Source organism: Paenibacillus sonchi (assembly GCF_016772475.1).
Classification (GTDB): Bacteria; Bacillota; Bacilli; order Paenibacillales; family Paenibacillaceae; genus Paenibacillus_AQ; species Paenibacillus_AQ sonchi.
In genome coordinates this window covers 3,285,252-3,746,624 of sequence record NZ_CP068595.1, presented here as the reverse complement: position 1 = coordinate 3,746,624, position 461,373 = coordinate 3,285,252, and the positions used below count along the sequence as shown (strand labels likewise).

The following is a 461,373-nucleotide window of genomic DNA, read 5'->3' as shown; positions in this document are numbered from 1 at the left end:
GATTCGCCGGTCCTTCTCTGTCAGAATTGAAAGCTCCTGCACAGAGCTGTGCAAGTCTGCAAGCGACTGCTCCAGCAGCACATGGAAATGCTCCAGCAACCGGTTGACCGTATCGGCACTGTAGACCGAAGCATTGAAGCGGATTTCACCCTGGAGCACGCTCTCCTCTCTTTGGACGATCATTGTGAAATTTGACAGGGTTCCGGATAAATACTGCTCGTCCTGAATGTTGCTCACAATCACGGAAACATCCAAAAAGCCGGAATCTAAGCCTGCCTGCTTCAACATTAACTCAAACGGATAGTTTTGGTGCCGGGCGGCTTCAGAAACCGTCTGCTTCATCAAGGAAATCAGGTCAATCAGCCGCATCTCATTCTGAACCTGTACGCGAACCGGGAGGACGGTATTAATGAAATCCTCCTCGCTGTGCTGCCGGTAAATGCTTGTGCCAAGCACGATATCCGTTTGTCCCGAATACTTGAGCAGCCATACGGAAGTGAACGCCAGCAGCAGCACATGCAACCGGGCATCGGAGTCATTGCTGATCTGCACCAGCTTCCGGGCATGGACGGAGTCCAGTGAAAAGGGGATTGTTTCTATATGGCGTTCCTGATGACGGTCTTTATGAGGGTCATAAGGGAAGTGACTCTTGTCAGGCAGGCCGGCCAGCTTGTGCAGCCAGTATTGCTGTTCCTTCTTGTACACGTCATTCAAGTACGGTACATTGGCGAAGAAATTACCTTTCACGATACCCCACTCCTTTGCTGTTGATTGACTGTTCAAAAAACAAAATCATTCCCGTCATCCAGCAAATCCAGCGCTTCTGTCCTGACGAGACCTGAATCCAGCATAATTTCTTTGACAAGGATGTCCGGGTTGCCGGCCACCTGGCTGGCAATATCCAGCAAGTGCCTGCACATCGTTGTGATCGTCTTGCGGGCAAACAAATCCGTCGAATATTCCATCCGCATTTCAATGCTGTCGTCATAATCGTACACCCATAGCGTCAAGTCGAATTTGGACGACGGGTTGCGGAACGGATACGCCTGCAGCCTCACCTGATCCATAGCCGCTTCGGCGGGCGCAACATCCGGCAGCACCAGCATTACATTAAATAAGGGATTCTCGCTCAGCTGATGGCTCCGGCCCAAGGCTTCGACCAGTACCTCAAACTGCACATCCTGATTTTCAAAAATCTGCAAACTCTGCGTTTTGATTTCTGTCAGCAGCTGTTCAAACGATCCATCGCGGTTGATGCGGGATCGGAAGGGCAGCACATTGGCGAACATGCCGACCATATCCGCCAGATCTGCATGGTTTCTTCCGGCAAGACTGGCCCCGATCATCACTTCATCCTGCCCCGTGTATTTTTGCAGCAGGACACTGAAAAGGGCCATCATATTCATGAATAATGTGGTGGTATTGCGCTTCATCCCCTGCTTCAACCGGCCTGTTACAGTCTCATCCAAAGTAAATGTATAAATATCGCCTTGGTGGCTCAGCACGGCAGGACGCGGATAATCGGCGGGAAGATGGTTCTCCGGCAGCTCTCCCGATAATTGCTGAAGCCAATACTCCGTTTGCTTGCCGAATTTTCCGCGTCTGATCTGTTCGTTCTGCCAGCCCACAAAGTCCACATACTCCAGGAGAATGGGCTTTAGCTGTCTGGCTTGACCGTTATATATGCGGATAAGCTCACCTTTGAGAATTTCAACGGAGAGGTTATCGGCAATGATATGGTGAATATCAAACAGCCACACATACTTCTGCATCCCGCAGCGGACAATCTTTACACGCAGTAAAGGAGCCGACCGCAGATCAAACGGCTGCATAAACTGTTCAACCACCTGGTCGACTTCATCCTCCTTCACGGTCACATGCTCCACTTGAAACGCTGCACGGTCATGGATGATCTGGACAATCTCCCCGTTGATGACGTCAAAGCTGGTCCGCAGCACCGCATGCCTCTGGATTAATAGATCAAATGCGTTTTGTAATTTACCCGGATCGAGATTCCCTTCCACCGATGTGATCTCCAGGATGTTGTATGCAACGCTGTCCGGCTGAAGCTGCTGGTGAAAATACAACCGTTTTTGCGCCGATGATAAGGGATAATAAGCCCCGGGCGCAGCTTTTTGAATGGCAGCATAATCATTGGTTGTATGGCAGGCAGCTTGAATATGCCGGGCAAGCTCGTTCAGCACGGTTGTATGAAAGAAGACCGAAACCGGAATCTTGATGTTGACCGCCTGATAAATCCTCTCTGCGACTGTCAGCACCTTCAGCGAATCCCCGCCCAAGTCAAAAAAGTCATCGTCGCTGGAGATCTGCTCATGCCCCAGGACACTCTGCCAGATGCTGCGGATCACATGTTCTAATTCCTCGGCAGACATATTCACTCCTGAAGCCCGCACCTCCGCCGCAGAGCTGCCGCCATTGTCCTGATACAGGTTTACCTTCTCATTTCTGTATGCTTCCACGCGTGCAGGCAAATCAACAGTAGATACAATCACCTGTGGATAGGCTGCCGATAATGCGGCATCCAGAATCATAAGGCCTTCCTCAGGAGTCAAAGCACCCGAATTGCCGTCGGCAGTTAACAGAGCCGCCTGGACCGCAGTTGTTTTTTCAGCAGCCTCGCCTCCCCCGCTGACCTGTTCATTAGTAACGGCTGTAACCTGATATCCCTCGATTTCAACGATCCCTTGGCCGTGTTCATCCATAATCGTCAGATCGAACTCCATGATTTTGCTTCCAAAAGTGTGTTCTGTCCGGTGACGGATATAACTGTATACTCTTCCCGGCACCTTCCCATGGACCGTAATGTTCCTGTAGCCGAACGGAACGTACTGGCCGGCCCCGGTTTGTGCAAGGCCCATGTGCACCAGCGCCACATCTAGGATCGCCGGATGGAACCCGTAAACCGCAAGATCTCCTGCGAACGCTTGCGGAAGTTCAATCCAGGACAGGCCCCCCTGCTCAGAGAATCCTCCCCAATGGTAGCTGTCCCACCGGGGACCATACCGGAATTGGCTGTCCCGCCGGTTGTTGTAATGCTCCCTGCCATAGCGGCTGTGATCGCAGGCATTGCGGATCGCATCCAATTCATAGTCTTGGGACTTGATGTCAGCAGTATCAATGCGGCCGCGTGCGTGGAGTATCCACCTGCCCTCCGGGGCCTCCGGGCAGCTTTCTATCGTAAACTGACAGTCTTCTGCGTCCCGGGTAAGGATCGTTCGGACGGGAACCTCCGTATTGTCCGCGACCGCCAGCGGGGTCAGGAAAAAGACATCACGGATCATTACGGCTGCTTCAGGATTCGAGGACGCTGATTGATAGGCTGCACGCGCCATTTCCAGATAACATGTTCCCGGCAGCACGGCCCGGCCCGCTATGCGGTGTTCATCCAGGACCCAATCTCTGCCTGCATGGAAGTAGGAAATAAACACAGTACGTCCTGTATTCTCTTTCACGGAATACTCAAACAACGGATGCTCTTCGGACTGATAAGAAATGCCTGGAGCAGAGCTGACTGGACGGGATTGCGCCGGAAGTCCTGTCATCCCGGTGTTCTCCCACCTATCCCAGTTGATGGTTTGGGTGAAATACCCCCTCTTGGTGTTTGCCTGGGCAGAGGCATCCAAAAAGAATTGGCTGCACTGTACGCCACTTGTGCCGGTGGAGCAAGCAGCGAGCTTAAGGAAGAGAAGAGCAGCAGGAAGTCGACCGGGCGGGACAGCTCTCCGATAACCTTTTGCAAAACCTGGGTTCCATAAATTTTGGTGCCAAAAACCGCTTCGCACATCTCCCTGCTTCTTCGCTGAATAACCGCTCCGTCCGGAACACCCGCAGCATGGATAATCCCGTTGATGGCCCCATAGCGCTCAAGAATCTGCCCAAAAACAGCTCTGACCTGAGCGGCATCCGTAATGTCCGCCTGAACCAGATAGAAGCCGCTTGCCGCTGCTTTGATTTTCCGCAGGATGGCAATTTTTTGGCTTACCGGGTCATCCCCGCCATGGATGGCATACCACTTGTCCCACTCGGCCTCGGGAAGGAACTGCGACCGGTTGAGCAAAACCACTTGAGCATGATACTGCTCTGCCAGATACTTGGCGACATGCAATCCGATGCCTCCAAGACCTCCGGTGATGACGTATACCCCTCCGGATGTTAAGCGCTTGTTGACTGCATTCAGCGGAGTTGTTAGGCGCACCTGCTTGAAGGCGGGCTCCCATATATAGATATTCCGCAGCGCGATCCAATCGGCACGGCGGTTATTCTCCGGCCCGGACAGGATGCGGCAAAGGATATGATGGTCGTATTGATCGGTGTCGATCAGCCTGCAGGCAATGTTCTCGTACTCCTTGGGAATGACACGAAGCGGTCCGAACAACGTGGCCTTTGCCGGGACGACGGTCTCGTTGCCGGTCACTTCAGCCACCTGGTTAGCCACGATGTCGATGGTTACCGGCTGCTGAAGCTGAAGCTGGCCCACCGCTCTGGCAATGTTCAATAAAGTATAGTACCCGAGGCGGTTGCACTCTTCCGCTTCCGGCAGTTGTTCGTGGGCCGCAGACTGCGGATGCATGCACCAAAAATGCACAATCCTGACCGGCCCGTCACCCCGCCGGGCAAGGATATCCAGTAACCGGGTTAGATCGTCCGTGATTTCAGGATTGATCTCAAACGACAAGTTATTTTGCTGGAAGGATTCACCAGCCTCAATCCGGGCAATGGTATGGCCCATTTGTTCAAGCCGCTCAATACACCGGGCTACAAAGGGCTCCTGCGTGGCAAAAACTGCGATTAAACCTTGCTGCTGCTCCCTTTCTTCCGGCATGTGTTCAGAACGTATCCATGAGGGGACATACATCCATTCTTCCTTGTTTTTCTTGCCGGTCCGGGGTTCTTGACGCTTCCAGATATTCTGGAACTGCTTAATCTGCTGCGTATCCACCCAGTACCTTTTCCGGGTAAAGGGATAGGTCGGCAGGATCACCCGGGCCCTGTTTTGATGCTTTGCCAGCTCGTCCCATTGGAGCGGATAGCCGTTGGCCCATATGCAGCCGGCAGCCTCCAGGAGCTCCGGCCCGCTTTTGACAAGGCAAATATGCCCGGACGGACCGGATGGTTCACCTGCTGCACCGAAGTCAAGAACCAGGTGCTTATCCGCTTCTTCCGCCTTTGCGGGCAAGCTTTTACCGTCATCATCTGCACCTAATGCATTGACCCAATAGTCCGGGAGCGTCACATCAAGCACAGTATTGCTTCCGGCATCCGCAGAGAGCAGCGGAATCGCGGGCGCAGACAAGGCAACAGAATCAAACGCCTCGTAAAATTCGGACTGAAGGGCCTCCAGCAAAAACAGATCCCCTTCGCTGCCCCGCCATTCCTCCAGCAGCCGGTCCCTTTTCTCCATGAGCATCAGCGCTTCTTCCAGGGTAAAAACGCCGGCTAAGCAGCCTGCCACATACGCCCCGGTCCCGGTCCCCATAAGAGCCGCCGGCTTCACACCTACCCGCAGCAGCCACTTGGCCAAGGCCAGTTGAAAGAGAAAGACCGGCGTCTGTCCAATAGAGACATCGCTCCCACCCGGTAAAAGCTCATCACGCTTAACTCCTCGTATCCCGCTCGCCTGAAGCAGGAGCTCTTCCATTTCTTCGCGGCAATACGGATGATGCAAGCAGGTGTGGTAATGCTGCACCGCCTCTTCGGGTTCCATCCCGGCAAACCAAAAGTAAACAGGCTTCAATTCTTTTTTCGGATCAACCCATAGGGCTTGATCTGCCTTCACTCTTAATGCTGCACAACCGGCAAGCAGTGTCTGGCAGGACACATATTGACGATAGGAAAAATGCTCACGCCCCTGCTGCAGCGTATACGCAATATCCGCAGCATCTTTCCCCGGATTCTTCAGCACATCCTGTACAAACGCTTCAATTGACTGCTCCAGCGCTTCCTTGGTTTTGGCTGAAAAAACCAGCAGCTGCTCCTGTGCCTCCGCTTGCTTGACGCTCTGTCCTGACGGAGCTTCCTCCAAAACGATATGCGCATTGGTTCCGCCGACACCAAATGAACTTACCCCTGCCCGGCGCGGCCCTGAACCGCTCTCCCATTCCCTCATCCGGTCCACCAGGTAAAAGGGGCTGTCTTCAAGCATGAGGTGCGGATTGGGATTCGCAAAATGCAGGGTTGGCAGCAGGCATTTATTGTGCAGAGCCAGCACCGCTTTGATAAGCCCGGCTATTCCGGCCGCACTGTCAAGATGGCCAATGTTGGTTTTGACTGAGCCTAACCCGCAGAAATGTTTACGTTTTGTCTGGAAAGCTGTGGTTAACGCCTTCACTTCAATCGGATCACCCAGGGCCGTCCCCGTTCCGTGTGCTTCTATATAACCAATCTCCTTCGGATCTACCCCGGCCACGCGGTGGGCCGTCCGGATGACCTCTGCCTGTCCATCCACACTCGGCGCACTGTAGCCTACTTTGCGGCTGCCGTCATTATTAATTGCCGTCCCTTTAATCACCGCATAAATGTGGTCATTGTCGTCCAAGGCGTCTTCCAGCCGTTTCAATATCACCAGGCCGATGCCATTGCCCACCACAGTCCCGTCCGATGCGGCGTCGAATGCCCGGCAGCGGCCGTCCGACGACAGAATCATCCCGTCCTGATGGAAGTATCCGTTTTGCAATGGACTTGTAACCGACACCCCGCCGGCTACTGCCATATCGCATTCACCGCTGATGACCCCCTGGCAAGCCGCATGGACCGCAACGAGCGAGGTGGAGCAGGCCGTGAACAGCGTATAACTGGGCCCTTTTAAATTCAGCTTGTAGGAGACCCTCGTGCTCATTAAATCCTTGTCATTCAGATGGGCAATCTCAAAATCCTCAGCCCCGTTGCGGGAGCCCATGGACAGGGATAATGCCTCCCAGTGAAAATGGGGCCGTCCGCCTGCATAAACTCCGATGGCATCCTGTGTCCTGCCCGGCGGATACCCGGCATCCTCCAGGGCCATCCAGGCATGCTCGTGCAGCAGCCTGGTCTGCGGGTCCATAAACTGCGCTTCATTCGGTGTATATCCAAAAAAGGAATTATCGAAGTACTCACACTCATTGAGATAACCTTTTGCTTTGACGAAGTTCTCTTTGGTGTATACCTCTGCGGGAACTCCGGCCTCCTCCAATTGTTCATCTGTAAAGAAGGAAATACTGTCCACACCATTCTTTACATTTTGGAAAAACTGCTCAAGGTTTTTGGCACCCGGAAAAGAACCCGACATTCCAATAATGGCAACTTCTAAACCTGTTCTCGTGTTTTCCTTCATAATTACCCTCGTTTTTTCGTCATTTTCTTTGCTCTGCTGCACCTGCGTTTTAGTCTCAGGCATATAAGGCTAATCCGGCTCTGCATGGCGGACAATATATAAATGCATCCTTCAAGTTCCCTTCAAGCTTAGTTGTATGCACCAGAATCGGTCCCTGCGGATTTTCTGAACTGCAATTGTCTCGTTAATCCGGACCTGCCGCTTTCCAGCCCGCTCAGCCTTGCATCTTCCTGCCCGTCATGCCCGCCGTTCTCAATCTGCCCAATCCGCTTGGCCAGCGCTGCGATGGTCGGGTTGGCAAATAAATCAACGATAGGAATTTGAAGGCTGAGCGTCTCTTCCACAATCGATTTGATCCGTATCAGCGTCAAGGACGTAGCTCCCAGCTCAAAAAAGTTATCATGGATGCTGATGTCCCTGATTCCCAAAAACTCCTCCCAAATCCCGGCGATTTGCTTCTCCAGATGATTGGAAGGTTTTTCGTATTCAACCATGGCTGCAGGACGCTGCCGTTTCTTTTGGCCATCCCGTGGCTGCACAGGCTTGCCTTCTGAAATCCCTTGGAGCTGCACCCACTCAGCCAGCCGCTTGTCCAAAGTGCCCGGGGAGTGAACAATATGGTGGTACCTTTCTGCCGACAGCACCCGTTTCAGGGCCTCGATTCCTTCCTCCGGACTCATCGCCAAGTCCCCAATCGAGGATGTATATCCTGCCTCTGCCTTCGCCTCCCGTCTCCATGCCTCCCAATCGACGGTTTTCCATTTGGCCTGCCGGTGCTTATTCCTTGTCTTCGTGTACGTATCCATAAATACACTCGCTGCCGAATAGGCGGCAAACCCATAGCCCCCCAGAACCGCCGCTGTTGAGGACATAAGCAGACAAAAATCAAGGTCTTTATCGTCCAGCAGCTTATCCAGAACCAGCAAACCGTCAATCTTCGGCTGGAAGATGGTCCGGCAAAGCGCTTCATCCAACCGGGTAACCGGGTTAAAAAACTCTGCCCCCATGTTTGCGGCACAATGAATTACACCGTTAATGGCTCCGAGTTCGCATTCGATAGCCCCAATGGCGTCCGCCATCTGCCCGTAGTCACTCACATCGGCTGGATAGACGGCGATGTTCGCACCGAGCTTCTCGGCCTGGATCATTTCCCGGATGGTCCGGCTTCCGGGATCATCCTCAGGGTGATCCGCCAGCCAATTGTCCCATTCCTGTCTCACCGGGAACGAGCGCTGAATAATAGCGATGGAGGCGCGATAGTTTATGGCCAGATGCTCAGCGATAATCCACCCGATCATGCCTGCTCCGCCAGTCAGGACATACACACCGTTAGTCCGGAACAGATCCGGCTTGACGATCTGCGGTTCCAGCTTGATAGGCTGATAGATTGGAACCCATCTTTGGAGCCCCGGTAAGAAACCTGCCGGTCACGATGTTCGCCGCCCAGCTCCTCTAACAGCATCCCGGCCAATTGCTTGGCCTCTTCCCCTGTTTCTACAGAAGCAGACTGGATGTCTACGGTCAGATGCCGGATATGCTGCATTTCCTGCGGAACCACCAGGCCCAGCCCAATCAAAGGGGCATTCTCCGGGTGCAGCGTTTCCTGCCCCGTCACAGAGAATACTTCATCCGTCACAACTGCAATCCGGACCGCCTTGTGTCTGCTGAATTGATGGAGGCATTGGACAATATAGGTGACACTGTAAAACCCGTTTTTTTGGCTTTCATGAAAGCCGGCGGCATCCAAAGGCGCGGAAACCCGGTTCTCCAGGCTCCACAGATGAATCAGGTTATCCGCCTCTACCTGTTTCTCTTGCAGGACCGCAAACAGTTGTTGGTAATCCGCAGGCGATTCCGGTTGAACCGTATATTCGCTGTCATCGTGCATACTAAATTCATGACCGCGATACACGGTAATTACGCGCTGCCCGCTGCTCCGTAACGCCTGCAGCAGTTCCCTGCTGATCAAATCATGGTTCGCAAAAAGAAGGCAGAGCTGCCCGCCCAGCAGCCCGGCTGCCAGCGGCAGCGCCTTCTGCTGCCAGAGCGGGAGATAAAACCAGTCTTCCATATGCGGCTGTTTTGGCAAAAGCGAATGCTTTCCCTTCTGTTGACCCTCCAGCATGTCAAACGGGTTGCCCTCCATTCCATACGATTCCCGTTCAAAAGGATAAGCCGGCAGGGAAAGCCTGTTTCTTCGCTCATATGCGTACAGCTTCATCCATTCAATGCTGTGTCCCGCCCCCATAACTGGCCTAACCGGGTGTACAGATAGGTCTGATCCTCCACGTTTTCCTGCGGATTTCGGATGAGGTTAAGGATCGTATGCGACGAATCACGGTGTACAAAGTATCTCAAGAGCGCACTCAAATTCCGGTCCGGGCCTACTTCGAGAAAGGTCAGCGCTTCTTCCTTCAAGATTTCCTGCAAGCCATCTGCAAAACGGATCGAATCGGTTAACTGCTGGCCCCAATACCCCGGATCGGTTGCTTCCTCATCGGTAATCCAGTTCCCGCTGAGGTTCGAAATAAACGGAATTTGCGGCGGATACAAACGGATTTGCTTCATTTCTTCCGCAAATGCCTCCCTGACCGGTTCCATCACCGCAGAATGAAGGGCATAAGACGTGTCCAGGCGGATGCAGATTTGCCGCAAGGATTTCAGTTGCTCCTCAAACTGTTCAACCGCCGGCCGGGTTCCGCCAACCACGCAAGAAGGGCCGTTCACAATGCTTAAGGAGACGTCCGGCGGGAGCAGGGGCCGCAGCTCTTCCTCCGTCATCGGAACGCTGAGCATAGCGCCTTCCTCCGTCCCCTTAATCATCTGTCCCCGCCGGATAATCACGCGGATGGCGTCTTCCAGCACAAAAACGCCTGCCAGACAAGCGGCGGCGAATTCTCCAAAGCTGTAGCCAATCATATATTTCGGCATGATCCCTAGCTCTATAAGATATTTGCCAAGGGCGTACTCAAAGATAAAGACCACCATTTGATTGATATCAATCCGGTTGATCTTGTGAACAGCTTCATCCCGTGCTTCCTGCGGGAAAAGGATTGCTTTCATAGAGAAATCCAAGTGGCTGTCCAGCAGGTCAAAACATCTATCGAGTTCTTGCTTAAAAAGAGGCTCCGTACGATACAGCCCCAGTCCCATATCCACGTACTGATTGCCCAGCCCCGGAAACATGAATACGATCGGCTTGTTTTCCTGTTCGACGGTACTCGTGAATACTTTCCGTGAAGGCTTTCCTTTCTCATTGCCAAGCGGCTGTAGCATTTCCGGAAGTTCGCCCGTATGGTTCGCCACGACAAACCGTCTGTGCCCGAAATCCGTTCTCCCGACCTGCAGGGTGTAGGCCAAATCCGCCAAGGGCACCTCGGGGTGGTTCCTGATATAGGCCGCCAGATTGCTGCTGTGCTGCTCCAATGCGCTTCTGCTTTTTGCCGAAATCAGAATAAGCTGTGAATCTCTTCCCTTCGACGACCTTGGCGGCGGGGGGCTTCTTCCAAAACGATATGCGCATTCGTGCCGCCGATTCCAAACGAGCTGACCCCGGCTCTGAGCGGGTCGCCTTCACCCGATAAATCGGACAGCTTACCATTCACCACGAAGGGGGAATCCGCCAGATTGATTTTCGGATTTAGCTTGGTAAAGTGCAGGGTAGGCGGCAGCAATCTGTGCTGTAAACTGAGCGTTGCCTTGATAAAGCCGGCGACACCTGCCGCCGCATCGAGATGGCCGATGTTCGACTTCACCGAACCGATCCGGCAGACCTCTTCACTGTTTCCAAAAGCAGCTTTTAACGCCTCCAGCTCAATCGGATCTCCCAAAACCGTACCTGTTCCATGCGTCTCAACAAATTGGATCGACGCGGCAGTCACCTCGGCCAGCTGCTGGGCCGTTTGTATGACTTCAGCCTGTCCTTCCACGCTTGGGGCCGTGTAGGCGCTTTTGCGGTTTCCATCGTTATTGATCGCTGAGCCTTTGATCACTGCATAAATATGATCTCCGTCTTGGACAGCCTCTTCAAATCGCTTCAGGACGACCACCCCGGCCCCATTTCCCGGGACAGAGCCTTGCCCCTCCTCATCAAACGCCTTGCAGTGCCCATCCGGCGACAATATCATCCCCTCTTGGTACTGATAGCCTGATTTAAGCGGCAGGGTAATGCTCGCACCGCCCGCCAAGGCGATATCGCATTCACCATTGAGCAGCGCCTGAGCCGCAAGGTGAATGGTAACGAGCGAGGTTGAACAGGCTGTATTGACCGTCAGACTCGGCCCTTTTAGGTTGAGGCGGTGGGAAATCAGCGTCGACATATAATCCTTGTTCGCGAACTGGTTCGCAGTAAATGGACCGAGCAGCCGGGCAGATTCCGATAAATAGGAAAGCGCCTGCCAGTAGAGGCTGCCCGCCGCACCCGCATATAATCCGATCAAACCCGGGTACGTGCCGGGACAATAACCGGCATCCTCCAGCGCTTCCCAGACACATTCATGAAAGATGCGCACCTGCGGGTCCATCACTTCGGCTTCCAGCGGCGAGTAGTTGAAAAAGGAAGCGTCAAACTGATCACTGCTCTCCAGATAGCCTTTGGCGCGGACATAATCCGGATGGGACACCGCTGCCGGTTCAATCCCGCTCTCCAGCAATTCATCCGCAGTGAAAAATGTAATGGATTCTTTGCCGTTTACCAAATTGTCCCAGAAGGTATGAACGTCCGCCGCACCCGGAAATCTGGCCGACATGCCAATGACTGCAATCTCAAGTCCGTTTGTTTGTTTACTCATCTCGGTTTATCCCTTTTCTTTTTGATAATCTTTGCGCTCTTTTCTCATTGCCCTGCAGCAGCAGCTCTCTCCGTCCGGCATTGCTTGCAGTGTGCCGGGCAGGGCTATTCTGCTTGTGGCTCAGGTAATCCAGAAGCGCTTCAATGGTGCGGTAACGGTACAGATTGGCGATTGAGATTTCAGCGTCTACATGCTGCTTCACCTGCTGATGCAGGATAATCACACTGAGGGAATCCCCTCCGATCTGGAAGAAGTCGTCACGAAGACCAACCTTGTCGATGTGCAAAACCTCTTTCCAGAGCTGTGACATCTGCTTTTCCAGCATCGTTTTCGGGTGAACATACCGCTCTTTCTCGACACGTATTTCCATTTGGGAAAGTGTCTTCCGGTCAGCCTTCCCGCTGGAGGTATGGGGCAGCGCATCCAGTTGCGTATAAAAGACCGGAACCATATAAGCCGGCAATTCCCGGCGTAAATATTCCTTCAGCGCCTCAGTTTCGATCCGCTCCCTGGCCGTAAAATAGGCGCAGAGCACCTTGGTCTCTGCCTGTGCCCCCTGGCTCACCACGACAGCCGTTTCAATCCGGCTGTCATATTTCTGGATGGCGGACTCGATCTCCCCCAGCTCGATCCGGTAGCCCCGCAGCTTGATCTGGGTATCCTTTCTCCCCAGATACTCGATATTCCCGTCTTCCCGCCACCGGGCCAGGTCCCCCGTGAAATACAGCCGCTCTTCCGGCAGCCCCGGCAGCGTCCTGAATTTCTCCGCCGTGAGCTCCGGCCGGTTGAGGTACCCCTTCGCCAGTTGCACACCGCCGATGCACAGTTCTCCCGGAATGCCCACCGGCACCAGCCCGCCTTCTTCGGATACGATATACAGGCGGGTGTTCGCCACTGGCTTGCCGATCGGAATCAGCGGGTCTGCCGGATGCACCTCATAGGAGCTGACATCAATGGTCGCTTCGGTAGGTCCGTACAGGTTATGCAGTTCAACCCCCTCGACCCTGCGGAAAAACCGCTCCTTCACTTCAAGCGTCAGCTCTTCACCGCTGCATATGCAGCGCTTCAGCTGCCCCAATGACGCATTCTCCGGCAGCGCATGCACAAAACCCGACAGCATCGAAGGCACAAAATGCAGCGTCGTTATTCCCTGCTCGTTGATCAGCTGACACAGATAATCCGGGTCTTTTTCCCCGCCCGGCTTCGCCAGACAGAGCACTCCCCCGGTCATCAGCGGGAGGAACAGCTCCCAGACCGATACGTCAAAGGTATAAGTGGTCTTTTGCAGAACGACCTCCCGCTCGTCCATTCCGTACGCCTCCGCCATCCAGCGCAGACGGTTCACCAGCCCCCCGTGCGTCAGCATGACCCCTTTGGGTTTGCCTGTTGAGCCGGAGGTGTAGAGCACATAAGCCAAATGATGCGGGAGGATGTCCAGTGCGACATTGTCCCGTTCGTACCCTGCATAGACGGCTTCCTCTTCCACATCCACAGCGGCTACGCCCAGGGCGGCCGCCTGGTCCATGAAAGCAGTCTGGGTCAATACGAGCTTTAGCCCGCTGTCTTGAATCAAATAGCCGATCCGTTCCGCCGGATAGTCCGGGTCGAGCGGGAGATAGGCGCAGCCCGCTTTCTCGATCCCCAGCAAGCCGATAATCATCGCCGGGGAGCGCTCCGCCAGGATGCCGATGATCTCATCCCGCTGGCAGCCCCGATCCCGCAGCAGGCGGGCCACCTGGTTAGCCCGCTCATTCAGCTCGCGGTAGGTCAGGCGTTGCCCTTCCCAGACGACTGCCGTTTCGTCTCCCCTCTTCTCCGCTTGCTGTTCGATCAGCGTGATGATGCTCTGGCTGAGGTCATACCCGGCCTCGGTCCGATTGAATCCGTACTGCACCTGCTCCGCTTCCTCTGCCCCGAGCAGGCTAAGCTCCCGGATCGTCCGGCCGGGAGACTGCAGAACCTGCCGGACAATCTGCTGGTAATGTCCGCCCATCCGCTGAATCGTGGAGTCCTTGAACAGCGCGGTGGCGTACTCGATACTAAAGCCCATTTCCCCTTGCTCTTCCCAGGCCTGCAGCATCAGGTCAAACTTGGCAATGCCGCTGTGGAAATCGTAGCGCTGCACCTGAAGACCGGAGATATGCAGCTGGCTCCGGTCCCGCTGCTCCCAGGCAAACATGGTGTCGAAGAGCGGATTGCGGCTGACGTCCCGTTCCTTCTCAATGTCCTGCACCAGTTCTTCAAAGGGATACCCTTGGTGGTCAAAGGCATGCAGGCAATACTCCCGGACTTCCTGCAGATAGTCCAGCACCACCTTCGTTCCATCCGGGCGGCTGCGGAGGGCCAGCGTGTTGACAAAAGCCCCCACCGTGTCTTCCGTATCCACGCCCAAACGTCCGCCGACCGGCGTGCCGACCAGAACCTCTTGCTGGCCGCTGTATTTTGCTAACAAAATGGTAAAACAGCTAAGCAGCAGCATGTACGGCGTAATCTGATGGGTCTGGCAGAACGCTTGCAATGAGCCGCTGATTTCTTCGGTCCAGGCAAACGGGCGGAGCGCGCCCGCGAACTGCTTGATGGGCGGACGCCGGAAGTCGGTCGGCAGATTCAGCAGCTCGTACCCGTCTTTGTATTGCTCCAGCCAAAACGCCCGTTCCTCTTGCCAGAACGCCGACTCCCTGTTCTGCTGCCACACGGCGTAGTCCTTGTACTGAATCCGGGGCTCTTCAAGGGCCCGTCCCTCGTAATAGGCCAGGAAATCTCTGATCAATAACTCAATGGACAACCCGTCCGAGATAATATGATGCATATCGATCTGCAGGACATGGCATTCGTTCTCCACACGCACCAGCCCGATCCGGATCAGCGGAGCCTGCTCCAGCCGGAACGGTTGCACAAAGCCTTGCAATGTCTCTTCGACTCCGGCCCCCGGCAGATCGGAATATGCGATAGCTAACGCTGCGTGAGGGTCTATCTTTTGCACCAATGCTTGTCCGCTCAGTTCAAAGCTGGTCCGCAGCGCTTCATGCCGCCGGATCAGACCGTCGCATGCGGCTTGCACCCTCTCCCGGTCCAGCTTGCCGTGCAAGACAAACGCCCCCGGGATATTGTAGGCGGTGCTGTCCTCATCGAATTGCTGCAATGCATACAGCCTTTTCTGCTGGGAGGATACCGGATAGCACGCTGCTTCCGGCGCTTTCGGGATGGCTACGGCCTGACCCGGTGCCTGCCTCCGGATCACTGGCAGCAGTTCCCTGATCGTCGGGTTCGCAAAAATATCAAGGATGGTCACATGAATGTGAAAGGCTTCGGCTATTCTGGCTTTCAACACAATTGCTGTAAGAGAATTGCCGCCCAATTCAAAGAAGCTGTCGGACGGAGAAATACTCCCGCAGCCCAGCGTCTCTTTGAAAATGTTCTCCAGCATTTGCCCTTCCTTACTGGAGATAACCTCTGTCACCGGCTCCTTGCTGCTATGCCCTACAGCCGCTTCCGCCAAGGCTTTCCGGTCAGCCTTCCCGCTGGAGGTATGGGGCAGCGCATCCAGTTGCGCATAAAAAACCGGAACCATATACGATGGCAATTCCCGGCGTAAATATTCCCTTAACGCCTCAGTTTCGATTCGCTCCCTGGCTGTAAAGTAGGCGCAGAGCACTTTGGTCTCTGCCTGTGCCCCCTGGCTCACCACGACAGCCGTTTCAATCCGGCTGTCATATTTCTGGATGGCGGACTCGATCTCCCCCAGCTCGATCCGGTAGCCCCGCAGCTTGATCTGGGTATCCTTTCTCCCCAGATACTCGATATTCCCGTCTTCCCGCCACCGGGCCAGGTCCCCCGTGAAATACAGCCGCTCTTCCGGCAGCCCCGGCAGCGTCCTGAATTTCTCCGCCGTGAGCTCCGGCCGGTTGAGGTACCCCTTCGCCAGTTGCACACCGCCGATGCACAGTTCTCCCGGAATGCCCACCGGCACCAGCCCGCCTTCTTCCGATACGATATACAGGCAGGTGTTCGCCACTGGCTTGCCGATCGGAATCAGCGGGTCTGCCGGATGCACCTCATAAGAGCTGACATCAATGGTCGCTTCGGTAGGTCCGTACAGGTTATGCAGTTCAACCCCCTCGCCCCTGCGGAAAAACCGCTCCTTCACTTCAAGCGTCAGCTCTTCACCGCTGCATATGCAGCGCTTCAGCTGCCCCAATGACGCATTCTCCGGCAGCGCATGCACAAAACCCGACAGCATCGAAGGCACGAAATGCAGCGTCGTTATTCCCTGACTGCGGATCAGCTGAACCAGATAATCCGGGTCTTTTTCCCCGCCCGGCTTCGCCAGACAGAGCACTCCCCCGGTCATCAGCGGGAGGAACAGCTCCCAGACCGATACGTCAAAGGTATAAGTGGTCTTTTGCAGAACGACCTCCCGCTCGTCCATTCCGTACGCCTCCGCCATCCAGCGCAGACGGTTCACCAGCCCCCCGTGCGTCAGCAGGACCCCTTTGGGTTTGCCTGTTGAGCCGGAGGTGTAGAGTACATAAGCCAAATGATGCGGGAGGATGTCCAGTGCGACATTGTCGCGTTCATACCCTGCATAGATGGCTTCCTCTTCCACATCCACAGCGGTTACGCCCAGGGCGGTAGCCTGAGATGCGAAGGCGGTCTGGGTCAATACGGTCTTTAGCCCGCTGTCTGCGATCAAATAGCCGATCCGTTCCGCCGGATAGTCCGGGTCCAGCGGGAGATAGGCGCAGCCCGCTTTCTCAATCCCCAGCAAGCCGATGATCATCGCCGGGGAGCGCTCCGCCAGGATGCCGATGATCTCATCCCGCTGGCAGCCCTGATCCCGCAGCAGGCGGGCCACCTGGTTGGCCCGCTCATTCAGCTCGCGGTAGGTCAGGCGTTGCCCTTCCCAGACGACTGCCGTTTCGCCTCCCCTCTTCTCCGCTTGCTGTTCGATCAGCGTGATGATGCTCTGACTGAGGTCATACCCGGCCTCCGTCTGATTGAATCCGTACTGTACCTGCTCTGCTTCCTCTGCCCCGAGCAGGCTAAGCTCCCGGATCGTCCGGCCGGGAGATTGCAGAACCTGCCGGACAATCTGCTGGTAATGTCCGCCCATCCGCTGAATCGTCGAGTCCTTGAACAGCGCGGTGGCGTACTCGATGCTAAAGCCCATTTCCCCTTGCTCTTCCCAGGCCTGCAGCATCAGGTCAAACTTGGCAATACCGCTGTGGAAATCGTAGCGCTGCACCTGGAGACCGGAGATATGCAGCTGGCTCCGGTCCCGCTGCTCCCAGGCAAACATGGTGTCGAAGAGCGGATTGCGGCTGACGTCCCGTTCCTTCTCAATGTCCTGCACCAGTTCTTCAAAGGGATACCCTTGGTGGTCAAAGGCATGCAGGCAATACTCCCGGACTTCCTGCAGATAGTCCAGCACCACCTTCGTTCCATCCGGGCGGCTGCGGAGGGCCAGCGTGTTGACAAAAGCCCCCACCGTGTCTTCCGTATCCACGCCCAAACGTCCGCCGACCGGCGTGCCGACCAGAACCTCTTGCTGGCCGCTGTATTTTGCTAACAAAATGGTAAAGCAGCTAAGCAGCAGCATGTACGGCGTAATCTGATGGGTCTGGCAGAACGCTTGCAATGAGCCGCTGATTTCTTCGGTCCAGGCAAACGGGCGGAGCGCGCCCGCGAACTGCTTGATGGGCGGACGCCGGAAGTCGGTCGGCAGATTCAGCAGCTCGTACCCGTCTTTGTATTGCTCCAGCCAAAACGCCCGTTCCTCTTGCCAGAACGCCGACTCCCTGTTCTGCTGCCACACGGCGTAGTCCTTGTACTGAATCCGGGGCTCTTCAAGGGCCCGTCCCTCGTAATAGGCCAGGAAATCTCTGATCAATAGCTCAATGGACAGCCCGTCCGAGATAATATGATGCATATCGATCTGCAGGACATGGCATTCGTTCTCCACACGCACCAGCCGGATCCGGATCAGCGGGGCCTGCTCCAGCCGGAACGGTTGCACAAAGCCTTGCAATGTCTCTTCTACTCCGGCCCCCGGCAGATCGGAATATGCGATAGCTAACGCTGCGTGAGGGTCTATCTTTTGCACCAGCGCTTGTCCGCTCAGTTCAAAGCTGGTCCGCAGCGCTTCATGCCGCCGGATCAGACCGTCGCATGCGGCTTGCACCCGCTCCCGGTCCAGCTTGCCGTGCAAGACAAACGCCCCCGGGATATTGTAGGCGGTGCTGTCCTCATCGAATTGCTGCAATGCATACAGCCTTTTTTGCTGGGAGGATACCGGATAGCACGCTGCTTCCGGCGCTTTCGGGATGGCAACGGCCTGACCCGGTGCCTGCCTCTGAATCACTGGCAGCAGTTCCCTGATTGTCGGGTTTTGGAACACCTCGTGCATGGTTAATTGAACGCGGAACGCGTCTGTAACCTTCGAGATAAATGAAATCACCTTCAGCGAATCGAATCCCCGCTCGAACAGATCATCATCCTCGCCAATAGTTGTGCCGCCGATGATATCCGTTACCATCTGTGCAAGAATGGCGGCTTCACTGCTCATTGGCTTTGGTTCAGCTTGAACCGGACTTGCTTCCGACTCCGCCGGTGCTTCCGGCAAGTCATAAGGGGCCTGACCTGCTACGGCCTCAACGGCCGGACTGCCCATGCCATAACGAAAATCCCGGAGCCAATAGCGTTTTTTCTCAAACGGGTAGCCCGGCAGGGGCACTCTTCTTCGTTGTTCATTGCTGTAGAAGCGGCTCCAATCCACACTAACCCCGTTTACCCATAATTGTGCGACCGTCCTTAACAAATACTCGTCGTCCGCTGTTTTTTTACGTTCGACCCGTATGGTATCGAGCAGCTTCTGCTTGCGGTCAGGCTGCATAAACCGCTGAACCAGCGTGCATAGATTCCGCCCTGGGCCGATCTCGATAAACAGGGTATTCTCTTGCGGCGCAAGCTTTTTGAATCCTTCGGCAAAACGCACAGGCTCCCGCAAATGACGTACCCAATGCTCCGGGCTCGCCGCCTCCTCCGGCGTGATTACATCCCCGGTCAGACTGGACACAAAAGGAACAGCCGGCGGATTACAAGTCACCCTCTGAACGCATTCCCTGAATTCGCTGATCATCGAATCAAGCATTTTGGAATGGCCCGCGTGAGAAATCTGCAGTCTCATGCTGATCAATTTCTTGCTCTTGAGCAAGGCTTCAAAGGCGGCAATGCTGTCCTTGCTTCCAGATACAATACAAGACTCGTCGTTAACAGCAGCAACCGACAGAGCCGGTGGTAGAATCTGCAGCAAATCCGCCTCCTGGAGCGGAACCGTGATCATGAGCCCTTCAGGAAGTTTCTCCATAAGGACTCCCCGGTGATAGGTCAGAAACAAGGCATCATGCAAGGAAAACACACCCGCCAGACACGCGGCGACATACTCTCCGATGCTGTACCCGATCATGCTCAGCGGCTCTACCTGCCAATTCATCAGCAGCCATGCCAAAGAATATTCCAGAGCAAAATGAAGGGGCTGGGAAACGCTCTGTCTGTGAATGTGGCGCTCCGCTTGCTGCTCCCGGCCATCCGGGAATAAAAAATCCTGATAGCGCAAACCGGAGATCTCCTGCAAAATCGTCAGGCATTCATTCAGTTTGTCCCGGAAAACCGGCTCATGCCGATAGAGATCCAGAGCCATATTCACATATTCTGCACCTTGGCCCGAAAACATGAATACAACGGATGGGGCCTGCTCCGTAACAATGGCATCCCATCTTTTGGCTGTTTCCTTTGCCGTGAGAATATCTATGGCCTCTTTGGTTTCCGTGCAGAGAAAAGCGGAACGGTGGGCAAAACTTTTCCGTCCCACTTTCAAGGTATAGGCGGCATCAGCCAAATGCACGCCGGGGCTGCGTCTGAACGACTCTCTTACTTTTCCCTTCAAATTGTTCAACGCAGGCTCCGTTTTTGCGGATAGAGTCATGATTACGTATCGTCTATGGGCAGGACCCGAGTCCACCTGCGGCGCTTCTTCCAGAATCACGTGCGCATTGCTTCCCCCTTGCCCAAACGAGCTTACCCCCGCCCGCAGCGGATAATTGTCCTCATTCCGCAAATCTAGAAGCCGGGTATTCACATAAAATGGCGAATCCTCCAATACGATATGTGCATTGATCTCATCACAGTTGAGTGAAGCAGGAATCATTCTTTTTTGCAGGGACATGGATGTTTTCATCAGCCCTGCGATTCCAGCGGCAGCTTCCAGATGTCCGATATTCGTTTTGACCGAGCCCAGTCCGCAATAATTTTTCTTACTCGTGTTGAAGGCCCGTTTTAGCCCTTCGATTTCTACCGGATCACCCAGTACGGTTCCCGTCCCGTGCGCTTCAATATAATGAATTTGCTCGGAGCCAATACCGGAACGCTGAATGGCCTTTTGGATGACCGCCGCCTGTCCTTCAGCGCTTGGAGCGGAATATCCCGCTTTACGGTTTCCATCATTATTGACGGCAGTGGATTTGATAATAGAATAAATGTGATCCCCGTCAGCAAGCGCATTCTTTAAGCGTTTCAGGACGACCAGTCCTACTCCGTTGCCGGTCACGGTGCCTGTTGCCTTTTTCTCAAAGGCTCTGCAATGACCGTCCTTGGACAGGACCATTCCCTCCTGGTGGATATAGCCCATTTCGTCAAGCAGCGTAACCGCAGCCCCTCCGGCAACCGCAATGTCACAATCGCCAAAAAGCAGGTCCTTATAAGCACGGTCGATGGCCACAAGCGAGGTGGAGCAGGCGGTTTGGACGGTGATCGCCGGGCCCCGCAGATTCATGCGATAGGCAATCAGCGTAGCGAACGAATTGCTGTTCATGTTGTAGATTTGATATTGATCAGAGGCATACAGGGAAGGACTGAACTTCTCGGGTACCCAATAAATATTATAAGAAGAGCCGATATACAGTCCGATTGCTCCGGGGTAGGACTCCGGTTCATATCCGGCATCCTCCAGCGCATGCCAGGCACACTCGTGGAGCAAGCGGATTTGCGGGTCCATCCACTTGGCTTCGGCAACGGTATACCCAAAGAAATCGGCATCAAAGCAATCGCTGTCATCGAGCTTTCCTTTTGCCCTTACATACTTGGGATTGTTCAAAAGCTCACTGTCCATCCCAAGTGCCTTCAATTCTTCATCGGTATAAAACTTGATCGCTTCTTTCCCGCTCACCAGGTTGCTCCAGAACTGCTCCTTGTCAGCAGCCCCCGGAAACCGGCCGGCCATCCCGATAATAGCCACATCCGTATCCTGGAAATCCAGGATTGGAGGCTGAAAAGCTTTGGATTCTGCAGGTTGCTGCCGGGCTTCGCCCGCTGTTCTTGTCATAGTATCATTGCAGTAACTGACAAATTCATGGATCGTCGGATAGTCAAAAATGGTTTGGACCGGGATCTCCATGTTCAAGCGGGCCTTTAATTCATTACATAGATGAATGACCTTCACCGAGTCGCCGCCTATGTCAAAGAAGCGGTTGAATATGCCCACGCTCTCAAGCTTCAGCACCTTTTTCCAAATCGCTGCAACCTCATTTTCCAGCTTGCTGCGCGGCTCCACCAGCTTTCCGGACGGAACCATGCGGCCGGTTTTCATCTGGGCAAGTGCTTTCCGGTCCACCTTCAGATTACTCGTATAGGGAATCTCGCCGATGGGATACAAGTTGGCCGGCACTGCATAATATGGGAGTTTGCTCTTGAGAAAAGCCTGGAAATCCTCCCGGTCAAATCCGCTGCCCGTCACCAGATAAGCGGCCAGTGCCGCGCCGCCAGCCTCTTTCACTTCGATGACCACTGCATCTTTTACAGCAGGATAGCTTTTGATTGTGCTTTCAATTCCTTCAATTTCGATGCGGTGTCCCCTGATTTTGACCTGGCCATCGTTTCTTCCTACGAACTGAAGTCTTCCATCCGGCAGCCAATACGCATAATCACCGGTACAATACAGCCTCTCCCCGGATGATACGGATTATTAATGAACTTATCGCTGGTTAAACCGGGCTGGTTAAGATATCCTTGGGCCACACCTTTCCCGGAGATGCATAGTTCCCCCGGATAACCCAAGGGCCGCAGATGTTTGTCTTTGGATAAAATATAGATTCCTGTATTAGCAATGGGTTTCCCGATAGACAGCGTATCCTCAAGCTCCTGTACGGTAGACCATACTGTCGTTTCCGTCGGCCCGTACACATTGTAGATCTGTTGGTCTGTGATCTTGCGCAAGGATTGGTAGAGGTCTTCGGGAAACCCCTCTCCGCCGATCAGAATTTTTCCCGGCTGCTGAAGGCAACCGGCTAATGAAGAGTCTACAAGCATCCTCATACGTGATGGTGTCGCTTGGAGAATATCGATGGACTCCTGTTCGATCAACCGCAATATGGCATCGGGTTCCTTCTGTACCCAATCGGGGGCGAGCACAAGGTTCATGCCCAAACAAAGCGGCAGCAAGGATTCCAGGACGAATATATCAAAGGAATAGGTCGTGAGCGCCAATACCTTATCATCAGGCCGGAATCCGATCCGCTTGTCCATGCCAAAGATAAAATTCACTACGTTGCCATGGCTGACCATAACGCCCTTGGGCGCTCCCGTCGATCCCGACGTATAGATCACATAAGCAAGATTCTCCGGGGTTGACGGATGTATGCCGGCTTCACAGGGGAATCGGAGGATATCCTGTAAACCGTAATGTCCCTGCAGCGCGTCTTGATCCATACATAAGAGCGTCTGGCGGACCGGCTGCTTCCCCTTCATGCCCATTAAGGCATCCGTGTACTTCTGGACGGTGATGATTACTTCGATCTGCCCGTCCTGTACCATGGCGGCCATCCGTTCCTCCGGCAGAATGGGATCAATCGGTACGTAAGCTCCTCCGGATTTCAAAATTCCAAGCATCGCAATCAGCAGCTCAGGCCGTCTATCCATACAGATGCCAACCAGCTGGTTAGGCTGAATCCCCTTACCGGTTAAAAAATTCGCCAACTGATTAGCTTGTTCATTGAGCTGCCGGTAGGTATAGATCTGCCCTGCGTAATGAAGCGCAATCCGGTCTGGCTCCTTGTCCGCCTGCTCTTCAAATAGCTGATGAATGGTTTTATCGGCCGGAACCATAACTTCCGTATTCGCAAATTCCAGCAGCAGCTTCCTTTGTTCCTCCGGAAACAAAAAATCGGCAGAAGCAACCAGTGCCGCCGGATGTTGAACGAGAGAAGACAGGATCAGCTGATATCGGGCTGCTGCCTCATGAATAAATGCCTCGCTATACATGCCGCTGTTATAATCCATAACGATTTCAATGGAGTTCCATAAGGTAATAAAGATGGACAGAGGATAATTGGTTTCCTCTCTATATGAGAAGGAATCGATAAGCATATTCCGACTATTCAAGTTATTTTGCAAAGGATAATTCTCGATCACCAGAATCGTATCAAATAATTCTTTTTCAAAATGCATTCCGCTGTATCGTTTGATATCCCTGAGCGGTGTGGAGCCATACTCTTTTCTTGCATTCAAAGAGACAAACACTTTCTCCAGAAGACCCTTGAAGGTTTCTTCCGGGTCAATCCTAAGCCTTAGCGGCAGCGTGTTAATAAACAAGCCGACCGTTTCTTCCCATCCGTGCAGCGCCTCTTCCCGGCCTGAGATGGTTGTGCCAAACACAATGTCCCTGCTGTCAGTATAAAATGCTTGAAGGATCGCCCAGGCTGCGTAAAGATAACAGCTTACCGAGTATTTCCCCTCCTGTTTGATCTCTTCATAGAGAAAAAGGGGCAGCTCCAGACGAAGCTGCTTTTTCCCCTCCGCTTGCTGCCCGGATGGACTGGCCGGAAGAATATCCTGCAGCCACACGGGATGAACCTCCTGCAGATACCCGGTCCAGAACCTTTCCTGCTCCGCTTTGTCCTTGTTTCTGGTCAGCCCGATAAATTCCTTATATCTTTTCTTGAGTGCTGCGGATGGCTGCTGCTGATTCAAGAAGAGCTGATAGGTCTCCATGAATTCATTCAGGATAATCCCCGTGCTCCACCCGTCAAACAAAATATGATGATGGCTCAGAATCATTTGATAGTCGGCTTCAGCGAATTGATACAGGCAGACGCGAAAAGCCCCCTCTGTTAAATCAAACGGACTGTTCCTGTCATCCTCCATAAGTTTTGTAATAAACACACTGCGTTCACCGATGCCCTGAGACGAAACATCGATGATCTGCAGAAATTGGGCCCGCTCTTTGAGAATAATCTGCACGGGCTCTTTGACGCCTTCCCAGCGAAAAACCGCCCGGAGCATCTCATTGCTGGAGACAACGTGCTGCCATGCCGCCTCAAAAGCGGAGAGATCAACCCGGGATGCAATGTGCAAACTCACCTGTTCGAAATAAAGGGAGCTGCCGGGCTCCTTCAAATAATGAAAGAGCATCCCTTCCTGCATCGAACTAAGAGAGATGATGTCACTCACTTGATTTGCATCCAGTTTTTTCATATTTCTTTAATCCTTTTTGGCTGATAATATTTATTTGCGCCATACAAGGCGATTATCTGCTGCTGAAGCTGTGAGGTCCCTTCAATGATTTCAAGGACTTTGGCCTCTCTGAACAGACGTTCCACCGGAAACCGTCTGCTGCATCCGTTGGCTCCGAGAACCTGAATGGCATCGGCGGCAGCCTTGTTGGCAACGGTAGACGAGAAATATTTGGCCGCTGTCGTGTGAATTGCAGTGTCCGGGTGATTTTCGATTCTCATCCGTGCAGCCTCCTTGCACAACGAACGCGCGGCCATAATCTTCGTGACATTATCTCCGATAATTCCCTTGATGAGCTGATGATGAAAGATTTTTTGCCCGGACTGGCTTCTTTTTCTGGCGTAAGTAACCATCACTTCCAAGGCCTCCTGCGCCAACCCTACACCCATCCATGCTACGTTGAAGCGCCCGTAGTCCAAGGCAAAATTGGCGATTCCGGCAAAACCCATCCCTTCCTTGCCAACCATCATTTCCGGCCCGACCTCAACACCGGTAAGCTCGATGTCAGCAAGCTGTGAGGCGGCGCAAGACAGCAGCCCCTGCATTTTTTTTATCTTCACGCCTTCCAGATTGCGGTCAACGAGAAAAGCACTGACGGCCTTGCTTGATTGTTCGGCAGCAATGACGATAAAAAAATCAGCGATTTCGCCGAAGGAGATCCATTTTTTCCGGCCGGTGATCCGGTAGTTGTCTCCAACTTTTTCGTAAGCGCTCTCAACATCCTTTGCACCGCTTCCCACGCCCGGCTCGGTCAACGCAAACGCACCAATCTTTTCACCCCTGGCAATGGGCAGGACATACTTCTCTTGTTGGTATTTCGTGCCCCAACGGATGAGCGTCTCGCCAACCAGACCCGTGCTTACCGTAAGCAGCATCGCGGCGGACAAGGCTCCTTTGCCGATCTCTTCAACCAGACTGCCATATTCAAGCGGATCCAGCTCCAGCCCTCCGAACTCTTCAGGGAAGCTTGCTCCCAGATACCCTTTCCGCCCCATCTTCCGGATTAACTCGCGGGGGAGAGCCTGCTGTTCTTCGAAATCAGCCGCGAAGGGCCGGATGTCTTCCTCGACAAACTGCTTTACTTCTTCCAGAATGCTTTGTGAGTTATTCCTTGTCATCGCCATTTTTCATTCATCCCATCATTAGATTGTATGTTCTGAAAAAGACCTAACATCTGTCACTTACACAAAACCGTCAAAAAATCATAGACATAACCCTGGCTGACTTCAGCCCGGACCGGCTGCAGCCCGCTTGTCTGAATCTGTTCCAATGCAGTCTTCTTGGTTAACAGCTCTCTATACCCCAGGTTGATTTCGGGATGAACCTCGTAATAGGCCCGTGTCAAAAAGCTGTCCATCGGCACGATTAGAATCATATGACCGCCCGGGCGGCAATGCTCCTTGTGGATGGACAGAATCTCCTGCTTCTCTTGAAAATGTTCGATTAGCCCAAAGCTGCAAACCATATCAAACGGCTCTGTCACCTTTAAGGCAAAAAGGTCTTCCAACTGATACGTAATGCGGTCCTCATTCTTTTCTTTTATCCGGTTATAGGCATCAAATGAGGTCCGGCAATTATCCACCAAAACTCCGCTTCCCCCGTACATGGTCAGTAAAAGACGGGTGAGAAATCCCGTACCCGCCCCCAGCTCCAGTATTCTTGGCTGCGGTTGTACCTGAATGCCCTTTAACAGCTTGCGCAATACGTCCCCCAAGACCAGTGCCAGCAGATGAGCGTTCTCACTCAGCAAATCCCTGACATTGTGAAAATACGCATCCACGTCAAACGCCGGAGCTTCCCCGTTCTTCAGCTTCATGAAATATTCGTCCCAATTAAAAACGGCCCCAGTGTTTTTTGTCGTATAAATCATACAGTGCCCTTATTGATAGACCGTTTTCGAATTGATAAAGCTTACGATGTTATCTATCGTATTGAAATTGTTGATATCCATTTCATCACTCTCAATGGTCGTATTGAATTCACTCTCAATATACGTTACCAATTTCATGGCAAACAATGAATTCACGAAGCCAAGCTCGAAAATATTGTCTTCGTTGCTGAATTCAACCTCATCATCAAACACTACCAGATTATCCTGAATAAAATTGCGGATTTGCTCGTGCATGCTCATTGTAAAAACTCCTTTAGTTTTATTTTTTCCCGGATAACCTTACTGGACAAGCAGCTCGATATACGGAGGAAATTTCTGAATCGTTGTTAAATCATTTTCCAGAATCACAAAACCGTCCTCCGCTTTGGCTATCTCTTTGAAATTGGAGAACCTGTAGGAGACGTACATCATTTTATTGCGTTCCGTATTCTTAAAATCAGCCAGCAGCCTTTTATTGGCTTGTTTGGCTTGCTGCATGATATGTGTCAGCAGAACCGTACCAACCCCGTGCGAAATCACCCGGCATGACATAATCAGCAGCTTGATATGCCAATGGGTATCCGTCAGCTCGGCCAAAGCAATGCCAATTTTGCCGTAAGACCCGTATTTATCGGTTAGCTCACAGACAAACAGCTTATGGCCGGGGGATACCCGGAAGTGATTCAGCTCGTCGTAGCTGTAGATCCGGCCCGTCGAATTCAGCTGATTGGTGCGGACGGTTAATTCTTCCGCACGCTTCAAATCCTCCTCCTCAGCCTCACTGATGATGAATTTCATGCCCAGCGATTTCAGGAACTCCTCGCTGGTTCCCGAGAACGCTTCTTCTTCCTGTTTACGTTTCATATCCTCCAGATACATTAGCCTTCTTTTGACCGAATCCTCTGTAATAAAGGCGGGGATCAGCGAAGGATGGTCAAGCAGCTCCTGGTAGTGATCGGCATGAACGCAATTGATGGTTGCATGAACACTTTTTACCTCATCCAGCTCAAACGGCCGGTCATCGATAAACAATAGCGTGTCCATCCCGATGTTGATCGACTGGCGGATCGCATCCAGTGACTTTGATTTTGGCTCCCAATGGATTTGGGGATACAGAAAATAGTGGTCGATTTCAAACTCCTTCAGTTTGTTCATCGCATCATCGATATTGTTTTTGCTCGCAACGGACAGCAGAATTCCCCGGTGATCCAGTTCCTCCAGAATCTCCTTGATCTGCGGTTTTAACGTGACCTCATCCCCCTCGGACAGAACGCCATCCCAGAGGGTATTGTCCAAATCCCACACGACGCATTTAATTCCGTTTTTTATCTCCATCGCTTAGGTTCCTTCACATTAAATTTTGTATATCAGCTTACGCATGGCTATGGGCCAGAACAGACGTGTAATCAAAAAATCCTTTGCCGCTCTTTTTCCCCAGCAGCCCTGCGTCTACCATTTTGACCAGCAGCGGACACGGGCGGTATTTCGGATCGTTATAGCTCTCATACAAAACCAGGATGGAATTCAAAATCGTATCCAGCCCGATCAAATCGGCAGTTGCGAGCGGGCCCATTTTATGGCTGAAGCCTAAGCGGAAAATTTTATCCACATCCTGCGCTGCGGCGACCCCGTCATGAACGGCCCAAATACATTCGTTAATCATCGGCATCAGGACGCGGTTGGTCACAAAACCCGGTGAGTCGTTAACCAGAACAGGCTTTTTGTCAATCGCTTTCAAAAAGTCTTTGATCTTCCGGATCGTATCCTCAGATGTATAGTAGCCTTTAATGATCTCCACCATCTGCTTGAGCGGAACCGGATTCATAAAATGCATGCCGATTGCATTCTCCGGTCTGGGGAGGATTGCGCCTACCTTCGTGATGGAAATGCAGCTCGTGTTGACACCATAAATGGTATCTTCCTGACAATGCTCTTGGAGTTCCAGATACACCTTTTGCTTGGCTTCCCAGTTTTCCGTGATATTTTCAATCACAAAGGGAACGGCATGGAAGCTTTGATATGTAGTGGTGAACATGATGTTGGAAAGCACTTGTTCAATTTCTTTTACCGGCAGCTCTTTTTTCATCAGCTTTACCAGCTTGAAGTCTTCCCTGATTTTCGCCTTAGCCTTTTCCAGTGCCTCTTCATGGATATCTTTCAGAATGACCCGGTACCCCTGGCTTGCCAGATCCAAGGCCAAATCGGAACCCATTACCCCTGCACCAATAATCCCAATCGTTTCAAATGTATGCATATGCGACTGCCACCTTTTCATAATAGTAGAGAGCTAGTGTACATAACGGATGCGCTCCGCCAAACTCCTTCTGCCTCCCTTCATTTGCGGATGGTAGGACTCCAGGTATGACCTGTCACGCATGTTGTTCCTCCAGTTGATTGACGAGCAGCCCCACTTCCATTTTCAGCAATTGGTCAGCCATATGAAAATATCTATCGTCATGCGTAATCGCAATGATGCATTTCCCTTTTTGCTTCAGCTCCGGTATGAGTACATGATAGAAATAATCCCGGAATTCCGGGTCCTGATCAGCAGCCCATTCATCAAAAAGATAGATCGGGCGATCTTCCAGGCAGCTGATCAGGAGCGCTAACCGCTTCCGCTGTCCGGTTGAGAGATTTACGGTGCTAAAAGCCCCCTGCTGAATTTGGACCTTGTGCTCAATATCCAGCTTTTGTAAATACTCCTGAATCTCCTGACTTTTGTCTCCGGTTTCCATTCCGTACAGCCGCTCAAACAGGTGGAAATCACTGAATATAGCGGAAAAGCTCTGGCTCAATTCTTCCGGCGCTGCCCGCCGGCCATTCAATAGAATTTCTCCCTGATCGGGCTTATATAAGCCTGTTATTAATTTGCCCAGGGTTGACTTCCCGCTCCCGTTCCCGCCTGTAACAAAAGTAACCTGTCCGGAACGGACGCTCAGATTCAGCGGCCCCACCGCAAACTGTTCGCCTTCCTGGGATTGGTAATGGTAAGTTATATCCTTTGCCTCCAAATGGATCGGGGCATCTTCAGACCATTCATTGTCAGACGGGCCTTCTTGCATTTCCTCAGCTATATCCAGCTGCCTGGACAGCTCGTTCAGCCTGTTCCAGCTGATGCGGACCCGGATGAAATTCGGGATGGCATCCAGTACGCCGTGGACCGGCCCTGTCATATACAGAAAGACAAAGATATAGGCTCTGAGCGAGCTGTTGGAAATGTCCTTAAAGAGCAGCGGAAAAATAAAGGCTACAACCCCGATGACCAAGGTAAACAGCAGCTCTCCCATCACAAATACATTGGCGAAGCTTAAGTCCCCCTGAATCCGTTTGATCCGGTAGGTATCACAGCTTTGCTTAAGCTCTTGCTGGAACTCTTCTTTTTTGCCTTTATGAAGGCTAAGCTCCTTGAAGCCGCTGACCATGTGATTGATGAACTTGAAAAAGGTATTTTGAATATCCCTGGTTTCTCCCCAGACCTGATTGGCATGTCTTCCCGCCAAAAAATACAGGCCGGCCGCGAACAAAATAACCGCAATCGAGATCAGCAAGCCGAGCAGATTAATCGTGCCTAAATAGACGAAGCAGCAAAGCAAAGTGACAAGGCTGGTTACGCCAAAAATGAGAATATTGGTAACACCGCTGATCGTTTCCGTATCATTATTTAATACCGAATAGATCCGTTCGTTTTCGATGGTTTCAATATTTTGATACGAAGAACGCAGAATCTTGTCGATCAGATCCGTTCTTTTTTGAAAGACCATTTCATTGGTCAGGGTAATCAGCTTCGTTCTGACCAGCCTTTGGCCAAAAACGTAGACAGCGATCCCCATTACAAAAAAAGAAAATAACCCCATCTGAAAACGGTTGGTATGATTCAGCGCTTCATTAATGATAAAGATAATAATTGCATTTCCGAAGCCGCTTATCGTGCTAAGCAAGATGATAGGAAACAATGTGCGGTCCCGCGCTTTGGGGAACAGTGATGTGGTGAAGTAGTAGACGGAAAAGAAAAAGACCCCGATGAATAAACCCGGGACCGCGATCATAAAGCTTGACGGGGCCCATACTTCAACAAGCTCCCATGAAAGCCCGCTAAATAAAACAGAGGGAATGTTATAAAAGCAATAACTGACCAGCCCCAAAAATCCCAGCATTACGGCCAGCCCATAAATGTTTTTGGCGGTTTTCCGGCGGAGCCTTCTTTCCTTGGTGATGATTTCTTTGATGGTCATAATGAAAAACCAGCCCGTTAACAGGATCAATGGGACCGCAATGCAGAGAATGACAGTAGAGATTTTATCCACACTGCGGTATTGATCGGATACGTTTTCAGGCAGCTTTTGGTTGTGCAGAATTTCCATAATTCCCTGGCCCATCGCCTGGGTATAGGAGGAATTGATGTTCGCTAGTACGGCGACCCCGATCTTCTCCTCCGGGCGGAACACTACGGAAGAGGAATAATTCGGATTGCTGCCTCCATGGGAAAGCTCTCCGCTCCCTTTCTGATAGACAAACCAGCCTGCCGCGTAGGAAGAACCGTCCAGACCGGGGAAGACGGACCGGTCCGGCTGATGGGAGCGGCCGATCAAATCGGCATCCATCGCAGCTTCCGCCTGCCCTCCCATCTGGATTTTCAGCCACGCTGCCATATCGTTGCCATTCGAAATGACATAACCGGCGGGTGTATTTCCACGATACACAGGAGCCTGATATTCCCTGGCCTTTAAGAATCCGAGCTTATACCCCCTCGCCATTTCGTGCTGCTCTGCTTCTGTACGGAAAAGGTAGGTATTTTTCAAACCCAGGGGGTTCAATACGTTATTTTTCAGGTAAACCTCAAATGACTCTCCTGTTACTTTTTCGATCACAAGCCCCAGGATGTCATAATTGATGGAAGCATACTGAAACCTTTCCCCGGGGTAAAAATCCAACCTCTCCCCAACCACCGCCTTGACCGTACGCTCCAGCGCTTGTTCATCCCCGCCAACGGGAATATCGCTAATCGTATCAAATGAAAGGCCGCTGGTATGATGAAGAAGCTGTTCCAGGGTAATCCCGGCCACACGGCTTGTACCCGAGCCATCTTCTCCGGCATAGGAAACCTGGAACCAGGGCAGGTACTTCTGTACAGGGTCTTTCATATGAATTAAGCCCTGTTTTTCCAGCGATAATACAGCTAATGCAGTAAAGGCCTTACTGGTCGAACCAAGCTCAAACAAGGTCTCCGGAGTCACCGGACGCTTAGCTGCTACATCGGAATCCCCAAAGCCTTTGCTGTAGACCGTTTGCTCCCCCTTAACAATCACAACGGATGCACCCGGTATTTTGCCTTCCCGCATATTCTTGTTGATCCAGGCTTCAATGCTGGCAGTTTCCTCATTAGACAAACTGTTTGGTGCAGCCGGTTCTGTCCATGCATGCAGCGGCAGTACCATGGTGAGCAACAATAAGACGAGCCATCCCGCAATCCCTTTTTTCATCCCATAACCTCGCATCCTGAATTTTCACCATCAGCTAAACAGGCTGTCTAACTCCTCCTGGGAAATATCGACCGTATCAAAGTCGGAGGGAGTATATTCTTTTCTTTCAGTATTGCTGCAATGTTCAATCACCAGCTTCAGATTCCGGATCCAATGCGTCTGGAACCGTTCCATGGTCATGTCCAGAAATTTATTCCGGCTGTAGGTCAGACGCAGCTGTAAATGGCCGCCGATCACAAAGCAGTTGATATCCAGCACACTTGTCAGATGGTTGTCTCCGCTTACATTGTGCTGAATTTGATCCCCTGATAATGTCAGATATCCGCCGCTGTGATCCTCAGTAAATTCCCCAAGGTAATTAAAGCGGATGTATTTACGCAGACGGTGATCTCCAATACGGCCAAGCTGGCGCAACAACCCAAACCCTATTCCGTTCCCGGGAACTCTTCTCCGTTCCTCTTTGACCTGTTTAATCTGTCCGGGAAGGGATTCTCCGTTCAAGGTGATGCCGAATGGATATAAGCTTGTAAACCAGCCTACTGTCCTTGTGACATCTACAAGTTCATCGATATCCTCCCGTCCGTGCCCCTCCAGCTCAATGACTATATCTCTGCTGCCCGTCCATTCTTTGACTGTCACCAGTAAAGACGTCAGCAGCAAATCATGTGGTTCTGTATTGTAGGGAATATTGGCTTCGGACAGAAGCGCCGCGGTTTCAGATTGCCCAAGCCCGGATATTAATGTATGGCAGCTTGCGAGAATATCCGCTCCCTGGTCATGGTCAGCCGAAAACGCAAAATGCTTCTGCAATACCGAATTCCAGTACTCTTCTTCCTTCATTCCCAGCGTCTCCCGGCTGGCCTCCAATGCCTTAGCCCATTTCTGATAGGAGCTTGTCTTCAAAGGGAGTGCCACTTCCTGGCCGTGATGGATCTGCTGCAGCAAGGTATTCATATCTTCCAGGATGATTCTCCAGGATACACCGTCTACCACCAGATGATGGGCAATCAGCAGCATTTTCCGGACATGGCCGAGCTCAAATACAGCCGCTTTCACCAAAAGACTGTGCTGTAGATCGAAGCTCGCAGCCAGCCGCTGAGCCGCTTCCCCCAGCTTGGCCTCTTGTTCAGGCAGGGATAGGTCTGAGAAATCATATTCTTCAATGGACGGGCGGGTATGATAATGCTCTGGATTATAGAACAACCCGCCGCTGTCACTCCTGCAATTGATTCGCAGGGAATCATGATGCCGGATTAGGGCACTTAACGCTTTTTCCAGCGTATCCAGTCCAATCTCCCTCTTCATCACTGCCATCACATTTTGATGATAGTGACCGGCCTTGGCAAAATGCTGCGAAAAAAAATAGGACAGGATGGGAGTAAGAGAGATGCCGCCCTCAGCTGCTTCTTGCTCAACCACCTCTGATTGTGCTGCTTCAATAAACGCGGCCATCTCTTCCAGGACGGGAAATGACAAAATGTCCTTCACTTTAAGCTTGAAGCCTTTTTGGCTCATTTTTGAAGCAATCCGGATCGCTTGGATGGAGTCTCCGCCCAGATGATAAAAGTTGTGTTTCACCCCTGCATCGTCAACCCGCAAAACCTCCCTGACGACTTCAATAAGCTGCGCTTCATATTCGTTTCTCGGCTGGATATACGTTTTGTCTTCACTTTCCGGAAGTGCGATTTCCTCTAATAGAGCTGTATCCACCTTACCGTTTACGGTTAAGGGAATTTCCGGCACTTCGACAAAATATAATGGAATGAGGTAGTCAGGCAGCTGCTTCTTGAGGTACTCTTTTAACTCATAGGCTGTAAACCTGCGTTCTGAAACGATATAGGCGCAAAGGTAAGAATGCTGCTGCTTGTCTTGACGGTTCAGGACGACCGCCTCTGTTATCCCGGGGTGCTGGAGCAGATGCTTCTCGATCTCTTCCAGTTCAACACGGTATCCTCTGATCTTGATTTGCTTATCGGCTCTGCCAATATACTCCAGCGTACCGTCCCGCAGGAACCTCCCTTGATCCCCTGTCTTATACATTCTCTTCCCCGGAGCAAACGGGTTGTCTATAAATTTCTCCGCAGTCAGCTCAGGGTTGTTCAGATATCCTCTTGCCACGCCGTCGCCGGCAATATAGATTTCTCCTACAGCGTGAACAGGGACCGGAGCCAGGCTTTTATCCAAAAGATAGATTTGCACATTATCAGCAGGTCTTCCAATGGGCACGGCTGCTCTCGTGTCTGTATCCGGTGCATAAGAATGGATCATGCATCCGACCACAGTTTCGGTCGGCCCGTACTCATTGAAAATCTCTATATTTCCCCCAAAACGGTCATAGATTTTTTTCGCAAGACTGGCTTTTAGATTTTCTCCTCCAACGATAAAACTTTTGACTGAGGAATTCAGAGGGTCCCGGTCCAGCAGCAAGGATAGATGGGAAGGCGTAAGCTTCACGATGGTGGCCTGATTCTCCTTCAGAATCCGGAACAGGACATATTCGTCTTCATCGTCGCGGTACACAATGATGGCTCCACCGCTGATTAATGGCGTAAAGAGCGAGGTGACCGTCAGATCGAACGCAAGTGAGGAATAGAGCGGAAATACTTCCTCCGTCTGCTTCACATAGACCTTTTTCGCCCAGCAAATATAATTCACTAATCCCCGGTGCTCAATCATGGTGCCTTTGGGCCGCCCCGTGGAGCCGGAGGTGTAGATGACGTAAACCAAATCATCCGGTTTGCTCACCGGCTTTACATTGGAAGTTCCGTATGCATCGTATTTAATTTCCTCCAAATTGATGATTACACCGTCGAAACTGCATTCATCCACAAGGGAGAGATTAGTGAGCAGGAATTCCGCGCCGGCGTCTTGCAGGATATAATCCAGCCGCTCAGCCGGATTACCGGGGTCGATGGGCAGGAAGGCTCCACCTGCCTTGCCGATACCAAGGACACCAATTACCGTTTCCAGCGAGTGTGCGGTCAACAACCCGACAATGGTTTCTCTGCCGACACCCTTTTCAATAAGAAATCTTGCGAGCTGGTTGGCCTTCTCATTGAGCTGCTTGTAAGTCAGGTGTTCATTCTTGCAGGTAACAGCAATTGCATCGGGTGTCTTGTCCGCCTGTTCTTCAAACAACTGGCAAATGGTTTTGCCATACGGGTAAGGGGCTTGGGTCGCATTATAAGAATGCACCCGTTCGGTCCACTCTTCTTTGGACAGGATGCTGATTTGGCTGATCTGCGCTTCCGGGTCAGACACCATTTTCGTAATTAACGTCGTGAGATGACCGTACATATCATCAATTTGTTCATCCGTGAAGTCGTTTAGCTTATAGTCAAAGCTTGCGGTAATACTTCCGGAGCCTGTCCATTCCTTAAGCACGAGCTGCATGGAATACATCTGCTGCCCGCTGTAGAACTCGACACTATCAACAGGGAATCCGTTGATTTCTGTACCCAGCTTGGTATTGTAGTAATTGACACAGACATTAAATAATTGATCCAAGCCTTTCTTCTTAAGCTCAAGCTCTTGTATTAACCGGTCATAAGGATATCTCTGATGGAAATAGCAGGCCATTAACTCGCTGTTGATCCGGGTCATCGTGTCCAGTACCGAACTGGAGCCGTCAATCACATAGCGGAACGGCATTGTACTGGTATACATCCCAAAGGTGCTTTTTTGCCGCCGGCCCGACCGGTTCAATACTGGCGTGCCGACGACCAAATCGTCTTGGCCCGTAATCTTGTGGGTATACAGCAAATACGCAGTAACAAAGAAGGTATTCAAGGAACAGTTATGCGCTGCGGCCAAATCCTTGATCCGGGCAGACAGCTCAGGGCTCCATTCATACGTTTTTCTGTTTCCGGCTAATCTGTCCGAGCTGGCATTCAAAAAAGAATCCGGCAGTGCCCGATATTTCCCGGTCCAAAATGTCCGGTTTTTGTCAAACCGCTCTGAAGCAAGATAGGCTTGCTCCTCGTCCCTGTACTCCAGATAAGAGGGTCCAGGCTGAACCTCTGCCCTGTCTCCCCGCAACAGCCGGGTATATATCCCGCTGATCTGATCGGTCATGATATTCATGGACCAGCCATCTGCCACGATATGATGGAACTTGGCCAAATAGCCATTTTCGTGATCAGAGACTCTAAACATGGCAAAATAAAAAAGCCGTTCGTTTTCGAGGACGAATGGCTTTTGCGCTATGGATTCCACCCAGTCTGCAAACTCCCGTTCCGGTTCGCTGCATGTGGAGAAATCTATGAAATCTAGTGGAAAATCATTATTGTGACCGATGTATTGCCTTGGCTCCCCGTTCCGGGCAGCTATTCTCAGCCTTAATGCCTCATGACTCTGGATGAAGAGATCAATGGCCTTTTCCAGTACCGGAAACTGAACAGGCCCTTTGATTCTGATGGTACCCCCTATGTTATGCAGCGGGGTTTGCGGGTAAATCTGTTCGATGGACCATATTCTTTGTTGTGGATGAGTTAAAGGATAGAAGATACTTGGTTTCATATGCAGTAATTCCTCCATAACCGTTCAAGTCGTTATGATTCCACTATATTAGATTGAACTTGTGATTTTTTTAGTTTGGGATTGGTCGTGACTCCAGAGAATGTTTGGACTTCCGGCCGCTGTTGTCTCCTTTAACATCAATAAAACCTCACAAAAAAAATGGCAAGGCTTCGCCATTTCGTGTAACTTGTGAAGTATACACTACCCTGGTTTTTGCCGCCATTTGTCCCCCTCATTTCTCTAAAGTGCCTAAGCTTCAATAGATTCATTCGGGTTGCTGTGATGTTGCCGTCTAAATCAACGTTATATCCCAGTTATCAGATAACCATTTCCAGTCAGTCCGAAGATAAATCTTACAGAATCGTTAGTGTTTAGTTTTTTAAGGTTATTTTATTCTAAAGAAGATTCGATTTCAAGCTTTTCCCATTTTTTATTGGCTTAAGTCACCACTTCATAAGCTCTTTAATATAAGACGTCAGTTGTTTGGCCGCTTTGCTGTGTGTGGCCCGGGACGGGTGAAAGTCGGCCGCGTAGCCGTCTGCGGTCAGCTGCTCGTCCAACTTCATTGCGGTAATTTTGCTGTCGCCTGTCTCCCGGATAAATTGCTTCACTGCTTGTTCGACATATGGATACAGCCTGTCCCCCATAATACCCAGCGTACACAAAATTGGCGCATGGGGATTATTTCGTCTGACCCTTTTAAGAAATTCAACATATTCTTCAGCATATTCCGTCTGCTTGGCGGTATCCTCTTTCGTGTAAGAATCATCGTTCGTTCCGAGGTTAATGACAATGAGATCGGGCACAAACTTCCGGAAATCCCAGCGTACGTCTTGGGGCAGCAAGCGATTGTCAAACTTCCCCTCAGACTTGCCCACTTTTTCATAGTAATCCGGAAGAAGATGTGTGGTAAGCTTGTGGTCATTTTCCGTATAGCCTGTAATAATGCCATATCCGCTGTACGAAACCATGCTGTAGTCAGCCTCAAGCTGCTCTGCGGTCAGGTAAGCATAGGTTTTCGTAACATCTTCTGTAGCAGTGGAAAAAGAATGCAGCTCATGCTCATCATCGACCCCATAGCCGCAAGTAATGGAATCGCCGATAAATTCGATAGTATATATTTTATCCGGAGTTGGCTTAATTCCATCGGCGGCATGGACGGAAATGCCCTGAATCCCTACCGTTGACATCGCCGCCTCGGACAGTTTTATGACCCTTATTACGACGTTCTGCGCAGTATCGCTTTCAAATACAGTGTACGATTTGAGCGGTTGATCCACCTGATCATCAATAACTCTTTTGCCGTTTACACTGATGCCGATTCTGGCCAGATTATTGCCGGTTGTTGCAATTGCATCGCCCTTGATGGTAATCTCCGCTTTCGTGCCGCAGAATGAAAATTCTATACCGCCGCCTGAGAGAGCCAGCCACAGCACATCGTTGTAATAGTGGGTCCGGCCAAGGATTTTTACATGTGTATCCGTTGCTGTGAAAGTTTGAGTTGTGGGAGACATAATAACCTTCCTTCTTATATAGATTGAACTTGAAAAACTAACAAAAGGGATGGAGGGGAAGTTTGGAACTGTAGGAGCGAATGCGTCCGCCTTTGTCTGCGGATTTCCACCGCGAACAGCGGGATTAATCAAGAAATCTGCAGATGGGCAGCGGCCGGAAGTCCAAACATTCACCGTAGTTCCGACGAAGTCCCTAATGTAAATATCTTAAGTTCACTCTATATAGATTGTATATTAGTAACAGTAACAAAGGTATATTCTGTTTTCAATAAGCTGCTGTAAGATCAATGCTGAAACCGCAATATAGTGCTATTATACCTGCAAGATTACTATAGATATCGCTATTCTCCTTTATTATGATGAACTTAGAAAGAGCAATAATACATCAGTAAAGGAGCTTTACAATGAACCATAAGCTTGCAGCACCTACTCCGCCGCTTGGCTGGAACAGCTGGGACTGCTACGGCGCGGCCGTAACAGAAGATGAAATCCGCGGCAATGCGGAATACATGGCAGAGCATCTCAAAGATTTCGGCTGGAGCTACATTACTGTCGATATTCAATGGTACGAGCCCCATGCCAATTCCTCTCAATACCGGCCGTTCGTTCCGCTCGTAATGGACGAATATTCCCGGCTGATGCCTGCCGCGAACCGCTTCCCTTCCGCAGCGGACGGTCAAGGCTTCAAGCCGTTAGCCGACTATGTTCACAGTCTAGGACTGCAATTCGGCATTCATATTATGCGCGGCATTCCGCGGCAGGCTGCCCATGCCGCAACGCCTATTCTGGGCACAACGGCAACCGCACGCGATGTTGCACATACGAACTCCATCTGTCCGTGGAATACAGATATGTACGGAGTGGACGCCTCAAAAGAAGGGGCACAAGCGTACTATGATTCTCTCTTTGAACTCTACGCCCAGTGGGGTGTCGATCTGGTGAAGGTGGACGACATCGCCGCTTCCAGGCTCTACGACACTCATCAGCCGGAGATCGCCCTGATCTCCAAAGCCATCGAGCGCTGCGGCCGGCCTATGGTGCTGAGCCTCTCCCCCGGCCCCGCTCCGGTTGAATATGCTGGGTTCTTCACCGGACATGCCAATATGTGGCGGGTTACGGACGACTTCTGGGACCAGTGGCCGCTGCTGCTGGATATGTTCGGCCGCTGCCGGAAATGGCAGGGCGTACCCCAGGCCGGCTCCTGGCCGGACTGCGATATGCTGCCGCTCGGCCACATCGGCATCCGCTCTGTGGATGGCGGGGGAGCGGACCGCTGGACCCGGTTCACGCGTGACGAGCAGCTGACGATGATGTCGCTCTGGAGCATTTTCCGCTCTCCGCTGATCTTCGGCGGCGAGCTGCGGGACAACGACGACTGGACGCTGTCGCTGCTTACCAACCGCGAGGTTCTGCGCGTGCACCGCGAGAGCTATGGAGCCAAGGAGGCACTCTGCAAAGATGAGCTTATCGTCTGGACTGCCGGACACACCGATGGCACCCGATATGCTGCCGTGTTCAACGTTGGCGAAAGCCCGCTGCAGCTGGACCTGGCCCTTGAAGAAGTCGGCCTCAGCGGCACAGCCGCCGGCACCGAGCTGTGGAGCGGAACGCCAGCTGAGCTTAACGCAGGCTCGCTGCAGACAACCATCCCGCCGCACGGCGTTCGCCTTTATAGCTTCTTGTAAAAAAAGCCGGTTATCCAGATTCGTCTGGACGACCGGCTTTTTACTGCCTGCAGTTTATTTCCCCAATTACATTGTTACCTGGAGAACGACTCCCCATAAATCCTATGGCCGACTCTTTAAGTGGAAAAAGGTTAAGTAATTTGCCGGAGTACCCTATCCTCGGGCAGATGAAGTGGAAAAAGGGACACTAATTCAACCCATTTCGCCATTGGACAAGAGATGTACCCCAATTAAGTTTACTTTTTCCACTTAACTCTCAGGATTTCTTAATTTTCGGAAAAATAAGTTCCCTTTTTCCAACTAGCACCTGCGAAGATGCCGGTAAGCAAGTGCTAAATTCCTCCGAACTCGGCCTTCGCCGCCCCAATAACGGTATTTCTGCCGTTGTTCGTTACAAATTCATCCAAAGTATTTATTCCACAACTTTAAGCATCATTTTATCCACATGCGGAAGTAGCCATAGTTTCCTATACAAGAACAAAATCACCCAGGCTGGTGAAAAACAGCCCGTGGCTTATCCACTGCGATTTCCCCGCCGTTTCAAAATCGACGGGTGCACGTTGGGGGCAGGGATGGTTGTACCCTAGGCAAAATTAGCGTCATTCGGCCTCTTCAAGATCGATCCGCAGCTGATGCATGCGGACAGGAGGGCCTTTATTTTGCTGATTCAGACGGTTCAGCAGGTTATGCGGACTGAGATGCCTTTATTTGTCCCTTTCCCCTTTATTCCAGGCTCAAATGAACGATATAACGGCTTCTGAGTCTGGATACGCCTGGAAAGCAAACTTTTTTGCAAAATAAGGCCTTCTCTGTCCGCTAATTCCGCCGATGCAGCCTATTCCGCCTGCACCTCCCTATTCATCTGCAGCTTCATAGATATCCACTTTGTTTAGCATGGTATAATTTCTTATTCAGCGGGCCAAAAGGGGCTGTGCTTTTCCGATAGGCTTGAGCCAAATCGTTCTTTGCTTCTCGACACGGGGATTGTTCTCATTTAAAAGCCCTTATTGGCGAAAAGGAATGCGCCTCTGGTTCCCTGCGCCATAGATTGCCGAATGCGATTCCACCTAAGATGATGAGAACGCCAGCCCACTGGACCCAGCCCACATGTTCTCCGAGCACAAGCGAGGACATAACGACGGCCATGGGTAATTCAGAGGCACTCATAATGGTACCCATTCCTGAGCCAATATGCGGCAATAATCCTCCTCTTCTGAAAACAAAAAAACACACAAATGCCTGTAAAAGACATTCGTGTGGTGAAAATAGAGCCAGCACTCTAGAAAAGTCCTTTTATTTATCTTTCCTTAAACCTGTACCAGCAGACGGTTCAGAAAGTCTAGACTCAGTCCTTGCGTATCGCGCAGCACCACGTCGGCACCGGCGGCCTCCAGAGCAGACTGCTCCCCAATGCCGACCGCCTTGATCGCCTGGATTCCGGCGGTGGCATCCTCGATGCCGACGCAGTATTCCGGCCGGGCCCCAACCTCTGCGGCTCCGCGCAGGAACAAATCCGGCGCAGGCTTGCCATGCTGCACGGAATCGGGATCAACAACATAGCGGAACAGGCCGTCCAACTGGAGCGAGCGCAAGATTTGCGGCGCATTTTTGCTGGCGGAAGCAATCACCGCCGGAATGTTCTGCGCCTGCAGTTCCTCCAGCAGCCCGGCAATCCCCGGATATGTATCGCCGGGTGTAAGCCCGTCCAGCAGCGACACATAATGCTCGTTCTTGCGCCGGGCCAGCTCTGCTTTTTCCACAGGCGTGAACTCCGTTTCCTTGCCGCCAAGCCGCAATATCCGCTCCAGCGACTCGCCCCGGCTGATGCCTTTCAGCGTCTCGTTAAAGGCGCGGTCGAACGGAATCCCAATGGATTCCCCCAGTTGTTTCCAGGCAATATAGTGGTATTCTGCCGTATCGGTAATTACTCCATCAAGATCAAAAATAACTGCTTCCAGTTTCATACTCTCATCTCCCCTAATTTAACGTTTCTTTTCTGCCTCAAGCTCTATCCCCGGACAGCTTCAGCTCAATACGCTGCTCACAGCTCTCCACAATCTGGCCATTCCATTCCACGGTTACCTTCCACCCGGCTTCATTCTGAATGAGCGCCTGCAAAACCCCGTCTTTCTCGGTCAAGGACAGCTCGAATTCCGCTTCACCGATTACAAGCCGTTCCAGCGTGCAGGCTTTGCCGCTCCATGCTGACGGAAGCTGCGCAGCAGCCGGTTGAGCAGCGCCAGCGCCGCGTCCGGGTTGCCGCTGGCAGCCTCTGCGACAGCAAACGCTTCAGGGACTGTCGATGGATGACCTTCTGACAGAGCAGCAGGCGTATTTGCAGGATTTCTGGAAAAGATCCGATGTAGTGATTGAAAATGACCAGTTGTTCCAGGAGGGAATCCGTTTCAACCTGTACCAGCTGCTGCAATCCGCAGGACGGGACGGGCACAGCAATATTTCAGCCAAAGGATTATCGGGTGAAGGCTATGAGGGGCATTATTTCTGGGATACGGAAATTTATATGCTGCCTGTGTTTCTGATGACCTCCCCGGAAAGGGCGCGGCAGCTTCTGCTGTACCGGTATTCCAAATTGGAGCAGGCCCGAAACCGGGCCAAGGAGATGGGCCATACCCGGGGGCACTGTTCCCGTGGCGGACGATCGCCGGGACGGAATGCTCCTCCTTCTTCCCGTCGGGTACGGCGCAATACCATATTAGCGCAGACGTGGCTTACAGCTACATCCAGTACTATCTGGCGGAAGAGGACCAGGAATTTCTGCTGAACTACGGGGCTGAAGTACTGTTCGAGACGGCCCGGCTTGATCTCGACAATACGCACGGCAACACCAAAGACGGGCTGCACATGGCCAACATGGGCGGAACCTGGATGGCCATCGTCTTCGGCTTTGCCGGGATGAGGCTGAAAGAAAGCGGGCTGTCGCTGTCCCCGGCCATCCCGGACGGATGGACAAAATATGCGTTTCGCCTGACCTTCCGCAGGCGGCTGATCGCAGTAACCATCGATCGCAAGGATGTTGTCCTGGAATTGCTGGAGGGCAGCGCCCTGACGCTGACCTTGTATGGACAGCCGGTTGAGCTAAGTCCGGGAGCCACTGTCAGACAGACGTTAATCCCATAGTCCGGGTTTCCAAATTTGCCGCAACCCGGCCCCGCTCTTGCCTGGCCGGTCCGGATAGTGGAAAAAAACCGAACGAACGAAGCGCCGCAACCCGGTAGCCCGGTTTGCGGCGCTTCGTTTTTGTTTTCCAGATTTTCCATAGCTTTTGTCCGGGATATATTTAAACGTTATGTGTACAAGATTGCCTTAGAAATATTTAATATTTCCTGATGAAGTTCCTTACCAGCTAATTCTTTATGCGATGCTTTCGAGCCTGCATCAATAGGTCCGTCTAAGTACCGCAAGCTGTTTTTTCCTGTCTCAATGACACATTCTTTGAGTACGTCAAGGTATTGTTTAGACATTTATAAGCCCCCAGGTAAGTTCTGATGTTCTACAATATCGCGGACTCGCCGCCGTGATTACAAACTTCTCCGCTATCGTACCCGTTACCTTTAGTGTAGAGCGCCCTTAAAATCCTGTACCCAGGAGGGCACTCTACTATGAAGTGTAGATTACAAGCATGGCAAAATCAACTCATTGCCGGGCAGCCTCCAAGATTTGTTTATCACTTTGCCGCATTTGACTCAGCCACAGCCTGCCGCCTGTCTTTGCGGCTTCGAATCCATGCTGTTAATAACAGCAGAAGACCGAGAGCAATGTTGAAGAAATCAAAAATAACATGGCTCGTTCCCAAATAGATTTGGAATTCTTCAACGCCGGAAGTCCGCCACATACTCAGCACCAGCGCAAGCAAGCCTACCGGAAACACAAGCTGGCGGTAGTTTTTGAGTCCAAACCACTGGCTGGCCCCCAATGCGGCCGTATACAGATAGGTGGTTAACTGAATGAACGTTCCGGGGAGCCACACGATTAGCAGCAAGGCGTCTACATGCTGAATAAATTTATCTATTCCTATATACCGAACGACTTCGATAAACGGATAATTCAATGTGCTGACATGCTTGCCGAAGAGAAAAACGGATACAAGCCCGGAGACAGACAAGGTAACCATGAGAGCAAACCAAGTTAATACTATGTACACTGTCGTTTTCCTCTGATTCGATACGAACGGAAAATATAGACCAAGCATCAAATAACCGGAGAACCAGCTGAACGGGACAAGGGCGCCCTTAATGGAAGGAGCGATCCCTTCACCCATAACGGGGAGGATATTATTTACGTCCCATTCCAGAATTGACAAGATGATCAGCAGTCCGAACACCAGGAAGGTTATCGGCAGGAACAGTTCTGCTAGCCGGCCTAAAACCTCCAGACCTCCTCTGACGGCGTAGGCTACAAGTAAGACAATCCCGCCAATGGCGATTAGGGGTGGCGTTTCGCGTAAAAAGACGGCCGAAATAAAGTCGCCAAATTCCCTCAATATAACAGATGTCAGATTAATACCGTATAGTATGACTACAAGCCCTACAGCTTTGCCGGCCCAAGGTCCAAGCAGCCGTACGCTGTACTGAATGATGGTTTCCTTCGGAAACCTGCTGCTGAGCCGGAGCATTCCTAGTACAAATAGCAAACCAAGCAGATGAGCCCAGATCGGGGATAACCACAAATCGTGACCGGCTTCCTTGCCCGTTATCTTCGGAATATACAGGATTCCGTCGTAGGCCGTTACCGAATAAAAAAGAAGACCTAGCTGCGCTGCGGAAATCTTACCTTTCTCTATCATCAGAAACGCTCCTCACTTCAACCCGACGTCAACCGCTTAAATATACTGTTGAACATATCGATCGGTCCTGGCATATTAGGAAACAGAAGCACGAGCACAGCCATGAACCATGCGACACCTGTGACGGCGATCAACGACACCCGCTCTCTTTTTTGCTTGTTTCCGAGACAACGCCATTCGGACCATACCATCAAGGCGGTTGCAAAGGTTGTTCCCGCCACCTCCACCCAAGTCACTTGCCTCCACACCTCTTTTCAGGATTTGCCGACAGGCACACTGTTCATCCCGGTTTGCCGGATTCTCACCTTAACCTGCACGTTGGCTTGTACCAAAGGATACATTCGCTCCCATTGGTCATGGATATGTTTCCATTTCCGTGGATTGTGGCGTTCGATCTCTTCGCCGAAGCCGAAAATGTCAGCCTTCATCCTTTGGGCTTGCTTGATGGTTATCTCCGCCTTGTTGCGGATTTTGTCGACCGCCGCCTCTTCGACATTGCGGATAAATTTCGAATCCGTTGTTTTAAAGTGAGTCGTATTTTGCACGAGGCTCATTTCGGCTTCAATCACAATGTCCATACGCGGTATTTCACCCGCAAATTTAGGATCGATCCGGGTGCTGGAAGAAAGGACTCCAAGTGAAATGAGCGGAGAAGAGGGCCGCTCCAGCTTCACCGTCTCAACGTCGCCTTTTACTTGTTTCAATATCCATTTAGCCCCGGAGTAGGACTCGCCTTGAATCAATCCGGCCATACGGTAACTAGAGAAGGCAGCATAACCTTTCACATACGGGACGCTTTCCCCGCCGTCTTGCGTGGTATCCACATAAGGTAAAAATGCCTCCTTTGAAATATTTCCGAGATTCTGTACAAGGCTGTTAAGCGTTATGGCCCGGCGAAAGAGGCGCTTGGATTCACCGCCCAGAAAATCCGCTTTAGTCTTCTCGAGCGGGGGGTCAGAAGCGAGAAAATCGCGTGCTGTCCCCTTGCAGACAAATGGCCGGACCCGCAGACGGACATTGCTGTCGCGGACAAGATAATCCAGCTGTTCCCTAAGCTGGCTGCGGGACAACGCCTCTCCGGCGACCAATATTTCAAGCTGTCCCCAATAAACAGTGCGGGACAGCTTAACCTGTAGCTCAGAAGCGGCATCCGCAGCAGTTGCGCCTGAAGCGGACCAAATCAGAGTCGAACCGCTGCTTTTAGAGCTGCTCTTACTCTTGCTCTGTTGTGTATCCCCTCCTCCCTCCTTTGGATGGACAATCTCCAGTGTTAATTCAATCTCCCCATTGTTTTTCAGATCTAAACCGGCTGTCGTTACAATCGCCAGATCATTCACTTCCATCCGGTCCCAGCAGCCCGTTGAAAACAGTAAAACGGTTGCCGCCATTACAAGCAATATGCTCTTACAAGCAGGCATCCAGATGAATGATAATCCGCTCTTCATCATCCGTCAGTTCCCGCCTCCTTTGCTTGAGCCCGGCTTCTGCCCTGGCGCCAGCCGGTGGCGGTTCTGCAAGCTGCTAAAACCGGGACGCCTTGACATTTTCCACAAAGGAGCCCGAATCATGGTATCCTTCATTTCATTTGGCACAAAAGGCGCGAAAGGAGACATGAAGGGGACGCCGTAAGAGCGGAGCATGCACAGATGTATCGCAATGGCGATAAGGCCAAACGATACCCCTAGCAGGCCCAGCGTCCCCCCAAGGATAATAAGCGGCAGCCTCAATAGACGAATGGCGAACTCCAGAGAATAATGGGGAGCCGTAAATCCCGCAATGCCCGTGAAGGCAATAATAATAACGATCGGTGCCGACACGAGCCCGGCCGACACGGCGGCTTCTCCTACGACCAGCGCACCGACGATCGTAACCGCTGAACCGATTTGCCTTGGAAGGCGGAGTCCGGCTTCACGCAGCACCTCGAACGCGAGCTGCATCATCATCACTTCTACGAAAGTCGGAAACGGGATTTCCTCACGCGCTGAGGCAATGCTAGCCAACAACTTGCCCGGCACCATTTCATGATGAAAGTTTAAAATCGCAACGTACACTGCCGGAAGTATCATGGATAACATTAGCGTCCAGTACCGCAAAAACCGTAAAAAGCTGGAGTACACTGTCCGGTTGTAATAATCGTCTGCAGCCTGTAAAAGCGTCGCCAGCGTCGCCGGAACAATGAGCACATCAGGGGTGCCGTCCACCAGGAGAACGATACGGCCTTCGAGCAAGCTTCCTGCTGCCACATCCACCCGTTCCGTAAATTGCTGCTGCGGAAACGGCGAGTATGGATTGTCTTCTGTCAGTTCTTCTATGTACCCGGTCTCTAGTACGCTGTCAATATCAATACGTTCGAGCCTGCTTTGCACCTCATGTAACAGGGAAGGTTTAGCCAATCCGTCAATATAAGCAATGCAGACTTCAGTCCCCGTATAGCCGCCAATGCTGTGAGATTGTACTTGCAGCTTAACGCTCTGGATTCTCCGCCGGATCTGCGAGAGATTGGTCGTGATGGATTCGGTGAAGCCTTCCCGCGGCCCCCGCAGCGATGTTTCAGTCTGGGGCTCTTCTATACTGCGCTTGTCCCATTGAACGAGTCCTAAAAGTAAAGCCCCGGCACAACCGTCCACAAGGAGTACAGGATACCCTTTGATTAATTGCCCGGCACATTCCTCAATAGTCCCGGCCTCATCGGCAGACATGACGGGTAGGAGGCGCATTTTGACCGATTGCAGATCGTTGCTTGATTCATCCCCGGATTGCATGAGAGGCTTCAAGACATTATTGTCGATCTCCTGCCTGTTCGACATGCTAGGAATATTGACGAGCTCAGCCCTGATCGTTCCGCCGATCAAAAACGGGCGGAACGAAACATCATCGGCTTCACCTAATACTCTTTTGAGAGCCTCTATATTGAGGTCTAACTCAGGAACCAGAGCAGTGCGGTCGTTCAATTCAAAGCTGCCATTCGAAGCAGAACGTGTCTGCATCCTCACCCCCTCCTGTCGCCAATACTGGTTATAACAGTTCAACATTGTGAAAGTACCGTTATTTTAACCATATAAGCGATTTATATCCTTTTCACCAGCTACTCGTATTGATGATCACAGCATCTCCGCCTTGATTTGGCGGCAGGAGGTTTTTTGGGTGATACATCAATTGATAGCTTCCCTTGTCTACGGTTTTCGTGACATGGAACTCATTTTGATCATACAGGGCTGGAGCCTTTTACTCGCTATCGTGCGTAGAGGTATACAAGCATAGGCGCTGCTTTCCGCGTTTCCTTGAGGTCTCAACGGCATAGTTCAGCAGTTGGATGCCAATCCTCCGGCCGGCATGCCGCTAATATGAAACGAAGCATGGCTTTAGCCATGCTTCATAACAATATCATCGCTTAACGCGGACGGCGCGTCTTGAGGTTAGCACTGCTCCCTTTCTTAATAGAGCCGCGGCAGTGTGTCTAAGGTAACTGCATAAGGGTGGTCATATGCACGCCGAAGCTCCTCCTTCGCCGTCCATTCCCCGGACGCACCGTAATCATTGGACCATATCATATACCAAACCCAAGGAATACGCGTCACGGACAATGCGGGGATGCCCGGAAGCACACCGATTTCACCCAGTGCAGCCAGTTTTTTGGCCGGCGTAATTTTCATCAGCCCGTTGTATTCTTTCTCTAAGTCAGTATGGGTATGTTTAGGAGGATACAAATCCAGCGAGATCACGTCGCAGACGTCGTCGCCCACATACCCTTCCGGAAGCGGAGAATTCCAGACCCAAATGAGGTTATTCAAACTATGATGATTCGTATACCGCTCATACATCATACGGTACAGCTGTTTGGCCACTTCGGGCCCTTTGGCTCCCCACCAGAACCACTCGCCTTCGGATTCGTGGAAAGGGCGCCATAACACCGGAATCCGCTTCTCGCAAAAAGGCTTAAGCAATGCTGCCATGTGATCCATGTCGGATAAGAGCATCTTATACTCTTCCGTTCCTTCCACTACAGCCCGGGACGCGTCAAAGGTGGTGTACTCGGTATAGAACCCTTTGTCACGGCTGCCGAACGGTGAGAACCAGTGCCAGGTAAATGTTATCAGCCCCCGCTTGTTTAACGCCCAGTCCCATGCATTATCCAGCGTATTTTTATTTTCCTCCACCTCAATCAGGCAAGCTTCGCCGGCATCGCCGTAGTTAATGCCCGGGGAATAAGCAAGCAGCTCAAACCCGCATAGAGCCGGCAATTTCCCCGTCACCTCTTCAATATACCGCAGTTCTTTCTGTACGGTGGTTTGCGTATGTTGGCCGGTTATAATCCCATTGCCGGACAGTTCGTTTAAATAACGGAGGACGTTCTTTACCTCCTCAATTGCATTTGGATTGCAGGGTGCAACATTAGTAAATTTGTTCATTTCCAAGACTCCGATCATTAGAAATGGGCTCATTTCCGTTCTGAATAACGTTGGAAACGAGCCCGATGGATCAAACATCCTACTTCGTGGACCACAGCTCGATACGGTTTAAGATATGCTTGGTATAAGCTTCTTCCATTTCTTTAACTCCGGCCTTATCCAGGTCTGCCATATAGGCGGCCCAGATTTTATCAAATTCCTCCGGTTTGGACATCACTGCTTCAGGTATCCGCTTCCAGGTAATGTCCTTCATTTTGGCCCCCAGGATCACAGCAGGATCGTCACTGGCGAGTGACATCGTGTAGGCTGCACCGTAAGCTCTTGGCCCAAATTCTTCTTCTGCAGGAAAGAGATCTTTCCAATGCTCCGCACCGTAAGCTTTCAGAGTTTCTTTCTCCGGTTCACTGTAGCTCGCCGTCAACTGCTCAGGATAGCTGCGTGTGAAATAGTTCCCGGTTGAATCTTTAATCCCGTCCCCATAGTGGACCATCATATTCCAGTAAAGTCCAACACCCGCTTCTTTTTGAAAAGCTGCGTTGTCATTATCCATACGTTCCTGTACAGCTGGTATAATCACACGTTTGCCGCCTTCAACCGTATAGTGTTTTCCTTCAATTCCCCAGTTGTTCAGAATTTGGCCCTCTTCCGATGCAAGGAAGTCGAGGAATTGAATGGCACGTACCGGGTCCTTACACTTGCTGGAGATCGAGATTCCGTACCCTCCGTCAAAGCCGGCCGGCCAGAAGCTGGTATCCTTGTATTCTTTACTCATAGTAACCGGATAATGACCGTAAGTCTGATCGAGCTTTCCTGCAGCCTTTAGCGCATTCTGCGCATCGCCATAATCCCATTCCGGATCGGCCAAGCCGAGGACCCGGCCTGAAGCCACTTTAGCCTTGAACTGGTCGGTCTTTTGCACAAAGCTTTCCGGATCAAGCAGCCCGATGTTGTTCATGTGATTCAACCAGCGGAAATATTCTTTTTCCTCCGGACGGCGGAAATGATAAGTCGCCTGATGCGTTTCTTGATCAATGTAATATTCGCCGTCGTCCGGTCCTCCGGTGGTCTGGAATCCTGCGTTGGTGACCTGGTACATATGCCAATCGTCCCCATTCAGCGAAAGCCCGATATTCTTATTGCCGTTTTCGTCCGTAGGGTGCTTGGTGATATAATCCTGAATGACTTTTTCAAAATCCTTGACCGTCTGTATTTCCGGATAACCGGCCTCTTTGACGACACGGTGCTGAAGCTCAAATCCTCCGTCGGCTTTGAATTTTTTCTCATCAACGGCGGACCAGGTTGGAATGGAGTAAATCGCTTGATCCTCCAGGCTATACTTGGTCCGGACAATCTTGTCCCCCAGCATTTTTTTGATGTTAGGCGCGTGCTTCTCAATCAAATCTGTCAGGTCGAGAATAGCACCGGCGTCGACAAGCTTGCCGACATCCGCCTTTGCGGCGATCAAATCCGGATAGTTGCCTGTCGCTGCAATCAAGGAGATTTTTTGCACCGGATCACCGACGGCAAACTCAGCATCCAGAGTCACTCCGGTTTTTTCCGTAATAATCTTTCCGACTTCATCTTTCATGTTGTTCCAGTTTGTGCTGGAATCTTCCGAAAAATAAGTAAGCGTAACCGGTTTTAACTCTGTCCCGGCCGAAGAACCTCCCGAGTTGTTTCCTTCACCGGCAGTAGCGCCGTCATTACCGCTGCACCCCGCGAGTGTCGACACTAAAGTCAGTGCCACTATGGAAGAAGCAATCAACCCTTTTTTTTCTGGCTTCATGAACTAAACCCCCTAGATTAATGAAATAGATAATAGCTTGTATGAGACAGGCAGTTCACCTGGGCACACCATAGGCCGGGACACTCTAGCTCTTCACAGCGCCGAGCGTCATCCCTTTGACAAAGTATTTTTGCAAAAAAGGATAAACGATAAGAATCGGAACGGTGACCACGATCGTAATTGCCATTTTTACCGACTCCGGCGAAATTTGTGACATGCGTTCCGCCATATTCGCGGCGTCTTGGGAATTGCTTGCGCTTGTTGTCGTGCTTTGCAGGATTTTCATTAATTCATATTGCAGCGTTGTCAAAGATTCGTTCGACCCGTTAAAAAGGTAAGTATCGAACCAGGAGTTCCATTGGCCTACCGCCAGGAAGAGCGCCACGGTGGCTAATGCGGGTTTGCAAAGAGGAAGAATAACGCGCCAGTATATCGTAAAATCGTTGGCGCCATCCAGCTTGGCTGATTCTTGCAAGGCATAAGGCAGACCGTCTATAAAGGAACGTATTACGAAGACATTAAATGCACTTACAAGGCCCGGTAAAATGTAGACAGCAAACGTATCAATTAAATGCAGATCCTTCATCAGGATAAAACCCGGAATCAAGCCTCCGGTGACATACATCGTGACAGCAAGAAAAATTGAAATAAACCTTCTCGCCTGAAAATCACTTCGCGCAAGCGTGTAAGCCAGCATAGAACCGCTGATCAAGCCTGCTATGGTACCAATGACGGTCCGCAGAAGGGAAATTTTGAACCCGGTAATCAAGCTTCCATAGGTGAAAATCAGACTATAGTTATCCAGCGTAAATTGCCTTGGCCAGACGGTGATTCCTCCCCGGACGGTATCTACTGAATCGTTAAGGGAGATAGCCAGCACGTTTAGGAACGGATAGATCGTCAGAACGGTTACGACAGTCATTGAAAAATAAACGATGATTTCAAGGATTCGATCTTGCGGCGCTTTCGCCTGAAGGCTCTGTTTTACCCGGCCAACCGGCACATTGCTTTTAACAACCCCCATGTCACCCTTCCTCCTTACATGATGCTTTCATTGGTAAAGCGCTTAAAAATCCCGTTAGCCGCAAACAACAACACCAGGCTTATCACCGAGTTGAAGATGTTGATTGCCGTTCCGAAGGAGTATCGTCCCATAGCCAGACCATAATTAAGCGCATACAAGTCAAGCACTTCAGAGTAATCGATGACCAGGTGATTCCCCAGCAGAAATTGTTTCTCAAAGCCCGTACCCAGCAGATGACCAATGGACATAATCAACAGGACAATCATGGTCGGACGGATACCCGGCAACGTAATATGCCATATTTGTCTCCATCTGCTCGCACCGTCCACCCGTGCAGCTTCATACAATTCAGGACCAATCCCGGATATAGCAGCAAGGTAAATGATGGCGTTCCATCCGGTTTCCTTCCAAATATCCGCACTGGTTACAATGCCCCAAAACAAGTGGCCTTGAGCCATAAACTGAATCGGCTGATCGATGAGATTCAAGCCCAGGAGTATATCATTCACGACTCCGCCATCCGTCGAGAGCATTTTGGTGACAATCCCTGCGGCCACCACCCAGGATACAAAGTGCGGAAGATAAGATACGGTCTGGACGAACCGTTTCAAGGCCTGTACGCGAACCTCATTCAGGAGCAGCGCAAAGACGACCGGTACGATAAAACCGGCGATCAGGCCCATAAAACTCATAGCCAGCGTATTTCGCAGCACCTGGTAGAAGTGTTCATCCCCGAACAGGGTGCGAAAGTGCTCAAAGCCTACCCATTTCTGTTCAAAAAAACCGACGCCGGGCTTATATTTCTGGAAGGCCATTGTCCAGCCCCACAAAGGCAGGTACTGGAAGACAAAGACCCAAAGAACGAACGGTATAGACATGTAGTAAAGATATTTCTGATTTTTTAACTCCTTCCAGGCACTCTTTTTTCTTTTTTTGTATGCGTTTTCCGCACTTGCTGTTATCGTTTTCATATTTCCTCCCCTCTCCTGCTTACCATCATAAATCAGAGGAGAGGCGGAACCCATACCAAGGATTTCGGGAAAAATCATCTAATAATTATGGATTTTTATAATCGGACGGCGAACGGCCTTCATACTTTTTAAATTTGCTGAAGAAGTAATTTACGCTCGTGTAACCGACTAGCTCGGCCGCTTCGTACACTTTCATTCCTTGAGCCAGCAGCTCTTTGGCTTTTTGGATACGTACCTTGTCCAGATAAGTGTTAAAGTACTCTCCGGTCTTGTTCCTGAACAATTGTCCTAGATAGGGGGTGCTGTAGTTCAGGAGACCGGCCAGCGTCGAAAGCTTTAAGTCTTCTGCATAATGTCTATGAATAAAACCGATCATTTTCTTGATTTCCTGCTCCTTGCCCTTTGGCCCGGCGTCCTCCGCAAATTCCAACAGAAAACGGTGTGTCTCTTCCAAAAGATCCGATAGATAATCCTGCTGATAAATCCCGTTTAAAAAACGTGAAATGTTCTGCGTTTCTTTCAGTTCGATACGGGAGGCGGCGGTGAGCTTATGAATGAGCCTGTTGGACAGAAAAAAGAAAGATTGTTTGACAGAGTCCTCCTCCTGCCCCTGTTGGATAAATAAGGCGGCAGCCTCATTCAGCAACGGAAGCACCATGGTCTTATTACCTGCATCCAAGCTGTAATACAAGCGGAATATTAAATCCTCCATCATCTTTTCATCCTTGTCACCGGCCTCGCAAGGAAACTCCGGTGCAGCAAAAAGAGTGCGTTCCGGCTCCAAAAGACGATCCTTAGCGCTGAAAAAGACTTGTTTTACCGCTTCCTGTGCTTTCAAATAAGCGCTGTAAATAAGCTCCGGCTCACTAACAGTTCCCCCGGTTGCAGCAATGAACCGGGTATCCCCTGCGATGCTCCGGATCTCGCCGTACAGATGATCGCGCCGCTGCCTTCCGTGCAGAGGCGAGTTGAGCAGGAGAATGACATAAGGGGAGATTACGGTTACGAGCCCCATATTCCGCCCCTCGATCCCGTTCTTCAGTCCTGCGTACAGCTGATGTAAGTGTTCCAAACGGTCCGCTTCGGGAACACGCAGTGAAATAACGACGATTTCGTAATGGCTCCACAACAAATCCATTTCCCTGATCCTGCTTCTCAGCTTGGCCGGATCTTCCGTCTTCTCCTGAGGAGCAAGCAGGCGGCGCAGATACAGCTCCCGGTTGGTAACCTCCGTTCTGTACCATTCCCTCCGCAGACGCTCCTCCTCGATCTGCTCGCGCACCAGCTTTAGAGTAGCCGACATTTCTGCGATGTTTACCGGTTTAACAAGATAGCCCGCTACTCCATATGTAATCGCTTGTTTGGCATACTCGAAGTCGGCATATCCGCTGAGAATAATACAATGCATCTGATGACCGGCCGATCGTAAGCGCTGAATGAATTGTAAGCCGTCCATTACAGGCATGCGGATATCAGCGATTACAAGATCGGGGACTTCTTCCTCGACGATCTTCAAAGCATCTCTGCCGTTGCCTGCCGCAGCAGTAACTGTGAAACCGAGGTTTTCCCACGGTATCAGAGTTTGAAGTCCCTGTCTAAGCTTCGGTTCGTCGTCGACAATAACAACCTTAATCATTCGGTGCACCTCCAGGAATAAAAAACGTGATCGCCGTGCCTGTCCCGATCCCGCTTTCGATACTTAAGGCACTGGATTCCCCGTACAGCAGGACGAGGCGGTCGTTTACATTTCGCATACCGATCCGCTTGCTCTCCTGTTCATGTACGGATTCGGCAAGCTCTGCCTGAATTTCGGCAAGACGTTCTGCGGTGAAGCCTGCACCATTATCGCATACTTTCACCCGGGCTCCCTTCGGCATCTTCTTCACCTCAACTGTAATGACAGCTCCTTCTTCACGGTTATCCAGGCCATGAAGAACTGAGTTTTCCACTAATGGTTGAATGATCAACGGAGGGACCGGCATTGCCTCCAAATCCGGATCAACCGTCAAATGATATTCCAAACGGTCTTCATACCGGAACTTTTGCATTTCAAGGTAACAGCGTACACGCCCAAGTTCTTCGCGAAGGGGAATATTGCCGTTTCCAGCCTCCAGACTGCTCCGCAATAACGTACTCAGAAGCCATACGGCCTCCGCGATTTCGTCCTGCCTGCGAATATGAGCCTCCATGCGGATGGATTCCAGTGAGTTGAAGAGAAAATGCGGATGAATCTGGCTTGCCAGCATTTTGAACTTCATTTCGCTTTGCCTTTGCTCCACAAGATTTTTCTGGTGATTGGTTTCTTGAACTTCTTGGACAAGGTCATGCACGCTTCGGATGAGAGCATTAAATTGCTTAGAGAGCAGACCAATCTCATCTTTACTGTCGATATGGATATACGTTTCCCAAGAGCCCGCTCCCGCTTTGGACATATGCTTGCTCAACCGGAGCAGCCTGCCGGACAACAGCGAGGCGGAAGCATAGATAAGCAAAACTGCAAACATCAGGCTGACCGTTATGACGACAGCGCCGAGCCGGATGACTTGATTGGCGTCCCGGGTAATCTCGGAAACGGAAAAAATAGAAATGATCCGAAGCCCGTTCCAGCTGTTTTCCGGATTCAGATTGACCATAACCACTTTGGACGCTTTTCCGCCCACGACCGTGTCATAGCTTCCTTCCTGGCGGGAAAGTATCTTTTCATCTCCATCAATTTCGGATAGATTCTTTCCGAAAAACTCCGCTTCATTGGACCCGACCACCCGGTTCCGGTCATCCACGATCAGCGTAGTGAACGGCTCCTGGTCCAATATCGATCTTAGTTGCTGTTTATCCACATTGATGGCCAGAACTCCTTTCTCCCCAGTGAGTCCACTGGAAATGAACGTACCAGACTCAGCTGCTCGGAACCGTTACGTTCATCCTTGATCAGATTCCATCCGGCAAGCCCTTTCTGCTCTATGGCCTCCTTATACCAATCCTCGGCCATAATGGTATTGTCCGGCTGGATAAATTCCCAGTTGTTAAGTGCCCCTGGATTAACGACATATACGCGAATGCTGGATATCTCCTTGTACAGTTGGATGTAGTCGCGGATATCCGTATACTCCCGGTATGCCTGGATGACTTCGGTATAACTTTCGTATTTTTGGGCGGCCACCTTCTTCATCCGGTTATCAATGGTTAGCCGGTAGGAAATATTCAGCGGTACCTTAATCAGTTCTTCCGTGCGCTTCTGTACGCGCTCGACATTGTTAGATAACTGTATAAAAGCGTCATTAACGACAATCTCCCGAAGCTTCCCGGTCAGAAACAAGCCGGATAACAACAAAGGCAATACAGCTGCTGAAATGAAGGTAACCGCCAGTTTCTTTTTCATTTTCATGTCATTCATAATTCGGACCAAAAACATGGATCATCCTCCCGGGCCTGGTTGGCCGCTGCGCGCAAAATGCCCCTTTTCCTCAGAAAGGGGCATTGATTTGTTGAAGATATTTTCCTCTTTCAGGCGTTGACAGATCCTTACCTCAAGCACTGGCGGGCTTGATGGCCCGAACCCTGAACCATCCGCTTTCATAATCTTTTTGTTCATAGACAAGAGGCAGCCCCAACTGCATCAGCCTGTCTCCTCCACAGATAAACTGCTCTCCGCTGTATCCCGAATGGATCTCGTATTCGAGTTCCGGATGAAGTCCGGCCAGACGCAAAAATCTCTGGGGCGCATTGGGCACGGCCATCACTTGGAAATGGTAGACAAGCGCTTCCTCCTTGTCTTCGGAAACGAACATCCAAGCCGACTCGTTGCCTTCGAATGGGCTCTTCAAACGGTACAAATCCCCTCTCTGTACTAATCCGCGGATCTCCTTGTAGGTTATGATCTGGCGTTTGACCGTCTCTTTGTCCTCTTCAGTGAATTTCGTCAGATCAAGCTCATAACCGAAGTTTCCGGACATCGCGACATCGCCCCGAAAATCAAGCGGGGTTATTCTTCCAACTTGATGGTTCGGCACAGCCGATACATGCGCTCCGATTGCGCTTACGGGATAAACAAGACTGGTTCCGTATTGAATCTTCAGCCGTTCCACGGCATCGGTATTATCACTGGTCCAGGTTTGCGGCATGTAGTATAACATACCGGGATCAAACCGGCCCCCTCCGCTGGAGCAGCTTTCGAACAGAATATGCGGAAATGCGGAGGTGATACGCTCTAACAGCTCGTATAATCCAAGAACATACCGATGGGCGGTCTCCGATTGGCGTTCCGGCGGCAGGTCAGCCGAGCCTATTTCCGTCAGGCAGCGGTTCATATCCCATTTCACATAAGCGACAGGCACACTGGAAAAAATAGCTGAAAGCGAATTATAGATAAAATCGCGCACTTCTTGGCGGGTATAGTCCAGCACCAGCTGCCATCTGGCTTCGGTGCGTCTCCGCTCCGGAACATGAAGGCACCAGTCCGGGTGCTTCCGGTACAGCTCGCTGTCCGGCGAGATCATCTCGGGCTCAACCCAGAGCCCGAATTTAAGGCCCAGACGGTTGATCCGTTCCGCAACATCCGCAAGCCCGCCGGGAAGCTTCCGGCGATCCTCAACCCAATCGCCGAGGGACGAATTGTCAGCATCCCGTTTCCCGAACCAGCCGTCATCCAACACAAAAAGCTCGATACCCAGTTTGGCTCCCTCTTCTGCTATCGCTGCCAGCTTATCTGCATTGAAGTCAAAATAGGTAGCTTCCCAGTTATTGACCAGGATCGGACGTTCTTCGTCCCTATATTTCCCCGGCAAAGCCTGGTCCGGTACAAACGGTGATACGTCCGTGACATGTCTCCCAGTCCTTGTCCAGAGTAAACCATCACGGTTTCCGGTGTCTGGAAACTCTCCCCCGGATTCAACAACCACGCAAAGTCAAAGGAATTAATACCGATGCTGAGCCGCGTTGAGCCGAACGAATCCACTTCCGCTGCCGCTTCGAAGCCGCCGCTGTAGACAAGGCTGAAGCCAAAAGCTTCCCCTTGACTTTCGGTCGTCTGCGGAGTGACCAATGCCGCAAAAGGATTGAACTGGTGGCTGCTCATGCCCCTTTTACTATCGATTCGGACCTCCCCTTGATGAAGCGGTTTGCGGGTAATATTACCTTCCCGGGCCCAGGCACCTGAGAGGTATGTGATCTCAAAACCGCGTGTGCCCGGAAAATCAACACTGGCGCTCAAGGCACGGCGAAGCCGTAACTTCTTCTCTCCCTGATTGCCCAGCCGGGCCGAGCGAACCATGACGTTTTGATCCGCAAAGATGCTGTAACTCAGCACAACGGTAAGACCTGAATAGGCGTCCGTTAATGCCAATTCCAACGTATCTGCTTCGGCTGCATCCTCGGTATACACGGCCGGAAGCCCGGGTAAGGATGGTTTCCCCTTCATAAGCCGGTAACCTTCGTATTGTAGCTCAGTGATCCGTGTTCCGTCCTCCAGTTCAACCTGGTACGCCGGATTCCGGAAGTCTCCGCTTCCGTATTGCGGGTATTCCTGCGGCAGCCGGTCTAATCCGGCTTGTTTCGGGGTGTGAATCAGCAGGCCGGACATGGGTTCCCGGTGTTTCAGCCTGCTCCCCCAATAGACATGTACAGGGTACCCGTCTACGATCTGAATAATATAGCTCATGCCGGATGACTGCAGATGAAACAGTCCAGCCTGCTCTTGTACGATTATGCCCAATGTAAATTCCCCTTCCTTCTGGTCCATCCTGTTCGGAAATCGCTGTGTTCCATCCAAAAAAAGACATGGTTTAATACTTGATAAGTCCATGTAATATAGCAGTCAGTTCTATAGAAATAATATATAAATTAAGTTGTAGAGTACATGGCACTGTACTCACTAAATATGTTATAATGCTGGATAATTTACATGAAGGAGACTTGTTGTGATTGAATATTTACCGCGCAGTAAACAGCACGCCGAATTGCATCTCACTCAATTCGGCATCGAGGAATGTATACCGGGTCATTTTTTTGGGCCGGCTGTGAGAAATCATTATTTGCTCCATTATGTTTTGAGCGGAGAGGGAGTTTTTGAAGTCGGTGGAAGCCGGTACCGGTTGCGGAAGGGGCAAGGGTTCTTAATTTTCCCCGGTGTGGTTACTTATTATCAGGCGGATACAGCGAATCCCTGGTCTTACTGCTGGGTTGGTTTTAACGGGACATCGGCGGAGCTGCTTCTCAAGCAAGCGGGTCTAACCAAATCTTCCCCAATCTTCCTTTATGACAGGGACGATATGATTTACCAGTACTTGCAGTTGATGAACGAATCGAGAGGATTCCATAAAGCCCGGGAAACCAGACTTACGGGGTTGCTGTATTTATTATTATCGCTGCTCGTGGAGTTCGGTCCGGTGGCATCTCCTGAACTCAAAGGAACCCGGACGGAGATTTATGTTGAAGAGGTAAAGGATTTTATCGAAATGAACTATCCTCAGAAAATTACCATTGAGGACATTGCCCAGTTTATCGGACTTAATCGAAGCTATTTATGCTCCTTATTCAAACAGCGGATGCAGATCAGCATTCAGGATTATCTGATTCGTTATAGAATCAATAAAGCATGTGAAATGATGGGGAATGCGGAGCTTTCGATCGCTGATATTTCCCGGTCTGTAGGCTATAACGATGCTTTACTTTTCTCCAAAATGTTCAAAAAAGTAAAGGGCTCCGCCCCTAAACATTACCGGGCGGAGATCCAGGCCCAAATCCAGAACGACTCTAAAAATTCCATTCAGCAAATTGAAGAGGAGCATCTATTTTATAACGGATTTGTGCCATGACCCTCTTTTGCCAGAAGCTTCTTCGTAAAATTCACATCAAAAAAATGAATGATGGGTCCCAGACCGAATACGGACACCAGTGTTCCCAAACCGATGATGCCTCCTGCCAGGAAGCAAATCAAAGCACAAAGCGCATCCGTAAACATCCGGTGCCAAAAATAAGAGATTGCCGGAAGGTTATCCCTCATAATCAGGGACAGGCTGTCGTAGGGAGCTACTCCCACATCTGATGTCTGATACATGGATACCCCAAAACTGCATACCACCACGCCAATCGCCACGATGATCACCCGCTGCCATAACAGCTGAGGTTCGCCCAACAGATTTAGCCAGGTATTATAAAAGAAAGTAGCTATGTATCCCAGCAAAATTGCATTTACAAAAGTCCCGGCTCCAATAAACCTTCGTCCTGTGATAAATTCGATTACAAACAGGACAAGGTTCAGTAAGATTAGAAAATTTGCATATGTCATACCGATACACTCTGCAAGTGCCATCACCATGCCGCTGAAGGGATCATTCCCCATGCCGGACAGCTTAAAAATACTGATGCCCATGCCCAGAAATACATTTCCGAAAATCATAATGATCAAGCGTTTGGTATCTACCTTATTAATGTACCCCTTCATATGGTCCATCCTAATTTCATATTATAGTTCTGCTTTTCACAAACAACGTCGTCATTATATCATAATTTCAAGCAGACAAGCCGTAATAATGAACTGGCCCGTACTCCATTTCATATTAGTTTCTCTAACAGTTCATCTATTATTTGATCAGTAAGAAAAGAACAACCATCCTATTCAAATGGCTGTTCTTGAAATGAACCTGAAATATATGAGGCTAACCGGATGCACTCATTTCCTGCTCCTATCGTGGAGCCTGACCGGCTCCTAAAGTTTCAATCTTTACCCTATGGAATTCTGCTGCACCCTGGCTGACGAACAAGGCAAGCTTTCCTTGCTGAATATCGTACATTCTGGCACTCATCGCCACATCTCCGCCGACATAAACTTCGCAAATCGTCCCGTCAATGAACACCTTCAGCTCGTATTCCTGTTCCGGCAGCAGCTTGAGCGGACGTTCCAGTTCCACATCATAAGGGAAGGTTTTACCTCCCTCTTCAGATTGCATAATCGGCCCGCGGAAGGCAATTCGGCTTCGCTCAGGCTCCAGCGTGATATAGTAGGCAAAATCTAGGCCTTCACCCGCCCGAAGCATGAACCCTAAGCCCTGGGCCGATCCTGAGAAACGTACAGTTGTAGAAATCTTGCACTGATCAGGCAGTTCCTCCTGTGTGATGCAGCCGGCAAAAGAATACGGGGAATCGCACCGGATCACCTCATCCGAAATCGACCACTCTCCAGCAACTCCATAAAAATGAGCAGGTACCTGCCGGGCAAAAGCCGAGTCTACGGTTTCCGGAGCTTTCACGCCTAGTGACCCGTCCGGGCGCTGTACAATTTCATGCACAACCAGATTGCCGCCCCAATCCCAGGTGTCATAATCCTTGCCTGGAGCTTTGGGAGGGTTCCAGCCGAACAGATCGTCTTCCTTCGTAGGATTCCAGCCGAACAAATAACGCTTCTGTCCATCGGATACTGACTTGGCGGCATAATATGCACGTCCATCAAAGGCTTCTTCCGGCGGCGTAATCCACGGTCCGTTCAAGGAACGGCTCATCCGGTAAAAGGTACCGAAACGTCCCGTATATGAGGAATAAATCAGGTACCACCATTCCCCCATCCGGAACAAGTCCGGGCATTCATGCGCTCCCACGTGCAGGTTCGGCGCGTACAGCGGCTCCCGGTATTCCCAATGCTTGAGATCCTTAGATGACAGCAAGCCCGTGCAGCCTTTCCGGTTCGTCGGTCCTTTGGCCAGCGCTGCGATCAGCATCCAGTATTGGCCCTCTTCTTCATTCCAGAATACAAAGGGATCACGCCAGTCCGCCAGCTCATAAATTTCGCCATCCGGACCAAAAGTGTCTTCAGGAATCGGCTCCCATGTCCGCAGATCCTTGCTGACGGCATGGCAGGCGAACTGTTTCCCTTCAGGAAAGATACAATAGAACATATGATAGACATCGTCCACTTTGAGAATATGGCCGGTTCCGCCTTCGATTTTGCAAGCTCCATCTTCCCTGTAATTCACGAAATCCTTCGTTCCAAGCAAATGCCAGCCATGATCAAGACCTTCCCGGTAGTTGTCTCTCCAGCCATGGAGATAAAAGAGTTTAAATTCCCCGTCTTCATAGTAGGGGATTACGTCCCCTACCCAAGCGTTTTCCGGACGATAGAAAAATTCCTTCATTAAATATTCCCCGTTCCTTTAACAGTTATTATTTATTGAATTTATCCAGCAACAGCGCGATAACTTGTGCACTCTCTGCACGGTTAACCTGTTCCTGCGGCATGAACAATTGGTTCCCGCGCCCGCTGATTAATCCTAGCTCCTGTACGGCAGCGACCGCATTTGCAGCCCAGGCGCTGATCGTACCGGCATCCTTAAAATCACTTTGGCGATTAACGGCAGCGTTCTGTCCTGTATGGAGCAGATACGCTTTGTAAATCATGGACGCCATTTCTTCACGGCTGATGGTGTCGTCGGGTGCAAAGGTATCCGTGCTTCTTCCGGTTACAATTCCCGCTTCGTATGCTGCGGCAATGGAAGCAGCGTACCACTTCGTTGATTCCACATCCTTGAATACGGCTGACTTCGTCGCTGATATTCCGAGTGCACGGGTGATCAAGGAGGCGAATTCGGCCCTGCTCACCTCCTGCTTCGGGGCGAATGCCGTTTCACTCACACCTGAGACCATTTGCTGTGCGGCCATTCTTTTAATTACGTCATAGGCCCAATAAGAGGCATTAACATCTTCAAACGATTTGTCATAAGTAAGGACGGCAAACGTACTGAAATGGCTCACATTCGCTGTCCATTTACTGCCCGCAAACGTTCCTCCCACATACTCCAGTCTTCCGTCATCAGCGATGTAATAAATGCCCGTCAGACCTTGTTGGGCATTCTCCTGTGTAGTCAGTCTGATTGTGACGGGTTTGGAGAACTTCTCAAGCGTAAGTTTCGTTCCATCGGGCTTCACAATAGACAACTTGAAGTCGTAGACCTCTCCAGCCGCAGAGATGGCTGCCTGATTCTTTTGTCCGGCTTGCGCAATCCGTTCTTTGCTTTGCTCTGAAGATAAAGCTTCCATTTCAAAAGAAATCTTTGCATGTTCTTGCTCGCCGCCCGTAACCTGTGCCTGCAATTCCTTCAATACTTCTGCAGGGACTTCGATTTCCACACCTGAATTTTTAATCTTCAGGGCATTCTTGCCGTCATTTGCAGCCGTGGCCACAGGGAACAGCACCTGCCGCTCTCCCTTTGCCATTTCAAATGACAAGCTGTTCTGGCTCTCCGGTTTGCTTGCCGGAATCACAGGGCTGCCCGGAGTACTAGTTGGGACAGCTCTACTGGTTGGATCTGTCGAAGAACTTGGACCGTTTGGGTCACTTGGACCGTTTGGGTCACTTGGACCGCTTGGGTCAGTCGGACCGGCCGGATCGGTTGGATCGGTTGGATCAGCCGGGCCGGCCGGGTTATTCGGATTCACCGGATTCGTCGGATTCTGCACTTTAACCGGTACATTGAAATCATCGACGTTAATATGTCCGAAGCCGCCTGTGGATTGGTCAACCACCTTGATGTAAAGCTCCTGGCCGATATACTGCGATGCATCCCAAATCTTCCGTTGATACTCCTCATAATTCGTGGCGGTCTCTTTAAATAGCTCTTTGCCGTCCGATGCCCGGACCAGCGCAACATAGAGCTTATCGATATCACGCCCGCCGCTGACCAGGAAGTTGATCTTGCCGTTCCCGCCCAGGACGAAATTCTGCGATTTCAGCGTTCCCGTTAAGCTGTCACCGCCAGCTTCCTCGTTGAAGCCCCACAAATGATAGCCGCCCGGAATTTTATGCGACGGATTGAAGTAGATCGTCTCCCAGAAAAACTGGGCATCCGTCACATGGACATCCTGGAAGGCGTCCCCTTCGGTAATCCAGCCTGTTAAGTCGCCTGTGGCAAAATCATGGTTAGGCAGATCCGTAATATCGCTGTACACCGAATTGTCCCAGTTGTCAGGCACATCAACCGGAGCAGCCGGTTCACCTGTCAAGGCATTCATATTCCATACTTCCATCGACTTGACCGTAATATCGTTGTCGGCCCATACCTGCAAGCCCAAGGAATCGTATCTTCCTACGTAGACACGTGTGGTCAGTTTTTTCTTATCATTGGCAAAGGCTTCGACAACCGAGCGGTCCAGGAAAATATGGAGCTTCAGATTCTCTCCCTTCAGATCCACATATCCGCCTTGGATGCCATCCACACGCACATCCGGGTCAATGCTGCTCTTGGTCCGGTCCACATTGAAGGTCCCGGCCGTCTTGTCATAGTAAATCAGCGTTTCCTCCTGGCCGTTATCGGAGCGCCGCACCTTAAGACCGAATTTCTGGGCTTCGCCCGGATCAATCTCCATCACAATCTCCAGCATGTCGCCTTTGACATTTTGGATCAATTGATTGGCAGCCTGCAGATTTTTGTCTGCAAAATCCACCAGTTTGGCACCCCGCAGACTCTGCAATTCTTGAATCGGCTCAATGCGCAATTCATCATGCTCATCCAGGCTCAAGGAAACCGGCAGTGCCAGATTATGGGCCCATCCGGCTTGATATTCTGCCTGAGGTGTTCTTACATTCTGCACCATGGAGAACACGACCGTTCTTCCGTCAGGGGTGACCATACCGCTCTCTGCGGTTAAATAGCCGTCGCCCACATCCATTTTGGATGGCGCAGCCTGGTCGGGTATAAACTTGAAATTATCCCGGTCCCAGGTTCCGATCCAGTAAAAAACCTCAACATCCCTTTGCACATCGTTAGCCGGCGGAACCTGCTCCGGTTTCTCATGCGGGTTGATCATGAAAATATACTTCTTCTTGCCGGTGCTGTCCTTGCCTAACGGCAGCAGCACCGGCAGTTCCCATACCGTGCCAAGCTCCGGATACAGGCTTCTGTCACTGACGTATAATGGCCCCTTATACTCCCAGTTGTACATATCGTCGGATACGTATACCAACGCTGTACCGCTGCTAAAGTCTTTAAGACCAGAGGTTACCAGCTGATACCACTTGTCTGTCTCTTTGTCATACCATACAAACGGGTCTCTGAATTCGTTATGAATACCGTTTCCGTTCTGCTCTGTAACCGGTTCAGGATATTTCTCCCACTTCTCCAGATTAGGGTCCGACAAATCAGCCGGCGTTGCAAGCCCTGTTCTTTGGTTCGGCGACAGCGAGTCATTACCGGCGGTGTAGAAGAGAACGGGATTGCCATCGCGGTCATATGCTGCACTGCCTGACCATACTCCATCCGGATCAAGGGTGCCCGCTTCAGGCGCAAGTGCAGGCCTTACATTCTCCCAATGCACCATATCGTCACTTACCCAATGTCCCCAGTGGATTTGATGCCAGTATGGACCCTGCGGGTTATGCTGATAAAATAAATGATATTTGCCGTTATAATAAATGGGCGCATGCGCTTCATTCATCCAGTTTTGCGGAGGCATCGCATGGTACTGCGGACGGTGCTGGTCACCGTCGAACACACTGGGGTCCTCATCGATATCCCCATTTGGAATTTCCGGAACCGTGCCGCCGTGAAGCGTTTGTACACTCTCGTATTCAGCAAGGATCTCCTGGCCCGTAAGCGCTTTGTTCTGCAGCTTCACTTCATCGATCAGTCCGCTGAACATATTGTAGGAGAACAATCCCGCAAACTCTACAGGTCTATTGTTTTTACCGATCACCAGATTTTCCGTAGAAGGCGAGATCGGAACGTTGACAGGGGTCGCTTGGGAAGCCACTTCCTGACCATTCAGGTACAGCTTAATCATTCCATCCTTTTTGTCGAAGGTAGCCGCCACGTAATTCCACTTGTATTTTTCGAGCGGATGATCTTTGACCCATACCTGAATCCATTGGCCGCCAATCCCGGCCTGCATCGACCATGTGCCATGCCGGTACATGCCAAGCGCGAAGCCTTCCGCCTTATCCTGATCAGACTGGTTCACAATTGCAGACAGCTTGTTTCCGTCTCCCCATTCGTAGCTGCGCGGCGCGACCCAGGCTTCAAGCATCAACGCATCGCTTACAGGAACGGTATCCTTTGCCTTGACCTCGATATCATTTGAATATCCATCGAACAACAGGGCGCCGCCTTTTACTCCGTGCGGTGTCCATCTTGGTTCCTTGGAGTCCATGTATCTGGCGTTGTTAAATACATAATTCACATCGTGTTCAAGATTGCTTACTTCCTCAAGCGCCTTTTTTCCTGCGCCTTCATCCAGATTCATGTAGAAAATGGTACCCGTACCATGAGCCTGAAAAGCGTCAACGGAAATACCCGCTTGATTGGATTGATCGATAACCTTGATATAAAGCCTCTTATTGTAGTGCATCTGCATTTTCCAGGAAATCTTCTCATTCGCACTGACATCCCCGGTCTTCTCAAGCAACGTATTAGTGCTGGCATCATATAATGCGACGTAGGCGTCCTGCGGATTATTGATGCCTAAAACAGTGAAGTTAATAGTCCCGGTCCCCTGAAGCGTAAAGGTATTGGAGGTAATCGAGCCCTGTCCTTCCAAGGAGGATTTGGCATAATAATTCCCTTCTTTACCAGCTTGAGCATCATTGTTCACTTGAAAAGCGTTGCCCTGGGCGGTCCAGCTCTCTAAATTTCCGGTTTCAAAGCTGGGATTCTGGATTTCCGTCGGCATAATGTTATCTGCCATGACTCCTTCTTCCGGCACGAGTTCATTGAAGGTGTGGAAGGCGTCCGCAAAGATTACTCCCCAATCCGCGTGTCCATTATCGACGATCTCCACATAAAGCTTCTTCCCGATATCCTTGGAGAGATCAGCTTTATATTGCTCCATATTCGCGAGTCTCAGGCCCTGTGCCGGATACGGGAACCCGGACTCGTTAAATTCGGTGTTGCCGTACCTGGCAATAAGTTCACCTGTGTCCGCATTGATGACGTTCACATACACTTGATCCGTATGCTTGCCTCCGCCCAGTCTGAAGGTAATCCAGCCCGTTCCGCCCAGCTCGAAGGTGCTGGAACGAAGCTTGCCGGTCGCAGCCTCGTTATACTTTAAGCCGTTTAAATGATAGGTGCCTTCCTGGTTATACGGGATTTGCTCGACCCAATAGGTGGTTTCGTCCGATACGCTGTTCGGACCAAACGCCTCGCCTTCTACAACCGTCCAGCCTGTTAAGTTTCCGGTTTCAAAACCGGGATTTTCGATTTGATAGCGTTTGAAATCCGGCTTGATATCCGTAGCGGTAATTCCATCCGCCGGCTCGGATTCATGGTACATGAAGAACGCATCCGCAAATACCACTCCCCAGTCCGTCGTTGCATTATCGACGATCTCCACGTACAGCTTCTTGCCTAGATATTCAGAAAGATCCGCCTTATACTGCTCCATATTGGCAAGCCGCAGGCCCTGTGCGGGATTCGGGAAACCAACGTCAGCGAAGGCGCTATTGCCATACCGGGCAATCACTTGACCCGTCTGGGCTTCCACGATATTTACATATGCCTTGTTTGGATTTTTCGCACCGCCAAGCTTGAAGCTGATCCAGCCGCTGCCGCCCAGCTCGAAGGTGCTGGAACGAAGCACGCCGGTCGCAGCCTCGTCATGCTTCCAGCCGTTTAGATGATAAGTACCTTCCTGGTTGTACGGGATTTGTTCCGCCCACCAAGTGGTTTCATCCGATACACTGTCCGGTCCGAACGCTTGACCTCTGACAACCGTCCAGCCTGTCATATCTCCAGTTTCGAAGCCTGGATTTTGGATTTGATAGACGGTATCCGTAACTGACAACTCCTCGTCAGCCTCAGGAATGTGATAGACCGCATCCGTAACCGGCAATCCCATGTTCACCTGTGGACTAAGTGCTTCCTCAACATCAGCCTTCGTTCCGGCTGCAGCAGATATTCCGGGAGCTGCAAGCTGAAGAACCATTACCCCAATCACCATTTTGGAGATCCATGCTCTGCTTCTTTTGATTTCTTTCATCAACGAGCCTCCTTCATCATTTAGTATTCATGCAAACATTCGTACCCAATTTAGAAATTGGTCTCTATATACAAGGATGCATTGTCATGAAGTAAGAGAGGCGTGTAAATGAAGCGTTTCCATTTCGAGGAGTACTTACTACTTGGCTTAGATAGTTACATCACCCATATGGTATAGTAAGGAGCGCCTAGGCGCTCCTGCTACCAAATGGACTGCATTTCCCAAATCTCCATGGATTTAACCAACAGTTCCCCGGTTCCCCAGATTTCAAGGCCCAAAGCATCCTTACGGCCCGGATACACCCGCGTCGTCAGGCTTTTTAGTCCGTTGGCATAGGCTTCGACCATGGAGCGGTCCAAATAGATGTGCAGCTTCAGATTTTCTCCCGGCAGCTCCAGTTTGCCGCCCTGAACCCCGCTGCATTTTTCTCCCGGATGTTGCGTTGTTTTCGTCCGGTCCACCAAGAACATAGCTTCATTTACATCATAATACAGCAGGGTTTCTTCTTCCCCATCCGGTGATCTTCGAACTTTAATTCCAAATTGAGTAGCACTTTCCGGCTCAATCTCCAGTTGAATCTCCAGCATGTCGCCTTGTACATCCTTCAGCAGCACATTAGCTTCAGCCAATGACTTGTCGCGGAGCGATAACCGTTTGGCACCGCGCAGCGATTGAAGTTCCTGAATCGGCTCGATTCCCAGCCGTCCATCCTCCCGCAAATACACGCTTAGCGGCAAACCGCCGTTATGAGCCCAACCCGATTGGTATTCCAGCTCCGATGTCCGGTCCCCTTGGGCAATCGTAAAAACGATATTTCTGCCCGTCTTCGGATCCACCATTCCGCTTGGACCGGTAAAATGGAAATCGCCGACATCTATCAATTGGGGTTCCTCTTGATCCGGTATGAATGATAGCCCGTGCTTGTCAAACTGACCGATCCAATAGAAAACCTCAACATCGGCGCCTGCTCCCACAGGGCTGACCAGCAGGACATGCTTGCGCACACCTTGCTTGTCGCTGCCAAGAGGAAGAAATACAGGGAGCTCCCAAATGGGTCCAAGATAGGGGAACTTCTGAATATCCGCTTCAAAAAATGGTCCTTTATACGTCCAATTCAGCATATCCTCTGACGCAAACGCCAGCGCTGCTCCGCCTCCGCCTTCAATCCCTGACCCGACCAGAGCATACCAGCCGTCCTCATCCTTCCACACGAACGGGTCCCGGAAATCTCCGAACGCCCCCATCCCCTTTTGCTGTACAATGAGCGGCTCCGGATGTTTGGTCCACCTGACCAGATCAGGATCTCCGTCTTCGGAATAGGTGCTTCTGGCGAGCGCCACACTCTGATTCGGTGAGGCACTGTCATTCCCCGCCGTAAAGAACAGGACGGGCAGGCCGTCTGCATCATAGGACGCGCTTCCTGACCAGATTCCGTCCGGTGCTAGCTGATCCTTCTCAGGTGCCAAGGCTATAGGAAGATCACGCCAATGCACCAGGTCCTCGCTTACCCAATGTCCCCAATGGATATGATGAAAGTACGGCCCTTGCGGGTTATGCTGATAGAACAAATGATATTGCCCGTCAAAATAGATCGGCGCATGAGGCTCATTCATCCAATGGGCCGGCGGGCTGACATGATATTGCGGTCTGTGCCGGTCCGCCAGCAAGGGAGTGCGGTCCAGCTTGATCTCATCATAGCTGACTTGCGGCCGGGCGCCTTCATGTGTGGAATCCAGCACCTCCTGATAAGAAGCAGCCACTTCCTCATTACTCAGAGCGCGGTTATAAATCTTCAGCTCATCCATGATTCCGCTGAACATGTGAAGACTGAACACTTCCGCCAGCAGAGTGCTGTGGTTATTCCTGCCGATGAGCAGCTCTGTGTCTACCGCCTCAGCCAGGCGGGAACCGCGGGGCACAGCAGCCGAAGCCATTACGCTGCCGTTCAGAAACAGCTTGATTTCTCCTTGATTCCCGTCGAACACGGCATTTACGTATGACCATTCATTTTTGGGTAATTCATAGCCTTCAGGAGACCAAAGCTCCTTCCATTCCCCTCCCTCCAGTCCGACTTGGAAGGACCAGGAGCCGTGGCGGAACATACCGAGCAGATAACCCTGCTTGAGATCCTTATTGTGTCGGTTCACGATGGCGGCCAGCTTGCCTTCATGTCCCCATTCGTAGGTGCGCGGAGCAACCCATACCCCGATACTGAGAGCTGATAGCGACTCTGGCTCAGCATTCGGATCTTCCTGATTCGCCGGATGGGCAATATAAGTCGAGTAACCGTCGAACAGAAGCCCGCTTCCCGTTACTCCCTTTCTCCACTGCGGAGAACATGGTTCGGTGAACTCCGCCTGGTTAAACACATACTGAATATCATCCTTGACTTGGGATATGCTCTCCATAGCGTTTGCTCCGGTTCCTTCATCAAAAGCCCAATACATGATTAGCCCGTTATTATCGATTATTCCGCTCATACATGAACCCTCCTTGATATCTGCCCTATGCTGCCATGGAGCATATGAATGGAATGAAGCGTATGGATATGAAGGGAATGAAGCTCAGCTTTTCCTGTCTCTGCGCTTATCCAGACAGTGTCGATTGGCTCATCCGGGAAAATTTGATCAGTCAGCGCAACCAGTCCTTCATTCGCGAACACTTCAACCACACTGCGGTCCAGCCAGATACGGAGCTTAATGCTCCCGTTCTCTGGAGCTAATCTGGCACCATGCTTACATGCAAATGACGGATTGAAATCAGTCAGACCAGATTGTGACCGGTCGATAAACAACCACTCGCGCTCAGGGTCATAACCGATAATCGTCTCACTCTGCCCGGAAGACCTCAACTTGATTTGAACTTCGTCTCCGGAGCGGATATCAAGGTCTACCTCAATCTCCAGCAGATCATCATTAGTCCCGTGAATAAACGGGGCCTCCCGTGTAACCGATACATCACTCCAGGAGAGCGACTCTTTCCGCAGCTGCTCTATCTCCTGAACAGGCATTTGAGATAGAACTACACTCCCGTTCCGGCTGGTCAGGGACAGTACGCGGGGGAGGGTCATAGCGCCCCGCCAGGAACCGGTTGGTATCTGCTTGGCGTAGCTCCAGTTACTCATCCAGCCGATAATTACGCACCGTCCGTCTTCCTCCGGAATATCCGACCAGGATACTGCCGCATAATTATCCCTTCCCTCATCCATCCACAGCACCGTATCAGGAGTATTCTCATTTACAAATTCCCAGCCGTCAAAGCTTCCAATGAAATATTGGGTTTTGGAGCCTTCCGGATAATCCGGATTGTCTCCGATACTTACGAGCAGTACCCATTTTTTCAGATTGGACCCATCGACGGATAACTCAAATAGATCCGGACATTCCCACACACCGTAATGTGAACCCTCCGACTTCCCGAATTCGCTGGCAAAATCCCAATCCTTCAAGTTAGCAGACCGATAAAAACGGATATGATCGCCGCACGCCAGCACCATTACCCAGACGCCGGCTTCCTCCATCCAGAAGACTTTGGGATCACGAAAGTCGGTGATTTCAACGTCAGACAGGACCGGATTTCCTGCGTAAAACGACCAGCTTCTGCCTTTGTCCTTACTGTACGCCAAGCTTTGGCGCTGCCTCGGTCTGTCTGAACCCGGGTAGATATCCGCATGGGTGAATATAGCCACCAAGCCTGCCCCGCCATCAAAAAATCCGCTGGTATCCTTCCAATCCACCACTGCGCTTCCAGAGAAAATGGCACCGTTATGATCCGGTGACATGGCTACAGGAAGTGTTTCCCAGTTCACCAAATCCTTGCTCACCGCATGGCCCCAGTGCATAGGACCCCATACGGTGCTTTCGGGATGGTGCTGGTACATCAAATGGTACTCTCCTTCAAAGTAGACCATTCCGTTCGGGTCATTCAGCCACATAGCCGGTGGTGAGTAATGGAATTGAGGCCTGTAAGATTCTTTGGAGTAATCCGCGCCGGCCGACTGAACTAATGTAGCAGCCTGCTGATAGGTTGGAATGGCCGGTATGGCTCCTTTTCTTGTCGTCACCAGAGCACCTACTGCATTAGCGAAGCTTACAATGGGAATCCAGTCCTGAGCTCTGATCTGTTCGATACTGCCTCCTCTCTCGAGCAACTGATAGAGGAAACCGCCCAAGAATGCATCTCCCGCTCCGGTGGTGTCCACGGTATCTACTTTGTAACCGGGAACATCCGCCCATTTGGAGCCGGGACCGAACCGGATGAAGCACCCTTTTTCAGCCTTGGTCACCAGGACCACTTTCACCTTGAACTGGGTCTGAATTTGACGGGTACCCTCTTCCAAATCCGTGAGACCCGTAATAAACGGAAGTTCCTCTTCGGAAATTTTGACAATATCCGCAAGAGCAAGCCCTTCTTTGATCTTGGTCTTCGCCTGCTCCAAATCCTGCCAAAGTGCAGGTCTCAGGTTGGGGTCAAATGAAATCAGAGCTCCATTCTCTTTCGCCTGGACGCACGCTTTCAGGGTTGCACTAGCAGAAGGCTCATGGGTCATCGATACGGAGCCGAAATGAAAGATTTTCGTACCTTTGATCTGTTCCAGGTCTATATCATCAATTCCCAGAAGCATATCGGCACCAGGGTTACGGTAGAAGCTGAATGAACGGTCGCCGTCTTCTCTGAGATGGACAAAAGCCAGCGTTGTTTTAGCACGGCTTTCCTTCACCAAACCCTTGGTACTCACACCATTTTCCCGCAAAACCTGGGTAAGATACTCCCCAAACTGGTCTTCACCGACCTTGCCGATAAATGCCGTGGATTTCCCAAGTTTGGCCAACACAACAACCACATTCGCAGGGGCTCCGCCGGGATTGCATTCAAACAGCTGCTCCCCCTTTTCAGACAAGCCTGCAGGAGTAAAATCAATCAGTACTTCTCCTATTGCTGTAATATCAACCATATGGTTTTCCACTCCTAGTCCATCATTTATATATAAAAACATGTGTAGCAAGCCTGACTAAAGGTCTCTCATCCAGGCTTGCTACACGCCTTACCATTGCAATTTATTTTAGAGCTGCGAGATAACGGTCGTATCCATCTTGGTATACTTTCATCAAATCGTCCAAGCCCATATTTTTAAGCGAGGCCAGGTAATCGCTCCACTCGGAGTCAGAAACCCCCTTCAACATGAATTTGGCGCGCATGGAGTTAGTATAGGTTTGGATCTCCGGTTTCAGCTTATCGATAGTCTTCAACTCTTCTTCTGTGAAGAAGATATTCGGGTATTTCTCCTTCTGCATTTGCGGTACAAAAATATTTTTGATATCATCCAGTCTTTGCTGTGCCCGTGCTTCCGGAGGTGCAATGTTTTCGAAGTCTTCACCCGTGAATACTCCTCCTCCACCCAGTGATACTTTTTGACGGAACTCACCCGGATTGCTGATATCCGACTTCTGTACCAGCTTGCCATCGGCTGATTTCTCAAACCATTCGCCAACTGGGCCCCAACGGACTTCCGCGGTGGTTTCCGGTTTGTATATCAAATCCAGCCATGCGGCAACCAAGGCCGGATTTTTTGCTTCTTTCGTAATAACCGAACCGCCTCTGGAAAGTGCGGAACCATTGTTCCATTTGACAACCATATCTTTAAACGGAGGGACGATCGGATAATGTTTGTCACGTTCAGGGCCTACTACGTCCGTATGATCCCACCAGAGAAAAGAGCCAAGAGTTTCCTGCTCTGTCTTCCCTTTCGCATAATATTGCGTATATTCTTGAGTGAAGGATTCCTGATCAACAAGCCCCTCCCCGACCCATTTCGCAATCTCCCTTACAGCATCTTTATATCCATCTTGAATAGCTGCATAGGAAACCTTGCCGTTGTCCACATTTAAATGTTCAGCGTATGCATTATTGGCAGGTTGATAGGTTTTGTCCGGTACACCGAAGGCTCCGAACAGATAACCGATATCACCCGTCCAGAATGCATTGACGAAGGATAGCGGAATTTCATCTGCTTTTCCGTTGCCATTCGGATCTTTAGTTTTAAAGGCAACCAGTACATCATGATATTCTTGAAGGGTGGTTGGCATTGATAACCCTAGCTTTTTCAGCCAATCTTCATTTATATAGAGGAAATCAGGGTTGGCACCAATCTCTTCTTGACCTGTTCCCAGCTCCTCACCCGCAGGAAGGGAATAGATATTGCCGTCCGGGGCAGTAACCTCAGCTTTGATATCCGGTCTTTTGTCAAATAACGCTTTCAAGTTGGGCATGTGTTTGTCAATCAAATCATTTAGAGGTATAATAGTGCCGTCCTTACCATATTTCATCAACTCTGTATCTGTGAACCCGGCTCCGAAGAACATTTCAGGCAAGTCGCCACTTGCTATCAGCAGATTCTTCTTCTCGTTGTAATCTGTCTCGACAATGGTATTCCAATCGATATGAACATTTGACATTTCCTCAAGTTTTTTAGCCATGGTCATTTCGTTATAATCGCTTGGCGCCAGCGGAGCTCTCCGGGCAACCACCTTTAAGGTGGTTTTTTCTTTTAGTGGAAACTGAATGGATGCATTGTCAACTGCTTGATTCCCACTATTCTCTGTATTTGTACCAGTGTTTCCGTTGCTGCTTTCATTGTTACCGTTGCATGCCGTAGCAAACACGGAAACGGCCATCATCACTGCCAAAAGACCTGCAGCTTTTTTGTTCATCCTTCTTAACCTCCCTGTTGAATCTGCTCATTTATACTTTCTTGATTCGGGATGATCCAGTCCCATTCCAATCCGGCTCCACAACACCTCCTTAACGGCGGTCTGACAGGTCAGGTCTTATCCTTTCACCGAACCCACCATGACCCCCTTAACAAAATATCTTTGCAAGAACGGGTATAAGGCTAGCAGCGGAACTGCGGAAACGATAATGACTCCGAACTTGATCAATTCTGTTACCCGCTGCTTGGCCAGCATGTTGTCAATGTCCATAAGCATATTCCCGGACGGTTGGCTTTGGATCAGAATGTTGCGCAGGACCAGTTGTAACGGAAACTTATCGCCATCACTCAAATAAATTAGAGCATCAAAGAATCCGTTCCATTGGCGCACAACTGCGAAGAGGACAAGAACTGCAATAATCGGTTTAGATAATGGAAGGACAATACTCCATAAATATCTGAGATTCTTTGCCCCATCAATGGCAGCGGCCTCTCTCAATTCATCAGGCAGCTCCTCGAAAAAGGTTTTTGCAATAATAATCAGGAAAGCATCCATTGCACCAGGGAGAATGACCGCCCACATCGAGTTCATCAAATGCAGATCTTTTACAACCAGATAAGTAGGAATAATGCCGCCGTTAAAGAACATCGTGATGATAAAAAAGGTCATAATTACATTTCTGCCATAAAAATCTTTCCTCGAAAGCGGATAAGCCGCCATAATGACGAGAGTTGTGCTGACAAATCCATTCAGCACCGCGTATAGAATGGAATTCTTATAGCCGTTCCATATTGAACCGTCGCTGAAAATCCTTTTATATCCGTCAAAGGTTATATTTTGCGGCAGTAACCATACATCACCGGAATAAATCTTGTTAGGGTCACTTATAGAAGCAATCACTATGAAATACAAGGGATACAGTATCATTAAGGTGAAGCAGCCCAGAAACAAATAATTGATAATATCAAAGGCCAGATCAGATTTCGTTTTTCTCTTTAACATGGTTTCTCCCCTTCTTCTAACAGACGTTCTTAGCCCTAAAACAAGCCCTTGCCGCTTATTTTCTTGGTAGTTTTATTCACAATGACCAGTAGGATCAGGTTTATCACTGAGTTAAACAATCCGATTGCTGCCGAAAAGCTGTATTCCGCCCGCTGAATCCCCACTTTGTATACGTAAGTCGGAATAATCTCGGATGTAGCGACATTCAAATCAGTCTGCATAAGGAACGCCTTTTCAAACCCAACGTTCATTAAATTGCCAACAGCCATAATGAACAAAACAATAATGGTAGGAGCAATACCCGGTAAATCAATATGCCGGATCCGATGCCATTTGGATGCACCATCCATAACCGCTGCTTCATGCAAATGGGGTCGATCCCTGCCAGGGCGGCCAGATAGATAACTGATGCAAATCCGGTTTCCTGCCATACGGATGAGAATATGTACAGAGGCCTGAACCATTTCTCCTCTCCCATGAACATAATCGGTTCGCCGCCGAAGGCGGTTACAATATGATTCACCAAGCCGCTGGTGGGGGACAGGAAGATGAACAGCATACCGACCAATACGACGGTTGAAATGAAATACGGCGCGTAAATCGTAGTTTGAATGAACTTTTTCATCTTTTGCTGTCTCAATTGATTCAGCATAATCGCTACAATAATGGGAAAGGGAAAAGCTATAGCTAAATTGAGCAAGCTTAGTAAAAGAGTATTTCCTACGATTTGCTTGAAATTGTATGATTCAAAAAAACGTTGAAAATGCTCCAGCCCTACCCACTCGCTGCCCCAGACCCCTTTGGAAGCTACAAAGTCTTTAAATGCGATTTGCACCCCATACATAGGCCAATATTTAAAAATCGTAAAATAGGCTACTGGGATCAAAATCAATAGGTACAATTCATAGTTCTTCTTCATTTTCCCAAGCATGCATTTTTTCCTCCATCTCCAAGGTAAACGATTACGTATTGATCAAGAGCTTTTATATCTAATTTTTATAGGCTCTCCCTGCTACTCATTGTTAAGGCCGGCATATGCTCCGATTATATTATTTTTTAATAAAACACATTTGCCAAAATCCTTGTTACAAAGGCAGGTAATCGTTTGCGTAATCGTTTTTATACACCTGATTTTATTCGTTTTTGATAGCGTTGTCAATAAATTTTCTTGCCCATGGAGCTCATCTTCCTTTGCTTTGGGTTGTGAAATAAAAAAACGAACAGGGGAAGATTCCCTGCCCGTTCAGCAAAGAAAACAACTTAATGTTGGTAGTGAAAAGAATTAATCGTTTACGTAATCGATTACTTTAACTTCAAAAAAAAGTCAGAGCGATTGTCTGACTAAAAAATTGGCTTTTAAGCGATGTTCCTCTTTTCCAGAAGTACCGTCCTCAATTCTCTGCAATATCACTTCCGCAGTTTTTACACCAAGCTGAAATGACGGCTGTTGAATAACGGTTAACGGCGGATGAGTGACCCGTGTCCACTGAACATCATCGAATCCAACAACGGCCAGCTGGTCCGGTATACGAATCGAATGGTCTTGCAAATACGTCATGGCTCCCATTGCCATTACATTATCCGTCACAAAAATAGCTGTCGGATTCTTCTCCAGCAAATCTCCCATCTTATTGTATCCGTTCTCAAAGCTCACCTCTTCAAAACAAATCAACGAATCATCCAGTTCAAGGCCTGCGTTCTTCAATGTTTCAGAATAACCCTCATACCGTTCAATCGTTGTTGTTACCGAAAGGGGACCGGATAAAAAAGCAATTCTTCGGTGGCCTTTGTCCAGAATCCTTTGTGTTGCTTCCTTAGTCACAGTTTTGTTGTCAATGAGAACGGAATCCCGCTCACAATGATTAGGCACCCTATCAATATAAACCACAGGATACTCTCCAAATAGCTGTTCGTAATCAGAATCCCGGCTGGCCGGAGCCACAATCAGTCCGTCAATCATTTGTGAATCAAACATACTGATTTCTTTGTTTTCCGCTTCAACATTATCACTGGAATCACTCAAAATAAGATGATAGCCCCTTTGTTTCAATACGCTTTGAACTCCGGCTGCTACCGACATAAAATAAAAGTTCGAAGTTTCAGAAGCAAGGATCGGTGCAAGAAACGCAATAATATATGACCTGCGGCTGCGTAGTGAGCGGGCTACCGAATTGATTCGGAAGTTCAACTCATTCATTGCAAAGTGCACCTTCTGTTTCGTCTCATTGGACACAAACCGTGTCCCGTTAATGACGTGTGAAACCGTAGCCGTAGAAACATTAGCCCTCAGAGCGACATCTTTAATACTGACATTCTTTTTTTCAGTCATCTTAATTACACCTGTCTCGTTTCGCATTAAGCATCTCTGATACCCCAACTGATATTTCCCCGTATTCATTGAAGTAAACGATTACTTACTATATAATATATTTTCGCTAGAAGCTTTTGTCAAATATTATTGGGATATCCCGCCTTCTGATCACTCTATTGTTATATGTTGGATTAAAGCTTGAATCATCGCTAATTCGATGTTTTTTAAGTTCATTATATTTTCAATGATAGCTTCGTATTTTTTATATATTCCTTTCTCAGCGATACAATGGTTACAGTAAAGAACCACGTTTCTAAGCTTAAAGGCTTCATTGATTAACAGCTCTGATTCCTTTTTTACGGTGGAATTGTTTGTACAGGCAGCAGCTAATGATAGCAGCTTTTTATGTTCATACAGCAAATGGAACGGATGAATGGCAAATGGTTGCCCAACCATATTATTTTTCTGTTTCTCCAGCATTTCTGTCATAATGTCATATATTTCTAAGCCAAGATATCTATTATCTTTTCTTAGGATCGTCCGAACGTTGTTACTCATCCCAATATATTCTTTTAGAATATCCAATAAATCTTCTTGGGAAAAGTTTAGTACGGTTTCATAGTAAAATTCATTTGGTTCTTTATATTGGTTTGTTTTTTCAATTGCCCATACGCCATTTAAATAATCTGTGGACCACTCATTTTGAAAAGCTGTATCTTTTTTGAGTGTTATTTCACTAAAGGGAATCCATTTTTCGCCATATACCCCATTCCAAAAATCATGACATAGGAATTCTTTCCTGGACAAGTCAAAACCCGAGATAAACACCTCATGTGATCTTCCATCAGCATACTCTCTAATAAAATATATATAGTTTTCGTTATTAATTAATTCCACTAAAAAATCATGAAAATCCCATTTGCCAAGAATAATTTCTTTTTGATAGACTCTGGTAATTAACATAGGACACGTTGCTAATTTGAATTTATGCCAAGGATAATATTGGGAACAAAGGTCTAATCCATACCCTCCTTTTTCATCATGATGAAGAATTACCAATAAATAGTTATGAAAAATCCAGCTAAGCGACCGCTGATCCAAATCAAGTATTGAAAACAAATTTGCATGATGTGGGTAGGTCGTAATTAAAGGCTTATTTAAATTTAATATCTTTTTATTCATAACGGATGCTCCTCGTATCATTGTCATTTGAAGAGTCTTTCTAGAATCGCTAACTCTTTTGCGCGGATTTGGTTATTGCCGCAGATGATCCGATCAACGATTTTATGGTCTTTAGTGACTAAGTATTTTAATGCGAAGTTTAATTGAATAAGGCTTTGATTAACGATTTCAATGTAGTCATCGTACTTTCTCTCTTTATCAAGATGACCATTTTCCCTCATATAATCCAACCGGTCCAGCATGCACTTTTTATGATTCCACAACAAATGGAAGTCCCGTATATCCAACGTATTACGCTCGCTATATCTAATAATTTTATTATTCCAAAAAGAGTAGACATCAGAGGCGTCATGGATGGAATTCAAACGGTAATTCATGTAGCTGCTCATGGACTTCATTACAAACTCCAGGTCAAAATTATAATCAATCTCAGTTACGCTTATTTTGTTAATTCCAAGATAAGAATCAGGCTTAAAATGGGCATAGGCCCTTGAGATTTCCAGAAAAGTACACTCTGTTGTCTGGTAGACTCCCCGTCCGAAATTATCGGCAATATAGATGAGCTCTTGAGAACGATTATAGCCAAAGATCAGTGTTTCATGAAAAAAAGGGCTCTTTGTCCTTTTAGCGTTTGGTATTTGCGATTGATCCAGTGTAAGATCCAAATAGCAGCCAGCATCGATACAATCGATTACAAAATGAACAAAGCTGTCCCACTTCAGTTGAATTTGCTCTCTTGTTAATTTCTCAATGCTGAGCCACGGGCATGAACCAAATAATGTTGGATGTTCGGCAAAGAAAATGGTGTCATCTTCAATTTTCAAATCAACAAAGTTGTTATAAAACCAGTTCATCGAGTCCTTGCAGCTTCCAATCATTGAGAAAATATTAGCGTAAGGCGGATAAGTCGTAATATAAGGTGCCGATACTGTCAATTTTCGGTTCATATCCCACTCTCCCTTACAGTAATCACATATTTTTTTCAAAATAAAAAGCAATCTCCCGGAATATTACATTATCTCTCCTATTAAAAAATATAGTATACAAAGTTTCACTTGGAAGCATTTTTTATCACTCGCTATGGTCACTAATCCCTGATTGAAGCTCAGCCCATTTTGAATCATCAATGATTTCACCTAATAAAAGAGAAAAAAGGCAACTTATCCGCAGACAAGTCGCCTTCTGATTACCTTAGCTCACCTCATTTCAAGATAACCATAGCTTTGAAATCATCAAAGTCGATGGAAGCATTGGCGTAGCCGTCGACGCCAAACAGCTGTCCGGTGAGCTTATCGCCGCCTGTGTGGCGAAATTTGTAATCAATAGCCACTGGAACATCGTCTATGTAGACGGTGTACGTCTTGGCATCCCAGTTGGCCACGATTTTAACTTTGTACCATATATTGTTTGCGACGTTTAGAACTGCCTTCTTGGTACCGCCATCCTGCACGATTATTTTTCCCGTATCAAAAGCCGTCACCATCGAATAATTGCCCGTACCGCTGTCATTTCGAATCATGGCGCCATTGGCGTACTGGAAGCTGCTGTTTAATCTGGCGCGATATTCGATGACGATACGCTGATCCGCCTCAGCCTTGACCTCGCCCGTATAGGGTAAGAACAGGTTTGCTTTGCCCGAAACAGCAGTTGTGGTCAGCCGCAGGAATTTATTCCCGTTCTCTTCTTGTACGGTGGCGGAAGCGCCATTGGTCAGAGCTTCGGTGATAATGCCGTAAGGATATTTGCCCGCCGTATCGCCGGAGAAATCCCGGTAAGCGTTATAGAGCACGCCATCCTGTATGTTGTTAAGCGAACCTAACAGGGCTGCTTCCGCCCCGGCAAGTTTATCCAGCTCCCTGTCAAACTGTTCTTTACTCAGTTCTGCATTTCCGGCCATTTTCTCCGCTTTATCCACCTCGGCTACGAAGGCATCATACTTGGATTGATTATAGTTGCCTAGTCCATCGCCCAAAGGATATGAGAAATTAGCCAGCTGGTTGCGGAGCTGATTCACAATGTCGTCAAGACCCCAGCCCGGAATCACTTCTACGGTAATAGCGGAAGAAATATTACGGCCACCCAGTTTCAGGGTGACAGGTACCTGAACCGTGCCAAGAGAGCTGAAGTCAAGTCCCGCCAGCTCCCAGCTGACGATTTTTGCCTTCTTCGACTTACTATTGTAGACAACATCCACAACGCCGGGGGGCTTAGGGGCCACTCCGGAAGGAGTCTTCACCGTTGAAACAACCTGAACCGCATCCGAAGCAGCAATGACCGTCAAGTGGAATGCCGCTTTCTTGCCGTTGTATTCGCCTGTAATCAGCGTTGTGCCCGGTTTGACCGCATATACCGATCGGGTGGCCGAATTAGAATCAATCCGGGCGACTCCGGGATTGCTGCTGGTATACTGAGCATCAGCTGTCACATTCTGCACTTCATAGTTGTTATAGCGTGCTGTCACCTGCAGGGGCTGGCTAGTCTGCCCGCTGGTCAGGATGCCGGTCAATCCGCTCATGACAACAGACTGCACAGATTCAGGCTCAGCAATAACGGTAACGTTGGCCGTGGTCATTTTACCGTTATAGGTTGCGGTGATTGTGGTACTGCCCGCCCCGACAGCCTTAACCTGAGTCCCTCCGTCAATAACGGCAACCTTAAGGTTGGAAGAACTGAAGGATGCTCCTGTGTCAACAGCGGTATAAGTAGTGCCTGTTACCGTATACAGGGGCAAATTGCGGGTTTCACCCAACCCCAGCGTGTATCCCGGTGATTCGAATAAAATTTCCGATGCATCCAGCTTGAATATATCCATGCTGTCGATCTCGGCAAGGTTGTTCCCCTTCCAGAAGCGGAGGATATTGCCGCCTTCCTTCAGATAGACTTTCGCCGTGGAGGCCCCCCAACGATTCGGACCGGAATAGACGATGTTCAAATTGGCGCCGGAGCTGCCGTTGACCGACAGGATATGGGAGGCTTCCGCCGCATTAGGTGAGCCGTTGGCATTGCGCACGGACATCACATAGAATCCCGCCTCCGGCACGTTTACTGTAAACTGGGCATAATCATTGGCATTATTAATGTTGGCGATCTTCATCCCGCCTGAAGCGCTGCTTTCCCGCCGGACAGCCGGAGAGGTATCACCGTTCGGATCTTTCACCAGCAGCGCATCTTCCGCTTCATAACGCTGTCGCACCGGCTCGCCGGATGGCTTGGCAACCGGTTTGTTCGGATCGGCGGGCTCTCCCAGGTTCGGCGTATTGTCTTCGTTCCAGGTGAATTTCTGCGCGTGGACTTTGCGGGTCCAGCCTGATCCCGGCCAGCGGGCAGCGTGGTAGATAATCCAGTCCTCCGCACCGTCAGGAGACGCAACAATGCTGTGGTGACCCGGCCCGTAAACGCCATTAGCGCTGGAGAAGATCGGCTGGTCCTGTTTTACCCAGGAGCCGGGATTCATCAAATCATCGCCAATCTTGGCTGTAATCAGCCCGAGGCAGTAGCTGTCTGTCCAGCTTCCGTTAGCGGAATAGACCAGATTGATGGTATCGCCCTTTATCGTGACTTGGGGGCCTTCATTGATCTTGCCCGGAGATGTTTCCCAATCATGGTCAGGCGTCGAGATCAATACCCGTTCCGAGCTGATGGTCCGCGGATCGCTCATCTTTGCAATATATAGATTCTGGAAGCTTCCGTCCGTTTCTTCCCAGCCGGACCATATGAAATAATGCTGCTTGTTTACAGTCAGCACAGTACCATCGATTGCCCAACGGTCGGTGGAATCGGTAATCTTCCCTTTGAACGTCCAGGTTCCTGTCATCGGATTTTCATTGGCGTTCTCCAGCACGTACATGCGGTGGTTGGCGTTGGCTCCGTTATCAGCCGCGAAGTAAATATACCATTTGAATTTGCCATCGGTATCTTGGACATAGTGCATTTCAGCGCCCAGACATTGGAGCTGTACATCGTACCGTTAACCGGTGTCCAGGCTAGGCTTCTCTCGCCCGCATCAATGCCGGAGATGGTCTTCGCTCTGCGGATCATGATGCCGCTGGCATTGACAAAGACGTTGTAGTAATAGCCGTCCGTGTGCTTGTAAACCCAAGGATCGGCTCCTACCTGCATGATCACATTGTAGAAATCCGCCACATTCTTTCCCTCCCATAGTGGTGCCGAATCGGGCGTACTCGGCATCGGCTCTGCCGCTACAGCCGGTCCGCTCCATTGCGGCAGCATCAGCAGCACCGCGAGACAAACCAGCAGATACCTGAATCTTTTCTTGACCATTTTCAGTCCTCCCTGGAATCATGTCATTATGTTTTCCTGCGACGCCTATGGCCTCTCCTAGATGACTTCTACGGGTCGCATAAAACCGCTTTCATTTTTTTCATCTCCTGTTCAATTGATTTTTCCAGCCATTGTCCCCATTCTACCTCCGGAAGAAAATCCAAAAAATGTACTATCTTAAATTGTTTTTGTAACCGTTTTAGAAAAAAGGACACAATCCCCAATGAAAGGATGTGTCCTGAACTTTCCGGTAGTGCAATCTATATAGAGCGAACTTACGATCTTTACATATGGGACTTCGGTGAATGTTTGGACTTCCGGCCGCTGCCCATCTGCAGATTTCTTGATTGTTACCGCTCTTCGCGGTGGAAATCCGCAGACAAAGGCGGACGCATTCGCTCCTCCAGTTCCAAAATTCCCCTCCATCCCTTTTCCCTTTTGTTCGTTTTTCAAGTTCGCTTTATATATTCCCCTATCTCGACTGCCCGGCAACAATTTGTTTAATATGTTCTAACGGAACCTTGGGGACCCGGTCATAGGTCAGCAGGCCGTTGATCTCCTGCTCCACATCGGTCAGCTGAGTATAACAGATACCTTGGACATGAGGCGATTGCAGCAGCGGTTCGATCACGTCCGCCAGCTTAGCCAGGAAATCCTCATCGTTGTCTGCACCGGAGTAGCCCCAACCCTCCCAATCGCTTTTTTTATAGGCTATACCTCCGAACTCCGTCACCAGAACCGGCTGGCCCGCATATGCGGTTCCCCCAACAAACAGCTCCCTGCGGTGCGGCTTTCCAACTAGCGTCCGCTCCAAGGTGCTGTAGCGCTCCGTTAAGTCCTCCCGCCTCCACTCATAGTCATGGATGGTAACCAGATCCGTGGTCATCTGCTCCCAACCGTCATTGGAGATAACCAGCCTGCTGTCATCCAGGGATTTGGTCAGAAAATACATCGCCATGGCGTGCCGCTGCTGCCGCTTATCGATTAAGATGTTCGGCACCCCCCAGCTTTCGTTAAGGGGAACCCACACCACCAGAGACGGATGGTTGTAATCCCGCTCCACGGCCTCCTGCCATTCCGCCGTTACCTTGCGCACATATTCCTCCGAATACGCATAAGCATTAGCCATCTCGCCCCATACCAGATAACCCAGCCGGTCCGCCCAGTAGAGGTAACGCGGATCCTCTATCTTCTGGTGCTTGCGCGCGCCGTTGAAGCCCATTTGTTTGGCCAGCTCAATGTCCCGTTTCAAATCCCCGTCGCTGGGCGCCGTCAGAATCCCCTCTGGAAAATACCCCTGATCCAGCACCAGCCGCATACAATAAATCCGGTTGTTCAGCATCAGCTTGCCGGCTTCCACCGCGATTTTGCGCATGCCGAAGTAGCTTTCCGCCTTATCCGCTTGGGTACCGTCCACGAAGAGTGTAACGGTGACTTCATACAGATTAGGATGCTCCGGAGACCACCAGCGGCCCAGGCTATGATCATTAAAATCATGGAGACCGATGGTACGGGTTTCCTCCGCATGGTCAATAGACAAGGTTGTAACCGCCCGGTATTCATCCTTGAAGCGGATTTCGATGCGGGCTTCCGCCTTGCAGCCTGCAGGAGCCTGATTCAAAAACGTGCGGATCTGGATTTCATTGCGGTCAATATCCGGCTTGAATTTCAGCTTCCTGATATAGTACTCCGACACAGGCTCCAGCCAGACTGTCTGCCAGATTCCGGTTGTCCTGGTGTAGAAGATGGAAGCCGAATCCTCCTTCCAATACTGCTTCCCCCGTGGCAGGGTTACATCTCGGCTGAAGTCTTCCGCCCGCACTACCAAAGAATTCTCTCCGGCTTGCAGAGCCAGCGTAATATCCGTCTGAAACGGCGTATGGCCGCCTTCGTGATAGGCCACCTGCCTGTTGTTAACCCAGACCGTAGCCTGGTAATCTACTGCGCCGAAGTGCAGGATGACCCGCTGGCCTGCCCATTCCTCCGGAACCGTAAAGCTGCGCTTGTACCACACCAGATCGTGGAATCCTGTATCTTCGATACCGCTCAATTTACTCTGATACGTGAACGGGACCTGAATCTGGCGGCTAAAGGCGTGATTCCCGCTGCTCCACTCCGCGGCGTCGCCGATCCGCTCATCGTCAAATTCAAATTCCCAGGTTCCATTCAGATGCTGCCATTCTGCTCTTACAAATTGAGGCCGTGGATACTCCGTCCGCAGGGCGGTTTGTGTCATGGTTGACATCCCTTTCAATTAGATAATGTACAGATTAACTTCATCACATTTCAGTTAATATAATAAGCACAGTTTTCCATTATGTCAACATTCAAGTTGATTTGTTAACTTTTAAGTTATATAATCAAAACAGTCAGGAGAGTGAAATGATGAAGGTGGATGTAACAACAGCCAATATGCGGATTTTGGAGTGTTTTTCATCGGATACCCGGGTGCGCATGATCGAGCTAATGAATGAGAAACCCTATAATATCGGGGAATTGGCGGAAGCCCTTGGGCTCTCCTCAGCCATTATCACCAAGCATATTCTGAAGCTGGAGGAAGCCGGCATTGTGGCCACAGAGAATTTGGCGGGCAAACGGGGCACCCAGAAGCGCTGCACACTGAAGCTTGACCAGCTAACCTTGGTGCTGCGGTCAAGCGCTGCGGAGGAGCAGCCGGACCAGAACCAATTAACCGTGGATTTGCCCGTCGGGCAGTATTCTGCATACGAAGTCCGCCCAACGTGCGGATTAGCTTCGCCGGAGAAGCTGATCGGCATGTTGGACGATCCTCGTTACTTCGATGACCCCGGGCATACGAAGGCCGAGCTTCTGTGGTTCGCCAGCGGCTTTGTGGAATACCGGATTCCCAACTATCTGGTGGGGAACCAGAGCGCTTCCGCCCTGTCAATATCCCTGGAATTATGCTCAGAAGCCCCTAAGTATAACGACAATTGGCCGTCGGACATTACGTTCTCCGTCAACGGCATGGACCTGGCCACCTGGACCTGCCCGGGAGACTTTGGGAGCAGGCGGGGTCAGTATACCCCGTCCTGGTGGGTAGATACCCAATACGGATTGCACAAAACCTTGTCCATCACCGGCAACGGCACCTTTATCGACGGCGTCCAGTTCTCCGGCACCCGCATTGGCCAATTGAATATCCGGGCGGGGCAGGAGCTGCGCTTCCGCATTTCCTGCCTAGAAACCGCGGTCCACTGTGGAGGGGTCAGCCTTTTCGGCAAAGGGTTCGGCAACTATCCTCAGGATATCCGGGTAACCATTACGTTGTAGTGGTCTGCCCGCTGCTCCGTTTATATTAACTATTAACTTTTTCTGAATTTGGTGGGCGTAATGCCGCAATGCTTCTTGAACACTTTATTGAAGTAATAATAATCCACATAGCCGGCCTTAATCGCAATTTGCTCAATAGACAGATCAGTATGCTTCAGAAGCTCACGGGCTTTCTTGATTCTGAGCTCCGACACATATTCAGAGAAGGTTTTGCCCAGATTTTTTTTGAATAATTGACAGCAATACACCTGGTTGATGAAGAATTGGGCGGATAAATCCTTCAAATACAATTTCTGCTCAAAGTGCTGGTTGATATAGGCGACCATCCTGTTGAAGCAGGACAGGATGTCCCCTTCCTGCAAAGAGCGGCTGTTCTCCTGCCTGATAGAGGCCAGGACCTCATGCAGAAAGCTGCACAGAGACTCAAAGTGTTCAAAACGCTCCTTGATCTCGGAATAATTCAGGAATTCCAGTTCCATATCCTTCAATTCCTCGGAATAAGCGTTTATAAGGATTCCGGCTGCCTGATTCCACAAGTAGACAACTTCAGCCATCCCCAGATGATGATCTCTGAAGTATTCCTGCAGCCCTATAATGAACACGTCCATGTCATCAAATTGATTTCCCTGGATGATACGGTAGATCTCATCGATACATGGCTTCACCAGATGAAGCTTCGGCTCGTAGTGAACGACGCCCCCGGCTTCCTCCAGAAATACCTGGGAAGCGGACATGTCCGCTTCTTTAATCAGCTTGCTCATATGCTTAAGCTGGCTGGAGATGCTGCTGATGCCCACAGCATTGATGCCGGTATTTTCCAGAACCCATTCATCCCAATATCCCTCTAAGCAAGCCCTATGCTCCGACATCAGAACAACCAGCATTTTTCTGGTTCCGGCTTCAACCTCCACAGCATGAATGGGCTTTCCCTTGAAAGACAGCAGGGTATTGAAATCCTTGTTCTCGCCCTCGAAATCGACCGCAAGCACCCGGTAATAACATACAGCCGCGCAATCGGAATACGGCAATAAGCGTTTTATCTCGTCCTGATCTGCCGAGGTCAGCGCATCCAGAAGGATTTGATTGCGTGCTTCGCTTCTCCGGGAGAAATGCATGGCCAACTTCATAATGAACTGATCAGCCATATCAATATCCAATGGCTTCAGGAAATAATCCAGCGCTCCGTAGCGCAGCGCTTCCTGAGCATATTCAAATTCCGCATATCCGCTTACGATGACAAACTCAGTGTCCAGCCCGTGTGTCTTGGCCCTCTTCATCAGATCCAGCCCGGAAATATCCGGCATACGGATATCGGTAAATACCAGATCTGGTTTATCCGCTCTTATGGCATCCCAGGCATTGTAAGCGCTTTTAAATTGACCGACGATTTCAAACCCATACTTATCCCAATCAAAGGCGTTGCAGATTCCTTTAATTGCCCACGCTTCATCATCTACAATCATGACCTTATACACGGGTATCCTCCTGAATATATGGAATCTCCGAATAATAGCAAAACTATCATGGAATAGCAATGAAATACGGATAAACCACGGTGAAGAACAATCAATGGCTTATCCGTATATTACGATGGGTTACTTATTCTTGGCTTGGACTGCTCTGTAGTTCTTCACATTCTCATCTTGAACAGCCTGGCCGCCGGCGTCCATATATTCTTTCACCAGCTTGTCGTATAAGGCGTCGAACTCTGCCGGCTTGGCAACGATCAATCTGTCAATCATTTGCTTGTTCATGTCGCCCAGGGTTTTGCCGTACTTGATATTGGCTTCGTTCGGTACGCCATAGTTGAAGCTGGAATAGCCGTCCGTTGTATTGATTTTGTAGGAATCGGTAGCCAGCTTCTCGTAACTCTTGTCCCCGGCTGCCAGCGCTGCGGCATATGTTCTGACATTCTTTTCGGTATCGCCCAGCTCAGCGCCATTTACAATCGGCGTATAATCCATATTCAAATTGCTCGTTTGCATTTTTTCGCCGGTTTGTGCAATCCCGTGCGGGATGTCGTCTACCAGCTTGTGGTTAACGCCTTCTTCACCGAACTGCAGGAAGAACATAACTTCCGGGTCAGCCATCCAGTTCAGATATTTGATCGCCAGCTCCGCGTTCTTGCTGCTTTTGGGAATGAAGGAGAATATTCCATTCTCATTATATACCTCTTTGAGGTATTTGCCTTCGTCATTTTTGAAGGTATCAACCGGAACATAGTTGGCCTCCGGCACATTTTGCTTCAGCGGCTCACGGATTTTTTGCGACAGCGGATAATCCCAGTTGGCAGCGTAGAAGCCTACCTTGCCGTTGGTCACATCGGCATCCGCTTGCTTGGTTGTTTTGTCCAGCGCAAAGTCGGGGCTGATCAGCTTTTCATGATACAGTTTGTTCAGCCATTTGAATGCATCCTTGTGGCCGGGCTTCAGCCAGTTGGTGGTGGTAACGAATTCCTCCTCCGTCATCGGACCCCAGAAGGATTGAATAAGATTACCAAAGGTGTAGTTCATGCCGGCAGCAGCTGTTGCCCACGGAATGACATGATCCACATTGCCGGGGTTCTTGTCACGGAAGGCAACAAGCGTATTGTACAATTCATCCTTATTAGTCGGAACAGGCATTCCCAGCTTATCCAGCCAATCCTTGCGGATAAACATACCATTCCAGGCAAGCAGAGTCCGTTTGCCCGGGATGGAGACTTGTTTGCCCTCGTATTTCCCGTAGGAAAGCACTTTTTCGCCCAGATAAGACTTCAATTGCTGCCCGTGCTCCTCCAGCAGTTCATCAAGTGTATAAATGCCCTTGCTTTTGGCATAGCGGGTTACTGTAGTACCGTCATAGGTGAAGGAAATATCCGGTGCTTCGCCGGCAGCCATCAACACATTCAGCTTGTCGATTTCTTGCGAGCGGGGTACAGAAACATATTTTACAATAGCGTTATTGGGCTTTCCGAATTTTTCATTGACATATTTGGTCCACATGTTGTTGTTCAAATCCGGCTGTCCCTGGACACCTCTGTCAAACACTTCCACAGTCAAGGTAGCAGGCGGACCGGAAGCAGCTGTTGATTCAGTTGCCGCAGTCTGAGATGCCCCCTCGCCGCTATTCTTGCCAGAATTTCCACAACCTGCTGCTGCAATGGCCAGAAGCGCTGTACTGCACAGAATTGCTATTCTCTTCTTTATACCTGTATTCATTGTATGCCTCCCTTTCAAGTCGAATATCTTGCAAATCATCCGTGCTGCAAATCCCTTGTAGCTATACATCCATCATCCACCGGAACGGGAATGCCCCACCCCCTTTAGCTTGATCTGTTTGCCCATCAGCCCTTGATCGCTCCGGTCATCACACCATCTACGAAATACTTCTGCAGCTTAGGATAGATCAACAAAATCGGGAGGGTCGTAAACATAACGCTGGCCGCTTTCAGAGACTCAGGCACAATGTAGGAGCCGATACTTCCTTCTCCCCCTTGCTGGCTATCCAGCTGCTGATTGGCCGATATGATCTGGTACAGCTTCATCTGCATAGGATACAGCTCTTTTTTCGTAATGTAGAACAGCGCATCCTGGAATCCGTTCCATCTGTCCACCGCATAGAAGAGGCTTAATGTGGCGATCGAAGGCAACGAGAGGGGCAGCACAATCTTGATGAGAATGCCCAGATCCGAACATCCGTCAATGGCGGCCGATTCCTCCAGGCTCTCCGGAAGGTTGGTGAAAAAGGTCTTCAGGATGATCATATTAAACACGCTCATGGCACCCGGCAAAACCAGGCTCCACACCGTATTCATCATTCCCAGGTTTTTAACCAGAATATAGGAGGGAATCAAACCGCCGCTGAAATACATGGTGAAGACCAACGCCGTCAAAATAAAGCTTCTTCCCATCAGCCGCTTCTTCGTTAACGGATACGCTGCACAAATGGTCAGGAACATACATACCCCAGTGTAAAAAATCGTAAGTACAATACTGTACCCAAGCGTATACAGCATATCCACATCGCTCAGGATGGTTTTGTACGTTTCTGCTGTGAATTCTACTGGCCATAGCCCTACTTTTTGGGCAATAATCGCTTCGTTGGAGCTAAAAGAAAGCGCAATCATATATAGGAACGGAACAATACATGTAAAGGACAATGCTACAATAAATACGATAATCACAATATCCGCCACATTCATTTTTTTCTTTTTGCTCTTCTTGTTCACCATCCTCACCATATCCCATCCTCACCTAATTTTTTGGCGATAAAGTTGGCAGAGAGCAGCAGAACCAGGCCAACCACGGATTGGAATAATCCGACTGCTGTTGCCTGGGAGAAATCTCCCGAACTAATACCAACTCTGTACACAAAGGTACTGATAACATCGGAGTATTCGTTAACCAGTGAATTCCCCATCACGAACGGGCGGTCGAACCCGATGGAAACCATTCGGCCAATTTGGAGAATCAGCAAAATATTAATCGTCGACTTGATACCGGGCAGTGTAATATGCCACATTTGGCGAAGCCTGCTGCAGCCGTCAATATCGGAGGCCTCATACAATTCCTTATTGATTCCGGTAATGGCCGCCAGATAGATGATAGTGCCCCATCCGATATTTTGCCATACCCCAACGGAGATATAGGTAATCAGCCAAGGTGTTTTCTGTGACAGAAACTCAATCTTATCCAGTCCGAAACCCGCCAGGAAATTGTTGATCATGCCGCTGTTAGAAAACATCAAATAGACCATACCGCCGATGATCACCCAGGACAAAAAGTGGGGCAGATACAACACGGTCTGGGTCACTTTCTTGAATGTTGCCTGCCTCACTTCGTTGAGCAGAATTGCCAGCAGAATGGGCGCCGGAAATCCCGCGATCAAGTCCAGAACATTCAGGACCAGCGTATTCTTCAATGCACGGTAGAAGCTGTCCTGCTCGAAAATAAACCGGAACACATCCAGTCCTACCCATTCGCTTCCCTTAATGCCTTCAAAAATGTTGTAATCCTGGAATGCCATAATCAGACCATAGATGGGAGCATACTTGAATATCAGGATATACCCGATAGGCAGCAGCAAAAGAAAATATAACAGACTGTCTCTTTTGAGGTTGTGCAGAAAATGATTTTTCTTTTTTGTTGCAACGTACTCCCGGGAGCTGTCTAAAACCGCTTTCATATTTCTCATCCCTCCGACTGTATTAAGGAGCTCTCATATTTTTCATTTTACCTTCAGGAGAAAATAAAAAAATGTACTCCCTTAAATCAATTTTGTAATAACTTAAAAAAGTAGAAACTAAGGCACAAAAAAAGCCATAGCCTGCAAAAATTTCTTTTGCAAGTTGTGGCTTCTGCGGTTAGATCAGGAGACCCTGAATTTTGCCCGGTTGGACAGGTTAGCCTACGCGAGTTTGACGGCAAACGCTTCGTAAGGCTGTAATTGTAATTGCTTAAAGTCCACGTCATCTCTGGTATAGTTGCCAATGATGAATTCCCCGGCCTGACCCGTCTCCGGTAATTCAAGCGTAATGGGTTCCCTGCTAAAATTGGCCGTTACCAGCCAGGTTTCCCCTTCATACCGGCGGAAATACATGAACACTTGATCCGGTACGCGGGTCACCAGTTCAAAATCGCCCCATACAACGATTGGGTTGTTCTTCCGCAGCTCAATCAGCTTACGGTAGCAGTGAAAAACCGAATCTGGATCTTTCAGATTTGCTTCCACATTTATTTCCTTATAATTTGAATTTACATGCAGCCATGGCTCTCCGGTTGTAAATCCTCCGTTAGGGGAATGATCCCATTGTACCGGGGTTCGGGCATTATCTCTTCCCTTGACATTAATGGAATGAATAATATCTTCCTTGGCATATCCCTCTGCAATCCGTTCCTGATACATATTGATGGTCTCAATATCCTGCGCTTCGCTGATCTCTTGAATCGGATAATTGGTCATTCCGATTTCTTCGCCTTGATAAATGTAAGGTGTGCCCTTCATCAAATGCAGAAGAATGGCGAACATTTTGGCGCTTTGTACACGGTATTGCTTGTCATCGCCCCAACGGGATACGATTCTCGGCAAATCATGATTGTTCCAGAACAGACTGTTCCAGCCCGCGTTCCCCAGTTCGGTTTGCCATTTTGCCAATACCTGTTTTAATTCCCTTACGTCTAGGGGCTTCAAATCCCACTTTTCTCCCCCGTCCTGTTGATCCAGACCAATATGTTCAAACTGGAATACCATCGAAAGCTCGTTCCGGTCCGGATCGGAATAGAGCTTGGCCACTTCCGGAGTCGCGCCCCATGTCTCTCCCACTGTCAGAACATCATGCTTTCCGAACGTCTCACGGTTCATATCCTGCAGATATTCATGAAGCTTCGGACCATTTCCTGTAATCTCCTTATCCGGTATTTTGCCGACCAGATCAATCACATCCATGCGGAATCCGCCGACGCCTTTGTCCAGCCAGAAATTCATCATATCCCATACCTCTTGCCGGACTTTACTATTCTCCCAGTTCAGGTCAGGCTGTCTGCGGCTGAACAAGTGCAGATAATACTGGCCGCTTGCTTCATCGAACTCCCAAGCCGACCCGCTGAATGTTGAACGCAAGGAATTGGGAACTCCGCCGTTTACCGGACCACGCCAGATATAATAATTCCGATACGGATTGTCTTTTCCCTTGCGGGCTTCAATGAACCATGGATGCTCATCCGAGGTGTGATTGACGACCAGATCCATAATAATCCGAATGTTGCAAAGCTTGGCTCTTTCAATTAATTCTTCCATGTCCTCCATCGTTCCGAATTCGCTCATAATATCCTGGTAGTCGCTGATATCATATCCGTTGTCGTCATTGGGAGACTTGTATACAGGACTAAGCCATATTGCGGTGATGCCAAGGTGCTCGAGATAGTCTAGCCGATTGATAATCCCCCGGAGATCCCCGATCCCATCCCCGTCGCTGTCTTGAAAACTCCTGGGATAAATCTGGTAAATAACAGCTGTCTGCCACCATTTGGTATTGTTCATTATCATCCACTCCTATAGGTTATACTTCACTATATTTCACTACAACCATGGTCCAAACTCTCAGTGACGGCAAAGTGAATCTGGCTGCCAGTCCTTGTCCGTGAGGAACAACCTCGTAATCCAGGAAACATACTTCCTGGTTACGATCATCCGGGCTGGCTGTGTAGATGTACTCAATCGGCTGTTCAATCAGCAAAGTGCAAACCACTCCAGTTTGAGGCTCAGGCCGCTGTTTCTTGCCGTGCTCCCAATAATCATCCTCAAGTCCAACTAGGTTAATGAGCTGCAATATCTGGTAACCTGGCATCCGCTTGATGATGGTCCATACGGAATCAATATCTCCATTCGGCGCAAAAGGCACACTGCCTTCGAAGGTGATTTCGGTATTAACCCCTGCTGTATACGTATAAGACACATCTTCCAACTGTGCATTGTGTATCAGCGTACCAAACCGGACTATGAAATCATAGTACCGTCTGACCTCAACGGCAAATTCAGTCCGCATCACTGCATAATCCGGGTAGTAGGGCATTGTCAGCAGCCCATTGTTCTCACCCAATAAGAGGTGATATCCACCGCTTGCAAAAATAGATGCTATGGTTAACAGCGCACCATTCTCGGCCCATTCCTTGTCATGGCCGGCCTTCGGATAGAAGGAGTGCAGATAAGCGGAAAGGATAATCGGCTTGGCCGGGTCCAATGATCTTGCATTATCGATCAGTCCTTTAAGCTCACGCAACCGGACTACAGGCGGCCACACTTCAATATAAAGTGCCTCCTGATCCGACGAAGCAGTCTTGCTTATAGGGTAATTGCCCACATTATTGAATATGACCCCGGCCCCGGCTTTGATTTCCTTCACTGCTGAGCTGGCTCGGTCAATAAGCGCCGGGTAACATTCCGCCAGATCCAACATTTCTTCTCTTCCTTCGACCCGGCGTATTGCTTTCTTGGGAAAACCGTATTGATCCATATGAATCCCGTCGAATCCGGCCATTACTGCCTGACGGAACTGTTCAACAATATGATCGCTCCAAGGCGAATCCGGTGTAATGTCCATAATATAGAATAAATCTATTAGCTGAAACGGCTCTCCCTGGCGATTATACAGTCCCCATTCCGGTCGTGTTTGCAAAAAATCTTTTAGGCTCGCGTATACAGCCCCATAGGCCATGGCTGCCATCCCTTTATCGTGCACGGCTGACACTTTTTCACGCACAACTTTATAGGACATCGCCCGGCCCATCGGATCGATAAATTCGTCTTGTTGCGGAACAAGTTCATCATGGCGATACATCCAATCGTAGAACTGTATGACATTCAAGTGGAATTTGTTCATACTTTCGACGTCACGGAAATCTCCGGATTCTTCTGTCCGAAAATCGCTTAAAAAGCCATACCGCGGTGCCCGACTCCAGTGATCGGCAATGTCATACGAAGTATAGGCTGTTGACACTGCAATTTTATCACAAAACATTGTAGCCTTGACCCCATAACCGGCCCACTTTGTATCTTCAGCAAACAAGGGAATGTGCACAATTTGTCTCAATCCTTTTTCCGTGCTGATTCTAATTGTTTCTTCGGCAACTAGCCGTTCTAACTTGTAAAACCCGACAACCAGGTCCAGAATTTTATCCTCCCGGGTCTCCAGTTCGATTACAATGTTGCCTGGTTGGCCAGGTTTGTACTGGGCTTGATCGGGATACATATCTGTATAGGTCAGCATTGAATTTTCCATGTGAATACTTCACTCCATTTCGACGTACAAATGAAATATTAGTGAGGGAGCTCCCCTATTTCTTGCCGTTTTCTTTAAGCCAAGCATCAAGTTGTTTTTGCGCTTCAGCGATTACCTTGTCAGCTCCTGCTGCTTTTTGTTTCTCCAACATCTTAGGAACAACCTCTTCCGGGTCCAATTGACCGGACTTTAGTCCGTCCACAAATGTTTTGTTGGCATTGTCGATCGAGATCAGCTCATTCTTTACAGGCTCCGGATCAAAGACAAATCCAAAAATACGGGAACGGTTGGAAGAAATTTTTTCGTTGAATTTCTCATAGTTCTGGTATTTATTCGGATCTTCCCCTACACGGGTGTAGTTAAGCATTTGATTGCCCAATTGCCACATAATATCATGATAATAGCCGACGCTATCCGTAGTTTGACCTTCCGGCAGTGCAATTTGGCCATCCTTAAGCACATAATGTTTCCCTTCGATTCCGAAATTAAAGAGGGTCAGTAATTCCTTGTCTTTATAGAAGAGATTAAGCAGCATCATGGCACGTTCAGGATCTTCAGAGCTTTTCGAAATCGCATACATAGTAGCTGTCATCTTTCCGGTTTGCAAACGGTCAATATTTAGAGGAATCTGCAGCATCTCACGGCCCGCTTTAATCGAACCATTCGGCGAGATGTCAGCTTTTCCGATCTCCATATCAGCCAGAATATCCATATCGCTGACAAATGCAAATCCTTTGCCGGCCTGCATTTTTTTCCAGGCATCCAAACCAGGTGTCAGTGCATCCTTGTTTATATATCCTGCCTTGTACCACTTGTTAGTCAACTTGGCAAGCTCCATATACCGGGGAGTTGTGAAGGAATTGATTACAGTATAGTTATCTGGAGCCGTTCCTGCAGTGTTAATAGCAGCGATGCTTGTGATGGAGTCCAGATTTGTGGATGAATAGTAAGCTTCGAGTGGAAAACTAGGTGCGACTAAAGGCGTAATACCCGATTCGTTTTCCTTGATCGTTTTCAGCATGGGCTCCAGGTCCTCGACCTTTCCAGATTTCAGTGCAGTCAGGTCAAAGTTATATTTGTCCACTAGCTCCTTATTCAAATAAACCCCTTGTGCACCGCCCAGCTCTTGATGGGTATGGATACCGTAAAGCTTGCCGCCGCGTTTAGCCGGTTCGTGGTAATCCTTTTCCACAGCTTCGATATCAGGCCCATATCTGGCGAGCAAATTATCAAGCGGCAGCAGCCCCCCTTTTGTAACCTGTTGCTGGAATCCGAGCCAATCCGCCGTGAACAGCAAATCCATTTTGTCGCCGGACGCCAGCATTAGGTTCGTTTTATCGCTCCATGCGCCCCAGTCAATGGGATTCAGCTTGACAGTCATGTTTAATTCCGGATAGGTTTTCTTCAGATAATCATTCATCGCATCCTGAACCAGTTGATTGTCTTTTTGAGGCGCATCGGGGAAGACCATCATGACTTCGTAAGGCTTCAACGCCGAACTGGCCGCTCCATCTGGCTGAGCTGAACCCGCCGGCGTATTCGACGCTTTATTTCCGCCGCAACCGGCCGCTACGACTGAAGTCAACATCAACGATGCCAGCACAGCGGAACTCTTTTTTAACCACTTCATAAACAATAGCCCTCCCTGGAATCCTTCTATTTTTGCCTTTGGAACATTTGCTTGCGTATACTAATCCGGCATTATACCGGGATCAGCCTTTCACAGCGCCTACGGTAAGACCCCTTACAAAATACTTCTGCAGGAAAGGGAACACCAGCACCAGTGGACCGATTGCAATCATTGCCATCGCCATTCGGATAGATTCCAGCGGCGTCGTGACCTGTGCGGTCGAGCTATAGGCCTTATTGGCTATCGTCTGCAGGAACGAAGCATTCATCAAGGTTTTGGTCAACAAATACTGCAGAGAGAATAGCTTCTCATTCTGGATGAAGACCAGGCTTGTAAACCAGTCATTCCAGTAGGATACGGTGGTGAAGAGCCCAATCGTGGCCATGACAGGAAGTGACAGCGGCAAAATAATGCTGAAATATGTCCGGAATTCTCCTGCACCATCGATCTGAGAAGAATCAATCAGGGAAGGCGGAATGCTGTTCGTAAAGAAAGTCCGCATGATAATGACATTGAAGCCGCCGATCAGACCCGGAATGATTAACGCCACCAAAGTATCCTGAACATGTAAAAAGCGGGTGTATACAAGATACCAGGGCAGCAAACCTCCCGAAAACAGCATGGTGATCAAGATGTAGAAGCTAAGAGCCCCTCTGAGCGGAAACTCTTTCCGTGACAAGGCGTAGGCCATTGCGGAAGTCACGAACAAACTGACGACCACACCAATCACTGTAACCAAAGCCGACACGCCGTAAGCCCGCAATATTTTCTCGGCATCTTCAATTAAATACTGGTAAGCGACAAGGCTGAATTTGCCGGGCCAAAAGCTGTATCCGTGAGCGGTTACCCAATTTTCGTCGGCCACCGATATCATGAACACGAGCCAGAACGGGATCAGGCACGCCAAGCTAAACAATGTCAAAACAATGACGATGATGGGGTTGGTTCTCTTTTGGTTCATATTGGTCTCCTTTAAAATAGAGCATTTTCTCTGCTGAATTTACGAACAATCAGGTTGACAGTCACGACAAGTGTAAAGCCAACAACGGATTGCAACAGCCCTGCCGAGGAGGCGAGTCCCGTATCGCCGGTGACCATTAGTGCGCTGTATACATAGGTATCAATAACTTCTGTTGTCTCTTTGATCATACCGGATGCCATTGTCGCCTGATAAAACAGACCGAAATCGGCGTTGAAAATCCGGCCAATCGCCAGCAATGTCATGATAATAATGATCGGGGCAATCAGAGGAATCGTAATTTTCGTCATTTGCTTCCAGCGGCTGGCTCCATCAATGACAGCGGCTTCATAATATTCAGAGTCTATCCCAACAATGGCTGCCAGATAGACGACGGCCGCGTAACCCACATTCTTCCATGTGTTAACAATGGTCAAGATATATGGCCAATGCTGCGCTTCCGCGTACCAATTTTTAGGGTCAATACCGAAAGGCTCCAAAATAAATTTATTAGCGAACCCCAGCTCCGGATTCAAAAATCCATAGACGATGTAGCCAACAATGACCATGGAAATAAAATTGGGCAAGATCACAGTGCTCTGAAAGAATTTAGAGGCAAATTTATTTTTAACCTCGTTAAGGAGAAGGGCCAGCATCACAGCTAATATCGTATTAATCAGCAAAAAGCTAATGTTGTACAGCAAAGTGTTCTTAATGATCAGCCAAGCGTCGTTGGAAGCAAACAAAAACTTAAAGTTGTCCAGTCCGATCCATTTGCTATCCCATATGCCGTCTGTATAATTCAGGTCCTTGAAGGCCAAAAAAATACCAAACATCGGCAGATAGTTATTGATTAACATCAGCAGTATTCCCGGCATCGCCAGAACAATTAATGCCCTGTACTTCCATAAGTGTCTCCATTTTGTATTGGGCTGTGAGATGCCGGGTTGGGTTATGAATGCTTTTTCCGAAGCCATAGTTCCACACCTTCTTATTGGGTTATGGCTTAATTATAAGGAGCTGTCTGCAACTGCTCTGCCGTTTTTATAACCTCAGTCTAATCGTTTTGTGACCTTGCGATATTCCTGAGGATTAACGTCAAACTGCTTGCGGAACATTTTAGTGAAATGCGAAAAATTACTGTACCCTACCTGTTGCGCTATCGAACTGACAGACATATCCGTTGTGTCCAAGAGTTCGCGGGTACGGTTCATCTTCACCGAAATCAGGAAATCAATAAGGTTTTGGCCTGTCTCTTTTTTAAACAGCCTGGAAAGATAGGCTGGGTTCAATCCCACATAATCAGCGACACTCGCTCTTGAGATCTCTTCCTCTACATTTTGCTGGATGTATCGAATGGATCGTTCAATCACACCACCCTTTTCCTGCCGCTCGAATTCTGTTTCCATGACGGCTGAGACGATCCCCTCTGCCCAATGCCTGTACTGAAGCAGTCCCCGAATATGGGCGGTTGTCCAGTCTGAAAACAGGACAATACTTCCTGCATTGATTCCTCTTACCTGCAGGAAGTGGTATATAATCTGCATTGTATCCTGATGCAATGCATCCAGATTTCTTCCCTGAAAGCAAGGATTGGCTTCCAATTTCTCTGTCAGGTTATGAATAAAGCGGACAGCGGACTCACGCTTTCCGCTTAGCATATAAGAGATCAGGTCATCGAGCCGGATGTCATCCAAATTAGGTGACAGTAATATCTGGTCTTGCGGCAAGTATAAGAGCACCGATTGCGTCCTTGAGATATTGTCACGCTCCATAATCTTTAAGCTTTCGCACATTCCCGGCAGCTCTTGAAGGGGTTTGAACGAGCCGACATAGCAGGTTACTATACTATAGAACAACTCCTGGCATGCCTTAATAAAACGTTTTCCCATGGCAGTGAGCTTCTGAATTCTAGGCTTCTCAGCCGCCCGTTCTCCTTCTTCCTCACCTTTGGCGTACAGCAGAATGAACAAAACCCCGCTTTTGTCTGTGACTGCCTCGCCTTGTTGCTCTTCTGTAAAAAATTCCTCCGATGCTTTCTTCACAGCATATTCCATGATTTCCTGATCACGCTGATTTAAGGGTTTGCTCCACTCCTCAATGCTGATTAGAATGGGAAGCACCAAATCTCCAGTGGTTAACCCTACGCCGGCACCTGCCAGCTCCCGTTCAAAAAAATCCCCGAAGGACAGGATGCTGCGAGACAACAGGTCCTGCCAGAAACGCTCCACACGCTTCGGCTTTTCTTTTTGCCACAGATTTAGATACTTATGGTACATTTTATTGTAAGACTCATACTCTTCCTTCTCGCGGATGGCTGCAATCATACCCGATACGGCAGACAACAGTTCATCTGAGTCAACAGGCTTCAGCAGGTAATCAAAACTTCCGAGGTTAACTGCTTTTTTGGCGTAGGAAAATTCGGAATGGCAGGTCAAAAATATCGATTCCGTCCAGGGAGAGTGCTCCCTCACCCAGCCAACCAGCGAAAGCCCGTCTTCATCGGGCATCTCAATATCGCAAATCAGCAAATCTATTTTTTTATCATTTACAATATCCCTGGCTCTGTCTGCTCTATTGGCCGTCAAGACCTCTTCTACCCCAAACTCCTTCCAGTCGCAGCAATAGAGAATCCCCTCTACAGCGAATTGTTCATCATCTACAATTAATAATCGCATGGCTTATCGTTCTCCTTCTGCATATTCAACGGGCAATATCAGACGCACACGGAATCCGGTCGGCTCATTTTCGCTGAAGTAAATGTCAGCTTTCTCCTGATACCGCATGGCCAACCTTTTTTTGACATTCCAGATGCCAATATGCCCGTCCTCCGTTCCGGGTGTGTAATCCGGTGAATTTAATTCCTGTAGTTTCCGGGCACTGCTGCCTTTTCCGTTATCCGCGATTTCAATGATCATAATATCGGCCTCTTCTTCTGATTGGACTGCCGATATCCGGAGATTGAACGTCTCTGTTTTCAAACTTATACCGTGAAGCATGGCATTTTCTACAAAGGGCTGAATAATCAAGGAAGGTATAGAGGCGCCGCTAATCTCTTCATCCACGGTAATCTGAAAATCAAACGATTGCTGGTAACGCATTTTTTGAATTTCGAGATAATTGCGGAGATGCTCCAGTTCTTGTCCCAAAGTAATGCTGTTATCCTTGATCTGAAGCATAAAACGGAAATACCGCACCAGATGGCGTACTGTCTTTTTTACCAGTTCATAACGTTTCAGGTCGGCAAGCTGAAAAATGATATTGAGTGTGTTCAGAAAAAAGTGCGGATTAATTTGCATTTGCAAATGCTTCAATTCTGCTTTTTGTGCGTTTAACCGTTCCTCGTATACATCAATTTTCAAGTCTTGAATTTCCACAACCATGCTATTGAACGCTTGATTCAGTGCTTGAAACTCCAACAGGTTAGAAGAAGGAAGCTGGGTTTCCATAGACCCTTTACGGATGCGGTGGATGCCTCCCAGCAAATCCAGAATCGGGCGGATGACCATACGGCGAAAATAATATAAGTAAACCAGCAAAATAATCAAAACAAAAAGGGAAGAACATTAATAATCATCTGGAAGATATTCAATCCCTGAAGCAGCTCTGAATCGGGAATGACCACCGAAAGATTGATCCCCAGGGCGGCTGACTGGCTGGACACAACGAATAGTTTCACGCCATCATGCGAAAAAGAAAACGAAGAATTCCGGTTCAACTTCTCACGCGGCAGCTTGAAGTCGTAGCCCATTGTTTCTGAAGGACTGGTTAAGATATTCCCTTCATTATCCACGATCAGAACATCGCCGCCGGATTGCAGGTTTAGATTGCCCAGCGGTGAGCGCATGGAGTCGATTCGGATAAGCGCGCCAATATAGGAGGGATCGCCCAGATTATTGCTGACTGTCCGGTTTAAATAGTAATCCCCGGCAATCTTAACGATTGTCCATTTGTACTGGAGTGGTTCTAAATAATCTTCATTGTGAACCCTGTTCGTAATCCAGGTCCGTACCTCATCCATATAATCCTCCGTCGTTCCTAATACATTGGATAGTGTCAACGTATCATTGACGCTGGAGTGTAGATAAAACATGTCCACGCTATGATAATATGCCTGATAGGCTTGATTTCTTTGCATAATCCCCATACGGGCAAAATAATATTCGGAATCTGTCAGCCCTGGACGATTGAATTGAAGAAAATTCACGTCGTGATCGACAATATCCACCAGATTAATCGTAATGTCCTCCAGACTGCTCTCCATCATTTTCAGATTGGAATTTACTAAATTCTGATAGGATCTGGATACCTGATCCAATACATTAGCCTTGGCATAGTACCCCCCTGCAAACAGCACAGAGAGGAGCGGAACAGTTATAGCGGCAAACAGTTGAATAAGCCTTACACCCAGTGAGTTTTTCCTGTTTTTCATAATGTATCCTTTCTGTGGCCAGGATCATCTTTTCTTACCTGTAGAGATAGTGCAAGCACAACGTAAACGTTTACTCCAATGAGTAAAACTATATCTTTATTGAGAACTTCCTCTCCCCATCCGAAAAAATTGAGTGCAATATGTATACGTAAACGCTTACCTTAAAATTATCCTGTTTATTTTTTCTTGTCAATGCTTACTTTCCCCCTCTAATAGTAACATCCTGGTTTCTAAAACTACCGGGACGATAAGCTGCTTAGTTTAAAAACAAAAAGCAACTCATCCGCAGACGAGTTGCTTTTTAATCGCTTATTGTTAATTACCGAGAGACTTTGAACGAGCACATTCCCTCCTCCGACATATGAAGACTGTAGGTAATATTCCCGATTTTAGCCGTCCTCCAGCTAGCCTGTTTAGGATCTAGTCTTGGCGTGTGGTCAAACATAGCGATCACTTCTTGTTGTTCCTCTATTGTGGCATCAGGTGAAAATATCGATAGTAGCGTTTCTATAGTCAAAAATATTTCTACTCCCCCATCACCCTCAATGCCATTTTTCTTCATATCATCTAATGTTTCTTGCGGATAGTACATGTATTTTTGCTGATATACGATGTTTCTCAAGCTTTTATCCACATTCATTACAGCGGTCATCGAACCATATCCTCCAAGACTGGCCTGTAACTTAATTTCTCCATACTTCTTTATGATCGCATAGGATTCAATCGGTCCAAGCTTGGATTTCTTATTGTAATGATTGATAAAAGCGTTCGTACTGCTGTATATGTGTGGTTCCGTCTGAATCACCTTTGAGGAAGCTTTGACCGTTGCGATCGCCAAGGGATGAGGATGCTTAAGTGCAGCTGCAACAATAGTAGTGCCGATTATAATTGTCATCACCTTTAACCATTTGCTCTTCATGCTTAACTTCTCCTTTGTGGTCTAATAAAACAGAAATCCCTTTTACCTGTAAAAAACTCACTTCTTAAGGACTTCCATAGGGAAATAATGTAAAAATACCGCCTTCATTCTTCCTATTATAAAGAAACTTTGGACTTCTTTCAATAAACTGAAGTCCACGAAGATCCTTTATCTACGGTTGTTTTTGGTAGTCTACAATCGCCATACTCACCGCTTCGCCTTATAAAACTCATGATACAGCTTCATCAGCGCCCTTTTCTCTATCCGTGAAACATAGCTCCGCGAAATCCCCAGCTCCTTCGCAATCTCCCGCTGCGTCCGCTCCTCGCCCCCCGTATCCAGGCCAAAGCGGCCGACTACGACCTCCTTCTCCCGGTCATCCAGGATGTCGAGATTGCGGTAGATCTTGCTCTTCTCGATCTTCAGATCGACTTCCTTGATCACATCGTCGGCCTCCGAGCCAAGGATATCTATAACTTGATCCTCATTTCAATTTTGCCCCATTCAGGTAATTCATTTAAATACTATTTTATTCCACTTCTATCTGTTTCAAGAATAAATTCTCCTTCAGCTTTATGAGTCCCCTTAACTGTTGTTTATGTATCCATAGTACTAACCTTTACCAAGTATATCCAAAAGCATCTAGAACAATATATAACATAAAGCGTTATATATCACGCCTTAAAATTGCCATTTATATTACACATTATAATAATTATAGTATTTTCTCTTTGTTGAAAACTCTAAAAATAGTTCAATTTCATATTATTCATTGACTGAATTAATATACAATGTTATATTACCTAACATTATTAATAATATACATAGGAAAAGGAGATTGCCAAATGAATAAGTTAAAACGTCTGCGTAAGACTAAAAGGCAAGTTATGGCTACTTCCATTGCGCTATCAGTTATGGCTTCGGCAGTGATTCCGTTTCAAACCGCTGATGCTTTAACCCGGGTGACTTCACAAAGTGGCACAGTATGGGAGATTCACGATGCTTTTGCTCCCAGCTTAGACACAGGAAGTTTACGTACAGTGGGTACTACACAAGTGCAAGGCTTCGGTAATATCTTTGTTAAAGTGTCATCTCCTTCAGCTTCACTGATGAATGGACAGATGATGCGCGGGTTCGACCTGAAATACGATGGCGTTAATAGATTCACTTCAACTCAATCTGTAAATCTGGGAAATGTCACAGTCACCCGTGATGTGTATGTAGATACTATTAATAATAGAACGAGATTCTTTGATACTTTTACTAATAAGAATGATATGGCTGTAAAGATTGATGTGTCTTTCGGCGGCTCTTTAGGATATGGAACAGCGGCAAATGCTTCTGTAGTCAAGGCAACCTACTCCAATGATCTGGAGGTGACGACAGACGATTCATGGATTGTTGTCGATAGCAGTGCCAAAAACAATAACCCCCTAGGTATTGCAGTTGGATCTCCATATCCGTTTCATAATGGATTAACTGCTCTGGGGAATCAGCAGCAGAATCCATTCACGACACCCCTGGCTAAGTCCGGAAATGAGGCGAATTTCTATGGCTTCATTAATACCTTAAATATTGAGCCGGGTCAGTCCAAATCCCTGGTGCATTTTGTACAAGTTGGAGAAGCTGGCGAAGCAGGGCTGAACAATCTGGTTACCACGCTTAATGGACTTAATCAGCAGCTAGATGTATCTGGATTAACCCATGCACAAATCAGGTCCATCAGTAACTGGGATATCTCTGCTATAGAGGGGCTGGATACCGGAGATAACCTGGTTATTCCAGATGCCCCAGCAGCCAAAACATTCGTCACTTCATCCCCCTATGATGTTGTGAATAAATCAATTGCAGAGATGCAGCAGGATATGATCAATGGAAAAACGACTTCTGTACAAATTACTCAAGCGTATTTGGATAGAATCAAGGCGTACGATGAGGGGCAACTCGGATTCCATGCCTTCCTGCACGTATCCGAAACTGCGCTAGCCCAAGCCAAAGCTGCTGACAATGCCCGTGCACAAGGCGCAAAAGGTGATCTGCTGGGGATTCCGATTGCCATAAAAGATATTTATGACACAAAGGATATGCCCACTACAGGCGGCAGCAAAGCGCTTGAAGGCTGGCGGCCTGAATCCGATGCCTTCCAGGTGAATAAGCTGCGGGAAGCTGGCGCTGTCATTATTGGTAAAGTAAATACTTCTGAGTTTGCAAATAGCGGAAGCTTTAGTGAAAGCGGCTGGATGCAAACATGGAATGCGCTGTATCCATCCAAAACATCTTTTGGCTCAAGCGGCGGATCGGCGGTATCTGTTGCAGCCGATTTTGCAGCAGCAGCCATGGGATCACAAACAGGGGTATCTCTCTATGCACCTACGACAGGCGCCAGCTTAAAAAGCTTCCGTGGTACAGACGGTATGGCCAGTACTACAGGTGTACTGCCGCTCACTTGGGGACAGGATTATGCAGGTCCCATTGCCAAAACAGTAACTGACCTGGCCATTATGTTGAATGCTACAACGGGTACAGACCCACAGGATATTTTCACCGTGACTGCTGATGCAGATCATAAGCGTCCGGTGAACTGGAAGGAAGCTCTGGATGCCAATGCATTGAAAGGAAAGAAAATCGGATATATCCCCTCATCCTTTGTATCTAGCTATGCTGATGATGATACTGGACAAGCGGTAAAGGATAAGTTCTCTGAGCTTCAGGCAGCGGGTGCAACAATGGTTGAAATGTCAGCAATACCTTCAGCTCCCAGCCGTCCTTCAGGCATTAATGGATCTACTGAAGGCTGGGCGCGCTATATCGAGCTTCATAAGAACTTCCCTTACCTGGATGGAGCAAGTGTGCTGGCTTCAGATAAGGTGCTTATCTATAATCAAAGAGGATATACTCAGCCTGCGCGGATGACTGAACAGGCGGTACAGGATTACATCAAGTATAGAAGCGACTATAAGGAAGTGATTAAAGGGTGGATGGACGAGAATGGCGTGGATGCTGTCGTTTATGCAGGTTTCATTAGTGACGTATATAACAATGACGCAGCAGCTTCTCAATTAAGCTCTGACCGCAACACAGGCGTATTAACGTCTAATGTCGGTCTCCCTACAGTAGTGGTTCCTGTAGGAACGAACGACAGCGGATATTCGATCTCTATGCAGCTTGTGGGCAGAGCATGGGACGATGCAAAAGTTTTAGGTATGGGCTATGCTCTTGAGCAACAAAGTCAAGCCAGACTGCTTACAGCCTTTGCTCCAGCACTTCAATACGTTCCAAGCCCTACTAATCCTGATCCAACAGATAATGGAACAACTAATCCAAATCTAGGTACTGGAGAAGGTCCAGTGACTCCTCCAGCAACAACAACGCCTACACCAACACCGGCTCCTACAGCACCTGCAGAAACAACAACACCAACACCTAAGCCGGAAGTTGTCAGTTTTGCAGATACACTGAATCATTGGGCGAAAGCAAGCATTGACCTGCTTATTGCTAAGGGATTACTAACGGGTTATGCCGACGGAACCTTCCGTCCGGATTCAGGTTTGACCCGTGCCGAAGCGATTAAGGTCATTGCAACGTACATGGGACTTGAAGGACAAGCTAGCAACTTTACTGATGTATCTTCAACGCATTGGGCGAATAAGTATATTGGTGCAGCTGCCGGATCAGGCTTGATGAACGGATATAGCGATGGAACCTTCCGTCCGAACGATAAGATTAGCCGTAGTGAATTAGCAACACTAATCACCAGAGCCTTCAAGCTGACGGGTACCGGAAACACCTCATTCAAGGATGTACAAAGAAATGCATGGTATTATGATTCCATTGATGCACTCGCCTCCAATAAAATTATTACCGGATACGCAGACAGTACATTTAAGCCTGGACAAGATATTACCAGAGCAGAGTTCGCCACAATGGTATCCAGATTATCGGAAAACTTGAACTAATGAAGCTCCATTCAAAGATTACAGAAAGGGCCATCCCGAAAAGGATGGCCTTTAACTGTGAAATCGCCATACCCAATCCGTCCAATCAAGAGATCTGCGAAAGTTTGCATCAACCAGATTAAGGAATTATGATTTATATCACGTCCGTTTGCTTCTGGGAGGTAGTCAAATGCCAAAAACGATATTAGTAGTAGACGATGATGAAGAAATCGTGAAACTCATCAATCCGGTCCTCGTATAATGTTCCCATTCTGTTATTAAGTGCACGGGATCAGGATATTGATAAAATTGTCGGTCTTGAAATCGGCGCAGATGATTATATGACCAAACCTTTCAGTATTCAGGAGCTGGCCTCCAGGATAAAGGCTCATTTCCGGAAAGTGGACAGGCTGCATAAAGAGTGGGGCGAACTTAGTCCCACTAAAGAAAAGGCTGATGCTCCGCTCATTTTGAATGATAAAACGTTTGAAGCCTTCCTGTACAGCCGGAAGCTCGACGTTCATATCAAAAATATCCGCAAGAAACTGGGCCCTGAACATAACTTTATTAAAACCATTTGGGGCATAGGCTATAAATACACAGAAAGAGAGCAATAGGATGAAACTGAAAATAAAGCTTCCCCTATTATTCCTGCTGATGCTGCTAATTCTTATGTTTTCTATTGGTTTGTATTTAAAGTTTGTCTTTGCAGTATACTCTCCTATACGTACCACCTTGCTGGACTCACGATATATAGCCTTGCTGCTGCCCATATTCGCCATTGCTGGTTGCATATTTTTTATTCTGATCATCTATATTCATTTTCGCATAGAGAAGCCCATTCGGCGTCTGAATACCCGGCTGGGGGAAGTAAATGTGGTCCATCCCCTGCCTCCGCTGGCTTTGAAGCGTAAGGACGAGATCGGAGAACTTTATAAGCACTTCAATAAGATGGAGCATAGGCTTCAACTCGCCCACAGAGAACAAACCGATATGATTGCAGCCATCGCCCACGATTTGAAAACACCCCTGACCTCTATTAACGGTTTTACTGAACTGCTGGCTACACACAAGGATTTACCCGAAACTGAAAAGCAGGAATATTATGAATTGATTCAAAGGAAGTCAGCATATATGGTTGAACTCCTCAATGATTTCTCAAGCTTCACCAAAGAAAAACTGGAGCTCGAATCCATGATAGCTAAACCTGTAAAAGCAACAGAATTATTTGAAGACATTGCTTTTGAATATGAATACGAGCTGGCGGGACTTGACATCGAACTGACTTGCCGCCATTCTTTCACGGACAGTATAGGGCTAACGGTCAATGAACCGATGATCCGCCGGGTGTTCGGCAATCTCTTTAGCAATGCTGTAAGATATTCTATTATTGAACATCACGGGGGCGAAATTGTTGCCTACTCCTCCGAATATGGCGGTTTGGGGATCAGATTCAGCCTTCCCCTGGCGGTACAACGCTGATTTTATTTTTGCACTCCTTCTCCAACAACAAAGCTACAGGCTGTTCCCGGGTGTGGACCCAGGTAACAGCCTTTTTTTGTTTTTTAAAATATAAGGATTTATATGTTTCACGCCACAAATCATCCTTATATTTCTCGCTGAAACGATACCGTCCTTTTAAAGGACGGCGAAGCCGTTTCTGCTTGGCAGTTTATAGTTTTTTATATTCTCTTTAGATCTATTTATTTTTCTTTTAAAGAAGCTTCATCTTTGGATGTAAAAATAAGTTGTAGCAGAAAACTACAATCACTGGAACTTAAGAAGGAGGAAGTCGAAATGTCAATTGAGTTCAGCCGCTGGCCTAATAACTACATGATGTCATACCAGGTTACCAAAGCTTTGGGTATGGCAAGCCTTGGTGCTACAGACGTCACTGAAATCTATGAGGCCTGCAAAAAAATCGACCCCGATGACAAGGCTACGTGGCACAGGGAATGGCTCATCACCGCTCAGGCACTGGAAAGACACGGCAAGGAGGCAGAAACGGCCGGAAACTGGTATACCGCACGGAACTGCTACATTCGTGCCTGCAATTACTACAGAATCGCAGAGTATGCAGTGATGGATGATGACAATGAGAAAATCCGTATCTTTAAAAAGGTGAATGAACTTTTCGAGGCTGCCGGAACATACTTCGAGGTCCGTCCGGAGAAGATTGAGGTCGATTACGAGGATGTCAAGCTGGATGGATACTTCTTCTCCCCTTCCTGGATAGAAGGTCCAAAGCCGACCGTATTTGCACTTAACGGTGGTGACGAGTGGTCCATTGAAAACTATTTCTGGCTGGGTCCTGCCTTCATTTCGTGTGGATATAACTTTTTGGTCTATGACCAGCCCGGCACCGGCCTCTCGATGTACGAAAAGGGGAAGGGGAGACGGGCGGACAGCGAGGCCTTTCATTCCCGGGCCATCGACTTCCTTCTAACCCGGCCGGAAGTCGATCCGGATAAGATTATCGTGCACGGGGAGAGCTTTGCGGCTTACGACTCCCTGCGGTTCGCTTCGTTCGATCACCGGATTGCTGCCGTCATCTCCGACGGCGGTACGCATGCCTTCGACTGGAAAGCCATGCTTTCATGGATGCCGCCAAGTCTGGCCGCACACGGCATGAGAATTCTCGGGGCAGAAAGCCTGGAGGATTTTGCGGGAATCCGCGTTTTGCCTATGATCTTGAGGGCGTACTTCACCAGATTCAATGTCCGCTGCTTGTCATGCATGGAGCGGAAGAGATATTGGTTCAGCCCAATCCGCTAACACAAGCCTTGAAGAATTACGAGCAGGCCGGTTCGCCTAACAAGACATTCTATGCGATAGAGGATAGACGGCTTGGCGGATTAGAACACTGTCAGGTAGATAACATCAACGTGCTGCATGAGGTAGCACTGAATTGGCTCTGCTCCATTGGGCTTGGGCCAGCTGCGCCCCGCCAATCTTAGATTGTCATAACATCATCAAGCAGTAGATTTATTGAAACATTTTCGATGGAGCTTGTTCAGGAATGTTGTCCTTAGATTCCTGTATAAGCTCTCTCTTTATGGAGGAGTTAAAGGTTATGCGAATTTTATCAAAGAAAAAAATAGGCAGCACGCCTGCTATACAAATTGACGGAGTGCATAAAAGGTTTGGCGACTATACCGTATTAAATAATCTTTCGCTGGAGGTGAACCGAGGAGAGATCTTTGGATTCCTGGGACTGAATGGCGCCGGGAAGACAACGACCATCAAGATGCTTCTGGCTATGCTGAGGCCAACCTCCGGTAAGCTCTATATGTTAGGTGAAAAGGTCGATGCCGGAAATTATAAATTATGGAGCAAGGTCGGATATTTGGAGGAGGCTACTTTTTATCCTGATCTGACTGTAACGGAGAATCTTGACATCGCAAGACGCATGCAAGGGTTGCCGGACAAAGATGCCGTACATCAGGTGATCTATAAGCTGGGGCTTGAGCCGCACAAAAAGAAAAAAGCAAAACATCTCTCTTTGGGAAACAAGCAGCGCCTGGGACTTGCGAAGGCGATGATTCACGATCCGGAAATTCTAATCTTGGACGAGCCCATCAATGGCCTTGATCCCGCAGGCGTGGCGGAGATACGGAATATGTTATATAATCTGGCGAACAATTTCGGCATTACGGTTTTTATATCCAGCCATCTGTTAGAGGAGCTCTCGAAGGTGTCTACACGGATTGGAATTATTCACAGCGGCCAGCTGGTTAAAGAAGTCGCAATGGATAAGCTGGAGCAGTCCTTAGAGAAAAGCCTGGTCGTGAACGGCCGGAACAAACCTGCCTTAAAGAAGGTGCTGGAAGAGCATGGCTATGCCTTTGAGGATACCCCGGACGGCTCTATTAAACTAACCAATGAACATGCGGCAGATCATCCTGAACGGCTGGCCGAACTGCTCGTTCAAAGCAATCAGCCGCCAACGTCGCTCCGGGTAATTACGGAGGATCTGGAAGGATACTTTCTCCGCACCATCGGAGTCAACAGGGGGAATAAAAGATGAATATTCTATCTGTGTTACATTGTGAGATTCGCAAGATTATCCGCTCCAATGTGTTCTGGATCATGTTTTTGGTTTTAGGCTTCGGGCCCGTCATGATGGGCGTCGGAAATGTATTATCCAGTGACGCCGGCGGTGTACAGTGGGAAGCGTATTTAACCGGATTGCTGGATACGCTTGCCCCGCTGGGACTGATCGGATACACCTTTGTTGCGGCATGGGTATTCGGACGGGAGTTTTCGGATAGAACCATTAAAGATTTGCTGGCAAAACCCGTGTCCAGAGCGAAAATTGTATTGTCCAAATTCCTTGTCATTTTAGCATGGTGCCTGTTACTTTCCATCTATATGTTTGCCGTAGGTTTTGCCGTAGGAGCAATCCTGGGCGTTGAAGGCGGGTCCGCCGCTTTCATTTGGAGCTTATTCATTAAGTTCCTGATCACCTCGCTGTTGTACATTTTTGTGACCGCACCAAGCATTCTTTTGGCTAATGTGACCAAGGGCTACCTGGCACCCCTGGGGCTCATCCTGATCATCGTCATTCTCTCCAACGTGTTGGCCTCTTTTGGATTTGCCCCCTATTTCCCCTGGACCATCCCGTCGGTATTTCAAAGCACCGGTTCTCTACAGCTGAGCAGTATAGTCATTCTTGCGTATACGGGGATAATCGGAATAGCCGGAACTTTTGCCTGGTGGAGATATGCGGAGCAGCCATAAACAGGGAAAGCAACACCTGAACTGTGACCCGTAAGATGGAAACTTTGAAAAAAGTGAACCTCTTACGGGTCACAGTTCATGATGGGAGAATGGCTGATCTTTTGACCTTTTGCGGTTTTGAAAATTTGGGGTATGGGGAATACAGATTTCCACCTATCAAATCTTTAGCTGATATAAGTCCTTCCTCCCGCCTTCTAATATCTGACTTTCTAAATTTTATTGATATGGACCTTGATGCTTTTCGTGTTTTTCATACGTATGTAACAATTGAACATGGAGATCATATAGGTCTTTACTTGATTCGCCACCTGGGTTCTTACTGTAGGGATGGCATACACATTGGAATAGATCAAGAATCCGTATGAGCTGAACACAGCCGTCTTCGCAGAAATCTATGCACGTACGAATTGCATACAGAAACAGCAAGCACAGGAGACATCAAACATTCTGTCTCCTGTGCTTGCTTTCAATTTATTAATTCATTCTATTTAACTGGTCTAGGGAAAATATCACTAGAAGCATTCCTACTATTATGTTGCCGGTTCTCTGCAATTTTCATCACTTCCTCACCCTCAACATCAAGATTTGGCAGTATTCGGTCTAACCACTTTGGCAGGTACCAGGCAGCTTTACCCAATAGTATCATCACACCGGGAACAATGAGCAGGCGGACAATAAAAGCATCAAACAAAACTCCGAAGAGAAGCGCAAAGCTCATTACTTTAATACTTGGATCGGTGGTCATCATGAATCCGGCAAAAACCGAGATCATTATGAGACCCGCAGCTGTAACAACACCTCCGCTATGGCGAATTCCAGCCAGTACCGACTTTTTAGCATCTCCATTCTTTTTGTAATCCTCACGCATCCTGCTGACCAGAAATACTTCGTAATCCATAGCTAGTCCGAACAGGATACCTACAACCATAATAGGGAGAAAATTCAGAACTAACGATTCTCCATTAAATCCGAATAGTTTTTGAAAATGTCCGTCCTGTACAACATAGGTTATGAATCCCAGTGTAGCACCCAAAGAAAGGACAAAGCCCAAAACCGCTTTGATAGGAACCAGAATGGAACGGAATACCATCATCAGCAGGAGAAAAGCTAAACCGACAATAATGAGACAGAATTCAGGTAATGCCTCGTTAAGCTTTTGGGAAATATCAATATTGATGGCTGTGCTTCCGGTTACTTTAAGCTCCACATGATTCTCTTGGGCAATTTCTTCAGTATGACTACGAATCGTCTTAACCAGCTCTACCGTTTTTACATCTGCATGGCCGGTAGCCGGAATCACATTAATTAAAGAGAGGTTTCCTGAGGCTCCGGTAACGGCAGGAGCAACAGTACCGATATTCGGGTAGGTCTTAAGTTTTTCTACTGTTTTAGCTAGATTAGCCTCAGCCTCTGGACTCCCATCTGTCTTGGCTAGAATCATCAGCGGATTATGGTAGCCAACGCCATATGCCTCTGACATCAGATCATATGCTCTTCTCTCTGTCTGACTCGTTGACTTCAGTCCGTCATCCATAGTGCCTGTCTCCATGTGTAAGAATGGTACCGACAATGTTCCGAGCAGAGCAAGGCCAAAGATTACTGTCAGCCATGGACGTGCAGTAACAAATCTTCCCCATCTATTACCGCGATCCTTTTTCTTAAGGTGAAGGATAGCCCTATCAGAGCGTTTATTTTGCTTAACTTTGATCCTTCCTCCCATCATATCGAGAACAGCAGGCACTGTGATAATTGCGATTAAGACAGCGACGAAAATGCAGAGCGCAGCGGCCAGACCCATTGCCGTTAGAAACGGAATGTCCACAACTGTCATTCCGGCAAGACCGATTATCACTGTAATCCCTGCAAAAACGACTGCGCTGCCTGCTGTGCCATTAGCGATTGCTATTGCTTCTCTTCGCTCAAAGCCTTGAGCCAGCTGCTGACGGTAGCGGGAGATAATAAACAATGCGTAATCAATACCCACCGCCAGACCAATCATGCTGGCTAGCGATAAAGCAAACGAAGGAGTATCAAGAAAATTGGAGCCCATAATGATCAACATTACACCAGTTCCCAAGCCAATGACTGCCGTTAGAACCGGAATAATCCCTGTAAGGAAAGATCCAAAAGCAAAGGTGAGTACAACAAGTGCAATCAGGACACCAATACCTTCTGTAGCACCGCCGATTTCCATCTTAACAAAACCAGATCCAGTTAATTCTGCCTGCAAGCCGGCTTCCCGAAGGGCTTCCGCGGCATCAAGCACATGTCCCTTTGATATTTCAGTAACATCAGCACCTGATGTATTATAAGATATCGTTGCATAGCCGATCGTGCCGTCAGTATTTAGTGACTGGTTTTCGTATGGGCTGGAAACAGCTGTCACCGCCGGATCCTTTTCCAATTCGTTGAGTTCAGTGATAATCAGTTGTTTTGTTGTTTCAGTAGATAACGTTTCGTTAGCCGTTGCTTTCATCACCAGTTGGATTTGTCCGCCATTGTCGATCATGGAAGGAAACTCTTGGTACATCTGTCCCATCGTTTCGATTGACTCGAGTCCGGGAATCGTAGTCTCTTCATGAAGTTTAGGTCCCATCGACATGGCCAGTATTGAGGATATCAGCAGGACCATAATTGATCCAATAATTACCTTAATCCTATTCTTGGCCGACCAAAACCCCAGTCGATATAACATTTTAGCCATTTCAGTACCGTCTCCTCTGTTCTATATCTTTAACTTGTCCTTATTTTACATTTTGGGAGAATGTTTAACATCGTCCAAAAGGGCATCGGCCCTTGCCCTTTTGGGCTGCCCCTTAACATACTGATTCAAGTGGAGTAGTAAGCATAAGAACCCCCACTCTATATGAAGTGCACCCCTTAGAATAGACATTGGAATAAACCCCTGGTTTATCCGATGAATTCTAGGGGGTGCATTTTTTATGCCAGCGATTAAAGGAAAGAAGTCTAAAACGTATTCTTATGAAACAAAGCTGGAGGCAATACGTCTTCATATGGTCGAAGGTTGGACCTATCGTAAAATTATGGAGAAGTTCGAAATTACAGACAGACATCGGTTAAAACATGGATGAGGAAATACCGGGAATTGGGAGAGTTCGGACTTGTGGACCAGCGAGGACGGCGAGAACAATATGTCGATCAAGAAAGACAGGTCAAATGGCTCAAACAGGAGAACGAAATGCTAAAAAAGTGCTTGGAAATCTGGATGCAGGAGATGAAACAGAGCGGTATGTAACGATTGAGAGAGCCTCAAGTGAATATCCGGTTCGTCATTTGTGCAAAGTGTTTGGGGTCTCCAGAAGCGGATATTACGCCTTTCTAAAGCGCAAAGCATTCGATCGGGACCGAGAAGATAGAGAACTTGTGAAGAAGGTTTACGAGCACTACAACGGAGTTTACGGATACCGACAGATCCAGTTATTCTTGCTGCAGGATCACGGAGTCTGGATGAATCATAAGAAGGTGCTACGGCTCATGCAGGTACTTGGAATCCGGTCACGAATAAGGCGAAAACATCGCTGTAATTACGCATCTTCGGACGGAGGGCGAGTCGCTAAAAACCTACTGAAGCGAGATTTCAAGGCGGATGCTCCTAACCAAAAATGGGTTACCGATGTGACTCAATACCGGGTGGGAGAATCGTGGCTCTATCTTTCTGCGGTGAAAGATTTGTTTAACAATGAAATTGTAGCCTACCACATGAGTCAGAAAAATGACAATCCACTGGTTCTACAGACCTTTGAGAAAGCCTTTAACAAGACAAAAGACGTGACCGGACTGATCGTTCACAGCGACCAGGGATTCCAATACACGTCTCATGCATACCATGACATGCTGCCAAAGGTTGGCGCCCGAATCAGCATGTCCCGCCGAGGAAATGGTTATGACAATGCCTCCATGGAGAGCTTCTTCTCGCATCTCAAAACGGAAGGGCTCTACCCTTATGATATCCGAAATCTGGACGAGGCACAAAGACGAATTGAAGCCTATATTCAATTTTACAACCAGTATCGACCGCAACGAAGACTAAATAAGCTGCCTCCGGTGGAGTACCGGAAGCAGCTTACAGCCTAGGGTCTTTTTTCAGTGTCTACAAAATAGGGGCTTGACCAATATGAGTGGGGGTTCTTATGCTGCTGCTATATACGGTACTATTGTAATTAGCCGCTGGAAAAACCCTATAGCTTAGGGCTTAAAATTGATTTATTTTGCAGATGCTCTTGTTCCCATCGTTTTTACTCAGTTCATTTTGCTCGTTTATACAGAATCTGCGAATGCTATGGAGAGTAGCGCTTTTCTAGGATGTTCGTTAGTGCCATAATATTTGTAACAGGCGCGGTGGTGGTTATAAAACATTAACTTTACTTAATAAGCACGATCATTAATTATCCAAAATCCCCCGCTCCAATGCAACAGCTACCGCCTGAGAACGTGATTCCACTCCAAGTTTATTATAAATCGTTGTTAAATGAGCTTTAACGGTACGTTCGGAAATGCCCATATCCAGGGCAATCACTTTGCTTTTTAGCCCACGGGCAACAGCTTGCAGAATATGTGTTTCTTTGTCACTCAAGCTGTTGGCTTCATTAGAAGCGTAGACCCGTCCTTTCTCCTGGGACCTTGCTGCAATTACGCGTTCCATTATATCTGTCGACAGCAAGGTTTCCCCACGAACAGCTGATTCAATATTTCTGAACAGATTCTCACGGCTGGTATCTTTTAATAAATATCCCTTTGCCCCTATAGCCAGCCCGCCTATCATTAGATCATCTTCGTTATAGGTCGTGAGGATAATAACTGGAATCTTAGATCCTTGCTTCTTTAATTCCTGCATGGTTTCCAGGCCGCCCATAACTGGCATATTTAAGTCCATAAGAATCACATTCGGCTGCAATTCCGCAATTATAGGCAACGCCTCTAACCCGTTTTCAGCCTCACCAATGACTTCGAATTGCTCATTTGTTTCGAGAATCAGCTTTAGGCCTTCACGTACTACAAAGTGATCGTCTACAATTACAATTTTATACACCGTCATATACGTTCTCCTTTAGTTAAGGGCGCTGCAAATTTAATAGTGGTGCCTTCGGAAGTACTGTTCATATAAACTTCTCCGCCAATCAGCCTTACCCGTTCTTTTAGTCCCAATAATCCATAGTGTCCGGCGTCCTTGCCGATATCATCTGTTTTAAAACCAATGCCGTTGTCTCTAATTTCAACGATTAACTTGTCGTTATGTGAAGAAACCGATACGCATACTTTATCAGCCTTGGCATGACGGGCAATATTAGTAAGACATTCTTTAATAATGTGTAAACTGTGTTCCATCTGCAGCCTGGATAATCTTTTGTTCAAACGATAATCCTTTGTAACGATGATACCGGTAGCTTCATTAAAATGCTCGATTTCATCTGCTACCGCCTCTTTGAAGTCTATCTCCGGAGCCGATTTTAAACGTAAGTTGTCAATCGCTCTCCGGGCTTCAGCCAGCGTCCGGCGTGCCTGCTGCATCGACTGACCGATGATTTCATGTGCCCGCTCTGTATGATTTTGTGACATATGTGCATCTGCAGCCTCAAGCCGCATAATGAGTCCGGCAACTCCCTGCGCCAGTGTATCATGCAAGTCCCGCGCCATACGCTGGCGTTCATTCGCAAGTGTTAATTCCTCTACTTTTTCATGCGCTTCCCTTAGATCCTCAAGGAAACTCTGAATTCTAAGCCGCTCCTGTACTTGCTTGAAGAATAATATTGCATAAGCCAGAACAACAATAAGCATCAGGATAAAAATAGGAAGAAACACGAGTAATTCATCCGTATCTCCCACAGTCAAAGCTGAATCAAAAAAGACAATAATACTAATAAAGGAAATAAAAATGACCCGCTTCACCCGAAACGAATAACCAAGGCTCTGGGCTATCAATATAGGCAGCAGTCCAACTAAAACAGCCTGATAACCGTCACGCATTAAAATGGCACAAAGATAGACCAGAACAGCTTGAATAGAAAAGTATATCCAGAATGTTTTTTGTGTGATTCTGTAAGAGTTCCAATGCAACAACACATGAAGTGTAAATAAACCTGTAAATACAGCACTTTCGAGAATTAATGGATCTTTAAGAAATTGCAGTACTATTGTTCCGGCATACACAATGGATAACCATATTATAGTCGGCAGCCTTGAGGCGAACAGCTCACTGATGCTTTGCATTCCGTTTTTTTCGTTCAACATAACTCCCCCTTATGCGGGTCCTCTGTTAACTTAAATTCTTCCATGGAATTCATTAATTGATACATTAGTTTAGCCTGATTCTCCATAGATTCCGTAGTCCGATTCATTACCAGGTTTATCTTCGGTAAACTTGAGTTAATTCCACTCGTATATTTTGAAGTTTGTTGAGAGGTACCTGTTATCTTGTCTTTCACTATAGGTAAGCATTTTTATATTACTGGAACTTTATTTAGTGCTCTGCTTATATTATCATTCCCATTGAAATGCAGCTCATTAGATAAATCTCCTTTACCTAGTTGCTCTGTAAAAATATATACTTTTTGAAGTCTTTTTAAGATCCGCCTAGTAAAGAAAAATGATAATGAGAACTGATATTAGAACACTCAAACCATAGGAAACGTAGTCAGACTATCCGTAAATACCCGTACATTTTTCATATGAAGCCTCCTAAACAAGCTGGACCATAGCTATATCCTACATTTTAATAAATATAACTTTAAATAAGCCAATTCCAAGATACTTTGTATGATCTGAGGTTGTAAAAACAGAAAAGAACAACCGGTTTTTTCTTTTCGTTGTTGATTCTATTAAAGGTTCATCAATTAGCTTCGTAACGTTTGACAAAAAATCACTTTTAATCAGAGTATGTTCACCTACGTTGCTTAATTTATACTCCACAAAGTCTCCTTTATCCGGATTATACAAGGCAAGTATTGCAAAGAAAATTACACTCAGAATTAGAAGTTTGTTGTTAGTATTTATTGTTCTATCGTTTCCATTGAATTGCGGATTAAACATACCTTTCCTCCTCAAATAAAAAGGTCATGAAGAATTAAATTCTGTCACGACCTTAGTCTATGCTCCTTTTGCAACCTGTTTTGGGCATTCTCATACATCGAATCAATCATCTCAGCAACTCCTGAGAGAATTAAATAAGTTGCCATAAAGTAAATGAATATAGTCTCGATATGATTGGCAGTCACCCACGAAACGATTCCGAGCAACAATGAAATAACAGAGTTCGGTAGCAACACCCATTTTTTGCTTTTCATATTCGTTGTTTTCAGATATTGATTAAAGTTCAGATAAGCATTTACTAAAAATCCAAAGCTAAGCAGCATATGTGTAGATACGGAAAAGGTATTTCCCTTCAATAAAATAATTGAGGATAATCCCAAGAGTAGTAAGTATAACTTGGATGTGTGTTTCCAAACAGGTACATTATTTTTAACCTTTTTAAGATGACGGACATATTTGAAAACAGAAAATGAAAAAATTGAAAAAAAGAACAGTGAACCGAGAATTCTAAATGGAAATTCGGGATTCTGCATAAAAAACAATCCTAGTAGTGCAACGCAGGCACCTTTTATCATTGTCTTGGATTTAAGAAGAGCGACTATGTCAATTTTTCGACACCCTGCAATAACAGATTTAAAAAATATCGATATGGCTGCCTTTGTCTTAACATCTGAACTACCTAAAGCAAATAAGATGGATTCAAAACCGTCAACCCCGCCGTTGGGCAGATCTGTCACTAAGTTTGCTCCACCCGCTCCTAAAGCATCAAATAAGTCACTCGTAAAGGTTTTTCTCTGTTCAAAATCAACATTTTCGATCCAGTTATCAATCATTTCATTTATTAATTTACAGCGATTGATTAAGTCACTTTTTCGGACAAATGCACTGCCTTCGACTTCCCAGGTCATGGGGTGATGTTGCATTAGACCTGTTGCACAGCTTCCAATAATGTTTGAGGATGTTTCGGTTGCCGTAAATAACATACCTATTACACTAAACTCAGGTACAATTTGAACGGTTCTATCTTGAATCTTTTCAATATTCGTAGCCCATGGTAAATCCTTACAAAATCCAGGACCATCGTTATTATAGATTTCCAGAATCCGTTCTCTAACAGAATCAGCGCACATCATGGAGGCATACATCGCAAGATTCCCGCCTTTAGAATGGCCCCCAACACGATACATCTTCTGGTTAGGGGCTACGACTGTTTCAAGATAGGCCAAGGCCGAAAGCTGGGCAGATACTGTCTGAAAACTAATAGTAAAGTCTTCTCGCCATCCCAAAATGGAATTATCTGTTCCACGGTAAGCAACATAAAACGTACCATCATCTAGTTCTATAAGTAGTGCGGAAAACTGCATAAGTTTAGCTTCATCCATAATATCAACAAAGTTTGAGAGCTTTGCATGTTTAAAGCGTTCTGATTGTGCCATTTCTTTGAGCAAAGCATTATCCACAATGGACAAGCGCTTCAAACGCTCTATATCTACCTCCTTTTGATTTTTAAAATAAGAATCGCAGGCTTCCTCCACAGTAATACACTTGCCTTGACCTATACCCGGAACAATTCCCTCAAGATCAAGGTAGGATAACGCCGCCAATACCAGGTTGTCAACTTCGTTAAAAGGGCGTTCTTTGAGGCTAATATCGCCACGCCATCTTAAATAGGATAGAATATTCCCCATACGTGCACTCCAAAAAATCCTTCATTTAAAAGCCTGCTGTCCAGCCTGCGTCTGCCGTAATTACAGCACCGTTGACGAAGCTGGATTCATCTGATGCGAGGAATAACGCAACCTGAGCAATTTCCTCCGGCTGTCCGAGACGGGGAATTACACCTTTAATCACCTTTGTGCGTGCTGCACCTAATTCATTCACATTTGATATTGTATTGACGATATTGGTCATTGTGGCTCCAGGCGCTATCGCATTGCAGCGAATCCCCTTCTGTGCATACATAAAACCAGTATTTTTTGTAATACCAACCACTGCGTGTTTGGAAGCTGTGTAAGCAACACCGGCATGAGCTCCGCTAAAACCGCCGGTTGATGCTACATTAACAATAATGCCATTTCCTTGTTCCAGGAATATAGGGATCGCTTTGCGAATGGCCCGCATTACACTTTTCGTATTCACATCAAACATAAGCTCCCACTTCCCATCCAGTACATCGCCAACTGGTGCCATATCATCCATTATTCCAGCATTGTTGACCAGAATGTCCAGCCCCCCAAAGGTAAAAATCGCCAGATCAATCATCTCATTAATGTCACTTTCGTGAGCAACATTCGTTTTAACAGCAACGGCTTCGCCTCCAATACTATTAATACCAGCTGCAACCTCTTCCGCTCCAGCTAAGTTCAAATCGGAGACAATTACCTTAGCCCCCTCTTTAGCGTACAACTCGGCGATCGCTTTACCCATTCCTGAAGCTGCACCTGTGACAACTGCTACTTTATTTTCTAAACGCATATCTTTTTCCTCCTCATGTTGTTTATAGCTTTATGATACAGGACGTACTGTCTTTTAACATCGTACATAGGGGCAAGACCCTCTGCCCTTTTGGGCAAACGCGATAACAAATCATCCGTGAGTTCAAATAAGAAGATTCGATGATTCATATTAAAAATAATACAATCGATCAACTGGAGCCCCCTAATAAAATTGCCGCTCTATATGCAGCTTGGTGCAGATGAACGAATGGGATATCTGACCGGTGTGGACATTATTTGTGATGGTGTATGTATTGCTGGGGGTGCTAGATTATTGGAGGTAGGTACCTTACTATAAATCTATGAAGTACTTCCTTATAACTATTTAAAAGCGGATATTATCCTTAAATTAGGACGATACCCGCTTTTAACATTCATCATTCCAAATTCAATTGAAATACTTCTCAGAACACCACTTCACTACAATCGCTCTTTCCTGCTCATGTATTTTCACTAGCTGATTCAAAACAAAAATCTTTTGAACTAATCTTCTGTCATAAAAAACTGTCTTTTGAAATAATTAATTTCTTTTTGATGTTGGCCTTGATGCTGTTCATGTTTCTCCTACGTATGTAGTAGTTGAACATGAAGATCATATATGTCCTTGCAGCACATTTTAGTGAAACTCCCTTTGTTGTATATTCTGAGATTAGTTAAAGCATATTTATAATAAAAGCAACTCATCCGTAGACAAGTCGCTTTATAAAACTCACCGCTTCGCCTTATAAAACTCATGATACAGCTTCATGAGCGCCCTTTTCTCTATTCTTGAAACGTAGCTCCGCGAAATCCCCAGCTCCTTCGCAATCTCCCGCTGCGTCCGCTCCTCGCCCCCCGTATCCAGACCGAAGCGGCCCACCACGACCTCCTTCTCCCGGTCATCCAGGATGTCGAGATTGCGGTAGATCTTGCTCTTCTCGATCTTCAGATCGACTTCCTTGATTACATCGTCGGCCTCGGAGCCAAGGATATCTATAAGTGTAATTTCATTACCTTCCTTATCGGTTCCTATCGGATCATGCAGGGATACGTCCTTGCGCGTCTTTTTCAGCGATCTCAGGTGCATCAGGATTTCATTTTCGATACAACGGGCAGCAAAAGTAGCGAGCTTCGTCCCTTTGTTCGGGCGGTAGCTCTCGATAGCTTTTATTAGCCCGATGGTGCCGATGGAGATCAGGTCCTCCATGTCTTCGCCGGTATTGTCGAATTTTTTTACTATGTGGGCGACTAAGCGCAAGTTGTGTTCAATTAACAAGTTACGAGCCTTAGCATCTCCCTCCGCCATCCTCCCTAAGTATTTGCTTTCATCCTGTTCGGAGAGCGGCTGGGGAAAAGCATTGTTCCTTACGTAGGATACCAGCAGTGTCAGTTCTTTGATCAGCAGCGCTATCGTGCTTATTATTCCTGGCAAGTTGGCGACACCTCCCGCACATGTACAATGAAACCGATCTGTAGTTTGAACTACGGGTTCATGGTCCTTTTATTGTATGTGGGTAAGCGCCTAGAAGTGCCTGTACAGGGGAACTTATTTCTTCTTCATCTATCCGCTTGTGCATTCTCCTGCTTCCCTCAATCTATCAAGGTAGGCGGTCATTTTATAGGACATATATAATTTCAGAACGTTATCAATATTGTCTAAATCCACATGGATCAATACACGGATCTGGTGCAGACGGTACCGCAGGGTGTTGCGGTGGATGAACAGCTCGGTGGCGGTTCTTTGCAGCTGCCGGTTGTTTTTCAGATAGATAAAAAGGGTATGATACAGGTCAGCATGGTGCTTCCCGTCGTATTCCCGCAACGTAAGCAGCGCCGGATGGCATACCTCCCGGTAATCCCCTTGTGTGTAGGCAGACAACATGTCGTACAGCTGCACATCGGAGTATAAGACCACAGGGTCGGCAGGCATGGCGATCAGGCCGATCTCCAGCGCTTTGACCGCCTGCAGATAGTATTTGCGGCAATCCGCAATATCGCTGAATTCACTGCTGATTCCCAGGCGAATCTGATTCGAGGTCAGGAATTCGCGCATATCAGGACCACAATCCATTCTTGCTGCCTTAAGCTCCCGTTCCCAGATACTGACAATATACCCATTATAAAAGATCTGACGTTCCGCGGTAAAAAGCGTACTGATCCGGTCCCGTAAATATCCGTTGTATTTGCCGGAAGCATCATACTGCGCAATATCCAGCACCAGCACGGACAGCCTGCCGGTCAGCCTGATATTACCGCTTCTAAGCCTCTCTTGGACAAGTTCCTTGCCGCTCAAGTGATTTTCCAGCAGATCATAGATCAGCTCATCATACACGGCATGCGCAGAATTCCGGTAAAAGCTGTTCTTCTGCAGTTCCGCCGCCACCATCTCCCCGGCAAAAGCGGCTAGGTCACGGTCCCTCGGATGGATAGGCCGTTCTGTGCCCAGCAAAATAAGATTGCCGACAGGCTTGTCCCCGATTTTAATCCTGGCCACCATTTTCGCGGCAGCACTGCCGCTGCAGAACACTTCATACGGTTCCCCGGACTTTGCACCGTTTTGTACGCTTTTCATCTTTTGGACGGCGGCAATAAAATCATAGGAGCAGTAGCCCTTCTGCAGATTATCCCTCCAGACCGGATCGTTCACTTCGCTGTCTGAATAGGCCAGAACTTTATAGCTTAAATCAATGACGATTACCGGATTACCCAATATATCCGCTGCCACCGATACGATGTGATCCATCCCTTTTCCGGCCGCAAAAGCTTTGAGCAGCGTTGCCTTGGCCTGCTCCGTTTCCGCTTTTTCCAGAAACAGCTCCCTGGTCTGATTGTAGATTTCGAAGACATCTTCTCCCGCTGTAAACTCAATGATATTCGGGCTGCTCTCGACATCCTCCTGTACAGGAAGCTCCGCGTCATTGATCAGCATCAGGCTGGCATTCTCCATATTAGCGGCATTTCCCGGCAGCATGGATCTCTTGCCCACATAGATAAATTCGGGCGCAAAGGAGGTTAGACTCTTCGTAATGAGTATAGCATCACTGTAGATCTCATCCTCTAATCTCCTGTTCCGGTGAACACGGACTGCTTGCTTGTCAAAATGCCTGCTCAGTTGCTCAAAGCTAATACTCATCACTCTCACCCTCTGTTTATTATAGTGCGGGTTGCACAACGATTCCATTTATTTTTATATTTTCCATATATATGATCGTGAAAAGGTCTATGTTACATTGAAGCTGACGATGAAGAAGGAGGGGTATCATGAATAATCTGTTTGATTTAAGCGGCAAAGTGGCCGTTGTAACCGGCGCAGCTGGCGGGATTGGCGCAGAATTGGCTAAGGCGCTCGCCGCCCAGGGCGCGGATGTGGCCCTTCTGGATCTAAGACCGGACAAGCTGATAACACCGGCCAGGGAGATCGAATCCGCAGGCCGCCAGACCCTGTCACTGGGATGCGATGTCATCCGGGAGGATGAGATTGAGGCTGCGGTCCAGGCGATTTTACAGCATTGGGGCAAAATCGATATTCTGGTGAACAATGCCGGGGTCGCCTCCGCCGGTTCAGTGGAGGAGCTGGAAGAGCGGGAATGGGACCGGGTGATCGACACCAACCTGAAAAGTATATTTCTTATGTCCAAGCATGTCATTAAGCCCATGAAGGAGAGAAGGTATGGCCGGATTATCAACATGGCCTCCGTCTGCGGCATGACCGGCAGCAAGTCATTTCCGCTTCATGCCTATAATGCCTCCAAAGGCGCGGTCTTGAGTATGACCCGGGGCATGGGGGCTTCCTTGGCTCCATACGGCATAACTGTGAATGCCATTGGCCCCAGCCTGTTCCGCACGGAAATGACTGAACGCGCCCTGTATCAGGACAGTTTTCTCCAGTTGTACAATGCGCAGTGTCCCATCGGCCGGCCCGGCAATCCGGAGGAATTGAACGGTGCAGCCATCTATTTTGCCTCGGACGCTTCCAGCTACACGACGGGCCAAACCCTGTATGTTGACGGGGGCTGGACCTCGGTTTGATTCCAAATGAATAACACAACAAAAACCCTACAACTCTTGTGGTTGCAGGGTTTGAGTGTGTTCTTTCTGCCGGAGTACGGCTATTAAAAGGTCAAAATTCCCGAGGTATGCAGCAGCACCAGGAACACCAGAACCGGGGCGACATACCGGAGCATGAACAGCCAGATGCGGAACCAGCGCGCCTGCAGCCCGGCCGCTTCCGCTGCCCCCTTCCAGAAGTACCCGGCAAAAATGGTGATCAGCAGGCCGCCAAGGGGCAGCATAATGTTGGAGGTGATGAAATCCATCCAGTCAAACAAGGCTTTGCCGCCGAATGTAAGCTCCGGGAACATCCCCAGCGACATCGCTGAGGGAATACCGAGCAGGAAACAGATGAGAGACAAGATCCAGACTGCACGCTGGCGGCTCCAATTCCAGCGCTCCATAGCGAAGGATACAGGCACTTCAAGCAATGATACGGCTGAGGTCAAAGCGGCAATCGCCAGCAGAATGAAGAACAGGCCGCCGAAGAACGAACCAAAAGGCATGGCCGAGAAAGCTGCCGGCAGCGCGATGAAAATCAGTGAAGGCCCCTGATCGGGGGCAATGCCAAACGAGAACGTCGTCGGAAAAATAATCAATCCGGCGATAAACGCGTACACCAGATCTCCGGCGCCAATCGCCAGTGCTGCGCTGCCCAGCGACTGTCTTTTATCCACATAAGAACCGTAAGTCAGCAGAATCCCCATCCCGAGCGACAGCGAGAAGAAGGCATGTCCCAAGGCGACCAGCGCGGATTCGGCCGTCAGCACCGAGAAGTCCGGTTTGAGGAAAAAGGATACCCCTTCGCCTGAACCCGGCAGCGTTACGGCGCGGATCATCAACACAATGAGAAGAACGACCAGGCCGGGAATCAATACTTTATTAAATTTCTCAATCCCGCCAGAAACCCCAAGGATAACTACCCCCGCCGTAATCAGCATGGCAACGCCCTGCCAGACTATCGGCATATACCCTGAGATAAAGGAGCCAAACTGACCCGCGTAATCACTTGTGCTGAACAATTGTCCATTGAAGGCGATCAGCGCGTAGTTCAGCGTCCAGCCTGCAACAATAATATAAAAGGAGAGGATCAGAAACGGCGCCACCACTTGCAGAATTCCGGCTGCCTTCCAGCCCTTCCCGCCTCCGGCCCGTATGAACGAAGTCGCCGCGCTTCCGCGTCCGCTGCGTCCGATGGCCAGCTCAGCCAGCAATACCGGCAAGCCGATCAGCACCAGGCAGACGATGAAGAGCAGGAAAAAAGCCGCCCCTCCATTTTCTCCTGTAATATAAGGGAACTTCCACATATTTCCCAGACCCACTGAGCTGCCGATGGCCGCAAAAATAAAGCCGCTGGAAGAAAAACGCTCCTTTTTCTCCGAAAGCAGGCTTGTTTCACCTTTAAACTGATTCATCCTAACGCCCCGTTTTCTTTTTTAGACCTCATTATAGCTTAAGTAACACGGAGAGTCATATGAAAATTTTATTAACTCTCACCAGAATGCTAAAAGATAGCCTTCGGCGCTGTCTCAGTTTCGTCCGGATCTTTAGGAAAATCCACCCCCGAAATCACCGGAAAAGGCTCCTATTCCCAGTAGAACGGGCCGGCTTCCTTAAGCCGGGCCAGCGCCTCGACATAAAAGAAATCACCGTAGATAAGGGGAACGTCAATGTTGCGGTTCTCCGGATAGTTGCTTGTTCCGTGAAGCAGCAGCCCTTCCTCGTCCGGCTGGTCCCAGGTTCCGTAATTCCGGTAGAGAGACTCCATGATCTTCAGCGCACCGCTGCGGTACACATGTGACTCCGGATCGTCTGCCAGGCGGGCCAGCAGCAGCAGGCCGCTCGCTGCGCAGGAGCCGGCAGAGGTATCGCGGATTTCACCGGTTTCCCCTGGCGCCCTGAAGTCCCAATGGGGAACATGATCTTCCGGAAGCCGGGTCAAAAAGAAATCCGCAACCCGCTGGGCAGCATGCAGATACTCCTGTTTGCCCGAATGGTGGTACGCCAGCGCCAGGCCGTAAATAGCCCAGGCTGCGCCGCGCGACCAGGCAGATTCAGAACCGTAGCCCTGCCCGCCAAGCTTCTCCTTCACCTCCCCCGTGTCCGGATTGAAGTTGACGATATGGTACACCGAGCCGTCTGCCCGGATGAAATGCTCCAGCACGGTATCCATGTGCGCCTCGGCGGTATGACGGTAGCGCGGATCGCCTGTCTCTGCGGAAGCCCAGAACAACAGGCTGGTATTCATGCAGCAGTCAATAATTGCAACACCACTGTTGTCCTCCCCTTCCCGCCAAGGATTCCAGGCCCGGATATAGCGGCCTTTCAGGTTGAAGCGGGCGGACAAGTAATTGGCCGCTTTTAAGGCCCGAATCCGCGATATTTCATTTCCTGTCAGCTTGTAATTCGCCACACTGGTTAAAGTCCACATAAAGCCCAGATCATGATCCAGTCTGACGTATCCTTCCAGCACCTCGTCAAGCCGTTTCTCACAGCGCATGGCAATCGCTTTCAGGCTCTCGTCACCGCATTCTCCGTAGAACTGCCACAGCATACCGGGCCAAAATCCGGCTGTCCACCAATCCGGGGCTTCCAGCACATATTTGCCGCTCTGACTTGCATGAGGGAATTCAGCGCCGATTCTTTGGCTGTTTATCCCCGTTTTCTCCAGTGCCTTACTCCAGGCTTCTTCTACCCAGGCCGTATCTTCCATTTGTTTCATCATTCAAACACCGCCGTTCATCTATGATAGGAATTGAAATGTGAATACCAATCTGCCCTCAGAGCCGGGCCGGAGCACATGAAAATCCAGCGTATGCCAGACCGTCTCCCGGCCGTAATGATCACGGTACTCACGTTGCGTAATTTCGGGTTCCACCAGCTTGTCATCATAATGTACTTCTACTCCGCCGCCATCACTTCCCGGCAGCAGGACGATGCCGGCCCGGAGGAGTTCCGGCTGCCGCCAGGTTACGAACCGCTCGGTCCAGCTCTCCGGCGCCCCCTTATGCAGGTACTCGTCACACAGCTCCAAACGGGGGAGTTCCTCCTTGTGCCATACCAGAGAACGGATCAGTGACTTCAAGCCTTCCGTTTCATATGCCTTAGACAACTCCAGCTTTAGCTCGTCCCTGTCCGTCCCGGCGGCAGCATGCAGCACTGCTGCGGCATATTCCGGTCCTGCACTCTGATACCGGCCGCTTATTATCGGCACCGAATGACCCTGCGAACCATTGCAGTCATACCGGTAGCGGCCTTTGCCGAAATAATCCGCCGTGTACTCTCCGCTTCCAAGGTCCGCGGCGTAGACTTCCCCGCCGCCGGCCAGAATGAAATGGCCCAGATCATTATGATTATGCGGTTCATCGTTATGGCCGCCCTTGGCAGCGAAGCCAAAGACCTTCCCCGGAGAACCGTGCCGTGCAACGATCCAGGCCGCATCAGGAAGATAAAAGCTGGCGGCATCCCACTCCTGCGCACCCCTGCCCTGCCTGGTCCAGATCAGATTGCGCAGTGCCGGAGCCCAGCGGCTGCAATGATCCTCTGTATATGGAGCACGAAGCTGTGCCGGAGGCGGCTCGATACCGGAATATTCAGCCGCCAGATAATGGGACAGGCCCATATGTACACGGACCCGGGGCGTCGAATCAGAGAAATTCGCTACAAGGCTGCCGCCTATGAAGCATTTCTGCTGGAACGCGGCGATGCTGCGGACCTTATCATTTTGGAACCAGTCCAGCTTCCCTCCGCTTCTGGCCCGCAGAAGATCGCTGTAATACGTGAAATAGCCGAATCCGTAATTCCAATAGCCAAGCCCCTCCGCACACGCTCCATCCTCCCCGAAGCCCTCCAGATAGAAGTGCATGCAGCGTTCCGTCTTGTGCAGAATCCGGCTCAGCTGAGCCGGGTCATCCAGTGCCAGCATAGCCGCCGCCCCGACCGACCCTGCACAGACAGCAGACCAGTTATGTGTGGCGGTCTCCCAGTGATAAGGGCCGTCTTCCAGAAAAGGCCGGAATATCCTGCGTTCCACTTCAGCCGAGATCCGGGAACGCAGCAGCGGCGACAGCCGCCCGCCCAGAAGTAACGATATTTCGCTTAGGGTAAAACCGGTCTCAGACGAAAAAAGATCAATAAACCGTCCGATCTCCGTGACCGCAAAATCCGGAGGCAAATGGGCGGGAACACACCAGGTGTACTCCCCGCAGATAGACCACAAGATATCCTCCAGCTCCCTCAGGTATCCCGGATTCTCCGGCTCCAGCAAAGCAAGCACAGCATACGTATTCAGCCTTCTTCTCCGTTCGAAATAGACCCGTTCATACTCCAGCCTGGAGCCTGTTCGCGCAAAGGCCGTGAACAGGGAATATTTCAGTTCCTTGATGTCCAGAGCTTCCAGCCGCAGACCCTCAGCCCGGATTTCAGAGATCATCTCCTTCCATTCGCCGGACTCCGCCGCCCGCTTCCAGAAAGCATCCTGATCCCCCTGCGGATAATAATGGCTCACTTGCAGCGGTCCAGCCTCCCCGATGATATCAAGCAGTTCCTGTTGATCCATATCTGCTCTCCCCTTTCCAGTAGCGCAAGAATTACAAAGCATGGTCGCGCATAACATTCTCACCTGCAGCAATTTGCTGCGAAGTCCAATTCTGATTTTCCCCGCTCCAGAATGAATCTTCAGGCAGCAGCCCCAGCGGAAGAAATACGGCTGCGCATAAGTACAAGCTGCCTGTATTGATATAGCTCTCGGCCAGCTCCGGCTGATAGCCGTATACGCCCGGGCGCAGCCAGCCGTTCTCATCCAGATTGCCCGGGAACTCCATTATCCGCCTGATCACAGCCGTCAGGGCACAGCGTACCTGCGCAGGCTGCAGGGATGCTTCAAGGAAATGCTGAAGCGCCGCCTGCGCGAGCAGCTGAAACGCCCCGAAGCGGTACACGATGGAACGTCCAAGGAACGGATAAGTGCCGTCCGGTGCAATCATCCGCTCCAGCACGGCGGCATACCGCCGGGCCCGCTGCATAATCAGAGGCTTCAATTGGGGGTAATGCGCCGAATCCTGCTCAAAAAGGGTAATCACATCCACGAGCATCGGCTGAATAACAAAGCTGTTGTAATAATCCCAGTGATAATCTTTGCCGTCTCCGTATACTCCGTCGCCTTTATACCAGTCCATGAACATATGGACTGCATAACCTACCCGCATCCGGTCGTATTCCGGATCGCCGAGAATGTACAGCGCCGCCTCCACCATTGCGCTGAACAGCAGCCAGTTGCTGCCGCTGGGGGCCGTCCGGCGGGTCTTTTTTAAGGCCGCAATCACGTTGCGCCTGACGCGTTCATTCAACTGCGAGGCCAGGCGCTTTGGTGCCCGCACCAGCGCATGCGCCAGAAAAGCCGCATCGACCAGCGGCTGCCCCTCCGCCTCAAAATCCATATAATCCGCAGAATCCGGGTCCGTAGCTGCATCAAGCGCTTCCAGCATCAGCTTGGCGTAATAACCTCTAAGCTGTTCTTCTTCACCCTCAAGGCCTTCCAGCTCCAGCCAGGGCGCCATTCCGCAGGCCAGCCGGGCAAAAGCTTCCAGCGGCGCGAAGCCGCTCCGGCCGCTGTGGAATTCCACCGGCAGCGTTTCCGCAAGTGTTCTCCGCCTCAATGCTTCCAGCACCGGAGCACCGATCAGCAGCATCGTATCCAGCCAATATTTACGCTGTTCCTTACCGTTCATATTCCATTCCTCCATGGCTTCGCTCTTCGGGATTGTCTAAACTTCATTTATAGTTTAGTTTTATGTTATCGCAATGTCTTTGCGATAATTAATGATTTGTTGCGTTTATTGCGATAAATTCCGAAGGTGGCCTACGATATGAAGCATGCCGAATATTATCAGCAGTTCCATGGTGATATCCTGGCGGGAATCGGCAATTCCCCGACCTCTCCAACCAAGGATTTTCACATTCATGACCATTATGAAATCTTTCTGTTCCTGGGCGGACAGGTGAACTGTTTTGTGGAACAGTACAGCTATCCTTTGAGTCCCGGAAATGTCCTAATATTCAACAATCAGGAAATCCATAAAATCATCAACCTGTCCCCAGAGCCCTATGAACGGATTACGATCCACTTCAAAGCACCGCTGGTTTACCCTTTTTGCACCGCTGACACAAATCTGCTCGCCTGCTTCCAGAACCGTCAGACCGGGGAACATAACCTTTCGCAGATGGATGAGGCAGAGCTTGAAGCTTTTACCGGACTGGCCTTCCGTCTCATCGATATCCTGAAGCATCCGCAGTACGGCAGCGACGTTCTGGCGCTCACTTATCTGATTCAGCTGCTGGTGCAGGTCAACGATCTGTACAGCCGCAGCTTTTCGGCGGTTCCCAGTCTGATCTCCACACTGATTCAGTCGGCCATGGCCTATATTGATCACCATCTGCATCTGCCCCTTTCGCTGGAGGGGATCGCTGAGGAACTGTCCGTAGATAAATATTATCTCAGCCATCTGTTCAAGCAGCAGACCGGAGGAACCCTCTACCGCTATGTCCTGTTGAAAAAAATAACCTTAGCCAAGCAGCTCCTCACCGCCGGCAACTCGGTATCTGACACCTGCTATCTGTCCGGCTTCAATGATTACGCCAATTTCATCCGTACCTTCAAGAATTTCACGGGCTACACCCCCGGCCAATACCGAAAAAAAAGCTAATTATTTTGGATATATGGAGCCTCTCTCCCTACTGACTGTTTACATAGTTAATTCTTTAAATTAATACTATCGGTACAGATCAGCTTTATAATTTCTCATAATATAAATCTTGTTAACGCAGAGGGAGAGAAAAACCATGTTCAAAGAACGTATCCGCCGAAGGTATAAATTTATATCCTCAAGCGCAACAATGCTCCTCCTACTCATCACCGTTATCGTAAGCACCCTGCAACCGGCAGGCCTCATTGCCGCTGACCCGCCCCTACCCAATACCGTAGTCATCGAGGATTTCGAGAACAACCTGAGCGATAACGTGCTGGTTCAAAAAAGGAATTTCTCAGGCGCGATGAGCCTGGAATCCGATCCCCGGCATGTCCGCTCAGGGAATAATTCCGTACGTGTGGATTATGACTACATTGGCGTTAAGGAAAACCCTTCCTATGTGTATTTAGGCCCTGCAGCTCCGTATCCTGTTAACGGCCTACCCCAAAAAATCGGGATGTGGGTATACGGTAACAACGATGGACATCTCATCTTCAGCAAGTTCAGGGATGGCAACGGAAAATCCTTTGAGGTGGAATATTTGGACGAGAACGTTGGCGTGGACTGGACAGGCTGGAAATACATTGAGGGTGACATTCCTCAAGATAAAGTCGGACCGATCACACTCGAAATATATATGCGGATTGAACAATCCATTTTTGACAAAAAAAATAAAGGCACGGTATGGGTTGATGATGTACGCTTGATCTATGAGCAGGACCCTAATGAAGATATGGCCGTCCCAACACTGGATGTACTCTCTCCGGCAAATGAAGCTGTGATCGATACGAACTCCCCCGCATTCAGCTTGCGGCCGCCGATGCCCAATCAGGCATTGATCCCGGCTCAGTTACGCTGAAGCTGGATGGACATCCAGTACAGCCCGAGTATGAAGCGGCCAGCGGCCTCATTTCCTATCAGCCTTCCGCTCCGCTGGCAGGGGGATATCATACCGTCCAGTCAGCCGTATATGACAGATCCGGCAATCCTGCCGAGAGCAGCAGCACCTTTTTTATTCAAGACGGGATTCAATACCACCTGAACGCCCCCACAGAAGTCATCAGCAACAAAACATTCCAATTGAAGCTTCAGGTCAAAAATGCTGTTGATTTGCAGGATTCCTATGCCCAGCTTCAATACGATCCCCAGACGCTGGAAATTACCACTGCTGAACCTCAGGTAGCGGCACCGTTCGTTGCGCAGAATGAGATCGACCCTGTAAAAGGGCAGTACCGGCTGCAGCTTGCTGGACTGAGCAAGGATTCCCTGCCGGCTGATGAGACGATTGCGCTATTAAATGTGGCTGTAAAACCCAGTGCCAAAATGGAGCGCGGCGAGGCATTCAAATCCATCGTAATGAGCGACGGCAGTTTTCGTAAGACTGTAGGTGAAGCTGTCTATGCACTGGCTGCATCCCACAAGTATACGATTGGTTTTCCTTACAAGCTCACTGTAAAAGGGAGCTCCCTTCATACGAAAAGCACCCTTCGTGTCACAGATGATGCAGGAGTGCCGGCCAAAGGGGTGTCCATCATCCCGTCCGATCCTCTTTTTCCCCAGTATTTCGCTGAGGTGAAGCCGGTAACGGCTGACGTCTACGCGGACGCTGACCCGGTTTCGGCCAAACTTGCTTCCTTCACCCAAGGTGAACAATTTTTTTCGGACGGAGTGACCCGCGGGGAATATACCGCAATCCGTCTGCCCGACGGCAAAACCACAGGCTGGATTTCCACCGCAGCTGTTGATGTGAAGCTTCTGAAGGATGGTTGGGGGCTAACCGATGCGCAGGGTGAAATCCGGACCTCCCTGACAACACTGGCCTTAACGAACCTTAATCTTCAGGCAGTGAATGGGGATAAAGTCAGCAAGGTATTCTCTTTGTCCGTAGTGCCGCAGCTTGGCTCAGATATGCCTGAATATGTAAGAACCTATGTTACAGAGGATATGAAAACCACCCAAAGCATCGTCTGGAAAACGGCCCCCCGCGTGGAGCGCGGTGTGATTCATTACGTGGAGGCCAGTAAGTTCACCGGTTTTGACCAGCCTAATATCAAAGAGCAGACGGCGGAACCGCAGCTTCTGCTGGCTCCCGACCGTGTCGGAGAAACGTTGTTTCATAAAGGGTTGCTCCAGAGCCTGTCACCGGGTACGGAATACATCTACCGTGTCGGATCACCGGGATTGTGGAGTGAGCAGTATAGGTTTACGACAGAGTCAGCAAGCCCGGAAGCCTTTTCCTTCTTGTTTGTCACGGACTCTCACACCAATACTGAAGAAGCCTATCATATTCATCAAAATTTGCTGAGCAGTGCTTTTACCAACTACCCGGATGCCCGGTTTGTGATGCACGGTGGCGATATTGTTGACGATGGCGGCATCATGAATGAATGGGAGCAGGATATGAAGGCTTCACAGCTATACAGCGGGAGCGTGCCATCTGCCTATACGATGGGAAATCATGATGTGAAGAATGGCGGGAAGGAAGTATTTAGAACCGCTTTGGGGCTCCCTGGCAATGGAATGGCCGGACAGGAGCAGCTGACGTATTCGTATGATTATGAGGATACTCATTTTATCGTGCTCAATTCTGAAGCCGATGAAGTGGACATGCAAAAACAGGCAGAATGGCTGCGGGGAAACCTGCAGGCCAGCTCCAAAAAATGGAACATCGCCATGTTCCACCGGCCTGCTTATCATACAGAGGATGGGCGTGGTCCGGAGCTCGTCACCAAATATCTGGCCCCTGTCCTTGAGGAGCTTGGCGCAGACCTGGTGCTGGTGGGCCACGATCATGCGCTCGCTTGGACCTATCCTATGAAAAATGGCCAGCCCATGAAGGATGGCAGTCCAGGGACTGTGTATCTGTCCGGCGGGTCCTCCGGCTGGAAATTTTATGATGCGGTCAAGTTCGATTATCTGGAGTATCTGTATGATGACAATTTCCCGGTATATTCCGCCATCACGATCGGCAAGGATCAGATCTTGATCGAAGCCAGAAAGGCCGATGGCGAACAACTGCAAGCCTTGACCATTGAAAAAGCTAAGACCTCAGAGCCTGAACCTGAGCCTGGCACAAGTCCAAGCCCGGCACCGAGTCCGTCGCCAAGCCCGCTGCCAAGCTCAGATCCAAGTCCGGAACCAAGCCAGACGCCAAGTCCGAACCCTACTCCAACCCCTGGCTCCGGGACAGGCTCCAATCCGGGCACGGTACCTAGTACAATGCCAAGTGCTGTGGCTACGGCAGCGCCCACAGCCGTTCCGACAACCAAACCTGTACCTGTTGAGGCACCACAAGGTTCTATATTTGCTGCAGGAGTAAATTCTCAAGCTTTAAAAGACACCCTAAAGGGTGCGATTGCCGGGAAAGACGGAAACGTTCCTGCACCTGTCCTTAAGGACATTGCTGATCTGTGGAGCACCCGGACGATATCGGCTTTCCTTAAACTGAAAGTCATCAACGGTTATGCCGATGGCACTTTCAGACCCGACAAAACCATCACCAGAGGGGAGTTCGCTGCTATCGTTGCCAAAGCATTTGGGCTGGCGAAATCGGACGCTTCTGCCCTTCAATTGAGTGACGTTAATACCCATTGGGCCCAGGAAGCGATTGCTGTATTAGCTTCCAACGGGATCATTGCCGGTTACCCGGACGGAACCTTTAAGCCGGCCCGGGAGATCAGCCGCTCTGAGATCATAATGATCTTGTCCAGGATCGTGAACTTCAACAGCGCAGCACCGGTAAAAGCCGGCATCATCTTCAGTGACACGGCGGATTCGTGGAACAAGGACCAAATTGCCAGAGCTGCCCAAATCGGGCTAATTAACGGAAAAGGCAATGGCAAATTCGCCCCTGCCCAATCCTCAACCCGGGCAGAGGCATTGACCATCGTCATGAACGCCCTTTGCCTGGACCCGGAAATCAAAGCTCTGATGGATCAATTGTCTAAATAATCGTCTGTAGAACCTCTACACTATGTAAAAGACCTTCAACTCCACGGAATGATGGAGTTGAAGGTCTTTTGTATTCCGTCTAGGATTAAGGTTCATCTATTCCGGGAGAACCTCCAGTTAGCTCAGGCCTACTCATCCGACTCAACTTCCCGGGAGCCGAGCGCTTGTACAGGACGGTTATCATGCGGGAAAATCGCGGCAAATTGATTGATTTGCTCCCCGGACCATTGAACCGGATGTTCCATGACGATCCACTGCACCCCTTCGGTGCATGGGGGCGTGGTGAGCGATCCCTGGTAGCGGAAGGAATGAAGATCTGCCGGAAGCAGCTTATTCATATCGAACTCGCCATCCACCGGAACTTCCTCTTCACTTTCTTCGCCCGGAAGCACGGACCAAAGCTTGTTCAGCCCGGCATTTTCCGTACCTTTAGTGATCAGCACACTCAGTACCGCAAGCTGGCCTTCTTCATTTTTATGTACAAAATGAAGCTCCATGTCCGCATGTTTGCCATCCACCTCGTGCTCGCTGGGCAAGTGGAAATGGAACTGCTGCAGGGTATATGTTTTGCCTTCAACAGTGATCCGGTTCTTCTGATTCTTCAAATTCACCTGAATGGTATGGCCGTTATTAATCACAGCTACCGGAGACGGTGAATACTCCACTCCAACAGGCGATAGGCTCCCCTCATCCTTCACTTTCTCCTGGAGAATATTAATGGGGGACTGGGCCTTACCGGTACTGCATGTTGTGAATAGTTCGTCGAGTTCCGCCCAATGCTCCGGTGACGTTTCCCCTTCGTAGGACCAATGGGCCTGATGAGCGCTTGCCGTGGCTGGCGGCTCCTGTGTGCCTTCTGCCTTGCCGTTCTGGTTGTTACCTCCGCAGCCCGCCATCACAGACATAATCATGACCGGGAACAGTATTTGAGATAGCCTTTTGTTCAGACTCATGTACAATCCTTCTTCCTTATATTATGTGGAGCACCACTATAAATAGTAAATAATGGAACAGGAAGCAACAAGTGAAAAAAGGCTCAAAGTTCTCAAAATGATTCTAACTATTCATTTCCCTAATAAAATATGGCTTCCCCAATGAATCCGTCACTGTCGTAGAGACTCACAGTTCCGCCACCCTCACAGTTCCGCCGCCCTTATACTTCGAAGATTTGAACTTTCCCCACCGTAAGCGGCTTAATCTGGGTAATCGCCGATTTCAAATAAACCTTATAGCATACATCATGTGCAACCAAACTTTGTGTAGTGGGACTTGCTTGGGCTGCGAAAGTTGAGTTTATAATTATTTACTCTGAAAAAAAGATTTAATACCCTCAGATAATAGCAATTCAACACCCTCATTATGATTACTCACATGTCCTGACTTAATTAATTCCTCTAAATAGTCTATCTTTTCATCTGAAATAGTTACGGTTATACTTTTAACATCGTTTTTAGGGTTCTTCATGATTTCTTTCAATCTCATCATTCCATCTGTACTTAAAGAATTCCTTTCAACAAGCTCCTCAAGCATTCCTTCTGGTATTGGAACCCCTTTTAGAAGTACTTCGCGAATCTGTTTTTCAGTGGTTTCATGTAGATAATTCATCTGATGGTACAACTCCTTCTCAAAAATTATAAATGTTAAACTCAGCTTTAGTAAGTGGACTAAGGTATCGACCAAAAAAAAGAAGGATTGTTTATATATCTATATTTAAATGTTTATCATTCATTTTTTAACTTCAATTCCATAAGTTCATTATGTGAGCCTACTTGGTTTGAGCTAGATAATATGCAATTTTTCTTCCGATTTTTCAATTCCTAGTTTTTTTGCTTAATGAATATAAAGTAAAAAACTTTGTGTATGTTGAATCTAACTTAAGAACCCCCTTTATGTTCCCGGCTATGTATAGCTTCAGCGTACAACTCATAAACGGGTCGCATATACAGCTTACCGATTATAAAATAAAGGACCGCCAGCACGATCAGAACCCCATAGACAACTCCCCGCTCCTGCCCGTACACAAAATACAAAATGTCGAAGTTATCCGTCATGTTGAGATTGAATACAACCTTCAGCGAGTCCATCAGCATCATGCCGAACAGCCAATAAAAACCTGCACAGATCAGAATATGTCCTACCGTTCCCATGGCGCGAAAAGAAAAGGGCAGCTTCAGCAGCCCCGTGCCGAGCAGGTAGGTAACAATACTTAAAGCAAAGACCAGCAGCAGCAGGGTCAGGCTCTTTTGCGGATGGAGCGAATAGACAAGGACACTCGTAAGAATCAAAAAGATCAGGACATCGGCTGTTATTTTTTTCACAACTGTCCTCAAGCCGTTTCTCTTCAGCCTGCTTGCTGGAGGACTCCACAAAAAATCAAAAATATAAATCATAAGCATTAAAGCACCGAACCAGGCCAATACACTGGAAACCGGCAATACATCCAAATAACCCACGCCTGCACCACATTCCAGATTTTTCCTACATTATAGCATGTGCAGATTACCCTATACAGAATTACCAGGTATAAAAAAAGAAGCGTACCCGGCATTCCTACAGAGCCAGCGCCTCTTCCGTTATTTGTCTGATATCAATGGAGGAAATCGTTTCTTCATTCACCATATCCGGCAGAATTTCCGTCAGGAAATATTCAACACACTTCAATTCAATGTTCTTGATTTTGATCAGGGCATTGCGGTACATCACCACAAATTCCTTCTCCGTGTTCCCTCTCTGCAGTTCGGCAAAAGCCTCATACACCTGGTCCATCTTGTCGGCTACCTCCAGAATCAGCCCTTCCAGCGAATCATCCTTGCCTTCACGAAGTTGCTGATAGAAAATGCTTTTGAACTCCTCGGGAATGTGCTCCTTAATGAAGTTATCGATCATCCCCTCTTCAACCTGCTGGATCAAGGACCGCAGCTGCAGCGATGAATGCTTGACCGGGGTTTTGATATCGCCGATAAAAATCTCACCATAATCATGGCTGCTCGTAATTTCGTACAGCTTCTTCCAGTCAATGACGGCACCGTTTTGCTCCTCAATGTCGGCCAGTGTTTTGGCATACTGCACGACCTTCCAGGAATGGGCGGCCACGCTGTGCTCCTCGAATTTGAATTTGCCGGGGCAGCGGATAATACGTTCCAGTTCGTTCAGCGAACGGAAATATTTATGAATTCCCATGCCAGTCCTCCTTTTGTCCAGATGCGGATGTGATCCGGTACTGTCCAGTATAGGCCGCAAGTGTTAAATCCGAATAAACAAGCTTACAGGTTATGTAAAAAACGGGGACAACTATGCGTTATCCTGCGTTTGTCCAAGCTTTCCCCGCCTTACTGCCGAGGCCATCCCCGACTAAGGTCGGGATCAAAGAACAGTCTTCAGGCCGTTTTGCAGCAAAGCTAATAGCTTTACAATAAACACATAGACAACGGCTAAGACGAACCGCTCCCCGGTTCAACCCATATGAGAGGAAGAGATTAATTATGAAAAAATTGTACCGTTCCGATAGGGACAAGAGAATCAGCGGCGTTTGCGGAGGTTTGGCCCGTTATTTGAACATCGACACCACTCTCGTCCGGCTGCTGGCTGTCGCCGCTGCCCTATTCAGCTTAGGCACTGTAGTGTTCCTGTACATTCTGGCAAGCATCCTGATGCCTAAAGAGAACTACAACAGTTACCCTGAAGGTTACGAGTACTACTAATTCCAAGCCGACAATACCAAATTCCATAATATAAGAGACAAAGGAGAAATGAACATGAGTATTTTCCAAAGAATCACAACCCTGACCAAGGCGGCAATCCACGAAGGACTAAATAAATTAGAGGACCCGGTACTGCTGACCGGACAATATTTGCGGGACCTGGAGGAAAAAATCTCCAGTGCCGAAACTAAACAGCGTGAGTTCCAAGCGGCAGCAAGTGTCCTGGAGCGCCGTATCTACGAGAATCAGGTGCTGGCTGAACGAAGTGAAGCGGAAGCCGTGCAGGCGATGAACGAAGGGAACGAACCTGCTGCCAGAGCAGCGGTTATGGCTAAGCTGCGCTACACCGAAAGTGTTCAAGAATGCACCGCAGGGCTGGAAGAAACCCGTGAAACGCTCGCAGTCCTGGACAGCAGTCTTCTGAATGCCAGGGAAGAGCATAAACGGCTTAAGGCAAAAAGAGCCGAGCTGGCAGCCCGCGCCCGCAAAGCGGCTGAGTTAAAGCGCGCCTCCGAAAGCAGCAGCTATTCTGCCCATCCCGGACACCCCGGACAGATCTTGAATGCCGGTGCGGCCTCACGCGGCTTCGAGCGCATGGAAGACAAAATCAACGAATGGGAAGCCGCTGTCGAAAGCTCTGCACATTACTCGGCAGGCATCCCTGAATCCCCGCTGAACAGCGCCGTTGAAGCTGAGCTGGAACGCCTCCGCAGCCGGAAGGCCGGAGACAGCAAGTAAGACGGCCAGCTCTAAAATCTGTGCATAACCTAAAAGGATACTCTTCCTGATGACAGGAAGAGTATCCTTTTTAGGTTTGCAGAAGTTGGCAGCATCACGCATGCTGCCGTCACACCAGCGGTGAAGGCTCCGGAGCCTGCGCATACCGGTTCTGCGGAACCGGAAGACCGAGATTGCCCCGCAGAGTATCACTTTCATATTCGGTGCGGAACAATCCCCGTTCCTGCAGGATCGGAACCACACGGTCCACAAATTCCTCCAGGCCGTTTGGCACAGCCGCTGCCAGCATAAATCCATCTGCCGCCCCGGCTTCAAACCAGGCCTGAATCTGATCCGCCACCTGCTCCGGTGTTCCGATGAAGCTGCTGCGCGGAGTAGCCGCCTGCAGGGCAACCTCACGCAGGGTCAGGCCTTTTTCCTTGGCATTTTTCTTGATTTTATCCGTGCCGCTCTGAAAGCTGTTCCGGCCCAAGTCTCCCAGCTCCGGAAAAGGCTCATCCAGCGGATATTGCGAGAAATCATGATGCTCAAAGAACCGGCCCAGATAATTCAGCGCGTTCTCAATCGTTACGAGTCCGGCCACCTCCTGATATTTGCGCTCCGCTTCCTCCGGCGTATCGCCAAGGATGGGACCGATGCCGGGAAAGATCAGCACCTCATCGGGATTCCGCCCAAACGAAGTTACGCGCGTCTTCACGTCCCGGTAAAATTCCTGCGCTTCCTCCAGCGTATCATGCCCGGTGAAGACGGCATCCGCCTCTTGGGAGGCATAGTTTTTTCCGACCTCTGAAGAACCCGCCTGGAAAATAACCGGCCCGCCCTGCTTCGAGCGGGCGATGTTCAGCGGACCTTTGACGGAGAAGAATTCACCTTCATGGTCCAGTGTATGCATTTTTTCCGGATCAAAAAAAACACCAGTCTCCTTATTGCGGACAAATGCATCATCTTCCCAGGAGTCCCATAAGCCGCGCGCCACCTTCAAATATTCCGCAGCAATCCGGTAGCGTTTGCCATGGTCGGGATGCTCCTTGCGGCCATAATTCAGTGCAGAGCCTTCCAGCGGCGAAGTTACCACATTCCAGCCTGCCCGGCCGCCGCTGATCACATCCAGTGATCCGAATTGCCGCGCCACGGTGAAAGGCTCGCTATAGGAGGTAGACAACGTGCCGACCAGGCCAATTTTGCTGCTGACTCCCGCCAGTGCGCTAAGAATGGTCAGCGGCTCAAAACGGTTCAAGAAATGCGGAATAGATTTCTCATTGATATATAAACCGTCAGCTATGAAGATCAGATCCAGCTTGCCTTCCTCAGCCTTTTGCACCCACTGCTTGTAGAGCTCAAAGTTTACACTGGCATCCGGCTTGGCGTCAGGATGGCGCCACATGGATGTGCTGCCCCCGACTCCGTGCAGCAGCGCACCCAGCTTCAGTTGTTTGGGCTTGGTCATGTTCATTCCTCCTCAGAGTTTTATGGAGCATTACTTCCTGAATTACGTTAATGGAACCGCGGCAGCGCCCTGCTTACAGCGTCCAGCTTAATCCGCTCGATCTGGGCCAGATGCGTCTGCACATGCCCTGTGAAGCTGCGGAGGATGTCCGCAATACTGACGGCTTCTCCCTTGAAATTAATTCCGCTTTTCTCCCATTCCCCGTCCCCCAACCGGTTGAACAGCAGACTGTTGTAGTGGAGGAGGCTGCGGAACAGCTCCAGGCTGTCTGCGGCATGGCCGCCATTGGCATGCTGGCCGCTTACCCAGGCGTCCTGGTTAAATACCGGCAGCTGTGCCTCAGTCCCGGCCAGAATGTCGCGGATGCGGAAGGAAACCACAATGCTGTGATCGGCCAGATGCGCGAGCACCTCGGTGACGCTCCAGCTGGACGGTGCAGCTTTCCATCTTAGCTGTTCCTCACTCAGCCCTTCCAGTGACTGTACCAGTTGGTCATACGTATTGAGATAATCCCGGATTTGCACGCTGCTCATTAGATCCCCTCCAAAGTAAGTCCGGACTGTGGCCGGTCCGGTGATAAGTCAAAGCGGGACAAGGAAAATGGCCCGATATTCTGTTTCGAAGCTCTCCCTGCCGCCAGATCCGCCAATATTTCGCCGACCACGCTGGAAAATTTAAAGCCATGCCCCGAGAACCCTCCGGCGAGCAGAATATGGCGATAAGCTGGGTGGCGGTCGATAATGAAATCCTCATCCGGGGTATGCTCATATTTGCAGACCGACCCTTTGAGCAGCCTTCCGGCCTCCATACCCTGCCGGTATCATGGCGGCCGATCTTCAGTCCTGCCCTGCCAATGCTGGGAAAGCCGTAATAGCCGCCCTCCCCGGTACCCAGCGTAAAGCCCGGAAAGCTCCCGGCATCAAAACCCGGTATGCTTTGAAACCAGCCGACCACCTTGCGGATCGCTTGGATCGGCAAGGCGGCAAACGGCGGCAAGGACCCAAACCACGCTCCGGCACTCATGCCCATTGAGCCGGCACCGACAATAATAACGTCATAACCCGGGGGCTTCGCTATGATGCTGCACCCTCTTCCGCAGAGAAATGCTCCAGCACCCGGACAGCCAGGCCGGCAAAAAATGCAGCTCCCACCGGCAGTGCCGCCTCATCCAGATTGAATGCGGGATGATGCCACTCCCGGCTTCCCGCAGTGCCCACAAAGACGAACAACCCGGGAACCACGCGCTGATAAAAAGCAAAATCCTCTCCCGCCGGCGATGGCTGAGGCTTCACATAATCGAAACCCAGCGTGGCGGCGGTTTCTTCGCCCAGCCGGGCCAGTCCGGCATCATTATTCACCGGCGGCGGTCCGCCGAGCCAGCGCACCGCCGCTTCGGCTCCCAAGGCAGCGGCTACACCGGCCGCTACCTGCCCGAAGCGCTCCAGCACTTTGCTCCGCACGGCTTCTTCAAACGTGCGGATCGTGCCCTCCAGCACCGCTGTCTCAGGGATAATGTTCCAGGAATTCCCGCTATGCAGCTTCGTAACGCTGACTACCGCACTTTGCAGCGTGCTGACGTTGCGGCTGACAATGCTCTGCAGCGCCGTAACGATATGCGAAGCGGCCACAATGGGGTCCGTCCCTGCCTCCGGCACGGCCGCATGCGATCCGGCTCCCCGCACCTCCACCACAAAGCCGTCCGCCGCCGCCATCAAAGGCCCGCCGGTTATGCCAAGGGTGCCTACCGGCAGGTCCGGCTTATTATGCATGCCGATGACTGCACGGACGCCCTCCAGCGCTCCGCTGGCTATAATCTGCTGTGCGCCTTTTGCCTTCTCCTCAGCGGGCTGGAACAGAAGCCGGACCTTTCCTTTCAAATAAGGCTCCTGCTGTTTCAATTGATAGGCGGCACCCATCAGCGCTGCCGTATGAAAGTCATGTCCGCAGGCATGGCTTTTGCCGGGATGAAGCGAAGCATAGGGCAGCCCGGTTTCCTCCTGAATCGGCAGCGCATCAATATCGGCTCGCAGGGCGACCACCGGCCCCTCCTGCAATCCGCCGATCTCCGCGATGACACCGGTCGTCAGGCCATAGTCAATAATGGTTATTCCGGCTTGTTCCAGCAGAGAGATAATATATCGGGTCGTTTCGAATTCTTCGTTCGAAAGCTCCGGGTACCGGTGAAGATGGCGGCGGATGCCAATCACCTTTTCATTTAAAGCCTGTATACCATGCTCCGCGTTGCGAATACTCATCATAATCCCTCCCTTCAGCCAAATACTATGCCTCCGCAGGCACTTCAGCAAATGCCTCATGCAGGAGCTCAAAGGATCGGAGCCGCTTGTCAAAGGACTGAACATTCGTCGTCACGATGAACTCCGTGACACCGGAGGCCCCGGCCAGCGCCAGCAGCTGTTCACGGACCGCTTCCTTGGTTCCCTTCGTGATCATCGGCTCCCGCTCTTCGAGCGTGTACGCTTCCTTGCTCTGCCGGGTAAACTCTTCCGCCTGCTCGCGGGTCGCCACCGTCAGCGTCTTGCCGCTGGCCAGATGAATCCGGATCAGCTTATGCGCTCCGGCCAGCTCCTTGGCCTCCGCCTCCGTCTCAGCAGCCAGCACGGCAAGGGCGATTATGGCCTGCGGCTCTCTCCCTTGCGAGGTGTCAAAGCCGCTCCGGTAGGCCCGGATCGCTTCCAGCGCCACCGCCTGGTCACCGCTGATGAACAGCGAGAAGACGTAAGGCAGTCCAAGGCTGGCGGCAATTTCTGCGCTGGCTACGCTCGCCCCCAGCACATAGAGCTCCGGCGGAGTGCCCGGAACCGGTCCCGCTTTTAGTCCGGCCAGCGGATGATCTGCCGCCAGCCGGTTATGCACATATTGCTCAAGCTCTATAATTTTGTCCGTCAGGGAAGGCGCTTCGGCTCCGCCCTGCTGCAGTGCCTGAGTGCTCCGGGGCAATCCCCCGGCGCCCGGCCGACTCCAAGATCCACCCGTCCCGGTGCCAGCGAAGCCAGCACATTAAAATTTTCCGCTACCTTATAAGGGCTGTAATGCTGGAGCATGATGCCGCCGGAGCCTACCCGGATACGCTCTGTCTTGGCAAGCAGATGCGAGACCAGCACCTCCGGGGATGAGCCCGCCACCTGCTCGGAATCATGATGCTCTGATACCCAGAAACGGCGGAAGCCCAGCCGTTCGGACAGCTGAGCCAGCTTGACCGTATGCTGAAAGGCTTCTTCCGGTGTTTCACCGGGGTAGATTGGACTCTGATCCAATACGCTGATTACAATAGCCATGGGCTTCCCTCCTAGATTGAATAGTTCAGCTCCGGCGTAATCCGCTTCAGGAACTGCTTGGTTCTTTCTTCACGCGGATGGTTGAACACCTCCGTTGGTGTCCCCTCTTCAACGATCAGCCCGCCGTCCATAAACACCACGTGATTGGCCACATCGCGGGCAAAACCCATCTCATGCGTCACCACGATCATCGTGATGCCTTCCTTGGCTATTTTGCGGATGACGGCGAGCACCTCACCTACCAGCTCCGGGTCGAGAGCCGAAGTAGGCTCATCGAACAGAATCACTTCCGGCTCCAGCGCAAGCGCCCGGGCAATCCCGACGCGCTGCTGCTGGCCTCCGGACAGCTGGCTTGGATAGGCGTCCAGCTTTGCGCCGAGGCCCACCTTCTCCAGCAGTGCTATACTTTTCTTCCTCGCTTCCTCCTTCGGAAGCTTTTTCACGATCAGCAGTCCCTCCATCACATTCTCCAGCGCTGTTTTGTGCCGGAACAGATTGTACTGCTGGAAGACCATCGCCGTCCTTTGCCGCAGCCGGTGAATATCCTTCTTGCGGGCATGCCTGCAGTCCAGCTTGAAATCACCGATGGCGATTTCTCCGCCGCTGGGCTTCTCCAGATAGTTCACGCAGCGGAGCAGCGTGGTTTTGCCTGAGCCGCTGGGGCCGAGAATGACCACAACCTCACCTTTGGCAACCGTCAGATCAATATGGTTCAGCACCTGATGGCGTCCGAAGGCCTTCGAAATCTGCTTCAGCTTAATCATATGACTCCACCTCGATTGTACAGATTGATCCGCTTTTCGATCAGGGCGGTGGCCCGTTCAATCAGGAACGTAAGCCCCCAGAAGATCAGCGCCGCCGCCAGATAGGCCTCAAAAAACCTCCAGTTCGTGGAGGCGACGATCTGCGCCTGGGCATTGATATCCACCACTGATACGGTAAAAGCAAGGGTTGATCCATGCAGCATGCCAATCACGGAATTGGAGAGATTCGGCAGGCTCGCCGCCAAAGCCTGGGGGAAGACAATCCGCCGCAGCGCCTGGAACGTAGTCATGCCTACAGCATGGGCAGCCTCCATTTGCCCGCGTTCCACCGCCAGCAGACCCGAGCGGACTACCTCTGACATATAAGCGCCTGCCGTAATCGAGAATGCAATGTAGGCAAAGCCGATCATCGGAATGGATACCGACCGGAAGCCCCAGCCGAAATGCGCCGCCAGCCCGTCAATAATCATCGGCAGCCCGAAATAGATCAGCAGCAGATGGGTAAGCATCGGCGTCCCGCGGATAAAGGTGACATACCCGGTCGCTAGTGGATGCAGAAACGGCACCTTGTAAATCCGGATAAGCGCAACGGCGATGCCAATAATCAAACCGGCACTTACCGAAACAAGCGTAATATACAATGTTGTTGGGATTGCACTGAGAATTTGCACAAATGCTGTCCATATAAATGAAGGGTCCAGCTTCATCATCCGCCGCCTCCTTTACCTGAGCCCATCTGGGCAATCATTCTCCGGTAAGAAGCGTGCTTTTGCAGACTAAATGTTTTTCTCGCAGGATTCCCCGGTACTTCATGCCGCAAGAGACGGCGTTCGGCCGCCAGCAGCAGCTTCTCAAGCGTAAAGCTGATCACCAGATAAATCAGGGCAAGCGCAATATAAGTCTCAATAAAATGCTGGCTGATGCTCCCCAGCGTCTGCGCTTTTCCCGTCATCTCCATCACCCCGAGGGTAAAAGCGAGCGAGGTATCCTTCAGCAGGGCAATCACCAGGTTGGAGAATACAGGAACCGCGATCCCCAGCGCCTGAGGCAGCACAATCCGTGAAAAAGCTTGAAAAGACGTCATTCCCGCCGCATAAGCTGCCTCCACCTGTCCCCGGTCAACAGCCGTCACAGAAGCCCGGATCATTTCAGACATGAAAGCTCCCGTGTGCAGCCCATAAGTCAGAATCACAAAGAACAGCACGGGCGTCCGCGTCACATCCACGTGAACCAGCTTCAATATTTCCGGCAGACCATAATAGAACAAGAACAGCTGAATCAGGATCGGGGTTCCCGGAAAAATGAGATATAAATCCCGGCAAAAGTTTTTAGAACCGGCACCTTATACAGACGGGGGAGGGCCACCAGGAAGCCTACCACAATACCTGCCAGCAGAGAGAAGCCGACAATCAGAAGCGTTGTACCCAGCGTAGTCAGCAATTTTGGCAAAAAGGTAAAAACATAGCTGATATCAAACGGTGCACCCATACGTTCACTCTCCCCTCCCCATAGTTTTTGAAAAGCCAATCATTTCACTTCATCTGCAGTAACGTCTGCTCCCAGCCATTCGGTGCTCAGTTTTGCCAGTGTTCCATCGGCCTTCAGTTCCTTGATTGCTCCGTCGATGGCATCAGCCAGCGTCTTGGAATCGGCATCATCCTTGCGCAATACGTAGAGAATGTCCGCAGAGGACAGCTCTGGCCCTGATGCCTTCAGCTTGGCTTGCGGATCAATGACCGGCAGTACAAAATCCGCCGCGAGCGTGGCATCCACCCGTCCGGAGCTGATTTGGCTTACCGTATCGTTGGCGGCTCCGTTCTGATAGACGATTTTGATTGCATTGTCATGCTCCTTGTTGTAGTTCTCCAGGATTTGCGCCTGGGCACTGGTTGCGCCGACGAGGGCTTTTTTACCCTTCAGATCATCGAGGGTCTTAATCGAGTTGTTATCCTTGGCGACCACAATCCGGTTTCTCCAGTGTGCATAAGGCTCTGTATTAAAAAGATATTTCTGCTCTCTCTCCGGATTCTTCTCCATGACGTGAGCGACCAGATCAATCTTCTTCGTATCCAGGCTCAGCAGCAGATTGCTGAAATCCATCGTCTGCAGTTCAAATTCATACTGCGGCAGCCGGCTGTCGATATCCTTGAGCAGCTCCACATCGAAGCCTGTAAGCTTGCCGTTCTCATCAATGAAGCATACCTGTGGAAAACCGGTGCCCGTGCCGACGACAATTTTGGTTACTTGGCCCGCGTCAGTTGCGGCAGGAGCCTCTGTGGATGTTTTCGCTGCTGCTTCAGCGGTATTGCTGCCCTGGCTGCTGCTTGCATTATTATTCGTGCCGCAGCCCGCAATCACCAGTGTCAGCAATAGTCCATATACCAGCGGGATCGTCTTCTTCATCGTTTTTAGCCCCTTTGAATAGTAGTTGGTTGACCGATAAGCTTTTTCGCATCAAATACATAATCCCGTCGCCATTTTGCGGGTCCAGCTCCAGAATCCGCTCGTATCCCCGCCGTTCATACATCGGAACCAGCCAGGGATGTTTCTCCGCCGTAGCCAAAGTAACTGCAGCAGCGCCCAGCTTGCCGAGAATCACATTCTCCTCAACCCAGTCCAGCAGCTTGCCGCCGTACCTTTTTCCCCGGGCATCCGGGTTTACCGCAAACCATTTGACAAAAGGCAGCTCAGTGAGCGCCTTGATCTCTTCACCTCTGGACAACGTAATTGTGGCTTCCACGCTGCCATCGATCTCCAGCACATAACACTCGTTCGTAGCTATATTGTCCTTAATCAGCGCCAGATCGGCTGTGGCCGCAGGCCAGTGCAGCCCGAGTTCACGAATCGTCTCATACGCACGATAGGTTATATCCAGCAGCCGCTCCGCATCCTTCAGCTCTGCCAGCCGGTAAACCTCTCCCATTCTGCCACCTCCGTCCGTTTTAAATTTTATAATCCCTATAGAATTAGTGGTGATTATCTGCAATCAACTTTATCACTGCATGCAGCCATGCGCTAATAGAGTTTTTTAATTGATCTATACAATAAGTCGATTTAGCTGACTGCCCGTTCCCAGCTCCAGCAGCGTTTGGATAAAGCCGGCATACTCTCCATTTAGGGAGATCAGGCTGGTCCGCAGCGAGATCCCTTCCGTCTCGGCAATCTCTACCCGGGTCAGGGTTCCGGCTGCAACCTCCTCTTGCACACTCAAAGCCGGGAGAAAAGCAATGCCCGCCTTTCGCAGCACCAGCTTTTTGGCCGTCTCCAGATTATCCACCTGGTATACAATATCCGGCGGCTGCTCCATACTCTCGAATACACGGTGCAGCCGCAGCCAGTCCAAAGAGCCGCATTCAAAAAACACGAGCGTCTCCCTGCGGATATCCTGGATTGAAGCATGTCTAGCCTGGGCCAGAGGATGCCCTTCATACACATATAGAGAAATCGGGTCCTCACAGAACGGATAAGCCTGGATCGCCGGATTCACCACCTTGCGGATGAAGGCCAGATCGATATCCTTCGCCTTCAGCTTGTCAATCAACACCTCCGTGGGGGCCGTAGTCAGTTTAATATTCAGATTCGGATACGCCCCCTTCAGATGAACCAGAAGCTGCGGCATCAGATAGTTGGAGACGGATATCGTGCTGCCGATTCGCAGCTCATCCGGGACCAGCCCTTTAGATTGAATCTGATGTTTGCCCGATTGATAGACCTGAAGAATTTGCTGGGCGTAGGGAAGGAACTGCCTGCCTTTATCCGTGAGATTAATCTGCTTGCCCACCCGGTCGAAGACTCTGCAATCCAGCTCACGTTCAAGCGAGTGTATGCGGGCAGTAACTGTAGGCTGGGAAATATACAGAACATCCGCTGCCTTATTGAAGCTCCCGTAGTGGTTGATATAGACAAACGCTTCGATATTTTCAATGTTCAATAGTAGCCCCCCTCATCCCTATTCACTAAATTTTATAATTCCGATAGATTAACAATGAATTAAAGGCGAAGTTTCCTATAGATTTTGTTTATATCTTAGTCACAGCCCCTTTTTTTGTCAACTGAATTTCCTTGTTGTTATTCAGGAACACCATTAAAAAAATCACAAAAATAGATAGAACTTTTCTATCCATTGATCGTAATTATTAAATTCCACTTATATTCATCGGATTTGTCGTCTATAATAAGCCTCATTCATTTTGATTCACAGGAGGCACAAGATGTCCAACTCCAAAGAGATCCTTATCCGTAACGCAGCTGATTCAGACCGGGATGCTATCGCCAAAGTGCTGCTGGAGGCGTACGGCCAGTATGCCGCTGAGCTGCCTGAACCGTTCTGGGCGGAGTACCGTCGTTCCATTCTTGATTCTGTGCACGGAGCTGCCCCCTATGCGCGGATCGTCGCTGAAATAGATAACCGGATTGTCGGCAGCGTGCTGCTCTTCCTGTCCTCCGAAGAAGCGTACGGGCGTCCCGAGCTGGGCATTCGCTCCCCAATTATCCGCCTGCTGGCGGTTTCTCCAAGTGTCCGGGGCCGCGGCATCGCAGTACTGCTGATCCGTGAAGCCGCCAGAAGATCCATCGGGCTGGGAGCCGCCACCTTGAACCTTCACACCTCCGATATGATGGCTTCCGCAGTTAAGCTATATGAGCGGCTAGGCTTCCAGCGGGCTTATGAGACGGATATTATGAACGGGGATACCCTGGTGAAGGGCTATTGCCTTGATCTGGGAGCATTCTCCCTTCCTCATGCCCTTCAGACTCTTTCAAGACGTTTTAAACCTCTTGATGAGAAGGCACCATAGAGAATAAAACAAGCTGCAATAAAAAAGATAATTCTTAAGCTCATAAACTTAGACAAAATGCTAGCTATAGCAATAGAAAGAGTACGTAATGTATTAATAATAAATCTTGTTGTAGTAAAGACCCGTCCTAATATTTCTTTTGGAAGTTCTGTCTGTAACGTCGTACGAATTCCATTCGGCGCAGATGCAGCTCCAAGGCCAACCAATAAATATGCGCCTAACACAACAAAAAGGTTATCAGCAAATGATGTTATCATTAATGATACTCCTAATAAAATCATTCCAACTACTATAAGATCATAATGGTGATACGGTTTTTTCTTACGAATTATTAAAACAGACCCAATTACTAAGCCAATTCCTTCCGCAGTCATAATCCAACCATAACTTTCTGTAGGTAAGTGCATATAATCACTTAACATAATAACAATAAGTGATCCCGTCGCCCCGATACCAATTAATAAAAATCCCCAAATTAAAATAATTTTTTTAACAAGCTTGCTTTTTGTTACAATTTCCAAACCTTCTTTAATCTCCGTAATAAAATGTTTTGATTTTTCAATTACTGCTTTCTCATACTTATACTCAATAAATAAAATCATTAACCCAGCGAGAATAAAGGTAAAGATAACGGCTGAAATACTTCCATTAATGCCAGCCAACGTTATCAATAGACCCGCTATTGCTGGTCCAAATATCATATTCACCGAATCCGTAGTTGACAGAACTGAATTAATTTTTGAAATATCCTCTGAAGGTGTAGTCTGAGGTATTATTGAGCTAATGGTAGATGAGCTTGTTTCATCACAAATACCAAGTATAACTGCAACAATATATATTGTTTCGATGGAGAGATGCACTAGCAGAAGAGCAACTGCAGCACCTCTTAAAATATTCACAAATAATAAAATATATTTCTGATTTAAACGATCTATTAGCGCACCTGCTATAGGTGTTAAAATTAGGGAAGGAATAAATTGCACAATAAAAAAACCACCGACTGCTATGGTGGAACCTGAGATTTTATACAATTCTACTATTATTCCTATATCAAAAATATAAGCCCCTAAAGATGAAAAAAAATAAGTCAGAAACATACATACAGTGTTTTTTGATATTGATTTAGATGTTGGTTTAGATATTTGTTTATTTGAAATCATAAGATCCTCCTGTATTAATATGCCAAATTCATTGCCTTCTTCCATGACTCACAGTATGGATACGGCGCTTGAAGTCCGACTTCTAATACATAGTATATTTAAATATTTTTAACAATAATATATATCATACTATATTCACTAGTAGAGCATCCCAGAAGTTCCTACCCTGATGAAGTGATCAAAACGATCCGGGCGCTAAGATGAAACCAAATTGCGAACAAAGTAAGTCAACCCTTTCGGTCATGGTACCACGATACGGTGTCGCCCCCCACTTCCCGTAGTGGTTCGCCACGCCGAGTGTGTAGGTTTGCACGGTAACTTTGGTGAGTCGGGCTAGGTTGACGGATTCCCGCCATCCATCGTGTAGAGTGCCGTACACTCGAACCTTCAGGTGATCGTAATCGTGGCGCGCAAGCTCATCCTCCAGCATCGTTCGCTCGAAGGTAAGTAAGGACTTTTGAGACGTTCTACTAGTACAGCGTCCTGCAAGTTCTTCCCCTCCTGTGTTCCACTCCGGATCGGGGGATGAAACGAAGCCGAACATCTCAATCCTCCAGACAGACCGGGCAAAGGGAATCACGATCTTACGGACTCCAGCGCCGTTATTTCAACAATCCGGGCTTTTTATCCAAGCTAACGGACTGAGGAGACGCTAAGCTGGCATTTCCCGGAGCATAAAGGTGGATTTGCATGAAATAGGGTCATCTGGGTCCGTAAGCGCCCGGCAAAAACCGATTTCAAGCAGATAACGGCATCTGGGTCCATTAGGCGAAGCCCCCCATTTCAGGGGAGGCTGGAGGAACTTGATCCTCTGCTGTATGAGCCGTTTGGCTTTGTTTTCTCCTCTGGGAGAACCAGGGAGGAACTTTTGAGATGTTGTACTAAGAATTGTAAATTCAATAGTTTGTATTTGCCTCTCCGCTCCTTTAATATGAATTCTATATGATGAATAAGGGGCTTTACCTATGAATTTTACTGCGATAGACTTTGAAACGGCCAACTCCAGCCGCTCAAGCGCCTGCGCTTTGGGGCTTGTTCAAGTGAGAGAGGGTGTAGTGAGCGCCGAGCATGTGTGGCTGATTGATCCGCAGCAGCGGTTCGATGGCATGAATATTGCCATTCATGGTATTACCCCCTCCATGGTTGAGGGAAAACCGACGTTTGGTGAGCTATGGCCCACACTGGAACCGCTGCTGCAAGGAGAGGTGGTCATCGCGCATAATGCTGCTTTTGATATGAGTGTGCTGCGCTATTGCCTGGACCGGACCGCCTACAGCTATCCTGAGTTTCAGTACATGTGTACCTACCTGCTCGGCAAAAAAATGCTGCAGGACCTGCCTTCCCACAAACTGAACGTAGTGTCACAGCATTTCGGGATCAGCCTGAAGCATCACGATGCGCTCGATGACGCCAGAGCTGCGGCGGCGATACTGCTGAAGCTGATGGAACGTGAGCAGCATACCGATCCCCTCTTGCTGGCCGGCAGCCAGGGCTATAAGGCCGGAACGATGTATGCGGGAGGCTATACGCCTTTTAAGTCCCCGCCCAAGAAACCAGCCAAAAAAGCAGCAGCCAAGAAAAGCACTCTACCGCCATCCTCCCGCCCGGCAAAAAGCACCTCCGGCAGCAGCTCCGCCTTGGGCAATTTCTTCTGAACATGCAGAACCCCCGATCCTTCCCCGGATCGGGGGTTCTGCAAACTGTCTTCCCGCACAAAAAGCCGCCTGCTTCGGACAGCAGGCGGCTTTTTGTCTTGTCCGATGATTGTGCGCAGGCTTAGGGGCGCTCCTGCCGCAGTCAGGTGCTTTCCCGTTCGACCAGCTCCACCGGGAGAACGGTCTCCCGCTCTACCGGCTTGTCATCCATCTGCTCCAGCAGCAGTTCAACGGCCCGCCGGGCCATATCCTTGATCGGCTGTTTGATCGTGCTTAACCCGGGCATGTACCACGAGGCGGCGTGGATATCGTCATAGCCGATGATCCGCACGTCGCGGGGGACCTCCTTCCCGAACGTGCGGCACCACTTCATCACGAACAGCGCCATCAGATCGCTTGTCGCGAACACGCCGTCGATGTCGGGGTGTTCAGTGAACATTTTCCGGATAATTTCATTGTAAGTCTGCTCATCGAAGACATTCAACTCGGTCTGGTAGGTGACAAATTCGACGCCTTCCTGTCTCGCCTCACGCTCAAAACCGGTCGTACGCAGATTGGACAGCATATCCAGCTTCATATTGCCGGACAGGTGGCCGATCTTGCGGCAGCCCTTAGCAATCAGCAGACGGGCCGCCAGAGCTCCGCCATTTTCATTGTCCGAAGCGACAAACGGAATATCGGCAATCCGGCGGTCGATGGTGACCAGTGGATAATTCAAATTGGTATATTCGCCGACCTCCAGCGTATGGCTGCCCAGAATCATCCCGTCCACCCGGTTGCGCCGCATCATATCAACGTATTCCCGCTCCTTGACGGAGTCGAGCTGCGAATTGCACAGCAGGAGCTTGAAGCCGTGCTGATAAGCAACAGATTCGATTGCATTCGCCAGTTCGCCGAAGAACGGATGCTCCACGCTCGGGATAATCAGCCCGAGTACATTCGAGTGCTTGCGCAGCAGCGAACGGGCCAGCTCATTGGGCTGATAGTTCAGCTCGTCCATGACTTGGTATACCTTCTGCCTGGTCTTCTCGCTGATATACCCCGGTTGTTTAACACTCTTGAAACGGTGGTCACGGACACACCGGCTTTTTCCGCCACATCGTTGATCGTAGCCATTGCATTGCTCCTTCCTAAAGCTCATCTCTCTATTATAATTTATCTGGCGCTTATAGGGAAAAGATTGGCTGACCAACGAATCGCTAATACCATCCTGTGCCTTCTGAAAGCGCAGCTCTACACCTCAAGCTGCACCAGCACGCCCTCGCCGTCCGTATATTCAATCTCAGGGCGCATTGTATCAAGGTTAATGTACAGCGTGCAGTGGAATTCGCCCTTCGTCCAGGACAGTCTGATTTCATTCGCTGCAGCTTCCTCCACTGTAAAATCACCGTTAAACGCCTCGTATTCATTTCTGAACCGGATCAGCTTGAGCAGACGCTGTACAACTTCCTTTTCCAGCGATTGTCCGATTTCTGAAAGCGTATAGTTGCGGCGGTTGATTTCGCGTCCCTCGCCGGTTTCCCGCACCCGCTCCAGATCATTTTCACCAGCCAGCAGCCCGACATAATACACCTGCGGAATGCCCGGAGCAAAAAACTGAATCGCCCGTGCCGCCAAATACGCATCGTCATCGCAGTTCAGCACCGAGTAATAGGAGCAGCGGATTTGATGGACGTCGAACCCATCGGGCGCCTTGTGCTCATCGGATAAGATAAGGCTCAGGTTGGCCCCTCTTTCGACACAGGTGTCAACGATCTTACGGGCATCCTTCGTGTCGATCAGATCGTCCAGATCAGGCTTGACCGGCACGCCGTCATGACAGTCGAGCATTGTGAACTGCTTGGCCGGACGGGTGCGCAAGTACTCCCTAAGCCCACGGCTGTCCTTGTTCAGCAGCGTATCGAGAATCCGGTACGGCAGGATAAAATCGTAAATCCAGCAGCCGTGCTCCGCCAGCTTGTATTGAATCGAATAGTGCGAATGCACCTCAGGCAGCAGTTCGATATCAAGAGAATCGGCCAGCTCCTTGATCCAGTCCAGAAAGCCATAAATTTCCGGCTCAACGAAAAAGCAGCTGGTGCCCAGCTTTTTGATCACGTAGCCTACCGCATCCAGCCGGACGATCTTGATATTGTTCTCCTTGAAGCAGGTGAAGAATTGGATGAACAGCTGCTTGACCTTCTCTGAGCGGATATCCAGATCAATCTGCTCGGACGGATCATTTTTGCCGAAGGTCGTCCACACCTGAAGCTCTTCCCCTGTGTCCTGAATGGTGAAAGTGGAGTAGGGCTTACTGCGGCGCAGGAACATTTTATCGATATCCGCCTGTACCGGTTGTCCGTCCGCCCAGATTTTATCCAGCGTAAGGAACAGATCGGCGTAGCGGGACTGCCGCCCGTGCTGCAGGACGTCCTGAAAGTAAGGGGACTGGCGGGAGATATGATTGACCATCAGGTCCACCAGCACATCATGCCGCTCCCCGATTGCCCGGATGTCGGCCCAATCCCCAAAGGCAGGCTCAATCTCCAGATAGGTCAGCGGTGCAAAACCGCGGTCCCCCGACGAAGGGAAGGGAGGCAGAATATGAACCCCGCCCTTGAACACATCAGGAAAATACACATCCAGCGCATGATGAAGCGACTTCAAATCCCCGCCAAGCGAGTCCGGGTACGTAATCAGTTGCACTTGATTTTTAACCATCGTCTTCTCTCCCCTAACATCCGTATTCGGCTTGTATTATATTTAGATCCGGCAGCGGAACCACTGCACCGGTATATTTCAGCTTAAATGCGCTTACGGCAAAACCTGAGCGGAGCGCCTCACGGACCGTTGAGCCTCTGACAAGCGCCGTATAGAACCCCGACCAGAAAGCGTCACCCGCTCCGGTCGTGTCGACCACCTCATGCGCCAGCGTCTCAAACCGGGCCGTCTCCTGTCCATTCGAGACAATCGCGCCGTCCTTGCCGAGCGTCATAATGACAAGACCTGCGCCGAGCGCGATGTATTTTTGCACCTGGTTCTCGGGAGTATCGCGGCCGAACAGCCGCTCCGCATCGTCTTCCGAAGGCTTCACGATGTCCGCCTGGCTGATAATCTTCTTGACATAGGCCGTGCCATCCTCGCCCTTCCGCCAGACCTGGGGATGGTAGTTCGGGTCAAAGCATACCGGAATGCCGCGCCGCTTCGCCGCCTCAATCACCCGGTTAATGGTCTGCCGCGACGGCTCCATTGAGATCGGCCAGCAGGAGAAATGCACGAACCCGGCCTTCAGCACTGCCTGCTCCAGTTCCGGCGTATAGGCCAATTGGTAATCCGCAGCCCGGTAAAAGATCGGGACAGGGGTGGACGTGCTTTTCGTGATAAGCACCAGACTGGTAGAATCCTCTACAATTTGCACACACTTGGTATCAATTCCTGCCTTTTTCAATGATTCAACCAAAAAAAGACCCAGCCGGTCATTACCGACTGCCGAAGCCACTATAGGACGGATACCCAGGCGGCTGATATTCATTGCGATATTGGAAGGAGCCCCTCCGAAAAAAGGATGATACGTCCCTTGCCCTGCAGTATTCTGATCCTCCTCTGATATAAAATCAACCAGCATCTCTCCCGCTGTCAGCACATCGTACTCTCTATCGGCCGGCAGCTTGATTCTCTCATCTAATTTGAACACCATGTTCTCCCTCCTACTGCTATCCAATATATCAATCATCTATCTATGGCTCCGCTCTCTCAGACGGGCCGATGCTCTCAATGAATCAAATCGCGGCTTGTGGCGTGTCCCCAGTACACTGGCCCCCACTCTCTGTGCCGCCAGGATGATATCGGTGCATCAAATCATTTTCGCAACCAGCTACTTCACCGAACCCTGCATAACGCCCTGGATAATGTATTTTTGAGCGAACAAATACACAATCACTACCGGCAGAATGGTCAACATCAGGCTCGCCATCAGCGGACCGTAATCGACCGTGTAGGTGCCGTAAAAGGAATAAGTGGACAGAGGCAAAGTGCGTTGTTCAGCCTCTACCAGGACCAGCGATGGCAGCAGGAAGTCGTTCCAGATCCATAAAACATTTAGAATCCCGATGGTCACCGTCGTCGGTACCAGGACCGGAAATACAATTTGAAAGAACATTCTTATTCTGGAGCAGCCGTCAATCATCGCGGCCTCTTCCAATTCCTTAGGGATGCTCTTAATAAAACCGTGATAGATAAACACGGCCAGTGAGCTGCCGAACCCCAGGTACATAAAGATCAGGGAAGACTTGCTGTTCAGCATATCGAGAGAGCCGTAAATTTTCACCAAAGGAATCATTATCGCCTGGAACGGAATAATCATGGACGCTACCATAAACAGAAATGTATTCTGGTTCAGCCTGCTGGGATTGCGCACAAAATAGTGGGCGGTCATGGCGCCGCAAATCCCGATCAGAATGACGCTGAAAGCCGTGATGATAATGGTATTGGTGAATGCGTCTACATAGTTCATCTGTTTAAAGGCATAGCTGTAATTGGCGAATTTAAAGCTGGTAGGCAGGGCCAGCGGGTTAGAAGTAATCATCGCGTTTTCTTTCAGGGAGTTTAGCATCAGCAGTAAAAAGGGAACGAGAAATAAAACCAGCAGTATAGCCAACACAACGAATTTTGCCGCTGAGCCAAGCTGTCTTTGGACGCGCATCAGGCTTCCACCTCCATCTTTTTGCTGAAATATACCTGCAGCAATGTGATTACGGCCACGAGCAGGAACAGGACGAACGCTTCAGCCTGGCCGACACCGTAGTCCCGTGACAAGAAGGCTTTTTGGTACACGTGCATGGACACAAGCTGTGTAGAGCCGAATGGGCCGCCCTTCGTCAGAGTCAAGTTCAAATCATAGACCATAAAGCCGCGCTGCAATGACAGAAAAAGACATACGATAAACGAAGGCACCATCATGGGAATAGTCATACGGGTCAGCTTTTGCCAGCTGTTGGCTCCGTCGATGCTGGCGGCTTCCTGTATATCGGCAGGCACACCGGTTAAACCCGCCACATAGATCACCATCATATATCCGGCATACTGCCAGACGGTAACAATGACCAGCGTCCAGAAGGCCTTGCCCGGTTCAGCCAGCCAGGATGCGCTGAAGATGCCGATGGAGGCTTTTTGCCCCAGATAGACCAGTACATTGTTAAAAATAAATTGCCAGATGAAACCCAGCACGATGCCGCCCACCAGGTTTGGCATGAAAAATCCCGCCCGGAAAACATTCTGGCCCTTGACTCTTTTGGTAAGCGCGTAAGCAAGCATAAAGGCCAATACATTGGTGAGCACTACGGTAAACAGCACGTATTTGAGGGTAAGCCCAAAGGAGCTCCAAAATTCCGAGTCCGCAAAAACCGATCCGTAATTCCGGAAGCCGACCAAAGTATGTCCAACAGAAATGCCGTCCCAGCTCGTAAAGGTTAAGTAAATGCCATATATAAAAGGAATAATCATTACGGTCAAAAAGGCAAACAAGGTAGGCCCGGTAAACAGAAGCCGCAGCCGCAGCCGGTTCCAAAAGCCTTTTTCTCCAGTCATCGCATGCTCACTCTCCTTCGTGTTGAAAACCGGCAGGGCCGGAAACAGCCCCGCCGGCAGAATCACATTACTTTACTGTTTTCCAGTAGTCCTGAATCTCTTTGGCCAAAGTGGCCCGGTCGCCGGCCTTGGACAAATATTTCTGCATGGATGCCCCCACCTTGGTCCAGTGGTCGGCCGGCAGATCGCTCAGAGACGGCTCCACCTTGCCGGCAGCCAAATAGGCTTGAATCGACTTGCCTAACGGATCTGGTGTCTCCATAGTAATATTCTTGAAGGCAGGGACGATATTGGCTTTATTCACCAGGAAATCCTGTCCGGCTTGTTCATATACGATCCAGTCAAAGAATTTTTTGGCTGCCGCCTGCTGCTCCGGAGTCGTCTTCTCCTTGTCTACAACAATACGTTTGCTTACAGCAGCAGAAATTTGGGTGTTGCCGTAATCATCGGGATTATTGCTGACGGGCACAGGGAGGAAGCCATATTGCTTGTCGGCTGTATCAAAGCCGCTGATCTGCGGCCATGCCCAGTTGCCCATAAACCAGATGCCTACTTCACCCTTGCCCAGCACTTCAGGTCCCTTCTCATAAGTTGGAGAAAGCGGCGAGGCCTGTTCCATGTTGTACTTCATCATCACATCGAAGGTGTCCATCAGCCCGTTAAATACCTTGTTGGAGGACAAATCCACAGTTCCTGCTCTAAGGGAGCTGATAAAGCCGGCAACCTCCGTGCTGTCCTTACTCTGCCCTCCGTAAGCCAGAGAAAGATAATGAGCGCCAAGCGACCAGTCCATCGGAGAAATAGTGAGGGCTTTTTTTCCGCTGGCTTCTATTTTCTTGAAAAGCTCCTCTAGTGAAGAAGTGGTATTGATCGAAGCAGGATCAAAGTTCCCTCCTACAGCTTTATCCAGGACTGCTTTGTTGTAGATCAGGCCATACCCTTCAACCGCCAGCGGGAAAGCATAGTTTTTGCCGTCAAACGTAGTCAGATCAAGCGCGCTGTCAATAGCGTCGCCATTCCACTTCGCATCGCTCAGATCAAGAATGTGGTCCTTGAATTTGGCTACATCCCCGGTATCCAGCATAATCATGGTAGGCTGATTGCCGGAGGCATACAGCGTGGAAGCTCTTTCAAAAGGCGATGTGCCGCTCGGCACTTGCTGAATTTCCAGTGTGATGTCAGGATATGCCTCATGAAAGCTCTTGGCCGCATCCTCTAGTTGGGTTTGAATTTCACCTTTGGAATTAAGCAAAGTGATCTTGACACTTTTATCCGTGCCGGATTTATCTGAAGAGGTGGTGGATTTGCTGCCGCTGCTTCCACAGGCAGACAAAGAGGCGGATAATATCAAAGTAAGCGCTGTTAAAGATACCTTTTTAAATCCTTTCATGTGTACATTCCCCCATCGGTAGTTTGTATAAAGATGATTTGAAAGTGCTTCCAAATCATCTTTAATCCGATTATATGTCAAAGGTTTAACATATGTCAATCCTTTAACATATGCTAAACCTTTGGCATACAAATCCAGAGCGTTGTTTCTCTCAGCATAGCTTGGCAGTCACAAGTAGAAACGGCTACGCCGTCCTCCACGGGACAGCGCAGCCGTCTTGGTTCTAGCGTTACCGGGAGAACGACTCCCCGTGAATCCTACGGCAACTCTTTAAGTGGAAAAAGGGACACTAATTTGCCGGAGTACCCTACCCTCGGGCAGATGAAGTGGAAAAAGGGACACTAATTCAGCCCATTTCGCCATTGGACCAGAAATGTGGCCCAATTTATACGAAAATAACTTTTCCGCTTCACAGCTCGAAAGTGAGTTTCGCTTTAAAGATTCCCTAAATCGGAACTTCATTTTTTTAAAAAGTGGTTATCATGTGGTAGGTGTCAGTTCCACTTGGTAGCCTAGCTTTTGAAGTTTTTTAATCAGGTAGTTTGCGGTCTGCTCTGGGGTGTTCAGATATTCCGTCCCGAGCTCTGTATAGGGGACTTTATCCCGAAGCATCACATACATGATTCGGATCATCGCATGGGCTAATGCGATGATGGCTTTCTGTTTTCCTGCCCGTTTCACGATCCGACTGTACATGGCGGAAAGCCGATTATTCTTGGACTTACTCGCCGCCCAAGCACACTGGACGAGTACGGCTTTCAGACCTCGGTTCCCGCGTTTGTTCTTTTTACTTTTTTTTACCGGCACTCTCATGGTTGGCTGGACACACCCCCACCCAAGAGGCCAGGTGGGCTTCGCTTGGAAAAGGAGACATGTCGGTACCCAGTTCCGCCACGATGCTCGCCGCCGCATCGGTGCTCACGCCTGGAACGGTATCCAGCAGTTCAATTTCCTTCATGTATGGTTGCACCAGCTCCTCAATTTCAGCTTCCAACGTCTGGATTTCACTCTCCAGATACTGCAAATGTTCCAAATGACGCCGGATCATCTTCCGGTGATGCAGGCGCAGTCGGCCGTTCAATGCCTCCACAAGGGAGGGCACCTTCATCTTCAGCCGGGTATGAACCAGCTTGCGGACCTCATGCACATCCAGCACTTCGCCATTCACCATCGAGTCCAGTAGCGCACGCCCGGAAACGCCAAAAAGATCGGAGACATACGTAGTCAGTTTAATGTTGGCATCTTGTAGAATTTTGTGAATCCGGTTCTTTTCTTGCGTCGCGTTTTGCTTAAGTTTGCGCAGATACCGGGTAAGGTCACGCAAATCGCGGATGGGCTCGTCCGGGACAAAGCTTCCCTCAATCAAGCCGCAGCGGTGGAGCTTGGCGATCCACTCGGCATCCTTGACGTCAGTCTTCTTCCCGGGCATATTGCGGATATGATGCGGGTTGGCCAGCGTGATCGTACAGGTGCTCTCCAGAATGTTCCATACGGGTTTCCAAAAGACCCCTGTACTTTCCATGGCAATCTCGGTACATCCCTGCTGCTCCAGCCACTCCTGTAATCTCAAAAGCTCACGGGTTGTGGTTCCAAACGTCTCGGTCACCGACCTGGGTCTCTTCTCCAGGGGGCCACTCAGCAGACAAACCACCACTGTCTCCTGATGAATATCCAACCCGGCACAACGTTCACGAATGGCATCCATATTCCCTACCTCCAAGCCAAAAGTATGCGTGGATCATGCAACCTAAAGAGATAAAATTTTATACACGTGCTCATGGCAACACTCGGCGATCCTCGTCGTTGCAGTGGGTCAGATTAGGTTTCGGGATGTTTCACCAATATTGAATCGACCTCTGATCCACGGCACAATTTTACCAAATATACACTCTGACTTCACCTGATTTTCATGACCGACGGTGGCCGCCAGGCCATGGATGATTAGGTTTACTTTTTCCACTTCACTCTCAGGATTTCTTAATTTCTGGAAAAATAAGTTCCCTTTTTCCAACTAGCACCTGCGAAGAAACCGGTAAAGACGGATCGCCCTATTCCTTCGCGATCGATCCGCAGCCGTTACGGACAGGGGAGCCGTTATGGATAGAAGATTCGTCTATTCCGCAGGACTACGGACTCAGATGCCCTTATTTGTCCCTTTCCCCTTTATTCCTGGCTCCATCGAACGATCTAACGGCTCCTGAGTCCGTAACTGCTGAAAAAGTAAGATTTTTGGCAAAATAAGGGCTCCCCTGTCCGCATCAGTCCGCTGATGGAGCCCTATCCTCCTGCATCGCTTATATCCTGTGAGGCTTCCAAGATATCCACATTTTGTTACACTGCATTACAGTTAAATAAGGGGGAAGTCTGTTCCCCCAAAACATATAAACTCTTATCTTTCAAGTAGAAACGGCTACGCCGTCCTTATTAGGAGCCTATGCTTCCGAAGCAGCGATACAGAGTATCGCTTTCAGGTACCCGTTTCAGCGAGAAATAGAAGGATAATTTACAGCGTGAAGCATATAAATTCTTATATTTATGTCAAAGACCACCTGCTTAAGCAGGCGGTCTTTGACATAAATATTGACGACTAAAGTCGTTGCCGAAGACTTACATTAATTCTGAACATCCATACGCGAAAATTAAATCTTCATCCGGTACACAGCCTTATTCTCCAGCCCCCGGATAAACGGCGTCCATTCCTCCGTCTCAGGTGTCGTATCCAGCGCATCCTCTACCATTTGCAGCTTCGCATCCAGCGCATCGATATGATGCAGGGCCACGGCCTCCGCCGTCTGCGGCTGCACCGGGCTGCCCCATTCACCCAGATTATGATGGGATAATACCAGATGCTGCAGGCCGAGCACTTTTTCCGACTCCAAATCAATGCCGGAGCGGATCGCGGCCTCGGTAATCCAGTTCGAAGCCATGGAGATATGGCCGATCAGCTTGCCCTGCACACTGTAATCAGACACGATCCCGAACTGGGAAATCATCTCTTCCGGCTTGGCGATATCATGCAGAATAATTCCCGCCTTCATCAGGTCGGGGTTCAGGAACGGACGCTGCTTGCAGAGAAACTCGCCGATTTCCAGCATCCGCACCATATGATAGGCCAGTCCGGCAAAATAAGCATGATGATGGGTTTTGGCCGCCGGATAATGCATTAATTTCTTTTCCACCTTACCCACACAAAAAGATACGATCGTTGCGATCTCCGGGTCAGTGATGCTCGCCATAACGCCTTTAATCGTATGAATCAGATCAACCGGCCGGATCGGGGCGGACCTGATAAAATCAGTAAGAGAGACGTTGTCACCGTCATTGGCGAGTCTGATCTTGGTTATTTTCACCTGGAGCTTCTCACGGTACGTATGCGCAATCCGCGGATCTTCACCAGCGCCATCGGGAAAAAGGTTTCTTTATCCGTTGTGCTTGCATCCCAGTACTTGGCCGAGATCTGGCCACTGGAATCACCCAGAACAATATCAAAATAATCCTTTGGAGGAGTACCGTTTGTTTGTTTGATTGCCAGCTCTCGCAGCAGATAAAAGCCGACAAATTCATCCTGTGGAGATAGCTGTTTAATTAGTGTCATTTTTGGAGCCTCCTATTACTAACAGGGCCTAAGCCTGTTTGTGTATATTAAACTTTAGACATTCATCTCCAAAATCCCTTTAATTACTATACGATTCCTATTTCTAATTATGCCCTTGTCCCATCACAAGCCGTTTTTACCCAATTCCGCCAGCTCCGAAAATCTTGTAGCTTGTTATACCATTACTCGATTCACCATTCCGCCCGCTTGCACACAATTCAAATGCATTTCACCTCTTTTCCCTTTAGACGAGTTGAACTAAAAGATTAGAATGTAACCATAATTTTTGAAACGATAAAAAAAGGGTTGCTCCAGGCCATGTGCTGAACTGCACCCCGTCAAGTAGACAGTACAAAAAATAAAAGTATTTTAAGCGGCCTTGGTCCTGAATTCAATGGGACTAAGGCCGTTTAGTTTTGCCTGTAACCGCTCGTTATTGTAAAAGTGAATGTAGGCATCAATATCTTTTTGGAGCTCTTCAAAGGTCCGGTAGGTATCCAAGTAATACTTCTCACATTTCAGTGTCCCCCAGAAGGACTCCATCGGTCCATTATCAATACAGCAGCCTACTCGGGACATACTTTGCTTCATTTCTGTTTCGTCTAACATCTCCTTGAACTTCAAGGAAGTATACTGAAACCCACGGTCGCTGTGGAGTAGGGGATGACTTTGAGGTGCCGCTTGTACGGCGAGCTCAAAGGTCTCAAAAACCAGTGCGTTATTATTGGAATGCCCTAGCACATAGGAAACAATGGACTTATCGTATAGGTCTAATATGGCGCTCAAATATGCCTTCTTTCCGTTTCCATACTTGAATTCCGTGACATCCGTAACCCATTTTTGGTTTGGCGCTTCGGCATGGAATTCACGGTTCAGCACATTCTCTGCGACCTGCTGAGGCGTAGAGCCTACGTACTTCTTCCGCCTTCTACGAATGACCGACTGGATGCCTTGGATCTTCATGAGACGGTACACTCGTTTCGTATTAATGGGTTTGCCTATCTGCCTGCGCAAATGCAGGGCCAGTTGGCGGTATCCATAGATGCGTTCCACCTTTTCGTACAAGCAGAGCATCTCTTGCATGAGCTTCTCGTTGTGGACTTCTCGGCGGCTCGGTTTGCGGTTTAGCCACTTGTAATAACTTGACCGCGAAATGCCTGCAATCTCACACAAAAGCTGAATAGAGCAGGACTCCTCTTGCTGAACAGCCTGGATGGCCAGGTAGATATTCTCTTGACGAACGGAACTTAATGTCCCCTCCTTTCGAGTTCCTCTAACTTTTTTAGAAAAGCATTCTCCGCACGGAGCCGTTCGTTCTCGTATTCCAGCTTCTTCATGGCCAGCTTGTAGCGTTCTGCATCCGTCAGCTCTTCCGGCGCTTTCGTACGCCCTCTGCCGTCCCGCAGAGCCTCTTCTCCGCCGGCCTGGTACTTCTTCACCCAACTATATGTTTGCTGGTAGGACACCTTGAAATGGCTTGCCGCCTTCGTATAATCTTGTCCATTGGCAAGACAGTACAGCACAATGTCGATCCGCTCCTGCCATGTCGTTATCCGTCCTTTGGTCATCCCTCTAGTTCCTCCTGAATTAGCGGTTAAGCTGTTGCTATGACTATTATACTTCTTAATCCAGTTGGCGAGTTGGGTAGTGCTTGCAATCTTATACTTGTAGATGATTTGGCTTTGCGACAATTCCCCCTCAAGATAATCCCTAACCGCTTGGAGTTTGAGCTCCTCAGAATATGTACGGTTATGAGTCCGAACGTCTAGCCCCTCGTAACCGTACAACTCATACCGTCGCCGCCATTTCATAATAGAGTTCTTGGTTACTCCGAACTTTCGGGCTGCAGCCTTTACTCCGATAAATCCCTCTTTAATTTCTTGGAGGATCGTTAATTTTTCGAACGCTGTAAACTTCTTTTGTTCCATAAAAATGCTCCCCATACAGTAACAGGTTTTTATTATTTCACCTGTCTACTATATGGGGAGCATATCATGCATGACCCGGAACAACCCTTAATGATGTCCTAAAAAAATTATTTTCCTGCTGCTTCCAGTGCAGCTTTGATGGCTTCAACCGCTTTGGCGGAGACTTCCTTCTCAGCATCATTGCTGCCGAATGCCGCTGCACGGTACCCATACTTGTGCAGGCCATTGCCCGACGAAGTATTTTCGATTTCTGCCTTTACAGCCTTTTCAGCTTCAGTCAGCTGATCGTAAGCTTTTACTTTGCCTGCTGCATCCAGATAATACACGGCCATGGTCACTGGAACATTATATTTTACAGTAACCATTACATTTACAGTTTTGTCGGTGCTTACACCAATAAAAGCTCCGTTAAAGTAAGCGGCTTTGCCGGCCTCAACAACTTCAGCTTTGCCGTATGCTCTGTCCACCGCAGCTTTCAATGCATTGCTGCTGCTGGTTGCCCCGGATACCGCATCCACTTGCTGCACACCTTCTCTGGTGCCGGCGGCAAGGAAGCTGGCTGTCAGTTGAGGAAGGGCTTTTTGCACTTCAGCATAAGCATTTTTGCCCAGGTCAACCATATTCATGCCTACACGGCTCAGAGCAACATTTACGATTTTGCCGTTGCGCAGAGTAACGTCAGCTTTGTTCGTTCCTTTGTCATAAGCATCGCCATAGGCAGTGAAGGTGCCGTCTTTGTAAGCGCCCTGCTCCTTGGAAGCATTGGTCAAAGCGTCTGTCAGTGCGGCTCTCGCCGCTGCGGTCAACGCTTCCTGACCCGTAACGTCAGCGATCTGTACGCCTTTGTCAAGAAGTCCGGCAGTCAACTGTTCAACCAGAGTTTTCTGTTCAGCAGTCAGCTTATCGTCTGCAATCAGTTTGCCGTCTGTTCCGAACAAGCTCAATTTGATGCCTGTTACCTGGTCTGCTGCTACATCAACAAGCATGAAAATCCTGGACGCATTGTCCACGCCGGCAAATTTGCCGTCAAAGTACCGGCCGGCAGCCGGAGCCTTCAGAGCCTTCTCGAAAGCTCTCTCTACAGCCTGATTCCAGCCGTGGCTGCTTTCGGTAGCGCCGGAGATTCCGTCTACCTTCTCATTATAATTAGCGATATAAGAACCGTTAGCAAGCAGTTTGGCTGTCATTGGAGCGTTGGCCTTCACTACTTCAGCATAAGCGGTTGCGCCTCTGTCAATCAGGTTGGTGCCCAGTCTGTACAGCTTCACATCAACCAGCCTGCCATTGCGGATCACCACATCTGCTCTTTCTACGCCCACGCTTCTTGCAGTGCCGTAGGAAGAATAGAACCCGTCAATATACGCCGAAGTGTTGTTGATGCTTGCGTTTTGTTCTGCATCCCAGAAAGCTTTGATGGCAGCCTTGGACTCCGCTTCGAAGCCGGCAAACGGCTGGGTGGAAGAACCGTTTGCCAGCAGTACAGGTGTAATTGCGGCAATTGCTGCAGTTTGTTCTGCTGTGTAGGTTTTTTCGTCCACGAAATCTCCGGCTGCATTCAGCGGATACAGCTTCACCGCAGTAAGCTTATTAGCATCGTAGCTGGCGAATACAGCATATTTGCCTTCCGGATCTACACCCATATGGTCGCCTGCAAAATAAACAGCATCCGCCGGCTTGACCTTAAGCGCTCTTTCAAATGCTCTGTCGACCGACAGCTTCCAGCCATTGCTGGAGCGTGTTGCGCCGGAAACCGCATCCACTGCTGCTGCGCTGTCTCTGGTCTGGCCAAGCAGTCTGTCCTTCATCAGCTTGTAGGCCACCCACACGCCGCTGTAATTCTCGCGGGCATTTCTGTCGATAAGCTTCGGGCTGGTTCTCAGCAGCTCAATGTCAGTGATTTTACCATCTTTAATGGTTACCTTAGCGCCTTCGGTACCTTTGGAGTAAGCATTGCCGTAAGCTGTATACACTCCGTCCTGATACACATTCTGCTTAACCGTTACGGGTTTTGCGGTCGCTGCCGGTGCAATGGTTGCAGTTGGCTTAACGGTAACAGCTGGTGCAGCCGTTGCCGTTGGTTTCGCTGTTGAGGCAGGTTTAGCTGTTACAACGGGCTTGGCTGTTGCCGTTGGTTTTGCGGTCGCTTTGGCCGTTGCCGCCGGTTTAGCCGTTGTTTTCGGGGTTGGTTTCGCCGTTGGCTTCGCTGTTGGTTTCACGGTTGGTTTGGGTTTCACGGTTGGTTTTGCTGTTGGTTTTGCTGTTGGTTTTGCTGTTGGTTTCGCTGTCGCCGCAGGTGCCTCCTCCGAAGCCGCTGAAACCGCATCCACCTTTAGATTCAAGGCAGGTGCATTAATCGTATACGCGAGTGGCGCGAGCAGCAAAGCTGCGCTGACAGTCAAAGAAATTAGCTTTTTCAATGAGTATTCTCCTTATCATATCCCCAGTAGTAGTAGCCTTTCACATCCAAGCTCCTTCATAGTCATCTCTCTTCGGCTCTCTTCTGTTCTTATGAAGCCTCCTTCATAAGACATTAGAGGTCATCCCCCCTCTCCCAATCCTGCGCGACCCATCCGTGCATCCAAAGATGCCATCCATTTTATATGCCTCATTAAAGGTGAAAGATTTCACATAAAAAGGTGAATTAATTCACAAAAGAAAGGATTCAAGTCTGCCCGCGGCAAATTTCTGGCTTGAATGTACCAAAATCCCCCTTTGCTTCTCTGTATACTAAATCACATACCCTATAAGAAACATCACTATTTTACAATTAACCTAAAAGACATACTCACTTTTCCTCTCAATTCCTTCCATTTAATCCGCCTTATGATAATCATGTGATACCTTATATTGTATTCTTAATAATGGATGTGATATTTTGGAGTGATGTCAAGTTGATAGAAAGGAGTCTTATGTCATGCTGACCCCCGCTCCTATCGGTGTGATTCTCGCTCAGATTGGAACACCGGAAGCTCCCACTGCCAAGGCTGTCCGGCCCTATTTGCGCCGGTTTTTGTCAGACCGCAGGATTATCGATTATCCGCCATTCTTCTGGCAGCCCCTGCTCAGGGGAATTATTCTGCGCGTCAGGCCGCGCCGCTCCGCACTGCTGTACAGTCAGATCTGGCAAGAGGATGGATCGCCGCTGCTGCTTCATTCACTGGACCAGCGTGCCGGGCTTCAGCGGCTGCTCGGCAGCCGTTATCTAGTTGAACTAGGACTTGCCTATAGTGCGCCAAGCATGGAACAGGCAATGGGCAAGCTGGAAGCGGCTGGCGCCACACGAGTGGTCGTCGTTCCGCTTTTTCCGCAATACTCTTCTACAACAACCGCTTCGGTTTATGATGCGGCGAGCTTTGCCGCTCTCGGACGGCGCAGCGCCAGCGGGCCGGTCACCAAACGGTTTGTACCCGCACTGCGTTTCATGGAAGCCTACTATAATGAACCGGGATATATCTGGGCAATGAAAGAGCATCTTATGCAGCAGATCAGCCGCTTAAGCACGCCGCCTGACTATTATGTGCTGAGCTTCCATGGCATTCCCCGCAGATATGCAGATACCGGAGATCCTTACCCGCTGCAGTGTCTGGAAACGGCGCGCCTGCTTGCGGAGGTTATGGGCTGGGAGACGGGATGCTGGCAGGCCGCCTTCCAATCCCGCTTCGGACGGGAGGAATGGATCGGTCCCTCTACTTCTGAAGTCTTGAAGGAGCTCGCCGGACGCGGGATCCGCAGACCTATGATATTCTCCCGGGCCTTACGACCGACTGTCTGGAAACCCTGCATGAGCTGGCTGTCGAAGGCCGGGAGCATTTCGCCGCAGGCGGCGGGCAGCCGGAAGACTTGTTTGCTGCACCATGCCTCAATGACAATGAGGAGTGGCTCAGCTTTTTGGCAGAGCTGGTAGAACGGAATGCCCTAGGCTGGATCTAGAGGCATTCCGTGTATAAGGTATTCCCTGGATTACGACACCACCAAGAAGGGGCCCTGCTCGATGCCCACTTCTGGCTAAATCAAAGATACTTCTACCTCTCATTTCACTCAATTGCCCACATCTGGCCGAATCAAAGGTATTTCTACCTCTCATTTCACTCAGACACCGAGCATATAAATCCCCCTATAATTCAAAAAAACAAGCCGCCCGTCCGCATATAGTCATGCGGGAGAAGCGGCTTGTCAACCTGATTCCGAAAGGAAGCTATGAATGATCGGTATTCTCATACGGTCAATTGCTTGTATTTGGCGGTTAATTCCTCGAACCATTGCTTATCCTGCAGCGACAGTGCAAAATCGATTAATTCGGCAATTTCCTCCGGCTGCAGTTCCGGCGAGTCATTGAAGCTGACCTCGGCCCAAGCCGTCGCCGCACCATTGGCGCCTTCTGCAAAATCATAAGAGAAGCGGAGCTTGATATCACTTTCCAAAAATTCGCTCCTCAGGAAGTACAGCACCTCGCACATCAGAACCGGCCGGGTATGGCTGTCAAAAACACAATCCATGACTTTGGCCCAGTAGTGCTGGTTGCTGAGATGCAGCTTATCATTCGTGAGCAGATACTGCTCCCCTTGAAAATCATTGACGAATCTCAGTTCAACCGGCTCTATTTTAAAAATCGCAGCAATTTGCTTTCTGGTGATATTCACGATGTCCTGCGTATCTAATCTCATCATTTCATACACCCCGTTCCACATATTTGGTCTTTCCGTACCTTGTTATCTTCACAATATGCAATAATTTTAATTAATTTAAAAATATTATCGTCTATTTTCGGCAGAATGTTAATGTTTTTATAAAAAATTTATAAAAATATGTTTCTTATTGTGATGAATTGGTTAATTTATAAGGTTTGTTTACAAATCCGTTACATTTGACTGCCAAAAGAGTCTGAAAAGACCAAGCCGACAGGCCCTGTTAAGCTATTATTCCTACACAAAAATGGGGTGTCCCAGTCAAAATGATGACTGCAGACACCCCATCGCCTAGGACCGGCTATTCAAGATTAGACAAACAAGGATACGAGTTCAATCCCCTCTTCCGGTGAAATGCGGACCAGGCCTTTATCGGAAATACGCAATGTCGGGATCACAGCCAGCGCAAGCAGGGACAAGGTCATAAAGGCATAATTCAGCGTGCAGCCCGAATCATACAGCGCTTTGCTGACCGCCGCAGACTTAGCTGCTGCCATTTCGAAGGGCTCTACAGACATCAGTCCGGCAATAGCCAGCGGAAAAAGCGTGGTTCCGGTTTCTGTAATTACAGCCACACCGCCCTGAGCTTCAGCAACCGCCCCCGCCGCTTGTGCCATCAGCCCGTCATCATTGCCAATCACCAGCACATTGTGGCTGTCATGGGCAACGGTCATGGCGATAGCCGCAGGCTCATGGAAGCCGATTCCCGCTACAACACCAACCGACTTGTTGCCGGTCCCTTTGTGGCGCTCCAGGACAGCTATTTTACACAGGCCATTCCCGACTTGCAGTCTGCCTTCTGCGACCGGCAGGTCCAGGATCAGCTCCTCTGTCTCCACATGGTTCTCGATGACCCGGATGACCCGGGTTAAGAGGCTGCCTGATTCAATCGGCGCACGGATCACAAAATCCTCCGCCACAGGCTGCTGCGGCAAATGCACCGAAGCCAGCACCTCCCCGGGATAGGCATATGGTGCAAGCGAAGCGGTCATGATGCCATTTTCAGCAACTACAACACCTGCCGCAATGGTCATCACCACATGCACATCCGCCAGATTTCCATCCAGTAAAATGATATCGGCACAGGAGCCGGGAGTAATCGAGCCGATATCACGGGCAACGCCAAAGCGCTCGGCCGTGTTGATCGTCGCCATCTGAAAAGCGGTAACCGGCTTCACCCCTTGCGAGATGGCATGGCGCACCACAAAATCCATGTGTCCCTCATCGCGCAGCGATTCCGAACTGCGGTCATCGGTCACGAGCAGCATCCGGCGCGGGTCCAGTCCATGCTCCGTGTGCGCGGTGATCGTCTTCGCCACATCATGCCAGGCGGAGCCGCGGCGCATTTGGGCATACATGCCCAGACGGACGCGCTCGATCACATCCTCAGCTGTGACACACTCATGATCGCCGGTCACGCCAGCGGCGGCGTACACAGGCAGTCTCCAGTCATTCGCCGGCCAGGTGAAATGCCCATCCACCACCCGGCCGGCACGCAGGGTTGCCTGAATTTCCCCGAGCATTTTACTGTCTCCGTAGACGACACCGGGGAAGTTCATCACTTCGCCCAGCGCGATCACATCCTCGCCCCAGGTGTACGCCTCCGCTACCTCCTCCGGCCCAATGGAAGCGCCGGTTGTTTCAAATTCCGGACCCGCAGAAGGCACACAGGAGGCAACCTGCATATAAGCAGCCAGCGGTGTTCCGCGCATCTCCTCCAGCATCAGCCGGATGCCCTTCAGTCCGAACACGTTGGCAATCTCATGCGCGTCGAAGAATCCGCCCGTTGTCCCAAGCGGAAGCACCGCCCGGGCAAATTCGGTTACGGTGAGCTGCGTGCTCTCAATATGGCAGTGTCCGTCCAGCAGTCCCGGAGCGATGTATCTCCCGGCTGCTTCGATGACCCGGGTGCCTTCGCCGATCATGTGCGAGACATCTTTGCCAACATAGGCGATACGTCCACCTTGTACCGCAACGGACATCCCCTCCAGAATTTCACCAGAACAGACATTGACCAGCTTGCCCCCGGTAATGACCAGAGTGGCGGGCAAATCGCCACGGGCGGTGGCTACAAGCTCCGGCACACAGTCCGCGAGCGGTTTTCTTGTAAATGACATGTCTCTCACTCCTTTAGATTCACTATCCAATATACATCCACTTCTATATATTCAGCAAAAACGGCCTCACTGTTCCCCTCCGGGACCAGCAGCCGTTTCTGAATTCAACATCTATTTACTGCCGCCCCGGGACAGCCCGCGGCGGGTTGTACAGGCATACTAGCGGGGTGTTTTATCCCGGCTTAAGCCTCATATACATCAAGCGCCGCCTGTACGCCAAGCCCGCACGGAACAGCATAACCGTGCCGCAGCAGCACGGCCTCCAGCGCTCCCAGCAGACGAAGCACATTGTTCTCCCGGCAGCTGAAGCCCATCGTGCCGATCCGCCAGATCAGACCCTTGAGCGGGCCAAACGAGCTGGCGATTTCAATGCCGAAGCGCTCAAGCAGCATGGCCCGGACCGACTCGCCGTCCACGCCTTCCGGAATAAGCACACAGGTCACGACCGTCAGCTTGCTCTCCGGGTCACCATACAGCTTCAGCCCCATTGCCGCAAGTCCGGCGGCCAGCGCCCGTTCGTGCAGAACATGCCGGGCATGCCGTTCCTCCAGCCCTTCCTCCAGCACAAGCCGCAGGCCTTCCCGCAGCGCGTAGAGCATGGACGTCATCTCTGTATGGTGATTCAGCCGCTGTTCACTCCAGTAATCCTGCAGCATGCCCAGATCAAAATAATTGCTGCCCACCACAGGCAGTTCGCTGCGCGCAGCGCCGCCAGTGCGCAGTCCGCGCTCTACCTGCTTACGCTTCATCAGCTTGGCTTCGGCGCGTTCGTTGTAGGTGACCGGCGCCATGCCTGACGGGACGGACAGGCATTTCTGCGTGCCGCCGATAACGGCATCCAGCATCCAGGCATCCGTTTCCACCGGCACACCGCCGATGGTTGCCACAGCATCGACGATCAGCAGCGCATCGTGCCCGCGGCACGCCCGACCGATTTCTGCCAGCGGCTGCACCCGGCCTGTTGAGGTCTCGCCATGAACCATCGCCACCACATCGGGGCTAAAGCTCCGTATCGCAGCAATGACTTCCTCCGGGGCGAATACACTGCCCCAGGCGGTCTCAATAGTGAACACCTCGGCCCCGCAGCGTTCGGCGATCTCATGCAGCAGATGCCCGAACCGGCCAAAAATCGGAATCAGCACCCGGTCACCGGGCGCGATCAGGCTGACCATAACGGCCTCGATACCCGAGCGGGAGGTGCCGTCCACGGGAAAAGCCCATTGATTCCCCGTTGCAAACAGCTCACGCAGCATTCCCATCGTCTCATTCATAATATCCGTAAATTCGGGATCGAACTGGCCGAGTACCGGAAAAGACATCGCCCGCAGCACACGCGGATCGACCTCCACCGGCCCTGGAGTCATAATGCACCGCAGGGCCGGCGACAAATCTTCGTACCGCTTCATGATCATCTCTCCCTCTATAGATTCAGCTTGCCTCGTAGGCAAGCTTATATAATAGCGCCGTCAGCACATTAAGCCCGGCCGCCAGCTCTTCCGGCGAAGAATATTCCTCCGGCGAATGACTGATGCCCGCCCGGCTGGGTACAAAAATCATAGCCGCCGGGCACTTCGGGGCAAACAGCTGGGCATCATGCCCCGCCCCGCTCACCATGCGGCGGAAGCTTCTCCCCTGCTCCAGGCAGATCTGTTCAAGCGCCCCGCAGAGCGCCTGGTTCATCGGCGCCGGGGAGGTAGCCAGCGTGGGCACAAGCTCAAGCGCGAGCCCGCGCCGCGCTGCAATTTCTCCGAATGCTGCCGCGAGCGCAGCGCAGAAGCTCTCCAGCCGTGCCGCCTCGCTGTGGCGGATATCCAGCGTAAACTGCACTTCGCCCGGAATCACATTCGGCGTGCCCGGGATGACCTCCAGCCTGCCGGCGGTTGCTACGAGCGGAGCTCCCGCTTCCGCAGCGGACCGCTCCAGCGCACACAGCATCTCCGCTGTGCCGGCAAGCGCATCCCGGCGCAGCCCCATCGGCGTTGTCCCGGCATGATTCGCTGTTCCCGCCACCTTCACGGTGAAGCGCCGCTGGCCGGCAATCGCCTGGACAACCCCAATCTGCTCTGCCGATTGCTCCAGAAGGATGCCCTGCTCGATATGCAGCTCGACGTACATCCCGATGTCTTCTCTCCGGGCGGAATCCGCGCCTCTACCGTGAGACTCTTCACTGTCAATCCGGCTGCCCCCGGTGCCAAGTCCGCAGGCATTCATTGCCTCCATGAGTGTAACACCTTCCGGATCAGCAATGGAATCTGCTGCTTTTCCGTCATAGAGGCCCGTTACATTGCCCGAGCCCCAGAAGGCCAGCGGGAAGCGGCTTCCCTCCTCCTCGCAGAACGCAGCCACCTCCAGCGTCCGCAGCGGCGGTCCAAACGTCTCCGCCAAATAATGCAGCGCAGTGACAGCGGCTGCCACTCCGTAGGCTCCGTCATATTTGCCGCCGTTCACAACAGTGTCGATATGCGAGCCGGTTAGGATGACACTGCCGGAAGGCTGTGATCCGTTCAACCGTCCAAAGACGTTGCCAACGGAATCCGTATGCACCTCAAGCCCGAGCCCAGCCATTGTCTCCTGCAAAAAATGCTGTGCCCCGCTCCACTCCGGCGTGTACAGCAGCCGGGTAACCCCCGGCCCCGGGGCGCTGAATGCCGCCAGCTCCTGAAGCAGCTCCAGCATGGCCGCAGCCGGGGCTTGAATGACCGGCTTCATCATGGAGCCTGCTGCCCGCTATAAATCTGCAGCCACTCTCCTTTATCCGCCGACACCACTCCTTGTTCAGCGGTGTATACCACATTCCCCCGGCAGACCGTCGCTGTGACCTTGCAGGATAAGGTCATTCCGGTATATGGGCTGTGCTTGTGCCGGTAGAGCAGATCCCCAGCAGCCAGCGTATAACCGGCTTTGGGGTTCAGCAGCACCAGATCGGCGTCCAGCCCCGGAGCAATGGAGCCTTTGCGGTGATCCAGTCCAAAACGCCGCGCAGGCTGCCCCGACAGCAGCGCCGAGACTTGGGTGACCGGCAAACCGCGCATATGCACACCTTCGTGGAACATCAGCTCCAGACTGCTCTGCCCCCCGGAAATGCCGCCCCAGGCTTCAAAGAAGGTTAAACCCGGATCAAACTTAAGCTCCGGCGGACAAGGCGAATGGTCGGAGGCAATCAGATCAATCCGGCCCTCCGCCAGCACCTTCCACAGCTCCTCCTGCTCTTGCGTGCTGCGGAGCGGCGGCGCACATTTGGCTACCGGCCCGAGCCGTTCCATGCTGTCTTCATTCAGCACCAGGTAATGCGGGCAGGTTTCTGCGGTCACATCCAGCCCGCGCCGCTTGGCGGAATGGATCATTTCAACCGCAGCGGCGGTGCTGATGTGTACAAAATGCAGCCGGCAGCCGGTACGCTCACTGTAGATCAGTGCCCGGGATACTGCCTCAAGCTCCGCCATCGCCGGCCGGGAAGCCGCGAAATCCCGTGCTCCGGTCCTCCCGCTGCGGACAGCCCCCGCTGACAGCATGGCTGTAATGTCTTCGCTCTCCGCATGCAGAGCGAGAATACCGCCGAGCGCGGCGATTTTTTGCATCCCCAGAAACAGCGTCCCGTCATCCACCTCACGGAAACGCCCTTCCCCTTCGCCGCCGGGATTGGAGATAAAAGCCTTAAACCCGGTCACTCCAGCCGCCGCCAGTCCTTCAAGCTCTGCCAGATTTCCCGGAACAAGACCGCCCCACAGCATATAATCGACCGCTGAATTCCCTGAGGCAGCTTCAGCCTTCAGCTGCAGCGCAGCCCTATTCACCGTAGGCGGATTGCCGTTCAGCGGCATATCCGCATAACAGGTGCAGCCTCCTGCCGCCAGTGCAGCCGAACCGCTGCGGAAGCCTTCCCAGTGACCGAACGCCGGCTCATTAAAATGGACATGCATATCAATCATCCCCGGCAGCACATACTGCCCTTCTGCATCAATAACAGTTGTAGCTGCTGCTGCCTGAAGACCCTGGCCCAGCGCGGCAATTTTGCCGTCCTGTACCCCCACATCCAGCTTGCGCACTTCTCCGGGCAGCACAACATCCCCATTTCTGATAATAAGCTCGTATGCTTCCTCCATGAATCGGTCACCTCCGGTCATTTACTCCTGCTCTTCTCAGCTTCCCCGGTATGTACTGTATCCTCCGGGCGCAACAAGCAGCGGAACATGATAATGCCCTGCAGCATGGGTGATATTGAACCGGATCGGGATCTGCTCGAGGAAAAAGCCCTCTTCATCGCCGAGCCGTCCCTCCAGCCTGCCGCCGCGAAAATAATCCCCTGCCATGAACAGCAGCTCATAGCAGCCGGGAACCAGCTCCGCTCCTTCCAGCAGCGGAGCATCCAGCCTGCCGTCATCATTCGTCTCCGCTTCCCGCAGCAGCTTCCCCGTACCTTCCGCAAGATTCCAAAGCTGCAGCTTCATGCCTGCAGCCGGCAGTCCCCGCGACAGGTCCAGCACATGAGTCGTCAAGCGCCCGCTCATGCTTCCTTCTCCCGGATCAGATCATTCAGACGGAAGGCGGTAATTTTGCCGATCTCGGCAAGCGCCTGCTCCCACTCTTCCTCTTGTGAACGGTTCAGCCGCGCTTCAATGGACTGGATGATGTCATCCTTATCCTTGCCGCGCACGGCCAGGATAAAAGGAAAGCGGAATTTCTCCGTGTACGCCGCGTTCAATTCCGTAAGCCTTGCAAATTCTTCCGGGCTCAGACGGTCCAGCCCCGCCCCCTGCTGCTCTGACTCCGACAAAGGGCTCACCTGGAGCCGGGTCGCCAGATCCGGGTGTGCACGCAGAAGCGCTTCTACCCGGCTGTGCTCCGCATTTCGCGCAGTAGCCAGCATCATGCCGTGCAGCTGGGCAGCGGATTGAAACGGAATATGCTTATAGGCACCTTCCGCCACCCATGGCGAATGTTCAAAGATCCCGCCGAGGTTCGCTACAAATTCCTCCTTGCTCATACGGTTAATCTCTTCCAGTGTCCACAATAAAGGCGGTGTCGTCATGGGCTCCCCTCTTCCTCCGGTTATTCTCATTCGTAAATAATCCTGTTTAATGCCAGATAAGCCCACTCTCTGCATTCAATCCTCTACTTATTTATCTGCTGCGGATGGGGGATTCAGAACCGCTGCTCACGAATGTACGGCGTGCCCAGGGATTCCGGTGTGCCGGATGGCTTGTTGCGGTTGCGGTAACCGAGGTACATGAGCACCAGGATGGTTACCACGTACGGTATCATCTTGAGGAAATATGGCGGAATCATACTGCCGAGCAGTTGGATGCGGAAGCCCAGTGAATCGAGCGCCCCGAAGAAATAGGCACAGAATAATGCACGCAGCGGATTCCATCTCGCGAAGATGACGAGGCCCACCGCAATCCAGCCCCGGCCTGCTGTCAGCCCTTCATTCCATGTCGGCGCATAGGCGAGCACCATATCGGCACCTGCCAGACCCATCAGCGCTGTCCCGGCGGTGATATAACTGTAACGGATCAGCTGCACACGAATGCCCATAACATCCGCTGTCGCCGGACTGTCTCCGACCGCCCGCAAATGCAGACCCCAGGACGTGCGGTGGATCAGGAGATGCAGAACCAGCACCAGCAGCAGGCTGAACCAGGTCAGACCATCCATCCGGCCAAAAATATCTCCAGCCACCGGAATCCCCTTTACCCAGCCCAGATCCAGCTTGGGCGAAGTCCCCGGCAGCGGAATGCCGCTGATGGACTTGCCTAAGTAAGCGCTGAGACCACTGCCAAACAGCGTCATCGCCAGGCCGGACATGGTCTGGTTCGCGCGCAGGGTAACACACAGGAAGGCATGGACCAGACCCAATACGGCGGTTACAGCAATGGCCGCAAGCAGGGCAAGCAGCAGGTTCCCACTGCGGATGTAGACCATACAGGTTGTGACCGCCCCCATCAGCATCAGCCCTTCGGCACCCAGCTGGATGATGCCCGCCCGCTCATTCAGGATACCGCCGAGTGTAGCAAGGAGCAGCGGTGTCCCGGCGGATATGGCGGCTATTAATAACTGTGTTGTGAAATCCATGGTTAAGCTCCCTTCTCTAAGAGGATGCTGCTATGCATTCCGGCGGATGCGAAAACGGTGGATCATATCGCCGGCAATCAGGAAAAACAGGATTGCGCCCTGCAGCATTTCCGAAATGGACGAAGGCAGCCCGATAGTCTGTACACTGTAGCCGCCGACAATGAGGCCGCCGAACAGGACTGAGGTGACGATCAGACCAAGCGGATTCAGCTTGGCAAGCCAGGCGACAATGATCGCCGTATAGCCGTAACCCGGTGAGATTCCCTGCATCAGCTTGTGGGTGACCCCGGAAACCTCAGCCATTCCCGCGATGCCAGCCAGACCGCCGCTGATCAGCATGACGATAATAATGTGCTTTTTGATGTGAATCCCAGCATAACGTGCAGCGGTAGGGTTGGCGCCAATCAGCCGCAGCTCATAGCCCCAGCGGGTAAAGCGGATCATCAGATAATAGATGGCTACTGCTACCAGGCCAAAGATCAGCCCGATATGCAGCCTTGTAGTCCCCAGGACCGGCAGCGACTGGGCAGCGGTGAACATAGGTGAGCCCGGAAAGTTGAAGCCCTTAGGGTCCTTCCAGGGACCAAACACTACATAATCCAGCGCGAGCAGGGCCACATAATTCAGCATCAGCGAGGTAATCAGCTCATTGACGCCGAAATGGGTCCGCGGAATTGCCGTCATGAGCCCCCAGAGCGCTCCGGCGGCTGTTCCGAACACCAGCATCAGGGCAATGGACCAGAAGGAAGACAGGCCGGGAAAATAAATGGTCACCGCCGTAGCAGCCATTGCCCCAACGGTAAGCTGGCCTTCCGCACCGATATTCCATACAGAAATCCGGTACGCAACAGCGATACCAAGTCCGCAGAGCAGCAGCGGTATCGCTTTGACCATCGTCTCCGTAATGCCGTAAGAGGTGCCGAAGGCCCCGCGGAACATTTTGTCGTATACGGTAACCGGACTCATGCCGTTGGCGGCAATGAATACCGCGCAGAGCAAAAGCGCCAGGATGATGGACAGAATCGGCGACCACCAGGGAGAGCGGGTGCGGCTTGCATCATACTCCAGACGTATCGGGAGCCGTCTGGCGGATTTAGCCGGAACAGAATTCAGCAGTTTGGAACTCATATGGCACTTGCCTCCTTGCTCCGGATTCCGGCCATGAGCAGGCCGATATGCTCCCGGTCCGCATGCTCATGATCGCTCTCTCCTATAATCGAACCGTTATAGATCACCAGAATCCGGTCAGAGAGCTGGAGCAGTTCATCCAGATCCTCCGAAATCAGCAATACTCCGCTGCCTGTGCTGCGCAGCTCCATCAGCAGCTCATGCACACCTGCAGTAGCACCTACATCCAGCCCTTGCGTAGGATGGACGGCAACCATCAGCTTCGGCTGGTGGCTGACCTCGCGGGCGAACAGCAGCTTCTGCTGATTGCCTCCGGATAACTGCTGTACCGGTGTATCCAGCGCAGGCGTCTTAACATTGAAGCGTTCGACAAGCTCCTGTGACCAGGAGCGGTTTTTGGCCGCCTTCAGGAATCCGAATTTGGAGTGGCCGCTGCTGCGGTAAGACTTGAACAGCAGGTTATCCACGGAGCCCAGGCGTCCGGCGAGGCCGCTCTTCATCCGGTTCTCCGGCACATGGGAGATTCCCGAATCAATGGCCCCCCGTACCGAAGCCGATTTTACCGGTCCGCCATCAAATATGATATCGCCGTTCTTCCAGGTTCTAAGCCCTGTCAATACCTCTGCCAATTCCTTTTGTCCATTGCCGGCCACTCCGGCAACCCCCACAATCTCCCCTTCGCATACTTGAAGCGACATCCCGTCCAGCGCCTTGCGGCCATGGTCGGCAGTAACTTCCAGATTGCTGACAACCAGGAGCGGCTTACCGGGCGCAGCTTCACGTTCCCGGCGGGTGATTTCAACCTCACGCCCTACCATCAGCTGCGCCAGCTCCAGCTCATCGGTCCCGGAAGTAGCCAGCGTAGCTATCATTTTACCTTTGCGCATAACAGAAATGCGGTCAGAGGAGGCCATAACCTCCTTCATTTTATGCGTAGTCATGATCACCGTCTTGCCGGCCTGCTTCATGACCTGCAGGGTCGCAAACAGCTGTTCCGCCTCGCCGGGAGTTAATACCGAGGTAGGTTCATCCAAAATGATGATCTCCGCCCCCCGGTAGAGTGTCTTAACGATCTCCACACGCTGCTGCTCGCCGACGGACAGCTGCCAGACCGGACGGTCCACCGGGAACATCAGCCCGAATTGCTCTGCCAGAGCTTCAATTTCCCTATGTTTGTTTTTAATCCATTTGCTCCCCCGCCAGAAAGACGACTTTTCGCCAAGCACGATATTTTCCGCTGCCGTGAGGCTTTGCACCAGTCTGAAGTTTTGAAAAACCATGCCGACGCCAAGAAGTGCAGCATCTTTGGGGGAACGGATTTTGGCCGGCTGGCCGTGAAGGAGAATTTCACCCTCATCCGCTCTGTACACCCCTGAGAGCATACTCATGACTGTGCTTTTACCTGCTCCGTTCTCACCAAGCAGCGCATGAATCTCACCCGCATTTGCCGAAAAATCGACTTGATCGCTTGCCGTTACAGAACCGAATTTCTTCACGATCCCGCGCATCTCAACCGAAGGGTCCTGCATAGTGGGACGCTCCTTTCCTTATAGTTGTAGGACGGGTGGGGAAGGTTCCGTCTGTACGGCACCCGCCCCACCCATAAGGCCTTGCGTAATTCATTTGGTTTCAGCGTTATTTCGGGATGGTGCCTTCAATGCCTTTGGCCAGCCAGTTCATGGACAGAACCTCATCAAGCGTCAGCTTTTGGCCTTCCTGAACCTGCACCTTGCCCTGGTTGTCAGAGATAGGACCTGTGAATATATCCAGCTCTCCGCTGATAATTTTGGCTTTGGCATCCTCCACGAGCTTCTTCACATCATCCGGAACCTTGCTGCCGAATGGCGCAATATCGATCATGCCATCCGCCATATCCCCGGAATACTGCTCGCTCTTCCAGGTTCCGTCCATAACAGATTGTACAGCCTTCACATAATAAGGGCCCCAGTTCCATACAGGGTTGGTCAGATAATGATCCGGCCCGTATTTGCCCATGTCAGAGTCATTCCCCCCGGCAAAAGCACCGCGTTCAGCCGCAGCCTGCAGCGTGGCAGGCGAATCCTGGTAAGCCAGCAGCACATCTGCACCTTTATCCAAAAGACTGATTGCCGCCTGGCGCTCCGTTGCCGGGTCATACCAGGTATTCGTCCAGACTACATCCACCTTTACATCGGGATTTACGCTTTGCGCGCCCAATGTGAAGGCGTTAAGATTATAAATCACCTCACTGATCGGGAAGGCTCCCACGTAACCCAGGTGATTCTTTTTGGTCATTTTTCCGGCTGCGATACCGGCCAGGTAGCTGCCCTGATAGTTTTTGCCGAAGTACGTTCCCATGTTGGCGGCTGTTTTGTAGCCGGAAGCATGCAGGAATTTCACCTTTGGAAATTTATTGGCTACGTTAAGGGTGTAGTCCATATACCCGAAGCTCGTTGTAAATACAATGTCATGATTCTGGGCAAGCTCGGTGATGATGCGTTCGGCATCGGCGCTTTCCGGAACATTTTCCACAGTGTCCGCCTTAATGCCCAGCTCCTTTTCCATATACAGGCGGCCTTGATCATGCTGATACGTATATCCGCCGTCACCCGGAGGTCCAATGTAGACAAAAGCAACCCTCGGCTTCTCTGCTGCCGGCTCTGTTGCTGCTGCCGCCTCTGTCGCTGTGCCCGCGTTCGATGCCGCCGGAGCTTCTGTGCCGCCAGCGTTTGTGCCGGAATTATTGTTGCTGCCGCAACCTGCCAAAACCACCGCCAACAGGAACATTATTGCGAAGCTGAACGATAGTGCCTGACCCCTTTTTTTCATAATTCTCCTCCTTCAGTAAATCTCCCATCATAGCTGCTGCCATTAATGTATCTCTACTATACTGAGCCGCAGCATCCGCGTAAATTTATATAACATACGTTTGTGCCATCTGATAAGAACTGCTGTTTATTTTGTGCAGAGCGCACTAGAATACATAAAATACGTGATATTTCATGACATTATATTGAGGGCCAGCGATTTTCATGCCAGTTGCTGCTGCAGGAACCCGGGGTCGCACCCCACCGGCATACAGATTTTCCGCCTCCGGGCGCCGGTTATTTGACGTTGGGCACATCGTCGGGGAATTACAGCACCCTGCTTAAATAGACACGTATCCCCCTCATTCTCGCTCCAGCATTTTCCGGAAAATAAACACCAGCTTCAGGCGCATCAGGTCATTGATTTTTTTGAAATCCACATCCAGCAGCTCGCTTAGCTTCTCGATCCGGTAAGTGGCGGTATTGCGGTGAATAAACAGCTTTTTGGCCGTCTCATTTACATGTCCGTCATTCTCCAGATAGACCTCCAGCGTATGCAGCATCTCCCTGACATACTCCGGTTCCCGGCTTTGCAGGCCCCGCAGGCTGCTGTTGCAGTATTTCTCCATCGTTTCTGCCGGGATCTGGCCAAGCAGCAGATTCAGCTCAAGCTGCCGGTAGTGTACAACATTTCCGTGTGCTCCCCAATGCTGGAACATCTCCATACACTCCTTAATCTCGGCAAAAGCCTCCTTCAACCCTTCCGGTTTGACCTTAGCGCTGCTGAGCGCAGCCCGGGGATAATAACCCTTATCGAATTTTAAATTTCCAAAACAGGCATTAACCAGTTCCCGGAACTGCTCAGGACTGTACGGCTCCGCCGGATACAGTGATACCAGGCCTTCATTCATCATTACATGGATGCCGTTCAGATCGCGCAGCAGCGGATGTTCCAGATATTCTTCTTTCAAACGATGCAGTTCGGTCTGGCGTGCATCCCCGGAGGCGACCGTATCGGTAAGCATCAGCTGAAACGGTGCCTGCAGCAGCCCCACTTCCAGCTTGGAAGCAGCCTGCGCCATTTCAGCACAGGGCATTCCGCCGTTCAGGCAGAGCCGCAGGAGCCCGCTGAACTCCCTATGCCCGGCATGCTCGAAGTAATCCTCATAACCCGAATGAAGATGATAGGAGATCAGCTCGGCTCCCTGGACGAACAAACTTTCTTCCACCGGCAGCAGTAATGGATCAATGGAGCAGTATAAAAGATAGCCGGAGCACTTACCGCCCTGCAGCAATGGAAGCCTGAACCCGGTCTTGTCACCGATCCGGAAGCGCTGATTCCGGCTTTGCCAGGGCCAGCCTTCCAGCAGCTGTGGTACAGCGTTGTCCGAATTATTGAACACCACATCCCCGCGGGCGCTGACTACAGCGAGCGGAGTTCCGATCACTTCAGATACCGATTCGAACAACGGACGGCTGCGTCCGGAGCGCAAGGCGAAACGCATCAGCTTCCGCTGCTTCTCCATCATGCTCTGTAGCACACTGGTGCTGCGCGTAAGCTCCGCACGGAACAGCCCGTTCATCTGGTCCGAGAAGGTGAACTGGAACGGCAGCTCAATCAGCGGAAAATTCATCTTTTCCGCTTCGGCAATCAGCTTCTCCGGCACAGCGTCCCAAAAACGCCCCAGCTTGATGCCAAGCCCCGCCGAACCGCGCCGGTTCAAGGTCTGGAGCAGAGCCGAAGCATCCTCCAGACTGTCCTTGATCAAATAAGCTGTCGTAAGGAGCATCTCCCCTTCTTTGATCCAGTCGGAGATATCGGGAGCGTCCATTACATTGACAGATTTGATCACCCGGTGTTTCCCCTTCGAACCGGCAATCAGCTTCGCTTCAGACAAAGGGTAAACGGACAACGCTTCTTCAACCGTAAGATGCATCGCTACCCCTCCTTTATAGATTGATGTTGCAATCATCGTTTGTGTAACTTTATGTAACATTATAAATAAAGTTACTGGAGTTTGAAAGAAAAAAGTATTAAAAACTAATTAATCATGTTAGTAAACATAACGCAAAATTGCGCAACCTTAATGATTTCCGGCCGCTTTTTCTATTTGAAGGTGAGTTTAGCTTGCACAGGGGCATAGGCGGTGGCGGGATGGCGGGGTGGAATGATAGCGGCGGGGTGGCGGCGGGGAGATGGTGGCGGCAGGATGGCGGCGTGGAATGGCGGCGGTGAGATGGAGCGGGATGGCGGTGGCGGGATGGTGGCGGTGGGATGGTGGCGCGAAATGATAGCGGCATGGGTGGCGACGGTGAGATGGTGGCGGCGCGATGGCAGCGGCGGTAGGATGGCGGCGGTGGGATGGTGGCGGTGGGATGGCGACGCGGGATGGCAGGATGGTGGCATGGAATGGCAGCGGCGGGATGGCGGCGTGGAATGGCAGCGGCGGGATGGTGGCGGTGGGATGGCAGCGGTGGGATGGTGGCAGCGGGATGGTGGCGGTGGGATGGTGGCAGCGGGATGGTAGCGGTGAGATGGAGCGGAATGGCGGTGGCGAGAATGCGGCGGCGGGATGGTGGCGCGGAATGATAGCGGCAGGGTGGCGGGGATGGGATAGCGGCGATGGGATGGACCGCGATGAGATGTTGCGTGGGATGACGGCGGTGGGATGGTGGTGGCGCGATGGCGGCGGGATGGACTGCGGCAAGTAATGCTGCTTAGTTGTGAGGGTATCGGGAAGAGTCGGGGGAGCTGGAGGAGGCAGACGCAGGCAGAGATGTCAGAGGTGCTTTCCCCCTCATTTCATCTCGCAGCCCGGTTGCAAGAAATATCTGAAGTACTATACCTACTTATTTTGTCGTAGGGCAGCATCAAAAAAATGTGTAAGTACCATAGGCATCTTCTCGTGGCTTTGTTAGCTGGATAAGTGGAATAAGTATAACTAATTTGCTTGTGAACCTGCTCTTGCCGACACTAAGTGGAAAAAGTACCACTAATTCAGCTCATTTCGCTCCCAATGGGGAAATATCGCCCAATTAAGTTTACTTTTTCCACTTAAATCGCACGATTATTTATTTCTGGGAGAAATAGGCTCCCTTTTTCCACTTAATCATTCGCTGGCTGGAGTAGGCGATTTCAGAAGTACTTTTGTGCGCCTGAGAATTATTCGGATTTTTGCCTCACTACTTACTCTTACTCCTACTCTTACCATCACTCTCACTCCTACTTCTTACTAATTGTTCTTACTTCTACTTACTCTTACTTCTTACTATTCACCTTTACTACTTACTCTTACTCTGACTACCTACTCCTACTCTTACTACTCCCTCTTACTCCTTATTACTTGCTCTTACTTCTTACTTCTTACTTCTAACTTCTTACTTCTTGCTCTTACTTCCTACCCCTTGCTACTTCCTACTTGCTCTTACTTCTTACTACCTGCCACTTATTCTTACTTCTTACTCCATCTACCTGCTCTTATTCCTTACTATTCACCCCTATATTTACTTCTGTTAGTTATACCTACTCCCCCCACTGCTCCGCACGGTCGCGAAGACAGGGGGCAACACTAGCTCTTTTGCGCAACTCTAGCTTTGTAGGACAATTCTAGTTCCGTTGAGCAACACTAGCTCTCTTGTGCAACACTAGCTCTGTTGCCAAATCTCCCGGACCCAGGAGAGCAGGCGCAGATCCTGCCCATGCCCGCCGATCACCGACAAGCCAAGCGGCAAGCCGGCGGGGCCAAGCACCGGCAGCGTCACCTGCGGCAGACCGGCTAAGCCGGCGATGCAGCTGAGCATCATTGCGCCGCTGCGGTTCTGCTCCAGCTGTGCCAGATCCCCGCCGCGCAGCGGTGCGGGGCCTGGCACGGTCGGGAGGACGATGCAGCCGTCCTCCCCAAGCAACTGCCGCAGCCGGGCGGCAATCTCCGCGCGCATCCGCAGCGCGCGGCTGTGGTCCTGCCCGGCCAGGCCCGCCGCCCACGCGAAGCGGGCGGCGATGTCCGGGCCAAAGAGCGGCTGCGCACGCGCTATCCATGCCCCATGGGTCGCCCATATCTCGGCGCCCTGCAGTTCCCTGAAGACATTCATCCATGTCTTCAGCCCCTCCGGCGCGATCTCCGTCGCGCCGGACCAGCCCGCACCGGCCTGCAGCAGCTGCAGGCCGTCTTGCAAGCTGGCTGCGCTATCCGCATCAGCCAGCGCCCATGCCTCCGGCGCGATGTGCAGCTTGCCCATTGCGCCTCCCCTGCTGCCGGGAGCTGCCGCCCCGAGCAGCACCTCGCCTGCCCGCAGCAGCAGCTCCGGGCAGGCTGTGATCCAGCCTACGGTGTCGAAGCCCGGCGCGAGCGGAATCACGCCTTCCATCTCCACCGCACCATGCGTCGGGCGGAAGCCGTACACGCCGCAGTACGCAGAAGGCACACGGATGGAACCGCCGGTATCCGTGCCCAGCGCAAAATCCACATTGCCGGCGGCTACCGCCACCGCTGAACCGCTGGAGGAGCCGCCGGGGATGCGGTCCTTGGCCCGCGGGTTGACCGGCGTGCCGTAGTGGTAATTCTCCCCGCCGAGGCTGTACATCAGCTCATCGGTATGCGTGGCCCCCCGCAGGGTAGCCCCGGACTGCAGCAGCATGCTGACCGCTGCCGAATGTGCAGCAGACGGGGGATGGCTGCGCAGCCAATCCGGGTTGCCGGCAGAAGAGCGGTGCCCGGCTACTGCAAATACATCTTTTACTGCAAAGCTAAGACCACCCAACTTTCCGCTTCCCGAACCCGTTACCTCAAGCTCCGGTTCAATAAATGCACCATGTTGATTATGAACAGCCATCTCTGCCCCTCCCCTCCCGGACGAACCGGAACGCCTTCAGCCATCCCATGTCACTTACTCTTCTTTTCTTGGTCATACAAACCAAATTGGAAAAAACCTATGTGTTCATTACAAGTTAAGTGTATTTACTGCAATTAAACTGGTGGTTAAAAGTCCATTTATTAAAATAAATGTATTTCGTACAGTTAAAAATGGCGGTTGACCTTGCTTGGGCACAATGAGTGTTATTTAACTGTGCAGACTGCAATTAAATCTATTTTCACGCCGATATCCGGGCTTTAGTTGTAGAAAATACAGTTACAGGCGGGAAGCAGCCTCCGTAGAAGCAGCTTCAACTCCACTCCAGACCAGATCCAGATCCAGCTCCAACTCCAGCCCCAGCTACCAGCCAATAGCTGCACCATCGCAGCGCGGGTCCGTGCCTCCGCAGCGGTAGCCGTTGGCATCGATGGAAATGGCGTGGGCATGGCCCACAATTCCATCATAGTCCCCCACAGGGCGCACCAGATGTCCTGCTTCGGATAGCTTGCTCAGCACCTCAGGTGCAACCCGGCGCTCCACCTTCAGCTCCTGGGTCGGCTCGCCCCAGGTTCTGCCCCAGACAAAACGCGGTGCGTCTACCGCCGCCTGCGGGTCCATTCCGTAATGCAGCATCCGGGTCAGCAGCAGGCTCTGGGTCTGCGGCTGGCCCTCGCCGCCCTGCGTGCCCCAGAGATAGACCGGCTTGCCGTCAAGGCAGGCCATCGCCGGCATCAGCGTATGGAACGTCCGCTTGTGCGGCTCCAGCGTATTGATATGTCCAGGGTCGAGGGAGAAGAAAGAACCCCGGTTCTGCAGCAGAATCCCTGTATTTCCGGCCACAACGCCCGAACCAAATTCAAAATACAGGCTTTGAATGAAAGAGACCGCGTTGCCTTCATCATCCACAACCGCCGCATAAGCGGTATCCCGGCCCACCGGTTCACTGCTAAACACAGCTGCCTTCACAGGTGAAATCGATGCAGCCAGCAGCGAAGCATACTGTTTATCCAGGAGCTGCTCCAGCGGAATCCGGCTGAAGGCCGGATCGGTGAGCACCCGGTCGCGGTCGCGGAAGCTCAGCTTCAGCGCTTCCACCAGCAGATGATAATATTCATAGGAGCCATGCGCGATGCCTCCAAAATTGAAGTGTTCCAGAATATTCAGCGCCAGCAGTGCGGTAAAGCCCTGGGAGTTCGGCGGGACCTGATACACCGCGTAACCGTGGTAGTCCGTCGATACCGGCTCGTCCCAGTTCCCCTGGTGACCGGCAAAATCCTCCCGGGTGAGATACCCGCCGGAAGCCCGCATATACCGGCTGATATCCCCGGCAATCTGCCCTTTATAAAACGCATCCCGGCCGCCCTCGGCCAGGAGCCGCAGCGATGCGGCCAGCTGCCGCTGCACAAACCTGCTCCCTGCGGCCGGAACCGCGCCGCCGGGAAGATAGATCGCCGCCGCTTCCGGGGACAGCGCCGCTCCGGCGAGCACGCTGTTGCCGTACTGGTCCGGCGACAGCGGAAACCCGCCGGCGGCGTAACCGATCGCCGGCTCCAGCACCTCCCCCAGGGTCAGGCGTCCATACCCGCGCTGGACGGCCGACCAGCTGTCCGCCATTCCGGGGACCGTAATGGCACTGCGCACCCCCCGTCTCGGAATCGCCTCCTCGCCGGCGTAGCAGTCCCTGCAGACGCCATAGCCGGAACGCCCGCTGCCGTTGTAGGCCCGGACGCGCCCTTCGCCGGCGCTGTAGGTAAGCCAAAAGGCATCGCCGCCCAGTCCCGTCATATGCGGATAGACCACAGCGAGCGCGGCGCTGACTGCTACCGCCGCATCAAAGGCGTTGCCGCCCTTTTGCAGAATCCGCGCTCCGGCGGCGGAAGCCAGATAATGGGGGCTGACCACCATCGTTTTAGTACCGATTACAGGACCTGTCGTCATGCTGCCCATCTCCCATTCCTGTCGCTCAAGTTAGTGTCATTTAACAGCACCGCAAAAACCTTTGTCAATCGGGAGAGACGAAACCGCAGGTTTGCCCTCTGTTTTTTGTGAGCCATGCACAAAGTTCTGCAGAACCGCATTGCGTAGGATAGTCTTACACCGCTGAACTGTATAGAATAGCGGCTATGGTGACTATGGCTGGCTGACCAGCTGCGGCGCTGCTTGCTAATGCGCCTCCTTCCACGGTTGCATTCCCCATTCCGCTCAGCGCCATGCAAAAATACAAGCAGCCGCCTATAAGGAAAGGCATAACCTGCTTGTACCGCCTGAATCGCCATTATGATGTTTGCGCACCCCACGACTTATTTTAAAATATACTGGGACAGCACAGCCTGCACCTCATAGATATTCACGGATTTGTTGAAGGTTTTCTTCAGCGGCAGCGCGCCTCCCGAGACATACAGGCATAGCTCCGCATCCAGGTCAAAGTGCCCGGCGGTTTCCACCGAATAATGCGTAATGCTTTTGTACGGGATGGAATGGTACTCCGTTTTTTTGCCGGTCACGCCTTGCTTGTCAACAAGAATCAGCCGTTTATCCGTAAAAATGAACATATCCCGGACCAGCTTATAGGCCCGCTCGATTTTTTCCTGCGGGGCAAGAATCTGTGCGTATTCCCGCTGAACATCCGGCAGCGCAACCTGCGTGGCATTACCCAGCAACCCGTTGAACATCGCCATTGCCCGGCCCTCTTCCTGTATTGGATTTGGCAAAAGAACCTCCGCCATATACTCATACTACTTGCACATGGCATCGGATATGCACAGTTGCTGCACTTTTTCTATTGCATATTCAGCCGTTATTGGTTAAACTGATTTTAAATTTGGATGAAGGAGGTGTAGGAGGAATGGATCACAATCGGACCAATAGTGTTAGCAGCCGGCTGATTAATATTATGGCTGGCATCGTTCATGTAATTGCCGACAACGGGAGAAGTCTGTCCATTTACCTGAACTCAATAACACTACAACATTGTGAAATGCCTTTCCTGCCTGCGCTTCAACGGACGCTTTAAGACCGGAGAAACCATAAGGGCCGCGGGGAAATTTCCCTGCGGTCTTTTTGTTTCCAGAATTGAACGTAAGCGGCGAAAGGGCATTCTTTAAAAGGAGAATCCCTATGATCATCTCATGCCAAAATGTTCAAAAATACCACGGCGCCCAGCTCGTGCTGAGCGACATTACCTTCGATATCCGCCAAGGTGAAAAAATCGGCCTGATCGGCCGCAACGGCTGCGGCAAAACGACGCTTTTCCATCTGCTGAGCGGGGAGGAACGTCCCGACCAGGGTCAAATCTCCATCCGTAAAGGCAGCGTCGTTGGATTGCTGGCGCAAATTCAGGAAGTCAATGACGGGGAGACTGTTTATGCAGTTTTGCAGCGCAGCTTCGCCGAACCGCTGGAGTGGCAGGCCCGCCTGCGGGAGCTGGAGCTGGCAATGTCTCAGCCTGACGCCGGAAGCAGCGGGTCGACCTTCGAGCGGCTGCTCAAGGAATACGGCACCCTCCAGGAAAAATTTGAAGCGGCTGGGGGCTATGAGATTGAAGCCTCCATCCAGCGTGTAGCCGCAGGACTGGGCATCGGGACCGGGCAGTTTGACCGCCGTTTCTCTTCCCTCTCCGGCGGGGAGAAAACCAAGGTCGGCCTGGCCGAGCTGCTGCTGCGCCGTCCCGATATCCTGCTGCTGGATGAGCCGACGAACCATCTCGATATGGAAGCCATCGAATGGCTGGAGCAGTTCCTGCAGGATTACGAAGGGACCGTGGTGGCGATCTCCCATGACCGCTACTTCCTCGATGCCGTAGTGAAGAAAGTGATTGAGATTGAAGACGGCGAAGCCTTCACGTTCCACACGAACTACAGCGGTTATCAGATCGAGAAGGAAGCCCGGCTGCTGCGGCAGTTTGCCGATTATCAGGAGCAGCAGAAGAAGATTAAACAGATGCAGGAGAGCATCAAACGGCTGATCGAATGGGGCAACCGCTCCAATCCGCCGAACCCTTCCTTCCACCGCCGGGCGGCTTCAATGCAGAAGGCGCTCGACCGGATGGTGAAGGTCAAGCGTCCGGTCCTGGAGCGCAAAGCCATGGATTTGCAGCTGCAGCAGGAGGATCGGACCGGCAATCAGGTCGTCGTTCTTGACCGGATTGGCAAAAGCTACGGGGACCGCACCCTCTTCTCCGGGGCCAATGAAGTTCTGCGGTATGGGGAAACCACCGCATTGATCGGCGGCAACGGCGCGGGCAAGAGTACGCTGCTGCGGATTATCCTGGGCCAGGAGCTGCCGGATGAGGGAAGCTGCACCCTCGCCGCCAGAGCCGTTGTCGGCTATCTGGCCCAGGAAGCTGTTCCGGAGGACGGGAAGCTCTCGGTGCTGCGGTACTTCCGCGAGGAAGCAGGTCTGGAGGAAGGCGAAGCCCGGGGACAGCTGGCACGGTTTCTCTTTTACGGAAGCGATGTGTTCAAGAATATTGCAAGCCTCTCCGGGGGAGAGTGGACCCGGCTGCGGTTCGCAGTGCTGATGCACCGCCGTCCGAATCTGCTGATTCTCGATGAACCGACCAACCATCTGGATATCGATTCACGCGAGGCGCTGGAGGAAGCGCTGGAGGAATACCCTGGCACCGTGCTGGCGGTATCCCATGACCGATATTTCATCAACCGCTGCTTCGGGAAGCTCTGGTCCATAGCCGAAGGAAGATTCACCGCTTTCTCCGGCAACTATGAGTATTACAAGGAAAAACAGGCCGAGAAGGCTGCCGCCGCCGGACTCTCTTCGGATAGCGGCAAGGGGCAGCGGCAACCAGACAATGCCCCGAAGTCCGGCAGCAGCCCATCTGCAGGCAAGTCCCGCCCCCAGGCTATTGGGAGGAGAGGATCGCCACCGCCGAGGAACAGCTCGGCTCCATTGATGCGGAAATGCTTGACCCGCAGATCTCCAGCGATGCGGACCGACTCGCGGAGCTGCAGCTTATCCGGGACGCCGCGCAGGAGAAGCTGTATGAGCTGTATGCCTGCTGGATGCGTGAAACAGACCAATAAGCCCTGAAAGGACGGATGATAACAATGACAGAAATAATCGCTGAATATTGGAAGGCCTATCTGGAGGAACACCCTGAAGCTGCTGATTTATACGACAGTGCCTGGGCGTTTGGCGACAATGACCGGCTGGCAGATGAACTGCTGGCCCTTGTGCTGGAGGGAGTCAAGACCGGAACAGCTATGAACTATGAGCTGAATGAAGTGCGCGGGCTGCCCTTGCCTTTTATCGGCGGGCATTCCATAATCCTGGACAGCCAGGGCATGCCGCGGGGAATCATCAGGACAACGAAATGCGAGGTTGTCCCCTTTCAGGAAGTGACTGCGGAATTTGCCTATTCCGAAGGTGAGGATGACCGGACTCTGGAATCATGGCGGCATCATCATGAAGCCTATTTCACAAGAGAATTGAAGGCTTATGAAATGGCCTTTGATCCGGGTATGCGGGTGGTTTGTGAAAACTTTGAGCTGGTATACTGCAAATAATCAGAGATGCGCATTCAAAAAGGCTGCTTCTTCATCACGAAGAGGCAGCCTTCATTGTATAGTTGCAAGTAGTGGTGGAAGTTGTAGCTCTGCGGTTAATTCTAGTGCCAGAAACCCATAACCCAGCCAATAACCGAGATCCATAAAGGAATGCTGATGAGGACGCCCCATACCAGTCCAGTGGCAATGTTGCCTTCTGCAGGACGTGTCATGCCCTCCTGCTTAAGCGGAAGTCTTAGCTCTTCTTGTTCCATGCGATCCCCTCCTAAAATAACTATCGACAGAGCAGAGGAAAAAATGTAGACCGCCTGGCCCAAAAGTTAAATTTTCGGCGATTTTTTTAGATATAAAGGCTCAGCGGCTCCATATTGTAAAGGCTTACATATTTATAATTAACCAGTTTTTGTCTCATTTAAAACTTATAAATTATCTTATTCCTACAGCATATGTAAATCCCTAGTCCAAAATGACCGGTTTTTCAGGATTCCGCAAATATTCGAACATGATCCGCAACTGCTCCCGTGTGTTCCGTTCTTCCGACAGCTCCGGCAGTTCATCCTCGGCAAAAAAAGCCACCCCGTTCGTCTCCACGCCCTCCGCCGCAGCGCCGCCGGTTATCCGGCATAAGATGAACATTTTGTACACATGGTACGGCTCCGGCGGATGGTGATGGAACTTCTTGTCCAGCACAGCAAGCAGACGCAAAGCCTCGGCCTGAAAGCCTGATTCCTCAGCGATCTCCTTAACCGCCACTTCCCTTGGAGACAGTCCGATATCGGCCCAGCCTCCCGGGAGCGCCCAGTGGCCATCCAGCTTTTCACGAACCAGCAGAATCTTCTCGTCACGGAAAACCACACCGCGCACATCTACCTTGGGAGTACTGTAGCCCTCCTCGCCCGCAAAAGCAAGCCTGATCTTCTCCTTACTCTCAAAGGTATAGTCCGCCAGAATATCCACGCTCAGCTCCCGCAGCGCCTGATAACGTTCGATATCATATACATCCTTGGCATAGGCAAGCCCCGTCTGGGCAATCGCCTGAATTTCCTTGGCCCAGGTTAACCACTTCTGTTCCATAGCTGCACCGTCTTTCCTCAGTATAGACATACAAAGTCCTGTTTACTCACACAGCATCAAATGACGGGAGAATGCGCCTTTCTTTGCTACGCAGCGGTCGATAATGGCGAAGCCTGCTTCAGCAATCATCTCATCCACCGCTTCAATCGCGACAATGACAGCACGGTCAGCAATACGGCGGGTATGAACCAGAATCGCCAGCTGCTCCTCGGGCGTAATCCGCGAATATAGATTATAGGGCATGTCCACGATAGCAACGTCATAATGCTCCTGAATGTCCGCAATATCGCCCAGGGTAACCACACTGGTAAATCCGAAATGGGCAATATTCGTGCGTGCACCGGCGGCAATTTGCGGGTTAATGTCCCGGCCTACAATGTCAATGCCCATGGACAGCGCCTCCACCATTACTGTGCCTATGCCGCAGCAGGGATCTATCGCCCTCACACCTTCAGGATGCGGAACCGCCATATTGACCGCCGCCCGCGCAACACGCGTGCTCAGCGCAATCGAGTAGCTGCGCGGTTTGTTCATCTGCCGGAACCAGGTTGCCTTGTTCTTATGATACACTCCGAAGTACCAGCGGCCGCCCAGGGTCACAATGCCGTATACCCGCTCCGGATGGTTCACATCCGCCTCTCCCTCGATGCGCAGTCCGATTTCCCGCTCAATCGCTCTGCGTTCATCATACTCTATTTTTTCTTCCGGGGACAAATCGTTCGTCTTCACAAAAATCACCTTGAACGTCTGCCCTTCCACCTCTACCTGTTCGGTCTGCTTATAGATATCCTCGAGACGGTCCCCGGAGTACATGACGTCAATCCGCTCCTTGATAAACGGACTGCGGCTGACCTCCACTTGGGTCCCGCTCCCAAAGATCGCCGCCGGAATTTCCCGGCCAAACAGACAGCGCAGCTCCATTCCGCACAGGGATTCTTCATCCCCGGTACAGGCGTAGGTATATATATATAATGGCTGTTCCTGATTATTTTGCATATGCATTTCGGAGTCATGGCTACTATTTGAATTCACTGACACTTCATTCTCGCTCCTGTCGCTTCCGCATGATGCGGAGATTCTGCCTTTTATACTGCATTGCAGCACCTGCCATACCAGCAGTGCCTTTTGCCGCTTAAGCCAGCTAAGCTTATCATGGTTACTGTAGGTAATCAACAACCTGAAAGGGACTGACAGCGGATCTCCTGAAACTATCCTTTGTCAGACTTTTGCCGGTAACGTTTTGATCCATCCTGGGTTCTCCAGTATAATGGAGGCAATACACTGCCAAAAAAAGACTGCGGCGCAAGCCGTAATGCCATGCCGGCTGATTCAGCCGGTTTTTCGCAGCGAAACCCAAGGAGGTACATATTCACTATGTCTTACGAAACCTACTTTCAGACTGAGCGTGAAGCTCAACTGGCCGAACTGAAGCAATGGCTGTCCATCCCCAGCATTTCGGCGCTCTCTAGCCACAAGGAAGATGTATTGTCCGCAGCACACTGGCTGCTGGATACCCTGAAGCGTGCCGGGCTGGAGAATATTGAACTATACCCTACCGCAGGCCATCCGGTCATTTACGCCGACTACCTTCATGCCCCCGGCAAGCCGACCATCCTGGTCTACGGCCACTATGATGTGCAGCCGGTTGATCCGCTTAACCTGTGGACGACTCCGCCGTTTGAACCGGAAATCCGTGACGGCAAGCTGTACGCCCGCGGAGCCACCGACGACAAAGGCCAGGTGTTCATGCACATCAAAGCCATTGAGGCCATTCTCAAGCAGGAAGGCACTCTGCCGGTCAATATCAAGCTGTGCATCGAAGGCGAAGAGGAAATTGGAAGCGTCCATCTGCCGTCTTTCCTGGAAGCCAGCAAAGACAAGCTCGCAGCAGACGCTGTGCTGGTCTCGGATACTTCCCTGCTGGAACGCGGACGCCCGGCCATCTGCACCGGCCTTCGCGGTCTCTGCTCGCTTGAAGTCAGCGTCAATACCGCATTGACAGATCTCCACTCCGGTTCGTACGGCGGCGGTGTGCCGAATGCACTGCATGCGCTGGTTTCTTTGCTAAGCTCACTTCATGACGACAAGGGCCGCGTTGCCGTTGAAGGCTTCTACGACGGCGTTCCCGAGCTATCCCCGCTGCTGCGTGAAGAATTTGCCAAGCAGGGCGTGGATGAAGAGAAGATCCGTGCAGGGCTTGGTCTGGACCAGCTGTACGGAGAAGAAGGATACAGTTTTGTGGAACGGGTCGGCGCCCGGCCAACCCTTGAACTGAACGGTGTCTACGGCGGGTTCCAGGGTGAAGGCAGCAAAACCGTCATCCCTAAAGAAGCCCATGCCAAAATCACCTGCCGCCTTGTCGGCGACCAGGACCCTCAGCATATTCTGGATGTTGTTGAGGCTCATCTCAAGGCCAACATTCAGGCAGGAGCAAAAGTCCAGGTAAAACAGATGGAAAAAGCCCGCGCCTTCAACATTGACCCTTCGAACCCCATTCTGCAGACAGCGGCTGACGCCTATGGCAAAGTATACGGCACCCGCGCCCTTTTCACCAAAGACGGCGGTTCCATTCCGATTATGGAAAGCTTCTCCCGCATTCTTCAAGCACCGGTGGTGCTGATGGGCTTTGGCCTGGATGACGAGAACCTGCATGCCCCGGATGAGCATTTCAATCTGGAGAACTTCGATAAAGGCCTGCTGACTATCGTCGAGTTTCTGAAGACTGTCTAAGACCTCCTGTCCCTATACATTAAAAGCCAGGGTTTCCGCATAATGCGGAGACCCTGGCTTTTTAGATTTATGTATATATAAGTTTAATAACTAATCCATAGGAGAGGCGATCTTAAGATATTATTAATAATTGGCTTAAGTTCTCCTTATGTTTTCGTTTCTATACTTGGTCTATCAAGGAAAGGAGGCAAGCGGTTAAACTTCGGGCTGGGCATACAACTATAATCCATTATTCATGAAAAGGAGAGTTACAATGAAAAAAATGATCCCGTTCATTCTCGCTGCTGTTCTGCTGGTTCCATCCGTTGTAGCAGCGGCAGATCCGGAAAAGAACGCTTCCTTCGTCAACCTCGGCAAGGCTGAAATCGAAGCATTCGCAAATACATTTTTTCAGCAAAAAGAAGTAAAAGACCAACTTGCAGGCGCAGTTCTCGTCGTCGTGAAAAACGGGCAAGTCTTGCTGAATAAAGGGTATGGCTATGCGGATGTCGACTCCCAAAAACCGTTCGACTCCGATCATACCGTCTTCCGTGTGGCATCCGTATCCAAACTGTTTACTGCTGTAGGGATTATGCAATTGGCTGAAAAAGGAAAACTGGACCTGGACAAGGACGTTCAAGCCTATTTACCGGATGTTCAAATCCCGAATAAAACCGGGGGGCCGCTCACTTTGAAGCATCTAATGACTCACACGGGCGGTTTCGACGCAGGTACCGCAGAAGATCCCCAAAAAACATATTCGCTAAGAGACTTTATCAAGGAGACCGTACCGACCGTCATCACAAAGCCTGGCGAAGTGTTCAACTACAATAACTACGGCTATGATTTGCAAGGATATATTATTGAAAAGGCATCCGGTCTTCCGTTTGAAGAGTATATGATGAAGAACTTGTTTGCGCCTCTCGGCATGAACAACAGTGATTTCATCTTCACCGATAAAGTCAAGAAAGCGATCGCTACTCCCTACGACAGCTCCCTTAAGCAGGCCCAGCAAATTGTCAATGTACCGGTTAACAAGCCGGCCGGCGGTATGTTTTCCACTGGAGCTGATATGGCCAAGTTTCTTATGGCCATGCTGAACGATGACCCTGCAAGCAAACATCGTATTCTGACCGAGGCTTCTATACGGGCGATGGAACATAACAGCGTTACGATTCACCCTAAAATTTCAGGAGCCGGCTACGGCTTGGAATCGAACTACACCAAATATTACAACGGATACAATGTCGTAGAGAAGGGCGGCGATTTGCCCGGCTTCCATTCGAACATATGGTTGCTGCCTGATGAGAAGACAGGGGTTTTTCTCGCTTTGAACAGCGACAAAGGCAATTTGCGCCTGCCTTTCTTCGAGCAATTCATGAATCGTTACTTCCCGAAAAAGGGAACAGGCCCGGCTTTCATGCAACCGGAACCGACCCAGCAGCAGTTGCTTCGCTTCGAGGGAACATACCGCGATTTGCGCAGTCCGGGATGGAGTTATGATATTTCGGCCGGGGACGGAGCATTGATCGTCAAAGCCCCTTCGGGTAATCATACTTTGCGGCAAGCGGAAGACTTGCTTTTCTATGACGAAGAGGGAGTTCCCGCAGGATTTAAACCGGACGCCGATGGAAACATCCTTTACTTTGCTTACAACAAGCCTGGCAGTTGGTCGGTGAAGTCCCCCGAGATGCCCAAATTCCAAGACGTACCCGATGATCATCCTTATGCTGAGTACATTTATGAGCTCGCTCAATCAGGAGCCATCCAAGGAGGTTCCGGCAGTTTTGAGCCGGACAAGCCGATCACCCGCGGCCAATTCATTGCTATGCTCGTCCATTTATCCACTTATCCGCTTTCTCAGAAACCCTCTTCGTTTGCAGACACCAAAGGAAATCAATACGAGGCATATATCCAGACAGCATACGAAATTGGCATTGCTAATGGATTTACAAACGGAATGTTCAATCCTGACCAACCGGTCACTCGTGAAGAAGCGGCAACCCTTGTCTGGCGATTGGTCAAAATTGTCCTGAGCGCCGCTCCAGTGCAATCCGACTTGAAAGGCCCGTACTCTTCTTGGGCAGCTGAAGGCCTGCAGTTTGTCGTCGGAAAGCGGTTGTTCGGTCCCGATGTACAGACGTCTTCAACAGGTTCGGTAGACTATAGGCCGAAAGATATCATGCTCAAACAAGAAGCGGCTGCATTGCTTAGCCAGCTCCTGAAGTCAATTCGGCAAATTGAAAAGCAACTGAATATTCAGACGGATCGATCGTGAGGGTTCCGATCCGTCTTTTCGGCCCGCCGCCTAATTTGAACAATGGAGATGGCATAAGCCCCTTGAACAAAAAGTAGTCAACAGTTTGTCGAAAAACACGCAAATAAAAAACCCTTGTGCAACAAGGATTTCGAAGTTTAAGTATGGAGCGGGTGATGGGAATCGAACCCACGCTATCAGCTTGGAAGGCTGAAGTTCTACCATTGAACTACACCCGCAATAGAAAGTGAAGACAAAAAGTATTGTAGCACTCCTACGAAAAAAATGCAACCCTATGGGCGCATTCTGTTTCCCTTAAGATGGCAACCCCAGCGAGGGCTTCAGAAAAAAGGTTTCGAATTCGGCCGCCTTAATGGGTTTGCTGAACAAATACCCTTGTCCCTCATGGCATTGCTGCTGGCGCAGGAATTGCAGCTGCTCCTGGTTCTCCACACCTTCCGCCGTTACCTTCAGCTTCAAGTGATGGGCCATGGAGGTAATCGTCGATACAATGGCTGCGTTGTTGCTGTCCTCCAACACTTCCGATACAAAGGAACGGTCGATCTTCAGCCGGTCAATCGGCATATTCTTCAGGTAATGCAAAGAACTGTAGCCTGTGCCGAAATCATCAATACTGATAAAGACCCCCAATCTCTTCAAGCGGTTGAGCTGATCGAAGGCCGTCTCTTTATCCAGGGTCATGCTTTCCGTAATCTCCAGATCAACATAACAAGGGTCAAGCCCGATATCCTGCAGAATGACATCAATTTTCCCCGCCAGATTCGGCTGGAGAAATTGGCGCATAGACAGGTTGATGGAGACGCAAATGGGCCGGTAACCGGCGTTCTGCCACATTTTATTCTGAAGGCAGGCTGTCTTGAGCACCCATTCCCCAATTGGAACAATCAGGCCGCTCTCTTCGGCAATCGGGATGAAGTCTACTGGGGAGACCAGTCCGCGCTTCGGATGATTCCAGCGCAGCAGTGCTTCCATACCCACGATTTCTTCGGTTTCGAGCTGTACCTGCGGCTGATAGACCAGATAGAACTCGTCACGTTCAAGCGCGCGGCGCAGATCATTTTCCAGTTTCAGCCGTTCCTTCGCTTTCATCTGCATTGCGGGTATGTACCGGCGGATCTCTACTCCCTGGTCTTTGGCATTATGAACAGCGGTATCCGCATTCTGAATCAGCTGCTCTGCCGTGTCCCCGTCTCCAGGATAAATGCTCATGCCCAGACTGAGTGAAATATGATACTCCCCGGATTCAAGCTGCACCGGCGTGTCGAATAGCCGCAGAAGCTCCCCCGCACGAATCAGGCAATTCTCTACACCCGTCCGGTCCGTCATAAGAAAAGCAAACTCATCCGCTCCCATACTGTAAAGCTCTTCATTCGCTTTCGCTTCATTCCCAATACGCTTGGCGACCAGTTGAAGCAGAAGATCGCCGGCGTAATGTCCGAGCGAGTCATTTATATTTTTGAAATGATTGATATTCATGATAACCAGTGCGGTGAATCCGCGGCTCTTGTCCCGTTCACTCTGAAGCAGCATTTCTTCCACGCGCTGCATCAGGCGGCGCCGATTCGGCAGACCGGTCAGATCATCGTGGTAAGCCAGATAATTAATCCGGGCCTCTGCCTCCTCATTTTCCTGAAAAGGCTCTTCAATGGTAAGCCGGTATACGCCCTTCAGCAGAAGATAATAGGCTGCACTGCTGCTGAGCATTCCAAACAGATAATCCAGCTCTCCTACGCTCAGAAGATTCATAAGGAATACCTGCCCCAGCGCGAAAAAAATCAATGAGCGGATAATAATGAGGAGGGAAGCCGACTTCTCCGTTTTGCCAGGGTAGACGATGATGCCCACGGCTAGCAGATAGATAAAAAGCACGGCCAGATTCATGACATGCTGCAGTCCGTCAACCTCCGAATAACCTGACATCCGGGTAGCTGCCATATCCCCAAAAATGAACAGAGCCAAAGCGCCCAGAACCAGCACAGAGGAGGTCCGGAAGACTTTGTTTTTGCCTGCCGATGCTACCGGCTTGTCCCCTCTGCCGAAGATGAACAAAATCCCTAATGCACTCGCTAACCGCGAGAAGGTGAGCAGCCACAAGGATTGTTCAGCATTAATATAGGAAGATATTGCCGGAATGCCTACGAAACTGAGCGTGTGTAAAAAGTCAAATATGCATACACCCAAAAAAAGCGCAGAGGTATAAAGCCTGGCCTGCGATAACCGGTTAGCGAAGAACAGCCATCCTTGGGCAAAAATAGCAAATCCAAAGGCGACATTACAAAAGCCAATGATCAGATAGAGCGCCGACAACAAATCCTTATCCTCTATATTCCCCAGCGGTGTACGAAAAATTTGTATCAGAAGGAACAGCACGGCCCCTGTAATTGCCGCATGTATGGTCTTTTTCTCTTCTTGTCTCATAGGTCCCTCGCGTCTGAATTTGATATCTATTATAAGTGGATGGATATATTTATGTCCTATGTATAAATATCGGCTGGATGGCTCAGTAAAGTTACATTCAACCTTTATTAAAAGAAAGCCCCGGGAAAAATAAAAAGCACTTCCCCCTGTTCCAGAGTTCAGTGCTTCTCATGAAGCCTTTATTTATCTCCAAAATTCACTTCAGGTGTGGTGAGCTTGTCATAGAATTCAACCGCTTTGTCCTTGTCCTCCGATGAACGCAGCGCCATTGCGGAGCGGGGATGCTCATCCAGCGTGCCTGTAATCATATACGGAATGATGTAGCCCCATTCTTCCTTTTCACGCAAAGGGATCATCAGCCGTTCCAGGATGTCGAGTACTGGCCGGAGCGTGTACCTGGTATTCTTCAAGTGGGTAACCAGCAGCTCAGTTGGGCAGTTTCCGGCGGCACGTCCCATCCCGTAGCAGGAAGCATCAAGCAGCTCCACACCTTTTTCGGAAGCCAGAAGGGTGTTGGAGAAGGCCAGCTGCAAATTGTTATGGGTATGTACCCCTAACCGCTTATTCGGCAGGTGGGTTTGGAACTTGTCCACCAGATAATGAATGTCGTTATGGTCCAGGCTGCCGTATGAATCCACAATATATACAACGTCTACAACGCTCTCGCGGATTTGTTCAAAGGCTTCCAGCAATTCATTCTCCATGACATTCGACAAGGCCATAATATTAATGGTGGTTTCATAACCTAGATCATGGAACGTCTGCACCAGCTGCAGGGCCTTGTCCACATCTTTGCTGTAGCAGGCAACGCGGATCAGATCCAGCATACTTTCACTGCGGGGCAAAATATCATTCTCATCCACCCGGCCGATATCCACCAGCGCAGACAGCTTGGTGTGACCCTTCTGCGGAATCACTTTTCTCAGAAAATCATCATTCAAAAAACGCCATGGCCCGGCTCCCTCTGCTCCTTTGAGCAGTTTAGGTGAATTTTTATACCCGATTTCCATATAATCAACACCAGCCTCATTCAGGCCGGCATACAGATTCTGAACGAATTCAACACTGAAATCCCAGTTATTAACCAAACCTCCATCGCGGATCGTGCAATCGACAATCTTGCTTTTATTACTCTTCACCTTGTGTTCTCCTTTCAGTTGTAACCCTCATTTTGCCGCCGGGACGGACTTCCTATGCAGTCATTATCGTTCAATCATACTGTAGCAAAGAATCAATTGTAAAGAAAATTTCAGTTTCTCTTCATACACTTTTCTCAGCATAATATACAATGACAAATATCACAGAAAAAATGCATAAAAAATGCTAAAGTACAAGAAAACAATTGAGATTGATTATCAATCTCTCTCGGAGGGATTTAAATGGCTTCAACATCCTGCTCCTTACTGCGCTTACAACCGGGCTCAACAGGCTCCATTCAAAGAATAGAAGGAATGAACCCCATCCTGCGGCGCCGCTTGGCTGATCTTGGTGTGTCTGAAGGCGTAATAATCCGTCTGAAAGGGAAAGGCCCTTTTCTCGGTCCCATCACCCTGGAATGCAATGGTCAACTGTTCGCTATCCGCCGGAAGGAGGCTTCCATGATTGAGGTGAATGTCTCATGAGTTCAATTGCTCTCGTAGGTAATCCTAATACTGGGAAAACCTCGCTTTTTAATACACTGACTTCTTCCTATGAATATGTGGGCAACTGGGCAGGCGTAACGGTTGAGAAAAAAATCGGCAGCCTGAAGAACGGCGCAGGCAAGCTGATCGATCTCCCTGGTATATATTCGCTGCATCCCCTCTCCCGTGATGAGGGTGTCGCCACGCAATATCTGATCGAGGAATCCCCGGAAGCCCTCATTAATATCGTTGATGCCTCCCAGCTGGAACGCAATTTGCTGCTCACCCTTCAATTGCTTGAGTATGGCAAACCCACTGTCCTGGGGTTGAACATGATCGACGTGGCCAAGGCGCGCGGCATTGCAGTTAATCATGAGGTACTGCAGTCACGTCTTGGCATTACTGTGCTCCCGCTGATTGCCAGAACCGGCAAAGGCAGCGGACAAGTACTCAGTGTCCTGGAGAAAGCTTCAACGATCCCGCAGGTAACCTTCAGACTGGATTATGGCGAACTGACCGAGGAAGCCATCGCTTCCATCGTAACGGAATTGAAGTCCATTCCCGGACTGCCCAACCTGCGCTGGGTTGCCTTACAGTTGATGGAGCAGAATCCGGTTGTTCTGGAACTGCTGAAGAAACGTATGGATATCTCCCGCCTCATGGTTATCTGCGACGGATGCCAGAACGCATTGCAGAGCAGCAAGCAGGCGCTGACGCTGCCTCAATGGATCCGGTCTGTCCGTATGGACTACATCCGCTCCCTCTGCGCAGCCGCGATGGATACCACACTTCTTAAGCCGCATAATCTGACTGAAAGACTTGATTCCATTCTGACGCACCGTTTTCTTGGGCTGCCGCTGTTCATTTTCTTTATGTACGCAATGTTTAAGACAACCTTTGACTGGGTCGGCGGGCCATTATCGGATCTTGTAGACGGCTTGATATCAGGCCCCATCAGCACTGGAGCGAGTTCACTGCTTCACACAGTAGGGGCATCGGAATTCACACACGCGCTTATCGTGGACGGAATTATTGGCGGTGTTGGCGGGGTTATCGTCTTCGTTCCGCAGATCTTCATCCTGTTCCTGATGATCTCATTCCTTGAGGACTCCGGTTATATGGCGCGTGTCTGCCTGCTGATGGACAGCACAATGGAGCGCATGGGGCTCAACGGTAAAGCCTTCATTCCTTTTATCATCGGCTTCGGCTGCAACGTTCCGGCAATTATGGCCGCACGCAGTATTGAGCAGCCTAAAGACCGCATGCTGACTACACTCCTGATGCCGCTTATGTCCTGCTCCGCACGGCTTCCGGTGTATCTGCTGTTTGCAGCTGTATTTTTCCCGGCTCAGCAGGCTACAGCAGTTCTGGCCATGTATGTGCTGGGCGTTGTGTTTGCACTCATTTTGTGCAAATTGTTCTCCAAACATCTGTTCAAGAATGAATCCTCGGTCTTTATCATTGAGCTTCCGCCCTACCGGATGCCCCAGCTGAAGACGCTTGGCCGCAGCACCTGGGAAAAAGGCAAAGGGTTTCTGCGCAAGGCGGGAACGATCATTCTTGCCGGTTCTGTGATTATCTGGCTGATGTCTTACGCTGGCCCTTCAGGATTAAATGTGGAAATGGACCACAGCTTCCTCGCTAAATTCGGCGGGTTGATTGCGCCCCTGCTGCATCCGCTTGGTTTTGGCACCTGGCAGGCTGGCTCTACGCTGGTTCCCGGTTTTCTGGCCAAAGAGGTTGTTGTATCTACCATGAATATTATCTATCATGCGCCGGATGCGGCCGGACTCGAAGGCCAAATCTCGCAGGTCTTCACCCCGCTCAGCTCGGTCAGCTTCATGGCCTTTATCCTGCTCTATATTCCTTGCCTGGCTACTGTAGGGGTTATCAGGAAAGAGACTGCTTCGTGGAAATGGACCTTTTTCTCCATGGGATATTCGCTGGTGCTGGCGTATTTGGTTTCATTGGTCATTTTTCAAGGTGGAAGCTTGTTGGGCTTGTCGTAGGATATGATATAACCAAAAGTTACTTGAGCGAAAGCGGGGGAACTGCAATGATAATAAATATATTGATTATAGCGCTTGTATTTGGCTACTCCGGCTGGATGATTTACCGTCACGTGCAAAAGGGAAAAGAAGGGGCTTGCGCCGGGTGTGATAAAGCCAAGACCTGCGCTGCCGCCTCCGCAACTTCTCCATTCTCCTGCAGCGGAGGACCGGTAGATCCCAAGCATTCAGCCAAGGCCTGAAACCCAATCATACTGAGCCACTCGTTTAAGATCCCTGGGATGGGGGTATGTTAGTTATATGCAACTACAACCAGACCAACCCAAGGAGGGAAAACACATGAATACCAAAAAGACTTTATTTACTACGGCAGCGCTTGGAGCAGCCTATCTACTCAGAAACAAGGATGCGCGTAACAAGGTCATGAACGGCATTCAGTCCATTACTTCCCAATTCAGAGCCAAAAGAAACAGCTAGCCGGAGCCGATGAACGGTGTGGGCCGTGCTTATACGTCATTATATGAAGCACAAACGGTACCTCCTTTTCCTAAGGAAGGTACCGTTTTGCTGTTCTCCTTTTGAAGTCGTCTTCAGCTTTGGGGTGTATCCGCAGCCCTGGCCTCATCGTCAGCATTCAAGTGCAGTAAATATTGCAGCAGCGTGCGCACCATTACACCGGTTGCCCCCTTGGGATTCACTCCGCGTTCCTTGGACAGAAATGCCGTTCCGGCAATGTCCAGATGAACCCAGGGCCGCCCCTCCGCAAACTCACCGATGAACAAACCAGCTGTGCTGGCTCCGCCGTATCTTCCGGCTGCATTGCGGATATCTGCCACCTCGCTGCTTAGCATCTCACGAAACTCGGGAAACACCGGCAGCCGCCAAATTTTCTCTCCGGCGCGGATAGAGGCTGTCTGAAGCGCCTCCATCATCACCTCATTATTGGTTACAGCCCCCGTTGCGGTATCACCGAGAACCGAGAGCACAGCCCCTGTCAGCGTCGCTACATCGATAATCCGGTCCGCGCCCCACTCCAGGGAATAGGTGAGCGCATCTGCCAGCACAACCCGGCCTTCAGCATCGGTATTCAGGATTTCGATGGTCCGGCCGCTCAGGGTAGTCACGATGTCCCCCGGTTTGAAGGCATTGGCTGCAGGCATATTTTCTGCAGAAGGAATAAGCATTACCACGTTAATCCGCGGACGCAGTGTCCCCAGCGACTCCATAACGCCAAGCACAGCCGCCGCACCGCCCATATCGCTGATCATATCCTCCATGCCCGGCGCCCGCTTGAGGGAAATGCCGCCGGTATCAAAGGTAATGCCCTTGCCTACGATTGCAGTAACATTCTCCCATCGGCTGGTGCCCTGATAACGGATAACAATCATTCGTGGTGGATGCACACTCCCTTTGCCGACTGCCAGTAGCCCGCCCATGCCCTTTTGTGCGATTTCCTGTTCATCCAGAACTTCGGCAGGGAATCCATGCCGCTCGGCAATTTCAATCGCCGCCATGGCAAGCGCTGATGGCGTCAACAGATTGCCAGGAAGATTGGTAAGATTGCGTGCCAGGTTGGTCGCTTCACCAAAAACCTGGCCCTGCTTAATCCCTTGGGACCATTCCAGAGATTCTGCGGCCTCTGCTTTCCGGTCCAGAAGGAATACAACAGACTCAAGGCCTGCATAAACCGGCTGTTCCCGCTTGTAGTGCGTCCGGCGGTAAGCTCCCAGAATGAGCCCTTCCGTCAGTGCTTGCCCGGCCTCTTGGGGCCTTGCCGCAGTCAGCTTGCTCAGATTGTCCGGAACCTGGATGATGAGTCTGACAACGTTTAGCCTGTGAGCCGCACGGGCCGCCTGAGCCGCAATAAGACGGAGCTCATCCGTTCCCGCCAGCCCACTCCCGCAGCCTGCCAGAATGAGAACAGGAAGCCCAAGCCGCCCTTCCAGCGGAAGGACATAAATCTGATTCAGCTTGGCACCAAACAGTCCGGCTTGTGAGACTCGGCTAATTTGCTCCGCCCATTCACCAGCCTCACCGCTTTCCATTTCATTCTCAGTTATCATCAGACAAAGTGCATCACCCTGCAGTGTCATTGCCCGTATGCCGCTGCTCCATTCAATATCGATAATAATCACTCCTGTCCCGCGATTCGGATGATGATTGCTTCGTAAGAACACAGATAGGCTGATCTCCCGCACAGCCGTGCTGTACAGGGATCAGCCTCCCATAAACTATATTATAGCAACTATTGGATCAGCGGCAGCGAAATGACAAATCTTGTCCCCTCGTTGACCCGGCTGCTGACCGAAATGCATCCCCCATGGTTTTTAATAATCCGGTCGCTGACGGACAGTCCGAGTCCCGTCCCATTTTCCTTCGTGGTGAAAAAAGGACTAAACAACCTGTCAAGAGTGCAGATATCCATCCCTTTGCCATTGTCGGAAATAAAGATGCGAACCTCGGCACCTTCTCTGGACGCCCCCAGCTCGATCCTGCCCATAGAATCATCAATCTTTTCGGTAATCGCTTCCATTGCGTTCCTTATCATATTGAGCACGACCTGCTTCATCTGCTTGATGTCGCCTGAGATGATCATTTCCTCCTGAAGCGGATAAAAATTGATCTCACAGCCTTTCATCAAGGCTTCGCTTTCTGTCAGCAGCACTACTTCCTTTAGCAGCGCCGATACTGGAATCATTGCCACCTGCGGCACTGAAGGTTTGGAGGAGGTCAGAAATTCATGAATAATATCGTTCGCACGATCGATCTCCGCTAATATGATCTTGGCATACTCCTCTTTGCCCAGCTGATGAAGATGGGGATGCAGCAATTGAATGAACCCGCGAATCGCAGTCAGCGGATTTCGGATCTCATGAGCAATTGATGCTGATAATTTGCCAAGCATAGCGAGACTGTCGTTCTGGTAAGCCGTTTGTTCAATCAGCTTGTAATCGGAGATTTCCTTGAACGTGAACAGATAGCAGCCTTTCATGTGCTCGCCGCAGTGCAGAGACACTTTCCAATACCGGCCGTATTCATCTACAAATTCATAGCTTGGCTTACCTTTCTTCATCATTTCACGATATCCGTGCAGCACCTGTCTCTTCTTGAAACGGTTCATTTGGATATTCGACAGCAAGTGAATCAAAGTGCAGCCCAAAAGAGAATGCCTGTTCAATCCAAGAATGCCGTACATCTGCTTATTCACAAACGTCAGCACACCCTCTTCATCAAAAAGTAAAATTCCGCTGTCAATGTGCTCTAGTACATCCTCATATGTAGTGTTCATCGGTCCAGATTGAAACGTTCTTGCCGGCAAAAGCAAGCTTTCCTGATATTGGCTTATCACGATACGAAGTTCCCCCTTTTACTGCATTTGACGAAGAGCTTAAGCGACATCAATTTACTATGTATTTAAGTATATGACGAAGCCGCCAGAACATTCGGAAATCGTATTATATTATCCAACCGTTTCAACTATATTCCAATCATATCCAAGAGAAGCAGACAACGCAATCAGAGAAACTGTCGAATTACAAAAATATTCTTAAAATGATTCTAAAGACACACTAATTCGCATAAGGAAACCGGTTCCCCTTGCGTACTGCAGCTTCCTGGCTGCAAAAAGAGCCTCCGCCACAGGCGGAGACTCTAGAGTCACTATATAAGGCCGATACATAGACAGGCTGTGATTTCGATGTTTTTAGGCTTTTTGCTGCAGGCGGTGCCGCCGCTGGCTCATTACAGCGAGACGTTTCTTAAGCTCGCGTTCCCACTTGGTATCTTCAATCTGCTTGGCAACAGCCAATAGATCAAGGGCCATGTCAATCTGGCTGCGGACGATACTCAGCGGATCTTCACTCTCTACGTTGATGACGTTCTCGAAGATCGCTTCTTCATCCTCCATTACATAGTCCTGGAAATCAACATCGGTCACACCATCGCCATGGGCATATTCCGCCAGAATTTCATATTCGTTTTCGACTTTATAATGTACCTCCACCCGATGGCAGACCGGGCAAAAAAGCAGGGGAACATTATGGACTTGCGTGCGATAATGCTTTAGGGTTCCCTTCGTTCCAACCATACTCGCTCCACAGCAAAAGCTCATTTTTGTTCACCCTCCTTGGCATTTTACATTGATTTCGTATATTGTATTACAAAATGAAAGCGGAAATTCCACTGCTTGAAGCTATAAATTAACCTTTAAGCCCATTTTCAGACGAAATTCCCTTACGTTAAGACTGTTTGGTGCAAAAAACCCCCTCGCCGGGAATTTCTCCCGCAAGGAGGTCTTCTTAGTATATCAAAGATCGCTGTTTATGCCAGCCCGGACTTACAGATTTTTGTCGCCCGGTTTCCAGTTCATCGCGCAGAGTCCGCCTGATTGCAGAGCTTGCAGAACACGAAGTGTTTCTTCTACGCTGCGGCCTACATCGTTGTGGTTGACTACCTGGTATTTCAGCTCACCGTCAGGATCAATGATGAACAGACCGCGCAGTGCCACACCTTCTTCTTCGATCAGGACGCCATAATCACTGGCAACCTTCTTCGTGATATCCGAAGCAAGCGGGAAGTTGATCGGTCCAAGACCGTTCGAATCCTTAGGTGTGGTAATCCATGCTTTGTGGCTGTGAACCGAATCGATGCTCACACCGAGAATTTCGGTATCAAGCGCTGTGAAGTCAGCTGCAGCCTCGCTAAGCGCTGTGATTTCCGTCGGACATACAAATGTGAAGTCAAGCGGATAAAAGAAGAATACAAGCCATTTGCCGCGATAGTCGGACAAGCTTACCTTACCGAAATCCTTACCGTCGCCCGTTACGGTTTCCATTGTGAAATCTGGGGCTGGTTTACCTACCAAACGTTCTGCCATTGCTTAAATCCTCCTTTGATTATGTAAGAAAAACAATTGTCAGAAGATCCTTCCAGTGCAATATGCTTTTCTTGATTGATGAGTTGGTTATATCTTGCTTGCTATAGACCAAATGGTATCATCGTACAAAATCAAAGTCAATATTACAGTCATTACTTTTTTATAATTATTATAAATAAGCAACTTTCTGTGAAGTTTTTTGTTTTTCTGCGTCAAAAGGAGAAAAGCTGTGTTCCAGCTTAGGCTTTGCGGATAGCCGCCACAATGAGATCGCCCATCTGTGCGGTGCTGAGGGCCTTGCTCTTATCTACGGCGATATCGCTTGTGCGGTGTCCCGCATCCAGCACCTCAGCCACGGCAGCCTCTATAGCAGCCGCAGCCGCCTCATAACCGAAGGTCAAGCGGAACATGAGAGCGAGCGACAGAATGGTGGCGATTGGATTAGCCAGTCCCTGTCCGGCAATATCAGGCGCAGAGCCGTGGACCGGCTCATAGAGGCCGTAGCTGCCTTCGCCGAGCGATGCCGAAGCCAGCATGCCGATCGATCCCGTCAGCATTGCAGCTTCATCACTCAGGATATCTCCGAACATATTCTCCGTCACAATAACATCGAAGCTCGACGGACGGCGGAGCAGCTGCATAGCGCAGTTGTCTACAAGTACATGCTCCAGCTCTACCTGCGGATATTCCGGAGCAATTCTGTTCACAACTTCACGCCAGAGACGGGAGGTTTCCAGAACATTCGCTTTGTCGACACTCGCAAGCTTATTGCGGCGTTTGCCGGCAATTTCAAAGGCTTGGCGCACAATGCGCTCTACTTCCGTTACATTATACACACATGTATCAACGGCTTCTTCACCGAATTCGCCTTGACGGCGCAGCTTGTCACCGAAATAAATGCCGCCTGTCAGTTCGCGCACCACCATGAGATCTGTGCCTTCCAGCACTTCCGGCTTCAGCGTCGACGCATCCTTCAGACAGTCAAAAACAACGGCCGGGCGAAGGTTCGAGAACAGTCCCAGCGCTTTGCGAATGCCCAGCAGCCCGGTTTCCGGACGCAGCTCCTTGGGGTTGTTGTCCCATTTCGGCCCGCCGACCGCACCCAGCAGCACAGCATCGGCGCTGCGGCAGATTTCCAGCGTATCCTCCGGAAGCGGCGTTCCCCGTTCATCAATGGCAATACCGCCAAACAGCGCCTGCTCGGTTTCAAAAGCATAACCGAACAGTTCCTCCGTTTTTTTCAATACTTTCAACGCTTCAGCCACAACTTCAGGTCCGATACCGTCCCCGGCGATTACGGCGATTTTTTTGACCTCGCTCATTACCGTCACTCCTCTGATTATCTGCTGCTCGCAGACATAGTTCTTCTGTATATTGTTGTATCATAACCACGGCCAAAGGACAAAGATATAGATTCTATGAAAGTGATAGGTTAAGCCTATAACTGAATTTGCTCTCGTTACTTAAGAAGATTACAATTAATTTGTACTTATAGAAAAGCGGCTTGGCCATTACATGAAGAGGAGATGTTGTGGAGTGCAATACGCAAAGCTTGGCAAATCCGGTATGAAGGTCAGCCGTCTTTGTCTGGGGACGATGAATTTCGGTCCGATTACAGACGAAAAGGAAGCCTTCCGCATTATGGACGCTGCGCTTGATGCCGGAATCAACTTTTTTGATACCGCGAATGTGTACGGCTGGGGAGAAAACTCCGGACTCACGGAAACGATTATCGGCCGCTGGTTCAAGCAGGGCGGCGGACGGCGGGAAAAGGTTGTGCTCGCCACCAAGGTCTACGGGGCCATGAGCGACAAGCTTGACGGTCCCAATGATGAACACGGTCTCTCCTCCTATATTATCCGGCGGCATCTGGAAGGCTCGCTGTTGCGTCTGCAGACGGATCACATCGAGCTGTACCAAATGCACCATGTAGACCGCAGCGTCTCCTGGGACGAGCTGTGGAGCGCCTTTGAGCTCGCTGTGAGCCAGGGGAAAATCGGCTATGCCGGCTCCAGCAACTTCGCCGGCTGGGATATCGCTGTGGCCCAGCAGGAAGCCAAGGCCCGCGGATTCCTGGGGCTTGTCTCCGAACAGCATAAATACAGCCTCACCTGCCGTCTGCCGGAGCTGGAAGTTCTGCCGGCGTCCCGGAGCCTCGGCTTGGGGGTCATTCCCTGGAGTCCGCTCGACGGGGGCTTGCTTGGCCGCAATGCACTCAAGAAAATAGAGGGCAGCCGCAGCGGCGGAAATGCGGAGCGGGTAGAACAGTACAAGAGCCAGCTTGAGGCTTTTGCCGAACTTAGCCTTGAGCTTGGCGAACCGCAGGATAATATCGCTCTCGCCTGGCTGCTGGCGAACCCCGCGGTCACTGCTCCGATCATCGGCCCACGCACGCTGGAGCAGTTCGAAAGCGCCCTGCGCAGCCTGGAGGTCCTTCTGGATGAGTCCGTACTGAAGCGTCTGGATGAGATTTTCCCTGGTCCGGGCGGCGCAGCTCCGCAGGCGTACGCCTGGTAGGATCAGCGCTATCAAAAAAGCTGTTGTACAAGGCGGTCTTATGCCAGGTACAACAGCTTTTTCTATCAGAAAGGGATCTTGTATCAACCGCTATTCTGCCGTATCTACCGTTACTGACCCATTGCTGGTCGACAAAGAAACTTTGTGGGTTCCGCTGCCAAGTACGGCGGTTCCATGACCGTCGCTTCCGTCCCAGCTGACATTGCCCTTCAGCGAGCCGTTGCTGGTATCAGCGGTGATCGTCGCATCCGTAGCAGCCGGCACGCCAGCTATGATCTTGCCGTTGCTGGAGGAGCATTTCCATTCGCCGGTGATCCCCGAGTTAATCGTAATCTTGCCGTTGCTGCTCTTGGCATACAGCGAACCATCGATATTGCCCAGACTCATCGCACCGTTGGAGCTGACCAGCTTCACTTCACCCTTCACATTCTGTGCGGTTATTGTTCCATTGCTCGTATGCGCATCCACACCTCCGGCTACATCATGAATGTCCAGTCTGCCGTTGCTCGTATCCGCTTCAATACCGGACTGCAGATTGCCGGCTTCAATCGATCCGTCACTGGTTTCGACTTCTACTGCAAGATTGCTGGGAAGGCTGACATTTAAATAGGGATCTTTGAAATTGAACCCGATATGAATATTGGACAGCCAGCCGGAATTTCCCTCCAGCTTCATCGTCAAGGTGTCTCCTTCGGCAATAACGGTCCACTTCTGCGCCAATGCGCTGGAGGCCTCTTGTTCCGAGTCTCCTGGCAATTCCAGCTTTCCTTCATAATCAAGCTTGCTGCCTTCCACTCCATTAAGCTTAATCTTGCCGTGTGGCAGCTCGATCTTCACATTTTTAATCCCTGGCTGCACCTCGGCCGTTCCATTCACCGGCACGAGCTGGGTATTGCCAAAGATTCCGCTGAGCGAGCCGTCAACCAGCACTTTTTGTGCCCCGCTGGCAGCAACCAATATCACAATGAGAACAACAGCCCAGCCGCTTATACGGGTTTTGGCATCGGATTTGATGAATATCCGCAGCAATGTCTCCAGCCCGAACAATATAAGCAGTGCAGGCCAGAGATATCCCAGCGCCTGGTAAGTAATCACATCAAATTGGGCTAGTGCGATGATAACCCCCAAAATGATGCAGCCCAAGGCTGCGGTAAAACTGCCGATCTTCCATCTCGCCATTGTCATTTCCCCACTTCTCTATACTTTTGGATTTTTCTTCAGCATTCTCAGCCCGTAGCCGATCAGGCCCAGGGACAACAGGATGGATCCGATATTCATTTCGGTAAGCAAATCCCAGAGCCCCGGGAAGGTGGTGACGATCAGCAGCAGAATACCCGCACCTACACAGCCGAAACCGATCCAGACCGGATTCACATCATCGTTCGGATAAGCCGGACTGGCAGGCATCCCCATACCCCAGGGCATCCCGTAGGCGTCCTGATGGAACATCATGCGTTCATGCTCTTCGGCGGATATTTTCATCCAGGCTGCTTTTTGAAGGGCATCAAATAACTGATAGAACCACAGCGCAGCCAGAGCGAACGGGAAGACCATTGGCATCGAGGGGATAAAGATAATACATAAGGATGCTCCAATCATATACTCAAGCCCTAATTTTTTGAAGCCTAAATACAGATGTCCGAGCCCCGGTACAATCGCCAGAAGAAAGGTGAGCCAACGTCTTTTTTTAATCATATAATATCCTCCTTGAAGTTGCTGAATTGATCGATTTATTTATTTACACCGTCAGGGTTAAGCCAAGCGCTGACCGATGTGGACATATGCCCGTTAATCTCAGTAATGCCGTAAGCCATATCTTTGAACACACCCAGCTGCAGCAGCAGGAAAGTCAGGCCGACCGCGACTCCATAGTGCAGCCATGAGGTTCTGGAGGCTGTGCGGGGTCTTGCCATAGTTGTTCTGACCGCCCGTTCCCGGCGTCCTGTCTCCAGCTGTTCAATTTGGGACATTACATCGGCAGTGATATCCGGAATATCCAGATGTTCCAATGGCTCTTGTCCGCTCTCCATGTCATTCCACAAGGAAGACATTTCCTTCGCTTCCTCCAGCCACCGGGCGCAATCGGGACAAGACTCGATGTGCAGACGGATTCTCAGCTCCGCTTCGGGAGACAGCAAGCCATCGATATAATGCGGCATCCATTCTTTTACTGTTGCACAATTCATCGCCATTCCTCCCCGTTTTTACGCATCATCTGTCTGGCCCTGTACAGTTGCGACTCTACCGTTTTGACTGAAATGCCTTTCTGCTCGGCAATCTCCTGATAAGAGTGTCGCTGAAAATAATACATCTGCACGACCGACCGGTACGGTTCCGTGAGATGATTCAGATTCTCGCCCAGCTCTTCCGAAGCTTCCTTGCGGAGCAGCACATGCTCTGGCGTCTGCGACGTCACCCAGTCATTCTCTGTATAATCCGCCGTACTGCGGTGCCGCCATTCCCTGTCATTGGCCCGTTTCCAGTCCAGACAGGTCCGGTATGCAATCCGGTACAGCCATGTGGAGAATGAAGATTGCCCTCTGAAGGAAGGGAGCGCCTTATAGGCTTTGATGAAGACCTCCTGGGCCATATCCTTGGCCGATTCAGCCTCACCTGTAATCTTGATGCATACCCGATATACCATGCCTTGATAACGTTCCACCAAATGCCCGAAGGCCTGATGCTGCCCGCCCAGCACGGCTGAAATCCATTCTGCCTCTTCCAGTATTCTCCCCTCCTTCAGCTACATAATATTAGACGCAGGACTTCTCTTTTCCCCTGCAAAGATTTCAACTATTTTTTGGGGCGGCCGAAGCTCCCCCATTTGAAGGAAAAACTGTCTTCCTGTCGAAAATACATAACTAACAAACCGTATATCCGTTTCGCGATTCCAACAGTCTTATTGTACCCGGATGTTCAGCCTTCCTCCAAGCGGTTTGTCTGCAGCATGATAATCCAAAAAGAAGTGGTGAGATCGGAATGATACAAGCTTTGCTGGTGGATGATGAGCGGCTTGCCCTTATGAAATTAAAGCTGATGCTGGAAGAATTAACAACGGTAAATATCATGGGCTCTTACACGAACCCGGTCGAAGCAGTCAGCGCAGCTTCCCAGCTTCAGCCAGACGTTATTTTCCTGGATATAGATATGCCTGAAATGAATGGTGTGCAGGTTGCGGAAGCCGTGCAAAGCCTGTGTCCGGGCACCAGCATTGTGTTTGTGACCGCTTATAACAGCTATGCCGTAGAGGCTTTTGAGCTGTATGCCCTGGATTATGTGCTGAAGCCTGTCCGGCGTGACCGCCTGCTTAAGACCATCCAGCGGCTGAAAGAACGATTCGGCAGGGAAGAAGGAGCTGTAAAAAAGCCTGAACATGAGATCATGATCCGCAGTTTTCAGTCTTTGCGCTTTGAGCGTGCCGGCCAGCCGCTCCCTGCCATCCGCTGGCGCACTTCCAAAGCACAGGAATTATTTGCTTACCTGTTCCATAACCGCAACCGCTTTGTCAGCAAGGACAGTCTTATCGAGCTGCTGTGGCCGGATTTCAATCTGAAGCGGGCTTCAACTCACCTCTACACCACCATTTATCAGATCCGCCAAAGTTTGAAGCAGGCTGATATCGGGCTGCAAATCGGCAGCGCCAGCGGCGGGGAAGGTTATACCATGGAGACAGGCTCCATGCTGATCGACAGCTATGAATGGGAAAAGGGCATTCTTACTCTGGGCCCAATAAACGCTGAAAACTGCGAAAAGCATCAGCGCCTGTTCTATTTCTACTCGGGTGACTATCTGAACGACTACGATTATTTATGGGCTGAGAGTGAGCGGCAGCGTCTTCGGACGATTTGGCTGCATCATGCGATGGGAATGGCTGAATTTTTCACTGCCGGGGGAAGGATTCCCGAAGCGGTAACGGTGTATCAGCGGGTGGTTCAGCTTCAGCCTTATTTTGAGCAAGGACACTTGGGGCTTATGAAGGTATATGACAGCATCGGGGAACGTTCGGCAATCGAGGAGCAGTATCAATACCTGGCAGACCTTCTGAAGCGTGAGCTAGGTGTAGATATGCCTGATAACATTAAGACCTGGTATGAGGAATGGAAGCAGCAGCATTTCAAAAGCCTGTAGAGGCTGCCCGCAGCGCAGAACAGTGAGGCCTGGTCATTTATTTAGTATGTACACATGCCGAAGACACCCGGGGATACGTACGCCCGCGGGTGTCTTTGGCATGAATTTTAATGCTTAATTACTTCGATTTTTTGTGGTTCTTGAACCTTCTGGACATAACGGCTCCCAGAATCATTAAGCCCCCGCCTGTCAAGTAAAGCGGCAATGGACTGTTTTCTCCGGTCTGCGGAAGTTTGCCGGGCAGCCCGTTTTCCCCAGTGTCCGGTGTATCGGTTACAGTCCCCTTCGGCACTTCATCGACACCTACTTCAATGATTTCTTCTTCCTCATTGCCGTCTTTATCGGTAACGACAATTGTAAATTTGTCTTTACCGGTATAGCCGGGATCAGGGGTATATGTCCATTTGCCATCAGGTGTAATCTTCACGGTACCATGTGCAGGCTGTTCACCAATGCTCGGAACCCCTCCCAATGGAATCTCCTCATCGATAGGTACTTCCTCATCGGTGGTAACGGCTGTAGGTTGCGGAACAGCCGGCGTCTGTACCGGTGAGGCAGACGGCGTTGCTGCTGGTGTTGCCGATGGTCCAGGGGTGACTACTGTTCCCGGCACCGATGAAGTCACTGGAGTCGGAGTCGAATAGTCGATCACTGGCGGCGTAGTCGGCGTTGCTGTTGCTGTTGCTGTTGCTGTTGCTGTTGCTGTTGCTGTTGCTGTTGCTGTTGGCGTTGGTGTTACTGTTGGCGTCGACGTTGGCGTTGCTGTTGGCGTTGCTGTTGGCGTTGCTGTTGGCGTTGGTGTTGCTGTTGGCGTCGGCGTCTCGGTTGGCTTCACCGTAGGTGTCGGCGTTGGCGACACCACCGGAGATGCCGTCGGCGACGCTGTCGGCGTTGCCGACGGTGTTGGTGTTGCTGCTTTTTGATTATATACTTTGAATTCTTCCACTATGGCTGTTGTCGAATCGAACGTAATAACTTTTTTGCCCGAATCCAGAACATATCCGGAAGGTGCGCTGATTTCCTGCAGCAGATACTTACCCGGCCATAGGTTTTTAAATACTGCCTCTCCATTGGCATCTGTTGTAAGGGTATTAAAGAGCACTTCGCTTGAGCCTGACTTTCGGTACAGCGCAAAGGTTGCCCCGCTCAGCTTCGATTGATCAGCACCGTCGGCTTTGATAATTTTCAGTGCTTTTCTGGTGCCTGTGCCCACTCCATCCGCCGAAGACAGCGCAACTGTAATATCTTTGGTGCTGGTCTTCGTAATGGTTGTGGAATTCTTGCCGGTCAGCCCGACTTTGTTGGTTACCTTATCGTTATTGTTCGCTACAATCAGCGATTCGTACTCCAGAATATAAGCTTTTTCAATAGGTGCTTTGAATTTCAGCACAAACTGCTGTTTTCCCGAATCAAGGTCGGTAGTCATTGTCAGTTCATAATCTTTTCCATCAACCAATGGAGTTCCCGTTTTCGCTACATCTCCAGCAGGATTTACCGTAGTCGCATAGAGCTTAAAAGAATCGGCCAGCAGGATTTGATTATCGCTGGGATCATCCGTGACTGCCGCATCTTCGATATACGACTGGCTGTAGTTGATGCTGACGGTCCATTTGATCTTAGTATTGCTCTGGCTGCCGCTCTTCTGCACAAATTCATTAGCCTTGGGAATCGTCAGCGAAGCTGTAAGATTTTTCGATTCCTCTTTGCCTTCATTGTACAGATTCGCAGTATTCGTAATTACAGGACTGTCGACCAATTTTCCCTTTAGACTTGTTTTGAAATTGATGATGTATGCAGATTCAATCTTCTTCATGAACTTCACTTTTAGCAGCTTCGTGGTCTCGTTGTAAGAGACTGTATAATCCGTGTTAAGTGTCAGCTTGGCCGTTCCCTGGCTGTAGTCGCCATTTTTGGCCACGATCATATTGTAGATTTCTACAGACCCCGGAACATATACCTGCTTGCCTTCTATAGTATCGGTAACCTCGGCGCTGTTAAGCGGGTTGCGGTTATAATTGACCCCTACGGACCAGATAATTTCCTTGCTGGACGCATTATAGGAGCCGCTTTTGTAGCCGTTGGCTTTTTCCGCCGGTTTAGGATCAAAGGATGCGGTAACGGTTTTGGTGTTCACATCCGCGGAGCCCGGTTTGGTCCATTCCACTGTCGCCCGGTTCACAAACTTGGCATCCGTGGTCAACCAGTCGCTGGCGAGCCATTGATTATCAAAATAAGTTTCATAAGTAATGGTATACGGTCCGGTAATCTGCGAATTAAACTTCACCTCAAAACCGGTATCCGGTATTTCATTCTGAATCGAGAAGCCCGTGGTAATCACGGTATCGCCTTTCTTGACAACGATGCTGCCGGGAATGATTTTCAGCCCTTTGTTTGGAAAAACATCCTTGACGACTACATTATCCATCTGATAGCTGTCGGCATTGAGGGTCACGGACCATTTTACCTTTTTGTTGGCATAATCGACACCGCTGCTTGGCAGCGTTTTGGCAATAATCACCTGACGGATGCTGCGTGTGCCGGTTTCATAAGTGTCCCCGGAGTAAACGGTATTTGTTACTGTTGTATCCTTCTCAACACGGCCGGTGGCCTGGGTTTTGTATTTGATTTTGTAAGCACTGTTGATGTCACTGTTGAACTTCAGTTCAAAGCCGTTTTTCCCGCTAGGCGCAGTTGATGGAGATATCAGCGTATAATTGCTCACAGGTGTGTCGCCCACTGTTCCTCCGGCATTCGTCAAAAAGCTAACCGGGAAGACCTGCAGAGAATCTGCCACCAGCTCCTGTGTGTTGTCAAAATAATCCTTCAGCACAGCATTCGCCTGGGCAACCGGTAGTTCATTGTAATTGTAATCGATCTCCCAGGTAGTCGTCTGGGTATTAGGATCATATGCACTGGAGGTTTTCTTCAATGGTGTTCCATAGCTCACATTGACCGTTGCCGATGACTTCGATGCCGGCAGTCCGGTACCCTTTAAAGAAGCTTCATTGGTGAAGCTCTTTTTTGTAAGATCTGTAATGTCTGTAGTAAATTGAATACGGTATGCGCCCGTTATGGGAGATTGCTTGAAGGCTACGTTCAGATTTCCGGAGGGATCTGTCACCGTATACTGGGAAGAAGGGATTTCCGCCCCCTGCGCCGCCGATCCGTCCAGCTTCACGTTAAGCTCATACACCTTTACATCCAGCGGGTCCGTTAAAGCAAGGCCAGCCGGGATAACATCTGTGACAGAGGCATCATAGACACTCGACAGCACCTTGTTCACGTCGACCGTCCAAGTGATTTGCTTCGCGTTCAGACCATCCTTGTTGGTGCCAACAGGCCTGCCGCTTTTTTCAATAATTGAAGCATTATCCGGAACAAACTCAAGCGTTACAGTCTGGTTGCCTCCGTTAACCGGAAAGACGATGTGCTGCTCAGTCGTTTCAGTAAAGCTGGCTTTATCAAATTTCGTATTAATCGAGAAAGAGCCATGCACGCCAAAATATTTATCAACATCCTGGCCAAAGGTCATGTTAACTTTATTGGGATTACCCTTCAGCACATCAAAATGTCCCAAAGTAAGGCCATCCGCCTGCAGCGGTGTCCCCATGATGTCACTGGCCAGCACAAAGTGGTCCGGCAGCTCGAAACTGTAAGTATCCCCTTCCTGATAAGTATTATCCGGCAGCTCCCAATCATAAGTAAGCTTCACTTCAGCGCCCTGCTTGTAAACCACATCGGTTACGGGAACCCCGTTATCATACACGGCCATTGTCACGCTGGTGATGATATTATCCGTAATTTCCGCAGCATGAGCTTGAGTATTGAAGCCCAGCCCGTAAGCGCCTTGTACAATTATTATAAGAACGCTGAGTATGGCTGCTATTCTTTTTTTGAGCATCGTTACAGTAAACCTCCATTTCACATTTTATAATTATTTGCGTATCCTGTGCTCATTGAATTGTAATCTCCCCTGATGAACAATTTCTGAACAGATCTATACCATTGGCCTTATATGTCTTATAAAAGACAAAAAAAACGGGGATATTCGCAAAATCGACAATATTTCCAGTAATTAAAGTCACTGATTAATCGCTAATATAACTTTGCAGCCCGGCTGGACATCACAAAAAAGCTGTTCAAACCCTAGATTCCTCTACGGTCTGAACAGCTCAATATGCATAATTATTCAAAAGTATAAAGCTGCGCTAAAGGCTGTCTTTGTATCAGCCCCGGCGGTTTTACAGATTCGCGTGATCGCGCTTTGTATAGGTTTTCCGTTTCTCCAGCAGCTTGTTCAGCGCGTTCAGATAGGCTCTGGCGCTCGCCTCCAGAATATCGGTACTGAGCCCGCGGCCCTGCGCAGCAACCTCGCCCTGAGACAACACTACGTGAACCTCGCCCTGGGCGTCTTTGCCTCTGCTCACGGCCTTGATGGAATAATCGCCCAGCGTAACTTCCTCACGGGTCGCCTGGTCAATGGCGTTGTAAATGGCATCAACCGAGCCATTGCCTTCGGCAACCGCAACAATCGGCTGTGGCTCCGGCCCTTTAATCGTTATCGTCGCTGATGGAGTGGCCTCATTGCCGTAAGTAACATAAATCGTCTGCAGGCTGAACACCTCTGGTGTATCGAGCAGTTTTTCCTCCAGCAGCGCCAGAATGTCCTCATCCGATACTTCCTTTTTCTTATCCGCCAGGTCCTTGAACTTGGTAAACGCTGCGTTCAGTTCCTCCTCCAAAAGGTCATAACCCAGATCCCTAAGCTTGTCGCGGAACGCATGGCGCCCGGAATGCTTGCCAAGCACCAGCTTGCTCTCTTTGAGCCCGATGGTTTCTGGAGTCATGATTTCGTAGGTGGTCTTCTCCTTCAGCATGCCGTCCTGGTGAATTCCGGACTCGTGGGCAAACGCGTTGGCCCCGACAATCGCCTTGTTGCCAGGGACGACCATGCCTGTCAGCCTGCTGACCAGACGGCTGGTACGGGAGATTTCGGACAGCACCAGGGACGTCTTGGCATCAAAAAACTCGCTGCGTGTCTCCAGCGCCAAAGCCACTTCTTCAATAGCAGTATTCCCCGCACGTTCGCCGATTCCGTTGATGGTGCCTTCGATCTGGTCGGCGCCATTCTGGATGGCAGCGAGCGTATTCGCTGTAGCCATGCCCAGATCATTATGACAGTGGGCGCTAAGCTGGACCTTCTCAATATCCGGCACGGTGTCCTTAAGAAATTTGAAGATCGCACCATACTCCGATGGGTTCAAATAGCCTACAGTATCCGGAATGTTGACTACATTTGCCCCCTCCCGGATCGCCATTGCCACCATTTCAGCCATGAAGTCGCGTTCGGTGCGGCCAGCATCCTCAAGTGAGAATTCCAGCTTGGAGAAGTATTTTTTGGCATAACGGATGGCAGCCTGTGCAGTTTCCAGCACCTGGGCCTTTTCCATACGCAGCTTATGCTGCCGGTGAATCGGTGAAGTCGCCAGGAACAGATGAATGCAGGGGTCCTGTGCCCCTTGAAGCGCTTCACGAACTGCATCAATGTCGCTTTCTCTGGAGCGGGAGAGGCCGATCAGCGTTACATTCTTCACTGCCCTCGCCACAGCATTCACTGCAGCCAGATCTCCTGGCGAAGCTGCGGGAAATCCCGCCTCCATCCGGTCGATCCCCAGCTTCTCAAGCTGGTAGGCAATCTCTACCTTTTCCCTTGTATTGAGGTTCACCCCCGGCGACTGCTCTCCGTCACGCAGCGTCGTGTCGAATACATATATTTTCCGCAAAGCTGAGCACCTCCCCAACAAGTTTGTGCTACAACCCTCAAATGCGGCCCGCAAAATACGGCCGCATTTGAGAATCACACTATAGTACGTTCATTATTGTAAGTATATGAGACTATTTCTTAATCCAGTGCATCATTTCACGCAGCTGGCTGCCTACGACTTCAACCGGATGAGCGGCTTCGTTGCGGCGGGTAGCAGTCAGGAATGCACGGCCGGATTGATTCTCAAGGATAAAGTCGCGGGCGAATTTACCTTGCTGGATATCGCTGAGCACTGCTTTCATTGCTTTTTTGGTTTCGTCAGTAATGATGCGCGGACCTGTTACATAGTCACCGTACTCAGCAGTGTTACTGATGGAATCGCGCATGGTGGCAAGTCCGCCTTCATACACAAGGTCAACAATCAGCTTCATTTCATGCAGACATTCGAAGTATGCCATTTCAGGAGCATAACCTGCTTCAGTAAGTGTCTCGAAGCCGGCTTTGATCAGCGCGGATACGCCGCCGCACAGAACAGCCTGTTCACCGAACAGATCGGTTTCGGTTTCTTCACGGAACGAGGTTTCGATAACCCCTGCACGTGTACAGCCGATGCCTTTGGCATAAGCAAGGCCAATGGCCTGGGCATTGCCGGTTGCATTTTGTTCAATCGCGATCAGGCCGGGAACGCCGAAGCCTTCAACATAAGTGCGGCGAACCATGTGGCCCGGGGATTTTGGCGCTACCAGCAGCACATCCGCATCCTTAGGTGCCACGATTTGGCCGAAATGAACGTTGAAGCCGTGGGAGAACATCAGCGCCGCGCCGTTTTTGAGGTTCGGCTCGATTTCATTTTTATAGACGGATGCCTGAGTTTCGTCCGGCATCAGAATTTGCACTACATCCGCGCGGGATACTGCTTCAGCTACCGGCAGCACTTCAAAGCCGTCATTCTTGGCGGTTTCGAACGATTTGCCTTCGCGCAGGCCGATGACAACCTGAAGACCGCTGTCACGCAGGTTCTGGGCCTGGGCATGCCCTTGGCTGCCGTACCCGATTACTGCAATTGTCTTCCCTTTTAGTACACTAAGCTCTGCATCCTGTTCATAGTACGTTGTCACTGCCATTGTCAATATCCTCCTTTAATTTGGGACCCATCGTAAAGAGCGGGTGCTTCAAGAGAGCCTTCAGGGTTGAAAAATGGACCGGCTGCTCTTCAAGCCCCCGCTCTTTCGCGGGAATTCCTTTCCATCATCTTATCAAATTAATGCAAACAAGCAGCAATTCGTTAAAGCCGTAAATTATAATGATCAGGCATTTCCCCGGATCATTGCTGTAACGCCGGTACGGGACAGTTCTTTGATGCCATAAGGCTTAAGCAGTTCGATCATTGCATCAATCTTCTGGGTATCCCCAACCACCTGCACAAGCAGGCTGGTTGTGCCGATATCCACCACGGAAGCGCGGAAGGTTTCAACAACACCCATAATTTCCGGACGTTCAGCCGGTTCCGCTTTGACCTTAATGAGCGCCAGCTCACGGGCAACCATCGGCTTGGAGCCAAGATCCACTACCTTGATCACATCGATCAGCTTGTAGAGCTGCTTCTCGATCTGCTCCAGCGTGTGCTGGTCGCCAAGTGTAACAATGACCATCCGGGACAGGCCGGCCTCTTCGGACTGCCCGACGGTAATGCTCTCAATATTGAAGCCCCGGCGCCCGAACAGGCCTGACACCCGCTGCAGCACACCCGGCTGGTCATTCACAAGCACAGCAATCGTATGTCTCATCACTGTCATTCATCCCCCATCAGCATTTGATCGATGGTCGACCCTTGAGTTACCATCGGGTAGACATTCTCGTCCTTAGGAACAACGAATTCTACCAGAACGGGTCCCGGCGTTTCCAGTGCTTCTTTCCACGCAGCGCCTGCTTCTTCCTTGTTCGTTGCCCGAAGTCCTTTTACCCCGTATGCTTCAGCCAGCTTAACGAAATCCGGGCTGCCTGCGAGGTCGGTATAGCTGTAACGCTTATCATATATGAGGGTCTGCCACTGCCGGACCATCCCCAGAACCTCGTTGTTAATAACCACGATTTTGACCGGGATATTATGGATCGCACAGATCGCAAGCTCCTGTGAACACATCTGCATGCCGCCGTCACCATTAATGGAAACTACCAGCCGTTCCGGATGTGCCATCTGCGCTCCGATCGCCGACGGGAATCCGAAGCCCATCGTTCCAAGCCCCCCGGAAGTAATCCATGAACGGGGATGATTGAATTTGTAATATTGGGCAGCCCACATCTGGTGTTGTCCAACATCGGTAGTAACAATAGCTTCACCTTTGGTGGTGTCATTAATCATCTGAATCACCCACTGCGGTTTGAGCTCTGTGTCGGAATCGTTGTAGTGGAGCGGATAATCCAGCTTCCACTGGGCAATCTGCGTTCTCCAGGCATCGGCACCCGCTGCACGGCTGACCTCAGGAATCAGCATCTCCAGCACGGTCTTCACATCTCCGACAATCGGAATGTCAGGCGACACGTTTTTGCCGATTTCCGCCGGATCGATGTCGATGTGAACGATTTTTGCTTTTGGCGCAAAACCGTCCAGCTTGCCGGTCACACGGTCATCGAAGCGGGCCCCGATGTTGATCAGCAGATCGCATTGCTGAATGGCATTGTTCGCTGTATACGTTCCGTGCATGCCGGGCATTCCCATCCACAGCTCATCCGCACTCGGATAACAGCCCAGGCCCAGCAATGTAGTTGTGATCGGGATTTCTGTCCGCTTCACGAATTCATACATTGCTTCGTGGGCTCCGGAATAGATGACCCCGCCGCCTGCAATAATGATTGGACGTTCCGCCTCCGAAATGGCCCGGACCAGCTTATCCAGCTGGAGCTTGTTCGGAACCGTACGCGGGTTATAGCCGCGGAGGTTAACGCCTTGCTGCTGGACTGGACTATACAGTGTCTTGGCAGCCGATACATCCTTCGTAATGTCGATCAGTACCGGACCTTTGCGGCCGGTGTTGGCGATATGGAAAGCTTCATGAATGACGCGCGGAAGTTCTTCAACATCGCGTACCAGATAGCTGTGCTTCGTAATCGGCATCGTAATGCCTGTAATATCCGCTTCCTGGAAAGCGTCGGTTCCAATCAGGCTGGAGAAAACATTGCCGGTGATTACCACCAGTGGCACCGAGTCCATATAAGCGGTCGCGATCCCCGTTACCAGATTGGTTGCTCCCGGACCGGAGGTAGCAATACACACACCCGCTTTGCCGCTTGCTCTGGCATAGCCGTCAGCCGCGTGAATCGCGCCCTGCTCATGCCGTGTAAGGATATGCTTGAAATCCGTGAAGCCGTGAAGCGCATCATAGATATACAATACTGCACCGCCCGGATACCCAAAGACGGTATCAACCCCTTCCATTACAAGACTGCGCAGCAGGACTTCGGAACCCGTAATCACCTCGGGATTCTTCCATTTCTCACGTAACTGCTCTATAGACCGCACTTCCGGTGTTGGCGCGCTCATCAGTATTCCTCCCTTCAATAGTTAACATGCATTATGGGAATGACAGACCGTCTATGAATTCAACTGTTAAGGTTCCTGGCAACAAAAAAACCTTCCGCCTCCCACGCGCAGAAGACAGCGCGTGAGGGACGAAAGGTTGATCTTCCGTGGTACCACCCATGTTTGCATTGCATCTCACGATGCAACGCCTTATCAGGATACAAAAATCCATCGATGTAGGCAGGGCCCAAATCTTTGTAACCTGAAGTCCCTAACGCGGACTAAACGATTCCCCCTAATAATTCCACCACTCTTGCCGGTGGACCTTTCAGGAAAACAGCTCCGAGGTGAGCTCGTATATAAGGGATTCTGGTGGAGGTTGCAGCAATTCCTCTCACTCTCTGAGCAAAAGAGCCCTTAAAACTTCGTCCTCATCATTGCCGATGATTATATGTTCGTAAATGTTTAGACACATTATATGATTCCTCACACGGTTAGTCAATACCCTTCTTTTGGGCAATCGTCACAAAATGTTGTTCTTTCCTTGCCGGAACGCCCACACCCCTTAGAGCATATGATATACGACAATGCGTGAAGGGGGCGCTTTATGATTCGCTACCGCAGACCCAAGCAGGATGACGCCGTGATTCTTGACTTGATTGAAAAGCAACTGGTTCCATTATCACATCTTCCACAGACTGTTATCAACCAGATCCGAAAAGATCTGCCCCGGCGTCTGGGGCAAGGGGTCACCCTTGTGGCTTGTCCGGATTATGAGAGCGATCCGCTGGGATTTGTACACTTTATGCTGCATGGAGATTTGCTCTATATTGACATGCTGGCCATAGCCCCGGCCGCAAGACGCAAACGCTGGGGGAATATGCTTATGGACAGAGCTGAGCGCTTTGCACTATCACGCGGTTGTCTAAGGGCCAAGATATCCGTGGATGCGGGCAATGCGCCAGGCATTTCCTTTTATCAAAAATTGGGCTACAGCGTAGCCCGTTATCAGCCGCAAAACTTCTGCTATGAATTCGAAAAACTGTTAGCCAACAGATTCAGAGCTTAAAAGAAACCAATCGGCGGAACGCCATATCCAGGCCCGTAGCCGCCATATGGTCCAGGAACCGGACCGGGGCCGTAACCGCCGTAAGGAACGCCGGGGTAACCATAGGCTCCGTATGCGTAAGGTGCCGTACCGACGGCCAACAAATCAAACAGCACCAGCGGAATCAGCGCTTTGGTTTGCACTTTTTTACCGCTGACCCGTTGTAAAACCAGACGGTTGCCCGACACGCGGAGCAGCTTGCCGGACACTTTTGTGCCATCCTTTTTCACCGCGACAATATTTTTGCCTACCAGCTTCATCACCTGTTTCTTCGTCACCGGCTGTGCCATATTATCCCTCCTAAAAATGAATACTCAATAAAACCCGCTGCAATCTGCGCTAAAGTTTCATCTTCACAACAGTCTATTCGCACGCATAACACTTCGCCTGTACACCTGTCCCCGTCAGCCTCACTTGCAGCTTCAACAAAAAAACGCATTCCCGGAAAAGACCGGAAATGCGTCATACTTGCTTGTTCTAGGCAGAGAATAATAAAGTCTAACGTTTGCTCGGGTCGTAAGGTTCGCCCAATGCCTTTGGAGCCGAAGAACGTCCAACCGCACTCACCAGAACGATAATGGTTAGTACATAAGGAATCATGAAGATAAATTCCTGCGGGATGTCTTTGGACCATTCGAACAACTGGACATAGTTGCGGATCGCCTGGGACAGGCCGAAAAATACAGCAGCCCCAAAAGCGCCAAGCGGATTCCATTTTCCAAAGATCATCGCTGCAATAGCGATAAACCCCTGACCGGAAACCGTGTTATGCGCAAAGGTGCCCGTGGTCGTAAGCGTAATGGTCGCTCCGCCAATACCCGCCAGCAGTCCGCTCAGCATTACTCCGATATATCTCATCCGGTTTACGTTGACACCGAGTGTATCTGCAGCACTTGGATGCTCCCCTACAGAACGCAGACGAAGGCCAAACGGAGTTTTGAAGAGCACAAAATAAATCACAATAACCAATATAATCGCAAGATATGTCGTGGGATAGGAATTGAATAATCCCTCACCGATGACCGGAATTTTGGAGAGTCCAGGAATAGCCACTTTATTGAACCCATCCAGCAGCGGCGTTTCGCCGGCTCCCTCAAAGATCAGCTTGACTACATAAAGCGTGCTGCCCGCAGCCAGAAAGTTGATGACCGTACCGCTGATCGTCTGATCTGCCTTAAATGTAATCGACGCCACCGCATGAATGAGCGCGCCAAGCACGCCTACAACCATTGCACACAACACGCCGATCCATGGAGCCCAGTCTCCCATACCGGCATCCTGAGCGTAATATCCGCCTACGGCTGCGGCAAAGGCACCAAACATCATCAAGCCTTCAAGTCCAATATTCACGACACCGGAACGTTCAGAGAAGATGCCACCGAGGGCGGCAAATATCAGCGCTGTGGAAAAAACTAGCGTTGTATTGAGCAATTGGCCTAATATCTCCATCTATAACACCTTCTCTTTCTTGCGCTTGAAGTAGAACGGTTTGAGCACCCAGCGCACAATTCCTTGTGCCGCTATGAAGAAAATAATTGAACCAATAACGATGCGGATGAGCTCAGGAGGAACATCCGCCCCAAAGCTCATGCCTGCTGATCCATAGGTCAGCGTACCATAGAGAATCGCAGCCAAAATTACTCCAAGCGGATGTGTCAAGCCAAGCAAAGCAACGGCAATGCCGTCAAAGCCATAACCCGGGGAGGCCGCAAACACAGATTGATAGTGGAACACGCCAAGCACTTCCCCTGCCCCGGCAAGACCGGCAAAAACACCGCTGATGAACATGGCCTTCATCACATTGCGGCCAACATTCATCCCTGCGTATTCTGCAGCATGCGGGTTCAGGCCGACAGCGCGCATTTCATATCCCTGTTTGGTCTTCCATAGGTACACATAGAAGAACACTGCTGCAGCAAGCGCGATCGCTGTTCCCCAGTGGAGCCGGGCATTATCAAACACGGAATTCAGAAATGTCATCGAGAGCGAAGCCGGAATATCCTCAGAGCGGTTCTGCCCTTGAAGCAGCAGAAAGGATCTGACAATATAGTTAGACAGGAACAGCGCAACCCAGTTGAGCATGATGGTAGTAATAACTTCATTAATTCCGCGTTTCGCCTTCAGGTACCCGGCAATCCCCGCCCAGAGGCCGCCACAGACTCCGGCAATAATAACAGCCAGCGGTACAAGCACGAAGCTTGGCAGGGTCCCGGCAAACTTGATGCCAACAACAGATGCGGCTGTCATGCCAATGAGCACTTGACCGTCAGCGCCAATATTAAACATCCCTGAACGGAATGCAAAGGCTACTGCAAGTCCTGTGAACATCAGCGGTGTCATCTCACGGATCGCCTCACCAAAATCATACGGGCTGCCAAATACGCGTTTGAACAGCGCAGAGTATGCAGCGATAGGATCGTATCCGCCCACCAGCATAACGATAGCCCCCACCAGAAAGCCCATTACAATTGCAACTAGCGGAACGATGTAGTTGTCGGTCGCAAATATTTTTCTGAGTCTAGACATCCGCATGGCCTCCCCGTTTCAAGCTTCCCGCCATCATCAGACCCAGTTCCTGATCGTTGGTATCCTGCGGGAATACTTCACCGACAATCTGGCCTTCGTAAATGACGGCGATTCTGTCAGATACATTCATGATTTCATCGAGTTCAAAAGAAATCAGCAGCACCGCTTTGCCCTGGTCCCGCTGAGCAATCAGCTGCTTCTGCACAAATTCGATTGCACCGACATCAAGACCGCGCGTCGGCTGGGCCGCAATCAGCAGTGTCGGATTTTTGTCTATTTCCCGCGCAATAATCGCTTTCTGTTGGTTACCCCCTGACAAGGAGCGCGCTTTGTTCTCAATGGAAGGCGTTCGGACGTCAAACTGCTTGACCAAGTCCTCAGCATGCTGATCAATGACTTCTTTGTTCAGGAATCCATTCTGGTTGTACGGACTCTTATAATACGTCTCCAGCACCATATTCTCGCTGACTGTAAAGTCCAGCACGAGGCCATGTTTGTGGCGGTCTTCCGGAATATGGGAAACATTCATTTCAGAGACTTTCCGCGGACTCAGGTTAGCAATCTCTTTGCCTGATACAGTAATGGACCCTGAATCAATCTTGCGAAGCCCCGTAATCGCCTGAATCAGCTCGCTTTGCCCGTTGCCGTCAACTCCTGCTATTCCGAGGATCTCGCCAGCCTTCACCTCAAAGCTGAGGCCATTTAAAACTGCCACCCCTTCTTTGCTCTTGCTGCTGACATTTGTCAACTTAAGCACGCTTGAGCCAATATGGGGATTCTGCTTGTCCACCTTGAAGGTTACCCCGCGTCCGACCATTTTTTCGGCCAGTTCGTTGGGATTGGTACCGGCTGTTTTTACAGTATCAATGACCTTGCCCCGGCGGATGATGGTAACCCGGTCGGAAATCTCCATGATTTCTTTCAGCTTATGTGTAATCAGAATGATGGACTTGCCCTCTGCAACGAGCCGCTTCATAATCGCCATCAGTTCCGTGATTTCCTGTGGCGTAAGCACAGCTGTAGGCTCGTCGAATATTAGTATATCCGCACCGCGGTACAGGGTCTTCATAATCTCTACCCTTTGCTGCATGCCGACCGAAATGTCATGAATTTTGGCATTTGGATTGACTTGAAGGCCATACTGCTCCGATAGCTTGCGAACCTGCTCCGCAGCGGATTTATAGTCGATTTTAAGACCTTTTTTCGGTTCCATGCCCAGAACAATGTTCTCGGTTACCGTAAAAGGCTCTACAAGCTTGAAATGCTGGTGAACCATTCCAATGCCAAGCTCAATCGCTTTATTGGGGTTATCGATAATAACCGGTTTCCCGCCGATTTCGATGCTGCCCTCATCGGGCTGATACAGTCCGAAGACGATATTCATCAAAGTGGATTTGCCTGCTCCGTTCTCACCAAGCAGTGCATGAATTTCTCCTTTTTCGAGCGTAAGACTGATAGAGTCGTTCGCAACGATACCGGGAAAGCGTTTTGTGATTTGCTTCAACTCTACAACAGGAGCCGCAGCACTCATGGAATCACCCTCATCACAGAATATTATTGCCTTATAGACACGGCTGTACCGCCCCCTGAAGGACGGTACCACTGTGTTAACCTATTGCCGGATGACTGTCTCTAACAAGGAACAAGGCCAGCTCAGTAACCGGCCTTGTCCCTTGTTCATTATTGTAATGCAAGAAACGTCAAGTTAGTATTACTCGGAAGGAACTTTGATTGTTCCATCGATGATTTGTTTGGTGTATTCGTCAACCTTGGCAAGAATATCAGCGGATACGTTAGCCTTGGAAGTTTCAGGAAGGCCTACGCCGTTGTCTTTCAGACCCAGTACAGTTGTAGTGCCGCCTTTGAAGGTTCCGTCAACAACCTGCTGGGAAACTTTCTTAACCGCTTCGTCTACACGTTTGATCATGGAAGTCAGTGTTACATCATCGCCAAACTCCAGGGATTGGTCTTTGTCTACACCGATTACCCAAACTTTAGCGCCGCCTGCTTTGTTGCGGGATTTAGCTTCGTTGAATACACCGTTGCCAGTTGCGCCTGCAGCAGGGAAGATGATGTCATTGCCATCATTGTACAGGGTTGCAGCCAGAGACTTACCAATGTCTGGCTTGTCATACGCACCAGCGTATGTGATTTTCACTGTTGCCTTAGGGTTAACAGCTTCTACGCCAGCCTTGAAGCCAACTTCAAAACGTTTGATAACCGGGCTTTCCATACCGCCGATGAAGCCTACTTTGTTGGTTTTTGTAGTCAGACCTGCAACCACACCAACCAGGAAGGAACCTTCATTCTCGGAGAAAGTTACGGATTCAACGTTAGGAGCATCTACCACGCTGTCGATGATTGCAAGGTTGGCATTCGGATTCTCAGTAGCAACCTTCTTAATAGCATCGCCAAGGTCAAAACCGATACCCCAAGTCAGGTTGTAGCCGCCTTTAACGAATTGGTTCAGGTTCGGCTCGTAGTCTGCATTGGATTTACTTTGCAGATACTTGATATCAATGCCGGTTTCCTTTTCAAGAGCCTGCAGAGCTTCCCAAGCAGATTGGTTAAACGATTTGTCATTTACGCCGCCTACGTCGGTAACCATACCTACTTTAACGTCGGTTTTCGGAGCATCCGTTGGCGCTGCTGTTGCTTCCGCTGGCGCATTGGTTGCTGTTCCGGCGTTTTTGCCTCCTGCGTTGCCGGAGTTGTTGTTATTGTTTCCGCAGCCTGCCAGAATGACAGTAAATGCCAGCAACATAACAAGAGAAAGTTGGTAAAGCTTTTTCATCGAGTGTGATCCCCCTTAAGAAATTGGATGTCTTCTGTGTTCTGCTTGGACATACCATTAAGTCAAATTATAACTGGTAAAAAACCTAAAATCCAGTCCATTAATGACCTCAGGTCAATAATAATTTGCATTTTTCCACAAGAAATCGCTTACCATTACATTGTATGTCAATAAAATGATCAAACTATGTCAGAAATGCTCGGATTAGCTTGATTTGCTTCGGTACATTATATATATTATTGCACAGTTATGAGTTTTCTATTATCATGGGTGATTACATATTGTAGAAAAGGGAGTACTGTATAATGGATGATCAAAACCAACCCCAAGCTGCACCCGACTTCAGATACTGCCGGGAATCCCGCGTGTTCAAGACAAGCCGTGTATTCCCGAATGATGTCAATAATCATAAGACGCTGTTCGGCGGCAAGCTGATGAGTACGATTGACGAAGTGGCCTCCATCTCTGCAATGCGCCACTGCCGCACGAATGTCGTAACCGCCTCAGCGGACTCTGTTGACTTTCTCCTGCCCATAAGACCCACTGATTCTGTGTGTTTCGAATCCTTCGTTTCCTGGACAGGCAGAACCAGCATTGAAGTCTTTGTCAAAATCATCTCGGAAAACCTGTACACCGGCGAACGCGCAGTTGCCGCCACATCCTTCCTCACCTTCGTAGCCGTCCATGAAGACGGCACCCCGGCTCCGGTACCCGCGGTCGTTGCCGAGACCGATGAAGAGAAGCTCATCAGTGCCTCAGCAGACCAGCGTTCCGAGCTGCGCAAGATCAGAAGAACAAGCAGCAAATTGCTGGCATCTCAACTGAGTACAACAAAATACTGGGAGTAAAGTAATTATCCAAAGCACTTTCAAACGCCCAAAAAAAGCACCGTCGCACGGGATATCCCGCAGGCGGTGCTTTTCGGTTACTTCTAATGCTTACGCGTTGATCTTCTCTTTGGCTACAACAGCCAGGGAGTTGAATGCGTTAAGGTCGTTTACTGCCAGGTCAGCCAGCATCTTGCGGTTCACTTCTACGCCAGCCAGTTTCAGGCCGAATACCAGCTTGCTGTAGGAAAGACCGTTCAAACGGGCTGCAGCGTTGATACGAACGATCCACAGTTTGCGGAAGTTACGTTTAGTCTGACGACGGTCACGGTATGCGTACAGCATCGATTTCATTACCTGCTCGTTGGCAGTTTTGAAAATGCGGTGCTTGGAACCAAAATAACCTCTTGCCAGTTTCAATACTTTTTTATGTCTACGACGAACTACAAATCCGCCTTTAACTCTTGCCATATTAATAAACCTCCCAAAAATGTGTGATAAAACTATTTCAAGTTAGCGAGTCCTTGTTTCAAGCGTCTTACATCCCCAGGGGCCATAACCGGATTGGTGTTCAATACGCGTTTTGCGCGTTTGGATTTGTGGGAAAGCAAGTGGTTCTTGTGAGCTTTGTAACGCAGTACTTTGCCGGATCCGGTAATCTTGAAACGGCCTTTCAGACTGCTGTGGGTTTTCATTTTAGGCATGGTGTTTCCTCCTTGAATATTATGCGGCGCCAAATTGCTGTGCAAGTGACTCCAAATTTATTGGGCTTTGGGAGCCAGGATCATAATCATGCTGCGTCCTTCCAGCTTGGGCTGGCGCTCCACAACAGAGATATCTTCCACTTCGCTCTTTACACGTTCCAAAATCTTCTGGCCGATGCTGGCGTGGGTAATCTCACGTCCGCGGAAGCGGACAGAGCATTTCACTTTGTCGCCTTCGCCCAGAAACTTGATAACGTTGCGGAACTTGGTCTGATAATCATGTTCCTCGATGTTGGCACGGAACCAGACTTCCTTGATATCCACGATCTTCTGGTTCTTGCGTGCTTCCTTCTCTTTCTTCTGTGTTTCATAACGGAACTTGCCGTAATCCATGATGCGGCATACCGGCGGCTTCGCCTGCGGTGCTACGTTGACTAAGTCCAGATTAAGATCAATCGCCATCTGCAACGCTTCGCGGATCGGTTTGATACCGATTTGCTCGCCTTCCGCTCCAACCAACCGAACTTCTTTGGCCCGAATTTCATCATTGATCATATGTTCCTTACTGATAATACTCCACCTCCGGATCTTCTTGGGAAATCAATTCTGCGGTTCTCCATAAAAAAGGGGTGCCGGTAACTCCCGACACCCCGTTTGATCAACGTTCATGAATTATAACATCCATAAAGCATTGAGATCAAAACCAGCTGGCGGAGGCCAGTCAGGTGAGAAGCCGGTGCTTCTGCTTGCAATCCCTATGTTTTGCATACTTGAATAATATACATCACTCTACAAGCTGTGTCAAGAACTGCAAGTACATTTCTTGTAAAATGACTCTAATCAGGAAACCTGCTTGCTCTGAACTTCCTCAAGCCGTACGACACGCGTATGCTTTGTATGGCTCCACTGCTTGTTGTTCTGCGTAAAGAACGCATAGAACGTAATGGGATACCAGGAAATCAGATAAACCGGGAAGACCAGCAAATACAGGTAGACTTTCTTGAATTTGACCTTCTCCAGCGCCATTGCGAGCAGGAAGGTCAGGATATTGGCGCCGACTGCAAAATAGCTGAGCCACAAAGGCAGCTCGCCATAAATATTAGCGATATGCGGACCTCCGAACATGGAGTTGTCGACCCACATTACAGCCGTCATCAGGAAGGTCAGCAGCACGATGTAGACATTGGCACCGTACAGTGCCAGGTCAAACTTCGTGAGGCTGCGTTCTTTTATGCTCTGCCACAGCAAAGGAAAGAAATATCTCCGCGCTACTGTGAAATGACCCTGCATCCAGCGCAGACGCTGTCTGGAGGAAGCCTTGAAGGTCAGCGGCTTCTCGTCGAATACCTTGGCGTCATAATTGAATTTGGGATAGACGCCCTTGGATGCGCTCCGCATCGTAAACTCCAGATCCTCTACCAGGCTTGTCGCTCCCCATCCCATTTCCTTCAGCAGATTGGTTTCGAAACACATCCCCGTTCCGCCAAGGAAGTTCGCCATATTCAGATTATGGCGCGACAGCTGCCAGAGCCGGTTGATGTACCAGTAGGATACGCCATAAGCGGCCGTAATCCAGGAATCCTCCGGATTTTTAGTATCGATGTAGCCTTGAATAACCTTTGCGCCGGAGCAGAGATCATTGTTCATCTCTGTCAGGAATTCTGTATGGGCAAGGTTGTCGGCATCGAACATTACAACTGCGTCATACTGCCGCGGCATGGCCCACAGCTCCTTGAGCATCCATTCAATCGCATATCCCTTGCCGCGCAGATTGGTATTGGTGCGGACACAGGCATTCATGCCGTGCTCTCTTACAATTCTTGCCGTTCCATCCGTACAGTTGTCGCAGATGACAAATACATCGTACAGTTCCCGGGGATAATTAAGCTGTTTCAAATTTTCCATCAGCGCCCCGACAACTTCTTCCTCGTTGTGTGCGGCAACCAGTACAGCAAATGATTTTTGCGGAGCAAACTGTGCCTTGTTCTTTTTCTTGTGCAGTCCGAATAACGAAAACGTAAACTGATAGACTGCAATTGCCGCCAAGATCACTTGGAGCGTAACAAACAATGCGTCTGTCATGACCTTTGATGCCCCCTTTTCGAATCTTGATGTTCTTTTGTTTTTTCTCTCTCTGGCATTGCTGACGTTCTTTCTGACCCTTTTGTTGCATTCCTTACAGTAAGACCGCTAGATTTCCCTTGGCTAAGGCAGGCTTGCCTGTATATTTATCACGTCAAAAGATATGGTCCGGCTGCCGCTGCTGCGGCTCCCTATTTCTCTGTTACCTTTTAAACGCGTTCAGCCTGCTTGAATCATTGTAAGGTGTAAGTGGCTGTGAAGTCAAAACTGGCATTTTCCGAGCTTTTTCTTGAAATGGACTACCTTAAAAAAGTATGATAAAGACAGCTTTATGGCATAGACCGGATTGCTGCAGCTGCGCCAATTATCTTCAGCCGGACTATCGGAGGGACAAGATATGAGACATTTATTCATGAAATTGCATCTCTTGGAGCGGCGCCTGTTCAAGTGGATCAACGGACGATTGCATAACCCATTCCTGAACTTCTGGCTTTTCTATCTGACCCATCTGGGCGGGGCCACAAGTGCCATCGGCATCAATCTGCTGATCTGGGCGCTGTCTCCCCAGCCTTTGAGAACTGTGGGGCTTCAGGCCCTCATTGCTTTGGCGATCAGTCATCTGCCTGTTGCCATCGCCAAGAAGCTCTACCCGCGGGTGCGGCCGTATCTGGCGCTGCCAGGCACGAATACGTTCCATAATCCGCTCAAGGACCACTCATTTCCTTCAGGCCATACAACAGCTATCTTCGCTTCTACCGTTCCTTATATGGTGGCCTTTCCTGTCCTGACCGCCATACTGCTGCCGCTGGCCTGCATTGTCGGATTTTCGCGGATCTATCTTGGACTGCATTATCCGTCAGACGTTGTTGCAGGTGCGGTTATAGGCTCCGGCGTCGCTGCAGGCACCATTGCCCTGTGGTTCTAATGCCTGTGATGGAACGGCGAATATCATTCACGAAAACAGGTGGATTATACATTGCGCAAAAAAAGAGTACTATTGCTGTCGGAAGGTTTCGGCGCAGGGCACACGCAAGCAGCTTACGCTTTGTCGAGCAGCCTGCGCAAATTGTCGCCTAATCTGCAAACCAAGGTGCTGGAGCTTGGGAGCTTTCTGAATCCCAGACTGGCGCCTCTGATTGTATCGGCATACCGGAAGACGGTGACCTCCCAGCCCAGGCTGATGGGGTATGTGTACCGTCACCAGAAATCATTCAATCGTCTTACCACACTTGCCCTGCACCGCATTTTTTATACACATACGCAAAATATTATGAAGCAGCTGAAACCGGATATTATCGTCTGCACCCACTTCATTCCCAGTGCTGTGGTTTCCCGCCTCAAACGGCTGGACCCGGCCTTCAAGGTCCCGCTGGTCACGGTCATCACCGACTACGATGCACATGCCACCTGGATCAGCCCGGAAGTGGACCGGTATCTGGTCTCCACTTCTGAGGTCAAAACCAAGCTGCGCTACCGCAGCGTCGCTGCAGCCAAAATCCAGGTCACCGGCATGCCGGTCCACCCGAGCTTCTGGGAGCATCCGGGCAAAGCGGATATTCTGAAGCAATTCGGCCTGCGGGATATGCCGACCGTGCTGGTTATGGGCGGCGGCTGGGGCATGATGAACGACGAAGTCATCAATGCAGCTTTGGCTGGATGGCGTGATAAGCTCCAGATTATTTTTTGCCTGGGCAAAAATGAGAAGCTGCTGCGCGGGATGCAGGAGAATCCGCTCTACAGCCATCCCAACATCTCCCTGGTCGGCTTCACGCGTGAAATCGACAAGCTGATGGAGATCTCCGATCTGCTGGTCACGAAGCCGGGAGGAATGACCTGCAGCGAAGGCCTCGCCAAGGGGATCCCCATGCTGTTCTATGACCCGCTGCCCGGCCAGGAAGAGGAGAACTGCCGTTATTTCACGGCCGCAGGACTGGGCGAACCGGTATCTTCCCTGAAGGTGGTCGACAGGTGGATGGAACGGCTGCTCTACAGCTATGATGAGGTGCAGGCCAAACGGCAAAGCCATCTGGATGAAATCGCCCGCTTCCATCCCTTGCAGAGCGCCCAGAGCATTATTGATATGCTGGAATAGCGCCGGCAAGAACAGCGGATCCAAGGGCATTCTAACCCTTTATGAATCTTTCAGCAATTCCTAATGGAAAAAGGATCACTAATTTGCTCGACCACCCTATTCTCCACAGGTGAAGTGGAAAAAGGATCACTAATTCAGCTCATTTCACTCCTGACGAAGGATTATGGCCCAATTAAGTTTCCTTTTTCCACTTAACGCTCACAATTTGTTGATTTTAGGGAGAAATAAGTTCCCTTTTTCCAACTATTACTGCTAACCTGCTTGTCCGCAGCGATAGTTGGAAAAAGGATGTCAAAAAGGCAGCCCAGAGGTGACCCTCCCCGGACTGCCTTTTATGTTTGTTTCCGGAATTCTGCGCCAGACCCTCAATTACAGTCGGTACTTATCCAGGCGGGTGGCCTGGTAGCGCGCCAGTGCTTCCGCACCCACAATGGCCTCGCAGCGGTGAATATTAACTCCGCGGCCGAAAAATTTGGTCTCATATTCAGTCATGACATGCTCCTCGTTCATCACTCCGTCCGGATGCAGATCGAGGGAAATATTCTTCATTTGCAGACCATAGTCAGCAAAGGCATTCAGTGAAAACTCAAACAGGCTGCGCGAATCTGTCTTCAGGTGAATTTCGCCAAGCGGGCTGAGCAGGCCGCGGTATTTGTCGAGAAACCGCGGATGGGTCAGGCGGCGGCGCGCATGTTTGCTCTTGGGCCATGGATCGCTGAAGTTCAGGTAAATGCGCTCCAGCTCCGCCGGCGCAAACACTTCCTCGGCATAGTTAATATTGGCGAGCGCCACTCTAAGGTTAGGCGGCGTCTCCTGTCCTGCCGGCTCCCAGACCGCCCGGGCCTTCTCTGCCGCACGGCGGATCAGTTCATCGTACATATCAACGCCGATAAAGTTAATATCGGGATATTTGAAGCTCATCCGGCTGATGAACTGCCCCTTGCCCATGCCAAACTCCACATGGATGGGATGATCGTTGCCGAACAGTTCAGACCACCGCCCCTTCAGGCTGCGTGGATCAAGGATGACCAGATCGGTCTGCTCTTCCAGACTTTCACGTATTCCTTTTCTTCCGCGTAAACGCATAAGGTATTCCTCCGCTTTCTCTAATACGTACACTGTCACTTGCAATATTGTGCCGAACTTGTCCGCAAAAGTAAAGGGATTTCACCGAAAAAAAGGAATTCTCCGCCTGGCCGGGTACGGCCGGACGAAGAACTCCCTTTTGCTGTATTTGGAATTGGGGTCCATGGTTTCATGCAATTCTTAGTCTACTTGGCAGAAGACTTAAAATCAAATGTCTTCTCGAAGGCATTGCGGATCTTGCGCTGTGCTTCAGTCTTGATCTTGTGATTGCCGTTAAATTCAACGCCCGTAAGCGCCAGCGCTTCGTCGGGGGTCAGCTGCACATCAATGGAGCCTTTTCCTTCTGCATAAGCCGTGTGAGAATTCATCGTGATCACCTCTTGATATTATTATGAACCTTGCGACACGAAATTATGAATTCATGATATAGAAATTATGTGGGCTGCAGCGGCTTTTTTACATTTTAAATATAACATAGTGTGTAAGCATTATCAAGATGAAAACGCTATTATTCCGGCCTATTTTCCGCCTCAATTCCAGCGGCCTTCATGTTACGTTCACCGCTGATTTTTGATACAATGGAAAGGTTAAGTAGAAACGGCTTCGCCGTCCTTGCAAGGGACGGTCCGTTTCAGCGAGAAATATAAGGATGATTGACGGCGCGGGACAGATAAATCCTTATATTTTAGAGAAAGGAGTACCGCATGTCCAACCTTCTACAGACCTCCTCTCCACTGCTGTGGGGGATAAACGTTTCCATACCTGGAATTATGAAATGCGTGAACATATGGACACCAAGGTGTTCAAAGTCATGCTCGATGCCGGCTTTACCTGTCCCAACCGCGACGGTTCCATCGCCAAAGGAGGCTGTACCTTTTGCAGCGCCAGAGGCTCCGGGGATTTCGCCGGCAGCCGCCGCGATGATCTGGTGACCCAGTTCAATAATGTCCGGGACAGACAGCATCTGAAATGGCCGAATGCCAAATATATCGGTTACTTTCAGGCTTATACAAACACGTATGCTCCAGTCGGGGAACTCAGGGAATATTATGAAGTCATTCTGCAGCAGCCGGGCGTAGTCGGCCTGTCCATCGCTACGCGTCCCGACTGCCTCCCTGATGATGTGGTCGAATACCTGGCTGAGCTGAACCAGCGGACCTATCTCTGGGTCGAGATGGGGCTGCAAACCATTCATGACTCCACCTCTGAGCTGATTAACCGGGCACATGATACGCAGTGCTACATTGAAGCTGTCCAGAAGCTTCGCCGTCACGGCATCCGCGTCTGCACCCACATTATTCACGGCCTGCCGCAGGAAACGCATGAAATGATGCTGGAAACTGTGTCAGCGGTGGCGAACATGGACGTGCAGGGCATCAAAATTCATCTGCTGCACCTGATGCGCAAAACGCCGATGGTGAAGCAATATGAAGCCGGCCTCCTGCGTTTTCTGGAGCAGGATGAGTATGTGAAGCTGATCGCCGATTCACTTGAGCTTCTTCCGCCGGAAATGATCGTGCACCGGCTGACCGGCGATGCCCCGCGCGACCTGCTGATCGGTCCGCTGTGGAGCCTTAAGAAATGGGAAGTGCTGAACGCGATTGATGATGAACTGATTGCCCGGGATACCTGGCAGGGTAAATACTGGAGGAAGAGCTAATGGGCTTTATGTCGGTCCTTAGCTTTGCTCATAAATTAACGGAGGGCCGCCTCCAGCCGGGCGGCCGGGCGATTGACGCCACCGTGGGCACCGGTGCCGACACGCTGTTCCTCGCCAAAGCGGCCGGACCGCGCGGCGGGGTGTACGGCTTCGACATCCAGCCTGCGGCGCTGGCTCTGGCCGAAGAGCGCCTGCGGCTGGCCCGGGAGGAAGCGCGGGCGCCGCTGTCTCCCGTAACGCTGCTGCTGCAGAGCCACGCAGCAATGGCGGAAGCCGTTCCGCCGGACTGGCGCGGAACGGTCTCGGCGGTGATGTTCAATCTCGGCTATCTGCCCTCGGGCGATGCCGACAAGACCATCATCACCGAGCCCGCCAGCACGCTGGCCGCGCTGGAGGCCGCGCTCGCGCTGCTGCGGCCGGGCGGCATTATCACGGCCGTCCTCTATCCCGGCCACGAAGGCGGGGACCGGGAAGCCGCCGCCGTGGAAGCCTGGGCGGCAGGCCTCCCTTCCCGCCAGGCGCAGGCCATCGTCTACCGCCAGCTGCAGCGGGCCTCGGCCCCTTACACGCTGGCGGTCGAGAAGAAAAAGAAGCGGATCTGTAGGTGGCCGGAACCAAGATGGAGCACATCAACGCTGGGGAACGGCAGCCGCTGCTTCTTTTTTGACGGGCCGGATGAAGAAAAGCCGGAGTTCTTCAAATCTGCACAAAACAGTAAGTAAGCACATTATTCTACAATCGGAAGGAAGATGCAGTGATGACTAAGCCTTATCCTTTAAAATTTCAACCGGAGTTCAAAGAACGCGTATGGGGAGGCCGGGCCCTGGAGAAATTCGGCCTGGAGCTGCCGGAAGGCCACATCGGCGAAGGATGGATGATTGCCGATCATCCCAATGGCACCTCTTCGGTGCTCAATGGCGAGCTTGCCGGACAAGGATTGGATCAGATCCGCGGGCAGTTCGGCCATGAATGGTTCGGCAGCAAGGGCAGCCCGAAGGACGGCGGCCGGTTCCCGCTGCTGATCAAGCTGCTGGACTGCAATGACAATCTGTCTGTACAGGTGCATCCTACGGATGATTACGAAGGATTGCCAAAGGGAGAACTGGGCAAAACAGAAATGTGGTACGTGCTGGACGCCAAACCGGGCGCCAAAATTATCTACGGCCTTAAAGACGGCGTAACCCGCGAAAGTCTGCGTGAGGCGCTGGAGACCGGTACGGTCATGGATACCATGCGGGAAATCACTGTCTCGGCCGGTGACGCCTTCTACATCCCTGCCGGAACTGTCCACGCGCTCTGTGCCGGAGTGGTTGTAGCGGAAATTCAGCAGAACTCGGACACTACATACCGGATTTACGACTATGACCGTCCGGGTCTGGATGGCAAACCGCGTGAGCTTCATATCGAGGATTCGCTTAACGTAACCGCTTATGAAGGCGCAGGCGCAACCTCCATGAAGACAGATGGCGCTGTGGCCGGAGAGTGGCTGCAGATTGCCGCTTCCCCCTACTTTATTGTAGAAAAAGGCATCGTAAACGGGGAATGGAGCCTCTCCACCACACCGGACAGCTTCACTATTCTCGTGGTATGCGAAGGCAGCGGACATCTGACCTGGGAAGGCGGCTCCCAGCCCTATTCGGCCGGAGAATGCTACCTCCTTCCGTCCACCCTGGGCGCTTACGGAATCGAAGGCCACTCCACGGTGCTGCGTTCGTATCTGCCATAAACCATGCCAGTGCCGGCATATATTAACGGGTAAGGCTCAAACTTAGGTCCATGCCACCGAAGCGGTATTGCAGAAAGATTTTAGGATGTGTCCGCTTTGCTGTTACATTATTGCTCAATCTCCAAGAAGTAGGGCTCACAAAACTTTTAGGAGGACCGGGATGAGGGAAAACACTTTTAAGATGACCGATCCGCTGGGGGTCGCCATCCATGTATATGAATGGCTGCCGGAACCGGAGGCTCCGGTCAGGGGGATTGTCCAGATTGCCCACGGCATGTGTGAAACGGCTGCCCGGTATGCCCGGTTTGCAGCGGCGCTCACAGGAGCAGGCTATGCGGTATATGCCAATGACCACCGCGGCCACGGGCAAACCGCAGGCCGGGTTGAACTGCTCGGCGATACCGGCGAGAATGGATTCTACTGGATGCGGCGCAATCTGCTCCAGCTCGCCGGAATCGCCCGCTCCCGGCATGAGGGCCTGCCGATCTTCCTGCTGGCCCACAGCATGGGCTCCTTTCTGGCACAGAAGCTGATGTGCGAGGAAGGCCGTGACATCTATGCCGGATTCATTCTCAGCGGCACTAACGGGCCGCGCACGATGCTCCGGCTCGGAGAATCACTGGCGGGGCTGCAATTCAGGCTGCAGGGGAAGCGCCACCGCAGTGTTCTGCTGAACGGTATTGTTTTTGGCCCGTATAACCGGTCTTTCACACCGGTGAGGACCGCTTTTGACTGGCTGAGCAGTGATACGCAGGAGGTAGACCGCTTCATAGCTGATCCGTTCTGCGGAGCGATTTGCACCACCCGGTTCTTCCGCGATTTCTTCCGGCTGCTGCGGGATATCCATTCCAGGGAAACGCTGGTTACCCTGTGCAAGGATAAGCCGGTATATCTGTTCGCCGGAGCCAAAGACCCGGTCGGCATGAACGGTCAAGGCGTGCTGCGCCTGGCGGAGATCTACCGGGAGCAAGGAATTTCAGATGTGGAATACAGGCTGTATCCCGAAGGCAGGCATGAAATGCTCAACGAGGTCAACCGGGATGAGGTGACTGCGGATGTGCTGGACTGGCTCGTCCGGCATCTTCCGGCGGAATCCCTGCTGCTTCAGCCGGTTGCTCCTTAGCTATCCGGCAAAAACGTATAAAAGACAGGCTTTCCGTCCGTTACGGAAAGCCTGTCTTTGTATTTTTCCGCTATAAATCTACTAATGCTCCATTTTTTAACATACTAAATGTGATATGATTCTCTTGTACAACAGTGTTCATGAGCAGCAGCTGCACTCCCTGGAGGAGGTGAAGGTAATGGACGTTAAAGATGCTATTACCCTAATGTTCATGTTCGGTATGTTCATCTTGGCACTGCTTGGCTACATTAAAAAGAAATAGACCGTACCTGTAAGGTAACGGTCTACTCCAACCAAATAAAACGGGACGACCGGCTGCTCTTCAGCAGTGGTTGTACAACAGGGCTGTGCTGGTGACACAGCTCCTTCTTTTATTGTATTATAGCATAACCCATTTTATTACATAAACCCCGAGGAAGAATGAATTTCCACCAATGGCTTGTCTAATCCGTATTGAAGCACCTTCTGCGGCCCCTTGCCCCCGCTGCGGCGGAGTCCTTTATCAAGGAAGCCTGCTCTGGAGTAAAGGCTTGCCGCAGCGATATTCCGCTCGTTGACAGCAAGTACAATTTCGCGGACCCAAGGAAAATGAGTTCTGATGAAGCCCGGCAGCAGCACCAGTGCGGCTTTGGCTATGCCCTGGCCTTGGCTGGCATAGTTAATCAGGAACGCACGCAGCAGTATGGCCCCGGTTGTATTGGGGTAAAAGTCCGCAATACCTCCTCCACGGTGAAGGACAAAAAAGCCTGCCGCCTGTTCCTCCTGGACAATGACAACCGCAGTTTTGCCGGGATTTGCTACAGCTTCAGACAAAGTCTCTTCCGGCAATCCGGTGAACTCCGCCTGCTCGGGCGGCAGCTCAAAGGCAAGCAGGTCTTCCTTGTACTTTTCTTCATATAAACGCAAAGAAATCTGCCCTGCACTGTTCATTCTGTTCTCCCCTCCCAGCCCAATCAAGGGCGCGCCTGCCTACAAAGGCAGCGCGTAATATTGCGCCCGCTGGCTCTCATCCTGCTGGTACATGACGATCAGCAGGGTGCTTCCACCGGCATCCGGCAGAGCTTCCGCCAGAGCTGTGGAACTCTTGTCCGCCGCTTCGGCAACAGCCACGGCTGCCGGATCAAAGCGCAGTCCGCTGATCGAGTCCAGCACGGCTTCCAGACGGAACGGCAGCACTTCGAGCACGGTGAACTTTTGCAGCTCCCGCTCGCTGAACCCCGCTTCTGCCAGCTTGGCAGAGAGACGCTCCGGATGCTCGGCGATCTCCTTCATATAATGGGACCATTCCGGCTTGTCCAGCGTAATATCCCACCAGATTTTGCGCGGCTTATATTTGTGCCCCAGGAAATAATCCAGCTTCATCAGCCCCGTAATGACGGGCATGGAAGGCGTTCTGCGGTCCGTCAGAAAAGCATGCAGCCGGGTGAACAGATCTTCGAGCTGATGCCCGATCTTCTGCCAGCCCCGCGCCTCCCAGTAATCGCCGAACTCCTGGAAGAAATCGAACGGCGATTTGAACACATGGCGGATCAGGTATTTAACCGAGTGGTCCAGCCTGTGGCTGTTCCAATACTTCTCCAGCACATCCTCCAGCCGCTTGAGGCGGATAATGTCGGAGAACGGCATCACATGGCTGCTCAGAATCTCATATGGGGCGTGCTCCATATACGTATAGTTGTATTTGGCCGCCTGGGCACGGAGCCCGGTGCCGCGCAGCATTTTGAGGAATCCGAGCTGAAGCTCTTCCGGCTCCATGGCGAATACATCGTTGAAGGTCTTGCGGAAGGTCGCGTAATCCTCCTGCGGCAGCCCGGCAATCAAATCGAGATGCTGGTCGATGTTGCCGCTGGCTTTGATTTTCATAACGGTGCGGGACAGCTTGGTGAAGTTCTGGCGGCGTTTGACCAGCTCATTCGTCTCGTCATTGGTGGACTGCACGCCTATTTCGAAGCGGAAGATGCCCGGAGGCGCGTGCTCGGCAAGGAAATCCAGCACCTCAGGACGCATAATATCCGCTGTAATCTCGAACTGGAACACACAGCCCTGATGGTTGTCGATCAGGAACTGGAACATTTCCATCGCGTAATTGCGGTTGATATTGAAGGTGCGGTCGAGAAATTTGATGACTTTGGCACCATTCTCAATCAGATAGAGCAAATCCGCTTTCACCCGTTCAATATCATAGTACCGCACACCCACCTCAATGCTGGACAGACAGAACTGGCAGTTGAACGGACAACCCCGGCTGGTCTCAAAATAGACAATCCGCTTACCGAGATCCGGGAGATCATCCGGGAAGCGGTGCGGGGACGGCAGGGTGTTCAGATCGCTTTTGGGACGCGGCGGATTGACGATCAGCTCTCCGCCCTTGCGGTACGCAGCTCCATAGACAAAATGAAACTTGCGGTCATCCCGCAGCTCCTGGAGCAGATGGTGGAAGGTCTCTTCCCCGTCGCCGTTCACGACAAAATCAATCCCGGCCTCCCGCTGCATCCAGTAAAGCGGCTCATACGATACTTCCGGCCCGCCCAGCACAACCGTAACCTCAGGCATCACTTGCTTGAGAATCCCGATCACCTTGACGGTCTCTTCAATGTTCCAGATATAACAGGAAAACCCGATCACATCCGGTTTCTTCTGGAAGAGGTCGGACACGATATTCATCACGGGATCTTTGATGGTATATTCCGCCAAATGGATATCCTGAAACTCATGCTCGCTGTATGCCTTCAGGAGGCGGATGGCCAGCGAGGTATGAATGTATTTGGCATTTAATGTAGCCAGGATGATTTTCATGCCTGATAACCCTCTTTACATTTCATTTTGAAAAAATTCCAGGAACGGCTTGCCGTATTTACGGTATTTCACTTCACCGACCCCTTTGACTCTCAGCATTTCCGCTTCAGTCTGCGGGCAAACCACGCTCATCTCGCGCAGGGTCGCATCATTGAAAATAATGTAGGACGGCACATGCTCGCGCCCCGCCAGCTCGCGGCGGATCAGGCGCAGCTGCTCGAACACCGTCTCATTCACCGCCGACGGCGACAGATCGCGCACGCGGCTGCGGTCCCGCCCGCCGGAGCTGCCTCCGGTGCTGCGCACCCGGGCCACCCGCTGCAGGACCTGCCGCTGGCCGCGCAGCACTTCGGCGGCCAGCGGCTGAAGCCGCACCACAGGATACTGGCCTTCCGATAAGGACAGATACCCTTCCGAGATCAGCACATTGATGCTCTCGGTAATCTCCTTCTCGGTGCGGCTGGACATCGCCCCGTGGGTAGGCAGATTCTCGAAGCCGTACTGCAGCACCTTCTGGTTGCGCGAGCCTTTGAGGACAGAGGATACCAGTGCGACGCCAAAGCGTTCACGCATACGGTGGATGCAGGAGAATATCTTCTGGGCATCCACCGTCATATCCACCAGCTCGCGTTCATCTGTACACGAGCTGCAGATCCCGCATGGCTGGTCCCCGTGCTCCTCGCCAAAATAATCCAGCTGGGCGCTGCGCAGACAGCGGGTCGTATAGCAGTAATCGATCATCTGCTGAAGCTTGCGGTATTCATTAGCCTTGCGGTCCGCGTCCTGCGGATTCTGCTCGATCAGGAACTTCTGCGTCATAATATCCTGCGCGCTGAAGAGCAGGATACACTGGCTGGGCTCTCCGTCCCGCCCGGCACGGCCCGCTTCCTGTACGTAGGCTTCCATATTTTTGGGCATATTGTAATGGATGACGTAACGGACATTCGACTTGTCGATCCCCATCCCAAAAGCATTGGTGGCAACCATGACGCGGATATCGTCATAGAGAAAACCTTCCTGGCTCTCCGCACGCTCCTGGTCGCTCATCCCTGCATGATAACGTCCGGCTGCGATGCCGGAAGCCTGCAGCCGCTGATACAGATCATCCACCTCTTTGCGGGTGGCGGCATAGACAATGCCCGGCTGATGGGAATGCTGCGCCGTATAGTCCAGCACGAACTCGCGTTTATTCTCCCCGCGCAGCACCGACATGGCCAGATTATCCCGGCCCAGTCCGGTCATGAATACGCCCGGCTGGCGAAGCCGCAGCAGCCGGACCATATCCTCCATAACCTCAGGCGTAGCTGTGGCGGTAAAGGCGGCAAGAATCGGCCGTTCCGGCAGCTCGTCCACAAAAGGGGAAACCGCCAGATAGCTCGTCCGGAAATCATGCCCCCACTGGGAGACACAGTGGGCTTCATCCACCGCGACACAGGAGATGGACAAGCCGGCCATTTCCAGGCGGAACCAGTCCAGCTCCAGCCGCTCGGGCGCCACATAGAGCAGCTTCAGCTCTCCCCGGCGCGCCGCACGGATGCGTTCATTCACTTCTTTGCCGCTCAGCGTGCTGTTGATATATGCAGCCGGAATTCCGGCCGTGGTCAGCGCGTCCACCTGATCCTTCATCAGTGAAATCAGCGGGGAAATGACCAGCGTAAGTCCCGGCAGCAGCAATGCCGGAACTTGATAACATATCGATTTCCCGCCGCCCGTCGGCATGATTCCGAGCGTATCGCGGCCCTCCAGCAAATTCATGACAATTTTTTTCTGGCCCTCCCGGAAGTCGGGATAGCCATAATATTTTTGCAGTTCAGCCTGCGCCTGTTCCATGGTAGGTGCTTGCATCTTCATCTCTATCATAACTCCTTAAGACTTTCTATCTTTAGTTTACCGGGCAACGGGGTATTGAGCAACCGCCGGAAGTGTAAATCGGGGCATAAAAAATCCTGTTCTAAGCAACACTTGATAGTGATCTTCCAAACTTTCAGCCCCAAGGAGGCGGTGACATGCAAGCTTGGAAAGAGAAATATATTTCATATATCCAAAAACAAAAGCAGCCGTACCCCGCTCCACCGGAACCGGGCAAGGAAAAGCTGAGTCTCAGCCTGTCAGCCAATCTGGAAAGGCTGCTTAACCGGCTCGGCCAGAGCAGTGATCTGGTCGTGCGTGATTTCCTGCTGTTCGGCCGGTACGGGGCAGCGCTTGTTTTTTCTCCTCCCTTGTCAATCAGGAGCAGATTCAGGAGCATATCCTGAAACCGCTCATGGCCCGTTCCGATGACCACCCAGGATTTCCTGACAATCTCGCCGGGCTGTCCCATTATATCTGGAATACAGCGCTTCAAGTCACACAGGGAACCACTGAAGAAGATTTGTCCGCCCTGCCTTCCGGAATCGTCAAAGGCCAGCTGATTCTGCTGATAGAGGGTTCAGCCGAAGCCCTTGTGCTGGACATGCGGCAGGTCGACACCCGTGGTGTAGAGCAGCCGCAGACGGAACAGGTAATCCGGGGACCGAGGGAAGGGTATGTAGAGAAGCTGGAGAACAATCTCTCCCTTCTGCGCTATCGGCTGCAGAGTACGGATTTCCGGATTGAGATCAGTCCCATCGGGGCACGGACCCAATCGCGGGTAGCCTTGTGTTATCTGGACAGTCTGGCCGGCCCGAAGCTGGTAGCCGAGGTGATGCGCAGAATTTCAATGATTCAAACCGACGGCATCATTGATGCGGGATACATCGAACAATTCATCGAAGACCAGCCGTTGTCTCCTTTCCCGCAGGTTCAGAGCACAGAGCGGCCGGACAAAACGGTAGCCGCTTTGCTTGAAGGGCGGGTTGCTGTCCTGGTAGACGGCTCGCCTTTTGCCCTGATCGTTCCCGCCCTGTTCAACCAGTTCTTCCAGACGGTGGATGACTATACCGAGCGCTTTATTATGGGCAGCCTCATTCGCATAATCCGCCTGATCGCCTTGGCCTTCTCCCTGTTTTTCCCGGCTTTGTATGTGTCGGTCATTTCGTTTAACCCGGAGCTGATGCCTACCGATTTCGCCGTAGCCATCTCCGGGGGACGCGCCGGCGTGCCTTTCCCGGCTGTGCTGGAGGTGCTGATTATGGAGGTCTCTATGGAGGTGCTGCGCGAGGCCACCATCCGCCTGCCGCAGATGATCGGCGGGGCCTTATCCATTGTCGGTGTGCTCGTTATCGGCCAGGCAGCGGTGGCAGCGGGACTGGCGAGTCCAATCACTGTGGTGATTGTCGCGCTGACGACTATCGGCTCTTTTGCCACACCTGCTTATAATGCCGCGATTGCACTGCGTATGCTGAGGTTTCCGCTGATCCTTCTGGCCGGGATGTTCGGACTCTATGGCGTGATGATCGGCACCATCCTGATTATCAACCATCTGTTGTTCCTCGAATCCTTTGCTGTGCCCTATATGTCTCCGTACATCCCCGGCAAATGGCGCGATTGGAAGGACTCGCTCGTGAGAGTACCTTTGTGGTGGATGCGCAGCCGCCCCAGTTTTCTGCACACCCGGGATAATACCAGGCTTCCTGCCTCCACTCCCGGGAATTATACCGCACAGATTCTTCAGCAGGGAGGAGAGACCAGTGAACCATTCCCGGCAGATCACAACGCTGCGGGCAGCAGCCGTAATCAGTAGCACCATTATTGGGATAGGGATTCTCAGCTTTCCCCGCTATATGGCCGATGCCGGGGGCAGCAGCGCACCTTTGGTTGCTTTTACCGGCGTTCTGATCTCCTTCTTCAGCTTCTGGCTGCTGGCCGCGCTGTGCCGGCGCTTCCCCAAAGAATCTCTGTTTGTGTTCAGCCGCCGGCTTATCGGCCGGCCGCTGGCCATGTTCTTCACTTTGATTATTTGGCTCATTTTCATCATGCTTACCGGCCTTACCGCCCGTCAATTCGGAGATGTCGCTACAAGTGTGCTGTTCAATAAAACACCAATTGAAGCGACCGTTATTTTGATGCTGCTGATCTGCCAGCTGTCGGCCCGAAGGAATATAATCAAGTTTTCCTACATTCATTTCTTCTACCTGCCGCTGATTATTGGCCCGGTGATCATAACTATCCTTATTTCTATGAGAGATGTCGACCTGCTGAATCTTCAGCCTGTCCTGACCGCTCCCTCAGCCTCCTTTTGGAGAGGCGCCATTGAAGCGAGCTATCTGTTCCAAAGCTCTTTTATCATCACACTGCTGGTTCCTTTTATGCAGCTGCCTAAGCAGGCTGTACGGGCAGGCGCAATCGGTATTTTCGCAGCCGGAGCCGTATATCTGCTGATTGTTATCGCCTCCGTAGGCATGTTCGGTGTGGAGGAAACCAAGCTGCTGATTTATCCCACACTGGAAACCGCCCGCTCGGCGGTCGTTGGAGACGGTTTTTTGGAACGGCTGGACGCCCTGTTCATTGTTATATGGGTAATCTCTGTCTTCACCACCATCTACACTACCTATTATATAGCCGCCTATCTGCTGCAGAATTTGCTTGCATTCAGGGATCAGCGGATGACCTCCAGTGTACTGCTCCCTTTAGTTTTTGCCATTGCCATGCTCCCGAAGAATGTCTTTGAGACCTACACATGGACCCTCCTGCTGGGGAAAATGTCCATGATCCTGATGGTCGGCTACCCCGCTCTGTTATGGGCCGTATATGGGGTCCGCCGTTTCCGGAAGAAGGTGCTCCCATGAACAGGCTGCTGCGGAAAATAAGCTCCGGATTGCTGGCGGCTGCCGTCATCAGCCTTTTTCTTACCGGATGCTGGGATCAAGTCGAAATCGAGGACCGGGCACTGGTGCTGGGATTATCCATTGATGCCGTCCCTCCGGAAAAAGCAGATCAGGAAGAAGAGGTCACCCATCTTTCGGATACTCCGGTGCCGGAGGAAATGATCAGCGTCACAGCGCAGATCGCCGTGCCGGGACGTGTGCCGCTGGGTCCGGGAAGCGGCAGCAGCGAGGACGGGAAGACAAGCCCGGTGTGGGTGGTTACGGTGACGGGGCATTCGCTTGATGATGCCATGAATAATCTGCAGCAGCAGATTGCCGACCCGCGCTATCTCGTGCATTTGCGGGTAATTGTCATCAGCGAAGACATCGCCCGGGGAAGGATGGATGATCTCAATGATTATCTCCGGCGCAATCCCGAAGTCCGGCGCAGAACCTGGCTGCTGGTATCCCAAGGCCGGGCCTCGCAGTTCATGGATGTCAAGCCTCCGCTGCAGCGCGTGCCTACACTATACATCCTCTCCATGATGGAGAAAGCAGTAACCTCGGGCAAGTTTCCTCCCGATTATATCGGCACCTACTGGTCAGCGGATTCCAAGTGGGGACAAAGCGCTTATCTGCCTTATGTGGCGCTGCGCAACAAAGACAATGTACTGATTAACGGATTGGCTTACTTCAGCCAGGGCAAAATGGTCAATACCACCAAGCCGCTTGAAATCGGCGCGTTCATGGCGGTCCAGGGAATGGACCCGGGCGGGTACTCCGCTTTTTTCAAAACAAGGGAGCTCGGCGTGGTCATGACCAAAACTAATAAACGATACACAAAAACCCGCAGCTCCATCCGGGACGGCAAACCCGTTCTAACCTATGACATTTACCTCGAAGGGGATTTGGACGAGCACTTTCACAGCGCGAAGCCCGCCGATTCCCCGGCGAGTCTGCATGAGATTGAGCAGGAATTCAATAAGAATGTTCAGACCTTGATCCACAATCTGATCCGGCAGACCCAAAAGGACCATGCCGATATTTTTGGAATGGGCGAGATTATCCGCGCGCATCACCCTGCCTACTGGAAGGAGCATATTCATGACAAGGACGATTGGGAGAAGCTCTATGACAGTGTCACTGTGAACATTAATCTGGCTCTGCATCTGCGGAGAGTCGGACTTAAAGAGACATAAGAATCTATAAGCGGTTTAGCCGCGCAAATGGATGGAAACGGGGAGAAGCTCATGGTGCACCTAGTTACCTATACTGCTGCGATCACCATATTTTCCGCACTGATGCTGCTCACAGTGGACCGGGCGATCTATAAGTCCAGCGGATGGGTTCGCGAAAGGAAATACGCCTCTGCACTGGGATGGGGCTGCGCGGGTGTATCCTTACTGTTCATCATCTGGCGGCTTATCTTGTTATAGCTGACCGGACGGACGTCCTCTCCCTTCCCGGCTCTTTCGTAGTATTTCTTTACCGCTCATGGTATATTGAGGAGTACATTATCAGAGGACGGAGAATGCTTCCATGAATACAAGACGAAATCCCAAAGAGGGTTCCAAACGCGGCGTAAGGCCGGGAGTGAAGGCCAAAGCCCAGCCCAGGCCCGGCACAAGAGGCCCACATGGCAAACCGGGCGGCAAGCCGGGAGCAGCAGCCAAAGCAGCATCGCCGGTTAAATCATATACGGTCGCGGAGCCTGCCGAGCTGCTGGCTTTTTTGCTGAAGACTATTACAAGCCGCGGACGCAATTCCATCAAATCCATGCTCTCCCGCGGGCAGGTGTCGGTAAACGGCAAAGCCGTAACCAAGCATAATTTCCAGCTGCATCCCGGCCAGACCGTAACCATTGATCTTGAAAAACCGGTCCAGATGAAGGAAATGACCGGACTGGCCATTGTTTATGAGGACGATGATCTGATTGTGATTCAAAAGGAAGCCGGGCTGCTCTCCATCGCCACCGGTGAAGACAATGAGCTGACTGCCTACCGCCAGCTGATGGAGCATGTCCGCCAGAGCAATCCCCATAACCGTGTCTTTGTGGTGCACAGACTGGACCGCGATACTTCCGGTGTAATGATGTTTGCCAAAAGCGAACAGCTGCAGCAGAAGCTGCAGAATACATGGAAAGAAACGGTAAAGGAACGCTCCTATGTGGCATTGGTGGAAGGCGTGGTCAAAAAACCGGAGGGAACCATCAGCTCCTGGCTGAAGGAAACCTCGACGCTCAAAATGTATTCCAGTCCCCATGAAGGCGACGGCCTGCATGCCGTGACCCACTATAAGCTCATTCAGGGCAACCGCCACTTCTCTTTGCTGGAGGTGCACCTGGAAACCGGACGCAAGAATCAGATCCGCGTGCACATGTCCGATATCGGACATCCCATTGTCGGGGACAAGAAGTATGGTGCGGAGACAAAAGCTGTCGGGCGGCTCGGACTGCATGCCCGCCTGCTCTCCTTCGTACATCCGTCCTCCGGGGAACTGCTTACCTTTGAGAGCGCCATCCCCAAGACGTTCCTGAAATACTCTGCTCCGGCACCTTCGAACTGAACTCAATGAATCCGGCAGGGGAAACACGGCCGGCAACATTTTCACTATAATTTGCGTCATGATACAATATAGAGAAACGTAAGAAGGTGCGGTTCTTGTTCCATCCCACTGTATTTGACAACATCAAAATTGCCTTTGAAAACCAGATTTACGATTACGATAACCTGGATGGAATTCTTACCGTGACGGACCGTGCCGATCTGCTGAACCTGGCGCTGATGTCCCGCGAGTTCAGCTTGTCCTTCAGACTGGCCGGCAGCCAAAATGTGACGTCCCAGGTGGTTCTGCTGTCCTCGGTGAAGGAGCTGAGCGACGAAATTCTGGAAACTCCCGGCAGCGATCCCGGCTGCGGCCTTGTATTGCGCTTTTATATGCAAATCCGGAATGTGGACGTCCAGTGTGCAGCAGCCCAGCGGATTCTCAGTTCGATCTGGGGGCCGGATGTCCAGCCCGTTCAATCCCTCACTTACCGGTACGGCCAGGAAGACGGCACCTGCAACAACTGTATTGAACTGAAGTTCAACAGGCAAATTACCGAAGAGCAAATGGAGGATATTCCCCATCTTCTGGAGTTTCTTGTGCAGAGCGCGGAGGAATTGGAGGACATCTACTAACGATAACGGGGTGAAGAGTTCATGGGCTTCCTGCCAACTGCCAAAAGCAAACGCTGGTCCCTTTGGATTCCTGTGTATGCGCTTGTTCTCTGGCTGCTGCTGTTGCTGGACCGTTTTGTTTTGCTGGACAAAGATTTCAGCCCCCTCCTTCTTGCCAGGTATGCCGCTCTTGCGCTTGGTGCATCTATAGTTGTAAACGGCTTTGGCTGGCTGGGCGCGCGGCTGGTCTGGCTGATCACTACAGCCGGCATTCTGGCCGGACTGGGGCTTATGATGGCCTATACGTACCGGGAAATGTCCGGCTGGGAGGATCTTGCAGGCTTTCTCATGTTTGTAATGTTTGCACTGGGCGGATTTGCAGCCGGGCTGCTCGCAGAAGGCATCTTGTGGCTGATCAGACACCGGCGCAAGCTCTAGAACCAATTACGCGGTATCAATTCAATGTCACCAGCATCATATAATGAGGTGGATAACCCGTGTCCAATTCCCTTTTGACCAAAAAAGCCCTCGCCCATTCCCTGAAGACCCTGATGGAGCATCTACCGCTGAACAAAATTTCAGTCAAGCATCTGGTGGACGATTGCGGGCTCAACCGTCAGACATTCTATTATCATTTCCAGGATATTTTTGAGCTGCTCGGCTGGATTTACCAGACGGAAGCGTTGGAGAGCATCGCCCAATATCGCAGCTATAATACGTGGACGGACGGGTTTTACCGGATTTTTTGCTACATCGAAGCCAACAAGGCCTTTTGCAACAATACGCTGGACTCCCTGGGCAGGACGCATCTGGATGCGTATCTGTATGAAGTGACGAACGATCTGATCATGGGTGTGATTCAAGAGCTCGCGGGCGGGATGGAGGTTGACGTCGAGGATAAGCGGTTTATCGCCAATTTTTATACGCTGGCTTTTACGGGCCTTGTGATCCAGTGGATGCGCGGCGGCATGAAGGATGATCCGAAGGTGATTATCGGCAAGCTCAGTGTGCTGATTGAAGGGAATTTTGCCAAAGCGCTGCATCAATACGAGAAAAAGCTGTCGTAACCGTTTCTGGTCCGGCGGCTTTTTGGCTTCTCCGGCCTTCAGCCGTTGTCGGAAAACCTTACACTTTGCTCCAAGTGACCAAAATTCATACACTCGCAGACTATTGGCCATACCCCGTGCGCAAGCCTTGGTTTACATTAGGGACAGCAACATCAAACAGCAACCCTATGGAGGCGACACGAGTGAAAAAAGAGTACGGTAACAGCCAGGTTTATTTTGTCGGCGGCGGTATTGCATCTCTTGCAGGTGCAGCCTATCTCGTCAGAGACTGTGACTTTCCCGGACAGAACATTCACATTATTGAAGAGATGAAGATCCTCGGCGGCAGCAATGACGGTGCGGGCAACGTTGAACAAGGTTATGTCATCCGGGGCGGCCGGATGCTGAACGATGAGGCTTACGAGAACCTGTGGGAGCTGCTGAGCACCATTCCTTCAATCGACCATCCGGGGCAATCGGTGCGGGAGGAAATCACCGCCTTCGATAACGCCAATCCCACACATGGCAATGCCCGCCTGATCAACAAGAACGGTGAAGTCGAAGACGTGCTGTCGATGGGCTTCGATATGGCCGACCGTCTGGCCATGGGCAAGCTGATTATTACTCCTGAGGATAAAATGGGCAAAGCACGGATCAACGACTGGTTCGCTCCGCACTTTTTCCAGACGAATTTCTGGTATATGTGGGCAACGACATTTGCCTTCCAGCCATGGCACAGTGCGGTTGAATTCAAAAGATATATGCTCCGCTTCATGCATGAATTTCCGCGCATTCAAACGCTTGAGGGGGTTACCCGTACCCCCTATAACCAATATGATTCGATTATTCTGCCGCTGCACAAATACCTGGAGCCTTTCGGCGTAGACTTCAATCTGAAATGCACCGTCACCGATCTGGATTTCAAAGACGGCGACGGCATTACAGTTACGAAGATGCATGTGCTGCGGCAGGGCGTTCCCGATGTCATTAAGATTGCTGAAGGGGACCGCGTGATCGTTACAAACGGCTCCATGACCGAAGGCTCCAGCCTCGGTTCGATGACAACCGCTCCGCGCCTGAACGGCAAGGGAAGCTCCTGGAAGCTGTGGGAGAATATCGCCGCCAAAAAACCGGGCCTCGGCAACCCTTCCTCCTTTGACGATCATGTGGACGGCTCGAAGTGGGAATCCTTCACCGTCACCTTCCAGGACTCGGTATTCTTTGATCTTATGGAAAAATTCACACGCAACCGGGCCGGCACAGGCGCGCTTGTCACCTTCAAGGATTCCAGCTGGTTCATGTCTGTAGTGCTGGCCTTCCAGCCGCATTTCCGCAATCAGCCGGAGCATGTCAAGGTATTCTGGGGTTATGGGCTGTACCCGGACAAGGTCGGCGACTTCGTGAAGAAAAGAATGTGCGACTGTACCGGGGAAGAAATTATGCAGGAACTGATCGGCCACCTTCATTTCGAAGCGCATAAGAAAGAGATTATGGCTACCGCCAACTGTATCCCTTGCATGATGCCATACATTACCGCCCAGTTCATGCCGAGACTGAACAGCGACCGGCCGAAGGTGGTTCCCGAAGGCTCCACCAACCTGGCTTTTATCAGCCAATTCTGCGAAATTCCAGATGACGTCGTGTTCACCGAGGAATATTCCGTCCGTGCAGCCAGAATTGCCGTGTACACGCTGATGGGTGTGAACCGCCCTGTGGAGCCGATCAACCAGTATCAATATGATGTGCGGACGTTGTTCTCAAGCTTTGTGACTTCGTTCAGATAAGCCTGCTGCTCCAGGTTCCGATATAACATCCAGCAGCATTAGAAAAAGCCCCCTGCCGTTAGCATTCACTAACGGCAGGGGGCTTTGGTGCGCTGCATTCAGGCTGTGCCAATCAGCCAAGGGTCCGGGCAGGCTGCCCCAGACTGGGCATCTGCCTGTCAGATGCTGCAGGAGCCGTCGTCGCAGCCTTCGGCATCCGGGGCCTTGGACTTAGGTTGTCCGATCACCTGAAGCTCAGGCGCATTCTTCTCTTCAGCCCAGACGGTATCCAGCACCTCGGAGAAGACCGGACCCGGCTGAGCGCCTGATACGGCATATTTATTATTGAATACGAAGAATGGTACGCCCGTGATATTCAGCCGCTGTGCTTCCGCAATATCGGTGTCCACTGCATCCGTGTAGGCGTCGGTTTCCAGCATCGCTGCAGCTTCTGCTGCATCCAGCCCAACCTCGGCAGCCAGAGAAGCCAGCTCCTCACGGTCTGCCAGATTATGCCCATCGGTAAAATAAGCACGCAGCAGCCGCTCCGACATCTCGGCGCCTTTGCCTTTTGAAGCAGCAAAATGGCTCAAACGGTGGCTGTCAAAAGTGTTCGTATTCTGCACGGTATCAAAGTTAAACTCCAGACCCACACCTTTGGCTTGCTCTGCCAGTTGTGCGTTCGTGGCTATCGCTTTCTCGCGGGTCATTCCATATTTGGCAGCCAGCATATCATAAATATCCTGGGTTGCCTGCACTGGTGCACCCGGATCGAGCTGGAAGCTGCGGAAGACCACTTCTACCTTCTCTTGTCCTTCGAACTGGCTCAGCGCGTGCTCCAGCCGTCTTTTGCCGATATAACAGAATGGACAGGCATTATCGGACCATACATCTATTCTCATGGGGATTCCTCCTGAATCTTAGTAACTTAATATATCTCACTTACATAAGTATATATCACTTACAATTGTATAGTTAAAAACTGAAAATTACAAGTATATTTCTTCCGCCGCGGTTCACAGTTCAATCACTGAGCGTGAGATATAATGCTCATGATCATTCGATTGTATACATGAAATTGCTCCATACAAGCAAGCTGTTTACACGGGTGTGCCCAGCTCCGGCGCGAAGCTGTCGCCGCCAATTTGGGTTGCCGAAGGATCGAGTCCCAGGCTTTCCTGCAGCAGGTTATACAGCCGTGCCCCGATAATCTCCTCTGAGTAGTCAGAGCGGACGATCTGCAGGGCAGCTTCTCCCATCTCCGCACACAGCTCCGGGTTTCCGAGCAATGTATCCAGTGAGGCCGCCAGTGCGGACGGCTGCAGCCCTTCGGCGAGCAGGCCGCTTACCCCATCCTGAACCAGTCCGCGCACCCCCATTACATTAAAAGCAACCGTCGGAAGCCCGCAGGCCCCGGCTTCCAGGATGACCAGCGGCAGCCCTTCATACCGGGAAGGCAGCACGAACAGCTCGGAAACACTGTAGTAGCTGGCCAGAACATCCTTGTTGCGGATCGTGCCGAGGAGAATTATGCGGTCCTCCAGATTTTTTTCCTTAATCAGCGTCCTTAGGCTCTGCTCATCCGGCCCGCCGCCGGCGATCAGTATCTTCAGGTCCGGAATATGCCTGAGCTGCTCCGCAGCTTGAACCAGCAGGGAATGCCCCTTCTGATATTCGAATAAACGGCCCACCGTAATCAAATACCTGTTCTCCGGGTCCAGCCCAAGCTCCGCCAGCGCCTGCTCCTTGTCCCGCCTGTAAAAAATCGCTGAATTCACAAAATTGGGCAGCAGCCGTATCCGTTCCGCGAGATGCGGGAAGTGGCTGACCATGCTTTTCTGCTCATCCTCGTTAAGCGTTGTCAAAAAGGAAGCCTTGTGCAGCGTATGCTTCTTAATAGGCAGTATCCATTTATGTATGCTGCCCCGTGATAGGCGGCTATGATTGGAATGTTCAGTTCCTTGGCCGTTGAAGCCAGCCGTTCAAAACGTCCGGAGGCATATTCCTGGGCATAAATCAGGCTGATCCCGTCCCCGCGCAAAATTCCGGCCAGATCCTTTTGAATGGTGGATATATATTGAGAGATAAATTTGCCGATGGGTGTCCGGTGGGAAAGCGGGATCAGGCAATACGATTTATATAGTCTGCCCACAGGGATGAATTTAACGGTGCAATCCACAATGCCATGCCGGTAAGTGCGGACCTCATCGCCGACCCGGGTGAAATTGTAGATGGTGGTGCGGATGCCTTTGGTATGTAAAAGACGCGCATAGTCGAAAGAAAAATCGTTATGATACGAACTTACATATTCCTCTTCACTGAGACCCAGGCCTTTTACGAAGAAATCTTCAAAGTAATTGGTATGCATAAAGATCCCGACATGCATAACGTCTCCTCCTTAAAGTTTTGATAGCTTAAGCTTCCTGAATCCATTTCGCAAAACTGGCTTCGGAAGCATACACTTAAGTTTTTTAGCATCTACTCCCTGCATCTGCTGCGAAAAACTGACTTCGGAAGCATACACATTAGTTTTGATTAGCTTAAGCTTCCTAGATCCATTTCGCAAAACTGGCCCCGGAAGCATAGATCTAAGCTTGGTCCAAATAGTTCGTACTACTCAAAATGATCTGCAACTATTTTCCTAATCATTATAATCGTAAACGCTATAAAAAAAAGTAAACGAAAGTGGTATATACGCCCTACCTGAAGGGGGGTACACTTAGAGCAACAAGAAGTTTCGGTGCATTATATTATGGTAAAGCGGACGCGAGGCGCGTCCCGGAAGGAGTCAGCGGCATGCATGATGTGTCTATCGTAATTCCCACGCGCAACCGGATCAAAGATCTTACGCTGTGCATTGAGTCTATCGGCAGGCAGACCGATCTTGAAGATGTCTCGATTGAGCTGCTGATTGTGGACGATGGCGATATTGAGGAGCAGGTGCTGGAGTACTTCCGCAAAGTGCTGAACCGGATGCCTCAAGCGGAGCTGCGTTATTACCGCAAAACCAAGCCCGGTGTCTGGCTCTCCCGGTATGAGGCACTGGGACTCATCGATGGAGACATTCTGCTCAGCTTCGACGACGATGCCGAACTGGATGATCCGCTGTATATCCGCCGGATGCTGGATACCTACGCGACGGACAAGTCAATCGTCGGGGTCGGAGGCATAGCCAAAGGCATGTCCAGCAGCAGATCCGGCAAGCTGCTCGGTATGCTGACCTGCCAAATGTCGGCTTCGCCCGGCCGGCTGTCTGCCAGCACACTTGCAGGCTCTCTGCTGCTCTGGGGAGAGACAGAGGATACCTTTGAAACGGATTTTTTCCACGGCTGCAATATGTCCTTCCGTGCTTCGGCACTGAAGGACATGAAGCCTTATCCCTGGATGACCAGCTATGCAGTGGCTGACGATATTTATATGTGCCATCTGGCCAGCAAATACGGCAAGCTAGTGATCAATCCGGATATGAAGATTACCCACCACGAGTCTCCAAGCTCCCGTGACAAGGCGGGCCGGGTCGCGCGGGCCACGGCCGTCAACCATTATTATCTGCTGAATCTGCGCAAAGCTCCGGTGAAAAATTATGCCGCCCTGCTGTGGACGCTGACCTATCTAACCGGCAAATCGACATTGAAGCGCAACTTCAATGCCGTTTCAGGCTACCTCAGCGGCATTCTCTTCGTACTGAACCCCCGCAAGAACAAGTACCGTGAGTATATGCTGGACTAGGCACGCGCCAGCTGCCGGGAATCCATGCATGGACCGGGTTGCCCTGGACCTAACGGCTATGCCGTCCTTCATTGGATTGCATAGCCGTTTTGCATTATAAGTTTTTAGGTTACCCGCCAGCAGGCCCAAGTGGAAAAAGTAAACTTAAATCTCCTTCATGCCCCTTTTCCAGAGGTGTTAGATGGAAAAAGGACAACTAATCCGGCCGATTGCCCGCAATACAGGGAAATTCGCTTAAAATAACTTTACTTTTTCCCACTATTCCCTCTGCTTAATGCTTTTTTGCCGATTTAAGTGAACTAATTCCACTTCACCTCCCTGCAACTCTCGCGGACAGTCCCTTCCTTGCGTCCTTCCCCCTTCCCCTTCTTTCTTTTACTTGTACTTTTACTTGTACTTTTCCTTTCTTAATTCTTTCCTTATTTACTTCCTTACCTCCATCCATCCTTCCTTACTTCCTTGCTCTCTTGCTTCCTTCCTTGCACCCTTTCCTTCCCCCTCCTACTTAACTCCCAGTCTTTACGCCATACCTACAATAGAAGAAAATCATAATTCCTGAACAATAAGAGTAAAAGAACAAAAAAACTCCCGTTCCCCATAAGGAGGTCACTGTAAAGCTAGTTTTTCAGTGGCCTCCCTCTCAGGGCGGAAGTTTCCGTAATATGTCTGAAGTTTTATTCCGCTTTCCCTTCGGCGGGGCTTTCGTAATATGTCTGACATTTCGTCCAGTTCCGCCATAAGGGCGGGACTCTTGCGGTATGCCTGATCTTTCGCTCAGCCGCCGCCTAGCGAAGCTGACCCTTCACACATCCTTGCTTCACCAAGGGTTGCCCTAGACCGCAAGCTCCTTAGAAGGCGCTGCAGTGCGCTTGTTCTGGCGTGCAAAGTACAGGAAGGTGAGCGCCAGGAAGATCACGGCGCAAATCAGCAAGTAGACGATTTGCTCTCTCATCAAAGCATAGTCTCCGCTGCCGATGATTGCCTTGTAGCCGACGATGCTGTGCGTCATGGGCAGCCAAGGATTGACCTTCTGCATCCAGCCTGGCAGCATCTCCAGCGGGAAGGTGCCGGCGCTTGAAGTGAGCTGGAAGATCATCAGTACAATCGCCAGGAAGCGTCCCGGATTATCCAGCCACGTAACCAGTGCCTGAACAATCATCGTGAAGCTGAAGCTGACGATCAGCGTGAACAGGAAGAAGAGTGGTGCGCTCTGTACCTCCAGCTTCAGGCCGCATAATAGGACAATATCGGCAAGTAGGGACTGGAGAATGCTGACCATCACGAAGGTGAGCGTCCGGCTCAGGAATCGGCCCATCGGCGAAGCGCCCGGCACATTCGAATCGCGCAGTGAGAATACAGTACTGAACACCAGCGCTCCCACGAACAGGGCAAGCGACAAGAAATACGGCGCGATTCCCAGTCCATAATGATCCAGCTTATGATCCGTCTTCTCTGTGAGCTTCACGGGCTCGGCGAACATGTTCACCGTATCATCCCCGGATTTCACGCTGGAGGTATCCGCTGCGGCGTCGGTCAGCTTCTCCGCCAGTTCACCGCTGCCGTTGGCCAGCTTGCCGGCGCCGTCATTCAGCTCTCCCGCTCCATCCTTCAGCTTGACCGCTCCTTCAGAGAGGCCGTCTACGCCTCCCGCAAGCTTGGTCAGCCCTTGCCCCAGCTGGACGGCGCCTTTATTCAGCGCCGCAGCCCCGGCAGCCAGCTTGCTTCCGCCTGCGCTGGCCTGATTCAACTTCTGGCCAAAGGTCTGCAGCCCTGTGGCCAGCTGGGAGCCGCCATCGCTTAACTGCTTGGCGCCTGCAGCCAATTGCTGCTGTCCTGCGTCCAGCTTCGTACTGCCGGCCAGCAGCTGCTCCTGTCCGGTGTGCAGCTGCTGGCTGCCTGCGGCAACCTGCCGGCTTGCAGCCAGCAGCTGCTGGAACTGCTCATTCTCCTGCAGGCCGGGCGTTGCCGCCATCATCTGCTCCAGCCCCTTGGCCACCTGATCCGCACCGGCGGCAAGCTGGCTGCTGGCCGCTTCAGACGCGGTCAGTCCCTCTTTCAGCTGGCTGCTGCCCGTCTTCGAGGCCAGCAGCCCTTCGTTCAGCTGTGCCGCGCCTTTCTGCGATTTCACAGCACCCGTCTGGAGCTGCTGTTCAGCCTTGACCAGCTGGCTTAATCCGCCGGCCAAGTCTGTTGTTCCCTGCGTGAGTGTACCTGTGCCTTGCTTCAGACTGTCTGCGCCGTTATACAGCAGCTTCAGTCCGCTTTGCAGCTCGGTTGTGCCGCTGGCCAGCTTGTTCAGGTTGGTCTTCAGCGTGGACAACCCGCCCTGCAGCTTGCCTGCTCCATCCTTGAGCGCAGTTGCACCTTCGCCTGCATCTCCAAGGCCTTCCGAGATCGTGTCCACCTGCTCGAACATACTGCGGGTATAGGCTGCTGTTATCTGGGTCGACAGCTTTGCCTTCAGCTTGCTCATCGCACTGTTGCCGATTTGCCCGGCGACAAAGTTATAATCGCTGTTCGGCTCGAACACAATCTCCGCCTGAACCGGATGCTCCGCAGTCAGTGTTGTCGCATTTTCCGAAAAGTTGGCGGGAATCGTAATGGTCATATAATAACGGTTATGGGCCATGCCGTCCTCGGCTTCAGCCGCATTAACGAAATTCCACTTGAAGTCGTCGTTATCCTTCAGCTCATCCACGAAGTCCTTTCCCACTTCCATGGATTTGCCTTCATAGACAGCTCCCTTATCCAGGTTAACAACAGCAACAGGGAGCTTGCCCGTATTGCCGTACGGGTCCCAGGACGCATCCACCAAAAAGCTGCTGTACAGCATCGGCAACGCCGCAACACCCAGTAAAGTGAGCACAAGCATGGGCTTGGTCAAAAGTATTTTCATATCCTTCAGAAACACAGTAATAGCTTTCATTGCCGGCACCTTCTATCTCTTGTTTGTAAATTCGTGAAAATTTTCATAATCAATCATAACTATTGGAAAAAAATAGCCCTTGCAGGCTGTATGGCTTGGCTTCTAGATAAGTATGCCATTTGAAATAAACAGAATCATATGCTCCTTGATCCGGTTTTTGTCCAAGGGCTCATGTTCCTTGTTCCATTCAGTGGTCAAAGCCAGGTATAGCCGGAAAATCATAAACGCTGCCACGCTGGCATCACAGGGCTTCACTTCCCCGCGCTCCATTGCCTGCTCAATCTGCTGCCGCAGGAAATCCAGCGCATATTCCTCCATCCGCTTAACTCCTTCAAGCGCCTGGACAGTCCCGATATCGCGCACTTCCTGCGCCAGCTTGACGAACAGCTCATGATCGGAGCGGAATTCCAGAATGGAGTCGAGCAGATTGAACAGCTTCTGGATAAAAGTGTTGTCCTCCGCCGCCAAACGGTTCATGACCGAGGTCAGCTCCTGGGAGGCCTTGTCCAGAATTTCTTCGAATAATTCTTCCTTGGTTTTGAAAAAGGTATAAATCGTGCCTTTGCCTACATTCGCGATCTTGGACACTTGATCCATAGTCGTGGCTTTATAGCCAAACTGTACAAAGGATTTGGTCGCTGCCTGCAGAATTAATGCTTTGCGGTCGATAGACATGACTCAAGCTCCTTTCCTTCCTAAACAGTCAATAATTGACTAAATTTTATTTTTGGTCAGTCGGTCATAAATCAATTTAACATGTCTGCGCCGATATGACAACAATTTTAATTAATTTTTTATCCCACACTTGAATCCCCCTATTTCTTATGCCCAAAATGTCACAACAAAATCACCCTGGCGGGTGAATAATAACATGGGGCTTACGGCCGCAGGGACTCCCCACCCTCCAAAATCAACGGGGGCATGCTGAAGACGGATCGTTGTACTATACAGGCTTAGCGGCTTTTGAATTGCTTAGCGCTCACCTTGTTGCACAACTCTTGCTCAGACCGCGTAGTTAAGACATGCATGTGGGCCGTATGATTATGGTGTGGGGCATTCTGCAGACACGATGCGCTCCCCTTCACGATCTTCCGCAGCCGTTGCGGACAGGAAAGCCGTTATGGATAGAAGATTCGTCGATTCCGCAGGACAACGGACCGAGATGCCTTTATTTGTCCTTTTCCCCTTTATTTCAGGCTCCATCGAACGATATAACGGCTCCTGAGTCCGTAACCGCTGATAAAACAAGATTTTTGGCAAAATAAGGGCTCCTCTGTCCGCTCCAGTCCGCTGATGGCGCCCAATCCTTCTACATCGCCTATATCCTGTTAGGCTTCCAAGATATCCGCACTTTTTTCACTGTATAATTTCCAATACAATGAAATAAGGGGTAAGTCGCTTCCCCCAAAACATATAAATCTTATCTTTTGAAATAAGTATCCATTGCCTGCTGATCTGGGGTATTATAGTAAGGATGTGATCAAGAAACTAACTTTATGGATGGTGGAACATGCTCAAGAACAAAAAATCGACACTTCTCCTCGTCGTTTTCGTCATTATCATCGCTCTGTCTGTCACAGCCTGCGGCAGCAGCAAGGACAAGAACAGCAGTCCGGAAGAGACCGCCGGCGGCGCCAAGGTATCTACGGATGGCGGAACGAAGTCCCTGGAGCAGACATTTTATATTTATGATACCGTTGTGAATATCAAAGTTTTCGGCGACAAGGCCGAGCAGAAAAATATGGATGACATCCAGCAGATGCTGGAGCGCATGGATAAAGAGTTCAGCCGCACCAAGGAAGACGGAGAGTTGTATGCGGTAAATAAGGCTGCCGGCAAAGAAGCCGTTGCTGTCTCCGATGAAACGCTGGATATTGTTAAGCAGTCGCTGAAATACGCCGAGGAAATGGACGGGCTGTTCGACCCGACGATCGGCCCGCTTGTGGATCTGTGGAATATCGGCAGCGGCGGAGAATCGGTTCCTCCTCAGGCGGAGATCGACAAAGCCAGGGCCTTGACCAATTATAAGGATGTTATTGTGGATGAGGCTGCGAAGACCGTCAAGCTGGCCAAAGAAGGCATGGTGCTGGATATGGGCGGGATCGGCAAAGGGTATGCAGCTGACCGCATTGCCGATTATTTGAAAGAGCAGGGGCTCGACAGTGCAATGATCAACCTTGGGGGCAGCAGCATTATTGCACTTGGGAACAAGCCTAACGGATCGCCCTGGAACATCGGCCTCCAGGACCCGGATCAAAGCCGCGGCAGCCAACTGGGAACCATCAAAATTTCGGATGAGGTTATAGACGCCTCCGGTGTATACGAACGTTTCTTCATGCAGGACGGTGTGCGTTATCACCACATTCTTGACCCGCGCACAGGTTTTCCATCCCAGAACGGGCTGAAAAGCATCACCATTATGAGCCCCAACGCAACCGATGCGGATGCCCTGTCTACCGGAGTGTTCCTTATGGGCCTGGAGGATGGCATGAAATATCTTGAATCGCTGCCGGAGAAGGTGGACGCCTTCTTTATCACGGACGACAACAAGATCTACGCAACCTCCGATTTGAAAAAAAGACTGCAGCTGACCGACCCGACATACACGTTCGCCAATTAAACAGCTGCTTCTGTGATCATCTGCAGAGGGCCAGACCTTCTATCTTCTCAAAAACTGAAATACTTTCTGATATATAAAAAAAGGGCTGACCCAAGCAACCATTTCATAGCTTTTGGGTCAGCCCATACCTTTTAAATTAAAGGAAGCTCACTGAATTCACGGTAGCTGGCGAAGATGTAGCTCGGCTTATGCGCTGTTCCCGGCTGTCTGCCCCGTGGATTGTACCAGCACACCTTCCAGCCTGCCTCAAGCGCTCCGACCACATCATTATCCCACGTATCCCCTACGTAGAGCGACTGTCCGGCCGTTGTCCCGGTCACCCGGTTCACATGGGCAAAGATGGCCGGGTCCGGCTTGGCCAGCCCAACCGCATCCGAGATAAAAATCATCTCTTCAGGGATCAGCCTGTCGACGCCCAGTCCGCGCAGCTTGCTCATCTGATGGTCCTGGGGGCCATTCGTAATGATCCCCACCTTATGTCCCAGGGAAATAAATCGCTGAAGCTGTTCAGCAGCCCCTTCGATCATCTCAATGCTGTACTGGCGGCCGATGTATGCTGCCTGCACCTTGGCCGCCTGCTCCCGGTTCAGCTCCAGGCCATATTCCGCAAAAGCCAGCTCCAGCCGCCGTACCCGCGTTTCTTCAAGCTCAAGCTCCCCGCGCAGATACTTCGGCCAGAGCAGATCACTGTGATGCCTTACCTTGTAGAAAAGATCCGCATAATTCAAATGGCTCTCATCCGGCCTCAGTACCTCGCGCACCGCTTCCCGGAAAGGAATCAGATGGTCGTACAGCGTATCATCCAGATCAAAAAATATGGCTAGCTTTCCATTGCTGTTATCCACATTAACGCTCCTAACTTTCTTTTCAAAAAAACAAATGATAAGAAAAAAATTCTTCCTCCCGGCTGTAGCCATGCGCCTCATATAGACGCTGCGCCTCGGTATTATTGGTCATCGTGGTTAGTTCCAGACCCTTGGCGCCTGTACTGTAGGCAAATTCCCGCACTCCCGTTAGCAACAATGACCCTAATCCCTTCCCGCGCTGCTCCGCTGCGACAAACAGATCATTCAGAATCCATACCCGCTGCATGGTTACGGACGAAAAGGACGGATACAGCTGCGCGAAGCCTCCTGCCTGCCTGTAAGCCCCTTCCCCTGTCACAGCTATGAACAGGACCGATTCCTGATTGTCCATTCTCGCTTCCAGGAACCGGCGGGCTCCTGCCACATCCGGCTGCTGCCCATAAAAGACGCGGTAATCATTAAATAGCGGAGCGGCCAGCTCCAGATCCTGTACCCCCGCTTGTTCCAAATGATAGTTCATGTCCCGGTTCCAACTTTCCGGCTGCTTCCGCCATAGAATATCAAGGATTACTAACACATGAGGTTCATCCTTTATTCTATTATAGTGAATTGCCCGGTTTCAGACCATGGAGAGAATCACTCATCATTTGGACTTAACTTCAGGACCGCCCTATCCCCTGGAATCGTAGAAAATATGGCGTGCGCTGATTTTGCCCTCTTCAATATCCATGAGGCCGAACGAATACTGCTTCTCCCGCCGCTTATCCGTAGGTGAGCCGGGATTGAACAGCAGAATATCCCCCTCCTGCCGCAGCAGCGGCTGGTGGGAATGGCCAAACAGGATGCAGTCCACCTTCTCGCCTTCAAAAGCGAGCAGCGCATTCCCGTCGGTTCCCTTGCGGGAGTAAGGCGCATGTCCATGAATCATTCCGATCCGCACGCCTTCCAGCGTAACGATCTTGCGTTCCCCAAACCGCCGGATAATCTCGGCCCCGTCGTTGTTGCCGGCAATCCCTTCTACAGGGGCAAGCTCTGCCAGCAGATCATAGATTTCCAGCGATACCCAATCGCCCAGATGCAGGATCATATCCACCTTGCTGAATTCTTCCATAAGCACGGAGGGCAGCCCTTTGGCCCGGCTTGAAAGATGTGTATCCGATACCACTCCTACCTTCATTTGCTTCAACTCCTAATCTGCATAATCGCGAACATCTACCGCAGCTGTGCGAATACTAATTTTCAGATAATTGTACGATTTGCAGGGGGAGAAGCAAGTATACGCGGCTGTGATGCTCCTCTCGCCTTCCGCGTATGATCCACAAACGCATTGTACGCAACACGGAACAGCCAGGGCTTAATCTTGTCCTCCCGGCAATTCTCCAGATACGATAGGCACGGTAAAAGGTCTCTTGCATCAGATCTTCCGCAAGGTAATGATCATGGCAGAGGGAGCGCAAGTAGGCGTATATGTCCTGAACATAAATCTGGTACAGCTCATCCAGCGAATTTGGCTCCATCCCCTCCCCCTTAACCCAACCACGTATGAATCCGCCAAAAGTTACACTGCCCAACGAAATTCCCTGCAATGATCCATCCAGCACACAAGTGGAAACGCTGTACCGTCCTCGAATAAGGACAGCACCGTTTGTTAGCCCTCGGGCAAGTAACCGGGCCAGCGAGCGCTGGCGGTTAAGCGAGGCCTCTTATCGTACCGGCTGCGTTGCTGGCAGGACAGGCTAAGGCAAATTGCGTCTGAGTCTGCGTTTGCGTCTACGTTTGCGTCTGCGTTTGCGCCTGCGTTTGCGTCTGCGTTTGCGCCTGCATTTGGTTTGTGTTTGTGTTTGTGTTTGCGTCTGCGTTTGCGACTGTGTTTGCGTTTGCGCCTGCATTTGGTTTGTGTTTGTGTGCTGCCTGCCTGTTTGTTTGTTAGCGGACTGAGCAGCCCTTATTCCTTGCCAAAATCAACTTTAGGCAAGCTAACGGACACCAGTGCTCTTATGTGCTGAAATTTGTCTCATTTCTGCCTGCTGGAGAGAAAATAAGCGCGCTCCGGTCCGTTAGCCCGGCGCCAAGTCCCCCTATCGCTAAAATAACGGCGTTACAGGCCGTATGGATCAGGAATAGTGGCTCTTCGATGATTATTCTGGTGCTTTCCCGCAAAAAAGGGAGCCTCACGGCTCCCTCATACATACTATAGTGGAGTCGTTGTGCAGCATCATTCGTTCTGCCGGCACACTCCCCCGCCTTACCCGTTCAGTAAAATCCGATAGTCGATGAGGCGTCCTTCATCCATTCCCGCTTGCGGCCTTTGTCCAGCTCGCCGCGCATTCCGCGGACAAGCGCCTCGACATCGGCCCGGCCGTTCTCATGCCATTCGAGCGCAGCGCTGACGTAGAGCTCGCCGAGCTGGGTCAGGGAGAAATCCGCCGTCAGACGCGCGGCAGCGGCAACGCCCTCTTCTCCGGCAAAAGCCGTGAAGCCGCGCAGCTTCAGATACTCCAGCCGCAGCTCCTCGTCCGGCATTTTGATCTCGTAAGCCCGGTCGAAGCGTCCTGCGCGGTTCATGAGGCCGGGGTCTATTTTCTCCGGATAGTTGGTCGTTCCGATTAGGAAAATCCCTTCCTTGGAGGTGGCCCCGTCCAGCGTATTCAGGAAAAAGGATCTGACCTCCTGCGGCATGGAATCGATGTCCTCGATCACCAGCACCATCGGCGCCAGCCGGGCGGCGGCCTCGAATACCTCATTCACCGATTCACTGCTCGTGTATTCGGTAATCTGCCAATAGACCACCGGACCGGGCACACTCCCGGCGATGGATTTGACCAGTGTGGTCTTGCCGTTGCCGGGGTGGCCGTAGAGCAGAATCCCTCTTTTGTAGGGAATGTCATAGGTAACATAAAAGCTGCGGTCCGAATCGAAGAATTGGTCGAGCGAGCGGTAAATCTCTTTTTGATCCCCGCCTCCAGCACGACAGCCTCGCGTCCAACCGAACGTGTTATCGGCTCATCCTCACGGAAGATCCCATTGCGCCTGTCGGTGAACACCGTCACCTTATTGATATTCTGCTCCCGCTGCCGCTTGCGCACATTGCCGAGAAACCCCTGCAGCTGCCCGTCGGAGGCGGCAAACACATAGTCCTGAAAATTGATGCCATTCTCCTGAAATACAGGAACCCGCGCCAGAGCCACCCCCATCTCGGGATAAGCCAGCACGTTGTTGCGGATCGACAGATGGATGCTGTATTCGGGCTGCTCCTTGTCATCGTCATACACAAACGTCCGGTCCTCCAGACGGTCGAAAATCCGCGCCACATGCTCCACACCGGGATGTCCGCTCTGCACATCATTCTCCAGCAGCTTCCAGTACTCACTGTTCGGATCGTCACTGGCATACAGCTCGTAGCGGACGCCATACCGGGTGTGCAAGGCCTCCAGAATTCCATCCACCAGGCGTGCATAGGCATCGTAGCCCTTGATCATGCCCGTGGCGTTTTCGTCGTATTTGTAAATTACAGTATGTGTCTTGTTCTCTTTCTCCATTGTTACTTGGTCCCCTTTATCGCTGCGAGCGGCTTGCATTTGGCCACAACAGCAGCCAGTCCGGCGCCCGTAACGCTTTCTATGATCTCATCTACATTTTTATAGGCTTGAGGCGATTCGTCAATGATAGATTCGAGGGAATGCTGATTGACGACAATCTCATCCTCCCGGCCAACCCTCAGCGACTTGGAAAAATCATTGACCGACACCAGCCGCTTCGTCGCCGAACGTGAGCGGATACGGCCGGCGCCATGGCAGATGGAATAATAATTCTCTTCCCCTCCGGGCTGGCCGACCATGATGTAGGAGGCCGTACCCATGGAGCCGGGGATCAGCGCCGGATGTCCGGTAGCGGCATAGGGCCGGGGATTATCCGGGTGGCCGGCCGGAAGCGCCCGGGTTGCCCCTTTGCGGTGCACGAACTTGGTCCCGGCAGCCGTCTGCTCTTGCCAGGCATAGTTGTGCATCAAGTCGTAGAGGGTCCGCAGCTCGCATTTCGGTCCGAACACATCGCGGAAGCCTTCGCGGACCGCGTAGGCGATCAGGTGGCGGTTCACCACCGCATAATTCAGCGCCGAGTACATCAGGTTGACGTAGCGCCGGGCCTGCGGATGCGCAAGCGGAGCATAGATCAGGCGCGGATCGGCGCTGCCCAGGCCCAGCTGGCCCATCACCTTGGCGAAGGCCGGGGTGCAGAACTGGTTGACCATGCCTCCCCAGGCCCGGGAGCCGGAGTGGATCATTACCGCAATCTGCCCGTCCCGCAGTCCCCAGGCTTCAGCCAATTCACGCTGCTCCTCCGCAATTTCAATCGCCTGAATCTCCACAAAGTGGTTGCCGCCGCCCAGTGTTCCAAGCTGGCGGTGCCCCCGGTGCCAGGCCATGTCCGGCAGCTCATTGAGAATCTCTTCGTCAAAACCGAGCTTGCTGATCTCGACATGCGACAAAGCGCTCGACTTCTTCGGGGTGTAGCTGTCCGGTACATACTTGTTCGGCAATCCGTGCAGCCCCTTGCGGACGATGTTCTCCAGACGGATATCGCTGTAAGTCCCCCGCTGCTGCTGCTCCATCGGCAAATATTTCTCGATGGCGCGCACCAGCTTCCGGCGCAGCTTCACTTCGCGCAGATCGTCCTTGTGGAGTGTAGTCAGATGCACGCGCATGCCGCAGCCGATATCGCTGCCCACAATGGACGGGGACACATAGCCGTCAGCGGCATCCCATACCGCCGTTGTGCCGATGCAGGTTCCGACGCCTACATGCACATCGGGGGTGTAGCTCATATATTCGATATTTGGAATTTGCAGATTGTTGTTCGCCATCTCCAGTACCTTGTAATCCAGCGCGGCAAACAGCTGCTCGCTGGCGTACACCTTCAGATCGCCGCCCGGCAGGGCAAGCTCATGTTTATAACGGGAGTCATAACCGCCCGCTTGTTGTTCATTAAAATTCATAATAGTAGTTCAATTCCCTTCAAAGTGTAAGCTGTAAATGTATTGTAAGCATAAAACGGGTACGCAAAAAAGAACCGCAGATCATCCTTCTGATCCACGGCTCTTCGCAGAGATTCCGTACATATCACCTGGTTAAGGTTAAGAACACATGCCACACAGACCCGGACCGCACTACTCAGCAGGCCAGGCCGATGCACATCATGTTGCCCGGACGGGGCCGATGAGATCAGATCTTCCATATGCGGTTGTAAGCTGTATATTTCCAATCATGACTCATCGGCCTCCCTTCAATTTGATAAAACCAATAATAAACGCCAGTTCCGCTCCGTGTCAACCCTTTTATTGGAAATGCGGTTATTTAAATTTGTGCCAATCCTGGCTGCTGTTCTCCAGCAAATGGGCAAAATCGTTTTCCAGACGTTTCTGCTCCGCCTTCCGCTGGTCTTCCACTGCCTTTCTGGCGGCTTCTTTTTTCTCGTGTTCCTCAGCCTTCAGCGCGTCCGATTGCGCCTTCAGCTTATCCAGCACATCGCTGCTCAGCAGATCCTTCAGGGTTGCCGGAGCATCCGAAGCCGCGGGGCGCGGTGCAGGGGCTGCTTTTTTCTTCTTAGCCATTGTTTATCATCCTTTCGGGGCGGTCAGTATATCAAATTTGTTTTAGCTGCAGGTCTTTTTGTTTATAATGTTAATTAAGAGGTGAGCCTTATGAAATCTACAGATTTGTGTCCACGGTTACAAAAAAGCATGGATATCATCGGCAGACGTTGGACGGGCTTAATCATCTACCAGCTTCTCCAGGGACCGCAGCGGTTCAGTGTCATTGAAGCCGCCCTGCCGGTCAGCGGCAGACTGCTCTCCGAACGGCTCAAGGAACTTGAGCAGGAAGGGATCGTTCTCCGTGAGGTATTCCCGGAGACCCCCGTCCGCATCCAATATTCTCTGACGGATAAGGGGCGCGCACTGGAATCTGTGATCCGTGACCTGCAGCAGTGGTCGGATTCATGGATTACCGCCGAAGAGTGCCAGCCTGAACCCATCCGCCCGCATTAAGCACCGGGAAGCGCCGCTGACGCCGGAAGAGCCTTCCCATGGATTACAGCTTGCGGCCGATAATCACCAGATCACGCAGAACGCCGTCCATTTCGGCCACACCCGGCAGCAGGCCCCACTCTTCAAAACCAAATTTCCGCAGCAGCGACAGGCTTGGCTCATTGTGGCCAAACACAAAGCCGACCAGATTCTGCAGACCAAGGCGGGGGCATTCCTCCAGAGCTTTGGCCAGCAGCAGGCTTCCTGCCCCTGTGCCGCGGAATTTTTCATTTACATAGACACTGATTTCCGCAGTGCCGTTATAGGCCGGACGGCCGTAAAAGGACTGGAAGCTGAACCAGGCTGCGATTTCTCCGTCCTTTTTCAGCACCCAGAGCGGCCTGTGATGACTGTTATGCTCCTGAAACCACTTCTCTCTGTCCGCAACGCTCACCGGCTCAAGATCGGCGGTCACCATCCTGCCTGCAACCGTCGAGTTATAAATATCCACGATCGCCGCCAAATCCCCGGCTGCCGCATCTTCAATGCTGTAATTCTGCGCTGTCATTCATCCATTCCTCCTGCAATTATACGAATTTCCAACTGCAACGACGCCCGCATTATTGATCAGGACATCAAGCACCGGATAACCGGCCGCAAATTCCTCTGCAAAAGCGCGCACGCTATCGAATGAATCCAGATCGCACAGCATCAGCCTGATGTTGTCCGACCCGCTCGGCCGCTTGGCTTCCGCCAGTGCTTCCTCTCCCCGCGTACGGCTGCGGCAGGCCATAATTACCGCTGCTCCCCGGCGGGCCATTGCAATGGTTGTCGCCAGCCCCATCCCGGAGTTGCCTCCGGTCACCAGTACTGTCTTCCCTACCATGGGCATTCCCCTCTCTTCACACTGAACCCGCCAGCTTCAGCCTGGCCCGGCCTTTTAAAAGCACATATCTAAGATTATGTTACATCATATCAGGGGATGAAGAAAAGCCGGTCTCACCGGACACAAAAAGACTGGCCCTTCACAGACTCAGAATCTGCGTACAGGCCAGCCTTTAAGGGTTTAACACAGACTGTTCACTTTATTTCAGTTGATAAAGTCTGTAAATCAGTGCGGCGGCTTCCGCTTTGGTTGCCGTTTGTGCCGGACGGAAAGTCCCGTCTTCAAAACCTTTGAAAAGATCGGTGCGTTTAGCCAGAGCAACGCCTGCTGCTGCCCACTTGGCAATTTTACCGCCATCGGTATAAGCGGCGTTCAATGCTCCGGGATCGGCAGCTGTCTTCGCCCCGTTATAGAGCGTAAGGGCGCGTGCCAGCATCGTAGCAATCTCCTGACGGCTGATTGTAGCCTCAGGGTCAAAAACCGTAGAAGATTTGCCTGTAATAATTCCGGCTTCATAAGCAGCGGCAACTCCATTATAGCCGGCGCTTCCTTCTGCAACATCGCTGAATGGCAGGGTCAGCCCGTTGCCGTCCAAACCATAGGCTCTGGAAATCCAGTTGGCGAACTGTGCACGGGTCACCTTGCCCGAAGGATTAAACTCCGCTGTCTGCTCCAGGATACCCTTGGTTAACAGGTAATTGATCTCTTTTTTCGCCCAATGATTGTCTGCTACATCCTTAAATGCGGCTGACCCGATCATTACGGTATAACGGCTGAAATGCCCTCTAAGCGCACTTACTGTTTGTGTAATCGGATCATATTTACCGCCAACAGCTTCCCAGGTCAGACTGGTCTCATTGAGCACATACACTGTGAGACGCTCAAGGTTCTCTGCTGAGTATTTGGATGTATCAATTGCGGAGACATCAAAGGTCACATTAACCGGCTTCTCGAATTTCTTAACCGCCTTATCTCCTACCGTTGCGCGGAATTCCATCACCGGCAGGGTAGCCAATGGCTCTGCCTGACCCGGCTTGCCGATCACAGCATTCTCCACTACCTCAGCCGCCAGGGTTATTTTCTGCCCCGCTTCCACCGTGCCGAATGTATCCGGCTCAATGGTGAATGCGGTTGTCCCCATCTGAAGCTTGAGACCGTCAATATCATTGTCCTGAATCACCTTAAGAATCTCAGAAGGCAGCGAGGTGTTCAGCTTGTTCACACCATTGCCCATCGCCGGAACCTCAACGGTCAGGGAAACCTTAAGTTCACTGGCCAGACCTGCCCCCAGCTTGGCAGTAAGCTGCTCTGATACCGCAGCCAAAGCCTTTTTGGAGGCTTCAATCTGCTTGCTGACGAGTTCTTCCGTCAATTGTGAGGAAACTGTGTTCCCCTCCAGAGTCACATGCTCCTTAGAGATTGAAACTTCGCCGGCTTTATTCAGGGCTGCCTGGCTCGATGTCACTATGCTTTGTTTCAATTGCTCGATCTCTGCTGCCGCAACACCCTGTGTGTTATTCAGAACTGCTGCCGCATTCTGTATGAGAGTCTGTGCAAAGGCAAGTGCTTTGTCAGCAGTATCCAGCTTGTTCAATACATACGGTGCGCTGTCTATTAAGGTATGGATTGAACTGACAATCTTTTGCTTCTCTGCAGGATCTTGAATGCTTGCCAGCAATTGGGCCGCACTGTCCAGGGCTTGAGACATGCTTTTGCTGTTCTGTTCCGCTTCTTGGGCGGTGGCCCCGGACTTCAGGGATTCGGCAATGCTGCCCAGCGCTTTCTGCGCCGCAGCTGCCCGTTCTGCCTGTGTCCCGGTTGTATTTTTTACCAAGTCCTGAAGCTTCGTATTCTGTTCATTTACGTTCACATTTACCGGCGTTGTGGTTACAGGTGCCGTTACACCGCCGTTACCATTACCATTTCCGTTTCCGTTACCACTGCCATTACCGCTTCCATTATCGGGATTGCTGCCGTTCCCCGGATCTGTACCCCCGCTGCCGCCGTTTCCGCCCGGAACAGGCACACCAGGATCAATAACGGTTCCCGCAGCTGTGTCCAAAACAAATTTCTTGTCCAAGCTATAGGTTTTTCCTTCAATCGTTACCGAAGCTTTAAGCACATAGGTTCCATTTGGGAAAATTCTATTTACGTTAATTGGATAGCCGGTAGAAGTTCCTTCATACAGTTTCATTCCGGCCTCATCCTGGATCTCATAAGATGCCGCTTCAGGGTACAGAAGTTTATATCCCGGGATGATCCATAGTCTGTAACCAGAATCCGGGGTTTACTAAGTTGTCCAATATGGTTTCCTGCGGTATCAACTAATCCGATTTGCATCTGTTCATTGCCGGAGGTGCGAACCAGTTTGCCGTTCTGCAGTCCAAAAATATCCAATCCGGCAATAGCTCCCGGCACAAGTTCCGATATAGTTCCTGCTTTCAATGCTCCCGCTGCAAAATGAATATTGAACTGATATTCAAGACTGCCGACCAATTGGTCCACCTTAACGATGACTTCCCCCGGGGTCAACTGGATCTGTCTGGCATCGTAGGAGTAGCCTCTTAATTGCGACCGGGCTGGTGTAATGTACTCTACACCGTAAATGCTTCCCGAGTCCGGGGCAAGCAGCGTCGCTAATCCGGCGGCACTGTCATTATAATCCCATATATTATCTCCTGCATTTACAGCAACATCATCGCGGTAAATAAAGATGTCTCCCTTGGTGTGGGCAAGAACGCTATAAGTTCCTTCTGTGGCATAAAAATAATTATCTTCACTGGTATTGCTGTCGATTACATAAGGCACATAATCAACGCCCGGCAAATCCTTGCGGATAACCGATAATTCCTCCATATATTTAGTCAGGTTGACTTTGCTGACTGCCTGCAGCGGTTCTCTTGCATCAAGCAGCAGGGAATAATCCTTACCCGGCTCGGTATGAATGGAACCATACATGTAGTAACCGTATTTAGATTCCACCCCCAGATGGCTGCGGTTATAGCGCATGAAATCTACTCCGACCGTCGATGGCGATTCTACAACCAGAAATGTCTGCTCGCCCCGGTGCCGATGAACTTCGACTGCCGGGTGTAGCTGTCATCACTCTTTTGGATTACGGCTTGAACATAAGCGTAGTCCAGCGGAACTCCACCGTCATAAGCACCTTCAGCCTTATCCAATCCCCGGACCCGGACTACAGCTTGATTCTTCGGATCGATAACGGCAACAGATTCCGTTCTGGATAAATAATCCGTTTTCTTGAAAAAGAATTCGCCGAGATACGTACCCAGTCTTGCCGGCAGAACCAGTTGGCCCTGCTCATCTGTTACTCCGATGTCTTCACCGTACCGGGTCACCTTTACACCTGGCAGAACTTTTCCAAGCCCGCCTGTAATATGCTCGCGTACAGTAACAGTTACCTTCTCAGCCTGGTCTATGGTCATATAAGGCTTATTCACCAGGTCCACCAAATTTCCGGACTTATCACGGATTTCGACTTCTAGCTCCTGCTTCGGCAGAACCTTGAGGGCGGTTTCGGCAATCACTGCCCCCTTAACGTACCCGGTCCCGCTTACGTAGTGATGCGGCAGAAATTGAATAGTGTAATCGCCGGACTTCGCAGGCTTCCATTGCCGCTGGCTGATACGCATCAGCTTGCCGTCTTCTTCTTCAGATGTCCAGCTCAGCCCGTTGTCTTCAACGATTGCTCCAGAGGCATCCAGAATTTGAATGGTGTAGTCACTTGTCAAATCTATCGCGTTATCGTACTCGTCCTTCATGTCCACCCGCAACTGCAGGTTCTCACCCAATACAATTTGATTGCGGACTTCGTCTTGGTCATAGTAGTCGGAACTAAGGACCTTCAGAATGACTTGAGACGTGTATTTGCTTCCTCCCTTGAATACATACTCATTATCCGCCGGGGTGAAAAAGGAATTCAGCACGATTTCATCATTATAGCTGCTGTTCTTGGCTGCGCCGGAAACTGTAGTAGTTAAACGGTGAATTTCTTCACCTTTCCGTACATACAAGGTTGAATCAGCAGCCTGAACCTTCAGGCTGAGCTCATTGTAATTAAATTTATTATTCAAATAGGAAATAAATAGATCCCCCAGCCCTTGTCCGCGATCCGGCACCTGAACCTTCAGGGCGCTGAAGTCCGCAGCGTTGGCTGCATATTGCACAGTGAACTGGTCTTCGGCAGGTTTGACCTGGTTTCTCAGTACAACCTTGCTGTTTGTTCCGGGGATACCTGCAACTGCTGTAATATCATATTCCACATTTTTCTTCACATATAATGAATTAGAGGTTATGTTCTTGAACGGATTGGATAAATTGACTTGTTTGTACTGATTGTTGGGAACAATGGAGAAGGACTCAATCTCAACAGGTGCCCCTTCCCATGAATACTCAAAGCCCAAGCGGCTGTATTCGCTGCTGTCCTGTACAATCTCCAGATGAGCCCCGTCTGCGGCTGAATACAATGCGGTCTGGCTTGTCTGGAACATGTACACTTCATTTTCTACGGATCTGATCAGCGCCGGATAAGAGTCCGAAATTTCACCTGTTTTGAGCACCAGCACATCCAGCCCTGAAGTGCCAAAGGATTGGCTTACCCCACTCGGCAGGGAAGTATTGTCCGATTGCTGCTGAATCAGTTTTCCATTCCCGTCAAGGTAACGGATAGCCGCTGTGTATGTACCTTCTTTCATCAGGTTATTGACATATAGAGGCGTAGCCTCATAGTCTGGTTTTCCTTGACGAACAGACACAAAAAGCACCGGACTTGTCATCGAAACTCTCGGGTTCCCTATGATCTGTACCTGGCCAGCCTCATCTGTAGTCAGATTGTTGTAGGAGGAGTAAGTTCCAACCGAAATCGCTTCATTGGCGAGCGGCACGCCTTTGCTTAAAATCGTCAGCCTGATATTTTTATCATCGCTGCGGACTTCTCCGGTTGGTGAATTTATGTATGTATCGGAATCCTTAGTCATCCGTTCCACAACAATTTGTATTTCAGATGAAGCAGGAACCTTTATGCTCTGCGGGTCAGTAACTATTAACCCCGACTCCCCTTGATATTCTGCCTGAAGCACAACCTCCTCGCCGGCGGTAAGTCCCTCAAATGAGATATCAGGGTACTTGAGCGAATATACGGAATCCGCTGCAGATAGGCGTTCTCCCTGATCTTTTTGCTTGATTTGGGTTGCCAATACATTGCCGTCTTTACTAAGAGAGAACTTCACTTCGTTAAGCTTGTTGTAGTCTCCGTAGGTTACATCCAGCACGCTGTTGACGGAGATCTTCTGTGTCCCGTTCAGCATTTTCTCCGAGGTTACCACCGTCGCTTTCAGCGATGCAGCCGATACCTCCAGCACACCCATAAAAGATAAAATGAAAACCAATACCATGGATACTGCACTTCTCAACCTTTTTGAATACATAATTGTCTCCTTTACACCAAAGATAGTCATTCCATCCCATCCTACAATCCAGAATCTATCCTTGACTCCTCCCCCAGCAGAATTGTCAAAATTCAGATAGACATAATGGCATCCTATCTAAGGACCTATTTAATGTCAATCAATTCCTTAACAATAGACCGGAGAATCTCTTAATTTAGCGTAAATAAAGATATTTTGTCACATTTCGCCATATTATCAAGCATGGAACCAGGACTTAAGACCTGAATGTACATAAAAGAGAAGGACTATTGAAATTTCTATCAATTTAGCAAAAAAAGAGAGCAGCTGAACTGCTCACTTCCAATTGGGCTTCAAAGCGATCAGCTGATCGTCCGCTGTGCCAGGGCTGCCTCTGCCATCCCGGTTATTGGTCATCACGTAGAGCGTGCCGTCCGGCCCTTCGGCCACGTTGCGGATACGCCCCCATTTTCCCTGAAACAAAGCTTCCGCCGAAGGTTTCTTATCTCCCGTACCCGGTGAAACATGAAGCAGCTGCTGTCCGGCCAGATTCGCCACAAGCAGTTCGCCGCTCCATGGCCCCTGGGTAATAAAAGCCATTCCTGACGGCGCCCAAGTCTCCTCCCCGCTATGCAGCAGCGGAAGCTTCATCTGCTCCCCCCTCCCGGTTCCGGCCTCATCGCCTTCGATCAGCGGCCATCCATAATTGCTCCCGGCCTCAATAATGTTGATCTCGTCATGGCTCGATTGGCCGTGTTCCGAGCTGTAGAGAACTCCGCTCTCCGGCTGCCAGGCCAGCCCCTGCGGATTGCGGTGCCCCCGGCTGTAGACGGGAGAATCACGGAACGGATTATCCGCCGGGATGGAGCCGTCTTTGGAAATGCGCAGGATTTTGCCGCCCAGGCTCTCCTGATCCTGCGCCAGCTCCGGCTCATACCTTTCGCCGGTAGTGATATACAGATAACCGTCAGGCCCGAATTTGATCCGTCCGCCGTTGTGGTTGGCATCACCGGGAATGCTGTCCAGCAGAACCTTGTCGATCCCGGCCTTGCTCCCGCTGATGCTTAACCGCAGCACCCGGTTCTCCACGCCGCCGCTGTCACTGCGGTATGAATGGTAGGCATAAGCGAAACCGTTGTCTTCAAAAGCCGGATCCAGCGCAAAGCCCAACAGCCCGCCTTCGCCTTCGCTGATAAAAGGCGCCGGGAGCTCCAGCAGCGGATTCTTCCTCAGCTCACCTTCTTCAAATACACGCAAGGTGCCGGGCCGTTCGGTGAAAAAGATCCGCCCATCCGGCGCGAAGGCCATCTCCCATGGAACATTCAAACCGCTGGCCAATGTTTGGGCCGTGTACGGAAAGGCCGAAGAAGATAAGGCAGGCTGCGTATTCTCCGGGTTCCCCCCTCCGCCTTCTGACGGTTCGGCTGCTGATGGCACTGGCTTAGAATTAGCGGATGCGGCAGGTGTCATCGCAGGGTGGTTGCCCCCGGCGCCCATTCCGGTTTCGTTAACCTCCGGTGAGGCAGAATTCATGCAGGCGCTCAGCAGTCCAACCCCTATAATGCATGAGCCGCCTAGCAGCCACATGCGGGTAAGGCATTTTTTACGAAACATAATATAACCTCCCACAGGATAAAATTCCGGGTGCGGATGGAGCCCGTACGGAATGAGATTGTACAGGAAACAAATGAAATGCAGATGGGAACCCAAACCTTTCACGCAGGTATGCTAAATGTATTATGTGTATTATGTGCAGTTAAAAGAAGGCAAAACCGCCTCATGACAGCGCTAAGTGTATTTCGTACAACTAAAATAGCGTTTGGATTGATTTCAGCCCATTGGAGGCTTTTTAATTGTACGAAGTGCAATAAACTCTGGTTTGGACATAAAAACATTCACTTTAGTTGTATGGAATACAGTTACGACTAGACACAGACGGATAGTAAAAAAGCCAACAGCTCATTCGGCATCAATATGCATAATTCAGCTCTCGCCACTGCCCTGGCCGTAAAACGATTGTGGCACCTATTACCCCGCACCCCCTGGTCATAAACCAGGGACCACCTCATTTTCCTGCGCGTGCACCCTACCGGGTTATGATCTATAATGAGAGCGTTGCTTTGTAACGTGAATCCGAAAGGGGAACAACTGAAATGAATGAGGCTCTATCCACATTGGAGCAGGGAATGGCCGGCGGAGGCCTGGATGCGCTGCTCGTTACCGATCCGAAGCATGTCTATTATTTGACCGGATTTGCCAGCAATCCGCATGAGCGTTTTCTGGGACTGCTGCTGATCCGCGGCGGGGAGCCGATGCTGATCGTTCCGGCACTTGATGCCGAAGCCGCTCATGCCGCCTCCTCGGTAACTAAGATTCTGACGCACAGCGACACGGACAACCCGTATGAGCTGTTGAAATCATGTTTTGCAGGCTCTAAGCCGGGAACTGTGGGCATTGAGAAGGAGCACTTCACAGTTAACCGTTATGAGCAGCTGGCCGAAGCGGTTCCTGCGGATGCCTTCCGCGATATCGGCCATCTGCTGCGGTCCATGCGCGCGAAAAAAACGCCGGATGAGGTCAGCCGGATGAAGCATGCCGCCGAGCTGGTGGAGGAGGTGCTCCGCCAAGGCCTCACCCATGTCAAAGCGGGGGTTAGTGAAATCGAGCTAGTTGCCGAGCTGGAGTATCTGATGAAAAAGGTGGGGGCTTCCGGACCCTCCTTCGACACCATGGTTCTCTCCGGACCGAATACTGCCTTGCCGCACGGTGTGCCGGGCAGCCGCATTATTCAGCCGGGAGACTTTCTGATGTTCGACCTGGGTGTATACGCCGCTGGCTACGCTTCGGACATCACCCGCACCTTCGCTGTGGAAGAAGCGAATCCCAAGCTGGTTGAAATCTACAACACAGTACTCGCAGCCAATGAAGCGGGCATCGCCGCTTCCCGCGCTGGCGCGACCTTCGGCTCGGTGGACCGTGCAGCACGTGATGTAATTGAAGCGGCCGGTTACGGTGAGTATTTCATGCACCGGGTCGGTCACGGCCTCGGCATGGACACGCATGAGTACCCTTCGCTGCACGGCATGAACGGTGAATACATTGACATCGGCAATGTATTCACCGTGGAGCCGGGCATCTATGTGGCCGGTCTGGGCGGTGTGCGGATCGAAGACGATGTCTGGATTACGCCGGATGGCCCGCAGACGCTGACAACCATGTCCAAAGCGCTGACGGTGCTGCATTTATAGTTAGCGGCCCGGACACAGTTTCCCCGCAGTCAATACGTTTCCAGCGTCCGCCCTTATATGTTGAGTATGCAAGTTATATCAAAAAAAGCAGCAGACCGGCTCCGTAAAGAGCGGGCTGCTGCTTTTTATTTTGACCAATTAAACCGGTGCTTCTCGAGCAAATCCTCAGGAAACGCTGCGTGTATCTGGGGATGTATGAACAGGCAGATCGTCCTCCGCAAATTTGAAGGAACGGGCAATGTACAAAATTGGCGTTCCAGCCCCGGTAAGAAGGAATTTTACAACATAAGTAGTCAGCAAAATCTCTGTCCACACTCTGAGGTCATAGGTTCCGGCGAAGGCAATCGTGCAGAAGACCAGCGTATCGACAAAAGAACTGACCATCGTACTGCCGTTGGAGCGGACCCAGAGCTGGCGCGAGCTGCTGTAATATTTGCGAATCCAGGCATAGAGCCGGACATCGAGGAACTGGCTGATAAAATAGGCGGTAAGGCTGCCCAGCGCCAGCCGCGGCATCAGACCAAAGATGGTCTCCAGCGAAGACTGGGCGATATCCGTTTCCTGCGGCTCGAACAGGAGCACCATCTGCATAATCGCGGTGGTCATCAGCAGTGTGAAAAAGCCAAACCATACCGCATGCCGCGCTTCGGCACGCCCGTATTTCTCATTCAGCAGGTCACTGGTCATATAGAGCGTGACATACATAGTGTTGCCCAGCGTCATTACAATATCGAACGGCATGGCAATAGTTTTGGCGACCTGGATGTTGGCGATGACCGTTGCCACGCCGACCCAAGCATACAGGCCTTTTTTGCCGAAAAGCCGGTAGCAGAGCAGATAAAACCCAAAGTTGACAACTACAAACAAAATTCCCCACAACAAATTAAACATGAATCAGTAACTCCTCCTAGTTTTGGTTACGCGGGATGGTTACGAACCGCGGCGTTCCGCTTTTGACAAGCAGAAACAATTAAACCGTCCTTCAAAGAACGTATAACTGTTCTATATGAACAAAAGTTTACTCTACCACAATCAAAGCTAACATGCTATGAAATTTTAAATTTTCATGAAAAACCGTATGATTCATCTTTTTTCGCTAAATAATCAAAGGATTCGTCATTTATTCATATATTTTCTGAAAATTCTTCAGGATTAAGCAAATTTTCACTATTCAACCGGAGGTTAATTCTATAGAATAGTTATCAATCACATTCCCGGAAATGATAGCCTTATATATGACCAATACCTACGGAATATATCGCTGCTTACCGGCCCACAAAGCATTGACATGGGTTAGAAGGATGCAATTGAAGGATAAGGAGAGAATGAAATGTTTCAAGTCAAGAAATCAATCAGCCGTAAATTTACACGTTTGCTGTTCGTCGTTCTGCTGCTCTCGTCTGTTCTGCTAAGTACCAGCTTTTATTTCATATCCATCAATACCATCAACAACTATGTCATGCCGCAGATCAACAAGCTTCTGACATCCGCCGCCCAGGACATCTATAAAAATATGAATGCGGCACATGCCCAGCAGACTCTGAACAAAAACGAGCAATCGAGAACAACAATCGAATTTTATTTCCAGGATAAACGAAAACAGCATGATCTGGAAACCATCTTTCTCATCGATTTAAAGGAAGGCAAAGCCACCGTGCTGACCGCAGATCACGGAGCCGGGCTGAAGCCGGATGAGAGCATCGAGGTCCAGCCAGCCATGGAACAGGCCGCCAAAGGAAAGGCCGGACTCAGTGAAATCTATAGTGACAGTCATGGTATACATAAGACCGCGTATGTCGGTGTTCCCGGCACTACAATGGTCATCGGGGCAAGTTCGGATGTTGCTTTTGTCAAAGATAAAATGAGCAGTATCCTGTGGACCAGCGCCGGAATCACTTTGGCCGTACTGATCGTCGGTGTGGGTTCTGCGCTGCTTATGACCCGCAGAATTACCCGCCCGATCACACAGCTTGCGGCCTACAGCAACAAGCTGGCAGGCGGCGATTTCACCCAGCAGCTGGAGATTAAAGGCAGTGACGAGGTTGGCCAGCTCGCCGAGAGCTTCCGGACCATGAGCCAGCAGCTGAAGCAGATGATCGGACAGGTGCTGGATACCTCCAGCATCGTGGTCGCAGACTCCAATGATCTGAAGGGCCGCACCGACATTCTGAACGGAATGGCTGAACAATCCTCCCTGTCCGTTGCGGAGATCGGCAAAGGCAGTGCTGCCATTGCGGGCAGTGCGCAGGATAATTCCCGGGCCATGGATGAGATTAATACCGGCATCCAGCATATCGCTTCAGCAGCCGGTGAGGTTACCGAACAGATTATCGAGGCTTCTGAAGAGGCAACAGGCGGAAACGACATAGCCCAAAGCGCCGTCGAACAGATGCGCCAGGTGGCAGAGGCTTCCGTGAAATCACTGGAGCAGTTCCGCATCATGAACGAGCGTTCGCTGCAGATCGGTGAGGTTGTCCAAGGCATTACGGAAATCACCAAGCAAATTCAAATGCTCTCGCTGAATGCTTCGATAGAAGCCGCGCGGGCGGGCGAGCATGGCCGCGGCTTTGCGGTGGTTGCCGGGGAGGTCCGCAAACTGTCCGAACAATCCAAGGAATCCAATGAGCAAATCCGAGAGTTCCTGCTCAGCCTGCAGGAGGATATGAACCGGTCGGTGGAAGAAATGAATCACGTGAATGCCGAGGTGGCTTCCGGGGTGGGCAAAGTGGCCGAAGCCGGAAATGCTTTTAGCCATCTGCTGATTCTGATTCAGAGCATTAACCACAGCATTCAGTCCGTATCCGCCGCCACACAGCAGATTTCGGCAGGCACCGAGGAGGTCAGCGCCTCTGTAGAGGAAACGGCCCAGATCACTTCCAAATCCCGGCAAAATGCCGATACCCTTGCGGCCAACTCCGAACGCCAGCGCCAGGAGCTGGAGGTTCATGCGCAAACCGTAGAGCATTTGTACCAACAGGCCGTGAAGCTTCAGCAAGCCGTACAGCAGTTCAAAATATAGTCCGGCGTACCCGCGAGTCCGCCGCAACAGCAAGTATAAAACGGGTGCCGCTCCATGCAGGAAGCGGCACCCGTTTCTATTGCAGTCTCAGTAATTGGACTTAGTAGATTATTGCAGCCTTTAGTATGTGGACCAGCGTCCCCGCTTCGCGGCTTCACCAAAATGATGCACTCTCAGGGTGTAGACTACACAAAGCCAATCTATAGCATGGGAGCGGCGAACGAAGAAAAGCGCCGGCACCCAGCCAGTCATAGAGATCGGGTGTTTTTTATCGACCAGCCAGCCCCACAGCACGGCCAGCACGATGAACACCCCGCCATAGGCGGCATAGACCCTGCCGAAGAAAGGAAACTTCTGCAGGGTGGGAATGATGCCGTACGCCACGAGGATCAGCGCTCCAACCAGTCCATACCAGAGCGGCCGTGCTTCCCGCAGCCACAGCCAGACCAGGTAGCCGCCGCCATTTTCGGCCAGGCCGGCAACAATAAAGAGCAGAATCGCAATGATCATGGTTACCTCCCTTGCTGAGATACACCCATGATCTCATAGATGGCAGCCATGTCAAGGCTCGCGCGCACGGTATCCGCCAGCCGGTCGAACTCCTGCTCGCGCAGCGCCGCTGCCGAGAAAGTCTGCCCCAGCGGCGCAAGTCCTTTAGATTGCCTCAGGCCGTCAAGCCAGGCTCTGCGCAAGGCATCGTTATGAAACAATCCATGCAGATAGGTTCCCCAGACCCGCCCTTCCGGCGTTCCCCAGCCTTCTTGCTGCATACTCCCATCCGGTCCTTTCAGCTGGAAGAGGCTTCTGACCGAAGCAGGGTCATGGTTTGTGGTTGTGCCCATATGGATTTCGTATCCTTCCACGGGCAGCTCTGCTGCCGTAGCGGAAGCCGCTTCCCCGCCGTAGAGTAGCAGCGGATGATCCTGAGCCAGCAGGCCGCTGGCACGGACGGTAGTCTTCTGCCGCAGAAAAGAGGTCGACAGCGGCAAAAGCCCAAGACCCTCCCTTTCGCCGGGTTCTGCACTTTCTACAGCATGCGGATCAAGAAGCTTCAAGCCCAGCATCTGGTATCCTCCGCAAATTCCCGCAAGCTGCCGGGTTCCCCGGTTCAGCGCGGCTGCGATAGCTTCCGGGAAGCCCTGCTCCCGCAGATAATCCAGATCGGCGGCTGTGTTCTTCGTGCCCGGCAGGATGATGACATCCGGTGTCCCCAGCTCTACAGCGGTGCTTACATAACGCACAGCCGTATCCGGTTCATCCTCCAGCGGATCAAAATCGGTGAAGTTGGAGATTCTCGGGTAGCGGATAACGGCGATATCCAGCTCTTTCCCCGTTCCGCATGCAGACGGCCCGAGGTTCCTTCCAGAACCACGGAATCTTCGGCTTCAATCCGCAGGCGCGGAAGAAAAGGCAGCACCCCGAGCACCGGGATGCCTGTCCGCTGCTCCAGCCAATCGAGTCCGGGCTGCAGCAGCGACAGGTCGCCGCGGAACTTATTGATGATGAAGCCTTTGACACGGGCCCGTTCATGCGGCTCCAACAGCTCCAGCGTGCCGACCAGAAAGGCAAACACACCCCCTCTATCGATGTCGGCAACCAGCAGTACCGGAGCACCCGCCCAGCCTGCGAGGTTCATATTGACAATGTCCCTGGCCTTCAGATTGATCTCCGCCGGACTGCCTGCGCCTTCCATCAGCACGATATCATAGGCCGCCCGCAGCCGCCCAAGCGCATCCATCACCGTGTTTTTAGCTTCGGGCAGAAACTTCTCCCGGTATTCGCGCGCACTCAGCGCTGTATGCGGCACGCCGTGCACCACAATCTGGGCACTCATCTCGCCTGAGGGCTTCAGCAGAATCGGATTCATGTCCGTGGTGGCGGTAATGCCGAACGCTTCGGCCTGCATGCCCTGGGCACGGCCAATTTCCCTGCCGTCCTCAGTGACATAGGAATTCAGCGCCATGTTCTGCGACTTAAACGGTGCCGTGCGGTATCCGTCCCGGGTCATAATCCGCCCGATGGCCGCGGTCACCAGACTCTTCCCGACATCCGAGGCCGTGCCCTGGATCATCAGCACGGCCGCAGGCTGCGGCTTCCTTTGTGTTGCTGCTGCTTGATCTTCCATGCCAAGCCTCCTTGTTATATTCCTGCTGCCGGCGTACAGGCGAAGCAGTTGTATATGTGGATAAGCGGTCACCGGTATAGCTTATCCCGTGGTTTGGCGCGCGCTACAGGTTATGCTGCAGCAGCACCAGCAGGAGCAGCAGCAGCGCCTCCAGCAGCTCGTTCAGCGCGCCGTACACGTCGCCGGTGAGCCCGCCGAGCCGGCTGCGGACCCGCCGCGCAGCGAGCGTGCCGCAGGCCAGCGCCAGCGCCGGGGCCAGGATGGCCGCTGCCAGCAGCTGCGGCCAGACATCGCCCGCGCCCAGCGCCAGCGGCGCGGCGGCTGCGGCCAGCGAGAGCAGCGCCGCCAGCAGCAGCGTGCGCCGCTCCTGCCGGGCAGGCACGCCCTTGAAGCTGGCGGCCAGGCCGTCATCGCCGCGGGCAAGCGGGTAGCGGACCATGACCCGCACCATGTACCAGCGGCTCCAGACCGGCGGCAGCAGAAGCAGCGGCAGCTCCCTCCAGGAGCCGCCTTCGAGGAATGCCGCCAGCAGCGAGGCCTTCAGCAGCAGGAGCAGCATGCAGGCCAGCACCCCCATGGCCCCAACGCGGCTGTCCTTCATAATCTCCAGCATCCGCTCCCGCGTGCGGTAGCTGAGCAGCCCATCCGCACAGTCCATCCAGCCGTCCAGATGCAAGCCGCCCGTCAGCCACACCCACAGGATCAGGGTGATGACGGCGGCAGGCCAGGCAGGCAGCAGCCAGGCCGCAACGCCTGCGCCTAATGCCGCACTTAACCCGATGGCTGCACCAACCGCAGGGTAATACACCACGCTGCGCTGCAGCAGCTCGCGGGAGAAATCCCCGCCCCCCTTAACCGGGAAGCGTGAAAGAAACTGAAAAGCAGCCGCAGCATCCCCCGCGCGCTCATAACCGGTACTCCCGGCTCTTCAGCTCAACCGGAATCCCGGCAGTAACCAGAAAAACCTGCCCGCACTGCCGGGCCAGCAGCGCATTCATCCGCCCGGCCAAATCCCGGTACAGCCGGCCAAGCGCGTATTCCGGCACAATGCCGTCACCCACCTCGTTCGTCACCAGCACCAGCGTACCGCGAAAGGAAGCTACACTCCGCTCCAGCCGGGAAAGTTCCCGCTCCACCCGTTCCTGTCTGTCTTCCTGATCCTCCACGGCCAGCAGGACATTAGAGAGCCACAGCGTCAGGCAATCCACAAGCACCGCCTTGCCGCCGGAGAGGCGGTCGAGGAGTGCAGGCAGCTCAAGCGGCTCCTCCAGCATCTCCCATGCGCCGCCGCTCTCTTCACGATGCTTGCGGTGCAGGGCAATCCGGGCCTTCATTTCTTCATCGAAGGCTTGTCCGGTAGCCACATATACGGCCTGATCCGCCAGGGAGAGCACCAGCCGCTCGGCAAAACCGCTTTTCCCGCTGCGCGCCCCGCCGGTTACAAGAATGCTCATTTCCCCTCAGCCCCCGAAACTCCGGCGCTTTCGAAGGTAGCCATCTCAGTCATGATGCGGCTGACCGCTTCAATCAGGTGAAGAGAGAGCACGCCTCCCGTCCCCTCACCCAGCCGCAGCCCCAGATCAAGCAGCGCTTCCAGTCCCAGGCACTCCAGCATCAGCTTGTGGCCCTGCTCATTCGATACATGGGAAGCGATCATATACGCTGTGGACTCGGGGGCAATGGCTTTGGCGACCAATGCGGCTGCGCCGGAGATGAACCCGTCAAGAATGACGGGAACGCGGGCGGCAGCGGCCCCAAGAATAAGCCCGGCCAACCCGGCAATCTCAAGTCCGCCTACTTTGGAGAGCACATCGACCGGGTCTGCCGGATTCGGGGCGTTCACCCGCAGCGCGCGCTCCACAACTTCAATTTTGTGCAGCAGCCGTTCATCGTTGATCCCTGTTCCGCGTCCAACCGCCGCCTCCGGCGGGAGGCCTCCCAGAGCGCACAGAATGGCAGCGCTGGCTGTGGTGTTGCCGATGCCCATTTCACCAGTGATCAAAATCTCCGTTCCGCTTTTTATCGCTTCCTGGGCAATTCTTACACCCACAAGTACTGCCTCAAGAGCCTCTTCCCGGCTCATGGCCGGTCCTGCGGCCATGTTGTCCGTTCCCGGCCGTACTTTACGGTTGATCAGCTCCGGGTGTTCAAGCTCTGCATGGATACCGATATCGACGAACTTCACGCTTGCCCCGGCCTGGCGGGCCAGCACATTCACCGCCGCCCCTCCGCTGAGGAAATTATAGGCCATCTGCACCGTAACCTCCTGCGGAAAAGCGCTGACCCCCTCACAGCACACCCCATGGTCGGCAGCCATTACAACAACAGTGCGTGTCCCATAGCTGGGCTGCTCCGTCTTCGAAATGCCCGCCAGGCGGACGGCCAGCGCTTCCAGCTGCCCGAGGCTTCCCGGGGGCTTGGTCAGACTGTTCAGACGTAGCACCGCCCGCAGTGCCGCTTGTTCATCCGGCGGAGCAATCGGCCCCGTTACTTCTTCAATTGCTGAGATCATCATATAGCCTCCTGAGTATTTTTTGCATTGAAAATGGGGTTCCAACCCATACATACAACTAACGTAGCAGAGTGCCCTCTTCCCTGAAGAAGAGGGCACTCTGCTGCGGCTGCGCCAGCTATTCCGTCACAACTCCCTATTTCTTCCTTAAGGATTATAGGGGATAGAGATTGATCTTACAATTACATTTTTACCTTCATGAAACCTTCCAGCCGCTCCAGCGCTTCGGTCAGCTTTGCGGGGGAAGCCGCATAGGAGCAGCGGAGATGGCCTTCGCCGCCCGTTCCGAACACATGGCCCGGCACAACTGCAACTCCTGCTTCCCGCAGCAGCCGCAGCGCACAATCCTCCGACTTCATTCCGGTATGCCTGATGGAAGGAAAGGCATAAAATGCCCCCTGCGGCTCATGGCAATGCAGCCCGATGGATCTGAGCCCTTCAACGAACAGCGAACGGCGCTGCCGGAAGCATTCCTTCATATAATCTTTGTCGGGCAATCCATGACGCAGCGATTCCACCGCGGCAATCTGGCCCAGGACCGGTGCGCACATTGCGGTATATTGATGGATTTTGAGCATCGCGGCCAGCAGCTCGCGGTTCCCGCAGGCATAGCCGACCCGCCAGCCGGTCATGGCGAAGGCTTTGGAGAAGCCGCTGATCACAATCGTCCGTTCCTTCATGCCGGGAAGCGAGGCGATGCTGACATGTCTGCTGTCATAGGTCAGCTCGGCATAAATTTCATCCGACAGGACGATCAGATTATGGGCCTTTACAATTTCCGCAATGGGCATCCAGTCCTCATAAGACATGACCGCTCCCGTCGGATTATTCGGAAAGTTCACCATCAGCAGCTTGGAACGCGGGGTTATGGCTTTTTGCAATGCCTCGGCAGTAAGCTTGAAGCCCTGCTCCGCAGCAGCCTCGACCTCCACCAGCGTTCCTCCGTTCAAATAGGCGATGGGCGAATAAGCAATATAGCTCGGAGAAGGAATGATAACCTCATCCCCCGGAGCGGTAAAGGCACGCAGCGCCAGATCCAGGGCTTCACTGCTGCCTACCGTTACCATCACCTCGTCCTGCGAATGATACGCCAGTCCAAAGCTCTCCTGCTGATAGCGGGCAATCTCCTCCCGCAGCTCCGGCAGGCCCGCATTCGGGGTATACATTGTCTCTCCCCGTTCCAGGGCTCGGATGCAGGCGGCACGGATATGCTCAGGCGTGGTGAAATCGGGCTCACCCACCCCAAGTGATATAATATCGTTGTTACCCGCACTCAGGTCAAAAAAAGCCCGGATGCCCGAAGGCGCAATCTCCCGCACACGCGGAGCAATCCGCTCACTCAGCAGGGCGCTGTTATCCTGTGGCAGGAACGGCTTCATTTTATACATAGTTGATCACTCCCTGCCTCGTTGTCAGCTCTTCCTGCATGGTTTCTTGCATGGCTTCCTGAATGGTTTCCCGCAAACCCTGATTGCTCTGCACTTCCAGGTTTCGGTCTTCTCCCTGTATGCCTCGGGTTCCTAATAGGCCTTGTTTGTCTACCGCAGCCTCCATCCCCCGCCGCTCTGCAAGCGAACCGGAGATGATCTCATCCAGCAGCCCGCTGAAGGTATATCCGGCAGCAAGCGCACTTCTTGGCAGCAGACTGGTTTCGGTCATGCCCGGCAGTGTATTTACCTCAAGCACATATGGAATGCCGTCCTTCACCAGCATATCCACCCGGGCGTATACCGTACATTTCAGCGCCTGATAGCAGGCCAAGGCCGCCGCATGCACCCGTTCCTCAAGCTCTGCAGGCAGCTGAATCACCCGCTCTTCTGCACCGCCCAGCTCATATTTGGCGCTGTAATCGAACCAATCCGCTCCAAGCGAACGGATGCCGATGACCGGCAGCAGCGTTCCTCCGAGAATGGGGCAGGTAATTTCCCGGCCCTCGGTATATTCCTCAATCAGCACCGAACAATCCGCGGCAAAAGCCTTCTCCACCGCGCTTCGCAGCTCCGCACTGCTGTTCACCTTTGTCATGCCGATGCTGGAGCCGCCTGAGTTCGGCTTAACCATTACCGGGTAACCAAGAGCCTCCACCGCTTCAGGCGATAAATCCTCCATCCGGTCGAGGCAGAGCCAGGCAGGGGTGTGCACACCTTTGCTGCGGATAATGGTCTTGGACAGATGCTTATCCATGCACAGGCTGCTTGCGAGCACGCCGCTTCCGGAATAGGGAATACCCAGCGTCTCCAGTGTTCCCTGCACCGTTCCGTCCTCGCCGTAGGCTCCGTGGAGGGCGAGCAGCGCGAAATCCAGGCCTTTTACCGCATCAACCAGCTCTTCCCGCGAATGAATGACAATCGGAACGCCCTCATATTTGCTGCGGTCCAGATGCTTCAGCATTTCCCTGCCCGTATTCAGCGACACCTCATATTCCGAGGATACCCCGCCCATAATCACGCCTACTTTTTTCATTCTCCTAACCCCTCTTCATCCCAGTAGTTGCCGTGCGGTCCTGCCAATAATCTCAATGCCCTTGAGGATATCCCCATCAGCCACCCTGGAAAAGCCCAGCCGCAGCGTGTTTTGCCCTTGCCCATTCGTATAAAACATATCCCCCGCCGTAAAAATAACTCCCTGCTCCCGGCATGCGCCCAGCAGCTCTCTTGTGCTGAAACCGTCAGCAAATGTCACAAAAAGATGCAGGCCCCCATCCCCGGTGAGTGACGCATACGGAATATGCTCCTGGCAGCAGGCCAGAGTCAGCTCGTATTTGCGCTTATATTCCGCTCTGGCCCGCTTCAGGTATTTCTCCAGATTGCCGCCGAGCAGATATTGGTACAGAATCGATTGATCCAGCGTCGAGGTATGGATGCTGCGTGCTCTTTTGACACTTTCCAGGTAGTAAATCAGCTCCTGATCCGCAAGCACCCAGCCGACCCGCAATCCGGGAAACAGCACCTTGGAGAAGCTGCCCAGATAGATCACACCGTTCCCGCCGCCCGCCGCGGCAATCAGAGGAGCCACGTGGGAACCCGAATACCGCAGCTCCTCGTTGAAGCCGTCCTCGATTACCGGCACCTTGTATTCGGCCATCAGTTTCATGAGCCGCTGCCTTTTTTCGGGAGACATGACGATGCCCGTTGGATTGTGATAAGAGGGAACAAAATACGCGCAATCATATTCCCGCGCCTCCAGCGCCCGCTTCAGCTCTCCCAGATGGATGCCGTCACGCTCCATGGACACGCCCGCAATCTCAAAGCCGTGCAGCTTCATATTCTTAATCGCCGTATGATGTGTAGGATTCTCACACACCACTGCCCCGGCTTTACGGCCGAGCGCCGACAACACCACATCAAACCCTTCCGTAAACCCGTTCGTAATCAACAGGTCCTTGCCCCGCATATCCACGCCTTTGTGCTCCATATATTGCTTCAAATAGTCTATTAAAGGCTTATACCCCTTGGCATAGCCATAGTTCAGCAGCACATTGCCTTCCACCGCCATGCGTTCCAGAAACGCCCGTTTCACATTATCCAGATCGAACAGGCTTTCATCAGGCGCGATGCTGGTAAAAGAAATCGTCCCCTTCGCCGCACGTATCCCGCGCTTCATGATATCCAGCTCTTCGGCAAGCTTGGCCTGGCTGCTTAACCGTACTGTCCAGTCGAGAGTCCACGCGGCTTCCCCCGTGTTCCCGGCCTGGGCCGCTGCACCTTGTGCCACATAGCTTCCCTGGCCCTGCACCGCATACGTGAAGCCGTCGTCCGCAAGTGCCTCGTAGGCGGAAATAACCGAATTGCGGCTGACGCCCAGCAAAGTGCTGAGTTCGCGGGTCGACGGAAGCTTTCGGCCCCCCTGAAGGGCGCCCTTGATCATAAGATGCTTCATGTAATCCTTAACTTGTATATATACCGGCCGGCCGGCAATGAGCCTGAAATCCTTGAACATGCTTCAATCGCCCCCATAGCTATCATGGCACAGTCTTCTTCGTAAAAAAAGAACCACAGCCCCGGGATTTTTTTCCCGCTGTGGTTCTATGGAGGGACAAGCGGCCGTGACCCGGGGTTACCGGGCTTGACCGGGACTGCCCAACGTAATCAGGGCTTATCGAACGTGATCGGGACTACCCAACGTAATCAGGGCTACCCTGGATGATCTGTTGTATTTTGTACAGTTGAATTAGGGTGAAATTATCCTTTTTCGTGTTCTGTTGCACTACGTACAATAGACATTCATGCCGCCCATTGGCGGCACTTCAGACGATGCAATCTCGGAGAAGGCCCTCAATTTGGCTTCCATAACCATGTCGTATGAATCGGACATCGTTATTTCAGGATAGAATTTTGGAATTCCACCTTAATAGGGCCAATTTCCGAAAATCTGTTGCAGGAAATACAGCAGAATGCGTTTTGGAGTCCATTTTCCCTGATTCTGCTGTACATAATACAATCAGCTGACAATTGTCTGCCAGACCCTTCAAGATGCTCACTGGACTTCGCGTGCTATCCTGCTCCAAGTTCCCTCATGCCTCCGAAGGTTCATTACAGTAACCTCACCTGGAGCCGGGGCCGCTGCGGTATAGAACGTCATTCCTTCGACGATCCGCGCCAACAGCTGCCGGATGACGCCGCCATGCGTTACCAAGAGTACACGAAGAATCGCGGAACCTTGGGCTGACTCTGGCTCCGATGCGTCAGTCTTTGCATTACACCCTCCCGGACCCATAGAATCCGCATCAATCAGGGGTGTTACTGATCCTACTCCTGCTACTCCTGCTACTTCTGCTACTCCTGCTGCTGCTTCCGCTTCCCGCTGGAGCTGAGTCCAGAAATTATCTATCCGGCCCGCAAATTCCTCCCACGCCTCACCTCCCGGCGGTGTTACCGACTCGGGGTCGTCGATCCAGCTGCGGTAATGCTTGTTATCCTTCAGTTGCTCATACGTGCAGCCTTCCCAGGCCCCGAAATTCATCTCCCGCAGCCGGGAATCATAGATTGCCTGGGGCTCCAGGGCTGGGGCCGCCGCTGCCAGAGTCTCCCGGCATCGGCGCAGGTCACTGCAGCAGACGCGCCAGAACTCCCCGCTGAGTGCAGAGTGGTCCCTTATTGCAGACAGCTGCTGCAGCGCCGCCGGGAGCAGCGGCAGATCCGTGTAGCCCAAATAACGGCGCTCCTTGTTCCACTGCGTAGACCCATGGCGGATAAGCACCAGCTCCAGCTCTATGGGGTCGTGTACCAGCTTACTCTTTATCCGGTGATCTTCCAGAGAAGTATCATTCACGTGATCGGAATTGTCAGTCTCCATTCCGCTCAGCCCCCGATCCCGTGCCACAGCATGGCAGCGGCTGCACACAAGCAGACAAATATGGCGGAAGACAGCATCATTATCCGTGAAGTCACAATAATATCCTCCGGCTCCATCGTCCGCAGGGGATCGCCCATGTAGGCGCGGAACGAGACCACGCCGTGGTATACATTCTCGCCGCCCAAGCGGATGCCGATTGCTCCGGCTACAGCCGATTCGGGAAACCCGCTGTTGGGACTGGGGTGGAGGCGGGCATCGCGCCGCACAATGCGCCAGCTGCTGCGCCAGTCCAGACGCAGCAGCCAGGCGCATAGGACTAACAGCGGCGCCGTCATCCGGGCCGGTATGTAATTGGCGGCATCATCGAGCCGGGCGGAGGCCCAGCCGAGATTGCGGTATTTATCATTTTTGTAGCCGACCATGGAATCCAGCGTATTCACCGCACGGTAAGCCATGGCCAGCGGCGCTCCGCCCAGCAGCGCGAAAAAAAGCGGCGATATAATCGCGTCCACGATATTCTCCGCCACTGTCTCTACCGTGCCCCGGACAATATCCGGGCTCTCCAGCTTGGTGGTGTCACGGCCGACGATCATGCCGAGCGCTGTGCGGGCTGCCGGGATATCCCCCTTGCGCAGCTCGGCATATACAGCCATCCCGGCATCCTTAAGCCCCTTGGAGGCAATCGTTGTAGAGATCAGCCAGACCTCTGCCGCCCAGGCCAGCCAAGGCGCGATGCGGGACAGCAGCAAGAGGATCACTGCGGTCACCCCCCAGGCTCCGCCTGCTACCAGCAGCGGGAGCAGCACTCCCGCAAGTTTCAGCGCGTGCGGCTGCGAGCAAAAGCGGCGGATCAGCCGCTCAATGGCGGTAACCGCTTTTCCCATGAGCACCACCGGATGGGGAATACTGCGCGGATCGCCTATTATCCGGTCCAGCACATAGGCTGCAAGTAATATAACAGCAAGCTTCACCGGCCTTCACCGGGCAGCGGCTTACGATTCAAACCGCTCATTGGCTGCCCTTCCTTGCCGGCTCCGCTGCGGGGGAACAGCCAGCGCCGGGACCTGGCTGTGAATCCACCGGCTCCGGCGCAGAGCTCCAAACGCTAACCTTTCCGCTTAGCTTCTCACTTGGCTTCTCGCTTGTCTTCCCGCTTACCTTCCCGCTTACCACCCCGCTGGGCCTCTCGCTTACCTTCTCCGTTTGGGCTGCCGCTACTGAACCGAGGCTCGCCGTTACAGCGGCGTACACCAGCCGGCCGATGGCTCCGCCCAGGTCGGTGGCCGTTCCGGCGTAGACATGCTCCGCGCCGTAGCGCCCGCTCCCGCTCACTGCGAGTACAACTGCATCCGTAGTGGTGCCGGTTGCAATCAGGCCATTCTCGGGGTCTGTGACCCCGAGATCGGCCAGCGCGGCAGCCTTCGCTTCGGCTGCCGTCATGACGGCATTGACCATCGCGGACGGAGTCAGGCGGCCGTCAATGCCCAGCATGATGTTGATCGTGCCGGGGCGGTATGCCGCCAGCACGTTGCGCGCCACTCCGGCGCGCGCGGCATTGCCGGAGGCTGCGGTCACGCAGCAGAAAATCCCCGCCGAGCCGGTATCCTCCTCCGCAACAGCAGCATGCTCCAGCGGCACCGCCGTCATCAGTCCGGCGCAGCCTTCCAGCGGGTACCCCCATTCGCGCAATTTGTTCTCCATATCGCGCACCGGATTGCTGCACTCATAATCGCGGCTGACGAACTGGTTGACGGCCCGTTTCAGGCGGACCATGCCTCCGCCGTACACCGCGCTCGAAAGCCCCTCTGCTTCAGCCGGAAATTCCAGCAGCAGATGCCCCGGCTTCCACTCCAGCATCAGCCCAGGCCAGACAGCAGAAGCATACATTGTCTCCCCATCCTTGAGATTAAAAGGATTTCGCGCATCGGTCATTGTATTTCCTCTCCCTTCACTCATAATCAACAGCTATCCATGACCTCGCAGCTGTCCTAAGTGGAATTTCTCCACCTAATCGGGGCCAAATGCTGTTCCTGCAAATGTTAGTTGGAAAAAGTACACTTAATTAGGCTACATCCGCAGTATTTCGTGTGCAGATTGCGCGGGTAATATCCATTGCGACTGTTGCTTGGACCGGACTCTTCCGTAGCCATGAATTCTTGGATTTCTGCTCGCATGATGGACTCTAAGTTCTCTTTCACAAATTGAGTAACAAGATTTTCAAATAGATTATTCAGCATATTTTCGGGTACAATAGTCATTGAGTAGGGTTCCTTTCTTGGTGGTGTCGTAATCCCGAGAATACCCTACTTTTTTGTTGCCTACTAGGCCCCAAATCTTGGTACACAACTTATTTTACGCCATCCATATTTGGGAATTCACCTCAAATTAAGTGTACAAAATCCCACTAATCCCCATTCTGAGCTGTAATTCAAAAAAATAAGTTTACTAATTCCACTTAAATTTTTCACAAGGGCAGATTAGTCAAAAATATTGAAGAACCTCAACTTGTGCAACAGCATTTGGAACGCTGATGCTGCCAGAGTATTGGTGCAACTGTTTTATTTAACACATCTACTCCGCACGACACCCTCTACTTACTACTGCTGCTTCTACTCCACACGACAACCTCTAGTTACTACTGTTGCTTCTACTCCGCACGACATCCTCTACTGACTACTACCGCTTCTACTCCGCACGACATCCTCTACTTACTACTGTTGGTCTACTCCGCACGACATCCTCTACTTACTACTGTTGGTCTACTCCGCACGCCATCCTCTAGTTACTACCACCGCTTCCACTGCGTGCTCCCAGCTACTCAGCACACCCGCCTCCACGTCTTGCGTTTTGCTGCGGCTTTTGCCATCACGGCTGCACGCTTTGGCTTTATTTCAGCGTCAGACCCCCGCCGCGATAATCTCCTCCAGCTGCCGCAGCAGGCGGGCATTGTCTTCGCGGCCTTTGACCGCGACGCGGATATGTCCCGGCGCAAGGCCCGGGTACATCGCGCAGCTGCGCACGAGAATGCCGCGGCGGCCCAGCCTCTCCTGCAGGACCGCCGCGCTCCAGGGCGCGGGCAGGCCCAGCAGCAGGAAGTTCGCTTCGCCCGGCGGCACCTCGCAGCCGAGCCGCAGCAGGCCCTCCCGCAGCGCTTCGCGCTCTGCGGCAATCAGCCCGCGCGTGCGCTCTTCGTAACCGCGCCCGCTGCGCAGGCAGGCTTCCCCGGCCAGCAGGGCCAGGCCGTTCACGCTCCAGGTCACCTGCTTGCCGCTCATGGCTGCAGCAAGCTCCGGGGCGGCGAGGGTGAAGCCGAGCCGCAGCCCCGGAATGGCGTAGAACTTCGTCATCGAGCGGATCAGCACCGTATGACGGTAACTCTTAAGCTCCGGCAGCAGTGATTGCCGCCGCTCTTCCGGGATGAAGTCGATGAACGCTTCATCTACCGCCAGCACCGTCCCGCAGCGCTCCGCCTGCTGCGCCAGCAGCCGGAGGTCGTCCAGCGCATACTGGACGCCATTCGGGTTGTTCGGCTGTCCGAGGAACAGCAGGTCCACCTGTTCCAGCAGGCCGGCAATGCTCTGCACACGGGCCCGGTAGCCCTGCTCCTTCGTCCCCCGGACCGGGAGGACTTCCGCACCGAACTGCCCGGCGAGCTGGCGGTACTCGGAGAAGCAGGGCTCGACGATCCCTACCCTGCGCGGAGCCGCAGCCAGCAGCAGCAGGGCCATCGATTCCGCTGCTCCGTTGCCGACCGTAATCCATTCGCGGTCTACGCCCAGACTCTCCGCCAGCAGGGATTTCAGCCTGCGGTGACCGGGATCAGGATAAGCCGTCACGGCTGAGACTGCCTCCCGCAGCAGATCCAGCACGCCGGGTGGCGGACCGAGAGGATTGATATTCGCGCTGAAATCCACAAAAGCGCCGCCGCTTCCGTTCCCATACAATTCCGCCGCTGTCAGCAGGTCGCCGCCGTGGCCGTATTTTTCAAGCATGCCTACACTCCTCTTAACCTGTCGATTATAACTCTGTGTGACTCATTGACCCCATTATTGCCCCATTGCAGGAGGTACGTCAATGATTTCACTCCCCGAGCGAAACAGGATATTGCCGTTTGGCGGGAGGCGGAATTCTGCCCGGGCGCTGCTTGTTCTTTTTGTGCAAACTTTACTTTTGGTTTAAAATAACTATATAGCTTGAACTAGTGATCTACGATTGGGGATTTGGCCGTGACTGCATGGAATGGTTGGGGCTTTCCCTTTTGTTCATTTTTCAAGTTCAATCTATATAGAGCAGTAAATCATGCACAAGCGGAGGAATTCACCATGCTTTTTATCGATAACACCGGAATTACAGACGCTTCGATCAATCTTGCGATTGAGGAATTTGCCCTGAAAAATCTGCCGATGGACGACAGTTATCTGCTTTTTTATATCAACAGCCCGTCCATTATCATAGGCAAACATCAGAATACCATTGAAGAGATTAACCAGGAATATGTGAAGGACCATAATATCCAGGTCGTACGGCGGTTATCCGGCGGCGGGGCAGTCTATCACGATCTGGGCAACCTTAACTTCAGCTTTATTACCAAGGACGACGGGCAGTCTTTTCATAATTTTCTGAAATTCACCCAGCCGGTCATCGACTACCTGCAATCCATGGGGGTGAACGCCGAACTCAGCGGACGCAATGATCTTCAGGTCGGTGAGCAAAAAATTTCCGGCAACGCCCAATTCTCCACGCGCGGACGCATGTTCAGCCACGGCACCCTGATGTTTGACCTCAATCTGGACGATGTGCAGGCATCGCTGAATGTGAACCCGGAGAAATTCAAATCCAAGAGCACCAAATCCGTGCGCAGCCGTGTCGCCAATATCAAAGACCTGCTCGGAAAAGAGATGACGATTGAGGAATTCCGTGCGGGCCTGCTGCGTTCCATCTTCGGCATGGAGCCTTCCGAGGTTCCGCAGTATAAGCTGACTATGGACGATTGGGTGCGGATCAATGAAATTTCCAAAGAGCACTACCAGAACTGGGACTGGAACTACGGCCTGTCGCCAAAAAGCAATGTAAAGCACACCCGCAAATTCCCGGCAGGACTCGTCGACATCCGCATGGATATTGAAGATTCCTACATCAGGGATATCAAAATCTACGGCGATTTCTTCGGTGTAGGCGATGTGGCGGATGTGGAGAATGCGCTGCGCGGCAAACGCTACGAAAACGCTGAGGTCAGAGAAGCCCTGGCCGGACTGGACCTGAAGCATTATTTCGGCCGCATTGAGCCGGAGGACTTCATCGGGCTGATTTTTCTGGAGGAATAGCTCTCTTGTTATAAAATGTACACAAAAACCAGCCAATCTCCCTGGACCCGGGAACTGGCTGGTTTTTTGCAGCAAGGGGCGTCAAGCTGTTCCTTCCTCACTTCATATCCGGCTATGCTCTGGAAAGCTTGCGCTGTTGGTATAACCTCAATCCCATTGCAAAATAGATTACGGTGAGCAGTGCAATCATAACAAAATCAAACAGGACGTCCTCTAGGCCAGCCCCATAATTCAAGATTTGATTAAATGCATTCGCGGTATGTGTAAGCGGCAACAGATCTGTTATTCCAAAGGAATGCCCCCCGATTGTAAATACATTCATCTTCGGCAGGGGGAACATGCTCCCTGAAAAAAACATGAGCATAAAGAAAGGAAAACACCCGATAGTCAAAACATCAAAAACGGTGTTCAGGAAACTTGCAACCACTAAGCTTACCGCAACCATGGAGAAGCTCGACAGGAGCCCAACAGCAAATACAGCGCCAAATTCTCCTGCCGGCCTGTAGCCTAACCCAAGTGCCGTCCAATACGAAAGGGCAAGGGCTCCTGCTGCTACTATGGCTTGCGTGATACATATACCGGCAAGGAAGTTGAACGCTCCAAGACGGCTGAGCTTTAATCTTAACAGTGTTTTTTGGTCATTTTCCTTCACAATGGAGGCGGATGCCGTAAAAAGAATCATTAAAACAGCCAAAGCGATTAAGCCCGGAACATAGCCGTCAAATTCATTCAAGGGCTGTTTCTTTTCGAGAAAAGTTTCGCTGATCTTTGAGGGCAACGTGATATTCGCCACATCCATGCCTTGTTTATATACCCCATCTGCCGTGAGTACTGCTGCAACGGAATACCTCATATTTCCCATGCTCCCATAAAAGTCTACAAGAGCTGGATTGCCGTGGTTTCCGGGAGACTTGATGGCTAATTTGTCAGAATAATCTTCAGGGATAACAATGCCTAGATCCATGTCCTTTTCTTTTACCTTTGCCTTTAATTCCCCCTCGTTGCTGAAGGCGGTTAACTTAAATATCCGCGAGTTGTCCTGCCCCTCCATCGTCTCCAGGCTGTTGATTAATTCGATCGAAGCACGGCCGGCATCCAAATTCAGAACCCCTACATGATAGGCAGCAGGCGCTCCCCCGTAAAACAGGTTCATCAGGATTAAAAAGAAGGGAGAGAACATCAAAACCATCAGAAGGACTTTCCAATCCCTTATATTTTCTTTAAAAGATTTGGTAACGGAGGCGGCCAGTTTCATTCGCTGAGCCCCCTTCCAGTCACAGCAATGAATGCATCCTCAAGTGTCCGCTTGCGGAGGGTCATATCCTCTATATGTATATTAAAAGCTTTCAATCTCTGGCTTACCTTCGGTATAAGCTCAAGAACTCCGCTTGCTCCAAGCAGAAACAGTCCATCCGAATATTGTTTCTCTGTACATTCATCGGGCAGCGAGTTCAAGACCTGACGGGCCAAGTCTTGGCTTACCCCGTTTACCCGTATTTGCAGCAGCTCTCCCGCCCCGGATTTTTCCTTCAGCTTCTCAGGAGTATCTATTAAAAGAACCTTCCCGTGGTCCATGATCGCTACCCGGTCTGAAAGCCTGTCGGCTTCATCCATGTCATGGGTGGTAAGAATCACCGTTCTTTCCTCAGCCAGCTGTCTGACGAAGTCGCGTACAAGTATCCTGCTCTGAGGATCAAGCCCTGCCTGAGGTTCGTCCAATATAATCAGCTTGGGGTCATGAACCAGTGCCAGTGCTATATTCAGCCTTCTTTGCATACCGCCTGACAGCGTCTTGGCAAGCTTATTTCTTTTATCCCGGAGTCCCAGCGATTGCAGCAGGCTTTCTGCCTTATTACCGGCTGCTCTGGAGGTTAGCCCGTAGGACATCCCGGCAAATTTCAATTGTTCCAGGCATGTGAGCAGCTCCCAAATAATAATTTCCTGCGGGCACAGCCCGATCATAGCTTTGATACGCTCATAACCGGAGGATATGGAGACCCCATTTACAGTAATTTGGCCGCCATCCGCTTTTAATAGACCGCATAGCATTCTTATTGTAGTCGTTTTACCGGCACCATTGGGTCCGAGCAGCCCGAATACCTCTCCCTTGCGAACCGAGAAACTTACATCGTCTACAGCGGACAGTTCGCCATATTTTTTGCATAACCCTTCAACAGCGAGAAAGTTCTCATGCTCCATACCTTGATTGCTCCTTTCGCTTATTTCAGCCAGACCTGACCGCAACGCTCGGCCAGAAGCTGAATATCCTCTTCAGGATGAATCATCGCATAGGAAACGACCCCGTCTAATGCCCCCATCAAGGAAATCCCATACGCCTCAGGGTCCGTCAGATCGGACTCCCCTGATTCAACCGCTTTTTGGAACATGCCCACAAAGAAAGCGGTGCTTTGCTGTACATATTCTCTGTAATACTCCATAAGGGCCGGAGCTTCCAAGGATTTGGACATCGATAAGAAAAAAAAGCTCAGTTCTCTTGGCCTGCTTACCCAATAGCTCAGGTATTCTTGAATGTATTGCCTTAATCCCTCCATCGCACTGCTGTTCAGGTATGCCCTTTCCGCCATTTCCATGACCGGCTCCGAGAGCTTCTGATTCGCCTCCATCAACAGCGCTTCCTTATTGGGAAAGTGATGGTACACGCCGCCCTTGCTGACACCGGCTCTTTTGGCTATGGCATCTACAGATGCGCCGGCATAACCCTTTTCGAGAAATTCTTCCACTGCGGCCGTAAGCAAGGACTCCACTCTAAGTTCTTTTAACTGTTTTTTTGTCATCATTCTCTCTCCATTCCGACCGTCGGTATGTTTAATGTAGCAGGTGCTTCCGGGTAGTGTCTGTGATAAATAACATCCTGCTCAAGATCGTATCGGGATGAACAAAACGGCCTCGCCGTCCATGACTGAGTAAGGATTTCTTTCTACTTAGGCCAGAACTCACATTCTATTGCATTCTCTGCAGCAGAATAACCCATAAACCAGCCGAACAGCTCCATCTGTTGCACTCTGTACATTAGAATCCCTTAGAAAAGCTGTTTTGGACGCGATATCCGAAAATCTATTGCAGAAAATACAGCAGAAGGCGGTTCGGCGCAAAACCATATAAATTCTATTGCACGAAATGCAGTCATGCAAAGAATCCACTGTGTTATCTCACATTAAGACTACGGATTTCTAGTTCAATCTGCAAGAAAGAGACAGCATAATTTCCTATACAAATTAATTAAGGGATAAGCTTCGCTTCCCCTAAAACATTTAAATTCTGGCGTAATATTTTTAAAAAGGCCCCCCGCTGGCAAGCAGCGGAGAGCCTTTGGTGCCCTGGAGGGGCTTCGCCTGTCTCAAAGACTCCCGGCAGCAGCATGCAGCAGAGCGTCTTCAAGATGGGGCAGCAGCTTTTTACAGATTGGGGGTGAGCACAAATACATACATAACCAGCACCAGTGTGAGCACGATGCAGAATTTCTCCACCGCACTGCCCTTCTTCGTGCCTGTGCTCATCAGCTTCAGGCGAAGCTTGAAGGGCAGCGGAGGCAGCGGAGTAATGCCTCGCTGGGTCAGGGAATCGGCCAGCAGATGGAGCGCATAAGACATGCCGCCGGCAATCCACAGGCTGCCGCCGTCATTCATGCCGAGCGAAGCGAAATAGAGCAAGGCTCCCCAGCCGGCCACCGCGTACAGCGTATGCGTCAGTCCGCGGTGCGGAACAACCGAGGATACGACAAGCACGCAGGCGGCTATGTAGTTCCACGGATCGTAGGCATCCGCGAACGCGAACAGCGCCAGTGCCAGCAGCAGCATCACGAGATGCCGGAGCCTGCGGCCCGGCAGGAAGGATACGCTCCCGACAAGCAGCGCCAGCGCGATATTCCAGGGAGGCGCGGCGATTCCGGCAAAATACAGATAAATGGCCGCCCCGATTAGCGATACCTGCAAAATCCGCAGCAGGGATTCCGGCACGGCTTTGCGCACCAGCAGCGAATTCGGCTCATCGATATCAGGCAAGAGGGCGCTGAGCCCTGCCACAGCAACTGCCGGAATCGTAATTTCATGGCCGAGCAGGCTCATAACGGATAGGGTAACCCCGGTGCTGATGATTAAATGGGATTTGCCCATCATGGTGCACCCGCTCCTTTCTAAGGTGTAGGGACTTCGAAGTGCAAAAATAAGAACAAGTGTACGGTTCTCGAAGTATACCAAGTGCCGGCTTTTTTGTCCAGCCTCCGGCAGTATTTCAGAGGCTTCAGCCCTTCAACGGACGTTCCGGAGCAGAGTTCTGTCTTGTCCTCCCCCTGTTTTAAGCTACAATTTGGAGAACTTGATTTTACAAAATATTTGTCGTATCAAGAAAGGATGACCTCTGTGAATCGCTCCCGAATAGCCGGCCTCAGTCTGCTGCTGGTGGCGATGATGTGGGGATGTACGTTTCTCATTGTGCAAAGCGCGGTCAAGGTGCTGCCGCCGCTCGCTTTCAACAGCATCCGCTTTATCGGCGCAGCTTTGCTGCTGGCGCTGATTACCGCCGTTTTTTACCGCAGGGAATGGAGAATGCTGAACTGGCGTATGGCAGGACACGCCTTGCTGCTGGGCCTCTTTCTGTTTCTGGGCTATGGCTTCCAGACGCTGGGACTGCTCTATACCACCACCTCCAACACCGGTTTTATCACGGGACTGTCGGTCGTGCTCGTCCCTTTCCTCTCCCTGGCCCTGCTTAAGACGGCCATCTCACGGTATACCTGGTTCAGCGCGGGACTCGCGGTGGCAGGCCTCTACCTGCTCACCTTTACCGGCTCCGCGCTGTCCCTGAACAAGGGAGACGCACTGGTGCTGATATGTGCTGTCGCCTTTGCCCTGCAGGTCGCCTATACCGGCGTATATGCTCCGCGATATCCGGCGCTGCCGCTGGCTGCGCTGCAGCTTGCTTGTGTCGGGCTGCTCAGCGCCTTCGCCTCCCTGCTTGTGGATGGGCCGGCCCCGCTTGCGCACAGCGGGACCCTGATCCTGAAGCCGGATGTGCTGTGGGCCCTGCTTGTTTCCATCGGCCCGACCAGCGCCTTTGCCTTCTGGATTCAGACGGCCTGCCAGAAATACACCACGCCTTCCCGGGTGGCGGTTATTTTTGCCACAGAGCCGGTATTCGCCGCCCTGACAGGTCTGGTGTTCGGCGGAGAAACGCTCGGCGTATCGGCGCTGCTGGGCTGTCTCTGCATTCTTGCGGCCATGCTGATGGCCGAACTCAGCCCCGGGCCAGCCCTTACAGCCCAAAAGGACGAAGAACCAAGCCTTCTGCTTTCATCTGATCCATGATTTTTTGGGCCTAGTACAGCATCAGTCTTTTAATTGTAGAATCCAAGCGCTGGCCCTTCGGAAGCTGCCCATTTGGAATCCACAGCGCACTACCAGCTTGTTCAGAGACAAGAGCCATGCCTTCCGCACAGGCTCCCCAAATTTAAGCTTAGGCTTCCGAAGCATTGGTACGAAGCTATTCAGGAAGCTAAGCTCACCCAATAGGAGAGAACCTACATGTACAAATTGATTGCAATCGATATTGACGACACCTTGATTAACGATGACAAGGAAGTTACCCCTGCCACACAAACAGCGCTGGAACAGGCCGTTGCCGCAGGCGTTGTGGTTACTCTGGCTACCGGACGTGCCTATGCTTCCGCCCAGGCCATCGCCCGCCAGACCGGACTGAATGTGCCGATCATCACTTACCAGGGGGCACTCGTAAAGAATCTGATGGATGAAAAAGTGCTCTACGAGCGTTATGTGCCGCAGGATGCCGTACGCAAGCTGTTCAACTACTGCGTGGAGCATAACCTGCACTTGCAGACCTATATTGATGACAAGCTGTATGCCCGTGAAGAGAACCAGAAGCTGGTCGATTATGCCACCCTTAATGGAACTAAATATTATATCGAGCCGGATTGGGAGAAGCTTGTCCCGCAAAAAACACCAAAAATGCTGATCATCGACGATCCCGATTTCCTGGACGAGCTGTCGCCTATTCTGCGTGAGCTGCTGGGGGATTCCGTGCATATTACGAAATCCAAGCCGCATTTCCTGGAAATTATGCACAAGGAAGGTACCAAAGGACTGGCGCTGGAATTCCTGGCAGCCCACTTCGGCTGCGAGCTGTCCGAAACCATCGCAGTCGGCGACTCCTGGAACGATCACGAAATGCTGGAAGCCGCCGGCCTTGGCGTAGCCATGGCTAACGCCATCCCGGCGCTGAAGGACATTGCTGACTTCGTCACCCTCAGCAACAATGAAGACGGCGTGAAATACGCCATCGATAAATTCATCCTGCAAACTGCCCAATAGAGAAGCATAAGCTTGCTCTCCAGCAGCACAAAGGGTGCCTTACGCCGGTCAACTGATCCGGCGGTAAGGCACCCTTTTTTCCAAATATAACCATATGCTTCGCGCTATAGATTATCCTTCTAAGGACGGCATAGCCATTTCAACTTGATTCCATCGGCTCTATAGAGCTTCATGTTCCATATCCCGGGATTAATCGAACCTATAGGTCCAAAACGGTTCCGTTCCGAACCGGGCCCGGATTTCTTCATCCGTCAGCTCCTGATTCCCGACCAGCTCCGCCGCTTGGAATTGCGAACGGTGCGCGCGTATCGACGCCATTTTTTGCTCAAGGAAGGCGGTCACATCTACGATCACATCCGCCTTTCCGATCGCCCGCTCGTGGTTGCTTGCGAACGCGACGCAGTGTACAAGCGGCCGCTCTGCTGCGGGAAGCCGGCCAACCGTACGTATGACAGCGGCTCCGGTGGCATCGTGGTCAGGATGCACACTGTACCCCGGATAGAAGGTGATCACCAGCGACGGACGCAGCTCCTGGAGCAGCGCCATAATCTCATTGTCCAGCCGCTGCTGGTCTTCGAACTCGATCATTTTATCGTGGAAGCCGAGCATCCTTAAGTCCTGGATGCCAATTGCAAGGCAAGATGCTGCCAGTTCCTCTTTGCGGATTGCCGGCAAAGTAACCCGGCTCGCGAACGGCGGGATGCCCATGTTGCGCCCCATCTCCCCCAGGGTCAGACAGGCATAAGTGACTTGAGCGCCGCTGTCTATGTACATCGCCAGCGTCCCTGATGCCGCGAAAGCTTCATCGTCGGGATGGGGGAACACAACTAAGATGCGCTGGTGTTCCGTTTGTTGATTCTTCATGGTGTGTATTCCTCCGCTTTCATCAGAACGTTTCCCGGCTCAGCTGCAATGCAACGATCAGCTTGCCTTGACTGTCATGCCCGGCCAAGATTAGCCGTTCCTTTTCCGTCTCATCAACATGTGTAAGGCCTTCGGCATAAATCCAGCCCTGAGTTGTCTTTAAGCCCACCCTGTAGGGTCCCGTGCCGGAAATGGAGCCTTGTGTATAACGGACCGCCGCATTGGAAATGAATGCCGACGCCGGGTGCCGGGTACTGTCCAAGTGACTGGCGTAGGCGCCTGTCGTGAGCTCAAGGTGTACGTATAGATCCTGACCGGCTAGCTGATCGATCCGGATTTGGATGTCTTCGGGGGTTATCGGCTGCATGTTGGCCTCCTTGTGTCTGTTTCTCCGATCCGCTTATTTAACTATCTTGCTCTGGTATTACCGCAAGTCCAACTTATTTTTTTGCTAAATACAAGTCGATAGTATCATATACATTTAGGACATCGCCAAATTTTTTAATGGATTCTTTAATCTCATCTTCAAACTGCTCTTTCGCAGGGGACGGCAAGCTTCTATGGATTTTCCCGTGATACAAACGGCCGGTTCCAAAATAACGCCAGGGTTCCGCCGGTTTTTAAAAAATTGGAGGCTTTTAGATACCCTGTTTTTTCCGGAATCCAATGAAATGCGGTAGCCGAATAAATGAGATCTATACTGCTGTCCGGACATGCAAACTCTTCAAATGCAGTATTGTATATCGTAAATTTTTTATATTCCCGGAATTTTAATTTTGTGTATTTTCAATTGCTTTTCGGCCTCGTTCAAGATGAGAGTACGCTATGATATCTTTGAATAATTCTTCACAATAGGTTGGTCTCCATTTATCGTAATTCTCCACATCTTCATTAAAAGTTAGCCGTTTATCGATAATAATCATCCTCCATTCCATCCCCATAACGCAATCGGATAGGGGCCAATCAAGTAAAAGCAGATATCCTCCTTATCGTTGCCTCAATTTCTTCATAACGGCGGAGCGAATTGTCGTACTGGTCTTTTTGCATTAACGATTTGTTATTTCTTTCGCAATAATTAACGATTTGTCCAACGTCTGTGTTGAGGATATGTTGCTGTTCATTTTCCAACTCTGAGAACATGACTTTTTGTTCTGCTGTAAAGGTAAGGAGAGAGTTCTCTATGTGACTCCGTTTCCTTGCTAAAAGTGCGGTTGCTTCATTTAAGGCAATCAACTGATGCTTCCATAAAATTTCAATAGACAGCAAATCAGTATCTTCATAAATGTCTATCGTGTGCGCCAGTTCCCCTAGGCTTGAAGACAATCTTGAGACAAGATCCGTATCCCATTTATTAATCAAATATGCAAGGATGTTGTATATCCAACCGGTGTCGCTTTGAGAAAAAATAGTTTTAATATGCGGGATAGTTTCGGACGTATACTTTGACAAAAGGTCTACAATTTCTGCGGCTATAGGCCAATTCATATCCTGCAGCCATTCTAACAATTCCGGCAATAAGGGAATGATCATTGATCTTTCTAAGCGGGCCAGGGCTTCAACACTTTTAAAATCCTGCTTATCCTTTGGTAGAATGTTGTGATTCATTTGCACGCCTTCTCCCCCTAAGCTGAACTATTCAACTCCCACAGCACTTTCAATTGCATATTTATAGTTTCCCATAAGGTCCGATATCAAGTTTATTATTGCTGCCCGCTACCTTAATGTTGCTCCATTCTACAATATCTGATTCTATATCCATATCTACCGGATGGCCTCGTTTCTAAGTAACTAACGTTTATCATAACTCTCCCCTAGTTCTTCATCATGCATCCGGGCCCGCTTCATCGCTCCGGCATTAATGCTCCAACATCCTCTAAAATTCGGCTCCCCGTACCTTGGCGTATACCTTGGAGTCATGCAGTTCTCCATCCAGGCCGAGGGTGTTAAGACGCAGAATGCCATCCAGTAAAAAACCCGCACGCTCAGCGACGGCTGCACTTCTGGCATTACGTGCGCTGCAGCGGATTTCAATCCGGTTCGCCGCAAGCTCCTGTATGGCAAAGCGGGTAATTCCGTTCACTGCCTCCGTGATGTATCCCTTGCCTGTGCAGGTGGTCCGCAGCCAGTATCCGGCTTCAAAACAGCGGGTCTCCCAGTCAATATGATGCAGGCCGGTACACCCGAGAAAGGTCCCCTCTGTCTTATGAAAAATAAGCATATTCAGCACAGTCCGGTTCAGAAATTTCAGCCTGGAATCTCTGACGTATATTTCGGATTCCTCTAATGCCGGCATGCTTTGGGCAAAAGGCATCCATGGCTTCAGCTCTTCCAGACTCTCGCGGATCGCCTCATTCACTGCCCTCCCGTCACCCCACTGCGGGGCGCGCACCAGCAGGCGTTCGGTCTCAAAGAACTCGGGAAAGTCAAACAAGACCGGGATAAATGGATCTGACTTCATGACAGTATTCAGCCTCCTGCGCAATTAAGTATGGAATTCAACTTTTCAACAGAATATTCCCATTATAATGGCAGTTATCTATCTTGGAAATGCGGATTAATACGCAAAATTACAAAACCTTGAAGGCCCAAGGACCATCTTAGCCCCCTTCATTCGACTGGAGCAGGTTTATCCGAACTAGAATAGGTTTAGACGGACTGGAGTAGGTGGACTGGATTTGCGGGGTATACGTACTGGAGTAGGTGGACTCAAGTATGCGGACTGGATGTGCTTCTGTCAATAGAGTGGACACAGTAAAATCAGTTTGCGAGTGCAAGATTGCTGTAATATAATGCCTCAAAGCGATCCGGTGAAAGATAACCCAGCTTACTGTGTATTCGTTTTCGGTTGTAGAAGAACTCAATATACCGGAACAACTGGTTCTGTGCTTCTTTTTGCGTTTGGAATTTTCTGCGGTAGATGAGTTCTCGTTTGAGAATACTGTGAAACGATTCAATGCAAGCATTGTCGTAGCAGTTCCCTCGGCGGCTCATGCTGCGAATCATATGGTATCCCTTGAGCTTCTTCCGGTACTCTACAGAGGCGTACTGACTTCCGCGGTCGGAATGGTGGATCAGTCCTTTCCCGGGCTTCTGTGCGTTGTAGGCCTTGTCCAGGGCCGCTGAAACCAATTCGACTTTCATTCGGTTGCCGAGCTGCCAGCCGACAATCTTGCGTGTGTACAAATCTAAAACGCTCGCCAAATAGATCGTGCCTTGGCGTGTTCGGATATAGGTAATATCCGTGACCCATACTTGGTTGGGTCTAGTACACACGTCGAAATGTTGGTTTAGCCAATTCGGGGCAATCGGGAAGTCGTGGTTCGAATCAGTCGTCTGAACTTTAAATTTCCCCATTGCTTGGGAACGAAGATTGTGCTCTCGCATGAGTCGGCCTACCGTTTTCTCCCCACGGTAAACCCTTCTTGCTGGAGCTTCTTTGTGATTTTGGGGCTACCGTAAATTTCACCGTTGTCATGAAAGTGGTATTCAATGCGCTGTACGAGCCGTTCCCGATGCTTCATGCGCTCACTGGGAGGGGTCGCCCGCCACTTGTAATATCCACTTCGGGAGACTCCGAGTACGCTGCACATCTTCTCAATACGGAACACGGAGCGATGTTCCTCAATAAACTGGAACTTCAGTCCCGGTCTTTGCTGAAGATGTGCATCGCCTTTTTTAGGATGGCGACCTCCTCCTCCAGATCCTTATTCTTTTGCTCGAGATCCGCAATTTGTTGTTCTTGGGCACGCAGTTTCCCGCTCCCTACAAACGGTTCATTGGGGAACTGCCGAAACTTCATCATCCAATCTTTGAGCGTTCCTTTCGGAATGTTGAGTTCTAGGGCAATCTCGTCCATGGATTTCCGTTGTTCTTGGATGTACTTTACGGTTTCTTCTTTGAACTCTTTGTTATATCGCTTCCGTTCGACCACGGTTACCACCTCTTCTAAAGTTTATTCTATTATCTATGGGGGTGTTTCCCGTGTCCACTTTTTAGTCTAATTCAGGAAAAACGTTATTCCGCGCCAGCAGCCCATTTTTCGGGCCATGCGGACACACGAGCCGCTAAATGGTTCAACAAGGATAAGGTTGGACTGAAAATGAGCAAATAGCGTATTCTGAGTCCGCATGAGCGAAAAAAAACGGTATTTTCCTGAAATAAGGCCTCCTGAGTCCGCTTCATTACGCGCATACAAAATAAAAAACCGTCTCCCAAGTGAATGAAAGACGGTCTCTTTAGATTTCAAAGCTTTCGGGCGGCTTACACCGGGAGAGAATCTCCAGCACCACCTCAGCCGAGTTTGCAGCAGCCAGCTCCAGATGGGATTTGAACAATCCGGCGGCATCGGAGCCGGCAATATCCGATATGGCGCGGACCGCCAGAAAAGGAACACCGAACTGATAGGCCGCCTGGGCAATCGCCGCACCTTCCATGTCGGTCGCTTTCGCCTCCGGGAACCGGCTGACAATGGACACCGCCCGTTCCGGATCGCTGATAAAAGAATCGGCTGTCGTAATCAGCCCGGTGACAATCTGCTCCTGCCTTACGCCGCGCCGGACGAGCTTCCGCGCCTGTGCAAGCAGCCCGGCCGCAACCGGATAACGCTGCGGCATCTGCGGCACCTGCCCGTAGGCATAACTGAAGGCCGTAGCATCCACATCGCTGTAGACCAGTTCCTCAGCGATGACCACATCGCCAACCTTCAGGTCAGCAGCCAGACCGCCCGCCGCTCCGGTGTTGATAATCAGCTCACAGTGGAACCGCTCCAGCAGCAGCGTGGTGGTCACCGCCGCGTTGACCTTGCCGATGCCTGATTGAAGCAGTACTACCTCCTGTCCGTCCAGCACTCCGGCATACAGCTTACCGCCGCCAGCCTTCAGGCTGCGCACATCCCGCAGCTTCGGCAGCAGCGGGGCTACCTCTTCTTCCATGGCTCCGATAATCGCTATACTCATAAGATGCCTTCTCCTTTTGTCTGATTCTGGCCAGCCGTTATGTATTCCTCCAGCTCCGCCACTGCATCCGCCACCGCTTCGGCGGTAATTACGCCGGGCATCATATGGATGGAGGCTTCGGGCACAGCCGCCCTTTCGCCCAGCTCCAGCAGTTCTTCCCGCGTCAGGTGATCCAGCCCCATGGCTCTCAGACTGGACGGCAGGCCCAGCTCTTCATAGAACGGCAGCAGCCCGTCAATCTCCGGCCAGTTCCCCTCCAGCGCCAGCTGCACCAGCACACCGTAAGCTACCTTGCTGCCATGCAGCAGACCGTGTGTCTCCGGGAGGGCTGTCAATGCATCGTGCACCGAATGGGCCCCTGCGGTACGGCCATAATCCTCACCGAACCCGCCTACAAGCCCGGCGACCATAATAATCGTTTCGGCTGTCCGGGTCAGGGCATCATTCAGCTCTCCTGACCTCACAGCAGCAAGCGCCGCGCTGCTGTAGCGCAGCAGGTTTTCGCGGCATTTCCGCGCCGCATCCCAGGCCAGCTCCACTTCAACCGGCGGTGCCTCCAGATGTCTGATGATGACATCCGCCTCATACCACTTCGCCAGAGTATCACCGATTCCGGCGGCCAGCAGCTCTGGCGGCGAAGCGGCGATGACCGCCGGGTCCAGCAGCACCAGCGCATTGCTGCGCGGAAAAACCTCAAAGCGGATGAACGCCCCCCGCTCATCGTACATCACACTGAGCGAGGACCAGGCTGCACAGGTCGCAGCCAGGGTCGGAAGAATTATAGCCGGCAGATTCAGCCTGGCCGCTGCCGATTTTACCAGATCGGTAATCTTCCCGCCGCCTACGGCGATGACCGCCTCAAGCTGATGCTCTGACGCATAGCCGGCAATGGCATCACGCTCGCGGTAGCTGCATTCTCCGCTGTACACATGATAGTGCACCTCTGTCTCTTTTAGCTCCGGCCAATATGGTGCAGCCGCCGTCCAAGACCTGTTCCCGCGCACCACCAGCACACGATGGATTCCTCTTCTCTCCAGGTGCTGTTCCAGGCTGCCCCAGCTGTCCGGCCTGCAAACGAACTCCTGCGGCGCGGCGCGTACAATAATTTGCGGTTCCACTGGCATATCCCCTTCCGTGTTCCGCGCTTAATCGCGGCGGGCTTTGCGGGCGAGCCGGTTCCCTGCGGACTGAATGCCCTGGACAAATATAATCAGAATCGCCACAGTCACAATCATCACAAAGGTATCAAAACGCTGATAGCCATAGGAGATGGCCAAATCGCCAATCCCCCCGCCGCCCACTGTGCCTGCCATTGCGGTAGCCCCGATCAGTCCGATCGTCGCGGTTGTCATCGTCAGAATCAATGAACCAAAAGCCTCGGGGAGCAGAAAATGCCAAATGACCTGAAAGGTAGTCGCGCCCATCGCTTCAGCAGCTTCCATGATTCCAGGGCTGACCTCAAGCAAAGAGTTCTCCACCAGCCGCGCTATATAAGGAGCAACATATACAACCAGCGGCACAATTGCCGCGCTGGTACCGATCGATGTATGCACCAGAAGTCTTGTAAAAGGAATAATGGCCACAAGCAGAATAATAAACGGCAGCGAACGGATGATGTTAATGACCGGATTAAGGACCGCATACACAAACCGGTTCTCCAGCACCCCGCCCGGACGCGTAATGACCAGAATAATACCAATCGGAATCCCCAGCAGCGCCCCGAAAAACAAAGATACGCCCACCATAACCACGGTTTCCCTCAGTGCCTGAAACAGCTGCTCCGAAGTAATCACTGAATCGAACATTTAAGCTTCCACCTCCGTAATCTCAACGCCCTGGCTGGTGATAAAATCGGCTGCCCGGTCAATCACTGTATGGTCGCCGTGCATCTGCAGAATCATATTGCCCAGCGTTGTATTCTGGATCTCCGTCATATTGGCGAACAGAATATTTACATCCACCTCATACCTGCGGATGAGGCTGTTGATGATCGGCTCCGAGGCCGCCCCGCCGACAAATTTCAGCTTGAACAGCCGCCGCCCGCTTTCCGCCTTCAGGGTATGCAGCACGCTCTGCGGCACACTGTTGTGTATGACCGTCTGCACAAAGCTCTGCGTAGTCGGATGATGCGGACTCCCGAACATATCCAGCACATTGCCCTGTTCGATGATTTCCCCACGCTCCATGACAGCCACCTTGTTGCAGATCTGCTGAATGACAGCCATTTCATGGGTGATGATCATGATCGTAATGTTGTACTCTTCGTTAACTTTTTGGAGCAGCTCCAGAATCGACTTGGTGGTCTGCGGATCAAGCGCCGAAGTTGCTTCATCGCAGAGCAGAATCGAGGGATTGCTCGCCAGCGCCCGGGCAATGCCGACCCGCTGCTTTTGCCCGCCCGATAATTCCTTGGGGTAGCTGTTCGCTTTATCCCCGAGTCCCGTGAATTCAAGCAGTTCGGTCACTCGCTCGCGGATTTCCTGTTTGCTCCGCTTCAGCAGCACCAGCGGAATGGCGATATTGTCGAATACGGTTTTGGATTCCAGCAGATTGAAATGCTGAAAGATCATCCCGATGTTCTTTTTGGCCTGCCGCAGCTCTGCCGGATTATAGCCCGCAAGATCCTGGCCTTCCACCAGCACTTCCCCGGCAGTGGGCCTTTCCAGCGCGTTGACCAGACGGATCAGCGTGCTTTTGCCGGCACCGCTGTAGCCGATAACGCCGTAAATGTCCCCTCTGGCAATACTCAGGCTTACCCCGCGCAGGGCTTCAATGGACTGGCCTTTGCGTTCAAAGGTTTTGTATACATTTTTAATCTCAATCATGGCGCACCGCCTCCTGACCGGCCGTTAACTTGACCCGTTTGAATATGCCTGCTGCCGCGATCCGGTCAACGGCTTCGTTCAGCTTGTCCTCGCTGTTCACGAGGCTGACCCGCACATATTCGCGGCCCTGCACTCCAAAACCGCCGCCTTCAGCGACGGCAACCTGCGCCTCATCCAGCAGACATGCTGCAAAAGACGCCGCTGTATAGCCTTCCGGGACTCTGAACCAGGCAAAAAAGGTGCCCTGCGGAGCCTTAATCTCCCATCCCAGCTCCCGCAGTCCGGCAACCAGCACGTCACGCCGCCGCTCATACAGTCTGCCAAGCTCTGCAACCCCCTCCTGGGGACCCAGCAGCGCAGCCGCCGCCGCATCCTGCACTGCACCGAACACCGTGCTGTACGCCTGGGTGTGATAATGCTTCAGTGCCGCGATAATCGAGGCGTTGCCCACGGCAAAGCCGAAGCGCCAGCCGGCCATGTTGAACGTTTTGGAGGCGGTATAGATTTCGATGCCGTATTCCTTGCCGCCCGGCTGCTGCAGCAGACTGACCGGCTTATGGCCGTCGAAGCCAAAGGCGCCGTAAGCAAAATCGTTCAGCACCGCAAATCCATAGCGGGCCGCAAAATCGAGCGTCCGTTCAAAGAATTCCGCCGTAGCCACCGCCCCCGTCGGATTATTGGGATAGTTCAGCATCAGCAGCTTGACCTGACGGGCTAATTCCTCCGGAACTGTCCCGTAATCAGGAAGGAAGCCTTCGGCTTCATAGGCGGGGATCGTGTGAACACGGGCTCCGGCTAAGGCGGCGGCCGCGTGATAGGCCGGATAGGCGGGATCGACCGTCAGCAGCAGATCTCCCGGATTCAGCAGGCTCTGCGGAATGCCGACCACCCCGATTCCTGAACCGCTGAACACTGCGACTTCCGTCTCCGGGTCAAGGGCCACCCCATATTCACGCTGATAAAAAACAGCGATGGCCTCAAGCGTAGCGCTTTTGCCATAAAAGGGCGGGTAGCCCTGATTCTCCGGCTTGTCTACCGCCTCCTTCAAGGCGGCAACAATATGCTCCGGCGTCGGCTGATCGGGATTGCCGCTGGCCAGATCAATAACGTCGATTCCTCTGCTGCGGTATAAGGCGATTTTGGCTTTCATAGCGTTGAAATAATTACCTGGAAGCTCCGTGACGATTCTGGAGGGTATAAAATCCATGCTCATTGCACCTCTTTGCACATTCTTTGGAATAGACAATGATCTGCCACTCCCCCGCTTACAGAGGAATGACAGATCGGAAAGGGATTATTATTTAAAATAAGCCGGCAGCTTATAGCCTTCATAATCCGGGTTCGATTTGATGTATTTCTGGAATTCATCCGAATGATACCCTTCAATGATGTCTTTGACAAATTGAGCATCCTTGTTCTTGCTGTCCACTGCTACGATATTTGTGAAAGGATCGGTCATTTTCTCCAGCTGCAGTGCCGTGGTCAGCTTGATGTTATTCGATACAGCGAAGTTCCCCTGAATCGCAGCGTAATCCACATCCTCCAGCGCCCGCGGTCCCTGTGCCGGCTCGGTGGCAATAAACTTCAGGTTGTGCGGATTCGAGGTAATGTCAGCAAGCGAAGTCTGCAAAGGATCAATGTTGTCTTTCAGAGTAATCCAGCCCACATCCTTCAGCACATTCAGGGCGCGGAGCATATTCACCGGCTCATTCGGCAGATTGACCTGATCGCCGTCCTTCACTTCATCCAGGCTGTTATGTTTTTTGGAATACAGCCCCATTGGCGGAGTCGGCACCTGCACTACACCCACCAGATCTATTTTTTCCCGTTCATTAATGGACTGCAGGTATAAGGAGTGCTGGAACACGTTGGCATCAATTTCGCCGTTCGCTACCGCCACATTGGGCTGAATGCCGTCTGTGAACTCTTTATAGGTAATGGTATAGCCCTTCTTCTCCAGATAAGGCGCAACGCCGTTCTTGAACTGATCGCTGTAAGGTCCGGGATTAAAGCTGATCTTCAGTGTCTTCTTCTCTTGTGCGGAGGAATCGCTGCCAGCACCGGAAGCTTCCTTGTCATTGCCGCATCCGGCAGTAAATAAAGCGACGGCGGCGACCAGCAACGTTGAATGAATCCATTTTTTCTTCATACGGATGTTTCTCCTCCTATTATTCCTAGTAAATTGATGTGATTTAATTTGATTCATATCTTACAATGCATTAATATACGTGTCAACACATTTTAATTAAGCAGATTAGTATACTCGGATTAACTATTTACTTCTCTTATTCATTGTGATAGTTTGATATGAAAAGGCCGAAAGGAAGAGGAACATGGCAAAAGTTGAAAGTTTCCAATTGGATCATACGAAGGTAAAAGCCCCCTATGTGCGGGTTGCAGGTACAGAGAAAAATGAGAAGGGCAGCACGGTGCAAAAATATGATCTCCGCCTGCTCCAGCCGAATGCCGACGCCCTGCCCACGGCAGCCGTCCATACGCTGGAGCATCTGCTGGCTACCTATCTGCGTGACGAGCTGGAAGGGATCATCGACATCTCTCCAATGGGGTGCAGAACCGGCTTTTATCTGATTATCTGGGATGAGCATGAGCCGGCCGATGTCGCCGCTGCACTGACCAAGGTCCTGCATAAGGTACTGGAAACCGAGCATGTGCCGGCTGTGTCTGCGCTGGAATGCGGCAATTATAAAGACCACTCCCTGTTCAGCGCCAAGGAATACGCCAGACTTGTGCTGGAAGCCGGCATCAGCGATGATCCCTTCCGCAGCTAGCCTGAAAGGAACCTTCATACGATGCTGAATATTGACTTTGCCGGTAAAACCCTTGTTGTAACCGGAGGGCTTACCGGAATCGGCAAGGGAATCACAGATTTATTCCTTAAGGCCGGAGCAAATGTAGTTATCGGAGATATCGCCTGCCGCCCCGGCCTTGAACGTATCCATGACCGGCTGGTACAGATTCAGATGGATGTCACCGTAAGTGCGGACGCTGCGCGGCTGATTGACGCTGCTGTGGAGGCTTTTGGCGGAGTCGACTTTCTGGTGAACAACAGCGGGACCTCGACGATGGATTACGCCGTGGATATCCGGGAGGAAGACTGGGATAAGGTCATGGATATCAACGCCAAGGGCGTATATCTGGTCTCCCAGGCGGGAGCAAGACAGATGCTGCGCCAGGGCGGAGGCGGCCGCATCATCAACATTGCCTCCCAGGCAGGCAAAAACGGCTACCGCTGCATGGGCAACTATGTCGCGTCCAAGCATGCCGTGCTTGGCTTCACCAAGGTGATGGCGCTGGAGCTGGCCCGGGCGCAAATCCTGGTGAACGCCGTCTGTCCCGGCATCGTCGAGACGGACATGAAGCGGCGCGAGCGTGTAGAAGGCGCTGTCCTGCGCGGCATGCAGCCGGAGGATATTCTCGCTGAGGACCGCTCGCAGGTGCCGCTGGGCCGGACAGCCGAGCCGGAGGATGTAGCCAATGTAGTGCTGTTCCTCGCCAGCCCGCTGTCCTCCTATATGACGGGCCAGGCCATTAACGTGACCGGCGGCATGACGATGAATTAACGGGCACGACAGAATAAAACGGCTACGTTGTCCGGTGAAGGACGGCGTAGCCGTTTTAGATTTCAGTTTACTATTGTCCGGGGGCCCTACATGAAACCTGCGGAAGTCCCCCTTGGTTAATTGGAAAAAGGGGCACTAATTCGCTTGAACACCCTGTACTCCCCAGGCGAAGTGGAAAAAGGATCACTAATTCAGCTCATTTCGCTCCTGTGGAGATAATCCTGCCCAATTAAGTTCCCTTTTTCCACTTAAGTCTCTCAATTATTGATTTTTTGAAGAAATAAGTTCCCTTTTTCCAACTAGCACCTGCTCATCTGCTTCTACGCAAGCCATAGCCCGAAATAGGAGTTCTAATCCGGCTATCCGGCTGCTCTCCGCAGGGGCCTGGAACTCCTTCTATGAGCCTCAGCCTTCGACGTGACCCAGCCGCAGCTTCAGTCCTGTTACCGCGAGCGTCACATTGCCCGGCAGAATGTAGTCTTTTCTCATATCCACATCATGCGACATATGCGTATACACCGCACGGACTGGCTGTACGATGTCCAGCAGCTCTGCCGCTTCAGTCATATCATACACTGAACGGGTGGACAGCTCGGCGGATTCATAATAAAAGCTTGTCCCCAGCACCAGCAGATCTGCTCCATGCATATGCTTCGTCTCCTCCGGTCCCAGTGAAATGGAATCCGGGCAATAGACCCAGGTGTAGCCGTCCTTTTCCAGCCTGTAGGCGTAGGAATAGCCATTCTTGCCATGGTTAACCCGCCAGGTGCGGATCTGCCAGCCATCCAGCTCAAGACCGTCATCGCAAGGAATCATATCGATCTGCCCGCCAAGCCACGGATACTGCCGCTGAATCACAGGAATCACCTCCGCCGGAGCGTAGAGCTCCCCTCTGTACCCCATCCAGCGGCAGCTGTCGGCCCATTCCGGCAATCCGCCGATATGATCGAAGTGGGGATGAGTCACCAGCAGCCTGCGCATGCTGCGCCGTCCCTGCAGCTCCATCTGCCGCCGCCAATCCGGCCCGCAGTCAATAACCCAGAAATCACTGCCATTATCGATAAGCACGGAGGAACGCAGCCGGGCGTTGTCGCCGCTGCTTCTTGCTTCCATGCAGGTCTCGCAGCTGCAATATACCCGGGGTACGCCCATGGCATCCCCAGTTCCCAAAAATACCAATGTGTCCACAAGCCAGACCTCCTTCTAATATCGTCACGGTTGTTCCAAAAACACTTTACCATTATAGAACAGCTCAGCGATCGATTGCATCCTGTTAGTGAAGGAGAGGACTCGTTTTTCCTACACACCACCGTTAGACTAGGCACCTTGAGCAACAACCTGAGGTAATCCTGCACGCCGTACAACATTTCTTCTCGCCCTACCCCACATTTACTCCAAATCTTGCACGCTGTACAACATCTCTGCTCATTCCATCCTGATCTCACCCTAAATCTTGCATTCTATACAAGAATCCGGGCATTCCCGCCTTAAATTCGCCGCATTACCTGCATTCTGTACAACATTCCAGCTCAATCCACTGCACACGCCAGGTCAGACACAAAAACCGAAAAAAGAGCCATCCCGTTCCGCAGGCCCGCCTGCCGATGAGACAACTCTTTTTGTCCATCCAATCCCTTATCCATACTCCAGTTCCCCCATCACTCCGTGCCCTAGATTCCGGCCAGCACCTGATACCAGATGCCCCGCTTAGAGTACAGTGTTGTGCGAACCTCATCCCAGCCGCCCAGATACGAAATATCGAACAGACCCGCAGGCACCGGATAGCGGGCTTTATTCTCTGCATACACCTGCTCGTCAACCGGCCGGAAACCGTATTTGGCAAAAACCTGCTGTGCCTCCGGCGTAGTCAAATAATCCACTAAGGCTTGCGCAGCTTCGCTGGTGCCATGTTCCTTAGCGTACTTATTCACGACCGCTGCCGGATTTTCGATCAGGATCGTGTTCCTGGGGATAATCACTTCATACTTGACGCCTTGTGCGATCCGGGCCAGCAGCTCATTTTCATAGGTGACAATCACATCGCCCACCCCGTATTCAAAAGCCGCCATGGACGCCCGCCCGCTTTTATCCAGAGATTCTACATTGGCGTGTACGCTCTCCAAAAAAGCTTTGGCGGCAGCCGGGTTCTTTGCCCCTTCCTGCTCCTCAGACAGCTTCAGGCCTGCCCCATAGATGGCATTGATGTCCCATTGCGCTCCCCCGGAAGTCTTAGGGTTCGGATACAGCACCTTCACTCCCGGCTTCGCCAGGTCGGCAAAATCATGGATGCCCTTGGGGTTGCCCTCGCGGGTACCGAGCGCCACTACCGAGCGGGTCACCATCCCGTTCACGCCCCGGTCCTTCCAGTCCGCTTCAACCAGTCCCGCCTTCACCAGCTTGTCGACATCGCCTTCCATCGCCAGCAGCGTCACATCGGCTTCAAATCCGCCGGCAATGGCCCGGGCCTGGGTTCCCGATGCCTCATAAGACTGCTGGAACGTGAGCGTCTGCCCCGTTTTGACCTTCCACTCTGCCGCGAACAGGGGCAGAATTTCGCCCATGGCATCCTTCGCCACACTATAGGCTCCTACCACCAGCGTAAGATCACCTTGCTGTGGCTTTTCAGCCGCAGTGCTTTCTTTTCCATTTCCGCACCCGGCCACCGCCAGCGCGAGTACTGCCAGCATTAGGGCAGCTAGCCATCCGTGCAGTTGTCTGCTCCTTTTGAAAAGCCTCATCCCGGCGACACATCCTTTAGTTAGATAAAGACAGGCATTGGGTCTTCCTTCAACCCGTTCTCTTGAATCCAGCTCCGCTCGTCGTTAAAAAGATAAGCACGGTGGACAAGCACCGCGATTTCCTGGCCCGGGGTCAGGGTTTCTTTTTCCAGCGAGCGGTAGGTGACCAGCTTATGGCCGTTCACTTCCACCTCAACCAGCCATTCGCTGCCGCGGAAATGCAGATGCTTCACGATGCCCTGCTCCGTAGCCGAAGCCATTTTGAATTCATTCAGGTGGCCTACTTCGATATATTCCGGACGGATCAGCGCCTTAGTCGGCTTACCTCCGGTGTTGTGGAAGCCCTTCAGCTCTGCGGCGCTCTCGATCAGGGTAGACTCCCCGATAAAGGTCGCCACAAACGGCGTCTTCGGCTCCTTATAGATGTCCCAAGGCGTGCCCTTCTGCTCCAGCCGGCCCTGATTAATAATCATGATCTCATCCGCTACCTCAATCGCTTCATCCTGGTCGTGGGTTACGAAAATGGAGGTGATGCCGACACGCTCAATCAGCTCACGCAGCCACGAACGCAGCTCCTGGCGGATCTTGGCGTCAATGGCTGCGAACGGTTCATCCAGCAGCAGCAGCTGCGGCTCAGGCGCAAGCGCCCGGGCAAAGGCAACACGCTGGCGCTGACCCCCTGAGAGCTGATGCGGGTAACGTTTTTCAAAACCCTTGAGACCCGTAAGCTCCACCAGCTCAGCCACCCGGTTCTGGATAGTGTGTTTGTTTGCTTTTTTCACCTTCAGGCCAAACGCAATATTCTCATACACCGTCATATGCTTGAACAGCGCATAGTTCTGGAACACAAAGCCGATTTCGCGCTCCTGGGGAGGAAGATTATTGACCGTCCTGCCATGAAAAACAATCTCGCCGCTGTCCGGCGTCTCCAGTCCCGCCAGCATGCGCAGAATTGAGGTTTTGCCCCCGCCGCTTGGACCGAGCAGCCCGATCAGATGGCCTTTGGTAATGCCGAAATTGACGTCCTTCACCGCGTGAAAATCTCCGAAATGCTTATTGAGTCCCCGGACCTCCACATGCATATTAATGCACTTCCTTTCTTCTTTTGCTCCATTCCATAAGCAGCAGCAGACCCGCGGAGAATGCGGCCAGCACCAGCGCTATACCGCCCGCAGCCGTTACATTGAAGTTCTCGACATCCTGATAGACCAGCGTGGTCGCAGTCTGGGTTTTGTTCATGATATTGCCCGAAACGACCAGCACTGCCCCGAATTCACCCAGCGAGCGCGCAACCGTCAGAATCACACCATAAATGACAGCCCAGCGGATGGAGGGCCAGGTTACTTTCCAAAAGGTGGTCCAGCCATACGCACCCAGCGTTGAAGCTGCCTCCTCCTGCTGCGAGCCGATCTCCTGAAGCACCGGCATGATCTCGCGGACCATCAAAGGGAAGGTCACGAAAAGTGTGGCAATTACCATTCCCGGAAAAGCATAGACAATTTTCAGCCCAATTTGTTCAAACACAGCCCCCAGCGCACTTTCCGGACCAAGCAGCAGCACAATCATCAGGCCGCCGATTACCGGCGACACCGCATAGGGCAGATCGACGATACTGTTCAGAAGCCCCTTGACCCGGCTGCCCAACCAGCTTGCCCTTACCAGATACAAGGCCATCATAATGCCGAACAGCGTATTGAGCAGCGTAACCACCACAACGACGAACCCTGTCATCATCAGTGCGTGCAGCGCCTCCGGGCGGGTTAGTGCATTCCAGAAGCCGCCGAAGCCTTCGCTGAAGGCGCCGATCGTCATTTTCCCGAGAGGTGCGGCAATCAGCAGGAAAAATACAAGATAAGTAAGTCCGATCCACAGCTTTCTCATGCTCTTCTCCCCCTCATCTGCAGAAGGTTAATAAGCCAGAGAATAAGGAAGGACAAGGTTAAGAGAATGACGGATACCGCCGCAGCCCCGACCGGATTGTCACTTTCCACTTCACCGAAAATGAACACGGAGGATACCAGCGTACGTCCCGGAATATTGCCCGCTACGAGTACAACAGCTCCGAATTCGGCAAGCGCCCGGGAGAAGGCCAGCATGCCGCCGCTGATCATTCCAGGAGCCATGGAGGGCAGAATGACCTGCCGGAACACGCGGCTGCGCGTGGCTCCCATCGTATAAGCTGCTTCTTCCTCCGAAGCGTCCAGCTCCTCCAGCAGCGGCTGCACCGCGCGGATCACAAAGGGAAAGGTGACAAAAACCATGGCAATCACAATCGCCGGCTGGTGAAATACAATTTCAAATCCCAGGGCTTCCGCCATGCCGCCAATCAGACTGCCTGGACCCAGCAGCAGCAGAATCATCAGCCCCCCGACTGCCGTCGGCAGCGCAAAGGGCAAATCAACAAGACTGTTCAGCAGCGCCTTCCCGGGAAATTGATAACGGATCAGCACCCAGGCAATCATCGTCCCAAGCAGCACATTAATGACCGTAGCCATCACCGCTAATTTTAGCGTCAGCAGTACAGACTTCCAGGCTATCGGATCACTGATACTCTCGGCAAAATTACTGAAGCCAAGCGAAAACGAGTTGTAATAGACCCCCAGTATCGGCAGAACAATCAGTACCACAAAATACAGCAGAATAGTCGTGCGGAATCCCCAGGTCCAGCCCTTGTGTCTAAGCAGCGTATTCAAGAACAAATCCCCCCACCTCCGGCTTACCGGTCGGTATACTCGCCTTTACAGCCATAATTATTCCTATTAATATACTTGGTTTAAAGTTATCACTACTTTACCAAATGCCGCTTGCGCTCGTCAATTACTTTCGTTCGATTTGGGGTAAACTATAGTATATTTATTGTAAAGAGAGGGGATAACATTATGCTGCACACCATGGAGATCAGTACCAGCAAACGGGATGAGCTGAGGGACATCACCAGAGAAGTCATTTCCTATGTCAAAAAAAGCGGTGTTCAGAATGGCATCATCATTGTATACTGTCCGCACACCACTGCGGGAATAGCTATTAATGAAAATGCTGACCCGGACGTCAAACATGATGTGCTGATGCGGCTTGACGAGGTTTATCCTTGGGAGCATCCCAAATACCGCCACGCGGAAGGCAATACGGCTTCTCACCTGAAATCCATCACTGCCGGTCCCTCCCAGAGCATCATCATCCATGAGGGCGAACTGCTGCTGGGCCGCTGGCAGGGCATTTACTTCTGCGAATTTGACGGGCCGAGACGCCGGCAATGTTATCTGAAAATTATAGAAGGCTAAACTTACGTACTCACGTACCGCTTCTATAAAATAGTCCTTGCTGCAGCAAAAAGACGGCCACTTCTTGCGGGGCCGTCTTTTATAACAAGGATAAACCTCTTCACACTTTCACCATTCAAAGTTATACCAATGCAACGCGCTAAACCGGGAAATGTTAAAAAAAGCACAGCCTCTATAAACTGCGGCTTAATACCTTGACATGCATAACAGCTGCCTGTCTGACATCCTCGAACGATACTTTATCCTGGATATAATAAGAAATAAAACCGTGTGCGGACAAGAACAAGGTGAGCGGTATGCTCTGCCAGTCCTCGGATACATAACCCTCTTCTTTCATGTGCGAACGCACAATGCTTGCGAATAACTCAAAACATCGGCCCTGTTCCGCACGGCAATAAGCCAGAAGCTCTTCGTCACGGATCATGAACATAATCTCGTACTGATAAGGATGATCCAGTCCAAACCGGATAAATTCCAGAATCAGCTGTTCCACCCGCGTCATTCCCGGTTCAGGCGGCGTATGCATAACCTGATTCAGCAATGTGGCAACATGATTGAAATCCTCGACAACAATGGCGTAGAACAGCTCCGCCTTCTCTTTGAAATGATAATAGAGCGACCCATGGCTGTACCCCAGATGCTGGCCAATGCTGCGCATCGATATTGCCCGGTATCCTTTGGTAATGAATAAATGCCTGGCCGCTTCCAAAATTCTTTCCCTCGACAACTCCTGCTCGACTGCTCTTCTTGCCATATCTTATTCCCCTTCGCTGTAGTAAAGCCGCCGCCCTTCTGTAACCAGCGCTTGCCCCTGGGTAAGATCCGTTATCCATGCCATAAATGCGTCTCCCTCATCATTGCGCGGCAGACACAGCAGCGTAACTTTATCCGTAAACAAAGTTTCACCAGTCTGTATGCCTCTTCCTCTAAGCTCATTCTCAACCTTGCCCAGCCAGGTATAGTCAATTTCCACAAATACCTCACGCCTCAGCACACGGGTGATTACTTCTCCAGCTTCGAGTGCCAGGACAGCGCCGTCCGTATAGGCCCGGATTAATCCGCCTGCGCCCAGCATAATGCCTCCGAAATAACGGGTAACAACAATTGCGACATTTTTAACGTTTTGGCTGCGAATTACCTCCAAAATCGGTTTACCGGCCGTTCCACTCGGCTCCCCGTCATCCGACTGTCTCTGGATCTCGTCCCGCTCGCCAATCATATATCCAGAGCAGTTATGTGTGGCATTCCAATGCTGCTTCTTGATGTTCTCGATAAATTGCACCGCTTCTTCTTCGGTCTCCACCGGCATTACGTGGCCGATGAAGCGTGACTTACGGATTACGACTTCCCGGGAACCGGGAGAGCGCACCGTCCGGTATTGTTCCAGCATCATTATTCCATTCCTTACATCCAAATAATATCTTGATATATATTAGGAGCAGGCCATGGTATGGATTACCTCTGGTCTGCTCCCTGGTGGCTATACTAGTATGAATGATCTGCGGTGTCCGGCAGTGCTATTCGGTAAGTCTGGCTTCGAGCTCTGCCTTTTCTTTCTCGTAGCCCGGTTTGCCGAGCAGGGCGAACATGTTCTTCTTGTATGCTTCTACACCCGGTTGGTCGAATGGGTTGACGCCCAGCAGGTATCCGCTGATACCGCAGGCTTTTTCAAAGAAGTACACCAGGTACCCGAAGGTATAAGGCGTCTGATCCGGGATGGTCACAATCAGGTTCGGAACTTGTCCGTCAGTGTGGGCCAGCATTGTGCCCTGGAACGCTTTTTTGTTGACAAAATCCATGGTCTTGCCGGTCAGGAAGTTCAGGCCGTCCAGATCATCCGGATCATTCTCGATCGAAATTTCATGTTGGACCTTTTCAACCTGGATTACCGTTTCGAAAATGTTGCGGTTCCCCTCTTGAATGAATTGGCCCATGGAGTGCAGATCCGTGGAGAAATCAACGGAGGATGGATAGATGCCCTTGAAATCCTTGCCTTCGCTTTCGCCGTACAATTGCTTCCACCATTCGGATACAAAGTGCAGGGAAGGCTCGTAGTTGACGAGGATTTCTGTTGTTTTGCCCTTGCGGTACAAGGCATTGCGGACAGCTGCATATTGATAGCTCTGGTTGGTAGCCACATCCGGGTTGTTGAACTCATCCGCTGCGGCTGCGGCCCCTTGCATCATTTCTTCAATGTTGATTCCCGCTACAGCGATCGGCAGAAGTCCTACCGGTGTCAGTACCGAGTAGCGTCCGCCTACATCGTCAGGGATAATGAACGACTCATAGCCTTCTTCATTGGCAAGCTTCTTGAGTGCGCCTTTTTCCTTGTCGGTGGTAGCGTAGATACGCTTGCGTGCCTCTTCCTTGCCGTATTTCTTCTCCAGCGCTGCGCGGAAGATACGGAAAGCGATAGCCGGTTCAGTAGTTGTACCGGATTTGGAAATGACGTTCACGGAGAAGTCTTTGCCTTCTACAAGGTCAAGCAGGTGTGTGATATATGTAGAGCTGATGTTGTTCCCTGCAAAATAAACTTCCGGTGTTTTGCGTTTGTCCTTGGAAAGGTTGTTGTAGAAGGAATGCGAGAGCGCCTCAATGGCTGCACGCGCACCCAGATAAGAGCCGCCGATACCGATAACGATGAGCACATCGGAATCGCTCTGAATCTTCTTGGCCGCCTGCTGGATACGGGCGAACTCTTCCTTGTCATAAGCCTTAGGCAGATCGATCCAGCCCAGGTAATCGGAGCCTGCTCCGCTCTTGTTATGAAGCTGCTCGTGGGCCAGCTTCACCGGAGCGGCAAAGTAGTCAATCTCATGCTGGCTGAAGAAGGAGAGAGCTTTGGTGTAGTCAAAATTAATCTTCTTGGACATCGGTAATGGTTACCTCCTGTTTATCTCTTTGGATTTGACACCGTTTGTTACAACTTTATAATTAGGATACTTTAATTTGCCTTGACTGGCAAGGTCATTAGGCACATCCCGGGCTTTTGAACCATGTTTTCGGAAGTTTCGTGGAAACGCTTGCTGCACAGAGCAAAGGACCGTTTTGTGGAACAAGCCAGGGTGCCGTGATAGAATATATAAAAGCATGCAATTTCAAAGAGCGAAGGTGGAAACGCAATGAAACAGATCGGCTTTATCGGACTCGGAACGATGGGGGCACCTATGGCTTCCAACCTGCTGCGCAGCGGATTTGAGGTTACCGTGTACAACCGGACAGCAAGCAAAAGTGAACCTCTGAGAGCAGAGGGTGCCCGGGTGGCTGCAACGCCGCAACATGCCGCCGAAGGCAAGGATGTTATTATTACCATGATCAGCAACGATGATTCCATCCGCGAGGTGTTCTACGGCACCGGCGGCATCCTGGCTGTCCTTCAGCCGGGGACAACGGTTGTGGATTCCAGCACGATTTCCCCCGGTTTGGCAAAGGAAATTGCCGCAGCCGTGGAGGAGCGGGGCGGAAGTTTCCTGGATGCGCCGGTAACCGGCAGCAAACCTGCGGCCATCGAAGGCACGCTGGTGTTCATGGTTGGCGGCAGCACCGGGGTCATTGATCAGCACCGTGATATCTTCGACTCCATGGGCAGGCTGCTCCTGCATATGGGCGGCAACGGCAGCGGCGCTGTCGCTAAGCTGGCCCACAACGCCATGGTCGGCATTCATAATGTCGCGCTCGCCGAAGGCTTCTCCATCGCCGTGAAGTCGGGCGTGCCCGCAGACAAGTTCCTGGAGCTGGTGAAGAACGGTTCGGCGGGCAGCAAACAAGCTGAACTGAAAGGCCAGAAGATCATAGACAATGATTTCAGCAACCAGTTCTCCCTTGCGCTGATGCTGAAGGACCTCAAGCTGGCTTCCTCGCTCAGCGACTCCACAGGCGTGCCTTCCCCCATGCTTGGCGTGGCCAAAAGCATGTTCCAGGCCGGGTTCAACCACGGCTATGGGGATGAGGATCTGTCTGCAGTGGTCAAATCCTATGAGGAATGGATTGGCCAGAAGATCGGCGGGGGCGCAAGCAAGGAATAGGCTCCCGGCCTCCCGCCTAAGTTGAAACCCAAGCAAAGTGAATCGGACGCAGCCGCAGTGTAGGCTGCGTCTTCTGCTGCAGAAGCTGCCGCAGCTGATCTGCCCAACCGGATGCTTCGCCCATTTGCCTTCAGCAGAGCAATATGGAATTTACATAAAACACCAAGGAGGACCATTACATGCTGTCTATTCTTATAGCCGAACCTCAGGATGCCGGCCTGTTGGCGGAAGTCCAAAAAAGAACCTTCGATGAAGATGCGCGCCGGTTCCAGAACAAGGCCGAAGACGGGCCTCCAGGATACAGCTCCAGTTCGTGGCAGAGTGAAATGATGGAAAAAGGCCTATACTACAAGCTGCTTGCTGATGAGCACATCATCGGCGGAATGATAATTTTCCCTTCACCGGGTGGAGAGGAATACCATCTGGGCCGAATCTTTATTGACCCGCTGTATCAGAACCGGGGGTATGGCCAGGATGTCTTTCATTTCTTATTCAGCACTTTCCCCAACGCCCATAAATGGACACTGGACACCCCCTCCTGGGCGGTCAGGAACCACTACTTCTATGAGAAGCTGGGCTTTGTGCAGACCGCTGAAGTTCAAATCGAGGAAAGCGGTATAACGCTTATTCAATATGAACGGACGGAGCAGCATTCAGGCTGATGTTCAGACCAAGCTAATGTTCAGGTCTCGCTGCTTACTCTTGAGAGCCATTCTCTTGCCATAGCCTTAAACAGCTCATCTTGCTCCAGATGCAGATTATGACCGGCACGGTCCAGAACCGCAAACGTCGCGTGCGGCAAGAAATCCAATAGCTTCCAGACATCCTTATATCCTGTCATTGAATCTTGCCTTCCTGTTATGATCAGACTTGGCTTCTCAAAGGGAGCGATAGCATCTGCCTCGAAGCTGAAGGGATAGCCACCATCCGCTTTTATCCGCTCCATAAAGGCTTCATCCGCCAGTTGGAGGCCGCATAGTATCTCACGGCTGAACCGCTCCCATACAGTTCTATCCTGCACAACTGCAATGGAGACGAATTCCTCTCTGTCCGCTGCACTCAGCTCTTCCAGCAATTCAGCATCCTGGACCATCACCTGGTGCGGCGGAAGCTCCCTTTTGGAGGATTCAGCAATTACACAGGGACAGAGCAGAAACAAACCATCGATTAACTCCGCATATTCTCCCAGCAGTCCTCTTGCCAGATAGCCGCCGTAAGATTGGCCCACAAAAAGAAAACGTTCATTGGGTATTAACGCTTCAATCATCATCTTGACCGCACGCAGCATATCATCCGAAGAACGGATCCATTCTGCGGCAGGTGACATTCCCATCCCAGGCAAATCAACGTAGATCCGCCTATATTGGTCTTGACTGGAGAATAGAGGTTCCATACAGCTCATCATCATTCGGTGATCCGGGCCGTTACCATGAAGGATCAGCATCGGCTTGCCCTCTCCGGCCTCTTCATAGTTAAACGTTATGTAATTATCCGAATACAGCATGATCTCACTCCTACGCACATTTGAATATTAGGACCAAAACAACTGAAAGAAATAATATTTTCTATAACCGCAACGCAAACATATGTTCTTATTACAGAATAACAAATTTCGGTTTGACTGGCAAGTACATATACATGCATAACAAGTAAACGCGGCTTCATGTTCCTTCAAAGATAGCGGGTCCTGTTTCAGCAAGAAATGGAAGGATGCAATGCAGCGCTCAGCATATATTGTATACGTTAAAACAAAAAGAGCCCGCTAATAGCAGGACTCTAGAAATACATCCATTATGAACTTGTTTGCGGTTTATGGGGTAGTTGCAGCAGCTGGCGGTGTTTGCCCGGGCTGCTCAACATCGGCCGCTGTATCAGCACCCGTTGTATCAGCACCCGCTGTATCAGCATCGGTTGTATCGGTATCTGTTGTATCAGCATCGGTTGCTGTATTTTGTGCAGCTTCCTCTATTATTGGCCATTTGAGTTCTGCCTTTCGCCCGTCAATCCACCACTGCCCGCCTGGGGTCGAGGCTAACAGCCAGCTTCCCCATCTTCCTGATACCTGGACGGTTTGCGGAGTAAGAACGGTCACCTTAGGAGAGAAGGCATCCGGATATTTATAAGCGGGTGCGCTCACTTTCAATTCAGCAGTTGCCGTAATCTCCTCGATGATTGCCAGCTTTCCCGGTGAGGGATGAATCCATCCCGGCCCTTTATCTGCTTGTACCTGATACCAGTCGCCCTTCCGTGCAATAACCTGAAGATTTTGCGGTTGTAGAGTGGTCCCGCCGGCTGCAGCCCCGATTTTAGTATAGAATTCCGTTCCTCCCAGCAGGCTCATGGTTTGCTGCAGATATTGGATCTTTTGCTTCCCCAGCCATAACGAATAGGACTGCAGCGCAGAATAAAGCCCAACTTCCTTATTCTCAGACCAGATTCCGCTAAACTGCCTTAACGGAACACTGCTCTCACCGGCATAATTTGCAATTTCAATCGTAAATCCGGGACGGCCATACTCCTGAATGAACCAGTCTTTATAACCGCCGCCTGAAGGATTCTTCTGTGGAGTCACCAGAGAGTATCCCGTCAGGCTGCCAAGGGCCCGGGCCATGGTTTTGTCACGGACCAGATTGCTGTTCAAAGTGTTGAAGTGCCAAAATATGATTTCCCCGGAGCTATGGTAGGAAATTGTAACTTCCGGATCAACCTTATGTGTAAAATCCATCATCATCTGCACTTCAGGAGCTTGCCCCGGCTTCTGTCCTTTGTAGTTCTGATACCAGGGATACTTGACCGCATCCTGAATCGTAGTCCAGCTCGCCGGATATTGGCGGTTAAGGTCAATTCCCTGCATATTTGCTTTCCAGCGGTTAAAATTAGTGCTGTTTCCGTTATACCGGCGCAGCGTTTGGGCCAGATTCACCGGCAGCCCCGCTGTACCCTGCTGGGATAAAGTAACACCATCCGGGTTTACCATCGGAACGACCCAGATGCTGACTTCGTCCAATAAGCTTCGTACGTTATAATCCGCAATTTTGCCATTGCTGTAATAGGCTTGGGCATATGTATCGATCATTTTCATCAGCAACGCACTTGTCATCCATTCTCTGGCATGATGCGACCCGTTAAGAAACAGTACGGATTCTCCCCGGCCTAGCTTCACCGCCCACAGCTGCCGTCCATAAGCAGTTTGTCCCAGCGATTCTGAAGATACCAGATCAGGATATTCCTTCACTAATCTTTCAATATCCCTTTGCATCACAGTATAGGAATATACCTGATTGGGGTTTACAATGTTTGCCGCTGCCTGTACTGATCCTGTAATGGTGAATAATGAGCCTAGTAACATAAAACTGAAAAAAACTAGCCTAACCCTATGTATTTCCTTGCAAAAGCGTAACCTTACCACATTCCCATCCCCCATTCAATCTGCCTGAGAAGTGTTAATTCTCTCTAGTAGCTAGTGGAAGTATATGAGAACGTAACTTAAGCCGTCAATATTAATAATTGGTAGATTCATCTATGTGATCAAAAAAAGTGTCCCAGCAGCCGAAGCTGCCGGGACATCATTTCATCCTATAGATTTAATTACAAAACCGGGTAAGAACAGCAATAATCAGTTAATGCAAATACTTCCAGCGCAAACTTGGAGTTGCCGGGAACGTGAAAGGTATCTGTGCCTTTGATTTCCTTCCAGACATCTGTACCGGGAAGCAGTACTTTCAGCTCGCCGGACAGAATTTCCATCGTCTCTGGACCTTCCGTACCAAACTCATATACTCCAGGCAGCATGATGCCAAGCGTCACCTTAGTGCCATCCTGCAAAGTAACCGTGCGGCTGGTAACTTTTCCATCGTAATAAATATTAGCTGCTTTTTGAATTGTCGCGTTGGTGAACTGACTCATCTGCTTATTCTCCCCTTTGTCCTTAATCCGTCTATTATAGCAGGGCTTTGACGCGGCTGACTACATTTTCCACGGTAAAGCCGTATTCTTTGATTACCGTATCGCCAGGTGCAGAAGCACCGAAGGTTGTAATGCCAAGAATATCGCCCTGATCGCCAGTGTAACGTTCCCAGCCGAAGGTCTGCGCCATCTCGATAGCCAGACGGGCTTTGACCTCTGGGAGGATAACGGAATCACGGTAAGCTTTATCCTGCTTCTCGAACAGATCCCAGCTCGGCAAGCTGATGACACGGACATCGATGCCTTCTTCGGCAAGAGCGGCCTGTGCTTTTACGGCCAATTGAACCTCAGAGCCTGTTGCGATAATCTGTGCCTGCGGTGTTCCGTTCTTGGAATCGGAAATCACATAACCGCCGCGTTTGATGTTGTCGCGTACTCCGTCCACGGTGCCCTGCAGGATCGGCAGGTTTTGGCGGGTAAGCACCAGCGCTACCGGATTTGATGTATTTTCCATCGCATATGCCCAGGCTGCAGAAGTCTCATTGCCGTCAGCCGGACGGATAACCGTAAGACCCGGAATGATGCGCAGGGATGCAAGCTGCTCAATCGGTTCATGGGTAGGACCGTCTTCACCGACAGCGATACTGTCATGCGTCAGCACGTAAGTTACCGGCAGCTTCATAATTGAAGCCAGACGAACCGCCGGACGGAGGTAGTCAGTGAATACGAAGAAGGTGCCGCCAAATACCTTAAGGCCGCTGTGCAGGGCAATCCCGTTCATCGCCGCAGCCATACCGAACTCGCGGACGCCGAAATAGATATTGCGGCCACCGTAGGAATCCGGAGTGAATTGGTCAAGACCGTTCAGATGGGTCATTGTCGAGCTTTCGAGGTCGGCGGAACCGCCCACCAGCTGCGGAACACCAGCCGTAAGCCCGTTCAGAGCATTACCGGAAGCAACACGCGTGGAAACCGCTTTGTCTTCAGCTTTGTAGAACGGAAGATTGGCATCCCAGCCTTCAGGAAGCTCGCCGTTCAGCGCTCTTTCCAGTTGAGCCGCAAGCTCTGGGTATGCTTTTTTGTAAGCAGCGAATTTCTCGTCCCAGGCCTTGTTGGCTGCAATGCCTTTTTCCTTCACTTCAGCAAAACGTACACGGACTTCATCCGGCACATAGAAATTCTCTTCGTACACCCATTTGTAGAAATCCTTCGTCAGCTTCGCTTCTTCTGCTCCCAGCGGAGAACCGTGAGTACCGCCGTGGCCGCCTTTACCTTGCTTGTTCGGGCTGCCGTAGCCGATGACGGTCTTCACTTCGATCAAGGTTGGTTTGCCGCTCTCGGCCTGTGCCTCGCTAATCGCTTGGCTGATGGCCGGAAGGTCGTTGCCGTCTTCCACACGCAGAACTTGCCAGCCGTAAGCTTCAAAACGTTTGGCTACATTTTCGGAGAATGCCAGGTTCAGCTTCCCGTCCAGCGAAATATCATTGGAATCGTAGAGCACAATCAGTTTGCCAAGCTTCAAATGACCGGCAAGCGAAGCAGACTCGGAGGAAATCCCTTCCATTAAATCGCCATCGCCGCAGATTGCGTACGTATAGTGGTCAATTACATTATGATCACCTTTATTGTAGGTAGCGCCAAGCTGGGCTTCAGCCATCGCCATCCCTACGGCCATACCGATACCTTGTCCAAGCGGACCTGTAGTTGCATCAACACCTGCAGTATGACCGAACTCCGGATGTCCCGGTGTCAGGCTTCCCCATTGGCGGAATTGCTTCAGTTCCTCCATTGGCAGATCATAGCCGCTAAGGTGCAGCAGGCTGTACAGCAGCATGGAACCGTGTCCTGCGGACAGCACAAAACGGTCACGGTTGACCCAAGTCGGGTGCTCCGGATTATGATTCATAGTCTTCGCAAACAGCTGATACCCCATTGGAGCTGAACCCATCGGCATTCCCGGATGACCGGAATTTGCTTTTTCAATCGCGTCAATGGCAAGCGTGCGGATCGTCGTGATGGCCAGGTTATCCACGGTGGAGTTTTCTTCTTTATGGATTGCTTGTTCTTTTGCCTGTTCAGTCATGAAAATAATCCTCCTCGTAATCAAGAATGTCATTTTGACTATTATTGTAACACTAATGTGGAAGCAATTCCAATTGTTTTTACAGACCCCATGTTAGAACAGCTTATTTTTTGCGGCTTCAGCCGAATCTATTCATTTATTTTCCCAGAGTCCTTGCAGCGGGCTAATCCTGATTGCAGCAAAAAAACAGCCCGTTCCTATGAAAATAAAAAGCCGCTTCAGCAAATGTAGAGTATGATAGAAATAATGAAAGCGCTGTACTTTGAACTATACCTGACTCATTCATAACCCATTGATAATCCCTGCAACGTGCATAGGACCAGTTTCCGACTTAGCCTTTGGTCCAGTAACTGAATAAGACTAAAGTTTGTTTTACAACGCTGGAATATACAGTAAGATGGAATTACTTAAGCAAGCGATTAACCGGATAACACTATTTCCAGCAGAAAGGGATCTCAAAGATGAATGCAAACCGAAATATCTATGTTGTGCTTACCGGAACGGGCACTGCTTTTAGCGGAATTATTAAATGGTTTACCAGAGCGGAACTTAATCACGCTTCGATTGCTTTTGACAGGGAGCTGAGTGAGGTGTACAGCTTTGGACGGAAAAAAGCATATAACCCCTTTGCCGCGGGGCTGATCCGCGAGGATTTTGTGCACCCTTTTTACAACAGTGCGGACTGCGCAATCTATCAGCTCAGTGTGAGCAAAACTGAATATGAGAAGATGTACAATCACGTGAAAGGCATGATGGAGCAGCAGGACCGCTACAAATACCATCTGTTAGGCTTAATCGGTGTTCTGCTCAATGTGGAAATCAACCGGGAAGACGCCTATTTCTGCTCCCATTTTGTCGCTTCTGTATTCGAAAAATCTGCGGTTAATCCCGTTGCCAAGCCCTCCTGCTTCGTAACACCCGAAGATTTCGCCTCATCGCTGCGCGCACATAAAATCTTCAGCGGCAAGCTCTCCTATTACATGCGCAGAGTGCACGGAAAGACAGCCCATGCTTCTGGTCTACATAATCCGGGATCTGCAGTTCCTGCCTCCGTTGCGTCACGAATGATGCGGCTGCAGGAAGAGCGGGTAGAGGGAGTCGTCTAAAGCCCCTCCACCCGCTGTACGTTCCCCTCACATTTCACTTTATTCTATGACTGCGGAAATACTCCGTCCAATCCTCAGAAATGACTACTGTCACCGTATCTACCCTCGTTTGATATTCATTTGTTGCCGTGAAGGTGAACGTAACCGGCCCATTTGGTAATTTCTCAAAAGAAGGATCAGTGAGCTGTCCATCCCAAATGAGCTTGTCACTATCAGCCGCGGTGAGCTGCGTTGTATACCCTCCCGTCATCGTCACCTGAACCGTATCAGGAAGACCGGTTGTCTTTGCCTGCAGCACGAAGGCTTCTCCTGCCCAATACACGTTATAAGCGCGCGGACTTTCCGGATCTCCGCTTTGCTTCAGATTATAGGCCTGGCGGTTAGCGTTCCATTCCTCGGTGTGCTTGACTCCGCCCTTTACCGTCAACAGATTGACCATAAAATATTTCCGCGGAGAAATCGCGCTCCAGTCAAAGCCGTCAAAAGCCCCAACCTCTACCGCATACTTTTCATACTCTGCAAGCGCTCCAGCGGGCACCTGCCACTGCTTAGCACTTGAAACCTGTTCACCTGATTGCACCTTTATTGCGCCTGTAGCCAAGTTGATAATGCGCACTTTATAGCGCTGCTGCAGGTCGCCGTCCTCATCCTGATAATCCCATTTGACGATCGGCGTAAGCGTACTGACGATGGTGGGCTTGTTCTGATTGTCGCTGGTCGGATACGTGATATTCACTTTCGGGAGACGGTTTACAACCGTGAGGCTATGTGTAATCTCACGAAATAGTCCCAACGAATCTGTAACGACTTGACGATACGTAAAAATTCCATTGGAAGCAAATTTCTTCGTGAAATCGCCCTGGGTGCTGGCGAGTCCTTCCGTTCCGTTTTCGGGCTTAAGAGTATATTTATAGCTGATCGTATCTCCTTTCGGCTCGTCCAGATCTGTAGCCGTGCTTTTGATGTTAAGAATATCCGTCCGGTAGATCGGTACCTTTGTGGCATCCTTTCCTGTATCCGTCAATAAACTAAATCCAGGCTTCGGAGGGTTGTCGATGATGAACATTTTTTCATTCGAAATCTCTGACCAGGAACCCTTAGAATATGCCCGGCCCAATACAGTAAAATATTCGAAGCGATTAAACGTTGGATTAGGTACTTGATACTGGCGGATCATGCCGGTATTATCTGCGTTCTCCACGGTTTTTTCCAAGATACCTTCCTTTGTGAAAAACTCCAGGCGGTACTTTTCCTGCGGGTCATTCTCCAGATCGGAGTATGTCCACTCGACCAACGGATCTCCTTGCTTCTCTGCATCCAGCACGGAAGGGTTCTCCGTTGTGCCAGCAGGAGAAGTTATCGTCATTGATGGCGCCAGGTTCTTCATAACGTTGACCTTTAGCGTGTCGATGTTCGACTTGGCCCCGATCTGGTCCACGGCCCAATGCTCCAGGGTGTAAATCCCTGAATTGGGGAAACTGATTTCGATGTTGGGGGCCTTGTATAATTTGGTGGCCCCGTCACTATCCGTCACCTTCCAAAAATATTGAAGACTGGCCATATCGGATGGATCTCCATCATTATCAGACGATGTGTACTGTTTCGTGTCAAATTGATACACCGTTGCAGGCCCGTTAATGGCTGCTGTCGGAACATGGTTCAAAACAGTAAAATTTCTGGTTGCATTAGAGGAAAGTGTTCCGTCTGAAGCTGTCAGGCGCATTTCCCAGCCATCTGATATGGCTTGCTGCTGTGTAATGCCGCTGCGTGCGATCAGATCACGGATGGTCATGACCTGATTTCGGTTGCCGCCAGAATAATAATATGGGCTGTTATTGATCCGGGCGTTCCAGGCATAGCTCAACACATCCCCATCCTCGTCCGGGTCAGGTGTCATATTCTCCATGGTAATGACCGTATCCCGGTACACTTCCTTTGGCATGCTAAAAGCAGCTGCCGGAGGATGATTAATCACCTGTACGGTTTGGCTGTATGGCTCCGACCAAAGCCCCCGGTTATCATGGACCTTCAAGGTGAGCTGATAGGTCCCGACTCCGTATGCGGCGATGTTCGGCGGCGTAGTAGCACCGCCCCAATGACTCCATACCGGCTGCCAGCCATCCTTAATTACGGTCCAATTATAAACATCCAGCGGGTCATTATCCGGATCAAAGGATTTGTCTATAATCGTAGTTGCCTTCCGGTAAGACACGATGCTCGGCTCCACGGTAAACAGTGCAACTGGGGGTAAGTTAAAGGCTGCTCCTACAGTCTGCTGCGACCAATCGCTCCACACACCAGCCCCATTTTCACCATCTACGTCTCTCACTCTTAAGCGAATATCATACTGGTCATTGCCCGGTAGCTGTGCCGGAGGAAACCCGTCCGTCCAGACTTGCCCTTCTGTCTTCTTATATTGCCATTGCCAATCCATCAGCCCTTTATTGGATGCAGTAATATGATCTAAATCGTAAGAGCTGTCGGTTATCTGCAACAGTCCGCCCATCAGCTTGGCGCTGAACAAGGCAATCGGTTTGCGGTGCACATGGAACGTCATGGATGACAAATTGTCCCGGCTCCATTTCCGGTAAACGTCGAACCGATCATCGTTTTTGGGGTTGTCCCGGCCCTGAAAAGTGGCCACGTACACTCCGCTAAAGGGGAAGGAAGAGTAGACAGAACTGCGCCACAACCCGGAATCTCCTATGATGCCCATGGAATTATCAAAAAAATAGGGATCATGATCGAATCTGTAGCGCTCTCCATGTTTAGCATCGCCCTCAGAGTCAAAGAATTTCGTTTTCGTCTCTACACGTGTATTGACGAGTACAAAGGACTTGTTCCTCATTTGCTGTTTGACATTAATCGTGAGCGAGGCCTTGGCTGTCATTCCAGAGGGGTCGGATGCCGTGATATTCATCGTGTACGCCCCTGGCGGCAAAGAGTCTTGAATCGCGTCTATCGGGATACTGAAATTTTTCGATAACCTGGCTTGAGGTACAACGGTCTTCTTGTAGAAAACATTGGGTATTTCAGCGGTTACCGTTACATCTTCGTTATCCGGATCACTGACATATCCCGCAATATTGACACCGCTCAAATTGGGGGCATTGACTAAGGTTATTCCATTAGGTGTACCCACGGATAAAGAGGGTGGATGATTGGGTATGAGTTCAGCCGTCCTTGTCATATATGGAGTCCAGTAGGCCGGTGTATAGCCGACACCGTAAGGGTCCCCTCCAAGAAAATCTGTGTGAACGATTACTCTTAATCTGAACAATTCTGGATCGCCAGCTAATCCTGGACGTGTGTCTTGTTCGTCAATGTCGTTATTACCTTGAAAATATACGTTCGGTGCAGTTACTTTCATCTTCTCTCTTATATTAGATAAATCAAAATCAACATAAGGTTTATACCGTTCCTCATAAGGGACAAAACTATACAAGTTTCCGAAATCCGCTGGCCAATAACGATCATAGTAGTAAGAGTATGGGGTTTCACGACAAAACCAGGACTCATCTGCCCCATACTGATCCATTTTTTCGTATTCATATCCCTGCTTGGTATAGATAGAAGAGCACAGCTTGGTCATAATTCGTTCTGTACCATAACCACTATTCAAATGGACCCGCATGTTGGCTCCAGGTGCAATATCATAGGTCAATCTTTTAGTGATTTTATTGTATTTAAGATTGATAACCTTGAGGACTGGAAAGTCTAAAGTGATCGCATCATCCTGGTTTCTGTGTCCCCCATGCCCGGCTTCAAAAGTGATATCCCGGTAATAAATGATGTCGTCCTCTGCCGCCTGCGCGACTGATCCGAATCCTACCACCTCTAAGGCTGGTCGTGGCAAGAAAGGGAGCAGTAAAGCAAAACAAAGAAATAGTATGATGCTTTCCTTCAACAAACGTTTCATATGTCTTTCCTTTCTCCACTTAAAAATCCCAATCTACTTCAGGTGGGCGGTTATTCACTTCTACTATTCGCTCGATAACATTCTGGGTAGCCTCAGAGCTGGTCCGCAGCCTATCGGTATCGGTGACAAAATCCTCAATCGTCGGCTGGCCAAACTCTTCAATAACGGTAACACGTACCTCATATTTCCCAACCTGATACAGCTCCAAATTTAGACGAGTTTTGTTTTCGTTACTGAACTGTACCCAGCCTTCATCTGTGAAACTTCCGTTGTTATTAGAATCGTAGCGGTATTCCCAAATCCGTTTAATGATATTATCTTTGTCCGAAGAAAAAGACATATCATCAATAGAAATGACTGCTTTATTTTCATTAGTCGGGTCCCTATAGGCCCCTATGGGCATTGCAAAGTAGGCAACCGGGGATTCATCGGGAACGATATCAAAGGTAATCTCCTTGTCTGAAGCATACCCGGCCGTATTCTCCACGTGAATCGTCGCCCTATATTTCCCTGGCTTCTTAAAAAGTACATCTTTACTCTCCAGCTCGGCCAAGCTGCCGCTGTACTTAATATCCGCATTCGTGCCACCGCTGACTGCACTAATTGTGACCTGCGTCCTGGACTTAATGATCGGAAACCGGGTTGGACTTGAACTGCTGTTGGTCAATGTGGTTTTCCGGTTCTGCTTGAGTGATCCGCTGATTTCGAGGTCAGCAGCCGGTCTCGGCTCGATGACCGTCACTTCCGTGCTGGTGCTTCCGATCATACCGTCATTATCAACGACGGTCAGGGTAATGGGAAAAGTCTCTCCGACCTTATCCCGTGTATACCAGACATAACCTCTGGCCGTATTTTCAATCCCGCCTTCTGCTCCAGGAGTTCCCCAAGCATAGTCGGTGATGTATCCGTCCGGATCGGAGGAATTCCCTCCGTATACCATCATGTCAGACCCGGCTTTGATGTACTTAGGCGCGGTGATTCGGGCAATAGGCGGTTTGCCTTCCGGCTTGGTCGGTGTACTCGGTACGGATGGATAGCTGACCGGGTTATCCTTCTTATACACCCCGGCAGAGACTTCCATGCTCTGCTCCAGGGATGTTATCGTGCCAGTCTTTGTAACCACAGGCCTCTTGAATCGAATGACAACGGTCAGTGTATAGTCTTGCTTGAAATTATCATTGACGACCCGACTGGCCGGGATTGAATAATCAAAGCTCTTTGATGCGGTAAGCAGCTTGCTGTACTCTTTCTTCATGTCGGCCTTGGCTGTACCGTTCTTTTCCTTGGCATAAAACACCCATTCCTCGATGTTAGAGGAATCCACGTAACCTAATAGCTCCCCTTTGACGTTGATTTTCACATCTACTTTGCTGCCTTCCAGCTTGATCGGATTCGGGCTTGGCTTCTCTAATGTGGCCGTTCCGTTTAGCGTAGCTTGGTCGGGTGGGGAGTAGTCGAAGGTTATATTTCCACCATAGCTGTAAGTGGTTACCTTCGCATCGGCTGTTAAATAATAGTACGCTTTTACTTCAAACATTCTCCCTGTTGCATAACCAACTAGCGGATGGGTTGCATCCTCTTTTTGATCTATATAAGTTAGATAAGTTTTGTCTCCATAATACGGAATGTAATAATTTACGATAACCCTGCCATTCTTAAATTTCGGAGTCTCCTTCAATTGAGGTGACCCTTTAGTAAAATTCGGCTTGATAGTCGATTGAATGATGGCCGATGAATCAATATCCTCTGTTTTCGACCCGTTGTACCATTTCAGATAACTTGTATCCATTGGCGGGGCAGCAGATACTACAACATGCGGAGGATTTGCAGAAGGCATTTGCCCATCATCTCCACTTTTGTCATAGGTTTTCATACCATTTGTACTTTCATCGTATTCATTAATTTGCCAGCGTCGTCCATCCGAATATCGCCAAATGGAGTTTCCCGGATAGACAAGAAAGTCTTCGCCGTAAGATCCCCGATAACCTTGAACACCTGAGATAACCTTTGTATTCGCCGTACCTTTAAGAGTAACTTTAATTTTCCCATTCTCAACAGTTACTCCTCCTACGGTTTCATTGGAACCGTTATACTTGAGTGTCCCCGTTTTGATGGACTGACTGGTAACTCCTGAAGGCAGATCTAAAAAATAAACTTTAGCACTATTATTAGATCCAACTAAACCTGTACTAATTGGGATCGATACTGAAGATGGCTTAGTATCTGCCGCCATAGCAACACCCGATGAAAAAAGAGAAGTGCCTGAACAAATAAGCAAAAATAATAAAGCTAATCTCTTCATTCCTTCACCACATACTTTTCAGTTAATTCTTTACCAAAATGTTGGATCGAAAAATAGTCAAACTCCCCCTCATAAACATACGCGAAATAGGTGGTAAGTTTTTCTCCAGGATTTAGATCAAAAGTCCACATAGCATCCTTATTATTCGTTTTCCCCATATGCTTCATAGGTCCGATAGTATCGACGATGGACCTAGAATCATCAAAGAAAAGGTTAATTCTTCTTTCCAACTCCCCACCACCCCCATATAAATTTTTATTAGAAGTGTTGGCTATAGTGATTTTCGTCCATATCAAGTATTTAGGATTAACAAGTACCGTCCCTGATTTTTGGTACCCATACTTATCTCTAAGTGCTTTAGCTTCTTTTGAATTAAAATCGTAGATCATAATTTTATGAAGCGTGTAGCTGAAATCTTGATCAGACATCGTTACTGGTAATTCGATGCTTTTCTTCAAACCATATTTCGATAAATTATCTGTCATCACCGGGGCTGCTGGCGCTTTCGTCGTCGATGCTCCTGCAGCTCGTACATTTCCCAAATTCACACTGAACATCATTGTTGCAGCCAGTGTTACTTTCAGAATTGTCTTTTTCATTTAGATTCTCTCCTTTAAGAATGAATTTGGATGCGGCTGCTAAGGCTCGACTCGGATCAGGTTAACCATTTCAATTAATGCTCATCAGATATTCTAGAGCGCAATTGCCAATCCAACCGATAATGGCACGCTGGATCAAAGGCGGCCAGAGCCAAAAAAGTCCGCACGTTTCATTAAGTCACTTATTCATTTTGTACTCCTGCACGGCAGGCACAATTATGGCCTCCTGGACTTTCGCACGGGAGATTAAGACCGGGTGAGCCGTCTCAATGACGGCAATCACGGACGGACCTTGTATGTATTTGGTAATGCCATAATTGCTGTCCTCATAGAGAAAAGGAAAGGTGACTCCGCTAGACTGATCAACAATGTCGAACTTTACGATTTTTACTTGAGTCTGCAGCCGGCTTCCCGCCAGGGGGGACAGGCCGTCGTCCAGTCCCAGATTTGCCTGAAGTGATTGCCGGAAGGCGGCAAAAGCTTCAGCGGGGGCGATAATCAGACGGCCTTGTGCCCGTGCGGACTCATTCAGCTCTTGTGATGCGTCATGAACAGCAATGTTATTGGCATCCTTGAGCATGCTGCGCAGCATGTCCCATTCCTGATTCTGAATCTGAAAAAACCAGGAATAGATGAAGATGAGCAGAACAAATGCGAGCTTAATAATATAGTCCATAGATTAGGTTCATCCCTTAATCAGTCGAGATACTCACTCATGATTGATCCATGCCCGTAATAACGCGAGGGCTGTGACACACCGGAAAAATTGTACGGAAACAGATTCATTCTAGGTGCAGAAATATACACATCCATACGTTGCTTGCGTTCCTGCAAGGTTTCTGTGCTGCTTGTGATTTGAATAGAACCTTCAGGAAATCCGACAGCTTTTAGGTTAGAGATGACCTCATTTCTCATTGAAGCCGTGACCATCCCCTCCGTTGCCGCTTTTTGAGTGATGTAGGATGTGTTGGCCTTGACCTGCAAATCTAGCAGGTAATCAATGTAGGTGAAGATGGGCTGCAGGATTATAAATAGGACAAGCCACATGAATAATGCCCGGAGGACGGTAGCCTTCAATGCGCACGCCCCCTTTTAATACTGCTCGACTTGTTTGGTGTGTGTGATGATGTCGTCCTGGCTGCTGCCGATGATGTTCGTCGCCGCCGCAATGAACATTCCCGCAATCACAAAACCGATCGCCAGAAACATGGCAACTGAGATCGAGTCTTTTTTCATCGTCTTAGACCGCAGTATGGAACTCAGTATTGGCGACTGTGGCGGAGGGAGCTAACTCTGCCGGTTGAACCATAGTCACTCCCGGGATTGTCGGTCTGTTGTCGTCCGCAGCGTTAATGACATCCCGCACAACCGGAATCAAGATGGCAATTACGATGGCAACACACAGAAAACCGATAGCGATGAACAATCCAGTAGAAATAGCGTCTTTTTTCATTTGTTAATATCTCCCTTTTCATTTTATGTTTTTATTGGATTCTTGAATATAACAAAAAACTCACTGAAACAGCCCCACCCCATTAAAATTCCCTTTGATCAGCAAAATGTACTGCATCGCCATCGATACGATCATCAGAAAAGTAGCGATGGAGGGGATGACGTTGATGATGGTGGAGACGTCGCCGATGAAGGACCATTTTTTCAAATATTGATCGCTGGAGATCTTGGTGATAATCTTCCCCTGCTCCCGCAGATAATTGGCCGCTTCCGTATCGTCGTCCATCCCTTCCGTAGCCAGCAGAATCGAACGAATGTCGTTGATGAACGCGTGGTTGTCCGGAAATTTACCGCAAAACCATTCAATGGCGCGTTCCGTCCCCTCATCCACTGCCCGCTCTGACAGCTCATACAAATCCTGACGGATGTAGTTGAAATGCCCTGCCGTTCCGGCACAAAAGGCCCCAAACTGCACATATCCCCGTTTGCGCAGCCGGTTATTTTCATAGAGGCGGATAAAGGAGATCAGCTCCCCGTCTTTTTGAATAAGTGTCTTCTGATGCATCCAAGCCAGCAGCCACCCCAGCGGAAGATATCTCAGCGGACTGGTAATCAACAAAATCAGAACGGCGACAAGCAGATCATAGATGGAAAACGGCACGGACCGCAGGAAGCCCCCTGCCGCTTGAACTAGCACATATATCAGCGCCGCCGAATAGCGGAACAGTGTGATTTTGCCTGCGGAAATGGTGAGGCCGCTGTTATAAAGAAGCTGCTGCAGCCGCTCATTGTGCATGCGCTCCCCCAGTGTCTTCCACCTGGCACCCAGCCTGAGAAGATAACGCTCCTGTCTGGTGCTGCTGCTCACAAAAACCAGCAATGCGAGATATACAAGTCCCAGCACAGCAATCAAAAGTAAAAGTCTATCCATAATTCATCACCTTAGTGGTAGTCCAGCTTTGGCCTGGCGAGTATGGTACTGATCATGAAAGAAATGAACAGCCCGGATATAATAATCATCAAAAAGGTTAGGCCGACGGTAGTCTGAAACTGCAGTTTGAAATAGACATCCGGCTTCAGCATATAAATAAAGGTTCCGACGGATGATCCCAGCACTACCAGATTGCCGTACAGCCCCAGACTGATCGCATCCCTGCTCCCTGCCTTCACTGTAAGAATCGTCTCCCGCTGCTGCTCCATGGACCGGCTTAGCATCATCAGCGTGTTCTTCAGGTAACGGGTGCCTTCTTTCTCGCAGTACAGCAAATCCGAGACAAATTCCACAGCGAAGGTGGTTCCGATAGCTCCTGCAAACCGTTCTGCCTCAAGGGTTAGCTCCCGTTCATTGCTGTAGTTGGCAAATGCGGCTCCAAGCAGTCTGAGCGGGGTCTTCAGCACACTTTCTTCTGTCAGGAAGTCAGCCGTCTTAGATAAAATGGAGTCCACCGACAGGTGTGTGAATTTGGTTGCAATTTTGATTACATCAAGCAGATCATAACTTCCATGCACCTTCCGCTGCGCGAAGAGATATCTCGTCCGCAAATAAGGAATACTGGCTGCGATGACTGCCACAAAGAGCGGAAACCGCCATGATCCTTGAACCGGAAGCCGGTTATCGAAGTTGATGCCTTCCAAGAAAGGGTTGCTAAAGCTCAAATGCCCCGGCAGCTCTCTTAGAGTAAGCAGTCCTGAGAGAAATACCGTGATGAACACCAACAGGGTCCGGATGGAAAAACGCATCACACTAATTCCCGGCTCATATTTGCGGTGGGCAAAATAGAGCAGTTCGTCCAAATGCCGGTACAGCCACCTCCTTTGCTTATTGCTGACTTTTTGACCAAAAAGACTGATTCGCAGGCTCATCCGATGGTCGATCTTTTGCCCAAGCTGGCGCAGATGCCTCTCAATGAATGGCTTCACCAGCAGCCACAAGCCACCGGTAATCAATAAATGAAAGGCAATCTGAAGCACATAAAATAATAGCTCCATGAGTTGTCCCCCTTCATTCGTTCAAAACAATCTTTGATTTGAGGCTCTCCTTCAGCGGCTCATCCATCGGTTTCTGCGCAGCTAAATGTCCCAGCTCCTGCAAAAGCACCCGTGAAGCGCGCGGATTTTTCTTCTTCATCTTGCGCATAAGGCCAGCCGTCAGCTTGTCATTATAGCTCCAGGCGGATTGTTCTTCTTCCCAGCGCATCAGATCATTGGCAAATACGGAATTTGCAGCTTCGTCATAATACACCTCGGAGATCCGGGCCAGCCGTTTTTTTCCGTCCGCTACGCTCTCCAGAATAAATACCAGCTCACAGGATTTAAGCGCAGAAATCAGATGGCCTTTCAGACTGCCGCCGATCCGCGTGGATACCGCAAAAGCTCCCTGATAAGGAATATCCTCCGAATCCACCGTATGAAAGGTGCCTGTAATGCCGTCATAGCCTTTTTCGCCGCTCCACAGATAAAATTCCCATTCGTTATAGCGCATTTCCGTCATATAGAGAATGTTCGGATCATGCCGCAGCGACTCCACCCCGACCTCCATTAATTCCTCGTTGGCTGCCTGAATCGGAATAATCCGATGGCCTTTGATCTGGTATGGCAAAATCGACTCCGGATGCTTTTCAATCATCACTACTCCCATACACGAAGAAGATCCTAGCAGCTGCTCACCTACAACAGTGTTGGCAAAGGTAGTTTTGCCTGATCCGACCGCTCCGGCAATAATGGTGTTGCGGAACGTACCTGACAGGGCGCGTATAAGCTCAATGGCTTCCGCAGGAATACATCCCGTACCGGCTTGATCCTCCAGATCCAGAAACTCGACCACCTGCCGCCGCAGTGAAATCGTGGTAAAGCCTTCCCACACTCTGGGAGACACCCAAATCGCAAGCCGGATGAAGCGGCCGGGCCAGAGCGGATCATCCATTTTGAACTCTACAGAGGGATTATCCTTGTTGAGTTTCTTATCGGGGTCGCTTTTCAGCAAAGAGCGTTTGAGCTGCTCCACCCGATCCAGTGAGGGCATCTCATAGGGATACACCACAAACTTGCCCCGGTGATTGTAAAAAATCTGCCGTCCGATCATCTGCAGCCCGGTAGATTCGCTGTAGGCCCGGTCGGTAAACCAGCGGTACGCGGGTCCAAATCCCTTCCATTCGTGAAACAGCGCTTCTGCTGCTGTCCCGTATGCTTCCGGCACCTTGCCGGTAAACGGTGTTTTGCGCAGATATTTCTCAATCTCATTCATGAAAAAGCTGACTGCCTGCGGGTCGCCGATCAGCGCCTTCGCATTAAGTTCAAAGTACCCGTCATCCTCCCGCTCCAGCTCGGCGTTCATGTCGCTTTTCATTTTTTGCAGGAAGCCGTAAAAATCATCTTTGCCTGGCCTGCTGGTACGAAGCACGCTTTGTTTCAGGGAGAACAGCCTGCGGTTGTCCTGAGGATTCGGCAGCCATATCGCCTTATGGATCTGTCCCATCCCTTGTTCTTCATTCTGAACCTGTGCCTGATTCCACTTCGTGCGCAAAATCTCTTGCCGGTATTCAATCATTGAAAAATCCCCTTCTTTCGGGCTTCCGGTGCCAGGCCCAGGGATACCAGCAGCGCATGTACCTTGTCATCTACATGCTGAAGCTCTCTTTTGCCCAGAGGAAGACTATCCTGAAACGGTTGATAATAAGGCAGTTCAAGTAAAATCTCACTGCCAAAGCGGAGCGCCAGATTCTTGGGCGAGGTCATTTCCTCCACATTGCTGCGGTTGATGATCCACTGGAAATCCTGCGGATACAGATCCATATGCCCGGCAAGCTCCATCAGCGGCTGAAGCCGGTATTCGTGTCTCGGGTGTGTGACAATCAAACGCAAGGCAGATTTCTGCATCCCCACATACCATGCTGCACTCTCGGGAACCGATCCGAAATCAGCAACCACCACATCGGCATTCTCGGCAGCCTGGGCGAGCAGATATTCAATTTCCTCTTCCTGGTAGTCCTGAACGCTTAAGAAGTCGAAATTTCCAGGAAGATAAGCGTAACCCTCCTGCTTTACCAAACCTTCAAAGTCTGCGGATTGCAGCATTTTGCCGGTCATCCGTGGCCGCAGCCTGTCGAGGCTGGTCGCCGTTTTGCGGTCGAATCCGGGATCGTACAGATCAAGGCCGAGCAGAATCACACGTTGTCCCGAAGCGGCAATACGCCGGGCGAACAGCTTGGCTACACTCGTACAGCCAATACCCGGGCCGGAGCCGAAAAAACCGACAAGATTGCCCCGCTCCTCACGTTCCTCCTCCAGAATGTAACGCAGCTTCTCCACAATCGCTGAAGAAGTAGAACGCGGCGGGATGAAGAAAATCCCCAGACTTTCGCAGAACATATGGATGGCCTGATAGCTCCTTACCCCCTTTTGCCGGTAAACATATAATATAGAGGAGTTCGGATAGCCCTGCCGCAGCTCACTCAAAGCTGTCACCGGGACCTGTTCACTGGTAACCATCAACATCTGCCCCTGAGTCTGGGAAGGTTCAGGCAGGACATTTTGCGTAACTACCGTGAACCCGGCAAGCTTGATCTCATTAACCGTCAGCTGATCCATCCCAAAACTGAATATTTTCATTACATTTACCTCCTTTCACTTTTACTCTACACGTACAATCCACAGCTTCTTCCCCTGCTCCAAAAATTGTCCCAGCAGCTCGCCGTCGCTTTTTTTCAGCTTGAGCTCAGGTGCTGCCACCTTGCCGGTTGAAGTAAAGCGGTTGTTCGTGTTGCCGTTCTCCGAATCCTGAACATCGTTGTTGTCTTCCGTCCTTACATAATTAACTGTGACTCCGGTTAGGAATACTTTGCGTGCAGGCGCGGAAGGCTGCGGGGTTGCAGTATTCGCAGCTCCTACGGTTTTTGCTGCCCCTGCGGCTCCAACAGTTTTTGCTTCTCCTGCAGTTGCTGCTGTTTCTGGGGCTGTTCCTGCCCCCGCTGTTGTTCCAGCAGTGCCAGCGGTTGTTCTGCCTGCTGTTGCAGAGCTATACCAGCCACCACTCCGCGTTTGATTTGCTGAATCGCCTTCAACCAGATAAATATCCACTTTGTCTCTACTGCGCAGCGAACCGTTAATTGCATAGATGGCTTCCTTGGGAATAGGAAAAATCCCCTCGTCCTGCTGCGGCTCCAGGTCACTGACATCCACCAGCGATGCCGTCAGAATACTTCCGTTCGTTAAGATTACATTTGTGATCTTATGCTCCACCTGACTGAATTCCGTGATCACCCCTGAAGGAATATCCTTGGTCTGGACGGAGTCCAGGTAAAGATCACTTGGTTTAAGTTCATAATTTTTGGGCAAAAAGCTACCCTCGGCTACTTTGATCTTGACCACAGTCTGCGACAGCACGTATGGCTTGAAATAAAGATCGTAGCCAAGCAGGCCGCCGAAACCGATAACCAGAATGAGAAAAGCAAATAAATAATTGCGTCTTAACAGATGTCCCCGCTGAGAAGCCAAGCCTTTTACCCCCTTATAAATGCATTTATGAGCATGACAAAATACACCTTGGCCTAAAATGCCAAAATGTGGTAAAATGCTTTTTTACCTATAGTAGTTGAGAAAAGTATTAGATTATCATTGTGAGGTACGGAGCTTGAGGATAACCGCGGGAGCAGGCTCCCGGCTGAAGAAGGATTCCGGTGAACGGCAGACACTGTTCCATGCAGGGAAAGGCTACGCAGTTCACCGGAGATGATTCAATTAATTAAAAACCACTGTTTTGTTGTGATGGACAAGAATTCTGTCTTCGATATGCCATTTGACTGCCCGGGCCAAAACAACACGTTCGATCGTGCGTCCGATGCGTTTCAGCTCATTTACATCATCACTGTGGCTGACCCGCTGCACATCCTGCTCGATAATCGGACCGCCGTCCAGCTCTTCGGTAACATAGTGGGCCGTTGCACCGATAATCTTCACCCCGCGCTGATAGGCCTGGGCATAGGGCTTGCCGCCTACAAACGCCGGAAGGAACGAATGATGGATGTTGATGATCCGATGGCGGTAATGCTCTATGAACGAGGGCGAGATAATTTGCATGTAGCGCGCCAGAATAATAACGTCAATGTCATCTCCGATGACCTTAAGCTGGTGCTGCTCCGCTTCTGCTTTGGTATCCGCTGTTACCGGAATATGGTGGAACGGGATGCCGAAGGACTCCACATATGCCTGCATATCTGTATGGTTGCTGACAACCAGAGCGATATCGGCATCCAGATCCCCGGCCTGCCACTGCCAGAGCAGTTCAACCAGACAATGATCCTCTTTGGAGACAAAGATAGCCAGCCGTTTCTTTTGGCTTACATTGAATATTTGCCAGTTCATCTTGAACCGTTCCGCAACCCCGCTAAAGACTGAACGCACTTCGTCAATCCGCTCGGCCAGCTTGGGCAGGTCGAACTCCACTCTCATAAAAAACATTCCGCCATCCGGGTCCATGGTGTATTGATCCGACTGGACAATGTTCGCGCCATGCTGGTATAGAAATTGCGATACAGCAGCCACAATCCCCGGTCCGTCCGGACAGGAGATCAGCATCCGCGCCCGGTTCGGGTATTGTCCGCTTAACGAATGCTCTCTTTTTACATGCAATTCCATAATTCTCGTTCCATCCTCTCATCTACATGCGCAATCTATAATTTGGCTTTAAGCGTTCACGAGCAGCTGCTTGCCTGCCAGCCAAGCGATCAGCCGTTGATTGACCGCTTCTTCACTAAGCTGAGGAAACAGCTGTGCGGCTGCAACCGTATCATACAGACGTTCCAGCGGTTCACGCGGATCAGCTTTTTTGGCCTTGGCATCGTTCTTCAGCAGTTCCCATACATTCAGCACATACTGGCGGGGATCAAACTCCTGCTTGGCAAAAAAAGCATGCAGCTCTTCCACCTCATTCAGAAACTCCGCCCCGAACCGTTCAGCCACGGTGCCGCGCAGCAGGGCAATTTCCACCTCATACATCGGGCGCAGCTTCTTCGCATCTTTTCCGATCCAAGGCGTCTCCAGAATGAACGGCAGACCTGCAAGGGCTTCGTGATGGACTACCTTGTTGATAGTCTCAAAGCCAATGTAGCCCGAGCCAATCGGCGTATGGCGGTCCTTGCCCGCCCCGCGCGGATTTTTGCTGTCATTGATATGGATTACGCCCAGCCGGCTCAGGCCAATGATCTGGTCAAACTGCTGCAGCACACCATCCAGATCGCCGACAATATCATAACCGGCATCATGGATGTGGCAGGTATCGAGACAAATGGACAGCCGCTCGTTATGAACGACTTTGTCGATAATGGAGGCAATTTCCTCGAAGCTGCGGCCAACTTCCGTTCCTTTACCGGCCATCGTCTCCAGAGCAATGTGCACTTCCGTCTCGTTCGTACCGCCAAGCACCTCGTTCAGACCATCTGCAATCCGCTGCACTCCATATTCAGCATCTTTGTCAGTGTATGCTCCCGGGTGCAGTACGATATGCTTCACCTCAAGCGCATGCGTACGGCGGATTTCCTCCTGGAGGAAGTCAACAGCCAGTTGATACGTGCTGTCCTTGTAAGAACCCAAGTTGATGATGTAAGGAGCATGGACGACAATCTCCTCCACACCATTATCCTTCATCGCCTGCTTGCCTTCGGCGGGATACATCGATTCAATAGGCTTGCGGCGCGTATTCTGCGGCGCACCCGTATATATCATAAACGAGGTCGATCCGTACTCATTTGCTTCATTGGCCGCACTCAGGAGACCCTTGTCCGCACAGGACACATGTGAACCTATTTTAAGCATACCTTTTTCCCTCTTTCCTTCACGAATTAACCCTTATTCTACCGTGATCGGGAAAATAAATCTAGGCAAGCTCTTAGCGCCTGCTTCCGCTTCGCAAAACTTTGGAAATGCGCTATACTTTAGATGAGCATTAAGTTTGTGACAATCATCATTGTCAAAGGCGGTGTATTCATGTTTTCAAAATCAAGCTTAGGCTTGCTGTCCGCAACACCGAGCAACTGGTTTATGAACTCCATCGCATTTTGGACTTTTGTGCTGCTGGGCTGCATGTGCATCGGCGGCTATTTCATGTTCCGCAAATTCCTAAAAGTGCTGCCCAAAGCCGATGGCAAATCCAAGCTGGACTGGCAGAATTATTGGGTCGAACGCAGCCGTCCACTGTGGAGCGATGAGATGAAGGCTTTTCTGGATCAGCTCGTTCAGCCTGTGCCAAGTCCTTTCCGTGATATCGCCAAGCATTCCATCGCTGCCGAGATTGGCAAGATCGCTGTAGAAAGCCAAGCGCCGGAGGTTACCCGCGAGCACTGTATCAGAGGATATATCGTGGCTACACCACGGCGCGACAACCGTTTTCTGATCAGCTTCCTGGAGAAAAACGGTATTGATTACTCTCCTTATCAGCACCTGATTAAATAATCGAAGGAGCGACCTTATGAAATACCTAATCTGTGGGGGCAGCGGCTTCATCGGACGTGAGCTTACTGAATATTGGCTGCAGGGTGGACATCAGATCATTGTTGTCGGCCGCAAACAGCCTGAATCCCGAACCGCTGCCCATCCAGCCCTAAGCTTCCTTACTTGGGACAGTCTGGCTTCACATCCGGAGCTTGCCTATGGCGCGGATGCCCTGGTCAACCTTGCCGGTTCCTCACTAAGCCAGCGCTGGAGTCCAAGCGGCAAGAAGTCCATTATGCAGTCCCGGCTTGAAACCGTTTCAGCGGCAGCCAGGCTGCTGAACGCGCTGCAAAACAAGCCTCCCGTGGTGATTCAATCCTCCGCAATTGCTATCTATGGCACTTCATTGGAGGATACTTATGACGAAACCTCTCCAGCCCATGTGATGGATTTCCCGTCCGGGGTTGTGGAAGCCTGGGAAGGAGCTGCAGACGAAGCCTACAAGGGTGTACGAGTAGTCAAGCTGCGCACTGGCGTGGTGCTGGGCAACGAGAGCGGTGCTTTTCCCAAGATGAAGCTGCCCTACATGCTTGGCTTTGGCGGTAAAATCGGCAGCGGGAAGCAGTGGCTGTCCTGGATCAGCCTCACCGATATCGTCCGGCTAATCGATTTCTGCGTTCAAACTCCCGGCATTGAAGGCCCTGTCAATGCCACTGCTCCGCACCCCGTGACCAATGAGGCATTCGGCAAAATGATTGGCAGGGTCTATCATCGTCCACACTGGTTCCCCATTCCTGCCTTTCTGCTCAAGACAGCCGTTGGCGAGCTGTCGGAAATCCTCCTGAAAGGCCAGCGGGTGCTCCCTTCCAAAGCCTTGGAACATGGATTTACTTTTACTTATCCAACCTTGCAGCCGGCGCTGGAGCATCTGAAAGGAGAATAGCTTCTCAGGCTGACCGGAAAGTGTAGCAGCCTTTTACTATCGTGAACACGGCCCCTTCGGTCAGCGGATATTCCTTGTAAGGGATCATCGCCTCCCCTTGAAACAACGTGCCGTTTCTGGAGTCCAGATCCTTCAGGATATATCCTCCCCGCTTTTGAGGATCTCCGCATGCACTCTCGAAACTCCTTCGGACTTCTCCACATATTGCGCTACGTCAGGAGATCGGCCAATAAGAAAGCTGGGGCGGTTCAGTTCGATTTTTTCCGGAAGCCCGCTCTCATTCTCCTGGACTCTTTCAAGATAGGGTACTGTATGGCCTCCTTTCTGGACTCTCTCATTCTCAGAAGGCAGATCCTGCTGCAGCAGAGCTGTAGCTTCTACTGGCATTGGCGATTGAATTTTGAGTTGGCTTCTTTCCTGCAGCGGCCCCTTCGTAAGCGCAGCTTGAGCATTAGCATGGGCAGGAATCTCCATTTGCTGCGAAGACACTTTAATGCCGGGAGCAGCAGCCGATACAGAGGACACTGCGGGAGGCCGGCCAAAATCCCATTCCAGCTCCTTGTGATTTCTCCGGCGCATAACCTCCATACCGTCTTCAGTCTCTTCTTCCTGTCTCTCACCACCTAAAATTAGTCTTCCGCAACAAACCAGCCAGCAAAATACACCCAGTGCCAGCGTCGCCACTGCGCAAACGGCCATCCAAAGCGGCTTAGGATTGTTCAGATAAAGAAACTTCCACAATACCGCATCAGCCAAAACCCCGCCCAGCACCGTATAGGTTCTGTAGGCAGAGGAGGCGGGAGCCGTGTTGCTCTCCATATCCCCATCATCCGGCTGCGGCAGTGGCTGCGGCTCTTTTAGCTTGAGTCGCGGATACCCACTCATCCATGGAGCAGACTTTTGAGTCTCTGATGCCGCATTCCCGCCCCCCTCCCCCGGCTGGCTTTGCTCAGGAACAGAAGATGCAATGTTTGGCGCTGTGCCAGTCATTTCCCGAATGCCTCTCCCTGCTGGCTCATTTGTATCCGGCCAAATTGAGCTTGGCGCAGCCCGTGCAGTATCTGTGAACCTGTTTGCCCCCTCACCGTCCGTCAGCAGTTCGGCTAGCAGTTCCTTCAATCCGGCCGGAGTGAACTCCTCTTCCCCGCAATATTGCAGCAGTCTTTGCACTCCATCACCGGACAATTCTCTTACAGATGCCATAAGGGCCATAATCAGTGATTTTAGCGCTTCTCCGGCACTCACCGAAAATTCTGCAGCCTGCAGAGGAAGATAAGTAAGATACACCTTACCGCTGCGCAGAGGTCCATCGATAAAAATATAATCCTCATGCAGCACATACTGCTCGGCGCTCAACATGTATAACCGTCCCTCTTCCATCCCTACCGCAATCTGCAGCAGGATTCCGAAGAAATCGGGCATGCCCAGCTTGTCCCCCTTCAGAAGATGGCTGAGCATTTTCCGGCGGGAAAGCGCATAATCAAGGGTCACCTGCAAATTGATCTCTTTGAGCTGCAGCCGAAGATGATGGGGAATCCCGGTATTCATCAGCATACGGGCCTGCACCATATTAAGCTCATCCGGCCTCAGTCCCCCGGGCCTGCTGAGCAGCATCGAGATGCCGTCCCGCTGTACAAAATCACGGCTTAATCCAAACAATACGCCTCACCTCTCCACTATAAGTACAAATAGGCACAGATGAACCCTGGAACAACCGCCAGCATAAAAGGGAATTTCAACAGATCATCGCTTCGCCTCTTCAATAGCCGGGGTTCCCGGAGCATTAAAAATCCGGCACTCCTGCTGATAATTCCCCGAATACGCCTTCCCGTTTCCCGTCTGGAAAAAACAATGATCCATCCGATCACTGCCCCGAACAATACAGAATAGACAGTAACCTGCAAGGTGAACAGCATCCCCGTCCAGGCACCGATTCCCGCAAAAAGCTTCACATCTCCTGCGCCAACCGCACCCAGAAGATGCATGATCAGCAGGAGGAGAAAACCTGTGCCTGCACCGCATATGGACACCAGAAATCCTTGGCGGCCGTTCATCATCCCCTGTACAATCAGCCCGGCCATCAGCAGCGGGAGCGTGATCCAGTTCGGTATCCTCATGAAGCGGATATCTGTAAGGAGCGCCGCCGCCAAGAATGGCAGACAGCTCCAGAATGCCCATACCGCCATTACTTTTCCCCTTCTTCCGCCTGAATTTTTTTCACCACTGTAAAAGCTGCCTCCAGCGAGGTGCCATCCTGCAGCTGGATAACAAAACGCCATGTGCCCGGCGTAGTATTCACCCCGATTTTCCATTCCCAATCGAGATATCCATTCTCATCCGCCTGCTTCCACCCCAGGTATTTGGCGGTGCTCTGGCCGCTTTTATAGAAGATGGACAAGCTGGCTGAAGCATTGGGCGGAATCTTGACCCGAATCCTGCCCTGATGATTGGCCACTCCGGGGCTTGGCTTCTCCAGAATAACAATGGAGTTCTGCTCTTCCCCGCCCCCTGAACTGTCCTCTCCATCCTCAGCATCCGTATTTCCGATCCATAGACGCTCCACCGCACTGGCCTCTAGCACGATTCGCTGATTCAGAAAAGGCACCTTCATCGGCAGTTCATAGCTCACCACAAGTCCAAAGTATGGCCGCGACCCTGTCTTAAGGTCCGGGACAATCACATTCGAAACATGAATGCGGTCATATTCCAGCCAGTCTGTTGAAAGATAGGGCTTCATTACAGGCTTGAGCGCCAGATCCAGCGCCCCTTCGGATGCCTCTGCCTGCAATTTCTGCAAGGGGTCTTCTCCCCGCTTCACGGCTGAACGGACCCAACCAGCGACCGGTTCCGGAAGGTCTGCCACATAGCTGTCACTCCACTCCTCAAGCGAGAGCCGGGGGATGCTCCATTTATCCGAAGATCCGGCAGCTCCAGAAGCTTCTGTTCCTCCGCCTGAGCCTCCGGCAGCGTTTCCTTCTTTACCAGCTTCCCGTTTCTGTACAGCCAGTGCAGCAGGATACATATGGGCCGAGATGACCTTCACCGTATCCGAAGCTGTACTCTGCAGAGCTGTCGAGTATAAGGACATTTGCACGATGAAGATCAGGAACAGGACAAAAAGCAAAAACATAGGGAGGACCATAGCGGCTTCCACAACCATGCTGCCTTCACACGCCGCTCTTCTCCGCTTCCGGAACCTTTGCTTCACCTTGTTCCACCTCCCAGCTAATAAGAAAAATCCGCCTGTACAGTCCGGTAGTACAATTTGCCCTGCACATCACCCGAAAGACCGCCGCCGTAATCCAGCAGCTTCACTACGCCCGGCAAAAACCATAAGGGCATAGCCATTTTGATATCTGCTGCTGCGTATGTGAAAATCTCGTCCGGATTACTTCCGGTATTCAGCCGGATTAAAGCCAGCATCCGCGATAATTGGACGTCCCCGCCTCCATGCAGCACCAGAAACAAGCGCAGATAATCTCGGTAACTCAGCTTGGCGGATATGTATTTAGAGAGCGGAATTTCACCATTTTTGCATAACAGCAGCATATCCTGCACGGCCTGCTCGACTCCGTATAGAAGTGCCGAAGCCAATACCAGCAGCGGATTGCCCAGGCTTGCGCGCTCTGTAAAACCCTCCATGGTACGTATAGCCAAACGCACTGCAAAAATCTCCCCATAAGCTGCCGCTATATTCCCGGCTGGATTGTAGAAGCCATACAATACATACTCCAATTCCTGAGCCGTAGGATCAAGCTGATCCGCCAGCTTCTCTGCTGTGTCATCTATAGAGCCTGAAGCTAACCCGGACAGCTGCGAGATATCAAAGGGAGGAAAATACAGCGCCGAGTATTCGGTCTGAAAAAGCCTGTCTCTGGCTCCCTCCAGCACATTGCCCATTGCAGCATAGAGTCCGTCCACTTTGACCATGGAGGAGCTTCCGGCAGAATAGAGGCTCTGGTCTGCCGCACCCGTCTCTGGCTCCTGGTCCAACCCCTTGTTAAACGCTATATTGTCGTTGTAATAATTACGCAGCGTCTTATAACGTTCCACAGCTTCCCCGGCGCCAGCGCCAAGCCCGCGGATTTGATCCAGCAGCTTCATGGCATCGCCCAGCTTGCCCTTGGCCTCCTGCTCCGTCTGCTTGCGCTGGCTGTCGAAAGTGCGGTGAGTCTCAATACGCTTTCTGTCAGCAGCAATGAGCACGCCGGTATTTCCATAATTGCGCATATAGCTGTCAATTGTCTGCGATGCACCCAGGACTCTGGCCATCATGGCGGAGACGTCGGCATTCAACCCCGTTGCCGGACTCAGGCTTCCGGGCAATAGTGCGACCTGCTGTACTACAGCCTGCGAAGCTGTCTGCTGTTCCGATAAGCTATTCTCCAGCGTACTAATGTCACTTGCCGCGAGGATAAGCGAATCCTCCTGCTCGCGCAGCTTATGGATCGGATCTGCGCTCAGCTCAGCTGTACCGCCTGGAATATCCCAGCTCCGCGCCGGGTCCTGCGCATCTTCCGGCCCGCTGTTCCGGGACTGCTCCAGCAGGCTTTTCATTTGAACATTCAGAGATTTGACCCGTTCCAGCGCAGCCGCTGCCTCTTCCATATAGCGTTGCTGCTTATCCTGATAAACGGCCTGCCTGCCGGAAAGCTGCTCAAGCAATTCAGCGGATTCTTGTAAATAAGACTGCAAAAGACTCTCGTACCACGCAGCTCTGCCCTCAGCCCTGCGCTGCGTATCGGCATGATATTTTCCTACATAGTCGCCATACATGGCCGGGATATCCGCAGCGGCGGTAATGCTGCCTATCGCAGTGAATACGATAGTGTCACCTGGCGGATTCATGATCAGCGCCTGCAGTGCTTTTCCGCTCTCTGCCGCCTGTTTCCGTGACTTCAGCATTTGATCCAGCGCTTCCTCCCGCTCGTCATACAAAGGCTGCAGCTTGCCGAGCACCTTGGTTGTCCGTGAAGCTTCACCCATTGCCGCAGACAGCGGCTTGAACTTGCCGGCCAGCTCCAGGGCAAAATCAACCGGCGCCTTGTATTTCATCTCTTCAACAATCTGGCGGCGGAAAATATCATAGCTTCCAAGCGGCCGGCTCCAGCTTAAAGAAGAAGAATCCAGATCCGAAGGCAGCAGGTTAAAGGCATCACCGCGTCCGCTCTCATACAAATTATCATTCAGTACACTGGCCAGCAGCTGGTCGCCGTCATTGCCGCCATAAGCAAAAAGTCCGTATTTGTCCTTCAGTTCAAGATCATAAGCTGACATGACTGAACGGACAGCCGCCCTGGCCAAACGCTCTTCCTGTACATTGACAGCGGCAATACGCGCATAATCAATCAGCACAGCGGTAAACAGGAAAACAAATGCCAGCACCATAATTAAAAAGATAGAAACTGAACCATCAGATCGGGTATATCTGTCAATCCTGTACCTTTTGGCTCCCTCAAAAACATGCTTAGTCTCAGACTTCAAGCGGGTCTATCCTCCTTTCTTGCCTTAACCGCTGCTCCCAAAATATCAATTTCCATCCAGCATGCCCCTCTTGCTCAGTGCAGCTTCTTCAACATGATCTCCGCGTTTTTCTTATCCATCCCACTGTCTGGACCGCCTTTGAATTTGGCGCCGTAATAACGCATAAGATCAACGGTACGGATAAATTCAACCGGTTCAGCAACCACAGACCGGGCCTGCACTACCGGCACAGCCTGATCGGAGAGAATCCCATCCAGCACAGGCAAATTCAGCATCCGCTTCAGCTCTGCGCTGATTTGCCGGCCTGCTGGGCTATAGGCATATCTCATCTCGCCCGGCATATTTGCCGGGACCATACCCGATGCATGCTCCAGCTTGACCACAGGCAATGTGCCTCCATCCCCTGCGGCAGGAAGCGTAACGGCTGCTCTGCCATCAGGCGAGCCGATGCCGAATAAAGAAGAGAGCAGAGCATCATCGCCAATGCGCCAATACAGCGGGTCGTATTCGCCAACGGGATATGCACCCTTTGTTTCTTTGTGGGTGTTATCCCAGTTGTAAGCCGCACGCTCCGTAGTGGCTGAAGCAATCTGCAGCAGCATTGACTTCTGGTAGCTGTACAAGCAGAAGAACAGCAGCAGCATCGTGATGCACATTATAATCGGCAGCAATAGAGAGGCTTCAATAGTAAAACTGCCCTCGTCTTTCCGAGGCGTGCTCAATCGAATACTTTCTGGCTCTTTTCACCAGCCGTCTCAATCAGAGCTTCAACTACCTCTTGAATCTTGTCCTTGAAAAGAAGGACGACCGCAATCAGCACAGCAATGATCATAATCATCTCCAGCGTACCGAGTCCTTCCTCGTCCTTCCAAAAGCTTTGTACAGCTCCCGCCATCATTGAACTCATCATCAGCTTCCTCCTTCTACATTTTGAGCATCATGAACGCCGGCGTCCCCACCAGCACAATGACAATTAAAAAGATGACCACCATCGGAAAAACCAGCTTCGAGGAGGCCTGTTCCCCGCGCGTCCGGCTGATCGCCTTCCGTTTCTCCCAGAGCATCCGCGAGAGATCGCGCAGCGCCAGGACAAAATCAGCTCCGCCTCTGCGGTAATTAAGCAGCACCGTGGTGGTGAACAGCGAGACCTCCTGCACCGCACAGCGTTTGCTGAAATTCTCAAAAGCCTGCTGGAACGAATAGCCGCTGTCCCACTCAGCAGTCATTTGGTGCAGTTCCTTATAGAGCGGGTGCGATGTGTCCCCCTTGCGGCTGTCCACACAGCGGATGATCGCCCGCTGCACTGTTTCTCCTGCACCTACGAGAAGCACAATGCTGTTCAGCAGCTCCGGCAGCTCAAAGCTGATATTCTGCTCCCGCAGCCGTACCTTCTTATGGAGATCGCTAACCAGGGCAGCGGGAAGCATTACCGCCAGAAATGTTCCCAGCACGGTTCCGGCTGTCTCCCCGCTTAAGACCGTCAGCACACTTCCGGCTGTCAGGAACAGCCAGCTGTAGCTGATCATCTCCCCCATAAAGAGCAGTGTCCGCTCTGCGCTATAGCGCGTTCCGTAGGTACGCTGCAGTGAACGCTGAATCCTGAACAGGACAGAGGGAAAATATCTTCCGGGCTTCCATCTCTCGATCATCCAGAGAAATGGCTCACCCAGCCCTCTTAGCCGCAGCCCCTCCATAGGAAGCGTGCGCAGTGCAGCGTAACGGCTTCCGCATTTCAGACGGAGCAGCACCCAGCCAAGTGCCAGTACCAGCGCGGCGGTGCCGCATAGCCAGATCATTCTTTTCACCTCCTTTACAGTGGAATATTCATGATTTTGGAAGTCCACAGGCAGCATAGAAAAAGCAGCCCAAGAGCCAGCGTAGAGATCGCAATACCTGCACCTGTATACATTGGCTGCATGTAATCTCCCGCTGTCAGACTCATGAAGATCACCATGATGAGCGGTGAAACCAGCAAAGCCTTGGCCTCAAACTTCTTCTGGGCAATGCTGACAGCAATCTCCTGCTGCATATCCAGTTTCTCCCCGATAATGGTTGAAGTGCGCCGCACGATTTCCACCAGGTCGCCCCCGGTCCGTTTACAGACGGAGAAGACATCGGCGAACCGTTCGACATCTTCCATGCCCGCCCGTTTGCTGAAATCATTCAACGCTTCCTCAACCGGCTGCCCATACTCCATGCGTGCGCAGATAATGTTCAGCTCAGAGATCATATCGCTGTCACCCTCCGGGTCAAGCATCAGCAGATCCTGCACCGCTTCGCGAAAAGCATTCTCCACAGAGCGGCCGGCGGACAACGAAGAAGATAGCGAAAACAGCATCTGCTTAAATTGCAGATTAAGCGCGGCACGGCGCCGCCGGTGCAGATAATCCCGCAGTATTCGCGGCGCATAAGCCCCGCCCGGGACCAGCAGCAGGGACAGCAGCCCATTGTGGTAAAAGAGGCAGCCAATCGCCCAGAGCAGCGTTCCGCCAACCAGCATTGCCGTGATTTTGTGCCAGGAAGCCAATGTATACACGGTATAGTCCGGCAGTTGAACCGCCGCACTTGGATTCCTCTTCGGCGCACCGCTCCCCGGCAGCGGTCTGCTGTTCATACCCAACCTGTGTGCACCGCTATTCCGCAGATGCTGCCCCTTCTGTTTTAACGAGATCAGATCACTTCCCCCTTCCAGTGGATTCCGGCCATCCTGAGCTTGCCGGTATGCAGCATCGGGTTCCCGCTGGGGATCAGACCGCCCTGAACATGTCCGTCCGTCTCACCCGTTTCACGGAATTCATAGAGCGGATTCAGCACCACCTCCCCCTCCTTGACCCCGGCAACCTCACAGATTTCCGTCACCCGGCGGGAACGGTCACGCAGCCGCGACAGATGCACGAAGATATCAATCGCAGACCCGATCTGCTGCCGGACAACCGCCACCGGCAGATCGGCAGCACTGAGTACCATCGTTTCCAGACGGCTGACCATATCCCGGGCACTGTTTGAGTGCCCTGTACTGAGCGAGCCGTCATGGCCGGTATTCATCGCCTGAAGCATATCGAGGCATTCCGCTCCCCGAACCTCGCCCACCACAATGCGGTTTGGACGCATCCGCAGCGAGGAACGGATCAGAGCACGGATACTGATCTCTCCCCGGCCTTCCGTATTCGCATTTCTCGTCTCCAGCGAGACGAGGTTCGGTACGGTGACGATCTGCAGCTCGGCTGAATCCTCTATCGTAATCACACGCTCCTGCGGTGGGATGAACTGCGACAATGCATTTAGAAAGGTTGTCTTGCCTGAGCCGGTGCCGCCGCTGATAAAAATATTGTATTTCGCCGCTACTAACATCTGCAGAAGCTCGGCAGCCTCCATACTTACAGCTTCCCGGCGGATCAGCTCGTTCATCGTCATCGGCGTTTCGGGAAACTTACGGATAGTCATCGCCGGCCCCTTCAGTGCTACCGGCGGCAGAACGATATTGACCCGGGACCCGTCCTTCAGCCGGGCATCCACAATCGGCGAGGAATCGTTGACCACCCGGTTAACACCGGAGACCACCGACTGGATAATATCCTCCAACCGGCTGCTGGACTCAAAGGCCAGCGGGAGGCGGCGGATCAGCCCGTTCTCCTCGACAAAAATCTCATCATAGCTGTTGATCATAATCTCGGTGATCGCCGGATTATCCACCAGCGGCTGCAGCACATCCAGCCCCCGGAATGAATCGAACAGCTTCTTGACCAGGGTATGCTTCTCTTGAGCGGTCAGATGCCGCAGGCTGTCCCGCGCAAGAACCGTCTGCTCTATATAAGCGGTAAGCTCACGGTTGCCGACAGCGGAGGTCAGGTCCAGTCCGGAACGGATGTCACTGCGGAGCAGCCGGAACATCTCTTCATTCATATACCATTCCCTGTAAAGACACGCGGCAGCGCGGGCTCAATGATTCCCGAGCAGAGCTGCTGTATCCCGAAGATGAATTGCGGAGAATTCAGGCACAGCTCCCCGTGGTGCTGCATGGCCCAGGAAGAGATATAAGGAAGCACAGCATCCATTTCCACCCCCTCAGGGAGAACCCCTCCGCTATTGGCATCGGCTGCAAAATTCAGCACAAACCTGCTTTTGCCCTGTACCTCCTGCAGTCTGCCGGAGTGGGGTTGACTGCAATGCTCCAGCCATCGCCCGGTCTTGTGCATGCTGTTCTTATCTCCCGTCAGCACCCAGAGCAGGAGGCCGCATCTATGCAGAACGGCTTGGGTCTGCTGCTCCTCAATGCCCCCGGTATCTACAATGACAACATCATAGCGCCCCGCCCCGGACAGCTCTTCCAGCACATCCAGCGTATCCGTCAGCGTCATCTCCAGCTTTTCCTTAAGATTGTCCACCGGTCTGAAGGCCTCGCTTCGCAGACTTTCATGCCGGATCACATACTGTTCAAGCTCTATCTTTCCTGCTTGCGCTTGGCCCCCTCTCCTGCGCTTGCCTTCAATTCATACAGCAGTCGCTCCAGACCGGGGGCACTGCCGTCCGGCAAGCGCAGGAACAATCCGCTGCTGTCCACACTTTCCAGATTCAGATAAAAAACGGACAACCCCAGCCCCCCAAGCTGCTTCGCCATATTGAGCGCAAGCGTGGTTTTGCCGCTGCTGCCGCTGGCTGAGACCACACCCAGCAGCAGCGTCTCCTCCTTGGGCACGGACGCCATCCGGCTTCGCTTCAGATCACATAGCTGAAGTATGGACTCCAGCAGGGAAGGCAGCGCCTGATACTTGATAATCATTTGTCCGCCCGCCAGACTCCCGGAGGGATTGCCGCGGATGTCCCCGTCATCACTAAGAACTGCCCACGGCACTGAATTCCTCCCTTCCACCAGCCACGCCTCAATAAAAGAAGGATCTCCTACAACCGCGTCCGGGACTTCCTCTCCCTGCATAAATTCCATAAAGGCATCCAGCATGCTGAACGCGCTGACCCGCAGCATCCCTCCATATTCACTATGGTGTATATAGTGGAGCAATGGCTCAATGTATTGGCTTTCCCGTACTGCGAGCACGATTCTCGCTGCCATGTCACACTCTCCTTTCTGCAAAAAGACAACAAAAAAAGCACCGCCAATAACCGTGGGATACGGTCATTGAACGGTGCTTCCGTTACTATTCCTATAATTTACAGCTATAGTAGCATATATATTAGATTACAGCAATACCTTTTTTTACTTTTCCAAAATTCCGTCAGCTCCTATATCCAGCACAGGATATTCCCCGAACCATTATTGTCCTGTATAATTTATACGTTCATCATTTGCCACCCCCAACACATAACAAAGGAGATTTTCGACACAAGCTTTTTAATCAATACGTCAGCTATTCCAACAAAGAAGATTACGAGGGATTTATAAGTCTGATCGATCCGAAGTTACCGCTGGCCGCAGCCGCAACGGCATTCAAGGAGCAGATGGCAAGTGGAAGCTGGTACAAACCTACAGCCTTAGCGTGAAACCGCTGACCAACTAGGCCAATTTTGAATTTCTCTGTTACCAAAAACGCAGCAGGGCTCTATCCGAGCACCCGCTGCGCTTTGTAATGTCTTCTACAGAAACCGCTTCCGGATCTCCGGCGTCGGGACCATACATTGTTCATCCCGGCCGAACCAGCGGTAACGGTTCCTCGCAACTAACCTGTACAGGGCGTCCCGCAGCGGACGGGGGATAATGATAAACAGATAAGCAGCAGGCCACGGAAAACGCAGTCTGCGGGCGATCCGCAGCACTGCAGCCGATTCCGTATAGCAGACGCCGTTCTCCAGCAGAACAACCGTGCTGAGCTGCCCGGGCACAAGACCGCTGTCATTCATCAGCTTACGGGAAATCTCACTCTGTAAAGGGGCAAACAGAATCCGGCCTTGGGGATCACGGGGGATAATGAACCGCACCAGCCCTTGGCACAGATGGCAGACCCCATCAATCAGCACAACAGCTTTGTTTGTTAGAACTTCCTCTTGTACTTTCACTATTGCCCTCCCCCTTCAGATAGTCACAGTATATCCAGAATTCTCCCCAAAAAAAACAAAAGCGCGGGATAAGCTCCCACGCCTTCATAACCGTCCGTTCAATTTACTCTGCGATTGCCTTGTCGATCCATTCGTTCCCAAGCATCTGCCCTTCGAAATCAGCTGTGAAAGCTTCCATGCATTTACAGATGAAGTCTTTGCGGCACACCGGACATGGCGTCTTAAGCAGGCGGCTGATGTTCGTCATTTTCCATTCCGGAAACCGATTGTAGAACGCGCGGCACTCCGTTCCGTCAGCAAGCTTGATAATGAACTCGTACAATCCTTCCTTATCGTTGCTGCTGGCTTTGGTCACATTCGTAATATTCGGTCTGTAAGACATCTTCATCACCCATTATTTAAATTTTTGGTAGTTAATTGCACGCGCGACATTAACAGATACTTAGACATATTAAAGAATTTTAGGGGTGATGTCAACCAAAGCAGACGCTCCTGCCTGCGATTTATGGCCCTGCCTGAAATTCCCGACTCTATTTAGACATTTTTTCCAAAAAACACGGTTTACAGCACGTTTAGTTCAACCTCAATATTGCCGCGGGTTGCCTTGGAATATGGACAGAACTCATGAGCTTTGCGGGCAAGGTCCTCTGCTTTTGCGCGTTCAATGCCGGGCAGGCTTACATCCAGTTTTACCGCCAGCTTGAAGCCTCCGTCACTTTCATCCTTTCCGATCAGCACGTTGGAGGTCACAACCACATCTTGAAGCTTCACGCCCTCTTTACGGGTGATATTCGCCAGAGCGCTTTCATAACAAGCGCCATAGCCTGCTGCGAACAGCTGCTCCGGGTTCGTCCCCATACCTCCCGGTCCACCCAGTTCCTTCGGCATTTTGAGATCATGCTTCAGAGCACCATCCGAGGATTCCACTGACCCTTCGCGTCCGCCGCGGACCGTAGCAGAAGCTGTGTACAAAGGTTTCATTGTTAATGCTGTCATCGCTCATTCTCTCCTTTTCAAGCCAAATTTTAACTGCTCATACTTTTTACTTAAACAACGGGCTTGGTTTGAAACGGAGATGCAATGTTGTTATCCCCTCGCGGCTTGCTTCTTGCGATAAATAGTGTAAAATTAAATTGTGATAAATTAATGATCGGGAGGTATCATTGATGAGTATTTATGATTATAAAGCCAACACGCTGCGCGGTCAGGAAGAATCCCTATCCAAGTACAAAGGCAAAGTGCTGCTCGTCGTCAATACAGCCAGCAAATGCGGCTTTACTCCCCAGTACAAGGGTCTCCAGGAAGTGTACGATAAATTCAAGGACCGCGGTTTTGAAGTACTCGGCTTTCCAAGCAACCAGTTTGCAGGCCAAGAGCCGGGCGAGAGTGAAGACATCGCAGAGTTCTGCGAAATCAATTATGGGGTAACCTTCCCGATGTACGAGAAGATTGAAGTGAAGGGTGACGGGGCGCATCCGCTCTTCAAATACCTCTCCAAGGAAGCACCGGGCGTACTGGGCTCCAAAAGCGTCAAATGGAACTTCACCAAGTTCCTGGTTGACCAGGAAGGCCGTGTGCTGAAGCGGTTCGCCCCGCAGACCACACCGGACCAGATCGAGGCGGACATCGCCAAGCTGCTTGAGCAATAATTATACGGTTAGCCAAAAGAGACTCTTCCTGCACAGCTCAATGCCATGTGCGAAGAGTCTTTTTTATCTTACAAGTATCTATGACTGCATCTGCCAATATTATTCGGATGCAGCACATAGTAGCCAGCCAGCTTGTCATCCACTAGACCGTTTACATTTCCATAATCCCCCGCTCAAGTGCAACAGCTACCGCTTGAGAACGTGAATCCACTCCAAGTTTATTATAAATAGCCGTTAAATGTGCTTTTACTGTACGCTCGGAGATTCCCATATCAATGGCAATAACTTTGCTTTTGAAACCCCGGGCAACAGCCTGCAGAATAAGTGTTTCCTTATCGGTCAAACGAGCGGCTTCATTTTGAGGAGAGATTGAATCTTTCTGCTGCGCCCGGGCTGTAATTACGCGTTCCATAATATCTGCCGACAGCAAGGTTTCTCCACGTACTGCCGACTCAATGTTTCTGAACAGATTCTCACGGCTGGTATCTTTTAATAAATAACCCTTCGCTCCCATGGCCAGTCCGCTTATCATTAGTTCATCTTCGTTATAGGTTGTAAGGATGATTACCGGAATCGAAGACCCTTGTTTTTTTAACTCTTGCATGGTTTCCAGTCCGCCCATAACTGGCATATTCAAGTCCATCAGGATCACATCAGGATGCAGTTCCTTAATCATTGGCAGCGCCTCTGCGCCGTTTTCAGCTTCACCAACCACTTGAAATTGCTCGTTTGTCTCCAGAATCAGCTTTAGGCCTTCCCGGACAACCAAATGATCATCTACAATCAGAATCTTATATACAATCATTTATGTTCTCCTTCAATGAAGGGTGTCTCCAGCTTAACACGGGTTCCTTCTGAGTTACTGTTCACGTAAATTTCTCCTCCAATTAGCCGTACCCGCTCTTTAATTCCCAGCAGCCCATAGTGTCCGGCATCCTTGCCTATATCATCCGTTTTAAATCCGATACCATTATCCTGAATTTCAATGATTAGTTTATCGTTTTGCGTAGAAACAAATACCCATACTTTATCAGCCTTTGCATGGCGGGCAATATTAGTCAGACATTCTTTAACAATATGCAAGCTGTGTTCCATCTGCAGCCTGGATAATCGTTTGTTCAAATGATAATCTGTGGATACGACGATACCCGTAGCCTCTTTAAAATGTTCAATTTCATCAGCAATGGCCTCTTTGAAATCCATCTCTGGAGCTGACTTTAACCGCAAATTGTCAATCGCTCTCCGGGCTTCAGCCAATGTCCGGCGTGCCTGCTGCATGGACTGCCTAATAATTTCCTGTGCCCGCTCCGGATGGTTTTGTGACATATGGGCATCTGCAGCCTCCAGCCGCATAATCAGTCCGGCGACACCTTGTGCCAGTGTATCATGCAAATCCCGCGCCATCCGCTGGCGTTCATTGGCAAGGGTTAATTCCTCTACCTTTTCATGTGCTTCTCTTAAATCCTCCAGAAAACTCTGAATTCTGAGCCGCTCTTGAACCTGCTTGAAGAATAATATTGCATAAGCCAGCACAACAATAAGCATCAGAAGAAATATAGGAAGAAATACGATCAGTTCATCCCTATCCCCCACAGTCAGAGCAGAATCAAAAAAAACAATAATACTGATTAGTGTAACGAACACTACTCTCTTCACACGGAATGAATAACTAAGAGTCTGAGCTATCAGTATAGGCAGCAGCCCGATTAAAACCGCCTGATACCCGTCACGCATTAAAATGGCACACAAATAGATTAAAGCTGCTTGAACTGAGAAGTAAACCCAGAATTTTTTGTAGGTGACTCTGTAGGAATTCCAATGCAATAATACATGAATTGTAAATAAGCCTGTAAATACAGCACTCTCTAAAATCAAATGTTCCTTAAGAAATTGCAATATTATAGTTCCAACATATACAATGGATACCCAAATTAGTGTCGGCAGCCTTGAAGCGAATAAATCACTAATATTTTGCATGCCGTTTTTTTCGTTCAATATTCTCCCCCTCAGCTGTAACATGATGACCTATGTTTTCAAGTATACCTTCTTCACCCCCGAACCTGCACCTGTATACATATCATCATCCCTTAATCCGGTACAGGATCACTCTTTTTTGAGCCTGCCGATCACAAGGGCATCCATGAATCCTACATAGGCGCGGTTCAACACCCTGTATTTGGATACCCCATGTTTCCTTTCCTGATGGGTTACCGAAACTTCGATGACCGAAAACCCGTTCATCTTTGCTAATGTCGGCAAAAACCTGTGCATCCCGTTATATAAATAAAGGCTGTCGGCTACCTCCCGTGTGAAGAGCTTCATGGGACAACCTGTATCATAAATCGAATCTCCGGTGATCCAATTGCGGATTCCATTCCCGATACGTGAAGATATTTTCTTAAGCAGGGTATCTTTACGATCTATCCGTTTCCCGTTCACAAAATCTATCCGCCCGATAAAGGGCATTAATCTAAAAATATCCCTGGGATCTGTCTGCAGATCGGCATCCATAAGGGCGATTAATTCACCTGTTGAGTTCTTTATTCCGGCCCAGACCGCAGCCGTTTGTCCGTAATTCTTCTCGAAATGGATGACCTTTACAGACTTATCCATCTGAGCGATCTCATTGAGCAGCACTGCACTCCGATCTTTGCTTCCATCATTCACTAACACGATTTCATAGCTCTCTATTTTCCCTTTCAACGCATCAGTGATGCTTAAATAAAGATCATAAATATTCCCCTCTTCGTTATACACAGGTGCAACCACTGAAAGCCGGGTCATGAAGCGACACCTCTCTGCCATTGAATTTGATTGCTGATTCCTTACCAATCCAACGTAACCTGTACCAATCACGCCGATGAAAATGCGGCGGGCATTGAATGTTGTTCTAATCAATGCCTGCCGCTTCTTAAACCAACTTATTCTAATGGCTTAGCCAATAATCTGATGTTAGATTCCTTCGTATATTCCCGCTGTTTTTTCTCCACTTCCTCCATCACTCCCTCACCTTCCACGTCGAGATTCGGAAGCAGGCGGTCCAGCCATTTTGGAAAATACCAGGCCGACTTCCCAAGCACGGTCATCACCCCGGGAACGATGAGCATCCGGACGATAAAAGCATCAAAGAGAACACCGAAGGCAAGCGCCAGCCCCATGACCTTAACCATAGGCTCCTCTGCCAGAATGAACCCGGTAAAGACGGCAACCATGATGAGCCCTGCTGCGGTCACGACTCCGCCGCTGTGGCGGATACCGGCAAGAACGGATTTTTTGGCATCTCCGCTCTTCTTGAATTCCTCGCGCATCCGGCTGACCAGAAACACTTCATAGTCCATTGCCAAACCAAACAGGACGCCGACTACAATGATCGGTAAGAAGTTAAATACCGGTGCCTCGGCATAGAATCCGAATAACTTCTGGAAATGGCCGTCTTGAACGACATAAGTAACAAATCCCAAGGTCGCTCCAAGCGACAGAATAAATCCAAGTACGGCCTTGATCGGAACCAGAATTGAACGGAATACCAGCATAAGCAGTACAAAGGCCAAGCCGACAATGATTAGGCAAAATTTAGGTAAGGCCTGATTCAATTTCTGAGTGATATCGATATTGACAGCCGTGCTGCCGGTCACACCAAGCTTAATATGATCCTGCTGCTCTATTTCGGGCGCCTTATCACGAATTAAATGGACAAGGTCAATGGTTGCTGAATCATTGGGGCCTGTTGTCGGCATAACCGTAATCAGCGATACTTTTCCGGAAGGCGCGGTGACCGCCGGGTTTACCATCGCGACGTTGGGATAATTTTTTACTTCCTCAATCACTTTATTGAGATTGGCCGCAGCCTCTTTCCCGCCATCCGTTTCAGCCAAAAGCACTAACGGTCCATGATACCCTTCGCCATAGGCTTCGGAAAGGAGATCATAGGCCCGGCGTTCGGTTTTATCCGGCGATTTATGACCATCATTTCCAAGACCTGTCTCCATGTGGAAGAATGGCAGAGCAATGGTTGCAAGCAGCGCTACTCCCAGCAGGACAGCCACTAAAGGCTGACCGGTAACGAATCTTCCCCACAGATTACCGCGGCCCGCCGGCTTCTGCTTGCTGCCTGCCCGCTTGGCAGGCGCTTTAACCTTGCCCCCAGCAGGTCCAAAATTGCCGGTACAACGAATATCGTCATAAGTATTGCGGTAAATACAGTAAGTGCACCAGCCATACCCATAGCCGTAAGGAACGGTACTCCAACGAAGGAAAAACCGACCAGAGCGATCATAACCGTTACTCCGGCAAACACAACCGCACTCCCAGCCGTGCCGTTCGCGATGGCAATCGCTTCCCGCCGCTCATAACCTTCTGCAAGCTGCTGGCGGTATCTGGCGATAATGAACAAAGCATAGTCAATACCTACAGCCAATCCAAGCATACCTGCCAGTGATAAAGCAAACGAAGGAATGTCCAGGAAACTGGTTCCGATGATAATCAGCATAATACCAAATCCGAGCCCTAAACCTGCCGTCACAATCGGAAGGACACCGGTAAGGATGGAACCAAGTGCAACAGCAAGGATTACCAGGGCCAGAAGCACGCCGAGCGCTTCGGTCGGACTGCTGGTCGCCATTTTTACATAACCGTCTCCAATCAATTCAGCCTGCCAGCCGGCATCACGAAGGCTCTCTGCAATCTCATTAACTGAATCTTTAGATTCATCTGTTACTTCATCGCCTGGTACCGCATAGGTAATTGTTGCGTATCCGATGGTGCTGTCCGCATTCAATGAATGATTGTCATACGGACTTACTACTGATGTCACCTCGGGATCTGCTGCCACTTCCTTGAGTTTGGCGGTAACGAGCTGCTTTGCAGTCTCAGAGGATAACCTTTCATTGTCCGGAGCTTTCAGCACCAGTTGGGTTTTACCGAGTCCACTCTGGGGGTTTGGAAATTCCTTTTCCATAACCTCGAGTGTTTTTTGCGAGGCAAGTCCGGGGATGGAAGTCTCCTCACCAAAATGAACTCCCATCGATAACGCTACAATCGCCGCTGCCACTAAAAGCGTAATGCTGCCCAGAAGGACTTTTAGCCGGTTCTTCGCCGACCAAAACCCCAGTCTGTATAATATTTTTGCCATTTCAGTATCGTCTCCTCTTAGCTAAATGTTTTCTCTATGTACCTATCTTATAGCTCGGGAGATCTCCTGCCATCGTCCAAAAGGGCACGCGGATTCTGCCCTTTTGGGCAGCCCTTAAGTCAAAAAAAAGCCCCACAATGTAGGACTTTTCAAAATACTGAATAGTTTTTCGTTAATAGATGTCATCCGGCAACTGGAGCAGATAGCTGCCCGACATCTCCAGCAGACGCTGTGCTGTCCTAAACTGCTCCTTGGTTGAGCCATTTATGCTAATCATGTTGTCGCTTAAGCTGTAATTGTTCCCGTCGGTATAATCATTGCCCGTGACATAAATACTCTGATCATTCACGAAAGATCCTGTCGGTAAAAAGTGTCTGATCGGGAGCACATTGCTATCCTGGTTAAACAAATCCTGGCCGAAATGAAGCTGATTCTCCACAGATACACCGAGCAGATTAGCTATCGTCGGGAGAATGTCAATTTGCCCCCCGTATTGTTCATAACCGGAGGGAGCTTACCGCCAGGGGAATGTACAATAAACGGTATGTTGAACATATCGGTATAGCCGTATTCATGTCCGATCAGCAATTTCAACTGCTCTTTCTCCTCTACGCTGAGAGTATACATCGGAACACCTTGATGATCTCCGTAGAATACAATCAGGCTGTCATCCCATAGCCCGCTGGTCTTCAATTCTTCCAGAAATAGGCCCATCGCATAATCGGCATAATTTTGGGCTCTGATATAATCGCCGAGCAGCGTACCCTCGTAATTTTGAGGCAGCTTCATCTTACATTTGTCCTCCGGGATATGGAAGGGATGATGAGCGCTCATAGAAATGACCATGGCATAAAATGGCTGATCTTTGGCATCGAGCCTGGACAGCTCCGGTATGGTCTTGGCGAACAGTACCTCGTCCGAAGAACCAAAGGCAATATGATCCTCGTCGCCATAAAAGGACTGGTCATAGTATTGCTCAAAGCCGATCGCTCTGTACAAAGCCGCACGGTTCCAGAAGTCTACACTGTTCGTGTGAAAAGTTGCTGTGAAATAGCCATTGTCCCTCAAAAGACGCGGCAGGCCTGGTACCTTCTTATTCATATAATCTGAAGAAGTAGCCGGCTTGTTCTCAGGTACATAAAAAGATGAATTGACAACAAACTCAGCGTCAGATGTCGTCCCTTGGCCCGCATTTGTATAAAAGTTGTTAAAGTACGTATTTTCCTTAACCAGTTTGTTCAGATTCGGCGTTACCTCCAGTCCGTTAATGGTCAATCCGATCAAAAAGTTCTGGAATGATTCCATTTGGACAATAATAAGATTGTTCCCCTTGTTGCTCTCCCAGTACTTAGGGACTTCCGGAATCTCTATTCCTTTCAACTGATTTATAGCTTGCTGTGTAATTTCTTTAGGATCAATTAATTTTTCCTTTTCCGTTGTGTCTGCAATAACCGTATACAATTCGTAGCCAAGAATCCCCATGCTTTCAGCTTTTTTGTGTTCATTCATGCTGGCATGATGAGGCCAGATGTTGAAGGTGCAGAGTCCGAGCGATATTGCAGTCAGAGTAATCAATACTTTACAGTTCATACGGACCGAAGCCTTTTTCATCCATCCCGTGATATATTTTGGACGAAACAGAAGGAACAGAAAAAACACGATGTCCACAAAAATTAACAAATAATAAGGCGCGATCAGAGAATAGGTGCTTTCACCCACATTTGTAACCTTTTTCACCTGCTGTAGAGCATGATAAGTGGCAATGACACCATAATATTTGTAATACATTAGGACAGAAAAATAGATTAGTGTGATAAGGAGATTGGCAATCATATAGTAAAGAATCTTCCGTTTACGCGCAAACCATTCAATCAAGCTGAATACAATCATGAAAATGGGTATTTCCGTAAGAACCATATTCCAATCGGGGCCGTCATCAAACACAACATACCAGGCTACCGCGCTTTTCAGGAGCAGGATGAAGCTAAATAGAAGAATAGGTTTATTTCTTAACACTTGCATTTTGTTCATTCTACCATTTCCTTTATCTTCAGGTTAATTTATCTGTAGAAATATCTTCTGTATGCCTATAAACTTGAGCATTGCTGAAAACAATATAGACCTGAACTATACTTATATTCAGCCCCGCAATCATGTCTTGCGGAAGTGTTGTCAGACTATCTGTGAAGATATGAACATTTATCACTGAAAGCTCCTTATCCTTTTCTGTCTGCGTTTATCATATCAACCGAAAGCCCTGGCGGCATCGTCCAAAAGGGCGGATATATTTGCCCTTTCGGGCAGCCCGTAATAACCCCACAAGGCAGTGTGACTTCAAAGTAAAAAAGCATACGAAGGAATCCTTCGCATGCTTAATGAAGTTAAACCTCCAGCCACCTTCTCCATTGGGAAAAATTCTTCTTCGTAGCGGTGATAACTGTGGCGGCTCCCCAGAGAAATTCCTGAGAGAATTGTATGATTGCCAAGTTGTTCTCTCCTTTTAGTTACTTTTAGACCGTTCACTATAACGGAAATAATCAAAATCGGCATATTTGCTGTCACCGCTTAAATCCTGAACACATAACCCGATAAAATTACCAGTAAACCGCAGGAAGTCTCCAGCCTCATCTGATAAATGTAAAATATTTAGCTTTGGACCTATAGCTGTCCATTCACCATCATCTGCAGCATAGTGGAAGCCGGCCTCCTGTCCTTCAATGACAACCTTTAGTTTGAGGCTATGGGTTTCTTCAATTGATATCTCATCATTCGGAAACTCCTCCCACTTGCCGTTCACTGAGCGGACGATTCCTAAACATTTTCCAAGCACCTCATCCTGGCTGATCCGCAAATAGACATAATCCCGGGTATCATAGTACAGAATCAGGCCTGCCATCTGCTGAAAATGCTCAGGATGAAATTCTAATGCTGTCTCAGCTTCACAATACATTGCCTGCTGACGCCGGGCGACAAGGCTCTGACGGTGCATGGAACTGAGTGACTCTCTACCCCATAAGCGAAGGAAGCCCGGACGTTCCGTAAGTGACATCCATGATGGATCTGCCGGTAGCCGTAGCGTACTCCAGTCGATACCTAACTTGTCGCTAATGAAATGATCCATATCGAGCGTTGCAGGAAAAGGATGCTCGGGTAGCGAAAATGACGGAATCTCCAGATGCGGGGCATTTCCGCCCCCTTGACGCGCAGCCACCCGTCTGCGGTCCATACCATATGCTGAATGGCCGTTTCACGACCAAGGACGCAATAGTCCTCAGAGACAGGCCGTCCAACAAGATGGACCATTGCCCACTCCTCAGTTTGCGTCTCCACCAGGCAGCCGTGTCCGGCTTTCTGTAGAGGTAATTCTCTCCGCCCAGCAGAAGTTAGGATCGGGTTCTGAGGATCAACCTCATAGGGACCTTCTATATTAATAGAACGGGCCATCGTTACGGCATGGTCATAACGTGTTCCGCTTTCGGCAGTCATCAAATAGTAATATCCATTCTTCTTGTATAAATGTGGACCTTCAGTGAATCCCAGCGACGTTCCGTCAAAAATGTTCTTCCGCTCACCGATAAGTTTCTTCTTCTGCACATCATATTCCTGAAGCACGATGCCTGCAAAAGAATTATGTCCGGCGCGGTGATCCCACAGCATATTAACCAGCCATTTCCGGCCGTCATCGTCATGGAACAACGAAGGGTCAAAGCCGCTGCTGTTAAGGTAGACCGGGTCGGACCACGGGCCTTCTATAGACGGAGCCGTTACCAGATAATTATGCGTATCTTTAAAGGCGCCATTACGGCTTTTTACATCTGTATAGATTAAATAGAATAGTCCATTATCATACGTTAGGCAGGGTGCCCAGACTCCACCGGAATCAGGATTTCCCTCCATATTCAACTGCGTTGGGCGGGTAAGCGCATGGGTCAGCAACCGCCAATGCTTCAGATCTCGGGAATGGTAAATCTGTACACCCGGGAACCATTCAAAGGTAGAGGTCGCGATGTAATAATCGTCCCCGGCTCTGACAATGGACGGATCGGGATTAAAGCCGGTAAGGATCGGGTTATTGATTACAGATTTATTCATAATCTTCAACCCGCCATTCCTCTTTCCGGTCCATAATAGCCATGGTGCCTACAAACCGGAAAGGAAGCCATACATAATCTGCTTTATTTGTATTTTCTTTTGAGTTGTAATCCGGGAAACCGAGGAATGGTTCTTCGGCTCTTTCCGGATTAAACGCGCGGTCCATATTGCTAGTCGGATGAAGTGATGATTGAATGTCTTCTTCATAAAAAATTGAACCACCGTGGGCTTGAATACGCTTGCCTCCAGTGTCGAACCACATTTGTCCGGGGCGTATGGATGTATAATTGCTCATTTTATTGTTCACCTGTCTCTAAAAATTTTTCAAGTCGTATATCAAACGTTGCAGATTCCGATATTGGCTTTTCCGTTCCATCCGGTAGCTTGATCCGCGCTGAAATGCCATCAGGAAGTTGAACCTCTAATTGAAAACGCGCCCCCTCAATGCGCCATTCTACCCCAATCATTCCATGAACGGTGGCTACAGTACCCTTGGCCCATTTAAGTTTTCCGGGGCTAGGCTCGATCCGAATTTCCTTACATCCAGGAAGCAGAGAACTCATACCTAGAATAATGGCTGGGAACTCCGTGAGTGGGACTGCACTCCATGCATGGCAATCACTACGCGGGTTAACTTCCGTTTCCGGCAGCGTAGTTAAGCCTTGAGCGAGAAATGCTCTCCACCGGTCCCACAATTCAAATGTACGGTGCTGCAGACCTGTCTGCTTTAGTGCTTGGAAGAGCAGGTAAGCAAACGGCAGCGTCACGCGGTGCATAGGCTCAGCCAATGTTCGCTCCAGTAAAAGTCTTGCTTCTTCGCCACTTACTGCACCAGCAAGCACCGCCATGATTTGTGAATGCTGGGTGTAAATTTCGGTATCCGGTAATTCACGGAATAACTTCCGTTCCTTTGACCATGCCGCTTTCCGCACTGCCGCACTGATGTCCCCAGCCCGCTTGTCCAGCTCATCGGCAGCATCCAGCCATCTGGTAACTTTAAATAAACCGGCTGCTTTTCTCAGACTGGCTGCATACATCAGGCTGAGCATGTACATCGGTTGCTCCCTGCTCTCTGGCGGTGCGCCAAGTGGCCAAGCTTCTACCCAGTCGAAATAGGTCCAATAACGCTGTGACGTAATCCCTACAATACCGTCCTCAGTCATTTGTGCCTGAAACCAGTCCATCAGCTCCATCATCGCTGGCCGGTACTGCTTGACTAACTCTACGTCTCCATAATGTTCGTAATGATCGGCGATCATATCGACCCAATACAAACAGAATGAAGGAATAACCTGAGACTCCATTGAAGGGAAGCGAGACTGAAGAAGTCCAGAAGGCAACCGTGACCGGTAAAAATCAGCAATAGTTCTACGGGCCATACGGTCATCGGCACTCAGATTATAAGTAAACAACATCATTAATCGACTATCCATCGCATACTGCAGCTGTTCATAATACGGGCAATCCTCATAAGTCTCATGCATACAACGTTGCAGTGTTCGGACACTCATGTTCCAGATCCGGTTCATCTCTTCATCCGAGCATTCAAAAGAAGCCTTAACGTCAAGCGGATAGCCAGTCTCCCGGTATTTAATAAACACCAATTCAAGCGGCTGCCCGGCCGTCTCCATCTCCAGCCGGACAAACCGGAATGTCCTGAATAGGAAGGGCTCATAGATTTCAGTCCGGTCCTGTGAGCCTGCCACATGGTAAATATCGGTTACTCCAATCAGTTTCCCGGTGGTATCTTCACGGTCTGACTTTTTGCGCTGCTGCTCGGTGCTGTCAGAATCCTCATAGCATTCGGAGCAGAGAATGCGAACGATGCCGCCCTGCCCCCCGCGTAAGCCTATTGTTAAATAACCGGTTGTTAATTCTCCGGCATCAAGTTCAATAACCGCCTTGCTGCCCGGAACTAAACGGAGTGACTCAGCCTGTTGTAAGGTAAGGAGCTTGTCGGCTTGGATGGCGATACCTTCGGTTCGGGTTACCTTGACAAAAGCGCGCTCTTTTTCAAAGAGTAACGGGATCGGCCTCGGCGACAATTGCCAAGGGCTGAGATTCCCGGCAGGCTTGCTGGTATTTGCAAACGTGATGGCTTGCGGCCATTCCGAATCATCAAACAGTGCTTCATTCCAGCCAAAAGGTGCGCCTGCACCATCCACTTCCTCTACTCCACCCATCCAGCGAATGAAGGTCTGCGGAATGTTCTTATATCCTTGATGACGATAAACATGCCACTGCTCATTAGTGTGCAGTGGTTCTATTTCATCTCCATTCACTTGGCATAAACAGGCTTCGACTAACAGACCTCCGGATTGGGTGCGCCAGATTGATTTCGGACCGCCTTTTCCCTCCACAAAGGGCTGTGATGCCGGATAGTGAAGAACTTGAACAGCCAGTACATTGAGACCAGGCTGCAGATACTCACTCACATCAAGCGTTTCATAATAATGTACTGCACTGTCACCTTTACAAGGACCTACTGCGATGGAATGACCGTTGACATAAAATTTATACCGGCTATCTGCGGTAATATCAACAACCAGGTTAGAAATAACGCCGTCAGGCAGTTGAAATGTTCTGCGAAAATACACCAGATGATGATTCATCTCGGGATTGGATTCGGGTTGCTGCACATCCCAAATCCATTGCGCTTGCCAGCTACGATCCTTCAAAACAGCACTATTCCCGGTTCGATTCGATTTCTGTGCTAATTTCTCATGCAATTGTTCCAGCTCCATCCTTAGGAAATAGGAAGCTGCTCCAGCAAGGAGCAGCTTCCCGATATAATTGCTATTTATTTAGCTGGGAGTACCACGCTCTTGCCCGTTTGGTGACTTCATCTCCACCAGTCTTCTTCCATTTGTCTACAAATTCGTCAAAGGCGTCAATCGGCAGTTCACCAATAATAATCTTCGTCATGTATTCCTGATAAAGTGTATGGTTCTTGATGTCGGCAAAGCCTTCATAGATGCTGGAAGGGATGCCGTCACCGGCAATCGTCTTAGCCGCAGGCTGAATATCCATTGTAATCTGATATTTCATATCTTCAGCCCACTTCTGATCATCTTCAAGAATGTTGAGGGTCAATTCATGAAGAGCTTCAACACTTTCCTTGTCGGTAATCGAAGGGTACAAGATGTTTTCCTGGGTGTTTTTCTCAGCGGCAGAAACTTTTATTTTCCCATTTTCTTCTGTATAATGCATGCCTTCAATCCCCAGGTTTGTTGCTTTGGCATTGGCCGGATTGTTTATCCAGTCGATAACTTTGAGCACATTAATCGTAGTTTCTTCCGATTTATTGGCAACAGCCCAAGTTGGAGCGCCAATGTTGGTGTGTGTGGTGAACCCTTTGTACCCTTCGGCGCTAATAGCCGGCAGTGCAGCAATTTTCACATCCGGATTTACTTTGGCTATCGGATCAATAGCTGTAATCTGTACACCATGAGCGTTATGGAACCAGGTACCTACTTTCTCCGAAGTGATTCTGGACCACCAGTCATTGCCTTTGTTCAGGAATGTATTATTATCAAGCAGGTTTTCCTTGTACAGCTTGTTCATAAACTGTAAAGCATCCTTCATATTAGGGGTAACTCCGGAATATGTTAACTCCCCATCATATAAGTCCCATGCAGGGTAACCCTCAAACATTGCCACCCCGTACATGCCAAAGATGTTATCCATCCATCTTCCGAGTTCCCGTCCGGAGACAGGAAGCTCGTCTTTTTGACCGTTGCCGTTTGGATCCTGGTCCCGGAATGCAGTAAGAACTTTCACATATTCCTCTTGGGTTTTCGGCATGCTCAAACCAAGCTTATCGAGCCAATCTTGGCGGATAAAGCCGCCGTAATCGCTTGTCAATGTAACTGCCGGAATATAGTAAATTTTCCCTTGGCCGGTCGGATCAGAACTTTTCACGACATCCCAAATCTCTTGCGGGATCCGGTCATACACATGCGGGGCGTATTTGGGCAGAAGGTCTGTTAAATCAGCCAGAGCACCTTGCTTAGCCAAATCATTCTCAATGCCGTTCCAAGGGATGAACAAGTCGGGGAGATCACCGCTTGCGATACGGGTCTGCAGTTTTTGCAGATAGTTGTTCCCCCATCCCACGCCACCACCGGAGCGTAAATACCGACGCCAACATCTTTAATAATTTGTTGTGAAGTTGGACCATCTTTTTCAAAATTTTTATAGCCCTGATCATTTACAGTCCAGAACTCAATATAAGGTGTTTCGGCAGAAGCTGAATTAGCTGGTTGTTTTGACTCTTCATTATTCGAGTTCGAATTGCCGCAGCCGGCAAGCACACCAGCAAGCATTGCAGTCAGCATGAGCATTGAAGCAAACTTTCTTTTTGTCATTGCTTATACCCCTCACTATTTGTTTTTTTATGATCAATTCCTTTTCAGGAGATTGTCACTATTCCTTCAGAGAACCGAGCATGGCGCCTTTTACGAAATGCTTTTGCAGGAACGGATATACTAGAAGAATCGGAATCGCCGCAAAGAGTACCGTTGCCGATCTGAGGGTCCGTTCATTAATTAAAGTACGGTCTTGGAACGTACTGGCCAAGGAAGTCAAATCTGTTACCGTAATCAGCTCACGCAGCTTCATCTGCAGTGGATAGAGATGCGGATTATCAATGAACATAATCGGGTGCATGAACTGGTTCCAAATCATAACGGCGTAGAACAGCCCCACTGTAACCAAGGCAGGCATTGATATCGGAAGCACAATACGGAACAAAGTCTGGAAATAGCCGCAGCCTTCAATTTTCCCCGCCTCTTCAAGCTCCTTTGGCACCTGCTTAAAGAACGTGAGCAAAATGATTAAATTGTAGGCAACTATCGTATGTGGAATAACTAAGGCCCAGAAGCTGTTATAAAGACCATAGGATTTCAGCGTTAAAAAGTATGGAATAATCGGCGCTTTAAAGATCATTGCAAAGACAACCAGCAGGATGATAAATTTCGCCGGTTTGAACTCACTTTTTGACAGCGGGTAAGCCGTTAAGGACGAAACCACCATACAAATAAATGTGCCTATGACTGTCGCAGCAGTATTCACCAGCATGGATAACCAGAGGGATTTCTGCGAGAGAATTTGTTCCCAAGAAGCTAATGTAACATTAACGGGCCAAAACTGTACTTCCCCACGGTCTACTGCGAGTCCTGAACTTATTGAAGTCGCTGCAACGGACAGCAGTGGAAGCAGCATTACTATGCTAAACAGGACAAGCAGGAGTACGTTAACTGCCTGAAAACTTTTTTCACCTAATTTAAGTTGCTGCATTACCACAGACCCTCCCCGGACACTTTCTTGGATAGCTTGTTACATGAAACAATTAAAACGAGACCGATAACCGACTGGAATATACCTATCGCTGTGGACAAGCTGTACTGGCCTTCAACGATACCGGCACGATATACGTAGGTATCAATAATATCACCGACTTCATAGGTCATCGGGGTGAGCAAGTTATATACCTGTTCGAATCCGATATCCAGGAAGCTTCCGATATTCAGCAAGAACAGAATGACTACTGTCGGCATCAGAAGCGGAAGTGTGATAAACCACATTTGTTTAAATCGGCCTGCGCCATCAACTGTAGCAGCTTCATACAATTGCGGATTGATTCCGCTTAATGCAGCCAACAACACAATCGTTCCCCAGCCTGCTTCCTTCCAGATCCCCGTCAGAACGACGATAAACCGGAAATACCCTGCCTTTTGCATGAACAGAATCGGATCTGCCCCGAACCAGGAACGAATTTCATTAACAATCCCGCCAGCTGACAGAATGTCGAAGGTTAAGCCCGCAATTATAACCCAGGAAAAGAAGTGCGGAAGATAACTGATTGTTTGTACTGTTCTTTTGAAAAATATTTGTCTAACTTCATTAATCATCAGTGCCAAAATAATTGGGAACGGGAACCCGATAAGCAGCTTCAGACCTCCGATAATGACCGTATTCATAAACACTCTGCTGAAGTTGGAGTACTCAAAGAATGATTCAAAATGTTTGAGCCCAACCCAAGGACTATCTGCTATCCCTCTGAAAATTTGAAAATCTTGAAAGGCAATGACTGTACCCAATAACGGCACAACTTTAAACATTACTAGAAATACAAACCCTGGCAGCACCATGATATATAATGGCCAGAACTTTACGACGTTTGTCTTCCATGATCTTACAGTATCCATATCCATCCCCTACTCTTGATTAGTAATCGCTTTCATGTCATGGTATAAGTATAGCTTGCGGTACTCTAGGGAATAAGGACACAGTTTTTAACTTTTAGGTATACATTTTTGCTCTTTTGAAATATCCATTATTTCAAGAACAAAAGAGCTGGTAAGATAAAATCAGGTAAAGTTCGGCTCACGCGGGGTAATTTCAATGTTTAGAACATTCCGGCCTTTCAAATTAAGTGTCCGCTTATTTATGATGAACTCCGCTTTATGCGTAATTCCTCTATTATGCCTGGCTGTGATATATTCCTATGTCTCTATCTCCAATGTCAGAGAGGTCTCGACAAACTTTATCAATCTCTTTTCCACCCAGCTGAATTCAAGTATTGAGTCCTACATTATGGAGCTGGATAATATCACCAGGACCACATTCGACGACAATAACGTTACCAGTTTTCTTAACAAGGAAGAATACGCGAGCCTGTCCGAAAAGATTACGGGAAAGCTCGCCATTGATAAGTTTCTCTATAAGATGGCAATTCTAAAACCAGATGTATATCAAATTATGCTGGTAAGTAATCAAAACACTGTGTATTCCTATAGCAACACGTCCCACACGGTTGATGGGAATATACTGGCTTCGCAAGCATGGTTTCAGGAGATACGTAATGCAAATGGCCAACTTGTCGTCGTTCCAGTCCACAAACAACCATACTCCAGTCAGGGAACGAATACAGATGTATTTTCCGTAGGCCGGCTAATTCGCGACTCAACGGGCAGCTATGGTGTGATCATTTTTGAGATTGAGCCATATCAACTGCTTAAATTTAATTCGCTCCAACAAACCATTAAGAATAATATCTATCAGGCGGGAATTACGATTACTACCTTAAACGGTGACCCTATATTTTCAACGGAACCGGACCGTTCGGGCGAAGTCGGTAATTCAGACTATTTGACCATACGAAATGAGATCCCGGCAGCCGGAATGGTAACCTCAGTGATTATTCCTAAAAAAGTACTATACGAAAAAATCCACCGTTTTCTGCTAATCGCATTAATCAGCGGAATTTCCATTCTAGCCGTTGTCTTCCTTTTCTCTTACTTATTTGCCAGAAAAGTATCCGCCCCAATCAAACGGCTGGCACAGACAATGCGGGAAGCCGAACTAGGCCAATACAACGTACTCCCTTTAACGGACAGGCATGATGAAATCGGATTACTAAACCGGAGTTATAATAAAATGATTTCGACCATCAAAGAATTAATCGAGGATGTGTATATGTCACAGTTAATGCACAAACAAGCCCAGTTCTCAGCGCTTCAAAGCCAGATCAACCCCCACATGCTGTTCAACACGCTGGAAAGTATCCGGATGACCGCCGCTATAAACGGGGATAAGGAAGTTGTACAGATGGTAAAGCGGCTGGGAAAAATGTTCCGTTTCAACCTGGCGAGAGAAGGTAAGGCCAATTTCATCAGCGACGAGGTTGATTTCATCGAGAACTACATTGCACTGCAGAATGTACGTTACAAAAATCGCTTTGTTTTGCAAACAGATATGGATCCCAAAGTAATGGCGACTCCGGTTATCCGATTTATTTTTCAGCCGATAATCGAGAACAGCATTATCCACGGATTTACACAAAAGCAGCAGGACTGGATTATTGTGATTAAAGGCTATATGAAGGGTGACGATCGCATTGTGCTGCAGTTTACCGATAACGGTATTGGTATTGATCCAGATAAATTGCGGATGCTGAACGCTCTGCTTGACGCTCCACCCTCTATTAAACCTGAGGCGTCCATTGGCATTGGCCTGCAAAACATTAAGGACAGGATTAAGCTGCAATACGGTAACGGGTATTACCTGCAGATTCGGTCGGACGAGGAATTTACAACCGTAGAGATCATGATACCAGCGCAAATGAAAGGGTGAATCCGATGTACCGTGTTATGCTAGTGGATGATGAGGAAACGATTACCGAAGGCCTTAAAGTCACAATCGATTGGGAACAAAACCGGTGTAAGGTCGTGGATACTTCTAGCGACGGCGACGAAGCAATCAGAAAAGCCTCCATAGTTAAGCCAGATATTGTTATTACCGATATCCGCATGTTGAATCTGGATGGCCTGTCAATGATTGAACAGCTCAAAGACAATCATCCACGGCTAAAGTTTATCGTGCTGAGTGGATACTCAGAATTTGAACTGGCAAAACGGGCCATTTTACTGGGAATCACCGCATATTTGCTGAAACCGATTGACGAGGAAGAGCTGGAGGATGCGCTGACCCGCTGTATCCAGGGCATTGAGCAAGACCATGAGCATCATTCCGGCGAAGACGATGAATCTGCTCTATTTGAGCTGGGAGAAAATAAAAAGGATGTCATCAGTGAAGCGAAGGCGTATATCCAATCCCACTTCGCTTCAGAGGTCACATTGACCACCATATCAGAACATCTGTTTATCAACCCCTTCTATCTCAGCCGCCTGTTCAAGAAACGCACCGGAGAGTCTTACTTAAACTACATTACAAAGGTCCGTTTAGAGGAGGCAAAAAAACTGTTGATTACTACGGATAAGAAAATATACGAGGTCGCAGAATCGGTCGGTTATGATACCACCAAATACTTCAGCAAAATATTTGAGAAATGGGTAGGATGCAAACCCAGCGATTATAAAAATAAATATAACCAGCAACGATAATTCAAAGCAACAATCCGTCAACAAAGCCAAAGCAGCAAAAGCAAAAACCCTTGAATCATCAAGGGCTTTTGCTAATTAAATGTTATGCGGTAGAGAGGACTCGAACCTCCACGGATATATATCCACTACCCCCTCAAGATAGCGTGTCTGCCATTCCACCACTACCGCGCGGTGATGTTGTATTAAGAATTTCCTTCTGTTTCTTTTTGCTTGCGGTATTGGGTAAATTCGAAGTATTCCTTAATGAAATTCTGCTCTTCCGGCTTCAGCTCATCGCTTTGGCAATTCAATTGCCGTAATTGGCCAAAAAAATAATCCTCCGATCCTTCACGCACCATTTCAGATGTCTTTTTGCCTAAGATCAGCCAATCCAGACTCACTTGAAAAAACGCCCCGATCTCAATCAGCTTATGCGTCCCTGGTGTTGACTTGCCCCGCTTCCAATCCCCCATGTTCCCCGTGCTGATATTTAACTGTTCGCAAAACTTTTTCTTAGTGATTCCCTTTTGCTTAATCAGGTATTCAATTCGTTCATAGATGGACTGCATCGGCTAACCGCCCTCCATTGTATTTATGTATTTAAAAAGCACTTATTTACGTAATTTTTATTGTAAAATGACGTAAAAAAGTATATAATTAACTATTATTATGCCTTATCCCATTATATCATACGGCTGGATAGTCGATAAGAGGTGAGCCCCTTTTGAACAGTAAACGTCCCATCACTCCCTACGGCTGGGCAATCAAGCAACGGCTGACAGAGCTGCATCTGGACCAGAAAAAATTCTGTGAGATCTACAACATCCCGCCTTATCGCCTATCCAACCTGATCCACGGCACCCGCAAAGCGGAACGCTACCGGCGCCAGGTTTCAGAGCTTTTGGGCTTGCCCCCATCCTAAGCTTTGGACATCAGGCGAAAGCGGTCTTTGTATACAAAAAGCCGCTCCCCATCAGATGAAGTAATCTGATTCTGGAGCGGCTTAAGGGACCCGCAGAGGTGTACAATTCGTTTCACAGACAGAAAGCACCAGAAAAAGCTGGTCATGCTCTGGCACAATACCTTGTTTTTACATGTATCAAAGACGGTTTTACAGAATTCAAGAATTCAACAAAAAAAACCTTGATTAATCAAGGTTTTTTTCTTGTTGAATGTTATGCGGTAGAGAGGACTCGAACCTCCACGGGTATACACCCACTACCCCCTCAAGATAGCGTGTCTGCCATTCCACCACTACCGCGCGGTGTGTACAAATTTAAAGCTTTGTTTGAGGCCAACATTCAATATTATAAATCCATTGCAGCAAAAAGTAAAGATGCCCGCTTAAGAATTTTTCGCCCATGTCAGATCATCCCGCTGCGGTCCAATCCGGAAGATCCAGGGTTCAGTTCAATGGGCTGGACCCCAGGCAGAATAAATTTTTCATACTCATAAAGAACCATCCCCGTTTGCCTTATGCTTACGGTAATTAGTAAATTCAATATACTCCTTGATAAATTCCTTTTCCTCCGGCAGCAATTCGTCCGTTTGGCAATTCGGTTGCCGTATTTGGCCAAAAAAATAATCCTCTCCACTTTCTTTCAGTGTGTTAGCATTCTGTTTGCCCAGAATCAGCCAATCAAGGCTGACATTAAAAAATGCGGCGATCTCAATCAGCTTATGCGTGCCGGGTGTCGACTTGCCCCGCTTCCAGTCCCCCATGTTGCCGGTGCTAATTTTCAGCTGCTCAGAGAAAGCTTTTTTGGTAAGTCCTTGCCGTTTAATCAGATATTCAATTCGTTCGTAGATAGAGTGCATGGCAAACCGCCTTCCGCCCAAATTATTTTTACGCAAAAACGTTATTTTTATTGAAAAATAACGCAAATAAGCATATAATTAACTATTATTATTTCTTTTCTTCATTATAGCATAGCAGACCTGCACTCTCCGAACTTATGATTCTGATCTCTATGCTTAAACAAAAAAAGCAAAAAAGAACCTTGGATGATCAAGGTTCTTTTGCTAATTAACTGTATGCGGTAGAGAGGACTCGAACCTCCACGGGTATACACCCACTACCCCCTCAAGATAGCGTGTCTGCCATTCCACCACTACCGCACATGGTGACTCGTATGGGATACTCTCCACTCCGTTACGAGATTGCGAAGTATTCCTAACGCAGCCTATGCTTCAACGAACCCTATGGATTCTCATCCCAAAAACTCGCAGAAGAATTGGTGACTCGTATGGGATACTCTCCACTCCGTTACGAGATTGCGAAGTATTCCTAACGCAGCCTATGCTTCAACGAACCCTATGGATTCTCATCCCGAACTCGCAGAAGAAATGGTGACTCGTATGGGATTCGAACCCATGTTACCTCCGTGAAAGGGAGGTGTCTTAACCCCTTGACCAACGAGCCATAATTGATAACTTACGTGTTTGTCACAACAAAAATGAGTATATCAAACACAATGATTTTTGACAAGAAGTTTTTTTAATAAAATTGCAGGGAGCTGCATCCGTTTGCAAATAGCCTGCAGTGTATTAGAATGCGAAAAGAAAGACTCTTTAATGAGCCTTTCTTTTCAGTAGTTAAGTTTATTTTATCATACGCACAAGATCAGCTTAAGGATTAACCTTCGTTTCGAACGTCTGCTTGCCGTCAACGAACTTCAGCACAACAGCCGCTTTTACCGGGTCATGTGTCTCATTCAGCGTAATTTTACCGGTAGCCAGCTGCAGGTCTTTGGTTGCTGCCAAAGCGTCTTTGATCTTGGCAGGGTCTGCGGCTCCGGCACGGGTAATTGCATCGGCAACCAGCTTGAGTGCATCATAACCCAGCGCGGCCATACCGTCAGGCACTGCACCGCCGTTAGCTGCTTTGTAGGCATCTACGAAGCTGGTAACTTCAGCAGCTGTATCTTCCGGCGAGTAGTGATTGGACATGTACGTGTCGTTCAGCGCATCTGCACCGGCGATTTCAGCCAGCTGCGGCGAATCCCAGCCGTCTCCTCCCAGGAAGGGGGCAGTGATGCCCATTTCACGTGCCTGTTTCAGGATTTTACCCACTTCTTCATAGTAGCCTGGGAGGTAAATCACATCCGGGTTGGCGGCTTTGATACGGGTCAGCACGGCTTTGAAGTCGGAATCCTTCTGCTGGTAGGACTCTTGGCTCAGCACTTCTCCGCCTTTGGATTTGAAAGTTTCTTCGAAAAACTTCTGCAATCCTTTCGAATAATCACTCGACGTATCTGTGTAGATGACCGCCGTTTTGGCTTTCAGGGAATCAACGGCAAAGTTAGCCATGACCTGGCCCTGGAATGGATCGATAAAGGCAGCTCGGAATACCCAGTCGTTCACTTTGCTCGTGCGTTCGTCAACAGTAACCTTAGGGTTGGTGGCACCTACTGAGACGAGCGGGATTTCTTTTTCGGTTGCTACTGGAACGATGCCCAGGGTGTTGGTTGATGTGGAAGCGCCAATAATGGTAACGACCTTATCCGTTGTGATCAGTTTTTGCGCAACCTGTGTGGCTTCCTCAGATTTCGAGGCATTATCAGCTACAACCAGTTCGAGCTTCTTGCCAAGAATACCGCCTGCGTCGTTAATCTGCTGGACAGCCAGCTTCGCGCCCTTTGATGCGGAGTCGCCGAAAGAAGCCTGGCCGCCTGTGAGCTCAAGGTCAGCTCCGATTTTGATTGTGTCCCCGGCAGTGTTGCCGCCGCTTGCAGAGTTGCCGCTGTTCTCTGTGTTGTTGTTGCCGCAGCCCGATGCTAATACTGCCGTCAGTACTGCCGACAAAATAATGGCCCCAATTTTCTTCATTGTTTCTCTCAGCCTCCCGAATAATTGAATTTTTTATATGTTGTTTCCATGATGCCGCTTGTCAGGTCAATCCGGACCTAGTGCCCGAGGTAAGCCATTTTAATCTCTTCGGAATCCGCCAGTTCCTTAGCGTCGCCTTCCAATACTACTCTGCCGGTTTCCAGCACATAAGCGCGGTGGGCGATTTTGAGGGCCTGATGCGCATTCTGCTCCACAAGCAGCACGGTTGTGCCGGCATCGTTCACTTCTTTGACGATTGTAAAAATATCCCGGACCAGAAGCGGGGCAAGCCCCATGGACGGTTCATCCAGCAGCAGCAGCTTGGGGTGTCCCATAAGCGCACGGCCCATAGCAAGCATCTGCTGCTCGCCGCCAGACAAGGTTCCGGCCTGCTGCTTCTTGCGTTCCAGAAGTCTCGGGAAAGTCTTGTAGACTCTCTCAAAGTCAGCCGCCAGACTGGACGGATTCTGCAAATAAGCGCCAAGCTCAAGATTTTCTTCTACCGACATATTGGCGAATACGCGCCGCCCTTCCGGGCAATGAATGAGTCCCTGCTTCACAATCGACTGGACACTCTGGTTCGTAATCGATTTATCCAGAAATTCAATGCTGCCTGTTTTTGGCTTCAGCAGGCCGGATAGTGTCTGGAGCAGTGTCGACTTGCCGGCGCCGTTGGCACCGATTAAGGTCACAATCTCCCCTTGCTTCACTTCAATGCTAAGGTCTTTCAGAGCGTGGATCGCTCCATAATAAACGTTGATTCCTTGTACTTTGAGCATCCCCCTTACGCCTCCTGTCCCAAATACGCTTCGATGACCTTCGGATTGCTCCGGATCTCCGAGGGTGTGCCATTCGCAATCAGCATGCCGCGGTCCAGCACATAGATCCGGTCGCACACGCCCATGACAAGAGACATATCGTGTTCAATCAGGAGAATTGTAAGATCGAATTCCTTGCGGATCCAGGCAATCAGATTCATCAGATCACGGGTTTCATTCGGGTTCATGCCCGCCGCCGGTTCATCCAGGAGCAGCAGCTTCGGGCCTGCGGCCAGAGCCCGCGCAATCTCAAGCCGCCGCTGGTTCCCGTAGCTGAGATTGCTGGCAACCTCACCGCATTGACCGGCGAGATTAAATATTTTCAGAATATCCATAGCCTTCTGCGTGATTTCATCCTCTCCCTTGAAATGCTTCGGCAGCCGGAGCATCGAGGTGAACAGGGAATGCCTGGCATGCTGGTGGAAGGCGATTTTCACATTTTCCAGCACGGTCATGGATGTAAACAGCCGGATGTTCTGAAAAGTGCGCGCCGCCCCTTTATGGTTAATCTTGTAGGGCTTCATCCCGCCGATCGATTCATTGTTAAGGATGATGCTGCCTGTAGAGGGCGGATAAACCCCGGTCAGCAGGTTAAACAGTGTTGTTTTGCCTGCACCGTTGGGTCCGATCAGACCGATAAGCTCGCCTTTGCCGATATAAAGGGAAACTTCGCTAAGGGCTTTAAGCCCGCCAAAAGAACGGCTGGCCTCTTTAACATCAAGAAGCACTGCTTTCGCTGATTGCGTCATTTGCCTTGGCCTCCTTTTTGCCGAGCTTTCCTAGAGAAAATTTGGTTTTGCCAAGCAGGCCGCTTGGACGGAAGATCATCATCAGGATCAGAACGATTGAATAGATAATCATCCGCCATTCCGGAAATTCGCGTAAATAAGTATAGAGCAGAGTAACGAAAACCGCTCCTACGATGGAACCGGCCGTACTGCCAAGCCCCCCGAGTACAACCATAACGATGATTTCGAACGACTTCAGGAAGTTGAAGCTGCCCGGAGTAATAACATAGAACGTATGGGCTGACAACCCGCCGGCCATACCGGCAAACAAGGCACCGATGGTAAAAGCGATGATTTTGTAACGGGTGGTGTTGATCCCCATAGCCTCTGCGGCAATCTCATTCTCACGAATGGCGATACAAGCGCGGCCGTGTGTAGATCCGATGAAGTTGTTGATCACTACCACTGTAATCAGGGTGAACAGGAACAGCATGGTCCATGTGGTTTTGGCCGGAATGCCGCTCAGTCCCGAAGCTCCGCCGACATATTCCGTGTTAAGCATGATGATGCGGATAATTTCACCGAAACCAAGGGTAGCTATAGCCAGATAGTCACCGTTCAGGCGGAGTGTCGGCATGCCGATCAATACGCCAAACACAGCTGCCAGCACACCTCCGGCAAGGATGGCCGGAATGAATGGAACGTTATAGTCCAGCGTCAGGATAGCCGAGGTATACGCTCCTACCGACATAAAGCCTGCATGGCCGATGGAAAACTGTCCGGTAATCCCGGTAATCAGATTAAGCGACACCGCCAGCATGATGTTCACACCAATCAGCAGCAGCATAGATCTCGTTACATCACTAAAGATTCCCGTTGTTAAAAGAACTTGAACGATTCCATAAAAGGCCAGGGCAACAATAATGCCTACCCAGAAATTTGTATTCAGCTTCTTCACGCTAATCCCCTCCTACACTTTCTCCCGGACATTTTTGCCAAACAGCCCGGATGGTTTGAAGATAAGGATCAGAATCAATACAGCAAAAGCTACACCGTCACGCCAGGAGGAAAATCCGAGTGAGGAAATTTCCGTCTCTACCGTCCCCAGCAGCAGCCCGCCTACAAGTGCACCCGGAATACTTCCGATGCCTCCAAGTACAGCAGCAACAAAAGCCTTAAGCCCAGGCATAACGCCCATTAGAGGATCAACTGAATTATAGGTCATCCCGAAAATCACCCCGGCTGCGGCAGCAAGCGCTGAACCGATAGCAAAGGTTGCCGAAATGGTGCGGTCTACGTTGATCCCCATCAAGCGCGCCGCCTCCACATCGAAGGATACCGCACGCATGGCTTTGCCGGTTTTGGTGAAACGGACAATATATTGCAGAATAATCATAAGAATTATCGTTGTTAGAAGAATCATTACTTGATTCGATTCCACTTGAATGGATGATCCGAAGAGGGTGAACTGTTTCTTGTCCATAATGTCCGGGAAGCCTTGAGCCTGCGGCCCGAGAATGAGCACTCCGGTATATTCAAGCAGAAAGGATACACCTATGGCTGTAATCAGTGCAGCAATCCGTGTGGATTTGCGCAGCGGTTTGTAGGCCAACCGTTCAATCGTTATGCCCAGCAGCGCACTGATCGTCATGGAGATGACAAGCGACAGAATCAGAACGACAACCGGAGGAAAACCTGCATCTGTCAGATATTTGGCACTATACAGTCCGATAAACGACCCCACCATAAATACATCCCCATGCGCAAAATTGATCAGCTTGATAATACCGTAAACCATAGTGTAACCAAGGGCGATCAGAGCGTAGATACTGCCTACGGAAATCCCGTTAATTAATTGCTGAATGAAATACTCCATCGCCATCCTCTTTTCCCATAGTCATTTTAAATCCCCTTTCTCTGCCTTGCATTCTCTGCACCTGCTCATCGTTACAGCTTCGCATTCTTTACATGCTTTTCATTTTCCCAGCCCTTTGATGTCACCTATATTAACACATACCTCTATCCTAGTCACTAACAAAAATGCAATGTAATACAAATTTCAGAATTTTATGTAAGGTAATATGACCTAAACGGTAATTTACAAGTGAGGTAATTCAGCGAGAATAAATAATGCCGAGAGAAACGGAGAAAAACGGAGGTTTTTGAAGCACTTCGTTTTTTGAATTTGTTTCCTTTTCTAATACAATACTTTATTTTTCCGCAATTAATATAACATTTGTCTCTTTACAGCATCAATCCTTCAATTTATTAAAGGGGTAATGGGTTGCATCAGCAGATTTTTTTGTCGGATTATAGGGAAACTTGCGGAGGGCAGTGAGAGTTTTTTAGCGTAAAAAGCAGAACAAACCAGCTGCGCCATCCTTCACTGAACGATGCAGCCGTTTTGATGTCAGCTAGCGGTGCCTGGAAAGCTCTCCATGAATTCTGCGGCGGTTCCAGGTGGAAAAAGGATCACTAAATTGCTCATGGCCCCTCAGCTCCGCTGTTAGGTGGAAAAAGGTTAACTAATTTAGCTCATTCCGCCTAGGACAGAGTAATATTGCTCAATTAAGTTTCCTTTTTCCACTTAAACTAATAATTGTTGGATTTTGGAGAGAAATAAGTTCACTTTTTCCAACTAGCGTATGCTCCTCTACTTCTTCGCACCATCATTATCCGGCAACTCCTTACGCATGGCTTTCTCTTTATTTTGATTCCACTGTCTCCCCATGCAGCGCCCCGCAGGTTCATTCTACATACCTTGCAGGATTCTCATCCATTAAGTATGGTTAAGATGGCAGAAAGATCTAATTTGCTTCCGCACCGCCTACAGTTTAACATCCGAAGCGTTCAAGTAATCCACATTTTACGTATAGTTCAGTTTCCCGAACTAGAGTAAAGGGCTGGATTTAAACCAGCCCCTCCTCATCAAACCGTACGTGAGGTTTTCCCTCATACGGCTTTCCGATGTTTGTCATTCATGGGCATGCAGATCACAATAGCGTTTTCAGTCCATACATGTTGGCAATATACTTAACCTCAGATAATGAACTCATCCATCTTCTACGTTGTCTCTTCTTCGCATACCACCGGGTTAATCTCTGCAAAATATACCAATCCAGCTTAGCTAACCTCTTTTGGCTATAGTTCGTGTAGTAGTAATTTCTCCATCCTTGAATTTTTGGATTGAGCCATTCCACCTGTTCCGCGAACGATCTTGAGCGCATGCTCGGCGGTGCTAATCTGTTTTTGACCACGCCTCGGATCCGTTCCTCTGCCTTCTTCGTTAGCCACTGTTGCGTGGTATAATATACCTTCCCTTGAGAAGTTTCTGCTTTCGTTTTTCGGTGGTGCATTCCTAAAAAGTCGAACCCTTCGTCTCCTGTCCACAAGCCTACAATTCGGGTTTTCGTCGGGTGTAGGGTGAGTTCCAGACGTTCCATGATTCTGCGTATGAGTTCATACGCATGTTCGGCGTCCTTTTTGGTTTTGCAGACCACTACAAAGTCGTCTGCATACCTTGTCAGCTCTCCCAATCCACTTCCGTGTTTCTCCCACAATCGGTCAAAGTAGTGCAGGTAGATATTCGCCAGCAGCGGTGAAATGACGCCACCTTGCGGAGTGCCTAAATCAGATCGCTTTACGTTTCCTTCTTCCATGACTCCCGCCTGTAGCCACTTCCGTATTAATTTCAGGATCCGCCTGTCATTGATACGCATCTGTATCAATTTCATGAGCTTCTCTTGATTAATATTGTCGAAGTAACCTTGGATATCGACGTCGACTACCCAATTCCCTTTGCGGTTGCAGGCTTTCCGAATTCGTTCCAACGCTCCTTTCGCACTTCGTTTCGGACGAAATCCGTAAGAGACTTCTTCGAAGTCTGCTTCGAAGATGGGTTCAATTACCAGCTTAGTTGCCATCTGTATGACTCGGTCGCGAACAGTGGGTATGCCCAGCGGTCTTAGCTTCCCGTCTTTCTTTGGGATAAAGTGCCGCCGTACGGGCTGGGGATAGTAGTTGCCTTCTTTCAATTCTCTCTCGCAAGCCTTGAGGAAGCTTGTTTCTCCTTGTTCCTCAATATCTGCGAGCGTCACGGCATCTACTCCTGCAGCCCCCTTATTCGCCTTCACCCGTTTCCAGGCTTCGCACAGCACGTCCCAGCGGTGGATTTTGTCGTACAGGGCATGGAATTTACGCTTGCTGTTCTCCTTGGCCGCATGACCTAGCTTTTCTTGGAGTTCTTGAACTTTTTCCTTTGGTGTCGTTAGCCCTTTGGCATTCACTCACTCGTACCTCCTCCAAAAGCATAAACAAAGCAGGGCTCCTTCCCTCCCTAAGGTTATGTTGTCCTTAGGTTCTTCGGTACTATGAGCCCCTCGGACTCCCTTCCCACAGACGGTTCACTTCGTCTTCTGGACTTATAGAGCGTCTCTTTACGGGTTCCTACAAAAAAAAATTCTCCCGTGTGGGGGAGGGTCTCCCCAGTTCACTGCACTATCTTTCAATCCATGCCGTTCCCATTACGCCGGAGGGTTCTTCACTGCTGTTCCAAGTTCTGCACAGTTTCCTTGGCCTTCGTCCATAGTTGCGGGACTCGGCTCCCTCTGTTCCCCTTCGCAGGGCCTTTTTGACGACGCGGCAGGATTCACTTGATGTTGCGGCCTGGATTGTTGCTCGCCCAGTCTCTGACTGATACTTTTGTCGATGCGCTTTTACACACAGATTTCGCCATATGCAAGCATCCTAGCTACAAAGGTGGCTTGGTCCCTCCCTTGGTTGGACTTTCACCAACTAGATAATGCGTACTTCTGGGCACGCCAACAAAAAAAGAACCTCCGCCGGAAGCTCTTTTTGTATGAAATCGTTTATGCGATGTAATCCTAACGAAGCTTATGCTCCAACGAACCACCGAGGGTTCTCATCCCTAACAGGGAAGTACTTCACAACGGAGAGAGAGGGATACTCTCGCTTCGCGAGAGATTGCGATGTAATCCTAACGAAGCTTATGCTCCAACGAACCACCGAGGGTTCTCATCCCTAACAGGGAAGTACTTCACAACGGAGAGAGAGGGATTCGAACCCTCGCACCGCTTACGCAGTCTAACCCCTTAGCAGAGGGTCCCCTTATAGCCACTTGGGTATCTCTCCAAGAAAATGGCTCCCCGAACAGGACTCGAACCTGTGACAACTCGATTAACAGTCGAGTGCTCTACCAACTGAGCTATCAGGGAACATTCACATGAACAAGAAATAATTTATCATGATTTCGTGGTCTAGTCAAGCATAACTCAATAATTTTGAGATCGTTTTCAGTCTCCCCTGACCAATGCCTTGTTCAACACCATTCCCCGTCTGCCGGGATCTTGACACGCCCCAGCAATCCCTCCTGCTCCAGGCGGGCGGCAAGCTGTTCACGGGTAACCAGACAATGGTTGATGGCTTCCATATGCACAGCAATCACTGATGCTTCTGGAGCATAGCGGCACAGCTCTATAATGTCCTGCTCATTCATGGTAATATGACCTCCGGTCAGGAATTGTGCTCCCCCGGCATTAACGATGATGACCTCCGGCTTGTGTTCATCCAGGGCCTCTTTCACTTCATCGCACCAAATCGTGTCACCGGCCACATACAAGACTGGCTCGCCTTCAGCACGGAACACAAACCCTGACACCTTGCCCATACGTTCCCCGATTTCTCCTGTGCCATGCCGGCCGCCGGTCCGCTTCAAGGTCACCCCCCGGAAGTCCTTCGCCTCATCGTCCTCAATCACAGATATATGCCCAAAGCCCTGTGCCGAAAGAGTCCCTTCGTCTCCATCCTGGCATAACACGGGAAGTTCATGGGGCAACCGGGACACTGCCGCTTCATCCCAATGATCCTGATGCAGATGCGTAACGAGCACAGCGTCAGGTGCAAGCCATTGCTGAACAGGCCCCGGCAAGGGGACCAGCGGATTTCTTCGTGCATTGAGGGAATTCGGAATGGGCGGGTTCGCCTCTTTTTCGCTGAGCATGGGATCTACCAGAAAAGTTTCACCACCATACTCCAACCATAGGGCCGCGTGGCGGATGAGCTGAATTTTCAATATAAACACCTCTTTCATCTATCCTGTCTTCTGCTACAATCTAAGTATAAGAGCTGCTTCGTTCAGAATACATTGTGCGGCGAAAGAGATTTATCATTTTTGCTTTCACCCGGAAAGGATTTCGCGATAAAATGGAAAACTACGCAATAGATGATATAGACTACAGAATCCTACACTATATAATAGAAGATTCCCGGTTGAGCCATAAGGAAATTGGGGAGAAAATACACATGACAGGGCAGGCTGTAGGCGCGCGAATCCGCAGAATGCGGGAGCTGGAGATTATTGAGGGCTATACGGTACGCTGGAATCCGCAAAAGCTCGGGCAGAACATTCACGCATTGATCACTGTGTTCCTCAGCTCCAACAAAGCGCACCCGCTTTTTCAAAAATTTGCCCTGGAGCATGGAAGTGTGGCCGAACTCCACCGGGTCAGCGGCGAGGGCTGCTACTGGATGCGTGTATACGCCAAAGATCATGAGGAGCTCGCCAGTTTCCTGGACCAGCTGCTGGAGTTCGGCAATTATCGGGTCAGTCTCGGCATGAGCCAGCTTAAATAGACCGGGCAAATTACAATGACATGGAGGCCAATATGAACAACAAAATCGCTCCGCCCAAAATCACTGAAGAAAATGCTTTGCTGCCACAGCAGATACATACACTCCAATCGAAGGAAGAAATCAGCCACTGCCTGATCAGCGACAGCCTGATTGAATATCAGGAAGCGGACAGGGTATCGTTCGACAAAGTGATTTTCCGGAATGTGACGGTTACCGAGTCCACACTTCATGCCATTGAGCTGACGGATGTGATCTTTGAAAATTGTGATCTGTCGAATGTGAATTTCAGTGACGCTTTTGTGCACCGGACAGCGTTTCGGAATTGTAAATTGATTGGCACAGACTTCAGCAGAGGCCGATTTCAAAATGTACGGATAGTGGATTGTATCGGGGATTTCGCCAGTTTCCGCTTTGGTAAATTCAAAGGGACGGTTTTTACGAACTGCCGGCTGGTCAGCAGCGATTATTATCAGGCGGAGCTGACCCACATCGAATTCTCGGAATGCGATATCGACCAAGCCACCCTTGCGGGCTGCAGGCTAAAAGAAATCGACCTCAGCGATTGCAGCTTCACCGGTCTGCATGTCGATATCGAAGATCTCGCAGGCTGTATCATCTCCGCAGAACAGGCGGCTTCCTTCGCCGGACTGCTCGGATTGGTCATCAAGACCGACACCGACCTCTAAAACAGCGGCTATTTAGCTTTTCCTTGGGATTCTTCCAGTGCGACCAGCTTAAGCTTGCCTGCACAGTTGCCGCAGCGGTAGCGCTTCGGATCAGCCTTGCGTTTGCGCGGGTACTCCGTGGCACATGCGGTGCAGACGAGCTTGTACCGGTAAGGCAGCGGCTTCCGTGCCTTCGCTCCCGGCAGGGTCTGGCAAAAGCGGCTTCCGCCGACCATGGCGAGCAGTTTTTTGAAATCGGCATCCCGGTGCATATATCCCCGCTTCGCGAGATGCAGATGGTAATGGCACAGCTCATGCTTGATGATCCGCTCTGTCTCTTCGCGTCCGAACATCTCCAGCTGCATAGGGTTGATCTCAATGTTATGGCTTTTGATAAAATATCTGCCTCCCGTGGTGCTCAGCCGGCTGTTAAAGCTCGCCTTGTGGCGGAACGGGACACCAAAGCTGTCCTGCGATACCTGCTCGATCCACTGCTGCAGCTCTTCATTGCTCATTCTAGTCATCGTTTCTTTCACAAGTCCTCTCCACAGGAAATTACGATCTCTACTTGAATTGTAACTTGTGCATAGGCTACACTGTCAAGAAGGAAGACAAGTTCGGAGGGAGAATGACTTATGCCAAAGATGCGATATGTAATTTTGCAGCAGCATCAGGAATTGCAATTTGTGGAGATGCCGGAGGAATATGCTTATCAGCTCAGCGCACTCAATCTGCGCCTCAATAAAGAGATCGACAAGCTGACAGCGGACAATGTTCCGGATCTGCCGCTCGCCATTGCGGAGTGTGACTCTCTGGAGCTGCTGCGCGAGGAGCATTCACTAGAATCCGGATTGGCCTATATTAACCGGCTGGAGAGTGCTTTTTCCTCCATTCAGGAGAGCAATTATCCCCTCATTTCATTGTTGACGGAAATCCGTGCGCTACAAGCCCAGCTGGAGCAGTGGTACGAAGAGGAAGAAGAAGGCGTGCATTAGGAACGGAAATTCCGGCTTGCCGCTGCACCTTTGGGCGGGTTACCCCATATGCTATCCTATGTTAGCATGCAGAGGAGGGGTACTCTTGCCGCAGTGGCTCTGCCATCAGCTCATGAAGGCTTATTACAAAAAAGACCGGCGCCAGATCAAGCTGCTGAACGAATGCTGGTTTTTTTACCGCAATTCCGCCGAAGCGCGTGACTCCATCCAGCGGGAAGTATAGGTATATGAATCCGCACCACAAAACCCACCCCACAGTGATCTACGGGATGGGTTTTGGCATGTCGGCGGGTTGCCTGATATCGTCTAGAACAATGGGAAGACATACTTGACCAGGAAGAACAGCAGTCCGAAAAATATGATCAGGTAAGCGGCGTATTTGATAAAGGTGGATGCGACAACGCTGGAATCCGATTTCTTCTGCACCTCAGTGCGTTCCACTTCAACACTTCTGTCTTTGTAGTTCGGTTCCATCATCTATCTCTCCTTTCAAATCTCTTGGGTGTAGCATCCATTACCCTGACTCTTTCCCGTTTGAAACAAATAGCCGCAGCTCCGGGTCTCCTGGCTAAGGAGGAACGGAACTGCGGCTTTATGCTGTGCTGTGGAGCCGGCTGTAGTCTTTTAATTGAAGCTGCGGTTCGTCGGCCAGGAGCCCTGCAGCTTGCGGACCAGCACGATCTGTCCGGTATGATAGGAATCATGCAGAATCAGGCTCATCACTTCTTCTCCCGGAGCATGTCCGGAACCGCCCCAATCATATGCGCCTTCCTCCAGCGCTTCAATCACTTCCCGCAGGGAAGCATGGACCTGTTTCAGCTTGGCTACCGCCTGCTCCCATGCCTCTTCCCCGCTCTCCGTAACGGTAAAAGTAGCATCATTGCTCTCTGCTTCAGGCAGTTTCGGCAAGCCTTTGAGCTTGATAAGCAGACGCTCCTTGTAATAGGTCAGGTGGTTAACCGTCTCCCAGATCGAGTTGCCCGCTTCGCCTTGCGGTTTCCAGACGGCCTGTTCACGGGTCACCCCTTCCAATGCAGCGCTCAGCGGCGGTGCCCAGTCCTCGATATCCATGACATAATCCCAATTTTGCAGCAAAACATCACTGATCTTATTCTGCATGTTCACCCTCCTAAGACTTTTGTAAGCGATATGCTCTCTTCCCCATTCACTTCGAACCAAAACCCGCTCCAAAAGCATACGCTTAAGTTTTGTACTGCATGTACTGCTTCAGCAGCTTCGCAACCCGTGTAACGATTTAACGTCTCAAATAATAGTTACAATAGAAATGTAGCATATTCTCTGCCACGCATCAAGTAACTAGCAAAATTATATTTTAACTGTTACAATCAGTGGAAAGTGATGTAGCGGAAGGAGGAAAACACTGTGTTGTGGGATGATTTCATTAACAGCTACTGGCGGGATTGGCGGACAGGCGACCGCAGCAAAGACAAGGACAAGCTGCAAGATCAGGAGTGGCTGGCCCTCTGGCTGGAACAGCATTCATTGCGGGCAGAGCTGCCGCCAGAGCCTAAAGAGCTGGAGCAATTGCAGCAGCTAAGGAGCTTACTGCGGGAAGCGGTACAGAAGCTGGTGCAGGACTGTCCCCCGGACGGGGAGCTGCTGGAGCGGTTGAACGGTTATATGCTGATGGGGCCGGTCATTCGGCAGGTTGTCCAGAGTGCGGAGGGTAAGGTGAAAATCTCCCTTCAACCGCAGCGCCCGGATTGGGAGCAGGTGATGGCGGAGATTGCGTCTTCTTTTGCCGCTGCGCTTGTGGAGAAGGACACCTCCCGCTTTCGCATCTGCGAGAACCCGGATTGCCTCTGGGTCTATTATGATGATACCCGGAACCGTTCGAAACGTTATTGCGATGATAAAATGTGCGGCAATCTGATGAAGGTGCGCCGTTTCCGGGCACGTAAGAAGGCAGGTATGGAGGGAAACTTTGAATAACAGATTATGTAAAATCTAATAACTGCGCTGCCCGAGAACATTCGCCGGGATTTTGCGCTATGTAAATACCGTGGATGAATAAGGAGTCCGGACTTTGTTTTTCCCCTCGTGTTTGGCGGCATAGAGCAGTGCGTCCACTTCCTCAAACAGCTGTTCTTTGGTGGTTCCTTGCGAGTAGCTTTTAAGCCCGATACTTACGGTTACCGCCGCTCCGTCCATTTCTTCATGCGGGGTTCCGGAGAGCCGCAGGCGAATCTTGTCCGCTATCGCTTCAGCCTCTTCAAAGGTCTTCTCAAAAAAGAGAATGGCAAACTCCTCTCCGCCATAACGGGCGGCAATATCCGCCGATGATATGAGGTCCCGAATGACCTTGGCTACCCTGGCCAGAATGATATCCCCGGCACGGTGGCCGTATTTGTCGTTGATCAGCTTGAAATTATCGATATCAATCAGGGCCAGATGAAACGGTGCGCCTTGATCCCCATACTCCAGTGCCTTGTCGTAGAACTCATGGAAGGAAATATGATTGTACAAATCCGTCAATGCATCTGTCGTCGACAGCTTGCGCATGACCGCATTCTCAATCAGCAGATCCTGCTTCGCCATCAGCGATGCCTCCAGATCACTGACCAGCTCACGCCCGTTAATAATCATAATGCTGGCCACCAAGGTGCCCACGACCAGAAAAATCGGGATGGCAATCAGATCAAACGAACTAAAAAAATACTTAAACCAATAATCCCACCGGTACATTACAAAAAAAGCGACAGCCTGCAGCGCAAACGTAAAAAAGGTTAAATCCAGCCGGTAAAAAATCGCCGAAGCGAAGATGGGCAGCAGCATAAGCGCTCCAATAATGCGGATATCCATATTCAGGTGGATGATGATCATCGCAATAATGGTACCGGCCATAAAAAGAGAGATGAACGAATACTTGGAAGCACGGCGGTAAATCCACTGGGCTATGCCCACAACCGCCCCCATCAGCAAAGTCGGGTACAGCAGAACCCCATAATAAAATTCATGCGCCCCCCTCTCATACGGGAGAAAAGTATAAGCCGCAAGCTGGGCCAGAAAATGCAGGGCAATCACAAGCCAATAGGTCTGCAAAAAACGTTTGATCCACTTCGCCTGCCGGTAGGCCGAGGTCCCCGAAGGGCTCATGAACTCTCGTAATCTCAACACGGTCACCTGCTGAATTTAGGATGGACTGTAACAAGACAAGTCACAATATTTTACCATGATGTTAGGTGTTTTAGATACTTGTTAGTTTATTTCGATCCACGCTCCTATATAAGGAGCGACAGCGAATTCCAACCAAATAAAGGATATAAATACTTTTATTATGGTTAAAAACTGCTTAAATCTCAAAATAATTAAAAATTACATAAGCACATCTTGATCTTTATAACAAATAATGTAATACATCCGGTGCGAAGGACCCGGGGATTTCATGTGCACTATACATTCGCACTACAAAATTAAAGGCCCATCCGGGTCAATGGATTTCTTTATGCCCACATGTTTGACTTTATTCTTGTGCTTGGAGTTCTATTCCCGCCAATATCTCCGCAAACAAACAGATGAACAATAACACACCTAAGGAACATACGTTTCCTTCATTATAACAGCACAATAAGGAAAAATCCGGCATTGTCTGGAGAACAATCGAACACTTTTTTACAGTTTCCGAGCACCATCAGTCAAACCTCCAACAGCCCACATATCTTTAGATGGTGTAACTGTTAGTTTCATCTTGACGCTACCTGTGAAGACCTATAGAAATAGCAAAAAATATCAAGTTCAAGCTTTCGAGTGGGTTCATAATATTTATGAAAGGAACGGTGCTGTGCATGGAGAAAACAAAAGTATATTTTAAAAATTTTGTTGGTACAAGCTATGAAGTTGGAACACAAATAGGACAATGGGTTCTCTCAACTCCGAGTTTGCTAAAACAGGTTCTATTACCGCCTAATGCTTATCCACATGACAAGTTTACAAAAATTACGGATTTGCTGGATAGGTATTGCCAAGGTATCAACGAAGAAATAAAGGGCTTTGCCGATACGATTGGGGTATCATCAGAGCAGGCTCTTTTTTATGCCATGACCTATTTAGAACGTGGATGCAGCCTGATGGCAGTATTACCAAGCAAGTCAAAAAGCGGGCATACATTAATGGCCAGAAATTATGATTTTAACAATGAAATGGAAGAAATGTGCTTTGCTTTTACTAATATCAAAGGTAAATATCGTTATATTGGTTCTACATTGAATCTGTTCGGCAGATGCGACGGTATGAATGAACACGGCCTTGCCGTTTGTAAAGCAAGCAACGGTGTACCTGTAGGCAATTTTGAAGGAGGGCAAAAAGCTGGAGCCACAGGTTTTAGCTTCTGGGTTGTGGTACGGAGTATACTGGAAAACTGCAAAACCGTTCAAGAAGCAATTGAATGGACAATGAGCGCACCTATCGGTTATAACATGAACTTGATGTTAGCTGACAGCAGTAACAAAATAGCGTTGCTTCAATGCATGGACGGACACAAATCCTATAAGTTATTAGATGAATATAGCGAGGAAGCTTTTCTAAGTGTTACAAATCACGCGTTATTGGAAGATATTAAGCCCTATCAAAAAATGATAATTGAAAATTCAGTAGTACGAAACAATAAAATTGTTGAGGTGTTTACAGGAAAGAAACAGCTCTCAAAAAAAGATATAAAAACTCTTTTGTCCACTTCCTATCCGGACGGTCTTTGTTGCCATTATTATAAAGAGTTTTTTGGCACATTACGCTCTATGATATTTGATGTAAATGATAAAACTATAGAAATGACATTTGGCTCTCCACAAGTCAATGAATGGCAGACCTTTTCTGTGAGAGCGTTAGAAATGCAAGAAGTTGAAGTGTTGTTGCCGCAAGAAAAAGCCAGACCTGAATTTTATAAAATAAGCTGATATTTCTAGAGAGGAGGAAACCTCATTGATCAACAACAGAGCAATAGGAGAAGCAATCGTATTTATTGAAAATAGTCTGTACGAGCCTATCGCCGCGTGTGATGTTGCTAAAGCGGTTTCCTACTCTTATTATCATTTCCATCGGTATTTTCAGGCCATCATGGGGGAAACGATAGGGAGTTACATAAGAACCCGGCGTTTAACACAAGCTGCATGGGATTTGGTGCACAGTGAAAAAAAGATATTAGATATCGGGGTTTCCCTTTATTTCGAAACAGCGGAAAGCTTTACAAGAGCTTTTAAGGACCGGTATGATATGACCCCAACAGAGTATCGAAAAAATGGGATAGACGTCTTGATAGGAAACAGGCCACCCGCGCAAATTTCCGATAATATATGCTGATTTAAGCCCGCAGATTGTTACAGTTCCAGAAACCTACACTATGGGTATTCGTTTCATAACAACCATTAGCAGGAATGAAAACATTGCTATGTGGCAGCTTTTTAACCAGCAGATTCCTGATACTTTTGTGGGTACAAGATACGGTATTTTTGAAACCGGAGCAACCTGTGCTGCAGATGTATTTAATCCTCAAAGCGAAACCACAGCGTTTGTAGGAATTGAATTTCCAAAAGAGCAGCCTATTCTTAGAGATATGGAAAGAAAAACAATATGCGGCGGAAAATATGCAAGGTTTATCCATAAAGGAATCGTAAAAGACTTAATGCAGACCTATCATTATATTTGGGGCGTCTGGTTTCCTAAAAGCGGCTATGAGCTTGATAACCGTGATGACTTTGAATGTTATACTGAACGATTTGCAGGAGAAAACATAGAGAGCTCTGAAATTGATATTTACTTTCCGATTAAGTAGAAAATCTAGATTTTCCGCTTCCGTGTTAGTTCACAGGTGGCTACCAATCAAACCCTGCTGCTTATTTTCATGTAGGCTAAGCATAGGCACAGGTTCCTTGTACAGTTGGTTGGTTGGTTGCTTCATCATCGGAGGAGCAAAATGGAACGTTATACCTTCTGTATGCCGCAAAGAATAAACTCAGATTGAAAAAGCACCGAATTCGGCTTAGGCGGAATTTTGGTGCTTTTTTGCTGTTGACTTTCTCTCTAACAATTTCGATGTACGTTCCTCGTAAGGAGCGACTCTATTTTGGGCCGAACGTTAGGCACCTTTGGAGATTTCAATCCACGCTCCTACGTAAGAGCGACAGCAATGCTGATCAGCTTCACGATCCCATCCAATTTCAATCCAAGCTCCTACGTAAGGAGCGACAGCGATTTCTCACTTAAAAACAGCACAAACCCATTGTAACATTCTTAAATCCACTTTATTACGTTGGATACAAAGCGTCAGTGATGTTTATTCCAACTTTTATATACAAATAATGTAATAATCCAGATGCGAAGGACCCGGGGATTTCATGGGCACTATACATTCGCACCAGACATTACATAACTTTATTGTCCATGCTTCAAATGCTGGTATCTCCTCTATTGTACGCCATATCGCATCGAGCAAGTAGTATCTTTTCACGAACAACGTTTACTTAAGGGTACAGTTCACTTCTTTGCTGAACATTTGATAACCAGCTCGTTTGACTGACATTCAGATCCCCCACTCCCGCCTTACTTGGGCAAGCATTCTCCTTTTAAATTCTAAGCGGTAGATATCAGGCATTGTCGTTGATTGCCAGAAATCATAACCATATTGACAATCAAAATAATTCATTAGTAGTGTCATAATATCACCGTGCGTACCGATGACAAGAGTCTTCCCTTCATATTTCTCCAATAAAAGTTTAAGCTCCCGAACAGCCCGAGCCTGCGCTTCAGCGCTTGATTCTCCCCCTTCGAACACAGCCGAAAAATCCTGATAAACCCTTCGCTTTGCCTCTACAAAACTAAGTTTTGCTATATTTCCAATTGTTCGTTCCCGCAAATTTTCCATCAGAAGGATCTCCTTCTGCTGTACCTCAGCCAAAGGCTGAATCGTCTGAATCGCCCTTGCATAAGGGCTGGAGACAAACAGATCTATAGGCTGTTTTTGCAAAATAGATTTAATTCTCACAGCATCAGACTTCCCTTGTTCAGATAGTCCTCTCTCACGCTCTTGTCCCTCAACATAGGGAGATTCCGCATGACGGATCAGATACACTATTGTTCTCACTGTTTCCCCCACATTTATATCACTGGTTTGTCATATAAGCACAAACACCTAAACCAGCACTTAGTCGTTTTACCATGTAATTTTTGTGTATGGGCAAATATGCTGATCCGCTAGATATCTCATTTAAGCGCCTTTGTTATTCCTCGCACCCGCTCTGCCTTTTCAATAGCTTCGATTAACGTTAAAGTAGGATTAGCACTTCTGAATTAATGGCCAGCTCAATTGAGCCCCCGGCTTGTTTCCACTCCCAATAATCCAAGGTGTCTACATTCTCCAGATAAAATCGGGAAAGGCTTCGATTGGATTAATACTGTACAGTTGTTTAAATATTGAGACCGGAATAGGATCATTCAAAAGATATTCATTTTTCAACTCATATAATACCTGAAAAATATAGCAAAAAGGCACTGAACTTCAGCTGTTAAGCGGAATTTCAGTGCCTTTTTTACACTAGCGTTGCAATAACTCTGAAATAAGAATAGCGAAAGAATAGTAATTCAATAAGCCGTAATTTTTTCTTATCGGCACGATCGGCAAGACCCATTTGAACCTTGGCATCTCTGGTAATTCGTCTCTCGGCCTCCACGGGCGATTCCTCCAAAATGGTGGTGAACTCCCGGTCCATCCTCAATCCCCCCTCTTGCTCAGCTGCCTAACCACACAAAAAAAACGCCAGACTGTATAGTCTGACGTCCTCTCTTGATCATGTCCCAAAAACTGATGCTTATTTGGAGCGCAATATCGCTGTTTGATAGGACTTAACCCACTGCACATCCATGCCGGCTTCTTCGGCGAAGAAGCGGAGCGGAACGAAGATACGGTTATTTTTGACGTAGGGGGCGGCGTCCGTTTTGCCGATTGTTCCAGCTCCGGACTGGGCTTTACGTTTGATGGTTGTGGAGCCCAGATAAAGCTCAATGGCTTGGCCCTTTTTCTCCAATGTAACGGTTTGTCCGTCTTTACTGAATGTAAGGGTATAACTAAGCCCTTCGGCAATTTGCCGCACCGGTACCATCACCCTGTTCTTGCTAATCTCAGGCTTGGCGTCAAATTGAATCTGCTGCGTACCGACCATTACGGTGATTCCTGCCTGATTTGCGGAAATGCCTGCCGGCAGCCGGTAAGGAACGATCGCTCTGATCATGCTGTTGCCTGAATCCGCGACATAAATGGTTCCATTCGAGGCGACAGCTACATCCAGCGGGGAATCAAAAAGAGCGCTGCTCTCAATACCGTCCTGAAAGCCGGCTTCCCCCGCTGGGCTGCCGGCCACCGTACTTACGGCACCGTTCTTGAGATAACGGATCACATGGTTTCCGGAATCGGCTATCAGAAGACCGCCGGCGGCATCAAGAGCGATGCCCTTCGGGAAATGGAAGGCCGCCTTGTTCGCTGCGCCATTCTTGTACCCTTCCGTAGCATAAAGAGCATTGCTGGCATACACCGCTGCGTCTCCTCCGGCCAGGGTGCTAACCCGGTTCAGGGAAAAGTCTATGTAGCGGATCCGCTGATTACCGGAATCGCTGACGTACAAATTCCCCTTGGCATCCAACGCAAGTCCTGTCGGCTCATTAAACAACGCTTGTTCCAGCGCACCATCCTTGAAATCACCCGCAGGCAGCGCAAGTCCTGGATAACGCTCAACCACTCTCTCTGATGCGGTGTTTAGAGTGACGGTGGTTCCATCCGGACTGATTTTGCGGATCAGGTGATTTAGGGTATCTGCAACATATACTTCGCCGTTGGGAGCAACAGCAATCCCCTCGGGATGATAGAAGGTGGCTGCCGCTCCTTTTCCGTCGGCCGAACCGATTTTCCCATTCCCCGACAGTGTTGTAACTTCTCCAGAAGAAGCAATTTTACGGATAGCGTTATTGGCACTGTCTGCCACGTAAAGGCTTCCGTCAGCTCCAAAAGCAAGGCCAACAGGGGCTTGAAATAACGAATGCTCCCGGCTGCCATCAAGAAGGGCTCCCAGGGGCTGTCCGCCAGCATCTCTGAGAATTGAAGAAGACGGTCCGGCATATACGCTGAGGCGGCCCGAGCTTAGCTTTTGAATCTTGTGGTTCAGCGCATCGGAAATATACAATTCATCGTTTGCACCGACCGCTAAACCCGCAGTCTGTCTGAAAGAAGCCGACGAAGCGGTTCCTTCCTGTTCGCCAAACATTCCGCTGCCGGCGAGTCTGGAGATTTGCGAGATCAGTCCGCCCGTTTCATTATATAAGGGAGCTGCTGCCGCGGATGCATAGGATGAGGAACCAAGTACCTGGAGGACAACAACAAGAGTCAATGTAAATTTACGCAATAAAGTCATAAGGCCTCCACAGATAGGGATGTTGAACATGCATTTCACTTGCTGTATACAATAACCGGCGGTAAACCTGCTGCCGCATCGGTCAATTCAAGAATCACCTTGCCCGTGCTATCAACAATTTTGACATAAAATAGTTTCAGTGTTCCGCTCCCCGTCACCTTAAAAGGAATGGTTGCAAGAACTCCATCGGAAATCGCAACATCGGATGCAGCTCCAAACTGTGTTGCCGCGTAAATGGTTTCCGTCTTCACTACCGGAGCGTTTCCCATGGTTCCCGTAATAGTCTTCAGCACATCCGTACTGTTTGCGGGAGGGAAATAAGAATTGTTCAGCAGTCTTGCACCGGAGCCGCCGGCCACAAGCGAATTATCACTGATAAAATGAAACTCTGCTGCATACAAAGCGCTTGATCCGGTAAATTGCTTTAGATGGATAGACAGATTAAAGCCAGTCTCCGTTTTGGTTTGAACCAATGTGATCCCCGGATCATCGGAGGAGCTGTCAGGCGTCACCGAGGCGGGAACGGCAGGTTTTGCGGCCGGATCCAGATGTCCGGCTGCCAATTCCTGTTTGTTTTTTTTGTATACTGCAAGCTCTTCCGGTGACAGCTGGGCGGTGTATCTTTTCTCCGCATCTTCCTGCAGCTTCTCAAGAATCGACTGGTTAGCAGCAGCAAGCTCATTTCTGAGGTCCGTTAGCTGCTGCAGGGTCAGGGATACATTGGCCTTGAAGTCGTTCTGCAGGAGCTGCTGCTTCTGCTCAATCTCCTTGCGCACTGCCTCCAGACGGATCCGTTCTTGCTCTTTTCCGGGAGCTGACGTGGGGTTTACACCTGCCAGTGGATTGATGGGATCAACACCGGATAAGCGGACGGTTTGGCTCGAATCCGCAATTTGCCGGTTGATCTCCGTAATAAGTCTCGTAAGCTCGGCCGAATCCAGCTTGGACGCACGGACCGCTTCATAAGCGACATTGGAGATGAAGTTATTCAAGTTGGCTGCATATGCCTGAAGCTCCTGCTGACTCCTGATGTAAATATCGGATTCGACACCGCCGCGTTCAATGACCGGCTGCGTATTTGTATTAAGGTCCTTCTGCAAACTCTGGATAAAAGCATTATTCTCTGTAATTATGGCAGAAGTGCTGGCGATTATAGCCTTAAGAATGAACGGATTGCTTTGCTTGACCAATTCCTCAACATCTACAATAGTCAGTGCATTATGCAGTTCCCGGGGCAAGTTGGCGGGAAAAACATTAAGCTGTTGTGTAGGCGCCACCAGGATTGATGCATCACCGGAAGAACTTTTTGTTGTAAGATCAGCCTCTACAAGACCTGAAGCAGCAAATACGGATAAAGTCCCGTCTGCCTGAACCCGGACCAGAAAATTGGTGCCACGGACATTGAGTCTTGCACCAGGGGTTTCGACGACTGCTTCATCGCCTGCCGAAAGGGCGTTTACAGAATTCCACATGGAACCAGTCCACAGCTTGAGCGAGAATTTGCTTCCTGCTGTCTTACGGGCAAGTTTGGCAATCGAGACCCGCGAATCGGGGCCGATGGTATTTACGGATTCCGGTTTAGCAACCCTGACTATCGCGCTTGCATTATGACCTGTAAGGATTTGATCTCCTTGAGATAGCGGCATATTGGCAAACGCGGCGACGGTCTTGATCCCGCCGGCAAGCTTAACGGTTACTTCTCCGCTGACTTCGTCAATGTATGCCGCTCCTTTCTCTGCTGCAACTATCTTAATGTTGAAGGAGCATGTTAGAAGAGCGACAAAGGAAAATAAGAGTATGAGCCTGCAAAATGTTCTACTCACCGATATCCCTCCTTTCAAAATTGGAGAGTCTAAGGTTTTGCAGCAGCAACTGCTGTTTTTGTTTTTCAATGTACTTTATTTTTTCGCTGATGACCTTTTTATTGGGTGCTTTAAGCTTCAAAGAACGCAGCAGGGCAGCACCTTCAGCGATTTGACCATTCTGCACAAAAATATCGGACTTCAGCGCGTCTGCCTTCCAATGGCGGATATCCTGATCCGGAACAACCGGACCGCGATACGTATGAAACCCGGTAGCTGCGAGTTGTACATGCTTCATGGCGGTGCTCAGCAGCTTCTGGGCTTTCAGAGTGGCAATGCTCGCCAGATAGAAGTGGGCGTCCGGATAGTCGGGATGCAGCGCCAGAGCTTTCCGGTAGTACTCCTCTGCCTGGTCAAGGCGGCTCTGTGAATTATGAATCTTCCCCATAAGCATGTAGACTTCAGCCATACGTCCAAAATGCCGGTTATCTTTGCCGTATTCAATCACCTTCTCAAAGCATTCCAATGACCGTTTACTGCCCTCCGAATCCATCGTTTCCCTGCCAAGAAAGTACCACCAGCCGGGATTCGTCGGCTCTTCCTCTGTCATCTGTTCCAAAAGCTTGAGATTGCGGTTCGCCTTGTCCTTTCCGGCTTTGATCTGAGGCTCGTAGCCGTCATGATGTAGACGGATACCCACCGGTTTATGCAGAACGCGGGTAGTAAAGATGCCCTCTTCCGCTGTAGCAATCTGCTCATGAATTCTGCCGCTGAAGTAGATCCCTTTATCCGTCGGGAACAGGCGGGGAACAGAAAATTCCCGAAGCGTTCCGTCCTTCACATAGTTGACGATACACGGCTGCAAGGCCGGAATTAATCCTTTCAGCCTGCTGAAAATGCCGGCGGTAAGGCGGATCAGGCCACGATCCTCCTCATCCAGCCATTCATCCGCATCCAGCCAGAATACCCATTGGGAATGGACATGGCTCAACGCTTCATTGCGCAGTTCAGCAAAACTGTCATTCCACTTCATTTGATAGACCTTGACCTGCGGAAATTTCCGCAGGATGGACAAGGTCTGGTCGGTTGATCCTGAATCTACAACGATAATTTCATCGACCGCGTTCAGTATGCTCTGAATGCATCTTTCGATGCTCCGTTCTTCATCCTTAACAATAATGGCAGCCGAGACGGTCACCTCCGGAACGGAGAGCAATTGTTTGAGCTCATCACTGACTTCTCCCAAGGGTACTTTTTGCAGCTCTTTTTGCATAAATGACATCCATGTTGCTTTGGGATCAAGCAATACGGATCGGTTGAATAGCTTTTGTGCAGCTTGTCCATGACCCTGCTTCATTAGAGCCTCACCTAGAAGCAGCCACCCCTGAGGGTCGATAGGAAATTCTCGCACATGCTTTTTACCTGATTGCTCAGCTTCTTCATACTGCTCGCTCAGAATCAAATCCGATAGCAGCTTGTGTCTGGGATCCATAGTTTATCCTTTCTTAATGTCTTGGGATTATTGGCTTGGTCCATCCTTGTCAATTCGGATAGAGTTATTTACCCACCAGCCATGGCCGTCCGTCGTAAGGATCTGAATCGACATCGGACTCGCGATCACACCGGAGATAAACAGCACATTGCCGTCCAGCCAGGTACTTACAGGATAGCTCGTGCCCGAATAGCCATTAAGACTGAACGACAATGCCTCGTGATCCCGGTCAATGAAGTACTCGTTCAGGTCGATTTGCGTCAGCGAACCCGTCGTCTGAATGACCGCATGCGATACTGCCTCCGGTACGAAATTGAGCGTGCTCTCCATGTCCGCGTACAAGCCCGAAGGATCGGTGGCACGCACGGTGAAGGCCGTCGGTGCTGTCGGGGTCCCGCCAATGGACAGGTATCCGCCATTCAAGCTAAGACTCAGACCGCTTTGCGGGTCTGGATTCTGCACGATGGAATACGATAACCAGTCGCCGTTTGGATCACGGAACAACTCATCCAGGTTAAAGTATGGCTGTATGAAGTAATCATCCGTGGCATTATAGATTACCATCGGCTGGCTCAAGGTCAGCGGGGCCAAGTTGTTCCCCTCCTCGACAGGTGTACCCTGCACGGCGGCTGTATTGTACGCCCACCAGCCATGGCCGTCGGTTGCTGAGATGTGCAGCGACATCGGAGTGACAATGGTGCCGGATATGGTCAGCACATTGCCGTCCAGCCAGGTACTCACGGCATTACTTGTATACGAATAACCATTAAGACCGAACGACAGCGCCTCGTGATCCCGGTCGATGAAGTACTCGTTCAGGTCGATCTGCGTCAGCGAACCCGTCGTCTGAATGACCGCATGCGATACTGGCTCCGGTACGAAATTCAGCGTACTCTCCATGTCCGCGTACAAGCCGGACGGATCGGTGGCACGCACGGTGAAGGCGGTCGGTGCTGTCGGCGTCCCGCCAATGGACAGGTATCCGCCGTTCAAGCTCAGGCTCAGGCCGCTTTGCGGATCTGGATTTTGCACGATGGAATACGAAAGGTAATCGCCGTTTGGATCACGGAACAGCTCATTCAGGTTAAAGTATGGCTGTATGAAGTAATCATCCGTGGCATTATAGATTACCATCGGCTGGCTCAAGGTCAGCGGGGCCAAGTTGTTCCCTCCTCGACAGGTGTACCCACAGCGGCTGTATTGAACGCCCACCAGCCATGGCCGTCTGTCGCTGAGATGTGCAGCGACATCGGAGTGACAATGGTGCCGGATATGGTCAGCACATTGCCGTCCAGCCAGGTACTCACGGCATTGCTCGTGTACGAATAGCCGTTCAGTCCAAACGACAGCGCCTCGTGATCCCGGTCGATGAAGTATTCGTTCAGGTCGATTTGCGTCAGCGAACCCGTCGTCTGAATGACCGCATGCGATACTGGCTCCGGTACGAAATTCAGCGTACTTTCCATGTCCGCGTACAAGCCGGACGGATCGGTGGCACGCACGGTGAAGGCGGTCGGTGCTGTCGGAGTCCCGCCAATGGACAGGTATCCGCCGTTCAAGCTCAGGCTCAGACCGCTTTGCGGATCCGGATTCTGCACGATGGTATACGAAAGGTAATCGCCATTCGGATCACGGAACAGCTTATCCAGTTGTGCGAAGGACCGTACAAATTTCCCATACTGCGGATGGTAGATCACCATCGGCTGGCTCAGGGCCAGCGGTGCCAGGTTCTCGCCCTGCACGGCGGCTGTATTGTACGCCCACCAGCCATGGCCGTCGGTTGCTGAGATGTGCAGCGACATCGGAGTGACAATGGTGCCGGATATGGTCAGCACATTGCCGTCCAGCCAGGTACTCACGGCATTGCTCGTATACGAATAGCCGTTCAGTCCAAACGACAATGCCTCATGATCCCGGTCAATGAAGTACTCGTTCAGGTCGATTTGCGTCAGCGAACCCGTCGTCTGAATGACCGCATGCGAAACTGGCTCCGGTACGAAATTCAGCGTGCTCTCCATGTCCGCGTACAAGCCCGAAGGGTCTGTTGCACGCACGGTGAAGGCGGTCGGTGCTGTCGGGGTCCCGCCAATGGACAGGTATCCGCCGTTCAAGCTGAGGCTCAGGCCGCTTTGCGGGTCTGGACTCTGCACGATGGAGTAGGACAACCAGTCGCCGTTCGGATCACGGAACAGCTCATCCAGTTGTGCGAAGGACCGCACAAATTCCCCATACTGCGGATGGTAAATCACCATCGGCTGGCTCAGTGCCAGCGGTGCCAGGTTCTCGCCCTGCACAGCGGCTGTGTTGTACGCCCACCAGCCATGGCCGTCGGTCGCTGAGATGTGCAGCGACATCGGAGTGACAATGGTGCCGGATATGGTCAGCACATTGCCGTCCAGCCAAGTACTCACGGCATTGCTCGTGTACGAATAGCCGTTCAGTCCAAACGACAGCGCCTCGTGATCCCGGTCGATGAAGTATTCGTTCAGGTCGATTTGCGTCAGCGAACCCGTCGTCTGAATGACCGCATGCGATACTGGCTCCGGTACGAAATTCAGCGTACTCTCCATGTCCGCGTACAAGCCCGAAGGATCGGTGGCACGCACGGTGAAGGCCGTCGGTGCTGTTGGCGTCCCGCCAATGGACAGGTATCCGCCGTTCAAGCTCAGGCTCAGACCGCTTTGCGGATCCGGATTCTGCACGATGGTATACGAAAGGTAATCGCCATTCGGATCACGGAACAGCTTATCCAGTTGTGCGAAGGACCGTACAAATTTCCCATACTGCGGATGGTAGATCACCATCGGCTGGCTCAGGGCCAGCGGTGCCAGGTTCTCGCCCAGCACAGCGGCTGTGTTGTACGCCCACCAGCCATGGCCATCGGTTGCTGAGATGTGAACCGACATCGGAGTGACAATGGTGCCGGATATGGTCAGCACATTGCCGTCCAGCCAGGTACTCACGGCATTGCTCGTGTACGAATAGCCGTTCAGTCCAAACGACAGCGCCTCGTGATCCCGGTCGATGAAGTACTCGTTCAGGTCGATTTGCGTCAACGAACTAGTCGCCTGAATGACCGCATGCGATACTGGCTCCGGTACGAAACTCAGCGTGCTCTCCATGTCCGCGTACAAGCCCGAAGGGTCTGTTGCACGCACGGTGAAGGCGGTCGGTGCTGTCGGAGTCCCGCCAATGGACAGGTATCCGCCGTTCAAGCTCAGGCTCAGACCGCTTTGCGGATCCGGATTCTGCACGATGGAATACGAAAGGTAATCGCCGTTCGGATCACGGAACAACTCATCCAGTTGTGCGAAGGACCGCACAAATTCCCCATACTGCGGATGGTAAATCACCATCGGCTGGCTCAGGGCCAGCGGTGCCAGGTTCTCGCCCTGCACAGCGGCTGTGTTGTACGCCCACCAGCCATGGCCGTCGGTCGCTGAGATGTGCAGCGACATCGGAGTGACAATGGTGCCGGATATGGTCAGCACATTGCCGTCCAGCCAGGTACTCACGGCATTGCTCGTGTACGAATAGCCGTTCAGTCCAAACGACAGCGCCTCGTGATCCCGGTCGATGAAGTATTCGTTCAGGTCGATTTGCGTCAGCGAACCCGTCGTCTGAATGACCGCATGCGATACTGGCTCCGGTACGAAATTCAGCGTACTTTCCATGTCCGCGTACAAGCCGGACGGATCGGTGGCACGCACGGTGAAGGCGGTCGGTGCTGTCGGAGTCCCGCCAATGGACAGGTATCCGCCGTTCAAGCTCAGGCTCAGACCGCTTTGCGGATCCGGATTCTGCACGATGGTATACGAAAGGTAATCGCCATTCGGATCACGGAACAGCTTATCCAGTTGTGCGAAGGACCGTACAAATTTCCCATACTGCGGATGGTAGATCACCATCGGCTGGCTCAGGGCCAGCGGTGCCAGGTTCTCGCCCTGCACGGCGGCTGTATTGTACGCCCACCAGCCATGGCCGTCGGTTGCTGAGATGTGCAGCGACATCGGAGTGACAATGGTGCCGGATATGGTCAGCACATTGCCGTCCAGCCAGGTACTCACGGCATTGCTCGTATACGAATAGCCGTTCAGTCCAAACGACAATGCCTCATGATCCCGGTCAATGAAGTACTCGTTCAGGTCGATTTGCGTCAGCGAACCCGTCGTCTGAATGACCGCATGCGAAACTGGCTCCGGTACGAAATTCAGCGTGCTCTCCATGTCCGCGTACAAGCCCGAAGGGTCTGTTGCACGCACGGTGAAGGCGGTCGGTGCTGTCGGGGTCCCGCCAATGGACAGGTATCCGCCGTTCAAGCTGAGGCTCAGGCCGCTTTGCGGGTCTGGACTCTGCACGATGGAGTAGGACAACCAGTCGCCGTTCGGATCACGGAACAACTCATCCAACTGTGTGAAGGACTGCACAAATTCCCCATACTGCGGATGGTAAACCACCATCGGCTGGCTCAGGGCCAGCGGGGCCAGGTTCTCGCCCTGCACGGCGGCTGTGTTGTACGCCCACCAGCCATGGCCGTCGGTTGCTGAGATGTGCAGCGACATCGGAGTGACAATGGTGCCGGATATGGTCAGCACATTGCCGTCCAGCCAGGTACTCACGGCATTGCTCGTATACGAATAGCCGTTCAGTCCAAACGACAATGCCTCGTGATCCCGGTCAATGAAGTACTCGTTCAGGTCGATCAGCGTCAGCGAACCCGTCGTCTGAATGACCGCATGCGATACTGGCTCCGGTACGAAATTGAGCGTACTCTCCATGTCCGCGTACAAGCCCGAAGGGTCTGTTGCACGCACGGTGAAGGCCGTCGGTGCTGTTGGCGTCCCGCCAATGGACAGGTAACCGCCGTTCAAGCTGAGGCTCAGACCACTCAGCGGGTCAGGTCCCTGCACAATCGAATACGAAAGATAATCGCCGTTGAGATCTGTAAACATGGAATTCAGCTCAGAAAACGACTGAACAAAAGCCTCTTCCTTTGCATCAAAAATAATCATAGGTTGGCTGAGCGCCACAGGTGAGAGATTGGAAACGTATGTATGTGAGGTTGCGAAGACACGCGATTCTATGCCTTCGAGCATTTTGGTAACGTCACTGACAACGGCTGATGAAGGGAACATCCGCAAATGATTAACGATATCTCCAACATCCAAAATACCATCCGTACCGGTATCAACAATATTGATAACGAAAGATTGGACGATGGTATTTACGCTGTCGGAGAGTTCCACTGTCAGGAATGTGCTACCTTCTTTTAATGGCTCAATGCTTAAAGTATTACCAGAGTCCGTAGTCACTTTGATAACATTTCCGTTAAATTCCTTAGCTTTGTAATTATAGCTATTATCGAGATTCAAGTTTACTTTCTGATCGGAAGGCAGTGTAATTTGCTTTACGGGTGCTATGTAAGGTTTGGCCTGAGCAATTTGTGCATATTGCGCGGCTTGAGGCGTCAGCACTACAGCCAAGTATATAACTGCAGTGGTTTTCTTTTTGATACTCTTTCCTTTTTTATGATGCTTACTCATTTCTTCCCTCCCCACTAAATAGTTCTCTAGTAGTATATCGACCAGTGAGAATGGAGAATTTAGGATATTAAGAATTTGATACTATGAAAGTTTCATATTTGTAGAAAAATGTAAGCATGAATAGGGAACAATGCCATACATTCTGAGGGAGCTTCTCATCAGGATAAGCAGTGTGCCAAAAAATGAAAATCTCCCGGAGAGCCCTATCTCATAACGCCAGACCCAATGGTCTGGCGCCCGAAACTACCCCTGCAGCGCCTTCCGCACGCTCAGAATGTACCTCGCCTGATCGAGCGGGTTCACGCCCCGGCGGGTGCGCTCGGCCCGGATATCCGGAGGGCATTCCTCGTAGCCGGCAAAAAAGGAAGTAAACGTGCTGCGCCCCTTCGTGTAGGAGCTTAACCTCACGGGGTAATCGAGTGACGTTGCCAGCGGCAGCCGGCCCTCGATGATCATCCGTTCGCCTTGCAGGACGGGCGGCTCGAAGGTGCCGCGCATCTGCACGAGATCGTTCATGACGCGGCCGCCGTTCTCTTCGGGTACAACAATGCGGACCTGGAGAACCGGTTCCAGCAGCTTCGTGCCGACCCGGTTCAGCCCGTCCATGATGGCCATCGGTGTAGCCACCGCAAAATCCAGCGGATGCGTATGCCACACATGATGCTGCCCCTCGGTTAGCGTGATCTTAAGGTCGGTTACCTCCCAGCCGTACAGACCCTGCATTAACGCCTCCGGCACGCGGCGGGCGGTCTCGTTCTGGTATTGCGGCAGCAGATCGGAGCTGCGGACCAGTGATTCATAGCGAAGTCCGCTGCCCGGCGGTCCCGGCTCAATCCGGAACCGCAGAATCGCCCAGCACGGCTTGGGCATCAGGTAGGCGACATAACCTTCGCCCGCGCGGCTTGGCGTCTCCCGATAGATCACCGACGGCTGGCCGAAGGTAACCTTCAGTCCGTACCGGCTCTCCAGCACACTGTCCAGAATCTCCAGCTGAATCGGACCCATGACCTTGATGTGCAGCTCCCGCTCATCCTGAAGCCACTGGGTATCAAGCAGCGGATCTTCATCGGCCAGCTCCTGAAAGGCTCCGATGACCTTATGCTCATCGACAGCCGCATCCCAATGCACCCGTACGGTGAGCAGCGGCACAGCCAGCTTCGCCTCCTGCGGAACCGCGTCCGGCACGCCCAGCACATCACCGATTTTTACCCCGGACAATCCGTAGACTACGGCGATATCTCCGGCTTCCAACGCGCCGACATCCTCCGTGCGTCCGCCTTCCACCTTGCGGATTTGCGTGACCTTGCCTTGAACATCCTGCGTATAATTCATCACCGTATCCCGGTTGCGGACCGTTCCCTGATAGAGGCGGACGAAGGCCATGCGGCCCATGCTTTTGTCACGCTGAATGCTGTACACGATGCCGGACACCGGCAATTGCGGGTTCCCGCCGGCACGGGGAAAATAATCGGTCATCGCGTCCAGCAGCTGCGTAATGCCAAGACCTTTGGCTGCCACGCCGTATACGAGCGGGAACCATTTTCCAGCGGCTGCTCCCGCCTTCAATTGTTCCTTCCAGGCTGTCAGATCAAGCGGAGTCCCCGACATATATGTCTCCAAAAGCGCCTCGTCCCGTTCCGCCAGGGCTTCCAATAGCTCTATCCGCGCCGCAGGGTCCGCAGCTTTTGCCCATAGATCCACGGCACCGGTGTAGCTCTGCTCTTGCCCCAGCGCCTGCTGGACCGGCAGGATATCCCCGGACAGATACGTTCTTGCCTGAGCCAGCACAGCTTCGGGGTCTGCGCCGGTCCGGTCCATTTTGTTCAGAAAAATCAGTGTCGGAATCCCCAGCTTGCGCAGCGCGTTCCAGATCATTTCGCTCTGGGCCTGTACACCTTCGACCGCCGACAAAATAAGCACCGCACAGTCCATCACCCGCAAGCTCCGCTCCACCTCGGACAGGAAATCGACATGGCCCGGTGTATCGACCAGATTCACCTGCACGCCCCGCCACTCGAACGATGCCAAGGCCGCACGCACGGAAATCCCCCGCTGGCGCTCCACCTCCATGGAATCGGTCAACGCCGTTCCGCTGTCTACACTGCCCACCGCCTTAATACGGCCGCTTTCATAGAGAATATGCTCTGTAGTTGTTGTCTTCCCTGCATCAACATGGGCAAAAATCCCCACATTAATCCGTCCCATCCCCTGCTGCTGAACCATCTATGTTCTCCTGTCATGAACTGATTTTATAATCAAAGCGCTACCATTCCTAAGTGTACAGCGAAAAGGCGCCGCTGTTCAATCCTCACCGCATACTCTTACCGCGTACTCTCACCACATCAAAAGGCTGGTTCATCCGGGGGGCACAGGGTATTTAGTTACTGAAGGAAGAATAGATCGTGGCAGACAAACGATTGAAGGAAAGAATCGCAAATAGTCACCGGGGGAGCATCAGGGATCGGAAGGCCACCGATATACGTTTTGCCCAGCATTGGGTTGTAGTATATATACTTAATCTTCCCCCGAGAATCTCGCACAAACTACACAGGAGATTGAGTCCATCGTATGAAGAAAACGGCGGCTACTTAAGCTGGCGCAATACACCATTCGCATAAATGCCGTGTGCCCCCGGTTCTATTGACACTAATATTGGATAAAATACGTATAAAAGCGAAGAGCTAGAGGAAGTACGAATCCCCTTAGAATTTCCGGACGGCAATCATCCGCTGGAGCAGGCTCCGGCAAACCGGAGCAAGCCGCCAATCTGGTGCTGTTCCTGGCTTCGGATGAGTTGTTTCTTTTTACCGGCACGGAGATTTTTGTGGACGGTGTGGAGTCACTGCTGCGCGGATAATTCCTCTGCATTGCATTTTTTTGGAGTGGACCTGCAACCTTTCTACGCTTTCCAACATCTAAGAGGATAAGAGGTGAGGCACAATGAATAAATATTCTTTCCAGATGAGCGCAAAAAAAATAACTATTGCGTGCGGCATTCTGGCGGCAAGCGTATCTTTTGGAGCATCGGCTTTTGCATTTTCCGACATCAAGGGAGATCCCGCTGAGTCGAAAATCAACGCACTGCATAACAAGGGAGTCGTTAATGGAGTGACTACGGACAGATTCGCGCCAAAATCGAAGGTTACCTTTGCCCAAGGCATCCAGTTTATCGTGAACGGCCTGCAGTTGTCCCCGAAGGCATCGGGCGGAGGCAATACAGTTACGTCTAGTGTATATTTTGACAAAGTAAAGGATAAGGCCTGGTATGCATCTGCCTTCCTCATTGCGAAGCAAAACGGTCTGACCCTGGATAAGTCGGTTGATCCGAACGCTGCGATGACACGTATCCAGTTTGCCCATTTGCTGACTCAGGCTTTGCAGAGCAAGGGCAACTTCCCGGTAACGCTGATGTACGCCGATATCTCGGATGGCAGCAAGCTGTCCAATGCTGAGATGAATAGCCTGCAGATTCTGGTGAACACCCATTTGGTGACATTGGAGAAAAATAATACTTTCCGCCCAAATGATGCGGTGACCCGTGCGGAAGCTGCCGTCTGGATCTATGACGCTGCTGAGTTTGCCCGAACGGTGATTACACCAGAGGTGACACCTCCGGATGAGGGAACCGCAGCTCCTGCTCAGCTGTATGAGGGTTCAATAACTCTGGAAAAAGCCGGCCCAGGCGTAAACAAAGCTACACTTACCGTCAATGATCTGCCGAACCCGGGGTATGGACTGGCTATTAACCGGATCGAATTCGGCAAAGACAAGACGGCGGTCATCTATTTCAGTGTAACCAAGCCGGACCCGGGCAAAATGTACCCGATGGTCATCACCAAGGGCACCGCAGTAACGTATCTGCCGGAAGGTTATACCGCAACTGCCAAGTCCCTAACCGCTGCTCCTTCATCCTCCGGTTCCAGTGTAAGGTAAGCTTGGATTGGAGCTGGAGGGCTGGCCCGGGTTGCAGGCCCGGATGTACCTGCTTAGATAGGCCTAAAGAGACCGTGCCCCCGAAGGCACGGTCTTTTGGCGTGGATCAAACGGAAGGGAACATGCCGCAGGGACACTGACCGCCGGACGCTGAAGCATGGGCACGAATTCGGATGGTTCCGGACTCCAGTGCGCTTATTAGCCTAAAACACCCGCAGACAGGGCCGTTTTAGGCAAAATAACGGATTCTCAGTCCGTCCCTGTGTTCAATCTTCGTTCCCCTTGGCATTTCCGGTATTTTTTCAATGAGTGGCTCATATAGAAAACGGACGCTGCCACCGGAATAAACCAGTGGTGCGTCCGTCTCGTTTCTATTATGGCGTCCATTGATCGTGGACGATGCCCACGAGGGCGCGGTCCTCGCCCATCTTCTCGAAGACCAGGCGCAGGCTGCGCCAGTCCATGCCTTCATTGGCCGGATCTACGCCGGCGATGTGATATTCTACGAAGTCGTAGCTGTCCTTGGGATAGACTTCGTTGATATTATTCAGGGTTGTTCCCTGCCCCAGCCCCTTATTCAGAGCCGTTTCAGCCTTATTCATGAAGTTGGCGTCATAGACAAACCGCTTGAAGTATTCGGCAAAGGTCAGCTTGATGTTCTCCCCGAACCGGCGAATTTACCCCATACGTACGGTTTAGAATCTTTCATCAGCCCCTCCAGTTGATCTCTGGTGAATACCAGATCAGTTGCCGTATCCACATGGGCGTAAGGTGAAAAACGGACACCTTTGTCGGGGTGCGCCCAGGATGCGAGGGTCTCCATATTGCCTCGGCTCAGGGCTCGCAGCACTGTGCTTGCCGATTCCATAGCTGTAGGAGGCGTCCCTTCCTCCGGTACGCCCGGAGCCTGCGGCACCTGGCTCTCTGCCGGTTCCGAAGAAGCCGGCGCTGCACTGGCTGGCGCGCTTGGCACTGCACTCACTGGCGCGCTTGGTGCTGCACTCGCTGACGTGCTTGGCGCTGCGCTTGCTGACGCGCTTGGCGCTGCGCTCGCTGACGCGCTTGGCGAAGGCGAACCCTGGGTCTGCTGCGGCTCCGCTTCAGACGCTGAATTGCAGGCCGCAAGGACCAGCAAAAGAGCGGCCAGGGCGGAATGCCCTAATATTTTTTTTACAGTAATCATTGAAAATCCCTCCTTATGCTGCTGTTTCTCTCTCTCTGTATTTAGACGTCCGCAGCTGGATTAATGTTGCACATAAACCAGATTTACCCGAACCAGACAAGTGCCCCTGACAACAGCATTAAAAACCGCTATACTTTTGTTCAGATGCACAACAACTTCAATGTAACGGATCAGCCGCAAGGCCCTAACCGTTATCTACCCATTTGACGAAGGAGGATGTGGATTTGTTCCAGCTTTCCGAGAATCAGGCCCAGGAGATCGTGGATAAAATGATGACGGACATCCCATACAATATTAATATCATGAACGCAGACGGGATTATTATCGGCAGCGGCCGAAGGGAACGGATCGGCACGGTGCATCAGGGAGCGGTCCAGGCGCTGTCCACCGGGAGAATGGTTGAGGTCTGGGAGGACAGCCGTTTTGAGAAAAAAGGCACCAATGAACCGATTGTAATTGGTCATACCCGCGTAGGAGTAATCGGCATCTCAGGTAATCCGGATGAGGTCCGCCCTTTTTGCAATATTGTCAGAACTACCGTATCCCTGTTAATTGAGCAGCGCAACAGCTTGGAGACTCTGGCCCATGAAGCGAATCGCAAAAAAGCCTTCCTTGAACTGCTGCTGAATCATCAGGGAGCCTATTCCCAAAAGCTGAGGAAAGAAGCAGCGCCGTATCAAATCGACCTGCTGCTGAAAACCGTGGTGCTGTACATCAAGCATTTCAATGCCGAAGCAGACCCGGACAAGCTGCTGCTGCGCTACCCTTCATTTGCTATGGATGAAGAGACGCAGCTGCTTATTTTACAGGAGTCAGGCGATCCAAGGCCGCTGATCCGCGAGCTTTTGCGGGGCCAGCCCCAAGCGCTGATCGCCGCCGGCAAGCAGGAAGCGAGCATAGCCGAAAGCTACCGCCAGGCCAGATCCGCGATGAATATTCTGCTGGCGCTGAAGCCTGCTGCACAGGTCATCGCTTTTGAAAACGTGGAATTTCTGGTGAAGCTGAGCCACGCTTCCTTGGCCCCGCTGAACACCGCCGCCAAGCTGGAGGATGCCGTAGATATGATTGAGACGCTTCGAAGCTTCATTAACCATAATTGCAGCGTCTCCCATACCGCCGATGACTTGAATATCCACCGCAACACGCTGCAATACCGCCTGAAACGGATTCAGGCCCTGACCGGAAAAGATCCGCGCAATCTGCTCCAGCTGTTCGAGCTCACGCACGGTCTGCTGGCGCTCTACAAGTAGTGCTGCTTCACACGATAAGCGGCCCTGAAGAGAACACTCCAGGGCCGCTGTTTTTCTATGCTATTCGCTTAGCTTCAGAATTCTCGCGATATTCTCACAGGTCCGCTCGACGTTCTGCGGCCCCTCGGCCAGCAGCTTCTCCAGGCCGGAGGCCCCGGGAACAATGCCGAAGATTGCCGTGAAGCCCTCCTCATACAGGGCATCTATGCCCTCGCCGATGTAACCGGCGACAGCGATGACCTTTTGTCCGCCGGCTTTGGCTGCACGGGCGACACCGTAGGGAGTTTTCCCGAACTTCGTCTGAAAATCAATGCCGCCTTCGCCTGTGAACACCACATCGGCGCCAGCCAGCTTTTCCTTCAGGCCGGTATATTCAATAACAATCTCAATTCCCTTCTGCAGCACAGCCTGGGTGAAGACCAGCAGCCCTGCGCCTAACCCTCCGGCAGCACCCGCGCCGGGCAGATCACGCACATCCTTGTGAAGCTGCTGCTTCACGACCGCCGCATAATGGGCAAGATTCGCATCAAGTTTTTGCACCATTTCCGGCGTAGCTCCCTTTTGGGGGCCAAATACCCGGGAAGCCCCCTGCTCCCCGCACAGCGGATTCGTCACATCGCAGGCAACAATCATTTGAACATGCTGCAGGCGTTCGTCCAGCGCAGAAATATCTATGCTTGCCAGTCTGTCCAGACTGCCGCCGCCCCGGGGAAGTTCCGCTCCCGACTCATCCAGGAACCGGGCCCCGAGCGCCTCGGCCATGCCGACTCCCCGTCATTCGTCGCGCTGCCGCCGATGCCGATGATGATTTTGCGGATGCCCCGGTCCAGGCACTCCCGGATCAACTCTCCGGTGCCGTAAGTGGTTGTGATCAAGGGGTTCCGGGTTTCCTTCGGCACCAGATGGATGCCGCTCGCGGAAGCCATCTCAATCGCCGCAGTCTGTCCGCCGCCAAGAATGCCGTATTTCGCCGTAACCTTTTGCCCAAGCGGTCCGTTCACCTCTTTATAATGAATTTTCCCGCCCGAAGCATCAACCAGGGACTGTACAGTTCCTTCCCCGCCGTCAGCCATCGGCACATGAATATAATGGGCAGCCGGATAGACCTTCCGCAGCCCCTTTTCCATGGCAATGCAGACTTCTTTGGCAGTCATGCTCTCTTTGAAGGAATCCGGCGCCAGTACGAATGTTTTTTCTTTTTCTACCATTTTCTCACCCCATACCATATATTAATGCCTGTACTCTATAACAAAAACCCGTAAATGACCGTCGCCGCAACCGCCATCGTCCCGCCAACCACCGCTTCATAGGGAATGAGCCCCATCCGCTGCTTAATCGACATTTTCATGCTGTCCGCTGTGACATGGAAGTAATTGCCCTGCGGCAGGGAGTCGATGACAGTGGCTCCGGTATGCACCATGACCGCTGCGGCCAGCGGCGCCGTGCCCATATTCAAAATCGCTTGCCCAAACGAACCCGTCGCCAGGATAACCCCCGTCGAGGTAGAGCCGGTAGCGGCCGCCATCAGAATACCGGAGATCGGTGCCAGGAAAGTTCCCGAAATCCCCGCCGCCTGGATCAGGCTGACGATCTGCACGGACAAGTCGGAAGCGGCAATGAGTCCGGCAATCCCCCGGCACCGATCAGAATCAGCACCGTTGCCGTCATTTTATTGAGGCCGGATGAAGTAAAGGCCAAAATTTTGTTTCCCTGGCCCATGGCCAGGAGGCCAATAATTCCGGCAACCGGCAGAATGTACAAGGCATCAACTTTAATTCGGGAAAGAGCATCGATGCCCGTGAGCGAACCGATCGGATTGATCATCAGCAGAATGACCGCAACAAGCGGTGCCACGATTGCCTTGCCGAGCGGCGGATATTTGGAGGTGTCAATTTCGTTGTACACTGCTTCCCCGTCCAGCACCCTTACACCTTTATTTTTCAAAAGAGAAGCTACGATAACGGTTACAATTAAGCCGCAGACTGCCGGAATGAAGCCGGCCAGCATTACGTGGCTTAGATCCAGGTCGAACCCCCGCGCAGCGGCAATCGTATTCGGATTGGGTGAGATGATGTTCCCTGCTTTTCCGCCGCCGGAGAGTGCGAGCAGCAGCGCCATTTTGGAGATTCCCATTTTATTGCCTACAGATAAAGCAATCGGTGCCACTATCAGTACGGCCACGGGGATAAATACCCCTACCGCTGTAATTATCATCGTAGCCAGCGCCAGCGCCAGAATGGCTTTGCTCCCGCCGAATTTCTTCACGATGGCCTGGGCAATCGTTTCGGCCGCTCCCGATTCCATCATCACCCCTGCCAATACACCGGCGGCAAGCACGCGCAGAACCGTACCCATGACACTTTGCGTACCGCTTACAAGTACACTGACCGTCTGCTCCAGATTGGCCCCGCCAATCAGCGCACCTGCGATAGCCCCCAGAAATAAGGAGTAAACCGGATTCAGCTTTCTCAGGATCAGAATAATCGCGAGCGCCAGTCCCGCAAGTGCCCCATACCAGCCTATTGTTAATCCTTCCATTGTACAGCCCCCTATAACTCTTGTTGAACACGCTTTCAGTATAAAGGCTGGCCTCATTAAATAATATTGATGTTCGGACGAAATGTATTGTGCAGTTGACCAAAGGAAAACCTCCCGATCGTTCAGCCACAGGCCGGGATTATCGGGAGGTTGCATTCTGTTGTGTGGTCATCATAGACTAAGCAGTGCCGCTTTTTGCAGAGTTCTACAGCTCTATATAGTATCTGGTTTCTTCGCTTTCAATGTGAAAACCAACCGATTGATACAGGGCCTGGGCGGAGTGGTTGCCGGTTTCTGTTATCAGTGAGGCGGTTTCAAGCCCGTGCCCCTGCAAATATTTCAGGGCTTCAGCCAGCAGAAAACGGGCAATGCCGCGTCTTCTCCAGGATTCCCTGACGAACACATCCTCGATAACGCCACCCGCGTCCTCCTGCCATACCATCACACTGGCGACCATCGTCCCTGCTTCCCGGGCAATAATGGCGGTCCACAGCGGATGGGCGCGATATTCAGCAAGCCGCTCCGCTCCAATCGGTGCATCCGGCCACACCTCTGATTCCAGTTTCATGTACTGGTTCTGCTCTTCACGGGTCTCCATCCCCCAGTGTATCCAGTCCAGTCCTTCCGTAAGCGGCATTTCCACAACGGGCTGTGTCAAGTCACGTTGCAGGCTATACAGACTATGTAAATACTGATAGCCCTGCTGCTCCTGAAAATAACGGTGATACCCCGTTTCGGTCGAATAATTCCCCACACACAATAATGTGCCGTGACCCTCCGGCAGCGTCTCCTTCACAGCAACTGCCCGCGCCAGCAGACGCTCATACACACCATTCAGCAGTTCCACATCCTCTTCCCTGCCCGGCACAACCTTCAAATTGATAAAGATCTTATGCTTATTCTCCGCCGCACCTTCAGTTGGAATGATATTGAATACCCCAACCTGGCCTTTGGCTACCATCTGATTTCCTTCAAAAGCGCAAAACACATTTTCATAATTCTCTTCTTCGCCCACCCACCAAAAGATCACAGGACCGCTTGCCGTCACCGCCTGATAAAATTCACCCAGCGCTGCCATATCTTCCTGCCTAAAATTCCGAATTACGGTTTCATTCAATAGCTTACCCACCTGTCTCGTATTTTTTCCAAATCATAACATGGAGGTTAGAGGACAGAAAGATGAAAAATAGTTATAACTATTTAGTACAATACCCCGGCAGACTTCCCCTCGAGCCCCGTGCATGCTGTAGTAGTTTCCGGGAGGACGCCTCCGTTGTCCGTGGATTTCGCCGGAAAAAGGTTATTCTAACGGGTAGCGAGAGTGGCGCCTTCTCTGTCCGCGTTACTCTACGTACGGTCCTGACTTCTCCTATCCCCTTGCAACTGGTCATCTGAAGCTCCCAAGAGATTCGGATTTTTGGGGTTTTGTATAATTTCCTGTTGAACAAAACACGGCTGTACCGTCCTTCACTGGACAATGCAGCCGTTTATAATTTCAGTTTAGCGTTGCCTGGAGAACCCTTTACGAATCCTTCGGCATTCCAAGTGGAAAAAAGATAACTAATTTGCCCGTGCCCCCTATTCTCCGCAAGCTAAGTGGAAAAAGGATAACTAATTCAGCTCATTTCGCCCTCACTGGGTAGCGTCAAGAAGTTTGTGTAAGAAGCGTAGAGTATCTTCTCGAGTATTCGTTTTAGGTGGTAGGGATGTTCTTGGGGGTGGGGGAATCCCCACCCCCAAGAACGAGAGAATGGGCTACTTTTCCTGCAATTCCTGGGCAGGATATCGTGCCTCAAACATCTCATTCAGTTTCTTCTTTACCTCTAGATCCCCAAAACCGCGAATCACTCGTTCGCCAAAGCGCTCGTTATACTCCACGACATCCAGATAGACAATCTTCTCTGCCGCATCCATATTGGTGAGGCTGTTCATGGGTTTGAGGCGCTTCCGAATTTCCTTATTCATTCGTTCAATGGGATTGGACGTGTAGATGGCTTCCTTAATGAGCGCTGGATACTTGTAGAACGTCAGTAAGGTCGCTAATTGCTCTTCCCATGACTGCATCTCTTTCGGGTAGAGCTTGCCCCATTTGGCCTTCACGGTATCGAATGCAGCCCGGGCCACATCCTCATCGGCTGAGGTGTAGATCGTCTTTAGATCTTCAATGACTTCGGTTTTGTGCTGCACCCGTATTTTGGGAAAGGTCGACCGAATCTTGTGAACCACACAGTGCTGTACGTCTGCCTTCGGATACGTTTCGCGGAACGCTCCATCCAGGCCGGGGAGTCCGTCAAACACGCCGAGCAAGACCTCCTGCGCTCCGCGGTCGTAAAGATCCTTCAGGACCTCCCGCCAGCCATTGGCGCTTTCTTGGCCCCCCACATAAAACCCGAGGATTTGTCGGTGGCCTTCCTCGTCAATGCCCATCGCGAAATAAACCACTTCTCCGCCGACGGTGCCACGTTTGAGTTTGACGTATAATCCGTCCAGATAGATGACGGAATAACGCTTTTGCAGAGGGCGCTTCTGCCACTGGTGAATGTCTTCGAGGACGGTTGCCGTAATGTTGCTGACCGTCGTGGGAGAATAGTGACTGCCGAACATACTTTCAATGAACCGGGCCACATCCCGTGTCCCCATTCCGCTTTTGTACATCTGAATGACGGCCTCTTCTAACCAACCGTCCCGCCGTTGGTAGGGCTCAAACAGTTGCGTCTGGAACAGAGCCTGACGGTCACGAGGAACCTTAAGATTCTCCACATTTCCGTATTTCGTGTGCAGATTGCGCGGGTAATATCCATTGCGACTGTTGCTTGGACCGGACTCTTCCGTAGCCATGAATTCTTGGATTTCTGCTCGCATGATGGACTCTAAGTTCTCTTTCACAAATTGAGTAACAAGATTTTCAAATAGATTATTCAGCATATTTTCGGGTACAATAGTCATTGAGTAGGGTTCCTTTCTTGGTGGTGTCGTAATCCCGAGAATACCCTACTTTTTTGTTGCCTACTAGGCCCCAAATCTTGGTACACAACTTATTTTACGCCATCCCTCACTGAGGTAAAGTGACCCAACTAAGTTCCCTTTTTCCACTTAAATCCTACAATTGTTGATTTTGGGGAGAATTAAGTTCCCTTTTTCCAACTATATAAGTTGAACTTAAAGAATTCATAAAAGGAAAGAAGTGCGGAGGGGAAGTTTGGAACTGGAAGAGCGGATGCGTCCGCCTGAAAGCTTTCCGTAGGAAAGCTCGCTTCGGAAGCATAATCAGTCACCAGATTTCAACCGCTAAAGGCGGTTCAAACCAAGAAATTCTTACGACAACAGCGGCTGGAAGTCCAAACATTCCCCGCAGTGACGACCATACCCCACAATGCAAAACTAAAGTTCAAGTTATATAGCCCTGCTAGCACTATTAGCACTATTAGCACTATTAGCACTATTAGCACTATTAGCACTACTCAGCTATCTCTTCGTAAGCGCTATTTGTCGTTATGTCGGAAAATGGCGATCAACTTCGACTGATTCCCAACTTTAGGCAAATCATATCCACAAAAAGGGGAATTATAATAATCATAATTTCCTAAATAACCAAAAAACCACCCGCCTCATCTTCCGGGGCAGGTGGTGGGATAATTTATTTATTTCGCGCCTCCGTTATTGTCGCGCGGCGGACGCATGGTCAGGCTGACCCGGCCTTTCTTGAGGTCGACGCCCATCACCCATACGGTGACATTGTCTCCCACGGAGACAACGTCCATCGGATGCTTCACGTAGCTGCCGCTAAGCTGGGAAATATGCACCAGCCCGTCGTTCTTGATGCCGATATCGACGAAGGCGCCGAAATCGATCACATTGCGTACAGTTCCCTGCATTTCCATGCCGGGAACCAGGTCTTCGATCTTCAGCACATCCGTGCGGAAGATCAGCGGCGGCAGCTCCTCGCGCGGATCGCGGCCCGGACGCTGCAGGCTCTCCAGGATGTCGCGCAGCGTAGGCACGCCGACATCAAGCTTCACCGCCAGCTCGGCGGCATCCTGCGCCTGAAGCTGTTCGGCTACTTCCTTGCTGCCGAGCGAGGCCACATCCAGCCCCAGCTCACGGAACAGCCGGTCCACCACCGGATAGGATTCCGGGTGGATAGGCGTACGGTCCAGCGTGTTGTCGCCGCCGGGAATACGCAGGAAGCCGATGCACTGCTCGTAGGATTTGGCGCCAAGGCGCGGCACCTTCTGCAGCTGCTTCCGGGTCGTGAACTTGCCGTTCTCCTCGCGGAACTTCACTATATTTTTGGCGATGGTCGCATTGACTCCCGCGACATAGGACAGCAGGGAGGCGGAGGCGGTATTCACATCGACACCGACATGGTTGACCGCCGACTCTACGACGCCTTTCAGACTTTCCTCCAGATGCTTCTGGGAGACGTCATGCTGGTACTGCCCGACCCCGATTGCCTTCGGGTCGATCTTCACCAGCTCCGCGAGCGGGTCCTGCACGCGGCGGGCGATGGAGGCGGCGCTGCGCTCCGCCACATCGAGGTCCGGGAACTCCTCCTGCGCCAGCTTGGAGGCGGAATACACGCTGGCTCCGGCCTCATTGACAATGAGGTACGCCAGCCCCGGATCGCCGATCTCTGCGATCACCTCGGCGGTGAACTGCTCCGTCTCCCGCGAGCCGGTGCCGTTGCCGATCACAATGAGCTGGATGCCATATTTGGCAATCAGCTCTTTGAACTTCGCCGCCGCCTCCTTCTTCTTGTTGTTCGGCGGCGTCGGATAGGTGACCGCCACCTCCAGCAGCTTGCCGGTGTCGTCCACCACGGCCAGCTTGCAGCCGGTGCGGTAGGCCGGGTCGACGCCAAGCACGTTCCGCCCCTTCACCGGCGGCTGCAGCAGCAGGCTGCGCAGATTTCCGGAGAAGATGGAAATCGCTTGCGTTTCTCCCTTTTCCGTCATCTCCCCGCGTACCTCGCGCTCCACGGAAGGCGCGATCAGCCGTTTGTAGGCATCCTCGGTCACTGCTTCCAGCAGTTCTTTGACCGGGGAAGGCCCCTTCACCAGCTTCCGCAGAATAAAGGCATGAATCTTGTCGGCAGTCACTTCTATGCCGACCTTCAGCACATTCTCCCGTTCGCCGCGGTTGATGGCGAGGATGCGGTGCGGCGGCATTTTATGTACCGGTTCACGGTAATTGTAATAGTTCTCGTAGACACTCTCCTGCTCCGCGTCCTTGGCTTCCGAGACCAGTATGCCTTGACTCGCTGTATACTGGCGGACCCAAGAGCGGACGGCAGGATCATCGGCAATGTTCTCCGCGATGATGTCCATCGCACCCTGAAGAGCAAGCTCTGCGCTCTCTACGCCTTTGTCGGCATCTATATACTTTGCAGCCTCCTCAAGCGGCTGGCCTTGGCGGCGCTGCTCCATTACCCAGTCTGCCAACGGCTCCAGCCCCTTCTCCTTGGCGGCACTGGCGCGCGTCTTACGCTTCTGGCGGAACGGGCGGTACAGATCCTCCACTTCCTGCAGCTTCACCGCCTTCAGAATCTGCTCCTGCAGCTCCTTTGTCAGCTTGCCCTGCTCTTCAATGCTGCGGAGCACATCCTTTTTCCGGTCCCCGAGATTGCGCAAATAGCTGAGCCGTTCTTCAATATCGCGCAGGACATTCTCGTCCAGCTCCCCGGTCATTTCCTTGCGGTACCGGGCGATAAAAGGAATCGTATTCCCCTCATCCAGCAGCCCTACCGTAGTCCGTACCTGCTTCACGCTGATGCCAAGCTCCTTGGCAATCGCCTGCGTAATCGTTTCCTGCTCCTGACGGGCCAGCGCTTCTTCAGCCGCAGGACCCGCTTGATTCGTATCCACCGTCAATGAAATCCCTCTTTCCGTACACGGTCTGTGTTCATATGGTCTACCTAAAATAGTATCACAGATTAGCCCCGTGCCAAAATCCAGAGCATATCAATCGGCCTGTTTCGCCTGCAGATCCGGGCGGTTCATCCGCTTTCTTGAACCGAGCGACATGATAAAGCAGAGCATGAGCACAAGCGCAGCCACAGTATACGGAAGGTTGATATCGAGGTCAAAGAGGACTCCGGCAACAATCGGTCCGGCAATATTCCCTAGACTTGTATACGCGGAATTCATGCCCATCACGAAGCCCTGCTGCGACTCCGACGCCATTTTGGAGAGCTGCGTACCGACAGCGGGCCGCAAAATATCCATCCCAAGAAACACAATGAAGGTTACAGTGACAATAGCCCAGTAGCCATGCACAAATAGAGTCAGGAGGATGGACAGGCCTGAAACAAGCAGTGAAGCCGAAATGACTTTATTTTCCCCAAAACGATTCAAAATCCAGCTGAACGCCGTAACCTGAATCACCGCCCCCGAAATCGAACCAAAGGTTATCACAAAAGCGATATCTTTGGGCGTGAAGCCAAACTTATGATCGACAAACAATCCGAATACTGTCTCATAATTGGCAAGTCCAAAGGAGAGCACAAAGACAATCACCAGCCCGAAGAAATAAGGCTCCCGGTAGGAACGCACCAGTTGAGTAATAAGGCTGTCTTTACTGTCTTTACTGTCTTTACTATCTTTATTTTCCTGTGTAGACTTGGCTGCCCCCAGCTCTGCACTTGAACGTGACTCCGGCAGTACAATAAGGGTCATCACAGCAACGAATGCCGCTGCCCCCGCAGCTGCGAAGAAGGGCACACGAATGCCAAGCTCAGCCAGATAGCCGCCGAGACCCGGTCCTATGATAAAACCGGTGGTAATCGCCGCATTGATCAGCCCCATGCCTTTGGCCCGTTCCTCCATAGAGGTCGTATCCGCCACATAGGCCATGACCGCAGGCATAATCATTGCCGCTCCGGCGCCTCCCAGCATTCGCGACGCAAACAGCAGCCAGCTTGACTCAGCAAGACCAAACAGCAGCTCCGACAACGCAAATACAACCAGCCCGCCGACAATTATTTTTTCCGGCCCATCCGGTCGGACAGCCCTCCGGCAAGAGGCGACAGGATCAGCTGGGTCAGCGAAAAAGCTGCCACCAGCAGTCCGACAATGCTGCCTCCGATCCCCAGCTCATTCATATAAGTAGGCATAATCGGGACAACCAGTCCGATCCCTGTAAACGCCAGAAATATATTCAGCATCAGGAGCAGCATCGCTCCCCGGTTTCTAAGTAACAATGTCATTTGAGTAACCCCCGTATTTCCAGAACCCAACTTCATATCCTTGGTGTTCCCTTAAGTAAAAAATTTCAAAAAAACAATAAGACCGACCATCCGGTCTATTTAAAGACAACAAGAAAATCACCCTGTGAGGTACCGTAGCACGCTCGCGGAGAATTCAAAGGTACTTTTACCTCTCATTCCACCATTCCTCCCACTCATTGGAGGCTTACATGAGCAGCGTTATTAACCGGGATGGACTACCGGGCACGGATCCCCTGCAGCAGCAGCCCTATGGCTTCGCGGTAATATTGCATGATATCCTCCGGTGCCTTTGCTGCGGCCATGATCTCGCTGACTCTGGCGACTCCCTCCAGCAGGCCGCTCACAACGATGACGTAATTGTCCAGATCGCCCTTGACCAGATATCCGCTGTCCATTCCCTCTTGCAGCAGATTGCGGCAGGCCTCCGAGGCGGATTCGTAGAGCTGCGCCAGACGCTGATGGACCTCATCGGAATGAGGACGGGATCTGGCATATTCCTCGAGCGCCCGGATCAGGGGATTCTGGAAATCATTCGCATAATGCTCGCCCAGCGCATAGAAACGCTCTTCCAGGCCACTGATGCTGCTGCTCTTCTCTGCCCACTGGGAAAGCCACTGCTCCGTATCATCTTCGACCACATACAGGAACAGCTCATCCTTACTGGGAAAATGGTGATACAGGCTGCCTTTGCTGACCTTTGCCGCTGAACAGACCTCATTCATCGTTACAGCTCCATATCCTTTTTGAACAAACAGCTGCGCAGCCTTCTGCACAATCCGTTTCTTTGTCTCTTCTCCGTCAGAACGTCCTTTAATCCTGATCACCCCTTCCTAAACCGACCGTCCGGTCTAATTGTAGCACAAAAGCTGCCCAAAGTGAATTTTGTCCTCATGGGCTGGTGGATTCCACACCGGACTTCAAGCTGCCGAGCTTCACATTCACCCTATTGGGCAAGCCAGTGCACGGGAGCAGATGCATTGCCCGGGTATCCCCAGAAATCAAACAAAAGACCCGCAGTAACGGCGGGCCAGTCCATTGAAACTATTAGCAAAGCTCCTTTATCCCTTCACTCCCCGCAATATCCGATCCATTCGGCGGGGCTGACCACCTCTTGCAGGTTTTGTTTGCTTGCCCTGCTTAATTTCAGGCCTTCGGAGGCGGAAATTAGTGTGCCTGTTCTGCTGCTGTAGATACTTCTGCAGACCTGGCATTTTTTCATGACCATTTGGGAGTTTTCTTCATAATAATAGAGAAGAGTCCCATGACAGCTGCGGCAGTGTTCCTCTGATACTCTGTTAAATATGAGCAACTGGCGGATCTGGCAGCAGCAATGAATATAGAAGCTTTCCACATTCCTTTTGGCCTGCCACAGCTTCTTCAGCTGTCTGAAGCCCTGTTTGAACTCAGAATACATAGCCTCACTGATCACGACTTCTTCCGGGTATTCCAGCACAGCCTTGATCTCATCCGCATACTTAAGATACAGCCTGCCCCCGTTCCTGCCCATTTCATTATAGGAGGCCCGCAGCTCGGCAAGAATCCGGTTGGCATCGACCGGCTCTTTATTGGATATAAGCGTACTCTCCAATCGATGCAAGAAATCATCTATTGAATGATAAATGCTCATTTCAATCCCTCACCCATCTGCTAAATTCCGGACAACGAAACGGGAATCAAACCAAAAGGAAACGGGAACATTACCGCTCCCGTTTCACTTTTTGGATCTTAAGAAATATTACCTATATAGATTGAACTTGCCGGAATATCTTAATATTCCATCTTCCACATATAACGGCGCACCGAAAGCGCATGTCCGGTTTCTTCAGATAAATGCTGTGCGTACTGTCTGAGTACTACACCAGCTACAAGGTTCGTAAAGTACGAACGCACATCCGGGGAGATTCCCTCCAGGTCGAAAGTCTCCGCATCAATCAGAATCGTTTTGTCGGAATATTTCACGCAGAAATCGTAAGCACGGTCATCCAGCGGCCGGGTTTCTCCCAGTCCTTTAATCACGATGAACGGTACATCAAAGTCTGTAATTTCAAAAGGTCCATGGAAGTATTCTCCGGAATGGATGGCACTGGAATGAATCCATTGCATCTCCTGCAGCAGGCAGATGGCGAACGAGTAGGCTACAGAATAGTTAATTCCGCTGGCCATGGTGTAAATCAGCTTTTCCCGCTTGTAATTGCGTCCGAATGCTTTGGCGGCGTCCAAGGTTAAGGCCTTATTCCGTTCATACACACCATGCAGGCCGTTCTCAATGGAACTGATCGCGTTGGCATATTTCTCATTCGGATACAAAGTCTGAAGAATGCCGAATACCAGCCGGTACAGGATAGCCATGCTGGTTTCTTCCCCGCGGAGAGCCTCGCCATAAGGGGCATAATTGTAATGCAGTTTGAATTCTGCAGCCTCCCAGAGCGGTGAATCCACCAGATTGGTCAGGCAAATCGTCAATGCACCCTTCTCACGGGCAAATGCCGTTGCCGCAACCGTTTCCGGGGTGTTCCCGGAGTGGGAGCAGGTAATGACTACGGAACTTGGTCCAAGCGCTTTGGGGGAACGGTGAATAAATTCGTTAGAGGAATAAGCGGCTGAGGGGATCTCAATCTCACGATCCAGAATATATTGCGCTGGTGTAACGTTTGCGAGCGAGCCGCCGCAGGCTACAAAATAGAAATTGGATACCTTTCTTTGGGCTACGGCCTGAATCGCTGCTTCCAGTTGTTGCACATGCTCTTGGTTCATTGATAAATTCCTCCTCTTGTTGTAGATATCTCCGGCAGGCCAGAAACATCTATTTGTTACGTCATGTAACGTAATGTATCTATATGTTACTATGGATATTGCCTGAAATCAACCCTTTTCCTGAAGTTCAAACAGTTTACATTATAAAAAAAGTATTATATATTACCTGTGGTTGGCTTTTGACAGCAATAATCGCCAACGTTATAATAATTAGTTGAATTCTAATATCGTTCTCAAAAGGAGTTGCAATGAGACAATTACAGCCGGATAGCATTATCCCTCTTTATGTGCAGTTAAAAGACATTATCAAATCCGATATCGAAGCCGGCATCATGAAGCCGGGGCAGAAGATTCCCACTGAATTTGAGTTATGTGAAATGTACTCGATCAGCCGGCGCACGGTCAGGACTGCGATCAGTGAATTGATTGAAGAGGGCTTGCTTGACCGCAAGCAAGGGAAAGGCACCTTTATCACCACACCTAAGATTCAAGCGAAATTCGGCCCCTCGGTATTGGGATTTACAGAAATTTGCAAGCTTAACAACCTTAGACCTTCTTCCAAATTGGTTGAACAGCGGCAGATCAGTGCCACCTCCAAACTGGCTGAAGCGCTGAATGTTCCTGTGAACTCCAGTCTTGTAGCGATCCGCCGCATTATGCTGGCCGACGAAGTTCCGGTAATGATGGATTACGCTGTATTTACAGATGCCTATAACTTTTTGCTGCAGGAAAATATGGACAACCATTCGCTGTACGCTACTATCAAAGCCAAACGTGATGTCTCCTTCATGCGCCAGCGCAAATCGATCCAGACCGTATTTGCCGATTCGGCACAAGCACAGTACTTGGGGATTCCGGTCGGCTATCCGCTGCTGCTCTCCCAGGGCACCGTTGTTTCCTCCACCATGGAAATCATTCATTACGGAGAACAGCATATCGTAGGCGACAAATTCGTATTGTATATTTAGTGAGCAATAAATAACATGTCAAAAAAAGCTGTTCAAGCAATGAACAGCTTGTGACCGTACATTCAGGTGTATAATTATTCCCCTATGGGTTTGGGGTACCCGAATCCCCCGTAAAAGGTGCAGGTATACGCGGCAGAATTTGCCCCGGACTGCAGCGCCTCTTCCATAACTCCTTTTTTTAGATAAGATACCAGAAATCCGGCAATGAAGCTGTCTCCCGCTCCCATCGTATCCACGACCTCCGCCGGAGTGACTCCTTGTTTGTACAGCACACCGTTTCTGGAGAACAGCGCGCCTTCACTTCCTTTCGTTATGCCTACAATTTCCGTCCCCAGCCGGTGGCAGGTCTTTATGAGTGCTTCAATCTGCACAGAGTCAAGCTCCGCACCCGAAAAAAATGCATATTTAATATGAGGGCACACCTGCCCCAAATAATCCTCATCCGTCCTTGTGGAGAAATCGAAGGAAATATCGCAGTGTTCCTTAATTACAGGAAGCTCCCTCTCTATGCTGGAATAACAGCTGGTATGGCAGACGTCATGCCCGGCGATATATTCCAGATCCGCAGGCATTAGGCGCAGCCGGAGCAGATGCTGGGCTGTATCCTGGGCACCGCGTACGAATACTCTGTCATTGCCGACCAGCTTCACACCGGGCGAGCCGCTGTCCGCATACACCCTGCGTGAATAACGGTAGCTGATTCCTTCCTTATCCAGCGAGTCCATAATATGATCGGACTTCTTGTCATTCCCGAATACACCGATATAGGACACTTCCTCGCATCCGTTCCGCTTACAGTTCACGGCCACATTGACGGCATTGCCTCCGGGATAGTAGAGCCCTTGATCCAAATAACAATCCGCAACATTGTCGCCTACGGCAATCATTCTCATGGATAAATCCTCCCAAGTTCTTATGTGCGATATTCAGCCTTTTACAGAGCCTTCAGACATGCCCTGGATGAAGTATTTCTGCATAAAAATAAATAGAATAATAAGCGGCATTGAAGAGATGACCAGCCCGGCCAGCAGAACCCCCCAGTCGGTTGACAATGCATCTTTGAAGTTCATCAGCCCGGCCGGAATGGTTCTGTATTTGTCAGAGTCAATAAAGATAATAGAGAACAGAAACTCGTTCCAGGCATAATAGGAGGTAAGGATGATGGTAGTCATAATAATCGGAAGAGACATGGGCAGAAAAATATTGAGATAGGTCCGGAAGACCGAACACCCGTCCATGGTTGCCGACTCTTCAATCTCCTTGGGGATGCCCAGGAAATAAGAGCGGATGAGCAGCACTGCGATCGACAGCCTGAAGGCAATGTAGGGCAGAATCAGGGCAAAATACGTATTATGAATATTTAAATTCTGCAAAAGCTTGTACAGCGGTACGAGACACACCTGCGGGTCCAGCATCATTCCACCGAGCACGAACAAAAACAGCGTTTTGCTGTACCGGAAACGGAAGCGGCTCAGTCCATATGCACACAGTGAAGCAATGACGACAACGCCCGCAATCGTGCTGACGGTGACAATCACACTGTTCATAAAATAATTGCCGATCCCTTTGGTCCAGGCGGTTACGTAGTTCGAGAACAGCCACTCGCTTGGCAGATTCCAAACAGAACCAAAAATTTCATCGTAGCTTTTAAATGATGAGGACACCATCCAGAACAACGGGTACACCACCAGGACTACCCCTACCAGGAGAGGCAGCAGCACAATGAGTCTGTAGATAGACAGCTTGCCGGCCATGTTCAGTCCCCCTTCCCTGTTCTGAATGACAACGTCTGTATGAGCGCCAGCACTGCTGTAATGACAAAAATAAGCAGTGAGATGGTCGCGGCATAACCCATGCTGTCTCTGACAAAACCATTCTGATACATCAGAACCGCAATCGTAATGGAGCTGGTTCCGGGACCTCCGCCCTTGGTTAGAATAAAGGGTTCGTTAAATACCATAAACGCCCCTGTTATGGTCAGAAGTGAATTTACAAAAATCATTTCTTTTACCTGAGGCAGCGTGATGCTGAAAAAGATTTTTATTTTGCCTGCCCCGTCGATTTTGGCCGCTTCATAGAGGTCGCGCGGAATTTTCTGAATGGCCACAATGAACAACATCATGCAATAGCCGATGCTCTGCCACTGCGATACCGCAATGACGGCATAAATGGCTGTAGTACCGGAACCCAGCCATGGTTTAGCCCAGGAATCAAGTCCCACAGCTTGCAGGAACATATTCAGCAGACCGTCCGTCGGGTTATAGACGAAGGAAAATAACAAACAGATAACCGTAATGGAAATAATAACGGGTATAAAAAAGATCGTCCGGAATACCGCCGAGACCTTTCTCAGAAACTCTTCCTCCAGGATGGCGGCCAGAACCAGTCCAAATCCTACCTGGAAGAGCAATGAGATCACTGCATATTTCACATTATTGATTAAGGCTTTGCCCACAACAGGGTCGGAGAACAGTGTTCTATAGTTATCAAAACCGGCGAATGAGCTTTTTCCTGACAGCAGTGAGATATTCTGAAAGCTATAGAAGAAATTCTGGATAAGTGGCATATATACGAAGACTGCAAGCATCAGCACACACGGCAAGACAAACAAATAAGGAGCTATCGTTCTTCTTGTTCTCATCACTTTCCCCCTGTTTTATCCCGGGAACCCAGTTAGACGCATTTCCCTGTATCTTAGAAGAAAGAGGGGAGCAAAGCCCCCTCTTCACAGTTGAAGCACTTCGTTTCTACTTTTTGACTGCTTGAAGCTTCGCCGCTGCGGTTTGCACTTCTTTGAGCACATTTTCAGGAGTCTCGATATCCGCAGCAATGGCTTGGCCTCCACGCATAAAGGCATCGGCTACGCTGGCATCCATCGCATTATCAAGCCAAGGGGTGGTTTCTGCCGCCTTCTGGATCACTTCGATCGCTTCCAGGGTTCCCGGCGGGGAATTCTCCTTCGTAGCCGCACCAATTACAGTTGTCATAGAACCTACATCCTGCTGAAACTTCGCTGCATTCTCAGGAGAGACAATGAACTTTACAAATTTCTCGGCAAGCTCTTTATTGGCTGTTTCCTTGCTGATCATGAATCCTTCAGGTGCACCTGTCAGACCTTCGGCATTCCCTTTACCTTCGGAGAACTGCGGGAAGTTAAAATAATCAAACTCAAGATCGGGTTTATCTTTCAGATAACCCAGCTCGGCAAACTGCAAATAATGGATCGGTACTTCTCCGGCGATGAACATATTTCTCGTCGCTTCATGGTTGACGGAAGTCGCGTTTGGCCCCATATATGAAGATAATTTCTGCCAATACTTCAGTACCTGTAGATATCCCGGATCGGTAAACTGGCCTGTACCTACTGCATAGTCAGTTGCCAGCACCTCCGGACTCAGCATCCGCTGATTCATTGTGCCCAGGTAGTGCCCCACGGCCCAGGAATCCTGGAGGCCTTCGATAATCGGCGTGTCGTAGCCGGAAGACTTAAGCTTGTCCAGCAGGGCTATGAACTCGTCCCAGGTCTTTGGTTTTTCCAGACCCAGCTCGTTGAATATTTTCTTATTATAAAAGAAGACCTTTCCATCCATGGTAAAAGGCACACCATATATTTTGTCATCAAAAGTGAAGGATTTCAGCTGATTCTGAACCAGGGTTTTTGCCCAGTCCGGATCAGAGTCGTACATAGAAGTAAGATCTTCAACTCTGCCGGAGGAGACCAGACTTTCGGCAAAGCTGTCCGACCAGGAGGAGAAGACATCCGGGATGTCCCCGAGGAGACAAGAACCTTGATTTTCTCCTTGTAGTTATCGTTCAGGACGGATTCCATCTCAATTTTGACACCCGGATTCTGTTTTTCGAATTCCTCCTTAATGTAATTGAAATACGAATTTCTTGGTTCATTGGGCCAGCGGTGAAAAAACTTAAGCGTTGTTGTCTTGCCTTTCGAATCTCCATTCCCATTGGCTGCAGGAGTAGAATTATTGCCGCTGCACGCCGTCAGTACTACCAATAAACCCGCCAACATTAACAAGCCCAATTTTCGTCCCATCCGATACATTGTAAATACCTCCCATCGATGATTAACTTATGTAACACAAAATAGGTAACGTATTGTTACGTAACAACACTATACCACACCGATAGTTAATTTTAAATCTTTTTTTACAAAACCTTTGATAAGCTCTTTCAAGAGGGGCGAAATGGCAGGATTTAACGTTTACAACTGAATACACACGGTTCATCTAACGGGGGTTTATTTTGAGAATATAAGAATTGTTTATGCAAATTTTAAAATATAAATAACATTTAGTGTTATTTATATGGACATGATACTACAATTCACGGGTGGAGCACACTGTAAAATTCATGATATTATTGCTGCGTCCAGCTCAAAGAGGCACACCGGGATCTCCCGGTGTGCCTCTCCATACATTATCCTGTGATCTATAAGTCTGCCCGGCTCAGAAATCAATCAGTCCCAGGCTGATTTGCAGCGAATCATCCACCAGCTTCATTGTTTCATCGTCCAGATGGGTGATCTTATCAGTTAAGCGTTGTTTGTCAATTGTCCGAACCTGCTCCAGCAGTATGACGGAGTCCCTGTCAAAGCCGTGAGCAGCCGCATCAATTTCTACATGCGTCGGCAGTTTAGCCTTCTGAATCTGGGCAGTGATGGCTGCCACAATGACTGTCGGGCTGAAGCGATTGCCAATGTCGTTCTGAATGACCAGTACCGGCCGTACTCCGCCTTGTTCTGAACCCACCACCGGCGAAAGGTCGGCAAAAAAAACGTCGCCGCGTTTAACGATCAATATCTACACCCCGCTTACTAAGCGGCCAAGAGTACTGTCTGCATCTTCCTCCGCGAGAAACGCCTCGCATGCCATGGTCAAATTGATTTTAGCCATTTCCATATAGCCACGCTGCATCGAATCGCGGATGGTCCGTTTCCTCCGTTCGCTCAGATACAGCTTCATGGCCTGCCTGATCAATTCACTCCGGTTGGAGTTCTCCAATTGGACGATCCCATCCACTTCCTGCAAGAGATGATCGGGCAAGCTGATCATGATTCTTTTGGTGTTCTGCAAATTGGCCACCTTCTCTTCCACCCCCACAAACCTTCTGCCCTTGTGTTCCAGTGTTGCAATATACAAGGAATTTTATACAAGGAATATATGCCGCCAGTATATCAAGTATGCTGCATTCCATTATAAACTAGAAATGGCGGTTCGTATAGACCATAAGTCACACTCGTCAATACGACATTATCCTTCTATTCCGTTCTTTGCATCAGCAACGCGGTCAAGACATTAGGTCTGCAGCAAGGGGTTCACCAGGTTAGGAGCAGCGCCTTCGCGTACATACACACGCGGCACCCGGTGGGCCAGCATACAGATTACCTCGTAGTGAATCGTTCCAAGATGGAGCGCCAGTTCGTCTGCCGTGATGGACACGGCACCCTGGCGTCCGATGAGTACAACCTCTTCGCCAGCTTTGATTTGTTCCGCTTCTTCAGCGAAAGATTTGAGCGTTACCATACACTGGTCCATGCAGATGGTTCCGACGACAGGAACGCGGCGTCCGCGTATTAGCACCTCCGCTTTGCCTGTTAGCATGCGGGAATATCCGTCGGCGTACCCCACCGGAAGCGTCGCAATGATCTCCTCGCTGTCTGTGAAGTACCGGGTGCCGTAGCTGATGCCCCAATCGGGCGGCAGGGTTTTGACATAGACCGCCTGCGTCTTCAGCGTCATTACCGGGTGTAAAGCCACCAGCTCGCGGTTCACCTCTGTCGAGGGGTAGAAACCGTACAAGCTTATGCCTACACGCACCATGTTACTGGATAGAAGAGGTGTATCAATGGCCGTAGCGCTATTGCCCGTATGTATGATCGGGATGTGAATGTCTCTGTCCCGAAGCGTTTCGGCCACGCTCATAAACCGTCGGTACTGCATCAGTGTATAGCTTTTGTTGCTTTCGTCTGCTTTGGCAAAATGTGTGAACATCCCCTCCAGCTCCGCCTGCGCTACAGAATGCACTTCAGCGATAAAATCGGGGGCATCAGCCGGCAAAAGCCCCAGCCGACCCATCCCGCTGTCTATCTTGATGTGCACTTTCAGCCGGTGCTCCGGGTCAACCGGAAGCTGTCTTACCGCCTCCAGCACCTCCGGGGTGAACAGTGTTACGGTTACATGGTTCTTCCAGGCAACGGGTATTCCTTCCGGAGAGGTGTAGCCGAGCACCAGAATAGGAATTAGTATTCCCGCTTGACGCAGCTCCAATGCCTCATCCAAAAAAGCAACACTTACATAATCCGCTCCAAGCCGTTCCAGCTCCCGGGTCACTTCCACCGCTCCATGGCCGTACGCATTTCCTTTGACGCATCCCATGAACTTGGTCTCCGCAGGAAGAACCTTGCGGAAGGCCTCATAATTGGCACGCAGATCATCGAGATTAATCTCGGCTACTGTAGGTCGATAGCTTGCTTGCACTTCAGGGTCACCTTCTAACATTGTAGTAAAACATCTCTGCATCGTATTGATTATAGTCTTACCGTCAATGGTAATGCTAATCGAAGGCGGCTGTCAATGTAAGCAGGGAGCTATCTTTTGGCAGAACCTCTATAGGTCCTGTCAGGGCCAGAAGAGCTGAAAAAGCGGATACTGCTTGTAGAGGAATGACTCCCACCATACGCAGTATCCGCCTACTGATATTTACTTACCCGATTGTTCCTCCATAGAAGCGGCAATCTGCATCATTTCGCTCACAGGAAGATTTGCACTGGTGATCCGGTACTGCACCCCATCGCTCATCCAGGTCAGTGTCTTCTGCTCATCACCGGTCAGCGCCCCTGCGGTGAAGCCGAGATCAATCAAGGTTGCCGGTGCCAGTGAGACAGCGCGGTCCAGCGGCCGGGACTCAATGATTGTGTACTGGTATGTTCCATCATAGCGGAGAAGCACGGAATGATCCTTGCTGTCCTCAAGTTTGTTGGAATCTTTCAGCTGCACACCGGCTGGGATATAACCCGGTTCAATAATCCCGAAATCACCGGGTTCAGCGGCCGCCGTCTGGTCTTCCTGCCGGGCGTTCTCCGGTGCAGCGACCGGATTGCCATTCTCATCCACTTCCGCCAGTGTGCTTTCGGCAGCACTGCCTGTTGCCATATTCTTTTGCATATCAAAAGAATCCTTGGTAAATTCCGGATCGAACTTGAAGCTGTCGAACTTCACGTTCACCACAACCTTGGCTTCCGAATCGGAGACCTGCACCTGCTTCGGCTCATAGGTCTTCTTCGCCAGCCAGATTTTCTGGCGGACCAGCGCGCTGCTCTGGTAATTCGCGGCTACCTCGAACACGTAGTTGTCTCCATCCTCCACAAACTGGCGGTTGTTGTCGGAGACAATTCCCCGGAGCAGCGTCTGGTACAGATAGACCTGGCCTTGATTGTCCGGCCAGTCGCTCTGGAAGCGGAAGCTTTTGCCAAGGCTTGGTGTCAGTACGAATACGCCCTCATCGTTGCGCAGCACGATTTGCGTAACATCCTTCTGGACGTTCGACAGGCTGATCCGGTAGTAGGAAGGATTCTTGTACCAGACCTCCACCTTATACTCCTGCGGCTGCTCGCCGGTGTACAGCGTCATCGTGCCCGAACCCTGGTAAGCCCCCTGCTTGCTCTCCAGCTTGTCAGACACATTGTTCAAATCCTTGACCACGGAAGCGGCGTCCTTCTTTCCGCATCCCGCGAGCACCAGGGCCACGCTCATAATGATCGCGAGTACCCATGTTATCCGGCGCATGACATCATCCCCTTAACCTGTTTTGGAAAAGCATTGATTAGTACATGTCTATGAGGGACTTGCCTGCATTATGCAGACGGGCATGACAAGCAGGATGGATAATGGCAGCCAGCCGGACAGCAACCCAAAAAGCCCGCGCAGAGCGCAGGCTTACTGAGGTAAACCGGGTGAGCAAACGGTCACCCGGACCAACCGGACAGCGATAAATCACGGATCAGCAGACCGCTGGGCTCCCGCTTCATATCAGCCGCGCGATCTTCTCAATCTCAACGGCGGAAGCAGACATCTGCTGCATCGAGGCGGTAATCTCCTCTGTCGCTGCGGCCTGGCGTTCGCTCTGGGCCAGACAATCCATCAGTGTTGCTTCCATCTGGTTAATGTTCTGTTTGATCGTCTGCAGAATGCCGGCGATATCCTTCGCGGACGAGGCGCTGGATACGGACATCTTCCGGATCTCTTGCGCAACGATGCCGAAGCCGCGCCCGTGCTCCGCAGCATGGGCAGCTTCAATCGCCGCGTTAAGCCCCAGCAGGTTGGAATTATCCGCCACCTTGCGGATGAACTCCAGAATCTCATCCGTCTGCTGCAGCTCCTCAACCACTTTCTGCCCCAGCAGCTTCAGCTCACCTACGGTGTTCGCCAGATCAGAGGCGGTTTCCGCGATCTCTTCCGAGGTCGAGCTGATTTGTTCAGAGGTCACTGCCAGAGCATTCGCCGCATCGCTGAGCGTTTCCTGGTTGCTGAGGCTGATTCCTATGGTAAAAACACCAGCTACCGCTCCGTTCTGATCCTTTATCGGCATAGAGGTGGATTTGAACGGCCAGCCGTAGATTTCCTTCGGAATATTGGCACTCACGTCCTCTCCCGTTTCCAATGCCATGCGGATTCCCCCGCTTGGCGGAACCGGCATCCCCTCTTGAATGCGGATATCCAGCTCTGTTCCCGGCAGATAGTAGATGAATTTTTCCGAATCCGCCAATGCGAACATCACATCCAGCGGAAATAGACGCTGCACCAGCGGCAGTGATATTTTCAGAGACTCCAGTAATTGTCCAAGCTCAGTTTCATTGTTCATGACCGCAACAGCTCCCACGAAAACATTTTTGATCATTATAGCATAGGAGAAAATATCTCTATATTAGATATCTTACCCTCAATAGCACAAGCCTGGTTTTATTCAGCAACAGCAACCGTTTTTTTCGCCAAGGCAGTAGGTCAAATGTAATATTTTATCATTTAATTAAAGCAAATTTGCAGCCGATATATTAACGTAACCATGTGAGTAACTTATACAAAGCAGAGGAGAATAACAACATGTGGAAAGCAAACAAAGTATCCAATAAAATAAGCAACATCTCTCTGAAGGTTAAGCTTCCTATTCTATTAAGCTTACTTGTGGCTGTAGTTCTCATGGCAACTTCAGTGACGGTCTATTTGTTTTCTTCGGACCTGCTGCTCCGCAAGAGCAAGGATGAAATTAATGCGAATAGTGACCGTATAGGCGAGGGACTGTGGACAGCGATGCAGCTTGAGGAACAAATCTCTTATGTCATTTCCGTGCATAATACCTTCAAAGAGCTGCTAGAGCTTAGAGAACAAGGAACATTATCGGATCAAGCGTTCTTTTCCCCGGACAATCCCGTTTTCAGTAAAGCGAACAACATCCTTCAGGATAGTCTGCAGGGAGGAAATGACTCCTTGCTTGTATTGGATTCACAAGGGACTATCGTCGCAGGAACCAATAAAGAGAGTTTGGGGCAATCCCGGGTTGACCGGGAGTATTTCACAGAAGCCTTAAAAGGAAAATCGTTTATCAGCGACGCTATTGTCTCCAAATCAAACAACAAACTGCTCCTGGTATTCTCCCAACCGGTCAAATCTGCCGACGGGAAAGTTCTGGGCGTCCTGGCCATGACAGTAGCCAGCGACTTCTTCCTCGATAAACTGGGCAACATTAATATTAATGCCAAAGGTAAAATTGAGGTTCTAAGCCGGGGCGGGATTGTATTATATAATTCCTCCGACCCGGCGCGTATTGGCCAGGATGTCGGTGATGATCCGGGGATCAAAACTTTACTGGAGACCCGGGCAACGGATGAGCTGGAAATCCAGACGACCGAACTGGGCACGGAATACCTGAGAATCAATAAAATTCCCAAGGCCGACCTTACTATATCTGTTATTGATTCCTACGACGATATTGAACGCCCCATTCAGGATATGTTAATGAAGATATTGATTGTAACCGTCATTGCCCTGCTGGTTGCCATTGGTTTCGGACTGCTGCTGTCCCGTTCCATTACCAAACCTGTGGTTACGCTGACCTCACGGTTCAAAACATTGGCTACGGGAGATTTGACGGTAACCGCAGACGGCAGCTATAAAAGTGAGTTCAAGGATCTGGCGGACAGCTTTAATACCATGGTCCAGCAAAATAAAGCGCTCATCACCAATATGAACGATTCGATTACCATACTTAAGACAAGCACCCATGAGCTGGAGGAGACCTCCAAACAGGCCGCCCGTTCTGTGAATGAAACCTCGGTAACCTCAATGGGAATAGCCCAGGCGATGGAGCTTCAATCCAATGATACTGAGCAAATCGTCAATAAGTTCTATGGGTTCAGTGAGAAATTTGCCGGAATGAATGATAACGCGCAAGCGGTCAGACAAAGAGCCGAAGAAATCACCCAGGTCTTCCATACCAGCAATCAGGTCGTCGAAGGGTTGATTGAGATCAGCAGCAAAAATGAACAGGAAGTCCAAAAAATCTCGGCCATCACCGTTAAGCTTCAGGATAGCTCCAACAGCATCAGCAATATTACGGGGGCCATTAATCAGATTGCCGCCCAGACCAATCTGCTTGCCCTTAATGCATCGATTGAAGCTGCAAGGGCCGGGGAACATGGAAGAGGTTTTGCCGTAGTAGCTTCCGAGATTCGCAAGCTCGCTGAGCAAAGCTCGAGGCAATCGAACGAAATTTATGAGATTATTCAACAAAACCTGGCGTTTGTCGCCGAAAATAATGATAGCGTAATGGAGATTAATCAGATTTCCGCAAAGCAGGATGAGCTCGTAGGACAAACCCAAACGGCCTTCCAGACCATTCTGGATAAAATCACAGAAATCACTGTGCAAATCCAATCAATGGCCGATGAAATTGCTCATATGCAAAAGGATAAGGACGAGGTTCTCGATTCAGCTCAAAGCCTGTCAGCTACCGGAGAAGAGGTTTCCGCATCGGTAGAGGAAGTTACCGCTACTATGATGGAGCAATCCTCCGCCGTTGACCAGCTGGCTGAGATGGTGGGAACCATAGACCAGCTCTCGAAAAGCCTGGCCGAAGCAGCCTCTACATTTCGGATAGAATAAAAAAAGCAGCGGTTCTCCTAAATGGAGGATCGCTGCTTTTTTGGCTAATTTCTGGTCAACGGATCGACTCAGCGATCTTCAGCACCTCGGACCGGTCCAGGCCACTGGTGTTCACAGAATACAACACGCCGTCCGCCTCCCAATCCAGACTTCTGTCATCCATCATGACAGCATCGGCGCCGTTCACCCGCACTTTTTCCATCTTCCCGCTGGTTGACATTTCGTAGGCTGTTTCCTCGTCAGAATAGCGAAACTGCATGGAGAGCTTCTGGCCGATTTTTTCACTGGTGAATATCAGGTCGAGGTATTTGCCGTTCACACCTTGTTCCCCTTTGCTGAATTCCCCATGGTCAAAAGCAAACCCTTCAGGTAGATACTTCGGCAGCTTTACAGTAAAAAGTGCGTATCGATCCAGTTCCGCCGGGTCCTTCACGATCAGCCGGTTCGCCTCCGCTTCCTTGTCGCGCTGCTCCTGCTCGCTCTTCGTAATCAGCTTATCGCCATCAAAATTAACGATCTGCTCTCCCTCGGCGTTATAGACTTCACCCAGCTTCTTGGTATTATCTTCAATCTTATTTCCGTTTTTATCATAGAGCTTGCCCTTCCACGCCTCAGGAAACGATTGAGTCTCGTCAGGGTCCATCTGGCTGGCAATAATGTTGCCGAGATTGATCTTGTTCAGCGCTCTGTCCAGCAGCTCCTGGGCAAAGGATGGCTTAACGATGCTTATACTTAGCACCCCTGCAACTAATAGGGAAGCGAGGATTATGACCGGGCGTCTCAATTTAGCGTTCATTTTCATTATTTTTTCCTCCTGCTGGTTATAGGTCTTGTTCCTCACTCTGCCGAGAACAGCCTGCTTATGGGAGGCTTCGCTGAAATCCTGTCCGGCCAGAACTCTGCTCAGCTCCAGCAGCTCCAGGTACTCCGGAGAACCTTTCCACTGGGCGGGCTCCAGATGATGCAGACCTGCGTCAACATCCCTGGAGAACTTTTGCACTGTCTTTTTAGTTTTCACAGCTGGTCCACGCTCCCTATTTCAGATTTCAATTTTCTCATGCAGCGGTATAGAATGACGCCGACGTTGCTTTCAGTCATTCCGGTGAGGCTGGCAATTTCCTTGTTCTTCAGATCAGCGCCGAATTTCAGCGCCACGATATTCCGCTCTTTGGCTGACAGTGTATCCAGCGCAAGATTTAGCCTTCCGCTGCGTTCCCCCTCCAGCATGTGCTCCTCCGGGGCTTGTCTGCTTGACACCAGTTCCCGGATGGCATCCAGAGAAAACAGACGGTTCCGCTTCCGGCTTCTGTAATAATCATTCACTACATTTCTGGCGATGGCGAACAGCCACACCTCAAACGGTGCTTTTTCCGGGGAGTAGCTATGCAGCTTGGACCATGTCTTTTCGAAGACCTGGCTGGTCAAATCCTCCGCCGTATAGTGGCAGCTGACACGGTAAGCAATATAATTGAATATTCTTGAATAATAGGTTTCAAAGACCGTTGTGAACAGCTTGTCTGTATCCACTGAATTTGGTTCTGAATCCTCTTTTGCTTGTTTAATTCTCCCTTGCTTAAAAGATTGTAACAATGCGCGCTCTTGCATCTCTCAAGCTCTCCTTTCCTGCAACATCCACCGGGCCAAGTGTTGTACACCAGCTAATACGCCAATATCTGCATTTCATTACAAGCAGGAATAAAAAGTCCAAATCTCCCTTATCCCCTCAAGTATCATGGATTGTTTCTCTGCTGTATGCGGATTATGTTGCACATTCTGCTCATACAAGTAAAAACGGCTACGCCGTTCTTATTAGGACGGTACCCGTATATTAAAAAAAGACTGCTCTCCAGCGCTGGTTGATCCAGCCCAGAGAGCAGTCTTTTTAACAAGACCCTGCCGCTTACGCTTGTTTTTTCTCCGTTAAGTAGTACAAGATGGCCAATACCGGCAGAGCCAGCCCGATCAGAGTAGTCAATCCCCAGCCGCCATACGCATATGCCCAGCCTCCGAGAGGAACCAATGGCTCCGCCTATGAAGAAAATAGCCATAAACAATCCGTTCAAACGTCCTCTCGCTTCGTTGCCAAGGGAATAGATCGCCCGCTGTCCAAGCACCAGGTTCCCCGAAACCCCCATATCCAGGATAATGGCCCCCACAACCAGCAGTCCCAGTGTTACTTTGGAATCACTTTGAAACAGGTAAGCGATTAAAAAGGCTGCGGCCGCCAGCATAAACGCAAGTCCTGTCAGGGGTCTGGTCCAGCCCCGGTCCGCCAGTCTTCCGGCAATAGGAGCGGCAACCGCACCGGCGACACCGGCCAATGCGAACAGGGCAATTCCCTGCTGACTCAGATGATAGGTATCGGCCAGCCGCAAAGAAACGGTCGTCCAGAACAAGCTGAAGGTTCCAAACAGACTAGCCTGATACAGCGCCCGGCGGCGCAGCACCGGTGTAGTCTTCAGCAGCGTCCCCAGCGAACGGATCAATCCGCCATAGTTCATGGTTGGCATAGGCTGACGTTTAGGAAGGACACGGGATAACAGAATCGTCAACAGCGCGATTACTACCGCAGAGATGGCAAAGATCGCATGCCAGCCCCAGAGACCGGAGACAAAGCTGGCCAGCGGACGGGCGAACATAATTCCCAGCAGCAATCCGCTCATCACATTGCCCACGACCCGGCCGCGGTGTTCTTCAGCGGCTAAGTAGGAAGCATACGGCACCAGAATCTGTGCGGCTACCGAACCGAGTCCGATAAACAGGGATGCGGCCAGAAACAACGGCGCATTGGGAGCAAGAGTAGCCGCTGCCAGTGCAGCTACCACGACTGCCAGCGAAGTTACCGTCAAGCGGCGGTTTTCAATAATGTCGCTAAGCGGCACCACAAACAACAGTCCAATAACATAACCGATCTGGGTCAGCGTCACAATCAGCCCTGCAGCTCCAGAGGAAAGATGAGTAGCTGCGCTGATCGGTCCAACCAGCGTCTGGGCATAATACAGATTGGCAACAATAAGTCCGCAGGAGGCCGCCAGCAGAAAAGTGATCCAGCCGGGGACCGCCTTGCTTGCTGCGCTTGCTTGCGCATGTTTCACGTTCATTCCACGACTTGCCTGATTTACCTGGTTCATGTGAATTCCACCCTTCATTTAAATACTAAACGTATAGTTCATTAATTTATGTCTTTATGATATACTGAACGTACAGTTTTGTAAATAGGCAATTCGAAATTTATTTATAAAGTCTGTGATTCACAGCTTATCCTTCGCCAGGCTGGCTAACTCCATGTATGTTTTTGTATAATGGACGTATAGTTTCTTATGGTGAACCGGAATATGGCTAAGGATAAATTCAATCAGGAGGTTATCATGATGGATAAAAAAAGAGGACGGCCGCGCAATAATGAGGCCGAGGCTGCCATTCTTGCGGCATCCTATGACTTGCTGCTGGAGACGGGATTCGGCGCCGTGACGGTAGAGAAAATTGCGGAACGGGCAAAAGTCAGCAAAGCCACGATCTATAAATGGTGGCCCAATAAAGCGGCTGTGGTGATTGACGGGTATCTGTCTGCCGCTACCGCCCGGCTTCCTGTGCCGGATACGGGTTCCGTTAAGGAGGATATTAGAATCCATGCTACGAACCTGGCCGCTTTTCTGTACAGCCGTGAAGGAAAGGTCATTACGGAGATGATCGGAGAAGGACAATTCGATGCCGGCCTTGCCGAGGCTTACCGGACGAGATTCTTCGCACCGCGCCGTCAGGAAGCCAGACAACTGCTGGAGCGCGGGGTAATGCGGGGGGAACTGAAAAAGGATCTGGATGTAAATTGCAGTATTGATCTTATGTATGGACCGATATTCTACCGGCTGCTGATTACAGGAGACACACTCAATGGAGAATTTGTAGAAAAGCTGTTGGCATTAGCTTTCGAAGGGATCCGAGCGTAGCGATTCTTCCTTGGTATACTCATTAATTAATGTGTCCAGCTTCATGGATTGCCTGATCACTTTCGGATGCAGCAGCCCATAGGTTGTTTCCATCTCATTCAGCTTCCTGCGTTCTGCCTCGATGCACCGCTGAATGGCTTCAAGCTTGTTCATGAACATAACCTCCCCTAGGTAGTTTAGAAGGTTATGTTAAATTATAGGACGCCGAGAGATATGCAGCATTGAATGAAAAACCACTGGAAATGCAAGGTTATGCCTTTCCGGTGACCCGCAGACATGGACAGCTTTTACGTCCAGTTCTGCGGGGTACTGTTATGCTGTGACCATTCCCAGAACAAATCCATCATATCCTTTGCTGCCTACGGTCTGTAGTGCTGTTGCCTCTACCCGCGGTTCGGCTGCCAGCAGGTCTATAAACTGACGAATGCCCTGCACCCGGTCATCCTTGCTGTCGGCCTGAACCACCTCACCGCCGCGTACAACATTGTCCGCTACTATGACCGATCCCGGACAGGCCAGCTTCAGCGCCCACTTCAGGTAGTGCGGATTATTGGGCTTATCGGCATCGATAAAAATAAAGTCAAAAGGCGCAGCCCCCCGCGCTTCCAGCGCTGCCAGAGACTCCAGCGCCGGCCCTTCAATGACCTCTGTTTTATCGGCTAATCCTGCCAGTCTCAGATTATCCTCCGCCACCACGACATGCTTATGCTCGTATTCGAGTGAAACCAGTCTGCCTGCTTCCGGCAAGGCCAGGGCCAGCCAGATGGTGCTGTAGCCTCCCAGTGTGCCAATCTCCAGAATATTTGCCGCCCCTTTCATCTTGGCCAGGAGATACAGCAGCTTCCCCTGATTCGGGGCAACATCAACCGCCGGCAATCCGGCCCCTGCATTCGCATCCAGCACAGTATCCAGCACCGGATCGGCTGGCAGCAGCCTGCTGTTGAAATATCCGTCAACCTCGCTCCATGTGTTCATTTCTCCCATGATATGATTCCTCCTTTAAGTTGTGTATTGGATCTGTCTTTAATATAAGATACAATGAACCATAATACTAATATATGTTTTTGCGATTTATATATATTTATGTTATGAAAGAAGGGATACTTATTAACATCCATGCCCTGAGACTGTTTTATTATGTGGCCGAGACCGGGAGCGTTACGAAGGCGGCAGCCCGGCTGAATATCAGTCAGCCGGCAGTGACCAGCCAGATTAAGAAATTCGAGAAGGATCTGGGCCTGCCCCTGTTCAATCCCAGCGGACGAGGAGTCTCGCTTACCCCCTTTGGGATAGAGCTGGCTAAGCAGGCCGGCAATTTCTTCACCTACGAGGAACAAATTGATGAATTTGTAGAGGACTACCGCCACGGCCGGAAAGGCAAGCTCCGCATTGCCGCCACTTATCTTCCGGCAAATTTCCTGGTTCCCGGCTGGGCTGCGAGGTTCAAAGCCGGCTGTCCGGAGATTGAAATGGAGATTACAACAACTAATTCCCAGCAGGCTTTTGAACAACTGAAGCGCCATGAAGCCGACGTCGCCTTCTATGGAGGGGGAGCACAGGACAGGCCGGAGGATATCGATTGGCTGGAGCTTTTTGAGGATGAGCTGTGGTTCGTGGTGTCCCCTTCCCATCCCTACGCAGGCCGTACTGTGTCATTACAGGAGATGATGCTGGAGCCGTTCATTATGCGGGAGGAAGGCAGCTCAACCCGGGCACGTCTTGTCTCGCTGTGTGTTACCTATGGTCTGAAGCCGCCGCAGGTTACTTTGCAGTTCAGCGGTCTGGGCGAAGCCATCCGTTCGGTCATGGCCGGATACGGTGCCAACTTTATCTCTTCTCTGGCTGTGCGGGAATATGTGGAACAGAAGCGGCTGTCCCGGGTGCAGGTAGAAGGCATTCAGCTAAGCAATCATATTGCCATCTGCACACGAAGCCATGAATCCGTGCCTCCAGCTCTGCAGCAATTCATTGACATCTGCCGCAGCTTTCCGCCTGAATTGTAGTGATGGCTTCTTTTCTTGCATAAAACGTAACATTCCTGTCTTCGTATTGTTAACGGATCGTGTCCCCGGAGCGGAAGATATACAGTATAATTGAATGGATTGGAACTTTTAGACTCTGGAGGTTATTCTGTGAAAAAAATACTGACCGCTTCCGCTCTTGCCTTGCTGATCGCCGGATGTGCGGCAGCTCCAACCATAGATTCTGTATCTGCAACTGCACCGTTAACACTGTCGGTAGACGGCCAGCCCGTTCTGCCCAAGCTTCGCCCTTTTTATTCCGGAGAGCTAATGTATGTCCCGGCCAGAGCGCTGCTGGAATATTACCCGGTTGAATTGAAATGGGATAATGCACACAAAAAACTCAGCTTAACTACCAACAGCTCCCGTTCGGTTCTGTCACCCGGCAGTTCAGCCATGCAGGTTCAATATACGCAGACTGACGGAGGTTATAAGGACAAGCTAGAGGGGCCGGTCCTTCTCAAGGAGGGGCATGTGTATGTTTCTGCGGGGACTGTGGACCTGCTTACCGGAGCGGTAGCCAAGCTTGCAGCTTCCGGAGATACGGTGTCCATTACATCGGGAGATGTCAGTACATCCGTACGGGTCCCCAAAGACCCTCTTGCCGTTGCAGCGGGCAGCTCCGGTAAGGTCAAGCTGTATGCGGCCCGGAAGCAAGGCAGTACCTATAAAGGGTTCATACTTGAAGTGAACGGCAGGAAGCACAGCTATAACTGGGGATCTCCCAGACTGGTGTCATACCCGCCGGAACTTCACTATGCCGATGTGGATGATGACGGGAAGCCGGAAGCTATAGTGATCTTAAGTCTTGGTACAGGAACGGGTATTTCCCAAGAGGAGGTCCATGTAGTCAAGCCGGAAGTGTGGAAGGAGCTAGCGGTGCCCACAGCGGAAAAGGCAGCCTCCGCCGCTGTCTTCTCCACAATCTCACTGGATCAAAAAGATGTGCTTCTCCAGCTTGAGGTTGCCGGCTCTTCTCCATCAAAGTACACTTTCCGGTTACCTGACCGGGCCGGTGACGGCGGACTGGATCACTTCGGCACCCATGCAGGAATTGGAGCAGTTACTTATTATAAAGTGGCGGATGGCAAGCTGAAGGCAGAAACCAATGTAAGTATAGGAATGGGGGAGAGTATGGGGACATTGATGTTGGACTACAAAGCAGGCAATGGAGGAATGGTACTGGGTACGATCCGGTTTGAACCCCATGACACTACTGAGCAGTATGTGGAGAAGGAGCAATGAAGCGATGATTGATGCTCATATACATCTGGAGCAATATGAGGATTCCGAGCAGCGGGCCATGCTGCTCGGGTTGCTGGAGCAAGATATCCAATCGCTCGTCGCGGTCTCGATGAACCTCGACTCCTGTATCCGCACACAACAAATCGCCGCCCGGTATCCGGGCCGGGTAAAACCGGCCTACGGATTTCACCCGGAGCAGCCGGCTCCAACGGAAGCTGAGCTTGCGGCACTGTTGAAGTGGATCAGTCAGCATGCAGGGGAGATGGTGGCTGTAGGCGAGATCGGGCTTCCCTACTATTTAAGGGCTGAGGCGCTGGCACGCGGGGAAGCTTTTGAGATGGAGCCTTACCTCCGGGTACTCGATAACCTGCTTGCTCTGGCAGCCCGCCTGAACAAACCGGTGGTGCTGCATGCTGTCTACGAGGATGCTATAACCGCCTGCAATCTGCTGGAGAAGCATGGCATTGCCAGAGCGCATTTTCATTGGTTCAAAGGTCCGGAAGAAGCGGTCACGCGCATGATTGAACGCGGCTACCATATCTCCTTCACCCCGGATATTGTATATGAGCCGGAGATCCGGGAGCTGGCACGGCGCTACCCGCAGGGGCTGGTCATGGCCGAGACGGACGGGCCTTGGCCGTTCGAAGGCCCGTTTGCCGGACGTCCAACCCGCCCGGCGATGGTTCATGATGTCGCAGCCGCCTGGGCAGAGCTGCATGGGTATTCTGCCGCCCAGGCGAAGGCGATGCTGACCGCCAATACGGCGCGCTTTTATCAGCTGTAGCAGACGGCTGGCTTGCCCGTAACCCTGCACCTTGACCGCAGAAACGTCCGCTGCCTCACCTCAGCCCTGCTTGATCGCCAAGCGGTAGCCCAGGTTCATGATAAAATTATAAACCGGATGTGTTCCCGACACCCGCATCCGGCGGATGAACGAAGGCAGGGAATAGAAGCGCCGCTGGAAATCAAGATAACCCTCATACAATTGCCCGGAAGTCATGCCGGCGGGATGGAATACTACATCGGTTCCACAAGCGTAATCTTATACTTAGCTTCATCTATGAAACCAGCCAAATAAGGCATCGTAATCTGCACGAAATTGTTGAACTGCTTCCTCCGGAAGCTGTTAATCTTCTGATTTTCCGGCTGGATGAGCAGTATGCTTTTTTTCATAGGTCACCTGCCTGCTCCTCATTCTTCATTATGTACGATCAGTCATGAAGCGGCATTCTTTGCACATGACTAAGCAATCCATCCTTCATTTCCATCCGGTAAATATCCGGTTTGCGGGTCTGCAGCAAAAAATCCAGCCCGTATTCCTCAGCGAACTCATTCATCATCAGCGTCATGACCATCCCGTGGGTGCCAATCACGATTCTCTCGCCCGGATGATTGCGCAGAATCTCCTTCAACGCCTTTACGGCCCGCTCTTTGCAGACACGGTTCGATTCCCCGCCGACTTCCAGCACAAAATCCGGCTCCGCGAACATTTGCTCCAGAAAAGGATACAGCTCCGGGTCCTGCAGCGTACGGTTGTCTTCCGTCCAGCATTTTTCTTTTAAATCCTCGACCTTGTGAATCTCTTTGCCCAGCGCCCCGGCCAGGCCCGCAATCGTATCTACTGCCCGGGTATACGGACTGCTGTATAGGGCATCTATGCCTTCACCCTGCAGCCGCTGCGTTACTCTCTGCGCATCCTTTTCACCCTGTGCTGACAGAAAACGCGATCTTTCGTTGCCCGATGTTTTGAGCGAATCTCCATGCCGCACCATGTAAATATAAGTGGTCGTTGTCATTTTGTTCCTCCTGAAAAATACAAAAACGATCTCCATCTACATATTCGCCCGGCCGGGCCCGTCTCCTCCATATAAAAGGAAAAAAGCCCCTGAGGGCTTAGTGCTGCTCTTGCTCTGGCTCTGACTCTGACTCTGACTCTGACTCTGACTCTTAAGTGTATTTTGTGCAACTATATCTGAGTAATCCAGGAGCTATCGGAGTTTAAATGTATTACTTACAATTAAAAAAGACCATTTCCGTGAATATGAGCAAAAAGTGATTTTTTGTTGCATGAACTGCAGTTACAAGCCATATTGGCTTGAACAAGGCCGAATTAACTGTACAGACTGCAGTTACCCGTGTCTCCTAGCCAATCAACGGTGCTCCACCATGGGCTGCACACTCTCCCGCTTAGCTTCAGGCCAGAGCACCCGGCCAAAGAGCACTCCGACGAGCCCAAGAAGCACTTGAACCATGCCAAAATTCATAAAGATTCGGCCGGGTCCGGCCACCTGAACCAGCCAACCTCCCAGAAGAGGCGCTGTAATCATCACCAGACCGAGTATGCTGCTCTGGATGCCGAAGATGCGGCCGGTCATGTGGGGCGGGGTTTCTTTTTGCAGACAATAATTGAAGGCCACGAAAAAGCTTCCATTCCCGAGCCCCAGTATTAATCCGAACAGCAGCACCCAAATCACAGATGCCCCTGGTTGAAGCAGGCCGAGCCCCCCGACGGAACCGCCTATCAGCACATAGCCCATTCCGAGCCGAAGTCCATAGCTGGTTCCCGGTTTCAACTTGCCCAGAAGCAGAATAACAGATACGGCCCCGACCCCGGATGCGGCAACCATCCAGCCCAGCAGGGATTCATTCTCCGGTGATATCACACGGAACAGACTGGTGAACTGAAAATCAATGATCTGGATCGCCAGCGCCCCTGTGAGTCCAAATAGCATCGTATGCAGCAGCAGCCTGCTGCGGAGCATAAAGCTCCAGCCCTCCGCCCACATCGTGCGCAGCGGAACCCGTTCTTCCTGCACCTCCGCCGCCGGGTGTTCATCCCCGGTATGGATGTTTTTTACGGAGAGCAGCAGCAGATAAGAACCTACCCGGAATATGGCGTTCAGAAGGATACACCACTGCGGGCTGAGCAGCGTAAGCGCCACACCGCCCAGCAGGGGGCCGGCGATTTTGGAGCCCTGGCTGACGATCCCGTTCAGCGAGGTGGCCTGAAGCAGCTGATCCTCTCTGACGATGCTGCGGGTCATGGACTGCTGGGCCGGAACATTCAGCGTGGAGAGTGCCGAGCGCAGCGCCAGCAGCGCCAGCAGCCACACCATATTGGGTGCGAACAGCACCAGTACGGTCAGGAGCGCAGTAAGCAGATCACACATGCGCATCAGCTTCAGCTTGTTCAGCCGGTCGGCGGCCACTCCGGCCACAGAGCCGAGCAGAACGCCGGGAAGCGCCACCGCTACCGGAATCAGCGCCAGCATCAGCGGACTGGCATGCCAGCGGTAACCCACCAGGACCTGAATCGCCAGCGAATCGAACCAATCCCCGAAGGCTGCTGTGGCGTAGGCACTGTACACGCGCATATATACTTTGTTGTGCAGCAGGCTGTTCCCCTGCTTGGCGGAAGCTTCCATCTGTCATTCCTCCATAGTTGCATTTAGAATCATAGAACAGGTTGCTCGTATGACCCTACTGTAATGGAGAATTGTCAGAGAAAGATCAGAGGGATTTCAGGACCTGCTGCATGGTGTCCTCCAGAGACTGGCTGAACCGGTTCAGCCCGGATTGCTCCAGTTCTGCCACAAATATTTCTTCATATTTATGCTGTAGCGCTTTTGGGGGAGGGAACATACGGCAATAATGCACAATCCGGTACAGCGCATATAGCCGCAGGGGGATGAATCCGGACATCTCCAGCACCTGCAGCCCCTCACTGAGCAGGTTCTCTGCTTCACGCCATTGTTCCAGCCGCAAACTCCAGAGTCCCTTCACTACTTTATAGCTCCCGATCTCCCGGAGAAAAGGTTTCTCCAGCAGGATGACGCCAATCGCTTCATCCATCCGCTTAAGCTCCTCATCTCCGGTGCCGGCCGTCAGATGCACGAACAGCTCCGTAATCAACGTCACGGGAATGAAATTATCATAACCAAGCTCAGCAATGACCTGATGGGAACGTTTCAGACGCTCCAAAGCCCGCTCCGGTTGCCCCGCAAGGGTGAACAGGTCCAGAATGGTGAGAATCTCCAGCTCCAGCTGATAGTTAGGGTACAACAGCTTCCGTTCAATCACCTGCTCGCAATACGCTAGCCGCTCCTTCGGATCGCCGGAGAGAAAGTAGAAGATCATCAGATAAAATAACCGTTCCCTGAGCGGAACTTCATCTGTATGCAGCAGCCATTCCAAATCTCCCTGCACAAAATGAATGACCATGGAATACACCGAATCCAGCTCATAGCCAAGGATATCCTGCTGGCGCGCCAGCGTTACCATGGATTTGCCCTGGCCATATACATGAAATTTGGAAAATACGCTGCGCATGGTTTCCCGCAGCTCCGGGTCATTCATTGCCGGATTTAGGGCTACACCGGCAGGAGTACCCGGAACGGCAAGACTGTAGCCGAACCCCCGGACAGTCTTGATGTCCAGGCCGCTGAGGACATGCAGCTTTTTGCGCAGTCGGTAGATATGGTCGTCTACCGTTCGTTCCACCGGATACTCCAGCGGCCAAACATGGTCCAGCAGCTGTTCCCGGCTGAAGGTGCGTCCAACATTGCGGTACAGAAACTGCAGAAGAGCGAATTCCTTGGGCAGCAGTGTAATCGTAATCCCGTCTGCCATCACTTTGTATTCGCTGTTGTTTAATTCAAGATGCATAGCCGAACCTCTTTTCCAAGGATAAGTCCATGGAAGTATTATAGCTTATCCGGCCATATTGTTAATTGAATCCTGTTCAGAAAATACAGAGATATGATCCACCGTACCCGAGGCCTCCGGAATGATGAATTTCAGCTCATATTGCTTGCCTGCCTGATACATGTAGATTTTATCGCCGCCGTTCACGGCTGTTCTCTCCGGTTCGCCGAGCACAGCTTCAATCTCCTTCAGTGTCAATTTCTGCAGATCGGCGGCGCTGGAGCGGACGTCAAAAATCCGGCTGCCTTTGTTGAAGCCGATGACGACATGTTGTTTGCTGTACGTTGCGTATATCCCCTTGCCCGCAGTCTCTTTGGTGTCCGGCTCGCCCCAGGCAGCCTCCACGTCGTCAATTAATCCGGTGTGTGCGGCATATTCCACACCAGGCACCTTGCCCTCCCGGGCCAGTTGAAGGAGCTCTTCAAGCAGCTTGCTGCTGTCTTGAGGTGCTGCCGTCGACGAGGCCCCTCCGCCAGCAGCAGCACTGGGCGAAGCGGTAGCCGATGCTTCCG

General features: G+C 50.8%; 371 protein-coding genes, 7 tRNA genes and 27 pseudogenes (2 of these 405 running past the window's edge). 91 read left to right on the top strand and 314 right to left on the bottom strand.

Annotated features, from left to right (window positions below):
• The 17 genes from JI735_RS16880 to JI735_RS16800 form a co-directional block, all read right to left on the bottom strand.
• Nucleotides 1-747 carry the start of a non-ribosomal peptide synthetase gene (locus JI735_RS16880; protein ID WP_051052065.1) on the bottom strand. 1,902 nt of this gene lie to the left of the window's left edge, so the window shows 747 of its 2,649 coding nt (coding positions 1-747); it begins with the start codon at nt 745-747; its stop codon lies off the left edge, out of view.
• A 32-nt stretch (nt 748-779) separates the two neighbouring features.
• Entirely contained in the window at nt 780-3,563 is a 2,784-nt protein-coding gene (locus JI735_RS16875) for a condensation domain-containing protein (RefSeq protein ID WP_202676201.1), read from the bottom strand.
• The gene (locus JI735_RS16870) at nt 3,560-7,330 is read right to left on the bottom strand and encodes a type I polyketide synthase (protein WP_233475910.1); all 3,771 of its coding nucleotides are present in this window, start codon (nt 7,328-7,330) and stop codon (nt 3,560-3,562) included. Before JI735_RS16870 ends, JI735_RS16875 begins: the two co-directional genes overlap by 4 nt.
• Nucleotides 7,331-7,458: 128 nt before the next feature.
• On the bottom strand, nt 7,459-8,628 hold the full coding sequence (locus JI735_RS16865; protein WP_233476436.1) for a KR domain-containing protein: 1,170 nt from the start codon (nt 8,626-8,628) through the stop codon (nt 7,459-7,461).
• Nucleotides 8,629-8,642: 14 nt separating this feature from the next.
• The gene (locus JI735_RS16860) at nt 8,643-9,578 is read right to left on the bottom strand and encodes a KR prefix domain-containing protein (RefSeq protein ID WP_202677593.1); all 936 of its coding nucleotides are present in this window, start codon (nt 9,576-9,578) and stop codon (nt 8,643-8,645) included.
• The gene (locus JI735_RS16855; protein WP_411830127.1) at nt 9,548-10,780 is read right to left on the bottom strand and encodes an acyltransferase domain-containing protein; all 1,233 of its coding nucleotides are present in this window, start codon (nt 10,778-10,780) and stop codon (nt 9,548-9,550) included. Before JI735_RS16855 ends, JI735_RS16860 begins: the two co-directional genes overlap by 31 nt.
• Nucleotides 10,780-12,120 carry a type I polyketide synthase gene (locus tag JI735_RS16850; protein WP_202677591.1) on the bottom strand — a complete coding sequence of 447 codons (1,341 nt, stop codon included), beginning with the start codon at nt 12,118-12,120 and terminating at the stop codon, nt 10,780-10,782. Before JI735_RS16850 ends, JI735_RS16855 begins: the two co-directional genes overlap by 1 nt.
• Complete coding sequence (locus JI735_RS16845; RefSeq protein WP_233476482.1) at nt 12,113-22,084, bottom strand: non-ribosomal peptide synthetase/type I polyketide synthase; 9,972 nt, start codon at nt 22,082-22,084, stop codon at nt 12,113-12,115. Before JI735_RS16845 ends, JI735_RS16850 begins: the two co-directional genes overlap by 8 nt.
• The gene (locus JI735_RS16840) at nt 22,057-24,645 is read right to left on the bottom strand and encodes a non-ribosomal peptide synthetase (protein WP_202677589.1); all 2,589 of its coding nucleotides are present in this window, start codon (nt 24,643-24,645) and stop codon (nt 22,057-22,059) included. The genes JI735_RS16845 and JI735_RS16840 overlap by 28 nt, the downstream gene beginning before the upstream one ends.
• On the bottom strand, nt 24,642-25,808 hold the full coding sequence (locus JI735_RS16835) for an acyl-CoA dehydrogenase family protein (protein WP_051051832.1): 1,167 nt from the start codon (nt 25,806-25,808) through the stop codon (nt 24,642-24,644). The genes JI735_RS16840 and JI735_RS16835 overlap by 4 nt, the downstream gene beginning before the upstream one ends.
• A gap of 53 nt (nt 25,809-25,861) precedes the next feature.
• Entirely contained in the window at nt 25,862-26,500 is a 639-nt protein-coding gene (locus JI735_RS16830; protein WP_157771390.1) for an SAM-dependent methyltransferase, read from the bottom strand.
• A gap of 63 nt (nt 26,501-26,563) precedes the next feature.
• On the bottom strand, nt 26,564-26,815 hold the full coding sequence (locus JI735_RS16825) for an acyl carrier protein (RefSeq protein ID WP_020427015.1): 252 nt from the start codon (nt 26,813-26,815) through the stop codon (nt 26,564-26,566).
• Nucleotides 26,816-26,854: 39 nt separating this feature from the next.
• Nucleotides 26,855-27,883, bottom strand: coding sequence for an HAD-IIIC family phosphatase (locus JI735_RS16820; RefSeq protein ID WP_233182167.1), 1,029 nt, complete (start codon nt 27,881-27,883; stop codon nt 26,855-26,857).
• Nucleotides 27,884-27,926: 43 nt separating this feature from the next.
• A complete protein-coding gene (locus JI735_RS16815) occupies nt 27,927-28,808 on the bottom strand; it encodes a 3-hydroxyacyl-CoA dehydrogenase family protein (protein WP_039835762.1) in 882 nt (293 codons plus the stop codon).
• 115 nt (nt 28,809-28,923) lie between these two features.
• Nucleotides 28,924-32,034: a cyclic peptide export ABC transporter gene (locus JI735_RS16810; RefSeq protein ID WP_039835761.1), complete on the bottom strand. Its 3,111-nt coding sequence runs from the start codon at nt 32,032-32,034 to the stop codon at nt 28,924-28,926.
• Between the two features lie 30 nt (nt 32,035-32,064).
• A complete protein-coding gene (locus JI735_RS16805) occupies nt 32,065-36,552 on the bottom strand; it encodes a non-ribosomal peptide synthetase (protein WP_233476435.1) in 4,488 nt (1,495 codons plus the stop codon).
• 443 nt (nt 36,553-36,995) lie between these two features.
• Nucleotides 36,996-38,066, bottom strand: coding sequence for an SGNH/GDSL hydrolase family protein (locus JI735_RS16800; RefSeq protein WP_039835759.1), 1,071 nt, complete (start codon nt 38,064-38,066; stop codon nt 36,996-36,998).
• Nucleotides 38,067-38,470: 404 nt separating this feature from the next.
• On the opposite strand from JI735_RS16800, the gene JI735_RS16795 reads away from it, so the two are divergent.
• On the top strand, nt 38,471-39,751 hold the full coding sequence (locus tag JI735_RS16795) for a glycoside hydrolase family 27 protein (protein WP_202677588.1): 1,281 nt from the start codon (nt 38,471-38,473) through the stop codon (nt 39,749-39,751).
• Nucleotides 39,752-40,741: 990 nt separating this feature from the next.
• Here the strand turns inward: JI735_RS16795 and JI735_RS38140 are convergent.
• The 3 genes from JI735_RS38140 to JI735_RS16780 form a co-directional block, all read right to left on the bottom strand.
• Complete coding sequence (locus tag JI735_RS38140; RefSeq protein WP_459213572.1) at nt 40,742-40,984, bottom strand: EamA family transporter; 243 nt, start codon at nt 40,982-40,984, stop codon at nt 40,742-40,744.
• Nucleotides 40,985-41,058: 74 nt separating this feature from the next.
• Entirely contained in the window at nt 41,059-41,715 is a 657-nt protein-coding gene (gene pgmB, locus JI735_RS16785; protein WP_202677587.1) for a beta-phosphoglucomutase, read from the bottom strand.
• Nucleotides 41,716-41,752: 37 nt separating this feature from the next.
• On the bottom strand, nt 41,753-41,890 hold the full coding sequence (locus tag JI735_RS16780) for a hypothetical protein (protein ID WP_157771389.1): 138 nt from the start codon (nt 41,888-41,890) through the stop codon (nt 41,753-41,755).
• A 142-nt stretch (nt 41,891-42,032) separates the two neighbouring features.
• Here JI735_RS16780 and JI735_RS16775 point away from each other — a divergent pair.
• Nucleotides 42,033-42,889 (top strand): annotated as a pseudogene (locus JI735_RS16775) (glycosyl hydrolase family 65 protein); the annotation flags it as partial.
• A gap of 167 nt (nt 42,890-43,056) precedes the next feature.
• Here JI735_RS16775 and JI735_RS16770 read toward each other — a convergent pair.
• The 12 genes and pseudogenes from JI735_RS16770 to JI735_RS16720 all read right to left on the bottom strand — a co-directional run.
• On the bottom strand, nt 43,057-43,233 hold the full coding sequence (locus JI735_RS16770; protein WP_157771262.1) for a hypothetical protein: 177 nt from the start codon (nt 43,231-43,233) through the stop codon (nt 43,057-43,059).
• Between the two features lie 203 nt (nt 43,234-43,436).
• Nucleotides 43,437-44,555 carry a GerAB/ArcD/ProY family transporter gene (locus JI735_RS16765; RefSeq protein ID WP_051051507.1) on the bottom strand — a complete coding sequence of 373 codons (1,119 nt, stop codon included), beginning with the start codon at nt 44,553-44,555 and terminating at the stop codon, nt 43,437-43,439.
• A gap of 254 nt (nt 44,556-44,809) precedes the next feature.
• Entirely contained in the window at nt 44,810-46,003 is a 1,194-nt protein-coding gene (locus JI735_RS16760; protein ID WP_233476434.1) for a Ger(x)C family spore germination protein, read from the bottom strand.
• A 3-nt stretch (nt 46,004-46,006) separates the two neighbouring features.
• Nucleotides 46,007-47,542: a spore germination protein gene (locus JI735_RS16755; protein WP_039833064.1), complete on the bottom strand. Its 1,536-nt coding sequence runs from the start codon at nt 47,540-47,542 to the stop codon at nt 46,007-46,009.
• Nucleotides 47,543-47,989: 447 nt separating this feature from the next.
• Nucleotides 47,990-48,964, bottom strand: a complete 975-nt coding sequence (locus JI735_RS16750) for a glycosyl hydrolase (protein ID WP_039833073.1) — start codon at nt 48,962-48,964, stop codon at nt 47,990-47,992.
• A 79-nt stretch (nt 48,965-49,043) separates the two neighbouring features.
• The gene (locus JI735_RS16745) at nt 49,044-50,750 is read right to left on the bottom strand and encodes an ABC transporter substrate-binding protein (RefSeq protein WP_039833065.1); all 1,707 of its coding nucleotides are present in this window, start codon (nt 50,748-50,750) and stop codon (nt 49,044-49,046) included.
• An 85-nt stretch (nt 50,751-50,835) separates the two neighbouring features.
• Entirely contained in the window at nt 50,836-51,774 is a 939-nt protein-coding gene (locus tag JI735_RS16740; protein ID WP_039833066.1) for a carbohydrate ABC transporter permease, read from the bottom strand.
• A 14-nt stretch (nt 51,775-51,788) separates the two neighbouring features.
• Complete coding sequence (locus JI735_RS16735) at nt 51,789-52,745, bottom strand: ABC transporter permease (protein ID WP_039833067.1); 957 nt, start codon at nt 52,743-52,745, stop codon at nt 51,789-51,791.
• A gap of 85 nt (nt 52,746-52,830) precedes the next feature.
• Nucleotides 52,831-54,381, bottom strand: a complete 1,551-nt coding sequence (locus JI735_RS16730) for a response regulator transcription factor (protein ID WP_039833068.1) — start codon at nt 54,379-54,381, stop codon at nt 52,831-52,833.
• A pseudogene (locus JI735_RS16725) lies at nt 54,374-56,157 on the bottom strand (cache domain-containing sensor histidine kinase). The gene JI735_RS16730 and the pseudogene JI735_RS16725 overlap by 8 nt, the downstream one beginning before the upstream one ends.
• A 115-nt stretch (nt 56,158-56,272) precedes the next feature.
• A complete protein-coding gene (locus JI735_RS37875; RefSeq protein ID WP_411830126.1) occupies nt 56,273-56,482 on the bottom strand; it encodes a GH36 C-terminal domain-containing protein in 210 nt (69 codons plus the stop codon).
• Nucleotides 56,483-56,641: 159 nt separating this feature from the next.
• Nucleotides 56,642-58,323: pseudogene (locus tag JI735_RS16720) on the bottom strand (alpha-galactosidase); the annotation flags it as partial.
• Nucleotides 58,324-58,660: 337 nt separating this feature from the next.
• Between JI735_RS16720 and JI735_RS16715 the strand changes: the two are divergent.
• On the top strand, nt 58,661-59,557 hold the full coding sequence (locus tag JI735_RS16715; protein WP_063822062.1) for an AraC family transcriptional regulator: 897 nt from the start codon (nt 58,661-58,663) through the stop codon (nt 59,555-59,557).
• On the opposite strand, the gene JI735_RS16710 is transcribed toward JI735_RS16715, so the two are convergent.
• The 14 genes and pseudogenes from JI735_RS16710 to JI735_RS16635 form a co-directional block, all read right to left on the bottom strand.
• On the bottom strand, nt 59,536-60,186 hold the full coding sequence (locus JI735_RS16710; RefSeq protein ID WP_039833075.1) for a YczE/YyaS/YitT family protein: 651 nt from the start codon (nt 60,184-60,186) through the stop codon (nt 59,536-59,538). The genes JI735_RS16715 and JI735_RS16710 overlap by 22 nt on opposite strands.
• Before the next feature lie 241 nt (nt 60,187-60,427).
• The gene (locus tag JI735_RS16705; protein WP_039833076.1) at nt 60,428-61,870 is read right to left on the bottom strand and encodes a glycoside hydrolase family 32 protein; all 1,443 of its coding nucleotides are present in this window, start codon (nt 61,868-61,870) and stop codon (nt 60,428-60,430) included.
• A gap of 28 nt (nt 61,871-61,898) precedes the next feature.
• Entirely contained in the window at nt 61,899-67,703 is a 5,805-nt protein-coding gene (locus JI735_RS35860) for an S-layer homology domain-containing protein (protein ID WP_083886384.1), read from the bottom strand.
• 200 nt (nt 67,704-67,903) lie between these two features.
• Nucleotides 67,904-70,183 (bottom strand): GH32 C-terminal domain-containing protein, encoded by a 2,280-nt coding sequence (locus JI735_RS16680; RefSeq protein WP_039833077.1) that lies wholly within the window; start codon nt 70,181-70,183, stop codon nt 67,904-67,906.
• Nucleotides 70,180-72,657, bottom strand: coding sequence for a PfkB family carbohydrate kinase (locus JI735_RS16675; protein WP_039833078.1), 2,478 nt, complete (start codon nt 72,655-72,657; stop codon nt 70,180-70,182). Before JI735_RS16675 ends, JI735_RS16680 begins: the two co-directional genes overlap by 4 nt.
• 103 nt (nt 72,658-72,760) lie before the next feature.
• Nucleotides 72,761-74,413, bottom strand: coding sequence for a type 2 periplasmic-binding domain-containing protein (locus tag JI735_RS16670; protein ID WP_039833079.1), 1,653 nt, complete (start codon nt 74,411-74,413; stop codon nt 72,761-72,763).
• A gap of 117 nt (nt 74,414-74,530) precedes the next feature.
• Nucleotides 74,531-75,415, bottom strand: a complete 885-nt coding sequence (locus JI735_RS16665) for a carbohydrate ABC transporter permease (RefSeq protein ID WP_039833080.1) — start codon at nt 75,413-75,415, stop codon at nt 74,531-74,533.
• A gap of 35 nt (nt 75,416-75,450) precedes the next feature.
• Nucleotides 75,451-76,346 (bottom strand): annotated as a pseudogene (locus JI735_RS16660) (ABC transporter permease).
• 393 nt (nt 76,347-76,739) lie between these two features.
• Nucleotides 76,740-77,744 carry a LacI family DNA-binding transcriptional regulator gene (locus JI735_RS16655; RefSeq protein WP_039833082.1) on the bottom strand — a complete coding sequence of 335 codons (1,005 nt, stop codon included), beginning with the start codon at nt 77,742-77,744 and terminating at the stop codon, nt 76,740-76,742.
• Nucleotides 77,745-77,894: 150 nt separating this feature from the next.
• Entirely contained in the window at nt 77,895-78,908 is a 1,014-nt protein-coding gene (locus tag JI735_RS16650; RefSeq protein ID WP_039833083.1) for a hypothetical protein, read from the bottom strand.
• A 23-nt stretch (nt 78,909-78,931) separates the two neighbouring features.
• Nucleotides 78,932-79,855: a hypothetical protein gene (locus tag JI735_RS16645; protein WP_039833084.1), complete on the bottom strand. Its 924-nt coding sequence runs from the start codon at nt 79,853-79,855 to the stop codon at nt 78,932-78,934.
• Between the two features lie 254 nt (nt 79,856-80,109).
• Entirely contained in the window at nt 80,110-82,755 is a 2,646-nt protein-coding gene (locus JI735_RS16640; protein WP_233476481.1) for a family 43 glycosylhydrolase, read from the bottom strand.
• The gene (locus JI735_RS35855) at nt 82,719-83,189 is read right to left on the bottom strand and encodes a glycoside hydrolase family protein (RefSeq protein ID WP_233476433.1); all 471 of its coding nucleotides are present in this window, start codon (nt 83,187-83,189) and stop codon (nt 82,719-82,721) included. The genes JI735_RS16640 and JI735_RS35855 overlap by 37 nt, the downstream gene beginning before the upstream one ends.
• A gap of 472 nt (nt 83,190-83,661) precedes the next feature.
• On the bottom strand, nt 83,662-85,425 hold the full coding sequence (locus JI735_RS16635) for a glycoside hydrolase family 2 protein (RefSeq protein WP_085979229.1): 1,764 nt from the start codon (nt 85,423-85,425) through the stop codon (nt 83,662-83,664).
• 149 nt (nt 85,426-85,574) lie between these two features.
• On the opposite strand from JI735_RS16635, the gene JI735_RS16630 reads away from it, so the two are divergent.
• The gene (locus JI735_RS16630; RefSeq protein WP_039833089.1) at nt 85,575-86,480 is read left to right on the top strand and encodes an ArsR/SmtB family transcription factor; all 906 of its coding nucleotides are present in this window, start codon (nt 85,575-85,577) and stop codon (nt 86,478-86,480) included.
• Nucleotides 86,481-86,512: 32 nt separating this feature from the next.
• On the opposite strand, the gene JI735_RS16625 is transcribed toward JI735_RS16630, so the two are convergent.
• From JI735_RS16625 to JI735_RS16565, 14 genes and pseudogenes are all read right to left on the bottom strand, one after another.
• Nucleotides 86,513-87,955: a response regulator transcription factor gene (locus JI735_RS16625; protein WP_039833090.1), complete on the bottom strand. Its 1,443-nt coding sequence runs from the start codon at nt 87,953-87,955 to the stop codon at nt 86,513-86,515.
• A 120-nt stretch (nt 87,956-88,075) separates the two neighbouring features.
• On the bottom strand, nt 88,076-89,680 hold the full coding sequence (locus JI735_RS16620; protein WP_051051509.1) for an extracellular solute-binding protein: 1,605 nt from the start codon (nt 89,678-89,680) through the stop codon (nt 88,076-88,078).
• A 125-nt stretch (nt 89,681-89,805) separates the two neighbouring features.
• Entirely contained in the window at nt 89,806-90,702 is an 897-nt protein-coding gene (locus JI735_RS16615) for a carbohydrate ABC transporter permease (protein WP_085979230.1), read from the bottom strand.
• Nucleotides 90,696-91,646, bottom strand: coding sequence for an ABC transporter permease (locus JI735_RS16610; protein ID WP_039833092.1), 951 nt, complete (start codon nt 91,644-91,646; stop codon nt 90,696-90,698). The genes JI735_RS16615 and JI735_RS16610 overlap by 7 nt, the downstream gene beginning before the upstream one ends.
• A 222-nt stretch (nt 91,647-91,868) precedes the next feature.
• Nucleotides 91,869-93,500, bottom strand: a complete 1,632-nt coding sequence (locus JI735_RS16605) for a glycoside hydrolase family 13 protein (protein WP_039833093.1) — start codon at nt 93,498-93,500, stop codon at nt 91,869-91,871.
• 19 nt (nt 93,501-93,519) lie between these two features.
• The gene (locus tag JI735_RS16600; RefSeq protein WP_051051510.1) at nt 93,520-95,238 is read right to left on the bottom strand and encodes a glycoside hydrolase family 66 protein; all 1,719 of its coding nucleotides are present in this window, start codon (nt 95,236-95,238) and stop codon (nt 93,520-93,522) included.
• Nucleotides 95,239-95,293: 55 nt separating this feature from the next.
• Nucleotides 95,294-96,868 carry an ABC transporter substrate-binding protein gene (locus JI735_RS16595; RefSeq protein WP_039833094.1) on the bottom strand — a complete coding sequence of 525 codons (1,575 nt, stop codon included), beginning with the start codon at nt 96,866-96,868 and terminating at the stop codon, nt 95,294-95,296.
• A gap of 82 nt (nt 96,869-96,950) precedes the next feature.
• The gene (locus tag JI735_RS16590; RefSeq protein ID WP_039833095.1) at nt 96,951-97,829 is read right to left on the bottom strand and encodes a carbohydrate ABC transporter permease; all 879 of its coding nucleotides are present in this window, start codon (nt 97,827-97,829) and stop codon (nt 96,951-96,953) included.
• 11 nt (nt 97,830-97,840) lie between these two features.
• Entirely contained in the window at nt 97,841-98,803 is a 963-nt protein-coding gene (locus JI735_RS16585) for an ABC transporter permease (protein ID WP_083886388.1), read from the bottom strand.
• A 75-nt stretch (nt 98,804-98,878) separates the two neighbouring features.
• Nucleotides 98,879-100,504, bottom strand: coding sequence for a response regulator transcription factor (locus tag JI735_RS16580; RefSeq protein ID WP_039833096.1), 1,626 nt, complete (start codon nt 100,502-100,504; stop codon nt 98,879-98,881).
• Nucleotides 100,505-100,507: 3 nt separating this feature from the next.
• On the bottom strand, nt 100,508-101,374 hold the full coding sequence (locus JI735_RS35850; RefSeq protein ID WP_233476432.1) for a sensor histidine kinase: 867 nt from the start codon (nt 101,372-101,374) through the stop codon (nt 100,508-100,510).
• Nucleotides 101,371-102,258, bottom strand: a complete 888-nt coding sequence (locus JI735_RS35845; RefSeq protein ID WP_233476431.1) for a cache domain-containing protein — start codon at nt 102,256-102,258, stop codon at nt 101,371-101,373. The genes JI735_RS35850 and JI735_RS35845 overlap by 4 nt, the downstream gene beginning before the upstream one ends.
• A 319-nt stretch (nt 102,259-102,577) precedes the next feature.
• Complete coding sequence (locus JI735_RS16570; RefSeq protein WP_039833098.1) at nt 102,578-103,177, bottom strand: hypothetical protein; 600 nt, start codon at nt 103,175-103,177, stop codon at nt 102,578-102,580.
• Nucleotides 103,178-103,384: 207 nt separating this feature from the next.
• Nucleotides 103,385-103,666, bottom strand: a pseudogene (locus JI735_RS16565) (sigma-70 family RNA polymerase sigma factor); the annotation flags it as partial.
• A 356-nt stretch (nt 103,667-104,022) separates the two neighbouring features.
• On the opposite strand from JI735_RS16565, the gene JI735_RS16560 reads away from it, so the two are divergent.
• The 6 genes and pseudogenes from JI735_RS16560 (at nt 104,023) to JI735_RS16535 (ending at nt 111,852) form a co-directional block, all read left to right on the top strand.
• Complete coding sequence (locus JI735_RS16560; protein ID WP_233476430.1) at nt 104,023-107,133, top strand: amidase family protein; 3,111 nt, start codon at nt 104,023-104,025, stop codon at nt 107,131-107,133.
• 221 nt (nt 107,134-107,354) lie between these two features.
• Nucleotides 107,355-107,729: pseudogene (locus JI735_RS37370) on the top strand (response regulator transcription factor); the annotation flags it as partial.
• Nucleotide 107,730: 1 nt separating this feature from the next.
• The gene (locus JI735_RS16550) at nt 107,731-108,594 is read left to right on the top strand and encodes a HAMP domain-containing sensor histidine kinase (protein WP_202677586.1); all 864 of its coding nucleotides are present in this window, start codon (nt 107,731-107,733) and stop codon (nt 108,592-108,594) included.
• Between the two features lie 315 nt (nt 108,595-108,909).
• Nucleotides 108,910-110,069, top strand: a pseudogene (locus JI735_RS16545) (alpha/beta hydrolase).
• 116 nt (nt 110,070-110,185) lie between these two features.
• On the top strand, nt 110,186-111,139 hold the full coding sequence (locus JI735_RS16540; protein ID WP_202677585.1) for an ABC transporter ATP-binding protein: 954 nt from the start codon (nt 110,186-110,188) through the stop codon (nt 111,137-111,139).
• Entirely contained in the window at nt 111,136-111,852 is a 717-nt protein-coding gene (locus tag JI735_RS16535) for an ABC transporter permease (RefSeq protein ID WP_202677584.1), read from the top strand. Before JI735_RS16540 ends, JI735_RS16535 begins: the two co-directional genes overlap by 4 nt.
• A gap of 484 nt (nt 111,853-112,336) precedes the next feature.
• Here the strand turns inward: JI735_RS16535 and JI735_RS16525 are convergent, their stop codons facing one another.
• On the bottom strand, nt 112,337-114,556 hold the full coding sequence (locus JI735_RS16525; RefSeq protein WP_039835176.1) for an MMPL family transporter: 2,220 nt from the start codon (nt 114,554-114,556) through the stop codon (nt 112,337-112,339).
• A 238-nt stretch (nt 114,557-114,794) separates the two neighbouring features.
• Between JI735_RS16525 and JI735_RS16520 the strand changes: the two genes are divergently transcribed.
• Together JI735_RS16520 and JI735_RS16515 are read left to right on the top strand one after the other, a co-directional pair.
• A complete protein-coding gene (locus JI735_RS16520) occupies nt 114,795-114,944 on the top strand; it encodes a hypothetical protein (protein ID WP_202677582.1) in 150 nt (49 codons plus the stop codon).
• An 85-nt stretch (nt 114,945-115,029) separates the two neighbouring features.
• Nucleotides 115,030-115,947 (top strand): IS3 family transposase, encoded by a 918-nt coding sequence (locus JI735_RS16515; RefSeq protein WP_233476427.1) that lies wholly within the window; start codon nt 115,030-115,032, stop codon nt 115,945-115,947.
• Between the two features lie 307 nt (nt 115,948-116,254).
• Here the strand turns inward: JI735_RS16515 and JI735_RS16510 are convergent, their stop codons facing one another.
• The 7 genes from JI735_RS16510 to JI735_RS16480 form a co-directional block, all read right to left on the bottom strand.
• Entirely contained in the window at nt 116,255-116,908 is a 654-nt protein-coding gene (locus JI735_RS16510) for a response regulator (protein WP_039834874.1), read from the bottom strand.
• Nucleotides 116,905-118,098: a sensor histidine kinase gene (locus JI735_RS16505; RefSeq protein WP_051051710.1), complete on the bottom strand. Its 1,194-nt coding sequence runs from the start codon at nt 118,096-118,098 to the stop codon at nt 116,905-116,907. The genes JI735_RS16510 and JI735_RS16505 overlap by 4 nt, the downstream gene beginning before the upstream one ends.
• Before the next feature lie 477 nt (nt 118,099-118,575).
• On the bottom strand, nt 118,576-118,899 hold the full coding sequence (locus JI735_RS16500) for a hypothetical protein (protein WP_039834872.1): 324 nt from the start codon (nt 118,897-118,899) through the stop codon (nt 118,576-118,578).
• 44 nt (nt 118,900-118,943) lie between these two features.
• On the bottom strand, nt 118,944-120,587 hold the full coding sequence (locus tag JI735_RS16495; RefSeq protein WP_051051709.1) for an Mbeg1-like protein: 1,644 nt from the start codon (nt 120,585-120,587) through the stop codon (nt 118,944-118,946).
• 25 nt (nt 120,588-120,612) lie between these two features.
• On the bottom strand, nt 120,613-121,374 hold the full coding sequence (locus JI735_RS16490; protein WP_039834871.1) for an SDR family oxidoreductase: 762 nt from the start codon (nt 121,372-121,374) through the stop codon (nt 120,613-120,615).
• 729 nt (nt 121,375-122,103) lie between these two features.
• Complete coding sequence (sigK, locus tag JI735_RS16485; protein WP_039834869.1) at nt 122,104-122,805, bottom strand: RNA polymerase sporulation sigma factor SigK; 702 nt, start codon at nt 122,803-122,805, stop codon at nt 122,104-122,106.
• A gap of 129 nt (nt 122,806-122,934) precedes the next feature.
• Entirely contained in the window at nt 122,935-124,506 is a 1,572-nt protein-coding gene (locus JI735_RS16480; protein ID WP_039834868.1) for a PucR family transcriptional regulator, read from the bottom strand.
• Between the two features lie 128 nt (nt 124,507-124,634).
• On the opposite strand from JI735_RS16480, the gene JI735_RS16475 reads away from it, so the two are divergent.
• On the top strand, nt 124,635-125,402 hold the full coding sequence (locus JI735_RS16475; RefSeq protein WP_202677581.1) for an SDR family NAD(P)-dependent oxidoreductase: 768 nt from the start codon (nt 124,635-124,637) through the stop codon (nt 125,400-125,402).
• Between the two features lie 83 nt (nt 125,403-125,485).
• Here JI735_RS16475 and JI735_RS16470 read toward each other — a convergent pair whose 3' ends face one another.
• The 4 genes from JI735_RS16470 to JI735_RS16455 all read right to left on the bottom strand — a co-directional run bounded on the left by JI735_RS16470 (nt 125,486) and on the right by JI735_RS16455 (nt 131,152).
• A complete protein-coding gene (locus tag JI735_RS16470; RefSeq protein WP_039834862.1) occupies nt 125,486-126,838 on the bottom strand; it encodes a sodium-dependent transporter in 1,353 nt (450 codons plus the stop codon).
• Between the two features lie 170 nt (nt 126,839-127,008).
• Entirely contained in the window at nt 127,009-128,145 is a 1,137-nt protein-coding gene (locus JI735_RS16465; protein WP_039834866.1) for a glycoside hydrolase family protein, read from the bottom strand.
• Between the two features lie 21 nt (nt 128,146-128,166).
• Entirely contained in the window at nt 128,167-129,981 is a 1,815-nt protein-coding gene (locus JI735_RS16460; RefSeq protein ID WP_039834861.1) for a heparinase II/III family protein, read from the bottom strand.
• Nucleotides 129,982-130,012: 31 nt separating this feature from the next.
• Nucleotides 130,013-131,152: a DUF2264 domain-containing protein gene (locus JI735_RS16455; protein WP_202677580.1), complete on the bottom strand. Its 1,140-nt coding sequence runs from the start codon at nt 131,150-131,152 to the stop codon at nt 130,013-130,015.
• 138 nt (nt 131,153-131,290) lie between these two features.
• On the opposite strand from JI735_RS16455, the gene JI735_RS16450 reads away from it, so the two are divergent.
• The 3 genes from JI735_RS16450 (at nt 131,291) to JI735_RS16440 (ending at nt 136,120) form a co-directional block, all read left to right on the top strand.
• Nucleotides 131,291-132,127, top strand: a complete 837-nt coding sequence (locus JI735_RS16450; protein WP_051051707.1) for an AraC family transcriptional regulator — start codon at nt 131,291-131,293, stop codon at nt 132,125-132,127.
• A gap of 136 nt (nt 132,128-132,263) precedes the next feature.
• Nucleotides 132,264-133,028 (top strand): hypothetical protein, encoded by a 765-nt coding sequence (locus tag JI735_RS16445; protein ID WP_202677579.1) that lies wholly within the window; start codon nt 132,264-132,266, stop codon nt 133,026-133,028.
• Between the two features lie 221 nt (nt 133,029-133,249).
• On the top strand, nt 133,250-136,120 hold the full coding sequence (locus tag JI735_RS16440) for an S-layer homology domain-containing protein (RefSeq protein ID WP_233476426.1): 2,871 nt from the start codon (nt 133,250-133,252) through the stop codon (nt 136,118-136,120).
• Nucleotides 136,121-136,248: 128 nt separating this feature from the next.
• Here JI735_RS16440 and JI735_RS16435 read toward each other — a convergent pair whose 3' ends face one another.
• The 4 genes from JI735_RS16435 to JI735_RS16420 all read right to left on the bottom strand — a co-directional run bounded on the left by JI735_RS16435 (nt 136,249) and on the right by JI735_RS16420 (nt 139,300).
• On the bottom strand, nt 136,249-137,073 hold the full coding sequence (locus tag JI735_RS16435; protein ID WP_039834859.1) for a carbonic anhydrase: 825 nt from the start codon (nt 137,071-137,073) through the stop codon (nt 136,249-136,251).
• A gap of 346 nt (nt 137,074-137,419) precedes the next feature.
• Nucleotides 137,420-137,725, bottom strand: a complete 306-nt coding sequence (locus JI735_RS16430; RefSeq protein WP_039834858.1) for a hypothetical protein — start codon at nt 137,723-137,725, stop codon at nt 137,420-137,422.
• Between the two features lie 269 nt (nt 137,726-137,994).
• Complete coding sequence (locus JI735_RS16425; RefSeq protein WP_157771343.1) at nt 137,995-138,438, bottom strand: hypothetical protein; 444 nt, start codon at nt 138,436-138,438, stop codon at nt 137,995-137,997.
• A 232-nt stretch (nt 138,439-138,670) separates the two neighbouring features.
• Nucleotides 138,671-139,300 carry a YfbR-like 5'-deoxynucleotidase gene (locus tag JI735_RS16420; RefSeq protein WP_039834856.1) on the bottom strand — a complete coding sequence of 210 codons (630 nt, stop codon included), beginning with the start codon at nt 139,298-139,300 and terminating at the stop codon, nt 138,671-138,673.
• A gap of 302 nt (nt 139,301-139,602) precedes the next feature.
• Here JI735_RS16420 and JI735_RS16415 point away from each other — a divergent pair, with 302 nt between their 5' ends.
• Both JI735_RS16415 and JI735_RS16410 read left to right on the top strand, forming a co-directional pair.
• On the top strand, nt 139,603-139,821 hold the full coding sequence (locus tag JI735_RS16415; RefSeq protein WP_020430908.1) for a PspC domain-containing protein: 219 nt from the start codon (nt 139,603-139,605) through the stop codon (nt 139,819-139,821).
• 54 nt (nt 139,822-139,875) lie between these two features.
• Nucleotides 139,876-140,559: a PspA/IM30 family protein gene (locus tag JI735_RS16410; protein ID WP_039834855.1), complete on the top strand. Its 684-nt coding sequence runs from the start codon at nt 139,876-139,878 to the stop codon at nt 140,557-140,559.
• Nucleotides 140,560-140,668: 109 nt separating this feature from the next.
• Here JI735_RS16410 and JI735_RS16405 read toward each other — a convergent pair whose 3' ends face one another.
• The 11 genes and pseudogenes from JI735_RS16405 to JI735_RS16355 all read right to left on the bottom strand — a co-directional run bounded on the left by JI735_RS16405 (nt 140,669) and on the right by JI735_RS16355 (nt 149,997).
• The gene (locus tag JI735_RS16405) at nt 140,669-142,006 is read right to left on the bottom strand and encodes an LLM class flavin-dependent oxidoreductase (protein WP_039834854.1); all 1,338 of its coding nucleotides are present in this window, start codon (nt 142,004-142,006) and stop codon (nt 140,669-140,671) included.
• A 47-nt stretch (nt 142,007-142,053) separates the two neighbouring features.
• Complete coding sequence (locus JI735_RS16400; protein WP_039834853.1) at nt 142,054-142,539, bottom strand: DinB family protein; 486 nt, start codon at nt 142,537-142,539, stop codon at nt 142,054-142,056.
• Entirely contained in the window at nt 142,539-142,814 is a 276-nt protein-coding gene (locus JI735_RS37870; protein ID WP_051051705.1) for an FAD-dependent oxidoreductase, read from the bottom strand. Before JI735_RS37870 ends, JI735_RS16400 begins: the two co-directional genes overlap by 1 nt.
• Before the next feature lie 265 nt (nt 142,815-143,079).
• Nucleotides 143,080-144,261, bottom strand: coding sequence for an amidohydrolase (locus tag JI735_RS16390; RefSeq protein ID WP_202677577.1), 1,182 nt, complete (start codon nt 144,259-144,261; stop codon nt 143,080-143,082).
• A gap of 25 nt (nt 144,262-144,286) precedes the next feature.
• Nucleotides 144,287-145,302, bottom strand: a pseudogene (locus tag JI735_RS16385) (LLM class flavin-dependent oxidoreductase).
• 11 nt (nt 145,303-145,313) lie between these two features.
• Nucleotides 145,314-146,066, bottom strand: coding sequence for an amino acid ABC transporter ATP-binding protein (locus tag JI735_RS16380; RefSeq protein WP_039834848.1), 753 nt, complete (start codon nt 146,064-146,066; stop codon nt 145,314-145,316).
• Nucleotides 146,063-146,773, bottom strand: a complete 711-nt coding sequence (locus JI735_RS16375) for an amino acid ABC transporter permease (RefSeq protein WP_039834850.1) — start codon at nt 146,771-146,773, stop codon at nt 146,063-146,065. The genes JI735_RS16380 and JI735_RS16375 overlap by 4 nt, the downstream gene beginning before the upstream one ends.
• Nucleotides 146,773-147,554 (bottom strand): annotated as a pseudogene (locus tag JI735_RS16370) (amino acid ABC transporter permease). Before JI735_RS16370 ends, JI735_RS16375 begins: the two are co-directional and overlap by 1 nt.
• A gap of 39 nt (nt 147,555-147,593) precedes the next feature.
• The gene (locus tag JI735_RS16365; protein ID WP_202677576.1) at nt 147,594-148,469 is read right to left on the bottom strand and encodes a transporter substrate-binding domain-containing protein; all 876 of its coding nucleotides are present in this window, start codon (nt 148,467-148,469) and stop codon (nt 147,594-147,596) included.
• On the bottom strand, nt 148,399-148,989 hold the full coding sequence (locus JI735_RS16360; RefSeq protein WP_202677575.1) for a GNAT family N-acetyltransferase: 591 nt from the start codon (nt 148,987-148,989) through the stop codon (nt 148,399-148,401). Before JI735_RS16360 ends, JI735_RS16365 begins: the two co-directional genes overlap by 71 nt.
• 114 nt (nt 148,990-149,103) lie before the next feature.
• Nucleotides 149,104-149,997: a LysR family transcriptional regulator gene (locus tag JI735_RS16355; RefSeq protein ID WP_039834842.1), complete on the bottom strand. Its 894-nt coding sequence runs from the start codon at nt 149,995-149,997 to the stop codon at nt 149,104-149,106.
• Between the two features lie 280 nt (nt 149,998-150,277).
• Between JI735_RS16355 and JI735_RS16350 the strand changes: the two genes are divergently transcribed.
• On the top strand, nt 150,278-150,862 hold the full coding sequence (locus tag JI735_RS16350; RefSeq protein ID WP_051051703.1) for a GNAT family N-acetyltransferase: 585 nt from the start codon (nt 150,278-150,280) through the stop codon (nt 150,860-150,862).
• On the opposite strand, the gene JI735_RS16345 is transcribed toward JI735_RS16350, so the two are convergent.
• Entirely contained in the window at nt 150,814-152,022 is a 1,209-nt protein-coding gene (locus JI735_RS16345) for an MFS transporter (protein WP_039834841.1), read from the bottom strand. The genes JI735_RS16350 and JI735_RS16345 overlap by 49 nt on opposite strands.
• A 965-nt stretch (nt 152,023-152,987) precedes the next feature.
• On the opposite strand from JI735_RS16345, the gene JI735_RS16340 reads away from it, so the two are divergent.
• The gene (locus JI735_RS16340; RefSeq protein WP_039834840.1) at nt 152,988-153,677 is read left to right on the top strand and encodes a 3'-5' exonuclease; all 690 of its coding nucleotides are present in this window, start codon (nt 152,988-152,990) and stop codon (nt 153,675-153,677) included.
• A gap of 142 nt (nt 153,678-153,819) precedes the next feature.
• Here JI735_RS16340 and JI735_RS16335 read toward each other — a convergent pair whose 3' ends face one another.
• From JI735_RS16335 to JI735_RS16285, 12 genes and pseudogenes are all read right to left on the bottom strand, one after another.
• The gene (locus JI735_RS16335) at nt 153,820-154,677 is read right to left on the bottom strand and encodes a LacI family DNA-binding transcriptional regulator (RefSeq protein WP_411830125.1); all 858 of its coding nucleotides are present in this window, start codon (nt 154,675-154,677) and stop codon (nt 153,820-153,822) included.
• A gap of 33 nt (nt 154,678-154,710) precedes the next feature.
• Nucleotides 154,711-154,818, bottom strand: a pseudogene (locus JI735_RS37865) (hypothetical protein); the annotation flags it as partial.
• A 92-nt stretch (nt 154,819-154,910) separates the two neighbouring features.
• Nucleotides 154,911-156,377, bottom strand: coding sequence for a sucrose phosphorylase (gene gtfA / locus JI735_RS16330; protein WP_202677574.1), 1,467 nt, complete (start codon nt 156,375-156,377; stop codon nt 154,911-154,913).
• Nucleotides 156,378-156,390: 13 nt separating this feature from the next.
• The gene (locus tag JI735_RS16325; protein WP_039834835.1) at nt 156,391-157,353 is read right to left on the bottom strand and encodes a carbohydrate kinase family protein; all 963 of its coding nucleotides are present in this window, start codon (nt 157,351-157,353) and stop codon (nt 156,391-156,393) included.
• A gap of 177 nt (nt 157,354-157,530) precedes the next feature.
• Nucleotides 157,531-158,358, bottom strand: coding sequence for a carbohydrate ABC transporter permease (locus JI735_RS16320; protein WP_039834834.1), 828 nt, complete (start codon nt 158,356-158,358; stop codon nt 157,531-157,533).
• Nucleotides 158,358-159,242 (bottom strand): carbohydrate ABC transporter permease, encoded by an 885-nt coding sequence (locus tag JI735_RS16315; protein ID WP_039834837.1) that lies wholly within the window; start codon nt 159,240-159,242, stop codon nt 158,358-158,360. The genes JI735_RS16320 and JI735_RS16315 overlap by 1 nt, the downstream gene beginning before the upstream one ends.
• A 67-nt stretch (nt 159,243-159,309) precedes the next feature.
• Nucleotides 159,310-160,632 carry an ABC transporter substrate-binding protein gene (locus JI735_RS16310; RefSeq protein ID WP_039834833.1) on the bottom strand — a complete coding sequence of 441 codons (1,323 nt, stop codon included), beginning with the start codon at nt 160,630-160,632 and terminating at the stop codon, nt 159,310-159,312.
• 480 nt (nt 160,633-161,112) lie between these two features.
• Nucleotides 161,113-161,328, bottom strand: coding sequence for a hypothetical protein (locus tag JI735_RS35825; RefSeq protein WP_233182827.1), 216 nt, complete (start codon nt 161,326-161,328; stop codon nt 161,113-161,115).
• 91 nt (nt 161,329-161,419) lie between these two features.
• Nucleotides 161,420-162,337 (bottom strand): IS110 family RNA-guided transposase, encoded by a 918-nt coding sequence (locus JI735_RS16305; RefSeq protein ID WP_411830110.1) that lies wholly within the window; start codon nt 162,335-162,337, stop codon nt 161,420-161,422.
• Between the two features lie 934 nt (nt 162,338-163,271).
• Nucleotides 163,272-164,227: pseudogene (locus tag JI735_RS16295) on the bottom strand (3'-5' exoribonuclease YhaM family protein).
• 369 nt (nt 164,228-164,596) lie between these two features.
• Nucleotides 164,597-166,155 (bottom strand): IS3 family transposase gene (locus tag JI735_RS16290; RefSeq protein WP_085979244.1). Its coding sequence is split into 2 segments (ribosomal slippage): nt 164,597-165,522 and nt 165,522-166,155, totalling 1,560 coding nucleotides; the frame shifts between segments, so codons are not numbered across the junction.
• Nucleotides 166,156-166,262: 107 nt separating this feature from the next.
• Entirely contained in the window at nt 166,263-168,572 is a 2,310-nt protein-coding gene (locus tag JI735_RS16285; RefSeq protein ID WP_039835922.1) for an FMN-binding protein, read from the bottom strand.
• A gap of 497 nt (nt 168,573-169,069) precedes the next feature.
• On the opposite strand from JI735_RS16285, the pseudogene hemH reads away from it, so the two are divergent.
• Nucleotides 169,070-169,888 (top strand): annotated as a pseudogene (hemH, locus tag JI735_RS16280) (ferrochelatase); the annotation flags it as partial.
• Between the two features lie 8 nt (nt 169,889-169,896).
• A complete protein-coding gene (locus tag JI735_RS37860) occupies nt 169,897-170,085 on the top strand; it encodes a ferrochelatase (RefSeq protein ID WP_411830124.1) in 189 nt (62 codons plus the stop codon).
• 284 nt (nt 170,086-170,369) lie between these two features.
• Here JI735_RS37860 and JI735_RS16275 read toward each other — a convergent pair whose 3' ends face one another.
• The 12 genes from JI735_RS16275 to JI735_RS16220 form a co-directional block, all read right to left on the bottom strand.
• Nucleotides 170,370-170,822, bottom strand: coding sequence for an IDEAL domain-containing protein (locus JI735_RS16275; protein WP_039835926.1), 453 nt, complete (start codon nt 170,820-170,822; stop codon nt 170,370-170,372).
• 329 nt (nt 170,823-171,151) lie between these two features.
• Nucleotides 171,152-172,957, bottom strand: coding sequence for an adenine deaminase (locus JI735_RS16270; protein WP_202677571.1), 1,806 nt, complete (start codon nt 172,955-172,957; stop codon nt 171,152-171,154).
• 182 nt (nt 172,958-173,139) lie between these two features.
• Entirely contained in the window at nt 173,140-174,363 is a 1,224-nt protein-coding gene (locus JI735_RS16265; RefSeq protein ID WP_039835928.1) for a pyridoxal-phosphate-dependent aminotransferase family protein, read from the bottom strand.
• Between the two features lie 22 nt (nt 174,364-174,385).
• The gene (locus tag JI735_RS16260; RefSeq protein WP_202677570.1) at nt 174,386-175,669 is read right to left on the bottom strand and encodes a M20 family metallo-hydrolase; all 1,284 of its coding nucleotides are present in this window, start codon (nt 175,667-175,669) and stop codon (nt 174,386-174,388) included.
• The gene (locus JI735_RS16255) at nt 175,666-177,060 is read right to left on the bottom strand and encodes an allantoinase (protein WP_202677569.1); all 1,395 of its coding nucleotides are present in this window, start codon (nt 177,058-177,060) and stop codon (nt 175,666-175,668) included. The genes JI735_RS16260 and JI735_RS16255 overlap by 4 nt, the downstream gene beginning before the upstream one ends.
• Before the next feature lie 36 nt (nt 177,061-177,096).
• On the bottom strand, nt 177,097-177,465 hold the full coding sequence (gene uraH, locus JI735_RS16250) for a hydroxyisourate hydrolase (RefSeq protein ID WP_039835933.1): 369 nt from the start codon (nt 177,463-177,465) through the stop codon (nt 177,097-177,099).
• Complete coding sequence (uraD, locus tag JI735_RS16245) at nt 177,462-178,016, bottom strand: 2-oxo-4-hydroxy-4-carboxy-5-ureidoimidazoline decarboxylase (protein ID WP_233476425.1); 555 nt, start codon at nt 178,014-178,016, stop codon at nt 177,462-177,464. Before uraD ends, uraH begins: the two co-directional genes overlap by 4 nt.
• Before the next feature lie 83 nt (nt 178,017-178,099).
• The gene (locus JI735_RS16240; RefSeq protein ID WP_039835935.1) at nt 178,100-179,029 is read right to left on the bottom strand and encodes an ABC transporter permease; all 930 of its coding nucleotides are present in this window, start codon (nt 179,027-179,029) and stop codon (nt 178,100-178,102) included.
• Nucleotides 179,030-179,059: 30 nt separating this feature from the next.
• Complete coding sequence (locus tag JI735_RS16235) at nt 179,060-180,157, bottom strand: ABC transporter permease (protein ID WP_039835936.1); 1,098 nt, start codon at nt 180,155-180,157, stop codon at nt 179,060-179,062.
• Nucleotides 180,154-181,686, bottom strand: a complete 1,533-nt coding sequence (locus JI735_RS16230) for an ABC transporter ATP-binding protein (RefSeq protein WP_039835937.1) — start codon at nt 181,684-181,686, stop codon at nt 180,154-180,156. The genes JI735_RS16235 and JI735_RS16230 overlap by 4 nt, the downstream gene beginning before the upstream one ends.
• Nucleotides 181,687-181,792: 106 nt before the next feature.
• Nucleotides 181,793-182,965 carry a BMP family ABC transporter substrate-binding protein gene (locus JI735_RS16225; protein WP_039835938.1) on the bottom strand — a complete coding sequence of 391 codons (1,173 nt, stop codon included), beginning with the start codon at nt 182,963-182,965 and terminating at the stop codon, nt 181,793-181,795.
• Between the two features lie 340 nt (nt 182,966-183,305).
• The gene (locus JI735_RS16220) at nt 183,306-184,880 is read right to left on the bottom strand and encodes a PucR family transcriptional regulator (RefSeq protein WP_039835939.1); all 1,575 of its coding nucleotides are present in this window, start codon (nt 184,878-184,880) and stop codon (nt 183,306-183,308) included.
• A 452-nt stretch (nt 184,881-185,332) separates the two neighbouring features.
• Between JI735_RS16220 and JI735_RS16215 the strand changes: the two genes are divergently transcribed.
• Nucleotides 185,333-185,533, top strand: coding sequence for a hypothetical protein (locus JI735_RS16215; RefSeq protein ID WP_202677568.1), 201 nt, complete (start codon nt 185,333-185,335; stop codon nt 185,531-185,533).
• Nucleotides 185,534-186,588: 1,055 nt separating this feature from the next.
• Here the strand turns inward: JI735_RS16215 and JI735_RS16210 are convergent.
• The 3 genes from JI735_RS16210 to JI735_RS16200 all read right to left on the bottom strand — a co-directional run bounded on the left by JI735_RS16210 (nt 186,589) and on the right by JI735_RS16200 (nt 190,475).
• Complete coding sequence (locus tag JI735_RS16210; RefSeq protein WP_202677567.1) at nt 186,589-187,776, bottom strand: amidase; 1,188 nt, start codon at nt 187,774-187,776, stop codon at nt 186,589-186,591.
• Between the two features lie 381 nt (nt 187,777-188,157).
• Nucleotides 188,158-189,735, bottom strand: a complete 1,578-nt coding sequence (gene ggt, locus JI735_RS16205) for a gamma-glutamyltransferase (RefSeq protein WP_202677566.1) — start codon at nt 189,733-189,735, stop codon at nt 188,158-188,160.
• Between the two features lie 362 nt (nt 189,736-190,097).
• Nucleotides 190,098-190,475, bottom strand: a complete 378-nt coding sequence (locus tag JI735_RS16200; RefSeq protein ID WP_020431226.1) for a PH domain-containing protein — start codon at nt 190,473-190,475, stop codon at nt 190,098-190,100.
• A 167-nt stretch (nt 190,476-190,642) separates the two neighbouring features.
• Between JI735_RS16200 and JI735_RS16195 the strand changes: the two genes are divergently transcribed.
• The 3 genes from JI735_RS16195 (at nt 190,643) to JI735_RS16185 (ending at nt 193,319) form a co-directional block, all read left to right on the top strand.
• On the top strand, nt 190,643-190,810 hold the full coding sequence (locus JI735_RS16195) for a hypothetical protein (protein ID WP_157771522.1): 168 nt from the start codon (nt 190,643-190,645) through the stop codon (nt 190,808-190,810).
• A 104-nt stretch (nt 190,811-190,914) separates the two neighbouring features.
• Nucleotides 190,915-192,843, top strand: coding sequence for a ribosomal protection-like ABC-F family protein (gene abc-f, locus JI735_RS16190; protein WP_459213570.1), 1,929 nt, complete (start codon nt 190,915-190,917; stop codon nt 192,841-192,843).
• Nucleotides 192,844-192,860: 17 nt separating this feature from the next.
• The gene (locus JI735_RS16185; protein ID WP_039839768.1) at nt 192,861-193,319 is read left to right on the top strand and encodes an ASCH domain-containing protein; all 459 of its coding nucleotides are present in this window, start codon (nt 192,861-192,863) and stop codon (nt 193,317-193,319) included.
• A gap of 101 nt (nt 193,320-193,420) precedes the next feature.
• On the opposite strand, the gene JI735_RS16180 is transcribed toward JI735_RS16185, so the two are convergent.
• From JI735_RS16180 to JI735_RS16170, 3 genes are all read right to left on the bottom strand, one after another.
• The gene (locus JI735_RS16180) at nt 193,421-193,573 is read right to left on the bottom strand and encodes a hypothetical protein (RefSeq protein ID WP_020431223.1); all 153 of its coding nucleotides are present in this window, start codon (nt 193,571-193,573) and stop codon (nt 193,421-193,423) included.
• 202 nt (nt 193,574-193,775) lie between these two features.
• A complete protein-coding gene (locus tag JI735_RS16175; RefSeq protein WP_039839770.1) occupies nt 193,776-194,393 on the bottom strand; it encodes an NUDIX hydrolase in 618 nt (205 codons plus the stop codon).
• Nucleotides 194,394-194,435: 42 nt separating this feature from the next.
• Nucleotides 194,436-195,389, bottom strand: coding sequence for a TRM11 family methyltransferase (locus JI735_RS16170; RefSeq protein WP_039839792.1), 954 nt, complete (start codon nt 195,387-195,389; stop codon nt 194,436-194,438).
• 378 nt (nt 195,390-195,767) lie between these two features.
• Between JI735_RS16170 and JI735_RS16165 the strand changes: the two genes are divergently transcribed.
• Nucleotides 195,768-197,123: a dipeptidase gene (locus JI735_RS16165; RefSeq protein WP_039839772.1), complete on the top strand. Its 1,356-nt coding sequence runs from the start codon at nt 195,768-195,770 to the stop codon at nt 197,121-197,123.
• Nucleotides 197,124-197,376: 253 nt separating this feature from the next.
• The gene (locus JI735_RS16160; protein ID WP_051052355.1) at nt 197,377-199,380 is read left to right on the top strand and encodes a serine hydrolase domain-containing protein; all 2,004 of its coding nucleotides are present in this window, start codon (nt 197,377-197,379) and stop codon (nt 199,378-199,380) included.
• Between the two features lie 144 nt (nt 199,381-199,524).
• Here the strand turns inward: JI735_RS16160 and JI735_RS16155 are convergent.
• The 3 genes from JI735_RS16155 to JI735_RS16145 form a co-directional block, all read right to left on the bottom strand.
• Nucleotides 199,525-199,598: transfer RNA gene (locus JI735_RS16155), tRNA-Gly, on the bottom strand.
• A gap of 76 nt (nt 199,599-199,674) precedes the next feature.
• Nucleotides 199,675-201,798, bottom strand: a complete 2,124-nt coding sequence (locus JI735_RS16150; RefSeq protein WP_039839774.1) for a putative bifunctional diguanylate cyclase/phosphodiesterase — start codon at nt 201,796-201,798, stop codon at nt 199,675-199,677.
• Nucleotides 201,799-201,977: 179 nt separating this feature from the next.
• Entirely contained in the window at nt 201,978-202,937 is a 960-nt protein-coding gene (locus JI735_RS16145) for an aldolase catalytic domain-containing protein (protein ID WP_020427405.1), read from the bottom strand.
• Nucleotides 202,938-203,177: 240 nt separating this feature from the next.
• Here JI735_RS16145 and JI735_RS16140 point away from each other — a divergent pair, with 240 nt between their 5' ends.
• The 4 genes from JI735_RS16140 (at nt 203,178) to JI735_RS16125 (ending at nt 205,906) form a co-directional block, all read left to right on the top strand.
• Nucleotides 203,178-203,420 (top strand): FeoA family protein, encoded by a 243-nt coding sequence (locus JI735_RS16140; protein WP_020427404.1) that lies wholly within the window; start codon nt 203,178-203,180, stop codon nt 203,418-203,420.
• Nucleotides 203,417-205,429, top strand: coding sequence for a ferrous iron transport protein B (feoB, locus tag JI735_RS16135; RefSeq protein WP_039839776.1), 2,013 nt, complete (start codon nt 203,417-203,419; stop codon nt 205,427-205,429). Before JI735_RS16140 ends, feoB begins: the two co-directional genes overlap by 4 nt.
• A gap of 47 nt (nt 205,430-205,476) precedes the next feature.
• Complete coding sequence (locus JI735_RS16130; protein WP_039839777.1) at nt 205,477-205,671, top strand: FeoB-associated Cys-rich membrane protein; 195 nt, start codon at nt 205,477-205,479, stop codon at nt 205,669-205,671.
• A gap of 97 nt (nt 205,672-205,768) precedes the next feature.
• Complete coding sequence (locus tag JI735_RS16125) at nt 205,769-205,906, top strand: hypothetical protein (RefSeq protein WP_167330858.1); 138 nt, start codon at nt 205,769-205,771, stop codon at nt 205,904-205,906.
• Between the two features lie 113 nt (nt 205,907-206,019).
• Here JI735_RS16125 and JI735_RS16120 read toward each other — a convergent pair whose 3' ends face one another.
• The 5 genes from JI735_RS16120 to leuB all read right to left on the bottom strand — a co-directional run bounded on the left by JI735_RS16120 (nt 206,020) and on the right by leuB (nt 211,627).
• Nucleotides 206,020-207,606 carry a leucyl aminopeptidase gene (locus tag JI735_RS16120; RefSeq protein WP_233476424.1) on the bottom strand — a complete coding sequence of 529 codons (1,587 nt, stop codon included), beginning with the start codon at nt 207,604-207,606 and terminating at the stop codon, nt 206,020-206,022.
• 68 nt (nt 207,607-207,674) lie between these two features.
• Entirely contained in the window at nt 207,675-208,778 is a 1,104-nt protein-coding gene (locus JI735_RS16115; RefSeq protein ID WP_039839779.1) for an ATP-binding protein, read from the bottom strand.
• A gap of 354 nt (nt 208,779-209,132) precedes the next feature.
• Complete coding sequence (locus tag JI735_RS16110; RefSeq protein ID WP_039786980.1) at nt 209,133-209,540, bottom strand: hypothetical protein; 408 nt, start codon at nt 209,538-209,540, stop codon at nt 209,133-209,135.
• Nucleotides 209,541-209,765: 225 nt separating this feature from the next.
• Nucleotides 209,766-210,305 carry a peroxiredoxin gene (locus JI735_RS16105; protein ID WP_039839781.1) on the bottom strand — a complete coding sequence of 180 codons (540 nt, stop codon included), beginning with the start codon at nt 210,303-210,305 and terminating at the stop codon, nt 209,766-209,768.
• A 239-nt stretch (nt 210,306-210,544) separates the two neighbouring features.
• Nucleotides 210,545-211,627, bottom strand: a complete 1,083-nt coding sequence (leuB, locus tag JI735_RS16100; protein WP_020427396.1) for a 3-isopropylmalate dehydrogenase — start codon at nt 211,625-211,627, stop codon at nt 210,545-210,547.
• A 214-nt stretch (nt 211,628-211,841) separates the two neighbouring features.
• On the opposite strand from leuB, the gene JI735_RS16095 reads away from it, so the two are divergent.
• Entirely contained in the window at nt 211,842-212,822 is a 981-nt protein-coding gene (locus tag JI735_RS16095; protein WP_039839783.1) for an aldo/keto reductase, read from the top strand.
• 90 nt (nt 212,823-212,912) lie between these two features.
• Here the strand turns inward: JI735_RS16095 and JI735_RS16090 are convergent, their stop codons facing one another.
• The 4 genes from JI735_RS16090 to JI735_RS16075 are packed head-to-tail and all read right to left on the bottom strand — an operon-like array spanning nt 212,913 to nt 215,529.
• Nucleotides 212,913-214,001 carry a DUF4097 family beta strand repeat-containing protein gene (locus JI735_RS16090; RefSeq protein WP_039839784.1) on the bottom strand — a complete coding sequence of 363 codons (1,089 nt, stop codon included), beginning with the start codon at nt 213,999-214,001 and terminating at the stop codon, nt 212,913-212,915.
• Between the two features lie 18 nt (nt 214,002-214,019).
• On the bottom strand, nt 214,020-214,517 hold the full coding sequence (locus tag JI735_RS16085; protein WP_051052356.1) for a hypothetical protein: 498 nt from the start codon (nt 214,515-214,517) through the stop codon (nt 214,020-214,022).
• A gap of 35 nt (nt 214,518-214,552) precedes the next feature.
• The gene (locus JI735_RS16080; protein ID WP_039839786.1) at nt 214,553-215,008 is read right to left on the bottom strand and encodes an anti-sigma factor family protein; all 456 of its coding nucleotides are present in this window, start codon (nt 215,006-215,008) and stop codon (nt 214,553-214,555) included.
• Complete coding sequence (locus tag JI735_RS16075) at nt 215,005-215,529, bottom strand: RNA polymerase sigma factor (protein WP_267919285.1); 525 nt, start codon at nt 215,527-215,529, stop codon at nt 215,005-215,007. Before JI735_RS16075 ends, JI735_RS16080 begins: the two co-directional genes overlap by 4 nt.
• A gap of 272 nt (nt 215,530-215,801) precedes the next feature.
• Between JI735_RS16075 and JI735_RS16070 the strand changes: the two genes are divergently transcribed.
• Nucleotides 215,802-216,950, top strand: a complete 1,149-nt coding sequence (locus JI735_RS16070; RefSeq protein WP_051052357.1) for a response regulator — start codon at nt 215,802-215,804, stop codon at nt 216,948-216,950.
• A gap of 118 nt (nt 216,951-217,068) precedes the next feature.
• On the opposite strand, the gene JI735_RS16065 is transcribed toward JI735_RS16070, so the two are convergent.
• The 5 genes from JI735_RS16065 to ilvB form a co-directional block, all read right to left on the bottom strand.
• Complete coding sequence (locus tag JI735_RS16065) at nt 217,069-220,851, bottom strand: collagen binding domain-containing protein (protein WP_202677565.1); 3,783 nt, start codon at nt 220,849-220,851, stop codon at nt 217,069-217,071.
• Nucleotides 220,852-221,191: 340 nt separating this feature from the next.
• Nucleotides 221,192-222,733: a 2-isopropylmalate synthase gene (locus JI735_RS16060; protein WP_202677564.1), complete on the bottom strand. Its 1,542-nt coding sequence runs from the start codon at nt 222,731-222,733 to the stop codon at nt 221,192-221,194.
• 112 nt (nt 222,734-222,845) lie between these two features.
• Nucleotides 222,846-223,838, bottom strand: a complete 993-nt coding sequence (ilvC, locus tag JI735_RS16055; protein WP_020427387.1) for a ketol-acid reductoisomerase — start codon at nt 223,836-223,838, stop codon at nt 222,846-222,848.
• 183 nt (nt 223,839-224,021) lie between these two features.
• Nucleotides 224,022-224,510 (bottom strand): acetolactate synthase small subunit, encoded by a 489-nt coding sequence (ilvN, locus tag JI735_RS16050; RefSeq protein WP_020427386.1) that lies wholly within the window; start codon nt 224,508-224,510, stop codon nt 224,022-224,024.
• On the bottom strand, nt 224,507-226,255 hold the full coding sequence (gene ilvB, locus JI735_RS16045) for a biosynthetic-type acetolactate synthase large subunit (protein WP_039839801.1): 1,749 nt from the start codon (nt 226,253-226,255) through the stop codon (nt 224,507-224,509). The genes ilvN and ilvB overlap by 4 nt, the downstream gene beginning before the upstream one ends.
• Before the next feature lie 586 nt (nt 226,256-226,841).
• Between ilvB and JI735_RS16040 the strand changes: the two genes are divergently transcribed.
• Nucleotides 226,842-227,303: a GNAT family N-acetyltransferase gene (locus tag JI735_RS16040; protein ID WP_020427384.1), complete on the top strand. Its 462-nt coding sequence runs from the start codon at nt 226,842-226,844 to the stop codon at nt 227,301-227,303.
• Here the strand turns inward: JI735_RS16040 and JI735_RS16035 are convergent.
• From JI735_RS16035 to JI735_RS16015, 5 genes are all read right to left on the bottom strand, one after another.
• On the bottom strand, nt 227,300-227,632 hold the full coding sequence (locus JI735_RS16035; protein ID WP_039839803.1) for a hypothetical protein: 333 nt from the start codon (nt 227,630-227,632) through the stop codon (nt 227,300-227,302). The genes JI735_RS16040 and JI735_RS16035 overlap by 4 nt on opposite strands.
• A gap of 208 nt (nt 227,633-227,840) precedes the next feature.
• Complete coding sequence (locus tag JI735_RS16030) at nt 227,841-228,791, bottom strand: ABC transporter permease (RefSeq protein WP_039839805.1); 951 nt, start codon at nt 228,789-228,791, stop codon at nt 227,841-227,843.
• Nucleotides 228,792-229,868, bottom strand: coding sequence for an ABC transporter permease (locus JI735_RS16025; protein WP_039839808.1), 1,077 nt, complete (start codon nt 229,866-229,868; stop codon nt 228,792-228,794).
• Entirely contained in the window at nt 229,861-231,399 is a 1,539-nt protein-coding gene (locus tag JI735_RS16020) for an ABC transporter ATP-binding protein (protein WP_039839811.1), read from the bottom strand. The genes JI735_RS16025 and JI735_RS16020 overlap by 8 nt, the downstream gene beginning before the upstream one ends.
• Before the next feature lie 180 nt (nt 231,400-231,579).
• Nucleotides 231,580-232,662 (bottom strand): BMP family lipoprotein, encoded by a 1,083-nt coding sequence (locus JI735_RS16015; protein WP_039839813.1) that lies wholly within the window; start codon nt 232,660-232,662, stop codon nt 231,580-231,582.
• 305 nt (nt 232,663-232,967) lie between these two features.
• On the opposite strand from JI735_RS16015, the gene JI735_RS16010 reads away from it, so the two are divergent.
• Nucleotides 232,968-233,510 (top strand): acyl-CoA thioesterase, encoded by a 543-nt coding sequence (locus tag JI735_RS16010; protein ID WP_039839815.1) that lies wholly within the window; start codon nt 232,968-232,970, stop codon nt 233,508-233,510.
• A gap of 90 nt (nt 233,511-233,600) precedes the next feature.
• Here JI735_RS16010 and rplT read toward each other — a convergent pair whose 3' ends face one another.
• The 4 genes from rplT to JI735_RS15990 form a co-directional block, all read right to left on the bottom strand.
• Entirely contained in the window at nt 233,601-233,960 is a 360-nt protein-coding gene (gene rplT / locus JI735_RS16005) for a 50S ribosomal protein L20 (RefSeq protein ID WP_039839817.1), read from the bottom strand.
• A 32-nt stretch (nt 233,961-233,992) separates the two neighbouring features.
• On the bottom strand, nt 233,993-234,193 hold the full coding sequence (gene rpmI / locus JI735_RS16000; RefSeq protein WP_039839818.1) for a 50S ribosomal protein L35: 201 nt from the start codon (nt 234,191-234,193) through the stop codon (nt 233,993-233,995).
• 57 nt (nt 234,194-234,250) lie between these two features.
• Entirely contained in the window at nt 234,251-234,748 is a 498-nt protein-coding gene (infC, locus tag JI735_RS15995) for a translation initiation factor IF-3 (protein ID WP_020427376.1), read from the bottom strand.
• Nucleotides 234,749-235,033: 285 nt separating this feature from the next.
• The gene (locus JI735_RS15990) at nt 235,034-236,275 is read right to left on the bottom strand and encodes a glycosyltransferase family 2 protein (protein ID WP_039839819.1); all 1,242 of its coding nucleotides are present in this window, start codon (nt 236,273-236,275) and stop codon (nt 235,034-235,036) included.
• A 397-nt stretch (nt 236,276-236,672) separates the two neighbouring features.
• Here JI735_RS15990 and JI735_RS15985 point away from each other — a divergent pair, with 397 nt between their 5' ends.
• Together JI735_RS15985 and JI735_RS15980 are read left to right on the top strand one after the other, a co-directional pair.
• A complete protein-coding gene (locus JI735_RS15985) occupies nt 236,673-237,200 on the top strand; it encodes a phosphatase PAP2 family protein (RefSeq protein WP_039839823.1) in 528 nt (175 codons plus the stop codon).
• Nucleotides 237,201-237,251: 51 nt separating this feature from the next.
• Nucleotides 237,252-238,367 carry a UDP-N-acetylglucosamine--LPS N-acetylglucosamine transferase gene (locus tag JI735_RS15980; protein ID WP_039839824.1) on the top strand — a complete coding sequence of 372 codons (1,116 nt, stop codon included), beginning with the start codon at nt 237,252-237,254 and terminating at the stop codon, nt 238,365-238,367.
• Between the two features lie 369 nt (nt 238,368-238,736).
• On the opposite strand, the gene trmB is transcribed toward JI735_RS15980, so the two are convergent.
• Together trmB and JI735_RS15970 are read right to left on the bottom strand one after the other, a co-directional pair.
• Nucleotides 238,737-239,453 (bottom strand): tRNA (guanosine(46)-N7)-methyltransferase TrmB, encoded by a 717-nt coding sequence (gene trmB / locus JI735_RS15975; RefSeq protein ID WP_039839825.1) that lies wholly within the window; start codon nt 239,451-239,453, stop codon nt 238,737-238,739.
• A gap of 185 nt (nt 239,454-239,638) precedes the next feature.
• The gene (locus tag JI735_RS15970) at nt 239,639-239,821 is read right to left on the bottom strand and encodes a hypothetical protein (RefSeq protein WP_039839826.1); all 183 of its coding nucleotides are present in this window, start codon (nt 239,819-239,821) and stop codon (nt 239,639-239,641) included.
• A 407-nt stretch (nt 239,822-240,228) separates the two neighbouring features.
• On the opposite strand from JI735_RS15970, the gene JI735_RS15965 reads away from it, so the two are divergent.
• The 5 genes and pseudogenes from JI735_RS15965 (at nt 240,229) to JI735_RS37855 (ending at nt 244,224) form a co-directional block, all read left to right on the top strand.
• Nucleotides 240,229-241,113 (top strand): tRNA modification radical SAM protein MnmL/YtqA, encoded by an 885-nt coding sequence (locus JI735_RS15965; protein ID WP_233476477.1) that lies wholly within the window; start codon nt 240,229-240,231, stop codon nt 241,111-241,113.
• Nucleotides 241,113-241,700 (top strand): annotated as a pseudogene (locus JI735_RS15960) (tRNA (mnm(5)s(2)U34)-methyltransferase); the annotation flags it as partial. The gene JI735_RS15965 and the pseudogene JI735_RS15960, both read left to right, overlap by 1 nt.
• A gap of 170 nt (nt 241,701-241,870) precedes the next feature.
• Nucleotides 241,871-242,839 carry a type I phosphomannose isomerase catalytic subunit gene (locus JI735_RS15955; RefSeq protein ID WP_039839831.1) on the top strand — a complete coding sequence of 323 codons (969 nt, stop codon included), beginning with the start codon at nt 241,871-241,873 and terminating at the stop codon, nt 242,837-242,839.
• 160 nt (nt 242,840-242,999) lie between these two features.
• Entirely contained in the window at nt 243,000-243,962 is a 963-nt protein-coding gene (locus JI735_RS15950; RefSeq protein WP_202677561.1) for an alpha/beta fold hydrolase, read from the top strand.
• 115 nt (nt 243,963-244,077) lie between these two features.
• Entirely contained in the window at nt 244,078-244,224 is a 147-nt protein-coding gene (locus JI735_RS37855) for a putative holin-like toxin (RefSeq protein ID WP_202677738.1), read from the top strand.
• 137 nt (nt 244,225-244,361) lie between these two features.
• Here JI735_RS37855 and JI735_RS15940 read toward each other — a convergent pair whose 3' ends face one another.
• From JI735_RS15940 to recQ, 3 genes are read right to left on the bottom strand one after another with little or no spacing between them, the layout of a single operon-like run.
• Nucleotides 244,362-244,892: a GNAT family N-acetyltransferase gene (locus JI735_RS15940; protein WP_051052358.1), complete on the bottom strand. Its 531-nt coding sequence runs from the start codon at nt 244,890-244,892 to the stop codon at nt 244,362-244,364.
• 39 nt (nt 244,893-244,931) lie between these two features.
• Nucleotides 244,932-246,758 (bottom strand): B12-binding domain-containing radical SAM protein, encoded by a 1,827-nt coding sequence (locus JI735_RS15935; RefSeq protein WP_039839834.1) that lies wholly within the window; start codon nt 246,756-246,758, stop codon nt 244,932-244,934.
• A gap of 15 nt (nt 246,759-246,773) precedes the next feature.
• Nucleotides 246,774-248,609: a DNA helicase RecQ gene (recQ, locus tag JI735_RS15930; protein WP_202677560.1), complete on the bottom strand. Its 1,836-nt coding sequence runs from the start codon at nt 248,607-248,609 to the stop codon at nt 246,774-246,776.
• Between the two features lie 155 nt (nt 248,610-248,764).
• Between recQ and JI735_RS35815 the strand changes: the two genes are divergently transcribed.
• From JI735_RS35815 to JI735_RS15885, 10 genes are all read left to right on the top strand, one after another.
• Nucleotides 248,765-249,013: a hypothetical protein gene (locus JI735_RS35815; protein WP_233476423.1), complete on the top strand. Its 249-nt coding sequence runs from the start codon at nt 248,765-248,767 to the stop codon at nt 249,011-249,013.
• Nucleotides 248,995-250,419, top strand: a complete 1,425-nt coding sequence (locus JI735_RS15925) for a spore germination protein (RefSeq protein WP_325175627.1) — start codon at nt 248,995-248,997, stop codon at nt 250,417-250,419. Before JI735_RS35815 ends, JI735_RS15925 begins: the two co-directional genes overlap by 19 nt.
• Entirely contained in the window at nt 250,367-251,464 is a 1,098-nt protein-coding gene (locus JI735_RS15920) for a GerAB/ArcD/ProY family transporter (protein WP_039838181.1), read from the top strand. The genes JI735_RS15925 and JI735_RS15920 overlap by 53 nt, the downstream gene beginning before the upstream one ends.
• Nucleotides 251,461-252,681 carry a Ger(x)C family spore germination protein gene (locus JI735_RS15915; protein ID WP_039838182.1) on the top strand — a complete coding sequence of 407 codons (1,221 nt, stop codon included), beginning with the start codon at nt 251,461-251,463 and terminating at the stop codon, nt 252,679-252,681. Before JI735_RS15920 ends, JI735_RS15915 begins: the two co-directional genes overlap by 4 nt.
• Nucleotides 252,682-252,732: 51 nt before the next feature.
• Nucleotides 252,733-252,918 carry a CLC_0170 family protein gene (locus tag JI735_RS15910; RefSeq protein WP_157771467.1) on the top strand — a complete coding sequence of 62 codons (186 nt, stop codon included), beginning with the start codon at nt 252,733-252,735 and terminating at the stop codon, nt 252,916-252,918.
• A 103-nt stretch (nt 252,919-253,021) separates the two neighbouring features.
• Nucleotides 253,022-254,047 carry an RluA family pseudouridine synthase gene (locus JI735_RS15905; protein ID WP_039838184.1) on the top strand — a complete coding sequence of 342 codons (1,026 nt, stop codon included), beginning with the start codon at nt 253,022-253,024 and terminating at the stop codon, nt 254,045-254,047.
• Nucleotides 254,048-254,142: 95 nt separating this feature from the next.
• Nucleotides 254,143-254,661 (top strand): hypothetical protein, encoded by a 519-nt coding sequence (locus JI735_RS15900; protein WP_039838185.1) that lies wholly within the window; start codon nt 254,143-254,145, stop codon nt 254,659-254,661.
• 21 nt (nt 254,662-254,682) lie between these two features.
• Nucleotides 254,683-255,078 carry a hypothetical protein gene (locus JI735_RS15895; protein ID WP_039838186.1) on the top strand — a complete coding sequence of 132 codons (396 nt, stop codon included), beginning with the start codon at nt 254,683-254,685 and terminating at the stop codon, nt 255,076-255,078.
• A 59-nt stretch (nt 255,079-255,137) separates the two neighbouring features.
• Complete coding sequence (gene dhaS, locus JI735_RS15890; RefSeq protein ID WP_039838187.1) at nt 255,138-255,707, top strand: dihydroxyacetone kinase transcriptional activator DhaS; 570 nt, start codon at nt 255,138-255,140, stop codon at nt 255,705-255,707.
• A gap of 167 nt (nt 255,708-255,874) precedes the next feature.
• Entirely contained in the window at nt 255,875-257,470 is a 1,596-nt protein-coding gene (locus tag JI735_RS15885; protein ID WP_039838188.1) for an oleate hydratase, read from the top strand.
• Nucleotides 257,471-257,628: 158 nt separating this feature from the next.
• On the opposite strand, the gene JI735_RS15880 is transcribed toward JI735_RS15885, so the two are convergent.
• The 3 genes from JI735_RS15880 to JI735_RS15870 all read right to left on the bottom strand — a co-directional run bounded on the left by JI735_RS15880 (nt 257,629) and on the right by JI735_RS15870 (nt 259,835).
• Nucleotides 257,629-258,351 (bottom strand): DsbA family oxidoreductase, encoded by a 723-nt coding sequence (locus tag JI735_RS15880; protein ID WP_039838189.1) that lies wholly within the window; start codon nt 258,349-258,351, stop codon nt 257,629-257,631.
• 198 nt (nt 258,352-258,549) lie between these two features.
• Nucleotides 258,550-259,314 (bottom strand): glycosyltransferase family 4 protein, encoded by a 765-nt coding sequence (locus JI735_RS15875; protein WP_202677559.1) that lies wholly within the window; start codon nt 259,312-259,314, stop codon nt 258,550-258,552.
• Nucleotides 259,311-259,835 carry a hypothetical protein gene (locus tag JI735_RS15870; RefSeq protein ID WP_202677558.1) on the bottom strand — a complete coding sequence of 175 codons (525 nt, stop codon included), beginning with the start codon at nt 259,833-259,835 and terminating at the stop codon, nt 259,311-259,313. The genes JI735_RS15875 and JI735_RS15870 overlap by 4 nt, the downstream gene beginning before the upstream one ends.
• A gap of 410 nt (nt 259,836-260,245) precedes the next feature.
• On the opposite strand from JI735_RS15870, the gene JI735_RS15865 reads away from it, so the two are divergent.
• Nucleotides 260,246-261,178, top strand: coding sequence for a glycosyltransferase family 2 protein (locus tag JI735_RS15865; protein WP_039838190.1), 933 nt, complete (start codon nt 260,246-260,248; stop codon nt 261,176-261,178).
• A 310-nt stretch (nt 261,179-261,488) separates the two neighbouring features.
• On the opposite strand, the gene JI735_RS36920 is transcribed toward JI735_RS15865, so the two are convergent.
• The 3 genes from JI735_RS36920 to JI735_RS15855 all read right to left on the bottom strand — a co-directional run bounded on the left by JI735_RS36920 (nt 261,489) and on the right by JI735_RS15855 (nt 264,779).
• The gene (locus JI735_RS36920; protein WP_267919254.1) at nt 261,489-261,623 is read right to left on the bottom strand and encodes a hypothetical protein; all 135 of its coding nucleotides are present in this window, start codon (nt 261,621-261,623) and stop codon (nt 261,489-261,491) included.
• Nucleotides 261,624-262,010: 387 nt separating this feature from the next.
• A complete protein-coding gene (locus JI735_RS15860; RefSeq protein WP_202677557.1) occupies nt 262,011-264,104 on the bottom strand; it encodes a YhgE/Pip domain-containing protein in 2,094 nt (697 codons plus the stop codon).
• A gap of 102 nt (nt 264,105-264,206) precedes the next feature.
• The gene (locus tag JI735_RS15855) at nt 264,207-264,779 is read right to left on the bottom strand and encodes a TetR/AcrR family transcriptional regulator (protein ID WP_039838194.1); all 573 of its coding nucleotides are present in this window, start codon (nt 264,777-264,779) and stop codon (nt 264,207-264,209) included.
• An 835-nt stretch (nt 264,780-265,614) separates the two neighbouring features.
• Between JI735_RS15855 and JI735_RS15850 the strand changes: the two genes are divergently transcribed.
• Nucleotides 265,615-266,724 (top strand): FAD:protein FMN transferase, encoded by a 1,110-nt coding sequence (locus tag JI735_RS15850; RefSeq protein ID WP_039838195.1) that lies wholly within the window; start codon nt 265,615-265,617, stop codon nt 266,722-266,724.
• A 131-nt stretch (nt 266,725-266,855) separates the two neighbouring features.
• Here the strand turns inward: JI735_RS15850 and JI735_RS15845 are convergent, their stop codons facing one another.
• The 7 genes and pseudogenes from JI735_RS15845 to JI735_RS15815 form a co-directional block, all read right to left on the bottom strand.
• Nucleotides 266,856-267,569: an HAD family hydrolase gene (locus JI735_RS15845; RefSeq protein ID WP_039838196.1), complete on the bottom strand. Its 714-nt coding sequence runs from the start codon at nt 267,567-267,569 to the stop codon at nt 266,856-266,858.
• Between the two features lie 22 nt (nt 267,570-267,591).
• Nucleotides 267,592-268,050, bottom strand: coding sequence for a GNAT family N-acetyltransferase (locus tag JI735_RS15840; RefSeq protein ID WP_202677660.1), 459 nt, complete (start codon nt 268,048-268,050; stop codon nt 267,592-267,594).
• 150 nt (nt 268,051-268,200) lie between these two features.
• The gene (locus tag JI735_RS15835; RefSeq protein WP_020427344.1) at nt 268,201-268,707 is read right to left on the bottom strand and encodes a metallophosphoesterase family protein; all 507 of its coding nucleotides are present in this window, start codon (nt 268,705-268,707) and stop codon (nt 268,201-268,203) included.
• Between the two features lie 55 nt (nt 268,708-268,762).
• The gene (locus JI735_RS37355) at nt 268,763-269,047 is read right to left on the bottom strand and encodes a sigma factor (protein ID WP_202677556.1); all 285 of its coding nucleotides are present in this window, start codon (nt 269,045-269,047) and stop codon (nt 268,763-268,765) included.
• 736 nt (nt 269,048-269,783) lie between these two features.
• Nucleotides 269,784-271,069 (bottom strand): annotated as a pseudogene (locus JI735_RS15825) (ATP-binding protein).
• Nucleotides 271,070-271,071: 2 nt separating this feature from the next.
• The gene (locus tag JI735_RS15820) at nt 271,072-272,523 is read right to left on the bottom strand and encodes an RtcB family protein (RefSeq protein WP_051052178.1); all 1,452 of its coding nucleotides are present in this window, start codon (nt 272,521-272,523) and stop codon (nt 271,072-271,074) included.
• 354 nt (nt 272,524-272,877) lie between these two features.
• Nucleotides 272,878-273,138: a YqkE family protein gene (locus tag JI735_RS15815; RefSeq protein ID WP_039838204.1), complete on the bottom strand. Its 261-nt coding sequence runs from the start codon at nt 273,136-273,138 to the stop codon at nt 272,878-272,880.
• A 90-nt stretch (nt 273,139-273,228) separates the two neighbouring features.
• On the opposite strand from JI735_RS15815, the gene JI735_RS15810 reads away from it, so the two are divergent.
• Complete coding sequence (locus tag JI735_RS15810; RefSeq protein WP_039838205.1) at nt 273,229-273,573, top strand: winged helix-turn-helix transcriptional regulator; 345 nt, start codon at nt 273,229-273,231, stop codon at nt 273,571-273,573.
• 43 nt (nt 273,574-273,616) lie between these two features.
• Here JI735_RS15810 and JI735_RS15805 read toward each other — a convergent pair whose 3' ends face one another.
• The 6 genes and pseudogenes from JI735_RS15805 to JI735_RS15780 all read right to left on the bottom strand — a co-directional run bounded on the left by JI735_RS15805 (nt 273,617) and on the right by JI735_RS15780 (nt 281,478).
• A complete protein-coding gene (locus JI735_RS15805; protein ID WP_039838207.1) occupies nt 273,617-274,120 on the bottom strand; it encodes a GNAT family N-acetyltransferase in 504 nt (167 codons plus the stop codon).
• Nucleotides 274,121-274,153: 33 nt separating this feature from the next.
• Nucleotides 274,154-274,438, bottom strand: a pseudogene (locus JI735_RS15800) (SDR family NAD(P)-dependent oxidoreductase); the annotation flags it as partial.
• A 199-nt stretch (nt 274,439-274,637) separates the two neighbouring features.
• On the bottom strand, nt 274,638-276,632 hold the full coding sequence (locus JI735_RS15795; RefSeq protein ID WP_202677554.1) for an S-layer homology domain-containing protein: 1,995 nt from the start codon (nt 276,630-276,632) through the stop codon (nt 274,638-274,640).
• On the bottom strand, nt 276,629-277,447 hold the full coding sequence (locus JI735_RS15790; protein ID WP_202677553.1) for a hypothetical protein: 819 nt from the start codon (nt 277,445-277,447) through the stop codon (nt 276,629-276,631). The genes JI735_RS15795 and JI735_RS15790 overlap by 4 nt, the downstream gene beginning before the upstream one ends.
• A gap of 29 nt (nt 277,448-277,476) precedes the next feature.
• Nucleotides 277,477-279,885, bottom strand: coding sequence for a hypothetical protein (locus tag JI735_RS15785; RefSeq protein ID WP_202677552.1), 2,409 nt, complete (start codon nt 279,883-279,885; stop codon nt 277,477-277,479).
• A 315-nt stretch (nt 279,886-280,200) separates the two neighbouring features.
• Nucleotides 280,201-281,478 carry a PQQ-dependent sugar dehydrogenase gene (locus JI735_RS15780; protein ID WP_233476422.1) on the bottom strand — a complete coding sequence of 426 codons (1,278 nt, stop codon included), beginning with the start codon at nt 281,476-281,478 and terminating at the stop codon, nt 280,201-280,203.
• A gap of 539 nt (nt 281,479-282,017) precedes the next feature.
• Between JI735_RS15780 and JI735_RS15775 the strand changes: the two genes are divergently transcribed.
• On the top strand, nt 282,018-283,112 hold the full coding sequence (locus tag JI735_RS15775; RefSeq protein WP_202677551.1) for a M24 family metallopeptidase: 1,095 nt from the start codon (nt 282,018-282,020) through the stop codon (nt 283,110-283,112).
• 165 nt (nt 283,113-283,277) lie between these two features.
• Here the strand turns inward: JI735_RS15775 and JI735_RS15770 are convergent, their stop codons facing one another.
• A complete protein-coding gene (locus JI735_RS15770) occupies nt 283,278-284,003 on the bottom strand; it encodes a queuosine precursor transporter (RefSeq protein WP_051052180.1) in 726 nt (241 codons plus the stop codon).
• Nucleotides 284,004-284,442: 439 nt separating this feature from the next.
• On the opposite strand from JI735_RS15770, the gene JI735_RS15765 reads away from it, so the two are divergent.
• Entirely contained in the window at nt 284,443-286,131 is a 1,689-nt protein-coding gene (locus tag JI735_RS15765; RefSeq protein WP_039838216.1) for a methyl-accepting chemotaxis protein, read from the top strand.
• Between the two features lie 154 nt (nt 286,132-286,285).
• On the opposite strand, the pseudogene JI735_RS15760 reads toward JI735_RS15765, so the two are convergent.
• The 14 genes and pseudogenes from JI735_RS15760 to cobD all read right to left on the bottom strand — a co-directional run bounded on the left by JI735_RS15760 (nt 286,286) and on the right by cobD (nt 300,055).
• Nucleotides 286,286-286,641: pseudogene (locus JI735_RS15760) on the bottom strand (YnfA family protein).
• 2 nt (nt 286,642-286,643) lie between these two features.
• Nucleotides 286,644-287,396, bottom strand: coding sequence for a hypothetical protein (locus JI735_RS37850; protein ID WP_411830123.1), 753 nt, complete (start codon nt 287,394-287,396; stop codon nt 286,644-286,646).
• Nucleotides 287,360-288,256: a cobyric acid synthase gene (locus tag JI735_RS37845; protein WP_411830108.1), complete on the bottom strand. Its 897-nt coding sequence runs from the start codon at nt 288,254-288,256 to the stop codon at nt 287,360-287,362. The genes JI735_RS37850 and JI735_RS37845 overlap by 37 nt, the downstream gene beginning before the upstream one ends.
• Nucleotides 288,257-288,359: 103 nt before the next feature.
• A pseudogene (cobS, locus tag JI735_RS15750) lies at nt 288,360-289,148 on the bottom strand (adenosylcobinamide-GDP ribazoletransferase); the annotation flags it as partial.
• 13 nt (nt 289,149-289,161) lie between these two features.
• Nucleotides 289,162-289,710: a bifunctional adenosylcobinamide kinase/adenosylcobinamide-phosphate guanylyltransferase gene (gene cobU / locus JI735_RS15745; RefSeq protein ID WP_202677549.1), complete on the bottom strand. Its 549-nt coding sequence runs from the start codon at nt 289,708-289,710 to the stop codon at nt 289,162-289,164.
• On the bottom strand, nt 289,707-290,768 hold the full coding sequence (cobT, locus tag JI735_RS15740) for a nicotinate-nucleotide--dimethylbenzimidazole phosphoribosyltransferase (RefSeq protein ID WP_202677548.1): 1,062 nt from the start codon (nt 290,766-290,768) through the stop codon (nt 289,707-289,709). Before cobT ends, cobU begins: the two co-directional genes overlap by 4 nt.
• 182 nt (nt 290,769-290,950) lie before the next feature.
• Nucleotides 290,951-292,147 carry an aminotransferase class I/II-fold pyridoxal phosphate-dependent enzyme gene (locus JI735_RS15735; protein ID WP_202677658.1) on the bottom strand — a complete coding sequence of 399 codons (1,197 nt, stop codon included), beginning with the start codon at nt 292,145-292,147 and terminating at the stop codon, nt 290,951-290,953.
• Between the two features lie 178 nt (nt 292,148-292,325).
• Nucleotides 292,326-293,231 (bottom strand): annotated as a pseudogene (locus JI735_RS15730) (D-alanine--D-alanine ligase); the annotation flags it as partial.
• A 15-nt stretch (nt 293,232-293,246) separates the two neighbouring features.
• A complete protein-coding gene (locus tag JI735_RS15725; protein WP_202677547.1) occupies nt 293,247-294,707 on the bottom strand; it encodes an aminotransferase-like domain-containing protein in 1,461 nt (486 codons plus the stop codon).
• A 537-nt stretch (nt 294,708-295,244) separates the two neighbouring features.
• Nucleotides 295,245-296,063 (bottom strand): histidine phosphatase family protein, encoded by an 819-nt coding sequence (locus JI735_RS15720; protein WP_051052361.1) that lies wholly within the window; start codon nt 296,061-296,063, stop codon nt 295,245-295,247.
• A 5-nt stretch (nt 296,064-296,068) separates the two neighbouring features.
• The gene (cbiB, locus tag JI735_RS15715; RefSeq protein ID WP_039839918.1) at nt 296,069-297,034 is read right to left on the bottom strand and encodes an adenosylcobinamide-phosphate synthase CbiB; all 966 of its coding nucleotides are present in this window, start codon (nt 297,032-297,034) and stop codon (nt 296,069-296,071) included.
• 37 nt (nt 297,035-297,071) lie between these two features.
• Complete coding sequence (locus JI735_RS15710) at nt 297,072-297,995, bottom strand: adenosylcobinamide amidohydrolase (RefSeq protein ID WP_233476421.1); 924 nt, start codon at nt 297,993-297,995, stop codon at nt 297,072-297,074.
• A gap of 146 nt (nt 297,996-298,141) precedes the next feature.
• Nucleotides 298,142-298,321, bottom strand: a pseudogene (locus tag JI735_RS38135) (IS256 family transposase); the annotation flags it as partial.
• Between the two features lie 639 nt (nt 298,322-298,960).
• Nucleotides 298,961-300,055: a threonine-phosphate decarboxylase CobD gene (gene cobD, locus JI735_RS15705; protein WP_202677546.1), complete on the bottom strand. Its 1,095-nt coding sequence runs from the start codon at nt 300,053-300,055 to the stop codon at nt 298,961-298,963.
• Between the two features lie 330 nt (nt 300,056-300,385).
• Here cobD and JI735_RS15700 point away from each other — a divergent pair, with 330 nt between their 5' ends.
• Nucleotides 300,386-301,387, top strand: coding sequence for a lipoate--protein ligase (locus JI735_RS15700; protein WP_039839933.1), 1,002 nt, complete (start codon nt 300,386-300,388; stop codon nt 301,385-301,387).
• 112 nt (nt 301,388-301,499) lie between these two features.
• On the opposite strand, the gene JI735_RS15695 is transcribed toward JI735_RS15700, so the two are convergent.
• The 4 genes from JI735_RS15695 to JI735_RS15680 form a co-directional block, all read right to left on the bottom strand.
• Complete coding sequence (locus JI735_RS15695; RefSeq protein WP_039839936.1) at nt 301,500-302,642, bottom strand: ABC transporter permease; 1,143 nt, start codon at nt 302,640-302,642, stop codon at nt 301,500-301,502.
• Nucleotides 302,639-303,586, bottom strand: a complete 948-nt coding sequence (locus JI735_RS15690; protein WP_039839938.1) for an ABC transporter ATP-binding protein — start codon at nt 303,584-303,586, stop codon at nt 302,639-302,641. The genes JI735_RS15695 and JI735_RS15690 overlap by 4 nt, the downstream gene beginning before the upstream one ends.
• 20 nt (nt 303,587-303,606) lie before the next feature.
• Nucleotides 303,607-304,182, bottom strand: coding sequence for a TetR/AcrR family transcriptional regulator (locus tag JI735_RS15685; RefSeq protein ID WP_039839940.1), 576 nt, complete (start codon nt 304,180-304,182; stop codon nt 303,607-303,609).
• Between the two features lie 621 nt (nt 304,183-304,803).
• Nucleotides 304,804-305,523 (bottom strand): metal-dependent hydrolase, encoded by a 720-nt coding sequence (locus JI735_RS15680; protein WP_060862194.1) that lies wholly within the window; start codon nt 305,521-305,523, stop codon nt 304,804-304,806.
• 243 nt (nt 305,524-305,766) lie between these two features.
• On the opposite strand from JI735_RS15680, the gene JI735_RS15675 reads away from it, so the two are divergent.
• Both JI735_RS15675 and JI735_RS15670 read left to right on the top strand, forming a co-directional pair.
• The gene (locus JI735_RS15675; protein ID WP_202677545.1) at nt 305,767-306,711 is read left to right on the top strand and encodes a DMT family transporter; all 945 of its coding nucleotides are present in this window, start codon (nt 305,767-305,769) and stop codon (nt 306,709-306,711) included.
• 216 nt (nt 306,712-306,927) lie between these two features.
• Nucleotides 306,928-307,731, top strand: a complete 804-nt coding sequence (locus JI735_RS15670) for a Cof-type HAD-IIB family hydrolase (protein ID WP_039839958.1) — start codon at nt 306,928-306,930, stop codon at nt 307,729-307,731.
• 189 nt (nt 307,732-307,920) lie between these two features.
• Here JI735_RS15670 and bshB2 read toward each other — a convergent pair whose 3' ends face one another.
• The 12 genes and pseudogenes from bshB2 to JI735_RS15600 all read right to left on the bottom strand — a co-directional run bounded on the left by bshB2 (nt 307,921) and on the right by JI735_RS15600 (nt 318,524).
• Nucleotides 307,921-308,595: a bacillithiol biosynthesis deacetylase BshB2 gene (gene bshB2 / locus JI735_RS15665; protein WP_039839960.1), complete on the bottom strand. Its 675-nt coding sequence runs from the start codon at nt 308,593-308,595 to the stop codon at nt 307,921-307,923.
• A 22-nt stretch (nt 308,596-308,617) separates the two neighbouring features.
• Nucleotides 308,618-308,962, bottom strand: a complete 345-nt coding sequence (locus JI735_RS15660; RefSeq protein ID WP_039839962.1) for a YojF family protein — start codon at nt 308,960-308,962, stop codon at nt 308,618-308,620.
• Nucleotides 308,963-309,153: 191 nt separating this feature from the next.
• Nucleotides 309,154-309,351 (bottom strand): annotated as a pseudogene (locus JI735_RS37840) (methyltransferase domain-containing protein); the annotation flags it as partial.
• A gap of 207 nt (nt 309,352-309,558) precedes the next feature.
• Complete coding sequence (locus tag JI735_RS15650; RefSeq protein ID WP_085979327.1) at nt 309,559-310,200, bottom strand: DUF5071 domain-containing protein; 642 nt, start codon at nt 310,198-310,200, stop codon at nt 309,559-309,561.
• 268 nt (nt 310,201-310,468) lie between these two features.
• Nucleotides 310,469-311,053, bottom strand: coding sequence for a GNAT family N-acetyltransferase (locus tag JI735_RS15645; RefSeq protein ID WP_039839965.1), 585 nt, complete (start codon nt 311,051-311,053; stop codon nt 310,469-310,471).
• Between the two features lie 299 nt (nt 311,054-311,352).
• Nucleotides 311,353-312,526 (bottom strand): annotated as a pseudogene (locus tag JI735_RS38130) (IS3 family transposase).
• A 304-nt stretch (nt 312,527-312,830) separates the two neighbouring features.
• Complete coding sequence (locus JI735_RS15625; RefSeq protein WP_202677544.1) at nt 312,831-313,550, bottom strand: 5'-methylthioadenosine/adenosylhomocysteine nucleosidase; 720 nt, start codon at nt 313,548-313,550, stop codon at nt 312,831-312,833.
• Nucleotides 313,547-314,674 carry an iron-containing alcohol dehydrogenase family protein gene (locus JI735_RS15620; protein ID WP_039834203.1) on the bottom strand — a complete coding sequence of 376 codons (1,128 nt, stop codon included), beginning with the start codon at nt 314,672-314,674 and terminating at the stop codon, nt 313,547-313,549. Before JI735_RS15620 ends, JI735_RS15625 begins: the two co-directional genes overlap by 4 nt.
• A gap of 21 nt (nt 314,675-314,695) precedes the next feature.
• Nucleotides 314,696-315,355: a methionine ABC transporter permease gene (locus JI735_RS15615; protein ID WP_039834204.1), complete on the bottom strand. Its 660-nt coding sequence runs from the start codon at nt 315,353-315,355 to the stop codon at nt 314,696-314,698.
• On the bottom strand, nt 315,356-316,375 hold the full coding sequence (locus JI735_RS15610) for a methionine ABC transporter ATP-binding protein (RefSeq protein WP_039834205.1): 1,020 nt from the start codon (nt 316,373-316,375) through the stop codon (nt 315,356-315,358).
• Nucleotides 316,368-317,582 (bottom strand): aminotransferase class I/II-fold pyridoxal phosphate-dependent enzyme, encoded by a 1,215-nt coding sequence (locus JI735_RS15605; protein ID WP_039834206.1) that lies wholly within the window; start codon nt 317,580-317,582, stop codon nt 316,368-316,370. The genes JI735_RS15610 and JI735_RS15605 overlap by 8 nt, the downstream gene beginning before the upstream one ends.
• A gap of 90 nt (nt 317,583-317,672) precedes the next feature.
• The gene (locus tag JI735_RS15600; RefSeq protein WP_039834207.1) at nt 317,673-318,524 is read right to left on the bottom strand and encodes a MetQ/NlpA family ABC transporter substrate-binding protein; all 852 of its coding nucleotides are present in this window, start codon (nt 318,522-318,524) and stop codon (nt 317,673-317,675) included.
• 184 nt (nt 318,525-318,708) lie between these two features.
• Here JI735_RS15600 and JI735_RS15595 point away from each other — a divergent pair, with 184 nt between their 5' ends.
• Nucleotides 318,709-319,164, top strand: a complete 456-nt coding sequence (locus JI735_RS15595; RefSeq protein ID WP_020428307.1) for an S-ribosylhomocysteine lyase — start codon at nt 318,709-318,711, stop codon at nt 319,162-319,164.
• Nucleotides 319,165-319,185: 21 nt separating this feature from the next.
• Nucleotides 319,186-319,956, top strand: a complete 771-nt coding sequence (locus JI735_RS15590; protein ID WP_039834208.1) for an SDR family NAD(P)-dependent oxidoreductase — start codon at nt 319,186-319,188, stop codon at nt 319,954-319,956.
• 405 nt (nt 319,957-320,361) lie between these two features.
• Here the strand turns inward: JI735_RS15590 and JI735_RS15585 are convergent, their stop codons facing one another.
• The 5 genes from JI735_RS15585 to cysT all read right to left on the bottom strand — a co-directional run bounded on the left by JI735_RS15585 (nt 320,362) and on the right by cysT (nt 325,387).
• Entirely contained in the window at nt 320,362-321,144 is a 783-nt protein-coding gene (locus tag JI735_RS15585) for an MBL fold metallo-hydrolase (protein WP_039834209.1), read from the bottom strand.
• Between the two features lie 482 nt (nt 321,145-321,626).
• Nucleotides 321,627-322,694 carry a sulfate ABC transporter substrate-binding protein gene (locus JI735_RS15580; protein ID WP_039834210.1) on the bottom strand — a complete coding sequence of 356 codons (1,068 nt, stop codon included), beginning with the start codon at nt 322,692-322,694 and terminating at the stop codon, nt 321,627-321,629.
• Nucleotides 322,695-322,714: 20 nt separating this feature from the next.
• A complete protein-coding gene (locus tag JI735_RS15575) occupies nt 322,715-323,776 on the bottom strand; it encodes a sulfate/molybdate ABC transporter ATP-binding protein (protein WP_020428311.1) in 1,062 nt (353 codons plus the stop codon).
• 1 nt (nt 323,777) lies between these two features.
• The gene (locus JI735_RS15570; protein WP_039834211.1) at nt 323,778-324,575 is read right to left on the bottom strand and encodes a sulfate ABC transporter permease subunit; all 798 of its coding nucleotides are present in this window, start codon (nt 324,573-324,575) and stop codon (nt 323,778-323,780) included.
• A complete protein-coding gene (gene cysT, locus JI735_RS15565) occupies nt 324,572-325,387 on the bottom strand; it encodes a sulfate ABC transporter permease subunit CysT (protein WP_039834215.1) in 816 nt (271 codons plus the stop codon). The genes JI735_RS15570 and cysT overlap by 4 nt, the downstream gene beginning before the upstream one ends.
• Nucleotides 325,388-325,573: 186 nt before the next feature.
• Here cysT and JI735_RS15560 point away from each other — a divergent pair, with 186 nt between their 5' ends.
• Entirely contained in the window at nt 325,574-325,975 is a 402-nt protein-coding gene (locus JI735_RS15560; protein ID WP_039834212.1) for a secondary thiamine-phosphate synthase enzyme YjbQ, read from the top strand.
• 172 nt (nt 325,976-326,147) lie between these two features.
• Here JI735_RS15560 and JI735_RS15555 read toward each other — a convergent pair whose 3' ends face one another.
• The 3 genes from JI735_RS15555 to JI735_RS15545 form a co-directional block, all read right to left on the bottom strand.
• Nucleotides 326,148-326,729 (bottom strand): TetR/AcrR family transcriptional regulator, encoded by a 582-nt coding sequence (locus JI735_RS15555; protein ID WP_020428315.1) that lies wholly within the window; start codon nt 326,727-326,729, stop codon nt 326,148-326,150.
• A 3-nt stretch (nt 326,730-326,732) separates the two neighbouring features.
• Nucleotides 326,733-327,365, bottom strand: a complete 633-nt coding sequence (locus tag JI735_RS15550; RefSeq protein WP_039834216.1) for a YigZ family protein — start codon at nt 327,363-327,365, stop codon at nt 326,733-326,735.
• Between the two features lie 127 nt (nt 327,366-327,492).
• Nucleotides 327,493-328,848, bottom strand: coding sequence for a glucose-6-phosphate isomerase (locus JI735_RS15545; RefSeq protein ID WP_039834213.1), 1,356 nt, complete (start codon nt 328,846-328,848; stop codon nt 327,493-327,495).
• Between the two features lie 249 nt (nt 328,849-329,097).
• On the opposite strand from JI735_RS15545, the gene JI735_RS15540 reads away from it, so the two are divergent.
• Both JI735_RS15540 and JI735_RS15535 read left to right on the top strand, forming a co-directional pair.
• On the top strand, nt 329,098-330,000 hold the full coding sequence (locus JI735_RS15540) for an NAD(P)-dependent oxidoreductase (protein WP_039834214.1): 903 nt from the start codon (nt 329,098-329,100) through the stop codon (nt 329,998-330,000).
• A gap of 179 nt (nt 330,001-330,179) precedes the next feature.
• Nucleotides 330,180-330,662 (top strand): GNAT family N-acetyltransferase, encoded by a 483-nt coding sequence (locus JI735_RS15535; protein ID WP_039834217.1) that lies wholly within the window; start codon nt 330,180-330,182, stop codon nt 330,660-330,662.
• Nucleotides 330,663-330,682: 20 nt separating this feature from the next.
• On the opposite strand, the gene JI735_RS15530 is transcribed toward JI735_RS15535, so the two are convergent.
• The 4 genes from JI735_RS15530 to tkt form a co-directional block, all read right to left on the bottom strand.
• Nucleotides 330,683-331,504: an alpha/beta fold hydrolase gene (locus tag JI735_RS15530; RefSeq protein ID WP_039834218.1), complete on the bottom strand. Its 822-nt coding sequence runs from the start codon at nt 331,502-331,504 to the stop codon at nt 330,683-330,685.
• A gap of 306 nt (nt 331,505-331,810) precedes the next feature.
• The gene (locus tag JI735_RS15525; RefSeq protein WP_233476475.1) at nt 331,811-333,259 is read right to left on the bottom strand and encodes a M14 family metallopeptidase; all 1,449 of its coding nucleotides are present in this window, start codon (nt 333,257-333,259) and stop codon (nt 331,811-331,813) included.
• A gap of 329 nt (nt 333,260-333,588) precedes the next feature.
• Nucleotides 333,589-333,906, bottom strand: a complete 318-nt coding sequence (gene ppnP, locus JI735_RS15520) for a pyrimidine/purine nucleoside phosphorylase (protein ID WP_025706477.1) — start codon at nt 333,904-333,906, stop codon at nt 333,589-333,591.
• A 34-nt stretch (nt 333,907-333,940) separates the two neighbouring features.
• On the bottom strand, nt 333,941-335,989 hold the full coding sequence (gene tkt, locus JI735_RS15515) for a transketolase (RefSeq protein WP_020428323.1): 2,049 nt from the start codon (nt 335,987-335,989) through the stop codon (nt 333,941-333,943).
• 57 nt (nt 335,990-336,046) lie between these two features.
• Between tkt and JI735_RS35810 the strand changes: the two genes are divergently transcribed.
• Together JI735_RS35810 and JI735_RS15510 are read left to right on the top strand one after the other, a co-directional pair.
• Nucleotides 336,047-336,220: a hypothetical protein gene (locus tag JI735_RS35810; RefSeq protein ID WP_233476420.1), complete on the top strand. Its 174-nt coding sequence runs from the start codon at nt 336,047-336,049 to the stop codon at nt 336,218-336,220.
• Nucleotides 336,221-336,450: 230 nt separating this feature from the next.
• Nucleotides 336,451-337,095 (top strand): hypothetical protein, encoded by a 645-nt coding sequence (locus tag JI735_RS15510; protein ID WP_202677542.1) that lies wholly within the window; start codon nt 336,451-336,453, stop codon nt 337,093-337,095.
• A 34-nt stretch (nt 337,096-337,129) separates the two neighbouring features.
• Here JI735_RS15510 and JI735_RS15505 read toward each other — a convergent pair whose 3' ends face one another.
• The 14 genes from JI735_RS15505 to JI735_RS15440 form a co-directional block, all read right to left on the bottom strand.
• Nucleotides 337,130-340,930, bottom strand: a complete 3,801-nt coding sequence (locus JI735_RS15505; RefSeq protein WP_233476419.1) for a glycoside hydrolase family 78 protein — start codon at nt 340,928-340,930, stop codon at nt 337,130-337,132.
• Between the two features lie 103 nt (nt 340,931-341,033).
• On the bottom strand, nt 341,034-343,316 hold the full coding sequence (locus JI735_RS15500) for a hypothetical protein (protein WP_157771337.1): 2,283 nt from the start codon (nt 343,314-343,316) through the stop codon (nt 341,034-341,036).
• On the bottom strand, nt 343,313-343,915 hold the full coding sequence (locus JI735_RS15495) for a hypothetical protein (RefSeq protein ID WP_039834798.1): 603 nt from the start codon (nt 343,913-343,915) through the stop codon (nt 343,313-343,315). The genes JI735_RS15500 and JI735_RS15495 overlap by 4 nt, the downstream gene beginning before the upstream one ends.
• Before the next feature lie 178 nt (nt 343,916-344,093).
• Nucleotides 344,094-344,591, bottom strand: a complete 498-nt coding sequence (locus JI735_RS15490; RefSeq protein WP_039834797.1) for a hypothetical protein — start codon at nt 344,589-344,591, stop codon at nt 344,094-344,096.
• A 20-nt stretch (nt 344,592-344,611) separates the two neighbouring features.
• Entirely contained in the window at nt 344,612-344,992 is a 381-nt protein-coding gene (locus tag JI735_RS15485) for a hypothetical protein (protein WP_020428329.1), read from the bottom strand.
• Between the two features lie 15 nt (nt 344,993-345,007).
• On the bottom strand, nt 345,008-345,151 hold the full coding sequence (locus JI735_RS15480; protein ID WP_020428330.1) for a hypothetical protein: 144 nt from the start codon (nt 345,149-345,151) through the stop codon (nt 345,008-345,010).
• A 4-nt stretch (nt 345,152-345,155) separates the two neighbouring features.
• Nucleotides 345,156-345,368, bottom strand: coding sequence for a hypothetical protein (locus JI735_RS15475; RefSeq protein ID WP_039834796.1), 213 nt, complete (start codon nt 345,366-345,368; stop codon nt 345,156-345,158).
• 60 nt (nt 345,369-345,428) lie between these two features.
• The gene (locus tag JI735_RS15470) at nt 345,429-346,298 is read right to left on the bottom strand and encodes a hypothetical protein (protein WP_039834795.1); all 870 of its coding nucleotides are present in this window, start codon (nt 346,296-346,298) and stop codon (nt 345,429-345,431) included.
• Between the two features lie 11 nt (nt 346,299-346,309).
• Nucleotides 346,310-347,356 carry a hypothetical protein gene (locus tag JI735_RS15465; protein WP_039834794.1) on the bottom strand — a complete coding sequence of 349 codons (1,047 nt, stop codon included), beginning with the start codon at nt 347,354-347,356 and terminating at the stop codon, nt 346,310-346,312.
• 13 nt (nt 347,357-347,369) lie between these two features.
• Nucleotides 347,370-348,914: a P-loop NTPase family protein gene (locus JI735_RS15460; RefSeq protein WP_039834793.1), complete on the bottom strand. Its 1,545-nt coding sequence runs from the start codon at nt 348,912-348,914 to the stop codon at nt 347,370-347,372.
• A complete protein-coding gene (locus JI735_RS15455) occupies nt 348,911-349,975 on the bottom strand; it encodes a CpaE/TadZ family protein (RefSeq protein WP_202677540.1) in 1,065 nt (354 codons plus the stop codon). Before JI735_RS15455 ends, JI735_RS15460 begins: the two co-directional genes overlap by 4 nt.
• Nucleotides 349,976-349,996: 21 nt before the next feature.
• On the bottom strand, nt 349,997-350,860 hold the full coding sequence (locus tag JI735_RS15450; protein WP_039834788.1) for a hypothetical protein: 864 nt from the start codon (nt 350,858-350,860) through the stop codon (nt 349,997-349,999).
• A gap of 243 nt (nt 350,861-351,103) precedes the next feature.
• Entirely contained in the window at nt 351,104-352,000 is an 897-nt protein-coding gene (purU, locus tag JI735_RS15445; protein WP_039834787.1) for a formyltetrahydrofolate deformylase, read from the bottom strand.
• Between the two features lie 48 nt (nt 352,001-352,048).
• On the bottom strand, nt 352,049-353,176 hold the full coding sequence (locus JI735_RS15440) for a deoxyribonuclease IV (protein ID WP_020428338.1): 1,128 nt from the start codon (nt 353,174-353,176) through the stop codon (nt 352,049-352,051).
• 171 nt (nt 353,177-353,347) lie between these two features.
• Here JI735_RS15440 and JI735_RS15435 point away from each other — a divergent pair, with 171 nt between their 5' ends.
• Both JI735_RS15435 and JI735_RS15430 read left to right on the top strand, forming a co-directional pair.
• Complete coding sequence (locus tag JI735_RS15435; RefSeq protein ID WP_039834791.1) at nt 353,348-353,812, top strand: DUF2621 domain-containing protein; 465 nt, start codon at nt 353,348-353,350, stop codon at nt 353,810-353,812.
• Nucleotides 353,813-353,828: 16 nt separating this feature from the next.
• A complete protein-coding gene (locus tag JI735_RS15430; RefSeq protein ID WP_039834786.1) occupies nt 353,829-354,734 on the top strand; it encodes a TIGR01777 family oxidoreductase in 906 nt (301 codons plus the stop codon).
• 4 nt (nt 354,735-354,738) lie between these two features.
• Here the strand turns inward: JI735_RS15430 and JI735_RS35805 are convergent, their stop codons facing one another.
• The 15 genes from JI735_RS35805 to JI735_RS15355 form a co-directional block, all read right to left on the bottom strand.
• The gene (locus tag JI735_RS35805) at nt 354,739-354,840 is read right to left on the bottom strand and encodes a hypothetical protein (RefSeq protein WP_233476418.1); all 102 of its coding nucleotides are present in this window, start codon (nt 354,838-354,840) and stop codon (nt 354,739-354,741) included.
• Nucleotides 354,841-354,866: 26 nt separating this feature from the next.
• Complete coding sequence (locus JI735_RS15420) at nt 354,867-356,393, bottom strand: DUF6382 and FHA domain-containing protein (protein ID WP_202677539.1); 1,527 nt, start codon at nt 356,391-356,393, stop codon at nt 354,867-354,869.
• Nucleotides 356,394-356,410: 17 nt separating this feature from the next.
• Nucleotides 356,411-356,920, bottom strand: a complete 510-nt coding sequence (locus JI735_RS15415; RefSeq protein WP_039834784.1) for an A24 family peptidase — start codon at nt 356,918-356,920, stop codon at nt 356,411-356,413.
• Complete coding sequence (locus JI735_RS15410) at nt 356,920-357,942, bottom strand: TadE/TadG family type IV pilus assembly protein (RefSeq protein ID WP_085979275.1); 1,023 nt, start codon at nt 357,940-357,942, stop codon at nt 356,920-356,922. The genes JI735_RS15415 and JI735_RS15410 overlap by 1 nt, the downstream gene beginning before the upstream one ends.
• A 17-nt stretch (nt 357,943-357,959) precedes the next feature.
• A complete protein-coding gene (locus tag JI735_RS15405; protein ID WP_202677538.1) occupies nt 357,960-360,218 on the bottom strand; it encodes a hypothetical protein in 2,259 nt (752 codons plus the stop codon).
• A gap of 74 nt (nt 360,219-360,292) precedes the next feature.
• Nucleotides 360,293-360,940, bottom strand: coding sequence for a TadE/TadG family type IV pilus assembly protein (locus JI735_RS15400; RefSeq protein WP_202677537.1), 648 nt, complete (start codon nt 360,938-360,940; stop codon nt 360,293-360,295).
• Nucleotides 360,937-361,128 carry a Flp1 family type IVb pilin gene (locus JI735_RS15395; protein WP_039788092.1) on the bottom strand — a complete coding sequence of 64 codons (192 nt, stop codon included), beginning with the start codon at nt 361,126-361,128 and terminating at the stop codon, nt 360,937-360,939. The genes JI735_RS15400 and JI735_RS15395 overlap by 4 nt, the downstream gene beginning before the upstream one ends.
• Nucleotides 361,129-361,141: 13 nt before the next feature.
• Nucleotides 361,142-362,014, bottom strand: coding sequence for a type II secretion system F family protein (locus JI735_RS15390; protein WP_039834778.1), 873 nt, complete (start codon nt 362,012-362,014; stop codon nt 361,142-361,144).
• A 14-nt stretch (nt 362,015-362,028) separates the two neighbouring features.
• Nucleotides 362,029-362,832: a type II secretion system F family protein gene (locus tag JI735_RS15385; RefSeq protein WP_039834781.1), complete on the bottom strand. Its 804-nt coding sequence runs from the start codon at nt 362,830-362,832 to the stop codon at nt 362,029-362,031.
• A 56-nt stretch (nt 362,833-362,888) separates the two neighbouring features.
• Nucleotides 362,889-364,121 carry a TadA family conjugal transfer-associated ATPase gene (locus JI735_RS15380; protein WP_039834777.1) on the bottom strand — a complete coding sequence of 411 codons (1,233 nt, stop codon included), beginning with the start codon at nt 364,119-364,121 and terminating at the stop codon, nt 362,889-362,891.
• Nucleotides 364,118-364,645 (bottom strand): CpaE/TadZ family protein, encoded by a 528-nt coding sequence (locus tag JI735_RS15375; protein ID WP_202677536.1) that lies wholly within the window; start codon nt 364,643-364,645, stop codon nt 364,118-364,120. The genes JI735_RS15380 and JI735_RS15375 overlap by 4 nt, the downstream gene beginning before the upstream one ends.
• Nucleotides 364,646-364,659: 14 nt before the next feature.
• A complete protein-coding gene (locus tag JI735_RS15370) occupies nt 364,660-365,286 on the bottom strand; it encodes a P-loop NTPase family protein (protein WP_202677535.1) in 627 nt (208 codons plus the stop codon).
• A 521-nt stretch (nt 365,287-365,807) separates the two neighbouring features.
• On the bottom strand, nt 365,808-366,227 hold the full coding sequence (locus JI735_RS15365) for a thiol-disulfide oxidoreductase DCC family protein (protein WP_085979273.1): 420 nt from the start codon (nt 366,225-366,227) through the stop codon (nt 365,808-365,810).
• 103 nt (nt 366,228-366,330) lie between these two features.
• Nucleotides 366,331-366,609, bottom strand: a complete 279-nt coding sequence (locus JI735_RS15360) for a hypothetical protein (RefSeq protein ID WP_020428353.1) — start codon at nt 366,607-366,609, stop codon at nt 366,331-366,333.
• A 179-nt stretch (nt 366,610-366,788) separates the two neighbouring features.
• The gene (locus JI735_RS15355) at nt 366,789-367,208 is read right to left on the bottom strand and encodes an organic hydroperoxide resistance protein (protein WP_039834776.1); all 420 of its coding nucleotides are present in this window, start codon (nt 367,206-367,208) and stop codon (nt 366,789-366,791) included.
• A 185-nt stretch (nt 367,209-367,393) separates the two neighbouring features.
• Here JI735_RS15355 and JI735_RS15350 point away from each other — a divergent pair, with 185 nt between their 5' ends.
• Nucleotides 367,394-367,876: a glutathione peroxidase gene (locus JI735_RS15350; protein ID WP_039834769.1), complete on the top strand. Its 483-nt coding sequence runs from the start codon at nt 367,394-367,396 to the stop codon at nt 367,874-367,876.
• Between the two features lie 151 nt (nt 367,877-368,027).
• Here the strand turns inward: JI735_RS15350 and JI735_RS15345 are convergent, their stop codons facing one another.
• From JI735_RS15345 to JI735_RS15290, 15 genes and pseudogenes are all read right to left on the bottom strand, one after another.
• Nucleotides 368,028-368,678, bottom strand: coding sequence for a response regulator (locus tag JI735_RS15345; protein WP_085979274.1), 651 nt, complete (start codon nt 368,676-368,678; stop codon nt 368,028-368,030).
• Nucleotides 368,678-369,871, bottom strand: a complete 1,194-nt coding sequence (locus JI735_RS15340) for a sensor histidine kinase (RefSeq protein WP_051051700.1) — start codon at nt 369,869-369,871, stop codon at nt 368,678-368,680. The genes JI735_RS15345 and JI735_RS15340 overlap by 1 nt, the downstream gene beginning before the upstream one ends.
• Nucleotides 369,872-369,979: 108 nt before the next feature.
• Nucleotides 369,980-370,681 (bottom strand): glycosyltransferase family 2 protein, encoded by a 702-nt coding sequence (locus JI735_RS15335; RefSeq protein WP_233476417.1) that lies wholly within the window; start codon nt 370,679-370,681, stop codon nt 369,980-369,982.
• 116 nt (nt 370,682-370,797) lie between these two features.
• Entirely contained in the window at nt 370,798-371,922 is a 1,125-nt protein-coding gene (locus tag JI735_RS35800; protein WP_233476416.1) for an MMPL family transporter, read from the bottom strand.
• Entirely contained in the window at nt 371,922-373,007 is a 1,086-nt protein-coding gene (locus JI735_RS35795; protein WP_233476415.1) for an MMPL family transporter, read from the bottom strand. Before JI735_RS35795 ends, JI735_RS35800 begins: the two co-directional genes overlap by 1 nt.
• 172 nt (nt 373,008-373,179) lie before the next feature.
• Nucleotides 373,180-373,356 (bottom strand): hypothetical protein, encoded by a 177-nt coding sequence (locus JI735_RS37350; protein ID WP_325175610.1) that lies wholly within the window; start codon nt 373,354-373,356, stop codon nt 373,180-373,182.
• Nucleotides 373,357-373,466: 110 nt separating this feature from the next.
• Nucleotides 373,467-375,038 (bottom strand): LTA synthase family protein, encoded by a 1,572-nt coding sequence (locus JI735_RS15325; RefSeq protein WP_325175609.1) that lies wholly within the window; start codon nt 375,036-375,038, stop codon nt 373,467-373,469.
• Between the two features lie 19 nt (nt 375,039-375,057).
• Nucleotides 375,058-375,213, bottom strand: a complete 156-nt coding sequence (locus JI735_RS37830) for a DegV family protein (RefSeq protein WP_157771336.1) — start codon at nt 375,211-375,213, stop codon at nt 375,058-375,060.
• 294 nt (nt 375,214-375,507) lie between these two features.
• A pseudogene (locus tag JI735_RS15315) lies at nt 375,508-377,099 on the bottom strand (glycoside hydrolase family 43 protein).
• On the bottom strand, nt 377,092-377,394 hold the full coding sequence (locus tag JI735_RS15310; protein WP_039834764.1) for a hypothetical protein: 303 nt from the start codon (nt 377,392-377,394) through the stop codon (nt 377,092-377,094). Before JI735_RS15310 ends, JI735_RS15315 begins: the two are co-directional and overlap by 8 nt.
• Before the next feature lies 1 nt (nt 377,395).
• Nucleotides 377,396-379,843 (bottom strand): alpha-L-rhamnosidase-related protein, encoded by a 2,448-nt coding sequence (locus JI735_RS15305; protein WP_051051699.1) that lies wholly within the window; start codon nt 379,841-379,843, stop codon nt 377,396-377,398.
• Nucleotides 379,844-379,895: 52 nt separating this feature from the next.
• A complete protein-coding gene (locus tag JI735_RS15300; protein WP_233476414.1) occupies nt 379,896-381,149 on the bottom strand; it encodes a type 2 periplasmic-binding domain-containing protein in 1,254 nt (417 codons plus the stop codon).
• Nucleotides 381,086-381,466, bottom strand: a complete 381-nt coding sequence (locus JI735_RS35790) for a hypothetical protein (RefSeq protein ID WP_233476413.1) — start codon at nt 381,464-381,466, stop codon at nt 381,086-381,088. Before JI735_RS35790 ends, JI735_RS15300 begins: the two co-directional genes overlap by 64 nt.
• 58 nt (nt 381,467-381,524) lie before the next feature.
• Complete coding sequence (locus tag JI735_RS15295) at nt 381,525-382,397, bottom strand: carbohydrate ABC transporter permease (RefSeq protein WP_039834762.1); 873 nt, start codon at nt 382,395-382,397, stop codon at nt 381,525-381,527.
• Entirely contained in the window at nt 382,397-383,080 is a 684-nt protein-coding gene (locus JI735_RS15290) for an ABC transporter permease (protein ID WP_325175608.1), read from the bottom strand. The genes JI735_RS15295 and JI735_RS15290 overlap by 1 nt, the downstream gene beginning before the upstream one ends.
• A gap of 424 nt (nt 383,081-383,504) precedes the next feature.
• On the opposite strand from JI735_RS15290, the gene JI735_RS15285 reads away from it, so the two are divergent.
• On the top strand, nt 383,505-385,235 hold the full coding sequence (locus JI735_RS15285; RefSeq protein ID WP_051051698.1) for a cache domain-containing sensor histidine kinase: 1,731 nt from the start codon (nt 383,505-383,507) through the stop codon (nt 385,233-385,235).
• Nucleotides 385,236-385,240: 5 nt separating this feature from the next.
• Nucleotides 385,241-386,005: a response regulator transcription factor gene (locus tag JI735_RS15280; RefSeq protein WP_039834760.1), complete on the top strand. Its 765-nt coding sequence runs from the start codon at nt 385,241-385,243 to the stop codon at nt 386,003-386,005.
• A gap of 85 nt (nt 386,006-386,090) precedes the next feature.
• Here JI735_RS15280 and JI735_RS15275 read toward each other — a convergent pair.
• Together JI735_RS15275 and JI735_RS15270 are read right to left on the bottom strand one after the other, a co-directional pair.
• Nucleotides 386,091-386,173, bottom strand: a tRNA-Leu gene (locus JI735_RS15275).
• Nucleotides 386,174-386,187: 14 nt separating this feature from the next.
• On the bottom strand, nt 386,188-386,553 hold the full coding sequence (locus JI735_RS15270; RefSeq protein ID WP_039834759.1) for a helix-turn-helix domain-containing protein: 366 nt from the start codon (nt 386,551-386,553) through the stop codon (nt 386,188-386,190).
• A 155-nt stretch (nt 386,554-386,708) separates the two neighbouring features.
• Between JI735_RS15270 and JI735_RS15265 the strand changes: the two genes are divergently transcribed.
• Entirely contained in the window at nt 386,709-386,906 is a 198-nt protein-coding gene (locus JI735_RS15265; protein WP_020428361.1) for a hypothetical protein, read from the top strand.
• Between the two features lie 256 nt (nt 386,907-387,162).
• On the opposite strand, the gene JI735_RS15260 is transcribed toward JI735_RS15265, so the two are convergent.
• The 13 genes from JI735_RS15260 to JI735_RS15200 all read right to left on the bottom strand — a co-directional run bounded on the left by JI735_RS15260 (nt 387,163) and on the right by JI735_RS15200 (nt 397,449).
• Nucleotides 387,163-387,245: transfer RNA gene (locus tag JI735_RS15260), tRNA-Leu, on the bottom strand.
• 188 nt (nt 387,246-387,433) lie between these two features.
• Nucleotides 387,434-387,802: a helix-turn-helix domain-containing protein gene (locus tag JI735_RS15255; RefSeq protein ID WP_039834758.1), complete on the bottom strand. Its 369-nt coding sequence runs from the start codon at nt 387,800-387,802 to the stop codon at nt 387,434-387,436.
• Nucleotides 387,803-388,019: 217 nt separating this feature from the next.
• A tRNA-Leu gene (locus tag JI735_RS15250) sits at nt 388,020-388,102 on the bottom strand.
• Nucleotides 388,103-388,331: 229 nt separating this feature from the next.
• Nucleotides 388,332-388,406 (bottom strand) — tRNA-Glu (locus JI735_RS15245).
• A 206-nt stretch (nt 388,407-388,612) separates the two neighbouring features.
• Nucleotides 388,613-389,812 carry an ABC transporter substrate-binding protein gene (locus JI735_RS15240; RefSeq protein ID WP_039834757.1) on the bottom strand — a complete coding sequence of 400 codons (1,200 nt, stop codon included), beginning with the start codon at nt 389,810-389,812 and terminating at the stop codon, nt 388,613-388,615.
• Nucleotides 389,813-389,889: 77 nt separating this feature from the next.
• A complete protein-coding gene (locus JI735_RS15235; RefSeq protein WP_039834756.1) occupies nt 389,890-390,591 on the bottom strand; it encodes an ABC transporter ATP-binding protein in 702 nt (233 codons plus the stop codon).
• A 5-nt stretch (nt 390,592-390,596) separates the two neighbouring features.
• Complete coding sequence (locus JI735_RS15230) at nt 390,597-391,379, bottom strand: ABC transporter ATP-binding protein (protein ID WP_039834755.1); 783 nt, start codon at nt 391,377-391,379, stop codon at nt 390,597-390,599.
• Nucleotides 391,348-392,316 carry a branched-chain amino acid ABC transporter permease gene (locus JI735_RS15225; RefSeq protein WP_020426218.1) on the bottom strand — a complete coding sequence of 323 codons (969 nt, stop codon included), beginning with the start codon at nt 392,314-392,316 and terminating at the stop codon, nt 391,348-391,350. The genes JI735_RS15230 and JI735_RS15225 overlap by 32 nt, the downstream gene beginning before the upstream one ends.
• A 12-nt stretch (nt 392,317-392,328) precedes the next feature.
• Nucleotides 392,329-393,234, bottom strand: a complete 906-nt coding sequence (locus JI735_RS15220) for a branched-chain amino acid ABC transporter permease (protein WP_020426219.1) — start codon at nt 393,232-393,234, stop codon at nt 392,329-392,331.
• 1,117 nt (nt 393,235-394,351) lie between these two features.
• Nucleotides 394,352-395,644 carry a group II intron reverse transcriptase/maturase gene (ltrA, locus tag JI735_RS15215; RefSeq protein ID WP_202676388.1) on the bottom strand — a complete coding sequence of 431 codons (1,293 nt, stop codon included), beginning with the start codon at nt 395,642-395,644 and terminating at the stop codon, nt 394,352-394,354.
• Between the two features lie 776 nt (nt 395,645-396,420).
• Nucleotides 396,421-396,509: transfer RNA gene (locus JI735_RS15210), tRNA-Ser, on the bottom strand.
• A 7-nt stretch (nt 396,510-396,516) separates the two neighbouring features.
• Nucleotides 396,517-396,592, bottom strand: a tRNA-Asn gene (locus JI735_RS15205).
• A 104-nt stretch (nt 396,593-396,696) separates the two neighbouring features.
• Nucleotides 396,697-397,449: an MBL fold metallo-hydrolase gene (locus tag JI735_RS15200; protein ID WP_039837877.1), complete on the bottom strand. Its 753-nt coding sequence runs from the start codon at nt 397,447-397,449 to the stop codon at nt 396,697-396,699.
• A 131-nt stretch (nt 397,450-397,580) separates the two neighbouring features.
• Between JI735_RS15200 and JI735_RS15195 the strand changes: the two genes are divergently transcribed.
• Both JI735_RS15195 and JI735_RS15190 read left to right on the top strand, forming a co-directional pair.
• A complete protein-coding gene (locus JI735_RS15195) occupies nt 397,581-398,009 on the top strand; it encodes an Lrp/AsnC family transcriptional regulator (protein WP_039837875.1) in 429 nt (142 codons plus the stop codon).
• A 32-nt stretch (nt 398,010-398,041) separates the two neighbouring features.
• Complete coding sequence (locus JI735_RS15190) at nt 398,042-398,695, top strand: pentapeptide repeat-containing protein (RefSeq protein WP_039837874.1); 654 nt, start codon at nt 398,042-398,044, stop codon at nt 398,693-398,695.
• 8 nt (nt 398,696-398,703) lie between these two features.
• Here the strand turns inward: JI735_RS15190 and JI735_RS15185 are convergent, their stop codons facing one another.
• Nucleotides 398,704-399,189 carry a SprT family protein gene (locus JI735_RS15185; protein WP_051052112.1) on the bottom strand — a complete coding sequence of 162 codons (486 nt, stop codon included), beginning with the start codon at nt 399,187-399,189 and terminating at the stop codon, nt 398,704-398,706.
• 120 nt (nt 399,190-399,309) lie between these two features.
• On the opposite strand from JI735_RS15185, the gene JI735_RS15180 reads away from it, so the two are divergent.
• Both JI735_RS15180 and cmpA read left to right on the top strand, forming a co-directional pair.
• The gene (locus JI735_RS15180; protein WP_020426224.1) at nt 399,310-399,669 is read left to right on the top strand and encodes a hypothetical protein; all 360 of its coding nucleotides are present in this window, start codon (nt 399,310-399,312) and stop codon (nt 399,667-399,669) included.
• Nucleotides 399,670-399,754: 85 nt separating this feature from the next.
• The gene (gene cmpA, locus JI735_RS15175) at nt 399,755-399,892 is read left to right on the top strand and encodes a cortex morphogenetic protein CmpA (protein WP_020426225.1); all 138 of its coding nucleotides are present in this window, start codon (nt 399,755-399,757) and stop codon (nt 399,890-399,892) included.
• A gap of 83 nt (nt 399,893-399,975) precedes the next feature.
• Here cmpA and JI735_RS15170 read toward each other — a convergent pair whose 3' ends face one another.
• Both JI735_RS15170 and JI735_RS15165 read right to left on the bottom strand, forming a co-directional pair.
• Nucleotides 399,976-400,146 carry a hypothetical protein gene (locus JI735_RS15170; RefSeq protein WP_167330838.1) on the bottom strand — a complete coding sequence of 57 codons (171 nt, stop codon included), beginning with the start codon at nt 400,144-400,146 and terminating at the stop codon, nt 399,976-399,978.
• Nucleotides 400,147-400,293: 147 nt separating this feature from the next.
• The gene (locus JI735_RS15165) at nt 400,294-400,788 is read right to left on the bottom strand and encodes a DinB family protein (protein ID WP_039837873.1); all 495 of its coding nucleotides are present in this window, start codon (nt 400,786-400,788) and stop codon (nt 400,294-400,296) included.
• A 264-nt stretch (nt 400,789-401,052) separates the two neighbouring features.
• On the opposite strand from JI735_RS15165, the gene JI735_RS15160 reads away from it, so the two are divergent.
• Entirely contained in the window at nt 401,053-401,622 is a 570-nt protein-coding gene (locus JI735_RS15160) for a CGNR zinc finger domain-containing protein (protein WP_039837872.1), read from the top strand.
• A 57-nt stretch (nt 401,623-401,679) separates the two neighbouring features.
• On the opposite strand, the gene JI735_RS15155 is transcribed toward JI735_RS15160, so the two are convergent.
• Nucleotides 401,680-402,804, bottom strand: a complete 1,125-nt coding sequence (locus JI735_RS15155; protein ID WP_233476412.1) for a GGDEF domain-containing protein — start codon at nt 402,802-402,804, stop codon at nt 401,680-401,682.
• Between the two features lie 650 nt (nt 402,805-403,454).
• Here JI735_RS15155 and JI735_RS15150 point away from each other — a divergent pair.
• From JI735_RS15150 to JI735_RS15140, 3 genes are read left to right on the top strand one after another with little or no spacing between them, the layout of a single operon-like run.
• Nucleotides 403,455-404,582 (top strand): C45 family autoproteolytic acyltransferase/hydrolase, encoded by a 1,128-nt coding sequence (locus JI735_RS15150; protein ID WP_202677533.1) that lies wholly within the window; start codon nt 403,455-403,457, stop codon nt 404,580-404,582.
• Between the two features lie 25 nt (nt 404,583-404,607).
• On the top strand, nt 404,608-404,985 hold the full coding sequence (locus JI735_RS15145) for a helix-turn-helix transcriptional regulator (protein WP_202677532.1): 378 nt from the start codon (nt 404,608-404,610) through the stop codon (nt 404,983-404,985).
• A complete protein-coding gene (locus JI735_RS15140; protein WP_325175626.1) occupies nt 404,972-405,457 on the top strand; it encodes a GyrI-like domain-containing protein in 486 nt (161 codons plus the stop codon). The genes JI735_RS15145 and JI735_RS15140 overlap by 14 nt, the downstream gene beginning before the upstream one ends.
• Nucleotides 405,458-406,204: 747 nt before the next feature.
• On the opposite strand, the gene JI735_RS15135 is transcribed toward JI735_RS15140, so the two are convergent.
• The 8 genes from JI735_RS15135 to JI735_RS15100 form a co-directional block, all read right to left on the bottom strand.
• On the bottom strand, nt 406,205-406,765 hold the full coding sequence (locus tag JI735_RS15135) for a histidine phosphatase family protein (RefSeq protein ID WP_039837869.1): 561 nt from the start codon (nt 406,763-406,765) through the stop codon (nt 406,205-406,207).
• A 445-nt stretch (nt 406,766-407,210) separates the two neighbouring features.
• Nucleotides 407,211-407,390, bottom strand: coding sequence for a hypothetical protein (locus JI735_RS15130; RefSeq protein WP_039837868.1), 180 nt, complete (start codon nt 407,388-407,390; stop codon nt 407,211-407,213).
• Between the two features lie 99 nt (nt 407,391-407,489).
• Complete coding sequence (locus JI735_RS15125; RefSeq protein WP_039837867.1) at nt 407,490-409,082, bottom strand: stalk domain-containing protein; 1,593 nt, start codon at nt 409,080-409,082, stop codon at nt 407,490-407,492.
• Nucleotides 409,083-409,117: 35 nt separating this feature from the next.
• Complete coding sequence (locus tag JI735_RS15120; RefSeq protein ID WP_039837866.1) at nt 409,118-410,905, bottom strand: FecR domain-containing protein; 1,788 nt, start codon at nt 410,903-410,905, stop codon at nt 409,118-409,120.
• Nucleotides 410,898-412,376, bottom strand: coding sequence for a glycosyltransferase (locus JI735_RS15115; RefSeq protein ID WP_039837865.1), 1,479 nt, complete (start codon nt 412,374-412,376; stop codon nt 410,898-410,900). The genes JI735_RS15120 and JI735_RS15115 overlap by 8 nt, the downstream gene beginning before the upstream one ends.
• Before the next feature lie 27 nt (nt 412,377-412,403).
• Nucleotides 412,404-413,537 carry a hypothetical protein gene (locus tag JI735_RS15110; RefSeq protein WP_202677529.1) on the bottom strand — a complete coding sequence of 378 codons (1,134 nt, stop codon included), beginning with the start codon at nt 413,535-413,537 and terminating at the stop codon, nt 412,404-412,406.
• Nucleotides 413,525-417,919 (bottom strand): hypothetical protein, encoded by a 4,395-nt coding sequence (locus JI735_RS15105; RefSeq protein ID WP_202677528.1) that lies wholly within the window; start codon nt 417,917-417,919, stop codon nt 413,525-413,527. Before JI735_RS15105 ends, JI735_RS15110 begins: the two co-directional genes overlap by 13 nt.
• Nucleotides 417,920-418,162: 243 nt before the next feature.
• Nucleotides 418,163-420,142 (bottom strand): GTP-binding protein, encoded by a 1,980-nt coding sequence (locus JI735_RS15100; RefSeq protein ID WP_202677527.1) that lies wholly within the window; start codon nt 420,140-420,142, stop codon nt 418,163-418,165.
• 352 nt (nt 420,143-420,494) lie between these two features.
• Between JI735_RS15100 and JI735_RS35785 the strand changes: the two are divergent.
• Both JI735_RS35785 and JI735_RS15095 read left to right on the top strand, forming a co-directional pair.
• Nucleotides 420,495-420,776, top strand: a pseudogene (locus JI735_RS35785) (SDR family oxidoreductase); the annotation flags it as partial.
• Nucleotides 420,777-420,859: 83 nt separating this feature from the next.
• Nucleotides 420,860-421,852: an S-layer homology domain-containing protein gene (locus tag JI735_RS15095; protein ID WP_039835625.1), complete on the top strand. Its 993-nt coding sequence runs from the start codon at nt 420,860-420,862 to the stop codon at nt 421,850-421,852.
• A 374-nt stretch (nt 421,853-422,226) separates the two neighbouring features.
• Here JI735_RS15095 and JI735_RS35780 read toward each other — a convergent pair whose 3' ends face one another.
• On the bottom strand, nt 422,227-422,454 hold the full coding sequence (locus tag JI735_RS35780) for a hypothetical protein (RefSeq protein ID WP_233476411.1): 228 nt from the start codon (nt 422,452-422,454) through the stop codon (nt 422,227-422,229).
• A 44-nt stretch (nt 422,455-422,498) separates the two neighbouring features.
• Nucleotides 422,499-423,035 (bottom strand): hypothetical protein, encoded by a 537-nt coding sequence (locus JI735_RS15090; RefSeq protein ID WP_233476410.1) that lies wholly within the window; start codon nt 423,033-423,035, stop codon nt 422,499-422,501.
• A 224-nt stretch (nt 423,036-423,259) separates the two neighbouring features.
• Here JI735_RS15090 and JI735_RS15085 point away from each other — a divergent pair, with 224 nt between their 5' ends.
• Nucleotides 423,260-424,285, top strand: coding sequence for a CdaR family transcriptional regulator (locus JI735_RS15085; RefSeq protein ID WP_039835627.1), 1,026 nt, complete (start codon nt 423,260-423,262; stop codon nt 424,283-424,285).
• A 60-nt stretch (nt 424,286-424,345) separates the two neighbouring features.
• Here JI735_RS15085 and JI735_RS15080 read toward each other — a convergent pair.
• The 9 genes and pseudogenes from JI735_RS15080 to JI735_RS15040 form a co-directional block, all read right to left on the bottom strand.
• Nucleotides 424,346-425,493, bottom strand: a pseudogene (locus JI735_RS15080) (glycerate kinase family protein).
• A 35-nt stretch (nt 425,494-425,528) separates the two neighbouring features.
• Nucleotides 425,529-426,823, bottom strand: a pseudogene (locus JI735_RS15075) (GntP family permease).
• 205 nt (nt 426,824-427,028) lie between these two features.
• Complete coding sequence (locus JI735_RS15070) at nt 427,029-427,940, bottom strand: GNAT family N-acetyltransferase (RefSeq protein WP_233476409.1); 912 nt, start codon at nt 427,938-427,940, stop codon at nt 427,029-427,031.
• Between the two features lie 638 nt (nt 427,941-428,578).
• Nucleotides 428,579-429,769 carry an IS256 family transposase gene (locus tag JI735_RS15065; protein WP_051051481.1) on the bottom strand — a complete coding sequence of 397 codons (1,191 nt, stop codon included), beginning with the start codon at nt 429,767-429,769 and terminating at the stop codon, nt 428,579-428,581.
• A 695-nt stretch (nt 429,770-430,464) separates the two neighbouring features.
• Nucleotides 430,465-432,648 (bottom strand): Tex family protein, encoded by a 2,184-nt coding sequence (locus JI735_RS15060; RefSeq protein ID WP_202677655.1) that lies wholly within the window; start codon nt 432,646-432,648, stop codon nt 430,465-430,467.
• Nucleotides 432,649-432,783: 135 nt separating this feature from the next.
• Nucleotides 432,784-434,027, bottom strand: a pseudogene (locus JI735_RS15055) (MFS transporter).
• A 236-nt stretch (nt 434,028-434,263) separates the two neighbouring features.
• Nucleotides 434,264-434,872 (bottom strand): TetR/AcrR family transcriptional regulator, encoded by a 609-nt coding sequence (locus JI735_RS15050; protein ID WP_039836282.1) that lies wholly within the window; start codon nt 434,870-434,872, stop codon nt 434,264-434,266.
• Between the two features lie 242 nt (nt 434,873-435,114).
• Complete coding sequence (locus JI735_RS15045; RefSeq protein ID WP_202677526.1) at nt 435,115-435,636, bottom strand: hypothetical protein; 522 nt, start codon at nt 435,634-435,636, stop codon at nt 435,115-435,117.
• Nucleotides 435,637-435,815: 179 nt separating this feature from the next.
• Nucleotides 435,816-436,802: an SIS domain-containing protein gene (locus tag JI735_RS15040; protein ID WP_039836284.1), complete on the bottom strand. Its 987-nt coding sequence runs from the start codon at nt 436,800-436,802 to the stop codon at nt 435,816-435,818.
• A 248-nt stretch (nt 436,803-437,050) separates the two neighbouring features.
• Here JI735_RS15040 and JI735_RS15035 point away from each other — a divergent pair, with 248 nt between their 5' ends.
• Entirely contained in the window at nt 437,051-437,770 is a 720-nt protein-coding gene (locus JI735_RS15035; protein ID WP_039836285.1) for a GntR family transcriptional regulator, read from the top strand.
• 74 nt (nt 437,771-437,844) lie between these two features.
• Here the strand turns inward: JI735_RS15035 and JI735_RS15030 are convergent, their stop codons facing one another.
• From JI735_RS15030 to JI735_RS14985, 10 genes are all read right to left on the bottom strand, one after another.
• Nucleotides 437,845-438,663 carry a PfkB family carbohydrate kinase gene (locus tag JI735_RS15030; protein WP_039836287.1) on the bottom strand — a complete coding sequence of 273 codons (819 nt, stop codon included), beginning with the start codon at nt 438,661-438,663 and terminating at the stop codon, nt 437,845-437,847.
• Between the two features lie 33 nt (nt 438,664-438,696).
• A complete protein-coding gene (locus JI735_RS15025) occupies nt 438,697-439,524 on the bottom strand; it encodes a carbohydrate ABC transporter permease (protein WP_039836288.1) in 828 nt (275 codons plus the stop codon).
• 2 nt (nt 439,525-439,526) lie between these two features.
• A complete protein-coding gene (locus JI735_RS15020) occupies nt 439,527-440,411 on the bottom strand; it encodes a carbohydrate ABC transporter permease (protein WP_039836289.1) in 885 nt (294 codons plus the stop codon).
• Between the two features lie 106 nt (nt 440,412-440,517).
• Complete coding sequence (locus JI735_RS15015) at nt 440,518-441,492, bottom strand: ABC transporter substrate-binding protein (RefSeq protein WP_325175625.1); 975 nt, start codon at nt 441,490-441,492, stop codon at nt 440,518-440,520.
• Nucleotides 441,493-442,233: 741 nt separating this feature from the next.
• On the bottom strand, nt 442,234-442,584 hold the full coding sequence (locus JI735_RS15010; RefSeq protein ID WP_019913013.1) for a type II toxin-antitoxin system PemK/MazF family toxin: 351 nt from the start codon (nt 442,582-442,584) through the stop codon (nt 442,234-442,236).
• 3 nt (nt 442,585-442,587) lie between these two features.
• The gene (locus JI735_RS15005; protein ID WP_025708964.1) at nt 442,588-442,869 is read right to left on the bottom strand and encodes a CopG family ribbon-helix-helix protein; all 282 of its coding nucleotides are present in this window, start codon (nt 442,867-442,869) and stop codon (nt 442,588-442,590) included.
• A 213-nt stretch (nt 442,870-443,082) separates the two neighbouring features.
• The gene (gene alr, locus JI735_RS15000; protein WP_039836290.1) at nt 443,083-444,264 is read right to left on the bottom strand and encodes an alanine racemase; all 1,182 of its coding nucleotides are present in this window, start codon (nt 444,262-444,264) and stop codon (nt 443,083-443,085) included.
• 222 nt (nt 444,265-444,486) lie between these two features.
• Nucleotides 444,487-445,572 (bottom strand): LolA family protein, encoded by a 1,086-nt coding sequence (locus JI735_RS14995; protein ID WP_039836292.1) that lies wholly within the window; start codon nt 445,570-445,572, stop codon nt 444,487-444,489.
• 37 nt (nt 445,573-445,609) lie between these two features.
• On the bottom strand, nt 445,610-445,783 hold the full coding sequence (locus tag JI735_RS14990) for a hypothetical protein (protein ID WP_202677525.1): 174 nt from the start codon (nt 445,781-445,783) through the stop codon (nt 445,610-445,612).
• A 27-nt stretch (nt 445,784-445,810) separates the two neighbouring features.
• The gene (locus JI735_RS14985; protein WP_039836293.1) at nt 445,811-446,647 is read right to left on the bottom strand and encodes a methyl-accepting chemotaxis protein; all 837 of its coding nucleotides are present in this window, start codon (nt 446,645-446,647) and stop codon (nt 445,811-445,813) included.
• Nucleotides 446,648-446,886: 239 nt separating this feature from the next.
• On the opposite strand from JI735_RS14985, the gene JI735_RS14980 reads away from it, so the two are divergent.
• The gene (locus tag JI735_RS14980; RefSeq protein WP_039836294.1) at nt 446,887-448,944 is read left to right on the top strand and encodes a methyl-accepting chemotaxis protein; all 2,058 of its coding nucleotides are present in this window, start codon (nt 446,887-446,889) and stop codon (nt 448,942-448,944) included.
• Nucleotides 448,945-448,999: 55 nt separating this feature from the next.
• Here JI735_RS14980 and JI735_RS14975 read toward each other — a convergent pair whose 3' ends face one another.
• The 3 genes and pseudogenes from JI735_RS14975 to JI735_RS14965 form a co-directional block, all read right to left on the bottom strand.
• The gene (locus JI735_RS14975; protein WP_039836295.1) at nt 449,000-449,962 is read right to left on the bottom strand and encodes a DUF4367 domain-containing protein; all 963 of its coding nucleotides are present in this window, start codon (nt 449,960-449,962) and stop codon (nt 449,000-449,002) included.
• The gene (locus JI735_RS14970) at nt 449,959-450,471 is read right to left on the bottom strand and encodes a sigma-70 family RNA polymerase sigma factor (RefSeq protein ID WP_233476408.1); all 513 of its coding nucleotides are present in this window, start codon (nt 450,469-450,471) and stop codon (nt 449,959-449,961) included. The genes JI735_RS14975 and JI735_RS14970 overlap by 4 nt, the downstream gene beginning before the upstream one ends.
• Nucleotides 450,472-450,844: 373 nt before the next feature.
• Nucleotides 450,845-452,045: pseudogene (locus JI735_RS14965) on the bottom strand (MFS transporter).
• A gap of 270 nt (nt 452,046-452,315) precedes the next feature.
• On the opposite strand from JI735_RS14965, the gene JI735_RS14960 reads away from it, so the two are divergent.
• A complete protein-coding gene (locus JI735_RS14960; RefSeq protein ID WP_020427633.1) occupies nt 452,316-452,891 on the top strand; it encodes a TetR/AcrR family transcriptional regulator in 576 nt (191 codons plus the stop codon).
• Here JI735_RS14960 and JI735_RS14955 read toward each other — a convergent pair.
• Both JI735_RS14955 and JI735_RS14950 read right to left on the bottom strand, forming a co-directional pair.
• Nucleotides 452,865-453,044, bottom strand: coding sequence for an aspartyl-phosphate phosphatase Spo0E family protein (locus JI735_RS14955; protein ID WP_039836298.1), 180 nt, complete (start codon nt 453,042-453,044; stop codon nt 452,865-452,867). The genes JI735_RS14960 and JI735_RS14955 overlap by 27 nt on opposite strands.
• Before the next feature lie 159 nt (nt 453,045-453,203).
• The gene (locus JI735_RS14950; RefSeq protein ID WP_039836299.1) at nt 453,204-453,875 is read right to left on the bottom strand and encodes an O-methyltransferase; all 672 of its coding nucleotides are present in this window, start codon (nt 453,873-453,875) and stop codon (nt 453,204-453,206) included.
• 122 nt (nt 453,876-453,997) lie between these two features.
• Between JI735_RS14950 and JI735_RS14945 the strand changes: the two genes are divergently transcribed.
• The 3 genes from JI735_RS14945 (at nt 453,998) to JI735_RS14935 (ending at nt 456,941) form a co-directional block, all read left to right on the top strand.
• Nucleotides 453,998-454,894: a LysR family transcriptional regulator gene (locus tag JI735_RS14945; protein ID WP_039836307.1), complete on the top strand. Its 897-nt coding sequence runs from the start codon at nt 453,998-454,000 to the stop codon at nt 454,892-454,894.
• 129 nt (nt 454,895-455,023) lie between these two features.
• Nucleotides 455,024-456,157 (top strand): stalk domain-containing protein, encoded by a 1,134-nt coding sequence (locus tag JI735_RS14940; protein WP_039836300.1) that lies wholly within the window; start codon nt 455,024-455,026, stop codon nt 456,155-456,157.
• 4 nt (nt 456,158-456,161) lie between these two features.
• Complete coding sequence (locus JI735_RS14935; protein WP_083886779.1) at nt 456,162-456,941, top strand: TatD family hydrolase; 780 nt, start codon at nt 456,162-456,164, stop codon at nt 456,939-456,941.
• Between the two features lie 60 nt (nt 456,942-457,001).
• On the opposite strand, the gene JI735_RS14930 is transcribed toward JI735_RS14935, so the two are convergent.
• From JI735_RS14930 to JI735_RS14905, 6 genes are all read right to left on the bottom strand, one after another.
• Nucleotides 457,002-457,157, bottom strand: a complete 156-nt coding sequence (locus tag JI735_RS14930) for a hypothetical protein (RefSeq protein ID WP_157771411.1) — start codon at nt 457,155-457,157, stop codon at nt 457,002-457,004.
• 17 nt (nt 457,158-457,174) lie between these two features.
• On the bottom strand, nt 457,175-457,330 hold the full coding sequence (locus tag JI735_RS14925; protein ID WP_202677524.1) for a hypothetical protein: 156 nt from the start codon (nt 457,328-457,330) through the stop codon (nt 457,175-457,177).
• 38 nt (nt 457,331-457,368) lie between these two features.
• Entirely contained in the window at nt 457,369-457,953 is a 585-nt protein-coding gene (locus JI735_RS14920; protein ID WP_039836302.1) for a histidine phosphatase family protein, read from the bottom strand.
• A 354-nt stretch (nt 457,954-458,307) separates the two neighbouring features.
• Nucleotides 458,308-459,582: an MFS transporter gene (locus JI735_RS14915; RefSeq protein WP_039836303.1), complete on the bottom strand. Its 1,275-nt coding sequence runs from the start codon at nt 459,580-459,582 to the stop codon at nt 458,308-458,310.
• 85 nt (nt 459,583-459,667) lie between these two features.
• A complete protein-coding gene (locus tag JI735_RS14910) occupies nt 459,668-460,822 on the bottom strand; it encodes a winged helix-turn-helix domain-containing protein (RefSeq protein WP_039836304.1) in 1,155 nt (384 codons plus the stop codon).
• Nucleotides 460,823-460,867: 45 nt separating this feature from the next.
• Nucleotides 460,868-461,373, bottom strand: the 3' portion of a protein-coding gene (locus tag JI735_RS14905) for a YjgB family protein (RefSeq protein ID WP_202677523.1). 217 nt of this gene lie beyond the right edge of the window; 506 of the gene's 723 nt are visible here — the last part of the coding sequence; its start codon lies off the right edge, out of view — the gene reads right to left on this strand; the stop codon is at nt 460,868-460,870.

What these genes read in the sequence shown, in the direction of transcription:
- JI735_RS16875 (WP_202676201.1), bottom strand. Translation starts at nt 3,563, where the DNA reads ATGACAGGACTTCCGGCGCAATCCCGTCCAGTCAGCTCTGCTCCAGGC.
- JI735_RS16870 (WP_233475910.1), bottom strand. Translation starts at nt 7,330, where the DNA reads ATGAAGGAAAACACGAGAACAGGTTTAGAAGTTGCCATTATTGGAATG.
- JI735_RS16865 (WP_233476436.1), bottom strand. Translation starts at nt 8,628, where the DNA reads ATGATCGGGTGGATTATCGCTGAGCATCTGGCCATAAACTATCGCGCC.
- JI735_RS16860 (WP_202677593.1), bottom strand. Translation starts at nt 9,578, where the DNA reads ATGGGGGCGGGACACAGCATTGAATGGATGAAGCTGTACGCATATGAG.
- JI735_RS16850 (WP_202677591.1), bottom strand. Translation starts at nt 12,120, where the DNA reads ATGAGTAAACAAACAAACGGACTTGAGATTGCAGTCATTGGCATGTCG.
- JI735_RS16840 (WP_202677589.1), bottom strand. Translation starts at nt 24,645, where the DNA reads ATGAAAAAACTGGATGCAAATCAAGTGAGTGACATCATCTCTCTTAGT.
- JI735_RS16835 (WP_051051832.1), bottom strand. Translation starts at nt 25,808, where the DNA reads ATGGCGATGACAAGGAATAACTCACAAAGCATTCTGGAAGAAGTAAAG.
- JI735_RS16830 (WP_157771390.1), bottom strand. Translation starts at nt 26,500, where the DNA reads ATGAAGCTGAAGAACGGGGAAGCTCCGGCGTTTGACGTGGATGCGTAT.
- JI735_RS16825 (WP_020427015.1), bottom strand. Translation starts at nt 26,815, where the DNA reads ATGAGCATGCACGAGCAAATCCGCAATTTTATTCAGGATAATCTGGTA.
- JI735_RS16815 (WP_039835762.1), bottom strand. Translation starts at nt 28,808, where the DNA reads ATGCATACATTTGAAACGATTGGGATTATTGGTGCAGGGGTAATGGGT.
- JI735_RS16810 (WP_039835761.1), bottom strand. Translation starts at nt 32,034, where the DNA reads ATGAAAAAAGGGATTGCGGGATGGCTCGTCTTATTGTTGCTCACCATG.
- JI735_RS16805 (WP_233476435.1), bottom strand. Translation starts at nt 36,552, where the DNA reads ATGAAACCAAGTATCTTCTATCCTTTAACTCATCCACAACAAAGAATA.
- JI735_RS16800 (WP_039835759.1), bottom strand. Translation starts at nt 38,066, where the DNA reads ATGTCTCCCACAACTCAAACTTTCACAGCAACGGATACACATGTAAAA.
- JI735_RS16795 (WP_202677588.1), top strand. Translation starts at nt 38,471, where the DNA reads ATGAACCATAAGCTTGCAGCACCTACTCCGCCGCTTGGCTGGAACAGC.
- pgmB (WP_202677587.1), bottom strand. Translation starts at nt 41,715, where the DNA reads ATGAAACTGGAAGCAGTTATTTTTGATCTTGATGGAGTAATTACCGAT.
- JI735_RS16770 (WP_157771262.1), bottom strand. Translation starts at nt 43,233, where the DNA reads ATGTCTAAACAATACCTTGACGTACTCAAAGAATGTGTCATTGAGACA.
- JI735_RS16765 (WP_051051507.1), bottom strand. Translation starts at nt 44,555, where the DNA reads ATGATAGAGAAAGGTAAGATTTCCGCAGCGCAGCTAGGTCTTCTTTTT.
- JI735_RS16760 (WP_233476434.1), bottom strand. Translation starts at nt 46,003, where the DNA reads ATGATGAAGAGCGGATTATCATTCATCTGGATGCCTGCTTGTAAGAGC.
- JI735_RS16755 (WP_039833064.1), bottom strand. Translation starts at nt 47,542, where the DNA reads ATGCAGACACGTTCTGCTTCGAATGGCAGCTTTGAATTGAACGACCGC.
- JI735_RS16750 (WP_039833073.1), bottom strand. Translation starts at nt 48,964, where the DNA reads ATGAACAAATTTACTAATGTTGCACCCTGCAATCCAAATGCAATTGAG.
- JI735_RS16745 (WP_039833065.1), bottom strand. Translation starts at nt 50,750, where the DNA reads ATGAAGCCAGAAAAAAAAGGGTTGATTGCTTCTTCCATAGTGGCACTG.
- JI735_RS16740 (WP_039833066.1), bottom strand. Translation starts at nt 51,774, where the DNA reads ATGGGGGTTGTTAAAAGCAATGTGCCGGTTGGCCGGGTAAAACAGAGC.
- JI735_RS16735 (WP_039833067.1), bottom strand. Translation starts at nt 52,745, where the DNA reads ATGAAAACGATAACAGCAAGTGCGGAAAACGCATACAAAAAAAGAAAA.
- JI735_RS16730 (WP_039833068.1), bottom strand. Translation starts at nt 54,381, where the DNA reads ATGATTAAGGTTGTTATTGTCGACGACGAACCGAAGCTTAGACAGGGA.
- JI735_RS37875 (WP_411830126.1), bottom strand. Translation starts at nt 56,482, where the DNA reads ATGGCCGTGCCCAATGCGCCCCAGAGATTTTTGCGTCTGGCCGGACTT.
- JI735_RS16710 (WP_039833075.1), bottom strand. Translation starts at nt 60,186, where the DNA reads ATGAAGGGGTACATTAATAAGGTAGATACCAAACGCTTGATCATTATG.
- JI735_RS16705 (WP_039833076.1), bottom strand. Translation starts at nt 61,870, where the DNA reads ATGAAGGAATTTTTCTATCGTCCGGAAAACGCTTGGGTAGGGGACGTA.
- JI735_RS35860 (WP_083886384.1), bottom strand. Translation starts at nt 67,703, where the DNA reads ATGAAAGAAATCAAAAGAAGCAGAGCATGGATCTCCAAAATGGTGATT.
- JI735_RS16680 (WP_039833077.1), bottom strand. Translation starts at nt 70,183, where the DNA reads ATGAGCGGAATAATCGATAATAACGGGCTAATCATGTATTGGGCTTTT.
- JI735_RS16675 (WP_039833078.1), bottom strand. Translation starts at nt 72,657, where the DNA reads ATGGTTGATATTACAGCAATAGGAGAAGTACTGATTGATTTTACTCCT.
- JI735_RS16670 (WP_039833079.1), bottom strand. Translation starts at nt 74,413, where the DNA reads ATGAACAAAAAAGCTGCAGGTCTTTTGGCAGTGATGATGGCCGTTTCC.
- JI735_RS16665 (WP_039833080.1), bottom strand. Translation starts at nt 75,415, where the DNA reads ATGTTAAAGAGAAAAACGAAATCTGATCTGGCCTTTGATATTATCAAT.
- JI735_RS16655 (WP_039833082.1), bottom strand. Translation starts at nt 77,744, where the DNA reads ATGACTGAAAAAAAGAATGTCAGTATTAAAGATGTCGCTCTGAGGGCT.
- JI735_RS16650 (WP_039833083.1), bottom strand. Translation starts at nt 78,908, where the DNA reads ATGAATAAAAAGATATTAAATTTAAATAAGCCTTTAATTACGACCTAC.
- JI735_RS16645 (WP_039833084.1), bottom strand. Translation starts at nt 79,855, where the DNA reads ATGAACCGAAAATTGACAGTATCGGCACCTTATATTACGACTTATCCG.
- JI735_RS16640 (WP_233476481.1), bottom strand. Translation starts at nt 82,755, where the DNA reads ATGTACGTGCTGGAGAACGCCAATGAAAATCCGATGACAGGAACCTGG.
- JI735_RS35855 (WP_233476433.1), bottom strand. Translation starts at nt 83,189, where the DNA reads ATGGTCAAGAAAAGATTCAGGTATCTGCTGGTTTGTCTCGCGGTGCTG.
- JI735_RS16635 (WP_085979229.1), bottom strand. Translation starts at nt 85,425, where the DNA reads ATGACACAAACCGCCCTGCGGACGGAGTATCCACGGCCTCAATTTGTA.
- JI735_RS16630 (WP_039833089.1), top strand. Translation starts at nt 85,575, where the DNA reads ATGAAGGTGGATGTAACAACAGCCAATATGCGGATTTTGGAGTGTTTT.
- JI735_RS16620 (WP_051051509.1), bottom strand. Translation starts at nt 89,680, where the DNA reads ATGAATACAGGTATAAAGAAGAGAATAGCAATTCTGTGCAGTACAGCG.
- JI735_RS16615 (WP_085979230.1), bottom strand. Translation starts at nt 90,702, where the DNA reads ATGGTGAGGATGGTGAACAAGAAGAGCAAAAAGAAAAAAATGAATGTG.
- JI735_RS16610 (WP_039833092.1), bottom strand. Translation starts at nt 91,646, where the DNA reads ATGAAAGCGGTTTTAGACAGCTCCCGGGAGTACGTTGCAACAAAAAAG.
- JI735_RS16605 (WP_039833093.1), bottom strand. Translation starts at nt 93,500, where the DNA reads ATGAACAATACCAAATGGTGGCAGACAGCTGTTATTTACCAGATTTAT.
- JI735_RS16600 (WP_051051510.1), bottom strand. Translation starts at nt 95,238, where the DNA reads ATGGAAAATTCAATGCTGACCTATACAGATATGTATCCCGATCAAGCC.
- JI735_RS16595 (WP_039833094.1), bottom strand. Translation starts at nt 96,868, where the DNA reads ATGAAGTGGTTAAAAAAGAGTTCCGCTGTGCTGGCATCGTTGATGTTG.
- JI735_RS16590 (WP_039833095.1), bottom strand. Translation starts at nt 97,829, where the DNA reads ATGAACCAAAAGAGAACCAACCCCATCATCGTCATTGTTTTGACATTG.
- JI735_RS16585 (WP_083886388.1), bottom strand. Translation starts at nt 98,803, where the DNA reads ATGGCTTCGGAAAAAGCATTCATAACCCAACCCGGCATCTCACAGCCC.
- JI735_RS16580 (WP_039833096.1), bottom strand. Translation starts at nt 100,504, where the DNA reads ATGCGATTATTAATTGTAGATGATGAACAATTCGCTGTAGAGGGGATT.
- JI735_RS35845 (WP_233476431.1), bottom strand. Translation starts at nt 102,258, where the DNA reads ATGAAAAACAGGAAAAACTCACTGGGTGTAAGGCTTATTCAACTGTTT.
- JI735_RS16570 (WP_039833098.1), bottom strand. Translation starts at nt 103,177, where the DNA reads ATGAAGAGCAAATGGTTAAAGGTGATGACAATTATAATCGGCACTACT.
- JI735_RS16560 (WP_233476430.1), top strand. Translation starts at nt 104,023, where the DNA reads ATGAATAAGTTAAAACGTCTGCGTAAGACTAAAAGGCAAGTTATGGCT.
- JI735_RS16550 (WP_202677586.1), top strand. Translation starts at nt 107,731, where the DNA reads ATGAAACTGAAAATAAAGCTTCCCCTATTATTCCTGCTGATGCTGCTA.
- JI735_RS16540 (WP_202677585.1), top strand. Translation starts at nt 110,186, where the DNA reads ATGCGAATTTTATCAAAGAAAAAAATAGGCAGCACGCCTGCTATACAA.
- JI735_RS16535 (WP_202677584.1), top strand. Translation starts at nt 111,136, where the DNA reads ATGAATATTCTATCTGTGTTACATTGTGAGATTCGCAAGATTATCCGC.
- JI735_RS16525 (WP_039835176.1), bottom strand. Translation starts at nt 114,556, where the DNA reads ATGGCTAAAATGTTATATCGACTGGGGTTTTGGTCGGCCAAGAATAGG.
- JI735_RS16520 (WP_202677582.1), top strand. Translation starts at nt 114,795, where the DNA reads ATGCCAGCGATTAAAGGAAAGAAGTCTAAAACGTATTCTTATGAAACA.
- JI735_RS16515 (WP_233476427.1), top strand. Translation starts at nt 115,030, where the DNA reads ATGGCTCAAACAGGAGAACGAAATGCTAAAAAAGTGCTTGGAAATCTG.
- JI735_RS16510 (WP_039834874.1), bottom strand. Translation starts at nt 116,908, where the DNA reads ATGACGGTGTATAAAATTGTAATTGTAGACGATCACTTTGTAGTACGT.
- JI735_RS16500 (WP_039834872.1), bottom strand. Translation starts at nt 118,899, where the DNA reads ATGTTTAATCCGCAATTCAATGGAAACGATAGAACAATAAATACTAAC.
- JI735_RS16495 (WP_051051709.1), bottom strand. Translation starts at nt 120,587, where the DNA reads ATGGGGAATATTCTATCCTATTTAAGATGGCGTGGCGATATTAGCCTC.
- JI735_RS16490 (WP_039834871.1), bottom strand. Translation starts at nt 121,374, where the DNA reads ATGCGTTTAGAAAATAAAGTAGCAGTTGTCACAGGTGCAGCTTCAGGA.
- JI735_RS16480 (WP_039834868.1), bottom strand. Translation starts at nt 124,506, where the DNA reads ATGAGTATTAGCTTTGAGCAACTGAGCAGGCATTTTGACAAGCAAGCA.
- JI735_RS16475 (WP_202677581.1), top strand. Translation starts at nt 124,635, where the DNA reads ATGAATAATCTGTTTGATTTAAGCGGCAAAGTGGCCGTTGTAACCGGC.
- JI735_RS16470 (WP_039834862.1), bottom strand. Translation starts at nt 126,838, where the DNA reads ATGAATCAGTTTAAAGGTGAAACAAGCCTGCTTTCGGAGAAAAAGGAG.
- JI735_RS16465 (WP_039834866.1), bottom strand. Translation starts at nt 128,145, where the DNA reads ATGAAACAAATGGAAGATACGGCCTGGGTAGAAGAAGCCTGGAGTAAG.
- JI735_RS16460 (WP_039834861.1), bottom strand. Translation starts at nt 129,981, where the DNA reads ATGGATCAACAGGAACTGCTTGATATCATCGGGGAGGCTGGACCGCTG.
- JI735_RS16455 (WP_202677580.1), bottom strand. Translation starts at nt 131,152, where the DNA reads ATGAACGGTAAGGAACAGCGTAAATATTGGCTGGATACGATGCTGCTG.
- JI735_RS16450 (WP_051051707.1), top strand. Translation starts at nt 131,291, where the DNA reads ATGAAGCATGCCGAATATTATCAGCAGTTCCATGGTGATATCCTGGCG.
- JI735_RS16445 (WP_202677579.1), top strand. Translation starts at nt 132,264, where the DNA reads ATGTTCAAAGAACGTATCCGCCGAAGGTATAAATTTATATCCTCAAGC.
- JI735_RS16435 (WP_039834859.1), bottom strand. Translation starts at nt 137,073, where the DNA reads ATGAGTCTGAACAAAAGGCTATCTCAAATACTGTTCCCGGTCATGATT.
- JI735_RS16430 (WP_039834858.1), bottom strand. Translation starts at nt 137,725, where the DNA reads ATGAATTATCTACATGAAACCACTGAAAAACAGATTCGCGAAGTACTT.
- JI735_RS16420 (WP_039834856.1), bottom strand. Translation starts at nt 139,300, where the DNA reads ATGGGAATTCATAAATATTTCCGTTCGCTGAACGAACTGGAACGTATT.
- JI735_RS16415 (WP_020430908.1), top strand. Translation starts at nt 139,603, where the DNA reads ATGAAAAAATTGTACCGTTCCGATAGGGACAAGAGAATCAGCGGCGTT.
- JI735_RS16410 (WP_039834855.1), top strand. Translation starts at nt 139,876, where the DNA reads ATGAGTATTTTCCAAAGAATCACAACCCTGACCAAGGCGGCAATCCAC.
- JI735_RS16405 (WP_039834854.1), bottom strand. Translation starts at nt 142,006, where the DNA reads ATGACCAAGCCCAAACAACTGAAGCTGGGTGCGCTGCTGCACGGAGTC.
- JI735_RS16400 (WP_039834853.1), bottom strand. Translation starts at nt 142,539, where the DNA reads ATGAGCAGCGTGCAAATCCGGGATTATCTCAATACGTATGACCAACTG.
- JI735_RS37870 (WP_051051705.1), bottom strand. Translation starts at nt 142,814, where the DNA reads ATGGAGGCCGGAAGGCTGCTCAAAGGGTCGGTCTGCAAATATGAGCAT.
- JI735_RS16390 (WP_202677577.1), bottom strand. Translation starts at nt 144,261, where the DNA reads ATGAGTATTCGCAACGCGGAGCATGGTATACAGGCTTTAAATGAAAAG.
- JI735_RS16380 (WP_039834848.1), bottom strand. Translation starts at nt 146,066, where the DNA reads ATGATTAAGCTGAAGCAGATTTCGAAGGCCTTCGGACGCCATCAGGTG.
- JI735_RS16375 (WP_039834850.1), bottom strand. Translation starts at nt 146,773, where the DNA reads ATGAAGCTGGACCCTTCATTTATATGGACAGCATTTGTGCAAATTCTC.
- JI735_RS16365 (WP_202677576.1), bottom strand. Translation starts at nt 148,469, where the DNA reads ATGAAGAAGACGATCCCGCTGGTATATGGACTATTGCTGACACTGGTG.
- JI735_RS16360 (WP_202677575.1), bottom strand. Translation starts at nt 148,989, where the DNA reads ATGGGAGAGGTTTACCGGCTGGCAGAGCTGAAGGATGCGGAGCGGCTG.
- JI735_RS16350 (WP_051051703.1), top strand. Translation starts at nt 150,278, where the DNA reads ATGTCCAACTCCAAAGAGATCCTTATCCGTAACGCAGCTGATTCAGAC.
- JI735_RS16345 (WP_039834841.1), bottom strand. Translation starts at nt 152,022, where the DNA reads ATGATTTCAAATAAACAAATATCTAAACCAACATCTAAATCAATATCA.
- JI735_RS16340 (WP_039834840.1), top strand. Translation starts at nt 152,988, where the DNA reads ATGAATTTTACTGCGATAGACTTTGAAACGGCCAACTCCAGCCGCTCA.
- JI735_RS16335 (WP_411830125.1), bottom strand. Translation starts at nt 154,677, where the DNA reads ATGGACGAGCTGAACTATCAGCCCAATGAGCTGGCCCGTTCGCTGCTG.
- gtfA (WP_202677574.1), bottom strand. Translation starts at nt 156,377, where the DNA reads ATGGTTAAAAATCAAGTGCAACTGATTACGTACCCGGACTCGCTTGGC.
- JI735_RS16325 (WP_039834835.1), bottom strand. Translation starts at nt 157,353, where the DNA reads ATGGTGTTCAAATTAGATGAGAGAATCAAGCTGCCGGCCGATAGAGAG.
- JI735_RS16320 (WP_039834834.1), bottom strand. Translation starts at nt 158,358, where the DNA reads ATGCGCGTCCAAAGACAGCTTGGCTCAGCGGCAAAATTCGTTGTGTTG.
- JI735_RS16315 (WP_039834837.1), bottom strand. Translation starts at nt 159,242, where the DNA reads ATGACTGGAGAAAAAGGCTTTTGGAACCGGCTGCGGCTGCGGCTTCTG.
- JI735_RS16310 (WP_039834833.1), bottom strand. Translation starts at nt 160,632, where the DNA reads ATGAAAGGATTTAAAAAGGTATCTTTAACAGCGCTTACTTTGATATTA.
- JI735_RS35825 (WP_233182827.1), bottom strand. Translation starts at nt 161,328, where the DNA reads ATGTACAGTCGGATCGTGAAACGGGCAGGAAAACAGAAAGCCATCATC.
- JI735_RS16305 (WP_411830110.1), bottom strand. Translation starts at nt 162,337, where the DNA reads ATGGATGCCATTCGTGAACGTTGTGCCGGGTTGGATATTCATCAGGAG.
- JI735_RS16275 (WP_039835926.1), bottom strand. Translation starts at nt 170,822, where the DNA reads ATGATGAGATTAGATACGCAGGACATCGTGAATATCACCAGAAAGCAA.
- JI735_RS16270 (WP_202677571.1), bottom strand. Translation starts at nt 172,957, where the DNA reads ATGTCATTTACAAGAAAACCGCTCGCGGACTGTGTGCCGGAGCTTGTA.
- JI735_RS16265 (WP_039835928.1), bottom strand. Translation starts at nt 174,363, where the DNA reads ATGAAGCGGTACGAAGATTTGTCGCCGGCCCTGCGGTGCATTATGACT.
- JI735_RS16260 (WP_202677570.1), bottom strand. Translation starts at nt 175,669, where the DNA reads ATGATGAAGCCGGTCATTCAAGCCCCGGCTGCGGCCATGCTGGAGCTG.
- JI735_RS16255 (WP_202677569.1), bottom strand. Translation starts at nt 177,060, where the DNA reads ATGGAGGAAGCATACGAGCTTATTATCAGAAATGGGGATGTTGTGCTG.
- uraH (WP_039835933.1), bottom strand. Translation starts at nt 177,465, where the DNA reads ATGAGCGGGCGCTTGACGACTCATGTGCTGGACCTGTCGCGGGGACTG.
- uraD (WP_233476425.1), bottom strand. Translation starts at nt 178,016, where the DNA reads ATGAGAATAACCGGAGGAAGAGGGGAGCCCATGACGACACCGCCTTTA.
- JI735_RS16240 (WP_039835935.1), bottom strand. Translation starts at nt 179,029, where the DNA reads ATGGATTTCACAACACAGTTATTAATAGCCGCCATATCCGCCGGGACA.
- JI735_RS16235 (WP_039835936.1), bottom strand. Translation starts at nt 180,157, where the DNA reads ATGAGTTCCAAACTGCTGAATTCTGTTCCGGCTAAATCCGCCAGACGG.
- JI735_RS16230 (WP_039835937.1), bottom strand. Translation starts at nt 181,686, where the DNA reads ATGCAGGACCCTTCGGTTGAGATGCGCGGGATCGTGAAGAAATTCGGT.
- JI735_RS16225 (WP_039835938.1), bottom strand. Translation starts at nt 182,965, where the DNA reads ATGAAAAAAAGGGGTCAGGCACTATCGTTCAGCTTCGCAATAATGTTC.
- JI735_RS16220 (WP_039835939.1), bottom strand. Translation starts at nt 184,880, where the DNA reads ATGCATCTTACGGTTGAAGAAGCGTTGTCCGTTTACCCTTTGTCTGAA.
- JI735_RS16215 (WP_202677568.1), top strand. Translation starts at nt 185,333, where the DNA reads ATGGCAGGATGGTGGCATGGAATGGCAGCGGCGGGATGGCGGCGTGGA.
- JI735_RS16210 (WP_202677567.1), bottom strand. Translation starts at nt 187,776, where the DNA reads ATGGCTGTTCATAATCAACATGGTGCATTTATTGAACCGGAGCTTGAG.
- ggt (WP_202677566.1), bottom strand. Translation starts at nt 189,735, where the DNA reads ATGACGACAGGTCCTGTAATCGGTACTAAAACGATGGTGGTCAGCCCC.
- JI735_RS16200 (WP_020431226.1), bottom strand. Translation starts at nt 190,475, where the DNA reads ATGGCGATGTTCAACGGGTTGCTGGGTAATGCCACGCAGGTTGCGCTG.
- JI735_RS16195 (WP_157771522.1), top strand. Translation starts at nt 190,643, where the DNA reads ATGGATCACAATCGGACCAATAGTGTTAGCAGCCGGCTGATTAATATT.
- abc-f (WP_459213570.1), top strand. Translation starts at nt 190,915, where the DNA reads ATGATCATCTCATGCCAAAATGTTCAAAAATACCACGGCGCCCAGCTC.
- JI735_RS16185 (WP_039839768.1), top strand. Translation starts at nt 192,861, where the DNA reads ATGACAGAAATAATCGCTGAATATTGGAAGGCCTATCTGGAGGAACAC.
- JI735_RS16180 (WP_020431223.1), bottom strand. Translation starts at nt 193,573, where the DNA reads ATGGAACAAGAAGAGCTAAGACTTCCGCTTAAGCAGGAGGGCATGACA.
- JI735_RS16175 (WP_039839770.1), bottom strand. Translation starts at nt 194,393, where the DNA reads ATGGAACAGAAGTGGTTAACCTGGGCCAAGGAAATTCAGGCGATTGCC.
- JI735_RS16170 (WP_039839792.1), bottom strand. Translation starts at nt 195,389, where the DNA reads ATGCAAAATAATCAGGAACAGCCATTATATATATATACCTACGCCTGT.
- JI735_RS16165 (WP_039839772.1), top strand. Translation starts at nt 195,768, where the DNA reads ATGTCTTACGAAACCTACTTTCAGACTGAGCGTGAAGCTCAACTGGCC.
- JI735_RS16160 (WP_051052355.1), top strand. Translation starts at nt 197,377, where the DNA reads ATGAAAAAAATGATCCCGTTCATTCTCGCTGCTGTTCTGCTGGTTCCA.
- JI735_RS16150 (WP_039839774.1), bottom strand. Translation starts at nt 201,798, where the DNA reads ATGAGACAAGAAGAGAAAAAGACCATACATGCGGCAATTACAGGGGCC.
- JI735_RS16140 (WP_020427404.1), top strand. Translation starts at nt 203,178, where the DNA reads ATGGCTTCAACATCCTGCTCCTTACTGCGCTTACAACCGGGCTCAACA.
- feoB (WP_039839776.1), top strand. Translation starts at nt 203,417, where the DNA reads ATGAGTTCAATTGCTCTCGTAGGTAATCCTAATACTGGGAAAACCTCG.
- JI735_RS16130 (WP_039839777.1), top strand. Translation starts at nt 205,477, where the DNA reads ATGATAATAAATATATTGATTATAGCGCTTGTATTTGGCTACTCCGGC.
- JI735_RS16125 (WP_167330858.1), top strand. Translation starts at nt 205,769, where the DNA reads ATGAATACCAAAAAGACTTTATTTACTACGGCAGCGCTTGGAGCAGCC.
- JI735_RS16110 (WP_039786980.1), bottom strand. Translation starts at nt 209,540, where the DNA reads ATGAGCTTTTGCTGTGGAGCGAGTATGGTTGGAACGAAGGGAACCCTA.
- JI735_RS16105 (WP_039839781.1), bottom strand. Translation starts at nt 210,305, where the DNA reads ATGGCAGAACGTTTGGTAGGTAAACCAGCCCCAGATTTCACAATGGAA.
- leuB (WP_020427396.1), bottom strand. Translation starts at nt 211,627, where the DNA reads ATGAGCGAGGTCAAAAAAATCGCCGTAATCGCCGGGGACGGTATCGGA.
- JI735_RS16090 (WP_039839784.1), bottom strand. Translation starts at nt 214,001, where the DNA reads ATGGCGAGATGGAAGATCGGCAGTTTTACCGCAGCCTTGGGCTGCATC.
- JI735_RS16085 (WP_051052356.1), bottom strand. Translation starts at nt 214,517, where the DNA reads ATGATTAAAAAAAGACGTTGGCTCACCTTTCTTCTGGCGATTGTACCG.
- JI735_RS16080 (WP_039839786.1), bottom strand. Translation starts at nt 215,008, where the DNA reads ATGAATTGTGCAACAGTAAAAGAATGGATGCCGCATTATATCGATGGC.
- JI735_RS16070 (WP_051052357.1), top strand. Translation starts at nt 215,802, where the DNA reads ATGATACAAGCTTTGCTGGTGGATGATGAGCGGCTTGCCCTTATGAAA.
- JI735_RS16065 (WP_202677565.1), bottom strand. Translation starts at nt 220,851, where the DNA reads ATGCTCAAAAAAAGAATAGCAGCCATACTCAGCGTTCTTATAATAATT.
- ilvC (WP_020427387.1), bottom strand. Translation starts at nt 223,838, where the DNA reads ATGGCAGTGACAACGTACTATGAACAGGATGCAGAGCTTAGTGTACTA.
- ilvN (WP_020427386.1), bottom strand. Translation starts at nt 224,510, where the DNA reads ATGACAGTGATGAGACATACGATTGCTGTGCTTGTGAATGACCAGCCG.
- ilvB (WP_039839801.1), bottom strand. Translation starts at nt 226,255, where the DNA reads ATGAGCGCGCCAACACCGGAAGTGCGGTCTATAGAGCAGTTACGTGAG.
- JI735_RS16040 (WP_020427384.1), top strand. Translation starts at nt 226,842, where the DNA reads ATGATTCGCTACCGCAGACCCAAGCAGGATGACGCCGTGATTCTTGAC.
- JI735_RS16035 (WP_039839803.1), bottom strand. Translation starts at nt 227,632, where the DNA reads ATGGCACAGCCGGTGACGAAGAAACAGGTGATGAAGCTGGTAGGCAAA.
- JI735_RS16030 (WP_039839805.1), bottom strand. Translation starts at nt 228,791, where the DNA reads ATGGAGATATTAGGCCAATTGCTCAATACAACGCTAGTTTTTTCCACA.
- JI735_RS16025 (WP_039839808.1), bottom strand. Translation starts at nt 229,868, where the DNA reads ATGTCTAGACTCAGAAAAATATTTGCGACCGACAACTACATCGTTCCG.
- JI735_RS16020 (WP_039839811.1), bottom strand. Translation starts at nt 231,399, where the DNA reads ATGAGTGCTGCGGCTCCTGTTGTAGAGTTGAAGCAAATCACAAAACGC.
- JI735_RS16015 (WP_039839813.1), bottom strand. Translation starts at nt 232,662, where the DNA reads ATGAAAAAGCTTTACCAACTTTCTCTTGTTATGTTGCTGGCATTTACT.
- JI735_RS16010 (WP_039839815.1), top strand. Translation starts at nt 232,968, where the DNA reads ATGGATGATCAAAACCAACCCCAAGCTGCACCCGACTTCAGATACTGC.
- rplT (WP_039839817.1), bottom strand. Translation starts at nt 233,960, where the DNA reads ATGGCAAGAGTTAAAGGCGGATTTGTAGTTCGTCGTAGACATAAAAAA.
- rpmI (WP_039839818.1), bottom strand. Translation starts at nt 234,193, where the DNA reads ATGCCTAAAATGAAAACCCACAGCAGTCTGAAAGGCCGTTTCAAGATT.
- infC (WP_020427376.1), bottom strand. Translation starts at nt 234,748, where the DNA reads ATGATCAATGATGAAATTCGGGCCAAAGAAGTTCGGTTGGTTGGAGCG.
- JI735_RS15990 (WP_039839819.1), bottom strand. Translation starts at nt 236,275, where the DNA reads ATGACAGACGCATTGTTTGTTACGCTCCAAGTGATCTTGGCGGCAATT.
- JI735_RS15985 (WP_039839823.1), top strand. Translation starts at nt 236,673, where the DNA reads ATGAGACATTTATTCATGAAATTGCATCTCTTGGAGCGGCGCCTGTTC.
- trmB (WP_039839825.1), bottom strand. Translation starts at nt 239,453, where the DNA reads ATGCGTTTACGCGGAAGAAAAGGAATACGTGAAAGTCTGGAAGAGCAG.
- JI735_RS15970 (WP_039839826.1), bottom strand. Translation starts at nt 239,821, where the DNA reads ATGAATTCTCACACGGCTTATGCAGAAGGAAAAGGCTCCATTGATGTG.
- JI735_RS15965 (WP_233476477.1), top strand. Translation starts at nt 240,229, where the DNA reads ATGCGTGAACATATGGACACCAAGGTGTTCAAAGTCATGCTCGATGCC.
- JI735_RS15955 (WP_039839831.1), top strand. Translation starts at nt 241,871, where the DNA reads ATGACTAAGCCTTATCCTTTAAAATTTCAACCGGAGTTCAAAGAACGC.
- JI735_RS15950 (WP_202677561.1), top strand. Translation starts at nt 243,000, where the DNA reads ATGAGGGAAAACACTTTTAAGATGACCGATCCGCTGGGGGTCGCCATC.
- JI735_RS37855 (WP_202677738.1), top strand. Translation starts at nt 244,078, where the DNA reads ATGATTCTCTTGTACAACAGTGTTCATGAGCAGCAGCTGCACTCCCTG.
- JI735_RS15940 (WP_051052358.1), bottom strand. Translation starts at nt 244,892, where the DNA reads ATGAACAGTGCAGGGCAGATTTCTTTGCGTTTATATGAAGAAAAGTAC.
- JI735_RS15935 (WP_039839834.1), bottom strand. Translation starts at nt 246,758, where the DNA reads ATGAAAATCATCCTGGCTACATTAAATGCCAAATACATTCATACCTCG.
- recQ (WP_202677560.1), bottom strand. Translation starts at nt 248,609, where the DNA reads ATGAAGATGCAAGCACCTACCATGGAACAGGCGCAGGCTGAACTGCAA.
- JI735_RS35815 (WP_233476423.1), top strand. Translation starts at nt 248,765, where the DNA reads ATGCAAGCTTGGAAAGAGAAATATATTTCATATATCCAAAAACAAAAG.
- JI735_RS15915 (WP_039838182.1), top strand. Translation starts at nt 251,461, where the DNA reads ATGAACAGGCTGCTGCGGAAAATAAGCTCCGGATTGCTGGCGGCTGCC.
- JI735_RS15910 (WP_157771467.1), top strand. Translation starts at nt 252,733, where the DNA reads ATGGTGCACCTAGTTACCTATACTGCTGCGATCACCATATTTTCCGCA.
- JI735_RS15905 (WP_039838184.1), top strand. Translation starts at nt 253,022, where the DNA reads ATGAATACAAGACGAAATCCCAAAGAGGGTTCCAAACGCGGCGTAAGG.
- JI735_RS15895 (WP_039838186.1), top strand. Translation starts at nt 254,683, where the DNA reads ATGGGCTTCCTGCCAACTGCCAAAAGCAAACGCTGGTCCCTTTGGATT.
- JI735_RS15885 (WP_039838188.1), top strand. Translation starts at nt 255,875, where the DNA reads ATGGAGGCGACACGAGTGAAAAAAGAGTACGGTAACAGCCAGGTTTAT.
- JI735_RS15880 (WP_039838189.1), bottom strand. Translation starts at nt 258,351, where the DNA reads ATGAGAATAGATGTATGGTCCGATAATGCCTGTCCATTCTGTTATATC.
- JI735_RS15870 (WP_202677558.1), bottom strand. Translation starts at nt 259,835, where the DNA reads ATGCATGTCGGGATCTTTATGCATACCAATTACTTTGAAGATTTCTTC.
- JI735_RS15865 (WP_039838190.1), top strand. Translation starts at nt 260,246, where the DNA reads ATGCATGATGTGTCTATCGTAATTCCCACGCGCAACCGGATCAAAGAT.
- JI735_RS36920 (WP_267919254.1), bottom strand. Translation starts at nt 261,623, where the DNA reads ATGGATGGAGGTAAGGAAGTAAATAAGGAAAGAATTAAGAAAGGAAAA.
- JI735_RS15860 (WP_202677557.1), bottom strand. Translation starts at nt 264,104, where the DNA reads ATGAAAGCTATTACTGTGTTTCTGAAGGATATGAAAATACTTTTGACC.
- JI735_RS15855 (WP_039838194.1), bottom strand. Translation starts at nt 264,779, where the DNA reads ATGTCTATCGACCGCAAAGCATTAATTCTGCAGGCAGCGACCAAATCC.
- JI735_RS15850 (WP_039838195.1), top strand. Translation starts at nt 265,615, where the DNA reads ATGCTCAAGAACAAAAAATCGACACTTCTCCTCGTCGTTTTCGTCATT.
- JI735_RS15840 (WP_202677660.1), bottom strand. Translation starts at nt 268,050, where the DNA reads ATGAACTATCATTTGGAACAAGCGGGGGTACAGGATCTGGAGCTGGCC.
- JI735_RS15835 (WP_020427344.1), bottom strand. Translation starts at nt 268,707, where the DNA reads ATGAAGGTAGGAGTGGTATCGGATACACATCTTTCAAGCCGGGCCAAA.
- JI735_RS37355 (WP_202677556.1), bottom strand. Translation starts at nt 269,047, where the DNA reads ATGGAGCCAAATTCGCTGGATGAGCTGTACCAGATTTATGTTCAGGAC.
- JI735_RS15820 (WP_051052178.1), bottom strand. Translation starts at nt 272,523, where the DNA reads ATGAATTTTAATGAACAACAAGCGGGCGGTTATGACTCCCGTTATAAA.
- JI735_RS15815 (WP_039838204.1), bottom strand. Translation starts at nt 273,138, where the DNA reads ATGGCTAAGAAGAAAAAAGCAGCCCCTGCACCGCGCCCCGCGGCTTCG.
- JI735_RS15810 (WP_039838205.1), top strand. Translation starts at nt 273,229, where the DNA reads ATGAAATCTACAGATTTGTGTCCACGGTTACAAAAAAGCATGGATATC.
- JI735_RS15805 (WP_039838207.1), bottom strand. Translation starts at nt 274,120, where the DNA reads ATGACAGCGCAGAATTACAGCATTGAAGATGCGGCAGCCGGGGATTTG.
- JI735_RS15795 (WP_202677554.1), bottom strand. Translation starts at nt 276,632, where the DNA reads ATGAAACTGTATGAAGGAACTTCTACCGGCTATCCAATTAACGTAAAT.
- JI735_RS15790 (WP_202677553.1), bottom strand. Translation starts at nt 277,447, where the DNA reads ATGCGCTATAACCGCAGCCATCTGGGGGTGGAATCTAAATACGGTTAC.
- JI735_RS15785 (WP_202677552.1), bottom strand. Translation starts at nt 279,885, where the DNA reads ATGTATTCAAAAAGGTTGAGAAGTGCAGTATCCATGGTATTGGTTTTC.
- JI735_RS15780 (WP_233476422.1), bottom strand. Translation starts at nt 281,478, where the DNA reads ATGTTTCGTAAAAAATGCCTTACCCGCATGTGGCTGCTAGGCGGCTCA.
- JI735_RS15775 (WP_202677551.1), top strand. Translation starts at nt 282,018, where the DNA reads ATGAATGAGGCTCTATCCACATTGGAGCAGGGAATGGCCGGCGGAGGC.
- JI735_RS15770 (WP_051052180.1), bottom strand. Translation starts at nt 284,003, where the DNA reads ATGTTTAATTTGTTGTGGGGAATTTTGTTTGTAGTTGTCAACTTTGGG.
- JI735_RS15765 (WP_039838216.1), top strand. Translation starts at nt 284,443, where the DNA reads ATGTTTCAAGTCAAGAAATCAATCAGCCGTAAATTTACACGTTTGCTG.
- JI735_RS37845 (WP_411830108.1), bottom strand. Translation starts at nt 288,256, where the DNA reads ATGGAAGATCAAGCAGCAGCAACACAAAGGAAGCCGCAGCCTGCGGCC.
- cobU (WP_202677549.1), bottom strand. Translation starts at nt 289,710, where the DNA reads ATGAGCATTCTTGTAACCGGCGGGGCGCGCAGCGGGAAAAGCGGTTTT.
- cobT (WP_202677548.1), bottom strand. Translation starts at nt 290,768, where the DNA reads ATGATCTCAGCAATTGAAGAAGTAACGGGGCCGATTGCTCCGCCGGAT.
- JI735_RS15735 (WP_202677658.1), bottom strand. Translation starts at nt 292,147, where the DNA reads ATGAAGCCGTTCCTGCCACAGGATAACAGCGCCCTGCTGAGTGAGCGG.
- JI735_RS15725 (WP_202677547.1), bottom strand. Translation starts at nt 294,707, where the DNA reads ATGTTCAAGGATTTCAGGCTCATTGCCGGCCGGCCGGTATATATACAA.
- JI735_RS15720 (WP_051052361.1), bottom strand. Translation starts at nt 296,063, where the DNA reads ATGGAGACTGACAATTCCGATCACGTGAATGATACTTCTCTGGAAGAT.
- JI735_RS15710 (WP_233476421.1), bottom strand. Translation starts at nt 297,995, where the DNA reads ATGACCGATGCGCGAAATCCTTTTAATCTCAAGGATGGGGAGACAATG.
- cobD (WP_202677546.1), bottom strand. Translation starts at nt 300,055, where the DNA reads ATGCTTGAAAAATACGGCCACGGCGGCGACCTGCTGACAGCGGCGGAA.
- JI735_RS15700 (WP_039839933.1), top strand. Translation starts at nt 300,386, where the DNA reads ATGCTTTTTATCGATAACACCGGAATTACAGACGCTTCGATCAATCTT.
- JI735_RS15695 (WP_039839936.1), bottom strand. Translation starts at nt 302,642, where the DNA reads ATGAAACTGGCCGCCTCCGTTACCAAATCTTTTAAAGAAAATATAAGG.
- JI735_RS15690 (WP_039839938.1), bottom strand. Translation starts at nt 303,586, where the DNA reads ATGGAGCATGAGAACTTTCTCGCTGTTGAAGGGTTATGCAAAAAATAT.
- JI735_RS15685 (WP_039839940.1), bottom strand. Translation starts at nt 304,182, where the DNA reads ATGACAAAAAAACAGTTAAAAGAACTTAGAGTGGAGTCCTTGCTTACG.
- JI735_RS15680 (WP_060862194.1), bottom strand. Translation starts at nt 305,523, where the DNA reads ATGATGGGCAAATCCCATTTAATCATCAGCACCGGGGTTACCCTATCC.
- JI735_RS15670 (WP_039839958.1), top strand. Translation starts at nt 306,928, where the DNA reads ATGTACAAATTGATTGCAATCGATATTGACGACACCTTGATTAACGAT.
- bshB2 (WP_039839960.1), bottom strand. Translation starts at nt 308,595, where the DNA reads ATGAAGAATCAACAAACGGAACACCAGCGCATCTTAGTTGTGTTCCCC.
- JI735_RS15660 (WP_039839962.1), bottom strand. Translation starts at nt 308,962, where the DNA reads ATGCAGCCGATAACCCCCGAAGACATCCAAATCCGGATCGATCAGCTA.
- JI735_RS15650 (WP_085979327.1), bottom strand. Translation starts at nt 310,200, where the DNA reads ATGAATCACAACATTCTACCAAAGGATAAGCAGGATTTTAAAAGTGTT.
- JI735_RS15645 (WP_039839965.1), bottom strand. Translation starts at nt 311,053, where the DNA reads ATGAAGTCAGATCCATTTATCCCGGTCTTGTTTGACTTTCCCGAGTTC.
- JI735_RS15625 (WP_202677544.1), bottom strand. Translation starts at nt 313,550, where the DNA reads ATGAGTATAGCGATTATCGGAGCCATGGAAGAAGAGGTAGCCCCGCTG.
- JI735_RS15620 (WP_039834203.1), bottom strand. Translation starts at nt 314,674, where the DNA reads ATGCCAGTGGAACCGCAAATTATTGTACGCGCCGCGCCGCAGGAGTTC.
- JI735_RS15615 (WP_039834204.1), bottom strand. Translation starts at nt 315,355, where the DNA reads ATGTTCGATTCAGTGATTACTTCGGAGCAGCTGTTTCAGGCACTGAGG.
- JI735_RS15610 (WP_039834205.1), bottom strand. Translation starts at nt 316,375, where the DNA reads ATGATTGAGATTAAAAATGTATACAAAACCTTTGAACGCAAAGGCCAG.
- JI735_RS15605 (WP_039834206.1), bottom strand. Translation starts at nt 317,582, where the DNA reads ATGGATTTTATACCCTCCAGAATCGTCACGGAGCTTCCAGGTAATTAT.
- JI735_RS15600 (WP_039834207.1), bottom strand. Translation starts at nt 318,524, where the DNA reads ATGAAGAAAAAATGGATTCATTCAACGTTGCTGGTCGCCGCCGTCGCT.
- JI735_RS15595 (WP_020428307.1), top strand. Translation starts at nt 318,709, where the DNA reads ATGGCAAAAGTTGAAAGTTTCCAATTGGATCATACGAAGGTAAAAGCC.
- JI735_RS15590 (WP_039834208.1), top strand. Translation starts at nt 319,186, where the DNA reads ATGCTGAATATTGACTTTGCCGGTAAAACCCTTGTTGTAACCGGAGGG.
- JI735_RS15580 (WP_039834210.1), bottom strand. Translation starts at nt 322,694, where the DNA reads ATGAGGCTTTTCAAAAGGAGCAGACAACTGCACGGATGGCTAGCTGCC.
- JI735_RS15575 (WP_020428311.1), bottom strand. Translation starts at nt 323,776, where the DNA reads ATGCATGTGGAGGTCCGGGGACTCAATAAGCATTTCGGAGATTTTCAC.
- JI735_RS15570 (WP_039834211.1), bottom strand. Translation starts at nt 324,575, where the DNA reads ATGAGAAAGCTGTGGATCGGACTTACTTATCTTGTATTTTTCCTGCTG.
- JI735_RS15560 (WP_039834212.1), top strand. Translation starts at nt 325,574, where the DNA reads ATGCTGCACACCATGGAGATCAGTACCAGCAAACGGGATGAGCTGAGG.
- JI735_RS15555 (WP_020428315.1), bottom strand. Translation starts at nt 326,729, where the DNA reads ATGGCAAGAAGAGCAGTCGAGCAGGAGTTGTCGAGGGAAAGAATTTTG.
- JI735_RS15550 (WP_039834216.1), bottom strand. Translation starts at nt 327,365, where the DNA reads ATGCTGGAACAATACCGGACGGTGCGCTCTCCCGGTTCCCGGGAAGTC.
- JI735_RS15545 (WP_039834213.1), bottom strand. Translation starts at nt 328,848, where the DNA reads ATGTCCAAGAAGATTAATTTTGACTACACCAAAGCTCTCTCCTTCTTC.
- JI735_RS15540 (WP_039834214.1), top strand. Translation starts at nt 329,098, where the DNA reads ATGAAACAGATCGGCTTTATCGGACTCGGAACGATGGGGGCACCTATG.
- JI735_RS15535 (WP_039834217.1), top strand. Translation starts at nt 330,180, where the DNA reads ATGCTGTCTATTCTTATAGCCGAACCTCAGGATGCCGGCCTGTTGGCG.
- JI735_RS15530 (WP_039834218.1), bottom strand. Translation starts at nt 331,504, where the DNA reads ATGCTGTATTCGGATAATTACATAACGTTTAACTATGAAGAGGCCGGA.
- JI735_RS15525 (WP_233476475.1), bottom strand. Translation starts at nt 333,259, where the DNA reads ATGCAAAGGGATATTGAAAGATTAGTGAAGGAATATCCTGATCTGGTA.
- ppnP (WP_025706477.1), bottom strand. Translation starts at nt 333,906, where the DNA reads ATGAGTCAGTTCACCAACGCGACAATTCAAAAAGCAGCTAATATTTAT.
- tkt (WP_020428323.1), bottom strand. Translation starts at nt 335,989, where the DNA reads ATGACTGAACAGGCAAAAGAACAAGCAATCCATAAAGAAGAAAACTCC.
- JI735_RS15510 (WP_202677542.1), top strand. Translation starts at nt 336,451, where the DNA reads ATGAATGCAAACCGAAATATCTATGTTGTGCTTACCGGAACGGGCACT.
- JI735_RS15500 (WP_157771337.1), bottom strand. Translation starts at nt 343,316, where the DNA reads ATGAAGAGATTAGCTTTATTATTTTTGCTTATTTGTTCAGGCACTTCT.
- JI735_RS15495 (WP_039834798.1), bottom strand. Translation starts at nt 343,915, where the DNA reads ATGAAAAAGACAATTCTGAAAGTAACACTGGCTGCAACAATGATGTTC.
- JI735_RS15490 (WP_039834797.1), bottom strand. Translation starts at nt 344,591, where the DNA reads ATGGACTATATTATTAAGCTCGCATTTGTTCTGCTCATCTTCATCTAT.
- JI735_RS15480 (WP_020428330.1), bottom strand. Translation starts at nt 345,151, where the DNA reads ATGAAAAAAGACTCGATCTCAGTTGCCATGTTTCTGGCGATCGGTTTT.
- JI735_RS15475 (WP_039834796.1), bottom strand. Translation starts at nt 345,368, where the DNA reads ATGAAAAAAGACGCTATTTCTACTGGATTGTTCATCGCTATCGGTTTT.
- JI735_RS15470 (WP_039834795.1), bottom strand. Translation starts at nt 346,298, where the DNA reads ATGGATAGACTTTTACTTTTGATTGCTGTGCTGGGACTTGTATATCTC.
- JI735_RS15465 (WP_039834794.1), bottom strand. Translation starts at nt 347,356, where the DNA reads ATGGAGCTATTATTTTATGTGCTTCAGATTGCCTTTCATTTATTGATT.
- JI735_RS15460 (WP_039834793.1), bottom strand. Translation starts at nt 348,914, where the DNA reads ATGATTGAATACCGGCAAGAGATTTTGCGCACGAAGTGGAATCAGGCA.
- JI735_RS15455 (WP_202677540.1), bottom strand. Translation starts at nt 349,975, where the DNA reads ATGAAAATATTCAGTTTTGGGATGGATCAGCTGACGGTTAATGAGATC.
- purU (WP_039834787.1), bottom strand. Translation starts at nt 352,000, where the DNA reads ATGGAATTGCATGTAAAAAGAGAGCATTCGTTAAGCGGACAATACCCG.
- JI735_RS15440 (WP_020428338.1), bottom strand. Translation starts at nt 353,176, where the DNA reads ATGCTTAAAATAGGTTCACATGTGTCCTGTGCGGACAAGGGTCTCCTG.
- JI735_RS15435 (WP_039834791.1), top strand. Translation starts at nt 353,348, where the DNA reads ATGTTTTCAAAATCAAGCTTAGGCTTGCTGTCCGCAACACCGAGCAAC.
- JI735_RS15430 (WP_039834786.1), top strand. Translation starts at nt 353,829, where the DNA reads ATGAAATACCTAATCTGTGGGGGCAGCGGCTTCATCGGACGTGAGCTT.
- JI735_RS15415 (WP_039834784.1), bottom strand. Translation starts at nt 356,920, where the DNA reads ATGGCGGTATGGGCATTCTGGAGCTGTCTGCCATTCTTGGCGGCGGCG.
- JI735_RS15395 (WP_039788092.1), bottom strand. Translation starts at nt 361,128, where the DNA reads ATGATGAGTTCAATGATGGCGGGAGCTGTACAAAGCTTTTGGAAGGAC.
- JI735_RS15390 (WP_039834778.1), bottom strand. Translation starts at nt 362,014, where the DNA reads ATGATCTGGCTATGCGGCACCGCCGCGCTGGTACTGGCACTTGGCTGG.
- JI735_RS15385 (WP_039834781.1), bottom strand. Translation starts at nt 362,832, where the DNA reads ATGAACAGCAGACCGCTGCCGGGGAGCGGTGCGCCGAAGAGGAATCCA.
- JI735_RS15380 (WP_039834777.1), bottom strand. Translation starts at nt 364,121, where the DNA reads ATGAATGAAGAGATGTTCCGGCTGCTCCGCAGTGACATCCGTTCCGGA.
- JI735_RS15370 (WP_202677535.1), bottom strand. Translation starts at nt 365,286, where the DNA reads ATGGCAGCGAGAATCGTGCTCGCAGTACGGGAAAGCCAATACATTGAG.
- JI735_RS15360 (WP_020428353.1), bottom strand. Translation starts at nt 366,609, where the DNA reads ATGTCTTACAGACCGAATATTACGAATGTGACCAAAGCCAGCAGCAAC.
- JI735_RS15355 (WP_039834776.1), bottom strand. Translation starts at nt 367,208, where the DNA reads ATGAAACCTTTGTACACAGCTTCTGCTACGGTCCGCGGCGGACGCGAA.
- JI735_RS15350 (WP_039834769.1), top strand. Translation starts at nt 367,394, where the DNA reads ATGAGTATTTATGATTATAAAGCCAACACGCTGCGCGGTCAGGAAGAA.
- JI735_RS15335 (WP_233476417.1), bottom strand. Translation starts at nt 370,681, where the DNA reads ATGGCAGAGAGGTGTCGCTTCATGACCCGGCTTTCAGTGGTTGCACCT.
- JI735_RS35795 (WP_233476415.1), bottom strand. Translation starts at nt 373,007, where the DNA reads ATGGCAAAAATATTATACAGACTGGGGTTTTGGTCGGCGAAGAACCGG.
- JI735_RS15325 (WP_325175609.1), bottom strand. Translation starts at nt 375,038, where the DNA reads ATGAACAAAATGCAAGTGTTAAGAAATAAACCTATTCTTCTATTTAGC.
- JI735_RS15310 (WP_039834764.1), bottom strand. Translation starts at nt 377,394, where the DNA reads ATGAGCAATTATACATCCATACGCCCCGGACAAATGTGGTTCGACACT.
- JI735_RS15305 (WP_051051699.1), bottom strand. Translation starts at nt 379,843, where the DNA reads ATGGAGCTGGAACAATTGCATGAGAAATTAGCACAGAAATCGAATCGA.
- JI735_RS35790 (WP_233476413.1), bottom strand. Translation starts at nt 381,466, where the DNA reads ATGACAAAAAGAAAGTTTGCTTCAATGCTCATGCTGACTGCAATGCTT.
- JI735_RS15295 (WP_039834762.1), bottom strand. Translation starts at nt 382,397, where the DNA reads ATGCAGCAACTTAAATTAGGTGAAAAAAGTTTTCAGGCAGTTAACGTA.
- JI735_RS15290 (WP_325175608.1), bottom strand. Translation starts at nt 383,080, where the DNA reads ATGAATACGGTCATTATCGGAGGTCTGAAGCTGCTTATCGGGTTCCCG.
- JI735_RS15285 (WP_051051698.1), top strand. Translation starts at nt 383,505, where the DNA reads ATGTTTAGAACATTCCGGCCTTTCAAATTAAGTGTCCGCTTATTTATG.
- JI735_RS15280 (WP_039834760.1), top strand. Translation starts at nt 385,241, where the DNA reads ATGTACCGTGTTATGCTAGTGGATGATGAGGAAACGATTACCGAAGGC.
- JI735_RS15270 (WP_039834759.1), bottom strand. Translation starts at nt 386,553, where the DNA reads ATGCAGTCCATCTATGAACGAATTGAATACCTGATTAAGCAAAAGGGA.
- JI735_RS15255 (WP_039834758.1), bottom strand. Translation starts at nt 387,802, where the DNA reads ATGCACTCTATCTACGAACGAATTGAATATCTGATTAAACGGCAAGGA.
- JI735_RS15240 (WP_039834757.1), bottom strand. Translation starts at nt 389,812, where the DNA reads ATGAAGAAAATTGGGGCCATTATTTTGTCGGCAGTACTGACGGCAGTA.
- JI735_RS15235 (WP_039834756.1), bottom strand. Translation starts at nt 390,591, where the DNA reads ATGCTCAAAGTACAAGGAATCAACGTTTATTATGGAGCGATCCACGCT.
- JI735_RS15230 (WP_039834755.1), bottom strand. Translation starts at nt 391,379, where the DNA reads ATGACGCAATCAGCGAAAGCAGTGCTTCTTGATGTTAAAGAGGCCAGC.
- JI735_RS15220 (WP_020426219.1), bottom strand. Translation starts at nt 393,234, where the DNA reads ATGGAGTATTTCATTCAGCAATTAATTAACGGGATTTCCGTAGGCAGT.
- JI735_RS15195 (WP_039837875.1), top strand. Translation starts at nt 397,581, where the DNA reads ATGGAAAACTACGCAATAGATGATATAGACTACAGAATCCTACACTAT.
- JI735_RS15190 (WP_039837874.1), top strand. Translation starts at nt 398,042, where the DNA reads ATGAACAACAAAATCGCTCCGCCCAAAATCACTGAAGAAAATGCTTTG.
- JI735_RS15185 (WP_051052112.1), bottom strand. Translation starts at nt 399,189, where the DNA reads ATGAGCAATGAAGAGCTGCAGCAGTGGATCGAGCAGGTATCGCAGGAC.
- JI735_RS15180 (WP_020426224.1), top strand. Translation starts at nt 399,310, where the DNA reads ATGCCAAAGATGCGATATGTAATTTTGCAGCAGCATCAGGAATTGCAA.
- JI735_RS15170 (WP_167330838.1), bottom strand. Translation starts at nt 400,146, where the DNA reads ATGATGGAACCGAACTACAAAGACAGAAGTGTTGAAGTGGAACGCACT.
- JI735_RS15165 (WP_039837873.1), bottom strand. Translation starts at nt 400,788, where the DNA reads ATGCAGAATAAGATCAGTGATGTTTTGCTGCAAAATTGGGATTATGTC.
- JI735_RS15150 (WP_202677533.1), top strand. Translation starts at nt 403,455, where the DNA reads ATGAAAGGAACGGTGCTGTGCATGGAGAAAACAAAAGTATATTTTAAA.
- JI735_RS15130 (WP_039837868.1), bottom strand. Translation starts at nt 407,390, where the DNA reads ATGGACCGGGAGTTCACCACCATTTTGGAGGAATCGCCCGTGGAGGCC.
- JI735_RS15125 (WP_039837867.1), bottom strand. Translation starts at nt 409,082, where the DNA reads ATGACTTTATTGCGTAAATTTACATTGACTCTTGTTGTTGTCCTCCAG.
- JI735_RS15115 (WP_039837865.1), bottom strand. Translation starts at nt 412,376, where the DNA reads ATGGATCCCAGACACAAGCTGCTATCGGATTTGATTCTGAGCGAGCAG.
- JI735_RS15105 (WP_202677528.1), bottom strand. Translation starts at nt 417,919, where the DNA reads ATGAGTAAGCATCATAAAAAAGGAAAGAGTATCAAAAAGAAAACCACT.
- JI735_RS15100 (WP_202677527.1), bottom strand. Translation starts at nt 420,142, where the DNA reads ATGGTTCAGCAGCAGGGGATGGGACGGATTAATGTGGGGATTTTTGCC.
- JI735_RS15095 (WP_039835625.1), top strand. Translation starts at nt 420,860, where the DNA reads ATGAATAAATATTCTTTCCAGATGAGCGCAAAAAAAATAACTATTGCG.
- JI735_RS35780 (WP_233476411.1), bottom strand. Translation starts at nt 422,454, where the DNA reads ATGAATAAGGCTGAAACGGCTCTGAATAAGGGGCTGGGGCAGGGAACA.
- JI735_RS15090 (WP_233476410.1), bottom strand. Translation starts at nt 423,035, where the DNA reads ATGATTACTGTAAAAAAAATATTAGGGCATTCCGCCCTGGCCGCTCTT.
- JI735_RS15065 (WP_051051481.1), bottom strand. Translation starts at nt 429,769, where the DNA reads ATGACTATTGTACCCGAAAATATGCTGAATAATCTATTTGAAAATCTT.
- JI735_RS15040 (WP_039836284.1), bottom strand. Translation starts at nt 436,802, where the DNA reads ATGAACCAAGAGCATGTGCAACAACTGGAAGCAGCGATTCAGGCCGTA.
- JI735_RS15035 (WP_039836285.1), top strand. Translation starts at nt 437,051, where the DNA reads ATGAGACAATTACAGCCGGATAGCATTATCCCTCTTTATGTGCAGTTA.
- JI735_RS15030 (WP_039836287.1), bottom strand. Translation starts at nt 438,663, where the DNA reads ATGAGAATGATTGCCGTAGGCGACAATGTTGCGGATTGTTATTTGGAT.
- JI735_RS15025 (WP_039836288.1), bottom strand. Translation starts at nt 439,524, where the DNA reads ATGGCCGGCAAGCTGTCTATCTACAGACTCATTGTGCTGCTGCCTCTC.
- JI735_RS15020 (WP_039836289.1), bottom strand. Translation starts at nt 440,411, where the DNA reads ATGAGAACAAGAAGAACGATAGCTCCTTATTTGTTTGTCTTGCCGTGT.
- JI735_RS14995 (WP_039836292.1), bottom strand. Translation starts at nt 445,572, where the DNA reads ATGCGCCGGATAACATGGGTACTCGCGATCATTATGAGCGTGGCCCTG.
- JI735_RS14985 (WP_039836293.1), bottom strand. Translation starts at nt 446,647, where the DNA reads ATGAACAATGAAACTGAGCTTGGACAATTACTGGAGTCTCTGAAAATA.
- JI735_RS14980 (WP_039836294.1), top strand. Translation starts at nt 446,887, where the DNA reads ATGTGGAAAGCAAACAAAGTATCCAATAAAATAAGCAACATCTCTCTG.
- JI735_RS14960 (WP_020427633.1), top strand. Translation starts at nt 452,316, where the DNA reads ATGGATAAAAAAAGAGGACGGCCGCGCAATAATGAGGCCGAGGCTGCC.
- JI735_RS14955 (WP_039836298.1), bottom strand. Translation starts at nt 453,044, where the DNA reads ATGAACAAGCTTGAAGCCATTCAGCGGTGCATCGAGGCAGAACGCAGG.
- JI735_RS14950 (WP_039836299.1), bottom strand. Translation starts at nt 453,875, where the DNA reads ATGGGAGAAATGAACACATGGAGCGAGGTTGACGGATATTTCAACAGC.
- JI735_RS14935 (WP_083886779.1), top strand. Translation starts at nt 456,162, where the DNA reads ATGATTGATGCTCATATACATCTGGAGCAATATGAGGATTCCGAGCAG.
- JI735_RS14930 (WP_157771411.1), bottom strand. Translation starts at nt 457,157, where the DNA reads ATGACTTCCGGGCAATTGTATGAGGGTTATCTTGATTTCCAGCGGCGC.
- JI735_RS14925 (WP_202677524.1), bottom strand. Translation starts at nt 457,330, where the DNA reads ATGAAAAAAAGCATACTGCTCATCCAGCCGGAAAATCAGAAGATTAAC.
- JI735_RS14920 (WP_039836302.1), bottom strand. Translation starts at nt 457,953, where the DNA reads ATGACAACGACCACTTATATTTACATGGTGCGGCATGGAGATTCGCTC.
- JI735_RS14915 (WP_039836303.1), bottom strand. Translation starts at nt 459,582, where the DNA reads ATGGAAGCTTCCGCCAAGCAGGGGAACAGCCTGCTGCACAACAAAGTA.
- JI735_RS14910 (WP_039836304.1), bottom strand. Translation starts at nt 460,822, where the DNA reads ATGCATCTTGAATTAAACAACAGCGAATACAAAGTGATGGCAGACGGG.